At 43.7% G+C, this 458,470-nt stretch carries 484 protein-coding genes, 1 tRNA gene, 1 pseudogene, 1 riboswitch and 2 other annotated features (2 of these 489 only partly in view); of the genes and pseudogenes, 349 read left to right on the top strand and 137 right to left on the bottom strand.

The genetic code is table 11. The annotated features are described in order from the left end of the window. The 4 genes from pyrH to ACFQ2J_RS00635 all read left to right on the top strand — a co-directional run. Nucleotides 1–384, top strand: partial view of a UMP kinase gene (gene pyrH, locus ACFQ2J_RS00620; RefSeq protein WP_386055620.1) — the 3' portion only. Its footprint begins 363 nt before the window's first position; 384 of the gene's 747 nt are visible here — the last part of the coding sequence; the start codon falls outside the window, past its left edge; it ends in the stop codon at nt 382–384. A gap of 60 nt (nt 385–444) precedes the next feature. Further along, nucleotides 445–1,326, top strand: coding sequence for a D-amino-acid transaminase (gene dat, locus ACFQ2J_RS00625; RefSeq protein WP_386055622.1), 882 nt, complete (start codon nt 445–447; stop codon nt 1,324–1,326). A gap of 61 nt (nt 1,327–1,387) precedes the next feature. After that, nucleotides 1,388–1,759, top strand: coding sequence for an ASCH domain-containing protein (locus ACFQ2J_RS00630; protein WP_386055623.1), 372 nt, complete (start codon nt 1,388–1,390; stop codon nt 1,757–1,759). Between the two features lie 14 nt (nt 1,760–1,773). Next, entirely contained in the window at nt 1,774–2,214 is a 441-nt protein-coding gene (locus ACFQ2J_RS00635) for a hypothetical protein (RefSeq protein ID WP_386055624.1), read from the top strand. Nucleotides 2,215–2,236: 22 nt separating this feature from the next. On the opposite strand, the gene ACFQ2J_RS00640 is transcribed toward ACFQ2J_RS00635, so the two are convergent. The 4 genes from ACFQ2J_RS00640 to ACFQ2J_RS00655 are packed head-to-tail and all read right to left on the bottom strand — an operon-like array spanning nt 2,237 to nt 6,383. Next, a complete protein-coding gene (locus ACFQ2J_RS00640) occupies nt 2,237–3,343 on the bottom strand; it encodes a GerAB/ArcD/ProY family transporter (protein ID WP_386055626.1) in 1,107 nt (368 codons plus the stop codon). Nucleotides 3,344–3,371: 28 nt separating this feature from the next. Continuing rightward, complete coding sequence (locus tag ACFQ2J_RS00645) at nt 3,372–3,605, bottom strand: hypothetical protein (RefSeq protein ID WP_386055627.1); 234 nt, start codon at nt 3,603–3,605, stop codon at nt 3,372–3,374. Nucleotide 3,606: 1 nt separating this feature from the next. After that, nucleotides 3,607–4,812 carry a Ger(x)C family spore germination protein gene (locus tag ACFQ2J_RS00650; RefSeq protein WP_386055628.1) on the bottom strand — a complete coding sequence of 402 codons (1,206 nt, stop codon included), beginning with the start codon at nt 4,810–4,812 and terminating at the stop codon, nt 3,607–3,609. A gap of 23 nt (nt 4,813–4,835) precedes the next feature. Further along, on the bottom strand, nt 4,836–6,383 hold the full coding sequence (locus ACFQ2J_RS00655) for a spore germination protein (RefSeq protein ID WP_386055630.1): 1,548 nt from the start codon (nt 6,381–6,383) through the stop codon (nt 4,836–4,838). Nucleotides 6,384–6,686: 303 nt separating this feature from the next. On the opposite strand from ACFQ2J_RS00655, the gene ACFQ2J_RS00660 reads away from it, so the two are divergent. The 3 genes from ACFQ2J_RS00660 to ACFQ2J_RS00670 all read left to right on the top strand — a co-directional run bounded on the left by ACFQ2J_RS00660 (nt 6,687) and on the right by ACFQ2J_RS00670 (nt 10,390). Continuing rightward, a complete protein-coding gene (locus ACFQ2J_RS00660) occupies nt 6,687–7,682 on the top strand; it encodes a TAXI family TRAP transporter solute-binding subunit (protein WP_386055632.1) in 996 nt (331 codons plus the stop codon). Between the two features lie 82 nt (nt 7,683–7,764). Further along, on the top strand, nt 7,765–8,286 hold the full coding sequence (locus ACFQ2J_RS00665; RefSeq protein WP_386055633.1) for a DUF1850 domain-containing protein: 522 nt from the start codon (nt 7,765–7,767) through the stop codon (nt 8,284–8,286). Between the two features lie 40 nt (nt 8,287–8,326). Continuing rightward, nucleotides 8,327–10,390, top strand: a complete 2,064-nt coding sequence (locus ACFQ2J_RS00670) for a TRAP transporter permease (RefSeq protein ID WP_386058278.1) — start codon at nt 8,327–8,329, stop codon at nt 10,388–10,390. A 105-nt stretch (nt 10,391–10,495) separates the two neighbouring features. Here ACFQ2J_RS00670 and ACFQ2J_RS00675 read toward each other — a convergent pair whose 3' ends face one another. After that, on the bottom strand, nt 10,496–11,128 hold the full coding sequence (locus ACFQ2J_RS00675; protein WP_386055635.1) for a YczE/YyaS/YitT family protein: 633 nt from the start codon (nt 11,126–11,128) through the stop codon (nt 10,496–10,498). 142 nt (nt 11,129–11,270) lie between these two features. Here ACFQ2J_RS00675 and ACFQ2J_RS00680 point away from each other — a divergent pair, with 142 nt between their 5' ends. Next, entirely contained in the window at nt 11,271–12,044 is a 774-nt protein-coding gene (locus ACFQ2J_RS00680) for a (S)-benzoin forming benzil reductase (protein ID WP_386055637.1), read from the top strand. Nucleotides 12,045–12,085: 41 nt separating this feature from the next. On the opposite strand, the gene ACFQ2J_RS00685 is transcribed toward ACFQ2J_RS00680, so the two are convergent. Beyond that, nucleotides 12,086–12,607 (bottom strand): dihydrofolate reductase family protein, encoded by a 522-nt coding sequence (locus ACFQ2J_RS00685; RefSeq protein ID WP_386055639.1) that lies wholly within the window; start codon nt 12,605–12,607, stop codon nt 12,086–12,088. A gap of 282 nt (nt 12,608–12,889) precedes the next feature. Between ACFQ2J_RS00685 and abc-f the strand changes: the two genes are divergently transcribed. Then, nucleotides 12,890–14,473 (top strand): ribosomal protection-like ABC-F family protein, encoded by a 1,584-nt coding sequence (gene abc-f / locus ACFQ2J_RS00690; RefSeq protein WP_386055641.1) that lies wholly within the window; start codon nt 12,890–12,892, stop codon nt 14,471–14,473. A gap of 34 nt (nt 14,474–14,507) precedes the next feature. Here the strand turns inward: abc-f and ACFQ2J_RS00695 are convergent, their stop codons facing one another. Next, the gene (locus ACFQ2J_RS00695) at nt 14,508–15,980 is read right to left on the bottom strand and encodes a SulP family inorganic anion transporter (protein ID WP_386055643.1); all 1,473 of its coding nucleotides are present in this window, start codon (nt 15,978–15,980) and stop codon (nt 14,508–14,510) included. A 292-nt stretch (nt 15,981–16,272) separates the two neighbouring features. Here ACFQ2J_RS00695 and ACFQ2J_RS00700 point away from each other — a divergent pair, with 292 nt between their 5' ends. Next, the gene (locus ACFQ2J_RS00700; RefSeq protein ID WP_386055645.1) at nt 16,273–16,692 is read left to right on the top strand and encodes a universal stress protein; all 420 of its coding nucleotides are present in this window, start codon (nt 16,273–16,275) and stop codon (nt 16,690–16,692) included. A gap of 15 nt (nt 16,693–16,707) precedes the next feature. Here ACFQ2J_RS00700 and ACFQ2J_RS00705 read toward each other — a convergent pair whose 3' ends face one another. After that, nucleotides 16,708–17,331 carry a nucleotidyltransferase domain-containing protein gene (locus ACFQ2J_RS00705; RefSeq protein WP_386055647.1) on the bottom strand — a complete coding sequence of 208 codons (624 nt, stop codon included), beginning with the start codon at nt 17,329–17,331 and terminating at the stop codon, nt 16,708–16,710. Beyond that, nucleotides 17,321–17,842, bottom strand: coding sequence for a GNAT family N-acetyltransferase (locus tag ACFQ2J_RS00710; protein ID WP_386055649.1), 522 nt, complete (start codon nt 17,840–17,842; stop codon nt 17,321–17,323). Before ACFQ2J_RS00710 ends, ACFQ2J_RS00705 begins: the two co-directional genes overlap by 11 nt. A 71-nt stretch (nt 17,843–17,913) precedes the next feature. On the opposite strand from ACFQ2J_RS00710, the gene ACFQ2J_RS00715 reads away from it, so the two are divergent. The 3 genes from ACFQ2J_RS00715 to ACFQ2J_RS00725 all read left to right on the top strand — a co-directional run bounded on the left by ACFQ2J_RS00715 (nt 17,914) and on the right by ACFQ2J_RS00725 (nt 20,303). Next, entirely contained in the window at nt 17,914–18,471 is a 558-nt protein-coding gene (locus ACFQ2J_RS00715) for a sugar O-acetyltransferase (RefSeq protein ID WP_386055651.1), read from the top strand. Between the two features lie 77 nt (nt 18,472–18,548). Then, nucleotides 18,549–19,301: a type I methionyl aminopeptidase gene (gene map, locus ACFQ2J_RS00720; RefSeq protein WP_386055652.1), complete on the top strand. Its 753-nt coding sequence runs from the start codon at nt 18,549–18,551 to the stop codon at nt 19,299–19,301. A gap of 213 nt (nt 19,302–19,514) precedes the next feature. Further along, nucleotides 19,515–20,303, top strand: a complete 789-nt coding sequence (locus tag ACFQ2J_RS00725; RefSeq protein ID WP_386055654.1) for a cobalamin-binding protein — start codon at nt 19,515–19,517, stop codon at nt 20,301–20,303. Here ACFQ2J_RS00725 and ACFQ2J_RS00730 read toward each other — a convergent pair. Then, a complete protein-coding gene (locus ACFQ2J_RS00730; protein ID WP_386055656.1) occupies nt 20,297–21,127 on the bottom strand; it encodes an MBL fold metallo-hydrolase in 831 nt (276 codons plus the stop codon). The two genes, ACFQ2J_RS00725 and ACFQ2J_RS00730, sit on opposite strands and share 7 nt — an antisense overlap. A gap of 95 nt (nt 21,128–21,222) precedes the next feature. After that, entirely contained in the window at nt 21,223–22,602 is a 1,380-nt protein-coding gene (gene nhaC / locus ACFQ2J_RS00735; protein ID WP_386055658.1) for a Na+/H+ antiporter NhaC, read from the bottom strand. A 435-nt stretch (nt 22,603–23,037) separates the two neighbouring features. Here nhaC and ACFQ2J_RS00740 point away from each other — a divergent pair, with 435 nt between their 5' ends. The 4 genes from ACFQ2J_RS00740 (at nt 23,038) to ACFQ2J_RS00755 (ending at nt 25,223) form a co-directional block, all read left to right on the top strand. Next, on the top strand, nt 23,038–23,769 hold the full coding sequence (locus ACFQ2J_RS00740) for an AzlC family ABC transporter permease (protein ID WP_386055660.1): 732 nt from the start codon (nt 23,038–23,040) through the stop codon (nt 23,767–23,769). Next, on the top strand, nt 23,766–24,056 hold the full coding sequence (locus ACFQ2J_RS00745) for an AzlD domain-containing protein (protein ID WP_386055662.1): 291 nt from the start codon (nt 23,766–23,768) through the stop codon (nt 24,054–24,056). The genes ACFQ2J_RS00740 and ACFQ2J_RS00745 overlap by 4 nt, the downstream gene beginning before the upstream one ends. Nucleotides 24,057–24,116: 60 nt before the next feature. Further along, on the top strand, nt 24,117–24,611 hold the full coding sequence (locus ACFQ2J_RS00750) for a hypothetical protein (RefSeq protein WP_386055664.1): 495 nt from the start codon (nt 24,117–24,119) through the stop codon (nt 24,609–24,611). Between the two features lie 78 nt (nt 24,612–24,689). Then, nucleotides 24,690–25,223, top strand: coding sequence for a GNAT family N-acetyltransferase (locus tag ACFQ2J_RS00755; RefSeq protein WP_386055666.1), 534 nt, complete (start codon nt 24,690–24,692; stop codon nt 25,221–25,223). A gap of 48 nt (nt 25,224–25,271) precedes the next feature. Here the strand turns inward: ACFQ2J_RS00755 and ACFQ2J_RS00760 are convergent, their stop codons facing one another. Next, nucleotides 25,272–26,156, bottom strand: coding sequence for a cation diffusion facilitator family transporter (locus ACFQ2J_RS00760; RefSeq protein WP_386055667.1), 885 nt, complete (start codon nt 26,154–26,156; stop codon nt 25,272–25,274). A gap of 261 nt (nt 26,157–26,417) precedes the next feature. On the opposite strand from ACFQ2J_RS00760, the gene ACFQ2J_RS00765 reads away from it, so the two are divergent. The 5 genes from ACFQ2J_RS00765 to wrbA all read left to right on the top strand — a co-directional run bounded on the left by ACFQ2J_RS00765 (nt 26,418) and on the right by wrbA (nt 29,725). Continuing rightward, nucleotides 26,418–26,633, top strand: a complete 216-nt coding sequence (locus ACFQ2J_RS00765) for a hypothetical protein (protein ID WP_386055668.1) — start codon at nt 26,418–26,420, stop codon at nt 26,631–26,633. A 111-nt stretch (nt 26,634–26,744) separates the two neighbouring features. Next, nucleotides 26,745–27,491, top strand: coding sequence for a molybdate ABC transporter substrate-binding protein (gene modA / locus ACFQ2J_RS00770; RefSeq protein WP_386058281.1), 747 nt, complete (start codon nt 26,745–26,747; stop codon nt 27,489–27,491). A 9-nt stretch (nt 27,492–27,500) separates the two neighbouring features. After that, entirely contained in the window at nt 27,501–28,181 is a 681-nt protein-coding gene (gene modB / locus ACFQ2J_RS00775) for a molybdate ABC transporter permease subunit (RefSeq protein ID WP_386055671.1), read from the top strand. A 6-nt stretch (nt 28,182–28,187) separates the two neighbouring features. After that, nucleotides 28,188–28,817 carry an ATP-binding cassette domain-containing protein gene (locus ACFQ2J_RS00780; protein ID WP_386055672.1) on the top strand — a complete coding sequence of 210 codons (630 nt, stop codon included), beginning with the start codon at nt 28,188–28,190 and terminating at the stop codon, nt 28,815–28,817. Nucleotides 28,818–29,119: 302 nt separating this feature from the next. Further along, nucleotides 29,120–29,725 carry an NAD(P)H:quinone oxidoreductase gene (gene wrbA, locus ACFQ2J_RS00785; RefSeq protein ID WP_386055674.1) on the top strand — a complete coding sequence of 202 codons (606 nt, stop codon included), beginning with the start codon at nt 29,120–29,122 and terminating at the stop codon, nt 29,723–29,725. Nucleotides 29,726–29,846: 121 nt separating this feature from the next. On the opposite strand, the gene ACFQ2J_RS00790 is transcribed toward wrbA, so the two are convergent. Next, complete coding sequence (locus ACFQ2J_RS00790; RefSeq protein WP_386055676.1) at nt 29,847–30,302, bottom strand: staygreen family protein; 456 nt, start codon at nt 30,300–30,302, stop codon at nt 29,847–29,849. Between the two features lie 129 nt (nt 30,303–30,431). Between ACFQ2J_RS00790 and ACFQ2J_RS00795 the strand changes: the two genes are divergently transcribed. The 4 genes from ACFQ2J_RS00795 to ACFQ2J_RS00810 all read left to right on the top strand — a co-directional run bounded on the left by ACFQ2J_RS00795 (nt 30,432) and on the right by ACFQ2J_RS00810 (nt 34,641). Continuing rightward, a complete protein-coding gene (locus ACFQ2J_RS00795) occupies nt 30,432–31,523 on the top strand; it encodes a hypothetical protein (RefSeq protein ID WP_386055678.1) in 1,092 nt (363 codons plus the stop codon). 235 nt (nt 31,524–31,758) lie between these two features. Next, nucleotides 31,759–31,998 (top strand): IDEAL domain-containing protein, encoded by a 240-nt coding sequence (locus ACFQ2J_RS00800; RefSeq protein ID WP_386055680.1) that lies wholly within the window; start codon nt 31,759–31,761, stop codon nt 31,996–31,998. 184 nt (nt 31,999–32,182) lie between these two features. After that, the gene (locus tag ACFQ2J_RS00805) at nt 32,183–33,661 is read left to right on the top strand and encodes a methyl-accepting chemotaxis protein (protein ID WP_386055681.1); all 1,479 of its coding nucleotides are present in this window, start codon (nt 32,183–32,185) and stop codon (nt 33,659–33,661) included. Between the two features lie 86 nt (nt 33,662–33,747). Beyond that, nucleotides 33,748–34,641: a M15 family metallopeptidase gene (locus ACFQ2J_RS00810; protein ID WP_386055683.1), complete on the top strand. Its 894-nt coding sequence runs from the start codon at nt 33,748–33,750 to the stop codon at nt 34,639–34,641. Between the two features lie 49 nt (nt 34,642–34,690). On the opposite strand, the gene ACFQ2J_RS00815 is transcribed toward ACFQ2J_RS00810, so the two are convergent. After that, on the bottom strand, nt 34,691–35,311 hold the full coding sequence (locus tag ACFQ2J_RS00815) for an NAD(P)-dependent oxidoreductase (RefSeq protein ID WP_386055684.1): 621 nt from the start codon (nt 35,309–35,311) through the stop codon (nt 34,691–34,693). A gap of 127 nt (nt 35,312–35,438) precedes the next feature. On the opposite strand from ACFQ2J_RS00815, the gene ACFQ2J_RS00820 reads away from it, so the two are divergent. Then, nucleotides 35,439–36,737, top strand: a complete 1,299-nt coding sequence (locus ACFQ2J_RS00820) for an MFS transporter (protein WP_386055686.1) — start codon at nt 35,439–35,441, stop codon at nt 36,735–36,737. A gap of 420 nt (nt 36,738–37,157) precedes the next feature. Here ACFQ2J_RS00820 and ACFQ2J_RS00825 read toward each other — a convergent pair whose 3' ends face one another. Next, a complete protein-coding gene (locus ACFQ2J_RS00825) occupies nt 37,158–38,072 on the bottom strand; it encodes a zinc dependent phospholipase C family protein (RefSeq protein ID WP_386055687.1) in 915 nt (304 codons plus the stop codon). A 443-nt stretch (nt 38,073–38,515) separates the two neighbouring features. Between ACFQ2J_RS00825 and fumC the strand changes: the two genes are divergently transcribed. From fumC to ACFQ2J_RS00840, 3 genes are all read left to right on the top strand, one after another. After that, nucleotides 38,516–39,907, top strand: a complete 1,392-nt coding sequence (gene fumC, locus ACFQ2J_RS00830) for a class II fumarate hydratase (RefSeq protein WP_386055689.1) — start codon at nt 38,516–38,518, stop codon at nt 39,905–39,907. A gap of 91 nt (nt 39,908–39,998) precedes the next feature. Then, a complete protein-coding gene (locus tag ACFQ2J_RS00835) occupies nt 39,999–40,199 on the top strand; it encodes a small, acid-soluble spore protein, alpha/beta type (protein WP_386055691.1) in 201 nt (66 codons plus the stop codon). A gap of 68 nt (nt 40,200–40,267) precedes the next feature. Continuing rightward, nucleotides 40,268–40,516, top strand: coding sequence for a hypothetical protein (locus tag ACFQ2J_RS00840; RefSeq protein WP_386055692.1), 249 nt, complete (start codon nt 40,268–40,270; stop codon nt 40,514–40,516). A gap of 45 nt (nt 40,517–40,561) precedes the next feature. Here the strand turns inward: ACFQ2J_RS00840 and ACFQ2J_RS00845 are convergent, their stop codons facing one another. Both ACFQ2J_RS00845 and ACFQ2J_RS00850 read right to left on the bottom strand, forming a co-directional pair. Next, nucleotides 40,562–41,659: an ABC transporter ATP-binding protein gene (locus ACFQ2J_RS00845; RefSeq protein WP_386055694.1), complete on the bottom strand. Its 1,098-nt coding sequence runs from the start codon at nt 41,657–41,659 to the stop codon at nt 40,562–40,564. Nucleotides 41,660–41,785: 126 nt separating this feature from the next. Continuing rightward, entirely contained in the window at nt 41,786–42,685 is a 900-nt protein-coding gene (locus ACFQ2J_RS00850) for a PucR family transcriptional regulator (RefSeq protein ID WP_386055696.1), read from the bottom strand. 165 nt (nt 42,686–42,850) lie between these two features. Here ACFQ2J_RS00850 and ACFQ2J_RS00855 point away from each other — a divergent pair, with 165 nt between their 5' ends. Then, complete coding sequence (locus ACFQ2J_RS00855) at nt 42,851–43,135, top strand: metal-sensitive transcriptional regulator (RefSeq protein WP_386055698.1); 285 nt, start codon at nt 42,851–42,853, stop codon at nt 43,133–43,135. Nucleotides 43,136–43,176: 41 nt separating this feature from the next. Here the strand turns inward: ACFQ2J_RS00855 and ACFQ2J_RS00860 are convergent, their stop codons facing one another. Next, complete coding sequence (locus ACFQ2J_RS00860; protein ID WP_386055700.1) at nt 43,177–43,359, bottom strand: hypothetical protein; 183 nt, start codon at nt 43,357–43,359, stop codon at nt 43,177–43,179. A 26-nt stretch (nt 43,360–43,385) separates the two neighbouring features. Beyond that, nucleotides 43,386–44,711 carry a YheC/YheD family endospore coat-associated protein gene (locus tag ACFQ2J_RS00865; protein ID WP_386055701.1) on the bottom strand — a complete coding sequence of 442 codons (1,326 nt, stop codon included), beginning with the start codon at nt 44,709–44,711 and terminating at the stop codon, nt 43,386–43,388. A gap of 116 nt (nt 44,712–44,827) precedes the next feature. Between ACFQ2J_RS00865 and ACFQ2J_RS00870 the strand changes: the two genes are divergently transcribed. From ACFQ2J_RS00870 to ACFQ2J_RS00890, 5 genes are all read left to right on the top strand, one after another. Next, the gene (locus ACFQ2J_RS00870) at nt 44,828–45,964 is read left to right on the top strand and encodes a DUF445 domain-containing protein (protein WP_386055702.1); all 1,137 of its coding nucleotides are present in this window, start codon (nt 44,828–44,830) and stop codon (nt 45,962–45,964) included. A gap of 85 nt (nt 45,965–46,049) precedes the next feature. Then, nucleotides 46,050–46,403, top strand: coding sequence for a YlbF family regulator (locus tag ACFQ2J_RS00875; protein ID WP_386055704.1), 354 nt, complete (start codon nt 46,050–46,052; stop codon nt 46,401–46,403). Between the two features lie 145 nt (nt 46,404–46,548). Then, nucleotides 46,549–46,884: a PadR family transcriptional regulator gene (locus tag ACFQ2J_RS00880; protein ID WP_386055706.1), complete on the top strand. Its 336-nt coding sequence runs from the start codon at nt 46,549–46,551 to the stop codon at nt 46,882–46,884. Beyond that, a complete protein-coding gene (locus ACFQ2J_RS00885; protein WP_386055708.1) occupies nt 46,881–47,423 on the top strand; it encodes a DUF2812 domain-containing protein in 543 nt (180 codons plus the stop codon). The genes ACFQ2J_RS00880 and ACFQ2J_RS00885 overlap by 4 nt, the downstream gene beginning before the upstream one ends. A gap of 111 nt (nt 47,424–47,534) precedes the next feature. Further along, nucleotides 47,535–48,305 (top strand): enoyl-CoA hydratase, encoded by a 771-nt coding sequence (locus ACFQ2J_RS00890; RefSeq protein WP_386055710.1) that lies wholly within the window; start codon nt 47,535–47,537, stop codon nt 48,303–48,305. Nucleotides 48,306–48,364: 59 nt separating this feature from the next. Here ACFQ2J_RS00890 and ACFQ2J_RS00895 read toward each other — a convergent pair whose 3' ends face one another. Further along, nucleotides 48,365–48,550: a YhzD family protein gene (locus ACFQ2J_RS00895; protein WP_386055712.1), complete on the bottom strand. Its 186-nt coding sequence runs from the start codon at nt 48,548–48,550 to the stop codon at nt 48,365–48,367. 146 nt (nt 48,551–48,696) lie between these two features. Between ACFQ2J_RS00895 and ACFQ2J_RS00900 the strand changes: the two genes are divergently transcribed. The 4 genes from ACFQ2J_RS00900 (at nt 48,697) to ACFQ2J_RS00915 (ending at nt 52,566) form a co-directional block, all read left to right on the top strand. Further along, nucleotides 48,697–49,596 (top strand): ABC transporter ATP-binding protein, encoded by a 900-nt coding sequence (locus ACFQ2J_RS00900; protein WP_386055714.1) that lies wholly within the window; start codon nt 48,697–48,699, stop codon nt 49,594–49,596. Further along, nucleotides 49,589–50,854: an ABC transporter permease gene (locus ACFQ2J_RS00905; RefSeq protein ID WP_386055716.1), complete on the top strand. Its 1,266-nt coding sequence runs from the start codon at nt 49,589–49,591 to the stop codon at nt 50,852–50,854. Before ACFQ2J_RS00900 ends, ACFQ2J_RS00905 begins: the two co-directional genes overlap by 8 nt. A 154-nt stretch (nt 50,855–51,008) precedes the next feature. Further along, nucleotides 51,009–51,509, top strand: coding sequence for an RNA polymerase sigma factor (locus tag ACFQ2J_RS00910; RefSeq protein WP_386055718.1), 501 nt, complete (start codon nt 51,009–51,011; stop codon nt 51,507–51,509). Continuing rightward, nucleotides 51,493–52,566, top strand: a complete 1,074-nt coding sequence (locus ACFQ2J_RS00915; protein ID WP_386055719.1) for a hypothetical protein — start codon at nt 51,493–51,495, stop codon at nt 52,564–52,566. Before ACFQ2J_RS00910 ends, ACFQ2J_RS00915 begins: the two co-directional genes overlap by 17 nt. A 26-nt stretch (nt 52,567–52,592) precedes the next feature. On the opposite strand, the gene ACFQ2J_RS00920 is transcribed toward ACFQ2J_RS00915, so the two are convergent. Continuing rightward, nucleotides 52,593–52,745: a YuzL family protein gene (locus ACFQ2J_RS00920; protein ID WP_386055721.1), complete on the bottom strand. Its 153-nt coding sequence runs from the start codon at nt 52,743–52,745 to the stop codon at nt 52,593–52,595. Nucleotides 52,746–52,865: 120 nt separating this feature from the next. On the opposite strand from ACFQ2J_RS00920, the gene ACFQ2J_RS00925 reads away from it, so the two are divergent. From ACFQ2J_RS00925 to ACFQ2J_RS00950, 6 genes are all read left to right on the top strand, one after another. Continuing rightward, nucleotides 52,866–54,092 carry a metallophosphoesterase family protein gene (locus ACFQ2J_RS00925; protein ID WP_386055723.1) on the top strand — a complete coding sequence of 409 codons (1,227 nt, stop codon included), beginning with the start codon at nt 52,866–52,868 and terminating at the stop codon, nt 54,090–54,092. Between the two features lie 12 nt (nt 54,093–54,104). Next, nucleotides 54,105–56,996, top strand: a complete 2,892-nt coding sequence (locus ACFQ2J_RS00930) for an ATP-binding protein (RefSeq protein WP_386055725.1) — start codon at nt 54,105–54,107, stop codon at nt 56,994–56,996. 96 nt (nt 56,997–57,092) lie between these two features. Continuing rightward, nucleotides 57,093–57,596: a GbsR/MarR family transcriptional regulator gene (locus ACFQ2J_RS00935; protein ID WP_386058284.1), complete on the top strand. Its 504-nt coding sequence runs from the start codon at nt 57,093–57,095 to the stop codon at nt 57,594–57,596. Between the two features lie 95 nt (nt 57,597–57,691). Next, nucleotides 57,692–58,633, top strand: coding sequence for a 3'-5' exoribonuclease YhaM (gene yhaM / locus ACFQ2J_RS00940; protein WP_386055726.1), 942 nt, complete (start codon nt 57,692–57,694; stop codon nt 58,631–58,633). Nucleotides 58,634–58,657: 24 nt separating this feature from the next. After that, nucleotides 58,658–59,926: an MDR family MFS transporter gene (locus ACFQ2J_RS00945; protein ID WP_386055728.1), complete on the top strand. Its 1,269-nt coding sequence runs from the start codon at nt 58,658–58,660 to the stop codon at nt 59,924–59,926. Between the two features lie 52 nt (nt 59,927–59,978). Next, nucleotides 59,979–60,179 carry a sporulation YhaL family protein gene (locus ACFQ2J_RS00950; protein ID WP_386055730.1) on the top strand — a complete coding sequence of 67 codons (201 nt, stop codon included), beginning with the start codon at nt 59,979–59,981 and terminating at the stop codon, nt 60,177–60,179. Between the two features lie 98 nt (nt 60,180–60,277). On the opposite strand, the gene ACFQ2J_RS00955 is transcribed toward ACFQ2J_RS00950, so the two are convergent. After that, on the bottom strand, nt 60,278–61,180 hold the full coding sequence (locus tag ACFQ2J_RS00955; RefSeq protein ID WP_386055731.1) for a peptidylprolyl isomerase: 903 nt from the start codon (nt 61,178–61,180) through the stop codon (nt 60,278–60,280). Between the two features lie 194 nt (nt 61,181–61,374). On the opposite strand from ACFQ2J_RS00955, the gene ACFQ2J_RS00960 reads away from it, so the two are divergent. Further along, complete coding sequence (locus ACFQ2J_RS00960) at nt 61,375–61,458, top strand: YjcZ family sporulation protein (RefSeq protein WP_386058287.1); 84 nt, start codon at nt 61,375–61,377, stop codon at nt 61,456–61,458. 81 nt (nt 61,459–61,539) lie between these two features. Here ACFQ2J_RS00960 and ACFQ2J_RS00965 read toward each other — a convergent pair whose 3' ends face one another. Both ACFQ2J_RS00965 and ACFQ2J_RS00970 read right to left on the bottom strand, forming a co-directional pair. After that, a complete protein-coding gene (locus ACFQ2J_RS00965; RefSeq protein WP_386055733.1) occupies nt 61,540–61,722 on the bottom strand; it encodes a hypothetical protein in 183 nt (60 codons plus the stop codon). 184 nt (nt 61,723–61,906) lie between these two features. Then, nucleotides 61,907–62,455, bottom strand: coding sequence for a DUF3267 domain-containing protein (locus tag ACFQ2J_RS00970; RefSeq protein ID WP_386055735.1), 549 nt, complete (start codon nt 62,453–62,455; stop codon nt 61,907–61,909). A 217-nt stretch (nt 62,456–62,672) separates the two neighbouring features. On the opposite strand from ACFQ2J_RS00970, the gene ACFQ2J_RS00975 reads away from it, so the two are divergent. Next, nucleotides 62,673–63,005 (top strand): DUF1878 family protein, encoded by a 333-nt coding sequence (locus tag ACFQ2J_RS00975; protein WP_386055737.1) that lies wholly within the window; start codon nt 62,673–62,675, stop codon nt 63,003–63,005. Between the two features lie 63 nt (nt 63,006–63,068). On the opposite strand, the gene ACFQ2J_RS00980 is transcribed toward ACFQ2J_RS00975, so the two are convergent. Both ACFQ2J_RS00980 and ACFQ2J_RS00985 read right to left on the bottom strand, forming a co-directional pair. Continuing rightward, entirely contained in the window at nt 63,069–63,641 is a 573-nt protein-coding gene (locus ACFQ2J_RS00980) for an HTH-type transcriptional regulator Hpr (protein WP_386055738.1), read from the bottom strand. Nucleotides 63,642–64,023: 382 nt separating this feature from the next. Then, a complete protein-coding gene (locus ACFQ2J_RS00985) occupies nt 64,024–64,539 on the bottom strand; it encodes a GbsR/MarR family transcriptional regulator (protein ID WP_386055739.1) in 516 nt (171 codons plus the stop codon). Between the two features lie 276 nt (nt 64,540–64,815). Between ACFQ2J_RS00985 and ACFQ2J_RS00990 the strand changes: the two genes are divergently transcribed. The 3 genes from ACFQ2J_RS00990 (at nt 64,816) to ACFQ2J_RS01000 (ending at nt 67,857) form a co-directional block, all read left to right on the top strand. Then, on the top strand, nt 64,816–66,018 hold the full coding sequence (locus ACFQ2J_RS00990; protein ID WP_386055740.1) for a quaternary amine ABC transporter ATP-binding protein: 1,203 nt from the start codon (nt 64,816–64,818) through the stop codon (nt 66,016–66,018). Next, nucleotides 66,002–66,853, top strand: a complete 852-nt coding sequence (locus tag ACFQ2J_RS00995; RefSeq protein WP_386055741.1) for an ABC transporter permease — start codon at nt 66,002–66,004, stop codon at nt 66,851–66,853. The genes ACFQ2J_RS00990 and ACFQ2J_RS00995 overlap by 17 nt, the downstream gene beginning before the upstream one ends. Nucleotides 66,854–66,930: 77 nt before the next feature. Beyond that, the gene (locus ACFQ2J_RS01000) at nt 66,931–67,857 is read left to right on the top strand and encodes a glycine betaine ABC transporter substrate-binding protein (RefSeq protein ID WP_386055743.1); all 927 of its coding nucleotides are present in this window, start codon (nt 66,931–66,933) and stop codon (nt 67,855–67,857) included. A gap of 123 nt (nt 67,858–67,980) precedes the next feature. On the opposite strand, the gene ACFQ2J_RS01005 is transcribed toward ACFQ2J_RS01000, so the two are convergent. From ACFQ2J_RS01005 to ACFQ2J_RS01015, 3 genes are all read right to left on the bottom strand, one after another. Continuing rightward, nucleotides 67,981–68,373 carry a YtxH domain-containing protein gene (locus tag ACFQ2J_RS01005; protein ID WP_386055744.1) on the bottom strand — a complete coding sequence of 131 codons (393 nt, stop codon included), beginning with the start codon at nt 68,371–68,373 and terminating at the stop codon, nt 67,981–67,983. Nucleotides 68,374–68,492: 119 nt separating this feature from the next. Beyond that, nucleotides 68,493–69,020, bottom strand: coding sequence for a tryptophan transporter (locus ACFQ2J_RS01010; protein WP_386055746.1), 528 nt, complete (start codon nt 69,018–69,020; stop codon nt 68,493–68,495). A 122-nt stretch (nt 69,021–69,142) separates the two neighbouring features. Beyond that, nucleotides 69,143–69,577: an HIT family protein gene (locus tag ACFQ2J_RS01015; protein WP_386055748.1), complete on the bottom strand. Its 435-nt coding sequence runs from the start codon at nt 69,575–69,577 to the stop codon at nt 69,143–69,145. A gap of 1,006 nt (nt 69,578–70,583) precedes the next feature. On the opposite strand from ACFQ2J_RS01015, the gene ACFQ2J_RS01020 reads away from it, so the two are divergent. The 3 genes from ACFQ2J_RS01020 (at nt 70,584) to ACFQ2J_RS01030 (ending at nt 73,323) form a co-directional block, all read left to right on the top strand. Then, entirely contained in the window at nt 70,584–71,327 is a 744-nt protein-coding gene (locus ACFQ2J_RS01020) for an ABC transporter ATP-binding protein (protein ID WP_386055750.1), read from the top strand. Continuing rightward, nucleotides 71,320–72,534, top strand: coding sequence for an ABC transporter permease (locus ACFQ2J_RS01025; protein WP_386055752.1), 1,215 nt, complete (start codon nt 71,320–71,322; stop codon nt 72,532–72,534). Before ACFQ2J_RS01020 ends, ACFQ2J_RS01025 begins: the two co-directional genes overlap by 8 nt. Before the next feature lie 72 nt (nt 72,535–72,606). Then, the gene (locus tag ACFQ2J_RS01030; RefSeq protein ID WP_386055754.1) at nt 72,607–73,323 is read left to right on the top strand and encodes an EcsC family protein; all 717 of its coding nucleotides are present in this window, start codon (nt 72,607–72,609) and stop codon (nt 73,321–73,323) included. Here the strand turns inward: ACFQ2J_RS01030 and ACFQ2J_RS01035 are convergent. Both ACFQ2J_RS01035 and ACFQ2J_RS01040 read right to left on the bottom strand, forming a co-directional pair. Then, on the bottom strand, nt 73,311–74,480 hold the full coding sequence (locus ACFQ2J_RS01035) for a M20 metallopeptidase family protein (RefSeq protein ID WP_386055755.1): 1,170 nt from the start codon (nt 74,478–74,480) through the stop codon (nt 73,311–73,313). The two genes, ACFQ2J_RS01030 and ACFQ2J_RS01035, sit on opposite strands and share 13 nt — an antisense overlap. 124 nt (nt 74,481–74,604) lie before the next feature. Next, nucleotides 74,605–75,039 (bottom strand): ferritin-like domain-containing protein, encoded by a 435-nt coding sequence (locus ACFQ2J_RS01040; RefSeq protein WP_386055757.1) that lies wholly within the window; start codon nt 75,037–75,039, stop codon nt 74,605–74,607. A gap of 245 nt (nt 75,040–75,284) precedes the next feature. Here ACFQ2J_RS01040 and liaF point away from each other — a divergent pair, with 245 nt between their 5' ends. The 5 genes from liaF to ACFQ2J_RS01065 all read left to right on the top strand — a co-directional run bounded on the left by liaF (nt 75,285) and on the right by ACFQ2J_RS01065 (nt 78,825). After that, on the top strand, nt 75,285–76,076 hold the full coding sequence (liaF, locus tag ACFQ2J_RS01045) for a cell wall-active antibiotics response protein LiaF (protein WP_386055758.1): 792 nt from the start codon (nt 75,285–75,287) through the stop codon (nt 76,074–76,076). A gap of 15 nt (nt 76,077–76,091) precedes the next feature. Then, entirely contained in the window at nt 76,092–77,147 is a 1,056-nt protein-coding gene (locus ACFQ2J_RS01050) for a histidine kinase (protein ID WP_386055760.1), read from the top strand. Nucleotides 77,148–77,158: 11 nt separating this feature from the next. Then, the gene (locus ACFQ2J_RS01055) at nt 77,159–77,794 is read left to right on the top strand and encodes a response regulator (RefSeq protein ID WP_386055762.1); all 636 of its coding nucleotides are present in this window, start codon (nt 77,159–77,161) and stop codon (nt 77,792–77,794) included. A 117-nt stretch (nt 77,795–77,911) separates the two neighbouring features. Further along, complete coding sequence (locus tag ACFQ2J_RS01060) at nt 77,912–78,346, top strand: disulfide oxidoreductase (protein WP_386055764.1); 435 nt, start codon at nt 77,912–77,914, stop codon at nt 78,344–78,346. A 2-nt stretch (nt 78,347–78,348) separates the two neighbouring features. After that, complete coding sequence (locus tag ACFQ2J_RS01065; protein WP_386055766.1) at nt 78,349–78,825, top strand: thioredoxin family protein; 477 nt, start codon at nt 78,349–78,351, stop codon at nt 78,823–78,825. Between the two features lie 43 nt (nt 78,826–78,868). Here the strand turns inward: ACFQ2J_RS01065 and ACFQ2J_RS01070 are convergent, their stop codons facing one another. Next, a complete protein-coding gene (locus tag ACFQ2J_RS01070; RefSeq protein WP_386055768.1) occupies nt 78,869–79,372 on the bottom strand; it encodes an antibiotic biosynthesis monooxygenase family protein in 504 nt (167 codons plus the stop codon). 103 nt (nt 79,373–79,475) lie between these two features. Here ACFQ2J_RS01070 and ACFQ2J_RS01075 point away from each other — a divergent pair, with 103 nt between their 5' ends. From ACFQ2J_RS01075 to ACFQ2J_RS01100, 6 genes are all read left to right on the top strand, one after another. Next, complete coding sequence (locus ACFQ2J_RS01075) at nt 79,476–81,650, top strand: transglycosylase domain-containing protein (RefSeq protein ID WP_386055770.1); 2,175 nt, start codon at nt 79,476–79,478, stop codon at nt 81,648–81,650. Between the two features lie 144 nt (nt 81,651–81,794). Further along, complete coding sequence (hemE, locus tag ACFQ2J_RS01080; RefSeq protein ID WP_386055772.1) at nt 81,795–82,829, top strand: uroporphyrinogen decarboxylase; 1,035 nt, start codon at nt 81,795–81,797, stop codon at nt 82,827–82,829. Nucleotides 82,830–82,844: 15 nt separating this feature from the next. Further along, nucleotides 82,845–83,774 (top strand): ferrochelatase, encoded by a 930-nt coding sequence (gene hemH / locus ACFQ2J_RS01085; protein ID WP_386055774.1) that lies wholly within the window; start codon nt 82,845–82,847, stop codon nt 83,772–83,774. 10 nt (nt 83,775–83,784) lie between these two features. Continuing rightward, nucleotides 83,785–85,194, top strand: coding sequence for a protoporphyrinogen oxidase (gene hemY, locus ACFQ2J_RS01090; RefSeq protein WP_386055776.1), 1,410 nt, complete (start codon nt 83,785–83,787; stop codon nt 85,192–85,194). A 253-nt stretch (nt 85,195–85,447) separates the two neighbouring features. Beyond that, complete coding sequence (locus ACFQ2J_RS01095) at nt 85,448–86,488, top strand: zinc-binding dehydrogenase (protein ID WP_386055778.1); 1,041 nt, start codon at nt 85,448–85,450, stop codon at nt 86,486–86,488. A gap of 125 nt (nt 86,489–86,613) precedes the next feature. Then, the gene (locus ACFQ2J_RS01100) at nt 86,614–87,312 is read left to right on the top strand and encodes a CAP domain-containing protein (protein WP_386055780.1); all 699 of its coding nucleotides are present in this window, start codon (nt 86,614–86,616) and stop codon (nt 87,310–87,312) included. Between the two features lie 87 nt (nt 87,313–87,399). Here ACFQ2J_RS01100 and yhfH read toward each other — a convergent pair whose 3' ends face one another. Beyond that, on the bottom strand, nt 87,400–87,528 hold the full coding sequence (gene yhfH / locus ACFQ2J_RS01105; RefSeq protein ID WP_386055782.1) for a protein YhfH: 129 nt from the start codon (nt 87,526–87,528) through the stop codon (nt 87,400–87,402). A gap of 128 nt (nt 87,529–87,656) precedes the next feature. On the opposite strand from yhfH, the gene ACFQ2J_RS01110 reads away from it, so the two are divergent. The 3 genes from ACFQ2J_RS01110 (at nt 87,657) to ACFQ2J_RS01120 (ending at nt 91,175) form a co-directional block, all read left to right on the top strand. Then, nucleotides 87,657–88,394 (top strand): MBL fold metallo-hydrolase, encoded by a 738-nt coding sequence (locus ACFQ2J_RS01110; protein ID WP_386055783.1) that lies wholly within the window; start codon nt 87,657–87,659, stop codon nt 88,392–88,394. Nucleotides 88,395–88,469: 75 nt separating this feature from the next. Further along, complete coding sequence (locus tag ACFQ2J_RS01115; RefSeq protein ID WP_386055785.1) at nt 88,470–89,468, top strand: lipoate--protein ligase; 999 nt, start codon at nt 88,470–88,472, stop codon at nt 89,466–89,468. 168 nt (nt 89,469–89,636) lie between these two features. Then, on the top strand, nt 89,637–91,175 hold the full coding sequence (locus ACFQ2J_RS01120; RefSeq protein WP_386055787.1) for a fatty acid--CoA ligase family protein: 1,539 nt from the start codon (nt 89,637–89,639) through the stop codon (nt 91,173–91,175). A 46-nt stretch (nt 91,176–91,221) separates the two neighbouring features. Here the strand turns inward: ACFQ2J_RS01120 and ACFQ2J_RS01125 are convergent, their stop codons facing one another. Next, on the bottom strand, nt 91,222–91,812 hold the full coding sequence (locus tag ACFQ2J_RS01125; RefSeq protein ID WP_386055789.1) for an SCO family protein: 591 nt from the start codon (nt 91,810–91,812) through the stop codon (nt 91,222–91,224). 524 nt (nt 91,813–92,336) lie between these two features. Then, on the bottom strand, nt 92,337–92,798 hold the full coding sequence (locus ACFQ2J_RS01130; RefSeq protein WP_386055790.1) for a DUF3939 domain-containing protein: 462 nt from the start codon (nt 92,796–92,798) through the stop codon (nt 92,337–92,339). Between the two features lie 318 nt (nt 92,799–93,116). Between ACFQ2J_RS01130 and ACFQ2J_RS01135 the strand changes: the two genes are divergently transcribed. Further along, nucleotides 93,117–93,632 (top strand): competence protein ComK, encoded by a 516-nt coding sequence (locus tag ACFQ2J_RS01135; RefSeq protein ID WP_386055791.1) that lies wholly within the window; start codon nt 93,117–93,119, stop codon nt 93,630–93,632. Here ACFQ2J_RS01135 and ACFQ2J_RS01140 read toward each other — a convergent pair. Continuing rightward, nucleotides 93,580–93,969: a hypothetical protein gene (locus ACFQ2J_RS01140; protein ID WP_386055792.1), complete on the bottom strand. Its 390-nt coding sequence runs from the start codon at nt 93,967–93,969 to the stop codon at nt 93,580–93,582. The genes ACFQ2J_RS01135 and ACFQ2J_RS01140 overlap by 53 nt on opposite strands. A gap of 249 nt (nt 93,970–94,218) precedes the next feature. On the opposite strand from ACFQ2J_RS01140, the gene ACFQ2J_RS01145 reads away from it, so the two are divergent. Continuing rightward, on the top strand, nt 94,219–94,872 hold the full coding sequence (locus ACFQ2J_RS01145; protein ID WP_386055794.1) for a TVP38/TMEM64 family protein: 654 nt from the start codon (nt 94,219–94,221) through the stop codon (nt 94,870–94,872). Between the two features lie 56 nt (nt 94,873–94,928). Next, nucleotides 94,929–95,471, top strand: a complete 543-nt coding sequence (gene lepB / locus ACFQ2J_RS01150; protein WP_386055796.1) for a signal peptidase I — start codon at nt 94,929–94,931, stop codon at nt 95,469–95,471. Nucleotides 95,472–95,494: 23 nt separating this feature from the next. On the opposite strand, the gene ACFQ2J_RS01155 is transcribed toward lepB (ACFQ2J_RS01150), so the two are convergent. Next, nucleotides 95,495–96,646, bottom strand: a complete 1,152-nt coding sequence (locus ACFQ2J_RS01155; RefSeq protein WP_386055798.1) for an MFS transporter — start codon at nt 96,644–96,646, stop codon at nt 95,495–95,497. Nucleotides 96,647–96,733: 87 nt separating this feature from the next. On the opposite strand from ACFQ2J_RS01155, the gene addB reads away from it, so the two are divergent. Genes addB through ACFQ2J_RS01170 form a run of 3 tightly spaced genes read left to right on the top strand, consistent with a single transcriptional unit; the run spans nt 96,734 to nt 104,256 of the window. Then, nucleotides 96,734–100,240 (top strand): helicase-exonuclease AddAB subunit AddB, encoded by a 3,507-nt coding sequence (gene addB, locus ACFQ2J_RS01160; protein WP_386055800.1) that lies wholly within the window; start codon nt 96,734–96,736, stop codon nt 100,238–100,240. Further along, nucleotides 100,240–103,950: a helicase-exonuclease AddAB subunit AddA gene (gene addA / locus ACFQ2J_RS01165; RefSeq protein ID WP_386055802.1), complete on the top strand. Its 3,711-nt coding sequence runs from the start codon at nt 100,240–100,242 to the stop codon at nt 103,948–103,950. Before addB ends, addA begins: the two co-directional genes overlap by 1 nt. A gap of 15 nt (nt 103,951–103,965) precedes the next feature. Next, nucleotides 103,966–104,256 carry an HNH endonuclease gene (locus ACFQ2J_RS01170; RefSeq protein WP_386055804.1) on the top strand — a complete coding sequence of 97 codons (291 nt, stop codon included), beginning with the start codon at nt 103,966–103,968 and terminating at the stop codon, nt 104,254–104,256. A gap of 31 nt (nt 104,257–104,287) precedes the next feature. Here ACFQ2J_RS01170 and ACFQ2J_RS01175 read toward each other — a convergent pair whose 3' ends face one another. The 6 genes from ACFQ2J_RS01175 to ACFQ2J_RS01200 form a co-directional block, all read right to left on the bottom strand. After that, nucleotides 104,288–104,506, bottom strand: coding sequence for a spore germination protein (locus ACFQ2J_RS01175; RefSeq protein ID WP_386055806.1), 219 nt, complete (start codon nt 104,504–104,506; stop codon nt 104,288–104,290). Between the two features lie 25 nt (nt 104,507–104,531). Beyond that, nucleotides 104,532–104,903 (bottom strand): spore germination protein GerPE, encoded by a 372-nt coding sequence (locus ACFQ2J_RS01180; RefSeq protein WP_386055808.1) that lies wholly within the window; start codon nt 104,901–104,903, stop codon nt 104,532–104,534. A gap of 13 nt (nt 104,904–104,916) precedes the next feature. Then, nucleotides 104,917–105,129: a spore gernimation protein GerPD gene (locus ACFQ2J_RS01185; protein ID WP_386055809.1), complete on the bottom strand. Its 213-nt coding sequence runs from the start codon at nt 105,127–105,129 to the stop codon at nt 104,917–104,919. Further along, on the bottom strand, nt 105,126–105,689 hold the full coding sequence (gerPC, locus tag ACFQ2J_RS01190; RefSeq protein WP_386055811.1) for a spore germination protein GerPC: 564 nt from the start codon (nt 105,687–105,689) through the stop codon (nt 105,126–105,128). Before gerPC ends, ACFQ2J_RS01185 begins: the two co-directional genes overlap by 4 nt. A gap of 105 nt (nt 105,690–105,794) precedes the next feature. Then, nucleotides 105,795–106,022 (bottom strand): spore germination protein GerPB, encoded by a 228-nt coding sequence (locus ACFQ2J_RS01195; protein ID WP_386055813.1) that lies wholly within the window; start codon nt 106,020–106,022, stop codon nt 105,795–105,797. After that, nucleotides 106,022–106,246, bottom strand: a complete 225-nt coding sequence (locus tag ACFQ2J_RS01200) for a spore germination protein (RefSeq protein WP_386055815.1) — start codon at nt 106,244–106,246, stop codon at nt 106,022–106,024. The genes ACFQ2J_RS01195 and ACFQ2J_RS01200 overlap by 1 nt, the downstream gene beginning before the upstream one ends. A 91-nt stretch (nt 106,247–106,337) precedes the next feature. Here ACFQ2J_RS01200 and ACFQ2J_RS01205 point away from each other — a divergent pair, with 91 nt between their 5' ends. The 6 genes from ACFQ2J_RS01205 (at nt 106,338) to ACFQ2J_RS01230 (ending at nt 110,917) form a co-directional block, all read left to right on the top strand. Further along, the gene (locus ACFQ2J_RS01205; RefSeq protein ID WP_386055817.1) at nt 106,338–107,522 is read left to right on the top strand and encodes a DUF418 domain-containing protein; all 1,185 of its coding nucleotides are present in this window, start codon (nt 106,338–106,340) and stop codon (nt 107,520–107,522) included. A gap of 20 nt (nt 107,523–107,542) precedes the next feature. Next, the gene (locus tag ACFQ2J_RS01210; protein WP_386055819.1) at nt 107,543–108,739 is read left to right on the top strand and encodes a DUF2157 domain-containing protein; all 1,197 of its coding nucleotides are present in this window, start codon (nt 107,543–107,545) and stop codon (nt 108,737–108,739) included. After that, nucleotides 108,736–109,245, top strand: a complete 510-nt coding sequence (locus tag ACFQ2J_RS01215) for a GDYXXLXY domain-containing protein (RefSeq protein ID WP_386055821.1) — start codon at nt 108,736–108,738, stop codon at nt 109,243–109,245. The genes ACFQ2J_RS01210 and ACFQ2J_RS01215 overlap by 4 nt, the downstream gene beginning before the upstream one ends. Before the next feature lie 259 nt (nt 109,246–109,504). Continuing rightward, nucleotides 109,505–109,993: a GNAT family N-acetyltransferase gene (locus ACFQ2J_RS01220; protein ID WP_386055822.1), complete on the top strand. Its 489-nt coding sequence runs from the start codon at nt 109,505–109,507 to the stop codon at nt 109,991–109,993. Beyond that, nucleotides 109,990–110,412: a hypothetical protein gene (locus ACFQ2J_RS01225; protein ID WP_386055824.1), complete on the top strand. Its 423-nt coding sequence runs from the start codon at nt 109,990–109,992 to the stop codon at nt 110,410–110,412. Before ACFQ2J_RS01220 ends, ACFQ2J_RS01225 begins: the two co-directional genes overlap by 4 nt. A gap of 7 nt (nt 110,413–110,419) precedes the next feature. After that, nucleotides 110,420–110,917, top strand: a complete 498-nt coding sequence (locus ACFQ2J_RS01230; protein WP_386055825.1) for a GNAT family N-acetyltransferase — start codon at nt 110,420–110,422, stop codon at nt 110,915–110,917. 264 nt (nt 110,918–111,181) lie between these two features. Here the strand turns inward: ACFQ2J_RS01230 and ACFQ2J_RS01235 are convergent, their stop codons facing one another. Beyond that, nucleotides 111,182–112,375 (bottom strand): ornithine--oxo-acid transaminase, encoded by a 1,194-nt coding sequence (locus ACFQ2J_RS01235; RefSeq protein WP_386055827.1) that lies wholly within the window; start codon nt 112,373–112,375, stop codon nt 111,182–111,184. A gap of 167 nt (nt 112,376–112,542) precedes the next feature. Between ACFQ2J_RS01235 and ACFQ2J_RS01240 the strand changes: the two genes are divergently transcribed. The 3 genes from ACFQ2J_RS01240 to asnB all read left to right on the top strand — a co-directional run bounded on the left by ACFQ2J_RS01240 (nt 112,543) and on the right by asnB (nt 115,815). Beyond that, nucleotides 112,543–112,902: a YisL family protein gene (locus ACFQ2J_RS01240; protein WP_386055829.1), complete on the top strand. Its 360-nt coding sequence runs from the start codon at nt 112,543–112,545 to the stop codon at nt 112,900–112,902. Between the two features lie 131 nt (nt 112,903–113,033). Further along, nucleotides 113,034–113,321 carry a hypothetical protein gene (locus ACFQ2J_RS01245; RefSeq protein ID WP_386055831.1) on the top strand — a complete coding sequence of 96 codons (288 nt, stop codon included), beginning with the start codon at nt 113,034–113,036 and terminating at the stop codon, nt 113,319–113,321. 649 nt (nt 113,322–113,970) lie between these two features. Next, nucleotides 113,971–115,815, top strand: a complete 1,845-nt coding sequence (asnB, locus tag ACFQ2J_RS01250) for an asparagine synthase (glutamine-hydrolyzing) (protein WP_386055833.1) — start codon at nt 113,971–113,973, stop codon at nt 115,813–115,815. Between the two features lie 48 nt (nt 115,816–115,863). Here the strand turns inward: asnB and ACFQ2J_RS01255 are convergent, their stop codons facing one another. After that, the gene (locus ACFQ2J_RS01255; protein ID WP_386055835.1) at nt 115,864–117,216 is read right to left on the bottom strand and encodes an MATE family efflux transporter; all 1,353 of its coding nucleotides are present in this window, start codon (nt 117,214–117,216) and stop codon (nt 115,864–115,866) included. A gap of 71 nt (nt 117,217–117,287) precedes the next feature. Further along, nucleotides 117,288–119,036 carry an alpha-glycosidase gene (locus ACFQ2J_RS01260; protein ID WP_386055837.1) on the bottom strand — a complete coding sequence of 583 codons (1,749 nt, stop codon included), beginning with the start codon at nt 119,034–119,036 and terminating at the stop codon, nt 117,288–117,290. Nucleotides 119,037–119,353: 317 nt separating this feature from the next. Here ACFQ2J_RS01260 and ACFQ2J_RS01265 point away from each other — a divergent pair, with 317 nt between their 5' ends. The 8 genes from ACFQ2J_RS01265 (at nt 119,354) to ACFQ2J_RS01300 (ending at nt 131,161) form a co-directional block, all read left to right on the top strand. Further along, on the top strand, nt 119,354–120,658 hold the full coding sequence (locus tag ACFQ2J_RS01265; RefSeq protein ID WP_386055839.1) for an extracellular solute-binding protein: 1,305 nt from the start codon (nt 119,354–119,356) through the stop codon (nt 120,656–120,658). Nucleotides 120,659–120,792: 134 nt separating this feature from the next. Further along, entirely contained in the window at nt 120,793–122,094 is a 1,302-nt protein-coding gene (locus ACFQ2J_RS01270) for a carbohydrate ABC transporter permease (RefSeq protein WP_386055840.1), read from the top strand. Between the two features lie 5 nt (nt 122,095–122,099). Next, nucleotides 122,100–122,942: a sugar ABC transporter permease gene (locus ACFQ2J_RS01275; protein ID WP_386058290.1), complete on the top strand. Its 843-nt coding sequence runs from the start codon at nt 122,100–122,102 to the stop codon at nt 122,940–122,942. A gap of 41 nt (nt 122,943–122,983) precedes the next feature. Then, nucleotides 122,984–124,519: an alpha-amylase family glycosyl hydrolase gene (locus ACFQ2J_RS01280; RefSeq protein WP_386055842.1), complete on the top strand. Its 1,536-nt coding sequence runs from the start codon at nt 122,984–122,986 to the stop codon at nt 124,517–124,519. Nucleotides 124,520–124,546: 27 nt separating this feature from the next. Continuing rightward, nucleotides 124,547–126,904, top strand: a complete 2,358-nt coding sequence (locus ACFQ2J_RS01285; protein ID WP_386055843.1) for a glycoside hydrolase family 31 protein — start codon at nt 124,547–124,549, stop codon at nt 126,902–126,904. A gap of 31 nt (nt 126,905–126,935) precedes the next feature. Next, a complete protein-coding gene (locus ACFQ2J_RS01290; protein WP_386055844.1) occupies nt 126,936–127,979 on the top strand; it encodes a LacI family DNA-binding transcriptional regulator in 1,044 nt (347 codons plus the stop codon). A 67-nt stretch (nt 127,980–128,046) separates the two neighbouring features. Further along, entirely contained in the window at nt 128,047–130,335 is a 2,289-nt protein-coding gene (locus ACFQ2J_RS01295; RefSeq protein ID WP_386055846.1) for a glycoside hydrolase family 65 protein, read from the top strand. A 103-nt stretch (nt 130,336–130,438) separates the two neighbouring features. After that, on the top strand, nt 130,439–131,161 hold the full coding sequence (locus ACFQ2J_RS01300) for a DUF421 domain-containing protein (protein WP_386055847.1): 723 nt from the start codon (nt 130,439–130,441) through the stop codon (nt 131,159–131,161). A 55-nt stretch (nt 131,162–131,216) separates the two neighbouring features. Here ACFQ2J_RS01300 and ACFQ2J_RS01305 read toward each other — a convergent pair whose 3' ends face one another. From ACFQ2J_RS01305 to ACFQ2J_RS01320, 4 genes are all read right to left on the bottom strand, one after another. After that, the gene (locus ACFQ2J_RS01305; RefSeq protein ID WP_386055849.1) at nt 131,217–132,080 is read right to left on the bottom strand and encodes an SDR family oxidoreductase; all 864 of its coding nucleotides are present in this window, start codon (nt 132,078–132,080) and stop codon (nt 131,217–131,219) included. Between the two features lie 97 nt (nt 132,081–132,177). Further along, entirely contained in the window at nt 132,178–134,397 is a 2,220-nt protein-coding gene (locus tag ACFQ2J_RS01310; RefSeq protein ID WP_386055851.1) for a beta-propeller domain-containing protein, read from the bottom strand. 99 nt (nt 134,398–134,496) lie between these two features. After that, nucleotides 134,497–134,631, bottom strand: a complete 135-nt coding sequence (locus tag ACFQ2J_RS01315) for a DUF3941 domain-containing protein (RefSeq protein WP_386055853.1) — start codon at nt 134,629–134,631, stop codon at nt 134,497–134,499. Nucleotides 134,632–134,677: 46 nt separating this feature from the next. After that, on the bottom strand, nt 134,678–135,538 hold the full coding sequence (locus ACFQ2J_RS01320) for a DegV family protein (RefSeq protein ID WP_386055855.1): 861 nt from the start codon (nt 135,536–135,538) through the stop codon (nt 134,678–134,680). A gap of 184 nt (nt 135,539–135,722) precedes the next feature. On the opposite strand from ACFQ2J_RS01320, the gene ACFQ2J_RS01325 reads away from it, so the two are divergent. Next, nucleotides 135,723–136,571, top strand: coding sequence for a YitT family protein (locus ACFQ2J_RS01325; RefSeq protein ID WP_386055857.1), 849 nt, complete (start codon nt 135,723–135,725; stop codon nt 136,569–136,571). Nucleotides 136,572–136,642: 71 nt separating this feature from the next. Next, the gene (locus ACFQ2J_RS01330) at nt 136,643–137,524 is read left to right on the top strand and encodes a BsuPI-related putative proteinase inhibitor (RefSeq protein WP_386055859.1); all 882 of its coding nucleotides are present in this window, start codon (nt 136,643–136,645) and stop codon (nt 137,522–137,524) included. A 54-nt stretch (nt 137,525–137,578) separates the two neighbouring features. On the opposite strand, the gene ACFQ2J_RS01335 is transcribed toward ACFQ2J_RS01330, so the two are convergent. Continuing rightward, nucleotides 137,579–137,842 (bottom strand): NifU N-terminal domain-containing protein, encoded by a 264-nt coding sequence (locus tag ACFQ2J_RS01335; protein WP_386055861.1) that lies wholly within the window; start codon nt 137,840–137,842, stop codon nt 137,579–137,581. A 158-nt stretch (nt 137,843–138,000) separates the two neighbouring features. Here ACFQ2J_RS01335 and ACFQ2J_RS01340 point away from each other — a divergent pair, with 158 nt between their 5' ends. The 3 genes from ACFQ2J_RS01340 to ACFQ2J_RS01350 all read left to right on the top strand — a co-directional run bounded on the left by ACFQ2J_RS01340 (nt 138,001) and on the right by ACFQ2J_RS01350 (nt 140,399). Continuing rightward, a complete protein-coding gene (locus ACFQ2J_RS01340; RefSeq protein ID WP_386055863.1) occupies nt 138,001–138,828 on the top strand; it encodes a DUF2785 domain-containing protein in 828 nt (275 codons plus the stop codon). Between the two features lie 17 nt (nt 138,829–138,845). After that, nucleotides 138,846–139,262 carry a hypothetical protein gene (locus ACFQ2J_RS01345; RefSeq protein WP_386055865.1) on the top strand — a complete coding sequence of 139 codons (417 nt, stop codon included), beginning with the start codon at nt 138,846–138,848 and terminating at the stop codon, nt 139,260–139,262. A gap of 504 nt (nt 139,263–139,766) precedes the next feature. Then, nucleotides 139,767–140,399, top strand: coding sequence for an SDR family oxidoreductase (locus ACFQ2J_RS01350; RefSeq protein WP_386055867.1), 633 nt, complete (start codon nt 139,767–139,769; stop codon nt 140,397–140,399). 64 nt (nt 140,400–140,463) lie between these two features. Here the strand turns inward: ACFQ2J_RS01350 and phnE (ACFQ2J_RS01355) are convergent, their stop codons facing one another. The 4 genes from phnE (ACFQ2J_RS01355) to phnD form a co-directional block, all read right to left on the bottom strand. Continuing rightward, nucleotides 140,464–141,291, bottom strand: coding sequence for a phosphonate ABC transporter, permease protein PhnE (gene phnE, locus ACFQ2J_RS01355; RefSeq protein WP_386055869.1), 828 nt, complete (start codon nt 141,289–141,291; stop codon nt 140,464–140,466). Beyond that, on the bottom strand, nt 141,288–142,103 hold the full coding sequence (phnE, locus tag ACFQ2J_RS01360; RefSeq protein WP_386055871.1) for a phosphonate ABC transporter, permease protein PhnE: 816 nt from the start codon (nt 142,101–142,103) through the stop codon (nt 141,288–141,290). The genes phnE (ACFQ2J_RS01355) and phnE (ACFQ2J_RS01360) overlap by 4 nt, the downstream gene beginning before the upstream one ends. After that, the gene (phnC, locus tag ACFQ2J_RS01365; protein ID WP_386055873.1) at nt 142,075–142,875 is read right to left on the bottom strand and encodes a phosphonate ABC transporter ATP-binding protein; all 801 of its coding nucleotides are present in this window, start codon (nt 142,873–142,875) and stop codon (nt 142,075–142,077) included. Before phnC ends, phnE (ACFQ2J_RS01360) begins: the two co-directional genes overlap by 29 nt. 97 nt (nt 142,876–142,972) lie before the next feature. Continuing rightward, complete coding sequence (gene phnD, locus ACFQ2J_RS01370) at nt 142,973–143,890, bottom strand: phosphate/phosphite/phosphonate ABC transporter substrate-binding protein (protein WP_386055875.1); 918 nt, start codon at nt 143,888–143,890, stop codon at nt 142,973–142,975. A gap of 166 nt (nt 143,891–144,056) precedes the next feature. Here phnD and ACFQ2J_RS01375 point away from each other — a divergent pair, with 166 nt between their 5' ends. Then, nucleotides 144,057–144,878 (top strand): HAD family hydrolase, encoded by an 822-nt coding sequence (locus tag ACFQ2J_RS01375; protein ID WP_386055877.1) that lies wholly within the window; start codon nt 144,057–144,059, stop codon nt 144,876–144,878. Between the two features lie 45 nt (nt 144,879–144,923). Here ACFQ2J_RS01375 and ACFQ2J_RS01380 read toward each other — a convergent pair whose 3' ends face one another. From ACFQ2J_RS01380 to ACFQ2J_RS01390, 3 genes are all read right to left on the bottom strand, one after another. Then, nucleotides 144,924–145,121: a DUF3813 family protein gene (locus ACFQ2J_RS01380; protein WP_386055878.1), complete on the bottom strand. Its 198-nt coding sequence runs from the start codon at nt 145,119–145,121 to the stop codon at nt 144,924–144,926. Nucleotide 145,122: 1 nt separating this feature from the next. Further along, complete coding sequence (locus ACFQ2J_RS01385; RefSeq protein ID WP_386055880.1) at nt 145,123–145,272, bottom strand: hypothetical protein; 150 nt, start codon at nt 145,270–145,272, stop codon at nt 145,123–145,125. A 97-nt stretch (nt 145,273–145,369) separates the two neighbouring features. Next, nucleotides 145,370–146,203, bottom strand: a complete 834-nt coding sequence (locus ACFQ2J_RS01390; protein WP_386055882.1) for a Cof-type HAD-IIB family hydrolase — start codon at nt 146,201–146,203, stop codon at nt 145,370–145,372. 163 nt (nt 146,204–146,366) lie between these two features. Between ACFQ2J_RS01390 and ACFQ2J_RS01395 the strand changes: the two genes are divergently transcribed. The 5 genes from ACFQ2J_RS01395 (at nt 146,367) to moaD (ending at nt 148,807) form a co-directional block, all read left to right on the top strand. Further along, nucleotides 146,367–147,131, top strand: a complete 765-nt coding sequence (locus ACFQ2J_RS01395; RefSeq protein WP_386055884.1) for a prolyl oligopeptidase family serine peptidase — start codon at nt 146,367–146,369, stop codon at nt 147,129–147,131. A 74-nt stretch (nt 147,132–147,205) separates the two neighbouring features. Then, nucleotides 147,206–147,517, top strand: a complete 312-nt coding sequence (locus tag ACFQ2J_RS01400; protein ID WP_386055886.1) for a metal-sulfur cluster assembly factor — start codon at nt 147,206–147,208, stop codon at nt 147,515–147,517. A 69-nt stretch (nt 147,518–147,586) separates the two neighbouring features. Beyond that, a complete protein-coding gene (gene mobB / locus ACFQ2J_RS01405) occupies nt 147,587–148,120 on the top strand; it encodes a molybdopterin-guanine dinucleotide biosynthesis protein B (protein WP_386055888.1) in 534 nt (177 codons plus the stop codon). Continuing rightward, nucleotides 148,117–148,581, top strand: a complete 465-nt coding sequence (locus ACFQ2J_RS01410; RefSeq protein ID WP_386055890.1) for a molybdenum cofactor biosynthesis protein MoaE — start codon at nt 148,117–148,119, stop codon at nt 148,579–148,581. Before mobB ends, ACFQ2J_RS01410 begins: the two co-directional genes overlap by 4 nt. Next, a complete protein-coding gene (gene moaD, locus ACFQ2J_RS01415; protein ID WP_386055892.1) occupies nt 148,574–148,807 on the top strand; it encodes a molybdopterin converting factor subunit 1 in 234 nt (77 codons plus the stop codon). Before ACFQ2J_RS01410 ends, moaD begins: the two co-directional genes overlap by 8 nt. A gap of 40 nt (nt 148,808–148,847) precedes the next feature. Here the strand turns inward: moaD and ACFQ2J_RS01420 are convergent, their stop codons facing one another. After that, nucleotides 148,848–149,669, bottom strand: a complete 822-nt coding sequence (locus tag ACFQ2J_RS01420; RefSeq protein ID WP_386055894.1) for an undecaprenyl-diphosphate phosphatase — start codon at nt 149,667–149,669, stop codon at nt 148,848–148,850. Between the two features lie 91 nt (nt 149,670–149,760). Here ACFQ2J_RS01420 and ACFQ2J_RS01425 point away from each other — a divergent pair, with 91 nt between their 5' ends. Together ACFQ2J_RS01425 and ACFQ2J_RS01430 are read left to right on the top strand one after the other, a co-directional pair. Then, the gene (locus ACFQ2J_RS01425; RefSeq protein ID WP_386055896.1) at nt 149,761–150,090 is read left to right on the top strand and encodes a hypothetical protein; all 330 of its coding nucleotides are present in this window, start codon (nt 149,761–149,763) and stop codon (nt 150,088–150,090) included. Between the two features lie 53 nt (nt 150,091–150,143). Further along, nucleotides 150,144–150,323, top strand: a complete 180-nt coding sequence (locus tag ACFQ2J_RS01430) for a YjzC family protein (RefSeq protein ID WP_386055898.1) — start codon at nt 150,144–150,146, stop codon at nt 150,321–150,323. Nucleotides 150,324–150,389: 66 nt separating this feature from the next. Here ACFQ2J_RS01430 and ACFQ2J_RS01435 read toward each other — a convergent pair whose 3' ends face one another. Next, nucleotides 150,390–150,563: a YjzD family protein gene (locus ACFQ2J_RS01435; protein ID WP_386055900.1), complete on the bottom strand. Its 174-nt coding sequence runs from the start codon at nt 150,561–150,563 to the stop codon at nt 150,390–150,392. Between the two features lie 141 nt (nt 150,564–150,704). On the opposite strand from ACFQ2J_RS01435, the gene ACFQ2J_RS01440 reads away from it, so the two are divergent. Beyond that, the gene (locus tag ACFQ2J_RS01440) at nt 150,705–151,271 is read left to right on the top strand and encodes a hypothetical protein (protein WP_386055902.1); all 567 of its coding nucleotides are present in this window, start codon (nt 150,705–150,707) and stop codon (nt 151,269–151,271) included. A 91-nt stretch (nt 151,272–151,362) separates the two neighbouring features. Next, the gene (locus ACFQ2J_RS01445; RefSeq protein WP_386055904.1) at nt 151,363–152,316 is read left to right on the top strand and encodes a BMP family ABC transporter substrate-binding protein; all 954 of its coding nucleotides are present in this window, start codon (nt 151,363–151,365) and stop codon (nt 152,314–152,316) included. Nucleotides 152,317–152,428: 112 nt separating this feature from the next. Here the strand turns inward: ACFQ2J_RS01445 and ACFQ2J_RS01450 are convergent, their stop codons facing one another. Then, on the bottom strand, nt 152,429–152,635 hold the full coding sequence (locus ACFQ2J_RS01450) for a hypothetical protein (protein WP_386055905.1): 207 nt from the start codon (nt 152,633–152,635) through the stop codon (nt 152,429–152,431). A 144-nt stretch (nt 152,636–152,779) separates the two neighbouring features. Between ACFQ2J_RS01450 and ACFQ2J_RS01455 the strand changes: the two genes are divergently transcribed. From ACFQ2J_RS01455 to ACFQ2J_RS01470, 4 genes are all read left to right on the top strand, one after another. Further along, nucleotides 152,780–153,712: a beta-ketoacyl-ACP synthase III gene (locus tag ACFQ2J_RS01455; protein WP_386055907.1), complete on the top strand. Its 933-nt coding sequence runs from the start codon at nt 152,780–152,782 to the stop codon at nt 153,710–153,712. Between the two features lie 19 nt (nt 153,713–153,731). Continuing rightward, nucleotides 153,732–154,973: a beta-ketoacyl-ACP synthase II gene (fabF, locus tag ACFQ2J_RS01460; RefSeq protein WP_386055909.1), complete on the top strand. Its 1,242-nt coding sequence runs from the start codon at nt 153,732–153,734 to the stop codon at nt 154,971–154,973. A 131-nt stretch (nt 154,974–155,104) separates the two neighbouring features. Continuing rightward, the gene (locus tag ACFQ2J_RS01465) at nt 155,105–155,317 is read left to right on the top strand and encodes a hypothetical protein (protein WP_386055911.1); all 213 of its coding nucleotides are present in this window, start codon (nt 155,105–155,107) and stop codon (nt 155,315–155,317) included. Between the two features lie 81 nt (nt 155,318–155,398). Then, nucleotides 155,399–156,163, top strand: coding sequence for a YjbA family protein (locus tag ACFQ2J_RS01470; protein WP_386055913.1), 765 nt, complete (start codon nt 155,399–155,401; stop codon nt 156,161–156,163). A gap of 25 nt (nt 156,164–156,188) precedes the next feature. Here ACFQ2J_RS01470 and trpS read toward each other — a convergent pair whose 3' ends face one another. Continuing rightward, nucleotides 156,189–157,187, bottom strand: coding sequence for a tryptophan--tRNA ligase (gene trpS, locus ACFQ2J_RS01475; RefSeq protein ID WP_386055915.1), 999 nt, complete (start codon nt 157,185–157,187; stop codon nt 156,189–156,191). Nucleotides 157,188–157,240: 53 nt separating this feature from the next. Next, nucleotides 157,241–157,444 (bottom strand) — a binding site (T-box leader). A 49-nt stretch (nt 157,445–157,493) separates the two neighbouring features. Then, nucleotides 157,494–157,862, bottom strand: coding sequence for a DUF3899 domain-containing protein (locus tag ACFQ2J_RS01480; RefSeq protein WP_386055917.1), 369 nt, complete (start codon nt 157,860–157,862; stop codon nt 157,494–157,496). A gap of 326 nt (nt 157,863–158,188) precedes the next feature. Here ACFQ2J_RS01480 and ACFQ2J_RS01485 point away from each other — a divergent pair, with 326 nt between their 5' ends. From ACFQ2J_RS01485 to ACFQ2J_RS01510, 6 genes are all read left to right on the top strand, one after another. After that, entirely contained in the window at nt 158,189–159,943 is a 1,755-nt protein-coding gene (locus tag ACFQ2J_RS01485) for a peptide ABC transporter substrate-binding protein (protein ID WP_386055919.1), read from the top strand. A gap of 157 nt (nt 159,944–160,100) precedes the next feature. Beyond that, nucleotides 160,101–161,030, top strand: coding sequence for an oligopeptide ABC transporter permease (opp3b, locus tag ACFQ2J_RS01490; protein WP_386055921.1), 930 nt, complete (start codon nt 160,101–160,103; stop codon nt 161,028–161,030). Next, nucleotides 161,030–162,178, top strand: coding sequence for an oligopeptide ABC transporter permease (opp3C, locus tag ACFQ2J_RS01495; protein ID WP_386055923.1), 1,149 nt, complete (start codon nt 161,030–161,032; stop codon nt 162,176–162,178). The genes opp3b and opp3C overlap by 1 nt, the downstream gene beginning before the upstream one ends. Before the next feature lie 15 nt (nt 162,179–162,193). Further along, a complete protein-coding gene (locus ACFQ2J_RS01500) occupies nt 162,194–163,258 on the top strand; it encodes an ABC transporter ATP-binding protein (protein WP_386055926.1) in 1,065 nt (354 codons plus the stop codon). Continuing rightward, a complete protein-coding gene (locus tag ACFQ2J_RS01505; protein WP_386055928.1) occupies nt 163,255–164,193 on the top strand; it encodes an ABC transporter ATP-binding protein in 939 nt (312 codons plus the stop codon). Before ACFQ2J_RS01500 ends, ACFQ2J_RS01505 begins: the two co-directional genes overlap by 4 nt. A 249-nt stretch (nt 164,194–164,442) precedes the next feature. After that, nucleotides 164,443–165,669: a putative glycoside hydrolase gene (locus ACFQ2J_RS01510; protein ID WP_386055930.1), complete on the top strand. Its 1,227-nt coding sequence runs from the start codon at nt 164,443–164,445 to the stop codon at nt 165,667–165,669. Nucleotides 165,670–166,006: 337 nt separating this feature from the next. Here ACFQ2J_RS01510 and ACFQ2J_RS01515 read toward each other — a convergent pair whose 3' ends face one another. Next, nucleotides 166,007–166,192, bottom strand: coding sequence for a hypothetical protein (locus ACFQ2J_RS01515; RefSeq protein WP_386055932.1), 186 nt, complete (start codon nt 166,190–166,192; stop codon nt 166,007–166,009). A 157-nt stretch (nt 166,193–166,349) separates the two neighbouring features. Here ACFQ2J_RS01515 and ACFQ2J_RS01520 point away from each other — a divergent pair, with 157 nt between their 5' ends. Both ACFQ2J_RS01520 and spxA read left to right on the top strand, forming a co-directional pair. Continuing rightward, a complete protein-coding gene (locus ACFQ2J_RS01520) occupies nt 166,350–166,943 on the top strand; it encodes a GNAT family N-acetyltransferase (protein WP_386055934.1) in 594 nt (197 codons plus the stop codon). Nucleotides 166,944–167,248: 305 nt separating this feature from the next. Next, the gene (gene spxA, locus ACFQ2J_RS01525; protein ID WP_386055936.1) at nt 167,249–167,644 is read left to right on the top strand and encodes a transcriptional regulator SpxA; all 396 of its coding nucleotides are present in this window, start codon (nt 167,249–167,251) and stop codon (nt 167,642–167,644) included. A 91-nt stretch (nt 167,645–167,735) separates the two neighbouring features. Here spxA and ACFQ2J_RS01530 read toward each other — a convergent pair whose 3' ends face one another. Next, nucleotides 167,736–168,395, bottom strand: a complete 660-nt coding sequence (locus ACFQ2J_RS01530) for a TerC family protein (protein ID WP_386055938.1) — start codon at nt 168,393–168,395, stop codon at nt 167,736–167,738. Nucleotides 168,396–168,710: 315 nt separating this feature from the next. On the opposite strand from ACFQ2J_RS01530, the gene mecA reads away from it, so the two are divergent. The 3 genes from mecA to pepF all read left to right on the top strand — a co-directional run bounded on the left by mecA (nt 168,711) and on the right by pepF (nt 172,582). Next, complete coding sequence (gene mecA, locus ACFQ2J_RS01535) at nt 168,711–169,409, top strand: adaptor protein MecA (protein WP_386055940.1); 699 nt, start codon at nt 168,711–168,713, stop codon at nt 169,407–169,409. Between the two features lie 121 nt (nt 169,410–169,530). Then, nucleotides 169,531–170,703: a competence protein CoiA gene (locus ACFQ2J_RS01540; protein ID WP_386055942.1), complete on the top strand. Its 1,173-nt coding sequence runs from the start codon at nt 169,531–169,533 to the stop codon at nt 170,701–170,703. 70 nt (nt 170,704–170,773) lie between these two features. After that, on the top strand, nt 170,774–172,582 hold the full coding sequence (gene pepF, locus ACFQ2J_RS01545; protein ID WP_386055944.1) for an oligoendopeptidase F: 1,809 nt from the start codon (nt 170,774–170,776) through the stop codon (nt 172,580–172,582). Nucleotides 172,583–172,681: 99 nt separating this feature from the next. Here the strand turns inward: pepF and ACFQ2J_RS01550 are convergent, their stop codons facing one another. From ACFQ2J_RS01550 to ACFQ2J_RS01565, 4 genes are all read right to left on the bottom strand, one after another. Next, entirely contained in the window at nt 172,682–172,858 is a 177-nt protein-coding gene (locus ACFQ2J_RS01550; protein ID WP_386055946.1) for a hypothetical protein, read from the bottom strand. A gap of 136 nt (nt 172,859–172,994) precedes the next feature. Continuing rightward, on the bottom strand, nt 172,995–173,879 hold the full coding sequence (locus ACFQ2J_RS01555) for a ClpXP adapter SpxH family protein (RefSeq protein WP_386055948.1): 885 nt from the start codon (nt 173,877–173,879) through the stop codon (nt 172,995–172,997). Next, nucleotides 173,876–174,277 (bottom strand): globin domain-containing protein, encoded by a 402-nt coding sequence (locus tag ACFQ2J_RS01560; protein WP_386055950.1) that lies wholly within the window; start codon nt 174,275–174,277, stop codon nt 173,876–173,878. The genes ACFQ2J_RS01555 and ACFQ2J_RS01560 overlap by 4 nt, the downstream gene beginning before the upstream one ends. A gap of 66 nt (nt 174,278–174,343) precedes the next feature. Further along, nucleotides 174,344–174,916: a CYTH domain-containing protein gene (locus ACFQ2J_RS01565; protein ID WP_386055952.1), complete on the bottom strand. Its 573-nt coding sequence runs from the start codon at nt 174,914–174,916 to the stop codon at nt 174,344–174,346. 149 nt (nt 174,917–175,065) lie between these two features. On the opposite strand from ACFQ2J_RS01565, the gene ACFQ2J_RS01570 reads away from it, so the two are divergent. The 3 genes from ACFQ2J_RS01570 to ACFQ2J_RS01580 are packed head-to-tail and all read left to right on the top strand — an operon-like array spanning nt 175,066 to nt 177,419. Next, entirely contained in the window at nt 175,066–175,710 is a 645-nt protein-coding gene (locus ACFQ2J_RS01570; protein ID WP_386055954.1) for a GTP pyrophosphokinase, read from the top strand. Nucleotides 175,711–175,728: 18 nt separating this feature from the next. Then, nucleotides 175,729–176,532 carry an NAD kinase gene (locus ACFQ2J_RS01575; RefSeq protein WP_386058293.1) on the top strand — a complete coding sequence of 268 codons (804 nt, stop codon included), beginning with the start codon at nt 175,729–175,731 and terminating at the stop codon, nt 176,530–176,532. After that, a complete protein-coding gene (locus ACFQ2J_RS01580; protein ID WP_386055956.1) occupies nt 176,529–177,419 on the top strand; it encodes an RluA family pseudouridine synthase in 891 nt (296 codons plus the stop codon). Before ACFQ2J_RS01575 ends, ACFQ2J_RS01580 begins: the two co-directional genes overlap by 4 nt. A 48-nt stretch (nt 177,420–177,467) precedes the next feature. On the opposite strand, the gene prpE is transcribed toward ACFQ2J_RS01580, so the two are convergent. Beyond that, nucleotides 177,468–178,205 carry a bis(5'-nucleosyl)-tetraphosphatase PrpE gene (prpE, locus tag ACFQ2J_RS01585; protein WP_386055958.1) on the bottom strand — a complete coding sequence of 246 codons (738 nt, stop codon included), beginning with the start codon at nt 178,203–178,205 and terminating at the stop codon, nt 177,468–177,470. A gap of 85 nt (nt 178,206–178,290) precedes the next feature. After that, nucleotides 178,291–179,469, bottom strand: a complete 1,179-nt coding sequence (locus tag ACFQ2J_RS01590) for an FtsW/RodA/SpoVE family cell cycle protein (RefSeq protein WP_386055960.1) — start codon at nt 179,467–179,469, stop codon at nt 178,291–178,293. Between the two features lie 183 nt (nt 179,470–179,652). On the opposite strand from ACFQ2J_RS01590, the gene mgtE reads away from it, so the two are divergent. The 4 genes from mgtE to ACFQ2J_RS01610 all read left to right on the top strand — a co-directional run bounded on the left by mgtE (nt 179,653) and on the right by ACFQ2J_RS01610 (nt 184,468). Next, nucleotides 179,653–181,017, top strand: a complete 1,365-nt coding sequence (mgtE, locus tag ACFQ2J_RS01595) for a magnesium transporter (RefSeq protein ID WP_386055962.1) — start codon at nt 179,653–179,655, stop codon at nt 181,015–181,017. 21 nt (nt 181,018–181,038) lie between these two features. Then, nucleotides 181,039–182,895, top strand: a complete 1,857-nt coding sequence (locus ACFQ2J_RS01600; protein ID WP_386055964.1) for a monovalent cation:proton antiporter family protein — start codon at nt 181,039–181,041, stop codon at nt 182,893–182,895. A 170-nt stretch (nt 182,896–183,065) separates the two neighbouring features. Further along, the gene (fabI, locus tag ACFQ2J_RS01605) at nt 183,066–183,845 is read left to right on the top strand and encodes an enoyl-ACP reductase FabI (RefSeq protein WP_386055966.1); all 780 of its coding nucleotides are present in this window, start codon (nt 183,066–183,068) and stop codon (nt 183,843–183,845) included. A 125-nt stretch (nt 183,846–183,970) separates the two neighbouring features. Then, entirely contained in the window at nt 183,971–184,468 is a 498-nt protein-coding gene (locus ACFQ2J_RS01610) for a CotO family spore coat protein (protein ID WP_386055968.1), read from the top strand. Nucleotides 184,469–184,509: 41 nt separating this feature from the next. Here the strand turns inward: ACFQ2J_RS01610 and ACFQ2J_RS01615 are convergent, their stop codons facing one another. Beyond that, nucleotides 184,510–184,971 carry a CotY/CotZ family spore coat protein gene (locus ACFQ2J_RS01615; RefSeq protein WP_386055970.1) on the bottom strand — a complete coding sequence of 154 codons (462 nt, stop codon included), beginning with the start codon at nt 184,969–184,971 and terminating at the stop codon, nt 184,510–184,512. Nucleotides 184,972–185,161: 190 nt separating this feature from the next. On the opposite strand from ACFQ2J_RS01615, the gene ACFQ2J_RS01620 reads away from it, so the two are divergent. From ACFQ2J_RS01620 to ACFQ2J_RS01640, 5 genes are all read left to right on the top strand, one after another. Continuing rightward, complete coding sequence (locus ACFQ2J_RS01620; protein ID WP_386055972.1) at nt 185,162–185,482, top strand: hypothetical protein; 321 nt, start codon at nt 185,162–185,164, stop codon at nt 185,480–185,482. Nucleotides 185,483–185,538: 56 nt separating this feature from the next. Next, nucleotides 185,539–185,880, top strand: a complete 342-nt coding sequence (locus tag ACFQ2J_RS01625) for a DUF1360 domain-containing protein (protein ID WP_386055974.1) — start codon at nt 185,539–185,541, stop codon at nt 185,878–185,880. A 130-nt stretch (nt 185,881–186,010) separates the two neighbouring features. Next, nucleotides 186,011–186,205 carry a hypothetical protein gene (locus ACFQ2J_RS01630; RefSeq protein WP_386055976.1) on the top strand — a complete coding sequence of 65 codons (195 nt, stop codon included), beginning with the start codon at nt 186,011–186,013 and terminating at the stop codon, nt 186,203–186,205. 85 nt (nt 186,206–186,290) lie between these two features. Further along, on the top strand, nt 186,291–186,557 hold the full coding sequence (locus ACFQ2J_RS01635) for a hypothetical protein (protein ID WP_386055978.1): 267 nt from the start codon (nt 186,291–186,293) through the stop codon (nt 186,555–186,557). 17 nt (nt 186,558–186,574) lie between these two features. Further along, entirely contained in the window at nt 186,575–187,495 is a 921-nt protein-coding gene (locus ACFQ2J_RS01640; RefSeq protein WP_386055980.1) for an MBL fold metallo-hydrolase, read from the top strand. Here the strand turns inward: ACFQ2J_RS01640 and ACFQ2J_RS01645 are convergent. The 4 genes from ACFQ2J_RS01645 to ACFQ2J_RS01660 all read right to left on the bottom strand — a co-directional run bounded on the left by ACFQ2J_RS01645 (nt 187,492) and on the right by ACFQ2J_RS01660 (nt 190,056). Further along, the gene (locus ACFQ2J_RS01645; protein ID WP_386055982.1) at nt 187,492–188,166 is read right to left on the bottom strand and encodes a DUF421 domain-containing protein; all 675 of its coding nucleotides are present in this window, start codon (nt 188,164–188,166) and stop codon (nt 187,492–187,494) included. The genes ACFQ2J_RS01640 and ACFQ2J_RS01645 overlap by 4 nt on opposite strands. Before the next feature lie 105 nt (nt 188,167–188,271). Further along, nucleotides 188,272–188,697: a GNAT family N-acetyltransferase gene (locus tag ACFQ2J_RS01650; RefSeq protein WP_386055984.1), complete on the bottom strand. Its 426-nt coding sequence runs from the start codon at nt 188,695–188,697 to the stop codon at nt 188,272–188,274. A gap of 3 nt (nt 188,698–188,700) precedes the next feature. Then, entirely contained in the window at nt 188,701–189,213 is a 513-nt protein-coding gene (locus ACFQ2J_RS01655) for a YjcG family protein (RefSeq protein ID WP_386055986.1), read from the bottom strand. A gap of 117 nt (nt 189,214–189,330) precedes the next feature. Continuing rightward, nucleotides 189,331–190,056 carry an alpha/beta hydrolase gene (locus ACFQ2J_RS01660; protein ID WP_386055988.1) on the bottom strand — a complete coding sequence of 242 codons (726 nt, stop codon included), beginning with the start codon at nt 190,054–190,056 and terminating at the stop codon, nt 189,331–189,333. Between the two features lie 243 nt (nt 190,057–190,299). Here ACFQ2J_RS01660 and ACFQ2J_RS01665 point away from each other — a divergent pair. Further along, nucleotides 190,300–190,372, top strand: a tRNA-Val gene (locus tag ACFQ2J_RS01665). A 108-nt stretch (nt 190,373–190,480) separates the two neighbouring features. Here ACFQ2J_RS01665 and ACFQ2J_RS01670 read toward each other — a convergent pair. Continuing rightward, entirely contained in the window at nt 190,481–191,887 is a 1,407-nt protein-coding gene (locus ACFQ2J_RS01670; protein ID WP_386055990.1) for a hypothetical protein, read from the bottom strand. Between the two features lie 138 nt (nt 191,888–192,025). Between ACFQ2J_RS01670 and ACFQ2J_RS01675 the strand changes: the two genes are divergently transcribed. After that, the gene (locus tag ACFQ2J_RS01675) at nt 192,026–192,427 is read left to right on the top strand and encodes a secondary thiamine-phosphate synthase enzyme YjbQ (RefSeq protein ID WP_386058295.1); all 402 of its coding nucleotides are present in this window, start codon (nt 192,026–192,028) and stop codon (nt 192,425–192,427) included. Between the two features lie 38 nt (nt 192,428–192,465). On the opposite strand, the gene ACFQ2J_RS01680 is transcribed toward ACFQ2J_RS01675, so the two are convergent. The 4 genes from ACFQ2J_RS01680 to ACFQ2J_RS01695 form a co-directional block, all read right to left on the bottom strand. Continuing rightward, nucleotides 192,466–193,632 (bottom strand): hypothetical protein, encoded by a 1,167-nt coding sequence (locus tag ACFQ2J_RS01680; RefSeq protein ID WP_386055992.1) that lies wholly within the window; start codon nt 193,630–193,632, stop codon nt 192,466–192,468. A 37-nt stretch (nt 193,633–193,669) separates the two neighbouring features. After that, nucleotides 193,670–194,914 carry a metal-dependent hydrolase family protein gene (locus tag ACFQ2J_RS01685; protein ID WP_386055994.1) on the bottom strand — a complete coding sequence of 415 codons (1,245 nt, stop codon included), beginning with the start codon at nt 194,912–194,914 and terminating at the stop codon, nt 193,670–193,672. A 417-nt stretch (nt 194,915–195,331) separates the two neighbouring features. Then, the gene (locus tag ACFQ2J_RS01690) at nt 195,332–196,567 is read right to left on the bottom strand and encodes a YeeE/YedE family protein (protein WP_386058298.1); all 1,236 of its coding nucleotides are present in this window, start codon (nt 196,565–196,567) and stop codon (nt 195,332–195,334) included. Between the two features lie 168 nt (nt 196,568–196,735). After that, nucleotides 196,736–197,263 carry a 3D domain-containing protein gene (locus ACFQ2J_RS01695; protein WP_386055996.1) on the bottom strand — a complete coding sequence of 176 codons (528 nt, stop codon included), beginning with the start codon at nt 197,261–197,263 and terminating at the stop codon, nt 196,736–196,738. Nucleotides 197,264–197,535: 272 nt separating this feature from the next. Here ACFQ2J_RS01695 and ACFQ2J_RS01700 point away from each other — a divergent pair, with 272 nt between their 5' ends. The 6 genes from ACFQ2J_RS01700 (at nt 197,536) to zupT (ending at nt 203,909) form a co-directional block, all read left to right on the top strand. Continuing rightward, on the top strand, nt 197,536–198,702 hold the full coding sequence (locus tag ACFQ2J_RS01700) for a dicarboxylate/amino acid:cation symporter (RefSeq protein ID WP_386055998.1): 1,167 nt from the start codon (nt 197,536–197,538) through the stop codon (nt 198,700–198,702). A 162-nt stretch (nt 198,703–198,864) separates the two neighbouring features. Further along, nucleotides 198,865–199,743, top strand: a complete 879-nt coding sequence (locus ACFQ2J_RS01705) for a 5'-3' exonuclease (protein ID WP_386056000.1) — start codon at nt 198,865–198,867, stop codon at nt 199,741–199,743. 157 nt (nt 199,744–199,900) lie between these two features. Continuing rightward, nucleotides 199,901–201,124 carry an FxLYD domain-containing protein gene (locus ACFQ2J_RS01710; RefSeq protein WP_386056002.1) on the top strand — a complete coding sequence of 408 codons (1,224 nt, stop codon included), beginning with the start codon at nt 199,901–199,903 and terminating at the stop codon, nt 201,122–201,124. Nucleotides 201,125–201,135: 11 nt separating this feature from the next. After that, nucleotides 201,136–202,293 (top strand): S1C family serine protease, encoded by a 1,158-nt coding sequence (locus ACFQ2J_RS01715; protein WP_386056004.1) that lies wholly within the window; start codon nt 201,136–201,138, stop codon nt 202,291–202,293. 141 nt (nt 202,294–202,434) lie between these two features. Continuing rightward, entirely contained in the window at nt 202,435–202,995 is a 561-nt protein-coding gene (locus tag ACFQ2J_RS01720; protein ID WP_386056006.1) for a GNAT family N-acetyltransferase, read from the top strand. A gap of 98 nt (nt 202,996–203,093) precedes the next feature. Continuing rightward, the gene (gene zupT / locus ACFQ2J_RS01725; protein WP_386056008.1) at nt 203,094–203,909 is read left to right on the top strand and encodes a zinc transporter ZupT; all 816 of its coding nucleotides are present in this window, start codon (nt 203,094–203,096) and stop codon (nt 203,907–203,909) included. A 151-nt stretch (nt 203,910–204,060) separates the two neighbouring features. Here zupT and ACFQ2J_RS01730 read toward each other — a convergent pair whose 3' ends face one another. After that, nucleotides 204,061–205,470 (bottom strand): peptide MFS transporter, encoded by a 1,410-nt coding sequence (locus ACFQ2J_RS01730; RefSeq protein WP_386056010.1) that lies wholly within the window; start codon nt 205,468–205,470, stop codon nt 204,061–204,063. Between the two features lie 195 nt (nt 205,471–205,665). On the opposite strand from ACFQ2J_RS01730, the gene ACFQ2J_RS01735 reads away from it, so the two are divergent. Beyond that, nucleotides 205,666–206,508, top strand: coding sequence for an SDR family oxidoreductase (locus tag ACFQ2J_RS01735; protein WP_386056012.1), 843 nt, complete (start codon nt 205,666–205,668; stop codon nt 206,506–206,508). A gap of 10 nt (nt 206,509–206,518) precedes the next feature. Here ACFQ2J_RS01735 and ACFQ2J_RS01740 read toward each other — a convergent pair whose 3' ends face one another. After that, entirely contained in the window at nt 206,519–206,740 is a 222-nt protein-coding gene (locus ACFQ2J_RS01740) for a hypothetical protein (protein WP_386056014.1), read from the bottom strand. A gap of 138 nt (nt 206,741–206,878) precedes the next feature. On the opposite strand from ACFQ2J_RS01740, the gene ACFQ2J_RS01745 reads away from it, so the two are divergent. The 4 genes from ACFQ2J_RS01745 (at nt 206,879) to ACFQ2J_RS01760 (ending at nt 209,813) form a co-directional block, all read left to right on the top strand. Beyond that, on the top strand, nt 206,879–207,586 hold the full coding sequence (locus ACFQ2J_RS01745) for a peptidoglycan recognition protein family protein (protein WP_386056016.1): 708 nt from the start codon (nt 206,879–206,881) through the stop codon (nt 207,584–207,586). A 68-nt stretch (nt 207,587–207,654) separates the two neighbouring features. Then, nucleotides 207,655–207,816, top strand: a complete 162-nt coding sequence (locus ACFQ2J_RS01750; protein WP_386056018.1) for an antitoxin VbhA family protein — start codon at nt 207,655–207,657, stop codon at nt 207,814–207,816. Next, nucleotides 207,813–208,427 carry a Fic/DOC family protein gene (locus ACFQ2J_RS01755; RefSeq protein ID WP_386056020.1) on the top strand — a complete coding sequence of 205 codons (615 nt, stop codon included), beginning with the start codon at nt 207,813–207,815 and terminating at the stop codon, nt 208,425–208,427. The genes ACFQ2J_RS01750 and ACFQ2J_RS01755 overlap by 4 nt, the downstream gene beginning before the upstream one ends. 183 nt (nt 208,428–208,610) lie before the next feature. Beyond that, nucleotides 208,611–209,813, top strand: a complete 1,203-nt coding sequence (locus tag ACFQ2J_RS01760; protein WP_386056022.1) for a DUF819 family protein — start codon at nt 208,611–208,613, stop codon at nt 209,811–209,813. A 33-nt stretch (nt 209,814–209,846) separates the two neighbouring features. Here the strand turns inward: ACFQ2J_RS01760 and ACFQ2J_RS01765 are convergent, their stop codons facing one another. Both ACFQ2J_RS01765 and ACFQ2J_RS01770 read right to left on the bottom strand, forming a co-directional pair. Then, nucleotides 209,847–210,794, bottom strand: coding sequence for a nucleoside hydrolase (locus ACFQ2J_RS01765; RefSeq protein WP_386056024.1), 948 nt, complete (start codon nt 210,792–210,794; stop codon nt 209,847–209,849). Nucleotides 210,795–211,207: 413 nt separating this feature from the next. Beyond that, a complete protein-coding gene (locus ACFQ2J_RS01770; RefSeq protein WP_386056026.1) occupies nt 211,208–212,503 on the bottom strand; it encodes a Na+/H+ antiporter NhaC family protein in 1,296 nt (431 codons plus the stop codon). Between the two features lie 133 nt (nt 212,504–212,636). Between ACFQ2J_RS01770 and ACFQ2J_RS01775 the strand changes: the two genes are divergently transcribed. The 3 genes from ACFQ2J_RS01775 to ACFQ2J_RS01785 all read left to right on the top strand — a co-directional run bounded on the left by ACFQ2J_RS01775 (nt 212,637) and on the right by ACFQ2J_RS01785 (nt 217,268). Continuing rightward, nucleotides 212,637–214,679 (top strand): penicillin-binding transpeptidase domain-containing protein, encoded by a 2,043-nt coding sequence (locus ACFQ2J_RS01775; protein WP_386056028.1) that lies wholly within the window; start codon nt 212,637–212,639, stop codon nt 214,677–214,679. Nucleotides 214,680–214,741: 62 nt separating this feature from the next. Continuing rightward, nucleotides 214,742–214,843: riboswitch (TPP riboswitch) on the top strand. Between the two features lie 89 nt (nt 214,844–214,932). Continuing rightward, on the top strand, nt 214,933–215,535 hold the full coding sequence (gene thiT / locus ACFQ2J_RS01780) for an energy-coupled thiamine transporter ThiT (protein ID WP_386056030.1): 603 nt from the start codon (nt 214,933–214,935) through the stop codon (nt 215,533–215,535). 284 nt (nt 215,536–215,819) lie between these two features. Continuing rightward, the gene (locus tag ACFQ2J_RS01785; RefSeq protein WP_386056032.1) at nt 215,820–217,268 is read left to right on the top strand and encodes a phospholipase D family protein; all 1,449 of its coding nucleotides are present in this window, start codon (nt 215,820–215,822) and stop codon (nt 217,266–217,268) included. A 215-nt stretch (nt 217,269–217,483) separates the two neighbouring features. Here ACFQ2J_RS01785 and ACFQ2J_RS01790 read toward each other — a convergent pair whose 3' ends face one another. After that, nucleotides 217,484–217,831 carry a general stress protein gene (locus ACFQ2J_RS01790; RefSeq protein WP_386056033.1) on the bottom strand — a complete coding sequence of 116 codons (348 nt, stop codon included), beginning with the start codon at nt 217,829–217,831 and terminating at the stop codon, nt 217,484–217,486. 166 nt (nt 217,832–217,997) lie between these two features. Here ACFQ2J_RS01790 and ACFQ2J_RS01795 point away from each other — a divergent pair, with 166 nt between their 5' ends. The 6 genes from ACFQ2J_RS01795 to ACFQ2J_RS01820 all read left to right on the top strand — a co-directional run bounded on the left by ACFQ2J_RS01795 (nt 217,998) and on the right by ACFQ2J_RS01820 (nt 225,102). Continuing rightward, on the top strand, nt 217,998–218,756 hold the full coding sequence (locus ACFQ2J_RS01795) for a sporulation protein (protein ID WP_386056035.1): 759 nt from the start codon (nt 217,998–218,000) through the stop codon (nt 218,754–218,756). A gap of 121 nt (nt 218,757–218,877) precedes the next feature. Then, nucleotides 218,878–219,462, top strand: coding sequence for a DUF2087 domain-containing protein (locus tag ACFQ2J_RS01800; RefSeq protein WP_386056037.1), 585 nt, complete (start codon nt 218,878–218,880; stop codon nt 219,460–219,462). 106 nt (nt 219,463–219,568) lie between these two features. Then, nucleotides 219,569–220,750: an MFS transporter gene (locus tag ACFQ2J_RS01805; RefSeq protein WP_386056039.1), complete on the top strand. Its 1,182-nt coding sequence runs from the start codon at nt 219,569–219,571 to the stop codon at nt 220,748–220,750. A gap of 114 nt (nt 220,751–220,864) precedes the next feature. Next, complete coding sequence (fdhD, locus tag ACFQ2J_RS01810; protein ID WP_386056041.1) at nt 220,865–221,704, top strand: formate dehydrogenase accessory sulfurtransferase FdhD; 840 nt, start codon at nt 220,865–220,867, stop codon at nt 221,702–221,704. Next, entirely contained in the window at nt 221,694–224,642 is a 2,949-nt protein-coding gene (gene fdhF / locus ACFQ2J_RS01815; RefSeq protein ID WP_386056043.1) for a formate dehydrogenase subunit alpha, read from the top strand. The genes fdhD and fdhF overlap by 11 nt, the downstream gene beginning before the upstream one ends. Then, nucleotides 224,635–225,102 (top strand): DUF1641 domain-containing protein, encoded by a 468-nt coding sequence (locus tag ACFQ2J_RS01820; RefSeq protein WP_386056045.1) that lies wholly within the window; start codon nt 224,635–224,637, stop codon nt 225,100–225,102. Before fdhF ends, ACFQ2J_RS01820 begins: the two co-directional genes overlap by 8 nt. 68 nt (nt 225,103–225,170) lie before the next feature. Here the strand turns inward: ACFQ2J_RS01820 and guaC are convergent, their stop codons facing one another. Further along, a complete protein-coding gene (guaC, locus tag ACFQ2J_RS01825) occupies nt 225,171–226,154 on the bottom strand; it encodes a GMP reductase (protein ID WP_386056046.1) in 984 nt (327 codons plus the stop codon). A gap of 202 nt (nt 226,155–226,356) precedes the next feature. On the opposite strand from guaC, the gene ACFQ2J_RS01830 reads away from it, so the two are divergent. Both ACFQ2J_RS01830 and ACFQ2J_RS01835 read left to right on the top strand, forming a co-directional pair. Beyond that, complete coding sequence (locus ACFQ2J_RS01830; protein ID WP_386056048.1) at nt 226,357–227,049, top strand: ABC transporter ATP-binding protein; 693 nt, start codon at nt 226,357–226,359, stop codon at nt 227,047–227,049. After that, the gene (locus ACFQ2J_RS01835) at nt 227,046–228,419 is read left to right on the top strand and encodes an ABC transporter permease (RefSeq protein WP_386056050.1); all 1,374 of its coding nucleotides are present in this window, start codon (nt 227,046–227,048) and stop codon (nt 228,417–228,419) included. Before ACFQ2J_RS01830 ends, ACFQ2J_RS01835 begins: the two co-directional genes overlap by 4 nt. A gap of 34 nt (nt 228,420–228,453) precedes the next feature. On the opposite strand, the gene ACFQ2J_RS01840 is transcribed toward ACFQ2J_RS01835, so the two are convergent. Further along, a complete protein-coding gene (locus ACFQ2J_RS01840; protein ID WP_386056052.1) occupies nt 228,454–228,933 on the bottom strand; it encodes a DUF456 domain-containing protein in 480 nt (159 codons plus the stop codon). 144 nt (nt 228,934–229,077) lie between these two features. Beyond that, nucleotides 229,078–230,073 carry an aldo/keto reductase gene (locus ACFQ2J_RS01845; RefSeq protein ID WP_386056054.1) on the bottom strand — a complete coding sequence of 332 codons (996 nt, stop codon included), beginning with the start codon at nt 230,071–230,073 and terminating at the stop codon, nt 229,078–229,080. A gap of 147 nt (nt 230,074–230,220) precedes the next feature. Between ACFQ2J_RS01845 and ACFQ2J_RS01850 the strand changes: the two genes are divergently transcribed. Then, a complete protein-coding gene (locus tag ACFQ2J_RS01850) occupies nt 230,221–232,608 on the top strand; it encodes a penicillin acylase family protein (protein ID WP_386056056.1) in 2,388 nt (795 codons plus the stop codon). Between the two features lie 152 nt (nt 232,609–232,760). Next, complete coding sequence (locus ACFQ2J_RS01855) at nt 232,761–233,978, top strand: cation:proton antiporter (RefSeq protein WP_386056058.1); 1,218 nt, start codon at nt 232,761–232,763, stop codon at nt 233,976–233,978. A 58-nt stretch (nt 233,979–234,036) separates the two neighbouring features. Here the strand turns inward: ACFQ2J_RS01855 and nfsA are convergent, their stop codons facing one another. Next, a complete protein-coding gene (nfsA, locus tag ACFQ2J_RS01860) occupies nt 234,037–234,774 on the bottom strand; it encodes an oxygen-insensitive NADPH nitroreductase (protein ID WP_386056059.1) in 738 nt (245 codons plus the stop codon). A 15-nt stretch (nt 234,775–234,789) separates the two neighbouring features. Then, nucleotides 234,790–235,509: a hypothetical protein gene (locus ACFQ2J_RS01865; RefSeq protein WP_386056060.1), complete on the bottom strand. Its 720-nt coding sequence runs from the start codon at nt 235,507–235,509 to the stop codon at nt 234,790–234,792. Nucleotides 235,510–235,701: 192 nt separating this feature from the next. Here ACFQ2J_RS01865 and ACFQ2J_RS01870 point away from each other — a divergent pair, with 192 nt between their 5' ends. Then, a complete protein-coding gene (locus tag ACFQ2J_RS01870) occupies nt 235,702–236,055 on the top strand; it encodes a hypothetical protein (protein WP_386056061.1) in 354 nt (117 codons plus the stop codon). 56 nt (nt 236,056–236,111) lie between these two features. Here the strand turns inward: ACFQ2J_RS01870 and ACFQ2J_RS01875 are convergent, their stop codons facing one another. Then, nucleotides 236,112–236,294, bottom strand: a complete 183-nt coding sequence (locus ACFQ2J_RS01875) for a hypothetical protein (RefSeq protein WP_386056062.1) — start codon at nt 236,292–236,294, stop codon at nt 236,112–236,114. Between the two features lie 151 nt (nt 236,295–236,445). Beyond that, nucleotides 236,446–237,630, bottom strand: coding sequence for an MFS transporter (locus ACFQ2J_RS01880; RefSeq protein ID WP_386056064.1), 1,185 nt, complete (start codon nt 237,628–237,630; stop codon nt 236,446–236,448). 203 nt (nt 237,631–237,833) lie between these two features. Between ACFQ2J_RS01880 and ACFQ2J_RS01885 the strand changes: the two genes are divergently transcribed. The 12 genes from ACFQ2J_RS01885 (at nt 237,834) to corA (ending at nt 246,602) form a co-directional block, all read left to right on the top strand. Further along, nucleotides 237,834–238,796 carry an ABC transporter ATP-binding protein gene (locus ACFQ2J_RS01885; protein ID WP_386056066.1) on the top strand — a complete coding sequence of 321 codons (963 nt, stop codon included), beginning with the start codon at nt 237,834–237,836 and terminating at the stop codon, nt 238,794–238,796. Next, a complete protein-coding gene (locus ACFQ2J_RS01890) occupies nt 238,789–239,568 on the top strand; it encodes an ABC transporter permease (RefSeq protein WP_386056068.1) in 780 nt (259 codons plus the stop codon). Before ACFQ2J_RS01885 ends, ACFQ2J_RS01890 begins: the two co-directional genes overlap by 8 nt. Nucleotides 239,569–239,737: 169 nt before the next feature. Then, complete coding sequence (rsgA, locus tag ACFQ2J_RS01895; RefSeq protein ID WP_386056070.1) at nt 239,738–240,778, top strand: ribosome small subunit-dependent GTPase A; 1,041 nt, start codon at nt 239,738–239,740, stop codon at nt 240,776–240,778. 304 nt (nt 240,779–241,082) lie between these two features. Further along, nucleotides 241,083–241,472, top strand: a complete 390-nt coding sequence (locus ACFQ2J_RS01900; protein ID WP_386056072.1) for a DsrE/DsrF/DrsH-like family protein — start codon at nt 241,083–241,085, stop codon at nt 241,470–241,472. 25 nt (nt 241,473–241,497) lie between these two features. Next, complete coding sequence (locus ACFQ2J_RS01905; RefSeq protein WP_386056074.1) at nt 241,498–241,725, top strand: glutaredoxin domain-containing protein; 228 nt, start codon at nt 241,498–241,500, stop codon at nt 241,723–241,725. Nucleotides 241,726–241,866: 141 nt separating this feature from the next. Continuing rightward, complete coding sequence (locus tag ACFQ2J_RS01910) at nt 241,867–242,235, top strand: rhodanese-like domain-containing protein (RefSeq protein ID WP_386056076.1); 369 nt, start codon at nt 241,867–241,869, stop codon at nt 242,233–242,235. A gap of 15 nt (nt 242,236–242,250) precedes the next feature. After that, nucleotides 242,251–242,547 carry a rhodanese-like domain-containing protein gene (locus tag ACFQ2J_RS01915; protein ID WP_386056078.1) on the top strand — a complete coding sequence of 99 codons (297 nt, stop codon included), beginning with the start codon at nt 242,251–242,253 and terminating at the stop codon, nt 242,545–242,547. 66 nt (nt 242,548–242,613) lie between these two features. Then, nucleotides 242,614–243,165, top strand: coding sequence for a sulfurtransferase TusA family protein (locus ACFQ2J_RS01920; protein ID WP_386056080.1), 552 nt, complete (start codon nt 242,614–242,616; stop codon nt 243,163–243,165). Between the two features lie 44 nt (nt 243,166–243,209). Continuing rightward, a complete protein-coding gene (locus ACFQ2J_RS01925) occupies nt 243,210–244,334 on the top strand; it encodes an MBL fold metallo-hydrolase (RefSeq protein ID WP_386056081.1) in 1,125 nt (374 codons plus the stop codon). Between the two features lie 56 nt (nt 244,335–244,390). Beyond that, entirely contained in the window at nt 244,391–244,618 is a 228-nt protein-coding gene (locus ACFQ2J_RS01930) for a sulfurtransferase TusA family protein (RefSeq protein ID WP_386056083.1), read from the top strand. A gap of 107 nt (nt 244,619–244,725) precedes the next feature. Next, a complete protein-coding gene (locus ACFQ2J_RS01935; protein ID WP_386056084.1) occupies nt 244,726–245,505 on the top strand; it encodes a sulfite exporter TauE/SafE family protein in 780 nt (259 codons plus the stop codon). A 146-nt stretch (nt 245,506–245,651) separates the two neighbouring features. Beyond that, a complete protein-coding gene (corA, locus tag ACFQ2J_RS01940; RefSeq protein ID WP_386056086.1) occupies nt 245,652–246,602 on the top strand; it encodes a magnesium/cobalt transporter CorA in 951 nt (316 codons plus the stop codon). A 1,329-nt stretch (nt 246,603–247,931) separates the two neighbouring features. Here corA and ACFQ2J_RS01945 read toward each other — a convergent pair. The 3 genes from ACFQ2J_RS01945 to ACFQ2J_RS01955 form a co-directional block, all read right to left on the bottom strand. Beyond that, nucleotides 247,932–248,492 carry an FAD-dependent oxidoreductase gene (locus ACFQ2J_RS01945; protein WP_386056088.1) on the bottom strand — a complete coding sequence of 187 codons (561 nt, stop codon included), beginning with the start codon at nt 248,490–248,492 and terminating at the stop codon, nt 247,932–247,934. Nucleotides 248,493–248,660: 168 nt separating this feature from the next. Beyond that, nucleotides 248,661–248,813 carry a hypothetical protein gene (locus tag ACFQ2J_RS01950; protein WP_386056090.1) on the bottom strand — a complete coding sequence of 51 codons (153 nt, stop codon included), beginning with the start codon at nt 248,811–248,813 and terminating at the stop codon, nt 248,661–248,663. A gap of 20 nt (nt 248,814–248,833) precedes the next feature. After that, nucleotides 248,834–249,166 carry a hypothetical protein gene (locus ACFQ2J_RS01955; RefSeq protein WP_386056092.1) on the bottom strand — a complete coding sequence of 111 codons (333 nt, stop codon included), beginning with the start codon at nt 249,164–249,166 and terminating at the stop codon, nt 248,834–248,836. Nucleotides 249,167–249,391: 225 nt separating this feature from the next. On the opposite strand from ACFQ2J_RS01955, the gene ACFQ2J_RS01960 reads away from it, so the two are divergent. The 4 genes from ACFQ2J_RS01960 (at nt 249,392) to ACFQ2J_RS01975 (ending at nt 251,316) form a co-directional block, all read left to right on the top strand. Continuing rightward, on the top strand, nt 249,392–249,934 hold the full coding sequence (locus tag ACFQ2J_RS01960) for an HD domain-containing protein (RefSeq protein ID WP_386056094.1): 543 nt from the start codon (nt 249,392–249,394) through the stop codon (nt 249,932–249,934). A gap of 373 nt (nt 249,935–250,307) precedes the next feature. After that, complete coding sequence (locus ACFQ2J_RS01965; RefSeq protein ID WP_386056096.1) at nt 250,308–250,442, top strand: hypothetical protein; 135 nt, start codon at nt 250,308–250,310, stop codon at nt 250,440–250,442. Nucleotides 250,443–250,561: 119 nt separating this feature from the next. Beyond that, complete coding sequence (locus tag ACFQ2J_RS01970; RefSeq protein WP_386056098.1) at nt 250,562–250,699, top strand: hypothetical protein; 138 nt, start codon at nt 250,562–250,564, stop codon at nt 250,697–250,699. A 62-nt stretch (nt 250,700–250,761) separates the two neighbouring features. Then, on the top strand, nt 250,762–251,316 hold the full coding sequence (locus ACFQ2J_RS01975; protein WP_386056100.1) for a GNAT family N-acetyltransferase: 555 nt from the start codon (nt 250,762–250,764) through the stop codon (nt 251,314–251,316). 45 nt (nt 251,317–251,361) lie between these two features. Here the strand turns inward: ACFQ2J_RS01975 and ACFQ2J_RS01980 are convergent, their stop codons facing one another. Then, nucleotides 251,362–252,711 carry a dihydrolipoyl dehydrogenase family protein gene (locus ACFQ2J_RS01980; protein ID WP_386056101.1) on the bottom strand — a complete coding sequence of 450 codons (1,350 nt, stop codon included), beginning with the start codon at nt 252,709–252,711 and terminating at the stop codon, nt 251,362–251,364. Between the two features lie 148 nt (nt 252,712–252,859). Here ACFQ2J_RS01980 and ACFQ2J_RS01985 point away from each other — a divergent pair, with 148 nt between their 5' ends. The 5 genes from ACFQ2J_RS01985 (at nt 252,860) to ACFQ2J_RS02005 (ending at nt 259,276) form a co-directional block, all read left to right on the top strand. Next, the gene (locus ACFQ2J_RS01985) at nt 252,860–254,125 is read left to right on the top strand and encodes a molybdopterin molybdotransferase MoeA (protein ID WP_386056103.1); all 1,266 of its coding nucleotides are present in this window, start codon (nt 252,860–252,862) and stop codon (nt 254,123–254,125) included. Between the two features lie 22 nt (nt 254,126–254,147). Further along, nucleotides 254,148–255,155 carry a GTP 3',8-cyclase MoaA gene (gene moaA / locus ACFQ2J_RS01990; RefSeq protein ID WP_386056105.1) on the top strand — a complete coding sequence of 336 codons (1,008 nt, stop codon included), beginning with the start codon at nt 254,148–254,150 and terminating at the stop codon, nt 255,153–255,155. A gap of 213 nt (nt 255,156–255,368) precedes the next feature. Further along, nucleotides 255,369–255,791: a YwpF-like family protein gene (locus ACFQ2J_RS01995; RefSeq protein WP_386056107.1), complete on the top strand. Its 423-nt coding sequence runs from the start codon at nt 255,369–255,371 to the stop codon at nt 255,789–255,791. Nucleotides 255,792–255,909: 118 nt separating this feature from the next. Next, nucleotides 255,910–257,271: a TrkH family potassium uptake protein gene (locus ACFQ2J_RS02000; protein WP_386056109.1), complete on the top strand. Its 1,362-nt coding sequence runs from the start codon at nt 255,910–255,912 to the stop codon at nt 257,269–257,271. 25 nt (nt 257,272–257,296) lie between these two features. Continuing rightward, nucleotides 257,297–259,276 carry an EAL domain-containing protein gene (locus tag ACFQ2J_RS02005; protein WP_386056111.1) on the top strand — a complete coding sequence of 660 codons (1,980 nt, stop codon included), beginning with the start codon at nt 257,297–257,299 and terminating at the stop codon, nt 259,274–259,276. Between the two features lie 62 nt (nt 259,277–259,338). On the opposite strand, the pseudogene ACFQ2J_RS02010 reads toward ACFQ2J_RS02005, so the two are convergent. Together ACFQ2J_RS02010 and ACFQ2J_RS02015 are read right to left on the bottom strand one after the other, a co-directional pair. After that, nucleotides 259,339–259,419, bottom strand: a pseudogene (locus ACFQ2J_RS02010) (YjcZ family sporulation protein); the annotation flags it as partial. A 145-nt stretch (nt 259,420–259,564) separates the two neighbouring features. Continuing rightward, nucleotides 259,565–259,903, bottom strand: coding sequence for a DUF3905 domain-containing protein (locus ACFQ2J_RS02015; protein WP_386056113.1), 339 nt, complete (start codon nt 259,901–259,903; stop codon nt 259,565–259,567). A 253-nt stretch (nt 259,904–260,156) separates the two neighbouring features. On the opposite strand from ACFQ2J_RS02015, the gene ACFQ2J_RS02020 reads away from it, so the two are divergent. Genes ACFQ2J_RS02020 through ACFQ2J_RS02030 form a run of 3 tightly spaced genes read left to right on the top strand, consistent with a single transcriptional unit; the run spans nt 260,157 to nt 263,961 of the window. Then, nucleotides 260,157–261,641, top strand: a complete 1,485-nt coding sequence (locus ACFQ2J_RS02020) for a phytoene desaturase family protein (protein ID WP_386058301.1) — start codon at nt 260,157–260,159, stop codon at nt 261,639–261,641. Further along, nucleotides 261,638–263,128, top strand: coding sequence for a phytoene desaturase family protein (locus tag ACFQ2J_RS02025; RefSeq protein WP_386056115.1), 1,491 nt, complete (start codon nt 261,638–261,640; stop codon nt 263,126–263,128). Before ACFQ2J_RS02020 ends, ACFQ2J_RS02025 begins: the two co-directional genes overlap by 4 nt. After that, nucleotides 263,125–263,961 carry a phytoene/squalene synthase family protein gene (locus ACFQ2J_RS02030; RefSeq protein WP_386056116.1) on the top strand — a complete coding sequence of 279 codons (837 nt, stop codon included), beginning with the start codon at nt 263,125–263,127 and terminating at the stop codon, nt 263,959–263,961. The genes ACFQ2J_RS02025 and ACFQ2J_RS02030 overlap by 4 nt, the downstream gene beginning before the upstream one ends. 9 nt (nt 263,962–263,970) lie before the next feature. On the opposite strand, the gene ACFQ2J_RS02035 is transcribed toward ACFQ2J_RS02030, so the two are convergent. From ACFQ2J_RS02035 to ACFQ2J_RS02050, 4 genes are read right to left on the bottom strand one after another with little or no spacing between them, the layout of a single operon-like run. Then, a complete protein-coding gene (locus ACFQ2J_RS02035) occupies nt 263,971–265,452 on the bottom strand; it encodes a phytoene desaturase family protein (RefSeq protein WP_386056118.1) in 1,482 nt (493 codons plus the stop codon). After that, on the bottom strand, nt 265,449–266,558 hold the full coding sequence (locus ACFQ2J_RS02040) for a glycosyltransferase (protein ID WP_386056119.1): 1,110 nt from the start codon (nt 266,556–266,558) through the stop codon (nt 265,449–265,451). The genes ACFQ2J_RS02035 and ACFQ2J_RS02040 overlap by 4 nt, the downstream gene beginning before the upstream one ends. An 18-nt stretch (nt 266,559–266,576) precedes the next feature. Continuing rightward, nucleotides 266,577–267,236: a lysophospholipid acyltransferase family protein gene (locus tag ACFQ2J_RS02045; RefSeq protein ID WP_386056120.1), complete on the bottom strand. Its 660-nt coding sequence runs from the start codon at nt 267,234–267,236 to the stop codon at nt 266,577–266,579. A gap of 6 nt (nt 267,237–267,242) precedes the next feature. Next, nucleotides 267,243–267,998 carry a carotenoid biosynthesis protein gene (locus ACFQ2J_RS02050; RefSeq protein ID WP_386056122.1) on the bottom strand — a complete coding sequence of 252 codons (756 nt, stop codon included), beginning with the start codon at nt 267,996–267,998 and terminating at the stop codon, nt 267,243–267,245. 222 nt (nt 267,999–268,220) lie between these two features. On the opposite strand from ACFQ2J_RS02050, the gene ACFQ2J_RS02055 reads away from it, so the two are divergent. Continuing rightward, a complete protein-coding gene (locus tag ACFQ2J_RS02055; protein WP_386056124.1) occupies nt 268,221–269,897 on the top strand; it encodes a diguanylate cyclase domain-containing protein in 1,677 nt (558 codons plus the stop codon). Between the two features lie 123 nt (nt 269,898–270,020). Continuing rightward, nucleotides 270,021–270,503, top strand: a complete 483-nt coding sequence (locus ACFQ2J_RS02060) for a hypothetical protein (protein ID WP_386056126.1) — start codon at nt 270,021–270,023, stop codon at nt 270,501–270,503. Between the two features lie 77 nt (nt 270,504–270,580). Here ACFQ2J_RS02060 and ACFQ2J_RS02065 read toward each other — a convergent pair whose 3' ends face one another. Further along, the gene (locus tag ACFQ2J_RS02065) at nt 270,581–271,093 is read right to left on the bottom strand and encodes a DoxX family protein (protein WP_386056128.1); all 513 of its coding nucleotides are present in this window, start codon (nt 271,091–271,093) and stop codon (nt 270,581–270,583) included. Between the two features lie 862 nt (nt 271,094–271,955). On the opposite strand from ACFQ2J_RS02065, the gene ACFQ2J_RS02070 reads away from it, so the two are divergent. The 3 genes from ACFQ2J_RS02070 (at nt 271,956) to ACFQ2J_RS02080 (ending at nt 272,724) form a co-directional block, all read left to right on the top strand. Next, nucleotides 271,956–272,180 carry a DUF1659 domain-containing protein gene (locus ACFQ2J_RS02070; protein WP_386056130.1) on the top strand — a complete coding sequence of 75 codons (225 nt, stop codon included), beginning with the start codon at nt 271,956–271,958 and terminating at the stop codon, nt 272,178–272,180. A 38-nt stretch (nt 272,181–272,218) separates the two neighbouring features. Then, a complete protein-coding gene (locus ACFQ2J_RS02075) occupies nt 272,219–272,431 on the top strand; it encodes a DUF2922 domain-containing protein (RefSeq protein WP_386056131.1) in 213 nt (70 codons plus the stop codon). A 152-nt stretch (nt 272,432–272,583) separates the two neighbouring features. Further along, nucleotides 272,584–272,724, top strand: a complete 141-nt coding sequence (locus ACFQ2J_RS02080; RefSeq protein WP_386056133.1) for a YvrJ family protein — start codon at nt 272,584–272,586, stop codon at nt 272,722–272,724. Nucleotides 272,725–272,800: 76 nt separating this feature from the next. Here ACFQ2J_RS02080 and lepB (ACFQ2J_RS02085) read toward each other — a convergent pair whose 3' ends face one another. Continuing rightward, complete coding sequence (lepB, locus tag ACFQ2J_RS02085) at nt 272,801–273,322, bottom strand: signal peptidase I (RefSeq protein ID WP_386056134.1); 522 nt, start codon at nt 273,320–273,322, stop codon at nt 272,801–272,803. Between the two features lie 222 nt (nt 273,323–273,544). Between lepB (ACFQ2J_RS02085) and ACFQ2J_RS02090 the strand changes: the two genes are divergently transcribed. Beyond that, nucleotides 273,545–273,730: an aspartyl-phosphate phosphatase Spo0E family protein gene (locus ACFQ2J_RS02090; protein ID WP_386056136.1), complete on the top strand. Its 186-nt coding sequence runs from the start codon at nt 273,545–273,547 to the stop codon at nt 273,728–273,730. 22 nt (nt 273,731–273,752) lie between these two features. Here the strand turns inward: ACFQ2J_RS02090 and ACFQ2J_RS02095 are convergent, their stop codons facing one another. Next, a complete protein-coding gene (locus tag ACFQ2J_RS02095) occupies nt 273,753–274,907 on the bottom strand; it encodes an aminotransferase A (protein WP_386056138.1) in 1,155 nt (384 codons plus the stop codon). A 181-nt stretch (nt 274,908–275,088) separates the two neighbouring features. Between ACFQ2J_RS02095 and ACFQ2J_RS02100 the strand changes: the two genes are divergently transcribed. From ACFQ2J_RS02100 to ACFQ2J_RS02115, 4 genes are all read left to right on the top strand, one after another. Next, nucleotides 275,089–275,940: a patatin-like phospholipase family protein gene (locus ACFQ2J_RS02100; protein ID WP_386056140.1), complete on the top strand. Its 852-nt coding sequence runs from the start codon at nt 275,089–275,091 to the stop codon at nt 275,938–275,940. Nucleotides 275,941–276,085: 145 nt separating this feature from the next. Then, on the top strand, nt 276,086–276,433 hold the full coding sequence (locus ACFQ2J_RS02105; RefSeq protein ID WP_386056142.1) for a hypothetical protein: 348 nt from the start codon (nt 276,086–276,088) through the stop codon (nt 276,431–276,433). Between the two features lie 184 nt (nt 276,434–276,617). Beyond that, the gene (locus tag ACFQ2J_RS02110; RefSeq protein WP_386058304.1) at nt 276,618–276,833 is read left to right on the top strand and encodes a PLDc N-terminal domain-containing protein; all 216 of its coding nucleotides are present in this window, start codon (nt 276,618–276,620) and stop codon (nt 276,831–276,833) included. 90 nt (nt 276,834–276,923) lie between these two features. Further along, entirely contained in the window at nt 276,924–277,823 is a 900-nt protein-coding gene (locus ACFQ2J_RS02115; RefSeq protein ID WP_386056144.1) for a chemotaxis protein, read from the top strand. Nucleotides 277,824–277,907: 84 nt separating this feature from the next. On the opposite strand, the gene ACFQ2J_RS02120 is transcribed toward ACFQ2J_RS02115, so the two are convergent. Further along, nucleotides 277,908–278,120, bottom strand: a complete 213-nt coding sequence (locus ACFQ2J_RS02120; protein WP_386056146.1) for a hypothetical protein — start codon at nt 278,118–278,120, stop codon at nt 277,908–277,910. Nucleotides 278,121–278,224: 104 nt separating this feature from the next. On the opposite strand from ACFQ2J_RS02120, the gene ACFQ2J_RS02125 reads away from it, so the two are divergent. Continuing rightward, complete coding sequence (locus tag ACFQ2J_RS02125) at nt 278,225–278,542, top strand: YbjQ family protein (protein ID WP_386056148.1); 318 nt, start codon at nt 278,225–278,227, stop codon at nt 278,540–278,542. Between the two features lie 53 nt (nt 278,543–278,595). On the opposite strand, the gene ACFQ2J_RS02130 is transcribed toward ACFQ2J_RS02125, so the two are convergent. The 3 genes from ACFQ2J_RS02130 to ACFQ2J_RS02140 all read right to left on the bottom strand — a co-directional run bounded on the left by ACFQ2J_RS02130 (nt 278,596) and on the right by ACFQ2J_RS02140 (nt 280,716). Beyond that, nucleotides 278,596–279,072, bottom strand: a complete 477-nt coding sequence (locus tag ACFQ2J_RS02130) for a YkyB family protein (protein WP_386056150.1) — start codon at nt 279,070–279,072, stop codon at nt 278,596–278,598. 104 nt (nt 279,073–279,176) lie between these two features. Further along, on the bottom strand, nt 279,177–279,755 hold the full coding sequence (locus tag ACFQ2J_RS02135; RefSeq protein ID WP_386056151.1) for an SCO family protein: 579 nt from the start codon (nt 279,753–279,755) through the stop codon (nt 279,177–279,179). A 100-nt stretch (nt 279,756–279,855) separates the two neighbouring features. Next, nucleotides 279,856–280,716: a metallophosphoesterase gene (locus tag ACFQ2J_RS02140; RefSeq protein WP_386056152.1), complete on the bottom strand. Its 861-nt coding sequence runs from the start codon at nt 280,714–280,716 to the stop codon at nt 279,856–279,858. Nucleotides 280,717–280,875: 159 nt separating this feature from the next. On the opposite strand from ACFQ2J_RS02140, the gene fadH reads away from it, so the two are divergent. After that, nucleotides 280,876–281,643 carry a 2,4-dienoyl-CoA reductase gene (gene fadH / locus ACFQ2J_RS02145; protein WP_386056154.1) on the top strand — a complete coding sequence of 256 codons (768 nt, stop codon included), beginning with the start codon at nt 280,876–280,878 and terminating at the stop codon, nt 281,641–281,643. Nucleotides 281,644–281,728: 85 nt separating this feature from the next. Here the strand turns inward: fadH and trhA are convergent, their stop codons facing one another. Next, nucleotides 281,729–282,364 carry a PAQR family membrane homeostasis protein TrhA gene (gene trhA, locus ACFQ2J_RS02150; protein WP_386056156.1) on the bottom strand — a complete coding sequence of 212 codons (636 nt, stop codon included), beginning with the start codon at nt 282,362–282,364 and terminating at the stop codon, nt 281,729–281,731. A gap of 417 nt (nt 282,365–282,781) precedes the next feature. On the opposite strand from trhA, the gene cbpB reads away from it, so the two are divergent. From cbpB to ACFQ2J_RS02180, 6 genes are all read left to right on the top strand, one after another. Next, nucleotides 282,782–283,228: a cyclic-di-AMP-binding protein CbpB gene (gene cbpB / locus ACFQ2J_RS02155; protein ID WP_386056158.1), complete on the top strand. Its 447-nt coding sequence runs from the start codon at nt 282,782–282,784 to the stop codon at nt 283,226–283,228. Between the two features lie 148 nt (nt 283,229–283,376). Next, nucleotides 283,377–284,876, top strand: a complete 1,500-nt coding sequence (locus ACFQ2J_RS02160; RefSeq protein WP_386056160.1) for an MDR family MFS transporter — start codon at nt 283,377–283,379, stop codon at nt 284,874–284,876. A 76-nt stretch (nt 284,877–284,952) separates the two neighbouring features. Then, nucleotides 284,953–285,672 (top strand): 2,3,4,5-tetrahydropyridine-2,6-dicarboxylate N-acetyltransferase, encoded by a 720-nt coding sequence (gene dapD, locus ACFQ2J_RS02165; protein WP_386056161.1) that lies wholly within the window; start codon nt 284,953–284,955, stop codon nt 285,670–285,672. Between the two features lie 58 nt (nt 285,673–285,730). Next, nucleotides 285,731–286,846 (top strand): N-acetyldiaminopimelate deacetylase, encoded by a 1,116-nt coding sequence (locus ACFQ2J_RS02170; protein ID WP_386056163.1) that lies wholly within the window; start codon nt 285,731–285,733, stop codon nt 286,844–286,846. Between the two features lie 73 nt (nt 286,847–286,919). Continuing rightward, a complete protein-coding gene (locus ACFQ2J_RS02175) occupies nt 286,920–287,162 on the top strand; it encodes a YkuS family protein (protein WP_386056165.1) in 243 nt (80 codons plus the stop codon). A gap of 46 nt (nt 287,163–287,208) precedes the next feature. Then, nucleotides 287,209–288,489 (top strand): hemolysin family protein, encoded by a 1,281-nt coding sequence (locus ACFQ2J_RS02180; protein ID WP_386056167.1) that lies wholly within the window; start codon nt 287,209–287,211, stop codon nt 288,487–288,489. 61 nt (nt 288,490–288,550) lie between these two features. On the opposite strand, the gene ACFQ2J_RS02185 is transcribed toward ACFQ2J_RS02180, so the two are convergent. Continuing rightward, nucleotides 288,551–289,402: a mechanosensitive ion channel family protein gene (locus ACFQ2J_RS02185; RefSeq protein ID WP_386056169.1), complete on the bottom strand. Its 852-nt coding sequence runs from the start codon at nt 289,400–289,402 to the stop codon at nt 288,551–288,553. A 322-nt stretch (nt 289,403–289,724) separates the two neighbouring features. Here ACFQ2J_RS02185 and ACFQ2J_RS02190 point away from each other — a divergent pair, with 322 nt between their 5' ends. The 6 genes from ACFQ2J_RS02190 (at nt 289,725) to ACFQ2J_RS02215 (ending at nt 297,581) form a co-directional block, all read left to right on the top strand. Next, nucleotides 289,725–290,267, top strand: a complete 543-nt coding sequence (locus tag ACFQ2J_RS02190) for a peroxiredoxin (RefSeq protein WP_386056170.1) — start codon at nt 289,725–289,727, stop codon at nt 290,265–290,267. A 97-nt stretch (nt 290,268–290,364) separates the two neighbouring features. Beyond that, entirely contained in the window at nt 290,365–290,814 is a 450-nt protein-coding gene (locus ACFQ2J_RS02195; protein WP_386056172.1) for a TlpA family protein disulfide reductase, read from the top strand. 169 nt (nt 290,815–290,983) lie between these two features. Continuing rightward, a complete protein-coding gene (locus tag ACFQ2J_RS02200) occupies nt 290,984–292,738 on the top strand; it encodes an ABC transporter ATP-binding protein (RefSeq protein WP_386056174.1) in 1,755 nt (584 codons plus the stop codon). 16 nt (nt 292,739–292,754) lie between these two features. Next, a complete protein-coding gene (locus ACFQ2J_RS02205) occupies nt 292,755–294,605 on the top strand; it encodes an ABC transporter ATP-binding protein (protein ID WP_386056176.1) in 1,851 nt (616 codons plus the stop codon). A gap of 109 nt (nt 294,606–294,714) precedes the next feature. After that, nucleotides 294,715–295,380: a potassium channel family protein gene (locus ACFQ2J_RS02210; RefSeq protein WP_386056178.1), complete on the top strand. Its 666-nt coding sequence runs from the start codon at nt 294,715–294,717 to the stop codon at nt 295,378–295,380. Between the two features lie 479 nt (nt 295,381–295,859). Further along, complete coding sequence (locus ACFQ2J_RS02215; RefSeq protein ID WP_386056180.1) at nt 295,860–297,581, top strand: pyruvate oxidase; 1,722 nt, start codon at nt 295,860–295,862, stop codon at nt 297,579–297,581. Nucleotides 297,582–297,628: 47 nt separating this feature from the next. Here the strand turns inward: ACFQ2J_RS02215 and rnjA are convergent, their stop codons facing one another. Then, nucleotides 297,629–299,296 (bottom strand): ribonuclease J1, encoded by a 1,668-nt coding sequence (gene rnjA / locus ACFQ2J_RS02220; RefSeq protein WP_386056182.1) that lies wholly within the window; start codon nt 299,294–299,296, stop codon nt 297,629–297,631. A gap of 3 nt (nt 299,297–299,299) precedes the next feature. Further along, nucleotides 299,300–299,509 carry a DNA-dependent RNA polymerase subunit epsilon gene (locus tag ACFQ2J_RS02225; RefSeq protein ID WP_386056184.1) on the bottom strand — a complete coding sequence of 70 codons (210 nt, stop codon included), beginning with the start codon at nt 299,507–299,509 and terminating at the stop codon, nt 299,300–299,302. 415 nt (nt 299,510–299,924) lie between these two features. Here ACFQ2J_RS02225 and ACFQ2J_RS02230 point away from each other — a divergent pair, with 415 nt between their 5' ends. Further along, a complete protein-coding gene (locus ACFQ2J_RS02230) occupies nt 299,925–300,815 on the top strand; it encodes a DMT family transporter (RefSeq protein ID WP_386056186.1) in 891 nt (296 codons plus the stop codon). Next, complete coding sequence (locus ACFQ2J_RS02235) at nt 300,808–301,584, top strand: Cof-type HAD-IIB family hydrolase (RefSeq protein ID WP_386056188.1); 777 nt, start codon at nt 300,808–300,810, stop codon at nt 301,582–301,584. Before ACFQ2J_RS02230 ends, ACFQ2J_RS02235 begins: the two co-directional genes overlap by 8 nt. 112 nt (nt 301,585–301,696) lie before the next feature. On the opposite strand, the gene def is transcribed toward ACFQ2J_RS02235, so the two are convergent. Then, nucleotides 301,697–302,251 carry a peptide deformylase gene (gene def / locus ACFQ2J_RS02240; RefSeq protein WP_386056190.1) on the bottom strand — a complete coding sequence of 185 codons (555 nt, stop codon included), beginning with the start codon at nt 302,249–302,251 and terminating at the stop codon, nt 301,697–301,699. Between the two features lie 193 nt (nt 302,252–302,444). Here def and ACFQ2J_RS02245 point away from each other — a divergent pair, with 193 nt between their 5' ends. From ACFQ2J_RS02245 to lpdA, 5 genes are all read left to right on the top strand, one after another. After that, nucleotides 302,445–303,200, top strand: coding sequence for a YkyA family protein (locus tag ACFQ2J_RS02245; RefSeq protein ID WP_386056192.1), 756 nt, complete (start codon nt 302,445–302,447; stop codon nt 303,198–303,200). A 486-nt stretch (nt 303,201–303,686) separates the two neighbouring features. Continuing rightward, nucleotides 303,687–304,718, top strand: a complete 1,032-nt coding sequence (pdhA, locus tag ACFQ2J_RS02250) for a pyruvate dehydrogenase (acetyl-transferring) E1 component subunit alpha (protein WP_386058307.1) — start codon at nt 303,687–303,689, stop codon at nt 304,716–304,718. A gap of 3 nt (nt 304,719–304,721) precedes the next feature. Beyond that, complete coding sequence (locus tag ACFQ2J_RS02255) at nt 304,722–305,699, top strand: alpha-ketoacid dehydrogenase subunit beta (protein ID WP_386056194.1); 978 nt, start codon at nt 304,722–304,724, stop codon at nt 305,697–305,699. 28 nt (nt 305,700–305,727) lie between these two features. Beyond that, entirely contained in the window at nt 305,728–307,047 is a 1,320-nt protein-coding gene (locus tag ACFQ2J_RS02260) for a dihydrolipoamide acetyltransferase family protein (RefSeq protein WP_386056196.1), read from the top strand. A gap of 3 nt (nt 307,048–307,050) precedes the next feature. After that, nucleotides 307,051–308,457 carry a dihydrolipoyl dehydrogenase gene (gene lpdA / locus ACFQ2J_RS02265; RefSeq protein WP_386056198.1) on the top strand — a complete coding sequence of 469 codons (1,407 nt, stop codon included), beginning with the start codon at nt 307,051–307,053 and terminating at the stop codon, nt 308,455–308,457. Between the two features lie 348 nt (nt 308,458–308,805). Here the strand turns inward: lpdA and ACFQ2J_RS02270 are convergent, their stop codons facing one another. The 3 genes from ACFQ2J_RS02270 to ACFQ2J_RS02280 form a co-directional block, all read right to left on the bottom strand. Further along, nucleotides 308,806–309,171, bottom strand: coding sequence for a thioredoxin domain-containing protein (locus ACFQ2J_RS02270; RefSeq protein ID WP_386056200.1), 366 nt, complete (start codon nt 309,169–309,171; stop codon nt 308,806–308,808). A 472-nt stretch (nt 309,172–309,643) separates the two neighbouring features. Beyond that, nucleotides 309,644–311,182, bottom strand: coding sequence for a glycine betaine uptake BCCT transporter (locus ACFQ2J_RS02275; protein WP_386056201.1), 1,539 nt, complete (start codon nt 311,180–311,182; stop codon nt 309,644–309,646). Between the two features lie 57 nt (nt 311,183–311,239). Beyond that, the gene (locus ACFQ2J_RS02280) at nt 311,240–312,310 is read right to left on the bottom strand and encodes an FUSC family protein (protein ID WP_386056203.1); all 1,071 of its coding nucleotides are present in this window, start codon (nt 312,308–312,310) and stop codon (nt 311,240–311,242) included. 146 nt (nt 312,311–312,456) lie between these two features. Between ACFQ2J_RS02280 and ACFQ2J_RS02285 the strand changes: the two genes are divergently transcribed. Then, complete coding sequence (locus ACFQ2J_RS02285; RefSeq protein ID WP_386056205.1) at nt 312,457–313,347, top strand: polysaccharide deacetylase family protein; 891 nt, start codon at nt 312,457–312,459, stop codon at nt 313,345–313,347. 63 nt (nt 313,348–313,410) lie between these two features. Here the strand turns inward: ACFQ2J_RS02285 and ACFQ2J_RS02290 are convergent, their stop codons facing one another. Next, complete coding sequence (locus ACFQ2J_RS02290; protein WP_386056207.1) at nt 313,411–313,839, bottom strand: DUF1885 family protein; 429 nt, start codon at nt 313,837–313,839, stop codon at nt 313,411–313,413. Between the two features lie 110 nt (nt 313,840–313,949). Between ACFQ2J_RS02290 and ACFQ2J_RS02295 the strand changes: the two genes are divergently transcribed. Together ACFQ2J_RS02295 and ACFQ2J_RS02300 are read left to right on the top strand one after the other, a co-directional pair. Continuing rightward, complete coding sequence (locus tag ACFQ2J_RS02295) at nt 313,950–314,249, top strand: SAV0927 family protein (protein ID WP_386056209.1); 300 nt, start codon at nt 313,950–313,952, stop codon at nt 314,247–314,249. A gap of 144 nt (nt 314,250–314,393) precedes the next feature. Beyond that, the gene (locus ACFQ2J_RS02300; RefSeq protein ID WP_386056211.1) at nt 314,394–314,507 is read left to right on the top strand and encodes a GapA-binding peptide SR1P; all 114 of its coding nucleotides are present in this window, start codon (nt 314,394–314,396) and stop codon (nt 314,505–314,507) included. Between the two features lie 44 nt (nt 314,508–314,551). Here ACFQ2J_RS02300 and ACFQ2J_RS02305 read toward each other — a convergent pair whose 3' ends face one another. After that, the gene (locus ACFQ2J_RS02305) at nt 314,552–316,021 is read right to left on the bottom strand and encodes an aminotransferase class I/II-fold pyridoxal phosphate-dependent enzyme (protein WP_386056213.1); all 1,470 of its coding nucleotides are present in this window, start codon (nt 316,019–316,021) and stop codon (nt 314,552–314,554) included. Nucleotides 316,022–316,152: 131 nt separating this feature from the next. On the opposite strand from ACFQ2J_RS02305, the gene ACFQ2J_RS02310 reads away from it, so the two are divergent. Then, a complete protein-coding gene (locus ACFQ2J_RS02310; protein ID WP_386056215.1) occupies nt 316,153–317,112 on the top strand; it encodes an NAD(P)H-dependent flavin oxidoreductase in 960 nt (319 codons plus the stop codon). Between the two features lie 4 nt (nt 317,113–317,116). Next, nucleotides 317,117–317,395, top strand: a complete 279-nt coding sequence (locus ACFQ2J_RS02315; protein ID WP_386056217.1) for a UPF0223 family protein — start codon at nt 317,117–317,119, stop codon at nt 317,393–317,395. A gap of 46 nt (nt 317,396–317,441) precedes the next feature. Here the strand turns inward: ACFQ2J_RS02315 and ACFQ2J_RS02320 are convergent, their stop codons facing one another. Together ACFQ2J_RS02320 and ACFQ2J_RS02325 are read right to left on the bottom strand one after the other, a co-directional pair. Beyond that, nucleotides 317,442–318,206 carry a TerC family protein gene (locus ACFQ2J_RS02320; RefSeq protein ID WP_386056218.1) on the bottom strand — a complete coding sequence of 255 codons (765 nt, stop codon included), beginning with the start codon at nt 318,204–318,206 and terminating at the stop codon, nt 317,442–317,444. 272 nt (nt 318,207–318,478) lie between these two features. Next, entirely contained in the window at nt 318,479–319,114 is a 636-nt protein-coding gene (locus ACFQ2J_RS02325) for a YktB family protein (protein ID WP_386056220.1), read from the bottom strand. A 186-nt stretch (nt 319,115–319,300) separates the two neighbouring features. On the opposite strand from ACFQ2J_RS02325, the gene ACFQ2J_RS02330 reads away from it, so the two are divergent. Both ACFQ2J_RS02330 and ACFQ2J_RS02335 read left to right on the top strand, forming a co-directional pair. Beyond that, on the top strand, nt 319,301–319,486 hold the full coding sequence (locus ACFQ2J_RS02330; protein WP_386056222.1) for a hypothetical protein: 186 nt from the start codon (nt 319,301–319,303) through the stop codon (nt 319,484–319,486). 193 nt (nt 319,487–319,679) lie between these two features. After that, a complete protein-coding gene (locus tag ACFQ2J_RS02335; protein WP_386056223.1) occupies nt 319,680–320,483 on the top strand; it encodes an inositol monophosphatase family protein in 804 nt (267 codons plus the stop codon). Nucleotides 320,484–320,563: 80 nt separating this feature from the next. On the opposite strand, the gene ACFQ2J_RS02340 is transcribed toward ACFQ2J_RS02335, so the two are convergent. Then, nucleotides 320,564–320,728 (bottom strand): DUF5325 family protein, encoded by a 165-nt coding sequence (locus ACFQ2J_RS02340; RefSeq protein ID WP_386056225.1) that lies wholly within the window; start codon nt 320,726–320,728, stop codon nt 320,564–320,566. 151 nt (nt 320,729–320,879) lie between these two features. Here ACFQ2J_RS02340 and ACFQ2J_RS02345 point away from each other — a divergent pair, with 151 nt between their 5' ends. Continuing rightward, nucleotides 320,880–321,254 (top strand): YlaH-like family protein, encoded by a 375-nt coding sequence (locus ACFQ2J_RS02345; RefSeq protein WP_386056227.1) that lies wholly within the window; start codon nt 320,880–320,882, stop codon nt 321,252–321,254. Between the two features lie 18 nt (nt 321,255–321,272). After that, on the top strand, nt 321,273–321,554 hold the full coding sequence (locus tag ACFQ2J_RS02350) for a hypothetical protein (protein ID WP_386056229.1): 282 nt from the start codon (nt 321,273–321,275) through the stop codon (nt 321,552–321,554). 42 nt (nt 321,555–321,596) lie between these two features. On the opposite strand, the gene ACFQ2J_RS02355 is transcribed toward ACFQ2J_RS02350, so the two are convergent. Then, complete coding sequence (locus tag ACFQ2J_RS02355) at nt 321,597–321,800, bottom strand: YlaI family protein (RefSeq protein WP_386056231.1); 204 nt, start codon at nt 321,798–321,800, stop codon at nt 321,597–321,599. Between the two features lie 112 nt (nt 321,801–321,912). On the opposite strand from ACFQ2J_RS02355, the gene ACFQ2J_RS02360 reads away from it, so the two are divergent. Further along, nucleotides 321,913–322,371 carry a pyridoxamine 5'-phosphate oxidase family protein gene (locus ACFQ2J_RS02360; RefSeq protein ID WP_386056232.1) on the top strand — a complete coding sequence of 153 codons (459 nt, stop codon included), beginning with the start codon at nt 321,913–321,915 and terminating at the stop codon, nt 322,369–322,371. A 108-nt stretch (nt 322,372–322,479) separates the two neighbouring features. Further along, entirely contained in the window at nt 322,480–322,770 is a 291-nt protein-coding gene (locus tag ACFQ2J_RS02365) for a hypothetical protein (protein ID WP_386056234.1), read from the top strand. A gap of 141 nt (nt 322,771–322,911) precedes the next feature. On the opposite strand, the gene ACFQ2J_RS02370 is transcribed toward ACFQ2J_RS02365, so the two are convergent. Then, nucleotides 322,912–323,511, bottom strand: coding sequence for a YhcN/YlaJ family sporulation lipoprotein (locus tag ACFQ2J_RS02370; protein ID WP_386056236.1), 600 nt, complete (start codon nt 323,509–323,511; stop codon nt 322,912–322,914). Nucleotides 323,512–323,638: 127 nt separating this feature from the next. Between ACFQ2J_RS02370 and ACFQ2J_RS02375 the strand changes: the two genes are divergently transcribed. After that, nucleotides 323,639–324,961: a PhoH family protein gene (locus ACFQ2J_RS02375; protein WP_386056238.1), complete on the top strand. Its 1,323-nt coding sequence runs from the start codon at nt 323,639–323,641 to the stop codon at nt 324,959–324,961. A 56-nt stretch (nt 324,962–325,017) separates the two neighbouring features. On the opposite strand, the gene ACFQ2J_RS02380 is transcribed toward ACFQ2J_RS02375, so the two are convergent. Continuing rightward, a complete protein-coding gene (locus ACFQ2J_RS02380; protein ID WP_386056240.1) occupies nt 325,018–325,512 on the bottom strand; it encodes a hypothetical protein in 495 nt (164 codons plus the stop codon). Nucleotides 325,513–325,598: 86 nt separating this feature from the next. On the opposite strand from ACFQ2J_RS02380, the gene glsA reads away from it, so the two are divergent. The 13 genes from glsA (at nt 325,599) to ACFQ2J_RS02445 (ending at nt 340,867) form a co-directional block, all read left to right on the top strand. Then, complete coding sequence (gene glsA / locus ACFQ2J_RS02385) at nt 325,599–326,531, top strand: glutaminase A (RefSeq protein WP_386056242.1); 933 nt, start codon at nt 325,599–325,601, stop codon at nt 326,529–326,531. A gap of 81 nt (nt 326,532–326,612) precedes the next feature. Continuing rightward, nucleotides 326,613–326,894, top strand: a complete 282-nt coding sequence (locus ACFQ2J_RS02390) for a YlaN family protein (protein ID WP_386056244.1) — start codon at nt 326,613–326,615, stop codon at nt 326,892–326,894. Nucleotides 326,895–327,299: 405 nt separating this feature from the next. Continuing rightward, the gene (gene ftsW / locus ACFQ2J_RS02395; protein WP_386056246.1) at nt 327,300–328,502 is read left to right on the top strand and encodes a putative lipid II flippase FtsW; all 1,203 of its coding nucleotides are present in this window, start codon (nt 327,300–327,302) and stop codon (nt 328,500–328,502) included. Next, nucleotides 328,490–331,933, top strand: a complete 3,444-nt coding sequence (gene pyc / locus ACFQ2J_RS02400) for a pyruvate carboxylase (protein ID WP_386056247.1) — start codon at nt 328,490–328,492, stop codon at nt 331,931–331,933. Before ftsW ends, pyc begins: the two co-directional genes overlap by 13 nt. A gap of 499 nt (nt 331,934–332,432) precedes the next feature. Beyond that, nucleotides 332,433–333,365, top strand: a complete 933-nt coding sequence (gene cyoE / locus ACFQ2J_RS02405) for a heme o synthase (RefSeq protein WP_386056249.1) — start codon at nt 332,433–332,435, stop codon at nt 333,363–333,365. Nucleotides 333,366–333,490: 125 nt separating this feature from the next. Further along, nucleotides 333,491–334,531, top strand: a complete 1,041-nt coding sequence (gene coxB, locus ACFQ2J_RS02410) for a cytochrome c oxidase subunit II (RefSeq protein ID WP_386056250.1) — start codon at nt 333,491–333,493, stop codon at nt 334,529–334,531. 50 nt (nt 334,532–334,581) lie between these two features. Further along, complete coding sequence (gene ctaD / locus ACFQ2J_RS02415) at nt 334,582–336,438, top strand: cytochrome c oxidase subunit I (protein ID WP_386056252.1); 1,857 nt, start codon at nt 334,582–334,584, stop codon at nt 336,436–336,438. Further along, nucleotides 336,438–337,061, top strand: coding sequence for a cytochrome (ubi)quinol oxidase subunit III (locus tag ACFQ2J_RS02420; protein WP_386056254.1), 624 nt, complete (start codon nt 336,438–336,440; stop codon nt 337,059–337,061). The genes ctaD and ACFQ2J_RS02420 overlap by 1 nt, the downstream gene beginning before the upstream one ends. 3 nt (nt 337,062–337,064) lie before the next feature. Beyond that, the gene (gene ctaF, locus ACFQ2J_RS02425; protein ID WP_386056256.1) at nt 337,065–337,391 is read left to right on the top strand and encodes a cytochrome c oxidase subunit IVB; all 327 of its coding nucleotides are present in this window, start codon (nt 337,065–337,067) and stop codon (nt 337,389–337,391) included. 154 nt (nt 337,392–337,545) lie between these two features. After that, nucleotides 337,546–338,454: a cytochrome c oxidase assembly factor CtaG gene (ctaG, locus tag ACFQ2J_RS02430; RefSeq protein ID WP_386056258.1), complete on the top strand. Its 909-nt coding sequence runs from the start codon at nt 337,546–337,548 to the stop codon at nt 338,452–338,454. Nucleotides 338,455–338,600: 146 nt separating this feature from the next. Further along, entirely contained in the window at nt 338,601–339,065 is a 465-nt protein-coding gene (locus tag ACFQ2J_RS02435; protein WP_386056259.1) for a DUF420 domain-containing protein, read from the top strand. A 109-nt stretch (nt 339,066–339,174) separates the two neighbouring features. Then, on the top strand, nt 339,175–339,714 hold the full coding sequence (locus ACFQ2J_RS02440) for a GNAT family N-acetyltransferase (RefSeq protein WP_386056260.1): 540 nt from the start codon (nt 339,175–339,177) through the stop codon (nt 339,712–339,714). Continuing rightward, the gene (locus ACFQ2J_RS02445) at nt 339,677–340,867 is read left to right on the top strand and encodes a GNAT family N-acetyltransferase (RefSeq protein ID WP_386056262.1); all 1,191 of its coding nucleotides are present in this window, start codon (nt 339,677–339,679) and stop codon (nt 340,865–340,867) included. The genes ACFQ2J_RS02440 and ACFQ2J_RS02445 overlap by 38 nt, the downstream gene beginning before the upstream one ends. Before the next feature lie 56 nt (nt 340,868–340,923). Here ACFQ2J_RS02445 and ytvI read toward each other — a convergent pair whose 3' ends face one another. After that, complete coding sequence (gene ytvI / locus ACFQ2J_RS02450) at nt 340,924–341,982, bottom strand: sporulation integral membrane protein YtvI (RefSeq protein ID WP_386056263.1); 1,059 nt, start codon at nt 341,980–341,982, stop codon at nt 340,924–340,926. Between the two features lie 120 nt (nt 341,983–342,102). Continuing rightward, complete coding sequence (locus ACFQ2J_RS02455; RefSeq protein WP_386056265.1) at nt 342,103–342,471, bottom strand: YugN family protein; 369 nt, start codon at nt 342,469–342,471, stop codon at nt 342,103–342,105. Between the two features lie 232 nt (nt 342,472–342,703). Here ACFQ2J_RS02455 and ACFQ2J_RS02460 point away from each other — a divergent pair, with 232 nt between their 5' ends. The 5 genes from ACFQ2J_RS02460 (at nt 342,704) to ACFQ2J_RS02480 (ending at nt 345,626) form a co-directional block, all read left to right on the top strand. Next, entirely contained in the window at nt 342,704–343,132 is a 429-nt protein-coding gene (locus ACFQ2J_RS02460; protein ID WP_386056267.1) for a CBS domain-containing protein, read from the top strand. 162 nt (nt 343,133–343,294) lie between these two features. Then, nucleotides 343,295–344,383, top strand: a complete 1,089-nt coding sequence (locus ACFQ2J_RS02465; RefSeq protein WP_386056268.1) for a CAP domain-containing protein — start codon at nt 343,295–343,297, stop codon at nt 344,381–344,383. 98 nt (nt 344,384–344,481) lie between these two features. After that, nucleotides 344,482–344,886 (top strand): spore coat protein YlbD, encoded by a 405-nt coding sequence (ylbD, locus tag ACFQ2J_RS02470; RefSeq protein WP_386056269.1) that lies wholly within the window; start codon nt 344,482–344,484, stop codon nt 344,884–344,886. A 6-nt stretch (nt 344,887–344,892) separates the two neighbouring features. Beyond that, on the top strand, nt 344,893–345,129 hold the full coding sequence (locus tag ACFQ2J_RS02475; protein WP_386056271.1) for a YlbE-like family protein: 237 nt from the start codon (nt 344,893–344,895) through the stop codon (nt 345,127–345,129). Nucleotides 345,130–345,185: 56 nt separating this feature from the next. Beyond that, nucleotides 345,186–345,626 carry a YlbF family regulator gene (locus ACFQ2J_RS02480; RefSeq protein ID WP_386056273.1) on the top strand — a complete coding sequence of 147 codons (441 nt, stop codon included), beginning with the start codon at nt 345,186–345,188 and terminating at the stop codon, nt 345,624–345,626. Nucleotides 345,627–345,630: 4 nt separating this feature from the next. Here ACFQ2J_RS02480 and ACFQ2J_RS02485 read toward each other — a convergent pair whose 3' ends face one another. After that, entirely contained in the window at nt 345,631–345,960 is a 330-nt protein-coding gene (locus ACFQ2J_RS02485) for a hypothetical protein (RefSeq protein WP_386056274.1), read from the bottom strand. A gap of 152 nt (nt 345,961–346,112) precedes the next feature. Here ACFQ2J_RS02485 and ACFQ2J_RS02490 point away from each other — a divergent pair, with 152 nt between their 5' ends. Then, complete coding sequence (locus ACFQ2J_RS02490) at nt 346,113–346,388, top strand: YlbG family protein (protein ID WP_386056276.1); 276 nt, start codon at nt 346,113–346,115, stop codon at nt 346,386–346,388. Between the two features lie 67 nt (nt 346,389–346,455). On the opposite strand, the gene ACFQ2J_RS02495 is transcribed toward ACFQ2J_RS02490, so the two are convergent. Continuing rightward, complete coding sequence (locus ACFQ2J_RS02495) at nt 346,456–346,845, bottom strand: DUF7147 family protein (protein WP_386056277.1); 390 nt, start codon at nt 346,843–346,845, stop codon at nt 346,456–346,458. Between the two features lie 139 nt (nt 346,846–346,984). Here ACFQ2J_RS02495 and ACFQ2J_RS02500 point away from each other — a divergent pair, with 139 nt between their 5' ends. From ACFQ2J_RS02500 to coaD, 3 genes are all read left to right on the top strand, one after another. Beyond that, on the top strand, nt 346,985–348,400 hold the full coding sequence (locus ACFQ2J_RS02500) for a hypothetical protein (protein WP_386056278.1): 1,416 nt from the start codon (nt 346,985–346,987) through the stop codon (nt 348,398–348,400). Between the two features lie 337 nt (nt 348,401–348,737). Beyond that, a complete protein-coding gene (gene rsmD / locus ACFQ2J_RS02505; RefSeq protein ID WP_386058309.1) occupies nt 348,738–349,286 on the top strand; it encodes a 16S rRNA (guanine(966)-N(2))-methyltransferase RsmD in 549 nt (182 codons plus the stop codon). A 13-nt stretch (nt 349,287–349,299) separates the two neighbouring features. Beyond that, entirely contained in the window at nt 349,300–349,779 is a 480-nt protein-coding gene (gene coaD / locus ACFQ2J_RS02510) for a pantetheine-phosphate adenylyltransferase (protein WP_386056280.1), read from the top strand. A 66-nt stretch (nt 349,780–349,845) separates the two neighbouring features. Here the strand turns inward: coaD and ylbJ are convergent, their stop codons facing one another. Then, nucleotides 349,846–351,048, bottom strand: coding sequence for a sporulation integral membrane protein YlbJ (gene ylbJ / locus ACFQ2J_RS02515; protein ID WP_386056282.1), 1,203 nt, complete (start codon nt 351,046–351,048; stop codon nt 349,846–349,848). A gap of 170 nt (nt 351,049–351,218) precedes the next feature. On the opposite strand from ylbJ, the gene ACFQ2J_RS02520 reads away from it, so the two are divergent. Together ACFQ2J_RS02520 and ACFQ2J_RS02525 are read left to right on the top strand one after the other, a co-directional pair. Next, nucleotides 351,219–352,001: a patatin-like phospholipase family protein gene (locus ACFQ2J_RS02520; RefSeq protein WP_386056284.1), complete on the top strand. Its 783-nt coding sequence runs from the start codon at nt 351,219–351,221 to the stop codon at nt 351,999–352,001. A gap of 1 nt (nt 352,002) precedes the next feature. Continuing rightward, complete coding sequence (locus ACFQ2J_RS02525; RefSeq protein ID WP_386056286.1) at nt 352,003–353,028, top strand: SepM family pheromone-processing serine protease; 1,026 nt, start codon at nt 352,003–352,005, stop codon at nt 353,026–353,028. 89 nt (nt 353,029–353,117) lie between these two features. Here ACFQ2J_RS02525 and ACFQ2J_RS02530 read toward each other — a convergent pair whose 3' ends face one another. After that, a complete protein-coding gene (locus ACFQ2J_RS02530; RefSeq protein ID WP_386056288.1) occupies nt 353,118–354,362 on the bottom strand; it encodes a nucleotidyltransferase in 1,245 nt (414 codons plus the stop codon). A gap of 201 nt (nt 354,363–354,563) precedes the next feature. Between ACFQ2J_RS02530 and ACFQ2J_RS02535 the strand changes: the two genes are divergently transcribed. The 4 genes from ACFQ2J_RS02535 to ACFQ2J_RS02550 all read left to right on the top strand — a co-directional run bounded on the left by ACFQ2J_RS02535 (nt 354,564) and on the right by ACFQ2J_RS02550 (nt 356,968). After that, complete coding sequence (locus ACFQ2J_RS02535) at nt 354,564–355,085, top strand: YceD family protein (RefSeq protein ID WP_386056290.1); 522 nt, start codon at nt 354,564–354,566, stop codon at nt 355,083–355,085. 47 nt (nt 355,086–355,132) lie between these two features. After that, nucleotides 355,133–355,306, top strand: coding sequence for a 50S ribosomal protein L32 (gene rpmF, locus ACFQ2J_RS02540; protein ID WP_386056291.1), 174 nt, complete (start codon nt 355,133–355,135; stop codon nt 355,304–355,306). Nucleotides 355,307–355,650: 344 nt separating this feature from the next. Beyond that, nucleotides 355,651–356,427 carry an enoyl-CoA hydratase/isomerase family protein gene (locus ACFQ2J_RS02545; protein WP_386056293.1) on the top strand — a complete coding sequence of 259 codons (777 nt, stop codon included), beginning with the start codon at nt 355,651–355,653 and terminating at the stop codon, nt 356,425–356,427. Nucleotides 356,428–356,491: 64 nt separating this feature from the next. Continuing rightward, the gene (locus ACFQ2J_RS02550) at nt 356,492–356,968 is read left to right on the top strand and encodes an RsfA family transcriptional regulator (RefSeq protein WP_386056295.1); all 477 of its coding nucleotides are present in this window, start codon (nt 356,492–356,494) and stop codon (nt 356,966–356,968) included. A gap of 77 nt (nt 356,969–357,045) precedes the next feature. On the opposite strand, the gene ACFQ2J_RS02555 is transcribed toward ACFQ2J_RS02550, so the two are convergent. Next, nucleotides 357,046–357,531 (bottom strand): N-acetyltransferase, encoded by a 486-nt coding sequence (locus ACFQ2J_RS02555; RefSeq protein ID WP_386058312.1) that lies wholly within the window; start codon nt 357,529–357,531, stop codon nt 357,046–357,048. 161 nt (nt 357,532–357,692) lie between these two features. Between ACFQ2J_RS02555 and ACFQ2J_RS02560 the strand changes: the two genes are divergently transcribed. The 44 genes from ACFQ2J_RS02560 to ACFQ2J_RS02775 all read left to right on the top strand — a co-directional run bounded on the left by ACFQ2J_RS02560 (nt 357,693) and on the right by ACFQ2J_RS02775 (nt 404,279). Further along, on the top strand, nt 357,693–358,571 hold the full coding sequence (locus ACFQ2J_RS02560; RefSeq protein ID WP_386056297.1) for a 2-dehydropantoate 2-reductase: 879 nt from the start codon (nt 357,693–357,695) through the stop codon (nt 358,569–358,571). Next, entirely contained in the window at nt 358,568–358,951 is a 384-nt protein-coding gene (locus tag ACFQ2J_RS02565; protein ID WP_386056299.1) for a DUF3397 domain-containing protein, read from the top strand. Before ACFQ2J_RS02560 ends, ACFQ2J_RS02565 begins: the two co-directional genes overlap by 4 nt. Nucleotides 358,952–359,033: 82 nt before the next feature. Continuing rightward, a complete protein-coding gene (gene bshC, locus ACFQ2J_RS02570) occupies nt 359,034–360,659 on the top strand; it encodes a bacillithiol biosynthesis cysteine-adding enzyme BshC (RefSeq protein ID WP_386056301.1) in 1,626 nt (541 codons plus the stop codon). Nucleotides 360,660–360,839: 180 nt separating this feature from the next. Continuing rightward, entirely contained in the window at nt 360,840–361,271 is a 432-nt protein-coding gene (gene mraZ / locus ACFQ2J_RS02575) for a division/cell wall cluster transcriptional repressor MraZ (protein WP_386056302.1), read from the top strand. 18 nt (nt 361,272–361,289) lie between these two features. Beyond that, nucleotides 361,290–362,270: a 16S rRNA (cytosine(1402)-N(4))-methyltransferase RsmH gene (gene rsmH / locus ACFQ2J_RS02580; RefSeq protein ID WP_386056304.1), complete on the top strand. Its 981-nt coding sequence runs from the start codon at nt 361,290–361,292 to the stop codon at nt 362,268–362,270. Next, a complete protein-coding gene (gene ftsL, locus ACFQ2J_RS02585) occupies nt 362,267–362,635 on the top strand; it encodes a cell division protein FtsL (RefSeq protein ID WP_386056306.1) in 369 nt (122 codons plus the stop codon). Before rsmH ends, ftsL begins: the two co-directional genes overlap by 4 nt. 49 nt (nt 362,636–362,684) lie before the next feature. Next, nucleotides 362,685–364,901, top strand: coding sequence for a penicillin-binding protein (locus ACFQ2J_RS02590; RefSeq protein WP_386056308.1), 2,217 nt, complete (start codon nt 362,685–362,687; stop codon nt 364,899–364,901). A 76-nt stretch (nt 364,902–364,977) separates the two neighbouring features. Beyond that, a complete protein-coding gene (locus ACFQ2J_RS02595; protein WP_386056310.1) occupies nt 364,978–366,900 on the top strand; it encodes a stage V sporulation protein D in 1,923 nt (640 codons plus the stop codon). 86 nt (nt 366,901–366,986) lie between these two features. Next, on the top strand, nt 366,987–368,459 hold the full coding sequence (locus ACFQ2J_RS02600; RefSeq protein WP_386056311.1) for a UDP-N-acetylmuramoyl-L-alanyl-D-glutamate--2,6-diaminopimelate ligase: 1,473 nt from the start codon (nt 366,987–366,989) through the stop codon (nt 368,457–368,459). Then, nucleotides 368,459–369,814 carry a UDP-N-acetylmuramoyl-tripeptide--D-alanyl-D-alanine ligase gene (locus tag ACFQ2J_RS02605; RefSeq protein ID WP_386056313.1) on the top strand — a complete coding sequence of 452 codons (1,356 nt, stop codon included), beginning with the start codon at nt 368,459–368,461 and terminating at the stop codon, nt 369,812–369,814. The genes ACFQ2J_RS02600 and ACFQ2J_RS02605 overlap by 1 nt, the downstream gene beginning before the upstream one ends. A 37-nt stretch (nt 369,815–369,851) precedes the next feature. Then, nucleotides 369,852–370,838, top strand: a complete 987-nt coding sequence (gene mraY, locus ACFQ2J_RS02610) for a phospho-N-acetylmuramoyl-pentapeptide-transferase (RefSeq protein ID WP_386056315.1) — start codon at nt 369,852–369,854, stop codon at nt 370,836–370,838. Further along, nucleotides 370,835–372,181, top strand: a complete 1,347-nt coding sequence (murD, locus tag ACFQ2J_RS02615) for a UDP-N-acetylmuramoyl-L-alanine--D-glutamate ligase (protein WP_386056317.1) — start codon at nt 370,835–370,837, stop codon at nt 372,179–372,181. The genes mraY and murD overlap by 4 nt, the downstream gene beginning before the upstream one ends. An 86-nt stretch (nt 372,182–372,267) precedes the next feature. Beyond that, a complete protein-coding gene (spoVE, locus tag ACFQ2J_RS02620; RefSeq protein ID WP_386058314.1) occupies nt 372,268–373,350 on the top strand; it encodes a stage V sporulation protein E in 1,083 nt (360 codons plus the stop codon). Nucleotides 373,351–373,688: 338 nt separating this feature from the next. Next, the gene (murB, locus tag ACFQ2J_RS02625) at nt 373,689–374,594 is read left to right on the top strand and encodes a UDP-N-acetylmuramate dehydrogenase (RefSeq protein WP_386056318.1); all 906 of its coding nucleotides are present in this window, start codon (nt 373,689–373,691) and stop codon (nt 374,592–374,594) included. A 145-nt stretch (nt 374,595–374,739) separates the two neighbouring features. After that, the gene (locus tag ACFQ2J_RS02630) at nt 374,740–375,552 is read left to right on the top strand and encodes a cell division protein FtsQ/DivIB (RefSeq protein ID WP_386056320.1); all 813 of its coding nucleotides are present in this window, start codon (nt 374,740–374,742) and stop codon (nt 375,550–375,552) included. Further along, nucleotides 375,536–376,237, top strand: a complete 702-nt coding sequence (locus ACFQ2J_RS02635) for a DUF881 domain-containing protein (protein ID WP_386056322.1) — start codon at nt 375,536–375,538, stop codon at nt 376,235–376,237. The genes ACFQ2J_RS02630 and ACFQ2J_RS02635 overlap by 17 nt, the downstream gene beginning before the upstream one ends. 4 nt (nt 376,238–376,241) lie before the next feature. Next, nucleotides 376,242–376,967: a DUF881 domain-containing protein gene (locus ACFQ2J_RS02640; RefSeq protein WP_386056323.1), complete on the top strand. Its 726-nt coding sequence runs from the start codon at nt 376,242–376,244 to the stop codon at nt 376,965–376,967. After that, nucleotides 376,967–377,335, top strand: coding sequence for a small basic family protein (locus ACFQ2J_RS02645; protein WP_386056324.1), 369 nt, complete (start codon nt 376,967–376,969; stop codon nt 377,333–377,335). The genes ACFQ2J_RS02640 and ACFQ2J_RS02645 overlap by 1 nt, the downstream gene beginning before the upstream one ends. A gap of 182 nt (nt 377,336–377,517) precedes the next feature. Beyond that, on the top strand, nt 377,518–378,804 hold the full coding sequence (gene ftsA / locus ACFQ2J_RS02650) for a cell division protein FtsA (RefSeq protein ID WP_386056326.1): 1,287 nt from the start codon (nt 377,518–377,520) through the stop codon (nt 378,802–378,804). A 74-nt stretch (nt 378,805–378,878) separates the two neighbouring features. Beyond that, a complete protein-coding gene (gene ftsZ / locus ACFQ2J_RS02655) occupies nt 378,879–380,036 on the top strand; it encodes a cell division protein FtsZ (RefSeq protein ID WP_386056328.1) in 1,158 nt (385 codons plus the stop codon). A gap of 617 nt (nt 380,037–380,653) precedes the next feature. After that, on the top strand, nt 380,654–381,565 hold the full coding sequence (gene spoIIGA, locus ACFQ2J_RS02660; RefSeq protein WP_386056330.1) for a sigma-E processing peptidase SpoIIGA: 912 nt from the start codon (nt 380,654–380,656) through the stop codon (nt 381,563–381,565). 19 nt (nt 381,566–381,584) lie between these two features. Then, nucleotides 381,585–382,304 carry an RNA polymerase sporulation sigma factor SigE gene (sigE, locus tag ACFQ2J_RS02665; protein ID WP_386056332.1) on the top strand — a complete coding sequence of 240 codons (720 nt, stop codon included), beginning with the start codon at nt 381,585–381,587 and terminating at the stop codon, nt 382,302–382,304. Nucleotides 382,305–382,391: 87 nt separating this feature from the next. Continuing rightward, nucleotides 382,392–383,198, top strand: a complete 807-nt coding sequence (sigG, locus tag ACFQ2J_RS02670; protein WP_386056334.1) for an RNA polymerase sporulation sigma factor SigG — start codon at nt 382,392–382,394, stop codon at nt 383,196–383,198. 120 nt (nt 383,199–383,318) lie between these two features. Further along, nucleotides 383,319–383,585, top strand: coding sequence for a YlmC/YmxH family sporulation protein (locus ACFQ2J_RS02675; RefSeq protein ID WP_386056336.1), 267 nt, complete (start codon nt 383,319–383,321; stop codon nt 383,583–383,585). Nucleotides 383,586–383,647: 62 nt separating this feature from the next. Beyond that, nucleotides 383,648–384,457: a peptidoglycan editing factor PgeF gene (gene pgeF, locus ACFQ2J_RS02680; RefSeq protein ID WP_386056338.1), complete on the top strand. Its 810-nt coding sequence runs from the start codon at nt 383,648–383,650 to the stop codon at nt 384,455–384,457. 16 nt (nt 384,458–384,473) lie between these two features. Further along, nucleotides 384,474–385,151, top strand: a complete 678-nt coding sequence (locus tag ACFQ2J_RS02685; RefSeq protein ID WP_386056339.1) for a YggS family pyridoxal phosphate-dependent enzyme — start codon at nt 384,474–384,476, stop codon at nt 385,149–385,151. A gap of 16 nt (nt 385,152–385,167) precedes the next feature. Next, nucleotides 385,168–385,623, top strand: a complete 456-nt coding sequence (locus ACFQ2J_RS02690; RefSeq protein ID WP_386056341.1) for a cell division protein SepF — start codon at nt 385,168–385,170, stop codon at nt 385,621–385,623. A gap of 4 nt (nt 385,624–385,627) precedes the next feature. After that, a complete protein-coding gene (locus tag ACFQ2J_RS02695; protein ID WP_386056342.1) occupies nt 385,628–385,897 on the top strand; it encodes a YggT family protein in 270 nt (89 codons plus the stop codon). 101 nt (nt 385,898–385,998) lie between these two features. Continuing rightward, entirely contained in the window at nt 385,999–386,778 is a 780-nt protein-coding gene (locus ACFQ2J_RS02700) for a YlmH family RNA-binding protein (RefSeq protein ID WP_386056344.1), read from the top strand. Nucleotides 386,779–386,869: 91 nt separating this feature from the next. Next, nucleotides 386,870–387,385: a DivIVA domain-containing protein gene (locus ACFQ2J_RS02705; protein WP_386056346.1), complete on the top strand. Its 516-nt coding sequence runs from the start codon at nt 386,870–386,872 to the stop codon at nt 387,383–387,385. Between the two features lie 58 nt (nt 387,386–387,443). Further along, nucleotides 387,444–387,667, top strand: a binding site (T-box leader). Between the two features lie 65 nt (nt 387,668–387,732). Then, complete coding sequence (gene ileS / locus ACFQ2J_RS02710) at nt 387,733–390,489, top strand: isoleucine--tRNA ligase (protein WP_386056348.1); 2,757 nt, start codon at nt 387,733–387,735, stop codon at nt 390,487–390,489. A gap of 212 nt (nt 390,490–390,701) precedes the next feature. Next, nucleotides 390,702–391,175 carry a signal peptidase II gene (lspA, locus tag ACFQ2J_RS02715; RefSeq protein ID WP_386056349.1) on the top strand — a complete coding sequence of 158 codons (474 nt, stop codon included), beginning with the start codon at nt 390,702–390,704 and terminating at the stop codon, nt 391,173–391,175. Next, nucleotides 391,172–392,080 carry an RluA family pseudouridine synthase gene (locus ACFQ2J_RS02720; protein WP_386056351.1) on the top strand — a complete coding sequence of 303 codons (909 nt, stop codon included), beginning with the start codon at nt 391,172–391,174 and terminating at the stop codon, nt 392,078–392,080. Before lspA ends, ACFQ2J_RS02720 begins: the two co-directional genes overlap by 4 nt. Nucleotides 392,081–392,259: 179 nt before the next feature. Continuing rightward, a complete protein-coding gene (gene pyrR, locus ACFQ2J_RS02725; RefSeq protein WP_386056353.1) occupies nt 392,260–392,805 on the top strand; it encodes a bifunctional pyr operon transcriptional regulator/uracil phosphoribosyltransferase PyrR in 546 nt (181 codons plus the stop codon). A gap of 145 nt (nt 392,806–392,950) precedes the next feature. After that, nucleotides 392,951–394,339 (top strand): solute carrier family 23 protein, encoded by a 1,389-nt coding sequence (locus ACFQ2J_RS02730; RefSeq protein WP_386056354.1) that lies wholly within the window; start codon nt 392,951–392,953, stop codon nt 394,337–394,339. Between the two features lie 149 nt (nt 394,340–394,488). Further along, nucleotides 394,489–395,403, top strand: a complete 915-nt coding sequence (locus ACFQ2J_RS02735; protein WP_386056356.1) for an aspartate carbamoyltransferase catalytic subunit — start codon at nt 394,489–394,491, stop codon at nt 395,401–395,403. Further along, on the top strand, nt 395,369–396,649 hold the full coding sequence (locus ACFQ2J_RS02740) for a dihydroorotase (protein WP_386056358.1): 1,281 nt from the start codon (nt 395,369–395,371) through the stop codon (nt 396,647–396,649). Before ACFQ2J_RS02735 ends, ACFQ2J_RS02740 begins: the two co-directional genes overlap by 35 nt. Then, complete coding sequence (locus ACFQ2J_RS02745) at nt 396,643–397,758, top strand: carbamoyl phosphate synthase small subunit (protein WP_386058317.1); 1,116 nt, start codon at nt 396,643–396,645, stop codon at nt 397,756–397,758. Before ACFQ2J_RS02740 ends, ACFQ2J_RS02745 begins: the two co-directional genes overlap by 7 nt. Then, nucleotides 397,737–400,937, top strand: coding sequence for a carbamoyl-phosphate synthase large subunit (carB, locus tag ACFQ2J_RS02750; RefSeq protein WP_386056359.1), 3,201 nt, complete (start codon nt 397,737–397,739; stop codon nt 400,935–400,937). Before ACFQ2J_RS02745 ends, carB begins: the two co-directional genes overlap by 22 nt. Next, entirely contained in the window at nt 400,937–401,701 is a 765-nt protein-coding gene (locus tag ACFQ2J_RS02755) for a dihydroorotate dehydrogenase electron transfer subunit (RefSeq protein WP_386058319.1), read from the top strand. The genes carB and ACFQ2J_RS02755 overlap by 1 nt, the downstream gene beginning before the upstream one ends. After that, a complete protein-coding gene (locus tag ACFQ2J_RS02760) occupies nt 401,698–402,639 on the top strand; it encodes a dihydroorotate dehydrogenase (protein WP_386056361.1) in 942 nt (313 codons plus the stop codon). Before ACFQ2J_RS02755 ends, ACFQ2J_RS02760 begins: the two co-directional genes overlap by 4 nt. Beyond that, nucleotides 402,605–403,318, top strand: coding sequence for an orotidine-5'-phosphate decarboxylase (pyrF, locus tag ACFQ2J_RS02765; RefSeq protein ID WP_386056363.1), 714 nt, complete (start codon nt 402,605–402,607; stop codon nt 403,316–403,318). The genes ACFQ2J_RS02760 and pyrF overlap by 35 nt, the downstream gene beginning before the upstream one ends. Next, entirely contained in the window at nt 403,311–403,937 is a 627-nt protein-coding gene (gene pyrE, locus ACFQ2J_RS02770) for an orotate phosphoribosyltransferase (protein ID WP_386056364.1), read from the top strand. Before pyrF ends, pyrE begins: the two co-directional genes overlap by 8 nt. Nucleotides 403,938–404,012: 75 nt before the next feature. After that, nucleotides 404,013–404,279 (top strand): hypothetical protein, encoded by a 267-nt coding sequence (locus tag ACFQ2J_RS02775; protein ID WP_386056366.1) that lies wholly within the window; start codon nt 404,013–404,015, stop codon nt 404,277–404,279. Between the two features lie 468 nt (nt 404,280–404,747). Here ACFQ2J_RS02775 and ACFQ2J_RS02780 read toward each other — a convergent pair whose 3' ends face one another. After that, nucleotides 404,748–406,457 carry an Rqc2 family fibronectin-binding protein gene (locus ACFQ2J_RS02780; protein WP_386056368.1) on the bottom strand — a complete coding sequence of 570 codons (1,710 nt, stop codon included), beginning with the start codon at nt 406,455–406,457 and terminating at the stop codon, nt 404,748–404,750. Nucleotides 406,458–406,620: 163 nt separating this feature from the next. Between ACFQ2J_RS02780 and ACFQ2J_RS02785 the strand changes: the two genes are divergently transcribed. The 14 genes from ACFQ2J_RS02785 to spoVM all read left to right on the top strand — a co-directional run bounded on the left by ACFQ2J_RS02785 (nt 406,621) and on the right by spoVM (nt 420,002). Further along, the gene (locus tag ACFQ2J_RS02785; protein WP_386056370.1) at nt 406,621–407,502 is read left to right on the top strand and encodes a YicC/YloC family endoribonuclease; all 882 of its coding nucleotides are present in this window, start codon (nt 406,621–406,623) and stop codon (nt 407,500–407,502) included. Between the two features lie 83 nt (nt 407,503–407,585). Then, the gene (gene remA, locus ACFQ2J_RS02790; RefSeq protein ID WP_386056372.1) at nt 407,586–407,849 is read left to right on the top strand and encodes an extracellular matrix/biofilm regulator RemA; all 264 of its coding nucleotides are present in this window, start codon (nt 407,586–407,588) and stop codon (nt 407,847–407,849) included. Nucleotides 407,850–407,860: 11 nt separating this feature from the next. Beyond that, on the top strand, nt 407,861–408,481 hold the full coding sequence (gene gmk / locus ACFQ2J_RS02795; protein ID WP_386056374.1) for a guanylate kinase: 621 nt from the start codon (nt 407,861–407,863) through the stop codon (nt 408,479–408,481). Continuing rightward, on the top strand, nt 408,478–408,696 hold the full coding sequence (gene rpoZ / locus ACFQ2J_RS02800; RefSeq protein ID WP_386056376.1) for a DNA-directed RNA polymerase subunit omega: 219 nt from the start codon (nt 408,478–408,480) through the stop codon (nt 408,694–408,696). Before gmk ends, rpoZ begins: the two co-directional genes overlap by 4 nt. Nucleotides 408,697–408,794: 98 nt before the next feature. Beyond that, the gene (gene coaBC / locus ACFQ2J_RS02805; RefSeq protein WP_386056378.1) at nt 408,795–410,000 is read left to right on the top strand and encodes a bifunctional phosphopantothenoylcysteine decarboxylase/phosphopantothenate--cysteine ligase CoaBC; all 1,206 of its coding nucleotides are present in this window, start codon (nt 408,795–408,797) and stop codon (nt 409,998–410,000) included. Next, nucleotides 409,997–412,405 (top strand): primosomal protein N', encoded by a 2,409-nt coding sequence (gene priA / locus ACFQ2J_RS02810; RefSeq protein ID WP_386056380.1) that lies wholly within the window; start codon nt 409,997–409,999, stop codon nt 412,403–412,405. Before coaBC ends, priA begins: the two co-directional genes overlap by 4 nt. Before the next feature lie 17 nt (nt 412,406–412,422). After that, nucleotides 412,423–413,373, top strand: a complete 951-nt coding sequence (gene fmt / locus ACFQ2J_RS02815) for a methionyl-tRNA formyltransferase (protein WP_386056382.1) — start codon at nt 412,423–412,425, stop codon at nt 413,371–413,373. Beyond that, nucleotides 413,366–414,715, top strand: a complete 1,350-nt coding sequence (gene rsmB / locus ACFQ2J_RS02820) for a 16S rRNA (cytosine(967)-C(5))-methyltransferase RsmB (protein WP_386056384.1) — start codon at nt 413,366–413,368, stop codon at nt 414,713–414,715. Before fmt ends, rsmB begins: the two co-directional genes overlap by 8 nt. Nucleotides 414,716–414,785: 70 nt before the next feature. Then, nucleotides 414,786–415,553, top strand: a complete 768-nt coding sequence (locus ACFQ2J_RS02825; RefSeq protein ID WP_386056386.1) for a Stp1/IreP family PP2C-type Ser/Thr phosphatase — start codon at nt 414,786–414,788, stop codon at nt 415,551–415,553. Next, nucleotides 415,543–417,588: a Stk1 family PASTA domain-containing Ser/Thr kinase gene (gene pknB, locus ACFQ2J_RS02830; protein ID WP_386056388.1), complete on the top strand. Its 2,046-nt coding sequence runs from the start codon at nt 415,543–415,545 to the stop codon at nt 417,586–417,588. The genes ACFQ2J_RS02825 and pknB overlap by 11 nt, the downstream gene beginning before the upstream one ends. Beyond that, nucleotides 417,589–418,470: a ribosome small subunit-dependent GTPase A gene (gene rsgA / locus ACFQ2J_RS02835; RefSeq protein WP_386056389.1), complete on the top strand. Its 882-nt coding sequence runs from the start codon at nt 417,589–417,591 to the stop codon at nt 418,468–418,470. It abuts the gene before it with no gap. A gap of 2 nt (nt 418,471–418,472) precedes the next feature. Next, entirely contained in the window at nt 418,473–419,120 is a 648-nt protein-coding gene (gene rpe, locus ACFQ2J_RS02840) for a ribulose-phosphate 3-epimerase (protein ID WP_386056391.1), read from the top strand. A 103-nt stretch (nt 419,121–419,223) separates the two neighbouring features. Then, a complete protein-coding gene (locus ACFQ2J_RS02845) occupies nt 419,224–419,868 on the top strand; it encodes a thiamine diphosphokinase (protein WP_386056393.1) in 645 nt (214 codons plus the stop codon). 53 nt (nt 419,869–419,921) lie between these two features. Further along, entirely contained in the window at nt 419,922–420,002 is an 81-nt protein-coding gene (spoVM, locus tag ACFQ2J_RS02850) for a stage V sporulation protein SpoVM (RefSeq protein ID WP_037985670.1), read from the top strand. Between the two features lie 169 nt (nt 420,003–420,171). On the opposite strand, the gene rpmB is transcribed toward spoVM, so the two are convergent. Continuing rightward, nucleotides 420,172–420,360, bottom strand: a complete 189-nt coding sequence (gene rpmB, locus ACFQ2J_RS02855; protein ID WP_205092053.1) for a 50S ribosomal protein L28 — start codon at nt 420,358–420,360, stop codon at nt 420,172–420,174. Between the two features lie 255 nt (nt 420,361–420,615). Here rpmB and ACFQ2J_RS02860 point away from each other — a divergent pair, with 255 nt between their 5' ends. Both ACFQ2J_RS02860 and ACFQ2J_RS02865 read left to right on the top strand, forming a co-directional pair. Beyond that, nucleotides 420,616–420,981, top strand: coding sequence for an Asp23/Gls24 family envelope stress response protein (locus ACFQ2J_RS02860; protein ID WP_386056395.1), 366 nt, complete (start codon nt 420,616–420,618; stop codon nt 420,979–420,981). 45 nt (nt 420,982–421,026) lie between these two features. Further along, nucleotides 421,027–422,697 carry a DAK2 domain-containing protein gene (locus ACFQ2J_RS02865; RefSeq protein WP_386056397.1) on the top strand — a complete coding sequence of 557 codons (1,671 nt, stop codon included), beginning with the start codon at nt 421,027–421,029 and terminating at the stop codon, nt 422,695–422,697. A 609-nt stretch (nt 422,698–423,306) separates the two neighbouring features. Here the strand turns inward: ACFQ2J_RS02865 and ACFQ2J_RS02870 are convergent. Next, complete coding sequence (locus ACFQ2J_RS02870; protein WP_386056399.1) at nt 423,307–424,584, bottom strand: NCS2 family permease; 1,278 nt, start codon at nt 424,582–424,584, stop codon at nt 423,307–423,309. A gap of 211 nt (nt 424,585–424,795) precedes the next feature. Here ACFQ2J_RS02870 and sdaAB point away from each other — a divergent pair, with 211 nt between their 5' ends. From sdaAB to rnc, 18 genes are all read left to right on the top strand, one after another. Next, on the top strand, nt 424,796–425,458 hold the full coding sequence (gene sdaAB, locus ACFQ2J_RS02875) for an L-serine ammonia-lyase, iron-sulfur-dependent subunit beta (RefSeq protein ID WP_386056401.1): 663 nt from the start codon (nt 424,796–424,798) through the stop codon (nt 425,456–425,458). Between the two features lie 31 nt (nt 425,459–425,489). Next, nucleotides 425,490–426,374, top strand: coding sequence for an L-serine ammonia-lyase, iron-sulfur-dependent, subunit alpha (sdaAA, locus tag ACFQ2J_RS02880; RefSeq protein ID WP_386056403.1), 885 nt, complete (start codon nt 425,490–425,492; stop codon nt 426,372–426,374). 5 nt (nt 426,375–426,379) lie between these two features. Beyond that, nucleotides 426,380–428,416 carry an ATP-dependent DNA helicase RecG gene (gene recG / locus ACFQ2J_RS02885; protein ID WP_386056405.1) on the top strand — a complete coding sequence of 679 codons (2,037 nt, stop codon included), beginning with the start codon at nt 426,380–426,382 and terminating at the stop codon, nt 428,414–428,416. A 143-nt stretch (nt 428,417–428,559) separates the two neighbouring features. Next, a complete protein-coding gene (locus ACFQ2J_RS02890) occupies nt 428,560–429,384 on the top strand; it encodes a M55 family metallopeptidase (protein WP_386056407.1) in 825 nt (274 codons plus the stop codon). Between the two features lie 11 nt (nt 429,385–429,395). Next, entirely contained in the window at nt 429,396–430,328 is a 933-nt protein-coding gene (locus tag ACFQ2J_RS02895; RefSeq protein ID WP_386056409.1) for an ABC transporter permease, read from the top strand. Between the two features lie 13 nt (nt 430,329–430,341). Then, complete coding sequence (locus ACFQ2J_RS02900) at nt 430,342–431,298, top strand: ABC transporter permease (protein ID WP_386058322.1); 957 nt, start codon at nt 430,342–430,344, stop codon at nt 431,296–431,298. A 5-nt stretch (nt 431,299–431,303) separates the two neighbouring features. Beyond that, nucleotides 431,304–432,311 carry an ABC transporter ATP-binding protein gene (locus ACFQ2J_RS02905; protein ID WP_386056411.1) on the top strand — a complete coding sequence of 336 codons (1,008 nt, stop codon included), beginning with the start codon at nt 431,304–431,306 and terminating at the stop codon, nt 432,309–432,311. A 27-nt stretch (nt 432,312–432,338) separates the two neighbouring features. Then, nucleotides 432,339–433,967 (top strand): peptide ABC transporter substrate-binding protein, encoded by a 1,629-nt coding sequence (locus ACFQ2J_RS02910; protein ID WP_386056413.1) that lies wholly within the window; start codon nt 432,339–432,341, stop codon nt 433,965–433,967. A 110-nt stretch (nt 433,968–434,077) separates the two neighbouring features. Further along, nucleotides 434,078–434,995, top strand: a complete 918-nt coding sequence (locus ACFQ2J_RS02915) for a S66 peptidase family protein (RefSeq protein ID WP_386058324.1) — start codon at nt 434,078–434,080, stop codon at nt 434,993–434,995. A 27-nt stretch (nt 434,996–435,022) separates the two neighbouring features. Further along, the gene (locus tag ACFQ2J_RS02920) at nt 435,023–436,144 is read left to right on the top strand and encodes a mandelate racemase/muconate lactonizing enzyme family protein (protein ID WP_386056415.1); all 1,122 of its coding nucleotides are present in this window, start codon (nt 435,023–435,025) and stop codon (nt 436,142–436,144) included. Nucleotides 436,145–436,159: 15 nt separating this feature from the next. Beyond that, nucleotides 436,160–437,110 carry a C40 family peptidase gene (locus ACFQ2J_RS02925; protein ID WP_386056417.1) on the top strand — a complete coding sequence of 317 codons (951 nt, stop codon included), beginning with the start codon at nt 436,160–436,162 and terminating at the stop codon, nt 437,108–437,110. Continuing rightward, nucleotides 437,107–438,117: an ABC transporter ATP-binding protein gene (locus ACFQ2J_RS02930; RefSeq protein WP_386056419.1), complete on the top strand. Its 1,011-nt coding sequence runs from the start codon at nt 437,107–437,109 to the stop codon at nt 438,115–438,117. The genes ACFQ2J_RS02925 and ACFQ2J_RS02930 overlap by 4 nt, the downstream gene beginning before the upstream one ends. A gap of 313 nt (nt 438,118–438,430) precedes the next feature. Then, nucleotides 438,431–439,012 (top strand): transcription factor FapR, encoded by a 582-nt coding sequence (fapR, locus tag ACFQ2J_RS02935; protein ID WP_386056421.1) that lies wholly within the window; start codon nt 438,431–438,433, stop codon nt 439,010–439,012. After that, nucleotides 439,009–440,013, top strand: coding sequence for a phosphate acyltransferase PlsX (gene plsX / locus ACFQ2J_RS02940; RefSeq protein ID WP_386056422.1), 1,005 nt, complete (start codon nt 439,009–439,011; stop codon nt 440,011–440,013). The genes fapR and plsX overlap by 4 nt, the downstream gene beginning before the upstream one ends. After that, a complete protein-coding gene (fabD, locus tag ACFQ2J_RS02945; RefSeq protein WP_386056425.1) occupies nt 440,013–440,954 on the top strand; it encodes an ACP S-malonyltransferase in 942 nt (313 codons plus the stop codon). Before plsX ends, fabD begins: the two co-directional genes overlap by 1 nt. A gap of 2 nt (nt 440,955–440,956) precedes the next feature. Further along, nucleotides 440,957–441,697, top strand: coding sequence for a 3-oxoacyl-[acyl-carrier-protein] reductase (gene fabG / locus ACFQ2J_RS02950; protein ID WP_386058326.1), 741 nt, complete (start codon nt 440,957–440,959; stop codon nt 441,695–441,697). A gap of 58 nt (nt 441,698–441,755) precedes the next feature. Next, nucleotides 441,756–441,989, top strand: coding sequence for an acyl carrier protein (gene acpP, locus ACFQ2J_RS02955; RefSeq protein WP_386056427.1), 234 nt, complete (start codon nt 441,756–441,758; stop codon nt 441,987–441,989). Nucleotides 441,990–442,114: 125 nt separating this feature from the next. Continuing rightward, on the top strand, nt 442,115–442,798 hold the full coding sequence (gene rnc, locus ACFQ2J_RS02960) for a ribonuclease III (RefSeq protein WP_386056429.1): 684 nt from the start codon (nt 442,115–442,117) through the stop codon (nt 442,796–442,798). Nucleotides 442,799–442,909: 111 nt separating this feature from the next. On the opposite strand, the gene ACFQ2J_RS02965 is transcribed toward rnc, so the two are convergent. Beyond that, nucleotides 442,910–443,134: a DUF1128 domain-containing protein gene (locus ACFQ2J_RS02965; protein ID WP_386056430.1), complete on the bottom strand. Its 225-nt coding sequence runs from the start codon at nt 443,132–443,134 to the stop codon at nt 442,910–442,912. A gap of 124 nt (nt 443,135–443,258) precedes the next feature. Here ACFQ2J_RS02965 and smc point away from each other — a divergent pair, with 124 nt between their 5' ends. From smc to sucC, 16 genes are all read left to right on the top strand, one after another. Further along, nucleotides 443,259–446,825 carry a chromosome segregation protein SMC gene (gene smc / locus ACFQ2J_RS02970; protein ID WP_386056432.1) on the top strand — a complete coding sequence of 1,189 codons (3,567 nt, stop codon included), beginning with the start codon at nt 443,259–443,261 and terminating at the stop codon, nt 446,823–446,825. Between the two features lie 13 nt (nt 446,826–446,838). Further along, nucleotides 446,839–448,050, top strand: coding sequence for a signal recognition particle-docking protein FtsY (ftsY, locus tag ACFQ2J_RS02975; protein WP_386056434.1), 1,212 nt, complete (start codon nt 446,839–446,841; stop codon nt 448,048–448,050). 75 nt (nt 448,051–448,125) lie between these two features. Then, on the top strand, nt 448,126–448,455 hold the full coding sequence (locus ACFQ2J_RS02980; protein WP_386056435.1) for a putative DNA-binding protein: 330 nt from the start codon (nt 448,126–448,128) through the stop codon (nt 448,453–448,455). 13 nt (nt 448,456–448,468) lie between these two features. Beyond that, nucleotides 448,469–449,812 carry a signal recognition particle protein gene (gene ffh, locus ACFQ2J_RS02985; protein ID WP_386056437.1) on the top strand — a complete coding sequence of 448 codons (1,344 nt, stop codon included), beginning with the start codon at nt 448,469–448,471 and terminating at the stop codon, nt 449,810–449,812. Between the two features lie 83 nt (nt 449,813–449,895). Continuing rightward, entirely contained in the window at nt 449,896–450,168 is a 273-nt protein-coding gene (gene rpsP / locus ACFQ2J_RS02990; RefSeq protein WP_386056438.1) for a 30S ribosomal protein S16, read from the top strand. Nucleotides 450,169–450,182: 14 nt separating this feature from the next. Continuing rightward, the gene (locus ACFQ2J_RS02995; RefSeq protein ID WP_386056440.1) at nt 450,183–450,410 is read left to right on the top strand and encodes a KH domain-containing protein; all 228 of its coding nucleotides are present in this window, start codon (nt 450,183–450,185) and stop codon (nt 450,408–450,410) included. 255 nt (nt 450,411–450,665) lie between these two features. Continuing rightward, nucleotides 450,666–451,046: a YlqD family protein gene (locus ACFQ2J_RS03000; protein WP_386058329.1), complete on the top strand. Its 381-nt coding sequence runs from the start codon at nt 450,666–450,668 to the stop codon at nt 451,044–451,046. 5 nt (nt 451,047–451,051) lie between these two features. Further along, entirely contained in the window at nt 451,052–451,567 is a 516-nt protein-coding gene (gene rimM / locus ACFQ2J_RS03005; RefSeq protein ID WP_386056442.1) for a ribosome maturation factor RimM, read from the top strand. Next, entirely contained in the window at nt 451,567–452,301 is a 735-nt protein-coding gene (gene trmD, locus ACFQ2J_RS03010) for a tRNA (guanosine(37)-N1)-methyltransferase TrmD (RefSeq protein ID WP_386056444.1), read from the top strand. Before rimM ends, trmD begins: the two co-directional genes overlap by 1 nt. 127 nt (nt 452,302–452,428) lie before the next feature. After that, nucleotides 452,429–452,773 carry a 50S ribosomal protein L19 gene (rplS, locus tag ACFQ2J_RS03015; protein WP_386056446.1) on the top strand — a complete coding sequence of 115 codons (345 nt, stop codon included), beginning with the start codon at nt 452,429–452,431 and terminating at the stop codon, nt 452,771–452,773. A gap of 271 nt (nt 452,774–453,044) precedes the next feature. Beyond that, on the top strand, nt 453,045–453,593 hold the full coding sequence (gene lepB / locus ACFQ2J_RS03020) for a signal peptidase I (RefSeq protein ID WP_386056447.1): 549 nt from the start codon (nt 453,045–453,047) through the stop codon (nt 453,591–453,593). Nucleotides 453,594–453,601: 8 nt separating this feature from the next. Further along, a complete protein-coding gene (ylqF, locus tag ACFQ2J_RS03025; protein ID WP_386056449.1) occupies nt 453,602–454,453 on the top strand; it encodes a ribosome biogenesis GTPase YlqF in 852 nt (283 codons plus the stop codon). 132 nt (nt 454,454–454,585) lie between these two features. Then, the gene (locus tag ACFQ2J_RS03030) at nt 454,586–455,362 is read left to right on the top strand and encodes a ribonuclease HII (RefSeq protein WP_386056451.1); all 777 of its coding nucleotides are present in this window, start codon (nt 454,586–454,588) and stop codon (nt 455,360–455,362) included. A 10-nt stretch (nt 455,363–455,372) separates the two neighbouring features. Beyond that, complete coding sequence (locus ACFQ2J_RS03035; RefSeq protein WP_386056453.1) at nt 455,373–457,286, top strand: hypothetical protein; 1,914 nt, start codon at nt 455,373–455,375, stop codon at nt 457,284–457,286. Next, entirely contained in the window at nt 457,283–457,561 is a 279-nt protein-coding gene (locus tag ACFQ2J_RS03040; protein WP_386056455.1) for an EscU/YscU/HrcU family type III secretion system export apparatus switch protein, read from the top strand. The genes ACFQ2J_RS03035 and ACFQ2J_RS03040 overlap by 4 nt, the downstream gene beginning before the upstream one ends. A gap of 158 nt (nt 457,562–457,719) precedes the next feature. Further along, nucleotides 457,720–458,470: the 5' portion of an ADP-forming succinate--CoA ligase subunit beta gene (sucC, locus tag ACFQ2J_RS03045; RefSeq protein WP_386056457.1), read on the top strand. Its footprint extends 410 nt past the window's final position; 751 of the gene's 1,161 nt are visible here — the first part of the coding sequence; the start codon lies at nt 457,720–457,722; its stop codon lies beyond the right edge, outside the window.

A 458,470-nucleotide genomic window follows, 5' to 3' on the forward strand; every position in this document is an offset into this window, starting at 1 on the left:
CAAAAAGGCTACATCGTCATCTGTGCTGGTGGGAATGGTCAGCCGTTTGTTACGACAGATTACCCGGGGGTGCAGAGAGCAGTGGAATTGGACTGTGATGCCATTCTTGTAGCAAAGCAAGGCGTGGATGGTGTCTACACAGCTGATCCATTCAAAGACAGTTCCGCCAGGCTCTATGGTACATTGAATTATGATGATGTCATTGCCAACAATATTCAGGTGATGGACCAATCTGCACTACTTCTAGCAAGAGATCACGGGCTACCTGTCCATATCTTCAACTTCGATAAGCCGAACATCATGCAGGAATTATGCTCAGGCAAAGACTTTGGAACATTAGTGTCCCATACACCTTCGAGTTTCATTGAATTATCTGAAGGGTAACTGGATAGAATTGAAGTGTTATGCACTTAGAAAAATATAAAGAATCAGGGGGAAATATTGATGGCAATCAGTCCATATATATTGACAGAAAAAGACTTCGTCGCTCAGGAGAAGTTGCAGTATCCATTTGAAGAAAGAGGTCTCCAGTTCGGAGATGGCGTTTATGAAGTAATTCGTGTATATCAAGGCGATTATTACTTATTGGATGAGCACTTGGATCGTCTTTACCGATCTGCTGAAGCAATCAAAATTCAAATTCCTTTCACTAGAGAGGAAATGGACCGTCGTTTACATGACCTACTTGAACGAAATGATATTCAAACGGATGCGAAGGTCTATTTGCAGATGACGAGAGGTTCAGCAGCAAGGGACCACGCATTTCCGGAAGGAGTCGTGCCGAATTTCTATGCCTATGTCCAGGAGTTCCCTCGCAATCTTGAGGCATTGAGACAGGGCGGAGCCGTACATGCTTATCCGGATATCAGGTGGGATTATTGCTACATAAAGAGCTTGAATCTCCTGCCGAATGTCTTAGCCAAACAGGAAGCCAAGGAAAAAGGCTGCTTTGAAGCACTTTTCCATAAAGACGGAGAAGTTACGGAGTGCAGTGCATCCAACGCTTACCTCGTCAAAGATGGAAAAGTTTACACTCATCCTACAAAAAAGAACATTCTATATGGATGTGTCCGCTTAAGAATCGAGAAGTTCTGTAATGATTTGGGCATTCCATTCATTGAAACACCTTTCCGCTTGGAAGATATCAAGGAAGCTGATGAAATGTTCTCATCAAGCAGCGTGATGGAGATCATGCCGATTCTGAAAGTGGATGATACTGTAATTGGCGAAGGAACACCGGGTAGCATAACGAAACAATTGCAGAAAGCATATGAAACAGATGCGGGTATCAAAGAAGCAAATTCAATCTTTCATAAAGTACAATAATTCGAAGCAAACTACCTCTAAAGGCACGACTCTTAACTAATGATTAAGGAGCGTCGACAACATGATTCACTTTATGGGGTTAGATGAACATTCATTTGATGCGATAGCTGCTGGAGAAAAAGAGTATGAAGTACGAGTGAATGATGACAAACAGAAGTTGGTCCGGGTAGGAGATCTGATCGAATTTACGAAAATTCCGAGCAGAGACCAGGTAATGACGGTGGAAGTTACTGCTATTGAAGCATTTCCTTCCTTCAGTGAGTTGAAGAATTCCATTCATATAGAAGGATTGGATAATGCGAATCATGAGGGTTGGAATAGTCAGCTGCATTCCAGTTATTCAGAGGAACAGGAAGCGTTGATGGGGGTATTGGCAATTCAGGTGCGACCAGCTCCTGTTTTGTCACCGGTAAGAACCATCAGTTACTCTTGAATCAGGAGGGGAATATGGAAGATAAAGTGAAAATCGAATTAAGTCCGAAACAATACGAAAAACTGCTTGAAACGGTATTCATCGGGACGTGGGTGGTCAACTCCACCAAAGACGAATTGGACGAATCGTTCGAACAAGTGAGGAACATTGTCCTTTCGCATTCTAAAGAAGCGAATGCTGCGGAAAAAGTTGAATATGTAGCGGATGGAGATTATTATGACCTGAGCGTTGCCTACGAGACAGCACTTGTCGATGCATTTATCGAACCATACGATGAACAGGCTTTCTTTGATAAATTGATTGAAAAGCTGGCATTAAAGAAGCTGGCAGAGGAAGTCGGAGGACTAAGTGTTCCTCTATCAGAAGAAATGATTGAGAAAAAATTGATGTATGAATCAGAAATTGAACAGGGGCTTTACAAGTACGGATTAAAACCGCTTGACTGGAAAGCCTGACAGATAAGCAAGCGCACCATCATTACTTGGTGTTCGCTTGCTTTTTCTTTTTGAATGCTAGTCCTATCCCTATGAGCAAAGGTATCAGGAAGCCGTGGGTAATTGCATAAGGAAACCATGTTTCGCCGACGAATTTTTCAAAGTAAGCGACATCCGGATAACTGATGATGGAGAGTACGACTGCAATCATTCCTAGAGGCAATAGGAGAGTGCGCTCGTCCTGCATATTGAAAACTCTGGAGAACCCTTTTGCGGTTGCTCCGAAGAGGATGATCAGCTTAAAGAAGATGGTCAGCATCCATATGATTGCGATAATGATTTCTACACCCTCTAAAAAGCCAGCGATACTGATGTTCTTTCCCAACTCATAACTTGGATAAGCATTCAGTGCTGTCAGATGACTACCGAGTACAAGAATGCTTAAAAACGTGATCAGGACAAGAAAGCCTCCCCCAAGAAGGACGCCAAGCAGCCAGGCTTTTCTTGCTTTCTTGTTTTGCTTTTCCTTTACATATGGATAAACCATCAACAATGCAGCCATTTCCAGAAAAGGGGAACCAATCATCGTCAAAGACGTTCCGACAATAGGTTTCCATCCATTTTCAAAGACTGGTTTTACATTTTCGAACTGCAGCTGTGGAGCTACAAAGACAGTAAGAAATAAAATAAGGAGAATGATCCATGGCATGAAGATTTCTGCTGTTCTGCCAATCACTTCAATCCCCAGCCGTGCACCGAAAATGACCACGAGTAAAAACAGGATGTGCGTGAATTGGAGGGGCGTTTCCGGGATGATCTGTGTGGTCATGAAGTCTCCAATGTTCCTCAGTACTAAAGAGGATAGTATGAAAATGAATAAGAGGAATATAATCGCTATTAATCTTCCCAGCCACTTTCCAAAGACATCAATAGATGCATCCACAAGGTTGCTTTCTGGTGATAGATCACCGATTTTAATGAAGAGCAGCCCAAGCAATATACCGATGGCCAGCGAAATGGAAGCGGCAATCCATGCATCCTGCTTTGCTCCACTTGCCATGGGAGAAGGCATAATGATGATTGAACTCCCGATAACAAACAACATCACTAAAAACATGAATTGTCTTGGACTGATTTGTTCATTGTTCATCCATTTCCTCTCCTTCCATAGCAGGTAGTCAGCTGAAGAAAGCCTGCAGTGCTTTGCTTATCGGCTGATAAATTGCTTGAATATAATCCAAGGGATTAGGTATATCCATTTGACCAAATTCAGCTAGACTTAAAGCGGTTCCTACCATAAGAAATAAGCTGAAAATGACCAAATCTCCTTTTAAGCCTTTCTTGTAAAGGTTCGGTGCTTCAGTGAAAAATATACCTGTGGAAAGAAGGACGATTGCCATGTTAACCCACATACTATGACTCTCCTTTTGCAGTAGGCTGGACCATTTTTCCTTTTCTGCGGATATTGGAGGTTACATTGATTTCATAATCCAGTTCAGCAAAATGTGTATTCCAATCATCTTTCACTTTCTTCCAGTACTTTGGATGTTCTCGATGCAGAATCCCCCCGAACCCGAAAATATCACTCTCGAATTTGTTTTGTGCGGCCTGAATGGAACTGATCATTTTCTCTTTTATATCTTCTTCTGTGAGATGGTTTATTTTTTCAATTGTTTTCGGATCACTTAAATCAATTGGGCAATGGACTTCGCCTATATTTCCTTCCATATTGAGATCGATGGTAATCACCGGTTTTCCATTCTCCAGCTTGGATGCTGTGGAAGTGTTTGTCCTTAAAACCTCCACACTCACGAGACAATCGCCTTTCATAGGGAAGGTAATCACTGTGCTTTTGACACTGCCTGCGATATAGTTGTGGCCTTTACTTTGATTCTGGTTCAGCCAGCCAATCAACTGATCTCCTTTGAAAACCCCTAAAAAGTCTACATATATCTTGGTGGGGGAATCAACAAGTTCCACATTCTCTCTTTGTTTCCCAAAGTCTACAGGTCCGAAGACTTCAATCCCGGTCATCACTGGATCCTTTGCTTCGCTTAACAGGTCAGATAAAACTTCATCAATTTTCACCCCTTTTGTCGGTGCCCAATTTTGTTCTGATGATTCGATCGTATGCAGAATTTTATTTGCCGGTACTTTTTCAAAGGGAGTCAGGATTCCGAGTAAGTCGCGAGGACTGACTCCTTTTGCAACGACCATCATGAATTCTGTCCGCATTTCGTGATCCCGGTAAAACAAATCAAGTGCCTCGATGATTCCTTCTTCTGCTAACCTCTCACCAAAAATAAGCATTCGCACCTGTGATAGGTAGATCTTACGTGGCGAAGAAGATGTAAGCTTTCGAAACGCTTCAAGCAGTGTCTGACCTGTTGAAGCGTACACACTTACAGGTGGTCTCGTCGTAGGTGCATCTGTAGCGATTTCGGAAGGGTTAATCAATTGTACACTCAATTCGTATTCACCTTGCTCATTCAGATCCACCCCGATTGCTACTGTGATTCCAAGTTGATCCAATTCACGGCTGTTCCAACATCCTGAAAGCAGGAGGATACAACAAGTACATAGTATGAGACGAGTGGTGCCATGTTTGAGCGTTCTCATCGGTGAATTCCCTTCTCTCCATATTAATGATTATTGCGCTTTTTATTCGTTTTCGATATGAAGCTTGGTCTTGAGAACAACCCCCACCTTGGAAAACGAAGCAACGTATCTTTCTGGTCTTTAGGTACGAATGGAGCAAGCGGGGACATATATGGAACCCCGAAAGATTGAAGGTTACAAAGGTGCATCACCATCATGATCAATCCAAGTATGATGCCGTATAGACCGAATGTTGCTGCCAACGCCATGAATAAGAAGCGAAGTATCCGGATGGGGATCGCCATGTTATAGGAAGGAAATACAAAGCTGCTGATCGCCGTGATTGCCACTACGATGACCATCCCAGGTGATACCAGTCCCGCTTGGACCGCTGCATCCCCTAATACGAGTGCGCCTACGATCGATACGGCTGAACCGACTGCCCTAGGTAGACGGACACCGGCTTCCCTTAAAATCTCGAAAGTCAATTCCATGATCATTGCTTCAACAAAAGCAGGGAAAGGGACGCCTTCACGCTGCGCCGCTAAGTTGATCAATAAAGGAGCTGGTATCATTTCCTGGTGGAAGGTTGTAAACGCAATATATAAAGCGGGCATGAATAAGGCGATGTTGAATGCGAGTAAGCGAAGTAAGCGGATTGCTGTACTGATATCGTACCTTTGATAATAATCCTCGCTGGATTGCATGAAGTTGATGAACAATGTCGGAACAAGCAGGACGATCGGGGTTCCATCAGTTATGATGGCCACTCGCCCTTCCAGTATTCCTGCTGCAATTGCATCCGGCCGTTCTGAATAGTAGACCGTTGGAAAAGGCGTGTAGTCAGCATCCTGAATGTATTCCTCAATATATCCACTTTCCAATACGCCATCGATATCTATCTGGTCCAGTCGCCTGTGTACTTCTTCGATTACGCTTTTTTCAGCCATTCCTTCCAAGTAGAGTACTGCTATATCAGTTTGTGTGTATTTACCTAAAACCTTTGAATCTACTCGTAGGTTTGAGTCTTTGATTTTTCTCCGGATCAATGCGGTGTTTGTCCGTAATGTCTCGGTAAATGCTTCCTTCGGACCGCGGATTACACCTTCAGAGGTAGTCTCCTGAACCCCGCGATCTCTCCATCCTCTTGTGCTGGCGGCTAGAGCCGTCGTTTCTCTATCAAGCAGGATGACCGTATCACCGGATAGTAGATGATGAAACATCTTTTTTAGCTCAGTGACTTCTTTCAAATCTCCAATCGGCAATTGGTTATTCTTAACTTGTTCTGATATATGCTGAATTGTAAGGTGATCTTCAACAGGTTCGTACATCAACGCTTCCATTACATATTCGTTCACTGTATTTTTATCAATCAACCCATCAATGTACAGAATTGCCGCTTTAGTCTTTTTAAACGATTGTTTGTTGATCGGAACTTCCCTTACTACGAAGTCGGAGCTGTTGCCCATCATCTGTTTAATCGATGCCAGGTTTTCCTCCAGGCTCTTTTTCAAGAAGGTGGATTTGAGTTCACCGGTACTTATGGAGCTTTGTAATTCAGTTTTTCTGCTTTGTTTTTTCCTTCGCTTCATACAAGTAGCTCCTTCATGTACTTTGTTTGTATGTTGTGCGATTTAAACGTTTTTATTACCTTTGAAGAAATATCAAGGAAAAATGGTTTAAGTTCTCAAATTTAAGGGGAAATTAGACTGATTACTCCTTGCTCACGCTTTTGGTAATTACTGCGTTAAAGTTAAAATGATTTGAAAGTTCAGCTGATTTATGTAAAATAAATATAGGTTCCTTTCAAATCGAGAAGGAGTTTCAAAAGGAAATGTCAAAATATTCTACATGGATATTTTGATTTCGAAAAAAACAAAACAGGAGGTCAATTCATGAAAAAGAAAAATTGGTTCTTAAGCATGGCTATGTTGTTAACGCTTTCAATGTTTCTAGCTGCTTGTGGCGGCGGAGAAGCAGGTGGAGATGAAGGCGGCGAAGAAGGTGGAGATGGACAACAGTTCGTCAACATCCTAACTGGAGGGGCGCAAGGTACATACTACCCTCTAGGTGGTACATTTGCGCAGGTACTTAATGATAATCTTGATAACGTTGATGCAAATGCGACATCAACAGGTGCATCTGTAGAGAATATGAAGAAACTACGTGATGGTGACGGAGAAATTGCTTTCACTCAAACAGATATCGCTTCTTATGCAGCAAATGGAGAATTGATGTTTGAAGGAGAGGCAATGGACTCAATCAAAGCGATTGGTACATTGTATCCGGAAACGATCCAGATCGTAACAACTAAAGATTCCGGTATTGAAAATGTAGAAGACCTGAAAGGAAAGACTGTTTCCGTCGGTGCTCCAGGATCCGGTACGTATGCGAATGCTGAGAACATCCTTGAGATTCATGGCATGACAATGGATGATATCAGTGCAGAAAATCTTGACTTTGGTGACTCTACTTCAGGTATCCAGGATGGCCAGATTGATGCAGCATTCATCACTTCCGGTACTCCGACTGGTGCAGTTGAAGGTCTTTCAGCTACGACTGATATCAATATCGTCAAATTCTCTGATGATAAAATCAGTGAACTGATTGAGAAATACCCTTACTATGCTGAAGATGAAATCAAAGAAGGTACGTACGGATTGGAAAGTGCTGTAAAAACAGTAGCTGTCCAGGCGATGCTTGTTACCACTGATGATATGAGTGAAGATCTAGTCTACGAAATGACAAAAGCGATTTTTGAAAATACGGACAAGATCTCCCACTCCAAAGGTGAATTCATCACTGCTGACAGTGCACTTGAAGGTGTAGGAATCGATCTTCACCCTGGTGCTAAGAAGTACTTTGATGAAAAAGGCGTTTCTGCTGAGTAAAATGCATAAATAACTGAACTTCACACGATAGACCGATGGTTATCGGTCTATCTTTTCATGTTAGAAGGGGTCTGGAATAATCATGAAAGCTTGGAAAACATCTCTTGTCATTCTGTTTTCTATCTTTTTGATCGCACTCGCAGCATTCTCGTACGCACAAAAAGAAACGGAAGTGCTGGCGTTTAACGATAGAAAAACAGGAGAGTTACTTGCATACCTTCCCATTAATGACCAGGACCATTTTCAATTGAAGTTCACCCATTCCGTTCATTTATCAGATGTGTATGAAGAATACCGTGTAGAGGATCAAAAACTTTACCCTGAGCAATTGATTTATGAGGATACAGCAATAGGAATGCCATCCAATGCAGGTGAAGGTGCAACGTTCGAAATGAAAGATGGGAAGTATTACATCAGTAACTTGACGGGTTCCCATGATTATATCGACCTTTCCATCGGACAGGTGAAAGCGCGTCATACGCTCATATTCCAAGGGGAGCAATACATGTTAAAGGAATATGTGGGTGCGGGTACAGTGGTTCGCATTCAACCTGTTTCCTTATCCAGATGGAAACTTTTGAGAGGAGTGAATGTACTTGAGTGAAGAGAATAAAACACTTACAACAGAGAAACAACAGGAAATCATGGAAAAGTATGACCCGGATTCAGGGGTCAGGCAGCTGACAGGCATCTTTGCAAAAATCGTCTTCTTCGGTCTTTTAGCCTTTTCCATCTATCAACTATACACAACCACCATCAACCCTCTTCCAGCCCAGATGCACCGTTCCATTCACGTTGGATTCGGTCTGGTGCTTATCTTCCTTTTATTCCCTGCGACAAAGAAAAACAGGGCAAAAGGGAAGACTGCCTGGTATGATATTGTCCTTGCAGTATTAGGTTTTGGAGTAGGGGCATATTGGCCGTTATTCTATGATCAGATCGTCATGAGAGCCGGGGAAATTTCCACCCTCGATTTTTGGGTAGGTCTGCTTGCGGTCATCCTCGTATTGGAAGCAACAAGACGTTCGGTAGGATTGCCGATTACCATCATTGCAATCTTATTCCTTGCTTATGCATATTGGGGAAGGCAAATGCCAGGATTCCTTATTCACCGTGGAGTGAATCTGGATAACCTTGTGCAGTCGATGTTCTTTACCACTGAAGGTATTCTTGGTACGCCAATTGCCGTATCCTCCACCTTCATCTTCCTGTTCCTTTTATTCGGGGCCTTCCTTGTGAAAACAGGTGTGGGGCAATACTTCAACGACTTGGCAGTTACATTGGCGGGTAAGCGTACAGGCGGACCTGCAAAAGTAGCGATTTTCTCAAGTGCCCTACAAGGCACAATCAGCGGTAGTTCCGTTGCCAACGTTGTAACTTCCGGTTCCTTTACAATCCCGATGATGAAGCGTTTAGGGTATAAGCGTGAATTCGCAGGTGGTGTAGAAGCTGCTGCGTCGACTGGTGGACAGTTGATGCCGCCGATCATGGGTGCTGCTGCCTTCCTTATGATTGAATTTATCGGGATGGATTACTGGAGCATTGCAAAGGCTGCGGCGATTCCAGCGTTGCTCTACTTCACTGGTGTTTGGATCATGACACACTTTGAAGCGAAACGAACAGGTCTTAGCGGGTTATCCGATGAAGAAATGCCGGACCGTAAAGAAGTGTTCAAGAAGCTTTATCTATTGCTTCCGATCGTAGCCATCGTATTCTACTTGAGCAGTGGCCTTAGTGTCATGCGTGCTGCAATCTATGGTATCCTGACTACGATTCTAGTTGGTCTTCTACGTGAAGAGAAATTCCGTAAAATCTACATTATTGCATTTGGAGTTGGTTTTGTAGGTGCTGGAATTTACAGCTTTACTACAGGCGGATTCGACATCACACAAGCTTTAGTTGGAGCAACATTGGTCACGATTATTGTCAGCTATTTCTATGATGGCAATTTCAAGGATTCGATCGATGCACTTGTCGATGGTGCCCGTACAGCTCTTGGTGTAGTTGCAGCAACAGCGGCGGCTGGTATCATCGTCGGAGTAGTAACGAAAACGGGTCTTGGGTTGAAACTTGCAAACAGTTTGGTTTCTCTAGCTAATGGTCAAGTATTACTGACATTGTTCTTTACGATGGTCGCAGCAATCATTTTGGGTATGGGTTCACCTACGACGGCGAACTATATCATTACCTCGACAATTGCAGCACCTGCCATCATATTACTGGGCGTAGCAGATCTGCCAGCGCATCTGTTCGTCTTCTACTTCGGTATCATAGCGGATATTACGCCACCGGTTGCGCTAGCAGCTTTTGCTGCAGCTGGGGTGGCCTCATCCGAGCCGATACGGACGGGTGTGAATGCGGCCAAGCTGGCTATCGCCGCATTCATCATCCCGTATATGTTCGTACTTGAACCTCAGTTGCTGATGATCGATACTACGGTACTTGAACTGATATGGATCTTATTCACAGCCATCACTGGTATGATTGCTATCGGTGCAGGGTTGATCGGTTACTGGTTCCGTAAGGTGATGTGGTTTGAACGAATTGCTGCAGTTGTGGGAGGTCTCTTCCTGATCTACCCGACGACAATGTCGGATATTATCGGACTTGCAGCATTTGCCGTATTACTGGGACTTCAGTTCATGGTTAAGAAAGACATGATCGGCGTTCCGGTCGTCAATCGCGGTAAATCAAGAGCGAGAGCATAAATATGAGAATAGACACTCCGCATCGGGAGTGTCTATTTTTTATGGATGTAATATTTTATGTCAGCAAACGCAGAACGAAAGATGCAAATTTCAAACCAGCCATCCTTACCCGTCTGCCTTTTCCTTTTGATGAAAACTCCACAACTTTACAATTGGTCTGCAAAGTGTATAGAAGTACTGAATCATTGGACCGAGCAACAATGCAACGATTAAGGTGCCGATTCCAACTGGTGCTCCAAGAAGGAAACCGATCAGAGCAAGGGTTGATTCAGCTAAGATACGGATGAAGCTTTTTGACTGTTTCGTTTTATCATTCATGATCATCATGAAGTGATCCAGAGGGATCCGTGGGAACGGGGTCCGTAAATAGATGGCGATACCAGCTCCGAGAGCAAGTAACCCTAATGTGAACACAAGCCATTGTGACCACCATAATTCATAAGAGGCATCCTTCAGAAACACATAAAGGAAAAAGTCGACAGTTCCTCCCCGGATCAATATCGGTATGATGGATTCGATTCTTGGTCTGCTGCGCTCAAGCCATGCATTCACTCCCAGCAGGATAAGAAAACTGATGATCATCACCGTTCCGACGGTGACTGGCAAGTGCAGTGATAAACCGACAGCAACACTATCTCCAGGACCTACACCTAGGCCGGACCGGATGATGAGCGCAAGGCCCAGGCTTGATACGACAAGCCCAATGATATATATATAGAACAGAAACAAATATTTCATCGCTATCTCCTTCATTTTGGATAGGCAAGAACACTTTACATCATATATGTCTTACAATTCTATGTAAAGTTTGGCAATAAGGTGGTTTGTTTATACAGAGAGGAAGGAATGGTGAAGATAGAGCGGATAAAGGAGGAAAACAATGTTGTATGCAATTGTGACAGGAGATTCAAGAGGATTTGGAGAACAAATAGCGAAGCAATTCATGGAAAAGGGTGTCCATGTTATCGGTATATCCAGAAAGATAAATGAATCCTTGAAAAAACAAGCCGAAGAACAAAATTTGTATTATGAGCATTATTCCTGTGATTTAAGTGAGCCGGGTGCCATTAAGGAATGTATGGAGAAGTGGCAAGGTGATGTGTTCAACAATGAGACGAACCACGTGTATTTAATCAATAATGCTGGCATGATTCAGCCAATAAATATGGTCGGTAATCTGGATGCTGACCAAATGACGAAGCATCTGAACTTGAACATGCTGGCACCAATGCTCTTAACAGATCACCTAATTAGGCTTGGTGACAAAAGTGACACGAGTCTGACGGTTGTCAATATTACCTCTGGTGCAGCTGAGAAATCAATGAAAGGATGGAGTGTCTACAGTAGTGCAAAGTCAGGTTTGAACCGTTTTACAAAAACTGCAGCAGAAGAGCAGGAGCAGAAGTCCGCTAATGCGCATACCGTAATAGCATTCAGTCCAGGAGTAATGGACACAGGTATGCAAGGAGAAATACGTGAAGCTTCTGAAGATCAATTTGCTGATGTGAAGAAGTTCAGGCAGTTGAAAGAAGAAGGGAAGCTTCAGGGGCCGAATACCATTGCGGCACTATTGATGGATTTGCTAAACAATCCGAATGACTTGGAAACCGGGAAAGTATATAAAGCTTATGATCTATTAGATGCAAAAAAATAATAAAACCGCATGGAGACTTTCAACCATGCGGTTCATTTTTTTTAGCCTTGTCTTTTCCTATACGTCAACACTAGCATACCATCAGCATAAGGCTTTGCTTCATGCAACTCGAGTTGTGCTTCCACATCATTTTCATGAAAAAGTGGAATCCCTTTACCGATCAGGGTAGGCTGGATGGCAATCTGGAATTCATCGATCAAATCACGCTTGATGAAATGATGGATCAGCTGCGCACCTCCAACAATCCAAATGTTTTTATTCTGATCCTTTTTCAAAAGATTCATCAGTGGACGTATTTGTTCCGGCTGAATGAAGGTTGCATAATCATCGCTGCCTTCCTGGATATTGGAGACGACATACACATCTTTTTGCCTGTAAGGGAAATTCTCCGTCAACTTGAAGATCTGTTCATAAGTTTTTCTTCCCAGCACGACAGTGTCGATCGTGTTATAAAATTTTTCATAGCCGTAATCGTTATCATCCCACAGCCAATCGATTTCACCATTCTCCCTTGCTATATATCCATCCAGGCTCATTGCGATGAATAGAACGACCTTCCCCATGACCTCACCTGCTTTGTAAGAATAATTGCAATAATCTACAGTATTATCATATAATAAATTTACCAAGAAAAGAAGGGACTGAACGTTAGGGCGATGAAGTACTGATCCTTTGTGCAAGAAATGCGTAGCTGAATGAAGAAAAGTACGCTTTCTATAGGGATTAGTCTGTCCAAATCAGGATTTCATTGCTTTGAGGGGAATTATGTACACGCATAGTTTCTTTCGTGTCCTTGTGCGGATATAGTGACTCGATCTCTCTGGAAAGTTCAGGGAGGTTTTTTTATGCAATTATTGAAGGCTATGAATATCAACTACAGCATAGGTGATCGTCACCTGCTCGATATTGAAGAGTTGAAGGTTTATGAAGGAGATAGGATTGGTCTTGTCGGTAAAAATGGTCAAGGGAAGTCCCTGCTGATCAGATATTTGATGGGCGAGACGGATGTGACACCCAGTACCGAGTTGTCTGCTTCGGTAGGTTGGTTCAGGCAGTTGGAAGAGGTGGAGGACTATGATCGGATGAGTGGAGGAGAACGGACATTGAAAAAGCTTGATCAGCTTTTTCAAAAAGGTCATGAACTTTTGATTCTTGATGAACCGACGAACAATCTGGATTGGAAAAAGATCGAGCAGCTGGAAGATCGATTGCGTAATCATAAGGGTGCTTATATCGTTGTTTCCCATGATCGTGTGCTGTTAGATGAGGTGTGCGATACAATTTGGGAACTGGATCAGGGAAAACTGACGATTTACAATGGAAATTACACCTTTTATGCAGAGCAGAAGCAACTTGAAAGGCAGCAGCAATATGATCACCATGAGAAGTATGTGAAAGAGAAGAGGAGACTGACCAACCGGATGGCTGCAAAGCGTAATCAGGCTAGCGGGATGCGGAAAGCGCCATCCAGAATGGGAAATTCGGAAGCGCGCCTTCATAAAGGGAAAGCAACGGAGCAACAGAAGAAAATCGAACGAGTTTCAAAAGTGATGGAAAATAGATTGGAAAAGCTTGAGAAGGTGGATAAACCATTTGAATGGGATGCCATGAAAATGGAAGACTTCCAAGTAGCTCAAATCCATAGGAAACTTGTCTTATTCGGGAAAGACCTGCAAGTGAACGTCAATCGGAAACATCTATTCCATTGCCCATCCCTTCAATTGAAAAACGGAACGAAAACAGCATTTATCGGTGACAATGGCACAGGTAAATCCACTTTGATTAGGCACATTCTTCAGGGAAAAGAGGAGTTGGACCTTACCACTCAGGCAAGAATAGGGCATTTCACCCAGTCCTTGGAACATTTACCGGAAGAAAAAACAGTGTATGAATACGTTAGCGAAACGAGTACGATGCCTCAGCATATTATTCGGATCGTGTTGGGGAGACTGCGGTTCAAGGAAGAAGAAGTGATGAAAAAGATAGAAGTGTTGAGCGGGGGAGAACGAGTGAAGGCTGCGCTTGCACGGTTACTTGTAGGAAATTTCAACGTGTTAATTCTGGATGAACCTACGAATCACCTTGATTTAGAGGCGATGGAGGCTTTGGAAGCCTTGGTTCGTGATTACCCAGGTACCGTACTGTTTGTCACCCACGACCGACGGTTCATTGACCAGACTGCCAATCAGCTGTGGGTGTTGGAAGATGGTCGCTTGACTTACTATGATGGGGATCTAAGTGAATATCAATCTTATAAGGAGCAGCCATCTGCAGCGGATGAAATGGAATACGACAAGATGACGTTAGAAACGAAACTGACTGAATTGGTCAGCAGGTTGAGCATGCCGGTTTCGGACCAGGAAAAAGCATCATTGGAAGAAGAATACGATAAGGTATTGAAACAGTTAAATAAGCTCAGAAACAAATAAAAAACCACCCATTACGGGTGGTTTTCCATTTTTATCAATGATTGGATACCGTAGCATTAGATTTATCGTGAACTGCCAAGCGGTCCACTAATTGAGAACTATCTTTATTCAATCCCACAACATCAACGTCAATATCTCTCTCACGGAACTTCAGCACAATCTTGTCCAGCGCAGCGACTGCTGAATCATCCCACATATGTGAATGTCGGAAATCGATGGTGATGTGTTTTGCATCAGTGTCAAAGTCAAAATGTTTCATCAGGCTTTCCACTGAAGCAAAGAACACTTGGCCGCGAACCGTATAAACAAGTGATTGAGTTGATTCGTTGAATGTTTTTTCTACGTGTACGGATGAAATCTTTGCAACGAAGAAAATGGCGCTCAGGATTACACCTGCAAATACACCTTTTGATAGATCGTGTGTTTTAACGACGGTAGCCACCGTAACGATCATAACCGCTGCATCAGATTTCGGCATGATGTGCAGCTTTGTCAATGAACTCCAATCGAATGTACTGATGGAGACCATGATCATGACTCCTACAAGTACCGCCATTGGAATTTGAACTAATAGATCATTCAGTAAAATAATCAGGATCATAAGGAATACACCAGCTACTAATGTAGAAAGTCTTCCTCTTCCTCCGGATTTGACATTGATGACAGATTGGCCGATCATCGCACAGCCAGCCATACCTCCGAAGAATCCAGCCACAATGTTCGCTTTACCTTGCCCGCGAGCTTCCTTGTTCTTATCACTTTCTGTATCGGTCATATCGTCAACGATCTGAGCTGTCAAAAGTGATTCAAGCAAACCGACGAATGCCAAAGCTAAAGCTGTCGGGAAAATGATTTGCAACGTTTCGAAATTCAAAGGAATTTCAGGAATAAGGAAGAACGGCAGTGTGCTCGTCAATTCACCCATATCTCCTACGGTTCTTACTGATACACCAGTTGTTACTGCTATGATTGTCATTACTATGATAGCCACAAGTGGTGCGGGAACTGCTTTCGTAAATCTTGGGAAAATATAAATGATTGCTAATGAAGCTGCGACCATTGCATACATTTGCCAACCCTCACCTACAAAATGGGGAAGCTGTGACATGAAAATCAAAATACCTAGCGCATTCACAAAACCGATCATGACTGAACGAGGGATGAATTTCATGAACTTCCCTATTTTAAGAGCTCCGAGTGCGAACTGGATGATACCAGTCAGAATCGTTGCAGCGAGTAAATACTCAAGTCCGTGATTAGCCACCAATGTGACCATCAGTAATGCCATGGCTCCTGTAGCAGCTGAAATCATTCCTGGTCGGCCGCCCATAAAGGCGATGACTACAGCGATACAGAAGGAAGCGTATAATCCTACCATCGGATCTACACCTGCGATAATGGAAAACGCGATTGCTTCAGGAATTAATGCTAGAGCAACGACGATACCTGAGAGTATGTCATTCTTCACGTTTCCAAACCATTCTTGTTTAATTGTTTGTGCGTTCAATGCTGCACCTCTTTTCATAAATTGTTTGATTGCACTGTCCGCAACAGTGCTTTTCCGGCATGAACGAACAAGATTATAACAGAATAGATAGGTAAATGATAATCGCATGTAAGCGCATACTTCGACTTCGTACTCCTTTAATCTTCTTTTTTCTTCGATATAATACCTTGTAGTATGTTTTTGCTATTTGTTTAGAGGAAATTAGCAACCTATGTAGGTGGAATTTTCTATTTGTTGACTAGGCTTTCATGATAGAATGATAGGAAGTTTATATGAAGAGGCAGGGATACGCATGTATAAGAAGATATTAGTAGCGGCAGATGGCTCCGAACATTCTCAAAGAACGACTAAACAAGCAGCAGAACTAGCAAGACTGCAGGATGGAAGTTCGATCACAATCATTTATGTCATCGATGGTGATACATCCAAGCATGATGTGCTGGCAGAAGGGAATCCAGCTACATTGGATATGAAACGGCACGAGCGATTGAAACCGATCGAGGGCCATTTGGAAGCGAAAGGGGTTCCTTTTGAAGTTGTCATTAAACGTGGGGAACCAGGCCCGACAATAGTCAAACATGCCAACGATGAAGCATTCGATATTGTCATCATCGGAAGTCGAGGGCTGAATGCATTGCAGGAGATGGTACTTGGCAGTGTCAGTCACAAAGTTGCTAAACGAGCCAATTGCCCGGTGATGATTGTAAAATGAGAAAATGGATATCCGTCAACGGGATATCCTTCTTTTTATTTCCGCTTGATGTTTCTGCGCTAAAGCTTTTGTTAGTAAGGATTCATCATATCCATTTTTGTTTAATGTTTCAATGATTGCTTCTGCACGCTCATCTCGCTCTCTTCTGAGATTCGACTCCAGTTGAATCTCTAACGGTACAGTCCGAATAGTATGAGTATCCACTCTAACTTCTTTAGAAAGCTCCCAAATATACTGACCGCCTTCCCAGATGCCATCTCCGGTCATGTTATCTGGAATTCCGCCAGATTCAGAAATGAGTACGACCTCTACTGGAAAACCGGCTACGAAGAACTTACCCTTCGTCCACGTGAACCCGAAAGGAAAGGACTGCGTAAAGGTTGTCTCAGTTAATGAAGAGAGCCATGCAGGGTTATCATAGTCAACTTCGCTTGCCTTTTCAGGTAATAATGCAGAAAAGTTGTTCATGATTTCTTTCAAAGCTTTCTCTGACCTGACGTATAAATCGAGGTCATTCGGTTCCATATCAGCTCCTTGTAGTACAGATCCAGCTGAACCTACCAAAATCCATTCGATTTCTTTCCCGTCCAGCCTATCACATACATTCATTAGAGCTTTATACCATCTTTTATGCTTCATGTTTCACCTCATTTACAAAAAGGACCATGTGATATTCATCGAAATACGTTTCGCCTACCTTGATTGCCTGCTTTTCTGTCCCGTATATATCATAGCCTGAATTCTGGTACAATCTTAGTGCAGGAGTATTAGTGGTCAGGACCGAGAGTTGAAGCTGTTCGATGGAAACCTTAACTGCGTGTTTCCTACATGCATTTAACAGTTCGGCCCCCAAACGCTTTCCACGGTAATCAGGGCTTACATACATGGCAAGAATATCTGCCTTATGTTGGAACTTCGGGTGGGATTGCTGTTGCATCGTTACGGTCCCGATCATGTGATCACCTTTGAATGCGCCGAACGTGTAAACGCCGGACTGACTGATTCGCTCTTTTACACTTTGTATCGGTTCCATGCGGTTGAGTGCTTCTTCATATGTAGTGATGAAAGCTTCAGGTGCCTTCAAAAGTGCTTCTAATCTTAGCTCCCAGTATGCCTCGGCATCGTCAGGAGACAATAATCTAATTTTCAAAATAATCACCTCATTTAAATTAATGTAACCGAAGTCATATGCGATGTAAATAACGGGATGGAGGTTTTTTTATGACAGAAAAAGAAAAGATGATTAATGGAGAGCTCTATGACCCGAGCGATCAGGAATTGGTCATGGATCGTCAGCGAGCAAGGAAAATCACGAGAGAGTTGAATAATCTGAAAGTATATGACGAAGCACAGAAAAAGCGGTTGCTGGAAGAATTGTTTGGCACTGTTTCAGGGTATATAGGATTGGAAACTCCTTTCTTCTGTGATTATGGGTACAATATCCATGTAGGAGACGATTTTTTCGCTAATTTCGATTGTGTCTTTCTGGATGTATGTGAAATCAGGATTGGAGATCGGGTAATGCTTGGGCCAAAAGTGCAGTTTTACACGGCGACACATCCGATGGATCCAAAAGAAAGAGCAAGCGGAAGAGAGTTCGGGCAACCGATTACGGTTGGACATGATGTCTGGATTGGTGGCGGGGCGATCATCAATCCTGGAGTAACGATCGGGGATAACGCAGTGATCGGAGCGGGTGGTGTCGTGACAAAGGATATTCCAAGTGGTGTGTTTGCTGCTGGAAATCCTGCCCGTGTCATTAAAAATATAGCTGAATAAAATGGCTTTGGGTGGTAGGAATCTGTGTTTTCCGTTATCATCAATAAAGGATTAATTAGATGGAAAGGGTTTTTTCAATGATCAAACGTAAAAGTAAACGGGAAATTGAATTGATGCATGAAGCAGGAAAACTGCTTGCTGGTGTTCATAAGGAATTGAGGAAGTTCATCAAACCTGGAGTTACTACGATGGAAGTGGAGAAATTCGTCGAGGACTATCTTGCAAAGCATGGAGCAACCGCTGAGCAGAAAGGCTACCAGGGGTATGAGTTTGCCACTTGTGCATCCATCAATGATGAAATCTGTCACGGATTTCCTCGCGATGAAAAATTGAATAATGGTGATATCGTTACGATTGATATGGTTGTCAATCTGAATGGAGCACTTGCGGATTCTGCCTGGACGCATGCAGTAGGTGAAATCAGTGACGAAGCTCAGAAGCTGATGGATGTGACGAAGACCTCCTTATATAAAGGAATCGAGCAGGCAGTAGTCGGGAATCGAGTAGGTGATATCGGCCATGCGATTCAAACCTATGCGGAAGGTGAAGGCTACTCCGTCGTACGTGACTTTACTGGTCATGGCATCGGGGACGGAATCCACGAAGATCCGTTCATACCTCACTTTGGTGAAGCAGGTAAAGGCGCAAGATTGAAAGAGGGTATGGTGATTACCATTGAACCGATGATCAATATTGGCGAGTGGGAAAGCAAAATGGACATGAATAATTGGACTGCACGAACGGTAGACGGTTCACTGTCAGCCCAATATGAACATACAGTCGCAATCACGAAAGACGGCCCGCTCATCTTGACAGAACAAGAAGACTGAACGAACAAAGATCACCCCAAAAAGGTGATCTTTTTTTATCGCTTTAAAGCGATGAGGGACTGTCCCTCAACCAATCACAGCATCACCGCTTTAGTGGGATGAGGGACAGTCCCGCTCTGCGTCACCGCGGTACAGTGTTGAGGGACAGTCCCCCTTTATTCATATGGTATAGTGGAAGAAATAAGGATTGGGAAGGGAAGGGAAGGGGATTCCATGAGAGTTGTTTCGTTATGTCCAAGTAACACAGAATTAGTTGAATACCTTGGAAAGACTGATGTATTGGTGGGGCTTGATGATTATTCCGACTGGCCGGAGTCGATTCAGCATCTTCCCCGAGTAGGTCCGGATCTCTCCATTGATATGGAGAAAGTTGCCGCATTAAAACCAGATCTTGTCCTGGCTTCACTCAGTGTGCCGGGAATGGAGAAAAACATTGAAGCATTAGATGCTTATTCACTTCCTTATATCACTTTGAACCCCAATTCCCTGGAGGACATCGCAGCAGATATCCTCACGTTGGGAGATGCGCTTGGTATCCCGAAAATCGGAAAGGAAAAGGCGAATCAGTTTAATAACGACATTCAACATTATCGCAACCTCTCCAATCAAATTACAGTAAAACCAGCGATATATTGGGAGTGGTGGCCGAAACCGATCTTCACACCTGGAAATGCAAACTGGCTGACAGAAATAAGCGTTTTGGCCGGAGCCGCAAATGTCTTCAGTGACCACGCTGAGGCTAATGTTCAAACGGACTGGGATACGGTGAAGAGGAAGAATCCTGATCATGTTTGTATGGTGTGGGTCGGAGTAAAAGAAGAAAAAATGAACCCGGAGCTTGTTAAGAAGCGCCCGGGATGGGAAGACATGGACGCAATTAAAAACAATCACATCCATGTTCTTGAGGAATCGTTATACTGCAGGCCGTCCCCGCGTTTACTCGAAGGATTGGATAAGCTGTTCAAACTGCTTCATCCACACCTTTTCCAAGGCGATCAATGAGGTTTACGCTTATGTTTGGGAATCGCCATTTCTCGAAAGTTGTCAGCAAGTTCACGAAGCTGTTTCTGTAAAATGGCACCTTCCATAGGAAGCCCATGACCGGTTAAAGCCAGTGATGGATTCAGATCAGCGAGTTTTTTAACCGATTTTTCTGCCTCCTCCCAGTTAGGTGTGAAGTAGGCTGGCGGTCCATGGACTTTCTGATGCTGCGTGAAAACTGCAAAGCTGGATTCCTGTTTCACCGTGATGAAGGCATCACCTGCTATCAGCGTCCGATCCTTTTCTCTGAACAACGAAATGTGGCCAGGCGTATGACCTGGAGTGTGAATGTATTTCCACTCCGATAGGAATGGAAGACTTCCATCCTCTGGGAGCCGCTCCACATAGCGGGCTAAGTTCACACCTTCGGTAGGATAAAAAGGTGATATCAGTGAAAACAACCCACCCCCTACAGTAGAGTCGCCTACAGGATAATCTCTTTTGCCAATGACATAATCCCACTCACCAGGGTGGACAAACAGTGGGATATCCCATTGTTTGGATAAATAGATGGCAGAGCCCACATGGTCAAAGTGTCCGTGGGTCAAAATGATTGCTTTAGGTGGAGTCCTTTTCCCAAAACGCTTTTCAGCTGCTTCCAGAATCCGCTCTCCATAATGGGAAATACCTGTGTCCACCAACACCCAATCCTTGCTGTTCGCTTTGCCGATCATACAGACGTTGACGATCAGTGTCCGGTAGAAAGCAAGGTCCTCGAGTACCTGTTCTGCCACCGCGTGCTCCATATGCCAGCCATCGTGTAGATGTTCGGTATGTTTATCCATCCTATACGCTCCTCGTTTTTTCTACTATCCATTATTCTCTGAACGATTCAGCTAACTTATACAAAAAAAGACCGGTGAAATCACCGGTCTGATCATTATGCCTTTTTCGGTTTGATCGTCCAGCCTGTCAATCCAAAGAAAATGGTCAGAAGCGGACTTAATAAACAAAAGAATGCAAATGGCAAGTAATCTACGACAGCTACTCCTAAAACATCTGCCAAGAAGACTCCACACACACTCCATGGCACAAGCGGGTTGATGACAGTCCCTGCATCCTCTAAAGCACGAGAGAGGTTTTTCCTTGCAAGCCCAGCTTTATCGTAGATATCCTGGTACGTTTCGCCTGTAAGCAGGATCGACAAGTATTGTTCCCCGATAAAAATATTGATTCCTATCGCAGTCAGTGCAGTGGAAACCGTAATCGAACGGATAGACTGCAGCATATCGCGTACACCTTCGAGAATTGCCGGCAGTACCCCGGTGATGAAGAACAGTCCGCCAAGCGCAAGGGCAAGGATCACCAGAGAAATCGTAAACAGCATACTGTTGATACCGCCGCGCGACAGCAAGCTGTTGATTGCATCCACCTCTGTACTCGCCTTATATCCATCAAACCATATACCCCAAATATCTCCGAATGGTGCCATTCCTCGGAAGCCAGCAAGGACAGAAGCTGTCAGACTGCTGATTGCCAAAGTGACAAAAGCCGGCTTTTTCCATAAAGAAAGAACGATAAGCAGTAATAGCGGGATCCATGAAGTCCAATGCATAAGCCCTGTAGCGTCCAATTGCTGCTTGAATGCGTTGATCTTATCAGGTGTGCCGGTTACTTTAGGTGAAAGAAATACAAATAGAATGAATGAAATGATAAATGCCGGCACGGTAGTCCATGCCATGTTCTTAATGTGATCGAACAAATCGACTTTTACAATCGTGGAGGCTAGGTTGGTCGTGTCAGATAAAGGTGACATTTTATCACCAAAAAATGCCCCAGATACAATTGCTCCGGCAGTAATTGCCAAGGAAGCGTCAGTAGTCTGTGCTACGCCAATGAAAGCAACACCGAGCGTTGCGCTCGTTGTGAACGAACTCCCCAATGAAACGCCTACGATTGCAGTTACTGCGAACACAACAGCAAAGAACCAGCTGCCTGAAGCCAGTGAGAATGCTGCATCCATCAATACAGGAATGGTCCCGCTGATCATCCAGCTGCTGATCAGAATCCCGATCATGAAAAATAACAGGATTGCACCCATGCCGGATTGTGCACCTTGAATCATTCCATGCTGCAGTGTTTTGAAATCAAATTTTCTTACAAAACCATACAGAAGCATGACGAGTATTCCCAATAGAATCGGAACATGCGGAACGGTTTGCAAGCGGATGATGAAATAGCTGATGATGCCGACAATCGAAAGTAATAATAACGATGATTCCAAAATGGTTGGTAATTTCTTTGGCTGTAGATGAAGCATAATAATTCCCCCTAAAATTGTATATAAAAAAACTCCGCCCCACATAAGGGACGAAGTTTAACTCCGCGGTACCACCCAAATTGATGTAAAAAAACACCCACTTGATTATGATGCTGCACAATACGAATCCTGTAATTCGATGCAAGGACTGCCTGGATTTTCAGCTGCCATCCAGTCTCTGATTACTGCTCATCGATGCATCTACTTCGGAATTCACAACACCGGATCTCATTCACTTTTCTACTTAAACGCTTTTAAGCTGTAAAGCATGTAAGTAATATAATATGGAATTCCAAACTTGTCAACAACAGATGTAAATTACCTTCCGTACATATAGGATGAGCGTTTAAATAAAAATGATACCGTTCGCTTGGATTTTTAGATATGATTGTATATAATAGTGGAAATTTTCAATAGATTCCGGAGGTTCGCATCATGGAGGCACAAGTGATAGCCACTAAAGAGAATGTTTCACGTACATATATGCTCAAAAAAGGCTTTGCGGCAGGGTTTCCTATCATGCTTGGCTATATGCCGATCGCCATCACGTATGGTGTATTGGCCGGTCAATCTGGTTTGTCCGTTATGGAAACGACATGGATGAGTGTACTCGTTTTTGCAGGAGCTTCTCAGTTCATGGGGGTGAATCTGATCGCATTAGGAACGGGTGCTATGGAAATCATCATCGCTACGTTTGTACTGAACTTCCGCCACTTCGTAATGAGCCTTTCCTTTATGAATCGGTTAAGAGGAATTCCACTACGGTGGAAAGCCCCGCTATCGCTAGGTCTGACGGACGAAACATTCACAGTATCTGCGCTTCATTATGACCGGGCTGATCAGAAACATGGAACGTGGTTCTATGCTGCCTTGATTCTGACTGCATATACCTCCTGGGTCGGCGGTTCTTTTCTCGGAGGCGTACTTGGAGATATCATCCCTGATCAATTAAGCCAGAGCATGGGTATCGCCCTTTATGCTATGTTCATCGGACTTCTTATTCCATCTGTCAAAAAGGAAATGAAGGTAGCGATCATTGCAGTAATTGCTATGCTGATCAATTACATTTGCACCTTATTCATGGCGACCGGATGGGCGATTGTCTGTGGTACAGTCTTTGGTGGACTTAGTGGCGTGTTGTTGCTGGAAGGAGATGAGCAGAAATGATGTGGATGATTATTGGAATGGCGATTGTAACTGCCGTGCCACGTTTGCTTCCAGCATTCATTGTAGATCGGGCCCGTTTTCCACGTTGGGTAGACCGTTGGTTGAATGCCATCCCTTATGCAGCTCTTGGCGCATTGATTTTTCCTGGTATCATGACCGTGAAACCTGATGCGCCACATGTAGGATTGATCGGTGGGGCGGTAGCGATACTATGTGCTTGGCTGGGGATGAACATCATCTTAGTGGTCATCAGCGCAATTGCAACTGTTTTCCTATTTACGATATAGTCACGAGCCTTATTCCCTTGCATATAGTGTAGAGATACACTTCCGAAAAGGGGAATGATCATGGATCGACAACAAGGAGGATTTTTTCCGTTTATACCAGGATTGGGCAATTTATTCGGAGGGCCAGGCGGATTCCCGGGTCAGGGGCAAGGCGGATTCCCGGGTCAGGGGCAAGGCGGATTCCCGGGTCAGGGGCAAGGCGGATTTCCAGGTCAGGGACCGGGCGGATTTCCAGGTCAGGGGCCGGGTGGATTTCCAGGTCAAGGACCGGGTGGAGGGCAGCAGACAGCACAATTTCCACCACCACCTTCCAATTATCCGCAGTTCGGACCACAATCAGCTGGAGGACCTGCTGTATATGCAGTTGACCCAGGCGCACTATATGGATGTCTTTACCGATTGACACGTGTACGTCTTGAAAATGGAAGGTCATTTTGGTTTTATCCGACATTCATCGGCAGAACTTCTGTTGCGGGATTCCGGTGGCGCCCTCGACAGCAAAGATGGGTATATTTCGGAATCGACACCAACCGTATTGATCGCTTTCAGTGCTGATTTTTTAAGGGGTGGTACCTTGGGTGCCATCTCCCATGTAACTTCATGGACAAGTATCGAACGAAAGAAGGGGTAAGGATGGGGAAGATTCGCAAGGCTACGTATGAAGATGCGGAAAAGATTGCTGACGTTCATGTGAAAAGCTGGAAGTCTACATATAAAGATTTGATTGAAGAGAAGGATTTGAGCAATATGACATTGGAAAACCGTACGGCCTTGTGGGAAACGGTTTTGAAAGTACCTGTCAATGGTCAAATCGTACTTGTGCTGGAAGATGAAAATGGAGGGATCATCGGATTTGTATCCGGTGGGAAAGAACGGACGCGTCACTACGGATTCGATGGAGAGATCTATGCCATATATCTTTTGGAAGAACATCAACGGAAAGGTTACGGCACGGACTTATTAAGAGCATTCACGAATGAAATGGCGAGTGCAGGTTACGAATCATTACTAGTGTGGGTACTGACACACAATCCATCCAGCCAATTCTATGCTTCCCATGGAGCAAAGCAGGTGGAGGCTGAAATGGTTACAATTGGGGAAGGTACGTATGAAGAGACGGCATTCGGGTGGAAAGATATCCACGCATTAACAGCACTATTTTCCTGATGAAAGCAAACAAAGAACCATACATGGGTGCGCTCACCCTTGTATGGTTCATTCTTTTTCCGGATCATCCTCAAAAGGTTCAATATGGATCAGTGCATGTCTGATTCCTAATTCCTCATAAAGGTTCTCTTCCACCTCATCCGTAATGTCGTGTCCCTCCTGTACCGTGATTTCCGGATCGACATGGATGGTAGCATCGATGAGCACCCTGTTCCCTTGAAGGCGTCCTTTTACATCTTTGACTGCCCATACATTAGGATTTTCTGCGATCGTCTGCTTCACTTTTTCTAAAGTGTCTTCATCAAACCCATCCGTCAATGTGTGAGTCGTATCTGTGAAAATGGTCCAGGCTGTTTTACAGATCAACAGTCCGACAATGAAACCAGCCAATGGATCAAGCCAGAACAAACCGAACTGCGAACCGACGATGCCGATGAACGCTCCTATACTGACGAGCGCATCTGAACGGTTATCCTGAGCGGCAGCATACAGAGAACTGCTATCGATTTTCTTCGATAGGTTCAGGTTATATCGATAAACCCCGAACATCACGATTGCTGCACCTAAAGCGGTCCAAGCGGTGAGCATATTCGGCTGTTCGAATTCCTGCTGGATGATTCCTTGAACAGTTCCGATAATGACCTCAAGGCCTACAGTCATCATAATGAATGCGGCTATGAGCGAGGCAATCGACTCTGCCCGGAAATGGCCATAATGGTGATCCTCATCCGGGGGTTTTCGTGATATTTTCAAGCCGATCAGTACAGCGATGGAAGCAATCACATCCGTCGTATTATTCAGACCATCCGCCCGCAAAGCTTCGGAATTTCCGATGGACGCGATAATCAGTTTGAGGGTGGCCAATATCAGATAGGCGATAATACTGATCCAGGCACCCTTTTCTCCTCTTTTCAGGTTTTCATATTCATTCATAATAAGAAACCTCCGATGATCCCTTCTATAGCAAAACTAAGCTTATCAAAGCATTCTCGTTTGAGTCCAGAGAAAAATTGCTTTCCATTTGCACATGTATTGACAACCAGCAATTAATTTTCATAAGGCAAACTATTAGCATACCTGTTTAGGGGATGCAATAACATTTTATTAAAATAGGATTACTTTTCTGTGACATGGGTAAACACCTACTAAGCACTCATTTCATACTGTACTTATTTTAAAGGGGGTTATAAGTTTATGATTCAGGAAACCGTTGTGGTTGAAGGGTCTGTCGAAGGAATGAAGTTCTCGAAGCCGGTCTTGTTATCCTATAATCCCGATTCCCAGACAACTGAACAAGCACTTATCCATTATTTTAACAGCCAGGCTAAAACTTTTGATGAATTGGCAGTCCAGCGCGGATGGACCGATTCCTATTGGACATATCCTCCATACTACGATCTAGTGATGTGACGCTTACATTCATATAGTATTCACATACGCACAAGTCTTACTTGTGCGTTTTTTTATTGCTCCGATATAATGAACCTATGACGAAACGGAATAGGATGAGCAATAGTGAGAATGATGGGGATGCTTTCAATGGTACTGCTGTTGATTTCAGGATGTGCAGCAGGACCATCTGAACAAGAGAAAGAATTAAAGATCTCCGCTGCCTCCAGCATGCGGGATGCAATGAAAGAGATAGGGGAGTTGTTTGAAAAGGAGACCGATTTTGAGCTTGTTTTCAATTTCGGTTCCTCAGGCACCTTGGCACAACAGATTCATCAAGGTGCCCCAGTTGATGTGTACATATCTGCAAATAGAAGGTGGATGGAGGATGTCGAGCAGGATTCCCTTATGAAGGCTCCATCCATCCAGACATTTGCTACTACAAGGCTGGTCCTTGCCTCCAGTAAAGCACAACAAGTGGAAGCAGAGTTCTCCCGGCTGGATATATTGGACAAAGTTTCTATTGGAGATCCGGAGAGTGTACCTGCTGGTGCATATGCGAAAGAAGCGCTTATTGAGAGTGGACAATGGCACAAGCTTGAGAAAAAGCTGGTTTATGCAAAAAATGTAAGGCAAGTTGCGGCATACATTGCTTCAGGAAATGTAGATGCTGGAATCATTTATGCAAGCGATGCAGTGGTACTAGATGATCTAAATGTGATTGAAACCATTCCGGAGACGCTACATTCACCTGTTGAATATGTTTCTGGTATAACAGCATCGAGCAAGAAAGATGCAGCAGCGAAGGCGTTTTTGGAATTTCTGAAAAAAGAAAAACCAAAAAAGATTTTGGCTGACTATGGATTTGAAGTTAGGTAAGGTGTTGTCATGAATTTATCTCCATTATGGTTGTCGATCCGCATCGCGGTCATTTCGACCATCCTGGTTTTCATTATCGGTGTATTTCTCGCACGTATCATTTCGAGAAGGGAGTTTCCCGGCAAACAGGTGCTGGAGTCATTGTTCCTCTTGCCTTTGGTCCTTCCACCGACAGTAGTTGGATTCGGATTGTTATTTTTATTCGGGAAGAACGGTTGGATTGGCAGTCTGTTATTGAATTGGTTCGATTTCCAGGTGATTTTCACATGGTATGCAGCTGTGATTGCTGCATTTGTTGTATCTTTTCCATTGATGTACCAAAGTGCAGTAGCTGGATTTTCTAAATATGACCCGAACCTTGAACATGCTGCTTACACGATGGGGGCAAGCAGATGGAAAGTGTTTTGGACGATTTCATTCCCTCTGGCATGGCCAGGATTGATTGCCGGCCTCGTCCTTTCCTTTGCTCGTGGTCTGGGAGAGTTTGGAGCTACCTTGATGATTGCAGGCTACATTCCTGGAGTGACTGATACACTTCCGATTGCCATCTACTTTGCTGTTGAATCAGGGCAAGAACGACAAGCGCTGATTTGGGTTGTGTTAATGAGTGTAATCGGTTTCTTCACAATATATTGGTTGAACCGGTGGAATAAAAAATCCTGGCTGAATGGCTCTTCAGGAAAGAGGTGACGTCGTATGCTGCATGTACATATCGAAAAGGAACTGAAGTATTTTCAAATGAAAGTGAACTTTGACGTAAATGATGGACTGGCTGTACTATTCGGTGAATCAGGTGCAGGAAAAACGACCCTTTTACATATGATTGCAGGATTAACCTCTCCTGATCGAGGGGAGATCATCCTCAATGAGCGGGCATTATACAAACAGAATAAATCGAATGTAAAAACACAGAAAAGGAATGTAGGGTATGTGTTTCAGGATTATGCGCTGTTCCCTCATATGACAGTCGAGAAAAACCTTCGATATGGGATTAAAAAAGAGGAAGATCTCCAGCAGTTGAGAGGAATACTGGAGACACTGGGAATCAACCATCTCTTACAAGAGTATCCCTCAACAATTTCAGGAGGGGAAAAACAACGTGTCGCGTTGGCAAGAGCCTTGGCATCCAAGCCCGATGCGCTGCTGATGGATGAACCATTCGCTTCCCTTGATGAAAAGAATCGACAGCAATGCCATGAAGAAATCCTCCGTCTGAAAAAAGAATGGAACATCCCAATGATCCTAGTGACCCACGACCGAAAAGAAGCAGAAAAGCTAGGAGACCAGCTATTTTTTTTAGAAAAAGGACAACTAATTGAAGGGTAATTTTGCAATTAATTGCTCCTTGCTGTCATTTTTTATGAAGGTGTTCACATATTTTAGAAGGGTGGTGGAGAAATTATGAGTTCCCACAGGAAAGCGAGTTATTTCTCCACTGCCCTAAGTTTAATAAAATAAAGTCGTCATCTCCTGAATAGTATATAAGGGAAATTTTTTAAAAATAAATCTCGAATTTGAGAGTCTTTAGTTTGAAATAAAAAGTAAACGGGTATATAGTTAAAATGTATTCACGAGCATAACGTCTGCAAATGCAGACAACAATAAGTATGAAAAAGGAGAGATGGAAAATGGCAAAGTTAGCAATTTTTTATTACAGCTCCACAGGTACTAACTACAAAATGGCACAATGGGCAGAAGCTGCAGCAAAGGAAGCAGGAGCAGAAGTAAAGCTGCTTAAGATCCCTGAAACTGCACCAATGTCTGCAATCGAACAAAACCCTGCATGGAAGGAACATTACGAAGAAACTAAAGATGTTCCTGAAGCGAAAATCGACGATCTTGATTGGGCTGACGGATACATTTTCAGTGTTCCGACCCGTTTCGGAAACGTCCCTGCACAAGCGAAACAATTCTTCGATATGGCAGGCGGTCTATGGTTCCAAGGTAAATTAGTGAACAAAGTTGTAAGTGCTATGACTTCCGCACAGAATCCGCATGGCGGACAGGAAGCTACAATTCTTAACTTATATACGACGATGTTCCACTGGGGTGCTATCATTGCATCACCAGGTTACACAGATGATTCCATCTTTGCAGGTGGAGGAAATCCATACGGAACGAGTGTCAGCGTCGACCAGGACGGTAATATGAAGGAAGATGTAGAGGGTGCAGTTCGTCATCAGGCAAAGCGTACTGTCCAAGTGACAGATATGATCCTGAAAGGCCAAGGCTAAAAAGCGGAAAGCGCTCCTATGGGGGCGCTTTTTTTTATGGTCTAGGAATATATAGAATTCACGTTGTGGAAAACCTTAGCTTGTCAGAGGTGACCAAGGTGCTTATGCTTTTGAAGTTGTTCTACTCTGCTACATAATAATCAGATACCAGCCCCATATACATCACTCCATTGAAGCTGGAAAAGTTACTTTGGAACTCCACGTAGACTGGGACTTCAAGGAGACAAGGTTCCTGTTCGATAAGCCAACGCTCCCCATAAAAAATCGCCTTCAGAGCGGTAGGCAGTTCTTTAACGAAAATCTGATAACGCAACTTTTGCCATGCTTCAGGCCAACGTTCGTCTCCAACAAATACCTTGCCGTAGAAATTAAGGTTACAGTGATCCGTTCTCCATTCGCCAATTACCTCATCCCTAAGTTCATTCAGTTGATCTTCTGCAATTTCAAAAGCTACTGTCAGGAATAGATCTCCGGTAGTATCCGAATGAGTCAGCGTATATTTTCGTTCCGCAACTGGTGTACAAGGTTGCACGGGTCGGCGGAATTGTGTGTAGACCTTAAACGGAGAAAACGTCATGCATGCACCATCCTTTCATTGGTCAGTTTATGCATCACTGCCAATTTTGCGAAAATTATATAAATACCCCCTTAAGAGGAAAATTAATGACGTATGTTGTACTGACTACATAAAAAGGGGTGTCAAAAGATGAAGAAGAAAAAAGCAATCAATGTACTCTCAGCTGCAGCACTAACATTATCACTGTCCGCAGCACCATTATCAGCCTATGCCGAAGAAGGTACGACAAAGGTTGATTTGGATTCATCCGAGAACGTTACACAAGAAAGTGATGTTGCAATTGCGACTGATTCACCGAACCTTGAAGGGAACTTATTCGATTTTCTTAATACGATGGTGAGTCAGCTTCAATTTGCATTGGATCACGATGAAGTGGACAAGGCTAAACTGTTTGCGCAATATGCTGAAGAACAGATTGCTAAAGCAGAACAGTTATTGGATGAAGGAAAAGAGGAAGAAGCGGGAGAGCTTCTCGAAAAAGCTGCAGAGCTGATGCGTAATGCAGAAGAAATGGTAAGCGATGACGAAGAAGGAGAGGAATCTGATGAGAACGAAGAAGATTCCACGGAAGTAGATGATACTGACCAATCTTCTGAAGATGAAGAGAATGAAGATGAAGCAGAAGAGTCTGAAGAATCAGATGAGGAAGAAGAAGTAACTGAGGAAGAAGTGACTGAAGAAGATCAGGCGGAAGCTGAAGTAGAAAAAATGATCGGTCAGAACGTTATTTCTTTGAAACTGGCTTCTATGAAAGTGACCAATCCTCGCGCGCAAGCAGCGTTGGAGCGTAACATCGAAAAGTCACTTGTAAGACTTGAAGCGAAATATGGTGATATTTCTGCACTTAAAGAGAGACTTTCAGCCTTGAGCGAAGGTGAAGAACCGACAGAAAATGAAGAAGAGCCTACTGAAGAACCAGTTGAGGAACCTGTTCAAGAGGATGAAAGTGAACAAACAGATGACGAAGTTACTGACGAGGTTGAAGATGTAGAGGAAGTTCAAGCAGAAGAATCAGATGATGAAGTAAAAGAAGAACAATCCAGTATTCCAGCTGTAGCAAAAGAAGCTAAAAAAGAAGCAAAAGAATCTAAAAAAGCAGCAAAAGAGAAAGCGAAGGCTGCGAAAGAAAAAGCTGCAGAAAAGAAAGCTGAAGCTGGTCATAAAGGAAAAGGCCACGAAAAAGGTAAAGGTCATGATAAAGGAAAAGGGAACGACAAATAATTTAGTGGATGCTGCATCATGCAGCGTTACTATATAACTCTCTCCCAAAATAGGGGCCACGCAATCGTGTGGTCCCTATTTTTCTAGTTAATTTAGCTTTTAAAATCAATAAGGATATAGTTTCCAGGTTTATATTTACATAAATACGGGCATAAAGTAAGTAAATATTCAGAATATTATTGCAAAGGGCAATGAAATTATGCATAATAGAAAAAAGCATGAAGGGGGAAGCGTCATGAAAAAACAGAAAATAAATTACAGACTGCGTCGAAGCCCTGTTTTCAGAAAAAGAGAGATTGTTGCTAAAAGGGAGTTATCTTTCGGAATCAAATTGGCATCTCGGTTATTTCTGGATGAAATGTGCTATGAATTCAATAAGAAAAAGTATGATGAATTAGTGAACAAAGCGATTGAATCCAATGACCGTGAACGTTTCAATGAACTGAGTGAAACCTACCGTTCCTTTAATCGCTGAGGAATAGAACATTATATAAGTCGGCTTTTGCAGCACCGGGTGAACTGTCACCCGGTTAATGCACAAGTCGGCTTTTTCATGTCATTTCATGTCAAATTTTGTATAATAGCACAAATTATGCAGATGAATATGGTACATTTGTTATATAGGTTAAATACATATCAACAATTATCGGGGGATGAACATGGAAAGTAAAAGTATTAAGAAGAAGATTCTGGACAAACAGAATGGTGTGTTGATCAAGGTGTTGTTTTTTTCAGTCCTGCTTGGCTTAGTTGCAGAAATTGCAGTAGGAGCCCCAATGATCAATAAACTGATGATAGGTGCTGGTGGCGGGCTGGCGGTTACGGTAATGTTCATGTTACATAAAAAGAAAGTGCTGTTATCTCTTATACCATACCTTGCTGTAACGAGTACGAGTGTGATTGGTCTTGTCATCGTAATTAGCTCGGACTATGTCACGAACATGCTTTTCACTTTTTATATTCTAGGTGTAGGTGCGGTATCCTTGTCCTTGACTGTTTTGACGACAAGTGGTCTGATGGGCTTGGCGCTTCTCGGTTACTTTGTAATCACTAAAGGGGAGATGCTGGGGTTTGATGTCAGGGCGACTGCCATCTCCGTCGTCTTCTTCAGCCTTGTATTCATGGTGCTTTTTATACAAGTGAAATTGACTCAGAGGTTGTTAGGGGATGTGCAGTCAAATCTAGATCAAAATGAAGTCTTGATGAGTGACAGTGAAAGCCGTACTTCAAAAATACAGCATGTAGCTGCACAGATACACGAGAGTATGTCAGCAATCGATACAACGAGTAAAAGGAACATGGATGTAATGAATCAGATGAACCTATCCTTCCAGGAGGTAGCATCGGCAGCTCAGGATCAGTCTACTACTGTCAGTGACATCACGTTAGCTACGGATAAAGCGAATGACCGCCTTCATAACATGGTTGATGCAATTGAGAAGATGATTGAATCAGGTGAAAGTGTGAAAGGTTCTGCGGATACTGGGGCTGTGAACCTTGCTGAATTGAAAGAAACGATGCATGGTTTCAAGGATTCATTCCAGCAAATGCGTCAAAATATCGAACACCTTACGGAAGGAATCAAGCAAAGCACTACCTTCACGAAGCAAATCAGTGATATTGCAGAACAGACTAACCTGCTTGCACTGAATGCCAGTATTGAAGCAGCAAGAGCAGGGGATGCCGGTAAAGGGTTTGCAGTAGTTGCAGATGAAGTGAGGAAACTCGCAGAAATATCCAGTAGGACAGCGGATCAGATCAATGACAATTTGACATCTGTTGCACAGCGAGCAGTCACAACGGAAGAGCATGTGAAAAAGAACGAAAGCAAATTGACGGATAGTTTGCTGATGACGGACGATACATCGGAGGCATTTGAACGTATTACAAACCAGTTGGATGACTTCATCAAAATGATGAATGAGTTTGAGTCACAGGCACAAGATATCCGTTCCTCATCAACATCCATCGATCAGGCTGTCAATGAGTTGGCATCTGTCATTGAAGAGACTTCAGCGACGATGATGGAATTGCAGAATATGATCGAGAACCAGACAATGGAACAATCAGGATTGACGGATGTCATTACGAAAACGAATGCATCGATTTCCGGTTTGCGGAACAAAAGTGCTTCATGATAGGTCGAAATTCCGTTTACCAGCGCTCATGTGATGTGTTAGCATGTAGCAGATAGTGGAATTGCCACAGGAAAGGATACGATGAGATGCGTTTTTTCGCATTCGTTGCCATGACTGCTGCTTTTCTTTTCGTTACAGGTTGCAGCAATATCGATTTTCTCGATAGCTCTGAACAAACACATACGGCAGAAGAGACGCCAAAGAGTGAAAAGGAAGTTGAACAGAAGGATGCATCAGAAATCGATGAGAAATCTGATGGAGAGGATGCTTCTGATAAAGAAGAAAAGCCTGAAGATTCGAAAGAAGAACAGGAGACTCCAAGCGACGATCAACAAGAGAGTACAGACAAACAAGAAGAAAAAGAATCTGAACCGAAAAAAGATAGTGATGGATTGATTATAATCGAAGATCCGAACAGTACACAGCTTGTAGTAAACAAGCAGCGTAAGCTTCCGGAGGGATATGAACCGAAAGATTTGGTTGTACCGGATGTACCATTCTACTTTAATGAGTTCCTTCCTAAGAAACAGATGAGAAAAGAAGCTGCAGGAGCGCTCGAAAGATTATTTGCTGGTGCAAAGAAGGATGGTATTGAATTGGTGGCCGCTTCAGGTTATCGTTCCTACGACCGCCAAAAGACAATCTATGAAAATAATGTTAAAGCAAATGGGGAAGAGCATGCCAATAAATTTTCTGCTAAACCTGGTACGAGTGAACACCAGACAGGTCTAGCCATGGATGTCACTTCTGCGCAGATGGCTTTCAAACTTGAACAGGATTTTATTGAAACTGCAGAGGGTGAATGGCTAGCAAACCATGCACATGAATATGGTTTTGTCATCCGTTATCCAAAAGGGAAAACAGAAATTACAGGCTATGAATATGAACCATGGCACTTACGCTATGTAGGGAAAGAATCTGCTACCGAAATTCATACACAGGAAGCTACGCTTGAAGAATTCTTCGGGCTATATCCATAATTTAAAGAGAGCCTTTCACAGGCTCTCTTTATTTTTGGAGAATCACCAATTAATAGCAGATTCCAACTCTATTATGGACGAATTGGTCATATAATAACGTATGGAAGGCAAAACGTGCGGTATCGCCGACAGTAATTTTCTTCCCTTCTTCAGGAAGTACGTTCATTTCATGTCTCACATTTCCTTGCTCCTCACCATCCGGCAGGTAGGTTGGACAGATGATGGTCCAGCGCAGATCTGTGTTCTTCAATGTCTGGTACACGGTTAAATGTTCTTCCGCTGCAAAAGTTGATTTTCTTTTGGATTCCGAAGTTTGAAACCTGTATTTACCTTCCTCATAACGGCTATCCAGGATGCCGGCTGTACCGATCGTGACGATTCTGCTGATCTGGTGCTTTTGCATGGAATGGATAATCAAGGGTATAGCCTGTGAGAGCGTATCGGTTTTATCTGTATTCAATCCACTGAAAACGAGGTCACACCCCTTTATTACCTGATCCACAAGTTCAGGCGAAGTAGCATCGCCTATGTACCATTGGACTGCTTCGGAATCGAATGGGGTACGAGACCGATCCCTTATCAGAGCGTGGACTTCCCACCCTTCATGGACAACCATTTCCAGCACTTTTGACCCCACTCTTCCTGTTGCACCGAATATCGCAATCTTCATAGTAAACGCGCTCCTTTCAAACTGGATGATAATGAAAAGTATTAAGATTCTGAAAATATCCACCAAAATTTTCAAAGGTTTGCTATGCTTAGTATATAGGATGTCATTGTGAAATTGGGGGAAAACGATGAAAAAGAAACCGGTTTTGAGCTGGGTATTTTATGATTTTGGTAACTCTGCGTTTGCAACGACGATGATGGCCGCCGTGCTGCCGATCTTTTATTATGATGTAGCAGCCTCAGGCCTTGAGGAATCCCTTGCTACTAGTTACTGGGGGTATTCCCAATCCATTGCTGTACTCATCGTAGCGATATTATCACCGATTCTTGGAGCAATCAGTGATTACTCAGCTGCCAAGAAGAAGTTCCTGATGTTCTTTGCATTCATGGGGGTAATCGCCAGCGTTCTGATGGCATTTGTTGGAGAAGGAGATTACCTGCTGGCATCGATTCTCATGATTGTAGGTACAATCGGCTTCTCAGGCGGAAATGTATTCTATGATGCGTTTTTACCGGAAGTGGCTGATAAAAAATCGATTGATAAAGTGTCTGCCTGGGGATTTGCGTTTGGTTACATTGGTGGGGGTCTCCTATTGGCAGTCAATCTGTTAATGATCATGAAACCGGGGTTGTTCGGGTTCCCTAATACGCTCGTCGCTACTCAGGCTGCGTTCGTTACGGTAGGGGTTTGGTGGCTGGTCTTTTCCATCCCGCTCTTCAAAAATATCGTAGAAGAAAAAAAGGTACAGCCAAAACGGGATCGTTCGTACATGTCCATCGGATTCCAACGGGTGGGAAGTACCTTCAAAGAAATAAAGCAATACAAGCAATTATTATTGTTCCTGATCGCTTTCTGGCTGTTCAATGATGGGATTTCAACGATCATCAAAATGGCTACGATTTATGGAAGGGAAATCGGCATCGATAGCAACGATTTGATTGCTGCATTGCTAATTACCCAGTTTGTAGGAATTCCTTGTACCTTCTTCTTCGGTTGGCTGGCCGGAAAGATCACACCGAAGAAAACATTGAGTATAACATTAATCATCTATATGATGATCGTTACTTTGGGATATTTTATGACCTCATCGTTGCATTTCTATCTGTTGGCGTTATGCGTAGGGTTCGTCCAAGGTGGTGCGCAGTCCTTGAGCCGTTCGATTTTCGGAAGGATGGTACCTGATGATCGTCATGCAGAGTTTTATGGATTTTATGGGATTTCATCAAAGTTTGCAGCAATCTTCGGTCCTTTCGTCTTCGGAATCGTAGGGCAATTGACTGGTTCCAGCCGTTATGGAATTTTCTCTTTGATCATATTTTTTATAGTAGGGTTCATCCTCTTGCAAAAAGTGAATGTTACGAAAGGGGAAGAGGAAGCGAGGCAGCAGACGAACGAGGAAGATGTCATCGATATTCATACGACATAAAGAAAAAGAGGCTGGGACAAAAGTGTTTTAGTGTATATAAAAACCGAACTGAATTGGCTTGTTATTGCCAAATAGTTCGGTTTTTTAGTTCGAATTTTTTATTTAGTTCTAGCTCTTTCCAGCGGTTGATTGGAGTGCAAGACGTAGACTCCTGCGGGAAGAGTAGCTAATGTGAGACCCCACAGGGAGGTACGACCGAGGAGGCTCACGGGCTACCCGCGGAAAGCGGAGTCTTGCATGGAGATCATTAGCGAGTTCAGAGAATACACTAAAATGTTCGTCTTTGGACCGTGGATAAATTGTTTTGTCCCAGCCTCTTTTTTGCACTTTAAGAAAGGTTAATTTTATTAAAGGAATAAAGTATAAGAAATTCCTAAGGCTTTCGCCATAAGTACTTGTCGATAAACCGAGTTTTTCTAATTAAACGATTGGTTCGCTGTATTTATTTTCTAATCCTTGCTCAAGGTGCAATCCTGTATCGTAAGAAATATTGCCGATCCTAACTTTCACTTCATCCAACAGTGCTCGATTTTCACTGTTCCAATACTCATGTACGAGTGGTAAGAGGCTGATCCCTTCCTCGATCCCTCGCTCGTAAAGTTCCATAAACGATGCTTCGTGATCTTCTCCAGTTGCAGGATGTTTCCATCGCTTCCGGCTTTCATTAAGATAATCCATATTGTCTTCTACCGGCCGGTGGGAATATGGGGAAACCATATCGCCTAGCAGTTTATTTTTCCAACCTGAAGGATCATGTAAAATCTTGAGAGCAAGCTTCATGTCTCTGTAAGATTCCTGGACGAATGTGTTTGGCAGGTCATCTGTCAATCCCGGGTAATGCTTGTTGATGACCCGCTTTAAAAGAACGCGCAGATCCGGGTCGAGCCGCTGACCGACGTCGATCCTTTCATGGACTTTGTTCTCCCATGTTTTCAGGTTTTTCTTTTGCTTCATGACAAGTGTATCAATGATTACTTCCAGCCTTTGATGATTTGCTCCTTCATAACCTGCTCGATAATGGATATAAGGGTGAGCATTCCTGTCCAGCAGATGATGGGTGATAAAGCCTAAAATATAACTTTGGATCAATAATGAGCTATCTTTCGCTTCAGTGATCAGGCTGACGAGGAAATCTCCGCAATCTTCTGTATGTAGGCGATTCCCCACTTTTTCCACACCTTTGCTTTTCAAAAACGGCCAAAATCGATGGTAAAAAAACGGGTCCGGTCCCTGTGCTCCAAGACGTACGACGTTCAAATGCTGTTCATAAGGCAAGGGCTCTAAAGAAGCCAGTATTTCCTCGGTGAAAAGCATATGGGTCCAAATATTCGGCATCGCCATCCTCCTTTCATACTACCTATATGTATTATAATGAATTGCAGACATGTTTGGGAATGCCTGACACTAAAAAAGGAGCCCTCAATCAGGCTCCTTTCCACTATCGTTCGTACACCTTTCGAAAAGATCAAGCGAGAAACATCTACAGTTTATCTACTCATCCCTCCTTATGTAATTGTAGTCTGCTTCCTGCCTCCTTTCTTTATGTTGAACCTATCATAATCTATAATCTGAATAGTGTAAATAGTCAGAAAGTTTCATAATGTCGAATTTATGAGAGCTTTTCTTTAATTTTCTGCTTGAATCGACACCAATCATAGGTTTTTATTTTTTGCTAAAAAATTTTTGGAGGCTGAAGAAGAAAGGTGATAGGCAGATGCGAAATTTGTTACAATAGGGTAGGAAAGCATTTTCATAAAAGCAAGGGAGGACCATGATTCATGGATTATCGTATTGAAAAAGATACACTAGGTGAAATAAAAGTACCCGCTGAAAAGTATTGGGCAGCACAGACACAACGCAGTAAACAAAACTTCCCGATCGGTGACGAGAAAATGCCGGTTGAAGTCATCCATGGCTTTGCCATTCTAAAGAAAAGTGCAGCAAGAGCGAATAGTGACCTTGGACTCTTGGAAAAAGAGAAAGCAGCTGCAATCGGCTATGCTGCTGATCAAATTGTCGAAGGCAAGCTGGAGGAACACTTTCCACTTGTGGTGTGGCAGACAGGTAGCGGTACACAGTCGAATATGAACGTGAACGAAGTCATTGCTTATGTAGGAAATCAATGGCTGAAAGAACAAGGGAGCGAACTGAAGCTTCATCCGAATGATGATGTCAATAAATCACAAAGCTCCAATGATACTTATCCAACTGCTATGCACATTGCAGCAGTATTGAAAATGGAAGATGTGCTTCTTCCAGCGTTGACACAATTGAAAAATACATTGAAAGAAAAGATGGAAGCGTTTCATGATATCGTAAAAATCGGTCGTACCCATCTGCAGGATGCAACACCGCTGACACTTGGTCAGGAAATCAGTGGGTGGCATCGTATGCTTGAAAAAACAGAAAGCATGCTTGTGAACAGCATCCCTTATATTAAAGAATTGGCAATCGGAGGAACAGCAGTCGGTACGGGCTTGAATGCACATCCTGATTTTTCTGAAGCGGTTGTCGAAAAAATCAACGAAGAAACAGGGAATGCGTTCATATCTGCACCGAACAAATTTCATGCATTGACTTCACATGATGAGCTTGTGCATGCGCATGGAGCAATCAAAGCGCTCGCAGCCGATGTCATGAAGATCGCAAATGATGTGCGATGGCTAGCTAGTGGCCCTCGATGTGGTATCGGTGAAATTACGATTCCAGCGAACGAGCCTGGAAGCTCAATCATGCCAGGAAAAGTAAACCCTACTCAAAGCGAAGCAGTTACAATGGTTGTGGCACAAGTCATGGGAAATGATGCAACAATCGGATTTGCTGCCAGTCAAGGGAACTTCGAATTGAATGTATTCAAACCAGTTATTGCTTATAACTTCCTTCAATCGGCACAGTTGATGGCAGATAGCATGATTTCATTCGATGAACGTTGTGTAAGCGGCATGGAGCCTGACAAGGATCGAATCGATCAATATTTGAATGATTCATTGATGCTCGTAACGGCATTGAACCCTCATATCGGATATGAGAATGCTGCCAAAATCGCTAAAACCGCTTTTGAAAAGAATCAAACACTGAAAGAGACGGCAGTAGAGCTCGGAATCCTTACGGGAGAGCAGTTTGATGCATATGTGAACCCTGAAGAGATGACCAGCCCGAATGCAAAATAATCCTCAATAAATTTTCACAAAATTACCATTTTAAATTTGTGATACTTCCTGTGTAAAAGGTCAAACTACAATTACACAGGAGGTGAAAAACATGGCTCAAAACAATTCAAACCAATTGGTTGTACCTGGTGTACAACAAGCACTTGATCAAATGAAATACGAGATCGCTCAAGAATTCGGAGTACAGCTTGGTCCTGACTCTACTTCTCGCGCTAACGGTTCTGTAGGTGGAGAAATCACTAAGCGTCTTGTACAAATGGCTGAACAACAATTCGGCGGACAACAAAAATAATGATGGCAAGAGGAGAAACGGAGGAAGTCCGTTTCTCCTCCCTTTTTTAATTAGAGAGGAGTACAGAAATGGATATGTGCCCTGTATGCAATGGATTTGATCAGCTGATGGAAGTTTGCGAAGCATGTGGGGGAGAGATGGTCGATTATGGACGAGCAGTCGATTATTTAGATGAGTACAGTCCATATTTGGACTTGAACCTTACCGTATTTGTTGACGGAGATATGAAATCTTCCATTGAAGAGACATGTGTCCACTATTTGCAATGTGCGAAATGTGATGCTGCTTCATTAGTTGCTTTAGAAGACGTGCAATAAAAAAAGGATGCCCCGAGAAGCTGGAGACATCCTTTAGTCATTCAATTAATGGATTCGCTCTTCTGAATCTTTATCGAAGAAATGTGCTTTATGCATATCCAGTGCAAGTTCGATCTGTTCTCCGCCTTTAATGTCCGAACGGGAATCCACTCGAGCGATGAAATCCTGATCATTAAGTTTAGAGTAGAGGTATGACTCTGAACCCATCAACTCTGCTACCTCGATTAGCGCAGTAACTTTAGATTCAGGGTTTGCATCGATGAAAACAGGCTCATCATGAAGATCTTCAGGTCGGATACCAAGGATCACTTCTTTTCCGATATATTCCTGCTGACGCAATACTTTCATTTTCCCTTCAGGAACCTTGACCTTCAAGTCTCCCATCTCCAAATATCCGTCTGTTAACGTACCAGTAAGGAAGTTCATTGCAGGGGAGCCTATGAATCCGCCAACGAACACGTTTTCAGGCTTGTCATACACTTCTTTCGGTGCGCCAACCTGCTGGATGACACCATCCTTCATGACTACAAGACGGGTAGCCATCGTCATCGCTTCTGTCTGATCGTGTGTCACATAAATGGTTGTCGTTTGTAGACGCTGGTGAAGCTTCTGGATTTCTGCACGCATTTGGACACGAAGCTTCGCATCAAGGTTGGATAGTGGTTCATCCATGAGGAATACTTTTGCGTCACGAACAATCGCACGTCCAAGTGCAACACGCTGACGCTGACCACCGGAAAGTGCTTTCGGTTTACGATCAAGAAGTGCTTCCAGCCCAAGAATCCTTGCTGCATCCTGCACACGACGATCGATTTCTTTTTTGTCCATTTTACGAAGTTTCAGCCCGAATGCCATGTTATCGTACACATTCATGTGAGGATAGAGCGCATAGTTCTGGAAAACCATCGCAATGTCACGATCCTTCGGAGCAACATCATTCATTCGTTTTCCATCGATCGAGAAATCTCCGCCTGTAATCTCCTCAAGCCCAGCAATCATCCTTAATGTTGTAGACTTTCCACAGCCTGATGGTCCTACGAATACGATGAATTCTTTATCCTGGATATGTAAGTTAAAATCATCTACCGCTTTTACATTTTTGTCATACACTTTATCGATATGTTGTAATTTCAATTCAGCCATTCTACGTTCCTCCCAGTTTTGTAAGCGTTTTATTTACTAACTTTAGTGTAGTCGAATTTCCTGGGAGATGTAAGTGGACGGACTGCACAAAGATCGCGAATCCTTTTGTGCAGTCCGTCCAACAGATCAATTATGTTGTTGCAATGCTAAATAAGCAATAAGTGCTCCTTTGAACTGTTTAACGTCGATACCGGTTTTCTCGATGAATTTATCTACTCGATATTGGAGGCTGTTGCGATGCATGAACAGCTGCTTAGCAGCAAGTGTCGCATTGGAATTGCACTCTAGAAATACTTTGATCGTTTCTAGTAATTCAAGGTCATCTTCGACTTCTGCCAGCACAGCTGATCGGATTCTAAGTGCGTCATCTTCATTTAACCGCTCCAGATAAAGGTAAGGAATTGTATCCGTAAACGTAGCTACCGGTTTCTTTAAGTGACGTGAAGTAATTCCATACCATTCTTCAGCCCACTGATAATGGTGGTAGGCTTTTGAAACGTCTGAATGGAACTTCCCTACGAATAAGGTCAGGTTGACGTAGAAGTCACTGATCAATACGTCAATGATCTGGTCATATGGAATCGGTTCGTCAGTTGCATCCACTAACTCCTCTATGATTACTCCGGAATTGGTGTCTGTCCACAACAATGGCATTGTTTTCGGGAAAAGTCCCTGAATAGCTTCGTTGAAAGAGTCCTTATCGAAATTGGTGTCAGAGACCTTGAAAAAAACAAATCGGTAGGCAGAAATATCAGGTAGTCGCTCTGCTTCATAGTCTGGATCCTGAATTCGATTGAACCATTCCTTTTCTCCGGGTGTCATCTGGCAATTCTCCTTATTAGCAGGAGAGAGAAAAGCTTCCAATAACTCAATATCTTTCTCGGTCAAATCGCTTTTGGGAATGCCGATCTGCTGTCCATCTGGGGTGAGAAAGGTATGATACTCCTGGTGTTGTACTGTTTGTACCCCATCATCCATTTGTACAATCGAGGGGAAAATTCTTTTCAACTTTTGGGTAATGTCCATTCGTCTCTTCCTTTTTACTGAATTCTACTATATTATAGCAATAAGGGTAATCCAACCAAACAGATGGGTTTTAAATTCTTTGGAAATTTACTATAATATACCCAAAGGGGTAAGTTACCTCGTAATCATGATATCATTCAACCTCGAAATGGAGGAGGGTTTCATATGGAAAATAGCGCAATGAAAATGACACAATATAATCAGGAAACAAAAAACCGTCTGAAACGGATCGAAGGGCAGATCCGTGGTGTGCTGAAGATGATGGAGGAAGACAAGGAATGTAAAGATGTCATCACCCAGCTGTCTGCAGCAAGATCGGCAATCGATCGTACAATCGGTTATGTTGTGGCCAAGAATTTGGAAAGCTGTATTCGTACAAGCCATGAGCAGGGCGATTCAGCTGAAGAATTGATAAACGAAGCGGTACAAATGATCGTTAAAAGCCGCTAAGACTTGTAAAAGAGGATGTCTCAAGCGAGACATCCTCTTTTTTATGGTTCATCGATTACATGTTCGTCGTTTTTAGGCAGGTCATGGGTTTCCCCGATCTGCTCTCTGCCATACACTTGGCTTACTGTCCCACCAGCCATGCCTTCATTGATCATGCGATCGACATCCAGCTCATACTTATCCTTTCCCTCTGCCACATGGTTTTCCTTTTTCCTATGCTTCATATGAAATCCACCTCCACCGTTAGTTTTTACACGTTGGAGTACTTTAATGCTTTTTGATGGAACAAATAGGTGGAATAGTGGAAAAGATGCTGGAAGTTTTTTTCTAAATCCTGTTGGAGGGATGGATGGTGAAAGATTGCATAGCCTGGCTTTGCGTTAGCCTCAAAAAGCCAGATCGATTGGTCTTGATCCAGACCGAAATCCATGCCGATTTCAGCTAGCTGCCCATCATAGTTGAAATCCAGCGCATCGCTTACACGAAGAGCGGCAGTATGTAAGCGCGTTTCAACCTGTTTAGCTTTCGTTGCACTGAAAAGTTCATCCAAGGTTTTTGCTTCTGCACCATGCCCTAAATGGGTGGTCGGATGTCCTGAAGCACCTAATCTGGCAGCAGTGACGGTAACCTTCCAGATGCCTTTTTCGTTTTTATTCGTATGGATCCGATAATCGATTTTCCGGTCGTCTTGTTCCATCAAAGCGATTTGGGGCTGGAGGATATAACCTTTGCTGCCTTCAGGAAATTGTGTATGATAAAACTCCTTCATAGTTGGATAGGTCTGCACCTGTCTCTGGTTCACCTCATTGACTTCAACTTCTTCTGTTTTGTTTTTAGTGAGCCGTAGAAGCCCCTTGCCTACGCTTCCATGGATCGGTTTCAAATAGACAGGATTCCTATCAAGCATGGCAGTAATAACACTGGAAGAAGGCGTGAAGATTGTTTCCGGCAACAGATGGGATACGACTGTATTTTCTTTCAGGTGTTTATAAACCTCCCATTTATTGAAGAAGCCCGGATTGAAGAGCTGGGTTTTCTCTTTTAAATATCGAAGTGCCTGATTCACTTTCGGGTGATTTTCTGTCTTACGGTTCGTTATCCGGTTGTAGACGATTTCCGGAACCATTTGCTGTGTTTTTCTCCATAAACCTTGCTCAAAAATATAACCATCTATTCTGTGTGGGCTGGCATTGACATGCTGGCAACCGAAAAATATCGGTTGAAACCCCATGCTGGCCCCAACCTCACTCATCTTTTCATAAAAAGGGGTTCTTGTATCAAATAATCTGCTGTTTGACCTGAATCCTGCGGTTAATATTCCGAAAGGGATGTTCAATTTCAATTTCGTTTCTGAGCCGGTGAATAGCAGCGAGTGGACAGGTGGCAGGTTCAACGCTTGCTGGAGTCCGCTTGTCACAAGCACAGAGTGGTCATCCTGCTGATGCGTCATGCACTGCACTTCACTGACCTGCTCGCCGAACTGTACTTCATCGATAAATTGAAACTGCTTCCTGAATGCCTTGGGGACGATGATCCTCTTTTGCGGACTTTGATAAAACCTTACAGAAGCTTGCATTGGACGACCCTCCTATCTTTTTACTTATATATGCGTGATGGAAGGCATTCATTCGCATGTTCGCTTATGGTACGATAGGATGGATATATGGTTAAGACGAAAGGTTGGAAGATCGAATGAATGCAGGATTACTCCTTATATTTATGATGGCTATTGGAGCTTTGATCGGTGGAATGACGAACTCGTTGGCGATAAAAATGTTATTCAGACCCTATAAGGCTGTCTATTTTGGAAAATTCAAATTGCCGTTCACTCCGGGGCTGATTCCGAAGCGAAGGGAAGAGTTGGCAAAGCAACTCGGGAAAATGGTAGTCAACCATCTACTTACTTCAGATGGAATCAAAAAGAAACTGGTCGAAGCACGTTTTCAGAAGACTGTGACCGAGTGGGCGCAGAAGGAAGTTCACCTATTGTTGAACAAAGAGGAATCGATTCAAAAGCTATTGGGCGACTATGACATCGATATTCAAGAAGCTGTGCTGAAACAGAAGGTTTCTGAATGGGTGGTAGACACCTATCACCAGCACATGACAGAAATAAGAGAGAAAAGCATTAAGGATAATATGTCTCCTCATTGGATTGAAAAAGCAGAAACTGGTGTCGATGAACTCTCCGGCTATATACAGATGCAAATTCACAGCTATCTTGAAAGTGAGGAAGGAAAAAGAAAAATTTCTGCGCTGATCGATGATTATCTGGAAAGCCAAGGAATGCTCGGCAGTATGATCGCATCCTTCATGGGTCCGGATGGACTAACGGAGCGAGTACATCCAGCTATCGTGAAGTATGTCAAAGCCCCAGAGACAAAAGAGTGGCTTCATGAGTTGCTGAAGAAGGAACTCGATTATTGGATGGATCAGCCTGTAAGAAAAGTGGAAGACAAAGTAGGGGGAGAAGCAATTGCTTCTGCAATCGGCACGCTTGTCTCTTCTTCACTTCCGCTTAATCAATGGCTGAATCGCACGGTAAAGGATTGGACGACAGCTGTTCAACCTAAAATAATTGAAAGTCTCGTTCCACAACTTGTGCAAAAAGGAACGACCTATGTAGCGAATCGAGTAGATACGATCCTATCCAGTTTGCAGCTTGATCTTGTCGTCGAAGAGCAGGTCGAAGCTTTTTCCGTGGAACGTTTGGAGGAGATGGTCCTCGACATATCGAGACGGGAATTCAAGATGATCACCTATCTTGGAGCGCTATTAGGTGGTTTGATCGGATTGGTACAAGGTGCAATTGTACTAATTTTCGGATAATCCGCCTATTCCTATACAGACATGTTCTCGTTTGTTATAGTGGGGGAGGAGTCAAGGAACGCCAATTAACAGGAGGTTTTTAATAATGGCAAACATGTATGATTACGCGTATGATTTAGAGAAAGCAATCCGTAACAGTGAAGAATTCCAAGGATTGAAAGAAGCATATGAAGCAGTTATGAACGACGAAGCTGCTAGCAAAATGTTCGACGATTTCCGTCAGACACAAATCAACCTGCAGCAGAAACAGATGCAGGGTCAGGAAATCACTGAAGAAGAAGTTCAGCAGGCACAGCAGGTTGTCCAGCTTGTGCAGCAGCATGAGCAGATTTCCAAGCTGATGGAACAGGAACAGCGCTTGAATGTTGTCATCAATGATGTCAGCAAAATCATCACTAAACCACTTGAAGAGCTTTACGGTAACCCGGAAGAGCAGTAAGAAGTGACTTAAAGGCCAAGCAGCGATGCTTGGCCTATTTTTTTTGCCATTTTTTAATGAAAGCCATTGACTTTTATATCATTAAACGATATATTTCAATTAATGATATATCATTAAACGATATAAAGAGTTTAGGAGAATGCTGATGGCACGTAATGACGCGTTGGAAACAGGTGAGCTCACAGATACTACGTTTTATATTCTGCTTTCACTGTTGGAAGCAAGACATGGGTATCTCATTATGAAAAATATTGAGGAAGTGTCAGATCAATCTTTCAAGGTGGGGCCGGCATCCTTATATACCTCCATAAAAAAGCTGCTGCATGCTGAATTGATTGCACCCGTAGGTGATGCTACAGGAAAAAAGAAAACCTATATTGCCACCAAAAAAGGAGTTGAGTTATTGCAAGAAGATATCAAACGTAGAGAGAAAATGATCAGACATGCTAAAAGTGCGTTGAATGAAGGGGTGGCCCCATGAAGAAACGAACGAAATATATTATGAATAATGGGTTGGCTTTCTCGGAAAACAGTGACATGGAAAAGCTTGGAGCCTTGGCAAAGGAAGGTTGGATTTTTGAAAGGATCTCAAGCTTCGGTTTCACTTATAAGTTGAAAAGAGGTAAGCCACAGCAAGTACAGTATTCGATCGATTACCAGAAAAATCCCGATGAAGAATACTTTTCGTACTTTGAAGAAGCAGGATGGACGCATATCGATTCTTCGGTCGATTATATCCACATCTTTCAAGGAGCCGAAGATGCAATCCCCTTATATTCTGATAAAGAGACTATGAAGCAGAAGTACAGTTCAGCCAAGAAGATGTCAGGCTTATTAGCATTTCCAGCTTTACTTGTCCTGCTGGCGCTTTTCTTCATTCGCTTTCTAAGTGTGAATGGCACTCTGCCTGCAATCGCAGGTGATATCAGCGTTGGACTTATGATGATTGTATTTATTGTCCTTGTGTTCAGTGGGATGCCATATGCAGCTTATTTATGGAGATTATTCAAAATGAAATAGTGTAATGCATGTTTTTTCCAAAAAAAGTGTTCTCATTGTCGAATTAAAAAGGGTTTTGACATTTGCAGCACGAATTAGTTCGAGAATAATCTTACAGGGGGAGAGATATCTGTGAACTATTTCGAACTGGAACAGAAGGATAACGTCATTCATTTACGCATTGCACGTGGTGAAAAATATAATGCACTTCATGTCGAAATGATTGAGGAGTTCGTTACAGCATTGGAACAAGTGGAGGAAAATTCTGCGCAAGTAGTCGTCATCTCAGGAAAAGGTGAGGGGTTTTGTGCAGGCGGCGATGTCACCATGATGAAAGAAGTTGCGGAAGAGAGCAAATTCAATGAGGCGATGCAGAACATTGAAGAAATCGTCACCCGCATCTATTCGATGGATAAAATCGTTCTATCTGCAATCCATGGTCCGGCTGTTGGACTGGGACTGAGCATTGCATTAGCGGCAGACTATGTAATCGCAGTGCCGGATGCGCGTATATCGATGAACTTCATCGGAATCGGACTGATGCCGGATGGAGGCGGCCACTTCTGGCTGCAGGAACGTATGGGTACCCACAAAGCGAAGCAATTTGCCTGGAGCGGGCAGGAGCTACGCGCCAAGGAAGCTTTCGATTTCAACCTGATTGATAAAGTTGTGGATGGTGATTTGTTTGAAGAAGCGGATGCGCTTGCATTGAAATGGAGCAGGAGTCCATTACGATCCATGATTGCAACGAAAAAAATCTATCACCAGCATGGACTTCATAAATTAACGGAATACCTTGAAAAAGAACGGAAATATCAATGGGAGCTCCGTCAGTCAAGTGACCATCAGGAAGGCGTGCAGGCATTTTTGGAAAAAAGAAGACCTGAATTCACAGGGAATTGAAATAGAAAAGCTGACTTCCTCCATTAAGGGAAGAAGTCAGCTTTTCTCATGGGTGGGGGTTATCGGTGGAACAGCACCATATATCCGCTTTGGGACACGCAACGATGGGTGTATTCGGCATAGCCTTTATCTTCTAACATGTTCTGGCCGATTTTTTTCGCATCGTCATCATTTTGTGCTTCAAAGTTTTCATCCATTAATTTCGTTCCATCTTTTTCGAAAACGGTAAGTGTGTACACTTTCATATTGGCAGCCTCCTTGATGTAGTGCTTCTCATTTTATATTAGGTGTACCACTGTGAAAATCCTGCAAACATTTGATAATTTATTGAAACTATTGAGCTCGGTAATCGTAAGGTAAAGGTGTAAGGGAGAGAAAGGGGAGAGAGTTTTTGAGTTTGACATTGAATCAAGTCACAAAAAAATTCGGAACATTTACGGCTGTCGACCGTCTATCACTGGAAATACCGGAAAAAGAAATGTTCGGTTTTCTTGGAGGGAACGGTGCTGGTAAGACGACGACCTTCCGAATGATCCTCGGTTTTTTGGATCAGACAGAGGGATCGATCAGTTGGAATGGAGAGGAAATCAATTACGATAAAAGTCACCTGATCGGATATCTGCCTGAAGAACGGGGGCTTTATCCGAAAATGAAAGTGAAAGAGCAGCTTGTGTACTTGGCGAGATTGCGCGGCATGGATAAAAAAGAAGCACTCAAAGAGCTTGATCACTGGCTGGAACGCTTCAAAGTGCCGGAGTATAAAGAAAAGAAAGTCGAAGAGTTATCAAAAGGGAACCAGCAAAAAATACAGTTCATCTCAGCTGTCATCCATCGTCCGAAAATGCTGATCCTTGATGAGCCATTTTCAGGGCTTGATCCTGTCAATGTTGAGATGTTGAAGGATGCGGTTGTCAGCTTGAAGGAGAACGGCACTTCCATCGTGTTCTCGTCTCACCGCATGGAACATGTCGAAGAACTGTGTGAGAATCTTTGTATCTTACATAAAGGAAAGCCTGTCGTCCAAGGGAGTCTCAAAGATATCAAACGGTCATTCGGCAAAAAGAATGTCCGTGTCAAAGCAGATTTTGATACGAGCTTCTTGGAGCAAATTCCTGGTGTTGTAAAATATAAGCGTCTGGGTGAAGGATGTCAGCTTCAAGTGGAGAATGAAGCAGCTTCCCAGTATGTATTCGAGGCGATCCAAGGGAAAGGGTTTGTCCGCACGTTTGAATTGGAAGAGCCTTCATTGAATGATATCTTCATTGAGAAAGTAGGTGCTTCCTATGAATAAGTTCGGAATCATTCTTGCACATACGTACTTAAGCAGATTGAAATCAAAACAATTCATCATCACAACTGTAATCACGTTGCTATTGATCGTTGGATTGACGAATTTCCAAACGGTCATCGATGATTTAGGTGGTGGAGATAGCGAAGATGGAAATCGACAAGTGGCATTGATTGGAGATGCTTCTGATGTAATCGATCCACTTCAACAGAATCTTGAGATGATGGAAGCAAATGTCGATTTGGAGACTTTCGATGGTTCCGAGGAGGAAGCGAAGCAAGCTGTCATTGAAGGGGAATATGCTGCGCTTGTAAATGTTGAAATCGATGATCAGGGATTGCCATCCGGCACCTATTATGCTGAGCAAGTGGCTAACAGTGGATTGAGTAATCAGCTTCGTGAAGGACTCCAGCAGGTGAAACGTACGATTGCTACTGAAAATGCTGGTGTTGACGCAGCAGTTCTTCAACAAATTGCAGCTCCGATTGCATTCGAAGCCATTCCATTGGAAGAGAGTGCGAAAACAGAAGAGGAACTAAGTGAAGCTAGAGGGCTTGTATATGTGATGCTCTTCCTGCTTTATTTCACTGTCCTGTTATACGGCACAATGATTGCGATGGAAGTAGCTACGGAAAAATCAAGTCGAGTGATGGAGATCCTGATTTCCAGTGCATCACCTGTCACCCAGATGTTTGCGAAAATTATGGGTGTGGCACTGGTCGGTGTGACTCAAATTACACTGTTTATCCTTGTTGGGTACCAGTCGGTAAAAATGAATATGGATACGATGACAGGTGGAATATTTGAGTACTTTGGATTGAGTGGAATCGATGCCAGCACACTTGTCTATGTCCTTGTGTTCTTCCTGCTTGGCTACTTGCTATATGCAACGCTTGCAGCCATGCTTGGATCATTGGTGACACGGATCGAGGATGTACAGCAGATGATCATGCCGATGACATTACTGATTGTAGCGGCATTCATGATTGCAATGTTCGGCTTGGGTACACCGGATTCAACCTTTGTTACCATTACATCGTTCATCCCATTCTTTACTCCGATGCTGATGTTCCTGCGGGTAGGGATGCTTGATGTACCTATGTGGGAAGTTGGGCTATCGATCGGATTGATGATCGGTACGATACTTTTATTGGGAATCATCGGTGCAAGGATTTATCGCGGAGGCGTTCTGATGTATGGAAAGTCAACGTCACTGAAAGACATCAGAAAAGCGATGCAATTGTCCAAAAAAGAATCCTGATTATCTTTATAAAAGAAGAGTACGGCCCGGAGCGAATTATTAAGCTCTGGGCCTTTTACGTCGTAAAAATAATTTCCTGGAAAATATAATTTTTTTGTAAGAAAAGTCTTCAGAAGAGCGACTATTGAAGTGAAAGGCACAAGGGGGGATGACTTTGGAGAATGAGCTGTTACGAGAGGCACTGGATGAACACTATGATGAACTATTGAATTATCTGTACTTGCAGACAGGGTCCTCCCATGATGCGCATGATCTTGTACAGGAGGTATATATGAAGGTGGTAACTGCCATCACTAGCTTCAAGCAGGAGTCTACGTTAAGGACATGGCTTTTTAAAATTGCCCGTAACGTATTTCAAGATCATTTACGGAAGAAATATCGCTGGAAACGGCTGATCGACCGGTTGAAAATGCACCAAACTACAACACAGTCTCACAGGAAAGATATCGAAAACAATGACATATTTTTGTGGCTCGACAGTTTTGACCAGGAAACGAGGCAGTTATTGACCCTCAAATATTACTTTGAATTTTCCTATGCGGAGATCAGTGCGATTACAGGCATGACGGTAACGAATATCGGAGTGAAGCTAAGCAGAATCAAACAAGACATCAAGCTGAAGGAAGGAGGGATGGAGAATGGCACGACACGATGACCAATGGAACAGATTCAACCCTTTGGAAGCGACCGAAGAAGAAAAAGAACAAGTATGGAATAAGATGCAGCGGCAGAAACGTAAAAACAACCGTGGGAAGCTGACCTATGTCTTCTACCCAGCTTCCATCCTGGCAGCAGCAGTCATCTTCTTCCTTCTCGTAATGAACTATCTTCCGAATGACCAGCAGTCTGCGGGTCCGTCTGAACGTTCCCTGCCGGAAAGTACGATTGCCCATACAACCTTCAAGTTTGAGGGAGGGAATGATGATTGGGAAATTTCAGGAGAAGCTTACCACTTTGATTATACGAAACAATTGGAAAATGATATCGATACACTTGAAAACGGATTAGGAAGAATATGGATAAATTATACAGGGGATAAGAAAAAGTTGAATGAGGAAGTTGATATTTCAATCATAGAGCCTATGGGGAAACATGCAGCACAATTTAAAGAATTTGATGGGACTGCAGATTTTGGAATAAGTCCAGATAGCTTTGGTGATGATTATGAACTCAACATTGAAATCGAAATGAATGGAGAATTGGAAAGCTTTTCACTGAAGCCGAAAAAGGAAGAAGCCACTTATCCACTTCCTAAGTACTATAAAGTATCACAAGGTGAACCATTCCCTGAAAAATGGAATGAAACAACTCCACTGATTTTTGAGAAGAATGGTATAAGCATAAGTCTTGATCAGCAGCATGCAACCACCCTTTCATATGAGTTACAGTCGAATGCTTTTGACTTTACCGGAGTAGGACCGCTATTTTATATCGAATCAGATGAAGAAGAAATACCTCTATCCATCACGGTAGCTGATGTAGATGCTTCCGATACGATTCAAACAAAGATAAGAGATTATGATGGAGTGATGGATAGTCCAAGCATAGGAGTGGATGAGTCTGTCATGACAGAAGAAGGATACACTTATGAAATCCATCCTGAGTTTGATAAGTACGGTCTGAAAACAATTGAAGTATATGTAAACAAGGAACTAAGGGCTGTCTTCACCGCCCATGTGGTACCTGAAATCAGTAAACCCGTGACTGAATGATGTCACGGGTTTTATAATGGTCGAAATTACTTGCCCAAATTCTTTTTTCCATATTGCATATTTGTGGTCTGGTGCTCGGGTTCATCTGTGAACGGATCCACTGGCCCTTGGTTTTGACTTCCTTTCACACTTGCTGCGCTTTTGGCCCGTTCTGACGGATTCTTTTTACGTTTTGGCATCGGTCAACACCTCCTTGCGGGTAGTTTTTCCTTTCTCGTCGAAAACTTTCATACCGAACGTGCATTCGTTTTCTTGCTTTGATACAATGAAATCAATTGATAAAGTAGGAGGGGACACCGATGAGCGAGACACTTCGCTTCCTTCACTGTGCTGATCTACACCTGGATAGTGGATTCAAAGGAATAGGGGAGCTGCCTGGAACACTGGCTGAAGATATTCGAGAAAGTACCTTTTATGCGCTTGAATGTCTTGTTGAAAAAGCCATCCTGCATCATGTTGATTTTGTTCTTATGGTTGGTGACCTGTTTGACTATGAGACGCGTAGTCTGAAGGCGCAGCTCAGGCTGAAGCATGCATTTGAACAATTGAATGCGCAAGGGATCCCGGTATATATCAGTCATGGAAATCATGACTACATGAACGGACCATTCCATGCCATCGATTACCCGGAAAATGTCCATGTATTTTCAGAGGAAAAGGTCACATCAATGCTTTTCCAAAAAGACGGAAAACCGCTAGCCCGTTTGTATGGGTTCAGTTACCAGGACAGGGCGATGACAGACAGGAAAGTGCACGAATATCAGAAGCTGGACGACACCCTTTTTCATATAGGAATGCTTCATGGAAGTATCGATACCAATACGGATCACGACGTCTATGCACCTTTTCACATGAAAGAACTCACGGCTGCAGACATGGATTATTGGGCGCTTGGCCACATACATAAACGTGAGATTCTTACTGACAATCCTCCTGTAGTTTACCCAGGTAATATCCAAGGACGTTCAACTAAAGAGACTGGAGAAAAAGGGTGCATGCTGGTTGAATTGACTGAAACGGATCACACCCTTGAATTCATTCCTTTACAGGCGTTTCGGTTTGAAAGGATATCATTGGACGTCTCGGAAACGGACCGACTGAATCAGCTGGAAACGTTCCTTACTCAGAAAAAGGAAGAATGGAGACAGGATGCTCCTGCGGTGATTAAGCTCGAGCTTACTGCAAAAGGGGAATTCGTGAAGCGTGTTGATGACAGTGGAGAGCTCGCTGAGTTGATTGACGTTTTAAATGAACAAGAAGCACACGAAACTCAATGGATCTGGTTGAGCCAACCCTCCATCAATGAAATCCCTTCATGGGATGAACAAAAGTTGAGAGAAGAAAAGCATTTTATGGGTGAAGTCGTCAGACAGACGGACGATACAACCTCTGCCGGTGAATGGCTCGAACCTTTGTATCGACATCGAATCGCGCGCAGGCATTTGGACTCCTTATCCCTTGAGGATGAGGAGGAGATCCTTGAAGAAGCTAAAGGGCTAATATTAAGGCACTTACTTAAAGAGTAGAGGAGGGGTAACTTGAAGATCTCCAAGCTTCACATATACGGTTTTGGAAAATGGCAGGATTATACTTGTACCCTTGATTCCTCATCATTCGTATCGCTTGTCGGGAATAACGAAGCAGGAAAGTCTACGATCAGGCAGTTCATCTTGTTCGTTCTGTTCGGTATGCCTCCCCGAAAACGTGAAGCCTATCAGCCGAAGTCCGGTGGTACCATCGGTGGTAAGCTCGAGTTGGTGAGTGATAGAGGAAAAGTAACTATAGAACGCATCCATGATAAACAAAATGGAGCAGCTATTTGTCATTTAGAAGATGGATCAACAAAAGGTGAAGAATTTTTGACGGAATTGCTAGGTGGAATGAACAAAGAGGTATTCCAATCCATCTATTCCTTTCAGGCGGAAGATTTGACCGCACTTCACCATTTGACGGCTGAAGAAATCGGAAATACGCTTCTGAGTATTGGGCTTTCGGGATCCAGCCTGATCCATGACACTGAGAAGAGCCTGAAGCAGGATTTAGAAGCGGTGTTCAAGCCACATGGCAAGCGACCTGAACTGAATGTTGCATTCAATGAACTTGATCAGTTATCCAAAGAGTTGAAAGAGCTTGAAAAAGAAGAGGCAAGCTATAGCAGTCTCGTCGGGCATCTTCAACAAATGGAAGAAGCGACTTCGCACGCCAGCGATTCCTTGACACATACACGTGAAGCGTACTATCAGTTGAAGCGGGTGCTTCAAGCAGAGGATCTGATCAAGGAATTTCATAAACATGGAGTGGAAAGCAATGAACAGGTGGAGCAGTTTCCTGTAAACGGAAGGGAACGTTTGCAGGCTTTGAAGGACCAGAGCCTGCCAATCAGAAGTGAATATAATGTCCATACCAAGAGTATCCAAGAAAAAGAGACAGAACTGCTCGAACTTGAAAATTCGCTGCCATCAGCGGAATGGAACGATACGTTTCAGCAATGGCTGAATGATTTGGATCCGTTTCGCAGAGATTTGGATAAAGAGGTTGAGTGGAAGCGGAGCCTTGAGCAGGAAAAAGATGCGTTGGAGAAAGAATTAGCATCTCTGAAGCTCGATATGACTATGGATGATTTGCCCACTTATGAATTTCCTTTCTACCTTGAAGAAAGATGGACGCAATTGAACAAAGAGCGCAGCCGGCTGATGATGGAAGCGGAGCATTTGGAATCTTCGAAGATACAGCTTACACAAACCCTTGACCAGCTGGATAATGCCAAGAAGAAGCTGGAAGAGAGACAGATGTCTGAGGATGAATACAGAACTTCCTCTCACTTACTTGATGAACATGAACGACAGCAGCGTTCTCAAGTAAGGCGCAAGGATGCTGATAAAGCGCGTACGTGGATGTATGCATTGATTCTTTCATTAATTGGTGCAGCTGCGGCATGGTTGCTGACATCTCCCCCGTTAGGAGTCTTTGCTCTATTGCTCGGAGCATGGTCTGGATGGAATTATTTCCGGGAAAAAGGAACAGAGACGGAGGTTGAATCAGGCCCCTCTACGAAACTGTCCGCAACTGAGTATGACCATTTACAACAGAAACTGAAGGCTCATGAAGACGCCTTACTGGAAATGCGTAGTCTTCGAACTCGTCTAGAAGAAAAAGAAGAAGAGACGATTCGAATCGATCAACAGAAGGTGACCCTCGAAACCAGGATTTCCGGGCTCCAGTCTCAGGTTTCAAAAGAGGTAGCGCAATATCCTTTTCTTGAAGGGATCGATCCTGATTATTGGATAAAAATACTCCAGGTCCTGCTACCTTTAAAAAGGGATTGGGAGAAGCATGAAGCATGGAAGGAACAATTTGAATCATTGCAAATCAGGAATAAAGAGCGTTCCAATCAGCTTTTTGAGTTTTTCAACCATTCTGGATGGGAATGGGAAGAATACATTGTTTCGAAAAATCTGGCTTATTTGGAAACGGTCCAGAGTGAACTCGAGCAGAAACATCATCGGATCGCATCGTTACGTGACTCGCTGGAACATTCAAAAGAACAAGCAGCGTACCTTAGTCAAAAACTTCACCCATACCAATCAGAGGTGGAGGCACTTTTCCATCAGGCAGGGGTGGAAGGTGAGGAAGACTTCTTAAATAAGGCCGAAATGGTGGAACAAATCAGATTCCATCAAACAGAGCAAACACAGCTTCGCAGACAGCTGAAGGGTACCCTTTCTGAGGAAGAGCTGACATCGTTCAACCTGCTTGACCAATTGCCGGACTTTGACCGGATTTCCTTTCAGATCAACAATACAAAAGAAAGAATGAATGAACTGGAAGCTGCAATTGCTGAGCGGAAGGAACAGATTGCCAGTCTCAAGCACCAAATCAGTCTATTGGAAAAAAATGGCGTGTTTTCTGAGGTTAGACATCAGTATCAGCAAAAAAGAGACCTTTTCCAACAGTCTGCCAGGAAGTGGGCAGTCAAACAGGTTGCTGCTGAGCTTCTGAAACAAACGAAAGATGTTTACCAGCACCAGTACCTTCCTGAAGTGACACGATCAGCAACTGACTATTTCAAACGATTGACTGGCGGCAAGTATATCCAAGTGGCGTTTCATCCAGAGCACGAAAAGCTGGTGGTGGAGGATGCTGTTGGCTTCAGATACCTGTCCACGGAGCTTTCCCGCGGTACATCGGATCAGCTGTACGTTGCACTGCGTCTTTCCATCAGTACAATCATCTCTGAAACGAATCCCCTGCCATTTCTGATTGATGATGCGTTTGTTCATTTTGACGAAGGCCGGAGAGAAGTGATGGAAGCAATACTTGAGGAACTGGCCGGCACGCATCAAGTCATCCTCTTCACATGTAGGAAGGACCGAGTGAAAGAAGGCCAGCACGCCATTCTGCTTGACCAGGAAACCAAAGTCGCAAATTGAAAATATTAATGATAAAATGTCTAAAGATACGATTGAAGGATGGAGGGAAATCCATTGCCGAGGGATAGAAGTGATTGGGAAAAGCATGAAGAAACGATGGACAAGTTCATCCAGGTGGTTGCCAAGAATATGAGCCTGTATGGAGTGAATCCCTCCATCGGGCGCTTATACGGTGTACTCTATTTTGCTGAAGAGCCTATGACACTGGATGATATGCGAGATGCATTGGAAATGAGTAAGACTAGCATGTCAACAGGAGTACGGGCACTCTCGGATATGAAAATGGTGGAACCCGCATTTAAGAAAGGGGTCAGAAAAGACCTCTACAAGTCAGAAGAAGACTGGTACAAATCATTCACCACCTTGTTCGGCAGCAGGTGGAGACATCATACGGAAACCAATATCGAAGAAGCCGAAGAGACGATCCAGGAATTAGAGAGTATAGCTTCTGAAACGGATGATGAAACGTTGAAGACGAGGATAGAGTCTGATATCGACAGGCTCCGATATGCGCAGAACTATTACCGCTGGTTGATGCGTTTCATCCATGTAGTCGAATCCGGAAAGATATTTGAGTTTGTACCTAAAGACATGAATTAGAGCAGCATGAGAAGAGCTTTTTCCTCAAACCTGATGAACGCAAACATTGGTTTGAAGGGAAGGGCTCTTTTTAAAAGGAAAGGGAGGGAAGCAGGATGAAAAAAGGAATCACACAGTATGGAGTCGGGGATGTGTTTGACCATTTCTTATTGATAAAGTCTTCGAAGAAAGGTGTAGCAAGCAATGGAAAACCCTTTCTCACATTGATATTGAAAGATGCGACAGGGGAAATAGAAGCTAAATTATGGGAAGCAACTAAAGAGGATGAAGAATTGTTCACATCCGACACCCTGGTGAAATTGCAGGGAGAAGTGAATCAATTCAGAGGAAGAGCACAATTGAAAATTCATTCGATCCGACCTTCTCAAGCGACTGATGGAGTGAAGGCATCGGATTTTGTGGAGAAAGCCCCGGTAGAAAAAGAAGTATTGATGGACCGGATCACAGAAGCGATTTTCGAAATGCAAAATCCGAACCTGCAGCGTATTACTCGATATCTTGTACAACACAATCAGGATGCTTTGCTTACTTACCCGGCCGCTGTCAAAAATCATCATGAGTATATCTCAGGTCTTGCCCATCATATTGTCTCTATGCTGGATTTGGCTAGTAATTTGAAAGACTTGTACCCGGAATTGAACAAAGACTTGTTGTATGCTGGTGTCATTTTACACGACTTAGGGAAGCTGAAGGAACTTTCCGGGGCATCCAGTCCCTCTTATACACTGGAAGGTAAGCTGATCGGCCATATCCCGATGATGGTGCAGGAAATTTCAAAAGTCGCAGAGGAATTGGGAATAGAGGGGGAAGAAGTGACCATCCTTCAGCATCTCGTCCTTTCCCATCATGGCAAAAATGAGTGGGGTAGCCCGAAGGTGCCTCAGGTTAGGGAAGCGGAGGTTCTACATATGATCGATTTAATGGATGCTAAAATGAATATGATGAACCGTGCACTGGATAAGGTTTCCCCGGGGGAATTTACGGAACGGATCTACCCTATGGACCAGCGGGTATTTTATAAACCACACTTCGAATAAACAACATAGACAGGGGAAAGAAAAATGAAATGGAAAGATTGGGATCGCAACCTTCGCATCCGATTGTTCGGCGAGGGTGCGATGAATTTTTTATTCTGGTCCTTTTTTCCGTTTATGACCATCTATTTTGAACGGTCATTCGGAAAAGATAAGGCTGGATTGTTACTCGTCTTATCACAAGCCTTTTCTGTAGTAGCAAGTCTTATTGGTGGATACTGTGCAGACCGGTTTGGCAGGAAGAAAATGATGGTCATATCGGCAATCGGGGAAAGCCTGACATTCGTCCTGTTTGCTGCAGCGAATTCACCCTGGTATCAATCATCTATATTGACCTTCATTTCGTTCAGTCTGCTTGGCGTTTTCGGTGCCCTATATTGGCCGGCTTCCCATGCAATGGTGGCGGATGTAGTAGCAGAAAAACACCGCGCATCGGTTTTTGCGGTGTTTTACACAGCAATTAACATTGCCGTGGTCATTGGACCGATCATTGGTAGTGTCGTTTTTTATACATACCGATTTGAAATGCTTGTGACAGGATTTGTGATTACCGCTCTGCTAAGTGTCATTCTTGCTGTCTTTCTTGAAGAAACGGCAGAATTGAAGAAAAGGGAGAAACAGGCAGGTACACCATGGTATCGTGCGGTTTGGAATGAATTGTATGATTACAGGATCATTGCAAAGGACATGAATTTTCTATTGTTCATAATCGGTGGAGTGCTGGTAGCGCAGACTTTCATGCAACTGGACATCCTCATTGCAGTTTATACGACGGAAGTGATCCAAAATCAGACGATCTTCCAACTTGGTGACCTCAATATCCAAGTATCTGGTGAGAAGGCATTCGGGTTGGTTTTGGCCGAGAATGGTCTGCTTGTCGCCTTATTTACGGTTTACATTACAAGAGTGATGAATCGCTACAAAGAAAAATGGGTGTTCGTCACCTCGAGCTTGATTTATGCATTTGCCATTACATTATACGGAATGACACAAAACATTTGGATGTTCTTTATTGCCATGGCATTGTTCACTTTCGCCGAGCTGATGGTTGTAGGAATACAGGAAAGTTTCATATCAAAATTAGCTCCGGAAGATATGAGAGGGCAATATTTTTCAGCAGCTAGTCTCCGTTTTACCTTGGGAAGACTGCTGGCACCTCTGATCTTAGTCATGACGAATTACGTATCATTCAAGACTGCGTTCATTTTTTTAGGAATCCTTGCTCTAGGCAGTGGACTCATCTATTATTTGATGTTCCAGCGTCTTGAGAAGGAAACACAAGTGAAGCTGTCATAATGCCCTCCTTGTCCTCATAAGCTAGTACAAAGCATACAGGGAGGACAGTAGGATGTTATTAGGAATTCCCGTTTGGGTGTTTTTCTGTATCGTATTCATTTTCATCAGTGGGTATATGGCTTTCCGTGCGTTCAAAGCAGAACACCATCTGGAGCAGCAATTCATTGAACGAGAAGGGCAAGTATACATGAGCAGGATGGAAGAGGAAAAGAAGTCTCGGGACGAAAAGAAACAGAACGTAGCATCAGGCTGATGAAAGAAAAACCAGGCTAGTCGCTAAGCACTTATGGCGATATCTTGAATTAAAAAAAGGAAGCTCATTGAATGAGCTTCCTTTTCTAATGGTATTGCTTAGCCATGAGATCCGTCTTCAGATTGTCCTGCATTTTGTGCAGGTTTATCGAAAAGATCTTCAAACTGTTCAATTTTCACATCGATTTCGGCTTCGTCCATCATTTTATCGATTTTCTCCTGGACTTTAGCCTGATCGACTTTCTGAGATGTCAATGTACGTTCGATTTCTTCTTTCTCTTCTTCATAGGAACCGACATCTTCGATTTTACGCTCATCGGTCTTTTTGATGATGTGCCATCCGAATTCAGTCTCGATCGGTTCACTTACTTCCCCTTTTTCCAAAGCATATGCAGCTTCTTCAAACTTTGCTGTCATTTGACCTGGTCCGAAGAAATCAAGATCTCCACCCTGCTGTGCAGTACCATCTGTACCATATTCTTCAGCAAGTTTAGCGAAGTCTCCGCCATCTTCGATTTTTTGAGCTACTTCCTTAGCAGTTTCTTCATCTTCCACTAGGATATGGCTTGCTCTCACTTCAGTTTTCATGCGCTCATAATATTGCTTCATTTCCTCTTCAGAGATCTCCACGCCTTCTGTTGCGGCTTTTTCCTGAAGGAGGCTCAAGCGAATGGTTTTCTTGAAGTCTTCTTCATCTTTGAATCCATTCTGCTGTAGAAGCATAGGGAACTGTTCCCCGTATTGTTCCTTCAACTGATCCACTTCTTTATTAACTTCTTTATCGGTCACTTCATAGTTTTCGGAAAGAACTTCTGTCAGAACCATTTCCTGAAGCACTTGTTCACCATGCTTGTTCATCATTTCCTGATAAAACTCTTCCTTCGTGACATCACCGGCCTTAGTTTCAACTACCGCTTCTGAGTCTTTCTCAGCATCGGAGGAACATGCGGACAATGTCAACACACCTGCTGCTACTGTGGCAGCGATTGCAAATTTTTTCATAAACTCGTACACCCCTAATTCGTTGTAGTTACTTAGACGTCTTGTCTGTCAAACAGCCTATGACATAATATAACACATTTACCAATCGAAAGACCAGTCCAACTAACAAAAGATGCGGGTTAGGGACATCCGCCTATCCAATAGGAGAAGGGCCTGCATACGATACATTACGTATCTGATAAGGGGGTGAGGTTGTGGGTCATAAATACGGTGGCGGATTCGCGTTGATCGTTGTGCTTTTCATTTTGCTCATTATTGTAGGTGCAGCGTGGCTGTAATACCGATCTCACAAAAAGCAGGCACCCCATAATGGAGTGCCTGTTTTTCTATTTGTAAATATGCAGGGCGTTGCCTGCAGTTTATAGTGCGTTCAGAACTTCTACATATGAAGAGATCAGGAGAATGGTAATCAGCACATTGATGGTACGGAAGACACGTGCTTGCTTTTCCTGCGCCATATTAGTCTTCATACATAAGGATTGGGTCAAAGAGTTGAAGATGAATAGTATGATTAAAGCGTAAAAGACAAATACAATTGCCACGGCGGAATTACCTCCTTTTTCCCTTATGAATCTACCTTATCAAAGTTCCCCAAAAAAGAACAGGGGAAACATGTGACAGAAAACGACGGACGAATACGCCAAAATTAATTAGAAAAGAGAGAAAATGCGTTGCACCTGCACACGCATTTTCAATTAGTACATTATTATTAAATTGAACAAGCATTTATGCATTCTTTCGTTGGATGAGAATGTCGTACCCATCTTTTGCGTTTTCGATGATGCACTGTTTCGGTGCACGCATGAAATGGTTGATATATAGGAAGTCAGGAAAAGACAACCCGATATTCACCGATGCAAAAAGAACGAAATATGCGAAATAATTCGGGAACACATACCCCATGCTTAAACTAGGCAATGTGATGAATAGGGTAGGTGCCAAAGCCATCAGGATCGACGTCCTCTTTGACAGCTTGGAATGGCAGCGATAATGGAAGGTCGGATATAAGCGTCTTTTGAACTTCCATTTCACTTTCACTTTTTTATAAGTCAGAATCAACGGCAACAGGTGCATCATCCGATGAAGGATTGGTAAAAAGAACAAAATGACGACCAGCGGCAGAAAACCATGGTCTTTCACATCGTGTGCACCATGAAAGATAGAATACGGTATATAGAGCATCAAAAAAGACAATAAACCTGTCAGAAAAGAAATGAGATAGATACGATTCAGGCCGAAGTCCTTGTCAATATTGACAGTTTTCCAGCAGTTCATCTCACCAGCCTCCTTACATCGAATAGTTCTGTGCAATTGAATGAATCACGGGTATGATATGGTAAGAATTAATTGCTATGTATCGGTGAGCACAAATGGAATCATAGTACGATTTGATAAGAAAAGCAATAGGTTTTACAAAAAAAAATAAAACTCTTTGAGAACCGTTGTGACAGGGCTTGCAGGAGAGGCTTACTTACAGGGAGGAGGTCCATGGATGGAAGGTGAAAACAGGTGTCAGCGATTGGAATTTCAATTGAAGTTATTACTGGAAATGGAGGAAGTGGATCATTATCCTTTCATTAAAATGATCATCGAAAAAAGGTTGACGGAAGATGAGTATGAAGAGGTTGTTGAACTGCTCGAAGAATTACAACAAAAATTCGAGGCGCAGAAGGATGAAGGGATGGTGCATCACTATGGGCTGATCATCCAATTCGCAGGGATGTTGACTCCTAAGCTCGTCCCTGATGAAGTGATGGATGCGTTAATAAAAGAAGGACGGTTTTTAGCGTTGATGGAAGCCTTCCAAAAAATAAAAAAAGGATGACTCAAATGAAGGTGAATCCCTGAAAAACAGAATTTACCTTGATATTGAGCATCCTACAAATAATTATGATGACTTGGGAGTGGAATTATGAAAATCTTTAAAGTTTTCTGTGTTCCCGTATCCTTGTGCCTTCGCATTCTCAAGGGATCGTTCAAGAATCTCGATATAATCTTCCCCGTAAATCTCTTTGATCAATGCGGATAAATCCATGAATTCAGGTCGTTTCCCGTAAATTTCAGTCATGGGCAATACGCCATTCAGTACTGAATTTTTTTCCGGATCGTAGGCTTTCATTGTTGCCTCCAGCAATTCTTCTCCTTCATTGGTCAACTCAATATACGTGTTACGTTTATCGTGCTCTTTTTTAGAAAACTTCAAAAGACCACGTGACTCGAGTTTTTTAGAGAAATTGAATGCAGTAGATACATGCATGACCCCGAATTTGGAAACCTCTGAAATACTTGCCCCTTTCAAATGGTAGGCAATCCACAGGATATGGTGTTCATTGATGTTCAATTGAAAAGGCTTGATCCAGTCCTGCCAGTCCTTTTCGATTGATTTCCACAAAGCTTTGGCCAATTGTGCCATTTTGTGACTGTACAATATTGCGTCATCTTTTGTGAAACGTTCACCCATATAAATCACCTTCTTTTGGGATTGATGTTTCAAACATGTAACAGTTACTTCTACCCTTCATTTCAAAAAAGAAACCCCTTTATTAAATCTATTCACTTTTTATTTTATTTAAAAACATATTTTTTTCAAGAATGGATATGCTGACTGGTAAAAATTATATAAAATGGTTTGTGTTTTTGTTTTATTAATATAATAAAATTTTCAAATTTAAAAAGAACTATAGTAATAAACATTTAGTATGCAGAGTATAAAAACGGTTCATAAGTTTTCTTAGGAAAATTATAGTTGTTGAATAAATTTTCTTGAACAAGTCAATTTTCTTTATACCAATATAAAAATAAGAGAACGATCAAACCTGAAATGTCAGATCGTTCTCTTACCACTAACTTTTAGAGATTTCCATGGGTGCCATTTCCTTGAAAGTTTTATAAACCATAGAATGAAATTGTGTCATCGCTTCAATTTTATGATAAATTTCTTTCGCTTCTTCGGATTGACCCTCGTTTTTTTGAGAGTGATTGTCTATGTCTTCTTTTAATGAATGTAAAGACTTATCCTGACGATCCGTCGCATCGATCCATTTTTGGATATACATAGTAATGAACTTTTTATAAAGGTTCTTATCCGCTTTATACAAATCTTTTCTTACGCCTTTTTTCCATACACGCTCGACAAGATTCAAATCGACAAGCGTGCGAATCCCGGTACTCATTGAAGTTTTACTTTTTCCGAGTGCGACGCTCATTTCATCTAATGTCATAGGTGAATCATGGATGTATAAGGTTGCGAAAAGTCTTGCTTCTGCGGGAGTGAGTGCAAACATTTCCAGTGTTTTTGAGAACTCATGAATCACTTTCGTATGCAATTCATCTAGAGTGTTGGTTTCCTGATGAGTCATAAGCTCCTCCTTCTTCCGTTTCTAGTAACTAGATTACAACAAACCCAGTTTATTTAAAAATTCTCCTCTATAAAGCATTCCGGAGCAAATAGAAGCAAATAGAAGTACAAGTTAGTTTTACTTCATACAGTTTAAACTGTATGTATTTTTTATACTTTATTATCGGTATTTATTGTTTGAACTTTATATTACAAATAGGTTACAGTATGTAAGGCATTGTTCAATTCGGACAAATTAAAAGAAAGAATCGATAAATTGAAGAGTGAGGTGAACTCCATGCCAATTATCAAAGTAGAAGACTTATCAAAAATCTTTGGTAAAAACGCGAAGCAGGCTACGAAACTGCTTGACCAAGGATTATCAAAAGAAGAAATCTTGAAAAAAACCGGTAATACTGTCGGTGTAAACCGTGCTTCCTTCGAAGTGGAGGAAGGAGAAATTTTTGTCATCATGGGGCTTTCCGGAAGTGGAAAATCAACATTGGTCCGTCTGATCAATCGTCTGATTGAACCAACCGAAGGAAATGTCATGATTGATGGAGAGAATCTGGCGAAGATGGATAAAAAAGACCTGCGTCGTGTTCGACGTGAAAAACTGAGTATGGTCTTCCAGAAATTTGCGCTATTCCCTCATCGCACCATCCTCCAAAATGCAGAATTTGGTTTGGAGGTACAAGGAATCGATAAGGATGAACGCCATAAAAAAGCGAAAGAAGCTTTGGAAATGGTAGGATTGGGCGATTATATCCACCAGTATCCAGCCCAGTTGTCCGGAGGGATGCAGCAGCGTGTAGGACTAGCTCGTGCACTTGCCAATGATCCGGAAGTACTGCTGATGGACGAAGCTTTCTCTGCGCTGGATCCTTTGATCCGTAAAGAAATGCAGGATGAATTGTTGGACCTTCAGGAAACGATGAAAAAGACGATTCTGTTCATTACCCACGATTTAGATGAGGCGTTACGGATCGGAGATCGGATTGCCTTGATGAAAGACGGGAAGATTGTCCAGATCGGTACACCAGAAGAGATTCTTGTAAACCCTGCCAACAATTATGTTGAAAAGTTCGTAGAAGATGTCGACCGCTCCAAAGTATTAGCAGCACAGCATGTTATGAAGCGACCGGAAACAGTGGATATTGATAAACATGGCCCGCGTGCTGCGTTGGAGAGAATGCGTAAAGAAGGACTATCCAGCATCTACGTCGTCGATCGCAAGCGAACCTTACAAGGGTATGTGACTGCGGATGATGTTTCGTCTGCTGTCAAAGCTGATAAAAACGATCTGCGTGAAATTTTACGTACGGATGTTCCGAAAGTACATCTGGATACGCCGATGCAGGCAATCTTTGATGTCATCCACGATTCTCCTGTACCGGTTGCGGTAGTGGAAGATGAGAAATTGAAAGGGATCATTGTTCGTGGAGCAGTGATTGCAGCGTTAGCTGGAAGTGAGGTGACCTTGAATGGATATGATTCCTAAGATTCCTATGGCTGAATGGGTTGATTCGGCTACGGAATGGACAACAGAAACATTTGAATTTCTATTTGATTTTATTAAGGATGATTTTGGAGATTTCATCGATTGGTTCGCGGAAGATGTATTGATGGCAATCCCGCCATGGGCTTTCATACTTGTAGTAGGTGTACTTGCTTTCTTAGCATCCGGTAAACGTTTCGGGCTGGCGGCATTTTCGATTGTCGGCCTCTGGTTCATTTACAACCAGGAGCTTTGGGGCGAGCTGATGAATACATTCACACTGGTCATATTCGCCAGTCTGATCTCAGTAATCATAGGTGTGCCATTTGGAATATGGATGGCAAAAAGCAGGACAATGCAGACCATCCTTACTCCTGTACTGGATTTCATGCAGACGATGCCGGCATTCGTTTATTTGATTCCGGCAGTAGCATTCTTCAGTATCGGAATGGTGCCAGGTGTGTTCGCATCGGTAATCTTTGCGACACCTCCGACGGTTCGTTTTACAAACTTGGGAATCCGTCAAGTGTCAGGCGAACTGATCGAAGCTTCGGATGCGTTCGGAACAACCGGCATGCAGAAACTGTTCAAAGTCCAATTGCCGATGGCGAAAAAGACCATTATGGCAGGGATCAATCAGACAGTCATGCTTGCATTGTCCATGGTAGTAATCGCATCGATGATCGGTGCAAAAGGTCTGGGTCAGACAGTTATTACAGGGCTCCAGCGTGCCGATGTAGGTAAAGGATTTGTGGCAGGTTTAGGAATTGTTATTCTGGCGATCATCATCGATCGTTTTACTCAAAACCTGAACACGCAAAAAGGGGAAAATGTTTAAACAGTGGGGATAAGGTATGCTGCTTTTCTTGCAGCTTACCTTCTCAAATATATACTATTTAAAGGGGAGAGGTTAAGATGAAGTTCAATTTGAACTGGAAACACTTGGGCCTAGCAGCTGGCCTATCATTTACATTAGTAGCAGCAGGTTGTGGATCAGATGATGAAGCATCCGGAGATCAATCTGACAGCAGTGGTGACGTGAATTACAGTGAAGAAATGGATTACACGATCACTGGAATAGAAGCGGGTGCTGGAGTTGTAGCGGCTGCTGAAGACGCGGTGGAAACTTATGATAGCTTGAGCGGTTGGGAAGTAGCTACTTCCTCCAGTGGTGCAATGGCTACTGAACTTGGAGAAGCAGTGAAAGATGAAGAACCAATCGTTGTGACAGGATGGACGCCACACTGGAAGTTCGCTAAGTATGACCTTAAGTATCTAGAAGATCCTGAAGGTTCATTTGGTGGCGAAGAGCAGATCAAGACAATGGTTCGTAAAGGTCTTGAAGAAGACAAGCCGAATGCCTATAAGCTGTTGGATCAGTTCAAATGGGAAGCGGCTGACATGGAAACAGTAATGCTTGATATCAATGAAGGATCTTCAGAGCAAGAAGCAGCACAAGCTTGGATTGAAGATAACCAGGATAAAGTTTCAGAATGGACAGATGGTGTAGAAGACGTTGACGGTGTGGAAGTTGAACTTGTATATGTCAACTGGGATTCTGAAATCGCATCAACAAACGTCGTAGCAGAAGTAATGAAGCAAAAAGGCTTTGACGTAGAAATCACTCCACTAGAAAATGGTGGTATGTGGGAAGCTGTAGCACAAGGAGAAGTAGCTGGAATGGTTGCTGCTTGGTTGCCGGCTACACACGAAGCTCAGTTAAGCAAGCATGAAGGAGAAGTGGTCGACCTAGGAGCGAACTTGGAAGGTGCGAAAATCGGCCTTGTCGTTCCAAAGTATATGGAAGTTGACTCCATCGAAGACTTGCAGCCAGCTGAATAATTGAAAACCAGGTCTCTTACCCCTTTAGGGGGTAAGGGGCTTTTTTTGGTATTTCGCTCGATTATACGTGTCAATTGTCAGAGAAAAATTCAAAAAAAAAACGCTCGGGGAAGCCCCCAAGCGTCATTGTTCCGGATTCGGGTCAGGTGAAGTATGCTGATTGGCCTTTGCTTTTTCTTCAAGGTCTTTCAGGCTGGCTTCAATCTGTTCTAAATATTGCTGAATGTTTTTCTGATGTGGTTCAACTGTTCTTTTCCAGCTTTCCAAAGATGTTTTCACATCTTCAGACAGATCCTTGATCAGAGCAGCTCCTTCTTTTGATGTCTGGGCGATCTGATCTTTCAGTTGAATCCCTTCTTCTTTCAAACTCATGATCGTGTCTCTCAATTTTTCACTTTTCACTTTTGTATTCTCCCTAAAATCACGGCCGGAAGATTTAGTAGTCAGTAGCGTATAAGCGGCGCTTGCTACTCCTCCTACGATGAACCCCAGTAATAAAGACTTTCCGTTTGCCATCTGCAAAACCCCTTTCGAGTCCTCTTATTATCTTTATGTTTCTCTAAATATGTACGATTGAAACCTCATAATCATAATTAAACAAAAAACCTCCGGCTTGTTCAGCCAGAGGTTTATGATCATGGTTGTGTAGTTGTTCTAAGAGATGTCCGTTTCATAATTCCCTGGGTGATTGGATAAATCATGGCCATTACAATGGTATTGACTACTGCTGTCGGTAACACGATGGTAGTGAACAGAATGCCGAAGCTTCCTTCCATCAACCCGATTACAAACAAGACGATACTTAAGAAAACCGTTCCGCTCACCATGGTTCCGATTGCGGTCAACACAGGAGCAGTTACGCTTGTTTTTCCCATTTTCCTGACAAGAAGGAATAAAGCGAAGAAAGCAAATGCGGTAATCGGTTTATCGATGATGTTTGCAATCTGACCTCCAGGAACTGTAGTGGTAAGGGCAGACACAAATCCTGTTGCAAGCGACAGGATCAGGACATAGTTCGCTTTAGGGAATAAGATGATTCCCAGAAACATCATTGCCAGCAGCATGTCTGGACGCATTCCCAAAAAGAATGGTGGGACAATTGCGTGCAGGACAGCACCAATTCCAACAAGTAATGAAAGCATGACTAAAATACGGGTATTCAATTTAACCTCTCCTCTTCTCAACTGTACTGAACTATATTTACTTTCCACATGTGTCCTCATGACCGTGTGCGAAAGCATAGGTACATTATATCAGAATCCTGTCCGTTAGGGAAGATGAGTAATCAGGTTGTGATCTTCCCGTTGATGGCAGATGAAATATTCTTTAAATCGTCTTGAGAGTAGGCTTCAGCATTCGCGTTCCATTTCGCACCGAAACCATCTTCCTTCCCGTATCGCGGAATCAGATGAAGGTGAAGGTGGAACACCGTTTGGCCGGCTGCTTCTTCATTGTTGTTCAGCACGTTCATTCCATTTGGATTGAATGCCTGCTTGATTCCTTCTGCAATCCTTGGGACGCGAGCAAATAATTTTTCTGCTGTTTCAGCATCTGTTTCGTAAATGTTCTTCACATGTTTTTTTGGAATGACAAGCGTATGTCCTTTCGTTACCTGGCTGATATCCAGGAATGCATACACATCTTCATCTTCGTACACTTTTGCAGATGGGATTTCTCCCTCAATGATTTTACAGAAAATGCAATCTTCATGTCGGCTCATTTACAACCACTCCTTTTAAGACAAGCTTTGTTCCATTTTACCAAACCATATTAAGGAAGACTAATCATGTCTTTTTAGGAATAGCGATTTCCCAATGCTAAATAGTGTTTCGAGGTCAGGGAAATTACTCGCTTTCCAGCTCCATCGTCTAGACACTCGCGACATAAGCAGACCAATCCAAGAGAAGAAAGTCACTTCTCAATGGGTTGGTCTGCTTATGCGGATCGTGTCTCCCAAGACGATTCCGCATTAAGTACTTTCCATGGGCGGACGGTGAGCTTCCTCGGTCCTTCAGACCTGCGGGATCTCACCATGTCCTGTCTTCCCATAGGAGTCTCGCAATTTCCCTGACCTCTAACTAAAGTATTAATCCGGGAAATCAATTTCTTAACTACTTGTACTGCTTCGGGGTATAAAGGACAACTTCTAATATTGAAGGTGCGTTCTTTCACTTTTGATGGGGGTGGTGGGGGAATGACGAGACTCCCGTGGGAGAAGGGGCTAGGCGAGACCCCACAGGGAGTGAAACGACCGAGGAGGCTCGCCAGCTCCCCCTCAGGAAAGCGAGTTATTCCCCCACCAACCCTGAAGTATCCATAAGGGGACGCCCCCAAAAAGAAACAGAGCACCCGGTTGGGTACTCTGCTATAAAGGAGCGAGGCCGAAAAATTATGATCGTTTGTCCGGTACATTTTTCAAAAAGGAAAACCATTCAATTGAAAGGTTTCCGGAATTTCGTCAGAACCGTAATGAGCCTGCCGTCAACACCTCATTTACAGAAGATTATGGGACAGTTCACAGTATGATCTTTCACCGACACCTCATTTCGTGGATGAACATCCACTCTTTGCTTGTCCAAGTGAATCAGGATACTGCCTCGCTCCTTACTAAATAGTGTTGCGAGTTGCGTCGAAACTATGCGCATGAATTTTTTTGGCAAAGCCGGTGGACAATGGTAAAATTCAAAGATAATAACCTTGTCGGAAATGAGAGGAAGAGATGAATCATGAGTGAGTTGTTACATATAGGAGACCTGCACGGTGGGTACACACATAAAAATGTGCTGCACGGCATTTCATTTGATGTAAAGCCGAATGAAATCGTCGGTCTGATTGGACTGAACGGGGCAGGGAAGAGTACGACGATCAAGCATATCATCGGGATGATGCAAGCGAAGAAAGGAACAGTATCAATCAATGGGAAATCATTCGAACAGGACCCTGAAGGATATCGGCAACAGCTGGCGTACATCCCTGAAATGCCGATTCTTTATGATGAATTGACCTTATATGAGCATCTTCATTTGACTGCGATGGCTTATGATATACCTGAAGATGCGTTCAAAAAGCGGCTCGACCCCTTGTTGAAGGAATTCAGAATGGAAAAGAAGCTGAATTGGTTCCCTGTACATTTTTCAAAGGGGATGAGGCAGAAGGTAATGATCATGTGTGCCTTTCTGATCGAGCCTTCATTATATGTAGTGGATGAACCCTTTGTAGGATTGGATCCGCTTGGTATCCAGTCGTATCTTCAATTGATGGAGGATGTGAAACAAGCTGGAGCAGGTGTTCTGATGTCTACACATATCTTAGCGACTGCTGAGCGATATTGTGACCGATTTGTCATCATTCATGAAGGTGAACTGAGAGCAAAGGGCACCTTGGATGAATTGAGAAAATCATTTGGTATGCCGGGTGCAACGTTGGATGATTTATATATCCAGCTGACAAAGGAAGATAAAAATGTTTAAAGCAGGGGCTTTCTGGAGCAGGAGATTTTCTGAACATATGAAGGAAACAAGCAGGTATCTCCGCTACATTTTCAATGGACATTTGGCTGCTGCGTCGATTTTCTTCGTATCTGTTGCCGCTTATTATTATCAGCAATGGCTTTCTGAGTTGCCGGAGAATTACCCGACCGCAGTTATTGTCGGAATCGCTTTTGGGCTAATAGCAAGCTATAGTCCGGTGAGGACCCTGCTGAAAGAGCCTGACCTTGTTTTCCTCATGCCAGCAGAACACCGGCTCGGTGAATATTTCAAGCGATGCCTATTGTACAGCTATGTCGTCCAACTCTACTTGATTCTGGTGATAGGTGCAGCACTTGGCCCGTTATATTCCACCTCTTATCCGGGTCATGACACATCCTATTATTTAATGATGCTAGGTGTTCTCCTAGTTGTGAAAGTATGGAATCTGCTTGCAAACTGGTGGATGCTGAAAGAAAGGAATTCAAGGATTCGTGCGGTCGATTCATTACTACGAACCGTATTGAGCGTCTTCATTTTTTATTTCCTTGCAAAAGGGGATTGGGTATTTGCCGCTATCATCACAGTTCTCTTGTTTGGATTGATGATGTATAATTACGTGCTTGCCAAGAAAAAAGCCGGACTAGCATGGGACGTACTTTTGCAGAAAGATCAATCAAGAATGCGTACGTTTTATAGAATTGCGAATAATTTTACCGATGTCCCGCACTTGAAGAATACTGTAAAGAAAAGACACTGGCTCGTGAAACTCCTGACTTCAGCGATTTCGTATAAGCAGGATCGTTCCTATGACTACCTATACCGAATAACCTTTGTTAGAAGCAGTGATTATCTCGGTATGTACCTACGTTTGATCGTCATAGGCGGACTTGCCGTTTACTTTGTCACGAATCTTTGGGTGAAGGTTGCCTTCGCACTGCTTTTCCTTTATTTGAGTGCTTTCCAGATGATGACGCTCTGGAATCATCACCGGACAATTGCATGGCTTGACCTGTACCCGTTGAAGAAGGCTTGGCAGCAAAGAGCGATAACCCAATGGCTGTTACGACTGATGTTATTCCAGACATTCCTGTTCGGTCTGCTTTTCATCATCCAATGGAGCCCGGTTGGACTGATTGCCGTCTGGGTGGGAGGAACGCTGTTCAGTTATTTGTTCATCAATGGCTACGTCAAAAAGAAACTTGTTTAAAGAAAAAATGCCTCAAATGGACCCACTTATCCTTTTTGAGGCATTTTTTCGTACATAGAGGAGGCGTTATAAATGAATGCTTATGAAGAAAAGGTGTATCAAGAAGCGGTCCGCTGGAAAGTTTCAATGACCAAACGTTCCTCGATGATCCAGCGTTCATCCAAGCGAATCCAATCCAAAATCAATGCGAAAATTCCAGGGAAAGTTCATAAGGTAGTGACAGAAGCGATTCGAAAAATGATGGAAACGGCATTGTTCACTTCTGAATATATCCGTCCGATCCAAGTGGATGATGCATGGTCTTTCAGAAAAAGGGAAGAAGTCGTGGAAGAGAAGTTCAAGGAATATAAACGTACTGCAGTTCTTGAAGGTGCAGGTACTGGGGCTGGTGGCATCCTGCTTGGTGCAGCCGATTTTCCACTTCTGTTAAGTATCAAAATGAAATTTTTATTTGATATCAGCAGGATTTACGGATTCGATGTTACTACAAAAGAAGAGCGGATGTATGTGCTGCATGTGTTCATGCTTGCGTTTTCCAGTGATGACAAGCGCGTGGAAGCTCTTGAGAAAGTCCTCCATTGGGATGAAAGCGCGCCGGAGGAGTCCATTGACTGGAAGGAACTTCAGCTGGAATATCGAGACACAATCGATTTTGTGAAAATGCTACAGCTGTTACCGGGAATCGGGGCGGCAGTGGGAGCTTTTGCAAACGCCCGCCTGATGGAACAATTATCAGAGACGGCAAAGAATAGTTACCGTCTCCGTCTGTTGGATGATCATCGCTCCTGATACGACCGGTAAGCCTGAATAAGCGCTTTTGCCGCATGAGGCATTGCCTTTTCCTCGAAATTGAATTTTGGGTGGTGATGTGGATAGGTTTCACCTTCAGGCTTAGCACCTGTAAAAAAGAATGCTCCAGGCTTGGAATGCAGGTAATAAGCGAAATCTTCTCCTGCCATCACCGGATCGACTTCTCTCGTCACTAAAGTTTCGTCTGCTTTAGGTGTATCGCGCAGAATTTGTTCCGCTTCTCCAACATGATTGATGACTGGCGGGTAACCTTTTTCATAATTGAATTCGTAGTCTGCTTCATAAGCCAGGCATGCGCCTTTGATGATATTTTCCATTGCATTGATGACGGTGTCCTGTACGTCTTCATCAAATGTTCTTACTGTCCCGGTCAATTTCGCAGAATCAGAAATGACGTTGAATGCACTGCCTGCTTCGAACGTTCCGACAGTTACGACAGCAGTCTTCAAGGGATTGATCCTGCGACTGACGATCTGTTGCAGCTCGGAGACGATCTGTGATGCGATGACAATAGCATCCTTCGTCTGGTGCGGCTGTGCACCATGTCCGCCTTTACCCTTGATGGTCAACTCGAATCGATCAGCTCCTGCCATGAAGGCTCCTTTTGATGTATCAATGGTACCGAAAGGCGTATCCACCCATAAGTGAGTACCGAATACTGCATCTACATGGTCGAGTTTTCCGGTTTCCAATATCGGCTGCGCCCCGCCTGGTGCGTATTCTTCTGCATGCTGGTGTACAAATACGACGGTTCCTGGTAACTCATGCTGGTGAGCAGAGAGTATTTTTGCAACGGTCAGTAGCACCGATGTATGGCCATCATGTCCGCAAGCATGCATCACCCCGTCCACTTTCGACTTGTATTCCACTTCCGTTTCTTCATGGATCGGCAGCGCATCGAAGTCTGCACGTAAGGCAATCGTCTTGCCTGGTAAATCCCCTTTAAGTGTTGCAATGACTCCATTACCACCTACATTCTTCTCGTAAGGGATTCCCAGGTGGTCATATGTAGATGCGATATAGGCTGCTGTTTCTACTTCTTGGAATGATACTTCAGGATACTGATGGAGATGTCTTCTTGTTTTTACCATGTCTTCATAAGCTGCATCGACTTCACGGAACACGTTTTCCCACATTTAAGGTATTCCTCCTTGTACTTCGAAATGATGTGATGCATTATTGTAACACAATAATGACAATTCAGAAAAATGATCCCTATAAAAAAACATCCCGAACGATGTCGGGATGTTTCACTATTGGTCAGGATAATCTTGGGTCAGCCAATAGACGGTCCATTTCTTCCATATGACCAGTTTCATCTGCAATCATATCATCCAGCTTTACGACAAGCTCTGTCATACCTAATTCTTCTGCCTGCTGCTTCCGCTCTTCATAGCGATCAATCGTATCTTTTTCTGCGCGTCTAGCTTCCTGAAGCATATCTTTTACATCTTTCAGCTGCTTGACTTCAGCAGGAGTTGTAGTTGGTGTTCCGCCCAATGTTTTGATTTTTTCAGATAGGTATAATGCATGTCCTTGTTCATCCGCGATTTCTCCTTCGAAGAATGGCTTCAGAACAGAATAGTACATCCCTTCGACGGTAGCTGCGTTGTACGTGTACATGATAGTTGCAGCGTATTCATTTGCTAAATCCACATTTAATCCATCAATCAATTTTTGCAGTTTTTCGTCCATGAACGATCATCCTTTCTACACAAAAATTGTACATGTTTACAATACCCATAAAGAGCTGGATTAAACCATCCATGGCCATAGGAGCTCCATCTCCGTCTTAAGGCGGAGACAATCCCATACCGGGGAGCGTTATTGATCGGACGAAATTCGCTTATAGTGGTTATAGAAGGATTTCATTGGTTTGAAGGGATTTCCATACTTCGTGTCTAATGATAACTATAGAGATTAGAAAAGGGTGGACAACGATGAAAACAAGCTTTTGGAATGTACTGATCGCCATTCTGCTGATTGGCACGGGGGTCTTTTTGTTCTTGAACAATATCGATGTGATTGATGTATCGTTCCGTATATCATGGCCGATCATCATAGCAGCTCTGCTGATTACCTTCGGCTTGAAGCTGTGGTTGGAAAGCATCATTAAAAAAGGTGGTTCCTGGATCTGGGGGTCTTTATTCACCATCTACGGTACGTTACTTCTCCTAGGTGAAGTGGATGTGCTGGTGTTCAGCTTCGGCGATATTTTGAAACTTTGGCCGCTATTATTCATATATATAGGATTCGGGATGTTTTTTAAGAAAAAGAAGAAACCGAAAGTACGAATCGATATGGATTTCAATTCTGACGATGATGAGTTGGCAGATGATTCATCCGATCAGAAGGTTACGAGTAAAAAGAAGAAGCATATGGCAATCGGTGACCATTTGTACACAGCTGAGAATTGGCGGGTGGAACCGATGGATTTCTGGAATGCGGTCGGGGATTATAAATTCGATTTTACGAAAGCGTTCATCCCTGAAGAAGATACTCCTATTTCCGTCAGAGGATGGGTCGGGGATGTGAAGGTACTCGTTCCGGAGAACCTTGAGTTCAGGGTGGAAGCCAATGTCAAGGCGGGGGATATCAACATTCTCGGACAACGCGCAGATGGATTGAACCGTAAAGTGGTGTATGAAACGACAGGTTATCAAACCGCCAGACGTCGACTCACAATGTCTGTAGATCTAAAAGCCGGCGATGTCCGTGTCGATAAAGTGTAAAGGGGGGAGTCAGGGATGTTAAAACAATTGCACAGCATAAGATACATGTATATCCGCTCCCACTTGTTCGGTCTTATTTTGAATACTTTCGTCCTGTTGGCTGTACTGCTTTCCATCTATGTGTGGTTCACACCTTCCTGGCTGAGTGCCGGTGCAATTTTATTATTCGTTTCGCTATACTTTGTGCTTGGACTGTTCATGGCTTTCTATGCAGGATTCAAGTCAAGTGGTGATATGAAGGAAAGGCTCGAAGGCATCTCCACGATCATCGCACATCTATCAAGAGGAAACTTCAATGCAAGGATCCATACGCTTGAACAGGATGAAATTGCGGGCATTTCCAAGGAATTGAATGAGCTCGGGGAAAAGCTGAAACAGCAAAAGGAGTCTTTGCTCCGGCTGGCGGATGAAAAAGCAGAGTTTGCCAAAACAGCTCACAAAGCAGCTACAATTGAAGAAAGGCAACGGTTAGCGAGGGATTTGCATGATGCGGTCAGCCAGCAATTGTTCGCATTGACGATGATGTCCCAGGCCTCATTAAGAGTGTTTGATCATGATCCGAAAAAGGCGAAAGAACAGCTGGAAGAGATAACGAAAATGGCACTTCAGGCACAGACAGAAATGAGGGCGTTACTGCTCCATCTCCGACCGGTCCATTTATCAGGGGACCCACTGAAATCAGGTATTGATGGATTGATTGACGAGTTGAGGCAAAAGTGCCAGATCGACTTCCAAGTGGAATTGGATGAAGTAGAACAAATATCTGAAACGACCGAAGAACACCTATTCAGAATTGTCCAGGAAGCACTTTCCAATATCTTAAGGCATTCGAATGCGACGGAAGTGAAAGTTGCACTTGTGAAAAAGAACAGAGAACTTTTCTTACATATCGGAGATAACGGAATAGGGTTCGATACCGAAGCTAAGAAATCGAACAAAGCATCCTATGGACTTAAGACGATGAGAGAACGATGTGAGGAAATCGGAGGAAACTTTGCGATCCGTTCACGGGAAGGTGAGGGGACTCATATCGATATAAGGATTCCTATCCACGAAAGGCAAATGAAATAGGAGGGGTCAGCATGATAAGGGTTGTAGTAGTTGATGATCACGATGTGGTCCGTAAAGGCGTTGTCGCATATTTGATGACAGAACCTGATCTGGATATCGTAGGAGAAGCTTCAAGTGGAAACAAAGGGGCAGAATTAGTTAGTGAGCTGAATCCGGATGTTGTTCTGATGGATCTGATTATGGAGGACGGGACAGGAATTGATGCAACAAAAAAGATCATGAAAACGAATCCCGAGTGTAAGATCATCATTCTTACAAGCTACTATGATGATGAAAAAGTTTTTCCAGCTTTGGAAGCGGGTGCTTTCAGTTACATTCTGAAAACATCATCGGCAGAAGAAATTGCCGGCGCAATCAAGAAAGCTTACAAAGGCGAAAATGTAATCGAACCGAAAGTTGCAAGTAAGATGATGAATCGATTCCGTTCATCAGAGCGGAAACTGCATGATGATCTGACTGAGCGAGAACTTGAAGTATTGATGTGTATTGGGGAAGGGATGACGAATCAGGAGATCAGTGATTCGTTATACATTGGCATTAAAACCGTGAAGACACATGTAAGTAATATCCTTTCCAAGCTGGAAGTGCACGATCGAACCCAGGCTGCCGTCTATGCCCACCGGAATAAATTATTGAAAAAAGTATAACAAATTTCTGATCCGAATCCCTGGATTCGGATTTTTATTTGATTTTATTTTTTTGTCTTAATGCGGATAGACTTGTATAATACTTTTGTAAGATTGTCATAAGAAGGGACTCGGGAAATGGAGAAACGTGTAGATTCATCTGCGGATAATTTAATGTTCATTGCGTGGGGACAAGCATTGATCGCTACTTTAGGAAGTTTGTTTTTCTCTGAGGTCTATCATTATGTTCCTTGTGAGCTTTGCTGGTATCAGCGGATATTGATGTATCCGCTCGTAGTCATTTATGGATTGACATTATGGAAGAAGGATCTTTCCATTGCTTTACCAGGGCTTGTACTTAGTGGGATCGGTACGCTCGTATCGATTTATCATTATTCGCTTCAAAAAATTCCGGCATGGGGGGAAGTTGGGGCTTCCTGTGGGACAGTCCCGTGTAATGCAGAATACGTCAATTACTTTGGTTTCATTACGATACCATTTTTGGCATTGACCGCATTCATCGTCATATTCATTACCCACCTCATCATGATACGAAAGCAAAGGAGACAATAATTATGAAAAATAAGATGATCATTTTCATCGTTGCACTACTTGCCTTATTCGGTATTCTTGCATTTGTAGTAAATTATCAGAACCAACAGGCTTCTGAAGATAACCCGTATGGAAAAGATAATCTTAGACAATCAACGATCGAACAGCTGGATAATCCGCTCTATCAAAATCAGATGACACCAGATGAGCTGGAGGAAGAAATTGATTCCGGTGACCCGATTACGGTGTATTTCTACAGCCCGGAATGCTCATTCTGTCAGCAGACGACCCCTGTTGTCGTACCGATGACACAGGAAATGGACATCGATTTAAAAAAATTGAACATTCTTGAATTCGAACAGCCTTGGCAAACCTACAACATTGAAGGGACTCCTACGATCATCCACTTTGATAATGGTGAAGAAGTAGCAAGACTTCACGGAGCGCAGTCTCAGGATGACTTCCAGAGCTTCTTTGAAAATGAAGTGAAGGGCAAATGAAAAAAATGAGCGGGCAGCCCCCGCTCATTTTCTATGTGTATGATTATTCCTTAATATCAATCATGTGATATTTCGTGATGTATGCATTTCCATCGATGAAGGATGGCTTCTCTTTATGCTGAGGTCCAGAATTTTTATGTGCGTTTTCAAACGACTGGGAGTTCTTCCAGTTTTCAAAGCTTTGTTCGTTTCTCCATTGTGTGAAGACGATGTACGTATTTCCGCTGACGGGTCTCAGAATGCGGATCGCCTGGAAGCCATCCATTTTCTCGACACCGCCTGCCCGGTTTTTGAAGCGGTCCTCGAATACGGGACGACCTTCATCTCTGACCGGAATATTATTCATGACGACGAATCCATCCTTCTTCACATCACCGACAGCATCAACGACTTCGTAATCACGGCCTTCTTCGAAAACCTGCGCTTCACCTTCTGTGTAAGCAAGTGTCTTATCCTCTGACTGCATAAGGAAAATCGTCGCTTCCGGATGCTTGTTTTCTAGCTTTGCCAAGTAGTTTAGTGTACCATTTGTCATAGAAACTTTCATCATTCTCGTCTCCTTTCAGCTATGATTCAAGTGTAGCAAGGTGCAGGAATGAACTGCAAGTTTGAACGTCCGGGAAATTCCCACCGAGAAAGGATGCAACATCGTGAGCTTAAGAAAACAAGTGAAAGCAAAATTCTTCGCTGGTTTCATTCGACATAAATGGCCGTTGATCACGGCTTTCAGTCTGATCGGACTGGTCATCATCGGTTACCTGTTCATCCTTTTCGGGGGAAGGCTGGTAGTTGATGAAAAAGCTTTGGTTTTAGATGCCGCCACAACCATCGAGACAGAAGACGGCACGATCATCGAGAGGATGTACAAAGAAAACCGCACATTGATAACAAGTGAAGAAATACCAGAACATGTAAAGGATGCGTTCATCGCCATTGAGGACAGCCGGTTTTATGAACATTCCGGTCTGGATCCTCAGGCGATTGCCAGAGCGGTTTATAAGGATATCATTGCAATGGCAAAAGTGGAAGGTGGAAGCACGATTACCCAGCAGCTTGCCAAGAACCTTTTTCTCACTAACGATAAGACATGGATGAGAAAAACGAAAGAAGTGATGGCTGCCATTTATTTAGAGCGGAATTATTCGAAAGAAGAGATTCTCGAGCTCTACTTGAACAGTATTTATTTCGGGTCTGGTGTTTACGGGATTGGTGAAGCATCCCATCATTATTTCAATAAACCGGTAACCGAACTCACTGCCGCAGAAGGAGCAGTATTAGCTGCTCTTCCAAAAGCACCGAATACTTACTCTCCATTGAAAAATCCGGAAGAAGCACTGAAACGACGCAATGTCGTACTTAATCGGATGCATGACTTGAAAATGATCAGCACCGAGGAATTGCTGCAGTTGCAAGGAACGACTCTTGGGGCAGAAAAAGGGGAACGATCCTTTGGAACATGGTCGAACAGTTATGTCGACCTCGTCATCAAAGAAGCAGCGTCTGACTATAAACTGAGCAGGGAGGAATTGAAGCGGGGAGGTTATCGGCTCGTTGTCAATATGTATCGTGATATCCAGCAGATCGCTTATGAACAATTCCAAGAGGCGAAGTTTGTACCTGGATCGGTTGAAGGTGTGCAAGGTGCATTTACATTGATCGACCAAGATAGCGGAGCGATCGTTGCAGCCATCGGGGGCAGAGATTTTCAGCATGGGCAGCTGAATCGTGTAACAGTTAGACGGCAGCCAGGCTCGACAATTAAACCGCTTGCGGTTTATGGTCCAGCTCTCATGAAGGACTACGATCCTTATTCCATGTTAGTGGATCGCCAAATGGAATTTGGGGAGTTCGCTCCGGAAAATTATGATGAGAGCTATGATGGACTCACGTCAATGTACGAAGCACTCGTCCAATCAAAAAACATCCCCGCTGTAGGGCTGCTCGATCAAATCGGTATCGCTGAATCCAAGAAATATCTGGATAAGCTGGGTCTTCCTACAGAAGATAAAGGACTTTCCATCGCTTTAGGAGGTTTATCAGAAGGGTACACCCCACTTCAACTAGCTGAAGCCTATCGTAGTTTTGCCCATGAAGGAAAAGCTGTTGATGCTTCAGCGATTGTAAGCATCGAAGATCGCAATGGGAAAACGGTTGGATCGATGGAACAGAAGGAACGACAGGTTTTCTCAAAAGAAGTGGCACATACCATGACCCAAATGCTTCAACGCGTAATTACGCACGGTACAGGGACAGCAGGAACGTATGAGAAGGCGTTGGCTGGTAAGACTGGTACACAGCAGCACCCTCACGTCGAAGGGAAGAATAAAGACGTCTGGTTCGTCGGTTTTACGCCTGAATATGTTGGTAGCGTCTGGATGGGGTATGATCAATCGGACAAAAATCACTACTTGGAAGGCGGCAGTTCTTATCCAACGAAGCTGATGAAGTCGATATTGACTGAAATTGATAAACAAAAACAATTGAGTGACGACTTTCCGACAGCTGAAGGGTTGAAGGAATTACCGCCACCGATCGAATTGCCTATCATCACTGACTTGGAAGTCGATTTGAAAGTCGGAGGTCTCTCACTAGTCAGAGGGGAAATGACGTGGACCCCATCGTCCGACAACCGTGTCGTTTACAGGATCTATGAAAGTGTGCCCGGTCCGGACGTACGTGTGGATGAAGTAGAGGGGACAGGTAGTTACACGGTTGGAAATCTAGATCTATTTGAAGAAAGCACCTATTATATAGTGCCGTATGATCCGCTCACGAAAATGGAAGGCACGCCTTCAAATGAGGCAGTGCTGGAGTGGGATCTGTAAGTGCACTTCACTTGTTTCTGAAAGCTAAAAGGTAGAAAATAGACAATATGGTGACAAAACGCTAAAATCCCTATACAGAATACAGATTAATCGTTATAGTGGATTACGTTAAATGTTATGAACGTGATAAAGGGGTAAATACGTATGACTAGAGAATTCAACGACACGATACTTAAAGCATTCCGTGGGGAGGAGACGGATTATACTCCAGTTTGGTATATGCGTCAGGCTGGCCGTTCTCAACCTGAATACCGGAAATTGAAAGAGAAATATTCTTTGTTTGAAATTACACACCAGCCTGAAATTTGCGCTTATGTCACAAGACTTCCGGTCGAACAGTATGATGTTGATGCTGCCATCCTGTATAAAGACATCATGTCACCACTGCCTGCCATTGGTGTGGACGTCGACATCAAAAAGGGAATTGGTCCGGTCATCGATAACCCGATCCGAACCCGTGCGGATGTTGAGAAGCTAGGTACGATCGATCCGGAAAGTGATGTTCCTTACGTCATGGACACGATCCGACTTTTGACGAGAGAACAATTGAACGTACCATTGATCGGATTCAGCGGTGCACCATTCACGCTTTCCAGTTACATGATTGAAGGCGGACCTTCAAAGAACTACAGTAAAACGAAGGCGATGATGTACAGCCAGCCCGATACATGGTTCCTGCTGATGGAAAAACTGGCAGACATGGTAATCGAATATGCAAAAGGGCAGATTCATGCCGGTGCCCAAACCTTTCAGATTTTCGATTCATGGGTCGGTGCCTTGAATGCCCAGGATTACCGCACCTACATCAAGCCAGTAATGGAGCGGATATTCTCTGAGTTGAAGGAAGAAGGCGTTCCTCTGATCATGTTCGGTGTTGGTGCTCGTCACCTGGCACTGGAGTGGAATGACCTGCCGGTGGATGTCATCGGTCTCGACTGGAGAACGTCGATCAGAGAGGCGAGGGAGATGGGGATTCAAAAGCCTGTCCAGGGGAATCTTGATCCTACGCTGCTTCTTTCTGATTGGAATGCTCTGGAGGAACGAACAAAACAGATCATTGATGAAGGGAAGAATCATCCTTCACACATTTTCAACTTAGGTCATGGGGTTACACCAGATATCAAACCGGAAACGTTGAAACGATTGACTACACTTATTCACGAATACTCTAAAAAGTGATCAGGGGGGAACGACATGGCTAAAAAAACAATGGGCTTGCTTGTAATGGCCTATGGAACTCCTTATAAAGAAGAAGATTTAGAGCGCTATTATACGCACATCCGACGTGGCCGGAAACCATCGGATGAAATGCTGCAGGACTTACGTGATCGTTACGACGCAATCGGTGGCATCTCACCTTTGGCCAAGATCACCGAGGACCAGGCTACTGCCCTCGAGGATAAGCTGAATACCTTGCAGGATGAGATTGAGTTCAAGCTATATATCGGCCTGAAGCACATTGAACCTTTCGTTGAGGATGCTGTCAAAGCAATGAATGAGGATGGAATCACCGAAGCGGTCTCCATCGTACTTGCACCGCACTATTCCACGTTCAGCGTCAAATCCTATAATGGAAGAGCGAAGGAAGAGGCGGAGAAGTATGGCATCACAATCGAATCCGTTGAAAGCTGGTACGATGCACCAGGATTCATTGAATACTGGAAACAGCAGATTCTAGCGGTATATGATGGAATCGATAAAGAAGAGCAGGAGAACACTTGTCTGATCGTATCTGCTCACAGTCTACCTGAAAAAATTCTTCAGGGTGGCGATCCATATCCGGACCAATTGAAAAGAACGGCAGACCTGATTTCCGATGCTACTGGCATCAAGCAGTATGAAATTGGATGGCAGAGTGAAGGGAATACACCGGATCCATGGCTTGGACCGGATGTGCAGGATCTGACGAAAGAGTTGGCGCGAACGAAAGGATATTCTTCCTTCGTGTATGCTCCGGTAGGATTCGTGTCCGATCATCTTGAAGTGCTTTATGACAATGATTATGAATGTAAAGTGGCATGTGATGAATTAGGCGCTGCCTATTACCGTCCAGAAATGCCGAACACACATCCATTATTCATTGAAACGTTAGCGAATGTCGTATTAGACAAAGCGAAAGCGTAGGGGATCATTTATGAACGGAAGAAAACAAGTTGCCATCATCGGTGGTGGGATTGCAGGCTTGACTGCAGCTTATTACCTTCAAAAAGAAATAAATGAGAAGCATCTGCCTTATGATGTACGCCTGCTTGAAGCAAGTGACCATCTTGGAGGTAAGATCCGTACGGTAAGGAAAGATGGCTTTACCATTGAACGTGGACCGGATTCATTTCTTGCCCGTAAAAAAAGTGCAGCAAGGCTTGCCTCAGAAGTCGGGTTGGAGAACGAACTGGTACCTAATGGAACTGGGCAATCGTATATACTGGTCAACAATAAACTGCACAAGATGCCGAGCGGATCTTTTATGGGGATTCCGACACAAGTCCGTCCTTTTCTAGGCTCTGGATTATTCAGCCCGCTTGGAAAAGTTCGAGCAGCTGGAGACTTCATCAAATCAAAAGGCGAAGCGAAAGAGGATCAGTCACTCGGGCACTTTTTCCGTCGTCGCCTTGGGGATGAAGTCGTTGAGAATTTGATTGAACCTCTGCTCTCGGGTATTTATGCAGGCAATATTGATAACTTAAGCCTGATGGCGACATTCCCGAACTTCTATCATCTTGAACAGAAGCATGGAAGTCTTATCAAAGGCCTGAATAAAACGATGCCGAAAAAGAAGCAGACGAAGGGTGCCAAAAAACCGAGTATGTTCCTGACACTGGAACGTGGACTCGAATCACTGGTGGATGCAATTGTGGCGCAGCTTGATGAAGGTATTGTGTCTACCGGTGTATCTGTTGACCATATTGAGCGTAAAGAAGACTGTTATCATCTATTGTTGGGGAATGGGACAGGGATGCGGGCAGATGCAGTGATCATTGCTGCACCACACCACGCTGCTTCAAAGATGCTCAGCCAATATGATTTCATGGAGCCATTACGTCAAATGCCTGCAACATCTGTTGCGAATGTAGCGATGGCATTTGATGCTTCCGCCATAAAAAAAGACATTGATGGCACAGGCTTCGTCGTTTCGAGAAATAGTGATTATCGAATCACTGCATGTACGTGGACACATAAGAAATGGCCACATTCCACACCTGAAGGAAAAGTCCTGCTGCGCTGTTATGTAGGAAAGCCTGGAGACCAGGAAGTGGTCGACCTGAGTGATGAAGAAATCCAGAAAATTGTCATGAAGGACTTGAACAAAACGATGAACATTACCTCTGAACCTGAATTCTCGGTCATTACACGCTGGCGAGATGCCATGCCACAATACACAGTCGGCCATAAGCAACGTTTACAAACCATACATGCCAAAATGGCTGAGGCATTACCTGGAGTGCACCTTGCAGGTGGCTCGTATGAAGGAATCGGTTTGCCGGACTGTATTGACCAGGGAGAAGCTGTGGTGCAGAAAGTAATTGAACAACTTCAAACCAAGTGAAGTACATGCATGCAGATGCTGTGTACGGAAAAAGACTAAATCAATGATGATTTAGTCTTTTTTTGTGATCTTAATAATGATATCGGCTTGATCGTTTCAAGAGTAAATACAGCGGGAATTCGTACTAAAACAGGTAAGTGGAACAGATCGTGAAAAATCTCATCCAGACTGAAGAGGCAGTATAAATTAATCATAGTGGCGAAACCTTTTAGTAAACCGCAATATTATTAAATGCATGAGAGGGGACCAAATTGTGAAAGCTGTACAAGTCACTGGCTACGGTGGAATCGATAAATTAGTCACAGTTAATGTAGGCATTCCTGAACCTGAACACAATGAAGTGTTGGTAAAAGTGAAAGCTTGCGCAATCAACAATACGGAAATTTGGATGAGAGAAGGGGCGTACGGCACTGGCTCCAAATCAGGATGGCGACCGGAAGGGGTAGCTTTCCCAAGGATTCCCGGCTCGGATATAACAGGCAGCATCGTCGGTGTTGGGAGTGAGGTCGATGAATCCATGGTTGGCAAGGATGTTGTACTCTTCCCTTTTACATCGAGTGGTGAAGAGGGTAAAGAACATATTTCTGAAGATATGGCTTTCATCGGTTCGGAATACGACGGTGGATATGCAGAATATGTAGTGTGGCCAGCGGACCTTTGTTACGATATGCCGCTTGAAGATTATATCGAAAGTGCAGTATTTACAGTAAGTGGTCTTACAGCATGGCATATGGTGGAGCAAATTCAGGTCCAACCTGGGGAAACGGTCATGGTGACTGGTGCAAATGGTGGAGTCGGATCATTGAATGTCCAGATCGCTTCAAACGTATTCGGTGCTAAGGTTATCGCTATTGTAGGTGATTTAGAGCTCGAAGAGAGAATGAAGGCGCTCGGAGCGGCACATGTCTTGTCATATAAATCCGATCATCTTGAAGAAGAAATCATCAGAGTGAATGGTGGCCCTGTTGATTCGGTATTGGATGTTGTTGGAGATGCTTTATTTTCCACTTCCCTTCAAGTGTTGAAGAAAGGTGGGAAATTCTGTATTTCAGGATCTGCTGGAGGTCAACAGACAGAGCTTGATTTTAGAACGGTGTATTTAAAACATATCACAGTCTATGGTTCAGTACTGGGCACAAGGGAAGAATTCAAGCGGATGCTCCATGCAATTTCTGAAAGAAAAATCAAACCAGTTATTGATCGTACGTTCCCTTTGGAAGAAGCAAGAGAAGCACAGCAGTATTTTAAAAAAACGGGGAAATTGGGCAAAGTTGTCCTGCTTCCAGAAGCATAAGCTTGGTGTTTGATTGAGAAATGATACCCTATCATTTCCTTTTTTACCTTCCATGTACGGTCATAATGCTTTTCTTCAAGTCCATAATAATAAAGAACATCATGAAGGAAAGAGGTTTGACGTACATGAAAAACAACACATTCTATAGATGGCTGGTCTTCTTTGCTGTGGCACTGCTTTTTGCCTGTGCGCCACAGGAGGAACAAGGTCGGAATGACTTGAATGGAACAAACCCACAACAAGTCACTTATAAAAACCCTGGCCAGCAACTTAATGAAAACAGACAGAATTGGATGGATGGGCTGCCTTTCTTCGGAGATATGGAAAGGATGCCTTATGGCGAGACTGGACAAAATAACTATTCCCAAGGTGGGAATGGGTATGATGATGGTATGGAACAGCAACAGCCGATGGAACCATCAGCAGAAGCACCAGCTTCCAATGGTGTAAAGGCGCAAGTGATCCAACTGACAAATGCCGAACGTCAGAAAAATGGATTGCCGAAGCTGAAAGAAGATCCTGAAGTGACGGATGTCGCCCAAAAAAAATCAGAAGACATGGTGGAGAACAATTACTTTTCCCATACGTCACCGACCTACGGTGGACCGTTCCAGATGCTGAGGAAATTCGGAGTGGATTACACGGTAGCCGCTGAGAATATCGCTGCAGGACAACCGACTGCTGAAGAGGTAGTCAACAGCTGGATGAAAAGTCCTGGTCACCGGAAGAATATTCTGAACAAAAGTGTGACACACATCGGGATCGGATATGCTGAGGATGACAGTCGCGGTATTTACTGGACGCAAATGTTCATAAAAAAATAAACAACGTAACAAAAAAGGCAACTGTTGTATGACAGTTGCCTTTTTCTTTCCTCCTATGATCCGCTATGTGCCATAATAGAAGAGGAATTACCTTGCTGGATGGTTGCAGTCATCGCACACATTGCCGTAGCAGTCTGCTTGTTCTTCGATGTCGTGTCCACAGCTCGCACATTGTTTTCTAGGCAGGTTCTTAAAAAATTCAACGATACTCATCATGTATTTCCCTCCCAGGTTTTTTATGGAACTGATTATTATATACCCATTGTAATATAACAATATGCATAAATCAACAAACTGTTATAAAACAAATGAAAAACAGGCGAACATACAGAAAGGAGAATACAATGAAACTTACTGTCATTGGTTATTGGGGCGCGTTCCCAGGGCAAGGAAGTGCTACCTCCTGCTACCTTTTGGAGACGAGTGGAAAAAAGTATCTGATCGATTGTGGAAGTGGAAGTTTAAGTCGGCTGCAGTACTATACAGAGGTAATGGATCTTGATGGAATCATTCTTTCCCATTATCATCACGATCATATTGCAGATATCGGTGCAATCCAGTATGCATGGTTAGTTCATAATATGCTGAACAAAACGGATCGTCAGCTTCTCATATATGGTCATGACGAAAACATAGAAGCATTCAACAAGCTGAGTCACCAATACACGAAAGGAATCGCATACGTTGCTGATCAGACTCTCGATCTTGGGGCGGTCACCGTTGATTTTATGCGGACGAATCATCCCGTGCCGTGTTTTGGTATGCGTGTAACTGATGGGAAGCAAGCCTTCGTATATACTGCTGATACAAGTTACAGCAAGGACTGGGCAACTTTTGCTGAAAGTGCAGATCTCCTTATTACGGATACTAATTTTTATAAAGGGATGGATGGCTCTGGTCCAGGACATATGACTAGTGAGGAAGCGGGGAAGGTTGCTGCTGGTGCTGGCGTATCGACACTTTGGTTGAGTCACTTGCCGCATTTTGGCGACCATCAGCTGCTGGTGAAAGAAGCGGGAGAAGTTTTCAAAAAGAATATTCAACTTGCAAGGGAAGGGCTCGTCTGGAGAAGTGAAGGATAGCCTGATGAATTGAGTCTTAGCGGTGAATTGATTACAATGTAAGATGGAAAAGCTTTTGAGAAGGGAAGAATGCTTATGCTATTCATCGATCATGAAGGAATTAATGATCCACGGATAAACCTCGCATTAGAAGAATATGCACTGAAGAACCTGGATATTAACGAAACATACTTATTGTTCTACATCAATGAACCATCCATCATCATTGGAAAGAACCAGAACACTGTAGAGGAAATCAATACAAATTATGTGGAAAGTAACGGCATCCACGTAGTACGCCGCTTATCAGGCGGAGGAGCTGTCTATCACGATCTCGGCAACCTCAACTTCAGCTTCATCACTAAGGATGATGGGAACAGCTTTCATGACTTCGCCAAATTCACCGAGCCAGTAACCAAAGCTTTGCAAAAACTTGGAGTAGATGCCGAATTGTCAGGAAGAAACGATATCATGGCTGAAGGCCGGAAGATATCAGGGAATGCGCAGTTCTCTACAAAAGGAAGAATGTTCAGCCACGGTACGCTCATGTTTGATTCTGAAATAGAAAATGTAGTCTCTGCTTTGAATGTAAAAACAGAGAAAATCAAATCCAAAGGGATCAAATCGATTCGCAGCCGTGTGACGAATATTTCTGAATTGATGGAAGAAAAAATTTCGATGGATGAGTTCAAGGAAATGATCCTTCGGTATATCTTTGATGTGGATGATGTCAAAGACGTTCCTCAGTATAAGCTGACGAAAGAGGATTGGGATGAAATCCATACGATTGCTGAGAAGCGCTATAAGAACTGGGATTGGAACTACGGCAAATCCCCTAAATTCAATATTCAGCATACAAAACGGATCGAAGGTGCAGGAAGCTATGATGTCCGTCTGGATGTAGCTAAAGGCACGATTCAGAATGCGAAGATCTATGGGGACTTCTTCGGAGTTGGAGACATCAGCGATATCGAAAACAAACTGATCGGTACGAAGTATGAGCGAAACGAACTCTCCAACGTGCTGGAGGGTGTAGACATCGCTCACTATCTAGGTAAGATTTCCAAAGAAGATTTCCTGAACATCCTTTATTAATAAAGTACACGCGCATGAAATGAGGTTTCATGCGCGTTATTTTTATATCAAGCAGGAGAACGGGAAAAAGTTGCTTAAAAATTGTCAGTATTTTATAATTATTATGGAAGTTTTTTTAAAGTGTAATGAATGACTATTCATTCATTAACCATGTAAGGGGGATATTTTGTGAATATCAGTCAAAAACTTTCAATGACTGCAATGGAACAACCGACAAAACCTGCCTACATATTTCAAGGGAACGAAACAAGCTATCAGGAACTGGAAGGTGCGGTTACGAAATTCGCTTCAAGCTTGAAATCGCTCGGCTATGGAAAAGGGGATCATATCGCTTTGATCGTAGGGAACACCCCACACTTCATCATCGGAATGTACGGTGCCCTGCGCATCGGTGCTACCGTCATTCCAGTAAATCCGATCTACACAGTGGATGAGATGGGTTATATCCTTAAGAATGGCGATGTGAAAGGGATAATCACCTTGGATCTGTTGCTTGAGAAGTTTGAGCATATGGATGCAATGCTTCCGGATGTTCAGGATTATTTTATTGCTGAAACTGGTGCACCGATCGATTGGGAAGGATCGTCTTTATCCCGAAAAATGAAATCGTTTACAAAAACGGTCGAAAGGGGAAGCCTTGATCTGGAACGTCCGGAACTCGATGAAGAGGATACAGCGGTCATCCTTTATACTTCAGGAACGACCGGTAAGCCTAAGGGCGCAATGTTGACTCATAAGAACTTGTATTCCAATGCCAGTGATGTTGCGGACTACCTGCAGTACACCGAAAATGACAGAGTCATTGCTGCCTTGCCGATGTTCCATGTATTTTGTCTTACAGTCTCCTTGAATGCTCCATTGATGAATGGCGGAACAATCTTGATCGTACCGAAGTTCTCGCCGCAGGACGTATTCAATATTGCAGCTTCTTATAAAGCTACAGTATTTGCAGGAGTGCCTACGATGTACAATTATTTGTTACAAACAGGCAAAGAGCACGTTGACACGTTCAAGGATATACGTCTATGTATTTCAGGTGGTGCATCAATGCCAGTAGCTTTGCTTACAGCGTTTGAGAAGCAGTTCAATGTCATCATTTCCGAAGGGTATGGACTTTCGGAGGCTTCACCTGTTACGTGCTTCAATCCGCTTGATCGTCCTAGAAAGCCCGGTTCCATAGGTACCAGCATCCTCAATGTTGAAAATAAAGTAGTAGACGAGCTGGGAGAGGAAGTGAATCCTGGCGAGGTCGGAGAGCTTGTCGTACGTGGCCCGAACGTCATGAAAGGATATTATAAGCTTCCGGAAGAAACTGCGATGACGATCCGGGAAGGATGGTTATATACCGGAGATATGGCGCGCATGGATGATGAGGGGTATTTCTATATCGTCGACCGGAAAAAAGATATGATCCTCGTGGGGGGCTACAATGTGTATCCTCGTGAAGTGGAAGAAGTGCTCTACCAGCATGATGATGTGACTGAAGTAGCAGTCGTCGGGGCACCAGACCCGGACTTGGGTGAAGCGGTAATCAGCTTCGTCGTCTCCAACAATGCTTCTCTTACTGAAGAAGAACTTGTCCGTTATTGCGGGGAGCACCTTGCAAAGTATAAAGTTCCATCGAAAATAGAATTTATGGAAGAACTTCCGAAAAACACGACAGGGAAAATCCTGCGGAAAAATCTTCGGGAGAAAGTTGTTCAATAATATACATGAAGGACCGCCCTCTAGGGATGGTCCTTCTTTTTCTTTATCAATTCACATTTCTCATAATCTTTTTAAAAACCTTATCTTTATCGAATCCTTCTCCCATTGAAAACTTTTCAACCAGGTAGTTTTCCTTATCAATCAAGTAAGTAAATGAATCGTGTACGATATAATCGGTTCCGCGGTCCTGGAAGCGGAAACGGAATGTGTCTGCGAAAGCTTCTGTGTCAGGTAAATTGCCTCTTAAGAATATCCATCCTTCATCGGAAGATTCCACATCGAAGGTTTTCATATAAGATGAGATTCTCTCGGGTGTGTCATTTTCAGGGTCGATACTGACTGAGATGAACTCTACATCCTTGCCGTACACCCCTTCATCCTGAAGCATTTTCCTGACATGCATCATCCGCTGTGTGGTCAGTGGACATACGTCCGGACACTGTGTGTAATAAAATTCGATCAATCGGACTTTAGGTTCCATTGACTGGAAGTCGTAGGTTTCTCCGGATGCCGTCTGCATCGTTACATCTTGCGGTAATTGCACTCCTGCGTCCCGCCAGAATTCCAAATACATGATTCCCAACGCAATTCCAAAAGCGATGATTCCTGCAAATATGGCATAGTATTTCTTTTTCATCAGCCATCCCCCTCAGTTAAAAAGACTATGAATGAAGTCACTTTTATCATACAATAGTTTCCAACGGTTAATTACTTAAAATGGGGATAAACAATGACGGTCTGATGACAATATTATGACGGAATGTTCACAATTTCACTCAAGGACGCATCATGTTATCTTCCGAGTGATTAGTATGTCATAAAATAACAAACACGCAATACACTTGCGGTCTACCGCAATAGTTTTTCGGTGATATCTTCGAGAGGATGTATTAAAATGAAATTAAGGAAATGATGACGGTAATCGATCCCTTGTAAAAGCGATCGAGGACGTCGATCTACTGTTTTACAGTAGATGAGTGGAAAAGTTTCTTTCTACCAGGAGAGCTTTTTCACAATATTAATTCCCTCACTCAAAAGTTAACCAGTCGTCTCTTTGCCAATATCCCGCGTGGATATTGGTCTTTTTTTTGTGGTAATGGAAAATTAAGACATACTAATAAGGAAAAGTGTATGCACACTTTTCCAGCAAGGGTTCGGTGATTATTTTGGCGCTTTATAGGTGACAAGGAACTCTTCATCCGTAATGTAAAAATCCCGTCCCGGTCGATAGGGGAGCAGGTGTTCACGTTCCAGTTTGAAAAAACTCACACGCTTTGAGGGATCATCATCGATGACCGGGACTTCCTTCGTGCTTTTGATATAGTGGTCCACTGCCCTTTGGACGGTGTCCAAGTCTTTTGCCAATTGGTAATCCTGTTCAGGGAAGAGTTCATAGGTTTCTTTGGACATATAGTAGGTCTCCGTAGGTATTCCGTTTAAATACGGTGAAAGCAAGTCGTAATCGATGGTGAGATCTTCGTGGATGATCACACTTAACGGAACACCATCCGGCATTTGAGCTGCATATTGATGGATCGCTTTCCTCACTTCTTCGATCGGGATGCTTCGCTTCTCATACTCGATTTTTTCTTCACTTTTCTTTTGTTTCTTTCTTTTCCACATGGAATCCCTCCTTTGTTTAAAGTTCGCTTTCACCGCACACACTAGGGTTAGGAGGTGACAGGCATGAATGAAGAACAGGTAGAAAGAGAGTTGGAAGTGTACACCTTGTTGAATCCCGACTTTGGATGTTCACTCGAAGCTCACATGACACGGGACTTTATAAAAGAATAAATCAGTAAGGCTCTGTCCGGGGAAAATAAAATGATGAACGTTTTGTGAAAACTAGGACTTTTATCACCTTTTCTGCTACAGTTTAACTGCAAGGAACTTCCAATTCAGGAGTTTCTACATATCAATTGTACCAGGAAGGATGATAAAATGAACACGCTAAAAAAAGAAGTTGAAGTCACAGCTGAAACCATGGCACTAGTCGCAAAGGTCAATGACTTTGGTAAAGTGATTACCGAAGTGATGATGATGGACGGGACACATGAAGTTCCTGTTCACCCTGGAAAGATGATTGATGATGCTTGTAAATTCTTCGCCTCCAGTCTGGCTGGGCGTACAGAAGGCACAAAGCAGGTTTCCGGATTTACACATAAGCCCCCGATCGTCATCTCTCAATCGATGGGAATGTATTTCTTCCCGATTACTTCTCCTAAACGTAAAGACTGTACGTGGATTGCGCACGCTCACATCCAATCGATCCATAGTGTGGATGGGTATAACACGATCATGCGCTTTTCCAATGGTACCGCCATTACACTCCCTGTCTCCAAAGGCGTCATAGCAAACCAGATACAACGCACCGCTCAATTCCGTTTCCTGCTTGAAAGTCGCATTAAGCATTCTTCTCCTTATACTGCGGAGAAGGTCGCAGAGCCTTTTGCATAAGCTCGAAAAGAATGTTTTCAACTTTTTTACGGATCGCAGGGTTGAAATAGTTCCGCTTCTCTTCATATCCATGAGCAAGAAACAGGAAAGAAGTGAAGGAATCATTTTTACCTACCTGCATGACTTGTAACTTCTGCCGATCCATCTTTTTCCGAAGCTCCTTACGTTCCACTCTCGCTTCATATTCCATTTTCCCTAAAAGCTCCAAATAATGCTCCTTTATTTTGAATCGCCCTTTTTCGATATGGTTGCGGTCCTGCTGAACGACGACCAGGGCCATAGAAAGAAATAAATACCGGGAGGCCAGTTCCAGCTCCTCTTCTTTCAAATACCGCATGATGGTTCCCTCCAAATACGAACAAATGTTCTGTTATGGTGTATTATATCACGAACAGAAGAATAATATGCAAGTATTTTTTTCCAGATGGATGAACCGGCTTTTGAGACATGAGAAATATGGGCAGAATGGATATTGGCACGAGCAAGAAGGGTATGGATAGTCAAAAGCGCCTTCTTTGATTTAAAATATAGAGTAGATTGAAAAATCAACAGAAGGTAACGTTGATCACATAAGGAGCCCGATGTCATGTATCTGTTCAATGTCAGCTTAGCTGACCTTCAGCAAATGGCCGAAAATGATGAGCTATTTGAATATATCATTACGCAAATTGAGCGATTTGAACGCTTTGGCCCACTCCCTGGGATTCTGCTTCCGATGCTCGAAGCTTTTTTGCCGATTCTTCCCCTCGTGGCTTTCGTTGTAGCCAACACGGTGGCGTATGGTCTGCTTAAAGGGTTCATCTATTCATGGATAGGTGCATCTCTTGGGGCAATCATCGTATTTCTCATCATCCGCCGTCTCGGAGATAAGCGTTTCTTTCGATGGATGCGAAACCAGAAGCAGGTGAAACGGGTAACAGGCTGGGTGGAAGAGCATGGCTTCGGTCCATTGTTCCTGCTGATGTGTTTTCCATTTTCACCGTCAGCGATCATCAATGTGGTTGCAGGGTTATCAGGAGTAAGCAGACAGCAGTTCATGCTTGCCGTCCTCCTTGGGAAATCGCTGATGATCTTCACGATTGCTTATGTCGGCGAGAGCATTGCTTCTTTTGCGAAGAATCCGGTAAAGGCGATTGTTGTCGGAGTATGCATCACATTGTTCTGGATTGTCGGTAAATTTATTGAAAAATGGATTCAAAGGAAAGCAGAAACGAAGACGAAGAAGTATCGAAGCGGTTAAAACTCTTCCAATGAGGGTAAGATGTTGGTAGAACAACATCTTTGGAGGAAGAGAACATGAAAATGAAAACCTACTGGAAAATCATTCGCACAGTATTGTTTGCTGTATTGTTGGCAGTGTTTTTCCGTTCTTACTTGTTTGCAAGTTACATCGTCGATGGAGAATCAATGGAACCGACACTGTTCGACGGCAATTTGTTGATGGTAAATAAAGTGATTTATGATTGGAAAGACATACACAGAGAAGATGTCATCGTGTTTCACGCCAATCAGAAAGAGGATTACGTGAAACGGGTGATTGGTGTTCCGGGCGACCATATCGAATTCAAAGAAGACATGCTGTATGTGAACGGAGAAGCGGTGCCGGAACGTTACCTCGATACATTAAGGCCGAACGATGGAGACTTGTTCACCAATGATTTCACCCTGGAGGAAGTGACAGGTTACAGCGAGGTACCGGAAGGGCACTTGTTCGTAATGGGTGATAACAGAAGGGATAGTCTCGACAGTCGTTATTTCGGCTTCGTATCGAAAGAGACCGTTGTCGGTAAAGTGGATGTCCGCTACTGGCCGATGTCCCAGCTGGCACTGAAATTCTAACAGTAGAGAAAACCACTGTCGGATCAAGATTCGGCAGTGGTTTTTTGTATGGTTATTTTTGCACCTAAGCATGTAAGGCCGATGAAAAGTAAGGTGACGGATAATAGCATTGCTCCAAACGAAAAGATTGGTGCAATCATAGGGCCGAAGCTTGCACCCGTCAATAACAGGAAAGAATAGAACGATAGTGCACTGCCTCTACGATGACTTGCGATCGTTCCGATAAGCAGGATGACCATTGGAATGGTGACCGAAGTGGAAGCAATCATCATGACAGAAGCGAATAGCAGCGTGGCTGAATTGACGTGAATGAGCGCCGGAAGGAAACCGATCACCATCAAAAGCAGGAACAGGGACAACAACCTGGATGATCCGAGTTGCTTTTGTAAGGTGCGGACAAAGAAAGCAGGGATGATGCCGACCAGACCGATCAATCGGAATTGCTGAAGCGTGAACATCAGGCTGGTATCTGCACGGGCTGCAAACCACTCGAAGCTGCTGTAGAAGAACATGATGGTGAACAGCAGGAAAAAAGTGATGACGTAGAGTTTTTGCAAGGAACGATGCACGAAAAATGATAAAATGGTAGACAGGGAAAGGACGCGCTGCTTCTCGTCAACCTTGTCTGTCGGACGGAGACTGAACAGGAACAATAGTGCACATAGTCCGTACAGCAAGCAAAAGACAAGGAAGACCGTTTGGTAAGCGTAAGTGAGTCCAAAATAAGCAGCGATCAGTTGGCCGAGAATGCCGGCAAACAGAAATCCGGTATTGATCATGGCAATGACAAATGCCTGCTGTTTATCTTGAAACGTTTTGAAGGTATAGCTGAAAGCAGTAGGTGCAAAGCTGGCAGCAAAAAAGCCCTGAAGCGCTCGTAATATGCAGAGAGCGATTAAAGAGTCCGTGAAAAAAATGACACCTGTAACAATCGTGACAGCGGCCATACCCGCTTTCAATGTGTGGGTGTTTGGAACGATGTCTGCAAGAATTCCGAAAAACAGCAGACCGAATGCATAGGTAAGTATGAATAGTGTACTTGTAAGCGAGGTAGTTGCTGCAGTCGTGTCGAATTGCACAGCAAGTGATGGATGCAGCGGCAGCATGGTATAGAGATTGCTGGCAATCAGCGTGCCAGATAGAATCAGGACAAGGGCCTGAAGTGTCTTGTTCATCTGTACCACCTCATCGAAAACGCATGATATAGTTCACGATATGTCCAGGAACATATGGTTGTGATAGAAAAAGGAGGCGTACGGGCGATGGGAATCCGTTTTTTGATTGGAAGATCCGGTGCGAAGACAAGCAGCACCTGTCTGGAAGAGATAGCAGATAAATTGACTGCTGCTCCGAAAGGTCCAGCGATACTTTACCTAGTACCAGATCAGATGACCTTTCAGCAGGAATATGCACTGTTGAAACAGCCTGGAGTAGAAGGGGCGATCCGTGCCCAGGTGTTCAGCTTTTCGAGGTTGGCATGGCGCATCCTCCAGGAGACTGGAGGAAGTACGAGAAATTACATAAGTTCGACGGGTCTCCAGATGATGCTGAGAAAGATTACCGATGAACGAACTTCTGATTGGCGTGTATTTCAGAAAGCGATTGAAAAGCAAGGATTCATGGAGCAGCTGGAAGGTATGATCACAGAGTTCAAACGCTACCGGATCACTCCGGATGGCTTGAAGGGGCAGCTGTCCGAAATGGATAAGTTCACCCACACGTATGAAGGAGAACAGGTTCTGAAGAATAAACTGGAAGACCTCTCCTATATCTACGAATCTCTGATGGATGCGCTGAAAGATAACTATATTGATAGTGAAGATCAGCTTCAGCTACTGACAGACCACATTCCGCAGGCGGCTTCTCTTGACGGTGCGGAGGTCTATATTGATGGTTTCCACAGCTTCACGCCACAGGAACTGATGGTCATCGAAGCACTTTTGAAAAAAGTATCCAGTGTAACCGTCACGTTGACACTGGATGAAGCCAAACAGGAGGGCAGGTCCGAACTGGATCTGTTCCATGAGACAGGGGAAACGTTCGATACGCTGGTAACGATGGCGAAGGAGTCAGGACTTTCTATAGAAGGCGTGGATGTGCTCGATCACCTGGAAGGGCGTTTTAAAAACCGGCCCTACTTCGAGCATTTAGAGAGATATTTCGATGAACGCCCTGCGCCGGAATATGAGGGGGAAGCACCTATCCATATTGCGGAGGCAGTGCATCCGAGGGCGGAAGTCGAAGGAGCGGCTCAGAAGATTTTAAGTCTGATCAGGGATAGTGGATACCGTTTCAAGGATATCGCCGTGCTGATGCGTGAACCCGAGGTGTACAATGATTTGATCGCCACAGTGTTCGATGATTACGGAATTCCAGTTTTCATTGATGAAAAGAAAACGATGCTCAATCATCCTTTGGTGGAACTGATTCGTTCCGGATTGGACGTTGTAGAAGGAAACTGGCGTTATGATGCAGTATTCCGCCTGTTGAAAACCGGGTTCATTCCAGCATCCGATTCCAGGTACCCGCTTGATGAAGATGCGATTGATGAACTCGAGAATTATGTGCTCGAATACGGGATCCGGTCCCGTTCCCGATGGTGCAGTGATGAACCTTGGGTGTATCAGCGTTTCAAAGGGTTCGACCGCGGTTCCCAGACGGATGAAGAAAGAAAAAAGGAAGCGCGGATCAACGCGTATCGTAAGCAAATCGTCAAGGCGATTGAAGGATTCGATGAAGGATTGCGCGCAGCTGCTACGATTGAAGCGAAATGCCGCGTGCTTTTCAGCTGGCTTGAATCCTTATCTGTCAATGAAAAACTCGAGGAGTGGCGAAACGCTTTTGATGAAACTGGTGAAATCGAACAAGGGAGAGAGCAGGAACAAGTATGGGATGCTGTCATTCAGCTGCTTGAAGAAATGGTGGAAATGGTCGGCGAGGAAGACATGTCTCTCCAAGTATTCCGCCGCACAATGGAAAGCGGACTGGAGTCGCTTAAATTCGCCCATGTCCCTCCAAGTATGGACCACGTCATCATCGGTAGTGTCGACCGTTCTCGTATTTCAGGAATAAAGGCTGCCTTCTTATTAGGAGTAACAGAAGGGATATGGCCGATGAAACCGCCAAGTGACGGAATGATCAGTGAAGAGGAACGCTCTCTTCTGGCTGAGCATGGCATGAAGCTTGCCGATGGCAGCAAACGTCAGCTGCTTGACGATCGCTTTTACGTCTATCTTGCTTTGACACTTCCTCGTGATCTGCTATGGGTCAGCTACCCGCTCAGCAATGAAGAAGGGAAATCGAAAACACCTTCCCAGATCATCCAAAGGCTTGAGGAACTGTTCCCATCCTGTAAGGACCACATCCTCCTTCAGGATCCGGATGACTTGGAGGAAGCATCCAGGTTCATCACTACAGAAACGAAAACGCGATCGGCATTGACATCGCAGCTTGCACGGTTTTTGAAAGGCTATCAAATGGAATCCGTCTGGTGGAGCGTGCTGAACTGGTACTTGGAGCATGACGAGAAGGGCGGATTGACTGACCGCGTGCTGCAAAGTCTGTTCTATAAGAACCAGCCGGTCGATTTATCGGAGGAAACGACCCGCCACTTATATCCGGACAAGATGAAAGCGAGCGTATCACGTCTTGAGATGTATCACCGCTGTTCCTATCAGCACTTTGCCAGATACAGCCTTCAGCTGGAGGAGCGTCGGACTTATAAGCTGGACGCGCCTGATATCGGACAGTTGTTCCATGAAGCTCTGAAGAAAATCACCGAGTGGATCAGGCAGGACGGCCGCGATTTTTCCCAGTTGAATAAAATGGAAAGCACGACGTATGCCAATCGTGCAGTACAGGATTTGGCGCCGATACTGCAGCACCAGATCCTGCACAGTTCCAACCGCTACCAGTACATTCAGCGGAAGCTGCAGGACGTCATCGCACGGGCTGCATTTGTGCTAAGTGAACAAGCAAGACACTCCAACTTTTCCCCGGTAGGACTGGAGCTTGGCTTCGGAACGGGAACCGAAGGGGATCTGAATGCAATGACGTTCGATCTTCCGAATGGTATTGAACTCGTATTGCGCGGGAGGATCGACCGTGTGGATAAAGCATTGAATGAAGAGGACTTGTTCTTAAGGATCATCGACTATAAATCCAGTGCAAAAGGGCTGAACCTAGTTGATGTCTACTACGGTTTGGCGTTGCAAATGCTGTCCTACCTAGATGTAGTGCTGGCAAATGCCGAGCAATGGCTCGGAGCACAGGCTACCCCGGCAGGCGTCCTTTATTTCCATGTCCATAACCCTCTGATTTCCGGTAAAGAGAAGCTGGCAGATGACAAGATCGAAGACGAAATCCTGAAGAAGTTCAAGATGCAGGGGCTGCTGCTTGAGAATCAGCAGATTGCCAAGATGATGGATACAAGTCTTGAAAAAGGAAGCAGTAAAATCATTCCTGCAGGAATCAGCGCGAAGGGTGACTTTTATAAATACTCAAGTACTGCAGACGCCGATATGTTCTGGCGCCTGCAGATGTATATCCGCAATTTGATGACGGAAGCTGGCCTGCATATCACCAATGGTGAAGTGGAGCTTAATCCATATCAGCAAAATCAACAGATTCCTTGTACGCATTGTTCGTATCGATCTGTCTGCCAGTTCGATCCGACCTTGGAAGAAAATAAATTCCGTAAATTGCAAAGCATGAAAGATGATGAAGTATTTGAGAAACTGATCAATAAAACCAATGAGGAGGGATCGTGATGGTTCGATGGACAAAAGAACAGGAGAGAGCCATCTATACACATGGATCGGATGTACTGGTAGCTGCTGCTGCCGGTTCCGGGAAGACAGCGGTTCTCGTCGAACGGATCATTCAAAAGCTGCTTCATGAAACAGCGCCTGTGAACATCGACTCCCTTCTTGTCGTGACATTCACCAATGCAGCAGCCCAGGAAATGCGTAATCGAGTCGGAACTGCGTTAAGTAAAGCGCTGGAAGCGAATCCTGGCTCAGTTCATTTGAAAAAACAGCTATCGTTATTACAGAGCGCCTCCATCTCTACGTTGCATTCTTTTTGCATGGATGTAGTGAGAAGATACGCTTATTTACTCGATGTGGATCCCAACTTCCGGATTGCAGATAATATCGAAGCAGATCTCATTCAGCAGGAAGTGTTGGAGGATTTATTTGAAGACTGGTACGGCAAAGAAGGGGAGGAGCGTGAAGCGTTTTTTGCGGTGGTCGATCGGTTCTCGAATGACCGTAGTGACCTCGAAGTTGAAAAGCTCGTCCTTGATCTGTATATCTTCGCTATGCAGAATCCGTGGCCGGAAGAGTGGCTTGACCAAATGGCGGATATGTATAACGTAGATGAACAAGCCGAAGACAAAGACATCGTCTGGCTGGAAACGTTGAAGAGGGAAGTGAAAAGCCAGCTTGATGCGATGGAAGTCCAGGCAGAACAAGCATTGAATTATACAAGGGAAAGTGACGGCCCTCACCACTACGCGGAAGCGATTGATGCTGACCTGCTGATGATCCGTGAAGCCAAAGGGCTGCTAAACATTTCCTGGACCGATCTTCAGCCATATATCCAGGCCGGAAAATTCAAGGCACTTTCGAGAAAAAAAGTGGAATGTGATGAAGATAAGAAAGACAAGGTGAAAGCTTTACGCGAGCAGTATAAAAAGAAATGGAAATCGATGGCCGAGGATTGGTTCAATCGTGATCTTGCTGGACATCTGAATGATATGAAGGAATTGTATCCGGTCATCTCGACTTTAGTCGAGATCGTCAAAGAGTTCCGCGAGCGCTATACGCAAATGAAGAAAGAAAAAGCGATCGTCGATTTTTCTGATTTGGAACATTACTGTCTTGCCGTTCTTAGAGATGAACAGTCGACACCTGCCCGTATCCTCCCGTCCACTGTAGCGGAGGAGTTCCAGCAGAAGTTTACGGAAGTGCTCGTAGACGAATATCAGGATACGAACCATGTGCAGGAGACGCTACTGAAATTGCTCACTGATGGGGACCAGGCGGGCAACTTGTTCATGGTAGGGGATGTTAAACAGAGCATCTATCGATTCCGACATGCAGAACCTACGCTATTCCTTGATAAATACCAGCGATTCGGGTCGCAGGAAGAACAAGTTACAGATGGTGAGCGGATTGATTTGGCTCGGAACTTCAGGAGCCGTAAACAAGTGCTTACAGCAACCAACTATATTTTCAGACAGCTGCTCGATAAAGAAGTCGGAGAAATGGATTATGAACCTGATGCGGAACTTATCTACAGCAATACGATCTATGATGAACTAACTTCTTCGGATACAGATGCCGAGCTGCTTCTGATCGACAGAGAGGCAGCTGAAGATGATCAGGAGAATGAACAGGAAGATTATCGCGATCTCGAAAAAGCTCAGCTTGAAGCACGAGCCTATGGACAATTGATCCGGAACTGGCTTGGTCACGGGGAAGAAGATCCGTTGCAGGTGATCGACAAAGCGACCGAAACTCAACGCACCGTCCAATATCGCGATATTGTCATTCTGATGCGTTCGATGACTTGGGCGCCGACCATCGTCGAAGAACTGAAACAACAGGGGATCCCTGTTTATGCAGAGCTTTCCACAGGGTATTTTGAAGCGATCGAAATACAAGTGATGCTTAGCTTGCTGAAGGTTATCGATAACCCGCAGCAGGATATTCCGCTTGCGTCGGTCCTGCGATCACCGATTGTCGGATTCAATGAAGAGGAGCTCGCGCAGATCCGCCTGGCTAAGAAACGATCGACGTACTATGAGGCGATGAAAGTGTACAACAAAGACTTTGATACGACCCGTCGCATCAAAGGGTTCCTCAATCAGCTTGAATCGTGGCGGACGAGAGCAAGACAAGGGTCGTTGTCCGAATTGATCTGGGATATCTTCAGAGAAACCGGATATTACGATTTCGTAGGCGGGATTCCTGGTGGAAGACAACGACAGGCAAACCTTCGCGCACTTTATGATCGTGCGCGCTCCTATGAATCTACATCATTCCGGGGCCTCTTCCGCTTTTTGAGGTTCATTGAACGTATGGAAGAAAGAGGCGATGACTTAGGTGCGGCAAGGGCGCTTGGCGAACAGGAAGATGTAGTCAGAATCATGACGATCCATAAGAGTAAAGGATTGGAGTTTCCAGCGGTCATTCTTGGTGCGATGGACAAACAGTTCAACCAGCAGGACCTGCGTGCGAAGTACTTATTGCATAAAGATTATGGCTTTGGAACGAAATATATCAATCCGGTTAAACGTATCATGTATCCGACACTTGCCCACCATGCCCTGAAGCAGGAGAAGTTGAGGGAATTGATTGCAGAAGAAATGCGTGTACTGTATGTCGCCCTTACGCGAGCGAAAGAAAAGCTCGTCATGGTTGGGAATGTCGCATCTTTCGAGAAGAAACAGGAGAAATGGAAGTCATTTTTGGATCATCCGTCATGGGTGCTCCCGCCACACGAGCGTCTTGAAGCGAAGTCTTACTTGGACTGGGTCGGTCCGGCATTGATCCGCCATCACCATGCTGAGGATCTTCGCGACTCCACGATCGAAGTGATGACTTCGGAAGACATCCATAAAGACGAATCGGAATGGAAAGTGAGCATCCATCACGGCAGTATGTACAATGAATTGGAAGAATGGGAGAAGAAACGGGATGAGCGGCTTCAAGCTGCGGTAAAAGAATGGAAGAAAGTAGATGTGGAAGAAAACGAAGAAGTCGAGCGAAGGTTGAACTTCCGCTATCCTCATGAGAAAGCGGTTGTATCAAGAGCGAAACAGACGGTTACCGAGATTAAACGGCAACGGGAAGTGAAAGATACGTACAGCAGTGATCAACTGATCCTCCCATTCAAGGCACCGATCATCAAACGGCCGCGTTTCATGCAGGAAACGAAACGTCTCTCTGCAGCAGAGAGGGGAACAGCGATGCACAGTGTCATGCAGCATATCCCTTTTACACGTGTGTACTCAGCTCCAGAAGTAGAGGAATTTGTTTTGAAATTGGTGGAGAAAGAAATCCTTCGGCCGGAAGAAGCAGATGTTATCGATTATGAAGCGATAGCCAAATTTTTTGAGACGACGATCGGGCAGTATATGCTGAAGATGGACCAATTGGAAAGAGAGGTTCCTTTCAGTCTGACCTTACCTGCAGATGAAGTGTATGCCAACTGGGAAGAGCCGACAGATGAAACGGTATTCATCCAGGGTGTCATCGATTGTGTCGTCCCGTATGAGGATGGTTGGCTGATTCTGGATTATAAAACAGATGCCATCCAGGAAGAAATGACACCAGAGTTGGAAGTGCAATTGAAGAACAGGTATCAGACCCAACTGGAGTTATATAAGCATGCATTGGAAAAGATATGGGGAGAACCTGTCGTGAAAACATGTCTGTATTTCTTCGACGGGAAACTGCTGCTTGATGTGTAGGAAGGGTGCAAAGCGATGAATGATGGAAATACGTGTGACCTTTGTATGCGTTCGCCTATTACCACAACGGTCCATCATCTGGTTCCGAAACAGCATGGAGGCGCGGATGGTCCGGTTGCAGATCTATGCAGTGCCTGCCATCGACAGGTCCATGCGTTGTTCACCAACCAGGAATTAGCGGCATTCTATCATACTGTAGAGCGCTTGCGTGATCACCCGGATATGTATAAATACTTGAAGTGGGTGAAAAAGCAGGACCCTGAAAAGAGAATCACTACCCGAAAGGCCAATCGCCGAAAAAGATAAAAGAGGATGTCTCCGTTTGGGGACATCCTCTTTATGCGTTTGCCGTAAGGTTTTGGTCGTTGACATCCGGGTCGAACGGATTGGTGGAGCTGAATCCGTTATTCGTACAAATGAAATCGCCTGTGTTAAGGGAACCTGAACCTGAGTTCGTCTTTGCTGCGCTCTTCGGTGCAAGGTAGAAAGCATCACCAAAGTTGACTACGCCTCCACCTACGCTGTTTATTTTGATTGGTCCTACTATGGAAGGCATTCATCATCCTCCTTTAAGCTTCTCTTCAGTGTATGTCATCCGCTCCGTTTCGTTCATCCCTCAGGAAACGTATATGCTTCGTCCTTGACTCGGCATCGATGGAGCCTAAACTGCCGACCTGCATGACTGAAGCGGTCGATACCCCAAATACCCGAATCGTGTCGACTTGAATGTAAGGGTTGTGGTGGATATGACAATCGCTTTTGGGAAGGGCTACTATTTCCCTTTTTAATTGTCTTGTGAAGATGGGGTAATCTTCGAACTTGAATTCATCTTCCGTGAAATCTGCTCCTTCTTTCTGGACCGCAAGAACACGTGAATACGGGTCTGCCTGTGCAGTGTCCCCGATTGCAAAAGTGGATCCGGTCGTGACCGATGTGACCTTAATCCAATTCACTCGTGCTTCCCGTTTAATCACCCGCTTCACCTGTATCTTCCAGCGTCACTTGACCTTCTGATAAAGGCACATAGGTGCCGATGATGAGGGATTCCGCTGGAGTATCAAAGTAAGAGTTCAATCGGATTTGTTCATTATCTCCAATCAAAAAAACGGATGAAGATGTTACACCTGTCACTTCAATATTCCCTACGTGCAATCCCCAATTATGGACGATGAAACTCATCGTTGATCGTCTCCTTTTTTATCATGAAAGAATTTTGAAATCGAATCATTGATTTCCTGTTTGATGCGTTGGATTGTATCGGCTGCCTCCGGTTTCGGACTCATCTGTTCGTAATGACCGATGCGGCTTGGAAGCTGGCCTCTGATATCCTGGATGATTTGATCATCCAGACCTTGCCTTAACTCGGTTTGATTGTTTTCCGCCAGACTTCGGATAAGCGCTTTTCCATCTCTGAGCATATATTGATCGAGTTCTTCAAGGATGGTCTGATTCATTGGTTTTTCAACCGGATTGTTCGGTAACTGATTCCAAAGTGTCGTGTCTTCGATCCCCTGTAATTCAGAAGGGGATAATCCTATATGGAGCGTACCTTCTAGTGTCTCAATCTTTAACTGGTCAAATTTGTATTCGATTTTTTCGATAACGGTTTTTGGCTGTTCGGAGTGACTTTTTTCAAGGCTGTCGATTTTCTTATATAATTCTTTGATCTCCTGTTGTTGCTGGGTAAGCTGCTCCATTAGCTGCTGCATGTAAGCTTGCCAAGAATTGTAATCGTACATTCAAGTCCCTCCTCGCTCATCAGGATGTAGTCACCTTGGAATTAGGCGTTTGATACAATTTATGCGAATTGGGCGGAGGTGTGACGAAGTAAGTTGAGATATCTATTACGTCGGACCGAGCGGAACAAGGGGTGTGCCTTCGTAAGGCGCATAAGTCGCTACTCCTCCAAGTGGCTCTGCTTCAGGTGCAGGTTCTTCAAACCCTCCAGTATTGTATAATTCAGCTCTTGATTGAATGGTTCCGGCACTGCCGATCTGAAGAACGGAAGAGTTCGTCACTGCCCCGACCTTGAGCATGTGGATGCAGATCGACTGATGGATGGTAATACTCATTAGGCAATCACTCCTGTGTTGGACTGGTCAGCGACATCCTGATCCCTGACATAGGTGATGGAGCGGTTCAAGTCGATTCTTATTCCGTCCCCTGTGTTGAAGGAACCACCACCTGCAAACGTTTTTGCAGTACTGATCGGTGCGATGTTGTACACATCCCCGATGTTGAAAATACTGGATGAAGATACACTGATGACTTTGATCGCTCCGACACTTGCTGGCATAGGTTCACCTCCTTGTATTATGTAAGCGCGATAAATTTCGGTATGATTTACCGGATGAAACACGTAAAATGAAAGTAGAGGAGGGAAAACATTGAGGGATTACGGTACACCACTCCGGGAAGCGAATCGACTAAGCTGGATCGACGCTGCCCGTGGACTCGCGATTTTAGGTATATTCATGGTAAATGTTCCAGCATTCAATGCTCCTTACTTTTTGTATGGAGGGGAAGACGTTTATTGGTCAGAGCCTTTAGATAGCTGGGTTCAGGCAATTGTCGATATTTTCTTCCAGGCAAGTTTCTACACGCTATTTTCCTTCTTGTTCGGATTCGGTTTGCAAGTTATGAAAGATAGATTGGAACAGAAGGGTTTGACCCATCGCCTAATTCTGTTTCGAAGGCTGGTCGTGCTGATTGGATTCGGGATGATCCATGCATTTTTGATCTGGCACGGCGATATTTTATTATCATATGGAACGATTGGACTTTTGTTATTTTTATTCTTCAACCGGAAAGCGAAGACACTTCTCATATGGGCATTCGGACTGCTTACGGTTTATACTGCGATGTTCACGATGCTGCTTTATTCTATAAGGGATCAACTGGATGGCTGGATGAATTATCCGGCGATCACTGCTGCCAAACAGAATTATGGGGACGGCTCGCTACTTGAAATCTGGAAGCAGAATTATAATGACTGGATTTATGCGAATGGACCGGAAAATTGGCCATTTCTGATCATGAGTCTGTTACCGATGTTTCTTCTTGGAATGTACACAGCGAGAAAAAAATGGCTCCATCAACCATTGGAACATCGAAAAACCCTATCCATTGCATTGGTGATCAGTTTCGTGCTCTTCATACTGCTGAAAGCTGGACCTTATGCGTTTGGGAATCCTGCCTGGGTTCAGGTGCTTCAGGACAACATAGGAGGATCAGCTTCTGCCATCTTCTACGTTGTAGGTTTGACTTTACTCAGTACCAGAAAGGCAGGAACCAAGCTTCTTTCACCACTGACACATGTAGGGCGGATGTCCCTATCCAATTATATTCTGCAGTCGCTGATTTCGTTTCTGCTATTTTATTCTGTGGGATTCGGACTTTATGGAAACGTCTCTCCTTTGGAAAGTGCTTTGATAGTAATCGTCCTATTTACTGGTCAAATTTTCTTAAGTAAATGGTGGATCGCGAAGTACCGGTTTGGTCCGTTGGAATGGCTTTGGCGGACATTGACGTATGGTAAGAAACAGCCGCTCAGACGAAAAAGTGAGACCTGAACAGAAAGAAGGGGTGGAGGATGAACAGGAACCAGGTAGCTAAAGAGGGAAGGAAATGGGTGGAAAAGGGTATTTTGTCGGAAAGTCAGTTCAAGCAGGTTCTGATGCTGTATCCGCAGAAAAACAATCGTTCCATGCTTCTGATCTTTGCGTCAATTTTCATCGGACTGGGATTCCTGACATTCATTGCCTCCAACTGGTCCCAAATTTCCGATATGTCACGAATGGCAATCATCTTGATTGCGCTGCTTTCCTTTTATATATCCGGGGAGTTGGTCTACAGGAATAAATCAAAAGCAGTCGGCGTGAGTTTGCTTGTAATCGCGGTTTTTGTTTTTGGAGCAGGAGTGTTCCTGACCGGGCAGATGTATCACTACACGTTCATGACTGCTGTCCCATTTCTTGTGTGGGCATTAGCTGCTTACCTTGTATTCGGATTCTATCAGGAAAAGGTGCTTTTTATCACGGCGATTGGAATTACGACCGTTGGCCAAGTTTACAGTGGCATCAATTACTTTGAGTTCAACCTCTGGCTTGGGCTGTTATTGCTGTTCTGTTTCGGATACTTTGTCTATCATCAGCCAAGCAGGACTTACAGTATGTTGTTCTCCATCAGCTACCTGATCCAATCGCTTGTCCTTGTCCTTGCAGAAGAGCATGCGTTTTATTGGCTACTCATTTATTTGCTCGCTTTGTATGGAGTAGGAACAATAGGTAAAGACCGTATGAATGGGTATCTTTTACAAAGGGCAAGTACGGTCGCAGCATTCCTGCTGGTCATTTGGCAAGTCTTCTTTCTGGAAAATGACTATGCCGCAGTCCGGACAGAAGGGAGTCTATTCTTCCTGATCAGTTGGCTGGTGGTCATGGGTGCGGTAGTGTTCTACATCTGGATGAAATCCCCTATGATCCATGCAATTACACTGATTCTGTTTCTTCCAGTATTTTATTTGCCTGGTGCTTCCTTGATCGCCTTACTTCTGCTATTCGGATTTTCCCTGGGGTGGCTGCTGCATGGGTATGACCAGGAAGCACCTGAACAAATCAATCGAGGGACGATCGGCTTTGTCATCAGTACGTTCGTCGCTTACACGCACTTGGCATGGGACTTCATGGATAAGTCGCTGTTCTTCTTCATTGGCGGGGTGCTGTTATTCCTGTTAAGCTATCTGCTTGAGAAGAAACGGCGGAAGGTGAAAAGGGGGCGTGCGGCATGAAGCGTATCGCTTTTTATGTAATCGTTGCAGCTCAGGCTTTATTTCTGATTGGGATGTCAGCCGCTTATTATGCCATTGATGCTGTAGGTGAATCTATCAAGCTTCGAACAGAACCGATTGACCCGAGGGACCTTTTTTATGGAGACTATGTGACACTGAATTATGAAATTGAACAGATCCCGATTGAAAAATGGAATGTTGAGAAAGAGGCATCTTACGGAGACATGATTCATGTGTTATTGGAGAGACGGGAAGATGGAATCTACGAAGTTGTCGAAGCCTCCAATCGCATGTATGACCCCGGTGACAACCAGGTTGCTGTCCAGGCGAAATATGAGTGGAGCAGTGAGGTGGAGAAAATCCATCGAGTCAGTTATGGCATCAATCGGTATTATGTAGAAGAAAATACAGGCAGGGAATTGGAAGAACAAGCTGGAGAAATGATCGTCGAAGTGGCAATCGCTCCATGGGGGCAAAAGAAGATTGTTTCCATCGATAACGAGTAGGCATCGTCAACAGACGATGCTTTTTTCTTTATATGGGAAATTATAAAAAATCAAGCAGTGGATAACTTTAGCTAGTGGGTTTCCTCCAGCTACAGCGTCTACCCCCTCGAGGTCTTAAGTCAATCCTCTCTGTAACAGAGACCGTCACGACGAGGCTTGTCTTAAGCTTGTCGGGGGTGACCAAGACGCTTGTGCTTTTACTTTTGGTAATAAATGCTATAATTGGTTCAACCTTCGGGAGAAAGGGAGGCGCAAAAAAATGAGTGTGACAATTCGAAATGCTAATGAAAAGGATCTATCTGACATCATCCAGGTAGCCAGAAAAAGCTGGCATGCCACCTATCAAGGAATCATTCCTGTTGCTATACAAAATAGATTCCTGGATATGGCCTATTCGGATCAACAGATGAAAAGGCGTCTGGACGGTTCGTATTTGTATGTAGCTGAAGTCGATGGCGGTATCGTCGGCTTTGCAAATTTCTCACCAGTTAAAGAGGGTGGAGAAGTTGAATTAGGAGCGATTTATTTGCTTCCAGATCAACAAGGCCAAGGGGCTGGGACGCTGCTTCTTCAAAAAGGAATTGCTGATATACCTGAAATAAAAACGGTCTACATAAATGTTGAAAAAGAAAATCAAACCGGGCTGCTGTTTTATAAAGCGAAAGGGTTTCAGCTAGTAGATGAATTTGATGACGATTTTGATGGGCATATCCTAAAGACGATCCGAATGGTGCTGAAGGTGAAATGAATGTTAAAATCATCGGCTTTACTTCGTTTTGTATTGGCGTCATCCTGATCGCCCTGCTTGTAGTAGCTGACCATTTTCCATCTTTTCCGGGCACGATCGGTAATCCTACGGCAAGTGAAATATTGAACGGAAACCAAGATGCCGATATCATCAAGTTCGAAGGATTGATCTACTCGAATGTAACCGATCATGACTGGCTGCCGATAAGTGACTTGAAGAAAGGTGATATGGTGGGGGAAATCAAGAAAAAGACATCATCGAGCTGGTTCTTCAGAAACCTTTACGCCACAAAACTTGCAAAAGGAACAGAGCTTTACTTAGATGAAGGTGATTCATATAAGAAAGGGAATGCCCCCCACTATCTAATCATAGTTCAGGAGGATAAAAAGCAAATCTATCAATCGCTTAGAGAGGGGTAGTCGTATTATGGAAATAAGAGAAATAACATTGGCAGATACCGAAAAGTTCATTGAGTTGATCCAGAAAGTCGAAAACAGCTCCAAATTCATGCTAATGGAAGCTGGAGAGAGACAAACAACATTAGAGCAACAAAGGAAGAATTTGTTACATATAGAAAAACAGGAAAATGCAACGATATTTGTGGCTGAAGAAGGGGAGCACTTAGTTGGATACCTGATGGCGGTCGGAGGTACGGTCAAAAGGAAGAGGCATTCCGCATACCTTGTCATTGGTGTTCTTGAAGCTCACCGAGGAAAAGGAATTGGTACAGCACTGTTTCAAACCTTATCAGAATGGGCTCATGCTAAAGGTATTTCTAGGCTGGAACTGACAGTGGTCACAGAAAATGATGGAGGGGTAGCCCTCTATAAAAAGTGTGGTTTCGAAGTTGAAGGAACCAAACGTCATTCTCTAGTTATTGATGGAAAGTTCTATGATGAATATTATATGTCTCGCTTGTTGTAAGAAAGGGGAGGCTGGATCAAAGCAAAAGTTGTGGGACAGAAGATTATTTAATAGCAGACATAAAGCGTAGTCAATATGCGTAGACTCCAGCGGGAACAGCACGAGTCTGAAGGCACCGCAAGAAAGCGTGTTTTGCTTTCTGAGGAGACTGAGGCCTTGCCCGGGGAAAGCGGAGTATGTTGACGAAGTGGGGGACATAAGGAAAGACCCGAACATTATTCGGGTCTTTTCTAATAAATACATTTTGTTGTTCCAGTAAATATTTTAAGCCTCTAAAACTTCTTTAATCTGCTTCAGTGCCCAATCAAGATCGTCTTTTTCGATGATCAGTGGAGGAGCAAAGCGAATCACGTTTTCATGTGTTTCTTTACACAATAGCCCTTTTTCTTTCAATTCTTCACAATACTTACGTGCAGGCTCTTTCAATTCTACACCAATAAAGAGACCTTTTCCGCGTACTTCCTCGATCATCGGATTATCAATCTTTCTAAGCTCATCCATCATATATTCTCCAAGCTCAAGAGAACGATCTGCCAGTTTCTCTTCTTCAAGTACATCCAATGAAGCGACGGATACCGCACTTGCAAGCGGGTTACCCCCGAATGTGGATCCGTGGGAGCCTGGGTTGAACACTCCTAGAACATCTTTGTTGGCAACGACACAGGAGATCGGGAACACGCCTCCACCAAGTGCTTTACCAAGAATCAGCATATCCGGAGTGACATCTTCCCAGTCGCATGCGAACATTTTACCGCTGCGGCCAAGACCTGCCTGGATTTCATCTGCGACGAAAAGCACATTGTTATCATTACATACATCATAAGCTTCTTTCAGGAAACCTTCCGGAGGCATGATGATACCAGCTTCACCCTGGATCGGCTCCAATAGGAATGCTGCGGTGTTTTCAGTAATTGCATCTTTCAACGCATCGATGTCTCCATATGGTACCAGCTTGATTCCTGGAAGCATCGGTCCGAAGCCACGCTTATATTCTTCTTCAGATGACAGTGAAACCGCTGTCATTGTGCGGCCATGGAAATTACCTGTACAAGCGATGATTTCCGCGTGGTCGCCTGCAACACCTTTGACATCATAAGCCCAGCGACGAGCAGCTTTGATAGCCGTTTCTACTGCTTCAGCGCCTGTATTCATCGGCAGCGCCATTTCTTTATTGGTCAGCTTACAGATTTTTTCATACCAAGGGCCAAGCTGGTCATTGTGGAATGCACGTGAAGTCAGTGTCACGCGGTCTGCTTGATCCTTCAAAGCCTGAATGATTTTCGGATGACGATGTCCCTGGTTCACTGCTGAATATGCACTCAGCATATCCATATAACGATTACCTTCCGGGTCCTCCACCCATACACCTTCCGCTTTGGAAATGACAATTGGGAGCGGGTGGTAGTTTTTTGCGCCAAATTCCTGAGTTTGATCAATGATTTGTTGACTATTTTGCATAGGATATCCCTCCATTTTCAAATCGGCAGTCTGCCACCATTATAACAGGTTATGTATTAATTTTCTTGCAAGTGAAAAAATTGCTTCACAAAGTTTTCATTAGGAAGATTTGAAGAAATCATGGTACTATTACAAGGAGATGGACTTGTAAAAGGAGGAAAACAGACATGGCACATCTACATATTACTTCATGGGTGCTGGCATTGATTCTACTGCTTGTCGTAGTAAGCTTGTATCGATCTGGAAATGCAAAAGGTGCAAAAATAACACAGATGGTGCTTCGACTGGACTATCTATTGATTCTTTATTCTGGAGGAAGCTTGTTTGCTTCGTATGAAAACATCGGTGGGCTCGTCATCGTGAAAATGCTTGTCGGTTTATGGGCAATCATCGCGATGGAATTGATCGGGGCGAAATATAAAAAGCAGAAGCCTGCAAGTGGAGCATGGGCGCAGCTTGCGATTGCATTCGTAGCCGCATTGATCCTCGGCTTCGGATTCCTTCCATTAGGATTACTTGGAGCGTAATTCCCAACCTCTTATGACAGCGATTGTCATAGGAGGTTTTTTTTGGTTCTGAAGCTATCATTTACTTGTAGGAAACGAGCCTTTCATCTGATAGACTGACAAAAAAACGGCGGAGAGGGGAGGAAGCCGGGATGTGGCACATGTTCCTGGATCACTGGATTCCAATCGTTATCCCTATTGTTTTCTTGTCAATCGGACTTTATTTGACGATAGCAAAAGACTTTAATCAAACAAAAGTGTTCATGATCATTGGACCATTGATTGGATTGATACTTGGGCTTAATATTGCTTTTGCCTTCGGAATGAGCATGCTTACCAGAGTGATCATCATTGGTGCATTCATAATATTTGCTTCCATTTTTACACTTCCATTAGTTGTTCGAATAGGTGGACGAATGGAAAACAATGATCAATCTTAACGACCAGACCCTGAATGGAATAGGGCTGGTCTTTTTTATAGTTTAGGAATTTAAATGCTTTATTAAGGCAATTTGTATCCGTGTTGTAAAAGTCTTAGTAGGGCCGATAAATTGAATAGGCATGGAAGTGCGTAGCATTTTCGTTACATTCTAATAAAAAAGTTGCTGTTGCTGATAGTTAATACAGGGCAAGCGTTGTTCGTCAAACACATAGAGGGAGGCTGGGAAACTGTGAGACTCCCGAGGGAGAATGGACTAGGCGAGACCCCACAGGGAGTGAAACGACCGAGGAGGCTCGACAGTTCCTCCTCAGGAAAGCGAGTAGTTTCCCAGCCTCCCTTTCCACTGATTTGGCAACGACCTCTAAATAAACGGCTGATTTAAATCATTGATAACGTTTAACTGATTCCTAATTAATAAATAAAAAACGGACACCGTCATGGGTGTCCGCTTATGGGGGGTAGCTGTGTTAGTTGAAATGTTTTTCAATTCCATCACCATTGGGGAGTGGCGAAAGAATTGTTCTAACTAAATGATAATAATTATCATTATCAATGTCAAGCGTAATCTTAATCGGTAAGACAACATACGGACAGGATGGACACACATATAATACATTAGCTTTCATAAATAAGGGGTGCAGGCTTATATGTGTGGGATTGTCGGGTGGAGTGATTTCCGCCAGAACCTTGGAGATAAAGAAAAGATCATCAAACAAATGGCTTCTTCCATCGAACATAGGGGTCCTGATGAATATAACGAATGGTTGGATGTTCATGTTGCGTTCGGACACCGTCGACTGATCGTCATCGATGCAGCAGGCGGTAGGCAGCCAATGAAGAAGAAAGCAGGAGACAAAGAGTTCACCCTTTGTTATAACGGGGAACTTTATAACACAGAAGACATACGCAAGGAACTTTTGAATAAAGGATGGACGTTCCGTTCCCATTCCGATACGGAAGTGTTGTTGACGAGTTACATGGAATGGGGGAAAGAGTGCCTTTCCCGCTTGAATGGGATTTTTGCATTTGCAGTCTGGGATGCCGAAAAACAGGAACTGTTCCTTGCAAGGGATCGATTGGGAGTGAAGCCGTTATTTTATACCGAGCTGAATGGTGGGGTGATCTTCGCTTCTGAGATAAAAGCGATTCTCGCTCATGGTGGAATAGCGCCGGAACTGGATGATGATGGATTACATGAATTGCTGGCATTGGGCCCATCACGAACGCCTGGAAATGGAGTGTTCAAGGGCATTCACGATCTTAGGGCAGGGCATTGTGCCACTTTTACGAAGCAAGGATTGAAGATTGAGCGGTACTGGAATGTAGAAAGTAAACCTCATGAAGATTCTTTGGAGCGCACAATCGAACAAGTAAGGGAAAAATTCCTCGAGGCTGTCAGCAGACAGCTTATCTCAGATGTTCCACTTGGAACCTTCTTGTCAGGCGGGGTGGATTCGAGTGCGATAACGGCAGTTGCCGCCGAAGATTATCGAGCCGGAAATAAAGGCAACTTGCACACGTTTTCCATCGATTTCGAAGAGAACGAGAAATATTTCAAAGCCAGTTCCTTTCAACCGACGAGCGATGGGCACTTCATCAATCTCATTCGTCAAAAGCACAATACAAACCATCATCGTCACGAAGCGGACAATCAAGTACTTGTGGAGTTGCTGAAGGATGCTACAAAAATCCGTGATTTACCTGGAATGGCTGACGTTGATTCATCGCTTCTCTGGTTCTGCAGGCAGATTAAACCGGAAGTGACGGTCGCATTATCTGGTGAGTGTGCGGATGAGATTTTCGGTGGCTACCCTTGGTTTTATCGGGAAGACGAATTAAAGCGCAATGGGTTCCCGTGGATCCGCTCGAGGGAATTGCGGGAGGATCTGCTTGCGAAAGAATGGCAGGAGAAGCTGGACCTGAACGAATACATGCTTGCCCGCTACCAGGAAACCCTGGACGAAACTCCGGCCTTAATCGGAGAATCCGAAGTGGAAAAAAGGCGCAGGCAGATGTTCTATCTCAACATGCATTGGTTCATGCAAACCTTGCTCGATCGTAAGGATCGTATGAGCATGGGAGCAAGCCTTGAGGTGCGCGTGCCGTTCAGTGACCATAACCTGGTAGAATACGTATGGAACATTCCCTGGGAAATGAAACGGTATGGCAACCAGGAAAAAGGTATTCTCAGAAAAGCATTGGAAGGGATCCTACCTCATGAAGTGCTATATCGCAAGAAGAGTCCATACCCGAAAACGCATCATCCAGCCTATACAGATGCGGTCGTCCAGTGGATCGAAGAAATTCTCGCAGATAAACAATCCCCATTGTTCCAACTTTTCGATCATGGAAAAGTGAAACAGTTAGCAGCTTCACGTGGAGATTCGATCGATACACCATGGTTCGGACAACTGATGACTGGACCACAACTGCTTGCCCATCTTTGTCAAATAAATTACTGGCTGAAAGAATACAAGGTTTCGATTAACTAGACTCAATAAAAATCCCGAGCAAAGCTTGCATTTGCTCGGGATTTTCGTTTATTCAGCAGTGTTTGATTTTACAAATGCCATGGAGACCCAGACCTTAGAGCGCCAGCGCCAGAGCATCAGGATGCCCCTAAGCCACTCGTCGACAATGAATGCGATCCATACGCCTGCGAGCCCCATCCCTAAATGCAAGCCGAGAAACCATGCCAGCGTGACAGAAACGCCCCACATGGACAAGATCCCGATATAAACTGGGAATTTCACATCACCTGCTGCTCTAAGTGAGTTGATGACAACAAGGTTGAAGGCTCTCCCAGGTTCCAAAATGATGGTCAGGAGAAGGAGGATACTTCCTTGCGCAATGATGGACGTATTATCAGTGAAAATACTTAATAGTGCATCACTAGAAAAATAGAAAACGATAGCCACCAGCAATGAAATGACGATTGCCAGTTTCAAGCTTTTGAGACAGCGCCTGTATGCGCGTTCTGTTTCTTTAGCACCGATATAGTGTCCGATTAGGATCTGAGTGCCCTGACCGATTGCGATCGAAAACAGGAGGACGAACATCATCAGGTTTTGCGTATAAACTTTCGTCGTGATGGCGACAGTCCCCATTTGTGCAATGAAGTAAGTGATCGCCATTTGACTCGTATTATATGATAAATGTTCCCCCGCTGAAGGGACGCCGATTTTCAGCAGATTTCTGACGTGCTGGCGTTTATAGCTGAAAAATGCGGCACCTGGCAGCCGGCCTTCACTCCGTTTAATCAGTAGTACGACCAAAACGAGAAAGCCGATGAATCTGCTTCCGGCAGTAGCAAAAGCAACCCCTTGGACACCGAGTACCGGAAAACCAAGCGGACCGAAGATGACGAAATAATTGGCAATCACATTGATGATGTTCATTCCGATCGTTACATACATCGTATCTTTCGTATGACCGTAGCTTCGGAGAATTGCTCCTGTCGTCATAATCAACGCCTGGACGAATATAAGACCACCAACGACATTCATATAAAGCTGGGCATCCCCCATCAACTCTTCTGGTAGATCCATCACGTTCAGAATCTGTTCACTGAACAGGAATAGAAGGAAGCTTAATACGATCGAAAACCATAGATTGATACTTAGGGAAGTGACTGCAATCGCTCCTGCTTCCCGTTCTTCTTCAGCTCCAAGGTGCTGTGCCACGAGAATGGCAGAGCCAGTGGCAACAAATCCGAACATGACGATGACTACAGAAAGGATTTGATTGGATACCCCGACAGCAGCTACTGCATTATCGGAATATTGACTGAGCATCAACGTGTCTGCATTTCCCATCAGCATATGGAGCAGGATTTCAATGAAAATCGGCCATGTCAATGCAAACAGCGTCATATTTTTGGTAGGTTTCTTCATACACAGGACTCCTCAATCGATTAAAAAACGAAGTCGCTTCCGAAGTGGAAGCGACTTACCAGCATACCTGTTTATTTTACATGGAAAACTTTGAATCCGTAAGCAGGCAATTGTACTGAATTAGATTTTTCTGGATGATAGGATTCCTCTGTAAAAAGTTCGACAGCCTCACCCATATATTCAATCTCAATCGTTTGAGCAAGTCCAGAGTTATTCACTATAAAAATCAATTGTTCCTCTTCGTTTGTTTTTTCATAAACGATCGTTCCGTTCTCATCATCGGATTGTAAGAAGCGGAAGCCGGCCCCATTACCGAATGCAGGAATTTGTTTTCTGAAGGTCAGTAACTGTTTGACAAACTCGAAAAGGTCCCTGTCCTGTCCATCTTCATCCCAAATCATGCATGCACGGCAACCAGGGTCCTGCCCGCCGTTCATTCCGATTTCATCGCCATAATAAATACAAGGTGTTCCGATGAAGGAGAGCTGGAATAAATAAAGCAATTTCACTCTTTCCTTATTTTCATCAGCAATTGTAAGGATCCGTGGTGTGTCATGGCTGTCCAGAAGGTTAAAAGCAACCTCATTTACGTTGGCAGGATACATATGAAGCACGTTCGTAATCGAATCCGCAAATTCTGTTGCACTCATTGATTGTTTGGCGAAAAATTCAATAGCGCCATTGGTGAACGGATAATTCATGACTGCATCGAATTGATCTCCCTGCAGCCATGGCATGGAATCATGCCAGATTTCTCCTAGTATATATGCCTCTGGTTTTGTCTTTTTTACCACTGATCGGAAATCCCGCCAGAATGCGTGATCGATCTCATTGGCAACATCAAGTCGCCAGCCATCAATATCAAATTCTTCAATCCAGTACTTCGCTACATGCAGCAAATAATCTTTCACTTTCGGATTTTCCGTGTTCAGCTTAGGCATCGAAGGAACAAACGCAAACACGTCGTAGTTCGGCTCAGGCTCAGTACGAATCGGAAATTCCCAAAGGTGGAACCAGTCCCGGTACGATGAGTCCTTCTCATTTTCCAATACATCCTGGAAGGGCAGGAAGTAGTAGCCGCTATGATTGAAAACAGCATCCAGCATCACCTTGATCCCTCGCTCGTGACATGCTTTTATAAGCTTCTTGAATGTTTCTTTGTCACCGAATTGAGGATCGATTTCCATATAATCGATCGTGTCATATTTATGATTGGAATAAGCTTTGAAAATCGGTGTGAAATAAATCCCATTCACGCCCAGCTCTTCAAGGTGATCCAGGTGGTCGATGACTCCCTGGAAATCCCCGCCGAAAAAGTTTGTTGGAGTAGGGGGTTCAGATCCCCATGGAAGTGCACCTTCAGGATCCGTCGATGGATCACTGTTTCCAAACCGTTCAGGGAAGATTTGATACCATGTCGTATCCTTGACCCATTCGGGAGCCTGAAACACATCGATAGTGTTAAGGAAAGGAAAACAGAAATAGAATGCGGTGTCGTAAGGGGTAACCTCATAAAACCCTCGTTCGGTATAGGTGAAGGTTTCTGTTCCATCAGAAACCTCAAAGCCGTACCGGAGTCGTCTGAACGGTGGTTTTACCTCTGCCATCCAGTAATCGTACAACGAGGTGGATCCAGATCTTTTCATATCAATGGTGTGAAACTGCCATTCCCCATCACTCCAGTCGTACGGATCGCCATGAATAAGTCTCACTGAAGAGAGATCACCTTTCTTTGATTGAAGCATGATATGCAGAGTTTCCTTATCATACGCATATGCAAAGTTATTCTTCGGACGATGATAGATCGCCTGTTTTAACATCGAATCATCCTTTCTGCACAATCGTTTGCACAAATCGATTGCAAAGGTCGAATTTTGGTAGAAACTTATTAAACTAAACCTAGCTAAATAATCTATGAATGTCAATGAATTTAAGATATGAAAAAATAATTTTGTAAGCGGTTACCCTATAATAATATAGGGGTTTTTATTAAATGAAACTATGAAACTGGAAAATGGTATTGCAATTAAAATGGGTCAATGTATAATTAAAGACAAGATGTGTGCAATCGTTTTCATAAACTATATGGAAAACGGTTTCATACATAATATTTAAATACCTTGGGAGGGTCAATATTATGAAAAAGTGGTTGGGTCTATTATTGGCGTCACTTCTGATCATTGGTGCACTTGCAGCTTGTGGTCCGGAAGAATCGTCAGACGACAAAGACAGCAACGAATCTGACAGTGAAACAACTGAAACAGAAGGAAATACAGAAGGCGAGTCTGACATGCCTGAAAAACCAGATAAGCTTACAATTTGGATGAACGATGAAGAAAAGCAAAAAGAAGCAATCCAGCAAATTGCTGATTCTTACACAGAAGAAACTGGTATCGAAATTGAAATGATTCCTGTATCTATGTTGGACCAAATTGAAAAATTGGATGTTGAAGGACCTGCAGGAAACGGTCCAGATATCATTTTCCAGCCGCATGATCGTATTGGAGATCTAGTTCTTCGTGGACTGGTTGATCCGGTCAGCCCGAATGCGGATGATTACACCGATACAGCAATGACTGCTGTAACTTATGATGGTGACGTTTGGGGTTACCCGGCAGTAACGGAAACATATGCACTTTTCTATAACAAATCTCTAGTAGAAGAAACTCCGGAAACGATGGAAGATCTGATGGCAATTGCTGAACGTGATACGAATGCTTCTGAAGATAAGTTCGGTTTCCTTATGGAAGCAGCAAACTTCTACTTCACATACCCGTTCCTATCCGGTAACGGTGCTTATGTATTCGCTAACGAAAATGGAAACTACGACATCAGCGACATTGGTTTGAATAATGAAGGAGCAGTAAAAGGTGGAGAATTGATTCAGTCATGGTTCGATAATGGATATATTCCACAGGACCTTACTCCGGATATCATGAACGGACTATTCAAAGAAGGTAAAGTCTCTACTGTAATCAACGGTCCTTGGATGGTTCGTGAATATCAGGACGCACTAGGAGAAGACCTGGTGGCAGCTCCACTACCACTTCTTGAGAATGGTGACAATCCAAAATCTTTCGTAGGTGTAAAATCTTACATGCTTTCTTACTACTCTGAAAACAAAGAGTGGGCTGAAGACTTCATGTCACACATTACGAACACTGAGAATGCAATGGTCTACTATGATGTAGCTGGTGAAATGCCTGCTCGTAAAGATTCAATCGAAGACCCGGCGATTGCAGAGGATCCAATCTACTCTGCATTTGCAGAACAAGCGACTTATGGTGAACCTATGCCAGGAGTTCCAGCTATGCAGCAAGTATGGGAACCAATCAACAATGCACTATCTTTCATCTCAAAAGGTGAACCAGTTGATGAAGTACTGGACGAAGCTGTACAGATCATCCAGGATAACATCGCTGCATCCGGTGCAGGTGAATAAATTGAATAATGATCCATCAGTGAACGTTCTTTCACTGATGGGATTTACCGGAATGTTCCGGTGAAGAGAGGGTGGATGGAAGGCAATCAGCCTTCCATCTACCATTTTTATGACCATCGGGGGAGGAAATTGAAATGGCTACCGTTGACAACAATAAGAAAAAACTCGATATGAAGCAACCCCGCAATATTGCCACGCTACTATCAATCTTCGTGCCCGGTCTTGGGCAGATTTACAATAGGAGGTTTATTAAAGGAATCATTCTATTTGTCCTGACAGTATCGTTTTTAGCTGTTTTCTGGGATTACCTTGATATCGGTATTTGGGGCTTGTTCACACTGGGAACGATTCCAAGGGAACACCATTCCATTCAGCTGTTGATACAAGGTTTGATTTCTTTAGTGATCCTGTTCTTCGGTATATGCATCTACATATTCAATCTAAAGGATGCCCGTAAGGATGCGATTGCAAAAGAAGAAGGAAAGACAAATCCTACTTTCTTCCGTGCAATGCGTGATTTCTATGATAAAGGGTTCCCTTACTTCATGATTTTGCCCGGGTTCTTCATGCTTATTTTTATCGTTATTTTACCATTGGCCTTCATGATCGGATTGGCGTTTACAAATTATAATCAATACAATGCGCCACCTAGAAAGCTTCTGGATTGGGTCGGATTCGATAACTTCGTTGCTTTGGTCAACGTGGATATTTGGCAGGATACTTTCCTGAGTGTTTTTACTTGGACGATCGTCTGGACATTTGTCGCTACTACATTACAAATTGTGTTGGGATTGTTCCTGGCGCTGCTTGTAAATGATAAACGGATAAAGTTCAAACGCTTGATTCGTACATTCCTTATTTTACCGTGGGCAGTACCGGCTTTTGTATCCATCCTAATTTTTTCAGCTCTATTCAATCCGACATTCGGCGCGATCAATAGGGACCTTCTAAGTCAATTCAATTTGATGATCCCCTGGCTGTCCGATCCTTTCTGGGCGAAAATCGCCTTGATCATGATACAGACATGGCTCGGATTCCCGTTTGTTTTTGCATTATTTACAGGAGTGCTGCAAAGTGTTCCAGCAGATATGTATGAAGCGGCAGATGTTGACGGAGGTACTCGTGTACAGAAGTTCCGTTTCATCACTATGCCACACCTTCTTTATGCGACTGCACCATTGTTGATCATGCAATACGCAGGAAACTTCAATAACTTTAATATCATTTATCTGTTCAACCAGGGAGACCCTGCAGTGCGTGGTCAATCTGCCGGCGGGACAGACATTCTTATTTCGTGGGTTTACAGCTTGACCTTCGAGACGAATAACTACAACATGGCAGCTGCAATAACAATCATTATGGGACTGATGGTATCGATTTTCGCTTTCTTCCAATTCCGTAAGACTGCAGCATTCAAAGAGGAGGGACGTTACTGATGGCGATGCAACCGAAGACGAAATCAAAAATTGAAGTAGCGTTCATTTATTTATTTTTATTAGTGATGTTCATCCTTATTGCATACCCATTACTTTGGACGATCATGATGAGCATCAATCCCGGAACAAACATGCTTGTGACAAAAATGATTCCCGAAAATCCAACCTTGGAGCACTACGCATGGCTCTTCACGGATCCATCAAGCGACTATGTCATTTGGTATAAGAACAGCTTGATTGTAGCTTTCGTCAATGCTATAGGATCTGTAATTTTAACATCATTGATTGCATATGCATTTTCCCGTTATAAGTTCGTTGGGAAAAAGTATGGATTATACATGTTCCTTCTATTACAAATGTTCCCGGCTCTGATGGGGATGGTAGCATTGTATATTCTATTAAGTACAATCGGATTGATTGACTCTCTGGCAGGTTTGATTCTTATATACCTTGGCGGACAGATCCCATTCAACGCCTGGCTTGTAAAAGGATACTTCGATACGATTCCTAAGGAGCTGGATGAGGCTGCCAAAATTGATGGTGCAGGTCATCTGAAGATTTTCTGGACAATCATGCTGCCACTGGCAAAGCCGATCCTGGCGGTAGTTGCTTTGTTCAACTTCATGGCACCGTTCATGGACTTCCTTTTGCCGCGTATCGTACTGACGAGTCCTGAAAAATATACATTGGCACTTGGACTGTTCAACTTTATCAATGATCAGTTCTCCAATAACTTTACACGATTCTCAGCAGGTGCCATTTTGATTGCTGTTCCAATTGCTCTAGTTTTCCTTCTATTGCAACGTTATCTCATTTCAGGTTTGACATCTGGAGCTACAAAAGGGTAATAATAGGGATGGTATTTTAAATAATTGGAGGAGGAGCGGAAATGAAGAAAAGATTACTAGCTTTATTCATCCTTCCGTTTCTTCTTTTTTGTTCTTTTCCTATTACCGCTTTAGGAGCTGATGAAAAAGAAGATAGCTGGGAAGATGAGATGGTATATTTCATCATGATCGACCGTTTTTTTAACGGAAACTATGACAATGATTATGAGGTTGACACCGATGATCCAAAAGCCTATCACGGTGGTGACTTAGAAGGTATCATCCAAAAACTCGATTATATTAAAGAGCTGGGATATACAGCGATATGGGTCACCCCGATCATGAAAAATGAACCCAAGGGGTACCACGGGTACTGGATTGAAGACTTCATGGAAGTGGAAGAGCATTTTGGCACGATGGAAGATGCTAAAAGATTAGTAAAAGAAGCACATGACAGAGATATCAAAGTTTTGTTTGATTTTGTAGTGAACCACACAGGTTATCAACACCCTTGGCTGGAGGAACCGGATAAAGCAAACTGGTTTCATGAAGAAAAGCGGATGATCGGAGATTCACCTTCTGTTCTTGAGAATGCTTGGCTGGCAGGATTGCCGGATTTAAACACCGAAAATCCTGAAGTGAAAAATTACTTATTTGATGCCGCTGAATTCTGGATTGAAGAAACAGGTGTCGATGGTTTTCGGTTGGATACCGTGAAGCACGTGCCGAAAGAATTCTGGCAGGAATTCAGTGCACATGTTAAATCGATTGATGAAGATTTCTTCCTTATTGGAGAAGTTTGGAGTAATAATCCTAAGTATATTGCTGAATATGAGGAAACCGGTATTGATTCGTTTGTAGATTATCCCCTATATGAAGCGATGTCTCAGGCGTTCATGGAAGCTGGTGGGGACTTACAAAGCGTTTACAATGTATGGGAAGCGAATCAAGTGTTCTATGAACAGCCATACCTGCTTGGAACATTCCTTGATAATCACGATAACTTACGATTTACAAGGGAAGCTTTGAAGAAGAGGCAGGAACCAACGACACGATGGAAGCTCGCATTGACTTATCAATTCACAGCGCCAGGAATACCGATCACTTATTACGGTACAGAAGTTCCTTTGGATGGAGCGGAAGATCCGGATAACCGGCGAATGATGAACTTCAACGCGGGTGATGGAGAAGTGAAGAAACACATTGAACAGATGACCGCGATTCGCAACAAGTTCCCGGTACTCGTCAAAGGTGACTTTGAGGAATTGTACAATGAAGACGGAATGGCGGTTTTCTCCAGATCCTATGAAGAGGAACAAATCATCGTCGCAATCAATAACAGTGAAGCGACCAAGTCTTCTGTAATCAATTTGGATGCAAAAGAAATGCAGCTTACCGGTCTCCTTCAGGATGAAATTGTACGTGACAAGGATAATGGCACTTATGAAATAACGTTGGATCGTGAAGAAGCTGAGGTATTTGTCGTAGAGCAGGACAAAGGACTGAACTGGGCGTTCATTCTTCTGATTGTAGGAACGATGGGAGTATTTATCGCAGCAGTTATTTGGTTAAGCAGAAAAAGTAAACAAACAGAGTGACAACGACGGTATAGTAGGAGGCAAATCATGCTTGAAGATACTAGCTTTGCCATACACCCTGGCAAAAAGAATACAGTTGGAGATACACACTTTCATGACATCGGAAATTTGGTCGAAGCAGTTGAGCAGCAGGAAAGCTATCATTTTCAATGTGAGCAAGGTGTTGTTTCCGTCCGATTCTATCGTAAGGATATCGTAAGGATCACCATGGATCCTGAAGGAAATCCTCAGGAGAACAATGATTCACGAGCAGTTACGACAAGCCCCGGTAAGGTGAGTGTCGGGTTAAAGGAAGAAGAGGCTTTTCTCACACTGGAAACAGAAGCGATGAAGGTCCGAATCAATAAACAACCTTTCCGCATTACAGTGTTGGATCACCAGTCGAATGTAATTTCTGCAGAAGATGAACGGGGAATGGGGTTCCAGCATTCTGGAGAAGTGATTGCACATAAGAAAATGGACGCGGCTGACCGTTTTTATGGCTTTGGTGAAAAATCAGGATTCCTCGATAAGCGTGGAGAAAAGTACACGATGTGGAATACGGACGTATATGCTCCGCATAACCCGGAAACAGACCCATTGTACGAGTCGATCCCTTACTTCATGGTATTGAATCAAGGCAGAGCGCACGGCGTATTTTTCGATAATACCTATAAAACTACCTTTGATATGAAATCGGAAGAGACGCACTATTCGTTTTCAGCAGAAGGCGGACAACTGGACTATTATTTATTCGTAGGTCCCACTCCGAAAGATGTGCTGGAACAATACACATTCATTACCGGGAGGATGCCGATACCACCTAAGTGGGCGATTGGCTACCACCAGTCCAGGTACAGCTATGAAACAGAAGAAGAAGTGAGAGGGCTGGCGAAGACATTCAAGGAAAAGGGAATCCCGGTAGATGTCATTTATCTTGATATCCATTACATGGATGAATACCGTGTCTTTACGTTCGATAAAGAACGGTTCCCGAATCCTGAAGGAATGGTCGAGGATCTGAAAAATCAGGGAATCCGGATTGTTCCGATCGTCGACCCGGGTGTAAAAAAAGATTCCGAGTATAAGATTTATCAGGAAGGTGTACGTGAAGACCACTTCTGTAAATACATCGAAGGAGATACGTATTACGGAGAAGTTTGGCCTGGAATAAGCGCATTTCCTGATTTTACGGATGAAAAATCCCGAAAGTGGTGGGGCGACAAGCATTCGTTCTATACGGATCTTGGAATTGAAGGAATCTGGAATGATATGAACGAACCTGCTGTATTCAACGAATCGAAAACGATGGACCCGGCAGTCATGCATCGGAACGATGGCAACCCTAAGACGCATCGAGCGTTGCACAACATTTACGGCTATATGATGGGAAAAGCTACGTATGAAGGAATGAAAGAGAAGCTCGATGGCAAACGACCGTTTCTGTTAACGAGGGCTGGTTATGCAGGCGTCCAACGATACGCGTCTGTGTGGACCGGAGATAACCGAAGTTTCTGGGAGCACTTGCAGATGTCGTTGCCAATGGTGATGAACCTTGGACTATCAGGTGTTGCATTTACAGGCCCAGATGTCGGAGGCTTTGCCCATGATACAAACGGAGAACTGTTGACACGCTGGACACAGGTTGGAGCGTTCACACCATATTTCAGAAACCATTCTGCAATCGGTACCCTTTACCAGGAGCCATGGCAATTTGGTGAAAAATATGAAGCGATCATGAAGGACTTCATTCAGCTTCGCTATAAGTGGATGCCTCAGTTGTACAGTTTGTTCCAGCAAGCGAGCGAAAAAGGTTTGCCAGTGATGCGTCCGTTGTTGATGGAATACCCTGACGACCCTAAAACGTACCAGCTCAATGACCAGTTCATGGTCGGGGACAATGTTGTGATTGCCCCTATCCTGGCACCTGGCATAACTGATCGTGCCGTCTATCTTCCAGAAGGGGAATGGGTCGATTATTTCTCCGGAAAAGTACTTGAAGGGAAGCGGGCGCACTTGGTTCACGCTGAAATTGATGAGTTGCCGATTTTTGTACGTAAAGGAACCGTGCTTGCACATGGGAACGTCGTAGATTCGATGGTACAAACGCAGGAAGAAATCACCCTTCATGTCTTTGCAGACACAAAAGGATCTTACAACTTCCATTTCTATGATGATGATGGAGAAACTTTCCGTCATGAAGAAGGAAATTGCCTCACATTTACGTTAGAATTGAATTATAGTGAAGAAAACGTTTTCATCCGGACGTGCGAAAAACATAACAACTTAGGTTCTTATTCACATGTGAATGTAGAATTCCATGGACTTGAAGAACAGAAGGTAGTTGTCAACGATCAAGAAGTGGAATTCACCGGCTCTGAAAAGCGGTTCGAGTTGGAAATATAAATAGAATGAAAGAGCAGAGAAGGTGAAAGTCATGGGAGTTACAATAAAAGATGTAGCCAAGGCAGCAGGGGTCGCTCCTTCAACGGTTTCGCGTGTGATCGCGGATAACCCGCGGATCAGTCCTGCAACAAAAAAGCGCGTCCGAAAAGCGATGAAGGAGCTTGGATACCATCCGAATGTCAACGCAAGAAGCCTTGTAAACAGTTCTACACAAGCGATTGGTGTCGTCATGCCTTCCAGTGCGGACAAAGCTTTGCAAAATCCCTTTTTTCCTGAAGTGTTGAGAGGGATCAGTGCAGTAGCCCATGACCTTGAGTATTCCTTACTGCTTTCTACCGGTGAGACCGAAGATGAAATTCTGGAAGGTGTGCAGCGGATGGTTTACGGAAATCGTGTAGATGGCATCATGCTGCTCTATTCCAGAATCAATGATAAGGTCACACAATTTCTTCAGGAAAAAGCATTTCCTTTTGTGATTGTAGGGAAACCTTGCCAGGATGCAGACAGGATCAGTCATGTCGATAATGACAACGTGAGAGCTTCCAAAGAAATTACCGAACATCTAATTGAGCTTGGACATGAGAATATAGCATTCATTGGTGGATCCCCAGACCTGGCAGTGACCATCGATCGTCTGAACGGTTATCGTGAAGCGCTCATTCAACATGGAATGAGCGTGAAAGAAGAATATATCATCCATACAGAATTCCTGAAATCCGGTGGCCGCAAAGCAGTTCACGAATTATTCTCGCTGGACCTTCCACCTTCCGGCCTCGTAATTGCCGATGATCTGATGGCTCTCGGGGTCGTAAATATGCTGGAAGAATTCGGATTGTATGTTCCGGAGGATATCTCAATTGTCAGCTTCAACAATGTCTATCTATCTGAAATTACGAGACCGCCATTGACAACCGTGGACATTCAAATTTATGAGCTTGGTTCCCAAGCCTGCAAATGTCTCGTTGAAAAAGTGAAGAATAAAGATGAGCCTGCAAAAAGGATCATCATACCATTTCGTATCAAGCATCGTTTTTCTACACAATTGAAGGGGGAAGCAACAACAAAAGAAGCATAAGGTTGCTTCTCTCTTTTTTATTCGTTAGTGCAAACGTTTGCTTACCAAGATTGATGAGGTGATCAGAGTGAAACAACTATGTAAAGTGGATGAATGGAAAATCATTGAAGAGCAGATACATCCTGATCAAAACCGCCTTGCCGAGAGTTTGATGAGTATTGGTAATGGCCAGATGGGGATGCGGGGGAACTTTGAAGAAAGCTATTCGGGAGACACACACCTGGGGACGTACGTCGGCGGAGTCTATTATCCGGATAAGACGAGAGTTGGCTGGTGGAAGAATGGCTATCCTGAATATTTCGCTAAAGTACTGAACGCCATGGATTTCACCGGTATCTGTGTTTTCATCGATGAGGAAGAATTGGATCTCCATGTATGGAAAGTCGTACATTTCCAACGTGTATTGAATATGAAGCATGGTTATTTACAGAGGGAGTTTGAAGCTGTCAGTCCTGAAGGGAAGAAGATTTCTGCAAATGTAACCCGCTTCTTCTCCATCGTCGACTCCTCTTTGGTGGCAATCAAATACGAGGTTACCTCAAAGAATTTCGAAGGCAACGTGACTTTCCAGCCATATATCGATGGAGATGTACGTAATGAGGATGCCAACTATGATGAAGATTTCTGGATGCCCGTCTATCATCATGCGAGTGAAAACGAAGCGGTCTTGACGATGCGCACGAGGAAGACGGCATTCGATGTGACTGCTGCGATGGTGACTGAAGTTAATGGGAATGGCGTTACAAATGGACAGGTAACCAACCAGGACGAGTATGTCGATCATAAGGTCAGCGCACATCTCTCTGAAAATGCCACTGCTACTTTCTATAAGTATATCTCTGTAATGACGAGCAGGCATGTGGAGAAATCGGCCTTACCCGATGCCGCTAAAGAACGAGTAGCCAAAGCTTCCCACAATGGTTTTGAATCATTACTTAAAGCGCAGACCGAAGCCTGGGAGGAGCGCTGGAACCATGCAGATGTCACCATTCAGGGCGATGTATCTGCGCAGCAGGGAATCCGTTACAATATTTTTCAATTGTACAATACCTACACTGGCGAAGATGCAGAGCTTAACATTGGTCCAAAAGGATTCACGGGTGAGAAATACGGGGGAAGTACGTATTGGGATACGGAAGCATATTGCCTGCCATTCTATTTGAGTACAGCTGATGCATCCGTCGCAAGGAATCTGTTGATCTACCGGCACCGCCAATTAGGTAAAGCGAAAGAAAATGCCGAAAAGTTGGGACTGAAAGGTGCGCTGTACCCGATGGTGACGATGAATGGGGAGGAGTCCCATAATGAATGGGAAATCACCTTCGAAGAAATTCATCGGAACGGTGCAATTGCACATGCCATCTGGAATTACGTCAATTACACCGGAGACACGGACTATCTGAATGAATACGGATATGAAGTGCTGGCTGAAATCAGTAAGTTCTGGGCAAGCCGTGTCAATTTCAATCCGAGAAAAGGGAAGTATATGATGCTCGGTGTGACTGGTCCTAATGAATATGAAAACAATGTCAACAACAACTGGCACACCAACCGCATGGCTGCCTGGACCTTGGAATATACCTTGTCAGTCGCTTTGTATTTGGAGAACAACCATCCAAAAACATCATTTGAATTGAAACAACGCCTTGGAGTGACCGAGGACGATTTCGACCATTGGAAAGATATCATCGAAAAGATGTATTACCCTTACGATGAGCAACTTGGCGTGTTTCTACAGCAGGATGGCTTTCTTGATAAAGACTTGATCCATGTCGCCGATCTAGATGAAAATCATCTGCCTCTCAATCAGAACTGGTCGTGGGACCGGATTCTCCGTTCCTGCTTCATCAAGCAGGCGGATGTCCTGCAAAGTCTGTATTTCCTGAATGATCGATTCAGCAAGGAAGAGAAGCAACGGAATTTCGATTTTTATGAGCCGATGACTGTACATGAATCATCGTTGTCACCGTGCGTCCATTCAATTCTTGCTTCTGAACTGGGATATGAGCACAAAGCCTACGAAATGTACCTCCGCACAGCACGGCTCGATTTGGACAATTACAATAACGACACAGAAGACGGCCTTCATATTACGAGCATGGCAGGTTCATGGCTCTCGATCGTCCACGGCTTTGCCGGTATGAGAGTAGTAAAAGGTGAGCTGGAATTCAGTCCTTTCATTCCGAAAGACTGGGACAACTATTCATTCAAAATCAACTTCAGAGGACATTTGTTAAACGTGATGGTGGATCAGCAAGCAACAATCATCACACAGGAAGAAGGATCACTATTTACAGTCAACGTAAAAGGTGAAATATATGAAGTTCCGGAGAATGGAAAAGTCATCATCGATTGAGCTTGAAAAGTGCTGCTTACCTCGCAGCACTTTTTTTCATGTCCTTTTATGAGTGAATTCTTATCATCAAGGACACCTTAACTAGAAAGAAAGGGGGATAACCTTGGAAATCTTAAAAGATGGTCTCCTTGTTATAGGAAGAATTTTCACGATACTTCCCTTACTGCTTTTTGTTACGTTATATATGGGAAAACGATCAATCGGTGAACTGCCAGTTTTCGATTTTCTTGTCGTGCTCGTCCTTGGTTCCGTTGTAGGAGCTGATATCGCAGATCCAAATATCGCGCACATTCATACGGTTATTGCAATCATCGTTATTGCAGTGCTGCACAAATTGATCATCTATGTAAAATTGAAAAATAATAAGATCGGCAAATTAATTACATTTGAACCAATTATCGTCATTTATCAAGGTAGTTTTATTAGTGAAAATATGAAAAAAGTCAATTATTCAGTGGAAAATGTTCTTCAAATGTTACGGGAAAAGGACGTCTTTCATGTTAATGATGTTGAAATCGCGTTAGTAGAAGCAGGGGGAAACCTTTCAGTGAAGCTAGTTCCTGCAAAGGAAAATATAAAAAGGGAGGATATGAATATCATCAAGAAGAGCAACGCGTATGAAATTCCTTTTATTCTGGATGGAGAGATACAAAAACCATTGCTCGAATGGTTGAATAAAGATAAGCGTTGGATTGATAGCCAGCTGAAGGCACATGGAATCGCTTCTCCTTCAGATGTGTTTTACGGAGCTGTAGATGCGGAAGGAAATGTTCATCTTAATGTAAATCAAGAAAGTGATCAGAATCTTCCACCTATCGAACATTGAAGTTTAATAAAATTAAAATAGAAAAGCACAGAGCAAGGGCTCTGTGCTTCGTTGATCAGCCATTGATGATTGATCCGCCATTGACATGGATCATCTGTCCTGTGACGTAAGAAGAATCTCCACTAGCAAGATATACATAGGCTGGAGCAAGTTCTTTCGGTTGACCAGGACGACCCATAGGGGAGTTCGAACCGAATTTTTCCACCGTTTGAGCATCGAAGGTGGAAGGGATCAATGGAGTCCATATCGGTCCTGGTGCAACACCGTTTACCCGGATGCCTTTACCGACCAGCGACTTAGCCAGGGAGCGTGTAAATCCGTTGATCGCACCTTTAGTTGAAGCATAATCGATCAACTGTTCATTGCCTTCATAGGCCGTAATCGAGGAGGTGTTAATGATCGAGCTGCCTTGAGCTAAATGAGGGACGACTGCTTTCGCCATATAAAAATAACCGAAAATATTGGTGCGGAAAGTTTTTTCCAATTGTTCACTTGAGATGTCCATAAAATCATTCTGCGGATGTTGTTCCGCTGCATTATTGACGAGGATGTCGACTTTACCGAAATGATCGATCACCTGATTGACAGCAGATTCACAAAATGCAGGACTGCCGACGTCACCGTTGATCAACAAGCAATTGCGGCCAGCTTTTTCAATTTCTGTTTTAGTCAATTCTGCATCCTGATGCTCATCCAGGTACATGACGACTACGTCTGCCCCTTCATGAGCGAAATGGACGGAAACAGCGCGACCAATTCCACTGTCACCACCAGTTACGATTGCTACTTTACCATCCAGCTTTCCGCTTCCTTTGTAATTTTGATCGATGTACACAGGAAGGGGAGTCATCTCGGATTCGATCCCTGGTTGTCTTTCCTGATGCTGGGCTGGGTTGGTATGATTCTTTGATTGGTCCATGATGATCATCCTCCTTAAGTATGGATGTTTACATCATTCCCGTTTGTATTCCATTCAAGCCTCTTTTTCTGGATTCATTTTCCTAATTTCCTTCTAGTCAGCGATGGGACCATTCAGGAAGGTCAAGTGTCTGGATGACTTTTTCCTGATCCAGATCATAGGCCTTCATCTTTTCCAGTGCATAAGCGTAAAGCGTGTCATCAACGGATACGATTCGCTTCAGCTGTGTCTGATATTCCGGATAGGGTTCTTTGGTGTCTTCGTCATGCAAAGTGATGCGGTCTTTGTAGGTAAACCCGTTCTCTGCAGATACTTCATAAAGGTATGCTCCTTCAAAGGTGTAGTTCAAATCTTCATAGGTCATGCCATCATCCGTCTTTTTCACAACACGCTCGTATAGTGTTACTGGAATGCCAAAGAGATTCTTGGATGGATGCCAGTAAATAGCTTTATGATTGTAGTTCATTTCACTGTGTCCATATTCTCCGAGTACGACGACATCCTTTTCAACTGGATTCGTTACATCTGAAATATTGAATAAGGAGACTTTCAGCCCGCGTTGCTCGACGATCGGTTCATCCCCGTTAGGGTTTTCTCTCAAAGCAGTTTCCTGACCAAACCCGATGACATGATCTTTATCGAGCGGATGCAGATAATTACTGAATCCTGGTATTTTAAGTTCACCTTCCAACTTAGGGTTTGCAGGGTCCTTAAGGTTGATGACGAACAGCGGATCGACTTGGCGGAAAGTCACCATGTATGCCCGGTCTTCCATGAATCTCGCACTATAAATCCGTTCACCTTCAGCAAGATTCTCAACAGACCCAAGCCTGTTCATGTCTTCATCATAAGTGAATAGATGGTTCGAAGAGGGTTGATCCTCATTCCAATCTGAACCCGTCGTCGTAGCAATACGGAAGACATCATTTCGCTCATCCATGGAAAATTGGTTCAGAATTCTTCCGGGAATTACATTTTCCGCAGCAAATTTAAAATCCCCGTCATTCAATGAAAATTTAAGTACTTTCGTGTCTGGAGAAAATGCTGGTGCTGGAAGTATTGAATCGAAAACACCTTTTGTTTCTTCGACATCTTTAAGGAATGGCATTGTCATGAACAAGTTTTCTTCGTTCATATACACAGATGAAGAGGAACCGATATACGATTCAATGTTCGCTTCCTGCTCAAGATTATCCAGGTTCAAGGAAGCTATGACGACGAACTGGTTCCCTTTTGATTCCGGAAGGTAAGCGATGTCTTCGTATGGAATCGGCTGCGTTTCTTCCATATCATCCGTTTTAAATCTTGGTCGTACATCTGAATCCTTTTGCTCCATCCAATAATAGTCTGCCCAGTGGTTGGTAAGCAGGTAAAGGGTATCATCGATTCTTCTTGAGTCCATATAATGCCCGCTCAATTCAAGTTCTTTTACCATTTCTGGGTGTTTTATTGTTGATATATCATAAATTCTAGTGCTGAGAAACGACTGAAATGCTGGCATAATCGCTGCGTCGTTCGAGCTGCCTTTTTCCCTTGCCATATCATCGACATGTTTCATACCAATGACGACAAGCTGGTCTTCATGTAAGTAAATTTCTCTTGGATAGAAGGTGTCATCTTCCAGAGTAGTTATTACTTCAGCTTTACTGTCTCCATTTTCTACAATGATCACGTCTGTTTCCCTGACGAAGAATGTGTGTGTGCCATTTGTCTTAATGATGTCCGCTTCGTCGACGCCATCGACCTGTACATTCGTTTCGGAAGCTTCGGATGTAGGGGCTGCTGAGCTGCTTTCAGCTCCTGAATCAGCAGAATCTTCCATCGACTCTCCCTGAGCAAAGCCATCACTGTTTCTTTCTTTCATTGCCTTACGTTGTTCCTCGAATAGGGAATACATATGATTTTTATCTTTGATAGATGGAAGCTCTTTTTCGGTGTGGAAAATGAAAGGCTCTGATTGGACGGATTGGTTTTGTTTATCTTTCACTTTTTCTGAAAGGTGGATGGTATAGGATTGATTTCGTCGGAACTTTTGTTCAGGTGGGTGTATGATCAACTCATTTTCATTCGCCACTTCTACAGACACGTCAACAGGTTGATTATTCGAATCAAAGACTTGGACGTTATCCTTTGTGACTGTCGATTCAATCAGCCCCTCTGAAAATGAAATGGAGAGAGAAGTGTTGATAGCAACGTCATCCGTTTCGCCATTCAGTTTCAAGGTGGCAACAGACTCACCCATTGTCGCTGTCCATATGATGCCTGCGATAAGAAGTAGTACACTTGCAGATACTAAAGCCCAAAGCCATTTTTTCATAAAAAGACCCCCATCTTTTTTTGTTTGACTGATTAGTCGAACAAGATGGAGGAAAGGTTACATGTTTTTTACACTTTAAGAAAGAAAAGCCAAGTTTTTTTACAGGTGATCTGATTTTTTCGAGTACTGGTGACGGCCAAGCTTACGGTTTTTCTCTTTCAATTCATTCTTTTCTTCATGGTGTGCCTGGTTGTCGAATGCTTTTTTGTTATCATCTTTTGTTCTTTTGGTCATAGGAAAACCCCCTTTCACCGCTTAGTGTGTGAAAGGGGGAGGATGATTATTTATAAGGAGCGTTCAGGAAAAATAATGCGATGGTTCCAGGACCGGCATGTGCGCCGATAGCAGACCCGATCATATCGATATGAATCGCTTCAGTACCGAATTCTTCTTTGATCATGGAAGCAAGATTTTCTGCTGTTTCCAGTGCATCTCCATGACTGATCGCAATCGTCTGGTTCTCGAGATCTGCCCCACGCTCTTTCATGATTTCAATCATCCGTTTCCATACTTTCTTGGAGCCGCGGATTTTTTCCAAAGGAATCAATTTACCATCTTCCATATGAAGGAGTGGTTTGATTTTCAAGAGTGAACCGACGAAGGCAGCTGTTTTACTGACACGTCCGCCTCTATAGAGATACTCCAAATCGTCAACGGTGAAGATATGTTCCATATGGGTAGCATGGTAGGAGCCCACTTCCTTTACCTCATCAAAGGAAGCACCTTCTTTGGCAAGCTGGGCGGCTCTTAATACGACGAGACCATACCCAAGTGATGCACATTTGGTATCGATGATTTCCAAATCGAAATCAGGATATTCTTCTTTCACTTCGGATTCCATCATTTTTGCTGTCTGATATGTACCGGATAATTCGGATGAAAACGCAAAATACACACATGGCTGGTTGTCTTTGGCATAACGTAGAAATGTTTCTTTGAACGTTGTTGGAGTCACTTGCGACGTTTTAGGTGCAGCTCCATCACGCATGGCATCGTAAACCTTTTTAGGCGTAATCGTTTTGCCATCCAGGTAGTCTTCTTCATTAAGGTGGACGGTCAAAGGGACCATTTCAATATCATAGGAGTCAAATTCATGTTGGGATAAATCACACGCGGAATCACATAAAATTTTAACTGTCATTGCTTTCACCTTCTGCTTTTATTCTATTGATTCAAGTTTATTCCTTATATATGGATGTGTCAAAGTATTCTCCTTCACAAAGGGATTAAAAGATTTTTTTAATGGGAAATGAGTTATGGAACCTTGATTTTATTCAGGAACGGTGATAAAAAAAGAATAGTGTTTTTTCTGAGGAGGTTTTCGATTGTTTTCATTTGAAGCGAAACGGATCATCGTTGTCATTTTCGGGGCAGTACTGAATGCTCTATCACTTAATCTATTCCTGATTGAAGCTAACGTTTATGCAAGTGGCTTTACAGGGGTAGCACAGTTGCTCTCGAGTGTATTCAAAGATTTTTTAAGTATTGAAGGGATAAGTACCGGTATCATCCTGCTGGTGTTGAACATTCCAGTAGCGATACTCGGTTGGTATAAAGTTGGAAAAGGCTTCACGGTTTACAGTGCTTTATCTGTTGCATTCACGACTTTGTTCCTTGAATTGATCCCCCTGCAGTCTTTGTCACAGGATATCATTCTGAATGCCGTATTCGGTGGTGTTCTCGGTGGTGCCGGTGTAGGGATAACATTGAAGTGGGGTGCCTCAACCGGGGGGCTTGATATTATCGCAATGATTCTATCCCGGATGAAAGATCGTCCTATCGGCATTTATTTCCTTATCATTAATAGTGGAATCATTGCAGTCGCAGGTATTTTGTATGAACCGGAAAACGCGCTATACACGTTACTTACGTTATATGTATCGACACGCGTCATCGATGCAATCCATACACGCCATGAAAAGCTTACAGCAATGATTATTACAACTAAGGCACCGGATCTTGAAAAAGCGATCCATGCCAGAATGGTTCGTGGAATAACGACGCTGCCAGCAAAAGGAGCATTCACCCAGGAAGATAAGAACATGCTGGTGATGGTCATCACACGCTATGAACTTTATGATTTACAGCACATCATTAATGATGTCGATCCTCAAGCGTTCACTAACATTGTACAAACGACAGGAATTTTCGGTTTCTTCCGAAAAGATGACTGATCATGTAACTTTTTCCTTTTCAAATCGTCTATAATAATAGACAAGTAGGATTTGAAAAGGATGTGACGAACATGAAAAACATAGGCTTGATGTTATTAAGTGTTTTTGCGATCTTCATGGTTGCTGCATGCAGTTCAGAGGAAAGTCAGGGTTCTGAAGGAAAAGAGGAACCGGTGGAAGTGCCTGCGGAAAATACGGATGAAACCGAAGATCAGACGGGAGAGATTGATTTGGATCAGGCAATCTCACATTTGAAATTGGAAGCGGAAGCCCAGCCATCGAAGGAAAAAGTGTTATTTGACTTTTCATTGACGAATGAAGCGGAAGAAACCTATAAACTTGGCTTTTCCTCCGGTCAAAAATACGAAATCATTGTAACCGATGCAAATGGTAAAGAAGTCTACAAATATTCCGATGGTAAAATGTTCACGGAAGCACTGGAATATGTCACGTTTAACGGAGGAGACACGCAGGAATTCCAGGAAGAGTGGACTGAAGGAGTCGTTCCAGGCAACTATGAAGCAATGATTACGATCAAAGTGATGTCGATCAACGACCAGCCTTTAGAGTCTGAACCATTCACTACTACCGTTCCGTTTGAGATTGGTGAAGGGGCGACCCAAAATGATAGCGATCAGTCTGCTGGGGAAGAGGCGTTCCGCAATCTGCAAGTAAGCGGGGAAGACGGTTCCTACACGATCACTGGTGAAGCACGTGTCTTCGAAGGCCAGTTCCGCTATAACGTGGAGGATGGTCATAACATTTTGATTGAGGATACTGTGGTCGAAGTAGACGAAGGCGCTCCTGCTTGGGCATCTTTTTCCTTTGAAATTACTCTGTCTGAGGATCAATTGCCTGACAACGGATCCTTGACGTTGACGATCTACCAAGTCAATCCGTCAGATGGTCGGCCTACGAACGTCAATTATGTACCACTGGAAAGTTTCCAATAGTATGCAAAAGGGAATGTGCCTGATGAGCACATTCCCTTTTTACGTTGCTATGGATTAATAGCCATGTTCTTCAAATACTTTTTCTACTTCTGGAGTCACAGCATCCCATTCTGCATCCATCTTTTTATTGATTGTGATGAAGTTCTGGAATCCAAAGACGTTATCAACACCGTCCACTTTCATCAAGTCATTCATAATATCATATTCACTGGTTTGGCCAGCTGCGACGGAAACGCTCCCATCGCCTTTGAAAATCAGTGAATCCGCTGTGAATTTCATTGCATTCGGGTTCGGGGTCGGTTGTGCTACTACGCTCATCAAAATCTCTCCTTCCATGTACTACATCCATTTTAGCAAACACGTAACCTGCTGAACAGTAAAGTGGAAGTGAAAATGTAATAGAACTTACACACTTATCGCGCAACATTGAAAAGCTCCTGTGATAGAATAGAGACACTTTCAAAGGGGGAAGAGTGATGGAAGAACGAATCATCGAACGATTAAGAAAGGTGAAAGCGGACGACTATCAACTGGGTGAGATACACAACCTCCAGGATTTGACGACATTGATGCTGCAGAAAATCGGTTCCACTGATCCCGTTCTGCGCGATGAACTGATCTACACTACGTTTTCTACCTTTATCATGAAAGAATATTATTCTAATGAACAGATGAAAAGCATTCTGAAATCAGTATTGAATAAAAATTACTTATTTTATCGTATCGGTCATTCCCATAAAGAAGAAGATGCCGTCTTTAAACGCAGCTTTTCCGTGCTGTTGATTCCACCTATTTTCCATCAGCACCAGCAGGAAGCCTTCCTGACGGAAAAAGAGATCCATGACACATGGGAAGCATTGAAAAAATATATCCAGCAGGAAAAAGATCACAGAGGATATGTAGAAGGAAAGGGATGGGCCCATGCGATGGCCCATGCTGCAGATGCGCTTGCTGCTGTAGCTAAATGTGAAGAGATTCACGGAGAAGCGTTGAAATCAATGCTTCCAGTTATTCAGCAGCAGTTTTTAATTGATCAGCCCTATCTACATGATGAAGAAGAACGCATGGTCACGGCGATCATGGTCATGTTCGGGAAAATGGAACACACCGATAAAGTGGCGTGGCTGGAATCGTTGATTTATCAAAGAAAAACCTGGACTGACCCAAATGAAGATATCATCATCAACAATAGTAAACATTTGCTGCGTGCCCTTTATTTCCGAATGCTCTACGGCGATCACCGACCAATGACCCAAGTGATCGAAAACCTCCTGCGTGAATTGAGAAAAGAAGAAGCCTATTAAAGAAGGTGACGGTAGTCATGCTCAAAAAAGGAATATGGATTGGTACTGTTTCTGGATTTGCATTGGGAATATTCTTATGGTTGATGGAAGAAGTGACCGGTCAACGAGTGTACACACTCTTGATGAATGTGGATTTCATTCCGGTAATCGGAGACATTGAATGGCCATTTTTCATGGAGTGGTTGTTCCATCTTATTATTTCCTGGGGAATAGGAATCGTCTATGTGTACTTGTTAAAGAGTAAAATGAGGGATGATCAAGGCCACCGTTGGTCGTTGGCTCTGACGCTCTCCACCTTGGCTGCTTTGACTTATTTTCCACTAACAGAACTGGCAATCAAGCCAACCCCAGACCTTGATAACCTGATTGCCATAACCTACTGGACAATCGGCCACATCATTTATTCCATTGTGTTGAAAATATCTTATAAATGATGAAGAGTAGATTTCGAGGGGAAAACTCGATAGCATTATATCTTTTTTAATCAATACCTTTGTAACTAGAATTGTATACTTAATGGAACTGCAAGATCTGCATTATAATCGTTTGCTGGGAAAAGAAAATGTGTAATGTTGGCAGAAGACTGCGACAAAAAGATTCTTCTACATCCCTTCAGTGTGTAATTGATGGAAAGCCTTTTTCGGTGAAGTGTGGGAGAATACCAGGAGACTCCTGCGGAAAAACGGGCGATCCGAGACTCCGCAGTGTGGGTTTTACGAGGAGGCTCGGGCGTTCGTCCGCGGAAAGCGAGTGGTATTCACCCGCACGTACGCATAATATTCGCATGAAAAAGTGTAGTGAACACGAGGTTACTCCAAAAGGTGAGCAGATCTAGATGATCTTCTTTTTCTTATATTCCGTGCACATACGAATGTTTGAGTGAACAATGAAACGGTAACTAGAATTAAGAGACACACTTAAACTTTGGAGGTATTTTAATGAAAGTTCTAGTAGCAGGAGCGAACGGAAGTACAGGAAGACTATTGATACAATATTTGAATGAAGCAAATCATGAGGCTTATGGTTTAATCAGAAAAGAAGAACAGAAAAGCGAGATAGAAAAGCTAGGCGGAACACCGATTTTGGCTGACTTGGAAGGGGACGTCGGCCATGCTGTAAAAGGCATGGATGCAGTGATGTTTGCTGCAGGTTCCGGTTCAAGCACAGGTGCCGACAAGACCGAATCCGTCGATCGTGATGGTGCCATCAACTTAATTAAATCAACCGAGAAGTTCGGTATTAAAAAGTTCGTGATGTTGAGTGCAATGGCAGCGGATGATCCAAGCCGCGGCAATGAGGCGTTGGAATTCTACCTGAAAATGAAGGGAGAAGCGGACGATTATCTGAAGAATACGGAACTTGACTATACAATCGTTCGTCCTGGTGCATTGACGGATGGAGAAAGCACCAGCAAGATTCAGGTAGGCGAATCTGTCGACAGAGGAGAAGTTTCAAGAGCAGATGTTGCGAAAACAATGATTGCATCCTTGAATGAACCAAACGCATACCACAAAACCTTCGAAATGATCGAAGGAGATACGCAAATCGAAGAGGCATTAAAACAATTATAAAAAAAGCTTAAGAAAAAAGCCGAGCAATGCACCCGCATTGTTCGGCTTTTACTTTTCATGATGGTTATACAATTCGTTTACGTATGCTGGCACTGAAGTAGTCGATAACTGTAACAACGACGATGATCGCCATTACGATCAACCCGACTTCTCCCCAGTTCCGATTTGCTGCAGAGATGACAATCAGCGTTCCGATACCCCCGGCACCGATGACACCAAGAATCGTCGAAGCACGTACATCAATTTCAAACCGGTAGATGGCGTAGCTTAGAAACTCAGGAAATACTTGAGGGAGAATCCCATAAAACAAAATTTGTGTTTTATTTGCCCCATTTGCTTCCATCGCTTCCACGACATTCATATCGATCGTTTCAATTACCTCACCATACAGTTTTCCTAACATACCTGTTGAACCGATTGCGATTGCTAGTACCCCGGCAAAAGCACTTGGTCCGACAGATGCAACGAAAATAAGTGCCAACAGGATTTCCGGGAATGTTCGGATTGCATTCAACCATAGCTTGAAGAATCCATTGGCTATTTTACCACCCCATGTAGTTCCCATCATATTTTTGGCTGTCAGGAAACCTAAAGGAACAGCAAGAATCGCTGCCATCAACGAACCTGTAAACGCGATGAATAGAGTTTCCAGAATAAGCGACATGATTCTTCCGAATTGAGAAAAATCAAATTGGAACATCTGCGGGATGATCCTGTTGAAGCTTTCGATCGTCCGTACACTCAACAAGCGGTCAAAGTTGATTCGTTCAAGCATACCTAATATGGACCAGATGATCAAAAAGATGAAAAGGGCTGCCAGGGCAAGTTTTTTCAACACACTCCATATCATCAGTTTTGGACGGGGAGGAAGTGTCAATGCTTTTTCACTCATAATAACGCCTCCCTGATTTTATTACTGATCAGATCGATGATGATGACTACGATAAATACAATGACAACGATTGACATTGCAGCTGTATAGTTCAGGAAATTGATCTGCTGCTGAATCAACAGACCGATACCACCTGCGCCGACGAATCCCAGTACGACAGAGGCGCGGATATTGATTTCAAATACATACAAAGAGAATGAAGTGAACTGAGGCAATACTTGCGGTACGACAGCATACCAGATTACCTGGAAGGTGTTTCCGCCGGAAGCCTGGATGGATTCCATCTGATGTGGATCGATTGCCTCGATCGTTTCACTGATCAGCTTCGCAAGGATACCCAGGGAGAAGATGATCAATGCCATGATCCCTGAGAAGGCGCCGATACCGAATAATCCGACAAAAATGACGGCTAAAATCAATTCGGGTATCGTACGCATGATGTTCAAGAAACTTTTTGCACCATTATAAATCCATTTATTATGTACGATGTTGTTGGCAGCCAGGAGACTTAAAGGAACACATAGAACTGCAGCAATGGAAGTAGCAATCACTGCCATTTGAATCGTTTCTGCCAGTTTAGGCCAGACGAGTGATGCGTAGTTCATGTTCGGCGGCCACATTTGACTGAGCATCCTGCCGACATTGGTAAAGAATTCTTCATTGAAACGCAGGATGGATGATTCCGTTTTATAGGAACTGATCAAATAAGTAATGATGATGGCTGCGACAATCAATAAATTCTGGATACGTTTCCTTCTTGAATTGAGGCCAGGTGTCTGAGTATTAGTGTGAGACTGCTTCAGCTGACTCATCTTCCTCTTGACCTCCTCTTAAATCATCACTTCGGATTTTACGACCGTAAATATCTTCAAAAGTAGATTCTGAAACCTGTGATGCTGGACCGTCGAATACGACCTGACCTTCACGCATTCCGATGATTCGATCTGCATATTCCATCGCCATATCGATGAAGTGGAGATTGACGATAGTAGTGATGTTATCTTCTTTATTGATTTGCTTCAAATAAGTCATCACCTGATGAGAGGTTGGTGGATCAAGACTTGCCACCGGTTCATCCGCTAAGATCACTTTCGGCTGCTGTGTCAGCACTCGTGCAATCGATACACGCTGCTGCTGTCCGCCACTAAGTTGATCCGCACGCGCATGCACTTTATCACCGATGTTGACACGCTTCAGGCTTTCGTATGCAAGTGAGAGGTCTTTCTTCGGGTACAAATTGAACATGCTCTTGAATGTAGACGTGTAACCCAATCTGCCAGCGATCACGTTTTTCATGACCGTACTACGTTTGACCAGGTTATGCTGCTGAAAAATCATTCCCACTTCTGTACGCAGTTTTCTCAATTGCTTTGGATTGTACTTCAGGATGTTGTCGCCATCGATATTCAGTTCGCCATCCGTTGGGCTGACTAGCCTGTTGATGCTGCGGATGAACGTAGATTTACCCGCGCCAGACAAGCCGACAATTACAACGAATTCACCTTCATTGATGGTGACATTGATATCTTTCAGTCCCTGGGTCCCATTGGGATAGACGAGGGAGAGATCTTTAAATTCAATCATGTCTTCACTCCTATCGGAAAATACAGAAATAGGGAGAAGAAGCTTCTCCCTATTCTACAATTCATTTATGGTTGTTGGGATATTCATCTGTATGAACTTACATGTCGTCGATGTTGATGGAATCTTTGAATTTAGCGTAAGTGTCACGTACAACCTGGTAGTCTTCGCTTTCCGCTTCTACAATAGCGTCCCAGCTGTAAACTTCGTTCATGACCTTGATCATCTCTTCATTGTCATTGAAGGATAGGAATGCTTCCTGGATGTCTTTCTTCAAGTCTTCATCCAATTCTGGAGTTACAGAAATCGTATCGTTAGGAATCCAATCTGTGTATCCGATGACTTTCGTTTCATCCATGATTTCTGGATATTCCTCTTCAAGATCACCACGTGCATCTTCAAATGTTGTTGCTACATCTGCATTGCCATCCAATACTGCTACGATTGCATTATCATGACCGCCAGCAGAAATGGTTTCAGAGAAAAAGCCATTTTGTACATCTTCCACTTCGAATTCTTTCATGATCTGATTGGCAGGGAAAAGGAATCCGGAAGTAGACGTTACATCCGGTACCGCCCATGTCTTTCCTTCAAGATCAGCAAGCGTTTCGATTCCGGAGTCTGCACGAACTACGTACTGAGCGCGGTACTGATCGCTTCCATAACGCTCGGATTTAAGCATTACTTCGATATCATATTTTTCTTCTGCAAGGACAAATGCGAATGCAGGAAGGAATCCGATATGTATAGTGCCGCTTCCCATACCTTCAACTACTGCAGAATAACTGTTCATCACTTTTCCTTCTACTTCTACGCCAAGCTTGTCTGAAAGTTCTTTAGCAAGAGGCTCAACTGTGTCCGCAATTTTGTCAGAATCCTGTGATGGAACAAATCCCATGACGATTTTTTCAGGTTTTGCTTCACTGTCTCCACCTGCAGCATCCCCTTCATCAGAACCACAAGCTGCTAAAACAAACAACATACTTGCAGTTACCAGCAACATCAACCATTTTTTCATTTGACTTTCTCCCCCTTAGGAATTTTGAATTGTTTGCAAATTCATTATAATTTAATTACAGAAGGGTTACAACAGCATTAACCAATAATTAACACAGATTTACAAAATCATAAAATATTACTAGTATAATGAATAAAGAACAATCATTAAAAAGGGAGAGAATGAAGTGACGTTAAATGAAGCGCCTTGTCTTATATTTGATCTCGATGGCACGTTGTATGAAGATACCGACCATTTCGACTATTATGCTGCACAACTGAAAGAAAAGCTTCCAGCGGATAAAAAGGCAGAGTTCGAAGCGGATTATCATAGTATCCTCAATGGTGCTCATCCTTTAACCATTGGAAAAGCTTATGATATCGAACATGATGCAATACTGACACTCGATCCATTCACGAATAAAGTTACAGAAGCACATACTTGGGAAGGAGAAATGTGGAATCAAACTCAAATAGAAAAAGCGTATCCAGAGGCACTCAGTTATGATTTTGAGCGTATGATTGCAATCGGAGATGGCTGGTGGCTGCCTTTTTCAGCAGCAGTACATCACGGCCTACACATGAAAGATACATATCACTGTTATGTGAAAACCAAGGAGTACATGGTTTCAGAAGAATTCCAGTTGACACAGACACCTGGCTTGAAGGATTGGCTGACAAAGTGGAAAGAAGAGAAGCACCTGATTCTGATGACGAATAGTGAAGCATACGATGTGGAAAATTTACTTAGGGAGTTGGAGTTGGAGGGATTATTCCATGAAGTGATCACTTCTGCCCAAAAGCCTTCGATGACGGATAACCATTTCGATCGTGTTTTAAAAGAACTTCCATACAAACCGGAAGAAATCATTTCAATCGGCGACAATTTCATAAACGAAGTAGCACCTGCTTTGCAAAAGGGGATGCATGCAATCTTTATCCAGCCACGTCCTGTAACAATTGAACATGAACGACTGCATGTTGTGAAAAGCCTGCAGGAACTACTATGAAAAGAAGCACTGCTCATGGCAGTGCTTCTTTCATGGGAAGTGAACCTACTGCAGCTGGTTATGCTGGCGCAATTGCTGTTCCAACTGTTGCAATTGTTGCTTTTCTTCAGGTGAGCAATCTGCATAGGCAGATTGGATCGCTTGTTGAGCTGCCTGCTTTTCCTGTTCACGGTTTTCTCCGCGAGCATTTGTGAAGCGGTTAACGGCTTCTTTCGCATTTTGGAAAATGTTATTGTTGGCCATCTTAAAACCCTCCTACCGTGTGTTGGTCGGCTTCCTCACGTTTTCGTTCCGTATCAGAAAAGCGCTCACGGTATGGGAACCGCTCATCGTGCTTCTTGACCGAATCGGATCCTTGCTGGACAAAACGTTTGGATTTGCTGCGTTTACTCATGCCAAGCCCTCCCGACTAAAAAAAGCCTGAACGTTATCTGCAACGTTCAAGCTTAGTATGGGAGTATTGCTTAGGTTTATTATGCCCAATTAATGGTTCAGATGGCTTTCGTGTTCAATTTCAAATAATCTTCAAGAAACTCACCGATTCCATCTTCCATATTCGAACCAGTAATGTGTTTAGCGACGTTCTTCAATGGATCGATTCCATTGTGCATCGCAACACCGACACCAGCATAATCAATCATTTCCAGGTCATTATCTTCGTCCCCGAACGCAATGATCCGCTCTTTAGGGATATGATAATAACGGGAAATCTTATCTAATCCGACGGCTTTGTTCAAACCTTTCCGGACGATTTCGATGACGTGCCATGGAGCCCCCCATTTGCGGTGTTCGATCATGGATGCATGATTATCCTGCAGTTCCTGGCGCAATGCTTTGATTTGTTCTTCGTGAGGATAGATAAGCAGTGAAGTCGGATCTTGCTGAAGATGTGTTTTCAAGCTTCCTACCGTCACAGGGTTTTCACCTGTATTCGCTACAAAAATGTCCATCATTTCATCATCATGCTGATCAAGATAGACATCATCCTTGATTTCTGCAAGTACATTTTTTACACCTAAATCGTAACAATGATGGATGATGCGCTTAGCTGTACGGATCGGCAATGGTGTATGAAGTGCATCCCATTTATGGTCAGTCGGATGGTGAATCAACGCACCGTTGAAATTGACCATCGGTGTGTCCAATCCTAATTCGTGATAATACTGGATGCTTGCTCGATGGGGACGGCCTGTGGCAATCACTACGACATGCCCTTCCTCTTTTGCCTGAAGCACCACTTGTTTGGTACGGTCACTGATGACTTTGTCATCCGTCAGTAATGTCCCGTCCAAATCAAGTGCGATTAAATGTTTTTCTTTTTTCATATTATTCACCTCATTATGTTACTTAGTGTAGCGATACCTGGGCTGATTTGTAAAGCAGGGATAGTTTTACTTTTCTTTGTTTTAGTGTAGTGATAGGATTTAATTATACAATGTAAATATTAGGATGAGTTTAACATACTGTAAAAAAGCGAGGTCAGTTGAAATGATAGGGGTATATCGGGAAACAATCGAAGATATTCCGGTATTGGTCGTCGTGGAGGCAGATAAGTATGACCAGGCCTTACCGGTGTTTACATACTTTCATGGGTTTACATCAGCAAAAGAGCATAACCTTGCGCAGGCGTATTTGTTAGCTGCTAAAGGAGTCAGAGTAATCTTACCGGACAGTCTTGACCATGGTGACAGGGAAATCGAACAGACGGATCGGGAGCTGCAGTTCAAGTTTTGGGAAATTGTTGGGAGGAATCTTCAAGACTTGGTTACAATAAAAAACGTTATGGATTCCCGAAATCTGATCAAGGATCAGCGGTTCGGTGTGGGTGGAACAAGTATGGGTGGCGTGACAGCAAGTGCAGCAATGACGCAGTATCCATGGGTGTCACTTGCAGCTGTCATGATGGGTTCGCCAAAACCGGTCGCTTTCGCTGAAAAGATGATTGATGATGTGAAACGCGCTGGAGTCGACCTCCCGTTAGGAGATGAGAAGCTCGCAGAACTGTTTACTTCATTAGAAAAAATCGATCTGTCCAGACAGGTTGAGAAGTTGTACGGCCGCCCGATCTTTTTCTGGCATGGAGATGCCGACCCTGTCGTACCATTCGAACATTCCTATGATTTTTACAATGAAGCGATCGCGCATTATAAAAATCCGGAAAACATTAGGTTCCGTAGGGAAATAGGAAGAGATCATAAAGTAAGTCGATTTGCCATTCTGGAAATGGTCAACTGGCTTGAATTGCACTTATAATAGTCACAATCCTTTTAAACGAGCGTGATTTTTGTTTATAATAGGATAGAACAACTTTGAAGGGGGACGCATTCGTGGATAAAGCACTGGAAGAAAACATGATGGGTGCACTTGAAAATGTCATTGACCCTGAGCTGGGTATCGATATTGTCAATCTTGGCCTCATCTATGGCGTTGATGTAGATGAAGACGGTGTAGGAATAGTAACAATGACACTGACTGCAATGGGATGCCCATTGGCTGGTCACATTGAACAAGACGTAAAACGTGTACTTGCAGACATTCCTGAGTTAAAGGAAGTGCAAGTGAATATTGTATGGAATCCACCATGGACGAAGGACAAAATGAGTCGTTATGCAAAAATTGCACTTGGTATTCCGGATTGATCATCGAAAGCTCTGCCATCAGTGGCAGAGCTTTTTTGGAAGTGGAGGCATTTGGGGGAGAGGGAATAAGTGAAGCAGCATGCATGGGATTTTCCTGTATACCAGGTTGTAGGGTTTAAAAACAGTGGGAAAACGACAGTGATGAACCATCTCATCCACTTTTTAAAGAGCCAAGGAGTAAACGTTGCAACAATCAAACATCACGGCCATCATAGTAAACTTTCACCGAACCACCAGCTGACAGATAGCTTCAGCCATAAAGAGTCCGGAGCGTTTTTGAGCGGGGTGGAAGGTGGCGGTTCATTCCAGTTGGATTATGATTCAAGAGTGGAATTGAAATTAGAAGATCTATTACATATATACTCACGCTTCCAGCCGGATATTGTGCTAGTCGAGGGCTTCAAAAATGAAGCTTATCCTAAAATCCTGGTATTAGGTAACGAAGAAGAAAGAGAGCTTCTGTATGAGCTGGAAGATGTACGTGTCATTATCAGTCGTGCTGATAGTAGTAAAGAAAATCTTCCGGAATATCACTTGAATGAGGTGGTGAGTCAATGCGGCCGGATCATGCATCACTTAGAACGGGAGCGAAGCAGAAAATGAAGAAGTTTTGGATCACCGATGGGAAGGTATCTATAGAAGAAGTAGTTGCACTTGTTACCAGAAGAGAAGCTGGGGCGATCAACACCTTTATAGGAACAGTGAGGGAGTTTACCAAAGGGAAAAAAACCTTATACCTTGATTATCAAGCCTATATTCCGATGGCAGAAAAGAAACTGATGCAGATCGGGGAGGAAATAAAGAAAAAATGGCCGGATGCGGAAACGGCAATTGTTCACCGTGTAGGGAGGCTTGATATTTCGGATATCGCAGTAGTCATAGCAGTATCAACTCCACATCGAGCTGATTCTTATGAAGCAAGCAGGTACGCAATAGAGCGGATAAAGGAAATTGTACCCATATGGAAAAAAGAGCATTGGGAAGATGGCGAGACATGGGTAGGAAATCAATTGGAAACAACACCGTATCCTAAAGGTTATCCGGAGGTGAAGAACAATGATTAACATCTTATTATTTGCTGGTTTACAGGAGAAAGTCGGTAAAGAGTCTGTTCAGCTGGACATAGAAGCGGGAACGATCCAAAGCCTTCGAAAGCAGTTGAAAGAAAACTATCAACTGGATGAAATCGATACTGCAATGGCAGCCATCAATGAGGAGTATGCGACGGATGAATCTACTGTAACACTCGGAGATACCGTAGCATTCATACCACCGGTAAGCGGTGGATAAAGAATAATGGCCCCGATCCAATTGGATCAGGGCCATTTTTTCAAGACAGAATGATGATGGCGATGGCTCCTACAATGAAGCAGTAGAATGCGAAATATTTGAGGTTGCCTTGTGCCATGATATTCATAAACCATTTCAATGAGAAGTACGTGGCGATGATTGATGCCATGATCGCAAGCAACCACGGAATCATCAGACTTCTATCTTCAAGCCCGACAATGTCTCCGATAGAAAGGACCATCGTCCCTAGACTGACGGGTATATATAATAGGAAAGAAAATCGCAACGCTGTATCCTGCTTCATGCCGAGCAGCATAGCTGCAACGATCGTAGCACCGGAACGGCTGATACCAGGTACTAATGCCACTGCCTGGGCAAAACCGACAATGAGAGCATCTTTCCATGTAAGGTTCCCTTCTCCTTTGTTTCCACGAAGGTTACGAATGATCCATAATGCTATCCCTGTGATAATCAGTGTAATCCCTATCATATACGGCTGATTGAAAGTAGTTCCGATCCAGTCTTCCAAAAGAATTCCCAGGACTGCAGCCGGAATTGTTCCAAGAATCAGGAATACGATGAAATTGTATTCAGACTTACTTTCCTCATTCTTATGAATGGCATAGGACCAGCCATTTTTCACAAGGCGTATAATGTCTTTCCGATACACCAGTAATACTGCAATCAGTGAACCGAAGTTGACGAAGACTTCGAAAAGCAGTCCATCCGGGGCGATTCCGAAAATGTTTTTAAGCAATACTAGGTGCCCGCTAGAGGAAATCGGAATAGGTTCTGTGACACCTTGAAACAGGCCTAGAAAAATATATTTGATCAATAGCCATAAATCGCTGACAGCTTCCATGTGGCTTACCTCCAAAAGATTTATCTTGTATTATGTCATCCTGCACACCACATCCATTAGTTGAATATCTTGGATTTATGGAGGTGGTTGAATGAAAAGAAATCATGATTATCATCCAATGTATGACCAAGCTGTCCAGCATATGCATTTGCCAGTTGTATTATCATTAGCTGATGGTCAGCAATTGGAAGGTGTCGTTGTCCATGTAGATGGAGAATTCGTCTATATCGATGTTCCTGAATCCCAGTCGCAGGATACAAGGGACGCATCCCGTCAGTATGGGTATGGACCTTATGGGTATCCTGGTTATGGTTACCCTGGGTATGGCTATCCACCTTATGGCGGTTACGGAGCACGAAGGCTGATTTTGCCTTTGGCTGCTTTAGTTGCTATCAGTGCACTTGGCGCCGCCTGGTATTAATAATTTCAATTCGCGCATGCTAATTCATATAAAGAAAAGAAGGAGTGTGCGCAATGGGGCAAAGACATCAATTCAAAGAAGGGGATCATGCACCCAATAATGGAAAATATGTAGAAATAGGTGAAACGGGCAGCATGGTCACTGACCCTCAGCAAATTGAATTGAAAGCTGGAGATCGCTTTCCCGAAACGACGAATCATAACCGGGTTTGGACCTATAAACGAAAACCTTGATTGGTAACGATGAAAAGTCGCGCTAAGCTAGCGCGACTTTTTGCATCATGTAAGTATTCATTTCAATCACGCTTCGTCTTTGATCAACCCTTCGCCAAGCACGACGCTGGCAATTGAGAATAAAACAGTCAAAACAACTACTTGCATAATTGTAAAGTCAGCCCCACCCATATTGCTGATAACATAGGTAATCATGAAGCTTAATAAAAATGCCCAGAAAATTGTCCAAAAAAATCGCATGTTCGCTCACCTCATTTGCACATTCTTCATTCAGTTTACCAAAACCAATGGAAAAAATAAATATGAAATCGTTTTCCTTGAAGGAATATTTGAATAACGAGGTCGAGTTAATGAATAGAGTGGTAGTGAGGAGGGACAGTGATGGCCTATTTCATTCAACCATGTTTTCATTGGATCGGTTTTCATCTAGTCGAATATTTATTGAAAAATGGGCAGGAAGTGATTGGGGTGGACCCCATTGATTCAGATAAAGAAGAGTTCAAGTACCTATGGATTGGACGTAACAGCAATTTCCAGCATTTCCGCACCAGACTGGGGATGGAAAAGCATTGTGATACAGAGCATATTGAGAGGGAATTTGTAATTGATAATGAGAAAGGAACAATTACGATGGAGGTTTCTAATATAAAAAGGCAAGAGAAAAAAGAGGAATACGTTCTCCCAGTCCCCCATTTATACGGGGAGTGGATGCCGAGAGATGAGGAAACCCTGAATATGAACGGCGAACGAATTAGTGTAGAGGATTACATTAAGCGTGAGGATACAGTATATATAGAAGATTTTGTTCACCAGTTGTTAAGATGGAAGGACTCTGATAGCAGGAATGAAGAGCCCTCATTCATAAGTGATAATCATAAGTCCGATGATCAGATGGTGAAACGCTTAAATGAACATTATATGAAATATCGGATATATTATGAAAGTTAAGTAAACTTTGCACCTGCTTCATTTACATTCATCTTGATTTCAAGTTAAAATAAAGAAAACGACTCGGTTGACTATTGTAGGAGTGCTGGCATTGAAGAAGATAATGATTATCACACTTATGACATTTATATCTTTAGTTGGATGTAGTGCAGGTGCAGGAGAAGGAAACATCCAATCTGTTGGAATGCTTGTGGAAACGACGGTCCATGATCAGGCCTGGGGACAAAAAGGATATAAAGGTCTATTGGAAATCAAAGATGAGTATGATGTAGATGTATATTTCAAAGAAGGCATCACATCACAAGCGGAAGTGAACAAGGCAGTAGATGAACTGGCTGATAAAGGTGTGAAAATCATCTTTGGCCACAGCAGTACGTATGGAGAACATTTTCAACGTATTCATGAGTCCTTCCCGGAAATACAGTTCATTTATTTTAACGGTGGATTCACCGCAGAGAATGTAACGAGCCTGAATTTCAGTGCTAATGCAATGGGTTTTTTCGGGGGTGTCGTTGCAGGTGGAATGACCGAGACCAATCAAGTGGGAATCATTGCGGCACATGAATGGCAGCCTGAAGTGGAAGGATTTTTTGAAGGGGTCAATTATGAAAACCCTGATGCTGACATCCATCTTAACTTCGTAGGCAGCTGGGATGATAAAGAGAAGGCACTGCAACTGTATCAGATGATGGAGAAGACTGAAGCGGATGTGTTTTATCCGACTGGAGACAGTTTCAGCTCGTTGATTATCCAGGAAATCCAGGATGACGGCAACTTTGCAATCGGCTATGTAAATGATCAGTCCAATTTAGGAAAGAACACCGTACTGACAAGCACTGTACAGAATGTAGAGGTCCTCTATATAGATGCGATGGAAAAAGCGGTGAACGGAGAATTGCCGGGTGATGTAATTGAATATGATTTCAAGGAAAATGCGATTTCGATGGGGGCCTTCAGTGATCAAGTACCTGATGCATTGAAGGAAAAAGTACAAGGCTATATCGAATCATATAAAGCTACTGGGAAATTGCCATATGAAAATTAAAAAAGGATGTCTCAGCCGTTACTTCTTCTTTATTGAAGGAGAATGGCTGAGGCATCCTTTTCTTAATAAAATGACAATGTGCATCAGGACATGGAAATCGGGTTTCAGTACTTTACTTCGGTCCTTTGAATTTGCTGATTTTTTCTGACATTTGTTTGACATAAGGGGAGAAGGATTGGTAGGTGTCGGACATCGTCTGCATGAATGTCACCCAATCAAACGGGCTGTCCTCACTTTCATTCAGCTCTTTTTTATCTTCTGGGTCATTTTTTCTACCGAACATCATCTCATCGAAACGGCCTCGATCGGACTTTCGCATAGCACCACCTCCTAGTGCTAGTTTATGCATCAGGAAGGTGGGATTGTGGGCTCGATACCTCTTGATTAAATAGAAAGAATACATTAATATTAGTACCAAGTCATAACAATTGATAATAACACTACCTCTAAAGGGGATGGAAATATGAATGCTGGTATTTTAGGAACTGGGCACTATGTACCTGAAAAAGTCCTTACCAATCGTGATTTGGAGAAAATGGTAGACACGGATGATGAATGGATCAAAGGGAGAACAGGCATTGAAGAAAGACGCATCGCTGAAGATGATATGGACACCTCCCATATGGCGTTCTTGGCAGCGGAAATGGCACTTGATAAAGCAGGTTTGACTGGGGAAGACTTGGATATGATCCTTGTTGCTACAGTAACACCGGATAAGCCATTCCCTTCGGTTGCAACCATGCTGCAGGAGCGGCTCGGCGCAAGGAATATTGCTGCGATGGATTTGAGCGCGGCCTGTTCTGGATTCATGTATGGATTGATTACCGCGAAGCAATTCATTGAAACGAATGCATATAAGAACATTCTCGTGGTTGGAGTGGAGAAATTATCGAAAATCACCGACTGGGCTGACCGGAATACATGTGTTCTGTTTGGGGATGGTGCAGGAGCGGCAGTCGTCGGCCCTGTAAGTGAAGGAAAAGGAATCCTTTCTTTTGAACTTGGAGCAGATGGCACTGGAGGTAAACACCTTTACCAGAATGAGCACATCGTGATGAACGGCAGGGAAGTATTCAAATTCGCCGTAAGACAGATGCCGGAATCGTCCGTAAACGTAGTGGAAAAAATCGGTTTCAAAAAAGAAGATGTTGATTACTTGATCCCGCACCAGGCGAATATCAGGATCATGGAAGCAGCGAGACAGCGTCTCGGCATTTCAGAAGAGAAAATGTCCAAATCTGTCCAGAAATACGGAAATACATCTGCAGCATCCATTCCGATTGCATTATCAGAAGACGTAGCAGATGGTAAAATAAAAGAAGATGATCTTATTGTACTGGTAGGATTCGGAGGCGGCCTTACATGGGGCGCTGTAGCAATCCGCTGGGGAAAGTAAGAAGGAGGACGTTTGAGAGATGGAAAATAAAAGACGAGTTGTAATCACTGGTATGGGAGCTGTTTCTCCCGTTGGGAATACAGTAGAGGACATGTGGGATAGCATCAAGAATGGTAAATCCGGTATCGACTACATCACAAAAGTGGATAAAGAAAATTACCCTGCTAAAGTAGCTGCAGAAGTGAAAGATTTCGATGTCACTCAATTTATTGATAAAAAAGAAGCCCGTCGTATGGATTTATTTACACAATACGCAGTTTCTTCTGCTTTGATGGCGGTGAAAGATGCCGATTTGGAAATTACAGAAGAACTTGCGCCCCGCACAGGTGTATGGATCGGATCGGGCATAGGTGGAATGGGAACATACGAAGAACAGTTCGAGAAGTTCCTTGAGAAAGGATATCGTCGTGTAAGTCCATTTTTCATCCCGATGATGATTCCGGATATGGCTGCCGGACAAGTTTCCATCACGCTTGGAGCTAAAGGAATCAATTCCTGTTCCGTTACAGCGTGTGCCTCCGGTACGAACTCGATCGGCGATGCGTTCAAAGTCATCCAGCGTGGAGATGCGGACGTTATGATCACTGGTGGTACAGAATCGCCGATGAACAAGATGTCGTTTGCAGGGTTCTCTGCAATGAAAGCATTGACGTTCAACGATGATCCAGCAACAGCAAGTCGTCCGTTCGATAAGAACCGTGATGGTTTCGTTATGGGAGAAGGCGCAGGAATTCTCGTGCTTGAAACATTGGAGTCTGCGAAAAAACGTGGAGCGAAAATCTACGGCGAAATCGTAGGTTATGGCTCGACTGGAGATGCACACCACATCACTGCTCCAGCACCAGAAGGAGAAGGGGCGGTTCGGTCGATGCAGCAGGCAATCAATGATGCGGGTATGAAGCCGGCTGAAATCGATTATATGAATGCACATGGAACATCGACTGAATTGAACGATAAGTTTGAAACGATGGCAGTCAAGCAAGTATTTGGTGAGCACGCAAACAAGTTGGCGATCTCTTCTACCAAATCAATGACGGGACATTTACTAGGAGCAGCTGGTGCCATCGAAGCGATCATTTCATTGAAGGCAATCGGAGATGGCATCCTGCCTCCAACAATCAATTATGAAACACCAGACCCAGAATGTGACCTTGATTATGTACCGAATGAGGCTCGTTCCCAGGAAGTGAATGCCGTAATCAGTAATTCACTTGGTTTCGGTGGTCATAATGCAACACTGATTTTCAAGAAATATGAATAGATTTGCTATCATTAAAATCCGCACCTCATAAAGGGTGCGGATTTTTTTTGTGAATTTACCTTTGTAACGTATGTTTTTTAAATTCTTACATATATATCTACCAACATGGACGAGCAGGAGGAGTGGTGCAGTTGATCCAATGGTTCATTTTTTTAATCGGGTTCGGATTCACTGTCACCGGCGGCACTTCTCTGATCGGTTACATGAATCTGTTGCCTGCAGGAATGTCCTGGCAGGAATATGTCATTTTCATTCAGTCCAGGATGGAATGCTGGTTGTTTTTAATCGGATTATTATTGATGTTATTGAGCACGTTGAAAATAGGAAGAAATCCTTGCCAATAATTTGAACTTCAGAATAAAAGTTCCATAACTCGACCATACTGAAGGCAAATGAAACCTATAGATGGAAGGTGAGGACCTAATATGTTGTACATGCACGACGTCTGGGTAAACTGGTTTGAAGGCGAAGAAAATGGATATAATGTGTGCCATTTTCATGAATGGCGGAAAGAGGATGGCATCGAATTGCTCGACCAGGCACCGTTGCTGCTAGTATCCGAGGAACTATACCAATATATCGAAAATGACCTCCAAGATCTTCCCATCAGCTTGCTGGAATCGATACATCGTAGAGCATACTTAAGAAAGAACCAGGAAAGAAAAACACTGGATTATGCTGCAATCGTCACAAATGGGGAAACCGTCATTGCGTTCGACACATTAGGCTACACCCTGCCAGTCAGGAAGAGCAGATTGATTCCGCGTCAGGAGCGGTTGGCTCTGGAAATGGTCGACGGTCAGAAAGTTTCTACATTTGAATGGAATGTAGACATGACAGATAAGGAACACCACATCCTTTCCCTTTCTCCGGAGCAAATGCTGGGACTGACACGTAAAGAGCGCCAACTGAAGCAGTTATTGATGATGGCTTTGGATCAATTGAAACAAACAGATAATCTGCAGGAAATCAGATATTGGCTCACAGAGTGGGATCCTTCTGAATATAGCCGTATATGTGAACTGAGCATGGAAGAATCATGGCAGCGCTTATATGATGGAACTACCGTAGGGTGGGGAAGAGAGCACGAAGAATTATGCGGAAAACTCATAAAAGGCCAGCCATTCTTTGAAAAGATATGGGAACTTGAAAATGAAAAAGCAGAAACAAGTTTAAAAAAGCAGAATTGAAGGCTTCCTTCAATTCTGCTTTTCTTTATTTCTTCTTTTTGACTCTTCCAAGACCCATAGCTTTTTTAGCTTTTTTGAGCATTTTATCAGCTTGCATGTTTGCACGTTCTGCCCCAGAATCGAGTACATCATCCAGTTCTTCAGAGCCGATCAATTCCTCATATCGTTCACGAATCGGCTTCAATACTCCGATAACTGCGGAGGCTACATCCTGTTTGAATTCTCCATACCCCTTACCATCGTAATGATTCTCCAATTCTTCGATCGTTCTACCAGTACAAATCGATTGGATCGTAAGCAGGTTCGAGATGCCAGCTTTTTTTTCCTTATCATATTTGACGATTCCTTCTGAGTCAGTGACTGCACTTTTGATTTTCTTCTCAATCTTTTTATCATCATCAAGCATGGAAATGAAAGCTTTTTGGTTGGTGTCCGATTTGCTCATCTTCTTTGTAGGATCCTGCAATGACATGATCCTGGCGCCTGTTTTAGGAATGCTTACCTCTGGAACAGTGAAGATATCATTGTATTTATTGTTGAAACGCTGAGCCAGATTACGAGTCAGTTCCAAGTGCTGTTTCTGATCTTCTCCAACAGGAACTAAATCAGTCTTATATAGAAGAATGTCGGCAGCCATCAGTGGTGGATAAGTGAGAAGACCTGAAGATACAGCCTCTTTTCCTTTCGATGACTTATCCTTGAATTGGGTCATGCGCTCCAATTCGCCGATGTAGCTGACACATTGAAGCATCCACCCTAGCTGAGTATGTGCTGCAACTTCTGATTGAATGAACAAAGTCGACTTGTTCGGGTCAATTCCAGCTGCCAAGTACAAAGCAGCTAGTGAGCGGATATTTTCTCTAAGTTGCAATCGGTCTTGAGGGACCGTAATTGCATGTTCATCGACAATGCAAAAATAACAATCATGTTCATCCTGCATATCGACGAAATGCTTCATTGCTCCTAAATAATTTCCCAATGTCAACGTACCACTTGGCTGAATGCCAGAAAAAATTGTTTTCATCGTTATCACCTCAAAGTATTTAATAAATAAAAAAAGTCCATTCGAATCCCTGGGAAAGGGACGAATGAACCGCGGTGCCACCCTTGTTAATCCAGAATCACTTCTGGAATCACTTTGCCGTTATCGCCGGAATACGCCGCATGATCGCGGTGCTCAGAAACCCCAATTCCCGGATTTTCTTGTTGACTGATTTCCACCATCACAGTCTCTCTATAAAACAGAGGAAGCCGGTACTTTCGTTTCATCATTACATCTTCGTATTCATTTATTTTGTTATTATAATCGATACTGCGAACCCTGTGCAAGTCAGGAATAATAGGCGATCAGCAATAATCCCATCCCCGATAGCAACAGGATGCCTTGAAACAAGAAAAAGTTTACAGTACTTACGCTTATGCGATCAGAAGGTAATGCCTTATCTTCCAATTCAAGCAGGTAATCCTGATTTTTAGAAAAGATGCTTCCCGTTTTACGGAAGCTCTTCGTCACTGCATCAAAGAACCCGCCTTTGATGACCCACATCATCAATCCCACCATTAGATAGAAGGAGCTTAGGTAGAAGAGGATATTGATGAATTGCACTAGACTTCCAGCAGAAGCAGTGGCAATCGTGATCAGATAGGCTGCAGCAAAATGGAAGATCAGCACCATCCATTTATTATAGAAGATGTTCAATGCTTTCACGACCTTTCAAATTATCAATGTCATTATAGCACGAATGCGTCGAATATTGGAGAAGCGACAGGTATAGAAAATATTACATCCAACTCTTCCCTATAGATGCTGACTTTTCCAATATGGCGCTAATAAGCGCATGGGACTTCCGGTAAATAAACTAGGTAAATATAACTATTTTGTGTTACGCGAACGTAATAATATCGGGGCTTGTGTATTTTTTCTGAAAAATATTAATGCAAAATTGTCCGAAAACTTGTATAATTCGATGTGTGGATAAATTATTCACAAATTTTTAGACAATTTTAGGGGAGGTCATTTTCTACATGAAAAAGACAAACTGGTTGTTACTAGTCCTTGCACTAGTACTAAGTATGTTCCTTGTAGCGTGCTCCGGTGGAGACAGCGACAATGCTGACTCTGGCGATGACACGAATACAGAGGACACAACTTCTGAAGATGAAGGTTCAGAAGATGCAGACGCTGAGGGAGATTCTGGTGAAGAAGCTTCCGGAGACAAGAACCTTGCTGAAGAGCAAGTACTTAACCTTCTAGAGGGATCTCAGATTCCTACTATGGATTCTTCACACGCTACGGATGCTGTTGCATTCCAGTGGTTGGGTGAAACTATGGAAGGTCTTTACCGCTTGAACGAAGATGTTCAGCCTGAACCAGCAGTAGCTGCTGAAGAGCCTCAGGTAAGTGAAGATGGTCTTGAGTGGACAATCAAACTTCGTGAAGACGCTGTTTGGTCCAACGGTGACCCTGTCACTGCTAACGACTTCGTTTTCGCTTGGAGACGTGCAATCGATCCTGAAACTGGATCTGAGTACGGCCCATTCATGATGAACGACGTGCTTAAAAACGCTACAGCAATCAACAATGGCGAAATGGGTGTTGAAGAGCTAGGTGTTGAAGCTGTAAGTGACTACGAATTGAAAATCACGCTTGAAAAAGCTGTACCTTATTTCCACAGCCTATTGACTTTCGGTACTTACTACCCGTTGAACGAAGCTTTCGTTACAGAACAAGGTGCTGACTATGCATTGACTTCTGATAACTTGATCTTCAACGGACCATTCCTACTTGAGAATTGGGATCCGAAAGCAAGTGAGAGCTGGAATCTTACTAAGAACCCTGATTACTGGGATGCTGAAAACGTAACTCTTGAAACTATCAACGTAAACGTTGTTAAAGAAACAAGTGCAGCAGTTAACCAGTACGAAACTGGTGGTACTGACCGTGCTGGTCTTACAGCTGAATATGTTGAGAAATATGCAGGATCTGAAGATTATGTAACAATGCCTGAACCGGTTCTTTTCTACTTGAAGATGAACCAGGACAATGAAGCGCTTGCTAACGTTAACATCCGTAAAGCAATCCAAATGTCCATCAACAAGCAAGATTTGGTTGACGTTATCTTGAACAACGGATCTGTAGTATCTACAGGTGCTGTACCATCTGATTTCGTTTCTCACCCTGAATCTGGTGAAGACTTCCGTTCACTAAACGGAGATCTAGTAACTACAGATAAAGAGAAAGCGAAAGAATTGTGGCAGACAGGTCTTGAAGAACTAGGAACTGATTCTGTAACACTTCGTTTCCTAGGTGGAGACTCTGATGTTGCAAAAACAATGGATGAGTACATTGTTGACCAACTTCAAAGTAACCTTGAAGGTCTGACTCTTGAAATTTCCCAGGTTCCATTTGAAGAGCGTATCGCACGTGATGAAGCGTCCGACTACGATATTCAGAACTCTGGTTGGGGTCCTGACTACCTTGACGCTAGCACATGGTTGAACATGTGGATGTCTGATAGTCCTTACATGACTATGAACTACAATAGCGAAAAATATGATTCTCTAATGCAAGAAGCTAACAACGATCTTCTTACTGACCTTCCAGCTCGTTTCGATAAGATGCTTGAAGCTGAGAAGCAACTAGTACAAGAAGATGCTGCGATCGCACCATTGTACCAACGCTCTCGTGCATATCTATGGAGACCTACTGTAAAAGGTGTCATTTTCAACCCAATGGGGGCAGACTTCACTTATAAACACGCATATATCTCTGCGGAATAATCGTATATGAGTGAAATGTTTACCTCTTGGTAAGAGGAGAGGGAGAGTGTACTGTCACAGTTGTGGCATATACTCTCTTTTTCCGTTTATAAAGGTTTTTTGAATAATTTGAACTGTCAAAAAATTTAAACCCCAAAGACGAATAGGAGGGATAAGGATGACGAGATTTATCATTAAGCGACTCATCTATATGTTCATCACCTTATTTTTGATCGCCACGTTTTCGTTCTTCCTGATGAAATTGCTTCCCGGTTCTCCGTTGAAAGCGGAACAGAAGCTTTCAGCAGCCCAAAAAGAAATAATCTTTGAAAAGTATAACTTGAATGACCCGATCCCTATCCAATATTTTAATTATTTAGTTAAACTAGCTCAGGGTGATTTAGGTGTATCATTCCAAATGAATAACCAGCCTGTAACGGATATTCTATTGAATCGTGCACCTACTTCAGCGCATCTTGGATTCCAGGCTATGATCCTTGGAACGATAATAGGTATGTTATTGGGTATAGCTGCAGCAATTCGAGCTAACTCTTCAATAGACTATGCTTCAAATATCATATCGGTAATTGGTATATCCATACCTTCCTTTATTTTTGCTGGTCTGCTTCAATATTATGTTGGTGTAGAACTGCAATGGCTCCCGGTTTCGTATTGGGAGAGTTGGAAACATACAATTATGCCTACCATAGCACTAGCGATATTCCCGATTGCTACTGCTGCCAGGTTCTTACGTACAGAAATGATTGAAGTACTGGGTTCAGATTACATTGTTACAGCAAGAGCAAAAGGAGTTAGTAAAAATTCATTGATTTTCAAACATGCATTAAGAAATGCATTGATTCCTTTGGTAACGATCATGGGTCCGATGGCAATTGCTTTAATGACCGGTACTCTTGTAATCGAACAAATCTTCTCTATACCTGGAATTGGTGAGCAGTTCGTTACTTCCGTTATGACCAATGACTTCCCAATCATAATGGGTACAACATTATTCTTCGCCTTTTTCTTCATCTTGGTAATTCTAATAGTCGATATACTTTACGGAATCATCGATCCACGTATACGACTGGCTGGGGGTAGTGATTAATGTCTAAAGAGAATTTGGATAAAGATTTATTTAAACTCGCAAAAAAAGATGAGGACGCCTCGGAAAAAATTGCGCGTCCCAGTTTGACATATTGGCAGGATGCTTGGATCCGCCTACGTAAGAATAAAGGTGCGATCTTTGGTATTGTCGTTTTGGCTATCATCATGTTGATGTCTATCATTGGCCCATACTTCAATGAAGATGGTATCAACGACCAGGAATTGGGATTATCCAAATTACCGCCAAGGGTCCAAGGGCTTGAGGATATCCGATGGCTCGGTTTGGATGGTACCAAATCCGACTCCTATGAAGGAGATTCCGTTGAAGCAGTAAAAGAACGGTTACGGGCCCGCTTCCGTGTGCAGGATGACGAGTTCATGACTTACAAAGTAAAGAGTGAGGGAGACGGTTCTCCTGACTCTGCAGAAGTTAAAGGGTACTATCATATTTATGAAGCAAAAGATTTGAATGAAGAATACTTCTGGTTCGGTACCGATGCGTTGGGCCGTGACCTATTTACTAGAACATGGTATGGAACGCGTATTTCCCTATATATCGCTTTCCTTGCAGCGTTAATTGATTTAGTTGTTGGTGTAGCATATGGTGGTATTTCGGCTTATTACGGCGGACGCGTTGATAACGTCATGCAGCGTATCATCGAGATTCTTGTCGGTATTCCGAACTTGGTTGTCGTTATCCTGATGATCATGATTCTCGAGCCGGGAATAATATCGATAACCATTGCGCTTACGTTGACCGGTTGGACAGGAATGGCACGTATGGTGAGGGGACAAGTACTGAAGCTTAAGAATCAGGAGTTTGTATTAGCATCGAGAACATTGGGTGCTCCAGATAAGCGTATTCTTACAAGACATCTGATTCCTAATACGTTGGCGATTATAATTGTAAATACGATGTTTACGATTCCGGCAGCGATTTTCTTTGAAGCATTCTTAAGCTTCATTGGTTTAGGACTGCAGTCACCGGATGCGTCACTGGGAACATTGATAAATGATGGATTTGATTCAATGATGATCAATCCATATATGATGATTTTCCCTGCAATCGTCATTTCTCTAGTAATGATCGGCTTTAATATCTTGGCAGATGGTCTTCGAGATGCACTAGATCCGAAGATGCGTGAATAGGAGGCAGGTGTAATCATGGAGAAAATTTTAGAAGTAAATGATTTGAAAATATCCTTCGATACCTATGGTGGAGAAGTACAGGCAGTCCGTGGTGTCACTTTCGATTTGAAGAAAGGGGAAACCCTTGCAATCGTAGGTGAGTCGGGCTCAGGTAAATCAGTCACAACCCGAGCATTGGCGAGATTGATTCCTTCTCCTCCTGGACGTATTAAAGAAGGGGAAATTCTTTTCGAAGGAAAAGACTTGACGAAAGCAAGCGAGAGAGAAATGCAGCAGATTCGTGGTAAAAAGATTTCGACGATCTTCCAGGATCCGATGACATCATTAAACCCGACGATGAAAATCGGTAACCAGGTAATGGAAGGTCTGATCAAACATCAGAAAATACCAAAAGCACAGGCTAAGAAGAAAACTGTAGAGTTGCTTGAGTTGGTAGGTATTCCTAACCCAGAGCAACGTTTGAATCAATATCCACACCAATTCTCTGGTGGTCAGCGTCAACGTGTCGTCGTAGCGATTGCACTTGCTTGTAATCCTAAGATTTTGATTGCGGATGAGCCGACAACAGCACTGGACGTTACCATCCAGGCACAGATTCTTGAATTGATGAAGGATATTCAGAAGAAGACCGATTCTTCCATCATCTTTATTACGCATGACCTTGGTGTTGTTGCGAATGTAGCAGATCGTGTGGCTGTTATGTATGCAGGTAAAATCGTAGAGATCGGAACAGTAGATGACGTATTTTATAATCCTAAACACCCATACACATGGGGACTACTAGGTTCTATGCCGACGTTGGATAATACGGATGAAGATTTGATTGCTATTCCTGGTTCACCACCGGATATGCTAAAGCCACCTAAAGGTGACGCTTTCGCTCCAAGGAATGAATACGCACTTGAAATCGATAAAGAAATGGAACCACCGATGTTCAAAGTTTCCGATACGCACTATGCTGCAACATGGCTATTACATGAATATGCTCCTGAAGTAGAGCCGCCTGCAGCAGTCAAACGCCGCATGAAAGGCATGGCAAGTAGTGCATCCGCTTCGAATGAGGAAGGTGAACAGTCATGAGTAAGGAAAAACTATTAGAAGTAAAGAATCTTAAACAGCATTTTAAAACCGGTCGACATAGTGTCGTAAAGGCGGTAGATGGAATTTCCTTCGACATCTATAAAGGTGAGACATTCGGATTGGTAGGGGAGTCTGGTTGTGGTAAGTCCACGACAGGACGAAGTATCATCCGTCTATATAACGCGACAGATGGAAATGTCATTTATGATGGTGTCGATGTACACGATAAGAAATCCAAAAAAGACCTTAAACAGTTCAACCGTAAGATGCAAATGATTTTCCAGGATCCTTATGCATCATTGAATCCTCGTATGACCGTTATGGATATCATTGCAGAAGGGTTGGATATCCATGGTCTTGCTAAAGATCAGGATGCAAGAAAGAAGCGTGTCTACGATTTGCTTGAAACTGTAGGTCTGAATAAAGAACACGCTAACCGTTATCCGCACGAATTTAGTGGCGGACAGCGTCAGCGTATCGGTATTGCTCGTGCGCTTGCCGTAGATCCAGAATTCATCATTGCCGATGAACCGATCTCTGCTTTAGACGTATCCATTCAGGCGCAGGTTGTTAACCTGCTGAAAAAATTGCAGAAAGAAAACAACCTGACGTATATGTTCATTGCCCATGATTTATCCATGGTCAAATATATCAGTGATCGCATCGGTGTAATGTACTTCGGTAAAATGGTAGAGCTTGCTGATGCAGATGAATTGTACAAAAATCCACTGCACCCATATACGAAGTCCTTGCTATCAGCAATTCCTTTGCCGGATCCGGACTATGAGCGTTCCCGTCAACGTACGGCATATGATCCTTCACAGCATGATACCAGTGAAGAACCGGAATTCCGCGAAGTACGTCCAGGTCACTGGGTACTATGCACAACGAAAGAATTCGAACATTATCAAAGCGAGCTAAAAGCAAATGTGTAATCCATACACATAAGAAAACAAGGTCTCTCATTATATTCAATGGGCTGACCTTGTTTTCATTTTGAATGATAAAAGTACATGCTCATGAATAGAATGAAGAGAAAGTATGATTGCAAAAGGATGGCCTAGGGCAAATGATAGATTATTGGATTTTTCTACATAAATGTGTAAAATACCCTATCCTTTTACAAGTATTGTCTTTTATAATAGATAAGTAACTAGAAAATAAAGCATGGGAGCAGGATGCATATGGGGAAATTACAACTGAAGATGCTGGTTTTGGCAGGTGTATTTCTATTAGGTCTGTTAATACCGATACATAATGTTCAGGCAGACGAAGAATCTGAAAATGAGGCAAAGAAAGCTGCCAATTATAAAGAACGACCATTATCTTTGAAGGAGTTCGAATTACCGAGTCCGATGAAAAGATTTGTGTATGATTCCGGTCTTGATTTTACATACCCGGATGCCGTTCGAGGAATTTATGTGACAGGACCTTCTGCAGGAGGCAGTCGTTTTGAGGGCCTTCTGAATCTGGTGGATTCTACCGATTTGAATGCGATGGTCATCGATATTAAGGAAGACCACGGGAACATAACATTCAAACCGGATGAAGACTCTCCATATTATGATATTGCAGAGAACTATATCAAGGATCCAAGAGAAATGTTGAAGGTACTTGAAGAAAAGGGGATTTACCCAATCGCAAGGGTTGTAGTTTTCAAAGATTCCCTGCTTGCTAAACAAAAACCTGAATGGTCATTTACGAAGAATGGTCAGGTTTGGGTGAATGGTAGAGGCGAGGCGTTCGTCAATCCATTTGTCAAAGATGTCTGGGAATATAATGTTGAAATCGCAAAAATGGTAGCAGAACTTGGATTCAGAGATATCCAGTTTGATTATGTCCGTTTCCCGGAAGGCTTCGAACGTAAAGATAAAGAGCTTTCCTATAATGAGGGGGACTATGCAGAACTGGATGTGGATAATGTACAGAAAAGGGTAACAGCTGTGACAGATTTCGTTGCGTATGCAAAAGAACAACTTGAGCCATACGGTGTACACGTTTCCGTCGATATTTTCGGCTACTCTGCAACGATCAAGGAAGCTCCTGGTATCGGACAGAACTTTTCAAAAATCAGTAGCAACGTAGATGTCATTTCTTCAATGATTTATCCGAGTCACTGGACGTCGTACTTTGGCATTGATTTTCCTGACAAAGAGCCTTATAAGCTCACTGTCGAGTATGCGAAGGTTGAAAATGAAGTGTTAGGGAAACTTGAAAATCCACCGATCTCAAGACCTTGGATTCAGGATTTCGAAGCACCATGGTTGTATTCAGGACCGGCGACGCAATATGGTAAGGCAGAAGTGGAAGCACAGATCCGCGCGCTTAATGAAAATGGTATCAATGAGTATTTGATCTGGAATCCGCTTAATAAGTATAGTGAAGGTGTCGATTACACCCCATTGAATTAAAATGAAAGCCCGGAACGTGATTCATTCACGTTCCGGGCTTTATACTTTATTAAAGTTGCGGTGCTTGACACTTCTATTAAAGTATTCACAAATAGGCTGATTTGAAAAAAGTTGATTTCGAGACGACTGTAAGAGTAAGGTGCTTTGGGGAAGGACTCGCTTTCCTACGGGGAATCTGGCAAGCCTCCTCAGGCAAAGCCTTCCGGGGTCTAGCCTAGCTCCATCTCCCGTGGGAGTCTCGCCCTTCCCTAAAGCACATAATAATAGGCATATCTCGAAATCGCATTAGAAACATGGGGTTCCCCTTAAAACTCTTACTTAAAACACAGTAAATGGACTATTTCTTGTTGCCGCCAACTTTTCTCCAGGTAGTTTGGTAACTTCTTGATTTTTCCAGGAATTCGTCTTTTTCTCCTTTGCTGAACCATTTGGTACCGATTCCATTTACGATTACTGCGATGAATGCTGTGAGTACGATGATGCCTCCGCCTATCAATGCCATATCCAAAACAAAAGTGCCCATAGGACTCACTCCTTTATTCGTTACTTCTATTGTAGAGGATGTTTAAACACAAAGGAAGTGGGGAACAAGAAGAAATGGTAGTGCTTTCATGGAAGATTTAACATTCTAAGGAAACTTCGTTATAATTGAATTGACAAAATAGTAAGGGAGTAGATCAATGAACTGGTATGAAAAGCTGAATCAATACTTTCCAATCGAAGAAATGAAATCGAAAGAACACATGGAGAGTCTGCTCAAGGAAAAAGGAGACGTCTACTATAAAGATGAAGGTGAACATCATGTATTGATGTACGCGGAATTCGATACGTTCCTGTTTATCGATTATGTCTATGTTTCCGCAGCATCGCGAGGTCAAGGTCTGGGACATAAACTGATCGAGAAAATGAAAGCGAAAGGCAAGCCGATCATATTGGAAGTGGAACCTGTCGATTATGAAGATACGGATACTGCAAAACGCCTACACTTCTATCAACGGGAAGGGTTCAAGCACGCCCAGTCCATCGGCTACACAAGAAAATCGCTGGCAACGGATGAGCCGAACCAGATGGAAATCCTCTATTGGTCCCCAGATGATGCTTCTGAAGAATACATTTACGAGCAAATGAAGAAGATGTATGAAGAAATCCACACATATAAAGATACCGAGTTTTATGGGAAATCGTATCAACCTGTCGACGAAGTCCTCACACTGGATGAAGATCGTGAGTCAGATAATATTCTTGATTCATTGAATGAAACTGAAAAAGCTTAAGAATTGCCACCTGCATTGATGTGCAGGTGGTTTTCATTTTCAACGAATAAATGAAAATAGAAAATTGGTATATTTTTTAAGGAAATGTCTAAATATATGTTTAGTAATGAAATAAAGGAGGTACAAGTACTGTAAACAGAGTAGCTTCATCTGTTGTACAATATTTGTATAAACTTTTCACAACCATCTAGCTAATACTTGACATATGTGATATATTATACATATAGTTGCTTATTTAAAGTAATTTTAATTTAGGAAACATATTCAAGTTAGTTAAATACATTAGATTGAGGAGTGAAGTACCAATGGTAACACTTTATACCTCACCAAGTTGTACATCATGCAGAAAGGCGAAAGCATGGCTTGAGGAACATGACATTCCTTTCAAAGAGCGTAACATCTTTTCCGAGTCGTTGACGATCGATGAAATCAAAGAGATCTTGCGTATGACGGAAGATGGCACAGAAGAAATCATCTCTACACGCTCAAAGGTTTTCCAAAAGCTGAATGTCGACTTTGATCAATTACCGTTAAAAGATCTATTCGATCTTATTCAGGATAATCCGGGATTGCTCAGAAGACCAATTATCATTGATGAGAAGCGCCTGCAGGTAGGATACAACGAAGACGAAATACGCAGGTTCCTGCCACGAAGCGTTCGTACATTCCAGCTGCGCGAAGCACAACGTCTAGTTAACTGATAAACAACCAAGGCTGACCATCTGGTCAGACCTTGGTTTTTTTGTTGCTTTGATCTGTACGGTCCATAATAATAAGGGCTGTGTGTGAATTCTAAGCTGCTTCGTCCTTATTGAGTACATAACCTGTAGATAATACAAACAGTATGGCAATGAGCGGGAAAAGGAGAGGGAAGAGTTCATTTGCATGGAAGAACTGTTCGAGTCTCCGTTCTTCGATAATCATTTCAGCCGCAGTATATGCCAGGATACCTGCTCCGATGTAAACAAGTGCTGGAAATCGTTCCATCAGCGAGAGGATCAGTTTACTTCCCCAAATGATGATCGGGACTGAGACGAGCAAGCCAGTAATGACGAGTAAAAGATTATTATGAGATGCTCCAGCAATCGCAAGCACATTATCAAATCCCATGACGATATCTGCGAATACAATTGTTTTCACTGCTGAAATCAGGCTGTCTCCTGCTTTAACATTCGGGTCCTCATCCTGATCGATCAGAAGCTTGATTGCAATGTAGATCAGCAGAAGGCCGCCAATGAGTCTCAGAAAAGGGATCTGCAGCAAATACAATGCAATTGCGGTGAGAAGTACGCGTACAACGATTGCTAAGCCTGTCCCAAAGAAAATCGCCTTATTGCGCTGCTTCTTTGGCAGATTTCTGCTGGCGAGGGCAATGACAATTGCATTGTCTCCTCCTAATACAATATCGATTCCTATGATGATCAACACGGATTGCAGCAATTCCCATTCCATAAAAAATCCCCCTGATTGTAGTGACAAATTGTCTGAAATAAGCTAAAATAGAAAATTAATCATCGGGACATCCCTTTGATTAAAGGACATTTCAAAGCGAAACTCAATACTCGTGATATTCGTTTGTTTTTGCCGAAATGAAGCATTTTGTTTTCCACAAAGGCTTCATCTGTCATACAATAAAGATAAGAAAGTAAACCAAGCATACCAAGAGATTTAATCCTTTACGTTTAGGGTAAAGTATAAGAAATAGCTTCTTACTGAGGGTGAATGATTCCCTTCCGCTTACTCAACTATAGAAGGGAGAGAGTACACATGGAAATCGAACGCATAAACGAAAACACCGTCAAATTCTATATTTCCTACCATGATGTCGAACAGCGCGGTTTTGACAGGGAAGAAATCTGGTATAACAGAGAAAGAAGCGAGCAGTTATTCTGGGAAATGATGGATGAAGTCAACGATCAGGAAAATTTCCAGGCAGAAGGCCCGCTATGGATTCAGGTGCAGGCATTGGAAAAAGGGCTTGAAGTTATTGTTACGAAAGCCCACTTGTCTCAGGACGGCCAAAAGCTTGAACTCCCTACAGAAAGTGGTAATTCCATAGATATGCCGGTTGACGATAAGCTGGAATCCCTGCTTGAAAATAAATTCAAAGCTACAGAAGAGGACACGGATGATGAAGACGATTATGACGAGTCCGATGACGAACTGGATTCTCTGGACTTCACCGTACGATTCGATGAATTTGAGGATGTAATCCAGTTGGGGCATTATTTCCAGGATACGGACGGTTTCGAGCAAAGCTTGTACCATTTTGAAAATGCCTACTATTTATATATTCAGTTCCATGAGGAAAATATGAGTGATGAAGAACAGGAAAACATCTTAAGTCAGGTTCTGGAGTTTGGACATGAGTCACCTCTGACAATCCACCGCATGGAAGAATACGGAAAAGAAATTTTCAAAGATGAGGCGTTGGATCAAATCAAGCAGTACTTTCCAAGTAACTGAGAATACTTTTAAAGAGCATGCATGATGAATTGTATGCTCTTTTTTTGTTGGAAATTCATCTGATTTTGGAGGACTTGCAGAATTTTTGACGAAATAACAAAGGGAGAAAGGAGGTAATATATTGCTTTCAGCTTTGGACCGCAATGGACGTTCCTGTTCATTGATCCATAACACTAAGGAAGAAATAAGGCAATTGAAACAAAACGAGAATTACTATTGTCCAGTTTGTAAAGAGAAAGTTCTGGTTCGTGCAGGTAAAAAGGTAATTCCTCACTTTTCCCATTTTGCAAAAACAAATTGTCTCGCTAATGCGAATGGTGGAGAAGGTGCCTATCATGAAAGTGGCAAATTACAACTGTACCACTGGCTATGCAGGTTAGGGTTCCATGTAAAACTCGAACCTTATATTGAACAAATCAGCCAGCGACCGGATCTGTTATTCGAATTCCATGGTAAAATCATGGCGCTTGAATATCAATGTGCAACAATTCCTTTGGAGGAAATGGAGAAACGTACTTCCGCTTTCAAAAGTATCGGCATCTACCCATTTTGGATACTAGGAGGCAACCATTTCAATCGCATGAGCACGAATACCATCCGTCTCAATACGTTTCAGCAGTCCTTCATCCACTCCTTCCCACATGATCTTCGTATGTTTTTCTTCTGTGCTGACTCCGGACATTTCCTCGTATGCAAGAACATGATCCCTAAGGGAAAAAAATCATTTTTCACTTCGATCCATTCGTCGAAATTACCCAACCTTACTTTTCCGCAGCTTTTCGGCCCTATCCCATTAAATAGACGGACCTTCTATACTCATTGGGCGAATTATGTGAAAAAGGTCAGGACAACGCCTGTACGTCACCCTACAAAAGCGGAATTGGCCTGGAGGAATGAATTGTACCGTAAAGGTATGCACCCTTCTCTCTTACCATCCATCTGCTATTTACCTACTCCTCACCAAATCCTCTCTTCCGATCCACCGTGGTTCTGGCAGAGTAGAATTCTTCTTCGCTCTTTGCTGGATGCACCGCTTCACTCGCGAATCTCCTTGCGCCTGCCTCTCAAACAGTTTTCTTTTCCATTAATTGAATCCGATCAGGACCCATGGACGGCCTATATGGACCGACTTGTTGACCTCGGATTGATTGAAATGACTAATTCCCTTCAGTATCGAAAAATCCGGCATATCAAGCTTCCAGCCACGGTTGATGAAGCACTCAGCCAGGATCGGCAGACCTTCCATCAATTATCACAGGCAAAAGGAAGGTTTAGTTTTGAAAAAAATTCATAAGCTAGGAAGGAAATTTCGCTTTACTAAAGAAATAAATGAAGAATGCATTTTTTAAAGGAGGAGTAACGATATGGCTACAGCAACAAAGCAGTTACCAAAGCGTGAAGAACTTCCTAAAGAACGGACATGGAAGCTGGAAAATATTTTTGCAACAGATGAAGACTGGAAAAAAGAATTTGAAGAAGTGAAGGCAATGATTCCACAGCTGGAAGAATATAAAGGGAAGCTTGGGGAGTCAGCTGATATTCTTTATGACATGCTTGTCTACCAGGATGAAATTTCCAACCGTATGGGTAAGCTTTTTACATATGCCCACATGCGTTCTGATCAGGACACAGGAAATTCATTTTATCAGGAAATGAATTCGAAAGCTGAGAATCTGTACACAGAGCTTGCTTCCGGTATGAGCTTTGTCGTGCCTGAAATTCTTTCATTGGAAGAAGGTAAGGTCGACCGCTTTATTGATGAGAAGCAGGAACTTGAAGTTTACCGTCATGCTTTGAATGAAATCACCAGACAAAAAGCACATGTGCTCAGTGAAAAAGAAGAAGCGCTCTTGGCAGGATTTTCTGAAGTCGCTTCTAATCCTTCGCAGACTTTCGGCATGCTGAATAATGCGGACTTGACGTTCCCTGAAATCAAAGATGATGAGGGTAACGATGTTGAACTGACTCATGGACGATATATCAGCTTTATGGAATCAAAGAATCGAGAGGTCCGGGAGCAGGCATTCAAAGCGATGTATGAGACGTTTGGTAAGTACAAGAACACCTTCTCATCCACATTGAGCGGGAATGTCAAAAAGGATAATTACTTTGCCAAAGTGAGGAATTATTCATCTGCAAGGGAGGCAGCGTTGAATAACAACAATATCCCTGAAACGGTCTATGACAACCTTGTGGAAGCAGTCAATGAGCGACTCCCTCTGCTTCATCGTTATATTTCATTAAGGAAGAAAGTGCTTGGACTTGATGAGCTGCACATGTATGACCTTTACACACCACTCGTAAAAGATGTGGAAATGAAAGTCTCCTATGACGAAGCGAAAGACCTTGTGCTCAAAGGTCTCGAACCATTAGGAGAGGAATATACGAGTATTGTTGCTGAAGGATATGAAAACCGCTGGATTGATGTCGATGAAAACAAAGGAAAACGAAGCGGTGCCTATTCCTCTGGTCATTATGGTACGAATCCTTATATTCTCATGAATTGGCAGGATAACGTCAATAACCTGTTCACTTTAGCCCACGAGCTTGGTCATTCGCTGCATAGTTATTACACGCGTGAAGAACAGCCGTACCGTTATGGGAACTATTCGATCTTCGTCGCAGAAGTAGCGTCTACTTGTAACGAGGCGTTATTGAATGATTACCTTCTGAAGGAAACGGAAGATGAGAAGAAGAAACTCTATCTATTGAATCATTTCCTAGAAGGGTTCCGCGGTACGGTCTTCCGGCAGACGATGTTCGCTGAATTTGAACACGAAATTCATGTGCGCCAGCAGAATGGAGAACCGTTGACAGCGGATAAGCTGACCGAAATGTATTACGACTTGAACAAGAAATACTTTGGAGATGACATCGTCATCGATGAGGAAATCGGTCTTGAGTGGGCTCGAATCCCTCATTTCTACTACAATTACTATGTTTATCAGTATGCTACCGGTTATTCGGCTGCAACTGCACTTGCGTCACAGATTCTAGAAGAAGGAGAGACGGCTGTCGACCGTTATAAGAAATTCCTGAAAGCTGGAAGCAGTGATTATCCAATCGAAGTCCTGAAACAGGCTGGTGTGGATATGACTTCCAAGCAGCCGATCCTGGCAGCGCTCGATGTATTTGAGGAGAAACTCAATGAAATGGAAGCTTTATTGAAATAAATGAATGCACTTGGTTATGAACATTGCTGAATAAGGAAACCCCGAACAACTCTGAATGGTTGGTTCGGGGTTTCCTTTTCAATATGCTTTTAGGATCACTTACTGAAAACCTTTGAAACGCCGACGATGGAGAAGGGCTTTGATTGTAGTGAATAAAAGGAAGAACAACAATGGTGAAGTAAAATAAAGAGGATAGAGCCGCATCAGGCCAAATATATTCAATAGGAAAGCAATAGCGATCAGCAGCCCCATCATGATGATCACTAATGGTTTCATCTCTATCAGCTCCTTGCTATATTTTATGCTTATCCCATCTTCATAGAACTAATGAACGAATTGAAAAGAGTGTCTCAAAATACCGGACTTCGTCCACCATTTTGAGACACTCTGTAAATAAAGATATGAAAACTGATCAATCAACGAATTGCCAGAAGGTTCCGTGCTTTACAGGAACTTCTTTGACGGTTTGTTTCAATACCAGCTTCTTCAGTTCTTTTTTCGCCTGCTGTTCAGTCCAGTCATAGACGACAGCAACTTCTTTTGTTGCAACGAAACGATAGTGTTTCATAAAAGCTTCCAATTCGGGCTTCTTTGCGGGTTTAGGATCTTTTTCGATCATTTCCTTCAGCACGTTGACATAGACGTCGTACCCATATATGCCGGTCATTTTAATACCTGCTTCTTCCTCGGATTGATTAAACAATACAATCGTTGGAATTGTGTCCACATCCATTTCCCTAGTCAGCTTCATATCGCATTGTAAAGCGCGTCTGGCGGTATCAGAATTGAGGTCCTTCTTGAATTCTTCTACATCCAGCAATGCTTCCTTAGCACAATCAATCAGCACATGTTCGTCAGCGATGTTCTGTTTATTCAGGAATACATATTCCTGCGTTTTCCTTAAGAAACGGACACCAGCTTTTTTACCCTGAAGTTCTGCTGCCTTTACAGCAAGGGCAGTGATCGAAGGCTTATTGACCGGATTTTCCAGCCATAGATCTCCGTCACAACTCATCCCTGTCCTTGTAGCAGTCCGCTCCCAGCTCTTTTTCATCTGTTGAGGGTTATCTACTTTTTTGTTCTTAAAAGAAGCGAATTTGCCGCTGATTATTGGCCGGATGGTGAAAAAGCGTCCATATTCGATGGTGAGCTTTTTCAGGAATGGTTCCAATGACCAGCATTCGGGACAGAGGGGATCTATGAACACGTAAATTTCTACGGGTCTTTTCAATAGATCGAAAAAACCATACTGGGCACTATTCTGTTCATTTGATGCTCCAGTAGTTTTCCAACTCACATCGATTCTCCTTTCTCCTTCTCCGGTGTATTCATCATATGCTGTGCAGTCATTGTCAATCGCTCAAGTATTGCACTGCGGTAGGGTTCATCAATCGCTGCTTCATCCAAAGCTTTCTCCATACAGGAAAGCCATGCATCTTTTCTTGTTGGAGTTATTTCGAAAGGAAGATGCCGGGCACGAAGCATAGGGTGACCATGCTCTTCCGTGTATAACGCTGGTCCTCCGAAAAATTGAGTCAGGAATTGTTTTTGTTTCCTTGCGGTTTCCGTTAAGTCGGAAGGGAAGATCGGAATCAGGGCAGGGTGCTTCCCTACGTGTTGATAGAAGGCGTCTACCAAAACTTCTACTGTATCTCGACCACCAATAGCTTCATACATCGTTCCTGAATATTCCATAATCAAAACCCTTTCTGCTTGATACTCATTTTAGCAACGGTCCATTTTTTCGGCAAATAATCTGATTCAAGGCTTTTTACTGAAAAATCGCTGTATTTTATTCGGGGTCTCTCGTTCTGGAATCTCGTGCTCAGTCAGGAGCTTGTGAAATGCTTTCTCTCCGACGGATCTTTCAGAAGCCTCCAGTTCGAGTTCGAAATCTTCTGTACCATGGTATGTGCTGTAATCCAGGACAACGAGTACTTCGTCCAATTCCAGTTCCTTGCGTACTGTTGTAAGTGCTCCTGCATAGTTGAGTTCCTTTACATCTATGTCCATGGAATGGAGACGTGCCAGCACATCGTTTCCGACTTGTTCCAGCCCCGTCATCCATTTTTCTGCATCTTCATTAGTAAGGGGAGAGTGTGTCTCCAATAGACCATCCGGGTGCGGCTCTTTCAAGGTCAACGTGTAAGAGCCGTTCTTTTCACGAATCCGCAATGCAGCTCCACGCTTTTTTAATTGGAAATCAGCGGTTTCGAAATAATGATTCACTTGGCGGACCTGTTCCACTTGTTCAAATGGTAAGGCCGTCAACAGTCGTTCATATTCTTCTTTTACGAGTAAATTTTTAAATTCGATTTCAATTTCTTGTGACATACTTGTTCCTCCTGTTCACTGCAATTATTATGAGGAAAAGCGGGAAAGTTTGCAAAGATTATGTCCTTGTACCTTTTATGATACAATGGATGTAACGTAATTTCACATATTTGCTATACTTATCGGTACATAAAGGTGGTGCATGAAGGGTGAATTGGGAAGTTTTTCTAGCCCCTTATAACCAGGTTGTTGATGAATTGAAAGTTAAATTAAAAGGGATGCGCGCCCAATTTGAATACGAATTAGAGCAATCACCGATTGAGTTCGTGACAGGCAGGGTAAAGCCTACTTCAAGCATTGTAGAAAAAGCGAGAAGAAAAGGAATCAATCCGGAAGATCTGGAGGAAGAGCTTCAGGATATTGCAGGGCTTCGCGTCGTTTGCCAATTCGTAGATGATATCTATTTCGTTGCAGACATGCTGAAGCACCGACACGATTTCGAAATCGTAGAAGAGAAGGATTATGTTTCGGACAAGAAAGATAGCGGCTATCGGTCTTATCATGTAATCATCAGATATCCGGTCGAAACCATCCATGGTGAGAAAAAAGTACTCGCTGAAATTCAAATCCGTACATTGGCGATGAATTTCTGGGCGACAAATGAGCATTCACTCAATTATAAATATGCTGGTAAAATTCCGGCAGATGTCAAAGCTAGATTAAAACGAGCCGGTGAGGCAGCCTTCCGTCTGGATGAGGAAATGTCCAAAATCAAAAACGAAATCCAGGAAGCACAGAAGGTGTTCAATCGTAAAGATGATGAAAATGATAAAAAACGTTATCCAAGTGCATGAAGGAGCAGGATGTCGATGATGAAATTTGCCATCTTATCGAAAGGTGACAATAAATCAAATGAAATACGGACCAAAATCAAAAACTACCTGTCTGAGTTTGGACTGGAATACACGGAAGAAGAACCGGAACTGGTCATTTCCGTTGGTGGCGACGGTACGCTCTTAGAAGCTTTCCATACGTATGTCCATAGACTGGAGAAAACCGCCTTCATCGGTATTCATACTGGTCATTTAGGTTTCTATGCAGACTGGATGCCGAGTGAATTGGAGAAACTGATCATCGAAATTGCACGCACTCCTTTCCAGGTGGTGGAGTACCCGTTACTGGAAGTGACGATCAGGCCGAAAGATGGTGGTAAAGAAAGCCATTTCCTCGCTTTGAATGAGTGTACGATCAAAACTTCGGAAGGATCTGTGGTTTTCGATGTACAAATCAAAGGAGAACACTTCGAGACATTCCGAGGTGACGGCTTATGTATTTCGACTCCTTCCGGGAGTACAGCCTATAATAAGGCATTAGGAGGAGCGATTCTTCATCCGTCGCTTGAAGCGATTCAAATCACAGAGATGGCATCAATCAACAATCGTGTGTTCCGTACCGTAGGGTCGCCATTGGTACTTCCGAGCCATCATACGTGCTTGCTGAAGCCATTGAATGATCGCAGCTTCTTGATTACCATCGATCACATTACAAGGACATACAAAGATGTAAAATCGATCCAATGTCGTGTGGCGAAAGAAAAAGTCCGATTTGCACGCTTTCGTCCGTTTCCATTTTGGAAAAGGGTGCATGATTCCTTTGTGGCGGATGAACGCACATGAAGGAGTTCACACTTTCGTGGAAGATAGAAAAGAACCATCATGGAATGCTCGTACGGGATTACTTACATTCCGTGCGGGCATTTTCTCGTCAGATACTAAAACAGGTCAAAAGTTCAAATGGGATTCTCTTAAATGGTATACATGTGAATGTGCGGGCTGAATTGAAGACAGGTGATGAGCTTACTATACAATTTCCGCCAGAAGCCCGTGGCGATCGAATGGTGGCTGATGATACGAAACTGGATATCCTTTATGAAGATGATCATCTTTTAATTCTCAACAAACCGGCGGGTGTGGCAACGTCACCCTCTGCGCAACATCCGGAAGGAACGATCGCCAACAGGGTCATCGGCCATTATGACAAAGAGCAGCTGCCTTTCACCTTCCATGTCGTAACAAGACTTGATCGGGATACATCGGGCTTGATGCTGATTGCAAAACATCAGTACAGCCACTCGTTGCTGAGCGGGCTCCAACAGCAGAGAATAATCAAACGAAAATACCAGGCAATCGTGGAAGGACACTTGACCAAAAAAGTGGACAAGATCCAAAAGCCGATTGCGAGGAAACCGGGATCTATCATTGAACGGGAAGTGAGCGGGTCCGGAAAAAATGCAATTACAGCGTACCAGGTTATTAAAGAATATAGCGGTTATTCCTTAGTGGAGCTGGAACTGAAAACGGGCAGGACCCACCAAATTAGAGTGCACATGTCCTCGCTTGGCCATCCCTTGGCAGGCGATGATCTCTATGGGGCTAAAGGCAATGCGCTTAGCAGACATGCATTGCATTGTGTAGAACTGTCACTTCCTCACCCGTTTACAGATGAGGAGCTTATTTTCCGCCATCCTTTTCCCGAAGAGATCATCAAGCAATATTCATCATAAGGAAAGGGGAGGGACTTTTAAGGTTCCTCCCTTTTTATTCATTGATGATTACCATCTGAATTTTTCCTCGATAAATGCTTGTTCTGAGGGAACGCTGACAATTTCTTCTTCAGGCAAGCGGAATGCAGTCAGTTTATTTCCGAATACACACCCTGTATCGATATTGACAGTTTTATTTACAAACCTGGGTTCAAGGACTGGTGTGTGCCCGTAAACGATCCAGCGATCTCCTGTGTAGTGCTGTGCCCAATCTCTTCTGACGGGTCGTCCATCCGGAAGGGTTTCTCCTGTGATATCACCGTAAAGGACGAATGTTTTTGCTTGTTTACCGTAATTTCCGATCAATTTTTCGTTGATCCCCGCATGCGCGATGATTGCATCTGCTTCAGGTAGGACGAGATAGAGGGAGGACGCTTCAACGAGCTTCAAGAACTGCTCTCTCACTTGTACTTGTTCTTCCTTTGGCAACGCCCGCCATTCTGCTGCAGTCGTTTCCAATCCATGCTTTTCCTTGACGGGGTTCCCTAAAAAGAACCGGTACAGTTTGTCGCAATGATTTCCCGGCACATACTCTGCCACCTTCTTTTCGACCACCATTCGGTACACGAAGTGAATCGTTTTGATTGAGGCAGGACCACGATCAGTGATATCACCTAGAAATATTGGTAATCGTCCATCTGGATGGACGGGAATCCCGTCCTCCCAGTGGTATTCCAGTTGTGTGAATAATTCCTTCAATTCGTGGAGACAACCGTGCACATCTCCGATAATGTCAACCTGCTTCACATGTGCTTCCTCCAATACGATAAAAGGTGGAAAGACAATTATGGTCCATCCACCTTCACCTTTATTTCTATTGTTATTTTCCCATTCATTCAAACATATATGTCTTCGTTCTCGATTTAATATTGAGCACAATTCCCAAGGCAATCATATACGCAAGTGTCGAACTTCCCCCATAGCTGATGAATGGCAGGGGCAGTCCAGTTATTGGAAGTAATTGGATGGACATTCCGATGTTCTGGAAGACCTGGAAAGTAATCATCCCGATTACTCCTACAATAATGTAAGTGCCGAACGGGTCATTGCTGTCCATTGCAATATGGACCATCCGGTAGGTCATTAGGAAAAAGAGTGTTACAACGATGCTGGAACCGAAAAATCCGAACTGTTCTGCAACCGCTGTGAAAATCATGTCAGTTTGTCTTTCTGGAATATAGACTTCCATATTTCCGATGCCTTTACCATATAACTGTCCGGAGCCGATCGATTTCATTGCATTCAATAATTGCATCCCTGCACCCTGATCGTATTTCTCAGGCTGTAGCCAGCCGTAAAAGCGAGAATCGACATGCTTGAAAATTGATTCTTCCAAAAAGGAAGTGATCGCTGTTGCATTGATGTAAAATAAAAAGACCAGAACTCCTACCACCAGCAGGAAGGATAGGAAAATCGTAAATAGAATCCTCCACTGGACACCGGCAACTAAAATCATCGCACCAGTAATTGCGGACAATACTAGAAATGAGCCCAAATCCGGCTGGATAGCGATCAGCATCATCGGTACGATTGCCGTGACAAATATTTTCGCTAACAGCCAAAGATCCGTTTTGATCGTCTGTAGCTTCCATTTTTCCTGGTGACGTACGATAATATGAGCCAATGCAAGGATCAGGAAGACCTTCATGAATTCTGCTGGCTGCAGTGTACCGATTCCAGGAATCTGGAACCAGCCCCATGCTCCGTTTATTTCCTTGGCGATACCAGGTGGGAAATGCATAGCCAGCATGACAAGCATCAGTACTCCAAACCCATAAAAAATCCACACGATGCTATGTAGACGGTCATAGTCCACTAAAAGAACCCCAACTACCACCATGCTTCCAATCACATACCATACCAACTGTTTGAAATGGAAATTCATAGCGTCAAGATGAGGTGGCAAAATAGGGTCAAGTGTATAAAGGGTGAAAAAGCTGATGATCCCAAGACAGGCAATCACCAATATTAATATATAATCCAATGATGGTTCTGTGCGTTTTGCATTCATGTTTGTTCCCTTTCTGTAAATCAATCTGGTAAACTACATATAATTGTTAGTTTACACCAAACATTGTCGTTTTTTAAGGGACAAGCGGCGGATATTTCAAAATTACTTCTTTCGTTGACAAACACCAGGAGTGCAATTACGATATAACGGTCATAATTTTATTGAGATCAGGAGGGGATGAACATGGAGAACCTGGAGGAAAAAGAACTCAGAGAAGTCTGGGATCATTTGCAGGCAGCATTGAAAAATGAACAGATCGATCAGTTCAGAGCTGAATTCCTTGATCTGCACCCATATGATCAGGCAAGCATCTTCGAGCATATGGAGGAAGATGATCGTCTGTTGGTTTATTCCTATTTATCCCCTGAAGAAACATCAGAAGTGATGGAGCATATTGACATAGATGAAATCGAACCCTATTTCACCGAAATGGATCCAAGGTTCGCATCTCAGGTGTTCGCAGAGATGTCAACGGATGATGCCGTCGATATCCTGAACGAGTTGGATAAGAACAAAGTAGCCAGCTTCCTTACCATCATGGATGATGAAGATGCATCAGAGATCAAAGACCTGCTTCATTATGAGGAAAAAACAGCTGGTAGTATCATGACGACGGAATTCGTCGTTGTAAAGGCTAACCAGACGGTAAGGGAAGCGATGCAGCACTTAAGGAAAGAAGCACCTGATGCAGAAACCATCTATTATACGTATGTAATTGATGAGGAAAAACGCCTCGTAGGGGTCATTTCCCTTCGTGATCTTATCATTGCCGAGGAAGACTGGATGATTTCCGAAGTGATGAGTGAACGTCTTGTATCGGTCGCTGTAGGGGAAGACCAGGAAGAAATTGCGCGTATGATGCGGGACTATGACTTTCTTGCATTACCAGTTGTCGATTTCCAGGGACACCTTCTTGGAATCATCACGGTCGATGATATCATGGATGTCATGGAAGAAGAAGCAAGCGATGACTATTCTAAATTAGCCGGGGTATCCGATGTGGAGAAGCCCGATGATAATGCGTTCACTTCAGCAAAAAAACGGTTACCGTGGCTGATCATACTTTTATTTTTAGGAAGCCTGACAGCCAGTCTGATCGGAAGGTTTGAAGATACGCTCGACGTTGTACCGGTATTGGCTATATTCATTCCGTTGATAGCGGGAATGGCCGGTAACACTGGTACACAGGCACTGGCGGTTGCAGTACGAGGAATCGCTACTGGAGAGATTGAAAAACAGGGCAAGAAACGGATCGTACTTCGTGAAGGGCTTACAGGGCTGATCACTGGGATTTCCTGTGGAATCATCATTAGTGGTATCGTTTATTTCTGGAAGGGTGACTTCTTTCTCGGCATGCTCGTTGGTTTGTCGATTGCATGTACATTAATTGTTGCTACATTGGCGGGCTCGCTGGTGCCATTGGTCATGGACCGATTCAAGATCGACCCGGCAGTAGCGTCAGGTCCATTCATCACCACCATAAATGACATCATTTCCATTCTGATCTACTTCGGAATGGCTACCGCTTTCATGAATCTTTTAATCTAGACACATAAGGAGGGCGAGTGAATGGAGCACGGCGCTTCGGTCACCTCATTAGTTATAGTAATATTGGCAGCATTCATTACACCCATTCTACTGCATCGATTCAAATTGAAAGCAATTCCGGTTGTAGTAGCAGAAATCATTGTCGGTCTGATCATTGGTAAAAGTGGTTTCGACATTGTAGAAAGCAGTGATTGGTTAGAGATTCTGTCGACCCTTGGGTTCATTTTTCTGATGTTCCTGAGCGGTTTGGAAATTGACTTTTCCATTTTCGGACGCAGGAAAAAGGCGAAGAAAGCGGAAAATGCAGCTTCCCCTAACCCAGTATATGTTGCCTCCATCGTATTTGTAGGCATTTTTGTATTATCCCTGGGATTATCCTATCTATTTGTATTTGCAGGCTTCATCGATAATGCATTCTTAATGACGCTTGTCATTTCAACCATATCACTAGGCGTTGTCGTTCCAACGTTGAAGGACGCACAAATGATGAAATCGACAATAGGTCAGACGATTCTTCTGATTGCAGTCATTGCTGACCTTGTTACGATGATTTTATTGGCGGTCTTTGTATCGTTCTATGGCGAAGGTGGGGGAAGTACTTGGCTGCTTCTCATCCTGTTTGCTGCTGGTGTAGGGATCTACTTCCTAGGTAAGCACTTCCGGCACCAATCGTTCATGGAAACGATGGCGAAAGGTACCATCCAGATCGACACGAGAGCTGTTTTCACACTTATCATCCTGCTAGTAGCACTCTCAGAAACTGTCGGTGCGGAAAATATCCTTGGGGCATTCCTTGCAGGTACATTGGTATCCCTGCTTTCTCCGAATCAGGAGATGGTCAAGCGTCTGGACAGCTTCGGTTATGGGTTTCTGATCCCGATCTTCTTCGTCATGGTTGGCGTGGACATTGATATATGGAGCTTGTTCACGGATCCGAAGGTCGCGCTGTTGATTCCACTCTTATTTGTTGCATTGCTCGTATCTAAGATAATACCAGCGCTCATGCTGAAGAAGTGGTATGACTGGAAGACCGTCATCAGTTCAGGTTTCCTATTGACCTCAACATTATCCTTAGTCATTGCAGCTGCAACGATCGGAGAACGTGAAGGACTGATCGATAAGCAGATGGAAGGTGCATTGATTCTCGTGGCAGTGCTTACCTGTCTGGTTGCACCGATCATCTTCAAGAAGTTGTACGGTAAATTTGAAGATGAAGAGCATAAGCAGGTGGTTTCATTCATCGGCTCTAACCGGATGACGCTTCCAGTCGTACGGGAATTGGATGTACAAATGTATGAAACACATCTCTACCATACGAAAGTCGATAAAATTGATGATAAAATCAGTCGTTCCTGTTTTGATATCAAAGAATTGGACAGCTATGACGTTGAAGCGATGAAGACATTGGATGTCTTTAAAGTCGATATACTGGTAGCTTCCACAGGAGATGAACAGAAGAACGCTGAAATAGCGAAATTTGCAAAAGAGCATGGGGTAGAACGAGTCATTGCAAGAATCGAGTCGCCGGAACTCGATCAGGAGTTAAGGGAAGTGGGTGTGGACGTCTTCTCCGTCCTGCTATCCACAAAAGCCCTGCTTAAAGCAATGATTGTTGCACCGAGCGTCGTCAATATCCTTACCAATCAGGAGAATGCATTGTATCAGATCAACATGAACAACTCGGAGTACAACGGAACTTCACTAAGGGAATTCCCGTTCACAGGGGATGTGATCATGGTTCGTATTTTCCGTGGTAAAGATTCGATTGTTCCACATGGGGATACTGAACTTCAATTGAATGATCGCCTGATTGTTACAGGATCTAACGAATATGTGGAAGAACTGAAGATGGAATTGGAATTTTGTGAATGGTGTTAAATCAGAGCCCCTGCGCCTTTAAAAAGGTGGAGGGGCATTTGTTTATGAATAAATCGATTCGAATTCGTCCATTCTTATAATTGTAATTTAAGATGATATAGTCTAAAATAGTAGCAGGTACTAATAACAAATCTTAATACTTATGATAAAACCTCAAGGAGGATATGAAAATGAAATTTTCTTTGGAAGGCCGTACGTATGTAATCATGGGAGTAGCAAACAAGCGCAGTATTGCATGGGGCATTGCCCGCTCACTGCATGATGCTGGTGCGAGACTTATTTTCACCTATGCAAGCGAACGGTTCGAAAAGTCGGTCAAGGATCTTGTAGATTCTTCATTGGAAGAACACAATTCTTTGTTCTATGAATGTGATGTTACGAATGATGATGCAATTGATCAGACATTTACCGCAATCAAAAATGATGTAGGTGTCATTCACGGGCTTGCTCACTGTATCGCATTTGCAAACAAAGAAGAGTTGAAAGGCGAATATATGAATGCGTCCCGCGAAGGTTTCCTTACTGCCCACAACATCAGTGCCTATTCTCTTACTGCTGTTGCAAAAGCAGCCAAGCCGTTGATGACAGACGGAGGCAGTATCGTTACACTGACGTACCTTGGTGGCGAAAAAGTCGTTGAAAATTACAACGTCATGGGTGTAGCAAAAGCAAGCCTTGATGCCAGCATGCGTTACCTGGCCAGTGACCTTGGTAAGTACAACATTCGTGTCAATGCAATTTCTGCTGGACCGATTCGTACCTTATCTGCCAAAGGTGTCGGCGATTTCAACAAAATTCTTAAAGAAATCGAAGAAAGAGCTCCACTTCGCCGTCCAGTAACACAGGAAGAAGTGGGCGACACCGCTTACTACTTGATGAGTGATCTGTCACGAGGTGTAACGGGTGAGATCATCCACGTGGACTCCGGCTTCAGCATTATAGGATTTTAATTAAAGAGATGAGTAAAGGCTGCTTCCTTCAAAGGAAGCAGCCTTTTTATATGAATAAAGTGGCACATTCGCCCAGGGATGGGCATATACATAGAATGATGAAAATAACAGGGAGGAGTGGATGGATGACTATGGATAAGCAAAAACAACGTGTGAAGGACCCGATGCTGTATATTGCACAGCCGAAATTTGACCCCATAGATGCTCCTATGCAATCCACCTATCATGGGCGTAAAAGGAATGAGAAGGCAGACCAGGAAGCCGGAAGGGTAGAGGCGGAACCGAAAGCAGCAACTGAAACAGAAGCAGAAAGGTATGACCAGCAAGAAGAAGCCCCTCAGGCAAAATCAGAACCTGAGGAAGAAAAGAAAATTGCAAGAGGTGCGCAAGTCCGTCGTCAGCGTTTTCGCGATATGTCAATCGAGGAAAAAGTGAATTATTTCGTTCATTTGCCACAGCAGGTACCGAAAATGAGATGTGAGGTGATTACAGAGGAAACTTCATTCAGAGGATATATCAGTGATTATGAAGAAGGTAAAGTCATCATCAAGACATTCAAGCGTCCGTTCCGTGAAGAAGTGGAGTTCGAGCAGATAAAGGAAATACGTCTATTAGGATTTTAAAAAAGAAAGAAGTCGCGTCCTTAAAGGCGCGACTTCGCTTGTTAAGCCATTGTGGTTGCATCGATTGCAGGCAGGCAAGTGACATGGCAGAAGCAGTCAAGGTCGACAGAAATGCAGATGCCAGTTCGTTTCAGGTTGCCCGTGAACTGTTTGACTGGGCTGTCTGGATCTTTGTCGTTGTCATTAGGGTCTCTAAGCAACTCCAGTGTAGCACAGCAATCTTTGTCAACGTGCTTCACACGGAAGTAGAAGCTGCCCATGATGTCATTGATTGCTCCTTTTTTGGCACCGAAACCTTCGAAAGGTTTGCAGTTGCCTTTGCAGTATAGGAGTACTGGCACCGTATCTTTATTGTTGGCCACTGTATCTCCCAACAAATCATTGATGGATTGCTCACAGCTGGTGTGACAATCAGAAGATACGACATCATCCTGCGCGTCTGCGATTTCTCTTAAAATATCACATACACAGTTTTCTGTGTCATAATGTTTTCCGCAGCTCATAATTTATCCCCTTTCCAGTGATTATTGACGTGTTGTCTTTAATAGGATATGAGCGGAGCAACTGTTGGTGTGGGCATACATACAGATTTTTCTTTAATGTAAAGATGAAAAAAGGGCGGATGACTATACCGATTCAAGGAACGTACATAGACTGATAACGACTATAGGCACGAAAAAGGAGATGAATGAAGTGTCAGATAGAAAGCGTGTATTTGAAGTGGAAGACTTGATCATCAAAGCCGACAACGTATTCATTGAACCGCGGGACCGACACGATCATGGGAGAGAAGATCACCATGACCGAAGAGGTCGTGGGGAAGAACGTGGCCGTGACCGTGACCGCAGACGCCATCATCATGAGCAGCAGGAAGAAAGCAGCAGCAGTCGTGAACGAGTAGATCCGTTTTTCGGTCGACCGAAGCGGGATCGTGTTGAAGAGGAAAGTTCCGATCGTAGAAGAGGAGAAAGAGAATCAAGCGACCGTGAACGTAAAGGCTTCTCCTGGTTCTAAGTCGCTTCAACCCTTATCCAATATAGGATAAGGGAATACATACACGGAGGTAACCTATGGGAATTTCATGGTTGGAATTGGTCATGTTCAGCTTTGCAAGCTTCAGACTCACCCGACTGTTGGTAGATGATACGATCATGGACTGGTTTCGGAGCCCATTCCATCATTATGTTGAAGCCAAAGATGAAAACGGGGAAACAGAGTGGCTGCTTGAAGTGAAAGGGACAGGACTGAGAGCATTCATCGGCGAATTGTTAAGCTGTCATTGGTGCACAGGAATATGGTCCACTGCAATTCTTTTAGCAGGGTGGTTATTCATCCCTTATTTTGAGTGGATCATCCTGTTGCTGGCGATCAGTGGTACTGCTGCAATTATTCGTGTTTGGGTGGATAGATGAACCACACAGTCAAGGTTGATAGCGAATAAGCTATTGTAAAAGGATGTGATCCAAAGATGAATCATCAACAGAAGAAAAAACCAGAGCAGCCGAAGAAGAAGAAAGGCTGCGGCTGTGGGAAAAAACGTCGATGAATATTTTTGAGATGTTCCGGACTATCCATCGGGTGGAACAGGCTATACGCAATGACGAAGAAAACCTGCAAGCAATGAAGAAACTCGAGCCGACCATGACTTCCTTTGAAACAATGGTTAATGATCAAATGACAAAGCTGGAAAAGTATATGGAAGGGAAATCGGAAAGAATAGGAAAATTTTTCGAGTGACCCTCTTAAACCTCCGCGTACTTACGTATGATTCTATTACAAATAGGGTAAGAGATTACTAAGTGATGAATGAGGAGGAGAAACCATGGGCTATATTCTTCCAGTTCCACATTTTCAATATCGTGATTATCATCAGCGCACCATCCAGACCCCCGAATCACCGTATACATTACAGCAACCCTACAAAGTGACCTTCGACAAGAAAATGATTGATAAAGATGTAGATCACGAAAAGTATAGAAAAGATGATGAAAAAAGCATCCACCTTCCTGCAAGCGCAAATGCTGCCACATCTGAAAAAATCTTCGCAGAACTAACAGGAAAAGGACGGCATTTCAGCGAATCCATCTAATAGCATAGATGGAAGGAATGATTCCAATCATGACGTTGCAGTCAATAAATGAACATTGTTACTATTATTCAACAGCTGTGAATGTCGGGTATGTGCACGTTGGGAATACGGGAATGATCATCGATGCAGGAATCGATGACTCATCCATCAAGAAAGTCGTCAGAGAGCTTGAGACCAGAAAGTTGCCGATCACGCATCTGTTTATTACCCATGCCCATGCCGATCACTATGGAGGGGCAGCGTATTTGCAGAAAAAATTCGGAGTAGAAACGATTGCTCCTCAATTTGAGCGTGCCATTCTTAACAATCCTGGACTCGAGCCTCTTTATCTTTTCGGAGGTAACGATCCACTACCTGAACTGCACAATAAATTCCTTGAAGGAAAACCGATAGAGGTCCACCATGAAATCACGGAAGGTTCGTATATGTTCGGGGAAATCGAATTGCAAGCCTATTTGGTACCTGGACATAGTTATCATCAATTGGCATTGAACCTTTATGGATGCCTGTTTGCTGCTGATGCCTATTTTAGTGAAGAACAATTGGAGAAACATAAAATTCCATATATCACAGACGCAGAAGCGGCTATACAATCGCTTATTAAACTAAGAGAGATTCCCTGTGATGGAGCAGTACCCGGTCATGGAGAATATGAGCAACAGTTCTTGGTAACTGTTGAAAAAAATATAGACTACCACGAAAAGGTCCTCGAGGAACTTTTCCAGCTGATTAAGGCATATCCTGAAGGGATTAGTCATGAAAGTATTGTAGAGCAGCTTTGTGGAATCTATAAGGTTACTACTACTAAACTGGCCCCTTGGCTTTTATACCGGACAGCAGTGACCGCTTATATCATTGGATTGATCAAGCGAGAAAAAATCGTTCATCGAATCGAAAATAACAAATGGATGTTTATTGAAAGAAAAGGAGAAGCTTAGTATGTCTGGACATACAATGCTTCTCCTTTCTTATATTCTGCTACGAGCACTTCCTTGTATTTCTCAATTTCCTGCCTATGCAATTGGTCCATCAGCCAACGTTTATCCAGACCAGCCTCTTTCAGGTTATCCCATAGGACTTCACCATCACTAATCAACAAGGTAGGTAAAGGCACGCTTGCTGCAGGCATATTGAAATCACCTTTTGAGGGCGTCTGATTCAATGAATTTTTCAAAACGGAGACAGTTCCATCTGTTTCAAGTATGGCAAATGCCACTTCCTGAAATGAAAAAACCTCTTTAGAACGTAATAAATGCTGCAGTTGGTTAATGTCGAGTTTACTTTTCTTCAATTGCTGCTTGATGATTTTCCCGTTATGAATGACGATCGATGGTTTACCTTCCAGGATGGCACGTGTCTTTTTGAATTTCTCAGTAATGATTTCGGTTACATAAATAAGGACTCCCCACAACAACACGGCGTAGCCAATTTGGAGAACTCCAACCTCTGGATCGAATAGTGCATTCCCTACCAATTCCCCGAGCACAAGTGCAGCGATAAAATCGAATGCAGTGATTTGCGTGATTTGAGACTTGCCAAGTACCTTTGTAAGAAAAAATAGTGCAATAAATCCAAAAAGGGTCTCTTTAAGTATATCTATATAATCCATCAATGATCACATTCCCTTTGCTAATCTGTTACCATTGTGGACAGGAAAAATAGCAAATATACAAAAAAACCTGAAAGCGCACAGGCACTTTCAGGTTGTTCCTTCTTATAAGCTTTTAACCATCGTAACGTGGGGGATACCGGCATCCATGAACTCTTCCGAGACCTGTTCATAACCAAGTGAACGGTAAAACTTGAGTGCGTGTGTCTGGGCATTTAGCTTCGCCTTCGATACTCCATTGGATTTCAAATGGTGTTCCATTTGCTCAATCATTTGTTTCCCGTAGGATTTACCCCTTAAATCCCTCAAAACACAAATACGTTCCAGTTTTCCATATTCATCTAAGATGCGAAGTCTGCCGGCAGCTATAGGAAGCTCATCATCATATCCGATGAAATGAGTGGCAGTGGTATGATCATGTTCATCCATTTCCAAGTCTGCCGGCACTTGCTGTTCTTCGATGAACACTTTTTTTCTAACTGTAAAAGCATCCTTCAGTTGATTATCAGATTCGACGATTTGTACCTTCAACGTTTATCCCTCACCTAAAACGAAGGTTTCATGTACAGTCCAGGACCCGTTCTCCAATTGATAAAGCAACTGGAAGCGGTCGACTTTTTCGGTGATATCGAACTTCAACATGCTCAAGCTGCCGTAAACATCGGAATACTCATCATACGAAAGCTTCTGTGCAATCGTGATGTGAGGTACGTAGGCATACTCTTTATTGTCCGGCAGATTGCCGGAGTGGAGTTTTTCATTGAGATTGAAGATTTCTTCATCTGGTTCCACTTTCAAATAAATCGTGTTGGTTACCGGGGTGAAAGAGCTGACCTTCTCAATCCGGATATCGAACGGTTTCGTATCTTTGGCGATTTGTTTCAATTCGCCTACGATGTCTGCCATTTCTTCTTCTTCTGCTTCGAACGCTTCTTTCAAAGTGATGTGTGGTGGAATCAGTGCATAATGTGGATCATAGCGCTTACGGTAGGAATTGGCTACATCCTGCATTTTTTTAGATGGAAAGATTGCGATACCATACTTCATATATAACCCTCCTGATCATCTTTCTCCTATCACATACGATAGTACGTATATTTCTGCAATTGTTCGTATAAGTGGATGTATCTATTATATCAAATCCGATGTGCATTTACATCGTCTTTATGTCCCGAACATTGTCGTCAATACACGTTTCATGTCGTTCTGCCAGTACTTCCATGTGTGATCGCCCTCCAGCTCGTGAAAGAAGTACGTCAATGGCTTCTTGTTCAAGTAATTTCTGAGTTCTCTGTTCGGGGTCAGGAAGTCCTTTCGCTCGCCTGCTGTCGTTTCTACATCGGTTTCCTGATCGCCGATCGTATGGTAGATGGTCAAAGGAGATAAATCATTGGTGTCTTTGACCAAGTCCATAACAGTTTCATCAATATAAGGGGATTGCATGACCACGTTCCCGAAGATGTTCGGAAACTTCAAAGCAGTCATGAGGGAAACAGTTCCTCCGAGGGAATCCCCCATCAATGTTCTTCCACTTCCCATATGATACCCTGGCAATTCGTCGTCAAGGTAAGGAGCTGCTTCATTTACGAGGAATTTGATATATTCCTGTTGTCTGCTGCCTTCCGGATGATACTTATCTCTTCGATCATGCTTGTCCTTATAATGGATACCAACAAATATCGTATTTTCAATGCTCTGATCCGAATGAAGCTTGTCACTGAGTGTAGCGACTCTTCCCATCTGGTAATAATCGTTGCCATCCTGCATGATGCAGATGTGGTATTTATATAGGGTAGAAAAGTTCTCCGGCTTATAAATCTTCAAAACCATTTCTTCATTTAAGTACGAACTGTCGATCTTATGTTCTTCCATAGTTCCGTCTCTTCCCATGATGAGCACCTCCTGGATGGACAGGGAGCTATCCTAGCCAATTCCCTGCAAGAAAATTTTTCAAACATAATAGGTTCAGTTTAACATAAAATTGTCGAAAAAATTAAATAGGTTGATCATGGTAGAAAGTGGTAGTGGCGGGCACGAAGCTTTTTTTACGAAATTTTAATAAATCTTTCATATTCCATTGACATTCCTTTGAAATCGTATTATATTATTACTTGTCTTACGAAAATTACATATGATTCCGTAGCTCAGCTGGGAGAGCGCCACCTTGACAGGGTGGAGGTCGTTGGTTCGAGCCCAATCGGAATCATCAAGACAATGTGCCGAAGTGGCGCGGCTTCTCACTCACGGAGAGGTCGCGTCACTTCTATTTATGTAAAAAAGACTGAAATGCCTACTTGCATTTCAGTCTTTTTTTTTACTCGTTATTACTCGCCTGTAAACTAGGACAAGGATTTGTACAGGATATTGAAGCAGTGTAGCTATTTTCTACTGTAATCGGTACATTCAAAATGCTAAGATTCACTTGCGTGTCACCTGTGTTCAGTTGAACGCTTCTTAAAGTATTGGAAATGGTAGCATTCAGGACAGTGGATGAAACGACGCTGAGTTGGATTGTACGATGTGCAGATCCGCTTTCTGGAACAATCAACTCATTGCATTCAATATCAATGACTCTTGGTCCAACGATATTTTCGTTCAATGGAACGGGTTCTGAATTGTTTTGGAAGGTAGCTATGCAATTTGAAAAAGTACTGAACCGTACAGTCAGACCTGCTGGGATGGTTAGCGTATCATTAAGAGATGCTGTTGTCGAAGGAGAACCATTTGTATTTGTCAATGTCAGGTTGTAAGTGATTTGATTCCCTGATACAATACAGCATTTGTCTGCGCTGAGCTGAACTACGGATAAATTCAACTCACAAAAATCTGAGGCTTGTGAAGTAGGACTGACCACTGATGCGGTATTTTCAATGATGTATCTTCCTGGTCCACTTATAGAAGAAACTGGTACCGAATAGGTGATGATCTGAATTTCTCCAGGATCGAATGTGCCGAGGTTACCCGTTATAAGGATTCTTCCAGGAACTGTACGGTTTATAGTGAGTGTCGGGTCGCTAATCGTAATATTCCCGAGGGTCAGGTTCGTACTGAAAAGCAATGTATCCGTTAGCTGCACATTTTCAACAGGAGTGCCCCCACTATTGAATACTTCGATGGAAAAACGGAAGGTCGCCATATTGTCTTCAATTATCTCTTCACAAAGTTTCAGTACATTGAGCTGACCAGGTTCAGGACACTCTGGAACTAGGTAACATCCGTTACAGGAGAATGTGTAGGTGGTGTTTGCCGCTTTCACCTTAATTGCTTCCATGCCAACCGGGTAGTTACCTGCAATTTCCAATTGATATTCTACACAAACTCCTTTATCAAACCTTCCATCCGTTTCTACTTTCAACCAGTTATACCCTTCCGGTGCAGGACCGAAGTTTGGGTCGGTATTACTGATTGTGAATGGAACAACTTCGAAACTTCCACAACCATCAATCTTTTCTCTGACAGTAGTAATCACTTCATGGATACCTGAGCAGATAGGAATTACAAAACTACTGATTCCTCTTGTAGCTTGTGCAGTATCCGTTGCAAACTTGTAGGACCAATAAGACCTATTGGTTGGTGATGGTACAAAACAAGGGTTTCCGGATGTTCTGCCATCAGGAAGCAGCTGACAAGCAGGTTGTGTTACCGTTATACCAGCTGTCGGAGGACACGCGCAGACATTTTCATACGGTGTACATTCGCAGCCGTTACATATTTCAGCCATAATATATCACTCCTTTCATTTATTACTTCACTATATGAAACTAATATAAGAGGGGGTTGGACAAAGTGTCTGATAGATTACACCATTTTTTGTTTTTTTATGATTGGATGTGGGAAATAGAATGAAAAAGGTGGGATGATAATGAAGATTTTCGAGGTGAAAACAGAAAGTCATGATCAGATGATCGATATTACTGAATCAGTTTCTTCCTATATAAAAGAGCAGGGAGTGGAAGAGGGGATCATTGTAGTATCTTCCCTCCACACAACTGCAGGCATCACCATCAACGAAAATGCTGACCCTGATGTAAAAACGGACATGCTGAACCGCTTGAGGGAAGTGTACCCATGGGATCACCTAGAGGATAAACATGCGGAGGGCAACACTGCCTCCCATTTGAAGGTAAGTACCGTCGGGCATGCCCAGACCCTCATCATTTCAGAAGGAGAAATGGTTCTCGGTACATGGCAGGGGATCTACTTCTGTGAATTTGATGGACCGCGAAACCGTAAGTATGCAGTGAAAATCATCGCTTCATAAGAAAAGACGCTTGGCTTTAGACCAAGCGTCTCTATCATTTACAGAGTACTCATCAGCATACTCGCAACGACAATCGAAGCAGTCGTCACAGTGGTGAAACCACCAATGAGGAGAGGTGACATCAATTGATTGAAGATGTATTTTTCTTCCGCACCATTTTTACCAGTGGAGCGGCTGATTTCTTCACAGATGATATAGTCACCCGGGAAGCCGAATAACGCAGTCAATGCGACAGGAATACCCAGCATCGGATCCCATTTCAGCAATTTAGAAGCAATATATCCACCTAAAGCGATTCCGACAGCACCGAGCCCGAGGATAAGGAAGACCATTGGCAAATACTCTACGAATTTTTGGAAAGTCACTTCATTTAAAGAAGGGACGATGACGAAGATCAATCCAGCCATTGCGATGCCGAAAGAATTCGCACGCACCATCATGTTTTCCTGATAGAAGCCGGAATACATTCCCAAAATACCGATCGTCAACGCCCACAAGCTATAGTGGATCGGCGTAAACTCGCCGAGGATGACTGCAAGTGCTCCTCCGAACATCAATTGGAACAGCAACACGATCGGTGTGGAATACTTTTCTTTAATCAGGCATCGTTTCTTTTTCTCGGTAGTCTTTTCTTTATGACTCTCATGGACCAATTCTGCAAACTCAGGCTGGGCGACCATTTTTGTCGCATACCTTCTTAACAGGTTTGTTGCAAGCGGCAATCCCAATAGTTTCTGAAGCGCCAATACTAATGCCGGGATGACGACCAGCGAGGTAAGACCCAATGCTTTCAATTTCTCAGATGTGATTAGGAATGCAATGATGCCGCCGGTCAGTGGCCCGACTCCGGATACGGCTGTTTCGTATCCCATGATCGGAGTGACGATGGCGATGACTAGGACGCCGGCGATAAGGATGCCGGACAGTGCGATGACAACCGCTTTATACTGTTTTCTGATGATCTGCATCGGCATCAATGTTCCCATATGGACAATCAGGGGAGCGATCACCAGCGAACCGAATGTAGACAACGGTGAATTAGTGACGATATCTTTTGGAAAAAGTCCTGTCCACAATGCAAGCATGTAACCTAGGAATACAACTAACAGCATCGGAACACGGGCACGGGTAGCAATCGAAATAATCTCTCCGATCACCAGTAGTCCCATTAAGATTGCTGTAGCGATTAGCGGTTGATTCAACATTTCCATCATCCTCCTTCATTGATGTTTTTATCGTTTTTTATACTTGTTGCAATACGTTGAGCGTATTCTTTACCTGTTCACCTTTTACATAAACCTGTTCAATAGCTGCTGTATTTTTCAGCACATCGATATTCTCTAAGGGGTTTCCGTTGACTACAAGTACGTCTGCCTGTTTACCGGTTTCCAGTGTACCTGTAGTTTCTTCGATAGCCATTGACTGAGCTGCTACTTTAGTAGCGGAAACGATCGTATCCATTTCCGACATTCCGATATCATGGACGAAAATTGAAAGCTCTTCTGCGTTTCCTCCATGATCGACTGGATCACACCCGGCAAAGTCTGTAGCTGCTGCGATCGGTACGCCAGCTTTGTAAGCTTTCCGAATATTTTCTTTATGGATTTCGTAAAAATGATGTGCTTTCTTAAGTCCGAAATCAGGCACACCATGGAGGTGACCGTATTCTACAATTCGTTTTACAATCGATAGGGTAGGGACGAGATATGCGCCATTTACGAGCATCAGTTCAATTCCTTCATCGTCAATCAGGATTCCATGTTCAATTGTTCTCACACCTGCTTTCAGTGCATTCTTGATTCCTTGAGCACTTTGAGCGTGGGAAGCTACATAAGATCCTACCGCCTCTGCTTCATAGACGATTGCTTCCAATTCCTCAACGGTAAATTGCGGAGCGCGAGGATCGTCTTTTTCTGAAAGTACACCACCTGACGACGAGACCTTGATGAAGTCAGCTCCTGCACGGAATTGCTCTCTCGCAGCCTTCCTGCACTCATCTGCTCCGTCACATACATGGAACAAGTTGAACTCTTTCGGTAACATATGTAAGTCACCGTGTCCGGCTGTTTGGGACAACATCAAATTGGAAGTCTTGATTGTTGGCCCGGTGTATAGTCCTTCTTCAATCAGATTTCGGATATGTACTGCAGTGGTACTACCCACATCTCTTACTGCAGTGAATCCGGCATTAAGGAGTTTATCCAAATTTTTCAGCGCACGGCCCATTCGCATTTCGGGTGGTTCAAAAGCTCCCAGCATCAGATTGAGGCTCTTTGTACCAAGAAAATGCATATGGGCATCAATCAGCCCGGGTATCACTGTCTTACCGGTACAATCAACTCCATTTGTCCCGGACGGAAGCGCTGAGTCCGGAATCGATCCAACAGCCTCAATTTTCCCATCATGTAAAAGTACAGAAGCATTTTCAAAATGTTGTCCGGTTCCATCAATGACATGTGCATTACGTAATAATGTCGCTTGTCCCATTTGGAATCACTCCTTTTCTGTATTTTTTAAATAGTTGGACAATTTTGAAATTAGACTCTATTTTAGAGCACTCACAGAAAAAGTCAATGACATTTCCAAAAGAAAATATAGAAAAAATATTGTAAGCGTTTTCTTTAAATGGTAAAATAATATATTAATAAATTATAGGTATTGGTGAAGAATTGTAAGAAAAAAGAATGTGGGTAGCGTAGTCAACAAACGAAGACTCCAGCGGGAACAGCACGCGTCCGAAGACCCCGGAGGAAAGCGGTCTTTGCTTTGCGAGGAGGCTGAGGCCGTGCCCGCGGAAAGCGAAGTATGTTGATGAAGCGATGCGAACTAAATAGAAAAAGACCCGATCAATATGAATTGGTCGGGTCTTTCTTTGGTTATTATAGTTAAGAATATATTAAGCTTTTAACAGATCGAGTCTTTCGGGTTAGGATTCTTCAATCCGAAAATAGGACGAAGGTAGAGGGCAAGATAGCTTCCTGCCAGTGCCATGATCATCCACACCCATCCATGAAGACTGAAAGAAGCGATTCCACCGAAGTAAGCACCGATGTTACATCCGAAAGCGAGACGGGCTCCATACCCCATCATCAACCCACCAAAGATTGATGCAAACGCAATTCCAGGCTTGATTTTTCCAGGTTTGAAATTTCCTTGGGCTGCAGCAGCGATGAATGCGCCGAGTAGGATACCGAAATTCATCACGCTCGTTGAATCTGCAAGGACAGTTGTCTGAAGTGCCTCTGTGTTTCCTTGCCAATATCCCCATTGACTAACATCCACACCAAAGGCCATCAATACTTTTGACCCCCATAATGCAAAAGCTGAAGTAATCCCCCAAGGGTTGCCGCGCAGGCTCAATGTCAGTGCATTCAATAGAGCGAGGACTACAGCCGCAGCAAGTAGTGGCCAAGATCCGCGCCACAGTCTCTTTAAACCAGTTGTTGTCGCAAGTGGTTTCATTTTTGGTGGATTCTTTTTACGTGCAATTTTGACAGTGATTCCATAAATGCTGATGAACAGCAGCATTTGGAACAACCATCCACCGAAGTAACCGAACCCAGTTGATTCAGCCAGTGAAATTGGCTGCAACGAAGGTGTTTCCTGTGTCCAGAAAATGAAGTGGTAAGCGCCGATGACAGAACCGACAATGAAGCCGAGCAGCGTCAACAGCATAGATGATTTTCCTCCACCGACACTATACAAAGTTCCTGATGCGCATCCGGAACCAAGCTGCATGCCGATACCGAAAAGGAACGAACCGAATACTACACTTACTCCAACAGGTGATACATATCCCTGCGGCGTCGTACCTGTAAAGCTGAAATCTGTTGCAAAAATGATTGCAAATAACGTCGTTGCTACAGCAAGCATCAACATATGTGCCTGCAATCCCTGAACATTCCCTACAGACAGGAGCCTGCGGAATGCTGACGTGAAACCGAAACGGGCATATAAAAGAGTCAAACCAAGCCCGAGTCCTACTATGAAGAGAATCGCTTGTGTCCAGCCAGTTGTTGCAATGATGGTAACGAACAATAGGAGCGTAGCGATCACCCCAAGCCAAACTTGTGGCTTTTGAATAGGATTCAACTTAGTGACTTCAGTTGTCGGAGTAACTTTCCAAGTTGGAGCATTCATAGCCATATCTATATTCCTCCTAATTCCGATTTGTTTAGTAGGTTTTAACAACGTATTCCATCATAATAGGGGATGTTCAAATTGTAAAGTCCTCTGCTTTACCAATTTAAGGACAAACAAAAAAGCCTGTTCCCATAAGGGGCCAGGCTTTACATGTCTGTTATTTACTTAACCTAAAATCTGAATCTCCATTTGTCTGCGACCAAAATCAAGCGCATCACTATTCTTTTCCATATAAATATCGATGCGGTTTCCTTGGATGGCACTTCCGATATCGCCGGCAACTGCTTTACCGTAACCGGGAACATAAACTTCTGTACCAAGCGGGATGACATCAGGATCTACAGCGATGACTTTTTTGTCCGGGTTTGCCCTTAAGTCGATTCCTGTCTTAGTGATTCCACTGCAGCCGTCGCAGAATGCAGTGTAAGCTGTCGCTTCCACATTGACAGTTTTGACAACGTCATTTTTATCAGATGTTTTTTCCTCTGATTTATTGAATCGTTTCAGTTGTTCTGACTTTTCTTTTAATGCAATTTGTTTTTGATCTATATCGTTGACCTTATTTTCTGCTGAATCCTGCTTTTGTTCATGTTTCACTTCATCTGCATGAATCATAGGTTGTCCAGTATCAAAGCTGAAGATACCAAGTACATACATAAGAACAGCTGTGCCAGAGAGCATCCATTTTTTCATGTCCTTATTCCTCCTTCAATTTGACCACTCAACGAATTATAACAGGGAATTTAAACAAGTGATACTACAATAAAACTACATTTTCATTACAGATTAGTGACATTTATCATAGGTTGTATTTTCCTTTGTAGGTAATATTTACTCAGCGTAAAAATGTTAATAAAGCAGCAGTTTTTATTCTTTAAATTTGTCGGATTTTGTTGTAAAGTAGGGTTTAAGTGTTTGTGGGATAGACAATCTTACACCGTAGAAATACAGAGGAGAGGGATTCCATGAAATTTCCATTATTATTAAGAATTATTACAGCAATCCTACTTGGAATTGCAATTGGGTCGATCGCTTCAGAGCAGATCGTTGAACTGTTCGCTACTTTCACAGGTCTGTTCGGTAATTTTCTCAGTTTTGTCATCCCTCTGATCATCCTTGGCTTCATCGCTCCCGGAATTGGATCGATGGGAAGAGGTGCAGGGAAATTGTTAGGGATCACAACTGGACTTGCATACGGATCTACCATTGCTGCTGGTGTGCTCGCGTTCATCACCGCCAGCTCCATCTATCCTGGACTTTTGCAAGGACAGTCAGCTCAACAGCTTGAAAATCCGGAAGAATCCCTGATCGAAGCCTCTTTCACAGTGGAAATGGAGCCGATCATGGGTGTAATGGCCGCATTGATTTTTTCATTCATCTTGGGGCTGGGTATCGCAAGTTTGAAAAGTGATGCACTTCTTAATGTAATGAATGATTTCAGATCCATTATTCAAAAGGTCATAGAAAAAGTCATCATTCCATTATTGCCTTTTCATATCTTCGGAATTTTCGCCAATATGACATATGCAGGACAAGTAGGAACAATCTTGAGCGTGTTCGCTAAAGTTTTTGTGATGATCATTCTGCTTCATATCGCCTACCTTGTTGCAATGTACGGGATTGCCGGAGGTTTACAGCGTATCAATCCGTTCAAGATGATCAGAACGATGCTTCCAGCTTACTTTACAGCGTTAGGAACGCAGTCCTCAGCTGCTACGATTCCAGTAACGCTGAAGCGAGTCAAAAAAGTTGGCGCCAGAGAACATGTGGCAGATTTTTCTGTTCCATTATTGGCAACGGTTCACTTGGCTGGTAGTACAATCACGATCACAAGCTGTGCGATGGCCGTCATGTACATGCAAGGTCAATCTTTAGTGTTCGGCGATATCTTCCCGTTCATTCTCATGCTCGGGGTTACGATGATTGCTGCTCCAGGAGTACCAGGTGGAGCAGTCATGGCAGCAATCGGTTTGTTGGAATCCATGCTCGGCTTCGGTGCCACGATGACTTCCTTGATGATTGCACTGTATCTTGCCCAGGACAGCTTCGGTACCGCAACAAACGTCACCGGTGATGGTGCAATTACAATGATTGCCGATCGCCTTACAGGTGGAAAAGTCAATCAGAATTGATCCAATCTAATAGGCTTCCTCTACGATTAAGAGGAAGCCTTATTTTTATTTTATTGGAAGATATGCTACGATACCCACTGGTTCAATTCTCGTTTTTAATTTAAAGAAGAGATTCATAATAGTTTGCTATACTGTATGTAAGAAATGAAGGGGAGAGATGGTATGGATAAGAAGATTCTGCTAGTAGATGGAATGGCGCTACTTTTCCGTTCCTTCTATGCAACTGCAATCAGCGGTTATTATATGATCAATAGTAAAGGTGTACCTACCAATGCCGTGCATGGGTTCATCAAGCACCTGTTTGCAGCGACGAAAGCATATCAGCCTAGTCATGTCATATGCTGCTGGGATATGGGAAGCACGACGTTCCGGACTGAATTGTATCCGAATTACAAAGCGAACCGGGATGCTCCGCCAGAGCAGCTTGTTCCGCAATTCGACCTTGTCAAAGAAGTAGTAGAAACACTAGACATTCCGAATGTCGGCTTGAAAGGTTACGAGGCCGATGATTGCATCGGGACGCTTACCAATAAATATAGTAGTGATGCGGAAGTCATCATTCTTACAGGAGATCAGGATATCCTGCAACTGCTTCAGGAAAATGTAACGGTGTCCTTATTGAAGAAAGGGTTCGGCAATTATGCAGAATACCAGTCTGACCGTTTCTATGAAGAAAAAGGGATTACCCCTACGCAGATGATCGACCTGAAAGCGTTGATGGGGGACAGCAGTGATAATTATCCTGGTGTCAAAGGTGTCGGGGAAAAGACGGCACTGAAGCTTCTTCAAACTCATACAACTATTGAAGGTATTTTGGAAAATATCGACACATTGACGAAAGGTCAGCGGGATAAGATTGAACGGGACCTGGAAATGCTTCATTTATCCAGGAAGCTTGCCCGTATTCACTGTGAAGTGAACGTAGATTGTTCATTGGAAGAAGCGATCTTCCGTGTAAACAGAGATGCGATGGTTACTAAGTTTGAAGAATTGGAATTCAAGCGTCTCGATGATGTCATTGACCAAGTGGCGCATAACTGAAGGTAGACGGACTAAAGTTGGAGTTTCTCCAGCTTTTTTCTTTCTTTTTACCTATCAAAAATCTTCTAAACCTTCCCCGATTGAAAAAAGAAACATGCTATAATGATTGAAGTGTATGCAATATATTACCAACTAATAGATATGGAGGGTGGAGCCCATGTACCAATGTCCATCATGTGAAACACAGATCCAAGAGGGCTCTCGGTTCTGTCCGAATTGTGGAAAGCAGTTAGACGAAAGTCCAGTCATACATAATGAAGAGCTTACAGCGACAGCCTCTGAAGTTGACACGTCTTCAGAACATCAGAAACGTGCAACAAAAAAAGAGAAACCGAAACGTACGAAATGGATAGCGATCTTACTGCCGATCCTTTTCCTGATTCTAGCTGGAGCAGGGGTTGGATATACCTATGCTAAAGAAACAAGAATCAATGATGATGTCATGGAAATGAAGCAGCAAGCGGAAGCATTGGCCTTGGAGGAAAAATATGATGAAGCAGAATCGCTCCTCTCAAAAGCCATTGCAGCTAGGCCTGATTATGAAGCATTACACGAAGACCTCAGACTTGTCCGAGCTGCCATTGTGATGAATAACGAAGTTGTGGGGACCGGTAAGCTCATCCAGCAGAACAGCCTGGAAAAAGCTAAAGAGAACCTCAACCGTATGAACCAACAGGTTTCCGAAGAAGATAATCGGTTGTTCTCTCACTTCGTTCCTGAATTGAATGAAATGGATTCGAAAATTACAGTGAAAGCGATCAACAATGAGCTCGCTGACTTATCCACGGTAGATCAATTGGCTGCGAAATTATCTACTTTATCTACATTGAATTTGGAAGAAGCGACTCAAGTTAAGAATAAAATCATTGATAAAATCGTTACGATCGCATCAGGAGAAGCCGAAGAGCTGATCCGAAATAAAGAATTTTCAGAAGCAATCCAAACGGTAGATTATGCTCTACAGTATGCGGTGAATAATGATAAGCTCACACAGCTTAAGCAGCGAATCAATGAAGAACAGGAAGCTTTCGTACAAGCCCAGAACGAACGCATTGAAAGAGCGATGGAACGGGCAGCGAAGGAAGATCTGAAAAACCGGACTGCTGCAGTCGAGGTGGAAGAGCTTAATGCAGAGGTAGACGAGTTCGGCGATTTGACCGTTACTGGAAAAGTGAAGAGTGTCGCCACGAAAATCATCAGTTCAATCACGATCGAATTCACCATTTTCGATAAAGAGGGTGAAGAAATTGGGACGGAGTCTACCACCGTCTATCCGATGTATCTAAACCCTGGAGATACTGGAGAATTCGAAAAGCAGTATTTCGGTGTTGAAGGAGAAGTTACTGTGGAAATTACGAATATGCGCTGGTATATCGAGTAAGGGGGCACATCATGAAACGACTATGGATCATTACAACTTTACTTACATTAGTGATCACAACGGCAGGGATTGCAGGATTCATTTATATTAAAGATACCGTGCCTACCCGTTTGACAGAAGCAGCTGAACTGGTAAGGACTTCTGAAGACGAAACTGAAGACCAGCAGGTGACGAAACAGGTTGAAGATATCATTTTTGAATCACAGAAACTCGTTGTCCAAATCGAAGTGGACAATGGTACGATCGGCTCAGGGTTCCTATATAATGATCAGGGGGATATCCTGACGAACGCACACGTCGTAGCCAATGCGAGCGATGTTACGATAGTAATGACCGATTCTAAACAGCTGAAAGGGAAGGTCATTGGGATAAGCAGAGATACGGATGTAGCGGTCGTCAGAGTACCTGGATTGAAAGGCACACGACCGCTTCCACTTGAAAGAGAAAATTCCGCCGAGTTATTGGATGAAGTCCTGGCACTTGGCAGCCCGTTAGGATTACAGAACACAGTAACTACCGGGGAAATTACTGGTCTGGATCGGGATTTTGAAATTGCACCGTTCATTTATGAGGATGTATATCAGATTTCAGCCCCTATTTCACCAGGAAACAGTGGTGGTCCTCTGATCGACAGTAAGTCCGGGAGGGTCATCGGCATCAACTCAGCGAAGCTTGATAAAGAATCAATCGGATTCAGCATTCCGATCGGTGACGTCCTGCCAATGGTCGAGCGTTGGTCTGAATCACCGATGGAAGCTTTGCCAGACTTCTCAGACGTCCAGGAAGGGATTCATTCTGCTCCGCAGATTTCCGATGAGGACCAGGCGAATTATATGATTCAATATTTCTATGAAAGCATCAATCAGGGAGATTTCGTTACGGCGTATTCCTTGTTAGGAAGTGGCTGGCAGAGCACCACCTCTTATGAAGATTTCAGGGCGGGCTACTACAATACTCTGAGTGTCCAGCTCGATGATGTCATTTCGGATACGGTAAAAGGGCAAGTCAAGGTGACAGCCTTTATCACTGCAGAAGAAACTGCACAAGGTGATGTAAAAGTGAAGAAATACAAAGTGATCTACACCGTAGATCATGAAAATGGCCAGATGAAAATCCTATCCGGAGAAGGTCAGCAGATCGATTCCAATGAAGAAAGCGAAGAAGAATAAGCATGAACCACCGTCTTTCTATAGAAAGGCGGTTTTTTCTTGAAATGCCTGATTCAGATAATTATAAATTTTCATTGTCTTATCTTACCAATCTGATACAATGGAGGGCATCTCTAAAAAATTCAAGGGAGGAAAATTGTAATGAATCCGATACTGTTAGACTTTCCATCACAATTTGAAACTGAACGCTTATTAGTACGTATGCCCCTACCTGGTGATGGTAAAGCAGTCCATGAAGCGATTGAGGCGTCCAGTAAAGAATTTCAAAAATGGCTTCCTTTTGCACAGAAAAAGCAGACGTTAGAAGAAGCAGAAAGTAATGTACGGCAGGCCCATGCTGATTTTTTGAAGAGGGAAGACTTAAGATTACATATCTTGTTAAAAGAAACCGGAGAACTGGTCGGTTCAACAGGTCTGCATCGAATTGATTGGGATATTCCGAAGTTTGAAATCGGCTATTGGATCGACACAAGACACTGCGGCAAAGGATACATGACAGAAGCTGTTGCAGGAGTGGCTTCATTTGCTTTTGATGAGTTGAAAGCAAAAAGAGTGGAAATCAAATGTGATATAGAGAATATAAGAAGCAGGGCCATACCCGAGCGGCTGGGATTCGATCTGGAGGGGATACTCAGGAAGGATAGTACGAGCCCAGATGGGAAAACAATTCGGGATACATGTATTTATTCCAAAATCAGATGACCTGCATACCATATAGCTATGAGCGCTAAGCTCAAAAAGTTGCCCTTGTCCAATATAAGAGATAAGATGGGGGAAGATTGCTTTAAAAGGAGCGGAGAATGTTGGGTCAAGAGTTATTGATAGCATTTGGACTGACACTTATGGCTGGTTTGGCGACCGGTATAGGCAGCGTGCTCGCATTTTTCACGAGAACCACGAATACACGGTTTTTATCTTTCGCGTTAGGGTTTTCTGCAGGTGTCATGATCTATGTTTCCATGATTGAAATCTTCTTCAAAGCGAAGGATTCTCTTGTTGATGCCTTAGGTCCGCAATTAGGAAATTGGTCGACTGTAGGTGCCTTTTTTGGAGGAATGCTGTTGATTGCAGCGATCGATCGGTTTATTCCTAAGAAAACGAATCCGCATGAAGTCAAAAAAGTGGAAGATATGGAGAAAGCACCTGATGGACCGGTTAAAGACGATGCGTTACTTAAGATGGGGACCTTTGCAGCCTTAGCAATTGCAATTCATAATTTCCCTGAAGGAATTGCAACATTTACAGCTGCCCTCCAGGACCCTCATCTAGGGTTTGCGATAGCTGCGGCAATTGCAATTCACAATATTCCCGAGGGAATAGCGGTCTCTGTACCTATTTATTTTGCAACAGGAGATAAGAAGAAAGCATTCAAATTGTCATTCCTTTCCGGGTTGTCAGAACCGGTAGGGGCAATTGTAGCGTATTTGATATTGATGCCGTTTCTGAACGATGTCATGTTCGGTGTTATTTTCGCTGGTGTGGCAGGAATCATGGTTTTCATTTCTCTGGATGAACTGTTGCCGGCGTCGAAAAAATATGATGAAGCGCATCTGTCCATCTACGGAATTATGAGTGGCATGGCAGTGATGGCGCTGAGTCTACTGCTTTTCATATAATTATGATTATTTGAACCCTGATGTAGTTCGTCATTGGGGTTCATTTTTTTTACATAGAGGAAAAATGGTTCTATCACAAGAATAAAATAAAAGAAAGCTTGCAGAAAACATTGGAGTTCTCTACAAGCTTAATGTTAACGTTCATTTGAAGTTATTTTGCCAGTTGTTCTTTCGGTTGTTCCATAGTTGGATCATTTTCATCTGCCATCATAGAGACAAGCTTCTTGGAAATTGCCAAGAGAATGAATCCTAGAATGATTACTGAAATTCCGATTGTAGCGAATATTTCCATGTAACCTAATGAAACGGTCATCGATGCAAGCGCACTGGCGACGTAGTTAGCAACTCCGATTGCTGCCATCCAGACACCCATTAATAAGGAAGCGATCTTGATTGGAGCTACCTTACTGACAAGTGATAATCCTACTGGCGAAAGGAATAGTTCACCTAGTGTGTGGAACAGGTACGTCATGACGATGAACGCCATATTTATCTTGATTGGATTGGCTTCGTCACTGCCTGATTGCATGACAGCCGGAATCAAAATGAGGAATCCGACCCCAAGCAGCATCATACCGATGGCCATCTTCGTAGTCATATTCAAGTCGCCGTGTTTCGATTTGGACATTTTAAGCCAAACAGCTGAAAGGATTGGTGCAAGAATGATGATGAATAATGGATTCAAAGACTGGAACCAGGAGATCGGAACGGTATATCCGAATAGATCACGGTCGACAAAGTTCTTTGTGTAAAGAGTAAACGAGCTTCCGGCTTGCTCGAATCCAGCCCAGAAGAATACGATGAAACATGCAAGGATCAATATAGCTTTAGTCCGCTGCTTTTCCTTTTTTGTCATCGGTCCTTTATCGTATGTCGTAGCTACAGTTCGCATCGGTTTTTTACCAAGGTCACCGAAGTAGCGGTTACTGAACAAGTTGAAAATCACCTGACCGAGCACCATACCTATGGATGAAGCAAGGAATGCCCACTGGAATCCGTAGTGCATTGTGCCATCTGCCATCCTTGTTGCGAACAGGTCCTCAGCAAGGAAACCTGCTACAAGTGGTGCAATAAAAGCTCCTATGTTGATTCCCATGTAGAAAATAGTGAACGCAGAATCTTTACGCTTATCGTTTTTCGGATAGAGTTCACCGACAAACGTTGAGATATTGGGTTTGAAGAATCCATTACCGATGACCAGTAATGCAAGACCTGCATACAAACCGATTTCTGAATGAGTGAGGAAAATGGTGAAGTCCCCGACTGCCATCGTAATACCACCGATGGTGATGGCGGTCCTGAGTCCCATGAACTTGTCCGTCAAATAGCCTCCGATAATCGGAGTGAAATAAACGGTACCTGTATAAATTCCGTATATAAGTGTTGCGGTTTGCGGATCTACTCCCAATCCGCCGCTTACATATTCATAAGTCAGATACAGGATTAACATGGCGCGCATGCCATAGTAACTGTAACGTTCCCATAGCTCAGTTATGAATAGTAAGTAGAGTCCCTTAGGATGTTTTTTTCCTTGGGGTAGATTCTCGAGATGTGCTGACATCCAATGATCCCTCCTAATTTTCTGAACAATAGTCAATTATAGAGATTTTTAAATTGTCGAACAATACTTTCAGAAAAAGCTCTAATCTTGCTAATTGTTTTCGTATTCGAAAATTTCGAAACGTTTCTGGATTTTATGAGGGTGTCATTCATTGGTGGAAGATGGAAAAGTTTAAGAAATTGAAAGGGTGATTGAATGGAGAAGGGTGTCGTAATCATTACTGGTGCATCAAGTGGATTTGGATATTTGACTGCAGTAGCCTGTGCGAAAGAAGGTTACGAGGTGCTGGCAACGATGCGGAATTTGGAGAAAGCTAATCAATTTGAAAAGGAAGACAAAGCAATCCGGGATAGGATTCATTTCAGGCAATTGGATGTGACGGATCATAACTCGATTCAGCAGTTTGGAGCATCCTTGAAAGGTGAGGAAAGTGTTGCGGGATTGATCAACAATGCAGGGATCGCGGTCGGTGGGTTTACAGAAGAAGTGGGTGTAGATGAATTCAGAAAGCAATTTGATACGAACTTCTTCGGTGCAGTAGCCGTGACTCAGTTCGTTCTTCCTATCATGCGCAGGCAGGGGTATGGGAAAATCATAAATCTTGGCAGTATAAGTGGAAGGGTAGGGTTCCCGGGGTTATCGCCTTATGTAGCATCAAAGCATGCATTGAAAGGGTGGACGGAAAGTCTGCGATTGGAGGTGAAGCCTTTCGGAGTGGAGGTTGCGCTGATTGAAGCAGGCTCGTACAAAACGAACATATGGACAACTGGGACGCACATCCCGGATGAAGCACAGCAGCAAAGTTCACCCTACCGTTTCTACATGGAAGCATTGCAGCGGGAGTTTCAAACAAGCTCAGAAACACATGGCGATCCAGAAGAAATAGCAAGATTGATCGTAGAAATCCTACAAGAAAAACGTACTACCAAACTGTTTCGTCCTGTCGGAAAAGGTGTGAAGGTGATGATGGGTAGTAAAACACTTCTGTCGTGGCGGAGTTGGGAAAAATTATTGCTTAAGCAGCTATTCAAGCGTTGATCGCTATGTATTAATTGTTTTTTGTTCGCAATCGATGAAGCGTGCTCCGACTGAAACGGATGATCCCTTCAAGCAGTTCACTTCCTACAAAATAAATGGCACATATCAGCAGCATGAGGATGGAAAACTTGGAATGGTGGATGAATCCAGAACCGAAAAACGTTACAAGGACGGCGTTGACAGCATATACAGCTAATATTACCAGTGCAGCTTTTTTTAACAGACTCTGCATGTAAATCCTCTCCTGTAATGAAGGTATTAATTAAAGTATATAGGAAAAATATTGATAATAGTAGAATATCTGGAAAACTTTTTCATTGCCACCAATCTCCAGGAACTTTTCGATTATAGAAGTGAAAGGAGTGGTGGAATGAAACAACATATACTGCCTGTCGGTCATCCGTCCAGACCGGGAATAGCAATGAATGCCCGTTATATTACCGTACATACAACGGGGAATGAAGCGGAAGGTGCGGATGCACAAGCTCACAGTGACTATTTGTTAAGATTGCAAGATGGGAGCCGGATCGTAAGCTGGCACTTTACGGTGGATGAAAAAGAAGTCATTCAGCATTTACCAGAAAATGAGATCGGCTGGCATGCAGGTGATGGAAGAGGTCATGGAAATCTCAATTCAATAGGAATTGAAATCTGCGAAAACAAGGATGGAGATTTCGAGAATGCTGTTACTCGTGCAGTGCGATTAATTCGGACATTGATGGCTCGCTATGGCATTCCACTCCAAAACGTTGTTCCGCATAGACATTGGAGTGGGAAAAGATGTCCCCGAAGGCTGCTCAATGATTGGGAAGGATTTATGAATAAGGTTGAGGGTGATAAGGAAAGGTCCATCTATGAAGGTATGAGTGTAACATCGATTTACGATGGAAAGTTACGTTTCTATAATAAACCCTCGTGGGAAGACAAGGATGTATTCGGTTATGTAACGCTTGGTCAAGGCTTCCCTACGGTAAAGCGAAAACGTAAAGTGGGGAGTGGATATCAACTTGAAGTGTTGAACAGCAAAGGGGAAGTGTATTACATTACAGCGCATCCCTCCTATGTCACGATTGAGTGAAGGATCGTGTATCGGGGCTGTAAATATGGTATAATAAGGATACATGTGATGCTTTCAGGAGGCTAGTTATGAATCAGTTGGAAGAACAGTTCAAGTCAGTAAAGGCGACGATTGAAATGGAAGGGATGGAGGTCTCTGACGAAGTACAGCGAATCGTGTTGAAGGAAGCGAGTGGTGAAATTTCCTTCCACGAATTCAAAAAGCAGATCATGAGACTGCAGCGTAAGTGAATAATCACACTTCTTCCTATTGTTATCCCGGTACAGACGTGCTGATCAATCTTTTTGATATAAAAGATCCGAAAGATCTTGAACTTATGGAAGTCGCATATACAGCCAGAAGATTGCTGACGCTCCAAAATGGACCTGTAAAAGGTGCTTTTGATCTTGAACACCTGCAAGCAATCCATAGATATATTTTTCGGGATATTTTTCCATTTGCAGGTGAAATCAGAACAGAAAACATCGGCAAAGGAACTTTTTCCTTTGCAAATGCAAGATTCATCGTACCTGAAGCTAACCGTATCTTCAAAGAGTTGAAGGAAGAGAACTATTTGGATGGTCTGTTGCGGACGGATTTTGCAAAACGTGCAGCTTACTATATGGCGGAAATCAATGTTCTCCACCCATTCAGAGAAGGGAATGGGCGTGCCCAGCGGGAATTCATCCGCTGCATGGCAGGTAGATCCGGTTACCGGTTAGATTGGAACCTGGTCGATAATGAGACGAAAATGACCGCCTCCGTCCAATCGAAAACGAAAATAGATGAGTTAGCAAGCGTCATCGGAAATTGTATCCAAAATGAGCTTCCGGATGATAGGTTTGCTCAAACATTCCTGTAAAATCCTTATTGAAAAATAAGGATTTTTTGTTTTGTTACATGATAAAGCCGGCTAAATGTTACAAAGCTTTTACTGAATATTCACTTTGGTGAATAATTTTGCAATTATGAATATTGATGAAAACCCTTTCCGCTATGATATACTTCCAATCTAAACATCTAGATATAGACAGGAGAGGTGCTTATGAATGGGGTATATATTTCTACCGCATTGATCACAGACCCTATGGGTCTACTTGCATACTTATCAGCCCTGGTGGGTGGAGTCTTCATGCTCGCACAGTGGAAGCAGCCAAAAGTACAGAAATTCTTCCACTATGCGCCGCCATTGATTTGGGCATACTTTTTACCGATGCTATCTACAACGCTTGGAATCACTCCTTCAAGCTCTGCTTTGTATGATTTCGTATCGGTGTATATTTTACCGTTTGGATTATTACTTTTATTACTATCTACAGATGTACCGGCTACATTGCGTTTGGGACCGAAGGCGTTGTTCCTTTTCCTATCAGGTACAGTCGGGGTAGTACTTGGTGGTCCAATCGCGCTTGCTATCTTCCAGCCTTGGTTGCCGGTAGATGCATGGACAGGCGTAGCGGCTCTAGCTGGTAGCTGGATCGGTGGTTCTGCGAATATGGCAGCTTTGGTAGAGGCAACCGGAACCCCGCAGGATGTACTGACGCCGATCATCGTCGTCGATACAGTTGTTGGTTACAGCTGGATGGGAATCATGATCGCACTGGCAGGGTACCAGACACAGTTCAATAAATGGAACAAAGCGGATAATAGCGTGGTCGAGAAGATCAACGCTCAAATTGGTGAAATTGCACAAAAGCGTGCAAAGCCACTTGAAGTCCCTCAATTACTTGGTATCATTGGGCTTGGTTTCGGAGTAGCTTATGTTGTTCGTAAAATTGCTGAACAATTACCGGAAACCTCTGTCCTTTCAGCGGGGACTTGGACGATTATGATCATTTCCCTTGTAGGAATACTCTTCTCTTTCACAAAGGTACGTAAATTAGATGATTACGGTGCAAGTAACATCGGTTATGCAGGAATCTATCTATTATTGACTACGATTGGCGCAAAAGCGAATCTGGCAGCAGTAGTTGAAGCGCCTGCATACATTCTGATGGGTGTCGTTTGGCTTGCCATCCATATCATCATTATCTTCATGATGGCACGACTGCTTCGTGCACCACTTTTCTTCGTGGCTGTCGGGTCTCAGGGTAACATCGGTGGGACAAGTTCCGCACCGGTAGTAGCTTCCGTATTCCAACCAGCATTGGCTCCCGTAGGATTGTTGATGGGAATCGTAGGTAATGTCGTCGGAACGTATGCCGCGGTATTGACCGCCTGGTTAGCAGAAATCGTATCAAAAATGTAAGTTTACTATACGTGTAGAATAGCTGCGGCTATTCTACGCGTTTTTTTGTTGGCCGGATAAAACGTTGATAAAGTCCTGAACAAACCAGCCTGCATCAAAATCTAGAATCATTTTATTTATAGGATAGAAAGGTAGTGGTTCGGGTACAGCTCTGAAATCTGCGTAGGTCATCCCTTTCGATGGACCGGCTGTTAAGACGAAGATCTGTTTTTGAACGACAGAATAACGGGATTTGTTCAAAAGGTAGGATAAAAGCGTGACATCATGCAGTGGAGCACCGTTTATTGTGGGAAGAATCGGTTTGTACTGTTTACTGTAGTAGGATAAAATCGGCTCGATGATGGAGGAAAAGGGAGTTGGGAATTGTTTTACATACTTGATGATTTCTTTGGATATGACGGCACGATTACTGATATTCAGTGGTACAAACGTAAGCTGCTGCCCATTTCTTGCAACGATTTCCGCAGCATCCGGATCGCCGTAAACGTTCGCTTCAGCCAGAGGAGTGGCGTTTCCTGGTACGAGGAATGCCCCTCCCATCACGATTATTTCATCAACATCTTGAAGGTTGTTGTTCGGCTGCAGAAAACACATCGCAAGTGTTGTCATGCGGGATAAATTAACGATCGTCAGGTCGTCTTTGTACGTGGAAATGATATCGAATATCGTTGGAAAAGGATACAGGAAAGAAGGACTCGGATAGAGGGGTTCTATTCCGCCGAGTCCCTTTTCACCGTGAATATTATAGAAGTACTCCGGTGGTGTTCCGGAGAGGGGGCCCGTTGCCCCGCTAATAAGCGGGATGTCCTTCCGATCAGCTAAGTTAAGTAGATAGGCTGCGTTTTTCAGTGCATCCACTTGGCTGACATTACCGTAGCCGCTTACGATACCGGTAATATTTATTTCTGGATGAAGTAAGGCATACATCAGTGCAAATGCATCATCCACACCTGGGTCTGCGAAAATCAAAACATTTTTCATCCATTCACCCCTATCTAGCTTTTTACTATCTTACAATTTCTGTTAAGTGTTTATTCTTACTGCACTTGTTTTTGTTGCCATGTACTCACAGATAAAATGTAGATAGTTTTCTTACACTTGTCAGGCTACTGAAACATCGAATTACAATTCTTCTAACCTGAAATTTTTAAAAATCATACAGTGGCAGGGGCGTTAACTACAAACAACAGAGGGTGGCGGGGAAACTGCGAGACTCCCATGGGAGAAGGGCCTAGGCGAGACCCCACAGGGAGTAAAACGACCGAGGAGGCTCGCCAGCTCCCCCATAGGAAAGCGAGTAGTTTCCCCGCCGCCCTTTTTCACTGAATTGGCAAGGACCCATAGAGCCAAAGAAAAAAAGCTTGAGCCCTGTATGAAAGAGCTCAAGCTTCTTATTAATTGTTTACGGTTTTCTTGAATTTCGGGTAACCGATAAAGATTGCAATCAAGCCGGAGATCGCAATGAGAATCGGATAGAAAGAGTAAGGGATGATTTCCACTGGTGAAATCTTCGCGAACTGAGCCGCTGCCAGTAACTGAGCTCCATATGGAATCAACCCTTGGACGCTGCAGGAGAAGATATCCAGCAGGCTTGCTGTTTTTCTGCGATCGATTCCATATTGATCAGAAACATTTCTTGCCAGTTGACCAGTCGTAATGATCGAAATCGTGTTATTCGCAGTAGACAGGTTCGTGGAACTCACTAAACCAGCAATACTTAGTTCGGCACCTTTTTTGGAACGGATCCGTTTCGTCATGACACTCAATAGGTACTCAAGTCCTCCATTATTCCGAAGCATCGCAACCATTCCGCCGATAAGCAACGTCAGGAAGATCAGTTCAGCCATACTGTTGATTCCATCTGTCATTGCTCCTGTAAAACCACTGATGCCGAAACTGCCATCCATTAGCCCGATGATTCCAGCGAGAAGGATACCACCAGCAAGCACCAGCATCACATTCAGACCTGCAATGGCAAATCCCAGCACTCCGAGGTAAGGGAGGATCTTGTACCATACAAAGGATTCTGCTTCTACTGAACCAGTACTTCCAAAAGTGAATACTACAAGCAGGACGGCTGTCACGATAGCTGCTGGAAGGACGATGAAGAAGTTGACTTTGAACTTGTCCTTCATTTCCGTTTTCTGTGTCCGGACAGCTGCAATCGTTGTATCCGATATGATCGAAAGGTTGTCCCCGAACATTGCACCTCCGACGACAGCTGCCATGGAAAGGGCTAGTGAAATTTCTGTTTCACCACTGATTCCTACTCCGATTGGAGCCAGTGCAGCAATCGTACCGGTGGAAGTACCCATCGAAATCGACACAAACCCTCCGATGATGAACAACCCGGCAATGATAAGACCTTGTGGCAGCACACTCAACGCCAAATTGACTGTTGATTCGACTGCTCCCATTTGGGTGGCCACTTCCGAGAATGCACCTGCAAGAATAAAGATGAACACCATGATCATGATATCCGGGTGGCCAGCGCCTTTAGCGAATTCCTCTACCTTTTCCATCAACGGTTTCTTTCTATTTTGGGCTAATGAAAAACCGGCAGCTAACAGAGCTGCTACAAGTATCGGCATTTTATAAAAATCTCCAGTAAGAATACCAGAGCCTAAGAATAATGCTAAGAACAAAATAAATGGCAAAAATGCACGCTTATTCCTGTTGTTCGATTGCATCGTAAACCTCCATTCATGATGAGTATAAGTCCTCCATATACTTTAGCGATGCAACGTACTAGTGTCAAATCACAACCCTCCAATGAAATATGATAAGATAATAGAATCATCAAGTTTCCAGAAGGAGGATATCATGAGACGTATTCTTAGTATGATGGTACTGATTCTATCGTTTTTCTTATTAGTTGCATGTCAGGAGGAAGAAAAAGAAGTGACTCCTGAGGAAAGGTTTTCCGAATATACTTCTCTCTGGGAAGAGCAGAAGTTCGAAGACATGTATGAAATGATCAGCAACAATGCCAGAGAAACATATGGTAAAGAAGAAGCTGTTACATATTTTCAAAAAGTCTATGATGATTTTAAGATCACCGATGTAAAGGTGTCCTTTGATGACACACCACCCGAAGAAGAAAGGGAAGAAGATGTAAAGGAAGTTCGTATTCCTTTCCAGGTGGAAATGAATTCGATGGCTGGTAAGATAACATTTGATTATGAAGCTGCAATGGTCAAGCAGCCAATTGATGAAGAAAGTGAAGAAATGACTTGGAATGTAACATGGGATCGGGGATATATCTTCCCGCAGATCGCTAATGGAGAAAAGCTTGGTTTGAATAAGGTGGACCCAGTCAGGGGAGAAATTTTCGATAAGAATGGAAATGGACTTGCCATCAATGAAGACTTTTATAGTGTCGGTGTCGTACCTGAAAGGTTCACTGATGAGGAGAAGGAAAAAGAAGAAATCGCATCTGTCCTGGGACTGAGTGTGGAACAGATTGACAAGGCATTGAATGCGGGCTGGGTGCAGCCTCACCTGTTGGTACCATTAAGGAATGTCCACCCTTCAGAGGAAGAGTTGCTGAATGATGCTAAAGAAATCGCACCAATTGATTGGAAAAAAGAGCCGAATATTCGCTATTATCCCTTAGGAAAAGCAGCGGCACACCTGATCGGTTATGTTGCACCGATTACGGCTGAAGATCTTGATAATATGGATGAAGAAACGGCGGTGAATTATCACGCGAACAGTAAGATCGGTGCAAGAGGCGTGGAACAACTTTATGAAGAAAAGCTCCATGGTGCACCTGGATACACGATCTATGCAGAACGTGAGACGGAAAGTGAAGAGGAAAAGACCAGTAAAGTGACTATAGCTGAAAAACCAGTCACCAATGGAGAAGATGTCACCCTTACCATTGATACGACTATTCAAAATGAGCTGTATGCATCGTTGAAAGGAGATACCGGACATGCAGCTGCCATTAATCCTCAGACCGGTGAAACGAAGGCGCTCGTAAGTACGCCTGCTTTCGATCCGAATAAAGCGGCACAGAACGTCGAAATGCCTACAAATGAAAACAATTTGAATCGGTTTGCTGCTACCTACGCACCTGGATCGACTTTAAAGCCGATCAGTGCAGCGATTCTGCTCTCAAATGGAGCAATCAAACCTGAGGAGACGATGACGATTGAAGGCTCAACTTGGAAAAAAGATGAGTCATGGGGCGGTAATTCGGTTACACGTGTCCACGGCTTAGATGGTGAAGTGGACGTGAAAACGGCTTTAATCCGCTCGGATAACATCTTTTTCGCACGGGCAGCACTAAGGATGGAAGGTTCAGAGCTTGTAAATGCGTATAAAAGGTTCGGTTTCACAGAAACTCCTTCAAAAGGTTATCCGGTAGAAGCTTCCCAGGTGTCCAGCAACAATGAATTGACAAGTGAAGTGCTTCAGGCGGATACATCCTATGGTCAAGGTGAACTGGAAATGTCGTCACTTCATCTGGCTGCGAGCTATACACCATTATTCAATGAAGGTAATATACTGGAGCCTGTCCTGTTATCCGGTGAAAGCACTCCTGCAATATGGAAAGAGAATGCAATGAATACAGAGTATTCGGACTTAATCCGCCAAGCTTTAGATGGAGTGGTCAATGATTCTGCAGGCACAGCAGGAGACGCAGCAGAAGCCGATATTCGATTGTCAGGCAAAACAGGTACAGCCGAATTGAAAACTTCAAAAGATGATGAAGATGGAAAAGAGAATGGCTGGTTCGTAGGGTATCCAACTGAATCACCTGAGCTGCTCATTGCCATGATGGTGGAAGATGTGAAAGACAGAGGCCAGAGCAGCTTTGTAGTAGAGAAGGTTGCCGAAGTATTCAATCAGCTTTATTAATCAACGTTGATTAGGTTCTGTGATTTGTTATAATAGATATAAGCAAAAAAAGCATAGGTTTCAAAGCCCTCAAGGGGAGCCTTTAATGGCTGAGAGTGGACATCCGTTCAGACCCTTCGAACCTGTTAGTTAATTCTAGCGTAGGAATGGTGGCTTTTTTGATGGTGCAATGCATTTACGGGACCCGTCCATCAGGAAGCTTCCCCTTGGCATTGCTTTTTTTGTTGCCAAAAATTAAGGGGAGTGGGAACAAATGAGAAATAAGCGAGTACTATTCATGGTGGAGGTTGCCATCTTTGCAGCGATGGCGACGATGCTGGACTTGATTCCAGCGGTGAAACTGCCTCAAGGAGGATCGATCTCCTTTGCGATGATCCCGATTTTCCTCGTCGCGTTCCGATGGGGAATTAAAGGTGGATTGCTTTCCGGTTTCTTATACGGCTTGTTCCAAGTATTGACCGGAGGACAGATCTATACGCCGCTTCAAGGGCTCATCGATTATGGTTTTGCCTTTACGGTACTAGGCTTGGCTGGTCTATTTGCAGCAGGTGTGCGTAATGCATTGCGCGAGAAGAAAATGAAAAAGTTCTGGACATATGTTTCATTGGGGATTTTTGTAGGCAGTACGTTCCGGTTTCTTGCTCACTATATTGCAGGAATCGTATTTTTTGCAGAGTATGCAGAAGGACCTGTCTGGATCTATTCTCTTGTCTACAATGGATCCTACATGCTTCCATCTGCCATCATCTGTGCGATCGGACTTGGCTTCCTGTTTGCCAAGCAGCCAAGGATCTTATTGAATAACGATAACGTTTCAACCTATACGAATACGAATGAAGTAAGAAATCAGGCATAAGCTTACGATCAAGCCTTCTCACCCTTGGTGAGGAGGCTTTTGTGTTAGTGTAGATAAAAAGAAGTCGAAAGGAAGGAGCCTGTCGATGATCGAACTTGTCGGTGAATGTGAGCGATGTGGGAACAATGTATATTGCCGGGATGGCTTCTTGGATGGAGAACATGTTGATGGGAAACTCTTATGCAATTCATGTGCTTCGTCTGAGGAATAATTACCCATGTTTGAATCTCCATTTATTGGTGTAAATAGAAGGTAGATATAATACGAAAATGGGGGCGGAATGTTTGGGGCGGATACGCAGGTTTTTTAAGAAGAAGAAAGTATGGGTACTTATCGCATTCATGATTTACTTAGGAGTTGTCATTGCATATCATACAGCATTCAAACCGTTACCGGATGGGATTTCCTATGAAGGCGAAGTTCATGAGCTGAATGATATCGAGTTCTTTTATGATCTGACATACGAAAATGCGGCTGGTGAGCATGTCCAGGAGCGACAGGTGTTCCAGGAATTGTACAGGACGATCGGGGAAGCGGAGGAATTCATCGTAGCAGATATGTTTTTGTTCAATGGATATACCGATGGGAAATATAATTTCCCCGAAATATCTGAAAATCTTACAAATGCTATCATAGCACAGAAAGAGAAGCATCCGGATTTGAAGGCCGTGTTCATCACGGACCCGGTAAATACGGTGTATCACTCTTATGAATCGAAAGCGATCGATCGACTGCGTGATAATGGGGTCGATGTTGTCATTACGGATCTGAATGAGCTGCGCGACTCGAATCCTCTATATTCATCACTGTGGCGTACATTCATCCAATGGTTCGGTCAGGAGGGTGACGGATGGATTGCCAATCCTTTCGCTAAAAATGCCCCCGATGTCACATTGCGGTCTTATATGAAATTGATGAATATCAAAGCGAATCACCGTAAAGTATTGGTAACGGAAGACGCTGCGATCGTTCAGACGGCTAACCCGCACAATGCGAGTGGTTTCCATGAAAACGTTTCGTTCAAAGTGACAGGACCGATCATCAAGGACATTCTGGAAGCAGAAAAAGCGGTTGTTGATTACTCAGGCGAAGCGGACTTTCCTGATATTGATGAACTCGAGTTCGAAGAGACTTCCGGACCTTTAAAGGCACAATTCCTTACAGAAGGTAAAATCTATGATGGGGTGATTGAAACCCTTGAGAATGTAAAAGAAGAGGACACCGTCTGGCTTGGAATGTATTACCTTGCCGATCGGACAGTGATTGAATTATTGAAGGATGCAGCTAAACGGGGAGCTACAGTCAATATCGTGATGGACCCGAATAAAACAGCCTTTGGCCATGAGAAGACAGGGCTGCCGAACTTGCCTGTTGCAAGTGAACTGAATGACCTGGACAGTGAGAATATGAATCTCAGGTGGTACGATGTCAATATCGAACAATTCCACACCAAATTGTTATATGTTGATAAGCCGGAAGAAGATGTGATTATTGGCGGATCCGCCAACTATACGAACCGGAATCTGGACGATCTGAATTTGGAAGCGGATGTGAAAATAACCGGACCATCTGAAGAAGAAGTATTCCAGGAGGTCAACGCTTATTTCAACAGGATCTGGTCGAATGAAGACGGTCACTACACTGCCGACTATCATGAATATCAGGATAACCTTACGTTCCTTAGAAATGCGACATATCGAATTCAGAAGCTGTTCTGGTTCACCACTTATTGATTTTAATGCTGGTGCTTGATCTGGGCTCTGGTGTTTATGGGCGAAATCTCAGGTTTGTGAGCGGTTTTGAGGTGTTTATGAGCGATATTTCGAATTTGTGAGCGGAATTTCTGATTTATGAGCGAAAATCTAGATTTACGGGCGAACCTCAATTTCCCGCCCTGGAACCTAGTCTAAATAAAGAGACCCGATCAGAATCTGATCGGGTCTTTCACTTATGCAAATAAACGGCTAGCTTTATCATCTGTTACGATCAATAGTACTTTTCCTTCGTCCATATCTTCTTCGTATGTTTCTGCTTCATGCTCGGAGAATCCGATTTCCTGAAGTTTCGTCCTCAATTCATCACCTTTTTTACTGAACAGGTTTCCGACTGCGCTCTTGAAGTCCTGCTCGGAAAAACCGATTGTATTTGCGCCCGCGTTTTTAGCTATCCTTTCTGTACGATCATCATCATGGGACAGCACATAGACATGGTTTTTATCTATGCCTTCCTCTTTAATTTTCTTTACGTCTTCCATCAATTTTTCATCATTTGTGTATTCTCTTAAAAAAGGCTTCATTTCCTAACATCCTTTCTAGGTTTGTTTTCATAGACAAGATTCCCATAATGGAAAAAATAAAACATTTGAAGTGGTGACAGTAAAAAGGGAAATTCCACGGACTTGCAGAATAGATTTAAAAAGGAGTCATTCAAAAGTCTCAACAAAAAATAAATGAGGTGAGTATATGTTTAAGAAAATGATGGCAAGTATGGGGGTAGGCGCAGCAAAGGTGGACCTACAGCTGGAGAAAGATCAATTCCTTCCTGGAGAAGAAGTGAGCGGACGCATCGTAATCACTGGAGGGAACGTCGAGCAGCAGATTGACGGCATCCGTGTATTTTTGATGACGGAGGCTGTACGTGAGGTAAACGACCGGAAAGTGAAAGAACGAGTGGAACTGAAGAGGTACCATGTTGCTCAGAACATTACTATCGGTGAGCAGGAAGAGAAGGTAGTACCTTTTTCCGTCATTCTCCCATACCAAACCCCTGTTACGATGAATCGGATTCCTGTCTGGTTCGAAACAGGACTGGATATCCCGAGAGGCCTTGATCCGAATGATCGAGATCCCATCTCGGTATCTGCGCATCCTTATGTTTTGAATGTGTTGGACGCAGTAGAGAAAGAGCTCGGATTCCAGATGCGTAAAGTGGAAATGGAATATTCCAAGCGTTTAGGATACGTGCAGGAATTTGAATTTTACCCTGGTGGAGAATTCCGTGGTCATTTAGATGAGCTGGAGTTGATTTTCAACTTCACTGGCGACGGGCTGGATCTGTTTATGCAGGTCGATCGTAAAGTACGTGGCCTGGGGAGTTTATTTGCTGAAGCGCTGGAAATGGATGAGAGCAATGTAAGACTGCATCTGACAGAAGCGGACCTGAAAGAAGGACCGAAAGCATTGGCAAGAAGACTTGGAGAGTTGATCCGACAGCATATTTAAGCGGTTTTTGTAAAGTACCTGACTGACAATCAGGTGCTTTTTTTATGGATAAGGTTGACAAGACCATCTAATTTGAATAATATCTAATTAGATTAATATCTAATAAAAAAGGGGGAACAACATGCAACTTGAAAAAGTAGTAGCATTCCACAAAGCCTTAGGCGACCCGACAAGGATAAGAATCATCATTTTACTGAAAAGTGGTCCTCTGCACGGGCAGGCGATTGCTAATAAACTTGGATTGCGTCCGCCTACGATCACCCATCATATAGCTAAATTGAAGGATACGGGAATCATCTATGCACGGAGAGAGAAGAACACCATCTATTTCCATTTGGATCAGAAAAAATTAGAGTTTCACGCACAAGCAATTTTGAGATTGGGAGGGGAAGATCCAGTGAAAAAAGAAGAACTTGCAGTAACAGAAAAAGAAAAGCTTACGATCGTAAAGAATTTTGTATCTGCTCAAGGGGAGCTGAAACAGATTCCAAGTCAACTGAAGAAGAAGTTGGTTGTACTCGCATATTTCGTTCGGGGATTCGAGCATGGGAAGGTATATGAGGAGAAAGAAGTGAATGAGTATATCAAAAAGTTCCACCCGGATTATGCGACGATAAGACGGGAATGGATCATGCAGCAATTCATGTACAGGAAGAACAATCAATATGAATTGAATCCGAAAGAAATGTGGCCGGTGGTATTTTAATCATCCGAATAAAAAAAGGTAACAGAATCATACGTTACCTTTTAATTTTGCCTACTAATTAGATAAATATTTAATTAGATAATCATGAAATAAGGTGTTTGAGTATATGTTTTCAACCGACGCATATAAACGATTATTCTTTTCAGGTGTAGTCAATGGAATCGGTGACCGTTTCAGCCAAGTAGCTACGCTTTCATTGCTTTTGTCGTTGACTGGTTCTGGACTTGCAGTAGGTGCTGCGTTGGCGATCAGGATCATTCCATTTCTGATTCTCGCACCAGTAGGAGGATATTTGGCAGATCACTTTCATAAAGGCAAGCTAATGGTTGTAACAGACGTTGCGAGGGTCCCACTTGCGCTTAGCTTCCTGTTCGTGAACGGTAAAGAAGAATTATGGATCATCTATACAGCTCTTTTTTTGTTAGCTTGCGGTCAAGCGATTTATGAACCGGTAAGAAAAAGTGGAATAGGAGAACTTGTTCCTACTAAATATGTAACAAAAGTGAACGGACTAGAGCAAGTTATGAGCGGGGTTGTTCTTGTTTTAGGATCAATTACAGGTGGAGGTGTAGCTTATTACTTAGGCAGGGATGTTTCGTTCATGATCAACGGATGTTCCTTTCTACTTGCAGGTACGATGATCAAAGGTATTACTTTTCCAACGCGATCAGAAAAAGAAACTCCACATGTTTCTAAAGCGCACAGAGAAGCTGGAAATATAGTTTGGTCATTCCTTGCCATCGCTGCAGTAGCCAGTGCTCTCGACGGTATCTTCAATGTGTTGATCAGTTTATATGCATTTGATGTGTTCCGGTTAGCGGATTTAGGGATTGGTATATTCTATGGTCTGCTGGGAGCTGGACTTGCATCAAGTGCGATTTTCTCAAAATGGTTCCGTGGAAACTTCCTGTTTGTGGTAGCTCTCTTTCTTATTGTGGAAGGAGTCTTTCAAGCTCTTCTCGGCCTGACAGACAATTTTATTATGGCATGTCTGATGTTTGTCTTTGTAGCGTTAGCTGGCGGAATTGGAAATGCTGCAATGGACTCAGCAATAATGATTCAAACACCGACCGCCCAACTAGGTAAAGTATTCGGTCGATTCAGTATGGTGGAGAATGGCATGATGGGAATGACGATGCTACACGCAGGTTTATTATCTGAAAGCTATTACCCAACCGTAATTGGATGGTATGGGGGGATAGGGAATGTCGCATTGGGCTTTATAACCTTAATCGTTTGCGTGGCATACTTTTTCATCAAAACAAGGAAATACAGGGACTTATGTTGAATTGTGTAAGATATTCGACTCTAAAACTGTTTAATAGGTCTGAATAAGTTTCAGTTTGTACAATTTAGGTAAAAGGTTGGTATTGAACTATTTTTATGCAACAGGGGGGGAACAATGGAGAAAGCATTTAAAGAGAGAGAAATGTGGCGATTCGAAGGTGGAAGAGGAGAGCCGGATAGTGATGTGGTTGCCGATGAATATCCTTTGACATTGATGATCAATGGCGAGGAATTTGCTACCTTGGTCTGCACACCTTTGAATCTGGAAGAGCTGGTTATTGGTTTCCTTGCTTCCGAAGGTGTGATTCGACGCGTTGAGGATATAAATTCGCTTAGTATCGATCAGGACCGAGGCTTTGCTTATGTGGAAATGGATCGGATGCCCACCGCGGAAGTGAAATCGGATAAGCGCTGGATCAGCTCCTGTTGTGGGAAGAGCAGGTCGTTTTACTTTCAGAATGATGCGAAGACAGCGAAGACGGTCATTTCACATGTAACGATAACACCAGAACAATGCGAATCTCTTATGAAAGCGTTTCAACAATCTTCCGGTCTATTTCATGAAACAGGTGGGGTCCATCAGGCATCCATTGCATCTGTAGATGGATTGGAATATGGATATGAAGATATTGGCAGACATAATGCACTGGATAAATTATATGGTTATGTCCTTCGTGAAAAGATAGCGTTGAAAAATAAAATCGTCATTTTCAGTGGCAGGATCTCTTCAGAGGTTCTACTGAAGGTTTCCAAGATGGGGGTAGGCCTTATCTTATCAAAATCTGCTTCGACACACTTAGCCTTGGAGCTTGCAGAGGATTTGAACATAACTGCAATCGGTTTTGTCAGGAAAGACCGTATGAACGTTTACACCCATCCACACCGGGTGGTGGATACTTATATAGAGGAAAATAACAGAGATGAAAAGGGAGGGATTCCTATTGATGGAGCGTGAGCACACGGTTGTCACCATTAATGGAACAGAATACTTAGCAGATGCTGGCCAGAACTTGCTTGACCTCATCAACACGACAGAAGAAAAGGTCCCGCAAATTTGTTATAACGAATCGCTTGGGCCGATTGAAACATGTGACACTTGTATCGTCCAGGTGAACGGGGAACTGAAGCGGGCTTGCGGGATGAAGGTGCGCCCTGGAATGAGGGTCATGACAAATCTGGAAAGCGTCCATGATGCCCAGAAGGCTGCACTCGATACCATACTTGAAAAACATGAATTGTACTGTACCGTCTGTGATTACAACAACGGCACTTGCGAAATCCATAATGCTGTTGCAGACTTCGGTCTGGAACATCAGGGGAAAGAGTACAAAGCGACTTCCTATGAAACGGATCGATCCGGATCATTTTATCGTTATGACCCGAACCAGTGCATCCTTTGCGGAAGATGCGTCGAAGTTTGTCAGGACGTCCAGGTAAATGAAACACTTACGATTGATTGGGCGCGAAAAGAACCACGGGTCATCTGGGATAATGATGTACCGATGGACCAATCCTCCTGCGTCAACTGTGGCCAGTGTTCTACTGTATGTCCATGTAACGCGATGATGGAGGTAGGAATGGAAGGGGAAGCAGGATTCCTGACTGACCAGGAACCTAGTATCCTGCGTTCGATGATTGAATTGACGAAAAAAACGGAGCCAGGATATGGACCGTTGTTCGCTGTCTCGGATACAGAAGCGGCGATGAGGGAAGAAAGAATCAAAAAAACGAAAACTGTATGTACGTATTGCGGGGTTGGCTGCAGTTTCGATGTGTGGACCAAGGACCGGAAAGTACTAAAAGTCGAACCACATGCCCAATCACCTGCGAATGGCATTTCCACCTGTGTGAAAGGGAAATTCGGATGGGATTACGTCAATAGTGATGAACGTCTTTCCAAGCCGTTGATCCGTCGCGGCAACGCATTCGAGGAAGTGGAATGGGACGAAGCGATCGCATACGTTGCCAAACGATTCAAAGAAATCCGTGATGAAAAGGGGCCGGATGCACTGGGTTTCATTTCTTCTTCAAAAGCGACGAATGAAGAATCTTTCCTGATGCAGAAATTAGCTAGACAGGTAATCGGCATGAATAACATCGACAACTGTTCAAGGTATTGCCAGACACCTGCAACGATGGGACTGTTCCGCACGGTTGGTCATGGCGGTGACTCTGGATCGATTAATGATATCGCAGAGGCGAGCCTTGTAATTACGATCGGTTCCAATACAGCAGAATCACATCCTGTTTTAGCTTCACGAATTAAACGTTCTCAGAAACTGTTTGGCCAGAAGCTGTTCGTTTTCGATTTGAGAAAGCACGAGATGGCGAAACGGGCAGACCGTTTCCATCAGCCGAAGTCAGGAACAGATCTCATATGGCTGTCTGCAGTCACCAAGTATATATTAGATAACGGCCTGGAAGACAAGAACTTCCTTGATGAATGGGTGAATGGATTTGATGACTATCGCGAAAGTCTCGAAGAATTCACAATGGAGTATGCGGAAGAAATGACAGAAATTCCGAAAGAAGAATTGATTGCTATCGCTGAAGATATTGCATCCGCAGAAAAAGTAGCCGTATGCTGGGCGATGGGTGTCACCCAGCATATGCGTGGAAGTGATACGAGTACAGCAATTTCAAACCTGCTGCTGATCACAGGTAACTACCGTCGCCCTGGTACTGGAGCTTATCCTTTACGTGGCCACAACAACGTACAAGGCTGCAGTGATTTCGGAAGCATGCCGAACTTCTTCCCTGGGTACGAAAAGACGACGGACGATGAAGCTCGTGCACGATACGAAAAGGAGTGGGGTGTCCAACTACCAGCCGAATTCGGAATGGACAACCATGAAATGATCGAGGCGATCCACGAAGGCAACCTTACCTCCATGTTTGTCATTGGTGAGGATACCGGGATCGTCGATGCAAACATCAACTATGTGACAGCAGCTTTTGAAAAGCTGGACTTTTTCGTCGTACAGGATTTGTTCCTGACGAGTACGGCAGAATATGCGGATGTCGTGCTACCAGCAGCGCCGAGTCTTGAAAAGGATGGCACATTCACTAATACGGAACGAAGGATCCAGCGTCTGTATAAAGCATTGGAACCTAAAGGGGATTCAAAGCCGGATTGGGAAATTCTGATGGCTATTGCAAAAGAACTTGGCTATGACTGGGGATACACACACCCTGGGGAAATCATGAAAGAAGCAGCAAGTCTCGCTCCGATGTTCGCTGGCGTATCGTACGATTTGCTTGAAGGTTATGATTCCCTGCAATGGCCTGTTGCAGCTGACGGAACCGATTCGCCGCGCCTGTTCGAGGATGGTTTTCCATTCGAAGATAAGAAAGCAAAGCTATATCCGCTGGAATTCGAGTTGAAGTACGACACGAATGAAGAATATGATCTTCATGTGAATAACGGACGTCTGCTCGAGCATTTCCATGAAGGCAACATGACCTATAAGTCAGAAGGAATCGCCAGAAAGACACCGAATGCGTTCATCGAAGTTTCTCCAGAACTGGCTGAAGAGCGGGGAATCAAAGAGGGTGCTGAAATTAAACTTATTTCAGAAGCGGGAGAAGCGACTGGTGTCGTCACGGTAACAGATCGCGTCCGTGGAAAAGAGGTCTTCCTGCCTCTTAATGATAACGGGAAGTCAGCGGTCAACTACCTGACTGATAATCGAGTCGATAAAGACAGCAATACCCCAGCGTATAAAGAAATCGCTGTAAAAATGGAAGTAATGAAAAAGAAAGGGAAATCGCCGATTCCACCAAACAATCATCGCCGAGGAAATCCGCAGCCTCAAATCGGCGTGAAGATTGAAGAGAAGTGGAAACGCTCCGATTATCAATACCCAGGAAATCAGGTGAAGGATAATGGCTAAATCGATAACAACGATCAAGCGTAAAGAAATTCCACGTGAAGTAAAGGTCGATCAGGACATGCAGGAAGTGAAAGAGGCTATTTCTGATAATAAGGATTCGATTTTGAAAGGAATTCAATTGCTGAAGACGTTGGATGAGGGCGGTACGCTGGACAGTGTGAATGCATTGTCGAAGCATAAGAAAGAAGCCATCGGTTATTTTGCGAAAGAGTTGAATAAACCACAATATTCACAAGTGCTGGAGAACCTTGCTGATCTCGTTTTCCTACTTGGGGATATCGATGTGAAGGCAATGCGTCAGGTGACAGACCGAGTCAATCAAGGACTAGAGGCAGCAGAGACAGAGGAAGTTACTTCAAAAACGAGTTTCCTGGACCTTGCTAAAGCGTTGAAAGATCCTGAAATCAATCGAAGCATCACGATGATGCTTCAATTCCTGAAAGGTATGGGCAAACAATAAGATGGAAATGAAAAAACAGGCGGAGCCGAAATAGGCCCGCCTGTTTATCTGGTTTATAGAGTGTCGTATCAATAAACTTTGTCACCGTTGAAAATCGAGTTTTTCACGACTACATAATCAACATGACGGATGGCATCGAGATTGTTGCCGCCTGCATAGGAAATGGAAGACTGCAGGTCCTGTTCCATTTCATCCAACGTATCCTTCAAATACCCTTTATGCTCGACGTACATCTTTTTACCTTCAACGTTCTTCTTTTCCCCTTTTTGAAACTCGGATGCAGAACCGAAGTATTCTTTGTACAGCTTTCCATCTTTTTCAATCGTGTCTCCAGGGGATTCCTCGTGACCTGCAAACAGGGATCCAATCATCACCATCGATGCGCCGAAGCGGACTGATTTTGCAATATCTCCATGGGTCCGGATTCCTCCATCCGCTATGATCGGTTTGCTTGCGGCTTTCCCGCACCAGCGTAGTGCAGCCAACTGCCAGCCTCCTGTTCCGAAGCCGGTCTTGATTTTCGTAATGCATACCTTTCCGGGTCCGATACCTACTTTGGTCGCGTCTGCACCAGCATGCTCCAATTCTCTCACTGCCTCTGGTGTACCGACATTTCCAGCAATGACAAAACTATCAGGTAAATGGCTTTTAATATGTTTGATCATTTCAATGACAGATTCAGAGTGTCCATGGGCGATATCGATGGTGATGAATTCAGGTATCAACCCTTCATCCGCAAGAGTACGTATAAAAGCATATTCCTCTTTTTTCACCCCGACACTGATAGATGCAATCAAGTTTCTGGTCTGCATTTTTTTAATGAATTCAATTCTCGTTTCAGGCTGGAAGCGATGCATGATGTAAAAGTAACCATTTTCAGCCATGTATGTAGCGATGTGATCATCAATGATCGTCTGCATATTGGCGGGTACTACAGGAAGTTTGAACGTATGATTGCCAAGCGTGACAGTAGTATCACATTCAGAGCGAGTATCAACAACGCACTTCGCAGGAATTAACTGAATATCTTCATAATCAAATACATTTTCCATGAAAAACACTCCTAAAAGCGAATATTTATTAAGTTTTAACAATTTATTGTTCGTACATATATTAATTTACCTAATTTAATTCAACCTGTCAAAAGAATTTCAGTGTTATTTCCGAATGTCTGAAAAACTTTTATTGTTTTGTAGTCTTTTTTCCGTTTCTTCTCGTCTATATAGTGAAGTTTGAAAACAGGAGGAATTTACGATGATAAAGGTGGAACAACTTTCCCATTCGTTTTACATAGGTAAGAAAGGAAAGCAAAAAGAAATACCGATCTTGAAAGATATCAATCTTTCTATCAAATCAGGTGAGATCATATCGATTGTAGGGAAGAGTGGATCAGGGAAGTCGACGCTGCTTAATTTGATGAGCGGGTATTTGAAACCTGTGAAAGGACGATTGGTGATCGCGGACACGGATGTAACTGAGTACAGTGAAGCGGAATGGGCGGACTTCAGGCTGAATCACTTAGGGTTCATCTTTCAAAGCTTCCAATTGATTCCTAGTATGACTGCTGCTCAGAATGTGGAGCTCCCGCTTGTAATGAAAGGCATTCCGGAAAAGGTACGGAAACAAAAAGTGGAAGAAATTTTTGAACGAGTCAGTTTACAGGGGTATGAGGAGCATTATCCATCTGAATTATCAGGAGGTCAGCAACAGAGAGTGTCAATCGCCCGAGCACTCATCGTCAACCCGCCACTCATTCTTGCTGATGAACCGACTGGAAGTCTAGATTCAGAGACGGAAGAGGAACTGCTGTCATTCATTAAGAAATTGAATAAAGAAGAAGGCATTACGTTCGTGATTGTTACGCATGATGATGAAGTGGCTTCCATTGCAGATCGTACGATCCGGCTGGATGATGGGCGTATCTCGAAGGGGGCGGTTGCTGTATGAAGTTCAAGGACAGAAGACGATTTATCAGTCAGAACCTGAAGAAAAATAAATCCCGTGTATTCATGACGATTCTGGCTACAGCAATCGGTTGTGCTTTCCTTATCGTTCTTGCTTCGGTAGGATTCGGTGCCCAGAAATTCATTACGAATGAGATCACGCAAGACAGAGTCATTACAGAAATAAATGTCCACGGTAAATCTGAAGTGGATGAGGGAGAAAGCCCGCGAATTACGAATGAGGATATTGCCGCTTTCGAAGATATTCCGAATGTAAAAGCTGTTTCCAGAAAACAACGGGTGATGAATGACCCTATGGTTCAACTCGACGGATACATAGCGAATACCGGCGCTGTTGTTGTTGATTATCCATCAGAGATAAAAGCTGGCTTCAAACTTTTCGAGGGACGTATGCCTGAAAAGGAGAATGAAGTGATTGTCGGTTATCACCTGATCGAACAACTTTATTCAGAATCAGCTGATGCTGAAGATGGGCTGTACAATTCAGAAGGCAAGGTGAAAGATGCCTATGGTTATGATGAAGCAGACAGTCTGATCGGAAAAGAGATCAATCTTGTCGTCAGTCAATTTGAAGATGGGGAAAAAGTGGATGAAAGCTTTCCTTTGACTGTAGTCGGTGTAACCGAAGCACCATCTAGGGACTGGATGAGAGATACTGAGGTATTGATATCTTCAAAAGTCTTATCTCAGATCGAAGCCTTTACCGGGACACGCTATGGGCAGATGATTACACCGGATATGCCGGAGGAACATGTGGAAGATCTGAAAAGCTTGAGTGGCCCTAAAGAATATGAAGAAGTAAATGTAATTGCTAATTCCATGGAAAACGTCAAAGGAATCTCACAACAACTGAAAGATCAAGGGTACTTCATCTATTCGGTTACTGAAGAATTGCAACAGGTGAATTTAGTGTTTGCATTAGTGAAGTTCGGTTTGATTTTCATTGGAACAATCGCACTGTTGATTGCGTCCATTGGTATTTATAATACGATGTCGATGGCTGTCACCGAAAGAACGCAGGATATCGGTATCATGAAGGCGATCGGCGGTCATCCTCGGATGATCAGGAGTATCTTTCTTCTTGAAAGTGGTTATATCGGCCTGATCGGAGCAATCGTCGGATTGGTTGCAGCATATGTCATCAGCATCGGAGTTAATGCTGCGTTGCCGATCGTAATAGATATGGCGTTCAATGAAACACTTGATAAAGAAATTCAGCTTTCCTACATTCCACCATACTTAGCAGTTTTATGTATTCTATTGAGTATAGGGGTGGCAATGCTTTCTGGACTGAAACCAGCACGAAAAGCTACGAAGATTGATGTGCTGCGTGCATTGAGAAGAGATATTTAAAATAAAAAATGAGACAGGGAAATCCCTGTCTCGTTTATACTTCGATAAGAAACCAAATGATCATTAAAGCCTGAATCGCGATTTTCGCTACCGATCCGCCAAGGAATCCAAATAAGGAACCCAACGAAGCTCGGAATGCTTCTTTTGTTGTCCTGCTCTGCAGCAGCTCGACAATCAATACACCAACGAATGGGATGATCAGGATACCAAGTGGCGGCAGGATGAATGAGCCAATGATGACTCCAATAGCGGCTACACGTTCTCCCCATTTGCTTCCCCCGTATTTTTTCACAAAATAACTATTTGCAACGATGTCTGAAATGATTAGTAGCACCGTCAATGTGACCATCGCAATCCAGAATAAGGTGGATAAGCCACTTCCTTCGATGAAGAAGAAGTGGATAAGAAAGCCTGCCCACAATACCAACGGACCTGGAATGATCGGGAAAATGATACTTGCAAAGCTCAATGCAAACAAAATCAGGATGATGATCCATAAAATAATATCAACCATGTTGAAGCCTCCGTCCAGTAAAAATCTATCTCTAGATTAGTTTCAGGTAATTTTATACCTTTATACTTTAAAAGATTCCTGCAAATCCGTCCAATCATATGTACGAGCGAACCCTTCACAAGGATTCGCTCTTTTTAATGTCGCTTATTCGATTTCATGTCTGTCGGGTGGGGCCATGAACTCAGGTCCGACAGGGTCTTTTACATGCTTTAGCAGGATTTCATCGATGTCATGCATGCTTTCCTCATCGATGGTGAAATCCAATTGATCGATCGGATCCAGTTGGTCAGGTCTTCTTGCTCCCATCAGAGCAATTCCTGAACCAGGCTGCTGAAGCACCCATTTCAATGCAAGGTGAATGACTCGTTTTCCGAAACGGTCCTGTGCCAGTGCATCAAGCTCCTTTACTGCATCCAAGTATTGCTGGAAGCGTGGGTGCTGGAATTTAGGATCATTGTTACGCAAATCATCGCCATTGAATTCCTGGTCTTTCGTCATTTTACCGCTTAACAGCCCCCTGCAAAGAGATCCGTAGGAAATCGTGGTGATTCCGTGATCTTTTACATATGGGAGCAAGTCTCTTTCGATTTCGCGTTCAAATAGATTATATGGAGGCTGCAAGGTGTGGATGGGAGCAGCTTCCCGGAAAATATCCATCTGTTCCGGCGAGAAATTACTGACACCGATTGCTTTTATTTTTCCTTGTTTATAAAGGTAGTGTAATGCTTCTGCTGTTTCATGGATTGGTCCTAAAGGATCAGGCCAATGCACCTGATAGATATCGATGTAATCTGTTTGAAGACGTTGAAGTGAATCCTCAATTTCCTGGTGGATCCTTTCCTTACTTCCATTACGGAAAGGCTGCCCATCTTTCCAGTCCAAGCCTACTTTAGTAGCAAGTTTTATCTCATCCCGTTTCCCATATTGACGGAGTGCTTCACCGACAATTTCTTCTGACTTTCCAAATCCGTAAACAGGGGCAGTGTCAACGAGGTTGATTCCTTTATCAAGCGCAGCATGAATGGTGCGGATCGAATCCTGTTCATCTGTACCGCCCCACATCCAGCCACCGATGGCCCACGTTCCAAGGCCGATTCTGCTAGATTCTATATCCGTATTACCAATGTTTATCTTTTCCAATTGATACACCTCCATTAGGTCTCTCTTCTTTGATGTACCCGTGTTTGGATTGCCTTAATCTAACTCATAGGCTACGCGCTTAATTATTCCAATATTCTGAAACTAGGGTATAATAGGAAGAAAATGCTAGATTGGGAGTGACGGGGGATGGAAGCAGCTAAACAGCTTCAGCAGGATCACAGGCCAGGGATGAAGCGATGGAAAAAGGCGCTGATCATAACTTCAATCATCGTAGTTGTTTTGATTGCGTCGGTAATTACGGTAGCCGTAGTCTATGTGAATAGGAGTCTGCCGAATGTAGAAGGAGAAGCGAATATTCCTGGATTGGAAGATCCGGTAGAGGTGATCCGCGATGATACTGGGGTACCACATATTAAAGCCGAATCGCTTCATGATCTGTTTTTAGCCCAAGGATACGTGCAGGCGCAGGATCGTATGTTCCAGATGGAATTGGCACGAAGGCAGGCTTCAGGAACGTTGAGTGAGGTGGTCGGGGAGGCCACGGTTGAACAGGATAAATATTTCCGTACACTTGGTTTAAGAAGAGCAGCGGAAAAGTCCTTATCGATTTATTCGGATGAAGCGGTAGAAGTGCTGGAAGCGTATGCTGAAGGTGTGAATACATATATCGAGCAAACCGAAGCAGAGAACAGATGGCCGCCTGAATTTCTGTTGATGGGAATCAAGCCGGAGCCATGGACACCGGTAGACTCCCTGACAATTGGCAAGTACATGGCATTTGATTTAGGTGGTCATTGGGAGCGTCAGGCGTTCAACTACTATCTATTGAATACATTTACGGAAGAAAAGGCTTATGAGCTGTTTCCTTCTTATCCAGACAAGGCCCCATCCATCATCAATGAGACGGAAGTGGTCGATATTGCTTCAAGTTTCAAAGGAGCAGTCATGCCGGATCCCTTTAATGGGAGCAATAACTGGGTGGTAAGTGGAAACAAAACGAAGTCGGGAAAACCGTTATTGGCAGATGATCCACACTTAGGACTGGCTTCACCGTCAATCTGGTACCAAATGGAGCTGGAAGCACCTGATTATCAAGTATCAGGAGTGATTTTTGCCGGCATCCCAGGGATTATCCTTGGTCATAACGATAGCATCGCATGGGGAGTGACGAATGTCGGGCCGGATGTACAGCAATTGTATTTGGAAAAGCGGAATCCGGAGAATCCAACACAGTTCATGTATGAAGGGGAGTGGGTGGATGCGCAGGTTCATGACGAACCGATTGCAGTGAAGGATAGTGAACCGATTGATTATCAGGTAACCGAAACGAGACACGGACCAATTGTATCTGAGTTTTCGGTTGAGAGTGATAGCGACATGCTGATGTCTTTGCGATGGACGGCTCTTGATTCGACGACAGAGCTGGAAGCAGTTCTTGAAATCAACCAGGCTGAGAATTGGGAGGAGTTCGAAACGGGTTTGGAGAAATTTCTCGCACCAGCGCAGAATTTCGTTTATGCAGATATCGATGGAAACATCGGATATAAAGCGAACGGAAAGATTCCAATCTATGAAAATGGCGATGACGCTCTATTACCGTTGCGTGGCTGGGAAGAAGAAGATGAATGGAAGGGATTCATTCCATTTGATGAACTGCCTCAAGTGTTCAATCCCGAAAAAGGCTATATTGCTACCGCCAATAACCAGGTTGCAGGGGATTCGTACCCTTATCACTTAAGCAATAATTGGGCTCAGCCATACCGCTATCAGAGAATTGCGGAAATGCTTGAGCAAAAGGATGGTTTGACAAGTGAGGATATGAAAAACATGCAATTGGATACATTGAATTTGCAGGCAAGAGAGTTTTTACCATTTCTTCTAGAGCAGCTTGATCAGGAAAAATTGGATGAGAAAGGTCGGGAAGTGGTAAGCCAATTGAAAGCGTGGAACTTTGAAGATAAAGCCGAGCTCGCCCAGCCATTAGTATTCCATCGTTGGTTATATAATCTGGAAGAGGAAATCTATGGAGAGCAGATTCCAGAAGAGGTGATGGAATTCTTTCATGGTTCTGGACAGACTACAGATGAACTGCTTCGATCCTATCAGGGAGGGCAGGATTCCATATGGGTGGAGGAAGCCGGTGGAATCAGTAGTGTCATTCATGAAAGTTTCACTCAGACCGTGGAGGATTTGAACGAAGAGTTAGGGGGAGAACCTGACTCGTGGAAGTGGGGAGACTGGCATCAGGTCCAATTCAGACATCCACTTTCGTCAATCAGTTACTTAGAACCGTTTTATAATGGTAAAGAACCTCTGCCGGTCGATGGAAGCAGAGTGACTGTAAGGGCGGTCGGTTATAATAAGGAAACAGGAAAGGTCACACATGGTGCTCCTTGGCGTTTTGTGGTTGATGCCGATGACTTTTCAAAAGCGGAGCATATCGTAGCACCTGGACAGTCGGGACATTTCAGGAGTGAGTGGTATGACAATCAGGTGGATGATTGGGTGGAGGGTAACTATCACACAACATCGGTCGGAGAGCAGGATGGAAATCGCTTGATGCTCCTTCCTTGATGTATGCACGAGGATGAAGTCACATGACTTTATCCTCTCTTTTTATTACATGAAACAGTCTGCTCTGCTGTGTATTACACATCACGTGCAGGGTATGATAGGATTATTAATAGATTAGTTCATGGTAAAAATTTCTATACTTGGAGGTTTACATGCACGAATTCAATGAAGTTTTCATCCAGATTTTAATTTTATTAGGTATATCCATCACGGTCATCGCAATTGCAAAACTCTTGAAGGAACCTTATTCTATAGCATTGGTCATTGTTGGGCTAGTGCTGGGAATAACCGAAATTCCGGTTATTGAAGAGGCGGAGAACTTCATAACCCAGTCCGAAGTGTTTCAGGCAGCGATCATTTCCTTATTCCTGCCGATCCTTTTAGGAGATGCAACGTTGAAACTGCCATTCCATCACCTTTTTGAACAGAAGAAAACGGTTATGGGGCTGGCGTTCATAGGTACATTTCTTTCCTTTTTGACAATAGGGGGAGCTGTATATTTTCTGTTTGATTTGCCTTTGATAGTAGCCTTTACCTTTGCAGCATTGATGAGCGCGACGGACCCGATCAGTGTATTATCGATCTTCAAGTCCCTTGGTGTATCAAAGAAAATGTCCACGATCATGGAAGGAGAATCTTTATTCAATGACGGTATCGCCGTCGTCCTCTTCAAAATATCTTCCATCTATCTTTTGACATACATGGAGATGGGATGGAGCGGATTGGGCAGTGGAGTTCTGCTGTTTTTACAATTTGCTCTGGGGGGAGCCTTGATTGGGCTTGCAATGGGATACATCTTTTCTCAGATCATTCGTATTTTCGATGATTATCCGCTGGAAATTGCGATTTCTGCATTATTGTTTTTCGGGAGTTATTTCATTGCCGAACATTTCCATACATCGGGTGTAATCGCCGTAGTTGTTGCCGGGTTCATGTTTGGTGACTATGGAGCAAAAATCGGCATGTCGAAAGAGACGAAAATCAATATCAATACATTCTGGGATACCATTACGTTAATTGCAAACTCGCTGATTTTCCTTATGGTCGGATTGGAAATCAGGAATATTGATTTTGAAGGGAAATGGCTATTGATTGTTGCGAGTATCTTGATTGTCTTGGTCGGAAGAACGATTGCTCTCTATATCAGTACAAGCTGGATCAAGGAATTGACTCAGAAGGAACGCCTGTTATTGAATTGGGGTGGCCTTCGGGGAAGTCTTTCCATCGCATTGGCGTTGAGCTTGCCGAATGATTTTGCAGGAAGAGAAGAAGTACTCCTGCTTACTTTTTCTGTCGTTCTATTTTCACTAATTGTACAAGGGCTCACCATCAAACCACTTGTGCAGAAACTCGGATTTTCAAAAAAATAGACAAGATGACATGAAAAAGACAAAGGAACCTATATCGTTCCTTTGTCTTTTTAAATGCTTATTTTTTGTTGAATCCTTTTTTCCTTACGTGATCTGTAACATCCATGCGCATCGGTTTTGTAAACCTTCGAAGCATCTGATCGGTCCATGTGTCGGTTCGGGTATTCTCAGAACGCGATGCATAGTAGTGGCTGATTTCTTCATTGAACTGATTCAATTCTTGTTGATGTTCCTTGTAACTGTTCTCGTGGTAAACCGCTTTAAGAGGCAGTCTCGGTTTTTGTTCAGGTTGATGTGCCGGTACCCCCACCACCATTCCGAATAATGGGATGACATGATCGGGGAGGTGGAGAAGCTCGTCAACTCTTGAGATGTTGTTCCTGATACTGCCAATATAACAAATACCCAATCCCAAGGATTCAGCTGCAATTGCAGCATTTTGAGCTGCTAAAGCGGCATCGATGGCAGCAACGAGAAAATGTTCGCTGTTTTCCAGGTTAGCAAGCATCTTATCATAGGTTGATTGTGGAGCCTGTGAAGTGACATGATGATAATCCGCACAGAAAATGAACAGGTGCCCATTGTTTTTTACATAACTTTGCATGGTTATTTCTGCTAATTCATCCTTTACTTCTTCATCTGTAACTCCAATGATGGAGTATGCCATCATATAGCTTGAGGTTGATGCTTGCTGAGCACTTCGGACAATTGTCTGGACTTGTTCTTCGCTCAATTTTTCAGGCTTGAACTTTCTTATGGAGCGATGGTTCAGGATCGTCTCGATTGTCTGGTTCATGATTACACCCCGTTATCAGTCGATTTCATAAATTGCTTCCACTGTTTTCTCGCCTTTTTCCTTCCAGTCCTGTAGATTAAAAGACTCTTCCTGATTGAATTCAGGTACTGTAACAGCCAATTCCTCTTCTGACTTCCAAACGGTACTTGCTATCGGAAATAGGAATGGCGCAGTCAAAGATGGCAGATTTTCTGAATCTGTCTTTAAAGTGATTTTCTGCCATTCGTCATTTTTGATATCTACCACACTGACTTGATGGGCCGTTTCCGCTTCTTGACCACGGCTGAATTTAATAGCAATATATCGTCCTTCAGGTGAAGGGTATTGCCCTACTAATTTACTGAGATCCGCCAGCAGCATGGACGTCTGCTCACTCAAATCGATATAGAGGTAAGAACAACCGCTCTCCAGACAGCCGAATTCCAACAGGTATGTATGCGTTGTTTCCTCTCCGTCCAATGGAATGAAGTTCAATTGATCATTGACCTTTTTTGTATTTTCATACGTAGTAAGGTAATTCTCCAGGATTGGATGTTCATCCAGTTCAATGTTGTATTCTTCATCCTCAAGTGTCACCTGTATTTTCGATGGAATCTCCTGTGCAGGCGCTTCATCAATTTCCTCAATTGCAAGTTCCGGCTCAATGACCTTATCATCATCATTAGCGGCTGACTCGGATGAACAACCTGCAAACAATGTAAGGCAAATAAAGCCTAATCCTAAAAATCGTTTCATAACTTTTCTCCTTTGTAGGTACCATGATAGCTGTAAAGACTATGTAAAAAATACCATGTAACTGTTGTAATTTCAAAAGATAAATGGCTTCATTTTGGTTAATTAGACAAAAAATTGATATTTATTCATTATCATGCAGGAATTCAACATGCTAAAGTCGAAATTAGTGGAAAACGAGAGGGGTGAAAGCGAATGGGTACCCTTGTTGATTTTGGTCAATATAAGCAGAAAAGGAGGCGGAGAGAAGGTTTATCGGAAAAGAGAGTAGTGTATGAGGTTTACTTGACGACGGTTAAATATGTCTACAAACATATTGAACAGGAGTTTGATAATCCTGTCGAGCATTTGACTACTGCTGTGAATCTATCCGTTTTGTATAAGCAGGATCGAAATCGTTTTGCCGCTACATTCGCTGATCTGATCAGTTATTGGAATCTGTCCCCCTTGACTGTCAATGCAATTCCGGTTCATCGTGCTTTTGATGAGTTTGAGACGCTTGGTGATTTATGTGCCTATATAGAGAGAAGGGTGAGGGAAGAGAAGTAATTCTCTTCCTGTTTCATTTGTCATGAAAAAAAGCACCCCATTGGGGCGCTTCCTTCTTACAGATTCTTCGGATGCTGTGCTTCATGCTGTGCACCATGTTCCAAATATTTATCCTCTACCAACCTCTTATCCTGGTGGGTCAAATTCGCATCATCTATCATTCTTTGTCCTCTTTTTTCTACATATACGGCAATTCCAATCAATACTGCAAGTGGAATCAAAAACCAAAGCCAAATCATGATTGGATCTCCTCCTTCTGTTGTTACTATATCTATACCCCCTTAAGGAAATCAGAATCGCTTATGACAGGAAAGGGGGAGAAGGGAGGAGCGAAGATGACAAAATCCTTCATTTTGTTACAAGGGTGTTCAATACGCTGGTTCCAAAGACCTAATTGAATTTCTGTCTGATCGGAAGCATTGCTCCGATAATTGCCACGATTCCACCTGCAAGAAACATGTAGGAAAAGCCAAAGGCCGCCATTCCGGCAAAACTGCCGAATAATAATAGATCACATAAGGAATCGGTCATCGATAATAACGATATCGTCGTAGCTCTTACCTTTGATGAAAAATATTCATTAGAGAGTTGAGAATAGACGGGATATCGAATCGCTTTTACAACCCTCATCAAAAGAACGATGAATAAGATCAAAGGCAGGACATCCCCGATCATTCCTACAATAAATAATCCTGCTGCTCCTGTATAACCAGTCAGTTTCAATAAATGAATGCGATTGATTCGTGAGGTGATCAAACTGATCGACCTTGATGTCATGAACGCGATACTGGCACCTGCTGCATAGATGACTCCGATCCATGCTACCGGAAGTCCGGCATCCACCATCAATTTTTGGTCAAACTGTTCAAAAACCGCAGCGGTAGGGATGAATACAAGGGTAATATTGAGAAACATCCATAAGACGGCTGTATTGTTCCGGATGACCGCGAGCCCTTCTTTGATTTGTAGGAATGGGTTTTCTCTATAAGTACCTTGAGTTACCGGATTGATGATTCTGAATGACAAAATCACTTGAATCGACTGGAAGCATACTCCCAGGATAATCAATAGCCTGAATTGTGCTTCAGAAAGGTCCTTCGCAATAAATGCACCTATCAGAACGACGAAAATAGTAATGATGAATCCGGCAGACTGGATGATTCCCATCGCCTTCTCCATAAGATTCTGTTCCCCGCTCATTTTCAACGATTCATAAATCAATGCTTCATCTGCACCACTGAAGAATGTGGCAGCAAAGCCATAAAGGAAACTGCTTAGGAAAAATACCCAAGGCTCAAAAGCTACGAGCAGCAAGCCATGGGATATCACAGCCAGTATCGATCCAAAGATGAAAGCTGCTTTAGCTCCATACCTGTCTGCGAATATTCCCGTAGGGAGTTCACCTACCAGGACGCCGATACTGAAAAAGAGCATGACGATCAATATAGATGAGGCATCGAGGCCTCTTTCGTAATAAAAAAGGGTCAGTACTGGTGTTAGAAATTTCAAATTACCAAATAAATGGCCCCAGAATAATAGTTTTATATTATGGGACGCGAGTGTATGTTTGTTCAACTTCATTTCCTCCTGAGCCTAATAAGAATCTTATGGCAGGAGGAGTATGTCTACTTGTTAGCTCTTTACCCCTCCTGATCGAGAATTGGAAATAACATTCAGAATTTTTTGCATTTAAACTTCCTCCTTTGAATAGATAGGCTTATTATATAACGTAAGCAGGTATTTGGAAATAACGCTTACAATTAGAGGGGGATTTGGATATGAGTGATGGAACGATTGCAGTGAAACACTTATCGAAGATTTTCAAAAAAGGCAATGTCCACGCAGTTAAAGATGTGTCGTTCGATGTGAAAGAAGGGGAGTTTTTTGCGTTTTTAGGACCAAATGGTGCAGGCAAATCAACGACGATTCAGATACTGACAACTCTGATCAATGCAACAAATGGAGAGGTGTGGGTGGCAGGTCATGATGTCAGAAAATCCCCTGGTTCTGTCCGGAAGCATATCGGTGTAGCCTTGCAGGAAACTGGAGTGGATCCCGATCTGACTGGAAGAGAACTTCTTGAACTCCAAGCGAGAATTTTCGGCTTCAATAAACTTGAATCTAAGAAAAGAACGGAAGAATTGCTCGATGTCGTCCAATTGAACGAGGCAGCGAATCGGAGAATCGGAAATTATTCAGGAGGTATGCGCAGAAGGCTGGACCTAGCACTTACTTTGGTGAATAATCCAAGCATATTATTTCTTGATGAGCCAACTACCGGGCTTGATCCTTCGAATCGAATCGCCATCTGGGAAGAACTTAGACGTTTGAATGAAGTGAAAGGGACGACCATCTTTCTGACCACCCAATACTTAGAAGAAGCTGATGCTCTTGCCGACAGGATCAGTATCATCAATGATGGGGAGATTGTTGCAACTGGAACCCCGAAAGAACTGAAATCACAAATAGGAAGTGATCTGATTTCAATCACTTTCCCATCAGAAGAGAATCTTCATCAGTCAAAAGAGATATTACAGCAGGACATGTCTGAAGCAGATATCATCGAGACTGGTAACAGTCTCAATATCTATGCTCAGGATGGTACCAGAAAAATGGTGGATGTAATCAGGATGCTGGATCAAGCAGGTCTTGAAATTGAAACCATTAATCTATCATCCCCTACACTGGATGATATTTTCCTGAAGCTCACTTCAAAGGAAGGGGAAGTTCAAAATGGGTAATGGGGTATGGAAAGATACATGGCTAATGACAAGAAGAAGTATCATGACGACGCTGAGAAATCCCTTTTCATTCATTCCGAACTTGATGATTTCTGCGTTTTTCCTGCTTGTTTATGATAGCGGGTTAAGCGGGATTTCCCAGTTGCCTGCTTTTGAAGGTGCAAACTATCTCGCTTTCATCCTGCCGGTGTCGATCGTTTCTGCTGCAATCGGCGGTGCAGGTGGAGCGGGACAAAGTATTGTGAAGGATATTGAAAATGGCTATTTTTCCAGATTGCTGCTCACTCCGGCATCAAGACTTGCAATTGTACTTGGTCCGATCATCGCAGGGATGCTCCAATTACTTATTCAGACGCTCATCATCGTATGCATCGGTTATCTGCTTGGTTTGGAAGTAGCCACAGGTGGATTGGGAATACTGTTCGTCTTATTGATTGCAATAGGATGGGGGTTAGCGTTTGCCGGTTACTCTGCAGGTGTAGCTTTAAGGACGAAAAATGCTCAGGCCGCACAGGCAGGCACGTTCATTTTCTTTCCATTGATCTTCCTAAGTACGACGTTCGTACCTTATGAGCTGATTGAAGCACAATGGTTGAAGATTGCAGCGACAATCAATCCAACAACCTATATTTTTGAAAGCATGCGCACGGTATTGATCGATGGCTGGATTTTCTGGGATTTGATGCAAGGAGTGATTGCTATTGGTATTGCTTGTGCCATCACAATCACGTTTGCAGCACTGTCAGCTAAAAGAGCAGTTTCAAGAGGGTAATTCGTAATCCTTTCTGATTTTTCTGCTATACTGAATATATCTTCAATAAGGAGCGTGATGGATATGGTAAAAATCAAAACATTCAAATTCAGTAATTGTAACCAATGTCAATGGAGTAACAGGGGGCACATGACGCGATGATGTTCTCCTGAAAAATGGAGGAATTTTATTGAAGGAATTGAATTGGCAAGAACTAGGGTTAACGGACTTTTTTAAAGCTCAGCATGAGGAATCGATGGGGAAAATCGGTCGTATTTCAAAGGCGAGCAACGGGATCTTCACTATTAAGACAGCTGCATGTTCCTACACCGGACAGGTCAGCGGGAAGTTTCATTACCAGGCAGGGGATGTTCGATCCTATCCACATATAGGGGACTGGGTAGTCTTTCAGGCTTTGGAGAATGAAGCGAAAGCGGTCATTACTCATGTACTCGCACGAAAATCGCTGTTAACGAGACATGCAGCCGGTACTACTACGGAAGAACAAATCATGGCAGCTAATGTCGACAAAGTATTTTTAGTGAATGCTCTTAATAATGATTTCAACCCAAGAAGAATGGAACGTTATTTGATGCAAGTATATGAAAGTGGTGCTTCTCCTGTATTTGTACTGACAAAAAAAGACCTTTGTGACGATGTAGAAGCGAAAATCGCCCAAGTCGAAGAAATAGCCATGGGGGTACCTGTTTATGCGGTGAATGCTCTGACAGGAGAAGGCTCGGAACTGCTTGAGCAGGAAATATCAGTTGGAGTGACTATTTCACTTCTTGGTTCTTCCGGGGTCGGAAAGTCTACATTGATCAATCTTCTGTTAGGTGAAAACCTTCAAAAGACGCAGGAGATTAGACAATCCGATCAGAAGGGGAAGCATACAACCACGCATCGTGAGATGTTCATATTGCCGGGCAAGGGTATTCTCATCGATACACCAGGCATGCGGGAGTTACAATTGTGGGCAGATAAAGATGCCGTGGAATCAGCATTTTCAGACATCGAAAGCTTAAGCCAGGGTTGTAAATTCAGGGATTGTCAGCATGAAAAAGAGCCAGGGTGTGCAATTAACAAGGCGATACTGGCAGGTGAGCTCTCTGATTCCCGTCTGAAGAACTACAGAAAAATGCTGCGCGAAGTGGAACGACTTGAATTAAAAGATAAATATGGAGCACATAAAACGAATCGCATTCTGTACGGGCCGAATGGGACCCGATAACAATAGAAGAAACTGTACATGGAAGCAAGAAAGAATTGAGCATGAAATCGTTAAGGTTTCATGCTCTTTCTTATGTGGTAAAAGTCTCGTGAACTGTCATTGAAGCAATGATAAATAGGATGGATGTAAGCTGGACTTAAGGTAACGATAACTTAATGACGATGAACTCTGATACTCATGATTTTATCCATTTCATATACCCCCTTGACTATATTCTGCATATGCTTTATTATACCTATTAGGGTATCCAACCCAGCGGGGTATCAAAGATATTCCCATAAAACTTTTGAGGAGGAATTTTATTATGAAAACAGCAATCATTGCAGCGAATGGTGGAGCGTTTGACGCATACAAAGTATTCAATATTGCAACTGCTTCTGCAACTTATGATGGAGAAACAGCAGTATTCTTCACATTCGAAGGACTTAACCTGATCCACAAGGAAGGTCACAAGCAGCTTCCACTACCTGAAGGTAAAGAACATTTCCAAGAAGGTTTTGACAAAGCGAATGTACCTTCTATCCCTGAATTGGTAGAAATGGCTAAAGAAATGGGCGTACGTTTCATCGCTTGTCAAATGACGATGGATGTCATGGGTCTAACTAAAGAAGATTTTGTAGATGGAATCGAAGTTGGCGGAGCTGCAACATTCCTTAACTTTGCTAAAGAAGCTGACGTATCCCTGACATTCTAAATCCATGATGTAAGGAGGACTTACGATGGTAACCGTGTATACGACAACAACTTGTCCCTATTGCACAATGGTCAAGCAATTTCTTGATCAGATGAATGTCACTTATAAGGAAGTCAATCTTGAAAATGATCAAGAAGCCGCAAGGAAGCTTGTGGAAACAACCGGTGAGATGGGTGTTCCACAAACGAATGTTGATGGTAACTGGATCATTGGTTTCGATCCGGAAGCGTTTCTAAACTATTTAAATAAATAACTGGAAGTGGGGCGGTTACCGCCTCATTTCCAAACTTGTTTTTTTAAAAGTCAGCTGGAAATCAGCAGTGGTTGACTTTTAAAAAAATAAGTTTAAAATATACCTATAGGGGTAATTAGTGTTGTGGGAGGCGAAGATAAGTTGGATACAATCTTAACAATAATTGCTGTAGCTATCCTGATCGGGTTCATTGCCAGAAAAATGATTCCGGCAAAAGGCGTAGGTCAGTTGACTACGGCTCAGCTTAAAGAAGAAATGAAGGCTAAAAAAGGGAAACAATTCATTGATGTGCGTACCCCTGGAGAATACCAGGCGAATCACATCAAAGGTTTTAATAATTATCCATTGCAGCAGTTGCAGGGAAACCTGAGTAAGCTCGATAAAGATAAAGAAACATTTGTCATTTGTCAGAGTGGAGCTAGATCATCAGCTGCTACAAGAGTATTGAAAAAGAATGGGTTTGAGAACATCCACAATGTCCAAGGCGGTATGAACGCCTGGAGAGGTTAAAAGGAGGAAATGAACATGAAAACAATGACTGCTAAAGAAATTGAAAATAAAGTTGCGAATGGTGAACAGCTAAATCTCATCGACGTTCGCGGAACAGATGAGGTAAGTGAAGGTCATATCCCGGGAGCTGTAAATATCCCGTTGCACTTGCTTGAGTTCCGTATGAACGAATTGGATAAATCAAAAGAATATGTAATGGTTTGTCGTTCTGGCGGACGTAGTGGTCAGGCTTCCCAGTTCCTTGATCAGCAAGGCTATGAGGTCATCAATATGGAAGGCGGAATGATGGCTTGGGAAGGTCCGGTGAAGTAACATTCACCTGACTGTTTATTTGCGAGTTACTACTTTTACCATAGTTAATACAGGAGGTTATTTTTCATGAAAGTAAATGAAGTGCTTGATGCTAAAGGCTTGGCTTGTCCAATGCCGATCGTAAAAACGAAAAAAGCGATGACAACTATGGAACCTGGTCATGTTCTTGAAGTATTGGCAACTGATCGCGGCTCTATTGCAGATTTGGAAGCATGGGCTGGAAACATGGGTCATCAGTACCTTGGATATAAAGAAGACGGTGATGTGCTGAAGCATTACCTTAGAAAAAACAGTGATGGTGAAGATAAACCGGAAAAGAAACATGAGCAGACGATCACGAATGAAGACCTTAAGAAGCTGGACACAGAAGCTATTACACTCGTAGATGTCCGTGAACCTGCAGAATACGAATTTGGTCATATTCCAAATGCCGTATCTGTTCCTTTAGGTGAACTGGAAGGGAATTTGGATAAGATCGATAAAGATAAGGATGTTTATGTCGTTTGCCGTACTGGGAGCAGGAGTGATTTAGCAGCACAGAAGCTTTCAGAAAAAGGGTGGAACGTCTACAACGTCGTCCCTGGCATGAAAGAATGGGATGGAGAGGTTACTAAGTAACCAAAAAAATTTACAATTAACAATACTAATGGGGGTATTAAGTGATGGCAACAGCTATGACTGCGAAAGATATCGCACGAAAAGTGATTGATAAAGAAGAATTGTTCATTTTAGATGTCCGTAACCAAAAAGAATTTGATGACTGGAAAATCGAAGGTGACAGTGTGGAAATCTTCAATACACCTTATTTCGATCTTCTTGATGGAGTAGATGATATTCTTGGTAAAATTCCAAGTGAAAATGTTCTTGTCGTATGTGCCAAAGAAGGCTCTTCCATGATGGTCGCTGACATGTTGGAAGAAGCAGGAGTGAAGAATGTTACCTATCTATCTGGTGGTATGAAGGCGTGGAGTGAATATCTGGAACCAGTGAAAATAGGAGAACTTTCTGACGGTGGAGAGCTTTACCAATTTGTACGTCTCGGTAAAGGGTGCCTTTCCTATATGGTCGTTTCTGAAGGTGAAGCGATGGTCATCGATTCAAATCGTACGATCCAGCCTTACCTTGATTTCGCTGAGGAAAAACAAGCGAAGATTGTTCAGGTTGCTGACACGCACCTGCACGCAGATCATATCTCTGGCGGACGTGCACTTAGAGAAGAAACAGGTGCTGCCTACTGGCTTCCTCCTAAAGATGCTACGGAAGTCACTTTTGACTACAAGGCACTTGAAGATGGGAACGAAATCAAAGTAGGTACTGCTAAAATCGATGTGCAGGCAATCTATTCACCTGGTCACACAATTGGCTCCACATCCTTCATCATTGATGAGAAGTATCTATTGACGGGTGATATCCTGTTTGTTGAATCAATTGGACGCCCGGATTTAGCTGGCCTGGCAGAAGACTGGGTTGGAGATTTGCGTCAGACTTTGTACAGCCGTTATCAGAACCTATCAGATGATTTGATTGTACTGCCGGCTCACTTCGGAAAAATGTCTGAAGTAGCGGATGATGGAACTGTTTCTGCTCCGCTTGGCAAGTTGTATGAAGAGAATGAAGGTTTGAATGTGGAAGACGAAGGTGAATTCCGTAAAATGGTGACAGAAAACCTTCCACCACAACCGAACAGTTATCAGGAAATCCGTCAGGTGAACATGGGTCAGATTGCTCCGGAAGACGAAGAGCAGCGCGAGATGGAAATCGGACCGAACCGTTGTGCAGTAAATTAATAGGCAGAGAGTAAACTGGTTAACTTAAATCATATCGATAAAAAGGAGAGTTTTTCATGAACGTAAGTAAAGTATTGGACGCAAAAGGACTGGCATGCCCGATGCCGATCGTAAAAACGAAAAAAGCTATGGATGAATTGAACAGTGGAGAGATTCTTGAAATCCACGCGACAGATAAAGGTGCGACAAGTGATTTGACTGCATGGACAGAAGCAGGAGGTCATGAACTGATCGACCGAAAAGAAGAAGACGATGTTTTGAAATTCTGGATTAAAAAGGCCTGAATTTAACAAGGGAAAGGGAGTTATATCCCTTCCCTTTCTTATTGTCATCCTCTGATTTGTACAACGATTCACTAGCGAACAGTGGGATGGAAAAGGAGTGAAAGAAAATGGATATCTGGTTTTATATAACGATTTTCATCATTGGATTCGCAGGTTCCTATGTATCCGGAATGGTGGGGATTGGCGGATCGATCATTAAATATCCGATGCTATTGTATATTCCACCAATGCTGGGATTTGCAGCATTTACAGCCCATGAAGTATCAGGGATCAGTGCTGTACAAGTATTTTTTGCTACCATCGCTGGTGCCTGGGCATACCGCAAAGGTGGTTATCTAAATAAAGATCTGATCATCTATATGGGTGCAAGTATTCTTGTTGGTAGTTTTATCGGTAGCTATGGTTCAAGATTCATGGGAGAACAGGGAATTCAAATTGTATATGGTGTATTGGCACTATTAGCAGCAATCATGATGTTCATCCCGCGTAAAAACAACGATGACTTGCCACCGGATCAAGTGACCTTTAACAAAACAGTAGCGGCAGTGTCAGGTTTTTCTGTAGGGGTAGCAGCTGGTATCGTCGGTGCGGCCGGAGCATTCCTGCTTGTACCAATCATGCTGACTGTGCTTAAAATACCTACGCGTGTAACAATTGCGACATCTCTTGCAGTTACATTCATTTCTTCAATTGGAGCGACTGCAGGGAAAGTGATGACTGGTCAGGTTGTGCTTGTACCGGCTCTAATTATGGTAGTCGCAAGTGTCATTGCCTCTCCGTTAGGCGCGAAAGCTGGTCAAAAAGTCAACACCAAGCTGCTGCAGGCAATCTTAGCAGCATTGATTGTAGGTACAGCCATCAAAATCTGGTGGGACGTATTATTATAAAGATGTTAGCCGAACCATCCTTGGGTGGTTCGGTTTTTTATTGTGATTCTTTGTTACAAGCTCAAAGTGCAATGTACGTTTGTTTTGAATTCACAAAGGAAGGGAATAGAGAGGATACATTATCACTAGATAGAGGGATGGATATCATGATAAAGGTCACGGCATTTACGCATGAAGGGGAAATCATCGAAAATACAGATTTAGGAGACTTACATAAAGAAAGTGTCCGTTGGTATTGGGTGGATTTTGAGTCTCCAGAAGAAAATGAAATAGCCCTGCTGGATTCTTTTTTTCATTTCCACCCACTGGCGATTGAAGACTGTATGCACGATCTCCAGCGTCCAAAGCTGGATTACTACGATGACCACACTTTTTTTGTCATCCACGCCATCGATAACAATGAGCTTGAAAAGCAGGAAATCGATATCTTCCTGGGTGAAGATTTCATCGTTACTTACCATAAGAAAAAAATGAAATTGATGGATCACGTTTGCAGTATTTTGAAGCGCAGCAAGAATAAGGACGCCTGGGATGAGTATCATGTACTGTATCAGATTCTTGATAAAGTGGTCGACAATTACTTCCCGATCATCTATGAAATCGAAGATCACATCAATGAAATTGAAGACAATACGAAAAACCTGTCTATGGATAAACTGCTGGAACAATTATTCGACCGGAGAAGTGAGCTGCTTGTCTTGAGACAAACCGTCCATCCAATGCGGGATCTGTTATATAGAATGCTGAATACCCACCACCTTGATGGGGTCAGGGAGAGAAAAGAGTATTTCGCTGACATACATGACCATTTGCTGAAGGTAGCGGAACTTATCGCATCGAACAGGGAAATGACACAGGATATCCGTGACAGTTACCTGTCGCTGAACTCACATGAAACGAATCGTACGATGCAGATTCTAACGTTGATTTCCGTGATTTTCATGCCTCTTACGTTCATTGTAGGGGTGTATGGTATGAACTTTGAATTCATGCCTGAACTTGATGAACGCTACTCCTACTTTATCGTATGGTGTGTAATGATCGTCATGGCAGTAGGTATGTACGTATGGTTCAGGCGAAAAGGCTGGTTTGATTAATTAGAACACAACTTGAATATTTCTGTAATGGCGTCGAGACAGTAAATGGTCTCGACGTTTTTTTGCGTTTGAACGGTGAGCGGGCATCATTGTATTCGCTCATTTTAACGTAACCACCTTCTTCAAGAGGAGGTGTTTTTTTATGTGGCAATTTAAGAAAAGGCACTTTTAAATCACATCAATCACGGTACTTAAGAAATGCGTTGCACTTTCGAGGATTCTCGCAATTTCACGTACCTACGGGTCAGCCTCCCTTTCCACTAATTCAGTAGCGACACCTAAAATATTTCGAAAGTCGTATGGGTGAATAGATCAACAACACGTTTAAGAGAGCCTTAAAAAAATTGGAGCAATTAGTAGTGGGTGTTACAAGGTTCAAGCGAGGACTTAAGCAAAGCTTCTCAGAGACAACCAGTGTCACGATGAGGATTGTCTTAAGCTTGTTGTAGATATAAAGCATATACTTCCTACTTTGCAAAGAGTAGTAGAGAAGGTGGGGTAAGGGGCGGATAGGAAGTTCGGTCCAAAGGCTGAGTTCAATTCACTCCACTGGCCGTTATGGAAAAATTGAAAACTTCCTATAATTGGATTAACAAAAGAAAACAGTAAGCAAGGAGGAAACCAAATGTTTGGAACATACAACGAATTTGAAGTGATCCGCCAGTTAGGAGATATCAAGCGAAAATAATCGACAGGGAAAAAATCCACAAAGGAACAGGAGGAAACCAAATGTTTGGAACATACAACGAATTTGAAGTGATCCGCCAGTTAGGAGATATCAAGCGAAAATAATCGACAGGGAGAAAATCCACAAAGGAACAGGAGGAAGCCAAATGTTTGGAACATACAACGAATTTGAAGTGATTCGCCAGTTAAGGGATATCAAACGAAAATAATCGACAGGGAGAAAATCCACAAAGGAACAGGAGGAAACCAAATGTTTGGAACATACAACGAATTTGAAGTGATCCGTCAACTAAGAGATATCAAACGAAAGTAAATTCTGGGAAGCAAAGCTATGAAAAGGAGGGATTGCAATGTTTGGTACGTATAATGAGTTCGAAGTGATCAGACAGACTGGACCAATATGGGGGAAATAACTAAACGAAGCTGAGAATGAGATAACAATAATCCGTACATCTAAAGAAGTAATGAAGTTTAAATGAATAGAGGTGAAACAATGTATCACATATAGTTCAGCCAGCTTTCGAATCGAAAACATTCGAAACTGGCTTTTTTATTTTCTTTAGCTGATAGGTATGCTCAATCCGATTTTGTTTCAATAGAAAAATGATGAGCGGATGCTCATCATTTTCCTGCTTTGATTCCTTATTTTAGAATGTCATGGTCAACGTATCGTTCTCCATTCAATTCACTAATTACATTTATTGCAACACTTGCCCCATGACCGGAAGTAATGATGGTATGGACACTGACACCTGCCACCGTTCCAGCAGCCCAGATGTTCTGCATCGAAGTGCGTCCATCAGAATCTGCATCGATTACTTTCGCTACACGAGGCTCGGTACCATCCATAGTTTTCAAACCGGCCTCTTCAGCTAATTTTGCAGACATCCCTGTAGCAAAAATGATGTGTTTTGCTTCGTACTCACCTTCATTTGTTTTCAACAAGTATCCTTTGTCATTCTTTGAAATGTGGACTACTTCCTCATCTTTGAATTCCGCACCGAATTTCTTCGCTTGATCCTGGCCCTGCTTCAGCAATTGAGGACCTTCAATTTCTTTGATTCCATAATGGTTTTCTACCCATGCTTTAGCAGTGATGCTTTTACCATGATCGAACAAAAGTGTTTTTTTATCGGCTTTTGCTGCGAAAATTCCTGCACTGGCACCGGCAGGGCCGGCTCCAATGATCGCGATATCGTACATCAAGTATCCTCTCCTTTTAAAGTGAATGATTGTTCAGACATTGTTAACAATTCCCTAAAATAAACATGCGAAACCCGCCCTGGTGACGGCAGGGCGGGTTTCGCGGGTAAAGATGGAGAAAAGGATGATTGTGTATATGATAAACTCCGCATGCGGAGTTATCACCAATTAAAGGTTTGGTAATACATAATTAATAAGAAACCAAATGATTCCGAAGAAAATGATCAGGTAGGCGCCATATTTGATGAAGGCTACTCCTACTTTACTTGAATCTTCTTTTTTGACTGTACGTTCCACTTCGACATTACGATGCTCATCCATGATTCATCACTCCTTATGAGTTAAACGACAATGGAAATGTTATTAGTAATCGTTGAATGATCATATTTCGTTTGCAAATCGCATTTTTCAATTCTTTGTTCCCAAAGGACACTTAACTGATCATAGTGATGGTCGACACACTCTCCATCAATGATCATTTTCATAGGGGATTGGGTATCTGCCAATAAGAAGAAAGACAATAATTTCGTTACATTTCCTGCATCCGCAATCAGGTGGTTTTGATGAAGATAGACATCGCACGCATTATTTGCCACGTAATGGTGGATATTAAGTATTTCGTTCGTAGTCAATTGTTGATTCAGATGAATCTTATAGGAAGTCAATTCTTTCAACGTCATCACCTCGTGTTTGTTTTGCTGTCTTGTTTGGAATTTACCCCTGAGGGATATGATCAAAACACCCCTAATATAAAATGAGTATATTTGACTATTGATTTTAAAAGGCGACAGGACTAGCTGGTTTCATCCAAATACTTTAGGGATAAACAAATGATAAGTTGCTATATGAATACAGAGATGCTACATTTATCTATAAAAAAACTTTTGAGGAGGGTGATTATGTCAAAGGTATCCTTAATAAAAATCTTTAAGCATCGGATCACCCAGAAGTACCTTCGCAGGTCTGGCATTCATCATGCCATTTCAGTTGCAAAGCTGGCTGTTCGGTTGGCGGAAGAACGGGGTGTAGATCCTGAGATAGCAGCCAAGGCAGCTTTGCTTCATGATATGGGGCATTATGAGTGGTACAGAGACGGGAAATGGGATTACAAAGAATATAGAAAGCATGATATACATGCCATCAAAGGTGCTGAACGGGCACATAAGTTATTGATTCGGCTCGGCGAAGATCGGTTGATGGCTAAAGAAGTGTCACTTGCTGTACTTCTTCATACGGATAGTTATCTGCCTTTTTCGGTAGAAGGGCAGAGGACGGCTGTACAACAGGTAGTGGCTGATGCCGATAAAATGGATGAGCAGCCTGGAGGACTCCATCACTACAAAGAAATGGAGTTTGACGAAGCACTTACACACTTGAAAAAACTTGATGAAGCGATAGTAAAAAGCACTTCAATCCATTTGGAAAATAAAGCCGCTGAATAAAAAGTATGACACAATTGTTAAAAAGTGCTTTACTTTATATAGTCACTTGGATATACTACTGTTGTATCAAAAAAATCATGAAAAGCGAGGTCGACGTAAATGTTGAATAAAGCAAATTTCCAAAATGAACTGAATAGCATGAACGTATCGATCTTTGCTGGTAGCATGGTTTAGTTAACTTAATTGTTCGACTATTCGAGCTGACGTATATAGACCACAGATCGATCATAGGATTGATTTGTGGTTTTTTTCTATGGCTGAAAACATAGATGCTAAAAGACCACAGGATCACTGTGGTCTTTTTTTGTGCGAAAAATGTGTGAAAGGCATGTAGCCTTTACTATAAATAATGGAATTGAAGGAGGTGATCAATGTGACGATCCAGTTTTTTATCTTTACCATCAGTATTTCTAAAAGAGAACGACCCATGCATAATGGTAGCCGGCTCAGGAAAGAAGTGGAAGATGAACTTTTCGACCGTAAGATGATGTATTTATCAAGGTTCTAAAAAAATGAAGGAGGATGATGAAAATGACTAAGTTGAGAATGATTGCATTTATGGATTGGTTGAATGTGGAGAAAGATAGCGCTTAGTGAACCATCCTTTGACGGAAGGAGGAATTATCTATGAAACTGAATATTTTATTTTTACAGATTTCCATCAGGAAACAAAACCAGCAGGAATTGCAGCAGGAAGCAATTCGTCAGAAACAGATTGAAAAACAAATGGAAAATATGAGAACCAAGCATATGATCCGCTATTAATATAAAGTTAAAGGGGGCGGCTTTCATGCCGTTACCCTCCTACATAATGAAGAGGTGAACAATTGACTGTTTTCAATTACAGTAGACAAACAGAACGTCTGATCATCAGACCATTGGTAAAAGAAGACTATTCATCATGGTTGGATGGATTTAACCAGCGTCAGCCATCACAACATCGCCATGACAGCGGAAGGATGGATATGGAAGAATGTACAAAGCAGTGGTTCGACAGTCTGGTGGAGAACCACCAACAGTTGGCTGCAGATGATACTGCCTATGTGTTCGCAGTTTTTCGGAAGTCTGATGGAAACCATATTGGAATGGTGGACTTCTCAACGTTAGCGCGTAATGATTTTCAGTGGGGAAGGCTCGGATACACCATTCATAATCAGCACTGGCAAAGAGGATACGGGAAAGAGGCGGTCGATGCAGCTTTGAAAATCTCCTTCAGCGACCTTGAGTATCATCGGATTGAAGCACATATCAATACAGATAATCCTGCCTCAGTTAGGTTGGCTGAAAGCATCGGGATGGAATTCGAATGTGTTCGGAAAGGGTTCATCCATGAATTCGGAAGCTGGACGGATAATCTGATCTATTATAAAAACGCACAATAACAACAAAAGGATGCGCCAGATTTTCATCTGGTGCATCCTTGTTTTTTAGAAAAAGCTTGGAATATCACTTTCCGCTGTGGGATATGCCCAAAGCACCTCTTTCAGGCTTTCAGAGGTGATCCTATGCTCGATTGCCAAGGTGAACAGGTTGATCAGGTGATCGGCTTTGGAGGAGAGGAAGTGTGCGCCAAGTATTTCTTTAGTGTACGGATTCCGCAATATTTTCATATAAGCAGTGGTTTCTTTCGTTTGTTTATACGTGAAGAAATTTTTTATTGATTTGGAATCACATTCATATGGGATGGATTTAGCTTTTGCCTCTTGTTGTGTCAGCCCGACAGATGCAAGCATCGGATAGGTGTAAACAATGGTTGGCACATGTTTTTGTAATGGCTCCTGTTCCTGATGGTGCAACAAATGACTGATCAGACGCTTTGCCTCTTCTCCAGCCACAGGAGTAAGGGCTGGTAAATTCGCGCTTGCACAGTCCCCAGCGGCATAGATATGACCTTGGGTGGTGGATTGAAAATTGAAATTCACATCAATTCCATCATCCGAATAGGAAACGTTGGCATTATCCAGTGCCAGCGTTTCGATATTTGCGGCTCTACCGCCGCCATGGATGACCATATCTGCATGTAGCCGATGTTCGTGGTCGAATTTCTGCACCATGATATTATAGCCGTTGTCCTGCTTTGTAATCTTCTTTACTTCTGTATTTGTATGAATATCAATTCCAAGATCTTTCGATGTCTCAATCAATTTGTTGGTCATTTCATAATCGAAAGCTTCCAGCACATGCTTTCCTCTATGAACTAATATGACCTCTTTACCCAAACGTGCCGCCAAGTGAGCGAATTCAAAAGCGATGTACCCTCCACCGACAAACAACAGACGCTGCGGTAATCGTTTCAGTTCGAAAAACTGATCGCTTGTAACCATATGGTTCGAACCTTCGATTGGAAGAGTCTTTGGTGTCGCTCCTGTTGCAATGACAAAATGCTTTGCATGCAACGTCTTTTTGTCGACGCTCAAAGTATTAGCATCAAGAAAACTAGCCCGTCCTTTATAAAGATCGACGCCTTTTTGCTCGAATTTCTTTTCCGTATCATCCGGAATGGGTTGTGTGAATGTATTTTTAAATGCGATCAACTCTTCCCAATTCATAGAGATATCCGCATTCAGTCCAAGTCCGTTCACACGTTTGGCATCATCATAGATGCGGCTTATTTCCACCATCACTTTTTTCGGATCGCAACCATATTGAGGGCACGTCCCACCTAATGGACCTTCATCCACGATGGCTACGTTCCATCCCTCTTTTTTAGCGGAAGAAGCTACCGAGCTTCCGGCTACGCCTGTTCCAATGACGATCAAGTCGTATGTAGCATCCATACACATTCGCCTCCTTTTTCCATCTTTTATTAAGATACCCTTATTCATTTTTAAAAAACAAGAATCACTAGGTAACCTCAATTCCTACGAATCGATGTGGAAATGCTTTATACTTAAAGGAAGAGCCATACATAAGGAAGGTGTTCGTATGAAATTCAATCGCAAGCCGATACCAGTTTCAGAAGCGGTTAATAAAGTGATGGAAGATAAAAGGTACGGTGGATATGAGGAAATACCATTAAATCAATGCGAAAATCGTGTGCTGGCGGAAGATATTACAGCCACCCATCCGATTCCACCATTTGATAAATCTCCTTATGATGGGTTTGCATTGAGGTCGGAAGATACACGGATTGCGGACAGAGACAATCCAATAACATTGAAAGTCATCGAAGAGATCGGAGCAGGCCACCGGGCTAGCAGACCGATCCGGAGTGGTGAAGCAGTCCGGATCATGACAGGTGCTGAAATACCTGAAGGAGCGGATTGTGTAGCGATGTTCGAGATTTGTCAGACCCATGAGCGTGATGGGGAGAATTATATGACAATCAAGCGAAAAATGGATAAAGACCAGAACATCATCCAGCAAGGATCGGAAACAAAAGAAGGCGAAATCCTCGTAGAAAAAGGAGTACATATCAATCCTGGTGTGAAAGCTTTACTTGCAACCTTCGGCTATTCCACTGTAAAGGTGGGAAAAAAGCCATTGGTAGGGGTCTTCGCGACAGGTACGGAACTGCTTGAAGTGGATGAAGCCCTGGTGCCGGGAAAAATCCGCAACTCCAATGCATACATGATTGAAGCGCAGGTAAGACGTTCAGGTGGGGAAGTGAAGTATTGCGGTAAGCTTGATGACGAATTCGACACTTGTTTCAACGCAGTAAAGCGAGCGTTAGACGAGGTGGATATCCTGATCACTACTGGTGGCGTATCGGTAGGGGATTACGATTTGATGCCAGACATCTATGAAAAGCTTGGCGCGGATGTGCGTTTCAATAAAATAGCGATGCGGCCAGGAAGTGTGACAACTGTTGCAGAGCATGAAGGCAAACTCTTATTCGGGCTGTCAGGCAATCCTTCTGCATGTTATGTAGGTTTTGAGCTCTTCGTCTATCCAATCATACAGGCATACAAAGGAAAGGCGAATCAGTTCCATAAAAAAATCGAGGCGACGCTTGGACAGGATTTTCCGAAGCCGAATCCATTTACGCGGTTTGTGCGGGGTTTCATGCACTTTCAAGAAGGGAAGGTTTTCGTATCTCCTGCAGGAATGGATAAGTCTGCGGTTGTCACTTCATTAGCAAGAACTGATGTGTTGATTATGCTTCCTGGTGGGACGAGAGGGTTTGAAAAAGGGGATAAAGTCGAAGCGATTCTATTGGAAGATTACATAGGCCAGGCTTCTTTTGAATGAAACGAAAAGGGGGAGATCAACAGTGAAACAGGTAACCGATCAATTGCAGCGCCCAATCAGAGATTTGCGTATATCCGTCATCGACCAATGTAATTTCCGCTGTTCGTATTGCATGCCCGCAGAGGTGTTCGGAGAAGATTATCGTTTTTTGCCTTTCAATGAACTGCTCAGTTACGATGAAATCGTTCGTCTGGCAGAGATTTTTGCTGAATTGGGAACGGAGAAGATAAGGATTACCGGTGGGGAACCACTGATGAGAAGAAACCTTGATGAATTGATTGCAAGATTGAAGCGAATCGAAGGCATCAATGATGTTGCGGTAACGACGAATGCAGTATTCCTTACCAAACAAGCAGAGAAATTGAAAGCAGCAGGACTTGATCGAGTCAATGTCAGTCTCGATGCCATTGAAGATGATGTCTTTAAAAGAATCAACGGGCGCCATGTGAAAACACTTCCTGTATTGAAAGGGATAGAAGCGGCAAGGAAAGCCGGACTTCCGATCAAAATCAATATGGTTGTGAAAAAAGGCATGAATGAGGATCAGATCCTGCCGATGGCAAGATACTTCAAACAGACAGGTGACACGTTGCGCTTCATTGAATTCATGGATGTCGGGAACCATAACGGGTGGAACATGGATACCGTCGTTTCGAAGAAAGAGATTATCGATCGAATCAATGAAGAAATGCCGCTTGAAGCTGCAGATGCAAATTATTTCGGTGAAGTTGCATCCAGGTACAGGTACAAAGATGGAAGTGGTGAAATCGGCATCATATCTTCTGTTACAGATGCGTTCTGTGGCAGCTGTACTCGGGTACGGTTGTCGGCAGACGGGAAGTTATATACATGTTTGTTCGCAAGCGCTGGTCACGATATAAAGCGATTGATACGTAACAACTATAGTGATCATCAGCTTTTGCTTGAACTGGTGAAAATATGGACAGGCAGGAAGGATCGATACTCGGAAGAAAGAAACAAAACTGGTAAACAGCGTGAAAAGATTGAAATGTCCTATATAGGTGGTTGAATGAAATGATCCGCGGGTGAACGAACCTTTGCGGATTTTTCTGTTGGGAACAGAATGATGTGGCCTTTACTATTTTTCGTAAAACAACATGATCGGCTTTTTTCAGCATATCTGATCAGCATGTAGCTTCTATTTCGGATGCTGAAGTTTTTTTGCTTTGTATAGGTATTCTAAACTATAATGGTTGTATCCATTAATGACTGGAGGATGGAAATGAAGACGTTCAAACTGGTTTCATTCGACATTATAGAAGAGAAAAATGATGATATCACACAACGGAGGATCAAATTGATCGACGGCCTGATCATCAATCGGGAAGACGATCATGGTAGATGGGTCATGGAGGCATTTACTGACCGAAGCTACAAAGAACTGTTTGAACAATATCTCACCAGTGAAGAAGAACTCATGGTGCAAGTGAAAATCACGAAGCAAAGCAATCAGCCTGCCACTTTTTTAGTTCAGGCGATCGATGTGAATTTGATCGGAGACAATATGAATGTGATTTTCAAAGGGACGATCATTGACCGGCAGAGGGATCAGATTGAAAAGACATTGAAGCTTCTTATCGACGAAGGATTCCAAGGAGAAGAATTGTTGGAAGAATTCAAGCGTAGAGGAGAAAACAATAAATGAGACCTGAAAAGACCGAGCATTTACATAGTTGATAACAATCAAGATGACAGGACTCACTGTATTTCGTGCAAATATTTGTAAAATGTAGCAGGAGTTTGTCAAATAAAGGAGAAATAGTATGTGGGTCAGAAAACGCAAACTTCGATGGATCAATGGCTTATCACCATTTCAACTGATTGCATTGTTCTATTTGTTTGCTGTAACGATTGCAACCATTCTTCTGGCTTTACCTGTGGCGCACCAGCCAGGAGTAGAATTTGCGTTTATCGATATTCTTTTTACAGCAGTAAGTGCAGTGAGTGTAACTGGATTGACAGTCGTGAACATCTCAGAAACGTTCAGTACTCCGGGAATTTTCATCCTTGCATTCGTCCTCCAACTTGGAGGAATCGGTGTTATGACGCTTGGTACAGCGTTATGGCTCTTGTTAGGTAAGAAAATCGGCCTGCGAGAACGAAGGTTGATCATGACTGACCAGAATCAGAATACGTATAGTGGAATCGTCCATATGATCAAACAGATTATCATCGTAGTATTGATCATCGAATTCATCGGCTTTTTGACACTTGGTACGTACTTTTTGCAATACTATCCACCTGGGGAAGCGTACTTGCAGGGATTCTTCGGATCTGTGAGTGCAATGACCAACGGTGGTTTTGATATTACAGGAGCTTCGCTCATTCCATACAAAGATGATTATTTTGTGCAGTTCATCAATATATTATTGATCATTTCAGGCGCAATCGGTTTTCCGGTCTTGATTGAAGTGAAGGAATATTTGACGAAACAGGCCCCGGAAGCCCAGGCGATAAGGTTTTCCTTGTTCGCTAAACTTACAAGTTTTACATTTTTAGCGCTTATACTTGTCGGGATGTTCGTAATCATCCTTTTTGAAATGAATAACTTTTTCGCAGACAAGTCTTGGCATGAAGTCTTCTTTTATGCATTCTTCCAATCTGTCACGACAAGAAGTGGTGGATTGGCAACGATGGACATCAACCAATTCACAGAACATACGCAACTTTTCATGTCCTCTTTGATGTTCATTGGAGCATCACCAAGTAGTGTGGGTGGTGGTATTCGTACAACGACCTTCGCATTGGTAGTCATTTTCATTTTGACTTATGCCCGGGGAAAGACGAGAATCAGAATTTTTCGCAGGGAAATCCATGATGATGATCTGATCAAGGCAGTTGTGGTCACTATCATGGCGATGCTTTCGTGCTTCACAGCAGTAATCATCATGATGATTTCTGATCCATTTACACTTAATGAAATCATTTTTGAAGTCACATCTGCTTTCGGTACAGTAGGATTGTCACTTGGGATTACACCGGATTTATCTACTGTCGGCAAATGTGTATTGATGATGCTGATGTTTATTGGAAGAATCGGTATTCTAACCTTCTTATTTACATTCAAATCAGATAAAACGTCAGGGAAATACCACTATCCGAAAGAAAGAGTCATCATCGGTTAGGGGTGATCGTCCAGGGGGGAAATCAATGAGTATTCCAGAGATAGAGATGGATCTTCCCATTCATCAATGGCTTATGGATCATATACAGGATGCAATCCTATTTGTGAATGATCGAGGAGAGATCATCCAGGGAAATGCCGCTGCATTCCGATTGATCCGCTATACGAAGGGCAGTAAAGTAACAATGGAAGACCTGTTTGATTTCCACCGTTTAAAAGAGAAGAAAGAAACACACCTGTTGATGGAAATCAAAAACGATACGAAACAGCTCTTTCAATTGAAGTGTCTGGAAATGGGAGATTTTAAGGAAGGACTATACTGCGTGTTGTTGCATGCGGTATCTCTAACCGAAAAGACCGAAGAAATGAAACAGCATATCAATCAGTTGATCAATGCCAGTTACGAAGGCATGGTTATTCATGATGAAGGTAAAGTGATCGATTGCGATCAGACGTTTGCGAGGATGTTCGGGTATGAGATCGAAGAGATGCGACATCGTTCTGTCTATGGCCTTATCGATAAGAAAAGTCAGGATGATTTGGATGAGGTGATTCATCAATATCCCGATACACCATATATGCTGAAGGGATTGAAAAAAGATGGTACTTCTTTCTACCTGGAAGTACTGGCTCATCCTTATCCATATGAAGGTAAAATTCTCAGAGTAGCGATCATTCGCGATGTGACGGATCGAGTGGAAAGTGAACGTCGGATCGAATTCATGGCATATTATGATGAGCTTACCGACTTGCCGAATCGTAACTACTTCAATAATAAAGTCAATGAAGCCATCCGAAATGTGGGTGCGGATGAAAAGCTGGCGATCCATTTCCTTGATCTGGACTACTTCAAACAGATCAATGATACGTTAGGCTATGCATTTGGAGATAAACTGCTGAAAGCATGCGCAGACCGGTTGAAATCAGTTCTTGATGAGGATACGTTTCTTGCCCGCATGGGAGGAGATGAATTCCTGATCTTGCAAAAAGGTGTACAGGCACAATCGGAAGTAGAAGCGTTTGCCAAGCGGGTCATCACTTTGTTTGAAAAGCCTGTCCAACTGGAGGGGTTTGAGTTATTCACGTCGGTCAGCATCGGCATCAGCTTGTTCCCCGATCATGGAAAGAACACAAATGAATTGATCAAACAGGCAGACAGTGCGATGTATGTAACGAAAGAAGACAGTCGCAATGACTTCAAAATGTTCAATGCATCAATCTCTGAGAACTTCCGGACAATGCTGACGATGGAGACGGAATTAAGAAGAGCATTGAAAGAAAATCAATTCGAAATCCATTATCAGCCACAGAAAAACATTGATTCGAATGAAGTGATCGGGATGGAGGCTTTGTTGAGATGGAACCATCCTATCAAAGGTTATATTCCGCCTGGCACCTTCATCCCATTGGCTGAAAAGACAGGTCTCATCATTGATATTGGTCATTGGGTGCTGAAACACGCTTGTGTGCAGAATAAAAAGTGGCAGATGGAAGGTCATCCTCCAATTGTAGTAGGTGTTAATCTATCTGCGAAGCAGTTCCATCAGAAGAACCTTGTGGAACAAGTGCATACGATTTTGAAAGAAACTGGCCTGGATGCTGAATATCTGGAGCTGGAAATAACTGAAAGTATGGCGATGTCCAATGAAGAATTCATCTTGAAGACGCTTCAAGGACTTCGTGAACTAGGCGTTCAAGTCTCTATCGATGACTTTGGCACAGGTTATTCCTCCATGAAATATTTAAGCAGGTTTCCGGTAAGTAAACTTAAAATCGATAAAGTTTTCATTACGGAAAATAAAAAACAGAATCAAGCAATTGTGAAATCCATCATCCATATGTCGCACTCCCTCAATATGAAAGTGATTGCTGAAGGTGTGGAGACTGAGGAGCAACTAGCATTTCTGAAGAAAGAAAAATGTGATGAAATGCAGGGATTCTTTTATAGCAAGCCGTTACCTCCGAAACAAATACCAGGTATTTTCTCGGATCGGATGGTCAATTAATTTGAAAAAGCACACAGGTATGGGCCTGTGTGCTTTTTCAACACTTTTTATACGTAGCTTCATCAGCAATAGAATGCTGCTCCTACAATGATGAGCAAAATAAACAAGACAACGATCAACGCGAATCCGCTACCGTAGCCACCTCGATAATAGCATGGTCTACCGTAACCGCCATAAGGGTATCCTCCGTACATGAACGCTCACCTCCTCGGTTGGTACACTTCTACAATATGCAACCGGTACGTTCGTGTATGGTCATTCACCCAATATTGTGATATTTCGTCGGGGTCAATCTGTCCCTTGTGATACATCATGAGTAGGGTGGGAAAAGTTCTTCCTTTTTTCGTAATAGTTCGTCTCCATCAATTTGCGGTTATGAGAAGTGTTCCATCCAATGTCGTTTGTCGGATGGACCCACTCTGAACCTGACATGATTGCCGGATCGATTTCTTCACTCCAATGATTCAGAGGAGAATTCATGGAATCGTAATAACTGTCTCCGATGGTTACGCCATACGGATTGACAAATGGCTTTTGTTTCTTTTCTTCAGGAACGACTGGAGCGTTGATCTGGTGGGGGAAGGACGTGTATTCTTCCATTTGACTTTCTGAGTTTATCCGGTCCATCAAGCTTTCCTCCTTGCATTGTAAAGTATGAACCATGGTAAGGTTTAATTTAAGATAAACGTTTGAATAAGCTGTATGATTTTATGGTTTCCACTTTCCTCATTTTTATTTATCCTTCCGTATTCTACATTGCATCATTGTATGTTTCTTTTTAATCCAAGTTTGTTGTTGCACATTAATTGTTTGTAGAAATCTTTCATTTATGTATAATAAATGTATAACATTTGTATAATTAGAGGCGGTTGATTTTATGATGAAGGTAGCAGTGATCGGAGCAGGACCAGGCGGACTCGCAGCTGCAATGATTTTAGCTAAAGAAGGCTACGATGTAAATGTGTACGAAAAGCAGTCTTTCGTGGGGGGAAGGAATGGTGCGTGGAAGATTGGACCCTACACATTCGATATCGGTCCGACGTTTCTTAGTATGCCTCATATCTTTGAAGAGGTATTTGAGGCTGCAGGGAAGGATATGCATGATTACCTCTCATTAATCGAACTGGACCCGATGTATGCCCTGATGTTCGAAGGAAAGAAAATTCCAATGTACCGGGATCCAGACAAGATGAAAGAAACGATAAGCAAGTATTACCCTGGTAATGAACGTGGCTATGAAAGATTCATGGAAGATAATCGCAAGAAAATGCAGGCATTGTTACCTCTTCTACAGAATAAGCACCATCGTTTGACGGATTATCTAAGACTCCGGACATTGAAGGCATTGCCTAACCTTTCGCTTGGAAAAACCGTATACGACGTATTATCCGAGTATTTTTCCGAGGAAGAGCTGAAGATCGCCTTCACATTTCAGGCCAAATATTTGGGGATGTCTCCATGGGAGTGTCCGGGAGCATTTTCAATTTTATCCTATATGGAACATGAATATGGAGTGTACCATCCAATCGGTGGTTTGAATCAATTATCCAAAGCGATGGCAACGGTCGTGGAAGAACTGGGTGGAACAATCCACCTTGATTCCCCTGTCAAAAAGTTGATCACAGAAGGGAAGCGCGTAGCAGGTCTCCATCTTGAAAATGGTGAGCAAGTCGAAGCAGATGAAGTCATCATCAATGCTGATTTTGCTGAAGCAATGACGAAACTGGTGGATGCCCCAAAGCTTAAGACATATTCCGAGGAGAAACTCGCCAAGAAAAAATTTTCATGTTCGACGTTCATGATTTACATCGGTGTCAACCGCCAATTTGATGAAGCGCACCACACTATTGTCTTTTCTGAAGATTATAAACGCAATGTTGAAGAAATCACACGGAAATTCGAACTGTCGGAGGATCCATCCATTTATATTCACAATCCGAGTGTCAGTGATACGACCCTTGCACCGGATGGTCACTCGGCGATTTATATACTGGCTCCTGTACCCAATAATCGTTCTGGCATCAATTGGAGTGAACAAGCCGATACATTCAAGGAGATGATTTACGATACGATCGAGAAGAAGACTGGGTTTGAAGATCTAAGGGCTTCCATCGTGACAGAGAAGGTGTGGACCCCATCCAATTGGCAGCAAGATTTTTCAGTATATGAAGGTGCTACTTTCAGTCTGGGGCATCAGTTGTCACAAATGATGTATTTCCGGCCTCATAACAAATTTAATGAGCTGGAACACTGCTGGCTGGTCGGTGGTGGGACACACCCTGGCAGCGGTCTTCCCACTATATTGGAATCTGCTAGGATCACAACGGACTGGATTATGAAGTCAAAGCGGGAGGTGGTCACATGAAAAAGAAGGAAATCGCAATAGTGGGTGGTGGAATCGGTGGGTTAGTAACGGCTCTGCTATTATCCAAACAAGGTGAATTCAAAATATCCATCTTTGAAAAACAGGATAAAGTTGGAGGAAGGATGGATTTTGTTGAAAAGAATGGCTACAAGATCGACAAAGGACCCACCATCATTCTCTTACCTGACATGCTGACCAGCATTTTGGAAGAGGGAGGCATCCCTAAAGAAAGACTGCCTTTGATGGCATGTAATCCACTCTATCATATCCATTATCCTGATGGGCAGGTTTATCGTAAATATGCAGATATTGAACGGCAGGTCGAAGAATTGAATCAAACGTTTCCTGGAGAAGAGCAAGGGTTCCGAAGGTTCATGGAAGATATGAGCGTTCGATTTACGGATGGACGTCGAAGCTTCCTTGAGCGATCGTTCACGAATAAGCTTTCCTTCTTCACAGGCAAAAATCTAAGTACGCTTCTGAAGCTGAAAGCTTACCAGAATGTGAGGAGGATGACCGAGACGTATTTCAGCCACCCGAAGCTTGTAGATGCCTACACATTACAAACATTATATATAGGGGGACACCCGAACTATTCTCCAGCAATGTATTCACTCGTTTCCTATAGTGAGCATGCGCATGGAATCTGGTATTTGAAAGGTGGATATGCAAGTCTCATCCAGATACTTAAGGACGAGCTGGAAGAAAGAGGAGTAGCAATACACATTTCCAGCAATGTGGAGCAAGTCAATATTGAACAAAAGACATGTCGTGGCATCACTGTTAATGGTGAACGAAAGCACTTTGATAAAGTGATCATGAACGGCGATTTTCCAATGATGAACCATTTAGTTGATGAAACGGTTCAATCAAAGAGAAAGTACACGCCTTCTTCTGGATGCATGCTGCTTTATATGGGGCTCGATAAAGTATATCACGATGAAACCATCCATAAATTTTTCATGTCTGAAAATTTTGACAAGCATATGGAGCAGGTGTTTGACACGCAAGTACTGCCTGAGGATCCATCTTTCTATACGTTCCACCCTTCAATCATTGACGAAACATTAGCGCCGGAAGGGAAAGGTGTACTTTACACACTCGTCCCTGTTCCAGCAAACGCCCAGATCGATTGGAAAAAGGAAAAGCACATGTTCGTAGAGAAGATAATAGATGAGATGGAACGTAGAGGGTTCCCTGACTTGAGGAAGCACATCGAATGGATGGACATCCGTACCCCAGAAGATGCAAAAGAAGACGGGTTGTTTGAAGGAGGAAGTTTCGGTATTGCACCTACCTTATTGCAATCCGGCGTTTTCCGTCCTCAGTTGAAGCCATATGCGATTGACGAACTATATGCAGTTGGTGCATCCATCCACCCTGGTGGCGGTGTCCCCATCGTAATGCAAGGGGCCAAGCTTCTAGCTGACCACCTGCTCAAAGAGACGATTGATCAACCGCTGAATGAAAGAGGTGTAAACGTATGAATAACTTGCAAGCTTCCTATGATTATTGCCGTGAAGTCATGGAACACCATTCAAAAACTTTCTCGAAAGCTTTTTCTGCACTTCCTAAACAACAGAGAAAAGCTGTCTGGGCAATTTATGCGTTTTGCAGGAAAGTGGATGATATTGTCGATGAAGGGACAAATCCGGTAACTGAGCTTGCCGTGTTCGAGTGTGAATTCAACCGATTTCTTGTTGGCGAAGTTCCAGGTGGCAAACCGATGTGGATTGCATTACGGGATGTGTTTCATCAGTTCGAAATGGATGAGCAGCCGTTTATTGACATGATCAAAGGACAACGTAAGGATTTATATCCCATCTCCATCGCAACCAAAGAGGAATTGCTCGATTATTCCTATCATGTAGCAAGCACGGTGGGCCTCATGCTGCTTCCTGTCATTGCACCAGGAAAAGAAAAAGAAGTGAGACAGGGAGCAATCGAACTCGGTTATGCGATGCAAATAACGAACATCCTCCGTGATATTGGAGAAGATATGCAGCGGAAGCGTATGTACTTGCCGATGGAGACGTTACTGAAGCATGGGTGCAGTATGGATAGTCTGAGAAATGGCGAAGTAACGGAAGCCTTCATCAACGTTTGGGAAGAACTTGCTACTGATGCAGAAGACTACTATGCTCGTGCGATGACTTCGATATCCGCTTATCCGGTTTATTCCAGAATTCCCGTGAAAGGAGCGGCGTTCATGTATCGGGCTATTCTGAATTCTGTCAGAGGGAATGGGTACCAGGTGTTCCGGGAGCGGAATTTTGTAGATGAAGAAACTAAAAAGCAAATTATTGCGAAGATGCAATAATTTGCTTTTTTATATTTCAATTGATTCGAGCTTGCCTAAAATGGCAGCTGCTACATTTTTCCCGCTCAATACTACCATTGGTGAACCGCCACCTGGATGTGTGCTTCCTCCTGTAAAATGAAGATTTTCGAAATCAGAGGACTGGTTGAAGGGCCGTAGGAAGGATTGCATACGGTTATTCGATGCAGGGCCGTATATGGAACCCTTGAATGCCCCGAACTTGTCCTGGATGTCTTCGGGTGCCATTAGAAGTTCTTCGACGATGGCATCTTCTATATCCAATCCGAATTCTTTAAGTCGATTGAAAATCAGTTTCCGATATGTTTGTTTGCTATAGTTGGGATCGCCAGTTGAAATAGGTGGTGTATTGACAAGAATGAAAAGATTGTCACCGTCAGGAGAAACAGATGGATCTGACTTTGATGAAGTGCATACATAGATGGTAGGATCATCTGCATATCTGCCTGATTCCAACTGCCTGAATTCCCTTTCATAGTCGGATGAGAAAAAGACATGGTGGTGTTTCAGCTTATCAAATCTGCGATCCAATCCTGCCATGATGACAAAGGCGGAGGTTGAAGCTGTCATCTTGTTGATTCTTTTATCTGACCATTCCTTCCTGTTCTCTTCACTCAGGAGTCTAGGCAGCGCATGCAGCAGGTCTCCGTTCAAAATGACGTGGTCTGCTTTATGCTGCGAGCCATCCTCAAGCATGACGCCTGTAACTTCTTTTCCTTCCGTAAGCAGCTGCGTCACTTTGGAATTTGAGTACAGTTCGACTCCTGCTGCTTTGGCGGACTTTACAAATGCTTCGGCAATTCTCGTATTTCCACCCTTGGTGTAAAAGACACCTTGATTCCACTCCAGGTGCGCGATCATGGCAAACGTTGCAGGTGCGATGTAAGGGTTGGACCCGACATACGTGGAATATCGGTTCAGTGATTGCAGGATATGAGGGTGGTCGAAATACTTGTTGAAAAAGCTTGCCATACTCATGTGTGGCTTTACCTGCATAAACGCTCCTGCCAATGGAAGTGAAAGATAGTTTCTCCAGCTGTTGAACGTCCGGTGGAGGAAGTGTTTGTTCGATAATTGATACAGCTTTTCAATATCCTGCAGGAATCGATCAAGGTTCTTGGCATTTCCAGGATCCACGCGTGCCAGTTCATTTCTCATCGTTTGGTAGTCCGTGGAAAAGTCGAAATGCGTACCATCCGAAAATTCATTCCGAGTATGATCTGTCAGTTTTATCATCGGAATTTCTTTGTTCGGGTCAAGGCCTGCTGTACGGATGACATCCTGGAATACATGTGGCATGGTGATCGTATTTGGGCCGAAATCGAACGAATAACTGCCTAGCTTCACATCCATCATTTTTCCACCGAAATGATCGTTCTTTTCGAATACTTGTACATGATGGCCTGCTTTTGCAAGGTAAACGGCAGAAGATAGTCCGCCTAACCCTGCACCTATGATGATTGTCCTTGTCATTGGTATGACCTTCCTTTCCATGTGTAGGATTTACCTCTAATATCGACGAACATGGATGTAAGCATGATGGCGATCAGTGCAAGGATGGAAAAAGGAAGCAAGAAAGAAAGCCATAAAGGATGTCCACTCTTCCAGTCCATGAACATTTTCATCATCACATTCAATACATACGGAAGAATCAGGAATAACTCGAACGTGATGATTCCATACAGCATCAAAGGGAAAGGAAGGAGAAATACAACACTATAGAAAATCGTGAGGATCATTACCATGAGCGGCGATCTGCCTAATCCACTATAGATGTTTTTTTTGAAACCGGCCCAAGTCTCTCTTGAGGATTCATACATGTATGAAACTACTGCATCGGTTATATTCACGAGGATCATTTTAAAGCCGCTTTGCTTCATCCGTCTTGCTAAATGTACATCTTCTACCAGTGAGTTTTTGACGGAGCGATGACCGCCGATTTTCTCGTAAGCTTCGCGCTCTGCAAAAATGAAGATGCCGCATGCAGCTGTGAACGGCGGACGCTTTGTGAAGTTCGCTACCGCCAATGGAAGATGGAGAAAAATGATCATGTGCTGTAAGGGAACCAGCAAATGAGCAAGCAGGTGATTGGTCGGATAATTCGGAAACCCACTCAGCATTTTTGCTTCATATTTCCATAACGTTGCCAGGCTTCTCTCGATAATCTTCGGAGAAACCCTTGCATCTGCATCAAGGAAAAGGTAATACCGACCATCTGCATATTCGGAAAGCTGGTGGCATGCATGTACTTTACCATTCCATCCCTCTGGCAGTGCCTTTCCCCTCACTATCTTGAATCGTTTATCCTGTTCGCAATGCTTCTGCAATAAGGATTGGGTACGATCTTCTGAATGATCGTCCAATAGCAGGAATTCTATATTGGGATAGGTGATCCGCTTCAATGATGCAATCAATTCAGGTACGTTGCGTTCTTCATTTCTCAAAGGCACGAGCAGGGAAACAAGCGGAGCTTGGTCCATCTGTCCTGCTTTTTTCAAATTCAACAAGAAGAGACTATTAAGGAAGACCCAACTGTTCATTGCAAGCAGAAGAATCAGTAAAACGTATAAGTATGTCACGGGTAGCTTCCTCCTTGTTCACAATTTGATGAAATCTTCCATGTTCTCTGAAATCGTCCGCTCCTTCAGGTAATCGAGTTGGGCGATGCATCTTTCTTCAAGGTAGGAGGTCAACTGCCGCTTGTCTTCCAGTAACGTGCCTCCGATTGGAATTTCATTACCGAGCAGAAGATGAATATCAGGTTTGCGTGTATGTCCGATTGTATAGGTGATGGATAACGGCACAATTCGGATATCAGGTTGTTTTCTTATAATATGGGCAACACCAGACTGGAAACCGAGAGGCCGGATGTCATTGTGCCTCTCCTTCCCTTGGGGGAAAATCCATACCGTGCCACCATTAAGCCGTTCAACCGCATAGTTGATGGAATGGATCATGTCTTTAGGCTTATCGGGATTAATCGAAAATGCTCCGATTTTTTTGAAGAAAGGGAAGCGTTCTATCCCATTCTCATGCATCATTCCATACCCATCAGACTTGATAAGCTTGTCATTCAAATAATAGATGACGAGCGGATCCCACCAGCTTGAATGATTTACTAAATATAACGTTTTTTGCGGATAAATATTTCGGGACTCCTGAAGCAGATGGATACTTTGGAAATGGTGGTTCAGGAAAAAGCGGTTGAAGCGTTTGAACCCCCATTCGATCAGTCTGCTTTTATTTGCTGGAATCAATGTCGATCATCTCCATTTTAAGTAAAGGAAGTACCATAGGATGCTTAGACCCACTACAAGCAGTACTGCACCAACCAGTCCTCCAGTCAGTGCAATCAGGCAGAACATTCCATTGATGGCAAGAAACAAATATCCCATACGGAACTGCCATTGTGTGTCCAACGATGGCCCTTTTTTGATTTTTCGAAGTAGAAAGAAGAGTGCATGTAAAAGTGCCGCAAGCCAAAACCACCCAGAGAAATTGGAAAATGGTATACCGTAATAGAGTCCAGAATCATGCCATATCCAATATTCCTTAATCAAGTAGGAAACAGGGTCAAGAATCAAGTCCATCGTTACTGCAATAAGTGAACCTATCAGGACGAAGATGATGGGTTTGGCTCGTTCAGGCATCTGGCTGGTGATTCCTCTGGCAAGTTCATGGGAACAGCCCATGATCAACAACCAGGCAAATCCGATGGTTATCGGCACGCCAAAGATCATCATGCCGAAGTTGTCGGTGTAATGGTAGGAACCGAAAAGGAAATCATATTCCACTCCAAGATGTTCGACATAGATGGAGAGATAGAAAATGATCAGACTGTATGTAAAACCGATCCATTTACCATAGGATTTGATAAAATAGATGACTGCCAAGGTGCCTGCCAAAATAAGAAAGACAGCATTCGCCCATTCAAGGAAAGGAGGAAGAAGATCGAATGTCAGCAGGATTACACCACATAGATACCAAAAGATGAAGCCTTTATAAATCCATTCCGTCATTAGCGTGAACTCCTTTATTTATGTACTTCCATTTTATATGAATGGTTCAAGCATTGTACAATACTATCCATCAAAGTTCGCACATTGATGGATTAGTAAGCTTTGATTCAAGAGGAGTGTAATCATGGCAGATATTTACCTGATTAAGATACGGTTTTACATAGAAAAGTTGCGGATTGTTCGATACAATTAGTAAGGAGAGGTAATGAGAGAGGGAATAGTATGCTAACAGAAACGACCGGTTTACATGAACAATCATTACAAGCATTGAAATTGATGGGGGAAACTTTGTCTGATTGTGTATTTTTGATGAAAGTAGAAGAAGGACGGTTCATCTATGACTACATAAATGAATCCGGGTTTGAATTAGCAAGACTGAGTGTCAAAGATTTAGGTAAATCCCTGGACGAAACGATTCCTTCCAACGCTGCTGCTTTCCTTAACGAAAAATACCAACAAGTGATACGTGAACAGAAGAAGCTGTCTTATAAAGATGATGTCATTTTTCCAACTGTTCAATATAAAGCGGAGACTACATTGATTCCAATTTTCAATGATCTACATACGATTACATATATTATCGGGGTGACCAAGAACCTGACGACCATTTCTGCCGATTCACCTAAGGTGAAAAATACGCAGCGTATCCTTTCTTCCTTCATAGAAAATACCGAGGAAGCGTTTGTGTTTTTGGATATGGAACAACGCATCGTACGGGTCAATGAAGCATTCTATCAGATGATGGGGCTGAAACGGATCGATACATATGAAACACGGTTGGCAGATCTCCAGCCTCGCTTGGAGGAAGAATTTGAAGGTTTATATGCCAGAATCAAGGCTGGGGAGCAGTTGCAGCGATTTGAAACCACTTTTTATGACAGTCACAACAGAAGAATCGAAACTTCAATCCATTTGACTGCAATTTCTAATGAATCTGGTGAATGGATTGGTGTAGTCATGATCATTGATGACATAACAGAAAAAATGCAGACCAAACGGCAATTGTTGATATCTGAAGAAAGATACCGCTTAATAGCTGAACACTCTCAGGATCTTATCAGTATGATGGATTCGAACGGTCTGCTTCGATATGTATCTCCTTCACACAAGTTCCTGCTCGGGTTTTCTGAAGAGAAGGTAGAAGGAAACGATTTCTTCACTACGATAGTGGAAGAAGATCGCGAAGAAGTTAGGGCTGTCATTAACAGCTTGGATTTGGAACATAACAAGGAGCGCCTTGAATTCAGAATGTACCGACAAGATAAAGAGCCGATCTGGGTGGAATCCCACTTCATTTATGTAGAAAGTGATGAGCAATTATCCGGTAGAATCATCTCATCAGCACGGGACATCACCCAACGGAAAGAAGCGGAGACGAAATTGAAGAAACTTGCTTACACGGATTATCTGACTTCTCTTTCCAACCGCAGGGTCATGGAGCGCAGACTTTCAGAATGGAAAGAGGCAATAGATAAAGAACAAAACTCGAAATTCGCATTGTTGTATCTGGATGGGGATCGTTTCAAAGATGTAAATGATACCTACGGTCATCGAGTGGGTGATGCACTGCTTCAAATGGTTGCAAAACGGATCGTCTCCAGTATTAGAGACAAAGATTTCGTTGCCCGTCTTGGAGGAGATGAATTCGCTATTTTAGTTCCACAACTTCAATGTAATGGTCAGGCAGAAGATATTGCGGACCGCATATTAAACAAGATGAATCAGCCTTTCCATATAGATGGAGTAGAAGTGAATTTCTCGTTCAGTATCGGAATCAGCATTTATCCGGATGATGGTAATGATATCGAAACCGTACAAATTAAAGCGGATGATGCATTATATGCTGCGAAAAAACTTGGAAAGAACAGATATGTATTCAACTCATGGCTTAAGAAGTGAAGCCATGAGTTTTTTATTATTTGAATGTTTAATTTTGTTAAAGGGTTTAGGTGCAAGCCAAGTTTTTCTGATGAATTTTTTCAAGCGATAGATGAATAAACCTATATAAGAGGAGGGAGATGGATGGAAGGAAGAAAACTCCCGTTTGGATATTGTTATTTATTCAATGCTTCACCTTATAAGGTTAATCAGGGGCCAGCTCCAGGAGAAATGGAAGTCATTCATGAGGATGTGAAAAGGTCAGGGTTCTTAATTGAAAAGAGAGCTAATGCCTTTTTTGTGATTTATGAGAACGAAAAAGAAATACAGTTAGAGCAATTTTCGCTTAATAAGCCCCCAAAAGGTGAAACGAATTTCTACTTGATGAATTTTAAGTCTGATAACGGGAGCATTTATCCAAAAGCTGTGTATGGGGATGAACTGCCAGAGCTCTTATTTTCGAATGTTTATGGTCCGTTAACATTATTCGCGCCAATGGATTTATGGATCGATACGAAGGACAAGGAGGGCAGAGTGATCCATCAACTTCATTTGGTAACTGGAGAAAATCAGATTGTTGTCCTGCTGTTATGGGGTGGCAAGGAATATTTATTTTTAGTTGAATGATCAATGATTCAAAAAGGCATCTCTAGTTGTACGAGATGCCTTTTAAGGTGGCAGGAGCGGTAACAGTACCAATTGGTTCATGTATGGGCTGTTACAGCTTTTTTATTGTTATTTTGTTTCCACTTCATATCTTTCAAGAAAGGGATTACCCAGCGGTCCAAACCATATCGGCCTGCGTTGACCCCTGCAGCTGCAATGAAGATAGTAAGCAGAACCATTTGCGGGTTGGTGCTTGTCGTGCCGCTCAATAGGAAAGCGAAGTTCATTGTCAGTCCCATTACTGCTGCAAAGTTAGTGAAGATACCAAGAATCAGCGCCAGACCTACAAGGAATTCTCCCCACATCACCAAGAATGTAAATGCATCCGCATTAGGAATTGCTACTCCTTCTAAAAAGTTTGCCCACCAGCCCTGCACTGCTGGGTGATCTCCGCCTGCTTTTGCGACAGCACCCTGCAGGTATCCGCCAGCATCAAAACCTCCTGTGATTTTTCCCCATCCAGCTGTCAGCCAAGCGTATCCGATGTAGAACCTCAACACAGTCAGGATACCTGCAGCAATTTTGTTTTCTCTCAAAAAGTTTGCAAACATCGTACTCACTCCTTTTTTAATTTGTTCAATGATTCACAAATGATTGCGAAAAGATACTTTCTACTTATTGAATAGCTGGTATCTTTTACATTTATAATATATCATCATTTGCATAAAAATGGATAACTTTGTTCAGTATTTCACAAATTAGCAATATCTTTTTGACGTAATTGTGAAAACCGCAAAACAAAGGTTGCAGTTTCTCTTGAAGGGGTTTGGGGAAATGCTATAGAGTAAGAAAGCCTGTTAGGGTAAAATAAAGGTGTAGAAAAGAATACAGGGGGTGATGGACGTGTTGGATGTGAGCTTTTTTATCATTTCCATACTGATTCTGTTGATGAACATCGGCTTTTGCATATTTGATAATGGTTAATACTTAATCTGAAGGTGGCTGCGGCCGCCTTTTTTATTTTCATGTTGCTGATTTTTCATCAGAAGTTTATTAAACATTAGGACCGAGTGTCAGGCTAAGGAAATATCGATATAAAGTTCTTCAGACCAAGGGAAAGTGACCTGATAGACTCGTTCACAAATTTCGCATAGGTTGGCGGGAAAACTGCTCGACTCCCGTGGGAGAAGGGCCTAGGCGAGGCCCCACAGGGAGTAAAACGACCGAGGAGGCTCGCCAGCTCCCCACAGGAAAGCGAGTAGTTTCCCCGCCGTCCTTTCCACTGATTCGACAACGCCCCTTAATTATTTCTAAACGCTTTTCCTAGAAATCAGCGAGAAGATGTAACCGAGCTCAAAGTAACAGAAGTGTTCAACAGTAGGACCAATTTTTAAAATACATATAGTTTTTTCATAAGTATGACACCTCCTTAATGCTTTATTTCGATTATGAGTGTGAAAGGAGGTGATCGACATGGCAGTGATGAGCGAGACACAATCATCAAGGTTGCAATTGGTATTCGAAAATGGCGTGGATGGGAAAGGTGAACCTGTCTACAAAACAAAGTCTTTCAACAACGTGAAGACTCAGGCAACTGACGAACAGTTGTATGAAGTTGCCGTAGCGCTGGAACCGTTGCAACAACAGCTTTGGCATTCGATTGAAAGAAATGACAATGCAGTGATCTACAGTATCTAATCAGAAATTATTTTAGTTCAATGGAAGGAGGAGAGAAGATGAAAAAATTGGAATTGAAATTCCTGAACGAAGAGAACAAGACGGTAACGATCTCTTTGGACAACCCGATTGAGCCGGTTGACGCAGTTAAGATCAATCATGCGATGGATACTATACTAGCCCAGAACTGTTTCTTATCAAGCGGTGGAGATCTTGTGTCCAAGAAGCAGGCGCGTATCGTTGAACGCAATGTATCTGAGATTGAACTTTAATTCATAGGAGGTTGTCCCAAGGACAGCCTCCTGTTTTTTTACACTTTAAGAAAGTTTAACTTTTTAAAGCAATAAAGTATTAGAAAATACTAAGGCTATCGCCACTTGGCAAAAAGCCAAGGTTTACTAATTAAAGAAAAAGGAGTGTATGTATGGAGACTTGGATTCCTTTCATTACGGATGTCGGATTCCCGATTGCGGTCACCTTCTATTTGATGCATCGAATCGAAGGGAAGCTCGACATCATGATTGAAAGCTTACATCAATTACCTGCAAAGATTTCTTCCCGTTAATAATGAAAACCGAACAATGCGTGCATACATTGTTCGGTTTTTTGTCATTATGCTGTTATTAAAGAAACCTGACTATTTATCTGGTCAATCCCCACTTATCTAGAGGATAGATAATGAGCTCTGTACGGCCGATGATTTCATTCTCTTTAATATATCCTAAGCCATTGCGACTGTCTTTACTGATGCCGCGATTATCACCCATGACGAAATAATGGCCTTCAGGCACTTTTACCGGTCCGTAATCCATCGTTTCCTGAATGGCTTGGTCTTTCAGATAGGACTGCTTCTGCTTTTTTCCGTTGATATATAATTCATGGTCACGAATTTCTACGGTTTCATTAGGTAAACCGATGATTCGCTTAACATAGCTTTTTAATGGACGATCAATGATGACGATTTCTCCTCGTTCCGGTTCATCCAGATAGTAAATGATTTTATTGAACATGACTCTTTCTCCGCTTTCGAGCGTAGGGTCCATGCTGGCACCTTCGACAATGGAAGTTGCAAAAAAGAACGTACGTAAAGTGAATGCTAATACAATGGCGATGACAATTGCTTTCAGCCATTCCAGCCACTCGTTTTTTGCTGTTTCTGACAAAGTGGATCTTCCCTTCAAATGAATCTTACATTCTTTAACACTACCTTATTTTAACATAGGATCAGGAAATAATAACGTTGGAATTTGTAAAGAATCAAAGAACAAATGTACAGAAAAATGTCGAAAAAAGAAAGGTTTTCACTGATTTTGCGATATGATTTACAGAAGAGAATGTTCATGTCATAATATACCATGTTTTGGTAAATAAATTGGAGGAAGATAATGATGCCTTACCTACATATGGAAAAGAATGATGATGAGTTATTTGATGAAATCCAACGTTACCGTAAGAAGATGTACGTAACAGCAGAAGGTTACGGCAGAGGCAGTGAACGGACTATCAAAGAAAGCCAGAATCTCGACAAGTTGATTGTGGAGTACATGAGAAGACAAGCCAAAGTCAGTTGACATCAACTGACTTTTTGCTTTGTCATGTGCGGTTCATGAATTGTTCCAGACGATCCAGACCTTTTTTCAGTGTTGCTTTATCATATGCGTAAGAGAGTCGCATATGACCTTGCCCGAACGTGGAGAAGGCATCTCCCGGGACAAGAGCAAGACCAGCTTCTTCTACGAGCTGGACTGCCGTATCAAATGAAGATTTACCTTCCAATTCAATTTTCGGAAAGATATAAAACGCCCCACCCGGCACTTCATAGTCGATCCCCATCCCATCCAACCGGGACATGACATAATTCCTGCGTTTTCGATATTCTTCTTTCATTTCAATGGGATCTTCCTTGCCCTCGGTCAATGCTTCGAGAGCTGCATGTTGACTGATGGAGGTCGCGCAGGACACATTATATTGATGCACTTTGAGTACATGCTTCATTAAATTAGCAGGACCGAGGAGGTACCCGATTCTCCAGCCTGTCATTGCATGTGACTTGGAAAGTCCATTGACGAGGAAGACACGGTCTCTCATTGATGAAAGTGAGGCAATCGAAAAGTGTTTATTATCATAAACCAATTCACTGTAAATCTCATCAGCAATGACAAAGATTTCATGCTCAGAGAGAACATCTGCAATCTCTTTCAGTTCTGTCTCAGTCAACGTGACCCCAGTCGGATTGGAAGGGTAAGGCAGGATAATGCATTTAGTGTCTGGTGTAATATGTTCCGATAGGGATGCAGCAGTAAGCTTGAAGCCTGAATCCCTGGTGTCGATATGGACTGGTTTTCCGCCAGCAAGTTTAATTAGTGGTTCATAGCCTGGATAGACAGGGCCAGGAAGAATGACTTCATCACCAGCTGATAGGATGGTACGGAGTGTAATGTCAATCGCCTGGGATGCACCGACTGTCACGATCACTTCTGACTGGGCATCGTATTTTAAATTGTAGTTTCGGTTTGAAAAGTCGGCAATCGCCTTTCGAAGAGGCAAAATGCCGGCATTATGTGTATAGGTCGTATAGTTCCGATCGATTGCCTGTTTTGCTGCTTCCTTGATATGTTCAGGAGTAGTGAAATCCGGCTGACCGATTGTCAACGAAACGATGTCCTCATAATCACCAACCATATTGAAAAATTTCCTGATACCTGAAATCTCTATGTCTTTGATTGTTTGATTTACTAAATGTTCCATGGCAGATCTCCCTATATTAAGTACTTAGGAATGAATAGCTCCTAGCTGCTAAGAAGATGATAACATAGAAGGCCTTATCGAACCTATCAGGACATTCGTATCACTAAGAAGCAAATGGCAAGCGTGAGACGTGCCTGCTTGATATACTTGGAAAAAGAACATCAAAAAAGGAGGGACTAGTATGGAACATGCAGGTCTGATACTGGAAGGCGGAGGAATGCGTGGTACATATACAGCGGGAGTACTTGATTACTTTCTCGATATGGATCTGCATCTACCATTTGTAGCTGGATCATCAGCGGGAGCTTGCAATGGAAGCTCTTATGTATCCAATCAGCGAGGCAGGAATTATGATGTGCTTGTAGGCTACGGAGACCACCCTGAATATATTTCCTACAAACGGATGCTTCAAAGGAAAGGAATTTTCGGGATGGATTTCATCTTCGATAAACTGCCGAATGAACTCGTTCCATTCGATTATGAAACGTTTGAATCCAGAGCTTCTCATTTTGTCGTTGCGACAACGGACATGCATACTGGAAATGCGGTTCACTTCGATGATTTTCCAGACAGAGAGAGCCTGCTTAAAATTATGCGTGCCTCTTGTTCATTACCATTGATCGCGCCTAGCATTTCCTACTCAGGAATGGATTTGATGGATGGAGGAATTGCAGATCCGATTCCGATTGAGTCTTCCATCCGATTCGGCAATAAGAAGCATGTCGTGGTTTTGACGCGCAATGATGGTCACTTCAAGAAAAAGATGCGGATGGCATGGTATTTTGCGAGAAAATACCGGGAATACCCGCATTTTGTCCAGACCCTCCTCAACCGATATAAAAAATACAACAAGATGATTCATCGCCTCCTGGAGATGGAAGAACAGGGTGAAGCGTTCCTCATCCGTCCATTGGAACCATTGACAGTCGGCAGAATCGAGAGGAACAAGCAAAAGCTGCATGAGTTATACATGCAAGGCTACGAGGATATGAAAAAGCAGGAAAAGTCCCTCGAAGCTTTCCTGAAATCGTGATTGAAGCATATCTGATCCGGATCTCCAGTGGAGGCCGGATTTTTTCATGATCAAGCACTTGAGTAATTTGAATAATCTGAAAACAATTCTAAATGAATCCAATCCTGCATAAATCAGAGTAAGCGAATGATTTAGGGGGGAGTACATGGAAAATCTGTATGCATACACAGATTATTTTCCGCGTAAAAGGATTGCCATCGGGGAGAAAGACCGTCTCAGTCTTACAAGAAAAAAGTTTCTTGGAGATGAGAAAGGCATTGAGTACTGGCTGGTCGTAATGAAAGGGTTGGATAAAGGGGATTCCTGCATTACATGGAAGGTGACATTACTGACTTCACAAGCAGAAGGAATCTATGATTTGAAATCCATACCGGTGAAAGAGACAAACCATCTATCGTTTCAGGAGGCGCTGGATACAGTACGGGAATGGGAAGAAAAACTTTTGAATGACCGCTGGTTTGAAACGAATCATGAGACAGAATCAATCGTCTGACTTTCAGGCGAGTTTTTTTGTACTTTACGAATATTTAACTTTATTAAAGGAATAAAGTATAAAAAAATACTAAGGCTTCCTCCATAGTACTTGGCGACAAGCCAAGTTTTTCTAATGTCTTTCAAGAAATGAAACGATTTGCCGATAACAAACGTATGTAAGAATAGGAGGTGGTAAAATGCTTATGGGTGATATTATTGCTGGATCATTCTTTTTGATTTTCTTGTTTTTCGGACTCATTTTATTCATTTTGAATATCGTTACGAGTATATGGGCTTATCGGGACAGCAAACGTAAAGGGCGCAGTCAGGAGTATGCGCTGATCGTCCTGTTCGGTACCATCTTCTTTCCGGTTATCGGTCTGATTGTCTATTTGATCATCCGAAATGATGATATGTGACAATTCTCATAATTCTTTCGACCGATAGATGTCTTTTCAAATGAAAAGCTATATAATGAAATGGACATATTCATGAAAAGAGGCGTTACGATGAATCAAGGGATTTTGCTTGAAAGTGGTACAAATGAACTGGAAGTGGTGGAATTTGGAATTGGTAACAACCGATTCGGTATCAATGTGATCAAGGTCAAAGAAATTTTAAAACCGCTGCCTGTTACGACCATTCCTCACACCCATCCATCAGTTGAAGGGATCGTTGATATCCGTGGAGTAGTCGTGCCGGTCGTTGATGTAGCCCATGCTCTTGGGTTTCCACCGTCTACGGATAATAAAGATGATAAATTCATTCTTTCCGAATTCAATAACATGAAAATGGTGTTTCATGTACATAGCGTCACGCGCATCCATAGAATTTCCTGGGATCGGATCGAAAAGCCTGAAAAGATGTATCAAGGATTGGATACGCAGATTACAGGTGTCATCCAAATGGAAGAGAATATGCTGCTTCTTCTGGATTTCGAAAAGATCGTAGCAGATATCAATCCTGAATCGAGCATTCATAAGAATCAGGTCACAAAGCTAGGTCATCGGGAACGTTCCAATAAGAAAATTCTATTGGCAGAGGATTCAGCATTATTGAGGGGATTACTCCAGGAAACGTTATCAGAGGCGGGGTATGATAACCTTACCCTGTTTGAAGATGGGAAAGCAGCCTATGAACATCTCAATGGTCTGCTGGACCAAGGAAAGTCGATTACGGAAGAATACCAGCTTGTCATTACAGATATTGAAATGCCGCGTATGGATGGACACCATCTGACTAAACGGATCAAAGATGATAGCAGGCTGCAGCAGCTTCCAGTAATCATCTTTTCTTCCTTGATTACGGAGGACCTTCGCCATAAGGGTGAAAAAGTCGGGGCGGATGCTCAAATATCAAAACCTGAAATCGTGGAACTGGTAGAGATGATGGACCAATATATTCTATGAAAAAAGAGCTGCTGACAATGAAGTCAGCGCTCTTTTTGGTTTCCATCGATATTCAATAGTGGTCATATTGAGGGTTGTCCGTGTTCACCTAGGGGTATCCGTAGCTTTGTAAATCGCATCGTGCCATTTGTAGGCTTGTTTTGAAATCGTCTCAGGTGATTGGCTGAGCGGGTGGGCTTTTTTGACGACCTCTTTTTCATAATCACTCAGTCTTTCATAAGTATCACGCATTTCTGTGGTGTATTCCATGTACTTCTTCAAGTGGTATAGAAAATCATTCATTTCATTCATACTCATACTATCATCCTCCTAAAATAATTATTCCTTATTATGTAACTAATGAAACATTTGAAAAGTTTGATACGTAAGAAAGGACATAAGGACAAAAAGGAGAGGATAACATGTTGGTGACGACTACTCCAGACTTACAGAACAAGACGATTGCAACGTACCATGATGTAGTATGTGGAGAAGCGATCATGGGTGCGAATGTAGTGAGGGATTTCATGGCTGGGATATCAGATATTGTAGGTGGAAGAAGTTCTGCTTATGAGGATAAACTGGCTCAAGGCAGGAAAATCGCAATGGATGAGATGAAAGAGCGTGCACGCAACCTTGGTGCAAATGCAATTGTCGGCATCGATCTTGATTTTGAAACATTGAGGGACGGAATGATGATGATTGTGGCAACGGGTACAGCTGTAACCTATATCGACTGACAAATCTGACGAAGAAGGTGTGCCCTTTCCCGGTATGGAAAGGGCACACCTTATCATTTTCGTCTGCCTCTTTGATTCCAAGGCTTTTCGATGGGTTGGCCAAGGGAGGATGATGGAGCAAACCGGCTATGATTAAGAGGGTTGTGCTTCTTTGGAGGAGACCATCCTAAGTAATTGTAGAGAAGTTTCTTCGCTGCTGACAGCGACATGCGAGTTTTTGGGTTGCGATAATTCTGATCTAACTTTCCTAAATGCTCCAGCTGTTGAAAGTCTTCTTTGGAAGCTGGAATATGAAAATAATAATCTGCTACTTTGATCAACAACGTGGAATGCTGACGGCTGAATTTCGGGTGATCAGAATAGTGGAGTCCCATCTTTTCTGCACGGTTTTCATTCAAAAGCCGCTGGATCGTATGTTTTTTCAATTCATATAACTGTTGGGGCTGAGGGGCGGTCTTTGCATGCCGGTTCACTGTGAAGAGTGCGGCAGCGATATCGTTTGTCGCCTGTGTACCATTCGTGCGTTTCATATCTACGCTCCTTTCTATACTTACTATGATAATGGAAGTTCAGTAAAATTACGAATCATGTAAGAAATGGCGCCCCATGTATAAGGATGCGCCATTTTCAGTCTTCAACTGATTTTCTTCAAATCCTCTATGATGCGATCCATTTCATCTGCTTCTGTCCCTTTATAATGCTTGATGACTTTACCTTCTGGTGTAACCAGGTAAAAGCGCGTCCCGTGTGACATTTGATCTGTATCCGGCATGTCCTCGAGTGCAGATTGGAATGATTTATAGGAAAGTTCCCTTACTTCCTCAAACTCGTACCCGGTAAGGAAATCCCACATTTCATAGTCAGGCTGGTAAGCGTCTGCAAAGGCCTTCAACTTTTCAGGTGTATCGGTTTCAGGATCGACACTGAAAGAAACGAGTTGGACATTATCGATTCCTTCATCCTTCATTTTTTGTTGAAGACGAGCCATATTGCCGGTCATCGGAGGACACACTGTGTCGCAGCTTGTGAAAATGAAATCAGCAACCCAATAGGTTCCTTCGTAGTCTTTCAACTTTACTTCATCCCCATTTTGATTGACTGCGGATAATGGTTCTATGTCTCTTGACATATTTTCTTCAATTTCGCCTCCGCATGCAGCTAGAAACACTAGGAGCAAAAATGTTGGAATGAAGAGCTTCATTCTATTCATCATGATATAAGTACCTCCACATTGTCATGTATGTCGGACCTATTGTAACATGTTCATGCTTAAAACTGCGAAGGTACCGATGGTTTTCACAAAACTGTTCGATTTAGCTGGGCTGGGACAATCGGAATAAGGTAATTTCAGGCTTGCATAGGAATCGGTATGGCATTCTGGTCGTTCCAATCCCTCTCGTTACATACAACTTCATTGAGTCACTGCCCACATCATGCCAACCCTCCACATACTTCTTTGCCAAAGGGGGAGTGATCAGGTCACCGACGATTGGCAGGCGTATTTGTCCTCCGTGACTATGACCGGATAACTGTAGGTCCACCTGGTATCGGCTTGCTTCATCTGCAAAATCAGGCTCATGACAAAGTAAGATGGTGAACAGATCTTCAGGAACCCCATCAAGTGTCCGGTGCAAATTCGGCTTACCGAGCATGACATCATCCAGGCCTGCCATGGCAATTGATGCCTCACCCTGATTTACTATTGTATGCTGGTTTCTTAAGAGTTGAAAACCGCCCTTTTTCATTGTCTGATCTACTATGTCTGTACCGTACCCTCCATGATCATGGTTGCCGTAGATCCAAAACTTGCCGTATGGTGCGTTCAACTTTGACAACAGACCTTCCAATCGATTGTTCCACGAATAGGCATTCGGCTGATCTACCAGGTCCCCGGCAAATACGATTAAATCAGGAGATTCTTTATTGATGGAGTTTACAAGCTTTTCGAACTGATTCAGATCATAATTGAATCCGAGATGTGTATCAGAAAACAGTAGTATCTTGAAATCCTGGAAGCTGGAAGGAATCGTTTGGGAAGCGATCGTTTCTTTCTTTACGTCCAGCATGTCAGTTTCGATATATCTTGCATAATAGTACCCGCCACTTGATAGGCCGAATATAGCAAAAACACTAGTAAGTGCCTTTTTTAAGAATGTTCGTCTGGTAATCCTCATCAGAAGTTCCTCTCCTTCAATGCTTTCACATGAATTATAGCATGAAGAAAGCGCAGCAAAGGGTGACGCAAAAAAATGTTAGAAGAATGAAAAAACACGAAAAATGAACAGGAATTCATTTTTTTATGTGGAACTAGTAAGGGTAGAGGAGGAATGTTGATGGAGAATCAAGTAGTAATTGTCACTGGAGGTTCCAGTGGAATGGGGAAATACATGGCCAAAAAATTCATCGAAGAAGGTGCGAAAGTAGCGATAACAGGCCGAAGTGAAGAAAGGCTGAACGAAGCAGGGCTCGAGATCGCAAAAGGTGCAGAAGACCGCTTATTAAAAATCGTCATGGATGTTAGAAATACAGATGACGTGCAAAGAATGGTTAAAGAGACTGTCGAAACATTCGGTGGTATCGATCACCTGATCAATAATGCTGCGGGGAATTTCATTGCACCTGCTGAAAAGCTGTCACCGAATGGTTGGAAATCTGTAATCGATATAGTCTTGAATGGAACGTTCTACTGCAGTCACGCGGTAGGTCACTACTGGATTGAGAACAAAAAGAAAGGCACCATCCTCAATATGGTTGCTACATATGCTTGGAATGCAGGGGCTGGCGTGATTCATTCCGCAGCTGCGAAAGCTGGTGTTCTATCCATGACAAGGACACTTGCGGTCGAATGGGGCTCAAGATATGGAGTACGCGTGAATGCAATTGCTCCAGGGCCGATTGAACGTACTGGCGGAGCGGATAAACTGTTTGAATCCGAAGAAGCTGCAAAGCGTACATTGGAATCTGTACCTCTTAAACGATTGGGGCAACCGGAAGAGATTGCAGACCTGGCACACTTCATCCTGTCAGACAAAGCATCGTATATGAATGGTGAAGTTGTGACGTTGGACGGTGGCCAATGGCTTAATCCATTCCCGTTTTAATTGATAGGTGATTACGAATGAAGAGGACCCGGACAACAATGTTGTCCGGGTCCTCTTTTTACATTATCTATATTGGTGCTTCTTATTAAATGATGTAAAAGAATATAGTGAAGAAATGGAGAATGGAACCTCCTAATACGAACAAATGCCATACCATATGATGGAAAGGAAAGCTTCGCCATACATAGAAGATGCTTCCGATTGAATAGAGCACACCTCCGACAACAAGGTAAGTGATACCTGCTGCAGGCAGCTCTGCAGTCAATGGTCCCCATGCAAGGACGATCAGCCAGCCCATAAGAACGTAAAACGCCGTCGAAAGAACGACAAACCGCTTCACGAAAAAGACTTTGAAGATGATACCTAACAAGGCAATGCCCCACACGATTCCGAATATCGTCCAGCCAAGCGTTCCACGCAGTGGCACAAGCATGATAGGTGTGTACGTACCTGCGATGAATAAGTAAATGGCAGAGTGGTCGAAGATCTCAAATAGGTCTTTGGCTTTTCCTTTCGGGAAGCTGTGTACCAATGTGGAAGAGGTGTACATCAATAGCATCGTTGCTCCATAAATGGATACGGATACGATATGCCAGGCGTTCCCTTTAAGACTGGCGAATACGATAAGCAGTACTAGTGCAGCTATACTTAGCAGCACACCTATTCCATGGGTAATCGCGTGGGAAATTTCTTCACGCTTAGTAAATGTATGGGTGGTCATAGTCGTACATCCCCTCAATTAACATAAGATGGTTTCCATTATCTCATGATTGCATCAAATCTTCCACAAATATCACAAGGATTATTATGCTTTCATATAGTATCAAAAAGGATGATTTCATTGTTTTATAAATGCCCTGTATGCTGCCTGATTTTTCGTGAACCAGGAACCTGTAATCATTGTAATGAAGGTGCGCTGACAGAATTGATCATAAATTTAGAAAAAGATAGTGATGGGAAGAGGTTTGAAAAAAGGTAGGAACTGGGTATCGTTTACAGCTGAAATCAATAGCTGAAAAGGGGACCTTACAGGAGAAGTAGTGTAGTTTTACTTACTTGGTTTGTGTTAAACTTAATGTGGTAATTGATGTGCGTGTAGGCATACTCCTTCAGCTGCAAGATCAAAGGGAGTGTCAAGATGATTCATGTAGAGAACAACGAACTATTACAACTTAGTGTCAACGATTTAATGATACCATCAGAAAAAGTGGCTCATGTCCAAATGGGGAACCCTTTGGAACATGCGTTGCTTGTATTGGTTAAATCCGGTTATTCGGCAGTTCCGGTTCTGGACCCTACCTATAAATTGCAAGGTGTCATCAGTAAAACCTTGATTATCGAGCAGACGCTTGGAATAGAGAGGTTCGAACTGGATAAACTCTCGGAAATGGTTGTCAGTGATGTCGTGAACGAAGATATCCCGTGCCTCAGTCGTTATGATTCATTTTTGAAGGCGTTGAAGGTCGTAATCGACCATCCATTCGTTTGTGTTGCAGATCAGGATGGAAGATTTGACGGGATCCTAACTCGAAGAGCAATATTAAAGCAGTTGAATAAACATTTACACGCATTGAGACAAGCGTGATTACGTGAAGTCTCTGATCAAAGGAATAAAGATTGACTGAGTGGATGAGAATACCTCCTCGAATGATGCCCGGAATAATCGGGTGGAAGGGGGTGTTCTCATCCTCTCTTATAGGACAATCCTTCAACTGCAAAAGACAAAAGAGGTAATGGAAATGAATGAAAAGCAGCAAGTACATAAGAAACCGATCAAACGTCCGTTAGTATTAGCCTCCATCATGCTGGCTATGTTTCTAGCAGCAATCGAAGCGACGATCGTTTCGACCGCAATGCCAAGTATTGTTGCAGATTTAGGAGGATTCAGCAAATACAGCTGGGTGTTTTCAGCTTATTTATTGACGAATGCATCCACGGTGTTGATTTTTGGTAAACTGTCCGATATTTTCGGTAGAAAACCGATCTTTTTAACTGGGATATCTATCTTTCTATTAGGTTCGATCTTCAGTGCCTTATCCATTTCTATGGATATGCTGATTGCTGCCAGGCTATTGCAGGGACTGGGGGCTGGAGCTTTGATGCCGATAGCGACGACCATTGTCGGAGATATCTATACGAAAGAAGAACGTGCCAATATACAAGGGTATCTTTCGAGTGTATGGGGGATTTCAGCAGTTACCGGACCGGCGCTCGGTGGTTTTTTCGTTGATGTGCTCAGCTGGCCGTATGTATTCTGGATGAACCTTCCACTCGGGGTGCTGGCATTGATCGGAATCCTGGTATTTTTCCGGGAAGACGTGGACAAGGAAGATCGATCCATCGATTATGGTGGTTCGGTACTGATGATGCTTGCTGTCAGTACGCTGATGATCATCCTTGTCGAAGGTGGAGTGGGAATACCATGGAACTCACCGCTCATGTACCTGTTAAGTGCTATTACAGTATCAGGATTCCTATTGTTTGTCTTCCAGGAATTGAGGGTAAAGTCACCCATGATGCCGTTCCATATTTGGAAGTACAGGTCAATCGCAGTAGCGAATGTAACTTCGTTGACGACAGGCATGATATTGATTGGTGTATCCAGTTATCTGCCTGCATTCGTACAAGGGGTGATGGAAAAGTCAGCTACCGTAGCCGGTTTCACTTTGACAACGATGTCGATCGGTTGGCCGATATCTTCCGCACTTGCAGGTAGATTACTGCTCCGTATCGGATTCCGAACGACATCATTGATTGGTGGCAGCTCGTTGATCATTGGAGGAATCTTCTTTTTCATGCTTTCTCCTGATAAAGGACCATTATGGGCAGCAGCAGGTTCTTTCTTCATTGGTGTAGGGATGGGGCTGTGTACCACTTCGTTCATTGTTTCCATTCAGAGCACTGTAGACTGGAAGACAAGAGGAATCGCTACTGCTTCGAATATGTTCATGCGCTCGCTTGGGAGTGCAATAGGAGCGGCCCTGCTTGGGGGTCTATTGAACAGTAAAATACAAAGTGATATCCAGCAGGCGGACATGGGGGACGAGCTCGATGTCGATTCGACGAATATCCTGCTTGATCCAGATAAACGTGGAGAATTATCCACAGAAGCAATTCGCGTGCTTCAAGATGCATTAAGCTCAGGATTGCACTACGTCTATATCGGTCTTCTTTGTCTTGCAATCATCAGTTTTCTGTTGATTACTCTATTGCCTAAAGGAGATCGGGCATGAATTTCTTGTCACAAACTTTTCACTTTGATAAAGTAAATGAAGCGAATATAAGAAAGATCCAAGGAGGACGATGTAAATGAAACAAATGGATGCAAATGAAATCATCTCTTTTATTTCCAATAGTAAGAAGTCAACCCCGGTGAAAGTTTATCTTAAAGGGGATAACATCAACGAGCTTGATTTCGGCGAGAATATCCAGGACTTCATCGATGGAAAGTCAGGTGTCATATTCGGTGAGTGGAAAGACGTCAAAGCATTCCTTGACCAGCATGGCAAGCAGATCGAAGATTATGTCATCGAAAATGATCGCCGTAACTCAGCGATTCCATTGCTTGATATGAAAAATATCAATGCACGTATCGAACCGGGTGCCGTAATCCGTGATCAGGTGGAAATTGGTGACGGAGCAGTCATTATGATGGGTGCTATGATCAACATCGGTTCTGTCGTAGGTGAAGGCACGATGATCGATATGAATGTCGTGCTTGGTGGCCGTGCCACTGTCGGTAAGAACTGCCACATCGGAGCAGGAGCTGTCCTTGCCGGTGTCATTGAACCACCATCTGCCAGCCCAGTCGTCATTGAGGACGGTGTTGTAATCGGAGCGAATGCAGTGATCCTTGAAGGAGTCACGGTTGGTGAAGGTTCCGTCGTTGCAGCAGGGTCGATCGTAACGCAGGATGTTCCTCCAAATACATTGGTAGCTGGAACACCAGCAAAGAAGCTGAAAGATATCGACGATCAGACAAAATCCAAAACAGAAATCAAACAGGAACTACGTAAATTGAATGATTGATTCTGAAAGGCCTTGCTATGCAGCAGGGCCTTTTACATAAGGAAGAGGTGAAAAACAGGTGTCAGATTTGATTTCAATTCGCAGAGAACTGCACCAAATCCCTGAGTTGGGGTATAAGGAATTCAAGACGCAGGCATATCTATTGGAAAAGATTCGCTCATTACCCCAGGAGCACCTGGAAATCAAAACGTGGAAAACAGGCATCCTTGTACGCGTGAAAGGTCTCAATCCGAAGCAGACCATCGGATATCGAGCGGATATCGACGGGTTGCCGATTGCTGAAAAGACAGCGTACCCCTTTGCGTCGACACATGAGGGGCAGATGCATGCATGTGGACATGACTTCCATATGACGATTGCGCTTGGAGCATTGGAGAAGCTAGCCTATAAGCCGACTGACGATCATGTGCTTTTCATTTTCCAGCCTGCAGAAGAAGGTCCTGGAGGTGCTGAACCACTTCTACAAACCAATGAATTCAAAGCATGGAAGCCTGATAACATCTTTGCGCTTCATATCGCTCCTGAGCTGCCTGTCGGAACAGTTGCTTCTCGGGAAGGTCTCTTGTTCGCAAATACGAGTGAACTGTTCATTGATCTTGAAGGGAAAGGCGGTCATGCAGCCTATCCTCACTTCACCCATGACATGGTGGTAGCTGCCAGTTACTTTGTGACGCAGCTGCAGCAAATCGTCTCGCGCAGAATCAACCCGCTTGATAGTGCTGTCATTACCATAGGCAAAATAGAAGGTGGAACTGTCCAGAATATTATCGCAGAACATGCCAGGCTCGAAGGGACAATCCGGACAATGTCACCTGAGGCGATGAAACAAGTGAAACAGTTTATCGAAAACGCTGCCCGTGGCCTGGAACTCGGACATGAATGTAAAGTATCCATTGACTATGGAGCAAACTATCATCAGGTGACGAACAATGGTGAGCTTGTCGATCGATTTGCTGAAGTGACTCTGGATCAAGGTTTTACTTATGAACAAGCTCCACCTGCTATGACAGGTGAAGATTTCGGGTATATGGTAAAAGAGATACCGGGCTTCATGTTCTGGCTGGGTGTTGATTCCGAATACGGGCTTCATCATGCAAAACTCAAACCAGACGAAAAAGCAATTGGTGTAGGAGTGCAACTCGTCGAATCGATGATCCGTAAATGGCGTGGATAATTCTTGTGCATACCAAGATCCCCTAAGGAAAGACTAATAGGTGATTTTCACTAAAGTCGAGGAGGAGATCTTTATGACAAGGATAGCAGTGGAAGAAAACTTAGCAGATGTACGAGCTGCACTTCAGCAAAAAGGGTACGACATCGTCACATTGAAAAATGAGAAGGATGCTGAAGGCTGTGATTGCTGTGTCATTTCAGGGCAGGACAAAAACACGATGGGCATGGCGACTGCGTCAACACAAGGTGCGGTCATCAATGCCGATGGGTGTACTGCTGATGAAGTGTGCCAGCAGGTGGAACAAAGGTTTCAATAAATAGAGGGATGGGTGACCATCCCAATACATAGAAGGGGAGAGTGTAATGGAATCAACGATTAAATTGTTGGCAGTTGCTTTACTGATCGTTCTGACTGCTTTTTTTGTAGCGAGTGAGTTTGCAATCGTAAAGGTCCGTAAATCGAAAATGGAATCGAGAGCAAATGAAGGCGATAAGAAGGCAGAATACTCGTTGAAACTGTTGAATAATCTCGATTACTACTTATCTGCCTGTCAACTTGGGATCACCATTACCGCTCTCGGGTTAGGTTGGCTTGGAGAACCTACCCTTGAGCATTTATTGAGTCCACTCCTTGAACGATTCGACTTGCCGTCTGCCATCAGTCATACGATTTCATTTGCACTTGCATTCTTCATCATCACCTTTTTGCATGTCGTACTTGGAGAACTTGCCCCAAAAACGGTAGCGATCCAAAAGGCAGAAGGTGTTACTTTGCTTCTGTCTAGACCATTGGTTTGGTTCAGCAAATTGATGTATCCGCTGATCTGGCTCTTGAATGGCTCTGCCAATGTCCTTGTCCGTATGTTCGGACTTCAGACGGCCAAGGAGTCAGAGGAAGTCCATTCAGAAGACGAGCTTCGCTACATCATGACACGGAGTTTCCAAAAAGGGGAGATCAACCGATCCGAATACCATTATGTGGACCGGATCTTCGAATTTGATAATCGCACAGCGAAAGAGATCATGATTCCCCGTACCGAAATGGTTGTCATCGACATCAATGATTCCCTGAACACTGTGTTAAGGGATGTAAAGCAGGAACGGTTCACGAGATATCCCGTGATTGATGATGATAAGGACCATGTCCTAGGTGTCATCCATATGAAAGAACTTTTCTATAATGATGTCGAGTCCCAAGGGATTGAACCATTCATCCGCCCGGTACTTAAAGTGTTTGAAAATATCCCGATCAACGATCTGCTGGTGAGAATGAGAAAGGACAGAAACCATTTAGCTGTGTTGACGGATGAATATGGTGGTACTTCCGGGCTGGTAACGATCGAAGACATTGTAGAAGAAATCGTTGGAGAAATAAGGGATGAGTTCGACCATGAAGAAGAACGAGCCATCAAGCGTTTGAAAAATGGACATTTTCTTGTGGAAGGTAAGGTCTCCATTCAGGACGTTAACGAGTATTTTGAAATTCAACTGCAACAGGATGATGTGGATACGATTTCAGGCTGGATTTATATGCAGGATATCGATGCAGCCGAAGGGACTGTTCTTACTCATGAGTCCTATCACTTCAAAGTGGTAGATAAGGAAGGTAGTCAAATCAAGCAAGTGGAAGTATGGAAAGAATAGAATGAAAATTAGAAAGCCCCGAACAATTCCATTGTTCGGGGCTTTCCTTTCACTGCCTCTATTAAACTTGATCTTCTTTTTTCTCAATAAACACTTGGTGTGGGAATGGAATCTCGATGCCTGCTTGATCAAGCGCTACTTTCATCGCTTTTCTCAAATCGCGTTCGACAGCCCATTGCTGCATGTTCTCCGTCTTACCAAGTACACGTAAGACGACATCTGACGATCCTAGGCTTTGGACTCCAAGGACGCTAGGTCCTTCTTTGAAGCGTTCATCGTTTTGCTCGAAGTCTTCACAAACTTTTTGCAGAACTTCGATCGCTGCATCAATATTCTCATCATATCCAATTCCGATGTCCACCAGTGCACGCATGTTTCCGCGAGAATGGTTACTCACACCGACAAGCTCACGGTTCGGGACAAAGTGTAGTGTACCATCAAACCCGCGAATTTTAGTTGTACGTAAGCCAAGTTCTTCAACAACACCGTCATACCCACCGGTCGTAACGTAATCCTCCACATCCAATTGACGTTCCAACAGGATGAAAAAGCCGGTTACGATATCACTGACAAGTCCTTGTGCACCGAACCCGATAGCTAGACCGATGATTCCAGCGCTTGCAAGAAGAGGTCCAATTGGCAAACCGATCAATTCCATGAACATCATAATAAAAATGAAAATCAGTACATAGGAAACAATATTCTCCCCGAGGTTCTCCAACGTCTGAGTGCGTCCTTCGGTCAGCTTCCTGGATTTACTCGTCTTTTGAATGGATGCACGAATTATTTTTTTCAATAACGGGCTGATGATCAGAAAAGCGATAATCAATGCTCCGATTTTCAACCCGACAGTAATCAACACATCTGCGATTTCTGCTAAGTTCAATTCAAATCCTTCTTCAAAAAAGTTCATATTATTGCTCCCTTCAATACACGTATAGTAAATAGAATAGCGAAAAGAGCATCATCATTTCAACCATAAGCTCTCAATATAAGACATAATCGTACATCATTCTTCTTTAAAGTTGGAAAAACATTCATATCATTTTACAAAGCTCGACACTTGTTGTTTAATGAGTATGGGTTCTGGTTATATTAGTATGGTGTAAAAGAAAATCAGCCATACTTTAATTGTATTTATTATTACGTAACATTGACTTTAATCAGGCTGCTAGCTATAATTGTAATCGTGAGAAAATTTTTACGACGAATATAATCATTTGGAGGGATATGACATGGCAGAACGTATGGTAGCAAAACAGGCACCTCGCTTCGAAATGGATGCGGTGCTTTCCAACAAGGAATTCGGTAAAGTATCTTTGGAAGAAAACATGAAAAACGACAAATGGACAGTACTTTTCTTCTATCCAATGGATTTCACATTCGTATGTCCTACAGAAATCACTGCATTGTCTGATCGTTATGATGAGTTCGAAGATCTTGATGCAGAAGTGGTAGGAGTATCCACGGATACGATCCACACACACTTGGCATGGATCAACACTTCCCGTGACGAAAACGGTCTTGGCGATCTTGCATATCCACTAGCTGCGGATACGAATCACCAGGTCTCCAAAGACTTCGGTGTCCTGATTGAAGATGAAGGTGTCGCACTTCGCGGACTATTCATCATCAGCCCTGAAGGTGAATTGATGTATCAAGTAGTAAACCACAACAACATCGGTCGTGATGTTGATGAGACGCTACGTGTACTTCAAGCACTTCAAACTGGCGGCCTTTGCCCGGCGAACTGGAAGCCTGGACAGGAAACGCTTTAAACGGACAAGCATACTCGAATGATCGAAAAGGGGTCTAACAATTGTTGTTAGGCCCTTTTACAAACGATAAAAATGAATTACGGTAAGGAGGATTCCTATGCGTCTTAGACAACCAATGCCTGAACTTGAAGGTGCTACAGAGTGGTTGAACGGAGAAGTCACGAAGAGTGATTTGGTAGGCGGCAAACCGACACTGATCCATTTCTGGTCTGTAAGCTGTGGACTTTGTAAAGAAGCGATGCCAAATGTAAATGAGTTCCGCGATGAATATAAAGATGAGTTGAATGTAATTGCGGTGCATATGCCACGATCTGAGAAAGATTTGGATCTGGATACGATCAAAGAAGTCGCTGCTGAGCACGAAATTACACAGCCGATCTTCGTAGATAACAAACATGCGCTGACAGATGCATTTGAGAACCAGTATGTCCCGGCTTACTATGTATTTGATGAAGAAGGAAATCTTCGTCACTTCCAAGCGGGCGGGGGCGGTATGAAAATGCTGCGTAAGCGTGTCAACCGTGTACTAGGTAAGAATGAAAAATAAACAACAGCCACCAGAATCTCTGGTGGTTTTTTTATCTGCGTCATTGTCGGAATAGTTGGAATTATTAATTCTTTTGCATTTTTTAAAATAATCGGTCGTAAAGGTGGAAAATTATTTCGTAACCCGATATATTATTAATTACGTTAAAAATTTACAAGGGGGGAGACATATGGATACATTTAAGAAACTGAAAGAATTCTATTGGCCATTCAAACGGTTTTTCTTATGGTCCTTATTTTTCTTGTTATTCGTCACCGGGATTACGCTGGTCTATCCTATTATATTGAAAGTGACCATCGATGATGTAGTGCTTGATGAACAATATGATCTAATACCATACTTAGCTGGCGGGTTCATACTAATCATGGCAGTCAAAGGCGTCGCCACATACTTTCAACAATACTTAGGAGACTTATTTGGAATACGATCCGTCTATACCCTAAGAGATGGTCTATATAAAAAGCTGCAGCGCCTTCCATTCAGATATTATGATAATGCCAAGACTGGAGACTTGATGTCCAGATTGACTGCCGATGTAGAAGGGTTCCGCTTCTTCCTGTCATTCGGTTTCAATGAACTGATTCGTATTGTTCTTTTGATTGTAAGCAGCCTAGCTGTAATGTTTTATTTTTCAATACCTTTGGCACTGGTTACTATGGCCGCGATGCCATTTCTCGCAGTTGTCGTCTATATGTTCGACAAACGTGTACACCCTGCATTCCGGGGAATTCGTAAATCGTTCGGGAAACTTAATACAAGAGTCCAGGAAAATATCAGTGGAATGAACACAGTAAAATCTCTTTCACGTGAAGGCTTCGAAGTCGACCGTTTTCTTCATAGAAATGATGATTACCGTACCAACTATATAACCACTGCAAACATTTGGGCTAAATACTTTCCTTTAATGGAATTTATCGGGAATATTTCGGTTGTGGTCCTGCTTGCTTATGGTGGCTCCCTTGTCGTAAACGGCCAACTTCAATTAGGGGAGTTAGTCGCATTTTTCAGTCTCGTCTGGTATATCCTTGGTCCATTGATGAACTTCGGATTTGTAATCAACTTATTTTCTCAGTCAAAAGCTTCCGGAGAACGTCTTTTGGAAATACTTGAAGCGAATGAGGATATTGATGAAAAAGAAGAAGCTATTCATGAAGAACGTCTGAAAGGACATGTAACGTTTGAAAATGTCACGTTGACTTACACCGAAGATGACGATTCTGCTTTGAAGGACATCAATTTCGATGCTCCTCCTGGTAAAGTCGTAGGACTTATCGGCTCTACTGGCTCTGGAAAAACCAGTATTACACAGTTGATCACTCGTTTTTATGAGCCTGAGCAAGGGACAGTTTCCATTGATGGAAAACCCGTCGATCAATATACACTTAAAAGCCTGAGAAGAAATATTGGTTTCGTTCTACAAGAATCATTTTTGTTCTCTACTTCTATTAAAGAAAACATTGCATATGGAAATCCTGATGCGACTATGGACGAAGTGATTGATGCTGCTAAACGCGCTCAAGCACATGACTTTATTATGGATATGCCGGAGGGCTACGACACGCTGCTTGGTGAGAGAGGAATGGGCCTCTCAGGCGGTCAAAAGCAACGTATTGCTATCGCAAGAGCAATTCTGATCGATCCAAGTGTGCTTGTACTTGATGATGCTACGTCTGCTGTGGATATGGAAACGGAATTCAAGATCCAAAAAGCATTGAAAGAAGTAATGCGTGGCAGAACTACATTCATCATTGCACACCGGATTTCTTCTTTGAAACATGCGGATGAAATTCTAGTGTTGGAAGATGGACGAATCAAAGAAAGAGGAAAGCATGAAAAGCTGCTTTCTAATGGTGGTCCATACCAGCGGATCTATGATATTCAATATCAGGATAAAGAAAAGATTCTGAAGGCTTCAAACAGCTGAAGAGAGGAGGGAAAGTATGGTCCGTAACAATAGAAAAGGAAAGCAAAAGGAAACGAATAAGCATTTGAACCGCTTTCACTATACAGTAGATCAGGCAATTGAAAAACCTTTTAACTGGGAACAGATGGCACGTATGCTTCAATACTTGAAGCCATATTCAAAAAGACTTCTTCCGGCTGCAATCATCGCAATGTTGATTTCTACACTTGTTCGGCTGGCTGTGCCAATTCTAATTGGTAAAGTTGCAATCGATATCGCTTTAGAAAACAAGGATGTCCCCTTACTGATTCAATTGGTCGTAGGTATTGGACTGCTTTACTTGTTTAGTTATGTTGGAAATGTTTTTAGAATCAAATGGGTGAATATACTAGGACAAAATGTCATCTATGATTTGCGTAAGCATTTATTCTCTCACGTCCAGCGCTTGTCCCATCGTTTCTTTGATTCGAGATCCGCAGGGTCCATTCTGGTGAGAATCATGAATGATATCAATTCATTACAGGAACTTTTCACAAACGGAATCATCAATCTGCTTATGGATATCGTGACGTTACTCGGTATCATCATCATCCTGTTTGTCTTAAGTCCTAAATTGGCACTAGCAATCATGGTCATCCTGCCAATCATGTTCTACATTTCTACGAAGCTTAGAAGGAGTATCCGCCGTTCATGGCAGGATGTCCGTATTCAGCAATCCCGTCTTAATTCCCACTTGAATGAAAGTATCCAGGGAATCAGAATTACGCAATCTTTTTCGCAGGAAAAAGAAAACACTGCGTTTTTTGATGGGGTAAACACTGATAACTATGAGTCATGGCGTAACGCAACGAAAAAAAGTGCCATGTTTCGTCCTTTTGTAGAAATGAGTAATGCAATCGGAACAGCGATCCTTATTTCCTATGGTGCGATCCTAATTATCCAGGGTCCATCCAATGGTGGAATAGAGGTTGGTACCTTTGTATCTTTTGCCTTTTTCCTCGGAATGTTCTGGGAGCCGATTTCACGATTAGGCCAGATGTACAATCAGCTATTGATGGCAATGGCTGCATCGGAAAGAATCTTTGAATTCCTGGATGAAGAACCGAATGTAGACGAAAAGAAAAATGCGAAGAAGCTTGATTCGATCAAGGGTCATATCGAATTCGATCATGTGCAGTTCGCGTATGATGAGAAGAGGATCGCACTCCATGATATCAACCTTGAGATGAAGCAAGGGCAGACGGTAGCACTGGTCGGTCATACAGGATCCGGTAAAACGACGATCGCCAATCTGATCAGCCGTTTCTATGATCCTACCAAAGGTGCAGTCAAGATCGATGGTCATGATCTGAGGGATGTGAAGATAGACAGTATACGTCAGCAAATCAGTGTCGTCTTACAGGATACCTTCATCTTCTCCGGTACAATCATGGAAAACATCCGATTTGGAAGACCTGATGCATCCGATGAGGAAGTGATGGAGGCTGCTAAAGTCGTAGGGGCTGACGATTTCATTCAGCGATTATCGGAAGGGTATCAGACCGAAGTGGAAGAGAGAGGTAATGTGCTCTCTGCAGGGGAACGACAATTACTATCCTTTGCACGTGCCCTGCTTGCGGACCCTAGAATCCTCATTTTGGATGAGGCGACAGCTAGCATCGATACAGAAACAGAAATGAAGATACAGCACGCGCTTAAGAGACTGCTTAAAGGAAGGACGGCAATCATCATTGCACACCGCTTGTCTACCATCCGGGAAGCGGACCATATTTTCGTTCTGGAAAATGGCAGGATCCTTGAGCAGGGTAATCACGATGAGCTGATGGAACAACAGGGAGAATACTTCGACTTAGTCAAAACACAATTCCAAATGCTCGATGCAATTTGATCAAAACCCAGCCGCATTATAGTGGCTGGGTTTTATTTGCTCGGATATAACATTCACCAACACTTTGTGATAAAATAATCCTATCTTAGTAGGTAATGGAGGACTTGTGATGAAAAAGGAATTTGCAGTCATCGGACTTGGCCGATTCGGAGGTAGTATTTGCCGTGAGTTGAGCCGTGAGGGGATGGAAGTACTTGCAATTGATCTGGATGAAGATAAAGTGAATGAGTTTAAGGATATCGCCTCCCACGCGGTGATTGCGGATAGTACAGATGAACGGATCCTCCGTGAGTTAGGAGTACGTAATATCGATCATGTCATCGTTGCAATCGGTGACAACATTCAGGCTAGTATTCTGACGACACTGATGCTGAAGGAACTGGGCATCAAAAAGATCACCGTCAAAGCTCAGAATGATTACCATGAGAAAGTATTGAGTAAAATCGGGGCAGATGATGTCGTCCACCCTGAGCGTGACATGGGGAAAAGAATTGCGCACAATATCATTTCCAACAATATATTGGACTATATCGAGCTTTCAGATGACCATAGTGTAGTCGAGGTAAAGGCTGGAGATAAAATGAGTGGCCGTACATTAGTCGATCTTGACATCCGTGCTCATTACGGCTGTAACGTCGTGGCGATCAAACGGGGCAAAGATGTCATTGTATCCCCAATGGCTACCGAACAAATTCAGGATAATGATATTCTGATCGTCATCGGTGCAGATAAAGATATATCCAGATTCGAAAAAAATCTCGTAGTCGAAGACTGAAACGCATTCTTCCACATAATATTCCAAGCAGACCACAAACGGTCTGCTTTTTTGTTTAAGCTCTGTTAAATATCCTTATTGATTTCGCGGACCATTTTGATTTTGTCAGGCTACGGAAACATCGATTTCCAGTTCTTTAACCTAAGTAACTTGTTCATTACCTTGATCTGTTTTTTAAAAATTTTGCAGGGGCAGGGTCGATCACCAAACACACTCAGGGTGGCGGGGGAAACTGCGAGACTCCCGTGGGAGAAGGGCCTAGGCGAGACCCCACAGGGAGTAAAACGACCGAGGAGGCTCGCCAGCTCCCCCACAGGAAAGCGAGTAGTTTCCCCGCCGCCCTATCCGTCTATTCCCTAACGACCTCTGAATATCTCATAATCGTGAAAAATCAATAACAACGTTCACCAGAGCATTGTTTTTATTTCTTGTTTTTAGGATATAGATAAGAAGATACAGAGGAGAAAGGATGGGAATGGATGCTTGAAAAACGAACAGGTGAAGTACTTACTGAAATGCTGATGGAGTGGGGGGTGGATCATCTTTATGGCATGCCCGGGGATTCAATCAATGAATTCATTGATGACCTTCGAAAAAGAAAGGAAGATCTATCTTTCATTCAAGTGCGACATGAAGAAGTGGGAGCACTTGCAGCAGCAAGTTATGCAAAGCTGACGGGTAAACTCGGCGTCTGCCTTTCGATTGCAGGGCCAGGTGCTGTACATCTTCTCAACGGCTTATATGATGCGAAAGCTGATAATGCGCCTGTGCTTGCCATCGTAGGGCAAGTAAACAGTGAACAAGTCGGGACAGGAGGGTTCCAGGAAATCAACTTGGAACGAATGTTTGATGACGTAGCTGTCTTCAATAAGCGTGCAGAAACCGCTCAACAGCTTCCAGATCTGCTTAACCAGGCGATAAGGGAGGCATACGTAAAGAAAGGTGTAGCAGTACTGATCGTCCCGGATGATTTGTTTGCTGTGAAGCAGAATGGTGCACCTGCTCTTACGGCACTTGGAAACTATGTTCCAGAAATACTTCCATCAGAGCAAGCACTGAAAAAGGCGATGCAGATGATGGAATCTTCGGAGAAACCGCTGATTCTGGCTGGAAAAGGGGCAGGGAAAGCACAGCAAGAGCTAGTGTCTTTTGCAGAACATATCAATGCACCAATCATTCTCAGCCTGCAGGCAAAAGGAATCATTCCTGACAATCATCCACTTTGTCTAGGGCAGCTTGGTCAAATCGGTACGAAACCCGCATATAAAGCGATGAAAGATACGGATTTGCTGATTTTGATTGGGACACAGTTCCCATACCGTGATTTTCTTCCGGATGATGTACCTGCAATCCAAATTGATTATAAGCCGGAGAATATCGGCAAATATTATCCTGTCGAGACAGGGTTGCCTGGAGATGCGGGACGTACACTTGATTACTTAGTGAATCATTTCACTGGTCGTTCGGACAATCAATATTTGAAAAAGCATCAAGGTTTGATGGAAGAGTGGAGAGTAGCGGTTCAACAGGAAAAAAGAAAAGATGCCTATCCGCTCCATGGCCCGCAGGTGATGTGTCAATTGGAGAAGGCGATGGATGATGATGCCATCATATCCTGTGATGTAGGTAATGTTACCGTGTGGATGACGCGTTTCCTGCACCTGGTCCGACAAAAGATGATCATATCGGGCTGGCTTGCAACGATGGGCAGTGGGTTACCAGGAGCAATTGCCAGTCAGATTGCCTATCCCGATCGACAGGTGATCGGCATCTGTGGAGATGGTGGATTTTCCATGGTCATGCAGGATTTCGTCACAGCAGTGAAGTATCAGCTGCCAATCAATATGATTGTGTTGAACAATAGCAAGATTGGTATGATTAAATATGAACAAGAGCAAATGGGTCATCTGGATTATGCAGTGGAGTTAGGGGAAATGGACTTTGCCAAATTTGCGGAATCCTGTGGCGGAGAAGGGTATCGTGTAGAGAATATTGAAGATTTGGAAACGAGTCTGAAACAAGCATTCCTATCTGATAAACCGTCCGTTATCGACGTGGTGATTGAGGAACAACCACCATTACCGGGTAAAATCACGTATGGACAGGCAGTCAATTTCAGCAAATATTTGATAAAGGAATTTTTCGAGTCAGGAACCATGGATCTACCGGACATGAAAAAGTCGATAGATCGTCTGTTTTGAGCAAGTAATAAGCCCCTCACATAGTGTGAGGGGCTTATTTATGGTGCTTATACTTCCATGATGATCGGAAGGATCATTGGACGTCGTTTTGTTTTTTCGAATAGGAATGGAGCAATGGTATCCGTAATTTCATTCTTGATTTCGGACCATTGGGTCGTACGGCGCTCCATGATCTTTTCAACGTGTGAAGAAACAAGCTTCTGTGCTTCTTTGATCAAGTCTTCGGATTCACGCATGTAGACAAATCCGCGTGAAATGATGTCTGGACCTGAAGCGATCTTGAATTCCTTCATATTGATGCTGACGACAACGATCACGAGCCCTTCCTCAGAAAGGATACGTCTGTCGCGCAATACGATATTTCCGATATCACCGATTCCGCTACCGTCGACATAGACGGAACCAGAAGGGATCTTACCAGCAATCGATGCATTATCATTACCAAGCGCAAGTACGTCTCCGTTGTCCATGACGAAACAGTTACTAGGATCGATATCACAATCCTGTGCAAGCTTCGTATGCTCTTTAAGCATACGGTACTCACCATGGATCGGCATGAAGTATTTCGGACGGATCAAACGAAGCATCAACTTCATTTCATCCTGGCTTCCGTGTCCGGAAGTGTGGATATCACTCAATGATCCATGAATGACATCTGCTCCGGCACGATACAACTTGTTGATCGTTCTTGAAACACTGATCGTATTACCAGGGATTGGTGAAGATGAGAATACGACTGTATCTCCAGGAATGATCTGGATTTGGCGATGGGTACCATTCGCAATCCGTGATAAGGCAGCCATAGGTTCCCCTTGAGAACCTGTACATAGGATGACCACTTCATGAGCAGGCATCTTATTGATCTGGTGTGCATCAATGAATGTGCCTTTCGGTGCGTGGATATAACCCAATTCCTGTCCGATTTTAATGTTGTTTTCCATACTACGTCCGAACACAGCTACTTTACGGTTGAACTTCACAGCAGCTTCGACTACCTGCTGCAGTCGATAGATGTTGGATGCGAATGTAGCGAAAATCAGCCTGCCATCCACACGGCTGAAAATATCCTGGATGCTTTGTCCGACAACGCGCTCGGATTTCGTGAATCCTGGAACTTCACTGTTTGTGCTATCTGATAATAATGCTAAGACACCTTCAGATCCGATTTCTGCCATCTTGGCCAAGTCGGCAGGTTCACCCACAGGAGTGAAATCGAATTTGAAGTCACCTGTGTGAACAATGTTTCCTGGTGGTGTTTTTACTACGACTCCGAATGCATCCGGAATACTGTGTGTTGTCCGGAAGAAGGAAACTGCTGTTTTACGGAACTTGATGACATCATCTTCCTGAATCGTATTCAGTTTTGCAGTTCTTAGAAGTCCATGTTCTTCCAATTTGTTTGTGAGGAGTCCGATCGCTAATTTTCCAGCATAGATTGGCACATTGATTTCGCGTAACAGATAAGGAATTCCACCAATGTGATCTTCATGTCCGTGCGTAATGAATAAACCTTTGATTTTATCTTGGTTTTGCACAAGGTAAGTATAGTCGGGAATTACGTAGTCGATTCCAAGAAGTTCGTCTTCAGGGAATTTGATCCCTGCATCGATAAGGATGATTTCATCCTGGAACTGTACTGCATATGTGTTTTTCCCGATTTCACCTAGTCCACCTAGTGCAAAGACTGCTGTCTGGTCGTTTTTTACGAATTTCATAATTTACGCATTCTCCACTTCGAAGTTTTCGGACTGCTGTTCATAATTCAAGTGTTCCTCATCCATCACTTGAATATATTCGATGTTGATGCCTCGATCGGAGAGCTTTTCACGTACTTTTCTCTCTGTTTCTGCTTCAACGTACAACGCTTTCGTACGTTCGCGCACAGGAACTTCTCTCGGCAGTTCCTGATATAGAACTTTAAATATCATTTGCTGTATCTCTCCTTAACTACTATTAATTTCCACATTCTTGTCCTAGCATTAATCATAGCACGTTTTATCCATGGATGGTAATGATTATATTGATGGAATCTGTCCAACATTTCCAGACAACTGCAACGTCAAGCCAACGTTTTCCGCTTCATGAAATCTTTCCAACGTTTTCTGAGCTTTCTTCGTAAACTCTTGAGCATTGCTTCCATCTCCTTTCAAGATGAAGAAAACAATCAAAAACGTCTCACCGACCAATCCCTGTTATCTTTAGTATAATACTGTTTTTCTTTAAATGAAACAAGAACGACAAGTTGAAGTGAAATTTTATGTGGGTAGTTTCCCCTTCTATTCGAGTTCAACTCATGCTAAAGTGGATGAATCATGCGGATTTCATCAGATGGAGATGGGGAAATTGGGGAAGCTTTACACTGGTTTGATCATGCTGTCTTTGATATGGGGAACGTCCTTCGTATTCATAAAAGTACTTGTATCCGAAATGGGGTTCTGGGAAGTTGTATTCTGGAGGTGCTTGTTTGGTGCACTTACCCTTTGGATCATTTTGCTGGTTAAGAAAAGACCGGTGAAGTGGAACGAATTGCCTTGGTTCAAGATCATGGCGGTAGGCTTATTGAACAACACACTTCCTTGGGGACTGATTGCACTAAGTGAAACAGTGATCAGTTCAAGTTTAGCTTCGATTCTCAATGCTACAACCCCGATCTTCACTAGTATCATCGGATTTCTTTTCTTTCATCGTGTGTTGAAAGGGAGGCAGTGGGCTGGAATCGGGGTCGGATTCTTTGGTATGTTCTTATTATCCGGAATTCAAGGACAGGATTTTGTCAATGGAGACTTCATCGGTATCGGAACGATGATCGGCGCAGCAATCTGTTATGGATACAGCTCTCAATATGTTAAGAAACACCTCACTCATATACCGCCAATTGTGATGGCGGCTGTATCCCTATCCTTTGCAGCATGCTTCGCAGTTATGCTTGCGATGTTTAATGGACCGTTGCATCTGACGAAGTTGGCGGATGTGGAAACATTAGCGTCAATCATCGGGTTAGGCAGCTTCGGATCAGGTATTGCGATTCTGATCTTCTATTTTCTTATTCAACGAGGAAGTGCGGAATTTGCCTCAACTGTCACTTACCTGGTACCAATTACAGCAATGCTGTGGGGAGTCCTGTTCCTGGATGAAATCATCACGAAGCATATGTTCATCGGTCTTGTGCTCGTACTGATCGGTGTGTATATGTCGACCTACAAGAAAAAGCAGGAGGAAAAAGGCCATGCATAAAAAAATCGCATTTTTTGATATAGACGGTACTTTGCTCGATCATGACAAGAAACTGTCACAGGAAACAATTGATACGATTAAGCAATTACAGGAAAAAGGGGTGTACTGTGCAATTGCGACTGGTCGTGCGCCGTTCATGTTCGAACCGATCCGGGAAAAGCTTGGTATCGATTCGTTCATCAGTTTCAACGGACAGTACGTTGTATTCGAAGGGGAGGTCATCTACGAAAATCCGCTTGAAAAAGAAAAGCTTGAAGCTTTGTACAAAGAGGCAGCACGTACCGGACATCCGATGGTATTCATGAATCATGAAGAGATGAAGGCTTCTACTGACGATCATCCGTTCATAAATGAGAGTCTTGGAAGTCTATATTTCGATCATCCGGACAAAGATGAAGCATTTTTCGAGAAGGGTAAGATCTATCAGTCCCTGCTATTTTGTGAAGGGGACGAAATCGAAACGTACCGGGCTGACCATGAAGGGTTCGACTTCATCCGATGGCACCAATACTCCTGTGATGTACTGCCGGGAGGAGGTTCCAAAGCGGAAGGAATCAAGAAGATGGTGGAGGCAGCAGGTCTAAGGATAGAAGATTCCTATGCATTCGGAGACGGTTTGAATGATAAGGAAATGCTTCAGGAAGCAGGCACTGGTGTAGCAATGGGAAATGCCGCTCCAGAGGTAAAAGCACTTGCGGACTATGTAACAGATGACGTAGCAGAACGTGGCCTCGTAAAGGCCATCCACGAAGTTGGCCTGCTCGATTGAAGAACTGAAAAAAGTCCACTATTAAAGTGTAGTGATGGTGAGACTTGCAACAAAAAAAGGAGACCCGAACATATTCTTTTGAATTTGTTCGGGTCTCTTTGGTTTTCTTTTATCAACGATCGACGGGTTTTGCATTCTCAGGTTCCTTGAATGGATTGTCTGGATCGATGTGATCGTAAAACATTACTCCATTCAAATGATCGATTTCATGTTGGAATACGATTGCTGCAAATCCTCTTAAACGAAGCTTGATCAGCTTCCCTTCAAGATCCGTCGCTTTGATCGTAATTCTTGCATACCTAGGAACATACCCTGGTACTTCACGATCAACAGACAGACAGCCTTCCCCACTTGTAAGATAACTCTGTTCAACGGAGTGACTGACGATTTTCGGATTGAAAAGCCCGTAACTGTATAGCTTATCATCGAAGTCGGTGAAGTGGACTGCGAGCATACGTTTCGTCAACCCGATTTGAGGAGCAGCAAGTCCGACTCCCGGACGAAGCTCGTAGCGACTGCATATTTCATCGTCCTGACTGTTTTTCAAATATTGCAGCATTTCGTTTAAGGTTTTCTTATCTTCATCGGAAGGTGGAAGTTCTACTTCTTTAGCAACTTCCCGCAATACGGGATGACCTTCACGAACAATATCATCCATAGTAATCAAGCGTGAACACCCTTTCTCGTTATACATCAACTCTAAGTTTAACATACTATATGCATAATGAACGATTTAATGAATACTTGTCCAGTTATGGAAATAGTATGAAAAAGACACTTCCAATTTAATATCATTTATTATACTATTGAAACTACGTTGTCCAGTACACAGAACACCAGTAGCTTAAGGAGGAAATCCCGTGCAATTCAGAAAAATTTTCGCACCGATCGCAATACTTTTCGTTCTGCTTGCGGCTTGCAGTGACGGACCGTCTGCAGAAGAGCAGATATATGAACATCTTGAGAAAGCGGTGACGCTTGAGGATGCTTTCCGTGAACAGCAGCAGCCAATTGTTGAATTGGAACAGAAAGAACAGGAACTCTATAATGAAATCATCAACTTGAGTATGGAAGAGTTTGATAAGATCCAAGAGCTTTCCAAGGAAGCATCAACCCTAGCTGATCAGCGTTTGGAAAAGCTTGAACTTGAAAAAGAGAGCATTGATGCAGCTAAAGAAGAGTTCGATAAGATTGACGAATTGATTGAAGATATTGATGAAGAAAAAGCTGACGCGAAGGAAAAAGCAAAAGCTTTGGACGAGAAAATGCAACAGAGGTACGATGCCTACCAGAATCTCTATGATGTCTATAAAGAAGCGGTAGCATATGACAAGGAACTGTATGAAATGTTGCAAAATGAAGAGCTGAAGGAAGAAGAGTTACGGGAACAAATTGATAAAGTCAATGAGAGTTATAAGAAGGTGATTGAAGCGAACCAGAGCTTCAATACCCTAACTGAAGAGTACAACACGCTGAAGAAAGAGTTCTATGAAGCTGCTGGTCTTGATGTAGAGTATGAAGAGCAGGAAGGTAAAGAGAACGGTTCAGCTGAAGAAAATCAAGATAATCAAGAAGATCAGGACAGTAACGATACAGAAAAAGATACTGAGGAATGATCAGGAATTACCTTGCCAAGGATCATTTCAGAAAACCACCCATTTCGGGTGGTTTTTTATTTTTTCTCTATTTGTCGAATAAAGAGATGTAACAGAAGTGTTCACCCAGTGAAACAGATTGATGGACAGATGGTTTTCGCTATCTGTATCATCTTAATTGATGGAGCTGTCTTTATCATTAATATTTTGTTCTATAAGGAATAAACTGTTTGACGACTAATGTTAGTATAGGCTACACTACTATCAGAACAAAAATTGTACCATTAAGATTTGTTTTTATAATGTAACAGATTTAACTGTGTATGACATGAAGGTTAATGACAGACCCTAACGGGTAAAAGAATAAGAGCAAACTGGGTACAGAATTTTTGAGCTTTAGGGAATGCTACAATAAGCAACCAAATTTTGTGAGAAGAAAGGAAGAGGTGACTCACTTTGAAACGAACTCTAGAAAATATCGAAAATCAGTTCGAAACGTTTCAAATCATGAACGAGGAAGGCGAAATCGTAAACGAAGACGCCATGCCTGATCTATCAGACGACGATTTGAAAGAAATCATGCGTCGTATGGTGTACACACGAATCTTGGACCAACGCTCCATTGCACTTAACCGTCAAGGACGTCTTGGTTTCTATGCTCCGACAGCAGGACAGGAAGCGTCCCAGCTAGGGAGCCAATTCGCATTGGAGAAAGATGACTTCATCCTGCCAGGTTACCGTGATGTTCCACAATTGATTTGGCACGGATTGCCACTATATCAGGCTTTCCTATTCTCCCGTGGACACTTCCATGGCAATCAGTTCCCTGAAGGGGTCAATGCTGTAAGTCCACAGATCATCATCGGTGCACAGATTACTCAGGCTGCTGGTGTAGGTCTTGGTCTTAAAAAGCGTGGTAAAGAAGCGATTGCAATTACTTATACAGGAGACGGCGGTGCGTCTCAGGGTGACTTCTACGAAGGTATCAACTTTGCTGGTGCATTCGGTGCACAAGCTGTATTCGTAGTACAGAACAACCGATTCGCTATTTCCGTTCCAGTTGAAAAACAGTCAGCAGCGCAGACAATCGCACAGAAGGCTGTGGCAGCTGGTATCGAAGGTATCCAGGTAGACGGTATGGACGTGCTTGCTGTGTACGCAGTAACAAAAGAAGCGCGTGAACGTGCGATCAACGGCGAAGGTCCTACATTAATCGAGACGATGACGTACCGTTATGGTCCACATACGATGGCAGGGGATGACCCGACACGTTACCGTACTGAAGATATGGATAATGAGTGGGAACAGAAAGATCCGATCGTCCGCTTCCGTAAGTTCCTAGAGAACAAAGGGCTTTGGTCTGAAGAGGAAGAAAACAAAGTGATCGAACAGGCGAAAGAAGAAGTGAAAGCTGCTATCAAAAAAGCAGATGAACAACCAAAACAGAAGGTCACTGACCTTATCTCCAATATGTATGAAGAACTTCCATCCAATCTTCAGGAGCAAATGGAAGAATACAAAGAAAAGGAGTCGAAATAAATCATGGCACAAATGACAATGATCCAAGCAATCACTGATGCAATGCGCACAGAATTGAAAAATGATGAAGACGTGCTGGTATTCGGTGAAGACGTCGGTCAAAACGGCGGAGTATTCCGTGCGACTGAAGGCCTTCAAAAAGAATTCGGCGAAGATCGCGTCTTTGATACTCCACTAGCTGAATCCGGAATCGGTGGTATGTCAATCGGACTTGCTCTGCAAGGTTTCCGTCCTGTGCCAGAGATTCAATTCTTTGGCTTCGTTTATGAAGTGATGGATGCAATCAGCGGTCAAATGGCACGTTACCGTTACCGCTCAGGTGGTACACGTCCGATGCCGATCACAGTACGGTCACCATTCGGTGGTGGTGTTCACACGCCGGAATTGCACGCAGACAGCCTAGAAGGTCTCATGGCCCAACAGCCTGGTCTGAAAGTAGTCATCCCTTCCACTCCATATGATGCGAAAGGTCTTTTGATCCAGTCTATCCGTGACAACGATCCAGTCATTTTCCTTGAGCACATGAAACTTTACCGTTCTTTCCGTGGCGAAGTACCTGAAGAAGAGTACACGATTGAACTTGGTAAAGCTGAAGTGAAACGTGAAGGTAAAGACGTAACATTGGTCGCATACGGTGCGATGGTGCACTCTTCACTGAAAGCTGCAGAAGAACTTGAAAAAGACGGAATCGAAGCAGAAGTAATCGACTTGCGCACAGTGAGCCCGATCGATTACGAAACAGTACTTGAATCCGTGAAGAAGACGAACCGTGCTGTAGTCGTCCAGGAAGCACAGCGTCAAGCAGGGGTAGCTGCCAATATCGTTTCTGAAATTCAGGAAAAAGCGATCCTTCACTTGGAGGCACCTGTTCTACGTGTAGCAGCACCTGATACAGTATATTCTTTCTCTCAAGCAGAAGAAGTTTGGCTGCCAAACTACAACGACATCGTAGAAAAAGTCAACAAAGTAATGAACTTTTAATTGAACCTATAAATGGGAGGTAATATTCGTGGCTTTCGAATTCAAACTACCGGATATCGGAGAAGGTATCCACGAAGGCGAAATCGTCAAATGGTTTGTTAAACCAGGCGATGAAATCAATGAAGACGACGTGTTATGTGAAGTTCAAAACGACAAAGCCGTTGTTGAAATTCCATCTCCAGTCGAAGGTACAGTAAAGGACGTCCTTGTCGAAGAAGGAACAGTTACTACTGTAGGTGAAACGATCATTACCATCGATGCGGAAGGTTATGAATCTGACGACAGTTCATCGGATGAACCTAAAGAAGAACCAAAAGAAGAGAAAAAAGAAGAAAGCAAGTCTGAAGAGCCTGCAGCAGAAGAGAAGAAAGAAGCTGCAAGTGAACAGGATTCCGGACAGGAAGAAGAAGCAGATGATGATTCACGTGTCATCGCAATGCCTTCAGTCCGTAAGTTCGCTCGTGATAATGATGTGAACATCCGTAAAGTGAAAGGCTCCGGTAAGAACGGCCGTATTACGAAAGAAGATGTCGAAGCTTACATGAACGGTGGACAGACTGCATCTGAAGATACAGCTAAAGAAGAAGCTGCCGATCAGAAAGCAGCATCTGCAGAAACGAAACAAGAGCCGAAGCTTGAAGGACAGTATCCTGAAACTCGCGAGAAGATGAGCGGAATCCGTAAAGCGATTGCCAAAGCGATGGTTAATTCCAAGCACACAGCACCTCATGTTACACTAATGGACGAGGTGGATGTGTCCGAGCTTGTTGCACATCGTAAAAAGTTCAAAGCTGTCGCTGCTGAACAGGACATCAAACTGACATATCTTCCTTATGTCGTTAAAGCATTGGTGTCCACAATCAAGAAGTATCCGGTATTGAATACTTCTGTAGATGATAATACTGATGAAATTATTCAGAAACACTATTATAATATTGGTATTGCGGCAGACACAGACAAAGGATTGCTTGTACCTGTAGTGAGAGATGCAGACCGTAAGTCAATCTTCTCGATTTCCAGTGAAATCAATGAACTTGCTGTAAAAGCTCGTGACGGTAAACTATCATCTGAAGAAATGAAAGGCGCATCTACTACGATCACGAACATCGGCTCTGCTGGTGGACAGTGGTTCACACCGGTAATCAACCATCCAGAAGTAGCTATTCTAGGTATCGGTCGTATTGCTGATAAAGCAGTTGTACGTGATGGTGAAGTAGTAGTAGCTCCAGTTCTTGCGATTTCTCTAAGCTTTGACCACCGTATCATCGACGGTGCTACAGCTCAGCACGCAATGAACCACATCAAGCGTTTACTGAACGATCCACAACTAATTATGATGGAGGCGTAAAGTATGGTAGTAGGAGATTTTCCAATTGAACTAGACACATTAGTAGTTGGTGCGGGTCCTGGCGGCTATGTAGCTGCCATCCGTGCTGCTCAGACAGGTCAAAAAGTCACGATTGCAGATAAAGGTGCTCTTGGTGGCGTATGTTTGAATGTCGGTTGTGTCCCGTCCAAAGCGTTGATTCAAGCAGGTCACCGCTATGAACATGCAAAAGGTGCAGAAGACATGGGGATCGCTTCCGAAAATACGTCTGTTGACTTTTCCAAGGTCCAGGAATGGAAAGGGAAAGTCGTGGACAAGCTTACAGGCGGTGTAGAAGGTCTGCTTAAGGGCAACAAAGTAGACATCGTCAAAGGCGAAGTCTATTTCGTAGACAAGAACACTGTCCGTATCATGGATGATAAAAATTCTCAGACATACACGTTCAAGAATTGTATCATTGCGACAGGTTCCCGTCCGATCGAATTGCCTAACTTCAAGTACTCTGATCGTGTACTTGACTCTACTGGCGCGCTTGGACTTAAAGAAATTCCTAAGAAAATGGTTGTCATCGGTGGAGGTTATATCGGTACTGAGCTAGGTACTGCATATGCCAACTTCGATACAGAAGTAACCATTCTTGAAGGAACGAAAGACATCCTTGGCGGCTTCGAAAAGCAGATGACGCAGCTTGTTAAAAAGCGCCTGAAGAAAAAAGGTGTAGAAGTCATCACGAACGCAATGGCACAAGGTGTTGAAGAAACCGAAGATGGCGTGAAAGTTAAGTATGAAGTGAAAGGCGAAGAGAAGACAATCGAAGCTGATTACCTTCTAGTTACTGTAGGACGTCGTCCAAACACTGACGAACTTGGACTTGAGCAGGTCGGTGTAGAAATGACGGATAAAGGTATCATCAAGATTGATAAGCAGTGCCGTACAAGCGTCGATAACATTTTCGCTATCGGTGACATCGTTGATGGTCCACCACTTGCGCACAAAGCATCTTACGAAGGTAAGATTGCTGCAGAAGTGATCGCAGGGGAAAAATCCGAAATCGACTACCTTGGAATTCCAGCTGTTGTATTCTCTGATCCTGAACTAGCTTCCGTTGGTTACACAGAAGCAGAGGCTAAAGATGCAGGATATGAAGTGAATGCATCCAAATTCCCATTCGCAGCGAATGGCCGTGCATTGTCCTTGAACGAGACAGACGGTTTCGTTAAACTTGTCACTCGCAAAGATGATGGACTTGTCATCGGTGCTCAGATTGCAGGTGCAAATGCCAGCGACATGATTGCTGAACTTGGTTTAGCGATCGAAGCAGGCATGACTGCTGAAGATTTGGCATTGACAATCCATGCGCACCCTACATTGGGAGAAATCTCTATGGAAGCTGCAGAAGTAGCTCTTGGTACTCCAATCCACATCAAATAATAGAACGATAGAAAAAGCCATTCCGCATTGCGGAATGGCTTTTTTATTTGCTTCTTCAGTAAACCCTCATTGCCGAACTAGTGGAAAGGGCGGCGGGGAAACTACTCGCTTTCCTGTGGGGGAGCTGGCGAGCCTCCTCGGTCGTTTCACTCCCTGTGGGGTCTCGCCTAGGCCCTTCTCCCACGGGAGTCTCGCAGTTCCCCCGCCTGCCTCCGTGTGTGAACGCTCCTTGCCTTTATGACGTGAGCTTCAAAAATGAAGTCCAGGTTACAAGCACGTTGGTTGGAAAAACTGTTTATCGATGTTTCCAAAACCTGATAAAAAAGCAATGAGGGTGAGCTTAGCCTTTTATTTTTGAATGGTGGTCAATAATTGATCCACGATTTGATTTTTATCGGTGTGACCTGAAATCGATGTAATTCTCTTCCCATCCTTAAATATAATTAGAGTAGGGAATTGTTTTACATCAGCCTGTACATTCTTTTTACTGATCGTTTTTTGGACGAACTGTATTTCTTTGTCGGACAGTTTTTGTTTCATATCAAGTAAAGCATCTAAGTAAGCTTGTTCTGATTCTTTCTCTTCCATTTCCGAATAGAGGTGAACTTCCAGATCATCAGGCTGGAATGTGATTATATTGACCTTCTCGTGGCCGGGCAGGCAGGCAGTGAGGAGGATAGCGATCGATAGTATTGGAAGGATGATTTTCGCCATAAGAATCCACTCTCTTTCTCCATTATCGATGTATACAGTCTAACAAAGGTTTTGTAGCTCTTATTGGATGTTATTCAATTGACAAGAAAATGAAACGGATATGTTCAACTATGTCATAATTCTGTAGAAAAGGGGGGAGGAGAGTGAAAAACTGGGCGATGTATCAGCTTCTGCTCATATGGTGGAGTATCTATATACTGGCTCTCCATTACTCGCACAAGGATCATCCGATTTATCACTGGATCCTTTTTGTGGTGTGGGCATATACAAGCACATGGATTACAAAAAGGTATAATAAAAGGATTACGGCAGGGATCTGTCACTCATGCATTGCTGCAGTCCTCATCTTGAGTGGGAAAGTGCTCTTCACTTCAACAATCGGGTGAGAGAAAAAATGAATTCAAACAAAAAACCCGAACAATTAATATTGTTCGGGTCATCTTTATCGTTTATTACGTGCTTTCTTTGAGAATTACTCGTTTTCTCTTTTTTTCTTCAAGTTGATCTTTTTCGCTTCTTCTTTAAAGGATTTCAGTAAAGAGAAGCAGATCATGATCATGATGAATGTGAATGGGAATGCTGCGATAATGGCTGCTGTCTGCAAAGCAGTCAAGCCACCTTGCCATAACAATACGGCAGCTGCACCAGCCTGGATGACTCCCCATGTGAATTTAACTTGATTCTTAGGGTTTAGGCTGCCTCCTGTCGTCTGCATTCCCAATACAAACGTTGCAGAGTCTGCAGAAGTGACAAAGAAGGTACTGATTAACAACAGTCCGATAATGGAAATGACCATTCCGAATGGAATATATTCAAGCATCGCGAACAAAGCCACTTCAGAACCCATATCACTCACTACGGATTGGATGTCATGTCCATCAAAGAATTCAAGGGAAATCGCTGTTCCACCAAAGACAGAGAACCATAGGGCACCGAAAATGGTCGGTACAAGCAATACGCCCAGGATGAATTCGCGGATCGTTCTACCTCTTGATACACGGGCGATGAAGGTTCCTACGAATGGAGCCCAGGAGATCCACCAAGCCCAGTAGAAGATTGTCCATCCATTGACCCAGGAACTGTTTTCTTCAGAAAACGGGGTCAGACGGAAACTCATTTGAGGCAGATTTTGAATGTAAGATCCAAATGACGTTGTAAAGAAATCCATGATGAAATTCGTAGGACCAGCGAATAACAGGAATACCATAAGGCTGATCGCCAAAACGATATTCGTATTACTCAAGTATTTAATCCCTTTGTTCAATCCTGTCATCGCAGAAATCATGAACAAAACAGTTACGATTACAATGATGGATAATTGCAATGTAAAGGTATCTTCCAGACCAGGGAACAGATAAGCGAGCCCGGCTGAAATCTGTAGTGCTCCGAGACCAAGTGAGGTCGCAACCCCGAAAATTGTAGCGAATACTGCAATTACATCAACCGTAATTCCTATTGGACCTTTTACACGTTGTTCGCCAATAAGTGGTGTCAGTGCAGCACTGATCACTCCAGGGGCATTCTTACGGAACTTGTAATAAGCAAGTGCCAACGCAAGTACTGCATAAATTGCCCATGGGTGGAAGCCCCAGTGGAAGAAGCTGTAACGCATAGCGACCTTTGCCGTTTCATCTGTCATTGGTTCACCGTATGGTGGCGCATGGAAATGGGATAGTGGCTCAGCCGCACCCCAGAAAACAAGTCCGATACCCATACCGGCGCTGAATAACATCGCAAACCATGTGATGTATGGATATTCTGGCTCCTCATCGGGTTTACCGAGTTTGATGTTTCCGAACTTCGAAAAGATCAGGAAAATCGCGAATACTAGGAATCCTGTAGCAGATAGCAGATAGAACCAACCGAATTTTTCGGTAAGGAATCCTTGGATTTTGTCTGTAACATTGGTTAGGTTCCACGTAGGCAGCGTATCTGCGGAAATGGTTCCCCATATGATGAATAGGAGTGCAATTGCTGCCGAAATGTAGAACACTTTCGTGACTTGCTTCATTTCAATCATCCTTTCCTGGTTTTTGTACATCCTTTCGATGCGGGCTGTGTATGATGGTTACTTGTCTGCAGAAGGGTTAAGGATTACTGCATGCCTCGAACTCGCAAGCTCTTGCAATTCCTCAATCACGTCATGCAGGCATAAAAGTTCGTAAATCAGGACAGTTTGTGGGGGCAGATGGTGCCTGAATCTTGATTGTTGTTCCACGTGTTCTTCCTTCCAACGCCAGAACATTTGATCCAGTTCCTTCACAAGTTGGAAATGAGATTCTGGAATGCCATGGGCTGGTTCTTTTAATATTTCCACAAATGACCTAATCATTCTTTCGAGTATAAGTTTTTCCCTCTCTGAAAAGTCGTCTCCTCCAAAAGTGGTATATTGCATATTACCAAGATGGTAGGCGATCTGTTGTAATGCACTCAATTGCTTCTGAGCAAATTGGTACACCCGCATTTCTTCATTGGAATGCTTATGGTATTTCCATTCCTCCCGTTGGAATTGGGACAGCTGATAAGTACGTTCTAGTAGAACTGTTATTTGATTATATTGGCGCTGGGTCATACGTTTGCTTCGTTTATCTTCCTTGCAAAAGCTATCCGATACCATTTCCATCAACACAGCCGCTCGGTTGAAAAGTGTTTGGATGTTTTTTTGGATATCCGGTAAATAATTGGGAGGAAGCAGAAAAAAGTTGACCAATGTCGAAATGACTATACCAATAGATGTAGTACCCAATCTTGAGAAAAACGAAACAAAATAATGATCCTGAAAGTCTGGAATCATCGCAACGGCAGTAATGGTCGCTACTAGAATCCCGTCATCAAGCTTTAATTTGTGACAGATTGCAATCGTGAGCATGGCCGCCAGTGCAAACGTGATAGCACCTTTTCCGAAAACGCCATAGAACGAGGTGGCAAGAAGAGCACCGATAGCGGAAGCTGGGAAACGCACCATCGCTTTTTTCAGCGAATCAGCCGCTGTATGTTCGATCGTTACGATAGCAGTAATGACAGCAAAAATGACAGGCAAGTTGAAAAAGCCACATATAAGTGCAGTAAGAAAAACAGCGATACCTGTTTTGAGAGTTCGGCTGCCGAATAATTGGAACCTTTGAAGTTTTTGTAGCATTGGTCATCACCTGACTTGAATATAGTTATTAAGACACAATTTTTAATTATAGTATAAAATATCGCTCAACCATAGTGAAAATTTGTCAATTTCTTTTATAATAGAACTATTGGAGATAGAAATACATAGAAGAAAGAGGGTCAAATATGAAAAAATGGATGCTTATGGTCATTTTCGTACTTTTGCTCAGTGCATGCAGCGAAGAAGTACAACCAACGGCACAGAGTGAAGAGAAGGATGAGCCAAAAGCGACAGAACAGCAGGCTGATCAGGAACAAGAAGGAACAGAGAAAGATGAAGAATCTGACGAGGATGTTCAACCTGCCGATGCAGAAGAAGACTCGGAGGAACTAGCTGAGGAAGAAGCAGTTGTAGAGGCTGTGTATGAATTGAATGAAGCAAATTGGACGCTGGAACCTGTGTCAGATGAATACAACTCCCAGGTCGTTCTTTTGACGATTGATGATGCACCGGATACCTATAGTGTCGAAATGGCTAAGACACTTAAAGAACTGGGTGCGCCCGCAATATTCTTTGTGAATGGTCATTTTCTTGATACAGAAGAAGAAAAGGCTATGCTCAAAGAAATACATGATATGGGATTTGCCATCGGAAACCACACGTATAGCCACCAGAAATTAGACGATGTTCCTGAAGAAACACAAAGAGATGAAATCATTGCACTTAGTGATCTGATTGAAGAGGTCATTGGTGAACGACCAAAATTCTTCCGTGCTCCACACGGTGTCAATACTGACTTCGCCAAGCAACTCGTTAAGGAAGAAGGTATGCTGCTGATGAATTGGACGTACGGTTATGATTATTTCAAACCCTATATGGATGCAGACAAACTGACACAGGCAATGGTTACCGGTGAAGGTCCTGAAGTGGATGTTCCTTATTCTTTGTTGAAGCCAGGGGCTAACCTGTTAATGCATGATAGAGAATGGACAGCAGCAGCGCTCAGTGATATCGTTACCGGATTGAGAGACAAAGGTTACGAAATGCTTGATCCTGAAAAAATTATAACACCATAAGTTAAAAAGGGAGGAGGTTCTTTTGTTGAACCTCCTCCTTGTCTATGTGCAAAAAAATTCTATTTATGCAAGTTTGCGCTTATAATAATACATAATCCTACCGTTGAACAATTGAAGTTTGGCCTCCAGCTTTTTAGCAAGGAACTTCGCCAGCTCATTGCCTTTGCTTTTATCTCCGTGTGTCGATGCTTCCGTCAGTGTGATTTGGATGTAAGCAGTCATTTCTCCGTCATTTTTTTCCGTTTTACCTACTCCGATCAATAGCTTATTGTATTCCTTATTGGTTCCTGACAGAATCGTATATTCACCATGTTCATCGCTGATGTCTTTCCATGTGTAAGGAAACGAATGGTCAGCATAATTCCATCCAAGCTGCTCCCCTGTCTTAGCTGTAATATCTCTGTAGTATAGAAGTAGTTCGTGGACGTTCTGAAGAGAAAGCTCCTCGTGATTACTTTCCGGTACTAAATAGACATACGCGCTCTGTCCCATGGACCGCACTCCCAACTTATCCATTTCTTTCTATCCTAGCATGAAGCCTAGCCTAATCCAAGAGTAGTTGGAGGAATTTTCTGAAAAAAGAAAGCGGGAGGTATAGTAAAATGGAAAGCTATGATTTGTATGATGTAACGGAAGATGCGAAAGTACGCTTCGTCGGTTTCGCTGTCAACGAGGGAAGGTATGATTTTGGTATCGTGTATTCGGATCAGTTTTTCGGAAAGCCACTTGTCATTTGTATGCAAACCGGACATTCGGCATTGCTGGACAGCTCTGATATCGATGATCTTGACTACCTGCAAAAGAAATTCCACCTAAGAACACTCACTGAAACGATCGAGGTAGCCTCATTTCTTGAAGGAGTGGTTCCGCTCTCTCAAATGCTGGAAGAATCGTATGAGTAATCAGAAAAGAGACACTGATTTCCTATGTATAACATATAATTTTTAATATGATATACTATTTAGGGTTGATTTTTTCAATGTGACATATTAAAATGAAGTCAAAGTTTGAAAGCGATTACATTTAAAAAGGAGAGGGAGGATTTGATGGGTACAATAATTTGTCAGGACTGCCAAGGCGTAATTGAACATTATGATGATGAGAAGGTATCAACTCTCTACAGTACTTGTCCATCTTGCCATACGAAAGATAATAAATAAGATCAAAAAACCTCCGATTGATTCAGTATCAATCGGAGGTTTTTTTATTTGAATGCACGTCGCTCATTGATGACACGGATTGTCTGGATCGTTTCATCTTCGGTACCTTGGACCGGAAGACCAGCTTCAAGGTTTTCTGCAATATAATCCAAGTTCTCCTGTGTGATGATTTCACCAGGCAAGAATATAGGAATTCCTGGAGGGTAGACCATGATGAACTCTGCACTGACCCTGCCGACTGATTCATTGATCGGTACGACTTCTGTTTCCGAGTAAAAAGCATCTCGTGGTGACAGTGCAAGCAATGGAATTTCAGGAACGTTGACACGAACTGCAGGTGCAGCCGTTGATTTGCTGAAGCACTTGGACATTTCTGTAAGTGCTTCTACAAGTATGTCCGTTTCTTGATGTGTATCACCCGGCGTTATGATGCACAGTATGTTATATAGATCGGAAAGTTCCACCTCGATATTATAATGCTTTCTTAGCCACACTTCTGCATCATAACCTGAGATGCCCAATGTTTTTACTGGTATGATCAGCTTAGTCGGATCGTAATCATATGTTGCAGGACTTCCCAGAATTTCTTCTCCTATACAATCAAGCTTTGGAATCGCCTTGACCCGTTTCCTAGTATTCTCTGCCAGCTCTATCGTTTTCGAAATGATCTCTTTCCCGTTCAACGCGAGCTGTTTTCTTGCAGCGTCAAGCGATGCGAGCAGAATATAAGAGGTTGAAGTCGTTGTCAACATCGATAGTACTGTCTGCACTCGTTCATGAGAGACAAGTCCTTCTCTAAGGTTCAACACCGAGCTTTGGGTCAGTGACCCTCCCAATTTATGGACACTCGTTGCAGCTAAGTCAGCACCAGCCTGCATTGCAGATAAAGGGAGGTCCTCGTGGAAATGGATATGGACACCGTGTGCTTCATCAACCAGTACTGGTACGTCGTACTGATGTGCAATCGAAACGATTTTCTTTAAATCTGCGGACACCCCGAAATATGTCGGGTTGATCACCAGCACCGCTTTCGCATCAGGGTGAACATCTAATGCTCTCTCTACAGCCTCTGGAGTGATACCATGAGAGATTCCGAGTTGATCATCCAATTCAGGATGAACAAAAATCGGAGTCGCACCTGAGAAGACGATAGCAGAAGTAACGGACTTGTGAACATTTCGGGGCACGATGATTTTATCTCCTGGGCCACAAACGCTCATGACCATCGTCATAATCGCACCACTTGTACCTTGGACGGAGAAGAATGTATAATCCGCTCCGAAAGCTTGAGCAGCTAGATCCTGTGCCTCTTTGATCATTCCATGTGGATGATGCAGATCATCCAGAGGGCCGATATTGATGAGGTCGATCGATAATGCATTCTCTCCGATGAATTGCCTGAATCCATCGTCCATGCCTTTTCCTTTTTTATGTCCTGGAATATGAAATTGGACTGGATTTCTCCCAGCGTGTTCCATCAGTCCAGTAAATAATGGCGTTTTGTCTTGGGACAATCTTTACACCTCTTCATTTTTTAACAAATATCATAAAACACAAGAATTATAGCAGATGGAACGCGATGTGACCACCTGTTAAAACATTCTGATAATTCATGATAAAATGAAGTGGAAAGGGGAGGTAGTCAATGAAATGGGAAACGAGGGTTACTGAGTTATTAGGTATTACATATCCCATCATCCAGGGTGGCCTTGCCCACCTGGCATACGCTGAGCTTGCTGCTGCAGTCTCGAATGCAGGTGGGCTTGGTCAGGTCACAGCGATGAGTTTGGAGAACCCGGAACAATTGAAAGAAGAAATAAATAAAGTGAAAAGCATGACGGACCGTCCGTTCGGGGTCAATTTTGCAATCGGCCAGCATGGAAGGACGTTCGAACATATGGTTGAGGCTGCAATCGAAGCCTCCGTGCCTGTCATATCTGTGACTGGTGGTAATCCGAAGCCTGTGCTTGATATGGTAGAAGGGACAGGAATCAGGAAGCTTGTACTTGTAGCTGCGCGAAGGCAGGCAGAGAAGGCAGAAGAACTTGGAGCGGACGCGGTAATGGTCGTTGGTCATGAAGGGGGAGGACACCTTGGCCGGGATGACATCGGTACATTCGTCCTTACACCACAAGTCGTCGATAGTGTGAACATACCTGTAATTGCTTCAGGTGGCATCGGCGATGGCAGAGGTATGATGGCTGCACTGGCATTAGGTGCGGAAGGGATAGAGATGGGAACAAGGTTCATTGCCACGAAGGAATGTGTTCACGCGCATACATCCTATAAAAATGCCCTGATCGAGGCGGATGAATTGGGCACGACCATCATTAAGCGGTCCATCAAGGCTCCAGCGAGAGCGTTGAAAAACAGCTGGACAGAGCGTATCATTGCACTTGAGGAGGACGCTGGAGGTTACGATTCTCTTAAATCCTTTATCGGTGGAACGGCGAATAAACGCTATATCCATGACGGCAAGACTGATGAAGGATTTGCATGGGCAGGACAGGTTGCAGGAAGAATAAAGGATGTCCCCTCCGTCGATGAATTGTTTAAGCGGATGCTGAAAGAAGCAGAAGAGATCCGCGTGAAATGGAAGGAATGATTTTATGAGTTACAATTATCCGATCGATCCGGAAACATGGTCCAAAGAAGAAATTGTCGACGTGGTCAATTTCTACTCCCTGGTCGAGCAGGCAAATGAAAAGAGCGTGAAACGGGAAGAATTATTAATGGCATACACAAGGTTCAAGCAAATTGTCCCCTCGAAAAGTGAGGAAAAGCAATTGCTTGCCAAATTCGAAAAGGAATCAGGTTATTCAGGTTATCATACTGTGAAGAAAGCACGGGAAGCACAGGAAGGTCAAAAAATATCCGTCAATAACTGATGAGAATATAAAAAGAGGGACATTCCACGGAATGTCCCTCTTTTTATCAATTATCGTGTACTTCTTTTGTAAGGTGGCGTCCAGACATGAACCATCCTCCAACTGCTATGGAAAGCAGCACAGACCAGAATGTCATCGTCCACCCTGCACTATGAGCGAAGTGGGAATCCAATACCCCTACTTCAGGATGGGAAAGTGTGATGACTGCGAGCTTCACACCAACCCAGGCTACAATCAGATATGCTGTCGTTTCAAGACTTGGTCGAGTTTCAAGCAGCTTGACGAACCAAGTGGCTGCAAATTTAATTAAGACAAGCCCAGCAATCCCAGCAATGACGACGACGATGAATTTTCCACCGTCCATTCCTCCGATTGCGGGGAGCGGTGATTCTGGAAGTGCCAGTGCCAATGCTACAGCAGCAAGAATCGAGTCGATCGCAAAAACCAAATCTGCTGCCCCGATTTTAGCAACTGTCGGCCAAAAACCTTTTCCACGAGCAACTTCTCCATTGGATTCTTCGGATTCTTCCTCTTTTTTACCGAGGATGTTCTTAGCTCCTAAGTAGATGAGGTAGACAGCACCTATCGCTTGGACCTGCCATACATTTGCAATGAATGATATCGCAAACAATGCTCCGAACCTGAATAGGAACGCCATAAGTATTCCATAGTTAATCGCCTTTTTCTTCTGGTCTTCAGGCAAGTGCTTGGCTATGACAGCCAACACAAGTGCATTATCCGCAGACAGCAGCCCTTCCAACCCTATTAAAATAAGTAATGTCCAACCATATTCCAACCAGACGGATTCCATTTCCGTCACTCCTCTCCATGAATGTTCTTCTACATCACTTTTGAAGAACATAGGTATTCACATAAAAACAGGGCCTTTCCCATTATGGAAAAGGCCCAAAAAAAGATAGACCTTTACCCTTGCTGGTAAAGGTCTTGCTAGCAACATTGAAGTCACCAGTAGTGCCGAGAACATCGAATGATATTCTGTAATGACGACATCTACTGTTAAAGCTACTCCCCTTTGAACTATATAGACTATACCAAAGGATCTGAAAATTGGTCAAGTATGCTTCAGGATATCTCTCTGGTCAGCTCATAGAGGGGCTTAAGTGTTTCAAACGTTTGCCTGCACCGGTCCAGGAATGCATCCCTGTCTCTCAATACATCATCATTACGGTCAATTTGAATTCCACATAGGAATTCTGATTTTTTCACATTCTTAAGACGATCGATCATGTGGGTGAAATCTTCTTCCGTCATATCTCCATGAGGCTTGGCGTCAGGTTTTGTATGATCCATCGACCATACAAAATTTCCAGGTATGTTTGTGGTAATGTTCGATTGATGTTTGGAAAGGACTTCTGCATAGTCTTGTTTTATCGGACTTTCATAGATGACAGCAAACCAAATGAATACATGTGTTTCCCATAATCCGACTTGGAAATGAGGGAGCTTTTTATAGCCTCGTTTGTTGTTTGCGAGTGCTGCCCATGTATCGTTGGGCGGGTTTTTTGAACGTCGTGCATGCTTCGCTACGTGAACGAACATTTCGTCGCCTGTCATTGCGGTAAGATCTGGCGCTAGTTCTGTTGCGATATCTTCCAGCTTAGGGGAAAGGTTCGCTCTCAAAGCTTCCATACGCTCCTCGAGTCCTGGGATAGAGAAGATATCGAAGTCTTTCTGCTTAAAGCCCTGGAATTCATTCATCGTTTCATCATCTCCTGTTCGTCGTTGCTTATAAAAGTGTACCATATGTGCTCTAAACTGCTAAATGATGCGTTTAAAGCGTTTGAACTTTATAAAAAAGGGATAAATATTAGTAATAAAACATAAACTGTTTGCTCTTTCGTCACATATAAATAAGATAACAAAGAACTTGAGGGAGGGAAAACCATGAAGCGTGTCATGGAAGCGTTAAAGCGCAGGGAGGCTGAAGAAAAGCTTCCAGTCATCCGAATGGAAATCGATTATGAACTACTCACCTTGCATGATGCAATGCAAGCGGGGGACAAGGCCCAGATGAAAGCCAGTAAGGAACGGTTGAATGAACTCAGAGCTGAATTGCTGCAATGGTCCTAAGGTAGAGCAACTAATAAAGTTGCTCTTTTTTTTCCTGGAAATGATAAGAACATATGGATGGGGGAATTTTAGATAATGGACCACTCCTTTAGGACTTAATCATCTATTATCATGACGGTGCTGAACAGGTGCACATGACCTTAGGTTCTGATAGGATGGAAGGAACAACTTGTATCGGAGGAGTCAACGAACGATGAATAAACAATTGAAAGACCAACTATACACCCAGGCAAAAGAATGGGTCCTGGAAGCAGGGGATCATATAAGGAAACATATCGATCAACCGTTGAAAATCGACACTAAATCCGATGCCAATGATCTCGTAACCGAAATGGATGAACAGACGGAACAGTACTTTGCCGAACGGATCAATGAACACTATCCATCTCATCAGTTACTAGGGGAAGAAGGTTTCGGTGATGAAGTGACAGCTCTCGACGGAACGATATGGATTGTAGACCCGATTGACGGAACGATGAATTTTGTTCATCAAAAACGGAACTTTGCCATTTCTGTAGGAATCTATCATGACGGCGTCGGTGAAATCGGACTCATCTACGATGTCATGGCGGATGTGCTTTATACAGCGAAAAGAGGGGAAGGGGCTTTTAAAAATGACCGAAGGCTGCCAGACTTGCAGCCTTCGAAAGATTTGGCTACCTCCATTCTGGCGGTAAATACATTCTGGGCTTTGAAAAATAAGCGTGTCTCAGAGGAAGGGATCCATCGTCTTGTACAAAAAGTCAGGGGGACGCGTTCATTTGGTTCTGCTGCATTGGAATTCGCATTCGTAGCCGAAGGTATTCTTGATGGCTACCTTACGATGAGTCTGATGCCTTGGGATGTCGCCGCGGGAATCGTCATTGTAAACGAAGTTGGCGGAATCACTACGAAGGCTGACGGAGAACCAGTAGATATGCTGAAGAAAAATTCGATTTTGACGTGCCACCCTTCCATTCATGAAGAAATCATAAACGAGTATGTATCATTAAAATAAACAAGAAAGGGTTCCTTTTACTCAAGGAACCCTTTCTTGTTTTTCAGGAATGATTATAGGTAGTGGTCAACCACGTTTTCTTAAGATTGCTGTCTCTTTTTCAAGCTGATGCCATATCCCATCAAACCGAATCCTAATAATGTAAATAAAATTCCAAGCCATACACTGCGAATACCTATGGCAAATCCAAGAGCGATGAAACAAAGAATCACGAGGAAAGCCAATGCAGCCATTTTTATGTTCATAATCATGTCACCTCACTAAATATCCAACTTTCAGTATAGCTGATATTTCGACATTTACAAAGGGGGAATGCGATGAAAGTCTAGCATCCCTTCCTTACTTTTAGTATGATAGAGGAGTATTGGATGTTGTGTTACATAGAGGGGGAACATCATGGGAGATAACAGTATATTAAGTGTACCAAGTGATATGTGGCCGATTGCCGACCTGTTTTTCGGGGGGATCGGGAGTGAGATCAATCTGAATAATGAAGACGAAGTCGCTTTACTTATCCGTGGCTTCTTTTTACTATATCTTACAATCGTCATCCTTTCGGTCATTACCTTTAAGCTCGGCTTTGCAAGGAAGTTGCCTTTATTGCAGGCAGTTGTCGTTTATGCCGTATTGATTATAGGTTCGTTCATTCTTACGCTATTCCTTGGATTGAATTTACCGATTGCGGAAAGCCTGCTTGCAGCATCAATTGTGCTCGGAATCTACCGGTTCCGCTTGCACAACGAAAGGAAAAGCCGGAAGGAAACAGGCTGATAAGGAGAGGATTAACGAATGCAGTCCTTACAGGATGTAGTCTATAATTGGCTTACGATAAAAGTTGTGGCAGACCACAGACCTGATGACACATCAGCAAGAGATACGGAACGAATGTTTCATGGTATGCTCCGCGACCATGATGTGACGGATGTCGCCATCAAAAAGGATGAGGATCGATATGAAGTCACCTGTTCGATGAAAGAGGGAAATCGTACGTTCAGATTTCCAACTGAACTGATTGAATTGATGGTCAATCAGATGAAAGACGAACCTGCAAAATTCAAAAATTACCGATAGCAAAAAGAGGCTGCCGAAAACGGCAGCCTCTTTGTATGGTCTTCATGATAAGTGTTGTTCTTTCTTCTGTTCCCGGTAGATACGGAAATTCCCGGTTTTTACTCGTTTCGTTGTTTTTTCTTTGATTCGCTGATGACATGGACTACACATATATGTGTGGAGTCGGCGGTTTCTTAAACGTTTCGCTTCTAAACAATGACTATCGATTGATTCAATCGTATCGCAAAGTACACATTTGACGCGCATCCTTTCACCTCATTTAATCCACTCTGTTTCTTATTAGTATATCATACAACACACATGGAAGCATTAAGGTATATCTGCTATAGTGATGATACATTGATAAGGAGGGGTCCGGATGGCGAATCAAGTGGAGAAGAAGCTACGTCCATCTCAATTCGATTTGTTGCAGAACGAGACATTTCTTTTACTTTCTACGTATAGTCATGAGCAAGCCTCACCAATGGTAAATGCGATCAGCTGGGTGTATGCGGTCGATGATTCAACATTGGTTTTCGCGGTCCATCATCGTTCCGTCATCGTTGAAAACATCCTCCAATCTCCTTCGGTAGTGTTGACGTTGATTGATGATGAATCTACCTATTCGATCAAAGGTCATGCATCTGTCCTGACCAAGGAGATGACTGGACTGCCATTGAAGCTTGCGAAAGTGCAAGTGGAAATCACCGAAGTAAGGGACGTCATGTTCTACGGCGCTAAGATATCGAAAGGGCCGGACTACGACAAGACCTATGATCCTAAAGCGGCAGCCAGACTCGACCTTCAAGTGATGGAACATTTGAAATCGCACGAGTGAAAAGCGTGGAATATGTGGAAGGAATTTCTGTAATTTGTATGGAAATAATAGTTTGATTCCCTTTTCATTTGGGAATCGTATTACAGAAGTTCTAGAAAGGATGATTCCATGAAGAAAAGATGGATCTTCTCATCCATTGGTGCGGTTGGTGCTGGTGCGCTAGCGTACTTATTGCGTGATGAGACTAAAAGGGAACAGATGAAAGATAAAGCTCGCTCTCTTACTGACAAATGGAGAGGTGGCACACCGGAGGATATGCCTGTAGATAAAGCAGGTGAGCCGGAACTGGATAACCTGGAGAATTCCAAAATGGTATCAGAAGGTTCTCAATTCGGAGTGAACTATTACAACGAACTGACTGAAAAAGAACGAGAAATATTAGAAAAAAGCAGCAGCTGACCATTAAGGTCTGCTGCTGCTTTTTTTGCACTTCAAGAAAGTTTAACTTTATTAAAGGAATAAAGTATAAGAAAATACCAAGGCTTTCGCCATAAGTACTGGGCGACAAGCCGAGTTTTTCTAATATCAAGTAAATTATAGTTAATCTTTTTTCTCTTTTTCATTGTAGGACTGATCATTCTCGATGTCTTCCAGTTCCTTCTGGTCTTCCTTAGGAATGGTTTCCTTATTCTGATCAGGTTCTACTGGCTGGTCTTCCCGGATAGGAACTTCAGGCATGTATCTTCCTATAATCGCGCTTAATTCATCTGAGATGGCTTGAATCGGGTGACCTTGTCCCATTTTATTACTTAATTGACGTAATCGCTCCATTCCATCAGCATCAGCCATTACGATTGCCTCTTTCCCGTATGGGTCATGTTTCAGGGCTTCTGCAACTGAAAATTTGATGGTTCCAACTCGGGATCGGTCCAAGTCCTTATCGACATCGATCCCAACAACAGCATAAGGACCTGCTACTACAGCTGTAGCATCTTTTACGTTAGGAACTTCTAAAGCCAATTTGGCAAGGTGGCGAGCAATTTGCTGATTATTGAGATCCTTTCTTTGTACGGGATCAGAATCCTTCACCTGAATGGCGCCTGTACCTTCACGATCATTCTGCAGGGACTCGGGTTCATCATTCTGACATGCGACAAGTGTAAGCGCCAAGCCTATCATTGCAATGTATTTAATCATCATCCATCACCTTCTTTTTAATACTAGCGTTTCTCAATCGTCTATCCTTATTCATTCTCACATATAAATGGAGTAAGAAGATGTCTTTGGAACTGGATAAGGCATTTCAACCTTATAGGAGGCGTCCTTTTTGAAAAAAATATATGTCTTGGATACCAATGTCCTTTTACAGGAACCACATTCCATTTATACATTCGAAGACAATGACATCATCATACCTGCTGTCGTATTGGAAGAGGTCGATGCCAAGAAGCGGAACATGGAGGAAATCGGACGTAATGCGCGACAAGTATCCAGAATCATCGATAAACTGAGGGAACAGGGTGAATTGCACCACGGTGTCGAGTTACCGAGCGGGGGAAAGTTGAAAATCGAACTGAATCATCGTTCTTATCGGAAAATGGAAGAAATTTTCATTGAAATGACGAATGATAATCGTATTTTGGCAGTGACATATAACTTGCATGAAGAAGAAATGCTCAAAGAGAATGGAAAACAGGTCATCCTCGTATCGAAGGATATGCTGATGAGAGTCAAGGCGGATGCGATGGGGATCCCTGCAGAGGATTTCCTGAATGAACGGGCGGTGGAAAAGGACGAGGTGTACACGGGTTTCAGGGAAATGGCTGTTTCACCTGAACTGCTGGATGCGTTCTATGCGCAGGGAGAATTGGATGTCACTTCAATCACTACCTATCATAATGTCAATGAATTTCTAATCCTGAAAAGTAAAGGCAACCCATCGCAGTCTGCTATCGGTATGATCAACCATAAAGGTAAACTTAAAAAGTGTCATATGATGGGGGAGCATGTGTGGGGAATCAAACCGCGCAATGCGCAGCAAACGATGGCGATGGAGCTTTTGCTGAGGAAGGATATTCCTCTAGTAACAATGGTTGGGAAAGCAGGTACAGGTAAGACGCTTCTGGCACTCGCTGCCGGACTGATGCAGATTGAAGATTTCGGTCTTTATAAAAAAATGCTTGTGGCACGACCGATTGTTCCGGTTGGGAAGGATATCGGGTATTTACCAGGTGAAAAAGAGGAAAAGCTGCGACCGTGGGTCCAGCCGATTTACGACAACCTTGAGCACCTGTTTAATGTGAAGAAGCCGGGAGAACTCGATGCGATCTTGTCTGGCCTCGGCTCTATTCAAGTAGAAGCGCTCACCTATATCAGAGGCAGAAGCATTCCAGATCAGCTGATATTGATCGATGAGGCCCAAAACCTGACAAGGCATGAAGTAAAGACGATTCTTACGAGGATCGGGGAGGGAAGTAAAATCATTCTGCTAGGGGATACAGAACAGATTGACCACCCGTATCTCGATGAGTACAACAATGGGCTGATGCATGTAGTAGAGAAGTTCAAAGGCCACCCACTGAGTGGTCATATCAAACTCATCAAAGGGGAACGTTCTTCTCTCGCCCAATTGGCAGCAGACTATTTATGATTTCGCAGAAAGAACTTAAAAAAGACCCGATCAACTATTGATCGGGTCTTTTTGAGTTAATTGAAAATGATTCTCTTTACACCAGTGATAGGTTCATCTTTATTCGACCCATCTTCAAAGTATAAATGTACAGGACCATTTTCTTTAAGGGGTTTTCCCTCTTTAGCGAACAGAAACATTGCCTGCTGCATTTGTTCAATCGATAATTCGTGGTCGCCGTTTTCCGTCTGGATGGTGACGCTCTTTATATCCGAAGCGGGTTCACTAGTAGCGATGAATGGCTTCAATGGCATGAAAAAAGTTCCTTTTAGGATTTTTTCCTTCTCAAAACGGGAAATACTCTTATTGACGGGTGGGTTGATGCTTTGCTGATAGATTTCCCGGTCCCATCTCATGGACGCCTTTTGCAGATCATCCGCCTCTTCTTCGGAAGGGCTTTCATTTTCATTACTGAACAGTTTTTCATATGGCAATTTACGATCATCGAAGATCCATACAGTAGGATCGAGCGTAATCGGATAATTTACGTTACCTGTAATTTGAACGATCATAATGAAGCCACCTTTCTTTTAGTAATCTCACCAACATTCAGAATAGCAGAAAAAAGCTATGAATGCACTCACAGGGGGTAGGATAGATGAAAAAAATAATAACCAAAGATATCCTGGAAGCGTGGTTGGATAATGTACGCCCATACGCAAAAGATGGTAAGGTCGCTGACTATATACCAGCACTTGCAAGGAGCAATCCTGAAGATCTTGCTGTAGCTGTCGTAGACCTGGAAGACGAATGTGTAAGTGCCGGTGCACTGGAGAGTCAGTTCACACTTCAGAGTATTTCCAAGGTGTTGTCTCTTGCGCAGGCGCTCCTGGATAATGGGGAGGATTATGTATTTGAACGGGTTGGGATGGAGCCTTCAGGGGATCCGTTCCATTCCATCTATAAACTGGAACAGCTGAACCCCTCCAAGCCATTGAATCCGATGATCAACGCTGGAGCACTTGCGGTTACGAATATGATCCACGGCGTCACCCCGGATGAAAAAGTAGGGCGGTTGCTGAGCTTCATTCATGATCTTACAGATGATCAGTCCATCCGCTACAATGAGGAGGTTTCCTCTTCCGAATTCGGAACCGCTTATTTGAATCGTTCATTATGCTATTACATGAAGCAGCACGGGGTCATCTCTGGCAGTGTAGAAGAAAACCTGGATGCCTACACGAAGCAATGTGCAATTGAAGTGAACATCCATCACCTGGCAAGGATCGGTGCGATATTTGCAAATGAAGGGAAGGACTTGAACTCAGGCAGGCAGATTCTGCCGCGACATCTGGCGCGTATTTGCAAGACCTTCATGGTTACGTGTGGAATGTACGATGCATCAGGGTCATTTGCAATCAGAGTTGGCATACCTGCGAAAAGCGGGGTGTCGGGTGCGGTCGTCGGATCGGTGAACGGATATGGAGGAATCGCTGTATATGGACCTGCACTTGATGATCGGGGAAACAGTGTTGTAGGGCTGAAGCTGCTTGAACTTCTTTCCAATCGGTATGACCTCTCCATTTTTTAGAATATATCGGCTCTTTTGTTGCAATTTTAAGAGACAGACGATAATATTATAAGGAGAAGTCCGTTTATGGAGGGGATTTAGATGTTACCGGATTTGGCTGTGGATCATCGGGAGAAAGCCTATGCCCTTCTAAAGGCTGATGCAGATAAAATTCTGAAGTTGATCAAAGTACAGATGGATAATTTGACAATGCCTCAGTGTCCTCTATACGAAGAGGTGCTGGATACACAAATGTTCGGCCTGTCCCGCGAAATCGATTTTGCGGTGCGTTTGGAATTGATCAGCGAGGAAGAAGGCAAAGCATTGCTGGATAACCTTGAAAAACAACTGAATGTTTTGCATGAAGCGGCACAGAGATCCTGACATACAAACTCAAATTACGACAGCACCTGTTGTGATTTGAGTTTTTTTATTACTTTGAGAACGTTTAACTTTAACAAAGCATGTGAAAATAGAATGATTTCCACCACCGCCTAATGGCGCTAAAGCAGTTTTTTTACTATCATCATCCTTAAATTTTATGAAAAAAAGAGGGAATCTGCACATGTTTACGGAATAATTGACTAATGGCTGAGGGGAGTCACCGTCAGATTTGCCCTCTTTTATTGATCGATCATGGACCAGCATGTACATAGTTGAACCGTTAAGCGTCATAAAGATCCGGGTGGGAATCGAAAAGGTATGATAAGGACAAGAATCTATAGCGTGTCCTATTTGCAGGAATTGGCACCTATCAATCAGTAAAATTACATAGAAGGATGGAACAATATGAAAAAAGCATTTAAGAGTTTTGACTTCACCTTGATGTTCACCCCGATTGCATTGGTCATATTCGGTTCGATCATGATCTATAGTGCCAGCATGGTCCTCGGGCCTGTCAAATACGACCTTCCCAGCAATCACTTCTTCATCAGGCAGGTGATGTGGGCGTCGGTAGGTCTGATGGTCATGTTGTTTTTTACGTTTTTTTCCTACAGACACCTTCAACGGTTGACGAAGGTCATCGTATTCCTCATGATCGGTCTCTTACTGGGGCTCTTCGTATTTGGTGAAGAAAGGAACAACGCTGTATCCTGGTATGACCTGAAAGTAATGAGCTTCCAGCCGGCGGAGATGGTGAAAATCGGCCTGATCATTTATCTTGCATCTGTCTACGCAAAGAAACAAAGCTACATTGACAAGTTCGGAAAGGCGGTCATTCCTCCGCTGGTACTGACCAGTTTCATCCTGGCGCTGATTGTACTGCAGCCGGATATCGGTTCTGCAGCTGTCATCGGCTTCATCGCCAGTTTTGTCATTGCAAGTTCAGGAATCAAAGGCAGGCATATCGCCTTCTTGATATCTGTAACACTTGCATTTGTCCTGCTGATTGCCCCGCAGATGGTCACGGATGAACGGCTTTCCAGGTTCACTGGGGCCTATCAGCCGTTCAATACCCCTGAAGGAGATGGGTACCATCTGATCCAGTCTTACGTTGCGATTGGGACAGGCGGTATTCTAGGTGAAGGATTAGGGCAGGGGGTACAGAAGCTTGGATACTTGCCAGAACCACATACTGATTTTATAATGGCTGTCATCGCTGAAGAATTAGGTCTTACTGGCGTACTGATTGTAATTGGCCTGTTAGCGACAATCGTACTGAGAGGCTTATTCATCTCCAGACGTTGTAAAGATACATTCGGCGCATTACTGGCCCTTGGAATATCTGCGATGATTGGAGTCCAGTCCTTCATCAATCTCGGGGCGATGAGTGGTCTCCTGCCTATTACTGGTGTACCGCTTCCGTTTGTCAGCTATGGGGGGTCCTCACTGATCATCATGCTTGGATCCATGGGGATTTTGAACAATATTGCCAGAAATGTAAAAGCGAAAAGTGAAAATCGATCTGCAACGAACCAGCCGATATCGAACCATCCACAGGAAAATAAAGTGGAGCGACTACGACAAGGAGTGAAATCATGGCAGAATTGAAGAAAATCAATAAAGTATTAGTTGCAAACCGAGGAGAAATTGCGATTCGTGTCTTCCGCGCATGTACGGAATTGAACATTCGTACTGTCGCAGTATATTCAAAGGAGGACACAGGGTCCTTCCACAGATATAAAGCAGATGAGGCATATCTCGTAGGCGAAGGTAAAAAGCCGATCGATGCCTATTTGGATATTGAAGGAATCATTGAGATCGCTAAAAGTGTTGGAGTGGATGCCATCCACCCTGGGTACGGATTTTTATCAGAAAACATCCATTTTGCACGCAGGTGTGAGGAGGAAGGGATCATCTTCATCGGTCCAACTAGTGAGCACCTGGATATGTTCGGAGATAAAGTAAAAGCACGTGAGCAGGCGATTGATGCCGGAATTCCGGTAATACCTGGAACTGATGGCCCTGTCACCAGCCTTTCAGAAGTGGAAGACTTCGGTGAGAAACACGGCTACCCGATTATCATCAAAGCCTCTCTCGGTGGAGGCGGTCGTGGAATGCGGATCGTCCGTAAGGCAAGCAATGTAGCAGACGCTTATGACCGTGCAAAATCTGAAGCCAAAGCCGCATTCGGTAACGACGAAGTGTACGTAGAAAAATTGATTGAAGAACCAAAACATATCGAAGTCCAGATTCTCGGAGACTTTGACAAGAATATCGTCCATTTGTATGAACGGGATTGCTCTGTTCAGCGCCGCCATCAAAAGGTAGTGGAAGTAGCTCCTAGTGTTTCTTTAACGGATTCATTAAGGGAAGAGATTTGTGATGCGGCTGTCAAACTGATGAAGAATGTCGACTATGTCAATGCTGGAACTGTCGAGTTCCTTGTTACGAACGAAGAATTCTTCTTCATTGAAGTCAATCCGCGAGTGCAAGTGGAGCATACGATTACAGAGCTGATTACAGGCGTCGATATCGTCCAGTCCCAAATCATGATTGCAGAAGGATATAACCTTCACGAAAAGAAAATCGGTATTCCGCAACAAGAAAATATCAGAACGAATGGTTATGCTATACAGTCACGTGTAACCACTGAAGATCCATTGAATAATTTCATGCCGGATACAGGTAAAATCATGGCATACCGTTCAGGTGGTGGGTTCGGAGTAAGGCTCGATGCCGGTAACGGATTCCAGGGAGCTGTCATTTCTCCTTACTACGATTCCTTACTTGTAAAAGTATCCACTTGGGCGCTTACTTTTGATCAAGCTGCCAATAAAATGGTACGTAACCTTAGAGAGTTCCGAATCCGTGGAATCAAAACGAATATTCCATTCCTTGAGAATGTCATCCAGCATAGTCAATTCCTATCGGGGGAGTATGACACCACATTTATCGACCGCTCACCGGAACTGTTTGTGTTCCCGAAACGCAAAGACCGTGGTACGAAGATGCTCAGTTATATCGCCCAGACCTCGATCAATGGGTTTGAAGGTCTCGATAAAAAGAAGAAGCCGGTAGTGAATCGTCCGAGAATGCCTAAAGTGAAATACTCAGAACCGATTCCTGAAGGTACAAAGCAGATTCTTGATAAAGATGGTCCTGAGAAGCTGATGGAGTGGGTGAAGGCGCAAAATGAAGTATTACTTACCGATACCACTTTCCGTGATGCACATCAGTCATTGCTTGCAACCAGGTTACGTTCGAAGGACCTGATCAATATCGCTGAACCTACTTCCCGCCTATTGCCTGAATTGTTTTCTGTTGAAATGTGGGGAGGAGCGACATTCGATGTGTCCTATCGTTTCCTTAAGGAAGATCCTTGGGAGCGCCTGTTGAAACTACGCGAGAAGATGCCGAATGTTCTATTCCAGATGTTGCTTCGAGCGAGTAATGCAGTGGGCTACAAGAACTATCCGGATAATCTGATCAAAGAATTCGTTGAAAAAAGCTCCAATGCTGGTATAGATGTATTCCGTATATTCGATAGCCTCAACTGGGTGGATGGAATGAAGCTTGCCATCGAATCGGTTAGGGAAAATGATAAAGTTGCAGAAGCGGCTATGTGTTATACCGGGGATATTTTGGATCCTTCAAGACCAAAATACGACTTGAACTATTACAAAAACCTCGCAAAAGAGTTGGAGGCAGCAGGTGCACATATGCTTGGCATCAAGGACATGGCAGGTCTCATGAAGCCGGAAGCAGCTTATCAGCTGATTTCCACTTTGAAAGAGTCCATCGATATTCCGATTCACCTCCATACGCACGACACCAGCGGCAACGGAATCTTCACTTACGCAAGGGCAGTTGAAGCTGGCGTGGATGTTGTCGATGTATCGACTGGGACGATGGCTGGCCTTACTTCCCAGCCAAGCGCAAACAGCCTTTATTACGCGCTGGAAGGTAATGAGCGAAAACCTGATGTCAATATCCGCTCCTATGAGGAATTAGGACACTACTGGGAAGATGTACGTAAGTATTATTTCGACTTTGAGAGTGGCATGATGTCACCGCATTCGGAGGTTTATGAACACGAGATGCCTGGCGGACAATACAGTAACCTGCAGCAGCAGGCGAAAGCGGTAGGACTTGGTGAACGCTGGGATGAGGTAAAGACGATGTACCGCAGGGTGAACGACATGTTCGGTGACATCGTGAAGGTTACTCCTTCATCCAAAGTTGTCGGAGATATGGCGCTGTACATGGTTCAGAACAACCTGACAGAAGATGATGTCTACGAACGTGGAGAATCAATCGATTTCCCTGATTCCGTCATCGAGTTCTTCCAAGGATATTTAGGACAGCCTTATCAAGGCTTTCCACAGGAACTTCAGCGCATCATCCTGAAAGGAAGGGAGCCAATCACGGTAAGACCTGGTGAACTGCTTGAACCGGTTGACTTCAAGGAGTTAAGGGATACATTATTCCATTCCCTTGATCGTCAAGTGACGAGCTTTGATATGATCGCATACGCACTATATCCGAAAGTGTTCATGGATTATCACAAATTCTATGAGCAGTATGGTGATCTATCCGTGCTTGATACCTTGACATTCTTCTACGGAATGCGATTGGGTGAAGAAATCGAAATTGAGATCGAGCAAGGTAAGACGCTTATCGTCAAGCTCGTCTCAGTCGGTGAAGCCCAAATAGATGCAACGAGGACCGTCTACTTTGAACTGAACGGACAGCCTCGGGAAGTCGTTGTGAAAGACGAAAGCATCAAATCAGCTGTAGAAGAGCGGCCGAAAGCAGATAAGACGAATGAAAAACACATCGGTGCAACCATGCCAGGCACAGTTATCAAAGTGCTTGTGGAAAAAGGAGAAAAGGTCAGTAAGGGTGACCATCTGATGATCACGGAAGCGATGAAGATGGAAACGACGGTCCAAGCTCCTTTCGATGGTGTCATCAAAGATGTTTATATGAAAAATAATGAAGCGATTCATGTCGGTGATCTATTGATCGAGTTTGAATGAACAAAAGAGAATGCCTCCTGAGAGAGGGGCATTCTCTTTCATTTTCTTAAAAAAATGGTCATAGTCCATTCCAGGATATATTCTCCTATCGTCATACAGCAGAATCGATATCCTCCATTTTCAATATGCGAATCAAAAAAACCTTGCATTGTCCCCATTTGTTTGCTAGAAATAGATAGGGGGAATTACCGGTTCCGGGTAATATAATTCGTGAAGATTAGGGTAGACTTGTTAAATGAATACCTTATATATACATAAAGGCTATCAAGCCTTTTCTTTTATTTTTGTCTACAATTTCACAATTTTGTCACATCTTAAATTGGGGAGATTAAATAGATAGAAATGAAATTCCATGATACAATAGCTTTGATGCTCGATTCGGGTTGTATCGTTAGCATCATATGTAGATTTTTATATACCCCCTGAAAACGCAGGTTTCATAAAAAGTTTGTCACATTGCGAACGTTTTGTGAGGGAGGTAGAAGGAGGAATTAATACGATGAACAATCCAAGAACAGTCGAATCCGCTTCTACACAAGTTATGAATCGTTCGGCTGTCGGCGAGTCGTCGCTATTGGCCGATATCAAAAGCCTCATCAAAGTCGGAATCATCAATTCCAACCTGATTACAACTTTTGCAGGCTTCTGGCTGGCGGTGTACTTTACCGGGACGTCCTTCTTCGATCATTGGCAAACTTTCTTGATGACAATGGTCGGAACTGCATTCATCATTGCAGGCGGGTGTATCATCAATAACTGGTATGACAGGGACATCGATGTCATCATGTCCCGTACGAAGACACGACCGACGGTTACTGGAACGATTGCACTTTCCCACATTAAGGTGATGGGAATCGTCGTATCCATTCTGGGATTCATTCTGTTATTATTTACAACACTTGAAGCTGCATTGTTTGGCGCGTTCGGGTGGTTTGTATATGTAGTTCTATATACGATGTGGTCTAAGCGAAGATATACGATCAATACTGTTATCGGAAGCTTTTCCGGAGCTGTACCGCCTTTGATCGGCTGGGCAGCAGTGGATCCGAATTTACAATTAGAAGCATTGATCCTCTTCTTGATCATGTTCATATGGCAACCACCACATTTCCTGGCTCTTGCCATGAAGAAAAAGAAAGAGTATGCTGCTGCTGGCATTCCGATGCTACCTGTAGTGCATGGATTCAAAATGACGAAGCGTCAAATCGTCGTCTATGTCGCATGTCTGCTTCCATTGCCGATTTACCTTGCTTCTCTTGGTACGGCATTCCTGATCATAAGCAGTTTGCTGACATTCGGTTGGCTCATCATCGGCTTGGCTGGTTTCGCCATGAAAGATGATATGAAATGGGCGACATGGATGTTCGTTTACTCACTATTGTTTTTGACTATCCTATTTCCTATGATGGTAGTCGTCACATTACCTTATTAAGGAAGAGGCTGTACCGTAAGGTGAAAGGTGACCGGTTCCTTTTGAATGGGCCGGTTTATCTGCCTTCACCTGTCGGTACATCTTCTTTAAAAATAAAGATAAAAAGAGAAAGAGAGGTATCACGCATGAAAGGATGGATGGGAAAATTCCGCACTCTGTTCCTATTTGGTGCACTTTCCCTTATCTTGTCAGGTTGTGGTGTGGAGAATTTATCTGCATTGAAGCCTAAAGGGCAAGGGGCGGATTTATTATTCGATCTTATGATCATCAGTATCGTGATAATGATTTTTGTATTCATTATCGTAATGGCCATTTATACTTTTGTCTTGATTCGCTATCGTCAAAAGAAGGGTCAAGAGGACATCATTCCAAAACAGACTGAAGGGAATAAAGCTCTTGAAATACTATGGACGGTCATTCCGATCATCCTATTGTTAGTGCTTGCTGTTCCTACTGTTCAGGCAACATTCGAATTGGCAGAAAAGCCAAAAGAAGCTGATATGGTGGTTGAGGTTACAGGTAATCAGTATTGGTGGCAGTTCGATTATTCGAACGAAGAGATTTCTACTAGTCAGGATCTCTATATACCTACAGATACCCGAGTATACTTAAACATGAAATCAAGTGATGTCATCCATTCATTCTGGGTGCCGTCAATCGCAGGGAAAATGGATACCAACCCTGGTGATAATGAAAACACGATGTACTTAGAAGCCAATGAAGAAGGCGTTTACTGGGGACACTGTGCAGAGCTGTGTGGTCCATCGCACTCGTTGATGGATTTCCGTGTCATCGCAGTAAGCCCTGAAGAATATGACCAGTGGGTTGCAGACATGCAAGGGGTAGACCCTGAAGCACCTGCTGAAACAGATACAGCTCAAGAAGGGCAGGAGCTTTTCAATAACAACTGTCTGAGCTGTCATGCAATCGGTGCAGCACCTAAAGGTGTAGGTCCGAACTTGACCAACTTTGGTGATCGTACGAAGATTGCAGGTATTTTGGATCCTTCCAAAGAAAACCTAGTCGATTGGATTGTCAATCCTGAAGATATCAAGCCAGGTAACCAAATGCCGTCGAATCTGGTAAATGAAAAAGAGGCTGATAAGATTGCTGATTACTTGATGCAATTGCAGCCATCTGAAATCACTCCGGAATCCGCGAAGTGATTCCAGCTTAGTATTAGAGATGTAAGAAGTTTAAAGGGAGGTTTACAAGCGTGAGTACTGCTGTAGCACAAAAGCGTGGCTTCATGTATGCCGTGTGGGACTATCTTACGACTGTCGACCATAAGAAGATTGCTCATCTTTACTTGGTCTCAGGCGGTCTGTTCTTCCTACTTGGTGGCTTGGAAGCCATGATCATACGTATTCAGCTGATGAAACCTGATAATGATTTCATCAGTGCTGGACTTTATAATGAAATGCTGACAATGCATGGTACGACAATGATTTTCCTGGCTGCCATGCCGTTATTATTCGCTTTGATGAATGCCGTAGTTCCTTTGCAGATTGGTGCACGGGACGTTGCATTCCCATTCTTGAATTCTTTAGGTTTCTGGTTGTTCCTTTTCGGAGGAATCATGCTTAACTGCAGTTGGTTCCTTGGTGGAGCACCTGACGCAGGGTGGACTGCATATGCGCCACTTTCCACTACATCACCGGGACATGGCGTAGATTTCTATGTCATGGGATTGCAGATATCAGGGGCTGGTACACTGATAGGTGGTATCAACTTCCTTGTAACAATCGTTACGATGCGTGCACCTGGTATGACATACATGCGTATGCCGCTATTCACGTGGACGATTTTCGTAACTAGCACACTGATCCTGTTTGCATTCCCGGCATTGACTGTCGGTTTGTTCCTAATGATGTTCGACCGCATGTTCGGAGCGAATTTCTTTGATGTCGCTGCTGGTGGTAACGTTATCATTTGGGAGCATTTATTCTGGATTTTCGGACACCCGGAAGTATACATTCTTATTCTGCCGGTATTCGGTGTATTCAGTGAAGTATTTTCTACATTCTCTAAGAAGCGCCTATTCGGTTACTCTGCGATGGTATTCGCAACCGTACTGATCGGTTTCTTAGGATTCATGGTATGGGCACACCACATGTTCACTACAGGTATGGGCCCGATTGCAAACTCCATCTTCGCTGTAGCGACAATGGCGATTGCAGTTCCTACAGGTATCAAAATTTTCAACTGGTTATTCACGATGTGGGGCGGTTCTATCCGAATGACGGCCGCTATGCTTTGGTCGATCTCATTCATCCCTACATTCACACTCGGTGGTATGACTGGTGTCATGCTGGCAGCTGCTGCAGCTGACTATCAGTATCATGATACTTATTTCGTTGTTGCACACTTCCACTACGTAATCGTCGGTGGTGTTGTGTTCGGTATCTTTGCAGCATTGCATTACTGGTGGCCGAAGATGTTCGGTACTATGCTGAATGAAACGCTAGGAAAAGTAACATTCTGGTTGTTCTTCATCGGCTTCCACCTTACATTCTTCATCCAGCATTTCCTTGGACTGATGGGTATGCCTCGTCGTTACTGGGTATTCCTTGAAGGTCAGGAGCTTGAAACAGGAAACATGATCAGTTCGATTGGTGCCTTCCTAATGGCAGCCGGTACGATTGTGTTCCTTTACAACATTGTTGTAACATCGATTAAAAACGAACGTGTCGGGGGAGACCCTTGGGATGGCCGTACACTTGAGTGGGCGATTCCATCACCACCACCGTTCTATAACTTTAAGCAAACACCTTTAGTACGTGGATTGGATGCATTGTTCATCGAAAAATCCGAAGGTAAGAAAGGCATGACTCCAGCAGAACCTTTAGGAGATATCCATATGCCGAATGCTTCGTTCATTCCATTCATGATGTCTCTTGGTTTGTTCATAGCCGGATTCGGTTTCATCTATCAAGTGGATAACCTTTCCTATCTATGGCTTGTATTCATCGGTATGGGTATTACTCTTGGCAGCATGCTGCTCCGTTCGGTTAAAGATGACCTTGGGTACCATATCCATAAAGAAGATCTTGAGAAGGGGGATGGCGAATAATGAGTCATGAAGATGTACTGAATCCGAAAAAAATGCCGCATGATCCTGAAAGAGCCACCCTCGAAGGTAGAAATAAATTTCTCGGTTTCTGGTTCTTTCTTGGAGGAGAAACCGTATTATTCGCAAGTCTATTCGGTACCTACCTTGCATTGAAAGATTCGACAGCAGGAGGTCCCGGAACGGAAGAGTTGTTCGGTCTAGAACTTGTCTTCATCATGACGATGCTGCTTTTGACCAGTTCATTGACAAGTGTGTACGCAATGTACCACATGAAAAACAATGACTTTAAGAAAATGCAAGTGTGGCTTGGTGTAACGGTACTCCTTGGTTTCGCTTTCTTAGGCTGCGAGCTGTATGAGTTCTATCACTACATCCATCATTATGAGTTCACATTCCGTTCGTCTGCCCTTGGATCAGCCTTCTATACATTAGTCGGCTTCCACGGTGGACACGTAACATTCGGTTTATTCTGGATACTTGCGTTGATGATAAGGAATGCTAAGCGTGGACTGAACCTCTACAATGCGCCGAAGTTTTACATCGCAAGCCTTTACTGGCACTTCATCGACGTTGTATGGGTGTTCATCTTCACAGTAGTTTACTTGATGGGAAAGGTGGGTTAATCGATGGCAGATCACACTAATTCCACAAAAGGTTCGATGGATTTTGAGAAGAGTGCGCACAAAGAAGAGATGAAGCAACAGGTCATCAGTTTTGCCATGATGATCGCCTTTACAATTGCTGCCTTCGCGGTAGTGGTTACCGATGCAATCGATCGTTATTTCGTTATACCTACTATACTCCTGCTTGCAGTAGTACAGGTCATATTCCAACTTTATTACTTCATGCATATGAAGAATAGAGGACATAATATGCCAGCATTGATGCTGTACGGCGGTGTAGGCGTCGCTGTTTTGACGATCATTACATTCACTACAATTATCTGGTGGTAATTCAAAAAGACCGGAACAGACTTGTTCCGGTCTTTTTCTATGCTAATTTTCTTTGCCATCATCACCAGATTATGTCTTTTTTGTGAAAAAGGTCGTCTTTTCAGCTGTTATTGGTTAAAATAATAGATAGCAAACATATTGGAGTGAAGCATCTATGTGGTTAGAACTCGAACTGTTCGGCTTCCGTGCTTTATGGAGTCCGTACTTCTTCATATTTGTATTATTATTGTCTGCTCTTTATTTTTATATTACTGGACCAGGGCGACACCGTTTTACAGATGCAGCAAGACCGTCTGCAGCCCAGCAACTCATGTTCTATTTGGGAATGGTCCTTCTCTACATCATTAAGGGATCGCCAGTGGATCTTTTAGCGCATATCATGTTTACGGCACATATGACGCAGATGGCACTGTATTACTTACTATTCCCGATCCTCATCATCCGTGGTATTCCGGTTTGGGTATGGAAGAAAGTGGTTGTAGCACCAGTGCTGCGGCCGATCGTTAAGTTATTGACCCGTCCTTTGATTTCACTGGTTCTGTTCAATGGCCTTTTTTCGTTATACCATATCCCGACTATATTTGATTATGCAAAGTCGAGTGAGATGGCACACACGATCATTACAACAGTCATCTTATTCCTTGCGTTCTGTATGTGGTGGTCGATTTTCACACCGATAAAAGAATACGATCGACTGAGTCCACTAGTGAAAATCGGGTTTATTTTTGCCAACGGTGTATTGATTACACCTGCCTGTGGTTTGATCATTTTTGCCGGTTCACCGTTATATGCGACTTATTCGGAAGCGGGAGCCTGGATCCAGGCGTTGAGCCTTTGTGTCCCAGGGGATGTTTTAAGTGGTTTGAGCTCTACACTCTCAGGCCCTGAGTTTTTCACCCCAATTCCACTGATCGAGGATCAGCAGCTTGGCGGCATCATTATGAAAATCACACAGGAAATCATTTTCGCTTCGGTCATCGCTTACATTTTCTTCGGATGGTTCAATAAAGAAAGAAATGTAATCGATCCTTTACCGGCGGATGCACTGCACGAGTCACATTAACCAGGTATAGTAAGAAAGCTTTTCTGCAGGGAGGTCTGCAGGAAAGCTTTTTTTTGTTGATTTTATGAATTTTAAGTGAATCATCTTGTCTCTATGAATGTTTTCTTATACGATAAGGAAGGATGTTGAAGGAAAGGATGAAAGAAATGGCTACGTTACCACTACTACCGACCATCAGTACATTTTTCATTGCTTTAAGCGCGATTCTGGTGGCAATCGGATGGGGACTGATCGTAAATCAGAAGCGGACTGCTCATAAAAAAGTTATGATTGCAGCGGCTATCAGTGCTTTACTGTTTTTTATCATATACTTATCCCGAACTATTTTTGTAGGGAATACGAGCTTTGGTGGTCCTGATTCCATCAAAGTATTCTACACGGTATTCCTTGTGTTCCATATCATACTTGCTACAGTAGGTGCAGTGTTCGGCTTAGTGACACTAACATTGGCATTCAAAAGGAAGATCGCCAAACATAGGAAAATCGGTCCTGTAACAAGCATCATTTGGTTCTTTACAGCGATTACGGGTGTTGCTGTGTATCTACTGCTTTATGTCATTTATAAAGGTGGAGAAACGACCAGTATGCTGCGTGCAATTCTCGGGTATTGACGTTGTTATGAAAAGTTTGTAGGTTCATGGGATAAATTGTTTAGTTGAAAGCGATAACAGGTATATAGATAGATGTGTAGATCACCTATTACCGAGAGGAGAACGACCCATGGATTTAGAAACACCACGTTTACAAATAAAAGCGATTGATTTGGAAACTGCACAAGTTTTGATGAAAAACGCGTTAGCTTTTTATTATAAGTATCAGCTGCCCTGGAGTGAAGATTGGCCACATGATGGATTAAGGGCGCTGTTACCATTATATGCAGAGCAGGTGGAAGCTGATGAAACATCTGTAGGCTTCGGTCCTTGGTTCATCATAGATAAGCACCATCAGCGTATCATCGGAGATATCGGCTTCAAAGGGAGACCTGATCAAGAGGGTGCAGTTGAAATCGGATATTGTATTGTCCCTGAAGAACGAGGTGCAGGTTATGCATCAGAAGCGGTCGAATACATTGTCCAATGGGCATTCCAAAATGGTGCGAAAAGTGTGCAGGCTCAATGTGATCGGGAAAACATTCCTTCACAGAAAGTTTTGATCAACAACCGTTTCGTCAATACAGACAAGCAAGATAAGATTCTGTTATTCAAAAGGGAGAAGAAAGTCCATGACCATTATAAAGAGCGCAGTAAAAGAGGATTATGATGCTATATTGGAACTTGGCGAGTATGCCTTCAATTACAAGTTGACGGACGAGCAGAAAAGCGATCGTCATTGGCAGATGGACCAGCAAAAGGTCTTTATTATCAAGGATGACAAAACGATCGCTTCCAAACTGCATCTCCTTCCGCTTGAGGTCTTTTTTGGTGAGAAGAAGATCAAGATGGGTGGTATAGCCGGTGTTGCTACATGGCCCGAGTACAGGCGATTGGGTCATGTTGGGGAAATGATGAAGCATAGTTTACAGACAATGAAGGAATGCGGCATGAATTTTTCGATGCTGCATCCTTTTTCCATTCCATTTTACCGGAAATACGGCTATGAATTGACCAATTACCAGCATACATATGAATACGATATAACGAAGCTTACCATGCAAGGAAAGCATATTCCGGGTAAGGTGAAGCGATTCAAAGCTGAGCATTTTGAGTCTTGTAAATCTGAATTACAACGCTTATACAGTAGGAAAGCAGAGCATTATACATTGCTGTTGGAACGAGAGGACTGGTGGTGGGAAAAGCGGGTACTCTCTCCATCTTCTCAAATGGTGCTTTATTTTGATGATCAAGGAATCGCACAAGGATACATGATCGCTGAAATGGAAAAAGAACTTCTGAATATCGAAGAGTTCATCTATTTTAGTTCTGATGCGTTCCATAAACTTTTGCAGTGGGTTTCCCAGCATGATTCGATGACGGGTCAAGTCAAACTGATGATGCTTCCGGATGATCTCGATGCTTATTATTTTGCAGATCCCCGTGGTAAGGAATCAAGCCATGCCTACTTTATGAGCAGGATTGTGGATGTAGCTTCATTTATCAGTGAATATCCTTTTATTAATGAAGGAATGGATGCAACATTCTATTTGAATGTGACGGATGACCATGCACACTGGAATGAAGGAACGTGGAAGTGGGAAGTAAAGGAAGGAAATACGGTGAACTTTGAGCGAGTGGCAACTGAAGCAGAGGTTCCGTCCATTAGCTGTACAATCAATACACTGACAGCCATTCTCACTGGAGCTTTAACAATTGAAAAAGCTGTTTTTATGCATTCCCTCAATGGTGACGAGGCGCAACTATCACGTTTGGGAGCATTAATTCAGCCTAAACCCCCAGCATTTCTGGACTTTTTCTGATTTTAAAGTAAAAGCCAGTACACTTCGATACCGATGTGTACTGGCTTTTTTAATTTCTAAATTTTAAAATTCCATTGGATGATTCCTGCCTCTTTTGCCGAATTGAAAGCGATGATGACCAATGGTCCCAGGATGAATCCCATGATCCCAATCAGCTTTAATCCAAGATACATCGCAATCAACGTTGCAAGAGGGGATAATCCGATATGGCGCCCCATCACTTTAGGTTCGACAGTTCTTCTGATTGCAAGCAGCAGGATAGCCAAAACAGCCAATTTCGTCCCCGTCACCGCATCTCCCGTCAAGTACATGTATAACGACCATGGCCCAAGGATGATGATTGATCCGATGATTGGAATGAAGTCGATTGCCCAAATGATCAGCGACATGATGATTGCTACTTCTGGAGCAATGAAAAACAGCCCCACAAGACTGACGATGAAGATGATGATACTGACAAGGAACTGTGCTTTAAGGAAGCCGAATACGACATAGGATAAGCGGGTATTCATGAATTTTACTTTTTCGGCTGTTTCCTTCGTCATATGTGCGTATGCGCGTTCTTTCAGACGTGGCATCTCCAGCATGAATAAAAATAATGCAATAAGGTAAACAAGGAAGCTTACGAGGTATTCCGGAACCTTCGCTACTGCTAGCGCAATTTTATCAAGCTTCAAGTTATCAAGGATGGAATTGGAAAAGCCTTTTACATTATTTTGGATACTTGTCGTTACTTCTGAAACGAATTCATCAGGCAGGTCTTCGGTGTAACGATCAATATCCGCTTCCCACCCTATAAGAGTTTGGTTAAGCTGTTTGACATACGTCGGGCTGTTTTCTGTGAATTGCACAACTTGAGTCACGATTTTCGTAACAGTAAAGCTGCCGATAATACCTATCAATAGCAGAAATAACAGAAAGACGATCGTCACTGACATTTTCCGCTTCATACGGAAACGATACTGCATCCAGCGGACCGCTGGATTCAAAAAGAAGGAGGTTACGAGTGCTACGATCAGCGGTACAGAAACCGGTAGTAAATAGTAAGCCGCAATCAGTAACAGGATTGATACAATAATGAGAATCCATTGTCGTTTCGTCATGTATTTGAACAATTTATTTATGTAGCTCCTTTCGTAAAAAGACGGTCTTCGGATACGTTATGTGGCACTCATTGGATGTATAAAAAAAGCCGCAGCCTCTTAGGCAGAGGTCCGGCTTTTTGATGGCCTGTCTTAAGACTTATGATAGCCCTTAAGGGTTTCCTGTGCATTAGCGATAAGGCTTTTTGCACGGTTGATCAGATCTGGAGAGAACCCTTCCTCTTCTCCATACTCTACACCATGAGGGTAGTAATGGCGTCCAAGCAGTGGTGTCATCAGCTGGAATACACCATTTCCACGATCTACATCCCCTTCAATTACAAACCCTTGGATGCGGATATAATACGTAATATTCTTTTCATGGGATCCGATTTTATAATCATATGTAACTCGTTCATAATCCCACTGTCCGCCACGGATGAATCCGTTCTTATTCAGGATGTGGTCCAATGGTTTTTGTTCAACAATCAATTCTTCGATTCCTGTACCTTCTAGTCTCATTTCTTCCACCTCGCAAATTTGTATAGGTCTAAGATCATCATAGTATGAATGATGGATTACTGCAATTTACCAAATTCTTTCTTCGGTAGGAGATTGCTCCATTATTGTCCACCTTCATTATACAATAAACTGACACACTCTGCATGCAAAATATTCGTCATTTTGGACACACTAAACATCGATTGGGCACAATCCATGTTCCTATTGTCATTCAAATAAGGAGGAATATTCAATGAAATCCGTAAATGATATCATGACGTCAGATGTATCTTGCTGTAAAGAAGATGATCACCTTTATGATGCAGCAACATTGATGAAAGAACGCAATGTAGGAGCGATTCCTGTATGCCGGGAGAACAATGAGCTGGTCGGGATGGTGACTGACCGTGACCTTGTCATAAGAGGATATGCAGCGAAAAAGCCTGGTTCTGCTGCCATTACAGAGGTAATGAGCGATAAGCTCTACCATGTTGCCCCTGATGCAAGTCTGCAGGAAGCAAGTCAAGTGATGGCGGACCATCAAATCAGACGTCTTCCTGTAGTTCAACAGGGAAAGCTGGTTGGTATCATTTCGCTTGGAGACTTATCAGTCGAAGATATGTCCAATCAAGCTGCAGGTACTGCTTTGGAAGAAATTTCAGAGCGTCCGGAAGTTCACTGATTTTTTGAAGCATCGTCCTTTAAGGTCGATGCTTCCTCATTTACATAGAAGGTGCAAACATCTAAAATAGGCATAAACTAATGAGCCGATTATTATAATGGTAGAAGCATTAGTAGAGAGGACGAAATGCTTTTACTCTATAGAAGAGGGAGAAGAAGCCGAATGAAACTGTTACGTGTAGCGATTCTGCTGCTGATCATTTATAGTATATATTCTATGGCAAAAGGGGATTTATTCAACCAGACACTGGAACAGGAAGCGAACAAAGCAATAGACAGAGTAGAGGAAACCTTTGAGACACTGGAAGCTGAAATAGACAAAGAAGAACCACAGGCCGCAATCGAAGAGAGTGAAAGCCTTTCCTATGAAGGGAGTCTTTATCAGTGGATCGGAAAATCAGAGGCATCATTGGTAGATGAATATGGCGAACCGAACCGGAAAGACGCGAGTGCATATGGGTACACGTGGTGGATCTATAACCAGGACCCCTCTGAATACCTTCAATTCGGTGTTGAAGATGGTAAAGTGGTAACCTGGTTTGCTACTGGAAAAGACATGCAGATGGCACCATATCAATTGGGTCAGACATATGATGAAGTCAACGGGATACAACCCTTCAATGAAGAAATCAAGTACAAAAAAGGGATCGAACAATTCACGTTTCAATTAACGGAAGAGGATCGAAAGCGGCGCCCTCTTATTAAATTGAGTGACAGTGTGTTTGCACAATTGTATTTTGATACATTCACTGAAGAACTTTCATCTGTGAGAGTACTGACCAGCGGTACCCTACTTAAACATCAACCCTACAAAGTGATGTACCGTGGTGAGTTGCCTGAAAAGCCGGTGCTTCTGGAGGAAGAATGGACCGAGGTCCAAAAGGGGAGAGAGCAACAGGTTTTTGATATCACCAACGTTATCCGCCACCGTTTCGGGAAATCTCCGGTGGTCTGGGATGAGGGCGTTGCTTCAGTTGCTTTTAATCACAGCCAGGATATGAATGTGAACAATTATTTCTCCCACTATTCACAGAACGGAGATGGATTGAAGGAGCGTTTGGCAACCGGTGAAGTCCGTTACGTAAGAGCAGGAGAAAATATTGCGGCCCAATACCCGGATGGGCCGGCTGCAGTAGAGGGCTGGCTGAATAGTGAAGGGCATCGTGAAGCGCTTCTATTCGATCAGTACACACATCTAGGAGTAGGAGTGTATAAAGATTACTACACACAAAACTTCCTTACGTTGCCATGAATTGCCCACACACCTATGAACCGTTTTCTGCTGCCTGCATAGGCTGATAGCAGAAGAAGATTGTTTAGGATCAATGAAACATATACGGGGTGTTTATTATGGAAGAAAAGAGTTTACATCCAGATGTGAGAAGGTTCCAGCAATTTGTAGGTTCTCATCCAAAACTCAAACAGGCGCTTCGTGAAAATAAAGGCAGTTTGCAGGATTGGTATGAGAAATGGGCACTACTTGGTGAGGATGATCCGTTTTGGGATGACTACAAGAGGGAAGATGCCGGTGATGATAAGAAAGAAGATCTAGATGAAAGTAACGATGGTTCAAAAAAAGAGTGGATGAATCAGTTCATGCACATGGTCAATACTGTGAATTGGGACCAGGTAAACGGTCATATCCATCAACTTAATGGCGCCATCGGTAATATTCAAAATCTTGTCCAGCAATTTCAGGATATGAAAAAATCGAATGCAGGACCGAAAAATACCTTTCCATTCTTAAAGGACTGATCAATCATGCAACCGAATACGTATCATTATTTGACTGAAAACGAAGAACGACTGGCATTCATTAGGCTCCACCCGGAATGGTACCGGAAACTGACGCGCGATCCTGAACAAATTACAGAATTTGAAAAAGAGATGAAATACTTTTTTGGAAGGACGCCGGTGCAGCGGATTGAACAGTTCGGTAACAGATTGCAAATGATGAACATGCTCATCCAGATGGCGAAAATCATGAAGGAAGGCTGATTGCCTTCTTTTTTTCATGCCTGCTATCTGATATGATTGAATAGGAGGTGTACCATATGCTTGCCACATTGGAAATCGTCGACTTACTTGATCGTGCCGAAGGTATTGGCCAAATCATTCTCCAGTCTGATGTCATGGAAGAGTATCAGGTTGCCAAAAAGCAATTGGAGAACGATGAGGAAGCACAGGCGTTGATCATGAAGTTTACCAAGATAAAAGAACATTACGAGGATGTACAACGTTTCGGAAGATATCATCCTGATTATAATAGCATTATGAAAGAAGTTCGTTCCGTCAAAAGAGAGATGGATATGAATGAGAAAGTTGCAGTGTTCAAAAAGAAGGAACGTGAACTGCAGAAGCTGCTGGATGAAGTGAGCAATCAACTGGCTAAAAGTGTTTCCGAGCAAATCAAGGTTCCACGCGATGGGATGGCTCTGATGGATAGCGGTTGCGGGTGTGGTACCGGTGGCGGTTGTGGGTGTGCGGCATCCTGATCATTTACGATGGCTGCGTGAAACGAATGCAGTCGTCACATAGATTGCCACAGCAGAACATTTTCCTTTGAGGAACTAGGAATCGTATCCGATACACATATTGCGCCTGATTTTTGCGGACATAACTCATCGCAAGAGTCAGGCGTTTTCCTTTCATCGCCGTAGCTGCTGAAAGTTTCAGTAAACTTTCAATCATTGTCTGAGTCACATCAGCTGCAGGAGTAATATAGATGAATGGTAGACCGGTGATGATTTTATGGTCAAAAACAGCTACCATTTCTGAACTGTCCATTGTCTCAATGAATTTCATCCATGCTTTTTCGTGATCAGTCATGATAAGTGTACCTCCTGTTCCTATAACTTCTTTATCATTGTACGAGCTATGAGTGGCGTTTTCAAACGTAGGGGACGGAGCAAGTCACGATTGCCCAATATTCAGAAGTTTGTTAAACTGTCTATAAATGTCATACAAAGTGAGGAAAAATTATGACTGTTCATCGCAAAGGCATCATCATTTATTTTCAACATATGAAAAATTTAAGGCAGTTGAAAAAGCACGGCCATTTGATCTACGCTTCCAAAAAACATAAATATGCTGTATTGTACGTGAATCAGGATAATTATGATGAAATGCTGGTGAAGCTGGACAGACTTCCATTCGTGTCACGCGTGCTTGAATCACATAAGCCGCATATTAAAACTGATTATGAAAATTCCAAACCCGATAAAGCGAAACAGTACGATTATAAGATGGGTATATGATGAAATCCCGGAAAGACGACCGTCAGTCGTTTCTCCGGGATTTTTTATTCACCGATTCAAGAAGTGCTTATTGAAGCGGCGGGATATATTTGTTCATGCGAAGAATTCCGACCAGGTACTGGTAATAGAGATCCTTTTCATGAAATTCAGTTGAAGGTTTCACTACAAGTTCAGTAATTTCTTTTTCAATTGTCACTGCCAATTGCTTAAACAGGTCATACCGTTTGGTCTGCTGGTCGTTCGGATTGGGAATACCTTCCCTGCATATATATAATGCTTGGAATTTATCCTGGCCTGCTGGTTTCATTACGAGTACAAGTGATGTGATTGTTCGATCATTCGTAACGGTGTGGAGAGCCATCATACGATCGACCCTTGAAGGCATCCTCTCTCCTAGTTCGATAAGTTCATATAAATCCCCCATGCCGTTACCAAGTTCTATAAAGCGCTGAATCATAATCCGTTATCTCCTTTCATACATCTAGCATACACTCTAGCACGGATTGAGAAATTAGGGAATGGAGAGCCACCATTCATGCTAAATTTGTATGATAGAATGGAGGAAAGCTCTAGTTGATTAGACAGAGGTGAATGGAATGTTAAGAGGATTCGTGCTGGGATCACTCGTGATGAGTGGTATGGCAGCGCTGCTTCTGATTTACCAGTGGACGATGTTTTCGAGTACATCAGACGGAAAAGGATTAGCCCCCACTGTAGAGGAACAGTTCGATATCGAAGTAGAAGGTGGCCTCGCACACATAGTCCAAGAGATTTCCGGGCTTGAACCCGGTCAATCTTATAGTTTGATCATGGAAGATGTACATAAAGACTTCAAATGTGAATTGGATTTGAATAAACCCTGTCTATTGGAAGATGGAGAAGAGAGAAAGCTTGTCACTACAGGCAACAATGGTAAACTGATCTTCACTTATCAATTTCCCATACCCGATGAGCTGGTCATGAAGGATTGGGCAATTCAGCTTATGAACGGGGATGAAAGAATCCAGGGAAAGGTCGATGTTACGTTGAAAGCGGTTGGAGACAGGGTGAAGGCTTGGGAGACGAATGGTCTGCAGCAGGCTGCAATCAACAAGGAATATGTTGATTTTTATCGATGGATCAAAAAAGAGCATGGAACGCCTTCGTTGATCCATTATGACCCCGACCATTTGAAACTATGGAAAAAGGATGAATTCGTCCTTTTGTATCCCTCATCCAGCCAGTTAGAGAGCGAACAGCTTCAGGAGCTGGGAAAGCTTGCAAGCGAATATGAAGATCAAGTCATCGTTGCATCTGAAAATGAAAAGGGTATTTCCTTAGAGGAGATAGGTAACGGAGTACTGTCGAATCAGGCTTTCTATCAGGAATTGACGGATCCATGGACGCCTCTTACAGAAGAAGAGCGCCAGGCTGCACATGTCATAAGTGATGCTATCCATCCGACAGATGAGCCAAAAGGGAATCGTATGTCAACGATGACGGAAATGGTGACCAAAGCATTCGGAGATGAGGAGTTGGGACAGTTAGAAGCGCTCCTTATCGATGGGGTGCAACAAAAGTCATTCGTCAATGAGTTGGATGAAGCCCTCAGTACGGTGAAGCAAATGCCGACAACATTCTTTGCAGGGAATCAGGCCAGTTCTGAAGTGATCCCTTTATATTTTTACGACCAGAGACAAGTTGTTTGGAAAGAGAAAGTCCTTCCATGGCGTACAATATCACGGGAAGGTGAAAGTTTCTATCCGCTTGGAGGGGTTGCTTCTGCGGCGGGAATGGAAGTGATCCCGATTCCTGAAGACCGCTCCTACATCGTCGAATATGATAATCGAAGTTACCGTTTCTATGAGCAAAGCGAAACGTTCATCACAGATGAAGAACGCTTTGGATTGACGGAGGAAGCGATTATCCGTGTAAATGAAGAGATCTACATTCGGGAGCAACTGATTGGGGACCTGTTCGATATCCGTTTGAATGAATCCGAAGATGCCATCGTCATGATTCCAAAAAAATAGGGCTGTCCTGATCGGACATGACCATTTCGACCGTCTAAAACAGATTCAGGTCGAAGATGGAAAGTACGATCGGACAGCCCTCCTTTTTGTTTCTATCTGGGAGAAACAAAAAGCAAAGGGAGAGGAGAAACCGGAGGAAGAGCTTATGGGGATGTAAGCCTTCTCCGTCTTCTAAAGCAGCAGGTTATCCCTTACTGCTTCATTGGTTATTATGAACAGTGGAAAGAAAAAATATACAACGGCTTCTTCAATTTTTTACACTGTTTGATAAGTTTCCTCAACGAGAGCATTTGTGGTAGGATAATGGGGAATGCTTTGGAATGAGGTGTCGATTGACATGCGAGTAATTGCAGGAGAACATAAGGGAAGACAATTGAAACCTGTACCGAACCGATTGACCCGGCCCACAACAGATAAAGTGAAAGAAGCACTTTTCCATGTGATCGGTCCTTTCTTTGAAGGTGGACAGGCACTGGATCTCTTCGCAGGCAGCGGAGGGCTCGGTATTGAAGGTTTGAGCAGAGGAATGGAGCGCTGTGTGTTCGTGGATAAGCAGCCTAAAGCGATTCAGACGATCTATGCCAACCTGAAGGAACTGAAACTTGAGGAGCGTGCTGAAGTTTTCCGCACGGATGCATTCCGAGCACTGAAAGCAGCTGGTAAAAGAGGGTTGATCTTTGATTACATCTTCCTTGATCCACCATATAAAAAGGTATCCTATTCATCATTGATGGAAAGTATCCTTGAACATGAGCTTCTTGCTGATGGTGGGTTAATCATATGTGAACATGATCCAGACGAACAGCTTCCGGACCAGGTGGGGACACTTACACTGAAAAAACAGGATGTGTACGGTGGATCGATCGGCATTGGAATTTATAAGTAAGGAGGGAATGACGATGACACGACTTGCGATATGTCCAGGGAGCTTCGATCCGATTACGTATGGACATCTTGATATCATTCAGCGTGGATCGAAAGTTTTTGACCATATCATCGTAGCCGTCTTCAATAATCAATCCAAGTCACCATTATTTGATGTCGAAGAGAGGCTGCATCTGATTAAAGAAAGTACTAAGGATATTCCGAATGTGTCTGTAGATTCTTGTAGCGGACTTTTGATGGACTATGCTAAATCAAAGAATGCACAAGCGATCATTCGTGGCCTGAGAGCTGTCAGTGATTTCGAATACGAGATGCAGATCACATCCATGAACCGTAAACTGAACGAGGACATTGAAACGTTCTTCATGATGACGAACAATCAGTATTCCTTCTTAAGCTCAAGCACGGTCAAGGAAGTCGCAAAATATCGGGCGTCTGTTTCTGATTTAGTTCCACCTATAGTGGAGGATGCATTGAAACGGAAGTTCGAATAGATTCTTCTACATAATCTGTAAAGATGATCAATAGGATGCCATCCGTCAATTGAATTGGATGGCATCCTATTTTTGTATCCTTGCAGAAAGAATCATGATGCCGACCATCAAGGTAACAATGGTCAATGGAGGTCCCCATTGCTGCATCCAATGGAAAATGGTAGTCATCATGTCCATATTCGGCGAAGATGTTACTGGAATTGCGTCCAAGGACTTAGCGGACTGAGACAGGTAGAGCGGTTTATACAATACAACACACAGGATGCTTGCAAATAAACCATGCAACAGCCTTCCTACGAAATAAGGGAAGAAACGCACATCGGTTTCTGATAGGATGCTTGCAACCTGTGCCTGTACAGAAAGGCCATTGAAACCAAGGATGAAACTTACAGCCATCGCTGCGAACAAAATGCTGACCCCTGTCTGTGAGATCATCTGCGAACCCATTGTAATTTCCATCAACCCGGAAAAAATCGGTATGCTCAGCACAGCCGGAAGCTGGATGGCTTCGAGGACTAACCTGAATACTCCAGCTACATAGCCAGTCAGGTTAGACACGAACAACAGCTTATTCAATACCGAAAAAATGATGATGAACCCACCGATCATGAGCAATGTTTGTATGGAGGAGAGAACAGCATCTCCGAACAGTTTACCGAAGGGGCGGTTATCTTTGATTCTTGTTTGATGAAGCTCCTTGAATGCTCGCGTCAGAGAAAAAGATGGGCGACGCTCGTTCCTGAATAGCCTTTCTTCTCTCAAACCGTGAAACCGCATGACAAGACCGACGAGGGTATTACCGATATAATGACTTGCGGCTAGCAGCATACCGAGAGCAATATCCTGAAAAAATCCTACAGCGATGGCTGCAAAGATGAACAAAGGATTTGAGGCATTCGTGAAAGAGACAAGCCGTTCAGCTTCAAGCTTAGTAAGTTCACCTTCCTCTCTTAGACGTGCAGTTATCTTTGCACCAGCTGGATAGCCACTCGCCATTCCCATCGCCCATACGAAGCTTCCGGAGCCAGGCACATTGAACAAGGGTCTCATCACAGGCTCGAACAGTACACCTATGAAAGTAACAACTCCGAAACCTATCATCATTTCAGAAATGATGAAAAAAGGTAACAAGGATGGGAAAACGATCTCCCACCACATATTCAAACCACGAATGCTTGCCGATAGTGCCTGATCAGGAAAGCGGATCAGCCCGGCTGCAAACAAGATGGCAAATGAAGCAAGGAAGAATGATTTCAGTTGTGACTTCATACAAGCCTCCTTTATGGCACATTCGCATTTCTGTACTTCTAAAACGTTAAATAGTAGAATTGATTTAATCAGGACGAGCATAGGTTCGTCCTTTTAAGATATGCACATAGACCATCGTGATATGCCATAAAATAATGATAGCCTACTTATGATCAGGGGAGATGTAGCCTGTGAGTCGTCCCAAAATCGGATTGGCCTTAGGTTCAGGAGGAGCGCGTGGGTTTTCCCACCTGGGTGTACTGAAAGTGTTGAATGAGAACGATATACCTGTTGATTTGGTCGCAGGAAGCAGTATGGGTGCATTAGTCGGGTCTTTCTATGCCGCTGGACAGCGGATCGATGATATGTATAAATTGGCCTATACGTTCAAACGTAAATATTATCTTGACTTCACAGTGCCGAAAATGGGCTTTATCCAAGGGCATCGGATCAAAGAGTATATCCGGCTGTTCACCTTCAATAAAAACATCGAAGACTTTGTTGTTCCTATGGGGATCGTAGCTACCGATCTGTACACAGGTGACAAGAAGGTGTTCATGACTGGAAAGGCAACGGAAGCTGTCAGAGCAAGCATCAGCATTCCAGGGATTTTCGTGCCGGAGCGTATTGATGACCGCCTGTATATTGACGGAGGCGTGATTGATCGTGTGCCAGTCTCTGTAGCGAAGGAGATGGGAGCGGATCTGGTGATTGCCGTGGATTGTGCACACTTTGATTCTGAGTCGAACATCAATTCCATTTATGATGTCATTACGCAAAGCATTGATATCATGCAGGATGAACTTGTCAGTTACATGGGAGTATCTGCAGATATAATGATCAAACCCGACGTTTCCCAGTTCAGTTCACGTGCATTTACGAATATCGATGAAATCATAACCAAGGGTGAGGAAGCAGCGAAGGCTGTAATCCCCGATATTAAGAAACAGATTGGCGCTTGGAAGGGGACATGACATGAAATCGAACAGACGTTACATCATTACAGCAATCATGGTTGTATTGATTGCAGCATTTCTAACGGGATTCCGTTTACCATATTATATTTATCAGCCAGGATCTGCAGATGCCCTCAATCCTGTTGTCAGCGTGGAAGGTGGATACGATAGTGAAGGGGATATGCACCTCGTCACTGTCAGAGGCGGACAAGCTACACCCATTCAATACTTATTAGCAATGGTACGTCCGTTCCATCAGATTTATCCATTGGAGGAAATACGTCCAGAGGGGATATCCGAGAGTGAATATTTCCACGCTCAGCTTCAGATGATGGAGTCCTCGCAGGAAGCTGCGAAGGTCGTCGCATACGAGGCTGCTGATAAGCAGATTGAAATCACCTACAAAGGAGTCTACGTCATGGGGCTGCTTGAGGGTATGCCTGCAAATGATAAATTGGAGCCTGGTGACAGGATCATCAAAGTGGATGATACCAAGGTAGAAAAATCTCAGGACCTCATTGAATATGTGGAAGGAAAAGAAGCTGGAGATAAAGTGCAGCTCACCTTACAACGAGGTGGGAAAGAGATGACTAAGGAAGTAGCACTTGCCCAATTTCCAGAACAACCAGAAAAGTTGGGAGTCGGAATCTCGCTCGTAACAGATCGGGATGTGGAAGTAGATCCGGAGACCAATTTCAGCAGTGGTGAAATTGGAGGGCCGAGTGCAGGGTTGATGTTTTCTTTGGAAATCTATGACCAGCTCACTGAAGAGGACCTGACAAAAGGTTACCAGGTTGCTGGGACAGGGAGCATCTCCTATGAAGGGGAAATAGGAAGGATCGGTGGAATCGATAAAAAGGTCGTAGCAGCTCACGAAGATGGGTGTGATATCTTCTTTGCACCGAACGAAGGTGGAAAAGACAATTCCAACTATGAAGAAGCGAAAGCAGCTGCAGAAAAAATTGAAACCTCGATGAAAATCGTTCCTGTAGATAATTTCGAAGACGCATTGAACTATTTGGAAGAACTGGATGGAAAAGCTTAATATCTTATAAAGAAGAGGAGACCAGCAGACGGTCTCCTCTTTTTGATATTCTTTAGCTTCTCGGTGTTAGGCGGTTGCGCACTTGATTTTCATTGTTGTCCAATCCTGATTGGAGGCTGCAATTCTTGTTTAAGCAAAGTGTTCTTTTTCTCACCTTGCAACGCACTATAGTAAGCCCCAGAAGCACGTTCCTCAACGTTGAGAAGAGGATGGTCAAGCTGCTGCAGTTGAGTGACCAGTGGAACATCCATGTCTTTTTTTATCGAACGTAAATACCGTTGGCCGACGTCATTCATACCCAACACTCTGACATAGGGCATCCGGTCGAGGGACAATAAATCCGAGGCATCTTTTTTCTTCGTATTACAAATAATATGAACGAACATCCGTTGAAGCCTCGTCCATGTGTAGCGCTTCGTTTTCACCTGTTCCATCAGTGCATGAAAAGAATCCACATCTGTCACGGCTTTTTTCAACCTGTACTCCAGACCTTCATCAACTGTATGGATCTCTCTTAATTCAGATGGACTCATTGTCAAAAGCTTGTAGTGAAGGAGAGGAAAGTAACGTTCCCAATCATGCCAGCTGCCTGTATGCTGCTTATATCGTTGCAGCAGTTCTGTCGTGGACTCAGGCATCGATGCTTTTGCGAGCTCCGTCATCTGGTCGCCAAGGAACAATTCCTTCCGGATGCTGGTCGCACTGGCGATATTACTATCGATCGTTTCATCATGGTAATGCGATTGTATCCGTTTGATCGTCAGGGGGGCGATTTCAGGCGAATGGTTGAGAATCTGCTTTACATACCCGAATCCAAGAATGTTGTTCGGCTGGGAAAGGTCCACTGTATCCATTTCCCCGGTAAGTCCGATATATTCATACGCGCCTTTGGCTGCATCTGGAAAAGAGAGGCCGCCTGCCAATCCTTTCTTCAAAGCTGAATCGAAGGTATGCTGTTGCTGAAGGTATGTAGTGACAGCATTTTTAAACGACTGGATGTCGCCATGCTCACTCCCGAAACAGATTGCGTCTACACCAAGTTCCCTTAAGGTCAGGACTGCGCCTTTACTGAAGTAATCGCTATGTTCAACTGCAAACAAGTGTGGAAGTTCAACGACAAGATCCACTCCTGAAGCAAGTGCAGCAGATGCCCGGTGCCATTTATCCATGATCGAGGGTTCCCCGCGCTGAAGGAATTGACTGCTCATAACAGCAATCATACATTCAGCCCCCGAGTGTTCCCTGGAAGCTTCAAGGTGGTGTAAGTGCCCATTATGAAAAGGGTTGTACTCCACAATTAAACCACATGCTTTCACAACATCACTCCTTATCATTGTCGTAAATCGTTTAGGAAAGATACTGGGAGGTTTCGTCAATGAATTTCATTCGTCAATAACCTTCATTATATGTTATCTTAGTAGAATATGAAATGTATGAAGCACCAGTTATGTGAAAAAGTAAGGCTGTAAAGAAAAAATATTGACAAAAGAGTAAAATATATTTACAATAACTCTTGTTGCCATGAGGTGATGAATATGAAATTTCCTCTACAGAAACTCAAACAGACTGGTCAAGAACCGTTTGAATTTGATGATCATGTAGATATCAGCGAACTAGAAGAAATGAACAACGACATCCGTCACATCCCTCCGGTCCATGTCAAAGGATATGCGACTACACAGGGTGAGGAAGTCACTTTCGTCTTCACTGTGGATGGAGTCATGACGCTTCCATGTGCACGGACACTCGTTGATGTAGAGTATCGATTCCATGTAGATGCCGTTGAAGTTTTCTCCACTTCCCGTTATTACGAGGAAGAAGATGAATCAGAAGTTCATCCGGTTGATGGAGAAATGCTTGACTTGACGCCTTATATCAAGGAAAATGTATTATTGGAGGTTCCGATGCGTGTGTTCTCTGAAAATGATGAGGCATACGAGAAGGCACCACAAGAAGGTAAAGGATGGCAACTGGTTACAGAAGAACCAGAGGAAAAGAAAATCGATCCTCGCATGGCTAAACTTCAATCATTGCTCGATGATGAAAAACAAAATTGAGAAAATCGCTATAGAGATTTTCAATCGCATTAAAGGGGGTGTAGAACATGGCAGTACCAAAGAGAAGAACTTCTAAAAAAGTCAAAAACCAACGTCGTACTCACAAGAAACTTCATGTACCTGGTATGGTTGAATGCTCAAACTGTGGTGAGTACACGAAGCCACACCATGTTTGCAAATCTTGTGGACAGTATGATGGAAAGCAAGTGGTTGAACAATAATTGCTGAGAAGATGTCTGAATCCTATTCAGGCATCTTTTTTTTGAAAAAAATCTGCTATATTTCCAAGTCAAGCCTTATGTGTAAGGCGTTACCGTATTAAGTTAATGGTAATTGGTAAACAACTCGCTTTTCTGTGGGGGAACTGGCAAGCTTCCTCGGGCATTTGCCCTGCGGGATCTAGCCTACCTCCTTCTCCCACGGAAGTCTCGCTGTTTACCAATCACCATATAGAAATAGGCGAACGCAACATAAGGGTAGTTGTCAAATTCATCAAACTTTATCTAAGGACAGAGTAAATGGTTCTTCAATCAATCATGTAAATGAAAATAAAGGAGTAGTAAAGATGGATTTTTCTACGATTACATACGAAATGAATGAGATTGGTTTACTTACGATCACCTTGAATCGTCCAGAAAAAATGAATGCAGTTTCTAAGGGGATGGTTAAGGAATTGAAAGAGGCATTTGAACAGGCGAAGCAGGAAGAGAATTTGAAATGCCTTGTCCTTACCGGTGCTGGAGAGAGGGCATTCTGTTCAGGTGGAGATCTGCATGATTTCCATGGAGAAATGTCCGCAGGAGAAGCCTTCCAAATGCTCTATCCAATGAAAGAAGTAGTCTATCAACTGGCTTCTTTCCCACTACCGACGATTGCATTGTTAAATGGTCAAGCAAGAGGTGGCGGCTGTGAAATCGCGACAGCCTGTGACTTCAGATATGCAGTGAATGGTTCATCCTTCGGCTTTATCCAAGGAAAGCTCGGCATCGCTCCGGGATGGGGCGGAGGTGCGTTGCTTTATGAAAAAATAAGACCGGAGCTTGCTTTTAAGTGGTTGGCGGAATCCACGATGTACACCACTGAAAAAGCCTTTCAAGTCGGTTGGGTCCATGAAGTGATTGAATCCAGCCAAATGAATGAGGCAGCTCTTCTATTGAAAGACCTTTTGAACAAATCTATTACACAGTTGCGAGCCTGGAAACATCAGTATAATCAAAGGCTATCGATCCTATCTTTGTCTAGCATGATGGATGAGGAAGTAAGGGTGTGTTCAAAACTATGGGAATCCGAAGAACATAAACGGGCCGTCCGAACGTTTATGGAAAATAGAAAAGAAAAATAGGCCGCTTGATTCTATCATCCTTCTTGTTTGCATACTTATTAACAAACAATAGAGGAGGGATGAGATGGATTTGACCCGTCAGGATGCCTGGAAGGAAGATGAAGACCTTCTGTTGGCAGAAACTGTTTTACGTTGCATCAGGCAAGGTAAGACACAGCTGGAAGGCTTCAAGGAAGTAGCGGAAAAGCTGGAGCGGACACCTGCTGCATGCGGTTTCAGGTGGAATGCGAATGTCCGGAAACATTATCAACGTGCCATAGAAACCGCTAAGTCAGAAAGAAAGAAGCGGCAGATAAAAGAACCTGCTGAGAATAAAGCACAGGATGCCATGTCATTGGATGATGCAATTTGGCTTCTGACAAGCATGAAAGAGAAACAACACTCTGCCGATGAATTACCGGAAATAAAAACGAAACTCGAACTACTCCAGGAAGAAAATAAAACATTGAAACGGATGCTTGTCCGCTATCAGTCTGCCTGGGAAGAAGTCGAAAAAATGATGGCCTGGGTCGTGAATGAGGAGAAGTCTTTGAATCGTTGAACAGCTTCCTTCAGCATTCAAGCCAATAAAAAAAGCCTCGCTATCGGTACATTAGCGCGGCTTCATTTATTTAAAGATCAATCCTGGACGATTTCTTTTTCAGTGACACCCGATGGCATCCAAATCAATGGATTTTCCCCCAAGTCACGTTCCACTTCATAGTGGGCTTTTTGGAAGCCCATCTTTTCCCAGAACCCGTGCGATTTGATACGAGGGTTCGTTTTTATAGGGAGGTCATAGCTCTTAGCAAAATCTACGAGTGCTTTCCCGAGCCCTTGCCCCTGATAATCGGGTAATACCTCAAGTTTCCATAATTCCACGTAATTCTGAGGGGGATTGAAATACTGATCGTATTTTTTATCCACTTTGTAAAGGCTCATCCTCGCAACTAAAGCGTTTCCAAAGAAGATTCCGAAAAACGGAGACTCACTATCGTTTTCTACTATGTTATTTTCAAGGTCATCCAGCATGGACAACTCTTGGTTTCCGTATTCTTTAAAACGCTTGAACTCTTCAAGTGTCTTGTAGTTTACCAAAAGGCGTTCCACCTTCAATGTATCCATCACGATGCATTTCCCCTTTCTTTATCTCTAATCCACATTATAATATAAAAATTTTCAGAATGAAATGAACAATTGAATAATTATTCAGTTCTCCAGTATCTACCTCCTGCGATTTTTTGCTACAATAGTTAAATAGAAGCAGACAGCCGGAGGGATAGGCTATGAGAATCGGTATTATAGGTGGGGGAGCAATCGGATTGCTGCTTTCATCATTATTGGGAAAAGACCATGATGTCACGATCTATGTACGACGTTGCGAACAGCTTCAAGCCATTAAAGAAGAGGGAGTTTCCCTGTCAGAATCGAATCGTACCACCCGTGTCGCAAGTAAAATGTTCGGAGACTGGGACAGGCATGATTTGATGTTTGTTTGTGTCAAACAATACCACCTTGACGAATTGATTCCGTTGTTAGATCAGCTGGATTTCGATATCCCTCTCGTTTTTCTCCAAAATGGAATGGGGCATTTAGAAGCGATAGACAGGCTCGAGAACCACCAGGCAATTGTAGGGGTGATGGAGCATGGTGCCATGCGTGTCACGGATACAATTGTTAATCATACAGGAAAAGGGGTTTTGAAAGTTGCCCCTTATCGTGCTTCAAACATCAGCATGTATAAAGTGAAAGAGCTATCTGCACCTGATTTTCCAATCCAATTTATGGAGGATTTCTACCAGCTGCTGGCGAAGAAGTTAGTGGTCAATACTGTAATCAACCCCTTGACTGCCTTGTTTGAAGTGGAGAATGGACGGATCGCGGAAGACCCTCATCTTAAGAAGCTTGCCTACATGATTGGGGAAGAGGCGTGCGAAGTATTGCAGCTTTCATTTGATGAAGAGTGGGATAGAGTCATGGAAGTAGTCAGGCTCACTGCTGCAAACCTTTCATCAATGGCGAAAGACATCCAAGAGGGAAGGCGGACAGAAGTCGATGCTATCCTAGGCTATTTAATGGAAAGAGCAACGAAAAAACACCCGAATATCCGTTTCGCCTATCACGCCATCAAGGCGAAAGAAGGACAAAGGAGTAGAAGTGAATGATTGATGGATTTATGTACCTATATGCAGCACTGGTTACTCTGCCGATTCCGTTCATGCTGCTCGTCTATTTCGTCACTAGGAAGATATATCGTCACAAATGGAAGGCGATTCATAAAACGGTCAATGTTATGACGATTCTGTTCATCCTGTCTGTCGATCTGCTTTGTACAGTGTTGTTTGGAACCTCTTATATCGGGTGGATCCTCCTGTTTCTGCTGATCACGTTTGGGGCGGCCCTCATAATACAATTCAATAAGACGGAAGATGTTCATGTACTACGTGCTTTCAAGCGGTTTTGGAGATTCAACTTTCTTCTCTTCCTTACCGTCTATATCGGTCTTAGTGTTTACGGATTGACCATGGAACTTTTAGCCCTGTGAACATAATATGTGAACTTCTGTCTTCTTTTTTGTACAATACATAAAGATACATATTCATAGATGATAAAGGAGACATTCACACATGCGAATAGATCCAATGGAAATAGACAATAGAAATCGGCTCGTAACAGCCTATTTGAAAGATTACGAGTCAGTTGCAGATAAATTTGATTATCATCCTTTCGCAATAGAGTCACAGGAACAGAGACTCAAGGACTTAAGTGAAATGGACCATGACCGGGATTCACTTGTCCGCGTCTTGACTGATATGAACAAAAGTTGGCAAGCGCCATCTTCAACCATCGAAAACATTCATAAACTGGCTGATCGGCAAACAGTTGCAGTAGTCGGTGGGCAGCAGGCAGGATTGATGACCGGCCCTCTATATTCTGTTCATAAAGTCATTTCAATTCTTCACTATGCAAAGCAAGCGGAAGAAAATCTTCGTGTTCCAGTCGTCCCCGTATTTTGGGTTGCAGGGGAAGATCACGACTTCGCGGAAGTCAATCATCTAATGCAGCGTACGGATAACAGAATGAAAAAGATTCAGACGGCACAAAGGGTCGAGCGTAAGTACCCGGTAAGTGATGTCCAGCTCGATAAAGCTGTCACAAAGGAATGGCTTGACCGCGTATTTGCTGAGCTTGAAGAGACAGCTTTCACGAAAGATATTCATCGTGAACTGGAAGCAATGATTGAGGATGCTACTTCCTATGTCGATTTTTTTGTGAAAGTCATCTATCGACTTTTTAATGAGGAAGGTATCGTATTGATCGATTCCAATCACCCGGAATTACGGGAGATGGAGTCTGGCCATTTCGTACGCATGATTGAAAATAATGAAAATATAGCGCGTGGGGTGTATGCTTCATGCCATGAGAGTGCATTGCAAGGGTTCCCTGTCGCTCTGGATAGTGAGTTGAACGATGCGCACCTTTTTTACCATTTGGATGGAGAACGAATTCTTCTGGTACGGGATGAAGAGGGCAAGTATATCGGTAAGCAGCATGAGGTGGCGTTCACTAGAGAAGAACTTCTTGACATTGCTCGTAACGAGCCGGAAAAGTTGAGCAATAACGTCGTAACCCGTCCAATTATGCAGGAGCTCGTATTCCCTACCTTGGCATTTATCGGAGGACCCGGTGAAATCAGTTACTGGTCTGTACTTAAAGCCTCTTTCGGTGTGATGAACCTTAAAATGCCGCCGATTGTACCAAGGCTTTCATTTACGTGGATTGACCGTAAAACAGTGAAATATGCCAGTGAGTTTCAGCTGAGCATCAAGGAAATCATCTTGAATGGAACAGGTTACCATAAGTCGGCTTGGCTCATGTCGCAGAATTATCCGCCGCTTGAGCAGTCTATCGACCAAGTGAAGTTGGAGCTGGAACGAATCCATGAGCCGCTCCGTAAGAAAGCAGGTACCATCAGAGATGATTTAGGTGCTTTGGCTGAAAAGAATTTATTTCATTTATTCCGTGAAGTGGAATTTCTAGGTCAGCGAATGGCTCATGCAATGGAAGAAAAACATGAAAGAGAATTGAAGAAGTTCGATCATCTATCTGTGCACCTGCATCCCGAGGGAGGATTGCAGGAGCGAATGTGGGGAGTCCTTCCTTTTATCAATACTTATGGATGGGGGATTTTTCAGGAAGTCGTCAAACATCGACTATCTTCTGAAGCTTCCCATTACGGGGTCTACCTATGATCCCCCACCACTCCCCACCATTTGCATGAAACTGCGAAAAACGTTGATATAACAAGATATTTTTCTTGTGAATCCTGCTCATTTGAGCAGGATTCTTTTTGTGGTGGAGCGAATTCTTAAAAATAAGTGGTGAAAAGTGGGGGGATGTGGTAAGCTATTTTAAAAGGTGGGGGAAACTCTATGTTCATGGGTGAATTTCAACATAACATTGATACAAAAGGGCGAATAATTGTTCCCGCTAAATTCAGGGAGGGGCTTGGTGAGAAGTTCGTACTCACACGAGGTCTAGATCACTGTTTATTCGCTTACCCGGAAACAGAGTGGAAGCTGCTTGAAGAAAAGTTGAAGAAACTCCCCCTAACCAAGAAGGATGCCCGTGCCTTCACCCGATTCTTCTTCTCAGGCGCAGTTGAATGTGAAGTGGACAAGCAGGGAAGGATAAATATTGCCCAACCCCTCAGAAACTTCGCGAAGCTGGAGAAAGAATGTGTTGTAATCGGAGTCTCCAACAGAATTGAATTTTGGGCGAAGGATCAGTGGGACGATTATTTTGAAGCGTCTGAAGACTCTTTCTCTGAAATTGCTGAGAACATGATGGACTTTGATATTTGATAAAGGCGGGAGCTTACTATGTTTGAACATTACAGTGTATTGAAAAACGAAACGATTGAAGGATTAAATATTGACCCTGAGGGTACATATGTAGATTGTACGCTAGGTGGCGGCGGCCATTCGGAAGAAATCTGCCGTCGTTTGAACCAGAATGGTAGACTGATCGCCTTTGATCAGGATGAAATGGCGCTTGAAGCTGCCAAGTCTAGATTATCCAAATATGAAGGGCATGTTACTTTCATCCATGCAAATTTCAGGCAATTGGAAGAGAAGTTGTCTGAACATGGAATAGAAAAAGTGGATGGAATCCTTTTCGATTTAGGGGTTTCAAGCCCGCAGCTGGACGTCAAGGAAAGAGGGTTCAGCTATCAGCATGATGCACCTTTGGATATGCGGATGAATCAGCAGGATGATTTTTCTGCGGATCAAGTCATTAACGAGTGGACCTATGAAGAGTTAGTTAAAATCTTTTTTAAATATGGGGAAGAGAAATTCTCCAAACAAATTGCCAGAAATATAGAAGCGAAGCGGAAAGATAAGCGGATCGAAACGACCTATGAGCTTGTGGATATCATTAAAGAAGCTATTCCCGCTCCTGCAAGGCGTAAGGGAGGGCATCCTGCGAAACGTATTTTCCAGGCTATCCGAATTGCTGTCAACAAAGAATTGGAAGTCTTCTATGATGCCTTGCATCAGGCTGCAAGAGTAGTCGATCTCAATGGAAGAATTGCTGTGATTACGTTTCACTCTCTTGAGGACCGGATTTGCAAGCAGGCTTTCAAGAAGTGGAGCACCAACCCTCCGATTCCCAAGAATATTCCAATCATACCGGAAGAGAAGCTGCCTCCATTCAAAATGGTGACGAGAAAACCGGTAGTTGCGAACGAAGAGGAGCTTGAGGATAACCGCAGGTCAAGATCGGCAAAGCTTAGAATCGTAGAAAAGATAAAAGAGTGGTCTGAAGAATTTCATTATGAAGAAGGGTGGAAACGAATATGAGTCTTGAGCAAGTCAGACAGTACCAGCAGCACGAACAGATGACAGAACCAAAGAGACAGACGAAAGTCAAAGTACATAAGAAGCGGTGGGTATCCAAGGGAGAAAAATTCCTTTACACGATCGTTACTGGTGTTGTAGCGGTAGCATCTGTGTTCATGATCAACCTTTCCTCCTCCACTGACGGTTTGAATCGTGAAATTCAAAGTGTAGAAAAAGAAATACAGGTACAGAAGAGCCAGAACGAAACACTTGAATATCAAGTGAAAGAATTGAGCAACCCTGATCGGATTCTTAAAATTGCAAAAGAAAACGGATTGAAAATCCAAAATGCGGAAGTGAAACAAGCATCTACATTTGCGAATTAATCCTATGAAGGGCTGAGCGTATATGAGAAAGAGCAGAAGCACCCATGTGATGGCGAAAATATGGGGAATGCTGTTTGCTGCGTTGTTCCTGCTTTTACTCGGAAGATTCTTGTATATCGAGTCTTCAGGAGTTGTCCAGGGCGTTGATTTGAATGAGTGGGCAGATACAAAAAGGACAAGCGCATACAGCATCGATGCCGATCGGGGAAGAATCCTGGATCAGAATGGAATGATCCTCGCTTATGATCGACCGACATTCAAACTCCAGGCGATTGTCGATGAAGAATATTCGAAAAATCTTGAGGAGCCTAAGCATGTAACCGACCCTGAAAAAACGGCGGAATTGCTGGCTCCTTTATTAAATATGGAAGAAGCGTCCATCCGTGAACGAATCGAAGAAGGCATCAGCAATGGTAGATTCCAGGTAGAGTTCGGTAATTCCGGAAAGAACCTGACACAGGAGAAAAGGGATGCAATAGCGGACTTGAAACTCCCAGGAATCACTTTTGCACAGGAGTCAAAGCGTTATTACCCTAATGGTACCTTTGCCTCCCATGTGATCGGATTCGCAAGGAATGAAGGAGAAAAAATCGTTGGAGTCACCGGGATGGAAAAGCAGATGGCCAAATATCTCGAGGGTGAACCAGGGCAAATCTCTTACAAGCGCGATAAATACGGAATCAAGCTGCTTGATCCTGAAGAAATCATCACCGAGCCGGATCATGGGGAAAATGTCGTACTGACCATCGATCAGAAAATCCAAACCTTCCTTGAAGATGCGATGACGCAGGTGGATGAACAGTATAAACCTGAGAAAATCATGGCTGCAGTCATGGACCCTAAAACAGGGGAAGTGCTTGCGCTCGGAAACCGTCCAAGCTATAACCCGAATGATATAGGGAATGTACAAAACTGGTATAACGATGTCATCTCTTATCCGTTCGAACCAGGTTCTACGATGAAGATGTTCACGTGGGCGGCTGCGATGGAAGAAGGGGTGTACAACCCAAGTGAAGCGTTCAAATCCGGTAGATACGAGTACATCGATGGGAAATATATCAGCGATCACAATGGTGGAGAAGGGTGGGGTTCCATTTCCTTCGATCAAGGATTCCGTTTTTCTTCTAACGTAGCAGCAGCCAAACTTGCAATCGATAAGCTCGGTCCGGAACGATTCCTTCAATATTTGAACAAGTTCGGCTTCAATCGCGAGACCGGGGTTGACTTACCGGGTGAATTGAAGGGAAGGATCCTGTACGAATGGCAAAGCGAAAAGGTGACGACTTCGTTCGGTCAAGGGACGACCACAACGCCGATCCAATTGTTGACGGCAGCTAGTGCCATCGCGAATGGTGGGAAGATGATGAAGCCGTATGTGCTTTCTGAAGTTGTCGATAGCGAGAGTGGTGCCAAACTTAAAGAATCGAAGCCTGAGGTCATCGATACACCAATATCGGAAAAAACTGCGAAGCAGATGCGGGAATTACTAGGCACCGTCATCACTGGTGAAGGTGCTACAGGAAACCATTATAAATTGAACGATTATACTTTGGGAGGAAAGACAGGTACAGCTCAGATACCTAACACTGAGGGTGGAGGGTACATGACCGGAAAAGATAATTACATTTTTTCCTTCATGGGAATGGCACCTGTTGAGGATCCAGAACTGCTCATTTATGTAGCAGTAAAGCAACCGAAGCTTGCAGGAAATGAATATGGTGCAGAGCCTGTCGCCCATATTGTCAAAACAGTGATGGAGAACAGTCTGCATTATTTGAACATCCGTCCGGATAAGACGAAGGACCATGATGTGAAAGCAATCGAAGTGCCTGAGTTGGAAGGATCCTCCGTTTCAAAAGCCAAATCACAGCTCACGAAAGATTTTGAAAAGGTGACAGTAATTGGAGATGGAACCCGAGTCGCATCAATCTATCCTGATGAAGGTACCAAGGTTCTTCCAGGCAGAAGAATCATCCTTGTCACCGATAAGCCGGCAATACCTGACCTTACTGGCTGGTCCACGCGTGAAGTGCAGGGGTTGGCAGATGTACTAGACTTGAAGCTGGATGTATTAGGAAGCGGATATGCATTTAAACAAAGCGTAAAGGAAGGGGCGAATGTGAAGAAAGGTGACTACTTGGCTGTTGAGTTCAAGCACCCTTCCTCGACAGAAGAAGAAGTAGAATCTGACCAGGATGATCCTGAGACGGAACAGACAGAATCAGAAGAGGCACAGCAGGAGGATTCATCTGAAGAACCGTCGTAACCAAGCAGTGTTCTAATCGTTTTTACTGTGACATATAGTGATACAAGCTAACTCTTTCTCAAAAAGGAGCGAAATGATGAAGCGAGTATCACTTGTCACGGTAAGAAAACGATTGGTCACTGTTTTTCTTTTGTGTGTCGTTGTTTTCAGCATCATCTTAGGGAGATTAGGCTACGTGCAATTCGTACTTGCCGATTTCCTTGTAAATAAAGCAGAAGATTCCTGGAGCAGGAATATCACCTTTGAACCAGAAAGAGGAAAGATCCTGGATACGAACGGTGAAGTGCTGGTCGGTAATGTGTCTGCACCTACCGTAATGGTTGTCCCTAGACAAATTAAGGACAAGGATGCTGCAGCTGCACAATTGTCTGCAATTCTTGGTATGTCAAAAGAAAAGGCGCTGCAGCACGTAAGCAAAAATATTTCCATCGAAAAGATCCATCCGGAAGGACGGAAAATATCTGAAGCGCAGGCAAAAGCGATCCAATCCCTCCAGATGGACGGGGTATATATCGCACAGGATTCTAAAAGGTATTATCCGAACGGTGCGTTTCTTTCACATGTGCTCGGGTTTGTAGGGATCGATAACCAGGGACTTATGGGTCTTGAAGCGTACTATGATGAGGAATTGAGTGGGGAACCAGGCTACCTTCAATTCTTTTCTGATGCTAAAGGGAAGAAAATGCCCGATATGGCAGATGTGTACGAGCAGCCGGAGGACGGTCTTGACCTTCAGTTGACGATCGATCAAAGGGTACAGACGATCATTGAAAGAGAACTGGACATTGCTGAGGCTAAGTATGAGCCGGATGGTGCAATCGCAATTGCAGTCGATCCCGATACTGGGAGGGTGCTAGGCATGTCTTCAAGGCCGACGTTTGATCCTCTTGAATATCAGGAAGTGAAACCTTCCGTCTATGACCGTAACCTTCCTGTATGGAGCACGTATGAGCCGGGTTCCACATTCAAAATCATCACACTCGCATCAGCGCTCGAGGAAGGGCTGGTAGATTTGGAAGACGATCATTTCCATGATTCCGGTGCGATCAAAGTGGATGGAGCGACACTGCATTGCTGGAAGCGTGGTGGGCATGGCAGTCAAAGCTACCTTGAAGTAGTTCAGAATTCTTGTAACCCCGGTTTCGTTAACCTTGGGGAGCGACTTGGTAAAGAAAAACTCTTTTCCTATATAAAAGACTTTGGATTTGGTCAAAAAACAGGGATAGATTTGCAGGGAGAAGGGAAAGGGATACTATTCAAGGAAGAAAATGTAGGTCCGGTAGAGCTCGCTACCACTGCTTTTGGCCAAGGGGTTTCCGTGACTCCGATTCAACAGGTGATGGCTGTTGCTGCTGCAGTCAATGGTGGTTACCTTTATGAACCTTACATCCAGGAGGCTTGGCTTGACCCTGTGTCGGGAGAAGTACTTGAGAAGAATGAACCTAAGATGAAAAGGAGAGTCATCAGTGATTCGACATCCAAGGAAATACGACACGCATTGGAAAGTGTAGTCGCTCAAGGGACCGGTAGAGGTGCCTATGTAGAAGGATATCGTGTGGGAGGTAAGACAGGTACTGCACAGAAAGTCGGGGACGATGGAAAATATATGAGCAATAACCATATCGTCTCTTTCATCGGCTTCGCCCCAGCAGATGACCCTGAAATCGTCGTCTATCTGGCAATCGATAATCCGAAGAATACGGTGCAATTCGGTGGTGTCGTCGCTGCTCCGATCGTAGGCAATATCATGGAGGATACCCTCAGTGCGCTCGGTGTAGAGAAGCGGAAGGATGGTATTGAAAAAGAGTATGCCTGGCCTGAACAACCGCTGGTCCAGGTGCCTGATCTTGTAGGACTTGAAAAGAAAGAGCTCCAGACCTATCTTGTCGATTTGAACATTGAAGCTAGTGGTACAGGGGATAAGGTGCTCCAACAGGCCCCAGCACCCGGCGAGAAAGTCGAAATGGGTTCGACAGTGAGGATCCTTTTAGGGGAGTAAAGTAAATAGTATCGATTCCTCATCGTTTGGATGAAAAACTTTTGCTATAATAGTGAAGAATGTGCATATAAGTTAGGATGATAGTCATGAGATTGAAAGAAGTATTGAATCATATACCATTTTATCAGTCAACAAAAGCAATCGAACATATGGAAATAACCGACATGACAATGGATTCGAGGGCAGTGAAGCCTGGTGATCTGTTCATCTGTCTCCCTGGAGAACATTTTGACGGACACGATTTCGTTCACCAGGCAGTGGGTCAGGGAGCCGTAGCGGTTCTGGCAGAAAGGGAACTGGACGTATCTGTCCCTGTCATCATTGTCCCAGATTCTCATCGGGCGATGGCGGCAGTGGCCGGTTCGTTCTTCGGCCATCCAACCAAATCGTTGCAATTGATCGGTATTACAGGAACAAACGGGAAGACGTCCATCAGTTATCTGCTGGAAGAGATTTTTCAGGCAGAAAGCAAACGCACCGGATTGATTGGTACAATTCAGATGAAAATCAATAATGCTGTCTATGAAGTGAAGAATACGACACCGGACTCATTATTCTTACAGCGAAGCTTCCATCAAATGCAGAAGGAGCAAGTGGACACTGCAATTATGGAGGTATCTTCGCATGCCTTGGATAAGGGACGGGTCCATGGCTGTGATTTCAACGTTGCAGTCTTTACGAATTTATCACAGGACCACCTCGATTATCACGAGAGTATGGAAGATTATCTTCATGCAAAGTCGTTACTGTTTGCCCAGCTTGGGAACAGTTTTGTTTTGGAAAATGACAAATGCGCAGTCATCAATTTGGATGATGATGCAGCTGATGCTTTGATCAAGAGTACCGCACAGCCAGTGCTCACTTATGGAATCCATTCTAATGCTGCAATTAAAGCAAAGGATATCCATCTGCATGAAAAGGGGTCCTCATTTAATATGGTTACGCCTTATGGCGAGGCGGCCATCGAAAGTAAATTGATGGGGAAATTCAACGTTTACAATATGCTGGCTGCTGCTGGCGCGGCATTGACATCTGGCATACCCATCACCACAATAAAGCAGGCATTGGAGAATTCTACTGGTGTCAGGGGAAGGTTCGAGCCAGTGATGGAAGGGCAGCAATACGGCGTAGTAGTAGATTACGCACATACCCCTGATTCATTGAGGAATGTTCTTGTTACGATGCAGGAATTTTGCCGTGGAAATGTATGGGTCGTCGTCGGATGTGGTGGAGATCGCGACCGGACCAAGCGCCCATTGATGGCAGAAGTAGCTGTTAAATATGGAGATCGGCCTATTTTCACTTCCGATAATCCGAGAAGTGAAGACCCCGAGCAGATTCTCGATGATATGGTGGAACACCTTGATGGGGGCTACCAAAGGATCACCAACCGTAAAGAGGCGATTGAAACAGCGATTACCAATGCTGAACCGGGGGATATGGTGTTGATTGCTGGGAAAGGTCATGAAACATACCAGGAAGTGAACGGCCAACGGTTCGACTTCGATGATCGGGAAGTCGCTCGAGAACTTTTGACACGTTTAAAGGAGAATCGCTGATGCTTTTTACAATAAATGAATTGAATCAATTATTCACTGAAGCCAGAGGAGAACATAAGGACAGCATTCCGGTCAAATCGATCATGACTGATTCACGTCGCGTTCATGATCAAAGTCTGTTTGTACCGATTGTCGGAGAGAATTTCGATGCGCATGACTTTTTAAAAAAGGCGATCGAAAACGGTGCAATCGGAGCACTGTGGCAAAAGGATAAAAAGGTTCCTGCCTATGTCCCGACAGACTTCCCTCTGTTCCTTGTAGAGGATACGACCCTTGGATTACAGCAAATGGCAGGGTTCTATCTTCAGAAGGTTTCACCTAAAGTTGTAGCCGTAACCGGCTCAAATGGGAAGACGACGACGAAGGATCTAGTGGCGTCGGTGCTCTCTACAACCTACAAAACGCATAAAACAGAAGGAAATCACAATAACCATATCGGGCTTCCGTTGACGTTATTCGCCATGCCTGAAGAGACCGAAGTGGTAGTGCTCGAAATGGGAATGAGCAGTTTTGGTGAAATTGAAACGTTAAGTAACCTTGCTCGTCCTGATTTCGCGATCATTACAAACATTGGAGAATCTCATATTGAATACTTGGGCTCCCGAGAGGGGATTGCTAAAGCAAAGCTTGAAATCAAAGCTGGACTGCGTGGTCCGTTGATTTTTGATGGCGATGAAGCCCTTTTGAGTGAGGAACATGATGTTTCGGAAAATTGGCCGTGTGGATTCGGAGAAGAGAATCGTAATGTAATCAAGGATATGGAACTGTCTGATCAGTCTAGCAGTTTTACAATAGATGGCCGTGCCTACCAGCTTCCATTGGCAGGTGCACATAATGTGTTGAATGCATCATTTGCAATTACCGCTGCTAAGTTGATGGGTGTATCAGAAGAAGCAATTCAACAAGGGTTGGATCAGAGTAAAGTGACTGGCATGCGCTTCGAACGAGTGGAAGGGAAAAATGGTTCCCTGATCATCAATGATACGTATAATGCTTCACCCACTTCGATGAAAGCGGTAATCGAGGTCATCAAGCAGATGAAGGAAAAAACCAGAAAAGTGCTGGTATTGGGTGACATCTATGAATTAGGTGAATTCTCAAAGGACCTGCACCGAAAAGTTGCAGATGCTGTCAACGATGAAATTGATGCCATCTATACCTTCGGAAACGATGCGGATGAAATTACGAAAGCGGTGCTTCATCAGAATCCATCAATCCAGGCTACACATTACACCGATAAGCAGACGCTTGCCGATAAACTGACAGATGAACTAAGAGATGATACAGTCATCCTGCTTAAAGCATCCAGGGGTGTACGGCTGGAGACATTACTGGAAACTTTGACAGAATCTTGATTGGACGGGAAGTTGCAGCAGAGGAGGAACGATAATTATGAATGACTATGTACTACTAATAACAATGACTATATCTTTTTTAATCACCGTCCTTATATCACCAATCATCATTCCTTTTTTAAGACGTTTGAAGTTTGGTCAGAGCATAAGGGAAGAGGGACCGAAATCCCATCAGAAAAAATCAGGGACACCGACGATGGGCGGTGTGATGGTCCTGCTTGCAGTGAGCATTACGACGCTGATCATGGCGACGAAATTCAATCCGGAACCGGTAAGCTTCGAAGTATTCTTGCTATTATTTGTCTTGATCGGATACGGGTTGATCGGATTTTTGGATGATTTCATCAAAGTAGTGATGAAACGTAACCTTGGGCTTACATCGAAACAGAAAATGCTTGGCCAGATCATCATTGCGATCGTGACGTATTTGATCTTAAGAACGCATGGTTTTCCTACATATATCGGAATACCAGCTACAGACATCCAAATCGATCTCGGATGGGGATACGCACTGTTGATTCTGTTCATGCTCGTCGGTTCTTCAAATGCGGTGAACCTGACAGATGGGCTGGACGGCCTGCTTGCTGGTACAGCAGCACTGGCATTCGGTGCCTTTGCAATTCTTGCATGGAGTGGAAGCCCTCAATTTGAAATCACCATTTTTGCCCTGGCGATCGTAGGTGCGCTGTTGGGCTTTCTTGTGTTCAATGCTCACCCGGCGAAGGTGTTCATGGGCGACACGGGCTCACTTGCACTTGGTGGAGCAATTGCCATCGTGGCTATATTGACGAAGCTTGAAATCCTGTTGATCATTATCGGTGGAGTGTTCGTCATCGAAACATTATCTGTCATCATTCAGGTCATTTCCTTTAAAACAACAGGAAAGCGCGTCTTTAAGATGAGTCCATTACATCACCATTACGAGCTGAAGGGCTGGTCCGAGTGGCGAGTGGTAACCACTTTCTGGACGGTAGGCCTGATTTTCGCCGTACTGGGAGTATATATTGAGGTGTGGTTAGGTTGAAAACATTACAACAATTTCCTTACCGCCGCGTGCTCGTACTAGGGCTTGCTAAAAGCGGTACAGCTGCTGCTGATTTATTACTGGATAGCGGAATTCCGGTCCGTATCAATGATTGGAAGGCGACAAAGGAAGACCCGGCTGTGCGCTCATTAGAAGAGCGGGGAGCTGAACTTATCCTAGGGAGCCACCCATCGTCTGCACTTGACGGCATCGATCTTGTCGTCAAAAATCCTGGAATTCCGTATGAAAATCCAATGGTTGAAGCAGCAATGGAAAAAGACATTCCAATCATTACAGAAATTGAATTGGCAGGTATGCTCCATGAAGGACCGGTGGTAGCCATCACTGGGTCGAATGGAAAAACGACGACGACCACACTGATCGATGCCATGCTTGATGCAAGCGAATGCCGCTCAAGGATAGCTGGTAATATCGGAGAAGTTGCTGTAGAAGTGGCAAGAGAGACGACCCACGATGATACACTCGTAGTTGAACTGTCCAGCTTTCAATTGCTTGGGATTGAAAGCTTCCGACCGAATATTTCCGTCTTATTGAATATTTTCGAAGCGCATCTGGATTATCATAAGACGCTTGAAAATTATCAGGAAGCGAAAGCAAGGATATTCATGAATCAGTCAGAAGGCGACTTTCTTGTCTATAATGCGGATGATCCTGTGATTGAACGTTTCATCGGTAATGCAAATGGTACACTGGTTCCTTTTTCTGTTACTAGAAAGGTGGAAGGGGCATACGTCGAGGGAGGTACTGTTTACTTCAACGATGAACCAATCCTGGAGCGAAGTGAAATCGTACTTGTCGGCGATCATAACCTGGAGAATATTCTCGCTGCAATCGCTGCTTCCAAATTAGCAGGCGCATCGACGGAAGGGATCCGGAACATACTGACGACATTTACCGGAGTGCCTCACCGCCTTCAATTCGTTTCGAAATTCAATGATCGATTGTTTTACAATGATTCGAAAGCGACTAATATCCTGGCTACCTCCAAAGCGCTTCGAGCGTTCGAGCAGCCAGTCATCCTTCTCGCCGGAGGTCTTGACAGAGGGAACGGGTTCGATGAATTGATCCCGTATCTTGATCATGTAAAAGCGCTTGTCGTCTTTGGTGAAACAGCTGAAAAGATCAAGGATGCCGGTAGGAAAGCAGGTATAGATACGATTGAAAAAGTTGATAATGTAGAACAAGCAGCCCTGATGTCGTACAAGCTGTCTGAAGCAGGCGATGTCATCTTGCTATCTCCTGCATGTGCGAGCTGGGACCAATATAAGACTTTTGAAGATAGAGGTCATATGTTTGTCCAAGCTGTGCATAAGCTGAAGTAGGGGCTTGTTCTGTCAAAGGAAGCCCCGTAATCCAACTTGATTGGAGGAGGGGCTTTTTGTTACAGAAAAACAGCAAACCCAATATCATGCCTGACCTTACACTCGTGATCGCGATTTTGTCACTTCTGACCATCGGGGTAATCATGGTGTACAGTTCTTCAAGCATTTGGGCAGAATACAAATTCAATGATTCCTTCTTTTTTGCAAAGCGCCAACTTCTGTTTGCGGTTGTTGGAGTGATTGCGATGTTCGTGCTGGCACGCCTGCCATATATGACATGGCGCCATCACAGCAAGAAGCTTCTTATAGTCTGTTTCATTCTTCTAATTGCAGTTTTGATTCCTGGAATAGGACTGGAGCGGGGTGGAGCACAGAGCTGGATTGGTGTTGGTGCATTCAGCATTCAGCCCTCAGAATTTATGAAACTTGGTCTGATCGTCTTTCTTGCTAAATTCTTATCGGAAAAACAAAAACATATCCAATCATTCCAAAAAGGGTTTCTTCCTGCTCTGTCACTGGTCATGGTCGCTTTTATGCTGATCATGCTCCAACCAGACTTAGGAACCGGTGTTGTCCTCGTGGGGACGTGTATGTTGATGATCTTTGTATCCGGCGCAAGATGGGCGCATTTCGTGTCACTTGGCTTGATCGGTCTGGTGGGTTTTGTTGTCCTGATCGCTTCTGCGCCTTATCGGATGAAAAGGATTACCGCCTTTCTCAATCCGTGGGAAGACCCATTGGGAAGCGGATTTCAAATCATCCAATCGTTATATGCCATCGGCCCAGGTGGGTTGATGGGGATGGGATTAGGACAAAGCCTGCAGAAATTCTATTACCTTCCTGAGCCGCAAAATGATTTCATCTTTGCAATTCTCGCAGAAGAGCTCGGCTTTATCGGTGGAGCCTTCGTCCTACTCCTTTTCCTCCTTGTACTTTGGAGAGGAATTCGTGTGGCAATTTATGCACCAGACCTTTATGGGAGTCTGCTGGCACTTGGAATCGTAGGGATGATTTCCATCCAGGTGATGATCAATATCAGTGTCGTCACAGGCCTGATACCGGTCACAGGGATCACCTTGCCGTTTTTGAGCTATGGAGGTTCTTCATTGACATTGACACTCTGTTCTGTCGGAATTCTTCTAAGCATAAGCAGGTATGCAAAAATTTAGAAAAGAATGAATGATTTTAATACAGCCACTTATGAGGGTGCGATGCCGTACTATGTAAACATGCATAGCTGCGGCATTTTTTCGTTCTCTACATACCATTTTCAGGAGTGCCAGCAGTTCGAATGCTATTATGCTTTGATTTACACTTCAAATTGGATATTCCATCAGTTAGGATGGTTGATGCAACAAATGCCTCATGAAACGGTTTAGATTTTAAGAAGTGTGGTCACAAAATGGGAGATAACGTGATAAACTATAGGTAGAGAAGGTTTATTAACTCATTCACCCGGGTAACACCATACGGGTTGGTTGATATAGGTTGTAAGGAGGAAGCTTTTGTGGAAAAGATTAAACAACAATTAGAAGAACAGCAGATTGGTAAAGTGAAATTGAATGAACCATTAAAAAAACATACGACGATCAAGATCGGTGGCCCTGCGGATTTATTCATAGAGCCTGACTCGATAGAAAATCTTAAAAAGACGCTACAGATCGTCAAAGATCATGGATTGTCGGTACGTATAATTGGGAGAGGTTCCAATCTTCTCATCCCTGATGAAGGAATTCGCGGTGCGGTTGTAAAGCTGGGCCCTGGACTGGACCATCTTGAAGAAGACGGAAATACGATCCAAGTCGGCGCAGGCTATCCAATGATCAAACTTGCGATGATCATGAGCAGAAAAGGGCTTGGCGGGCTGGAATTTGCAGGAGGTATCCCCGGAAGTGTCGGTGGTGCGGTTTATATGAATGCTGGCGCGCACGGATCTGATATATCCGAAATACTAGTCAAAGCACACATTCTATTTGAAGATGGAACGATGGAATGGTTGACCAAAGATGAAATGAAATTCTCATATCGTACTTCTGTGCTTCAAAATGAACGTAAAGGTTATTGTTTAGAGGCGGTTTTTGAATTGAATCCAGGCAGCAAAGAAGAGATCGTTGCAGAAATTCAGAAATTCAAAGACTACCGCAGAGAAACCCAGCCGTGGTCACATCCTTGTGCGGGAAGCATCTTCCGTAACCCACTTCCTGAATATGCTGGTAAATTGGTGGAGGAAGTCGGATTGAAGGGCCATAAAATCGGGGACGCGCAAATTTCCGAGCTTCATGCAAATTTCATCGTGAATACAGCAGACGCTTCTTATGAAGATGTCATGGCATTGATTCAGCATGTGAAAGATACGATTTGGAAAGAAAAGCAAATCAAGATCGAAACAGAAGTGGAAATTGTTTCAAATTAAGGTTCAGACGCGCACTCACAGGCGTTTTATTGTGATATAATCGATTATGAAAATAGAAGCAAAACAAGGCTTGCCCGATTACTTTTTTAATTGGACAAGCCCTTGGCTGATAAATAATTGACTTAAAGGACAAGGGGAAGTCTAAATGATCGAAGAGAAGAAAAATATAGTCTCTCTGGAGGATCGTATTCCTAAGCTGAAGCAAGCACGAAAACGGAGGGCGAACATCCGGCTGATCTTTTATTTGACGATTTTGTTCTTTCTCGTTGCAATCGTCGTATATTTGCAATCCCCACTCAGTCATGTGAGAGATGTTTCCATCGTAGGCAATACCCATGTTTCCGATCAGAAGCTCATTGATATGAGTCATGTCACCAAGGAAGATAACTTCTGGAAAGTGGATAAAGATGCGGTAGCTGAGCTTGTCAATGTACACCCTGAAATTGCAGCGGCATCTGTGGATCGCAAATTGCCAGGCACGATTGAAATCAATGTCGATGAATATGAGCGGGTAGGTTACGTGAAAGTCGATGGTAGCTACTATCCGATTTTAGAAAATGGTGAACGGCTGGACAGCTATCAGTTGAAGTCACCTTCAGGGGATGCACCATTGTTGATCGATTTCAATAAACCTACATATTTGGAAGGGATGTCAAAAGAGCTCCAGCAGTTACCGGGCAGCATCGCAAGTATGATATCCGAAATCTATTGGGAACCGACAGACGAAAACCCATATCAGATCAGGCTGTACATGACAGATGGGTATGAGGTGCTGGGGACGATCAGGAATTTTTCTGAAAAGATCCTTGCCTATCCATCCATCGTCTCTCAGCTGGGACCTGACGATAGAGGCATCATCCACATCGATGTAGGTGCATATTTTGAAGCATATCCAGGCACAGAAGCGCCTGAGGATGAGGCAAATGAAGAGGAGAGTACTGATGAAGGTCAGGGGTAAGCATGTCATATTGGCCCTTGTTCTGCTTGTTGCCGGCTTTTTGATTGCATACAGCTATTCGCAGACGGAATCGGAATCCCGGGTGGTACAACTTCAAGACCGTTCCTGGGAAAAAGAATTCTATTATAGAAAGCAGCTGCTTGATATCGAGGAGCGGAATAAGCAATTGAGAACGGAACTGGAAGAGCGTCTTGAAGAAATCCAGACCTATGAAAGTCAGTTGGCTGAAAGTGAAGATGTCATTGCAGACTATGTTGAACGGAAGAAGGATCTTCAGCTTCTTACCGGAGAAATTCCCGTTAAAGGTCCTGGGGTGGAAGTGGTGCTGCGTGATGCAGATTACATTCCTGATGAAGAGAATGTAAATAACTATATCGTCCATGAACCACACATCCATAAGGTCATCAATGAACTCAAAAGCGCGGGAGCAAAAGCGATAGCTATCAATGGACAAAGGTACTTCAGTAACAGTTATATTGCTTGCATCGGTCCAGTCATCTCTGTGGATGGTGTGCAGCATCCAGCCCCGTTCGTCGTGACGGCAATCGGGGATCCGGAAGTTCTCCAATCCAGCCTGACATTGAAACACGGCGTCATTGATCAACTCGTCAGTGAAAATATTGAGGTTGAGCTGGATACTTCACCTAGCATTGAGATGAATGCAAGATTGAGTGGAGAAGGATGATTGAATGAATACGCAAAGTAAGTGGATGATTTCCATTGTCTTCGGAATTGCCGGCTTCATGGTTGCGATTCAATTTCAGACAACGACATCCATACCTGAAACGAGAGATACGAGGGATAAGTGGGAGATAAGAGAAGAATTGCAAAGTCAGCAGAAGAATCAACGGGAATTGCTTGAAAAAATTGCGGAAGCAGACCGGGTACTGCAGGATTATGAAGTGAAGGCTGAAAAGGAACAAGTGGAGACGCTCAAGAAATCGATTGATAAACTTGAAGATAAAGCCGGACTTACCGAAATGACTGGTAACGGCATCACAATCACAATTGAACCGATTTTTCAGGATTTTGGTGAGGCACCGCAGACTTATCCGGAAGTCACCCCCGAATTGCTGAGCCGATTGATCAATGAGTTGAATACTTATGGAGCCAAAGGAATTGCAATCGGGAATGAGCGGGTGACCAACCTGACCCCGATACGGAATGTCAATGGGGCCACTTATGTGAATAACCGGCCACTTAATGACTTACCTTTGGAAATAACCGTTATCGCAAACAATCCAAAAAAGATGCTCGACTATGTCCAAGTAAGTGAAGCGAGAGATATGTTCGCGATTGACAGTTTAGGCATGAATGCAGAAATTGCTCGGGAGATCGTACTCCCTAAGTACGAAGATTCACTGAATCTTGAAATACTGGAAGCCAAAAATGCTGAAGAAAGAGATGAAATATAATGTGGTTGCCGATCGCTTTTCTGATCATAGGGATCTCGCTTGGACTATTGACGGACATTAGAGTACCGGACGAATACGCCAACTATTTATCCATCGCTGTCCTCGCTGCATTTGATACGCTGTTAGGTGGGATAAGAGCCCAGATGGAAAAGAAGTTCAATGATTTGGTATTCATCACTGGTTTCTTTTTCAATGTATTGTTAGCAGCTTTCCTCGCATTTTTAGGTGTGCAGCTTGGAGTGGATCTTTATCTTGCCGCGGTGTTCGCATTCGGGGTGAGATTATTCCAGAATATTGCAATTATCCGCAGGCATTTGATCGATCAGAAAATGATCACAAGAAAAATGAAAAAAAATACGTCAAATTAAGAGGAATATGACTGTTCCCTGTGGAAGTGAAAACAATACTTGCATTTCAATAACGTAAGATATGAGTGGAAAGTACTACACAATATATCAATCTATTTACGAAATGGGAAATCCATTGTCTTATCCACTCTAATCCGATAATATTTGAACTAATATGCCTAATTGCAGGAGGTGCGTCACTTTTGAATCAGAATGAGATATTAGTAAGTTTAGATATAGGTACGACAAAAATAAAAGTAATCATTGGTGAAGTGCTGAATGACTCCTTGAACATCATCGGGGTTGGTACAGCTAAATCCAATGGCCTGAAAAAAGGGGCCATCGTCGATATCGATCAAACTGTACAATCGATCCGGACGGCTGTAGAACAAGCAGAGCGAATGGTAGATATGAAGATAGATCGAGTGGTCGTTGGTGTGAATGGGAACCATATTCAACTGCAGCAATGCCATGGAGTGGTTGCAGTTTCAAGTGAAGACAGAGAAATCGGCAATGAAGATATCAAGCGTGTAATCGATGCAGCTCAAGTGGTCTCCATCCCACCTGAACGGGAAATCATCGATGTCATTCCAGAACAATTCATTGTAGATGGTCAGGATGAGATCACTGATCCAAGAGGAATGATTGGCGTAAGACTAGAAATGGAAGGAACCATCATTACATGTTCCAGAACAGTTCTACATAACATCCTCAAATGTGTAGAAAGAGCTCAATTGCAGGTGTTGGATATCTGCCTTCAGCCACTGGCAGCAGGCACGATTGCATTGTCCAGTGATGAACGTAACTTAGGAGTTGCCCTTATTGATGTAGGTGGGGGAAGCACAACAATCTCTGTCTTTGAAGATGGTCACCTGAAAGGTACAAGCATGGTGGCGCTGGGAGGAGACAATCTTACAAAAGATCTGTCGATCGGATTGCGTACTTCGACGGAAGAAGCCGAAGAAATCAAATTGGAGCATGGACATGCATTTTTTGATGATGCAAGAGAAGAAGAGCAATTTGATGTTACAATAATCGGTAGTAATCGCAAGCAGACATTCAATCAATTGCAGTTATCTGATATGATTGAAGCTAGATTGGAAGAAATTTTCTTGTTTGCTGCACAGGAGATTCACCGTATGGGAGTGAAAGATTTGCCTGGAGGGTTCGTCCTGACTGGCGGCTCGATGAGCATGCCTGGAGTGATGGAACTGGCACAGGATATCTTCCATGCGAATGTAAGATTGGCGATACCGGATTATATCGGAGTAAGAGAACCGCAGTTTACTAGCGGAGTAGGTATCTTGCAATTCGCTTATCGTAATGCGAAAATACAAGGAAAAGAGATTTTCCCGTCTGTTACGATGGAGGACAGGCCGAAACCTAAGAAGCAGAAAAGGGTTTCAAAGCCACAGGAACAAGAAGAGGAAAAGAATGAGGGCAAAAAAGAGGGTGGATTATCCAATCTGCTCAAGTACTTTTTTGATTGAACAGCGTTCCCTTCATGAGCAACGAACGGAAATTAGCATAAATCTTGTAATCTTTTGAATTGGAGGAACGGAAGATGTTAGATTTCGATACGAACATGGATCAACTGGCAACGATAAAAGTCATCGGGGTAGGCGGTGGCGGAAGCAACGCCGTAAACCGAATGATTGAACACGGAGTGCAGGGTGTTGAGTTCATTGCTGTCAACACGGATGCGCAGGCATTGAACCTTTCCAAAGCGGAAACGAAGATGCAAATCGGAGGCAAGCTTACACGTGGTCTTGGAGCAGGTGCAAATCCTGAAGTAGGCCGTAAAGCAGCCGAAGAAAGTAAGGAACAATTGGAAGAAGTACTGCAGGGTGCGGATATGGTATTCGTAACTGCTGGTATGGGTGGTGGAACTGGTACAGGAGCTGCCCCTGTAATCGCTCAGGTTGCTAAAGAACTTGGCGCATTGACAGTAGGTGTCGTAACACGTCCATTCACATTTGAAGGTAGAAAACGTTCTGTGCAGGCTGCAGGTGGAACAGATGCACTGAAGAGCAATGTAGATACATTGATTGTCATCCCGAATGATCGTCTATTGGAGATCGTCGACAAGAACACGCCTATGCTGGAAGCGTTCCGCGAAGCGGATAACGTCCTTCGTCAAGGTGTCCAAGGTATCTCGGACTTGATTGCAACACCTGGACTGATCAACGTTGACTTTGCTGACGTCAAAACGATCATGATGGACAAAGGTTCCGCATTGATGGGAATCGGTATTGCTACTGGAGAAAGCAGAGCAGTAGAAGCAGCAAAGAAAGCAATTTCCTCACCATTGCTGGAAGCATCCATCGATGGTGCACATGGTGTGCTTATGAATATCACGGGCGGAGCCAACCTGAGCCTTTATGAGGTACAGGAAGCTGCTGACATCGTGACTTCTGCGGCAGACCAAGAAGTGAACGTCATCTTCGGTTCTGTAATCAATGAGAACCTGAAGGACGAGATTGTCGTAACTGTAATTGCAACTGGTTTCGATGAAGCACAGTTGAACCAGGCTAAGCCGAAGCAGCAGCGCCCTCAGATGGGACAAATGGGAGGCAGCCAGCTAGGTGGAGGCATCCAGCCTACGGAAAGAAAACGCGAAGAACCACAGCGTAACGAAATGCCAAGCCATCAAAAAGGCAACCAGGAAGAAGATACACTCGATATCCCAACATTCCTGAGAAACCGCAACAGAAGAAGATAATATCTGATTATACAAAAACCTTATGGGCAATAAGCTCATAAGGTTTTTTTGTTTATTATTGGGCGTTATATAAGAGAGTGGAGGACTGGCTTGGAAACCACTCGCTTTCCTGCGGGGAACCTGGCAAGCCTCCTCAGGCTACGCCTTCCGGGGTCTAGCCTAGCTCCTTTTCCCGCGGGAGTCTCGCAGTTCCCAAGCCAGTCCCTGTGTTTATATGAACGCTCACTTAACTGTTATTTATCATAGATTTCACTCTGCTAATTTATAAAAATGGTGGAGGTCATTCACTTTTTGCACTTTCTTAAAAACATAAGTAAGAAAGTATGTCTATTTGTGGCAAGGGCAGAGGGGAATGGGAAGACTCCAGCGGGAAGAAAGTGCCTGGTGAGACCCCACAGGGCGGAAGCCCGAGGAGGCTCACTGCGCGCCCGCGGAAAGCGAACCGTTCCCCTCTGCCCCACTTTGACAAAAAATCGGTTTGTTAAAAGTGGTTCACTCAGCGACAAAAGGTGCTAAAAATAGTTCCCTTCCTGTCTCATGAATTGACAGACTTTGAATACGGACATGTTTATACTTGTAAACAATCATTGGAATGCAGAGAAAGGAAGAAAGAGGTGATGATCTATCTTGATGCTGTATGGATGCTCAACTTTCTATTGGATGGAATGATTCTCTTCCTTACACAAGCTGTAACAAAAGCGAACGCTTCCTTCTTACGTCTGATGGTTGGGGCATTTACAGCATCGCTTATCGTCCCATTGACAATTTTTTACCCCGATACTTTGTTTTCAACTCCTATAGGCAAATTGCTCTTTTCAGTGGTGATCATCCTAACGGCATTCCAATTTCAGACCTTACGTATGTTTTTTCGCAATCTTGTCAGTTTTTATTTTATTACTTTTGCAATTGGTGGAGCATTGTTCGGCAGCCATTACTTCATTCAGTCGAATGTCAATCTTACAGCAAACGGTATGGTCACGTTTAATAGTGGCTACGGCGATCCGGTCAGCTGGTTTTTTGTTTTGGTAGGGTTTCCCATCGCATGGTGGTTTACAAGAGAACGACTGGAGCGCATTACACTTTTGAAAATGAAATATGAAGAGATTTATCCGGTAGTGATTGAATATGCAGGGAAGAAAGTGGAATCCAAGGGGCTTGTGGACAGCGGGAATCAATTAATCGATCCGTTGACTAAAAAGCTTGTATTCCTGGCGGATGAAAGTGTGTTCAAAAGACTTATAGAAGAACGGGATTGGGAGCTTTTGAAGGAAGTTTCGGAAAGCTTCCAAGTTGATCAATTACCTGGTGTGCTACAGGAACGGGTCACCTTTGTACCTTATCAAGGCGCAGAGGGATCGGGACAATTGATGCTGACATTGAGGGTAGATGGGATAAGTGCACTGGCAGAAGGAACATCGATTCTTGTCCAGTCGCCTTTATTAGGTATCCAATTTGGAGAAATGACCGCAGATGGCAGTTACCATGTGCTTTTGCACCCACATATGAAACAAAAAGGAAAAGTAGCTTGAGGGAGAAAGGGGTTCATCCATGAAGAGGGTCCTGTTCAAATTCCGTATTTGGTATTATCGTCTATTAATAAAATTAGGTATAAAGAGCAACGAAGTTTATTATATCGGGGGAAGTGAAGCGCTGCCTCCACCATTATCAAGGGAAGAAGAAGCAGAATTGCTCAAGCGCCTTCCGAAAGGGGATAAGGCTGCACGCGCGATGCTGATTGAACGTAACCTGCGGCTAGTCGTCTATATTGCCAGAAAGTTCGAGAATACGGGCTTGAATATCGAGGATCTGATCAGTATCGGCACCATCGGGCTGATCAAGGCAGTCAATACGTTCAATCCTGAGAAAAAGATAAAATTGGCCACATACGCTTCCCGGTGTATCGAAAATGAAATCCTGATGCATCTTAGAAAAAGTAATAAACTCAAATCCGAAGTTTCATTCGATGAACCTTTGAATATCGATTGGGACGGCAATGAACTGCTCCTTTCGGATATACTTGGTACGGATGAGGATATCATAACTAAAGATATCGAAGATAAAGTGGATAAGCGGCTTCTGAAAAAAGCGCTGGAACAACTGAATGACCGGGAGAAACAAATCATGGAGCTGAGGTTCGGGCTGATTGGTAAAGAGGAGAAGACACAAAAAGATGTGGCGGATCTGCTTGGCATTTCCCAATCCTATATTTCCCGGCTCGAGAAAAAAATTATTAAGCGTCTGAAACGTGAATTCAATAAGATGGTGTAGCGGTTTTCGACGATTTATGTCTGTTCCGGCATTAGTGATCGATGAATGACCGATGCATAAAAACCCTCCCCGGGGAGATACTGAAATTTGAATAGCATCCTGGGGGGGTTAACTGTGACAAGACATAAAGTTGAAATATGTGGTGTCGATACATCAAAGCTTCCAGTACTTAAAAATGAAGAGATGAGAAAGTTGTTTAAACGGATGCAGGCAGGAGACCGCTCCGCTCGTGAAGAACTGGTCAACGGCAACCTGAGGCTTGTACTGAGTGTCATCCAACGGTTCAACAATCGTGGCGAGTATGTTGATGACTTATTTCAAGTAGGGTGTATCGGACTGATGAAGTCGATTGACAATTTCGACTTAAGTCATAACGTGAAATTTTCCACCTATGCGGTACCGATGATCATCGGAGAAATTCGCAGATACCTGAGAGACAACAACCCGATCCGGGTTTCCAGATCATTGCGTGATACAGCTTATAAAGCATTGCAGGTCAGGGAACGATTGATCAGTGAAAAGTCGAAAGATCCAGCACCGGCGGAAATCGCCAAGGAAATGGGCGTACCTCATGAAGATGTAGTGTTTGCGATGGATGCGATCCAGGACCCTGTATCTTTATTTGAACCGATCTACAACGACGGTGGTGATCCGATCTTTGTTATGGATCAACTGAAAGATGACAAACATAAGGACTCCGTCTGGCTTGATGAACTTTCGTTACGAGAAGGAATGAAGCGGTTGAATGATCGTGAAAAGATGATTTTGACAAAGCGGTTCTTCCAAGGAAAGACCCAGATGGAAGTCGCTGAAGAAATCGGCATCTCTCAGGCGCAAGTCTCACGGCTGGAAAAAGCAGCAATTAAAGAAATGAATACTACGATGTTTGAATGACATCCAGCGCACTTTTACAAGTGCGCTATTTTATTTGGTCTGAAAATGAAATAATTGCATCAATTGTCCATGTTATGTCTGTTTCCTGCATAGAATGGGAATAAAGGAAGGTGATACTGTATGATGGTTTCAGAACTTCAAATGAAAGATATCATCGCTTTGGAAACAGGGGAACGGATGGGGCATATTACGGATTTGGACATTGATGTCGAGACGGGAAAAATAAAAGCATTGGTGATTGCGCTGAAAGGTAAAATGATGGGATTGTTCGGTAAAGACGATGAGGTTGTCATCCCCTGGGAGCAAATCATCAACATCGGTACCGACGTCATTTTAGTGAAAAAACCATTCGCAAGTCCACCTGAATCGACAAAAATGATAGAATGATGCGTATCTCACAAGAAAAATGGCGGTTTCTATGATAAAATAATGGAAACTGAGGTGGTAAAATGACAGAGCCATTTAGACAGCGAACTGAATCTACCTTGCACCTCCCAGAATGGGAGCAGGAACTGCAAGGATTGACAGCAGGTATGACTACCCGGAACGGTGGTTTCGGGGAAGCTCCTTTCTACCAGCTGAACCTTGGCCTGCACGTGCCGGATGAACCAGAAACCGTCCTTAAGAATCGGCAGCATTTAGCATCTTTGCTTGATTTTCCGCTTGATAGTTGGGTATCAGGAGAGCAGGTCCACGGCTCTAAGGTTAAGATAATCACTAGGGAAGACCGTGGAAAAGGTGCGAAGGATTATGCAACGTCCATTCAGGGAGTTGATGGCATTCTGACCAACGACAAAGGAGTTATGCTTACAGCATTCTACGCCGATTGTGTTCCGTTATTTTTCATGACGAAGGATAGTGGATGGATTGGAATTGCCCACGCTGGGTGGAAAGGTACCGTCCACGATATCGGAAAGCGAATGGTGGAAGCGCTGGAGCAGCAAGGTGTCGACCGAAACGATATCAAGGTTGCAATCGGACCTTCCATTGGGAAAGCTGCGTACGAAGTGGATCAGCATGTAATCGACCATGTGGACAAAAGGCATGTAGAGGCTGCAGCAAGCAATCAGTCGCCTGGGAAATACCAGCTTGACTTGAAAAGGTTGAATGAACTGTTGTTGATGGATGCGGGAATAAAAAGTGAAAATATTGCTACATCATCGTATTGTACATATGAGGAACGATCTTTATTCTTTTCTCACCGCCGTGACCAGGGCAAGACTGGAAGAATGCTCGGTTTTATCGGATGGCGGTCTTGAAGTAAGGAGCATCGTAATGTCAGTAGAACGTAATTTAGCAGACATCCAACAAAATATACGACAAGCATGCGAATCATGTGATCGTAGTCCTGAAGACATATCGATCATTGCAGTAACCAAGTATGTCTCAATCGAGCGAGCCAAGGAAGCACTTGAAGCCGGTATCAAGGATCTCGGTGAAAACCGAATGAAGGGATTTCTTGATAAGTTTGAGGCAATCGGTGGCGATGCGGACTGGCACTTCATCGGCAGTCTGCAATCACGCAAAGTGAAAGATATTATCGATCACATTCATATGCTGCATTCTCTCGATCGCAAATCATTGGCAAAAGAGATCCAAAAACGCGCATCAAAAAAGATTGAATGCTTCGTACAGGTGAATGTGAGTGGAGAAGAAAGCAAACATGGGGTTGCACTTGACGATGCTGAAGCGTTCATCGAAGCTTTGGAAGCCTATGACCGCATCGAAGTAGCCGGTCTGATGACCATGGCCCCCCATATAGACGATGAAGAGGAATTAAGGGGAGTATTCCGCAAACTGAGAGCATTGAGGGATAAGGTCCGCGATCGATCGTTACCCCACGCTCCGTGTAAGTATCTTTCAATGGGCATGAGCAATGATTATGTCATCGCCATCGAAGAAGGAGCGACACATATCCGTATAGGGACAGCCCTTGTTGGACAAGAATCTTAATAAGAGGTGAGGCGCATTGAGTATGAAAAATAAATTCAAGTCGTTTTTCACATTGGATGACGAGTATGAATACGTAGAGGAACAAGTAGAAGAAAACTATGAAGAAGAAGCAGTCCCTGCTCAGAGAAGCAAAAAAAGTCAGCAACAAAGCAAGCCCCAGAACATTGTCAGTCTGAAAAGTGCCCAATCATCCTCCAAAATGATGCTGTGTGAACCTAGGACATACAATGAAGCACAGGACATTGCGGATCATCTGGTCAACCGTAAAGCGGTCGTTATCAATCTGCAGCGTGTCGACCACCAGCAGGCGAAGCGGATTGTGGATTTTCTGAGTGGTACCGTTTATGCTATAGGTGGAGACATCCAGAAGCTAGGAATGCAAACCTTCCTATGTACACCAGACAATGTAGAAATTTCAGGATCTATTACTGAAGCTATGGTGGAGGAAGACGATTTAGATAGAAGGTGGTAATCGTATGGATGCAGTATTTCAGATTTTATCTACAGCAATTCAATTGTACAGTTATGCACTGATTGGATATATTCTCATGTCCTGGTTTCCGGGTGCACGTGAATCCTCGATCGGTCAATTCCTTGCCAGGATCTGTGAACCGTTCCTGGAGCCGTTCAGAAAAATCATCCCACCTCTTGGTATGATTGATATTTCGCCGCTGGTAGCGATTCTCGTATTGAATTTCGCTTCCATGGGCTTGAGAGAATTGTACTTCATGCTTTTGACTATATGATAGAAACTGTGATAGTAAAGCTGCGTGTCCTACACAACGCTTTACTATTTGTATTTTCACATAGTTTATAGCGATCAGAAAAACGTCCCCACGATTGGCAGGTGATTAAATTGGATATCTACCAACATTTCAGAAAAGAGGAACGGCCGTTCATCGATCAGATTCTGTCATGGCAAACAGAAGTGGAAAGAAGCTTCATCCCTAAGCTAACCGAATTCCTCGATCCGAGAGAACAATTAATCTTTAAAACAGTAATCGGAAAGCACCCTGATTTTACATTGGATTTTTTCGGGGGAAAAGGTGCAGAAAGAAAACGCGCCATTCTTGCTCCTTATTATGAAACAGTGGATGAGAAAGACTTCGACCTGGTACTCCTGGAAGCAGTCTATCCCCAGAAATTCATCACCTTGACGCACCGGGACGTCCTGGGTGCTTTCATGTCACTGGGAATCAAACGAAAAAAGGTAGGAGATCTCATCGTTCGGGATGGAGTCATCCAGATCGTAGCTACTGGTGATATTGTTGATTACATACGTATGAATATGACCGGTGTTAAAAAAGCGAACATCCAATTTGAAGTGAAATCATTTGATCAGATGCTGCAAAGTACAGATGTTTGGGAATCGGCAGAAACTACGGTTTCGTCTTTGCGGCTTGATGTAATCGTGAAAGAGATTTATCGTATATCACGACAAAATGCCGGATTACTGATTGAAAAGGGCCACGTGAAAGTAAACTTTCGCGTAGTCGAGGATACTTCATTCCAGCTCGAATCGGGTGATATGATATCCGTCCGTAAAAAAGGTCGGAGTAAATTGGTGGAAGTACATGGAACTACAAAAAAGGAAAAATTCAGGATTACCACTTCGAAATTAAAATAAAATCAGGTGGAAAGAAGGAATCGACCTTTTTTTGTCGAAATTTAAAGTACTAGATATATGTTCATATGACTATACTGAGGAGGTGGCCGGTGTGCCATTAACACCACTTGATATCCATAACAAAGAATTCACCAGAGGTTTCAGAGGCTATGATGAGGACGAAGTAAATGAGTTTCTGGATCAGGTCATCAAAGATTATGAGATGGTAATCCGCGAGAAAAAGGGATTGGAAGAGCAAGTCAATCAACTAAACGATCGCCTTGGACACTTCACCAATATAGAAACGACATTGAATAAATCGATCCTTGTTGCACAGGAAACCGCTGAAGAAGTGAAAAACAACGCTACGAAAGAATCCAAACTGATCGTGAAAGAAGCGGAAAAGAATGCAGACCGCATCATTAACGAAGCGTTGACGAGATCCCACCGTATTGCCATTGAAGTCGAAGAATTGAAGAAGCAGGCGAAAGTTTTCAAAAACCGCCTCCGTATGCTTGTGGAAGCTCAGCTGGATATGATCCAGACTGAAGATTGGGACCACTTGCTTGATACGGAGATGGAGGATGAAGACACATTCAGAAAAGAGCTTGTAGAAAATAAATCTTGACTTCATTTGTAAAATTACATATAATTCATTAACATGAAATTATACAAATCTTAATGAAGTCAAGACAATGATAGGGAAAGTACGAAAGGTCCCCTGGCAGTTTGAGCGATCCGGAGATGGTGCGAGTCCGGAGCAGCCCCTTTTGGAAAATCACCCTTGAGTTTCCATTCGAAAAGCGATGAGTAGAAATGGACGTTTGATTCACGTTACGAATGAACTGAGTGGGAAATCTGCTATCGGATTTTCTATAAGGGTGGTACCGCGAGCTTTCTCGTCCCTTTTTGGGATGAAGAAGGCTTTTTTTATTGTATTGAGTCAATGGTAGTTGAAAAGAGGAGGAAATTGAAGTGAATTATAAAGAGACATTACTTATGCCGAAAACGGATTTCCCGATGCGTGGAAATCTTCCGAATCGAGAGCCTGATATGCAGAAGCAGTGGGACGAAATGGATATCTATGGAAAAGTGCAAGAACGTACGAAGGACCGTCCGTTCTTCGTATTGCATGATGGACCTCCATATGCGAACGGCGCATTGCACATGGGCCATGCGTTGAATAAATCTCTGAAAGACTTCATTGTCCGCTACAAATCGATGTCAGGCTACAATGCTCCCTATGTTCCTGGTTGGGACACACATGGTCTTCCGATTGAAACGGCTTTGACAAAGAAGAAAAAGTTCGACCGCAAAAAAATGACGGTTGCAGAGTTCCGTCAGAAATGTGCCGAGTACGCGATGGGGCAGCTGGATAATCAGCGCAGCGAGTTCAAGCGGCTTGGAGTTCGCGGGGACTGGGATAATCCTTACGTAACCTTGAATAAGGACTATGAGGCTGAACAGATCAAAGTATTCGGTGAAATGGCCAAACAAGGTTACATCTATAAAGGCTTGAAGCCTGTTTACTGGTCACCTTCTTCTGAGTCCGCACTTGCGGAAGCAGAAATTGAGTACCAGGATAAACGTTCTCCATCCATCTATGTAGCATTCGAAGTCAAAGATGGCAAAGAGCTGCTTGAAGGTGGAGAGAAGTTCGTCATCTGGACGACGACCCCTTGGACGATTCCTTCCAACATGGGAATTGCATTAAATCCTGCCTACAATTATGTAGTGGTTGAAGCAGGAGAAGATAAATTCGTAGTAGCTGAAGATCTGTTGGACGATGTCGCTGAAAAGATTGGCTGGGAAAACCCTCAGGTAGTCAAGACGTTCAAAGGAAAAGAAGCAGAATATATCACGACGAAGCACCCACTGTATGACCGTGAGTCACTCGTAATCCTTGGGGATCACGTAACTGTGGAAGGTGGAACAGGTTGTGTCCATACTGCCCCTGGACACGGGGAAGATGACTTCTGGGTCGGTAAGAAATATGATCTTGATGTCCTTTGCCCAGTAGATGAAAAAGGGGTATTCACAGAAGAAGCTCCTGGCTATGAAGGACAATTCTATGATGCTGCTAACAAACCGATCACAGAAAAGCTCCAGGAAGTCGGCGCACTTGTAAAGCTGGAATTCATCACACACTCCTACCCGCATGACTGGAGAACGAAGAAACCGACCATTTTCCGTGCGACGGACCAGTGGTTCGCATCCATCAAGGATTTCCGCGATACATTGCTGGATGAAATCAAAAATGTAAAGTGGGTTCCGAAATGGGGAGAAACGCGTCTGTATAACATGGTCCGTGACCGTGAAGATTGGTGTATCTCCCGTCAGCGTACATGGGGTGTACCGATTCCGGTATTCTATGGAGAAGACGGCACTCCGATCATCACAGATGAAACGATCCAGCATGTTTCGGATCTATTCCGTGAACACGGATCGAACGTATGGTTCGAACGGGAAGCAAAGGACCTGCTTCCTGAAGGTTTCACTTCCGAACACAGCCCGAACGGAACGTTCACGAAGGAAGAAGACATCATGGATGTATGGTTCGATTCCGGATCTTCCCATCAGGCGGTCCTTCACCAGCGTCCAGATTTGCAGCGCCCTGCAGATCTTTACCTTGAAGGCTCCGACCAATATCGAGGATGGTTCAACTCATCCCTTTCCACATCTGTCGCTGTAACAGGAAAAGCACCATTCAAAGGGATTCTGAGCCATGGGTTCACACTGGACGGCGAAGGTAGAAAAATGAGTAAATCGATCGGTAACGTCATCCTTCCTGAAAAGGTGATGAAGCAGCTTGGTGCAGATATCATCCGTCTATGGGTGGCTAGTGCAGACTATCAAGCGGATGTAAGAGTGTCAGATGATATTCTTAAACAAGTATCTGAAGTTTACCGTAAAATCCGTAACACGTTCCGATTCTTACTGGGGAATCTGCATGATTTCGATCCTGCTGTGCATACGGTATCCGATGAAAAGCTTGAAGAAGTGGATCGCTACATGAAGGTCCGCCTTCAGGAAGTCATCAAAAATGTCAGGGACTCGTACGAAGCTTATGAATTCAGTTCCATCTATCATGAAGTTCATAACTTCTGTGCGATCGACTTAAGCTCATTCTATCTGGATTTCGCTAAGGATATCCTTTATATCGAAGCGCCGGATCATCCGCGCAGAAGAAGTATCCAGACTGTCTATTATGAGATTCTCACATCGATGGTGAAACTTCTTTCACCGATCATCCCTCATACAACGGATGAGGTGTGGAGTTACATTCCTGGAGTGGAAGCGGAGAGTGTCCAACTGACGGATATGCCGGAAGTCAAAGCTGTCGATGGAACGGACGGTTTGAAAGAGAAATGGGATCACTTCATGGAAGTGCGTGACGATGTCCTGAAAGCATTGGAAAAAGCACGTAATGAAAAGGTCATCGGTAAATCACTGGAAGCAAGAGTGACGATCGTTCCTAAAAATGATGCGACACGTAATCTGCTTGAAGGGTTCGAGCATTTGCATCAATTGCTGATCGTATCTGAGGCTCATGTGACCGATGCAAAAGAAGGAACAAAATCCTATGATCACATCGATGTACTAGTAGAAAAACACGATGGTGAGAAATGTGAACGCTGCTGGGTAGCGTCCGACGATGTCGGATCCGACAGCGATCACCCAGAACTGTGCGTACGATGTGCAACAGTCGTCAAAGAACATTACGAAGGATAAATGGAAAAATCGTGCAAGGAACAGTTCCTTGCACGATTTTTTTCTACTTTAAGAAAGTTAAGAAAAAACTAAGGCTTTCTCCATTAGTGACTGGCGACAAGCCAAGTTTTTCTAATGTGTTTATTAAGAGGACCTGATTGAAGGACATTTTCGTTCTTAGAAGAAATTTATGGTACAATGCTTTATGGAATAATGTAGATGGAGGATGCCTTATGATTCGGTTTTATAGCTTATCCGTTCTGGTCATCATACTTGATCAATGGACGAAATGGCTTGTAGTAAAAAACATGACTTATGGAGAAAGTATTACGATCATTGAAGGGTTCTTTTCATTGACCTCCCACCGTAATCCAGGGGCAGCTTGGGGGATCCTGCAAGGCCAGATGACATTCTTTTATCTGATCACTGTGATTGTCATCGGCGTACTGATCTATTATATGCAGACATATGGTAAGCAGAGCCGCTATACAGCCACTGCATTAGCATTGCTGCTGGCGGGCGCGATTGGTAATTTCATCGACCGGCTTTTCCGTAAAGAGGTCGTGGACTTTTTTGATTTCATCATCTTCAATTATGATTATCCGATTTTCAATATAGCGGATTCGTCTCTGTTCATCGGTGTGATCCTCGTGCTGATAGCATCATTCATCGATGAGCGGAAAAAGAAAGGAAGTAGCATGCAGTGAAAGAAACTTATCAAGTAACATCCGAACAAGCAGGTACAAGAATCGATAAATTGATGTCCGAGATTGAATCAGACGCTTCGAGAAGTCAGGTTCAATCATGGATAAAAGATGGTCATCTGACTGTTTCCGGCGAAACGGTCAAGAACAAGTACAAAGTCCAGGAAGGGGATACCATCGAGTGGGAGATCCCGGAACCTGAACCATTGGAAATCAAAGCGGAGGATATTCCACTTGATATCGTATATGAAGATGAGGATGTCATCGTCGTCAATAAGCCGCGTGGAATGGTCGTCCATCCATCTGTCGGCCATCCAAGCGGTACACTTGTCAATGCACTGCTTCACCATTGTGACGATCTCTCAGGGATCAATGGAGTGGAACGTCCCGGTATTGTCCACCGTATCGATAAAGATACGAGCGGACTGCTGATGGTCGCAAAAAACGACAAAGCACACCACTCACTTGGAGAGCAATTGTCCGACAAGACGATCAAGCGGGAATATGAGGCGATCGTTCATGGAGAGATTTCGCATGAATATGGGACAATTGATGCGCCTATCGGAAGGGACCAGAAAGATCGTCAGTCGATGGCGGTCGTTGAAAATGGTAAACCTTCCGTCACCCATTTCAAAGTATTGGAACTCTTTAAAGACTTCACTCATGTTGAATGCGTACTTGAAACAGGGCGTACCCATCAGATTCGCGTCCATATGAAATATATCAACCACCCTTTGGCAGGAGATCCGAAATACGGCCCTCGGAAGACGCTTCCGATTGAAGGCCAGGCGCTTCATGCCAAGACGCTAGGATTCATCCACCCTCGTACAGGGGAAGAGCTCCGTTTTGAAGTGGCTCCTCCAAACGATTTTGTCGAAATGCTGGACCTTTTGAAAAAACGCAGTTGACATATCTTTAATCATCTGTGATAATCATTAAAAGAATTGAATATGACCTTTAAGAACAGTCCCGTGAGGCTGAGAAGGAATCGGACCTGATTATTAGGATAATCCTACCCTTTTTCTGCCCTCATGCGGAAAAAGGGTTTTTTATTGTTCGAAATGAATTGTGCCGGAGGTGTGACAAAGTGAAGAAAAAAGCTACTGTTCTAGATGAAGCTGCGATAAGAAGAGCGTTGACACGTGTATCACACGAAATCATCGAGAAGAATAAAGGTGTCGATGATCTGATCCTTGTCGGCATCAAATCAAGAGGCGTACCTTTGGCTCATCGATTGAAAAAGCGTATCAATGATATCGAAGGAATCAACCTACCGATAGGAGAGTTGGACATCACCTTATACAGGGATGACCTGACGAAGAAACAAGGCTTGCAGGATCCTGAAATCAAGGAAACGAACATTGAAGCTGATATCGATGGGAAAAAAGTGATTCTCGTCGATGATGTATTATACACTGGCCGGACAGTGCGTGCCGCAATGGATGCACTGATGGATCATGGCAGACCATCACAGATTCAGCTGGCTGTCCTGGTAGACCGAGGTCATCGGGAACTGCCGATCCGGGCTGACTATGTAGGGAAAAACGTTCCTACTTCCATGGATGAAATTATTACAGTGAATGTATCTGAAATGGATCAACAGGATGAAGTTGAAATTTTCATAAATGAATAGCTACACCTTTAACTAAGTCCAGAGAGGCTTGAAAGGTCGTAAATCTGCAGCGGACCCTTAAGGGATCCGTGCACCTCTTTGCGAACTTTCAAGCAAAGAGGTTTTTTTATGCAGATTTTTAAAGGATCAAAGGAGGAATTATAAGATGAATAAACAAGAGGCTGTATTAGATGTAAGAGATGTACCTGCAAAATCGAAATGGCTGGTGCTCAGCATCCAGCACTTATTCGCAATGTTCGGTGCGACGATTCTCGTACCATTCCTGACAGGACTGTCCCCGGCAGTAGCGTTAGTTTCAAGCGGACTCGGGACGCTTGCTTACCTGCTGATCACGAGAGGAAGGATTCCCGCATACCTGGGGTCAAGCTTCGCTTTCATCGGCCCGGTACTTGCTGCAAGTGCCGCAGAAGGTGTACCAGGTGCGATGGTCGGAAGCTTCATGGCAGGTCTCGTCTATGGCGTAGTAGCCTTGCTGATCAGCATCTTCGGAATGAAATGGCTCATCAACCTCCTGCCCCCGGTAGTCGTAGGCCCGGTCATCATTGTTATCGGTCTAGGGCTTGCATCAACAGCGATCGACATGGCGATGTACATCCCTGGAACGGAAAACTACAGTGCAACACATTTTTCTGTAGCATTCGTAACACTGGCAATAACAATCATTGCTTCGATTTTCTTTAAAGGCTTCTTTGGACTTATCCCAATCCTGATCGGTATCATTGGTGGCTATGTCTTCGGAATGTATCAGGGAATCGTCGATACAACTGAAATTGCTGCACAATGGAACGAACTTACATCAGTAACGTCCATCGGCGGCTTCTTCACTGCCCTGTTCCAAATGCCGGATTTCGTAGTGCCATATGTCCACTACAACCCTCTTGAAGTCATCAATATGGAAATCGTCTTCCTCATGGCACCGATTGCACTTGTTACGATTGCAGAACATATTGGGGACCAGATGGTATTGTCTAAAGTGACAGGCCGCAACTTCCTGAAGAATCCTGGACTGAACCGCTCCATTCTGGGAGACGGAACTGCCACGATCATTGCTTCCATGCTTGGCGGACCGCCCAACACGACTTATGGAGAAAACATCGGTGTACTTGCAATCACACGAGTATTCAGTGTGTTCGTAATCGGTGGTGCAGCAGTACTTGCAACGGTCTTCGGATTCATCGGTATGATTACAGCAACGATCGCATCCATCCCTACAGCAGTCATGGGAGGCGTGTCCATCCTGTTGTTCGGTATCATCGCATCAAGCGGTCTGCGTATGCTGATCGATAATCAGGTAGACTTCGGTGAGAAACGTAACCTGATCATTTCATCTGTCATCCTGGTCATCGGAATTGGCGGGGCTTTCATCCAACTAAGTGATGATATCCAGATTGCAGGAATGGCATTGTCAGCATTTATCGGTGTGGCGCTTAACCTGGCCCTTCCAGGTAAGAAAAAAGCACACGGCAACGGCAACATGTTCCAATCGAATGCAGAAGAAACAGAACACAATAAAAATGATGATAGTGCAGCATAATCGAACGTCACTTTTTAATAAAGTCCAGAGAGGCTTCAAGGGTGAATGATTTGATCGCTTTGCCATGCGAAACAAGAGGCAGATCAAGCATCCCCTTTACACAGCGGGGATGCTTTTTTCATAGGTTCGATAAATAGAGGAGGAAAACCATGCGCCATCTGATCTCGATGAAACACATGTCCAATGTAGCAATCTACCAATTGTTCCATAAAGCGGAACAAATTCAAAAAGGTCAGTACAGGAAGCTGGATAAGCAGATGTTTGCGGCGAACCTGTTCCTTGAACCCAGTACGCGTACGAAGAATAGCTTCATCGTAGCAGAAAGAAAATTGGGCCTTGAAGTGCTGGATTTTACAGAGCAGGGGTCAAGTCTTCTGAAAGGTGAAAGTCTTTATGATACAGCGCGAACGTTCGAGTCGATCGGGGCGGATGTCATCGTACTCAGACAAGAGCAGGAAGGCGTACTTGCTCATCTAACCGAAAAACTGCAAATTCCCATCATCAATGCTGGCGACGGCTCAGGTGAGCATCCAACCCAATGCCTGCTTGACTTATATACCATCTTTCAGGAGTTTCATAGTTTCAAAGGCTTGAAAGTGGTGATCGCTGGGGACATCCGTCATAGCAGGGTGGCGCGTTCCAACGCGCATGCACTCCGCCAGCTCGGTGCAGATGTAGCGTTCGTTTCGCCGGAAGCATGGCGCGACGACACCATTTCCGAAAACTACATATCGGTGGATGAAGCAGTCGAATTTGCCGATGTAATGATGCTGCTACGAATTCAGCGTGAACGTCATTCCGATAAAGATACAACCCAAGAATACCTGCAGTCATACGGTTTGACGGTAGAACGTGAGAGAAAAATGAAAGAGCATGCCATCGTCCTCCATCCTGCACCTGTCAACCGTGGAGTGGAGATTGCAGATGAATTGGTGGAAGCTCCTCGCTCAAGGATTTTCAAGCAAATGGAAAATGGTGTGACAATTCGGATGGCGATCTTATCGACATTATTGGAAGGGGAGATAAGGAATGAAAACAGTGATCAAAAATATCAAAATGCTTGATGGAAATCGAATGGTAGATACAGAGATTCTTGTTGAAAACGGTATGATCAAGGCAATCGCGCCTTCTATTGCAGAAGAGGCAGAAGAAGTGATAGATGGGAATGGGAGGCTTGCAGCGCCTGGATTTGTCGACGTCCATGTTCATCTGAGAGAACCGGGCGGGGAATATAAAGAGACAATCACGACAGGTACGGAAGCGGCTGCACGTGGGGGATTCACGACGATTTGCGCGATGCCGAATACGAGACCGGTTCCTGATACGGCAGAAACGATGGAGGCACTGCAGAAGAAAATCGAATCAGATGCAAAGGTAAGAGTGCTTCCATATGCATCGATCACCACACGTCAACTAGGAAAAGAGCTCGTAGATATGGAAGGTTTGAAACAAGCCGGGGCATTTGCATTCACGGATGATGGTGTCGGCGTCCAGGCTGCAGGGATGATGCTCGAAGCGATGAAGGGAGCAGCGCGTCATAATTCCAGCATCGTCGCCCATTGTGAAGATAACACCTTGATCCAAGGCGGAGCGATCCATCAAGGAGAGACAAGTGAAAAATTGAATATTCCGGGTATCCCTTCCGTTTGTGAATCGGTACAGATTGCAAGAGATGTATTACTCGCAGAAGCAGCCGGTTGTCATTACCATGTTTGTCACGTCAGTACGAAAGAGTCTGTGAGGGTGATTCGAGATGCAAAGCGTGCCGGCATCAATGTGACAGCAGAGGTTACTCCTCACCACCTGATTTTGAATGAAAATTCCTTTGATAAGGATGACGCAATGTTCAAGATGAACCCTCCGCTACGCAGCCAGGAGGACCAACAAGCATTGATCAAAGGGTTGATGGATGGCACCATCGATTTCATTGCCACTGACCATGCACCACATTCGGAGGATGAAAAGAAGGAAGGGATGCTTACCGCACCTTTCGGGATCGTGGGTTTGGAGACTGCCTTCCCTCTACTTTATACGAATCTAGTGAAAACAGGCCCATTCACTTTAAATGAACTGATCAATTTCATGACAGCTAAACCAGCGGAGGTATTCGGCTTGCCTTATGGCAGGTTAGAGGAAGGTGCCCCTGCAGATATGATACTGATCGATCTAGAAAAAACGATGACCATCGACCGTAGCAGCTTTGCATCCAAAGGGAAGAATACGCCGTTTCACGGATGGAAAGTCGAAGGATGTCCTTCATGGACGATGGTAGGAGGAAATATCGTATGGGAGGAGCAGGTGATATGGTAAAAAAACAGCTCGTATTAGAAGATGGAACAAGATTCATAGGCAGAGGATTCGGGAGCGAACGTGAAAGTATAGGGGAGATCGTCTTCAACACCGGCATGACCGGTTATCAGGAAATCATTTCCGATCCTTCTTATTGCGGACAAATCGTAACATTTACTTATCCATTGATCGGAAATTACGGCATAAACCGGGATGATTTTGAAACGGTCGATCCTTCCATCCTCGGTGTTGTAGTAAAGGAACACTGCGACCATCCTTCAAACTTCAGAAGTGAAGAGACACTGGACGAATTTTTGAAAGCTAAAAACATTCCAGGTATCGAAGGGATCGATACGAGAAAACTGACGAGGATCATCCGTAAGCACGGAACGATGAAGGCGATGATCACAGATGCTGATCGTTCCATTGATAGCATCGTGCAGACGTTGGAGGCGACTCCGCTCCGAACCGATCAAGTGAGACAGGTATCCACGGTGAAACCATACGTCGTGCCTGGCAGAGGGTTAAGGATCGTACTGATCGACTTCGGCATGAAACACGGGATATTGAGGGAATTTACGAAGCGCAATTGTCATGTGACCGTCGTACCTTACCATACCTCTGCACATGAAATTGAACGACTCAAACCTGATGGAATCATGCTTTCCAACGGCCCGGGAGATCCGAAAGATGTACCCGAAGCAATTCAGACGATACGTATGCTGATGGGAAAAATCCCTATCTTCGGCATTTGCCTCGGACATCAGCTTATTGCACTTGCTGGTGGTGCAGACACATCGAAAATGAAATTCGGCCATCGTGGTTCGAATCAGCCAGTGAAAGATCTACGCACAGGAAAGACATACATCACTTCACAGAACCATGGCTATGCAGTTGATCGACATTCCATCACAGGAACAGAGTTACGGTTGACACAGCACTCACTTAACGATGAATCTGTCGAAGGACTTGAACATGAAAGGTATCCAGTATTCTCTGTTCAATACCACCCGGAAAGCTCGCCAGGACCAGAAGACACCTATCGTCTGTTCGACGAGTTCCTTTCCTTGATCAAGAGCAACCAGCTAGCGAAGAAGGAGGAGTCCACATGCCAAAACGTACTGATATAAAACGGATTCTTGTAATCGGGTCTGGTCCTATCATCATCGGCCAGGCTGCAGAATTTGATTACTCTGGAACACAAGCCTGTCAGGCCCTTAAAGAAGAAGGGTATGAAGTGATACTTGCCAACTCTAATCCAGCAACGATCATGACGGATCATACGTTTGCAGATCAAGTCTATATGGAGCCACTTACAGTAGAATTCCTTACTAAAATCGTCCGGAAAGAACAACCAGACGCAATCCTTCCCACATTAGGAGGACAGACTGGGCTGAACCTGGCAATGGAACTGAGTAAAAGCGGAATCCTCGAGGAACATGACGTCGAACTGCTTGGTACGAGGATGGAGGCGATTGAACAAGCAGAAGACCGAGCTAAGTTCCGTGATCTGATGCATGAACTTGGTGAGCCTGTCCCGGAAAGTACGATTGTCAGTACGGTTGACGGAGCATTGGACTTCGCTGAAGAAATCGGGTATCCAGTCATCGTCCGCCCAGCTTACACGATGGGTGGAACTGGAGGAGGAATGTGTGACAATGAGACCGAACTGAAAGAGATTGCCAGAAATGGTCTTTCCCTTTCTCCAGTACAACAGTGTCTGATCGAAAAGAATATTGCCGGCTTAAAAGAAGTGGAATACGAAGTAATGCGGGACGCAAGTGATCATGCGATCGTTGTCTGTAATATGGAAAACTTCGATCCTGTGGGAATCCATACTGGCGACTCGATCGTCGTTGCTCCTTCACAGACACTGAGCGACAGGGAGTACCAGATGCTACGGAATGCTTCCTTGAAAATCATCCGTGCGCTCGGTATCGAGGGTGGGTGTAACGTCCAGCTGGCACTTGATCCTCACAGTTTTCAATACTATGTAATCGAAGTGAATCCAAGGGTCAGCCGGTCTTCCGCATTAGCTTCGAAAGCAACTGGTTATCCGATTGCAAAGCTTGCAGCGAAAATCGCGATCGGCCTTACATTGGATGAAATCAAAAACCCTGTGACAGGTACGACTTATGCCTGCTTCGAACCTGCACTTGATTATGTGGTAACTAAAATTCCTCGCTGGCCATTCGATAAGTTTGCAAAAGGTAACCGTACCCTTGGAACTCAGATGAAAGCGACCGGTGAAATCATGTCAATCGGGAGAAACTTCGAGGAATCGCTATTGAAAGGTGTTCGTTCACTGGAAGGGAAATCAGAAGAATTATTCCTTGAGTCGGCCCTGAACCTGTCCGAAGACATCTTAGTCCAACGTCTTAAAAAAGCGGATGATGAACGGATCTTCCTTTTGGCAGAAGCGTTCAGAAGAGGGATGACAGTAGAAGAGATCCATGAGTGGACTGGTATCGACCAATTCTTCCTGATCAAACTTGAACGGGTCATCCGCCTGGAACAGACCATTCAGGAAAAGGGCTGGCACGATGAACTGATCATGAAGGCGAAACAAGTTGGATTCTCTGATCGTCAGCTTGCCAGGCTCCTTGGTGGAAGCACGGATGAAATTTATCGCAGGCGGCAAGAGAGCGGGATCAACCCGGTTTATAAAATGGTAGATACGTGTGCTGGCGAGTTCGTTTCGGAAACCCCTTATTTTTACAGCAGTTACGAAGAGGAGAATGAATCGCTTGTCACCGAAAAGAAAAAGGTGCTTGTCATCGGTTCAGGTCCAATTCGAATCGGGCAAGGCGTCGAGTTTGACTATGCAACTGTACATTCCGTCCTTGCATTGAAAGAGATGGGCTATGAGGCGATCATCATGAACAATAATCCGGAAACCGTCTCTACGGACTTCAGCATTTCCGACAAGCTTTATTTTGAACCACTGACTCTGGAGGATGTGATGCACGTCATCGATCTTGAACAGCCAGAAGGTGTCATTGTCCAGTTCGGCGGTCAGACAGCTATCAACCTTGTCGATGGCCTCCACCGCAGAGGGGTCACCATCCTTGGTACAACGATGGATGCGATCAATGAAACCGAAGATAGAGATCTGTTCGAGCGGCTTCTCAACCGCCTGAACATTGCGAAGCCGGGTGGGGAAAGTGTCACAAGTGTCGAGGAAGCAGTCGATGTAGCTGAACGAATCGGGTATCCCGTACTTGTAAGACCATCCTATGTCCTTGGTGGTCGCGCGATGGAAATCGTCTATAAGAAAGAAGAACTGCTCTCGTATATGGAAGAAACGGTCCGTGATTTCAGTGACCACCCGATCCTGGTAGATAAATACCTGACAGGAATGGAAATTGAAGTTGATGCGATTACCGACGGGGAAACCGTCGTCATACCTGGAATCATGGAACACATTGAGCGAGCGGGAGTCCATTCCGGAGACTCGATGGCAGTCTACCCTACTCAGCGACTGAGTTCCGACCTGGAGACACAATGCATGGATGCGACGATTAAAATTGCGCGAGAATTGAACATGCAGGGTTTGATCAATATCCAGTTCGTCGTCAATGGAGATACTGCATACGTACTTGAAGTCAACCCTCGTGCAAGCCGCACAGTACCATTCCTGAGTAAAGTGACCGGCATCCAGATGGCTCAGCTTGCGACCCAGGCAATTTTAGGTGAAAAGCTTTCTGATATGGGGTATGCTTCCGGAATCATTCCGAAGCCTGATGGTGTCTTCGTAAAAGTTCCAGTATTCTCCTTTGAAAAGTTACGAAGTGTAGACACGACGCTCGGACCAGAAATGAAATCGACCGGGGAAGTAATCGGATATGATCAGACCTTGGAAAAAGCGCTCTATAAAGGAATGACAGCTTCGGGTCTGAAGATACCGGTAGAAGGGTCTGTCCTGCTGACCGTAGCGGATAAAGATAAAGATGAAATGGTCGGCATTGCAGAGACATTCCATCAGCTCGGTTTCCAGCTGTACGCAACAGAAGGAACAGCGAACGTCATCCGTCTTGCTGGGATACCAGTCGAAACGGTTTCGAAAGTCGGATCCGATCAACTGGATGTCGTCGATCTCATCCAAACCGGAAAAGTACAATTTGTCGTTAATACTCTTACGAAAGGACTCCGCTCAAGAACAGACGGTTTTAGAATCCGACGCGAAGCAGTGGAACATGGCATCGCCTGTCTGACAAGTTTGGATACGGCCAAAGCAATCGTCGATGTCATCGATGCGATGAGCTTCACTGCACGTTCAATCGGTAAGAAGGAGGTCATTTTACGGTGATGCAGCGGGAATGGATGACCATTACAGTCCATGAAAGGATTGCAGAAGATACCTATCAGATGGTGCTGAAAGGTGAAACGGCAGAAGCAGAAATACAGCCCGGACAATTTTTGCACATCCATATCGGTGACGCATTTTACCTCCGAAGACCGATTTCGATAGCGGATGTCGATCCTGTAGCTGGAACGATGACCATCCTTTATAAAGTATTGGGAGATGGAACAGAAGCACTCACTAAAAAACAACCAGGAGACAGAATCGATGTGCTCGGCCCGGGAGGAAATGGCTTCCCGGTCGATAATCTTCAAATCGATCGTGCACTTCTGATCGGTGGCGGCATCGGAGTACCTCCGCTTTACTACCTTGCACGACAATTGAAGGCTCAAGGGATAGAAGTCACTGCTGTACTTGGGTTTCAAAACAAGGAAAGTGTCTTTTTTGAAGAAGCATTCAGTCAGATCGGTGATGTTCATGTGACGACGAATGACGGCTCCTATGGTCACCACGGGTTTGTCACCGACCTTCTTCCAGGATTAAAAGGCACGTTTGATACCTACTTTTCTTGTGGTCCCTCCATCATGCTCAAAGCCGTCTCTACTGCTCTGAAGGATGAATCCGGCTACATTTCCATTGAAGAACGGATGGGGTGCGGCATCGGTGCTTGTTTCGCCTGTGTCGTCCCATGCGCAGAGGAAGACGAAAAAGGTTATCGGAAAATCTGCAGCGACGGTCCGGTATTCCGTCCAGAGGAGGTAGTCTTATGAGCGAATTAGCAGTTGAACTCCCAGGTCTTTCATTGAAGAACCCGGTCATGCCGGCTTCAGGCTGTTTCGGATTCGGAAAAGAATTCAGTCAGTTCTATGACTTGTCGGAACTTGGTGCAATCATTATTAAAGCAGCAACCGGTGAAAAGCGATATGGGAATCCCACTCCCCGGGTAGCTGAATCTGCCTCCGGCATGCTGAATGCAATCGGATTGCAAAACCCAGGAGTCGATGGAATCATCGAAAATGAACTGCCATTCTTGAGACGGTTCAATACTTCCATCATTGCCAATGTCGCTGGCAGCACGATCGAAGAATATGTGAAAGTTGCTGAAAAGCTATCCGCGGCAGATGGAATTGCTGCGTTGGAGCTGAACATATCCTGCCCCAATGTGAAGGAAGGCGGGGTTCAGTTCGGTACGGACCCTCTTCTTGCTGAGGAAGTTACCAGACAAATAAAGAGTGTGAGTGCCGTTCCGGTCTATGTGAAACTATCCCCGAACGTATCGGATATCGTAGAAATGGCGAAAGCGGTGGAAAGAGCAGGAGCAGACGGTCTGTCTATGATCAATACGTTGACCGGAATGCGTCTTGATTTAAGTACGAAAAAACCGATCATCGCCAACAAAACCGGAGGACTTTCAGGCCCAGCAATAAAACCGGTCGCCATCCGGATGATTCATCAAGTTTATCAGGAAGTGGACCTTCCGATCATTGGAATGGGCGGTATCGAAACTGCTGAAGATGTATTGGAATTTTTATTGGCAGGGGCAAGTGCAGTTGCAATCGGAAGTGCAAATTTCAAGAACCCATACATTTGTAAAGAAGTGATCGATTCATTACCGGAAACGTTGGAAAGCTATGGTTTTTCAGACGTTAAGGATGTAGTAGGAGGTGCCCATCATGAAAGAATTCCGTCAAATGTATCTCGCCCTTGATTTCAAGACGGGGGAGGAAGCAAGCCGCTTCCTTGATGATCACAATTTGTACGAAGTTCCTGTAAAAGTCGGAATGCAACTTTTTTATAAAGAAGGGCCCGGTTTCATAAAGACTTTGAGAGAAAATGGGCATCCGATCTTTCTCGATTTGAAGCTTCACGACATTCCTAATACGGTATATCACGCGATGTTCAGTTTGGCATCACTGGGCGTTGAAATGGTGAATGTCCATGCGCAGGGTGGAAAAGAAATGATCCGTGCAGCTAAACAAGGGTTGATGGATGGTTCTTCAGGTGGGGATGTACCATTATTGATTGCTGTTACTCAACTTACTTCTACTGATCAACACATGCTTCAACATGAATTATTAGTGAATCGTTCCATGGATGAAACCGTCGCTCATTATGCAGACCTCTCTAAGGAAGCAGGTGCAGACGGGGTCGTTTGTTCCGTACATGAAGTTGAGAAGGTCAAGCACCATTGTGGAAATGAATTTCTGACAGTCACCCCTGGCATTCGCTTGAAGACGAATGAGAATGATGATCAAAAGAGAGTTGCGACTCCTTTACAAGCAAGAATTGCCGGTACCGACAGCATCGTTATCGGGAGAAGCGTTACCAAAGCGGAACAGCCACTGATCAATTACCAGCAGATAGAAAAGGAGTGGTACAATGTTTGATAACAGCAGTATTTTATCAGGATTACTTGAAATCGGGGCAGTGCAGATCCAACCGGATGATCCGTTCACGTTAAGTTCTGGATTGATGTCTCCCATCTATTGTGATAATCGTCTGACGATGTCCTACCCGGAAATCCGCCGTTCCATACGCGATCGATTCACCCAGCAAATCAAAGAACTTGGTGAAATCGATGTTATCGCTGGTTGTGCAACAGCTGGTATTCCTCATGCCGCATTCGTAGCGGAAGTATTGGATCTTCCGATGATTTATGTACGCTCCAAGCCCAAAAGTCATGGAAAAGGAAGTCAGATTGAAGGAAAGTTACATAAAGGTCAGAAAGTAGTGTTGATCGAAGACCTTTTCTCGACTGGAGGTTCTGCCATCCAGGCTGCTGAAGCGATTAAGGAAGCAGGGGGAGAAGTCGTCAAGATCATTGCGATTTTCAGTTATCAGCTGGACAAATCCAAGCAAAACTTCAAAGAAGCCGGCTTTGAAGTGGAGTCACTTACAGATCTTGATGAGCTGCTTACATTCATGAAGCGTAATGGGGGACTGAGTGAAATTCAGGAGGAGAAAGTGCTGAAATGGAGAAAAGACCCATCTGGGTATAAAGGATGAATTAGCACATTACAATTGTCCTATATGCCATTTCCCTGTAACATAGAAGTATGAATATAGGGTTGGTGGTATCTTATGAATTCCAGGAAACATTCGCTGTTCGTATTCATCAATGCACTGCTAGGACTTGTCACCTGTTTCGGCTTCTTATATACATGGCTTGCTTTTGCATTTATGGAAAGCTTGCTTTCTTTACCGACAGTCCTGAGCCTTTTGATTTCTGTACTTTTGTTTATTGGGTGGAATGTATTCATGCTTCGCAATGAACGAAAGAAGTACTGGATCCAGGCATTATTTTCTTATGTAGCCACAATCGGGGTATTCATCTATTTTCTTAATTGAATTTGCAATGTAAAAAAATGCCCGTACAGCACGTATTAGTGACTGTGCGGGCATTTGTATATTCAAAGGGTGATTTCGAGATACTTAGGGCTCGTTGCCGAATCAGTGGATAGGGCGGCTGGGAAACTACTCGCTTTCCTGTGGGGGATCTGGCGAGCCTCCTCGGTCGTTTCACTCCCTGTGGGGTCTCGCCTTGGCCCTTCTCCCACGGGAGTCGCGCAGTTTCCCAGCCACCCACTGTATTTTGTTTAAAGATCCTGGTGCTGAATGGTTTTCTTAAAAATCAGGTTGCGAGCTCAATTAAAGCAACTTTTCTTAAGCCTGAAGAAATGTAAATCGATGTAGCCGGACCTCCAATGACTATCATCATACAGTGATACTGAGGTAGAACGGGAAATAAAAACAGAGTCTCTAATTAAGAAGAAGCTGCCAGGGGTATGCCTGACAGCTTCTTTCGATTAAACTATCTCAAGTTGTTTTCAGCTTTTTGATGAAAGCGGGGTCCGGTGTCACGAATAACGTCTGCTGATGGTCATAAATAACATAACCGGGCTTTGCTCCGGAAGGTTTTTTGACATGTTTGATCATCGTATAATCGACCGGGACAGAGGAAGACTTGCTTGATTTACTGAAGTTCGCAGCGAGTTGGGCCGCTTCAAACAACGTATCCTCGGAAGGGTCGCTTGATTTGATCACTACATGCGAGCCTGGGATATCCTTGGTGTGAAGCCATATATCATTTTTGGCTGCCATCCGGTTCGTCAGATGTTCGTTCTGCTTATTATTTCTGCCGACATAGATCGTTGTTCCGTCACTGGATTCATAGATTTCAGGCTGTGGGACGCTGGATTTGGATTTTTTCTTGCGGTTTTGCACTTTCTTTTTAAGATAGCCTTCTTCCCTCAGCTCTTCTCTGATTTCTTCAATATCCATCTCGCGTGCGCTTTCCACCTGTTGGATCAACTGATCGAAGTAATGGATCTCTGTTTCCGCTTTTTTAATCTCTTCCTGGACGACCTGTTTGGATTTTTTCATTTTGTGATACGTCTGGAAATATGCCTGGGCATTTTCACTAGGTGTCTTATTCGGATTCAATTCGATCGTCATTTCACTTTGTTCAGGATCATAATAATCGATGACGTTGACAGATTCATCACCTTTTTTAACAAGGTGGAGGTGAGCAGTCAACAGCTCTCCGGCTTTTTGGTACACATCTGCTTTTTCCGCTTTTTTCAACGTCTGTTCATGTTTTTTGATCTTCCGTTTGTTTTTGTCTCTTTCGTTTTTCAGGAACCGATAGAGGTCTCCAGCCATTTGCTTGACACGATCCCGCTCCGCCTTGCCGGAATAATAGCTGTCCAGCATCTCACTGACCGTCGTGAATGTCTCTTTTTCATGATCCATCGTGGTCAGTGGCAGTACATAGAAAGCATCCTTATTGCCGTGATAGATTGCTGGCTCATATTTATGATGCTCCAGCGATTCTCTCAGCCACTCAAATGCTTTGAAATATGCTTCCTGGTTTCCAAGGTATGCTTTTGCTGCGATTTCCTTCGTAATCATCGGGGAGCAACCCATCAATGTATCGAGAATCTGTTTGTCCATCTTGCCTGCGTTGAAGTCCAGCTTGCGCACAAATGATTCCGGCTCTAACTCAAGAGGGTTCCATTTTCCTTGATCAGGTGGCAGGACATAAGGCTGTCCTGGCATTACCGTACGGTGACGGTTTTGTGACGGGGGCAGGTGTTTGATGCTATCAAGGATATGTCCCTTTTCACCATCGGCCAACAGTATATTGCTGTGTTTACCCATCACTTCAATGATCAACGTTTTCTTTGATTCATCGCCAAGTTCATTCCGAGTTCTTACGTGGAATTTCACAATGCGTTCCATACTTACTTGTTCAATATCTTCGATGAACCCTCCGACTAGATGCTTACGAAGCAGCATACAAAGCATCGGTGGTTCTTTAGGATTCTCATAATTATCTTCTGTCAGATGGAATCGTGCGTAGTTAGGATGTGCAGAAAATAATAAGGAATGGTTTTTCCGATTGCTGCGGATTGTAAAAATCAGTTCTGTATCTGTAGGTTGATAAATTTTCATGATTCGCCCTGAGACGATCTGATTGCTGAGTTCATTGCTGATCGCTCGGGTGACGATACCGTCAAATGCCATAGTTGTCACCTCTCCATGCAATATAGTATAGCACGAGCAGACATGCTTACTCTATGGTCGTCCGTTAAATTATTGAAATCGATCCGTACCATTTTCTTAGGAGTCATCCGCCGATTTTGATAGAATGGTGATGGATACAAGATAAGGATTGGATGTGAACGTAATGGTTACAAGTATGACTGGTTATGGTCGTTCTGTTTCACAAGTCGGGGACGGGAGGTTGACGGTCGAAGTCCGTTCGGTGAACCACCGTTTTCTTGATCTGTCCACGAAGATGCCAAGAAATCTATTATTCCTTGAAGATACGATGAAAAAGCTGGTAACCAATCATATTCTGCGCGGAAGAGTAGATATTTTTGTTACAATAGAGGGAAAGGATCTAGTAGAAAAGAAGCTTGAAGTGGACTGGGACCTGGTCGACCAATATGTGAAGCATCTCCAGGAAATTAAAGATCGGTACGACTTGACTGGTACCATGTCGATTGATATCGTTACAAAGTTGGAAGATCTTTTTCAAATACAGGAAGTGGATCAGGATGAAGAGCGAGTAAGAAAAGTGATCATCGACACGCTTGAAGATGCGTTGACTGTACTTACGAGCCTGCGTCAACAGGAAGGCGATGCTCTTCGGATCGACTTGGAGAAGCGACTGAAATCAGCTCACAGCCTTGTAGCAGAACTGGAGAAACGTCGAAAAATCGTCAGTGAAGATTACCGCGAACGAATCAAAACTAGAATAGAAGAATATGTGAGAGAAGATTGGAAGCTTGAGGATACACGAATCCTTCAGGAAGTCGCCCTGCTCGCAGAAAAAGGCGATATTTCCGAAGAAGTGACCAGGATGTATGCTCACCTTGATCTCTTCGCCAAAACGATGGAAGAACAAGGTTCAATCGGAAGAAGGCTTGATTTTGTCGTCCAGGAGATGCACCGGGAGGTCAACACGATCGGTTCAAAGTCGAATGATATGGAAATCAATCATGCGGTAGTGTCACTCAAAAGTGAAATTGAAAAAATGAAAGAACAAGTGCAAAATATAGAATAGGATTGTGAATCCACTACTATTTCTCATATAATAGAACTATTGATAGGACACGTCGTTTATGGGTGTCGTTAGGAGGAGCCGTTTTGAGTCTAAAGTTGATCAACATCGGATTTGGAAATGTAGTTTCAGCAAACAGGATCATCTCCATCGTTTCACCGGAGTCCGCTCCGATTAAACGTATTATTACCGTCGCGCGCGACAATAATAAATTAGTAGATGCTACATATGGCCGCCGCACACGTGCAGTCATCATCACAGATAGTGATCATGTGGTATTATCGGCTGTACAGCCGGAAACGGTAGGTCAACGTGTGTTGAGCCACGAAGATATTTCGGATGAAAATTAGGAGGACTTGAAGTGATTGAAGAGAAGGGGATTTTATTTATCCTTTCCGGCCCATCAGGAGTCGGAAAGGGAACAGTGAGAAAGTCGCTGTTCGAACAATCGACGGACTTGCGTTATTCCGTTTCCATGACGACGCGCGGTCCTCGAGAAGGCGAAGTTGACGGTGTCGATTATTTTTTCAAGAGCCGTGATGAGTTTGAAAAGCTTATTTCCGAAGGGAAAATGCTTGAACACGCAGAGTATGTAGGCAACTATTATGGAACGCCACGTGACTATGTGGAAGAGACGCTTGAAAGTGGCAGGGACGTTTTCCTTGAAATAGAAGTACAAGGCGCACTACAAGTGAAAGAGAATTTCCCACAAGGAGTATTCATATTCCTTATTCCGCCAAGTCTTGAAGAATTGAAAGACAGGATTGTAAGCCGTGGTACTGAAACAGAAGAAAAAGTGAAAAACCGACTTCGGACCGCAAAAGAAGAGATCGACATGATGGATGCATATGACTACGTGGTCGTTAATGATGAAATTGATAACGCTGTGAAAAAAGTGCAGTCTATCGTCGTCAGTGAACATTGCAAACGGGAAAGAGTCGCAAAACAATATAAGAAAGCATTGGAGGCAGGTCAATCATGATGTTAGAACCATCTATCGATTCCCTACAGAAAAAAATCAAATCCAAGTACACGCTTGTAACTCTATCTGCTCGTCGTGCACGCGAATTGCAGCAGGAAGGAATCCCGATGATCGAAAACCCTACTTCACACAAATTCGTTGGAGTGGCGCTCGAAGAGATTCAGGACGGAAAGCTGGACTACAGCTTTTCAGAAAATATTCAAGAACGTCAATAAATCAAACGAAAATCAAAGGAAAAAGCCGCGCGTAATGACCATTGCAGCGCGGCTTTCCTTGTAACGTTAGAAAACGTTTTATAGTTGGAGGCGATTACATGCTGAAAGGTAAAAGAATCTTATTAGGTGTATCTGGAGGAATCGCAGTCTATAAAGCAAGTGCCCTTACGAGTAAGCTTGTACAGGCTGGGGCAGAGGTACGGGTCATCATGACGGATAGTGCAAGGGAATTCGTCACGCCTCTTACATTCCAGGCATTATCGAGAAATCCTGTTTATACAGATACGTTCGACGAAAAAGATCCGCAGAACATCGCACATATCGACCTTGCTGACTGGGCGGACCTGATCCTCATTGCACCCGCAACAGCGAATATCCTAGGTAAAATGGCAAATGGAATTGCAGATGACATGCTTTCCACTACCTTGCTTGCGACAGAAGCTCCAGTCTATGTGGCTCCGGCTATGAATGTACATATGTATGCCCACCCCGCTGTGAAGAAGAACATGCAGACGCTCGAAGCATGGGGGTACCGCTTCATTGAACCGGGAGACGGCTATTTGGCCTGTGGATATGTCGGGAAGGGTCGCCTTGAAGAACCGGAAACCATCGTGGAAGTACTTGCTGGAGAAGTAGCTAAGGACAGGTGGCTTACTGGTAAGAAGGTGCTGATCACAGCAGGTCCTACCCAGGAAAAAATCGATCCCGTCCGTTATTTCACTAATCCATCTTCAGGGAAAATGGGGTTTGCATTAGCAACGGCAGCAGCCCACCTTGGAGCTGAAGTCACGTTGATTGCAGGACCTGTTTCGTTGGAAACTCCAGCCGGGGTGAACCGCGTCGATGTCGTGTCAGCAGAGGATATGTTCAGGGAAGTCGATCTGCGGTTTAACGAGCATGACATCATAATCAAGTCTGCTGCAGTTGCGGATTATCGACCGAAGCTGACTTATGAAGACAAAATGAAGAAACAGCCTGGCAATTATAGGCTCGAGATGGAACGTACCACCGATATTTTACAGACGATTGGACAAAAGAAGACGCACCAGTTCCTGTTGGGATTTGCAGCTGAAACCGTCGACGCCATCGAATATGGCAAGAAGAAAATGAAAAAGAAGAACCTCGATGCCATCGTTGTAAACAATGTGAAGGAAGACGGTGCGGGGTTCGGTCATGATACGAATACAGCAACCTACATCGACCGACAATTACAGGAGCACCCTTTGCCGAAAATGCCTAAGACTCAATTGGCTGATGAAATTTTCCGTCTGATGAAACATGACATTACAGGTGATGTCCATTGAATATAGCCAGAGTGATTGTCGATGTACCATCTTTTCAGACCAATCGTCCATTTGACTACCGCATCCCTGACAGGTACGAAGGGGTCATCCAACCCGGAATGAGAGTGATCGTACCATTCGGACCCAGGAAAATCCTTGGATATGTGGTCGGTCTGACAGATGAAACGGATCTCAATAGATTGAAGCCGGTGGAAGAACTGCTTGATCTGCAGCCTGTACTTACAACTGAGTTACTGGGCCTTGGAGATTGGATGGCGGAGCAGACTTTGAGCTTTCGTATCTCCGCACTGCAGGTCATGCTTCCACAAGTATTGAAGGCAAAATATAAAAAAGAAGTGTGGAGAAACGAAGGGGAAGATCTGCCTGAACAGTTCGAGCGTTTATTCGCAGGAAGAGATGGGATCGATTTCACTGAGTTCGAACGTTCAGGCATCAGTTATCATCAGCTTCAAAAACTGGTGCAGGATGGTTCGATAGAAATTGAGTACATCGTGAAAAGCAAAGAGTCCAAAAAGACGACCCCGATGATTCAGCCTGCCAAAAGCCCGATCGAATTGGAAGAAGCATTGGTCGACCTCACGAAATCGGCACATAAGCAAAGGGATCTTATCGAGCACTTCATTTCAGAACCGGAACCTGTCCCGAAAAAGCTGCTGGTGGAGTCATTCCAGACGACTGCAAGTACGATTAAGACATTGATGGATAAAGGGCTTTTAGAACAATTCAATCAGGAAATCTACCGTGATCCGTACAAAAACCGATCGTTTGAACGTACCGAGGCGTTTGAACTGACCGAGGAGCAGGAAGAAGCGATTGCACCGATCCTCGATGTGTTAGAGAAGAAACAACATGAAGTGATGCTGCTACATGGCGTTACCGGCAGCGGAAAGACAGAGGTGTACCTGCAATCGATCCAGCAGGTCATCGATCAGGGGATGGAAGCAATCATGCTCGTTCCTGAAATTGCATTGACTCCGATGATGGTGGAACGGTTCAAAGGAAGGTTCGGCTCACGAGTGGCTGTTTTACACAGTGCGTTATCTGCGGGTGAAAAGTATGATGAATGGCGCAGGATCCAGCGTGGAGAGGTCCAGGTGGTTGTCGGTGCAAGGTCTGCGATTTTTGCTCCTTTCACTAAGTTAGGCATCATCATCATTGATGAGGAACATGAGACAAGCTACAAGCAGGAAGAGAACCCCAGGTATCATGCCAGGGATGTAGCGGTTTACAGGGGGGAACAGCATCACTGTCCAGTCATCCTTGGAAGTGCTACTCCGAGCCTGGAGACATTTGCCCGTGCGAAGAAAGGCAATTATCGGATGCTCTCACTTACGAAGAGGATGAATGAAGCCAGCATGCCAGAAGTGGAACTGATCGATATGAGAGAAGAGCTCCATGCGGGTAACCGATCGATGTTCTCAAGAGTGTTGAAAGAAAAAATTGAAGATAGACTGGCAAAAAAAGAACAAGTCGTGCTTTTCCTGAACAGACGTGGGTACTCCACATTTGTCATGTGCAGAGACTGTGGGTTCGTCATCGAATGTCCGCATTGTGACATTACGATGACGTATCACCGTAAACAGGAGTCACTTAAGTGTCACTACTGCTCCCATGAAGTTTCCATGCCTAGTGAATGCCCTGAATGTGAAAGTGATTCGATCCGGTATTTCGGTACAGGTACCCAGAAAGTCGAAGAAGTATTACAGCAGCTCTTGCCTGAAGCACGTGTCGTTCGGATGGATGTGGATACGACAAGAAGAAAAGGTGCGCATGAAAAGCTGCTCGGTGAATTTGGCCGGGGAGAAGCGGATATTCTGTTAGGTACGCAAATGATCGCCAAAGGGCTCGATTTTCAGAATGTAACTTTAGTCGGTGTCATGACCGCTGATTCATTGTTGAATATTCCTGATTTCCGTTCAGCAGAGAAAACCTTCCAGCTCCTTACACAGGTCAGCGGACGAGCGGGAAGGCACACAAAACCGGGCGAAGTCATCGTCCAGACCTACACTCCCGAACATTACAGCATCGAACTTGCAAGTACCTACGATTACCATCAATTTTTCAACCAGGAAATGCAGCTGCGGAAGGCGTTCCGTTATCCGCCGTACTATTTCATCACTCTAGTAACTGTGTCTCATCCGAACCAACTGAAAGTGCAGGAAGTGACACAGAAAATCGTCGCCTTCATGCGTTCGAAACTTTCCGAGGAGAGTGTGACCCTCGGTCCGACGCCTTCCGCGTTGACCAGAATCAAAAATAGATATCGATACCAATGCATGATAAAATACAAACATGAACCTGAGCAGCGGAAATTGTTGAAACGGATCTTACAGTATTATGAGGATGAGTTGAAACAGGACCAGCTTCAAATCTCGATCGACTTTCAACCATACCAGCTGATGTAAGAGAGGAGTTACTAGTCATGACGACAAAAATAGCATTTATGGGTACACCGGATTTTGCAGTGCCTGTATTGGAACAAATCATCGAAGACGGATACGAAGTAGTCGTAGTCGTGACACAGCCGGATCGTCCTAAAGGAAGGAAGCGTGTGCTGACACCACCTCCAGTGAAAGAGGCGGCAGTAAACCATGGCATACCGGTTTTCCAACCTGAAAAAATTAAGAACGAATATGAAAAGGTGTTGGAATATCAGCCTGACCTGATTGTAACGGCAGCTTTCGGTCAGATTTTGCCGAAGAAGCTTCTTGAAGCCCCTGAATTTGGTTGTATCAATGTGCACGCCTCGTTATTGCCTGAACTTAGAGGTGGAGCACCGATCCACTATTCGATTATCCAGGGTAAGAAAGAAACGGGAGTTACGATCATGTATATGGTGGAGAAGCTGGACGCAGGTGACATGCTTTCCCGAATCAAGGTGCCGATCGAAGAACATGATCATGTAGGTACACTGCATGATAAGCTTTCTATCGCAGGTGCAAAGCTATTGCATGAGACTTTACCTAAACTCCTCAATGGTGAAATCACCCCGGAAGTTCAGGACGAAAGTAAAGTGACCTTCGCCTCCAACATTAAACGGGATCAGGAAAGAATCGACTGGACCCGTAATGCTTCGGCAATCTATGACCACATCAGAGGTCTCCACCCTTGGCCAGTGGCATTTACTTCCTACAATGGGAAACCGATGAAAGTATGGTGGGGAGAAAAAGTCGGGGCAATTAAGGAAGGCACTCCTGGAGAGATCATCGACATCCAGGAAGACGGCTTTGTCGTAGCAACGGGAGATGGCAATGGTATAAAAATAACCGACCTGCAGCCATCAGGGAAAAAACGGATGGCGGCTGTGGACTTTCTGAACGGGGCAGGAAGCAGCATGAACGTTGGAGAGAAGTTAGGAGAATCCCATGAGTAAGTTCGTATTAAGAGAGACAGCACTGGATCTGCTTACCCGCATCGGGGAAAATGGAGGCTTCAGCCATGTGCTGCTTGATAAAGCAATCCGTCAGAAAGAACTCTCCGATCGTGATGGCTCCCTATTGACCGAAATCGTGTATGGTACATTGCAAAGAAGAGATCTGCTTGATTTTTACATGCAGCAATTTGTGGACAAGAAAAAGAAATTGAAGCCTTGGGTCAAATGGTTGTTGTACATGTCGCTTTATCAGATGAAGTTTCTCGATAAAGTGCCTGATCACGCCATCATCCACGAAGCAGTAGAGCTCTCAAAAAAACGTGGCCATAAAGGGATCGCTTCACTCGTCAATGGAGTGCTGAGGAATGTACAACGAAGTGAGCTGCCTGATGTAGCTGAGATTTCCGATCCGATTGCGCGCCTGGCTGTAGAAACAAGCCATCCGAAATGGATGGTCGCCCGCTGGGTGGATATGTACGGATGGGATCAGACGAGGGAAATGTGCTTGGCAAACCTGCACCATAAACCGATGTCGATTCGAGTACAACCGTTAAAAATGAGTCGGGAAGCAGTCATTGACCGATTGATCCAGGATGGATATGAAGCTGTAATCTCGAAATTGTCACCTCAGGGATTAATCATCACGAAAGGCAATATCCTGAAACACGCATTGTTCAATGAAGGTGTACTGACAGTCCAGGATCAAAGCTCGATGCTTGCAGGTGAAATGCTCGGAGTGGCTGAAGACATGACGGTACTCGATGCGTGCAGTGCTCCTGGAGGAAAGACGACCCACCTTGCTGAAAAGATGAAGAATCAGGGTCGGATTTATGCCTATGATCTGCACCAGAAAAAGGTCGATCTTGTCTCAAAGAAGGCAAAGCAGCTTGGTTTGGATATCATCCAGACAGGACAAGCGGACAGCAGGCAATTACTGGACAAGCACGAGAAAGAAACGTTCGATCGGATCCTTCTTGATGCGCCTTGTTCGGGACTTGGCGTGCTGAGAGGCAAACCTGATATCAAATATCATAAGCAGGAAAAAGATATACTGGCACTTTCATCTATTCAGGATGAATTGTTGGAATCCGTTTCTCCTTTGTTGAAAAAAGATGGTAAACTTTTATATAGTACATGTACAGTAGACGAAGCAGAGAATGAACAGGTCATCCGCCGGTTTTTGAAAAACCATCCTGATTTTATGGTGGACCCGGACTTCTTTGAGGAACTGCCAGGGCAGGTGAAAGATGCACCTGGATTAACAGCCTATGGATTGCAGTTATATCCGCAGGATTTCGATACGGATGGATTTTTCTTGTGTCGACTTATCCGGAAACCATAGAAGAAGCATGCGCAGCAGTGCAATTGCAGACCTTGTTACGATGACGTAACCAATTTGATGAGGTGAAACCATGAACGGATATTTTTTGACAGATCGAGGTCAAGTCAGAAACCACAATGAAGACGCTGGTGGCTTGTATATGAATGCAAACCACCAGACACTTGCAGTTGTGGCAGACGGTATGGGTGGTCACCGCGCAGGAGATGTAGCCAGTGAAATGGCTGCATCCAACCTACATAAAAAATGGCAGACAGCTGAGAAAATGACCACACCAGAGCAGGCTGAGGACTGGCTGGACCTTGCAATCAAAGAAATAAATGAAGAGATTTTTTCCTATGCTACAGAAAATGAAGAATGTAAAGGAATGGGCACGACTGTCGTTGCCGCTATCTGCACCACTGACTTCGTGACGATTGCACATATCGGTGACAGCAGGTGCTATTTAGCAAATGCCTATGGCTTCAAACAAGTCACCGAAGATCATTCCTTAGTGAATGAATTGGTAAGATCGGGACAAATCACAAAAGAAGACGCGGAACATCATCCAAGGAAAAACGTATTGTTGAAAGCGCTTGGAACAGAACAGCACATCTCGATGGATGTCCATACGCTTGGCTGGGAGGAAGGAAATACACTACTTCTCTGCTCTGATGGATTGACGAACAAACTTGGTGACGAAGAATTGTATGCTCTTGTCAAAGATCCTATCGAGCTTGAGGAATTGGCCAAGCGGCTGATCGATGTTGCGAATAGCCGTGGAGGAGAAGACAATATCACGTTGGCATTGGTTCATTATGATTCCCAACAGTCGAAAGTGGGGATGAATGATGCTCCATAACCGCCTACTCAATGACCGATATCGAGTGAAGGAAATGATTGGCGGAGGCGGAATGGCGAATGTCTACCTTGCACAGGATACGATTCTTGAACGTGAAGTAGCCATCAAAGTACTGCGGCTAGAATATGGCAACGATGATGAGTTCATCGCAAGATTCCATAGGGAAGCACAGTCTGCAATCAGTCTTGCACATCCGAATATCGTCAATATATTCGATGTCGGTGAAGAAGAAGATATTTATTACATGGTCATGGAATATGTAGATGGCATGACTTTGAAAAAATACATACAGCAAAACGGACCAGTCGAAGTATCGGAAGCACTGCAGATTATGAGCCAGATCACATCTGCGATCAGTCATGCCCATGATAATGGCATCGTCCACAGGGACATAAAGCCTGAGAATATCCTGATCGATCACTATGGTCAAGTGAAGGTGACCGATTTCGGAATCGCGATGGCATTGAGCGCAACTGCTTTGACCCAGACGAATTCCATCCTCGGCTCTGTTCATTACCTTTCACCAGAACAGGCGAGAGGTGGAATGGCTACGAAGAAGTCCGATATTTATTCCCTCGGTATCGTCATGTTCGAACTGTTGACAGGGCGACTGCCATTTTCCGGTCAGTCTGCGGTATCGGTGGCACTGAAACATCTTCAGAATGACACACCATCCCTAAGAAGATGGAATCCAGACATACCTCAAACTGTAGAAAATGCTGTATTGAAAGCTACTGCGAAAGATCCATTCCATCGATATGAAACGGTTCACGACATGGAGATGGACCTGGAGACCGCTCTCGACCCTGAGCGTTTTGACGAAGAACCATTTACTCTTCCTGAAGATGACGATATGGAAAAAACGAAAGCAATCCCGGTGATAACGCAAGAAGCTTTCGAGAATCATAAGACAGATAAGACGATCATCCACACCAATGGTGGATCAACGAAGAAACCGGGAGAAACAAACAGCCCACCTGACAAGAAGAAAGAGAAGAAGAAAAAGAAAAAGCTATTGCCGTGGCTGCTTTCCATTCTCGCTATATTGATCATCGGCGGTGTTGCTGCTCTATTCATCGTTCCAGAAATGATGAAACCCGATGATGTCGAAATGATCGATGTTACCGGAATGGAGTATGAAGAAGCATACAGCGAACTGTTGAAACTGAATTTGGATGTAGAGCGTGAACAGAGGTATTCGGAAGATGTAGAAGAGGGTATTGTCATAAGTACTCAGCCTGAAGAAGGCAGTGTCATAAAAGAAGGAAAAACCGTTACGGTAATTACCAGTCAAGGAAAAGAAAAAGTCATCTTCGAAGATTATACAGGATCAGATTTTGAAAAGACGAAAAGTGAATTGGAAGCATTAGGATTTGAAAGTATTACAAGCATCCCTGTTTCAAGTAGTGAAGTGGAAGAAGGCATGATCATTGAACATGGATCTCCCCTCGCTGATGCAGAAGTGGTACCTGAAGATACAAGAGTATTTTTCAGAGTAAGTACAGGACCACCCTATGTCGAACTTGAATCATTGATCGGCATGTCCCAGGATGAGGCGGTTGCTGCGCTTAAGGATAAGAATCTGAATGAAGAAATTACTGAAGAATTTTCAGATGAGGTTGAAAAAGGATATGTCATCCGCCATGAACCTGGCGAAAATGAGGATGTACGTGAAGGATCTACTGTCGAACTCGTCGTTTCGAAGGGACAGGAGAAAAAACCTCCAGTAACCGTCCAGAGAGAAGTAACCATTCCTTATGATCCTCCTGAACAGGACAATGGAGATGGACAAGATGGTGAAGGGGATGAGGATACCCCGCCGGAAGAACAAGAACCTGTCGAACAGGAAGTGCTAGTGTATATCGGTGATATGGAAAATAACATAGAAAATGTTAAGGACCAGTTCACGATTACAGAAGAGCGGACATACCAGATGACATTTTTGATCGCACAAAATACAGAAGCAGCATACCGGATTGTAGTCGATGGAGAAACTGTTTTAGAAGATACGATTCCATATCAGGAAGGTGAATAAATGCGTGTAGGGAAGATCATCAAAGCTTTAAGCGGATTTTACTATGTGTACTCAGATGGCCAAGTATTCCAATGCAAAGGGAGAGGCGTTTTCAGAAAACGGAAAGTGACGCCACTTGTAGGGGATGAGGTAACTTTTGAAGCTGATAACTTGGAAGAGGGATATATCCACAGTATCGGAGACCGGAAAAATGAACTAGTACGGCCTCCCATCGCAAATGTGGATCAAGCCTTGATCGTTACATCCGCAGTACAGCCTGCGTTCAACAAGCTTTTGCTTGATCGTTTCCTTGTACTAGTAGAGGCGAACCACATCAATCCAGTACTCATCTTTTCAAAAATGGACCAGTTGGAGCCTGAAAAGGAAGCTGGAATCGAAGCAAGCAGGCAAATGTATCAAAAAGCAGGGTATCAGGTTATCCTTTCATCAATGGAAGAGCAGGAAGCTCTAAAGGAAATCAAAGCGCTTCTCGACGATAACATCACCGTGATTGCAGGGCAGTCAGGTGTAGGTAAATCATCATTGCTCAATGCGCTGAACCCCTCACTCTCCATTGAAACGAATGCGATTTCTGAAAGCCTTGGAAGAGGGAAACATACGACGCGACATGTTGAACTGTTTACAATCGGCACTGGGCTAGTCGCCGATACTCCTGGATTCAGCTCGCTTGAATTCCAGGATATCGAGCTGGAAGCACTGCCGGAATGCTTTCCGGAGTTCAGGGAAGTGCAGCATTTGTGCAAGTTCAGAGGGTGCCTGCACAACAAAGAACCGAAATGTGCGGTGAAAGAAAACGTTAAGCAAGGTGAAATCGATCAACAGAGATATGATCACTATTTGCTGTTCTTGGAAGAAATTCAGAATAGAAAGCCGAGGTATTGATTATGACAAAAGTTGCACCATCAATTCTATCTGCAGACTTTGCAAAATTAGGGGAAGAAATCCAGGATGTAGTTGAAGGAGGGGCGGATTATATCCATGTCGATGTCATGGATGGACATTTTGTTCCGAACATTACAATTGGTCCTTTGATTGTAGATGCCATCCGTCCGGTGACAGACCTGCCGTTGGATGTACACTTGATGATCGAAGATCCGGATAAATACATTGAAATGTTTGCGAAAGCAGGAGCGGATTACCTTACCGTTCATCAGGAGGTTTCTCCACATTTGCACCGGACCATCCAGCTTATCAAAAGTCACGGAGTGAAAGCCGGGGTTGTCATCAATCCATCCACTCCAGCAGAAGCAATCAAACCGATCCTTCAGGATGTTGATCTTGTTCTGTTAATGACCGTGAACCCCGGATTCGGTGGCCAATCATTCATTGAATCTGTTGTACCAAAAATTAAACAGATAGCAGACTGGCGAAAAGAAATGGGCCTCTCATTCGAAATCGAGATTGATGGAGGCGTCAATAAAGATACTGCAAAACTTTGTGTTGATGCTGGAGCGGATGTACTTGTCGCTGGCAGCGCCGTCTTCAACAAAGCTGACCGTAAACAGGCAATTGCTGATATAAAAGAAGCTTAACAGAAGCCGCACATTCCGACTGGACATGTGCGGCTATTTTTCAACTTCGGAGACATGACTGCATGTCCGATTCGATTCATAACTGGAATAAAGGAGTAATATAATGAAGAGAGTAGCAATCGTCGGTGGTGGTCCGGCAAATTATGTGCCATCATTGGAGGCATATCAGCAAGAAGGAATGGTTTGGATCGGCGCAGATCAGGGAGCGGAAGTTTTAATGAAGCATAACCTTCCTATCAAACTCGCAATTGGGGACTTCGACTCGATTTCTCCGGACCAGCAAAAGCAGGTTCAGGAGTATGCGGATGAAATGGAAGTGTTTCCTTCTGAAAAGGACGAAACGGATATGGAGCTTGCACTTCAAGCTGCCATTCACATGCGACCTGATGAGATCCTCTTGTTTGGAGTAACAGGAGGCAGATTCGACCATACAATGACAAATGTACAGTTATTGACTCGCCTGATGGAAGCGGGCACCGTTGGTAGGGTGATCGATGTTCAGAATCAGATCGAACTGCGATATCCTGGAACCTATCACGTCCCTATGGATTCTGATTATCCCTATGTATCTTTTCTTCCACTCAGTGAGCAAGTGGAGCGTTTGTCTTTAAAAGGCTTCTATTATCCTTTGGAAGATGAAACCATACGGATGGGGTCGACGATTTGCATATCGAATAAGCTTGTTGAAGAATATGGTACTTTTTCATTCGACCAAGGCATACTTATGATAGTAAGGAGCCGAGACTAGTACTGGGACTGAAGTGTGACCGCACTTGATTTGGAAAAGAGGAGGGGGACTCATTGAAATTTTATACGATTAAACTCCCAAAATTCATTGGTGGCTTCGTAAGAGCAGTCATCGGTACCTTTAAAAAGGGGTAACAAAAAAAGCACCTGATATGGTGCTTTTTTTGATTATATGGAAATTTATAGAGCAAATGGAATTTTAGGGAGATCACTTCAGTAAGTGTGTCCCCATGTTAAGAGTCCTCTAATAAAAAGAAAAACGAAGGTTTCCTGAGAAGGAAGCCTTCGTTTTTCTATATGTGTCTTACACGCGCTCAACTTTACCTGATTTCAATGCACGGGCAGAAACATAAACTTTTTTCGGTTTGCCGTCAACCAAAATGCGTACTTTCTGTACATTTGATTTGAATTTACGTTTATTAGCGTTCATCGCATGTGAACGGTTGTTACCTGAAGTCGTTTTACGTCCAGTTACAACACATTTACGTCCCATGGTAATCCCTCCTAGTGCTACATGTATATCTTGAAATACTTATACAATGTATCATATAGTATGGGGAAATGCAATATAACAGATGAAATATATAAAGAATTTTATCTTGACAGATGAACGGAATTCCCCCACAGTATTAGGGGGGTATAATTAGTCATACGTGTGCGGTTTCGTTGGCGAATATGCTAGTCCTTTAAGCGTAAACCTATGTTATAATGAAATGACTAAAGTAATATGGCGAAGGAGGATATTTTAATGTCCGTAGATATGAATACGAAATATGGCCATGTAACAATAACAAATGAAGTGATCTCCACCATTGCAGGAGGAGCAGCAGTAGAATGTTATGGTATCGTAGGCATGGCATCCAAAAATCAACTTCGTGATGGAATTGCTGAAATCTTACGTAAAGAGAACTTTTCAAAAGGTGTCGTCGTCAGACAGGAAGAGGATGACCTTCATATTGATATGTATATCATCGTAAGCTATGGCACGAAAATTTCTGAAGTTGCACACAACGTACAATCCCAAGTGAAATATACATTGAATAAAACAGTCGGACTATCCGTTAACTCCGTCAACATTTACATTCAAGGAGTTCGAGTATCAAAAGAAGACTAACTGGAGAAACAGACTAGCCAGAAGATGAAGAAGGAGGAAGCGGGCGTGACGGTAAATAAGTTGGATGGCAAGACGTTCGCCGAAATGGTGCTGGCAGGTGCCACACATTTAACGAACAATGCCGATATGATAGACGCTTTGAATGTATTCCCTGTACCAGATGGGGATACAGGTACGAACATGAATTTATCCATGACCTCGGGTGCAGAAGAAGTCAAGAATGTCAGTGAGGACCATGCTGGCGTAGTAGCTCAGGCATTCGCAAAAGGTCTTTTGATGGGGGCTAGAGGTAACTCTGGCGTCATTCTTTCCCAGCTTTTCAGAGGATTCGGGAAAGAAGCGGAGCACAAATCCGCATGGACGACAAAGGACTTCGCAGACTCCCTGCAGGCAGGAGTCACAACTGCATACAAAGCAGTTATGAAACCTGTGGAAGGAACAATTCTGACGGTTGCAAAAGATACCGCCAAAGCAGCTGTAGAAGCTGCAAAGTCTGAAGAGGACATGATCCTTTTCATGGAGACTGTGGTGAAAGAATCGAAAGCATCCCTGAAACGCACCCCTGATCTGCTCCCTGTCCTGAAGGAAGTCGGAGTTGTCGACAGCGGTGGGCAAGGCCTTGTAACCATTTATGAAGGATTCCTTGCGAGCCTGAAAGGTGAAGAGCTGCCGGCTGTACAGGAAAATGTGAAGATGGACGAGCTTGTAAATGCAGAGCATCACAAGCTGGCTCAAGATTTCATGAACACGGAAGATATCGAGTTCGGCTACTGTACAGAGTTCATGGTCAAGTTCGAAGAAGATAAATTACAGGAAACGCCATATGACGAAGAGCAGTTCCGTCAGGATCTAAGTGAACTGGGAGACTCCCTGCTTGTCGTGTCTGACGAAGAGCTGATCAAAGTCCACGTCCATGCTGAGTATCCTGGTAAGGCGATGACACTAGGTCAACGTTACGGCAGCCTGGTCAATATGAAAATTGAAAACATGCGTGAACAGCATACTTCCATCGTAGGCGATAAGAAAGAAAAGAAAGCCGAAGCCAAAAAAGCGAAAGCTGAATATGGTATTGTTACAGTAGCTATGGGTGATGGATTGAAAAAATTGTTCGAAAGCCTCGGCGCTACTGTTGTGATCCAGGGTGGACAGACGATGAACCCAAGCACGAAAGATATTTCCAACGCCATCGAAGAAGCACATGCGAAAAACGTAATCGTCCTGCCGAATAACAAGAACATTGTCATGGCTGCAGAACAAGCGGCAGATATTTCCGAGAACGACGTCATCGTGGTTCCTACGAAATCCATTCCTCAGGGAATGAGCGCAATGCTTGGCTTCAACCCTGAAGCTTCTTTGGATGAAAATAAAGAAGAAATGTCTGAAATGATGAAACAGGTGAAAACCGGACAGATTACGTATGCCGTACGAGATACGCAAATCGAAGGCATGACGATCGAAAACGGTAATTTCATGGGGATCCTTGATGGTAAAATCAAGTCCACCAATAAAGATAAAATAGAAGCAGTACAGGAACTGCTGAAACAGATGATCGATGAAGATGAGGACGAGATCCTTACCATCCTTCGCGGTGAAGAAGCCACTGATGAAGAAGTGGAAGCGATCGAAGCATTCATTGAAGAGAATTTTGAAGATATCGAAGTGGAAACCCACCAGGGCGACCAGCCGATCTATTCTTACATCTTCTCGGTAGAATAACCAATAAATCCCACGCCAACTTAAGGTGTGGGATTTTTATGTTTATAAATAATTCAATTGAATGTAAGGATGTATTTGTAGTGAGATGACTTTACCTTGGAAGTGGTATGGGTGTTGGGCAAATGACTCGCTTTCCTGCGGGGGAACTGGCAAGCCTCCTCAGGCAGCGCCTTCCGGGGTCTCGCCTAGCTCCTTCTCCCGCGGGAGTCTCGCCATTTTCCCAACCCCCATATCAAAGAATGATCCGTTCAACTAAAAATATTAGTTGAGGTTGTTTGGAATCTGATTTTAATAGAATAAATCTTCACATCAAGGTTCTGGTAATAAATCTTTCAATTCATTAGGTCGTTTTAAAAGAAACGGTTGTGTGGCTTGGAGACGGCCAGACTCCCGCGGGAATAGATTGGCTGGCAAGACCCCACAGAGCGAAAGCTCGAGGAGGCTTGACGTCATCCCAGCAGGAAAGCGAGTCGTCTCCGAGCCGCACCAAATGCTCATAATGCCATGGCCCTCATTAATTCGAAGATGTAATGCACAGATTCGCCTAAATATAAGAAAAAGGAACTTCCATTTGGAAGTTCCTTATGTTTATAAGAATGGTGCGATATATCAATGTCCGAGTGATCGTAACACCAGATCAGCAAGGAACATCATTGCGATAAGCACGACTGGAAGCGACAATTCTTTGCGCTTGCCAACTGCCATCTTCACGAATGGATAGGCAATGAAACCGAACGCCATTCCATCTGCAATCGAATACGTGAATGGAATCATCACGATAATCAAAAACGCAGGCATGGATTCGGATAACTTATCCAATGGGATTTCCTTGATACTCTGGACCATCAACGCACCTACAATAATTAAGATAGGGCTGATAGCAGTAGTCGGTACCATCGAAATCCAAGGAATCAAGAAGATGGTGGACAAGAACAAACCTGCCATGATGACTGCTGCTCTACCTGTTTTACCTTTGGATGCAATCACTGCAGCACTTTCCGCAGACGAAACTGTCGGAGATGTGCCGAGAAATCCGCTCGCAAGTGACGAAAAGGCAGTAGCCTTATATGCACGCTTGAACTTTGACTGGTCTCCGAGCATATCCAGCTGCCCGTGGATCAAGCCCATGTTTTCAAAAATAAGCACAAGGGCTAACGGGAATACCGCCATCCAGAAAGTGATATCCGTAATGGACGCGAATGAAGGCATCCAGAAGAATGTAGCATTGTCCATGGACACTTGCTTTCCAGGTTCACCTACAAGACCAAAAGCATATGCAATAGCTGTACCGACGATGATGGTGATCAGGAAGTTTCCTGGTACATTCCGTGTAAACAGCAAGATTGCAATGAACAAGGTCAATATACTCGCGATTACTACAGGAGAGGACGGGTTCCCCAAGGCAATCAGAGAGTGTTCTCCCCGAACGACCAAGCCGCCTTTCTCGAGACCTATGAATGTCAGAAACAGACCAAGTCCAACTGTAATTCCATGCTGTAAGGAGCTTGGAATGGCTTTTTTAAGCCAGTCACCTACTCTAGTATAAGCAGTGAAAAGAAAGATCGCTGATGCAACGATGACGACTGCAAGCCCTTCGCGAAAGTCCATACCTGTTCCTTCAACGACGGTGTACGCGAAAAATGCATTCAATCCCATACCTGGTATGAGCACCATTGGCGCATTCGCCATAAGTCCCATCAATAGACAGCCTACGAAACTCGCCATGATGGTAGCAATCATTCCATTTTCCAGTGAGATGCCAGCATCACTCAAAATTGAGCCATTCACGGCTACAATATAGACCGTGGTGAAATAACCGATGATTCCAGCGACGATTTCATCTTTCCAGTTCGCCGGTTTCACTCCGTTAGAGTGGTTATTGAGCATTTGAATCTCCTCTATTAATTTGTAGCCCTCTCCCACCCGGTTGTCTGACAACCCACAAAATCCAATTATAAACGGCATTCACCTAAATGGCAACTGTGAGATGAAAAGAAGCGAATCGTGCGGATCTATGCTAAAATGGGATAGAATGACTCTTGTTTAAGTAAACGTTTTCTCGATAGAATAGGGATAGTTTGTATAGGATGGTGAAACGATGAAGTTTAAATCTGTATTTGATATCATCGGACCAGTCATGATCGGTCCTTCCAGTTCACATACAGCAGGTGCTGCACGGATCGGACGAGCTGCGCGTAATCTGTTCGGCAGAGAGCCAAAGTGGATCAATGTCCATCTTTATGGTTCGTTTGCAAAGACATATAAAGGCCATGGCACAGATGTAGCTATTGTCGGCGGCCTATTGGATTATGATACATTCGATACGAGGATCAGCAGTTCCCTCGAAACAGCAAAAGAAAAGAAAATCAAAGTCAGCTTTTTTGAAGAGGATGCGCATACGGATCATCCGAACACAGCAAGGATCAAAATCGGTGATGACGACGGTGATTTGGAACTTGTCGGCATTTCTATCGGCGGAGGAATGGCAGAGATAACCGAATTGAATGGCTTCGAGCTGCGGTTATCAGGAAGTCATCCGGCAATATTGCTGATCCATAATGATCGTTATGGAGCGATTGCTTCCGTGACTTCGATCCTTGCCAAGCATGAGATCAATATCGGTCATATGGAAGTTTCAAGAAAAGAACAAGGTAAGGAAGCACTAATGGTGATTGAAGTCGATCAGAATGTCGACGATGTGGTTCTTAAAGAATTGGAAAGAGCAGATCACATTTTACAAGTCGCAAAAATTGTAGACTGAAAATAGCATCGATTCAGAAAGGAGCTAGATTATGTTTCGTAATGTTGCTGAACTAGTTGAATTGGCAGAAAGTGAAGGCATTCAAATATCTGAAGTAATGATTCGCCAGGAAATGGAAGTCCGTGAAAGAACTCGTGAAGAAGTAGTTGGACAGATGGAACGGAATTTGGATGTAATGGAAAAGGCGGTCGAAGATGGCCTTAAGGGAGTCAAATCTCACAGTGGATTGACAGGTGGAGACGCCGTTCTTATCCAGAAATATATGCAGGAAAAAGAGCCGCTGTCCGGGAATCTTCTTATGGATGCAGTAAGTAAAGCGGTTGCTACGAATGAAGTCAATGCTGCGATGGGAACGATTTGTGCCACACCTACTGCAGGAAGTGCAGGATGTGTACCTGGTACATTGTTTGCAGTCAAAAATAAATTGAACCCGACACGGGAGCAGATGGTGCGATATCTGTTCACTTCAGGCGCATTCGGGTTTGTCGTAGCGAACAATGCTTCCATTTCAGGTGCTGCTGGTGGATGTCAGGCAGAGGTAGGTTCAGCGGCTGGAATGGCTGCTGCTGCAATCGTTGAAATGGCTGGCGGTACACCGTCGCAATCTGCTGAGGCAATGGCAATTACACTGAAAAACATGCTCGGACTCGTTTGTGATCCTGTTGCAGGGCTCGTCGAGGTTCCATGTGTCAAACGTAATGCGATGGGGGCTTCGAATGCAGTGGTAGCTGCCGACATGGCACTTGCAGGTGTGACAAGTCGTATCCCGTGTGATGAGGTTATCGATGCCATGTACAAGATTGGTCAGACGATGCCAGTCGCATTGCGGGAGACAGCACAGGGAGGTCTCGCCGCTACACCTACAGGGCGTGAGCTCGAAGCAAAAGTGTACGGAATTTCATTGAAGAAAGAGTGAGCGAAGTGCTGAATGAACCAGTGGATCATGTCCATGGGGTCGGTGGAAAACTGAAAGAAACATTGAATGAACTTGGGATACTGACAATAGAAGATTTATTGTTTTATTTTCCATTTCGATATGATAGCTATGAAGTCAAGCCGGTTACAGAGCTGATGCACGATGAAAAAGCGACGATTGAAGGGAAGGTTGTCGGTGAACCTTCCCTTGCTTTTTATGGGAAAAGGAAGTCAAAGCTAACCATCACTTTGCAGGTGGAACAATTTGCAATCAAGGCAGTTATGTTCAATCGCGCATTCGCTAAGAAGCAGATTCAAGCGGGGGATTTGATCACCGTTACAGGAAAATGGGATCAACGTCGCCTGCAGATTACCGTCTCCAACTACAAAAAGGGAAGTGCAGATGATCAGGAACCGATTCAGCCGGTCTACTCACTGAAAGAAAACATGACGATGACTAAAATGCGGAAGACGATCAAATCAGCGTTGGATGAGTACGGTGCCCACGTGCCTGAGATACTGCCGGAGAAGATGCGATCGGCTTATAAACTGCCAACACGTCATGAAGCTTTACGGCAAATGCATTACCCTGAAAGCAGAGTGTTGCTGAAACATGCCAGACGCAGATTTACATACGAGGAGTTCCTGCTTTTCCAATTGAAAATGCAGCTGCTTCGAAAATTGAAGAAGGAAGCCACAGAAGGCAATGCACAGAACTATGACAACGAACGACTTACCGGATTTGTGGATTCCTTTCCTTTCACTTTGACGAATGCTCAGAAGAAAAGCCTTGCTGAAATATTGAAGGATATGAAATCGCCATATCGTATGAATCGTCTCCTTCAGGGAGATGTCGGTTCAGGGAAAACGGCAGTTGCGGCTATTTCCATCTTTGCATCCGTAACAGCGGGTAAACAGGCTGCTTTGATGGTACCGACTGAAATCCTTGCTGAACAACATTATGAATCATTGCAGGAGTTGTTCGGGGACCGCTTGAATACTGCGTTGCTTACAGGCTCAATCAAGGGTAAAAAAAGAAAAGAAATCCTTGAGGCTGTGGAAGAAGGAACGATCGATGTGCTTATCGGAACCCATGCGCTCATACAGGATGAAGTCATTTTCAACGATCTTGGCTTAGTCATTGTTGATGAGCAACATCGTTTCGGTGTAAATCAAAGAAGGACGCTCCGACAAAAAGGGCTGCACCCTGATGTGCTGTTCATGACAGCAACTCCTATTCCACGGACACTTGCCATCACTGCTTTTGGTGATATGGATGTATCCGTCATCAATGAAATGCCGGCAGGAAGAAAACCTGTCGAGACACATTGGGCGAAAGCGGATATGATGGATAGGGTTCTAGGCTTTATCCAAAAGGAAATTGATGCGGGACATCAGGCATATGTCATCTGTCCGCTCATTGAAGAATCAGATAAGCTCGATATACAAAATGCAGTGGATCTCTACCATCAGCTGCAGACCTATTATGAACCGGCTGCGAAAGTCGGCCTGATGCATGGACGGTTACACTCAGATGAAAAAGAACAAGTGATGAAAGAATTTGCTGCTAATGAGATTCAGATTTTAGTCTCTACTACCGTGGTTGAAGTGGGTGTGAATGTTCCCAATGCTACAGTCATGGTCATTTATGATGCAGAGCGCTTCGGATTAAGCCAATTACATCAGCTTAGAGGCCGTGTCGGAAGAAGTGATAAGCAAAGTTACTGCATTCTGCTTGCTGATCCAAAAGGAGAGATTGGCAAGGAACGGATGCGGATCATGACGGAGACGACCGATGGATTTGAACTGTCTGAACAGGATTTGAAGCTGCGCGGACCAGGTGACTTTTTCGGTAAGAAACAGAGTGGAATGCCTGAGTTCAAAGTCGGCGATATGGTCCATGATTACCGTGCGCTGGAAACAGCTCGTCAGGATGCAGCGGACGCTCTGGAAAGTGGGCAATTCGAACAGGATGCTGAGTGGAAAGAAATAAGGGATACACTTTACAATGATGCTGGAATTCGGGAGGAGTTATTGGACTAAGCTCCTTCCGGTTTCGATAACTTGTTGAATTTCCAGAAAACATTCCATTTAATGAATATTCTGACATATTGTAAATTTATCAAAAAATTGATAGAATTGTTAAACATTTAAAATCAAATCCAGCAGAGAAGGAGATTACATCGATGAAGCTGTTTTTATCCGTCGACATGGAAGGCATCACAGGTTTGCCTGATGATACCTATGTCGACTCTAGTAAACTTAATTATGATCGTGCCAGAAGAATCATGACCGGCGAGACGAACTATGTCATCGAAGCTGCCTATGAGTCTGGTTGCGAAGAGGTCCTAGTGAATGATAGTCATTCAAAGATGAATAATATTATGATTGAAGAACTCCACCCGGAAGCGCAGTTGATCACTGGTGATGTAAAGCCATTATCGATGGTACAGAGTCTGGATGAGAGTTATGCAGGTGCGATGTTCATCGGCTACCACGCAAGAGCTGGACAGCGTGGCGTCATGTCCCATTCAATGATTTTCGGTGTGCGGAATTTTTACATAAACGATGTTGCTGTCGGGGAGCTTGGATTCAATGCTTATGTAGCAGGTCACTTCGGTGTGCCGGTACTGATGGTTGCTGGCGATGATTGTGCTGCCAGGGAAGCGGAAGCACTGATTCCCGGGATTACTACTGCTGTCGTGAAAGAAACGATTTCCCGTTCAGCTGTTAAAAGTCTGACACCTAAAAAAGCAGGCGAAGTCCTGCAGCAAAAAGTGAAAGAAGCCTTGGCGAATAAAGATAATCTCAAACCATTGACTCCACCAGAAAACCCTGTATTGAAAATCGAATTCACCAATTATGGGGAAGCAGAATGGGCGAGCCTTATGCCGGGAGTAGAAATCTTACCAGGTACGACCACGGTTCGTTATGAAGCAGAAAATATCATAGAGGCGTATCAGGCGATGCTTGTCATGACTGAGCTTGCGATGCGTACCTCCTTCAGTTAGGAGGGGTTTGAATGATTCGATACATACTTAAACGGTTTATGATAATGATTGTAACGGTCCTTGTGATCGCTACACTTACATTTTTTCTGATGCATTCGATACCTGGTTCGCCATTCAATGAAGAACGGGGTACCAATGAAACGGTTCAGGCTAACTTGGAGGCGCATTTTCATTTGGATGAGCCTTTGTTCATCCAATACTTGATTTATTTGAAATCGATTGCAACGTTGGATTTCGGTCCATCCATCAAACAGCCTACCGAAACAGTCAATGACTTACTTGGCAGGGGATTCCCGATTTCCTTCGAACTTGGTATGGCAACCATCCTGCTTGCTTTGGTTTCTGGTGTTGTTTTAGGAGTCATAGCAGCATTGAGGCATAATGGCTTTATCGACTATATGGCGATGGCCTTTGCTGTTATCGGCATTTCCATACCGAACTTTGTCCTTGCGACCTTATTGATTCAGAAGCTTGCAGTAGACTGGGGCATCTTTCCGACGGCTACCTGGTCAAGTCCTGCTCATATGGTCCTGCCGACTTTAGCGCTTGCAACAGGACCGATGGCAATCATTGCACGTCTTACGAGATCAAGCATGCTTGAGGTTTTGACGCAGGATTACATAAAGACAGCTAAAGCTAAAGGGCTGAAGCCTGCGAAGATCATCATCAAGCACGCATTGAAAAATGCAATGATGCCTGTCATTACCATTCTAGGTACATTGCTGGCTGGTATTTTGACTGGAACTTTCGTTATCGAAAAGATTTTCGCTATTCCGGGCATGGGTAAGTATTTTGTTGAAGGTATCAATCAACGTGATTACCCGGTCATCATGGGAACGACAGTGTTCTACAGTTTCTTCCTTGTATTCATGTTGTTCCTCGTAGATATTGCCTATGGAATCATTGATCCACGTATAAAACTGCATAAGAAGGAGGGGGAATGATTCGATGAATCACATGACAGATAAACAAAACGCTAACCATTCTCCGTCCACAACAAAAGTACCGGATGATTGGTTCAACCCACTCGATGAAGATCGGGGAGGGGCAGAGACGGTCGTCCGACCATCACTCTCCTATTGGGCAGATGCCTGGAGAAGGCTAGTAAAAAACAAGCTGGCGATGGGCGGCCTGCTATTCCTTATCTTTTTAGGACTCATGGCAATCTTCGGTCCGATCATTTCCCCATACACGGTGGACGGACAAAACTTGCCAAAGCAGAATCTTCCACCATCTCTTGAGCATTGGTTCGGCACCGATCAGCTTGGAAGAGACGTGTTCACTCGTACATGGTACGGGGCGAGAATATCTCTATTCGTAGGATTGATGGCAGCTTTGATCGACTTTTTCATTGGGGTCATCTATGGAGGAATTGCCGGTTACAAGGGCGGTCGCACCGACAGTATGATGATGCGTGTCATTGAAATCCTGTATGGTCTTCCATATTTGCTTGTTGTCATCCTGCTGTTGGTCGTAATGGGACCAAGCCTGACGACAATCATCATCGCTCTGACCGTCACCGGATGGGTCGGGATGGCCAGGATCGTCAGAGGACAGGTGCTGCAGATCAAAAACTATGAATTCGTACTGGCATCAAAGTCGTTCGGTACGAAAACGAGTAGAATCATCAGGAAGAACCTTCTGCCAAACACGATGGGGCCGATCATTGTCCAGATGACATTGACCGTGCCAACTGCAATTTTCGCGGAAGCGTTCTTGAGCTTTTTAGGACTTGGAATCCAGGTTCCTTATGCCAGTTGGGGTGTAATGGCAAGTAATGCACTCGGAGTAATTTTGTCCGGCGATTGGTGGAGATTGTTCTTCCCTGCATTTTTCATTTCTGCAACGATGTTTGCATTTAACGTACTAGGGGACGGGCTCCAAGATGCATTGGATCCGAAATTGAGGAGGTGATCACCATGGAAAAAATACTCGAAGTCAACAACCTTCATGTTTCATTTGTAACTTACGGAGGAGAAGTCAAAGCTGTCCGAGGCGTAAACTTCGACCTTCACAAAGGAGAAACCCTTGCTATCGTGGGGGAATCCGGATGCGGAAAAAGTGTAACTGCAAACAGTATCATGAAGCTTATTCCTGAACCGCCCGGAAAGATTACAGATGGAACAATTCATTTCAAAGGGAAAGAGCTTACCAAGCTTCCAAATAAAGAGATGCGGAAGATTCGAGGTGCGGATATATCAATGATCTTCCAGGATCCGATGACAGCACTGAACCCGACGCTTACTGTGGGTGATCAGCTTACAGAAGGTTTGATGACGCATCGATCGATCTCTTCGAAAGAAGCGAAAAAGGAAGCAATTGAAATGCTTGAATTAGTAGGAATTCCTAATCCGGACGAACGCCTGAAGCAATACCCGCACCAATTCAGTGGGGGAATGCGGCAGCGTATCGTCATTGCAATGGCTCTGATCTGTGATCCAGAACTTCTGATTGCAGATGAACCTACTACCGCCCTGGATGTCACCATTCAGGCACAGATTCTGGATCTGTTTGACAGAATCCAGAAAAAAACCGGGGTATCGATCATTCTTATCACACATGATCTCGGTGTCGTTGCAAAAATCGCAGATCGTATCGCAGTCATGTATGCTGGTAAGATCATTGAGGTTGGAACGAAGCGTGAAATTTTCTACAATACGCAGCATCCATATACACAAGGGCTGCTGAATTCTGTTCCGAAACTGAATCAAAAAGGTGAAAAGCTAGTACCGATCGACGGTACCCCACCTGATCTGTTTTCTCCTCCTGTGGGCTGTCCATTTACAGCGCGCTGTCCGAAAGCGATGGAGGTTTGTGAAAAAGTTTATCCGTTCAAATCAGCTCTAAGTACCACACATGAAGTGGACTGCTGGCTTCAGGATGAACGTGCCAAAGAATTGTCGGCCTCTCATGCGGCCACAAGATAAATACATATCAGAAGGGAGAACAAACGCATGAAAAAATGGCTAACGATGTTCATAGCCGCAATGATGGTGCTTGTACTTGCAGCTTGTACGACAAGTGAAAGTTCAGGCGATGATGAGAACAAAGAGGATAAAGGTTCAGACGAAAGTGCTGAAAAGGTGCTACAACTGAATAACGGGATGGAGCCAACGTCATTGAATCCTCCAATCGGATTTGATGCAGCTTCATGGAACATCCTGAACAACTTGATGGAAGGGATGACACGTCTAGGGAAAGACCATGAACCACAAGAAGCTTCAGCTGAAAAGTGGGACATCTCCGAAGATAAAAAGACTTATACCTTCCATATCCGTGAGGACGCTAAATGGTCCAATGGCGACGACTTAACAGCAGGCGATTTCGAATATGCCTGGAAACGTCTATTGGATCCTGAGACTGCTTCACCGGCTGCTTTCCTTGGATATTTCATTGAAGGTGGAGAAGCTTACAACAATGGTGAAGGCTCTGAAGAAGATGTCATGGTCACAGCTAAAGATGAAAAAACATTGGAAGTTACTTTGACAGCTCCGACGAACTACTTCCTGAATGTCATCTCGAACCCGGCATTCTTCCCTGTCAATGAAAGTGTAGCAACTGAAAACCCTGAGTGGTTTGCAGAAGCGGATTCCTTCGTCGGAAACGGTCCTTTCCAACTTGCTGAATGGAAGCATGACAGCTCCCTTGTAATGGAAAAAAGTGAAAATTACTGGGATGCAGATACTGTAAAGCTTGATAAAGTTGAGTGGGCAATGGTCAATGATACGAATACGGAATACCAGATGTTTGAAGCTGGGGACCTTGATACATCAGGCATCCCTGCAGATAACGCTGAGGAACTCCTTGAAAGTGATAAGGCGATCATCGAAGATCAGGCTGGAACATATTTCTACCGATTCAACGTAACAGAAGAGCCTTTCCAGAACGCCAAGATCCGTAAAGCGTTCGCGATGGCTGTCAATCAGCAGGATATCGTCCAATATGTAACGAAAAACAAAGAAGAACCAGCTTATGGTTTCGTTTCTTACGGTTTTAAAGACCCATCCGGAAACGATTTCCGTGAGCAGAATGGCAATCTTATCGAGCATAACCCTGAAGAAGCGAAAAAGCTGCTTGAAGAGGGGATGAAAGAAGAAGGTTATGATGAACTTCCACCTATTACATTGACATTCAATACGAGTGATGCGCATGCTTCCATAGCTGCAACCTTGCAAAGTATGTTCAAAGAAGCGCTCGGTGTTGAAGTCAAGCTTGCCAATACAGAGTGGAACGTTTTCCTTCAAGATCAGAAAGATTTGAAACACCAGCTGTCCAGAAGTTCATTCCTTGCAGACTATGCAGATCCGATCAACTTCCTGGAAAGCTTCACAACAGATTCATCCATGAACCGTACTGGTTGGTCCAATTCAAAGTATGATGAATTGATCAGCAATGCAAAAGCAGAAACGGATGAAGCGAAGCGCTGGGAGTACATGTATGAAGCAGAGAAGGTATTGTTCGAGGACATGCCGATCTTCCCTGTACATTTCTATAATCAGGCAGTATTGCAACAGGAAGGTGTAACAGGAATGGTACGCCATCCAGTCGGATACCTTGAATTGAAATGGGCAGACAAGCAATAAGACTGACTTAGGGGGTGACTGTGATGGAGAGGTTCAGAGCTGAGCCTCCCATCAAGTCATCCTTTTCTATTGAAGAATTGAAGAACCAGTCTGGAGAGGTGGAAAACAGTATGATTCATGCGGAACGATTATTTAAAGGGGATACAATAGGTGTCGTTGCACCAGCAAGCCCTCCTAACCTGAAAAAGCTGGAAAAAGCAATTCCGTTCATGGAATCTATGGGGCTGAAAGTCAAAGTCGGCAACCATGTCTCGAAAGTGAATGGATACTTGGCTGGTACCGATGCGGAGAGGTTGGAAGACTTCCATCAAATGTTCCATGACCCTTCCATCAAGGCGATTTTCTGTGCAGGAGGCGGATATGGAACTGCGAGAATAACAGACTCGATCGATATGGAACTTATGAAAAAGAATCCGAAAATTTTCTGGGGATACAGTGACATTACTTATTTACATACGGCTATAAGGCAGCAGACTGGTCTAGTAACGTTCCATGGACCAATGCTCAGCTCTGATATTGGGCAGGATGATTTCGATGACCGTTCAAAAGAACTGTTCCATCAACTTTTTGAACCGAAAACGTTAAGGTATGACTCGCGATTTTCAGAAACAGAAACGATTGTTGCTGGTGAAGCTGAGGGTCCACTTACTGGCGGGAATCTTTCGTTAATCGTAAGCGGAATCGGAACAGCTTATGAAATCGATGTACAAGACAAGATTCTATTTATTGAAGATATTGATGAGGCGCCATATCGTGTCGATTCGATGCTTAACCAGTTGAAACTATCTGGTAAACTGGAAGAAGCTGCTGGAATAGTAGTCGGTGACTTCAAAAATGCAGAACCAACTAATGGACGACCTTCCTTATCATTAGATGAAGTATTGGATTTCTATTTTTCCGGGTTGGATATTCCGGTAGTCAAAGGGTTCAAAATCGGCCATTGTCAACCGCATTTCGCTGTGCCTCTAGGGGCGAAGGCGACCCTTTCAAGCGACAAGGGGTTACAGATAGAGCCTGGAGTACGATAAGCAAAAAAGATAAAAGGATGAGAAACTATGAAAATCGTATCGATTGATACTTATTATGGTGCTGTACCATTACATACACCATTCAAAACAGCACTTAGAACGGTTACCGTGGCTGAAACCGTCATCGTGAAGGTGACTTGCGACAACGGGATCATCGGTTGGGGAGAAGCCCCTCCAACGCACGTAATCACTGGAGACAGTCTGGCAAGTATAGAATCGGCCATCACCAACGTATTCAAGCCTTTATTGACTGGTGAGTCAATTACAGAAAGGGACCGGCTGTTCGCGCTCATCAATAAAGCGATCGTAGGTAATACAAGTGCGAAAGCTGCAATAGACATGGCACTTCACGATTGTGCTGCCCAGCAGGCCGGCCTTCCTCTACACGTCTTTCTTGGAGGATATCGGGACGAAATTGAAACAGACTATACCGTCAGTGTAAATACTCCGGAAGAAATGGCAGCGGATGCCAAAGCGTATATCAACAATGGTTTCAACGTATTGAAAGTGAAAGTAGGTAAAGATCAGATTTCCACTGACATTGAACGGATCAAGGCAATCCGTGAAAAAGTCGGTGATTCCTGTCTGATCCGCCTTGATGCCAATCAGGGGTGGCGTCCGAAAGAGGCAGTTTCAGCCATCCGTAAAATGGAAGACCTCGGACTGGATATTGAATTAGTTGAACAACCTGTCCTTGCCCATGACCTTAAAGGGTTGAAATATGTAACCGAAAATGTCGACACACCGATCATGGCTGATGAAAGCGTGTTTTCCATCTATGATGCACGAGAAGTGCTGGAGACGGCAAGTGCCGACCTAATCAACATAAAGCTTATGAAAGCTGGAGGTATTCATCAGGCAATGAAGATTGCCAATCTTGCTGAAAGTTTTGGTGTAGAATGTATGGTAGGGAGCATGATCGAAACGAAGCTTGGCATCACTGCTGCCGCTCATTTTGCAGCAAGCCAGAAAAATGTGACCCGGTATGATTTTGACGCGCCGCTGATGCTTGCAGATGATATTGTAAGTGGAGGTATTATTTATAATGAAAGGAAGATTACATTCAATTCCGGAAGCGGACTTGGTGTTAAGGAAATAGACGGTAATTATTTGCATGATACAAAGTCGATCTATGCAGTTGAAAAATAATTGGAGGGTGATCGGATGGAATCGAACGAAAGAGCGAACAAAGGGATGTACATTGTCAATGTGCCAGTTGCAACGGTTTGGACATCACCTGCATCACCAAGAGAAATCGATCAGCCTGGATTGTCGAACCCTGCAGCTATTAAAGAGTGGTACGAACAACTAGGTTATGAACTCCGATTGGAACTGTGCGATTCCAATCTAGTGCAGTCACAACTTCTCTATGGGGAAGAAGTGGTGGTTACGGATACACAAGGGGAGTGGGCGCATGTCATCATTCCAAGCCAGCCTTCCAAGAAAGATGAGCGTGGCTATCCGGGCTGGGTACCTAAGGTTCAACTCCAGCCGATCGATAAGGAGTTTTGGAGCAGCGGCAAGTCAGCTGTCGTTTCAAGCAAGAAGGCATGGCTGCGAGACGAAAAAGGAGAAAAGATGCTCGAATTGAGTTATTTGACCGAACTTCCTGTACAGGGTACGGAGGATACATCAGTAAAAGTGCTTACCCCTCATGGAGTGGCATTCCTTTCAGAGGAAGATGTCTATGTATATCCCCTGTCCAAGGGCAAGGTTCAGGAGGATGGAATGACCATCATCCAGATTGGTGAGGCTTTCCTTGAGCTACCTTATTTCTGGGGAGGCATGAGTGCTTACGGGTATGATTGTTCCGGTTTCAGTTACAACATGCACAAAGCAGCAGGGTACACGATCCCGCGCGATGCTGACGACCAGGCGAATAGTGGAGAAAATGTTCCATTGGATAAACTTGAGCCTGGTGATTTGTTGTTTTTTGCTTACGAAGAAGGAAAAGGGAAGATCCATCATGTCGGCATTTATTATGGGAACGGCCGAATGATTCACTCACCAAGTACTGGGAAACAGATCGAAATCATCAAGCTTGCAGGTACATTTTATGAGAAAGAGTTGTGCGTCGCAAGGCGTTATTGGATCGAGACGGAGGGACCAGCATGAGCCAGGAAACCATACTTCAAGTGAACAACCTCAAGAAACATTTTGACCTTGGCAAAGGCCGGATATTGAAGGCTGTAGACGGTGTTACGTTTGATGTCAAACGTGGAGAGACATTCGGACTTGTTGGAGAGTCAGGGTGTGGGAAATCGACTTCAGGCCGTACGATCATGGGATTGTATGATCGTACGGAGGGGGAAGTCCTTTTCGAAGGGAAGGATATTCATAAACTTTCTGAGAAGGAGAAATTCTCCTTCTACCGTAACATGCAGATGATTTTCCAGGATCCATACGCTTCTTTGAATCCGAGGTCTACCGTAGCAGAAATCATCTCTGAACCGATGATTGTCCACGGATTATTCAAAACGAAGAAAGAACGGATGGAGCGAGTGTATGACCTTCTGGAAGAGGTTGGACTGAACCGCGATCATGCTACAAGATATCCGCACGAATTCAGTGGTGGTCAACGTCAGAGGATTGGTATTGCAAGAGCACTGGCGCTAAATCCTGACTTCATCATTGCAGATGAACCTATATCTGCACTTGATGTGTCTGTTCAGGCACAGGTCGTCAATCTTTTGGAAAAACTGCAGGAAGAAAAGGGACTGACTTACTTATTCATCGCTCATGACCTTTCCATGGTGCAGCATATTTCTGATCGGATCGGTGTAATGTATCTCGGTCATTTAGTTGAATTGACGACGAGTGACCGTCTGTATGATAATCCGAAGCATCCTTACACACAGGCATTGCTATCCGCAATCCCGATTCCTGATCCGGATATCGAGGAACAAAGAGAGCGGACAATCCTTGAGGGAGAACTCCCAAGCCCGATCGATCCTCCTAGTGGTTGTGTGTTCCGGACACGCTGCCCGATGGCGATGGAAGCATGTGCGACGACCAAGCCGGTGTGGCAGGAAATCGAGAAGGATCATCATGTAGCATGTCATTTGTTCAATGAAGACATTGATAAGCCGCATGATGTTAGGGAAAAGCTGCAGCAATCATAAGCTGGCTTTTCTGAAACTAGATTGATAGTAAATCCAGGATATCCGAACAATCAACTGTCGATTGTTCGGATATTTCATTCTTCAGCAAATGAAGGAGCTTGTAAACTTGTCAGTGGTGACTGGGACGCATATTCTTGTGTATATGATCAACCGTTGCTTTATGATAAATCGTCATCTTCATCCTTGCATAAATGGTTCTGGTATTATATATTACTATTAGTACCTAGTCATAATACATAAATGAATGTCTCCTACCTTTAATCTAGAGACGTTGTTCCTTTCATTGACTAGAGTAATTGGACGGTGGAAAGTAATGAAGCGAAATAAAGTGACAAGACAGATAGAGTTGAAGGAAACAATCAAATCCATGCCGTTCATTACGGATGAAGAGCTTGCTAAGAAGTTCGGTGTAAGTATTCAAACCATCCGCCTCGATCGTATGGAATTATCCATACCTGAACTGAGGGAACGGATCAAATCCGTTGCGACCCATGAATGGAATGAAACAGTCAAGGCTTTGCCGATTGAAGAGGTGATCGGAGAAGTCGTCGACCTTGAACTGGACGAGCGCGCCATATCGATTTTGGATATCCGCTCAGAACATGTGTTTTCGCGAAATGATATTGCCAGGGGCCATCATTTGTTTGCGCAAGCGAACTCTTTGGCTGTAGCAGTCATCAATGATGAACTGGCATTGACGGCGAAGTCGGAAATCTACTTTACACGCCAAGTGAAAAAAGGCGAGCGCGTAGTTGCTAAAGCGAAAGTCGCCGGTACCGATCAAAAGGGGAGAACCCTGGTGGAAGTACAGAGTTATGTAGAAAATGAACAAGTATTTGCTGGAACGTTCTATATGTTCCGTTCAAACGAACAGAAGGAGCTGCAACAGTCATGAGAATTGCCATAGATGCTATGGGAGGGGACCATGCACCCGATGAAATCGTATTAGGTGCAGTGGATGCCGCAAAAGAAAACAAACAATTGAACCTGGTGTTGTTCGGGGATGAAAACAGGATCAGACCTTTGATCGACGAGGTTCCGAATATCGAAGTCGTCCATACGGATGAAGTCATTACAAGTGACGATGAACCGGTCCGTGCTGTTAAAAGGAAAAAGAATGCCTCAATGGTATTGATGGCAAATGAAGTGAAGGAAGGTAAGGCAGACGCCTGTATCTCCGCTGGTAATACCGGTGCATTGATGAGTGCTGGATTGTTCGTCGTCGGTCGTATCAAAGGAATCGATCGACCTGCATTGAGCCCGACGCTTCCAACAGTTGACGGAAAAGGTTTCTTACTGATGGATGTCGGGGCAAATGTTGAAGCAAAACCGCAGCACCTGATCCAATATGGCATCATGGGTGCCATTTACGCAGAAAAAGTCAGAGGCATTGAAAACCCCCGCATCGGCCTGTTGAACGTAGGGACAGAAGATGGAAAAGGGAATGAGTTGACGAAGAAGGCGTTTGAAGGATTGAAAGAAGCCCCAATCAATTTTGTAGGCAACGTAGAAGCACGCGATCTGCTTGAAGGTGTAGCGGATGTTGTGGTTACTGACGGTTTTACAGGGAATGTAGCACTGAAAACCGTTGAAGGGACAGCGCTCACGATGTTTTCGATGATCAAAGAAACGTTCATGTCCAACTTCAAGACAAAGCTTGCTGCAGGAATGGTAAAGAATGATCTGAGAAAACTGAAGAATAAATTGGATTATTCCGAGTATGGGGGAGCTGGATTGTTCGGGCTTGCTGCTCCAGTGATCAAAGCTCATGGTTCTTCGAATCGAAGAGCATTCTATAATGCGATCAAACAGGCTTCCCATATGGTGGAAAAAGATGTTTGCGCAAAAATCACAGAAACGGTCAAAGAATGGAATGAATCGAAGGAGGAATCGTGATGAAACGAGTTGCATTCGTTTTCCCTGGTCAAGGTTCCCAGGAAGTAGGGATGGGGAAAGCTTTTTATGATTCATATGATGAAGTGAAACAATTGCTTGATCAGGCGGACACTGCACTTGGAACATCAATCACATCATTGATGTTCGACGGTCCCCAGGATGAATTGACGAAGACAGAGAATGCGCAGCCTGCCTTATTGTTGACGAGCGCTGCTGTTCTGCAACTTCTGGAAAAAGAAGGCGTGAAGCCGGTAATGACTGCTGGTCACAGCCTCGGTGAATACTCTGCCCTTGTAGCAGCAGGAGCTTTAGAGCCGTTGGAGGCTGCCCGATTGGTGCAGCGCAGAGGACAGCTGATGGAACATGCTTACCCGACAGGAAAGGGTGCCATGGCTGCTGTACTAGGATTGGAACAAGCGGATATCCAGCATGTGCTTGATCAATTGGACGAACAGGAAGCTGTTGATCTCGCTAATATCAATTGCCCGGGTCAGATTGTCATTTCCGGAACGAAGGCGGGAGTAGAAATTGCTTCAGAAAAGCTGAAGGAAGCCGGGGCGAAGCGTGTACTGCCACTCAACGTAAGTGGACCGTTCCATTCTAGACTGATGAAGCCTGCGAGTGAGGAGTTTTCGGCTGCGTTGAAGGAAACGGATGTCAACGATGCTGACGTTCCAGTATATGCGAATGTCACTGCTGAACCGGTGCAAGCTGCAGCGGAGATTGAACAATTATTGGTAGAACAGCTTTATTCTCCGGTAAGATTCCAGCAAATCCTCGAGCAGTTTGTCGAAGCGGACATCGATGCGATTGTTGAAGTCGGTCATGGAAAAGTATTGACCGGTTTAGTGAAAAAAGTGAAGCGACGAATGACAACGTTCAATATCCAGGATCCAGAATCCCTGGAGAAATTCATGACATGGTATAAGGAGGAATCATGATGATGCTGGAAGACAAAGTAGCACTGGTCACGGGAGCATCTCGTGGAATTGGCCGTGCAATCGCACTGGAGCTTGCTTCCAAAGGAGCTTCTGTCGCAGTGAACTATGCTGGAAGTGAAGCGAAAGCACAGGCGGTCGTTGAGGAAATTGAAGCAATGGGTGGAAAGGCGATGAAAATCCAGGCTGATATTTCGAAAGAATCTGATGTGAAAGATATGGTGAAAACAACCATTGAAGCATTCGGCAAGCTTGACATTCTGGTCAATAATGCAGGAATTACGAGAGACAACCTGCTTATGCGAATGAAAGAATCGGAGTTTGACGAAGTCATCAACACCAACCTTAAAGGTGTCTTCCTCTGTACTAAGGCTGTCACTCGTCAAATGATGAAACAGAAGAGTGGGAGAATCATCAATATTGCGTCTGTCGTCGGTGTGAGTGGAAATCCGGGTCAGGCGAACTATGTTGCCGCGAAAGCTGGTGTGATTGGATTGACGAAAAGCAGTGCGAAAGAGCTCGCAACAAGGAACATCCTTGTCAATGCAGTTGCACCAGGGTTCATCACTACCGATATGACAGATCAATTGACAGACGAGCAAAAAGAAAGCATGCTCAGTATGATTCCGTTGAACCGTCTCGGTGAGGGTGAGGATATAGCCAGAGTAGTACGTTTCCTTGCCACAGAGGATGCTGCTTATATGACTGGTCAGACACTTCACGTAGACGGCGGAATGGTTATGTAATCCAATCTGGTTTTTTATAATGAATTACCCTATAATTACTGAAGGGAGGTGAAGTCTTATGGCAGAAACTTTTGATCGAGTGAAAAAAATCGTTGTCGACCGTTTAGATGTAGACGAATCCAAGGTGACAATGGAGGCTTCCTTCAAGGATGATCTTGAAGCGGACTCATTGGATGTTGTTGAGCTTGTAATGGAGCTTGAAGATGAGTTTGATATGGAGATCGCTGATGAAGAAGCAGAAAAAATCAATACAGTTGGTGACGCTGTTAATTACATAAACAGCAGCCAATAATAATCGGGCAAGCAGGATATCTTCGTAGGTCTTTTCTTCGAACCAGTTAATGGTGGAGGATAGGATCTTCATGCAGATATCCTCTTGCTTTACCAAACTTTTTACTGAAAGGGATAAGGTGGAATATGGAGGATTTTTCAACCTTTCAACAACAAACAGGGGTGACCTTCAATAATGTAAACCTGTTGAAGCAGGCATTCACCCATTCATCCTATGTGAATGAGCATCGAAAAACGGATAGAACTGACAATGAGCGGCTTGAATTTTTAGGAGATGCGGTATTGGAGTTAGGGGTTTCCCAATTCTTATACAGGCAATATCCGAAAATGAGCGAAGGAGAGCTGACAAAGCTCCGGGCAGCTGTGGTGTGTGAGATTTCCTTAGTCAGCTTTGCGGAAACTCTGAACTTCAGTGAACACATCCTGTTAGGAAAAGGGGAAGAAATGACCGGTGGAAGGAACCGGCCTGCGCTTCTGGCGGATGTATTCGAAGCGTTCATTGGAGCTCTTTATCTTGACCAAGGTTTTGACAGAGTTCTGAGGTTCCTGGAGAATCACGTCTATCCAAAAATTGAAACAGGTGCTTTTTCGCATGCGATGGATTACAAAAGCCAATTGCAGGAAGTAGTCCAGCGGGATCGTAACCGTGTGATCGAGTATGAAATCATAGAAGAACGCGGCCCTGCCCACAGCAGGGAATTCGTTGCACATGTAAGGGTCCAAGGCGAAACGGTAGGCATCGGCATCGGGCGGACAAAGAAAGAATCCGAACAACGTGCCGCAGAAAAAGCCTTGGAAAAAATCAAATAAGCTGTATGACCCCACAACAAGTGGAAAAGGTTACAGCTGAACCAAGAAAGACCCGATCCAATTCAATGATGAATGGTTCGGGTCTTTCTTGGTTTGCGTTATTATTCGCATTTACTGCTTACGGTAATTACCAAGCTCTTGTACGAATGCCTGGATTTCACTGACGCTCAATTGACCTTTCATGACGATCATATCGTGGAGTGATTTGATATCTTCATATTTTTCGAGATCATAGTCTTCCGGATCCATGATCGATCGGTTGACGACCTGAAGACGCTCTGCCATATCATCAATGATAATTTTCAGATTTTCCTGTGTTGGTTGATTCAAACTCAAAATCAATTCCTCCTCCTGGGTAGTATCAGCGATGCTTCTTCTATCACCTTCTGTTATATGATAAAATAAAAAAGTTGAATTGCAAAATACATATCAACAAGTTAGAAAAAGTAGGAGGATGAAGATGTTCCTCAAACGTCTCGATACAGTAGGATTCAAATCATTCGCCGAGCGGGTTACCGTGGATTTTGTTCCAGGAGTGACATCTGTAGTTGGCCCGAACGGCAGTGGGAAAAGTAATATCACGGATGCGATACGATGGGTGCTTGGTGAACAGTCAGCAAAGTCGCTGAGAGGTTCGAAGATGCAGGATATCATCTTTGCTGGAAGTGACAGCAGAAATGCCCTGAATATGGCAGAAGTGACATTGACATTGGATAATGAGGACAATGCCCTCCCGTTGGATTACCAGGAAGTCAGCGTCACCAGAAGGGTGTACCGCTCTGGTGAGAGTGAATTTTATATCAATAAGCAGGCGTGCCGTTTGAAAGATATCGTCGACCTCTTTATGGACTCCGGCCTTGGCCGTGAGGCTTTTTCGATTATCAGCCAAGGAAAAGTCGAAGAAATTCTGAGTTCCAAAGCAGAGGAAAGGCGATCAATCTTTGAAGAAGCGGCAGGCGTTCTGAAATATAAACAACGTAAGAAAAAAGCGGAATATAAATTGGCTGAGACTCAGGAGAACTTGAACCGAGTCGAAGATATCATCTATGAAATAGAAGGGCAGCTCGAGCCTTTGAAAGAGCAGGCAGCGATAGCCCAGGATTATCTTGAGAAAAAAGATGAACTGAAGCAAGTGGAAATCTCGCTGCTCATCACTCAGATCGAATCGTTGAATGAACAATGGCAACAGCTGTTAGCTGATCTTGATTCAATGAAAAGAGAAGAAATCCAGCTGAAAACAGCCATTCAGAAGAAGGAAGCAATCGTCGTCGAAGAACGAAGTCATATCGCTGATCTGGACGAATCGATTGAAGGATTGCAGGAGACGATGCTCGTTCTGACGAAGAACCTTGAAAACCTTGAAGGCAAAAAGGAATTGATGAAAGAACGGCATAAACATGTGGAAGAGAATAAGTCCAAGCTTGAAAGTGATTTTGAACAGTTGACCACGAAGCTTGCAGAGACTAAGAAACTGTATGCTGAACAGCAATCGCTCATGCAGGAATGGAAACAAAAACGGAAAAGTACCAAAGCGGAGCACGAAGAAGTTGAAGGTTTACTTTCCCATGGTGAGCAGGATATCGAGGACGAAATCGAAGAATTGAAAAGTGATTATATCGAATTCTTGAACGAACAAGCTGCAAAACGCAACGAGCGCCAATCGTTGTTGAAACAACTGGATCAACTTGGCTCAAAAAGTGATGCACAGCAGGATAAGTTCAAGGACATCCGCGGGGAAAGGCAGCAGTTGATTGAGAAAAGAGATGCAGCAACCAAGCAGACAGGTGAACTTCAAAAAGAGAGAGCAGAGAAGGAAGAGCAGCATAAGCAGCTTGACGTCCGCTTGAGGAAGGAAAAATACGAACATCAGGACTTGCAGACAAAGTTGTATCAAGGGTATCAGCACTTGGAAAAGATGAAATCGAAGAAAGAGATGCTTGAGGAGATGAAAGAAGATTTCTCAGGATTCTTCCATGGGGTGAAGGCGGTACTTAAAGCACGGGAGAACAACCGTCTCCACGACATTGAAGGAGCAGTCCTCGAGATGATCGACATCCCGAAAGAAACGATTACTGCTATTGAAACAGCGTTGGGAGCACAAGCCCAGCATGTCATCGTAACAGATGAAAAAGCTGCCCGGAATGCGATCCAGTGGTTGAAGCAGAGCAATAATGGCCGTGCGACATTCCTGCCCCTGGCCACCATCCAGCCACGGTTCATCCCGGCTGAAGCGAAAGCTAAAGTTGCCCAGGCAGAAGGTTTTGTCGGCGTAGCATCTGAACTTGTGGGCTATGATGATCGTGTGAAGAAGGCGATCGAGCACCTTCTCGGCCATATCATCGTTGCAGAGGACTTGAAAGCTGCGAATGAAATTGCCCGTCTGACGGGACGACGCTTTCGAGTTGTCACGATGGAAGGTGACGTCGTCAATCCAGGAGGCTCCATGTCGGGAGGAGCGAAGAAGCAGACGAACCAATCATTGTTTACAAGAGAAAAAGACTTACAGGAGCTCACTGAAAAGCTTGATTCTTTCCAGAAGAAAACGACCGATGTAGAAACCAAGGTTGCCGCTTTGAAGGCTAGTATCCAACAGCTGGAAGCTCAGACTGAAAAATCAAGGGATGAGCTGGAAACACTGAGGGAGACCGAACAGGAGAAGCGCGCGAAGCTTCGTGAATGGGAAGTGAAATTGGAAAACCTGAACGACCACCTGCACTTGTTCGATCAGGATCAGGAACAGTATGAGCAAGAAGGGCAACGAATGAAGGCGCGCCTTTCAGAGCTGGAAGAAGAACTTGAAACGTTGGATGGCACACTGCGATCCACTCAAGTACGCATAGACGAATGGACTGAAAAGTTGAACAAACAACAGGAAAATGAAGATACGCTTAAAGAAAAGCGCCATCAGCTCCAAATCGCATTGGCGGAACAGCAGTCATTCATTAAGAATCAACAGGACAAGATGGACCAGCTGGAGCAATCACGGTTGGAATTGGACCAGGAAATTGCATCCAACCGTGAACAGTATGAACAATTGCTCGATGTCGTTAATATGAAGCAGACCGAAGAAGAACTTACACATGATATCGAAGACAAAAAGAGCAGAAAGCAGAAGACGATGAAACTGATCCAAGAGCGGAGAGAAGAACGCTCCAAACGGTCACTTGTAGTGGAGGACCATGAAAAAGAGCTGAAAGAAGGGCATCGCAAACATCAGAACTACGTCCATGATATCCAGGACAAAGAAGTTAAAGCGAACCGGATGGATGTAGAGCTTGAAAACCTGTTGGATTACCTACAGAAAGAATATTTTATGTCATTCGAGAAAGCGAAAGCAGAATATCCTCCAACGGAAGAATTGGAAGAAGCAAAAACGAAAGTCAAGCTGATCAAACGTGCCATCGATGAGCTCGGCACAGTGAACCTTGGTGCAATCGAAGAGTATGATCGTATCCAGGAACGCTACCAGTTCCTTAAAGACCAGCAGGAAGACCTGAATGAAGCGAAGGATACGCTCTATACAGTCATTTCCGAAATGGATGGTGAAATGGAGCGGCGTTTCGACGATACATTCAGTCAGATCAGGGAGAAATTCGTCGTTGTCTTCCAGGAGCTTTTCGGTGGAGGAAGAGCGGACTTGAGATTGACGAATCCGGATGATTTGCTTGAAACTGGTGTGGATATCGTTGCTCAGCCGCCAGGAAAGAAACTTCAGAATCTCGGTCTGCTGTCCGGCGGGGAACGTGCACTGACTGCAATTGCATTGCTGTTCGCTATCCTGCAGGTCCGTCCGGTGCCTTTCTGTGTGCTGGATGAAGTGGAGGCTGCACTTGATGAAGCCAATGTGGACCGGTTTGCGAAATACTTGAAGATTTTCAGTAAAGAAACACAATTCATCGTCATCACCCATAGGAAAGGTACAATGGAGCAGTCCGACGTGCTTTACGGGGTCACCATGCAGGAATCAGGAGTATCTAAGCTGGTATCTGTCCGAATGGAGGAGACGAAAGAATTAGTGGAAGCATAGAAAGGATGAAACGATGAGCTTTTTTAAGAAATTAAAAGAAAAATTCAACTTGAAAGAAGAAGACGAACAAAAAGAAGAACAAGCATCTTCAGAAAAATCGACAGGTGAAGAGGCTGCAGATGAAGAAGTGGCCGATGATCAGGTGCAGGATGACGCCGCTCCTGTTGACCCTTTAGCAGATGCAACTGCAGAAAGCCAAGATGATCAGGAAGCTCATGAAGAGATAGAGCGCGCGGAAGAAGCGGAGCAGGACGAAGAAGTATCGATCGCTGCAAAGTTCAAGCAGGGGCTGAAGAAGACGAGAGACTCTTTCTCCGGTAAACTTAATGATCTTGTGGCACGTTACCGAACAGTCGATGAAGACTTTTTCGAAGATTTGGAAGAAGTGCTCATTTCAGCAGACGTCGGTGTGACGACTGTCATGGACATGATCGATGAGCTGAAAATGGAAGTGAAGCGCCGGAATATCAAAGATACTCGAGAAGTGAAGGAAGTCATTTCCGAGAAGCTTGTCGACATTTATTATGGCGATGATGATGAAGGGGAAGTTGAAGGGTTGAACATCAACCATGATGGCCTTTCCGTCGTTTTATTCGTCGGCGTCAATGGAGTCGGAAAGACGACGACTATCGGTAAGCTCGCACATAAATTGAAATCCGAAGGTAAGAACGTCATGCTTGCTGCAGGGGATACGTTCCGTGCTGGTGCAATCGAACAGCTGGAAGTATGGGGAGACCGAGTCGGTGTGAATGTCGTCAAGCACAGTGCAGGCGCCGATCCTGCTGCTGTCATCTTCGATGCAATTTCTGCTGCAAAATCGAGAGATGCAGATGTACTTCTATGTGATACGGCAGGAAGGCTGCAGAATAAGGTCAACCTTATGAATGAGCTGTCCAAAGTGAAACGTGTCATCGAACGGGAAATTCCCGGAGCACCTCATGAAGTCCTGCTCGTTCTTGATGCAACGACAGGACAAAATGCGATGAGCCAGGCGAAGACGTTCTCTGAAGCGACAGACGTTTCCGGTATTGTTCTAAGTAAGCTGGATGGAACCGCAAAAGGCGGGATCGTACTCGCAATCCGCAATGAACTGGAGATTCCGGTCAAGCTGGTCGGTCTTGGAGAGAAAATTACAGACCTCCAGGAATTTGATGCACACGCATTCGTCTATGGTCTGTTTGCCGACACGATCGATGAGTACGAGGACGAAGAAATCGTCGACTAGACCTTGACTGTTCGGCTGTTTTTCGATAGTATTACACTAATGTAAAGTAATTTCACTTAACAAGGGGCGCTTGACGTGCTAGAGAAGACGACAAGAATCAATTATTTGTTTGATTTCTACCAGACTTTACTGACCCCTAAGCAACGGAGCTATATGGAGCTCTATTATCTGGAGGACTACTCCCTGGGGGAAATTTCTGAATCGTTCGATGTGTCGCGGCAAGCAGTCTATGATAATATCAAACGTACAGAAGCGATGCTTGAAGAGTATGAAAAGAAACTCAATCTGTATGAACGTTTCCAGCAGCGTCAGGAACTGATCTCACGGCTCCAGGATGAAGCATCATCTTTGGAGCTTTCAGGCAGGTTCACGGAATTGCTGGACAAACTAAAAGAATTGGATTAGGAGGTTTCCTTCTATGGCATTTGAAGGTTTAGCCGACCGTTTGCAAGGAACGTTCCAGAAGATAAAAGGCAAAGGGAAGGTAACCGAACAAGATGTAAAAGAAATGACCCGTGAAGTCCGTCTGGCCCTTCTTGAGGCCGACGTCAATTTCAAAGTGGTCAAAGACTTCGTCAAGCGTGTGAAAGAACGCGCAATCGGCCAGGAGGTAATGGAGAGTCTTACCCCGGGCCAACAGGTAATCAAAGTCGTCAAAGAAGAACTGACAGAACTGATGGGTGGAGATGAAAGCAAGATTGCAGTAGCCAATCGTCCACCGACTGTCATCATGATGGTAGGTTTGCAAGGTGCTGGTAAAACAACGACCACAGGTAAACTTGCGAATCTTCTCAGAAAGAAATATAACCGGACTCCATTGCTGGTCGCAGCAGACGTCTATCGTCCTGCAGCTATCAACCAGCTGGAGACGTTGGGTAAACAGCTGAGCATGCCTGTCTTTTCAAAAGGGACAGATGCGAATCCCGTAGATATCGCCAACGAGGCAATCGCCCATGCAAAAGAAGAGCACAATGATTATGTCATCATCGATACTGCAGGACGGCTTCACGTCGATGAAGGCCTGATGGATGAACTGAAGCAGATCAAGGCGGATGTAAACCCTGATGAGGTCTTCCTTGTGGTCGATGCCATGACTGGTCAGGATGCAGTCAATGTGGCGGAAAGCTTCAATGAACAGCTGGACATCACTGGTGTCGTCCTTACTAAATTGGATGGTGACACACGTGGTGGTGCGGCTCTTTCCATCAAGGCCGTCACGGATAAACCGATCAAATTTGCAGGTATGGGAGAGAAGCTCGACCAATTGGAGCAATTCCACCCTGAACGCATGGCTTCAAGAATCCTCGGCATGGGAGACATGCTGACATTGATTGAAAAAGCTCAGGCGAACGTCGACGAGAAACGTGCGAAAGAACTGGAGCAGAAAATGCGCTCAGCCTCTTTCACGTTCGATGATTTCCTGGAACAGATGGGCCAGGTCCGTAACATGGGACCATTGGATGAACTGCTTGACATGATTCCAGGTGCCAACAAAATGAAAGGCATGAAGAACGTTCAGCTGGATGAGAAGCAGATTTCCCATGTCGAAGCAATCATCCAGTCGATGACCAAGGTCGAAAGGAACGACCCGTCCGTCATGAATGCAAGCCGTAAAAAGCGGATAGCCAAAGGGTCAGGAACAAGCGTTTCAGAAGTGAACCGCCTGTTGAAACAATTCGAAGAAATGAAGAAGATGATGAAGCAGATGACCAATATGCAAAAGGGTAAAAAGGGCAAAGGAATGAAATTTCCTTTTATGTAATGTAAAAAACCTTTACACATAGAAAAACATCTGATAAAATCTAAACTTGTGATTGATATTATTGATTATGGAGGTGCTAGAACATGGCAGTAAAAATTCGCCTTAAACGTATGGGATCCAAACGTAACCCATTCTATCGTGTTGTTGTAGCTGATTCACGTTCTCCTCGTGATGGACGTTTTATTGAACAGATTGGCACATATAATCCAGTAGCTAACCCTGTTGAGGTTAAACTTGACGAAGAGAAAGCTTTGGATTGGATGACAAAAGGTGCTAAACCAAGCGACACAGTACGCAACCTATTTTCAAACGAAGGCATCATGAAGAAATTCCACGACTCTAAAAACCAAAAGTAAAGTAGTGTGATATCATGAAAGCCTTAATTGAAACCATTGTAACGCCATTGGTCGATCATCCTGCAGACATCGAGGTTACGGTAAAAGAGGAAGAACGCAAAATCGTGTATCACCTCACTGTCAACCAGGAAGATGTCGGCAAGGTGATCGGAAAAAATGGACGCATTGCAAAGGCAATTAGGACTGTCGTTTACGCGGCAGGTTCAGACAGCGAAAAAAGAGTCTATCTGGACATTATGTAAGAAAGGGAGAGGGGATTGAACCTTTCCCTTTTTTTACACCCTGAGAATGTTTAGCTCATTTAAAAAAATCATGTATAAAAGAATACGAAGGCTTTCCCTATAAGCCGAGTTTCCTTGAAGAATCCATCAGGAACAACTCATGTTCCAATCTTTAGGATGGGAGATAAAGTGATTATTACCTCCCACTCTAAAGATTGGAGCTTTACAATGATCCCCCTCTGATTGAGGGATGGTCCGGAGGTAACGCTGGTGCAGATGATCAAAAAGGTTCCCGTTAGGCAGATATTGACCGATGTTAGCAGGCAGGAGCTACATGAAAATCTCGTTCATCGACAGGAGCAATACGAACGTGAATGTCAGCAATTGCAATTTGAAAAGAAAAAGCTTGAGAACAGAGAGAATTATCCAAGCACAAAAGTGACCGAGAAGTTCAAAAAAGAGATCGATACAAGAAAAAATAAGATCAGCGCATTGCAGTACAAGATGGAACAATTGGATGTTCTTCCAAATGGAAGTGAACTGACCATCGATGAAGTAGATGTCCTTATCACTGTGGAAGAAGGCATGGACTGGAATGAAATAACTAACGAAAAAGCGATCGTCATCAAAGACGGCGTCGTCATTCAAGCGAGGTAAGTGAAATGAATCAAACAATGTTCAATGTAGGTAAAATCGTCAATACACATGGAATCAGGGGAGAGGTTAAAGTCCTTAGAATCACAGACTTCGAGGAACGCTTCGAACCTGGTCAATGTCTCTACCTTTCTAAAGAGGGGATAGCAGAGAAAGAACTGATCATTGAAACGCATCGTCAGCACAAAGGCTTTGACCTGATCAAGTTCGAAGGACACCCGAATATCAATGATGTAGAAGGATATAAGAACGGGATGCTGAGAATCAAAGAAGACCAGCTGACAGACCTCGAGGAAGATGAATTCTATTACCATGAAATCATCGGCTGCGAAGTGAAGCTCCAGGATGGCACAGTAATCGGTGACGTGAAAGAAATCCTCTCACCAGGTGCGAACGACGTGTGGGTCGTGAAGCGTAAAGGAGAAAAGGATGCGTTGATCCCTTATATCGAAGATGTGATAAAAGAAGTCGATATTGAATCCGGTACGATCATCATTGAACCGTTAGAAGGGTTGCTGGACTGATGCAAATTGATATCCTTACATTGTTTCCGGAAATGTTCGATGGCGTCCTGAATACATCGATTATGAAGAAAGCCCACGAAAATGGTGCGTTCCGTTACAATTACATCAACTTCAGAGACTATACAGAAAATAAACATAACAAAGTCGATGATTATCCTTACGGTGGAGGAGCGGGGATGGTCCTTTCCCCTCAGCCGATTTTTGATGCAGTTGAAGACTTGAAAGCTAAACACGATACGAAACCAAGAGTCGTACTTCTTTGCCCGCAAGGGGAGCCGCACACCCAGTCGAAGGCGGAAGAACTAGCAAACGAGGAGCATCTAGTGTTCATTTGCGGCCATTATGAAGGCTATGATGAACGGATCAGGGAGCATCTAGTTACAGATGAAATTTCGATAGGTGATTATGTCCTGACAGGCGGCGAACTTGGAGCAATGGTGGTCATCGATTCTGTCGTAAGGCTATTGCCTGGCGTCTTGGGGAACGAAGCATCAGCCCCGAAAGACTCTTTTTCTGAAGGAGTGCTGGAACATCCTCATTACACGAGGCCGGCAGAATTCAGAGGGCATAAGGTTCCGGATGTTCTATTATCAGGAAACCATGCTAAAATCGATGAATGGCGCAGAAAAGAGTCATTGAAGCGAACATGGCAGCGGCGCCCTGAACTGCTTGATGAAGTTGATCTCACAGAGCAGGAACAGATGTGGATTGAAAGCTTCAAAAATAATGGCTAGGCTATTGCAGATGCACCTGAACTGTGGTATATTATTCTTTGTGCTTGGACGTTCGGTTCAAGCGGAAAACGATGTTCCGCTGCTTCTTAGTTAAGTATGAACATTAGTTTGGAAGGAGTGAATTAGGATGCAACAATTAATCCATGAGATTACGAAAGAACAGCTTCGTACGGATCATCCTGATTTCCGCCCTGGTGACACGGTAAAGGTCCACGTGAAAGTAGTGGAAGGTAACCGTGAGCGTATCCAGGTGTTCGAAGGCGTTGTTATCAAGCGTCAGAACGGCGGAATCAGCGAGACTTTCACAGTTCGTAAAATTTCTTACGGCGTTGGAATCGAGCGTACTTTCCCAGTACATTCTCCACGTATCGAGAAAATCGAACGCAGCCGTCGTGGTAAAGTACGTCGTGCTAAACTTTACTACTTGCGCAACCTACGCGGTAAAGCTGCACGTATTAAAGAAATCATCTAATGAAGTCGAAAGGAGCTTGCAGACGTCAAGCTCCTTTTTTGCACTTCAAGAAAGTATAAGAAAGTACTAAAGCATCGCCATAAGTACATGGCGACAAGCAAAGTCTTTCTGACACTTCAAATGAATAATAATGAACGCATATAATGGTTAAAGATTTATGAACTGGAATACATGAATAAAATTATTTTGCAGGACCAACATATATTCTTGATAACGATAAAGTTAGTCTGATTAATTACTTGAATAGTTCGTTCGGAAAGGGATGGCCTGTATGAGCAAGGCATGGTTAGAATGGCTGAAAGCTTTTGCAATCGCTGCGATCCTGGCAATCATTGTGAGGGTCATTTTGTTTGCCCCTGTAGTTGTAGAGGGCCCATCAATGCTCCCGTCATTACATGATGGAGATCACTTGATTGTCAGCAAGTTGAATTATTCGATTGGTGAACCTGACAGATATGATGTCGTCGTCTTTCATGCCACTCAAAGGAAAGATTACATCAAGCGTGTGATCGGGCTGCCGGGTGAGCATGTGGAAATGAAGGATGACCAGCTCATTATTGATGGTGAAAAAGTAGATGAGCCTTACCTGGATGATAGAAAAGCAGCTATGAACGAAAATCAGATCATGACACAGGACTTTACCATCGAGGAACTGCCTGGAGGGTACAAAGAAGTCCCGGAAGACCATGTACTGGTACTTGGTGATAATCGCAATAACTCAACAGACAGTCGGATGCTTGGTGTGGTACCGGTGGATACGATCGTTGGTGAAGCCATCATGACGTATTGGCCGCTGGATAGAATTCGATTTACAGAATAGGTGATGACATGACGATACAATGGTTTCCTGGTCATATGGCCAAAGCGAAAAGAGAAGTAGGAGAAAAGCTTAAGCTGGTGGATTTTGTCATGGAACTCGTTGATGCCAGGTCACCTGAGTCTTCTCAGAACCCGATGCTTCATCAGCTTCTACAGTCCAAACCAAGAATGATCGTCTTGATGAAAAGGGATCTTGCTGATCCTGACTTGACGAGCAAATGGATTGAGTACTTCAATCAGCAGGGGAATCCTGCTATTGCCATCGATGCACAGAATACGAAGGATATTCAGAAGCTGATTCAAATGGCGAAGGATATGGCAAAAGACAAGATGGATAAACTGAAAGCGAAAGGGATCAGACCTCGTCCTGTAAGAGCGATGATCCTGGGTATACCGAATGTAGGGAAATCCACCTTGATCAATCGACTGGCAAATAAAAAGATAGCTAAAACGGGTGATCGGCCTGGAGTTACGACTGCCCAGCAATGGATAAAGGTCAAAAAGGATTTCGAACTGTTGGATACACCGGGAATTCTTTGGCCTAAGTTCGAGGATGAAGATGTCGGGTACCGACTTGCGTCGATCGGCACGATCAAAGATCAGATCCTCCCTACGGAAGATATTGCCGCATACATCCTTGATTATTTGAAAAGCAACTATGGAAATGCATTAGAGGACCGGTATGGGTTCTCTGATTTCGATGATATGATGGAAGCATTCGAAACCATAGGTAAGAAACGAGGATGCCTGGAAAGTGGCGGTCGCGTCAACTTCGAGAAAACGGCTGACGTGATTATCCAGGATCTCCGTTCAGGAAAAATCGGGACGATCAGCTTTGAAAGCCCTGATCAGGAAGATTAAAGTCCGATGCGTTGCTATCCCAAAGGTAGCAGCGCTTTTTTTGCACTTTAATAAAGTTTAAGCCAGTTTTCTAAATGAACGGACTTATGATACGTTTTGTTTGACCGATATAAGGATTATGGAGGAAATACGATGAGTTTGAAGATGACGATCAACGAAGCTAAAGTGAGATTGGAGAATGGGGATCTATCCCGACAATCACTAGAGACGTTAAGAAATGATGAACGAAAAGGTATCCAGAAGCTTCTGAAGCAATACGACCGTAATAAGGAAAGAGCGCTTGAAATGAAGCGTAAATTCAACGAAATGCGGATGTTTGAAGAAAAGCAATACCAGACAGGGAAAAGGTCGATCGCGGGTATAGATGAAGCTGGAAGAGGCCCATTGGCGGGTCCAGTTGTAGCAGGAGCAGTTATCCTACATAAAGATTTTTATCTGCCTGGGCTGAATGACTCGAAGCAACTGACTCTTGAGAAGAGGGAGGCTTTCTTCGACGTCATCAGGGAGGAAGCGATCAGTTATTCCGTAGGTATTGTATCGAATGCGGAAATTGATGAAATTAACATATACAGGGCGACAAAACTGGCGATGCAGCGAGCCATCGAAGGTTTGACCAATAAACCTGATCACTTGCTGATTGATGCGATGGAACTGAGTGGATTCGACTGCACTCAAGAGTCGTTGATCAAAGGCGATGCCCGCAGTGTATCGATTGCAGCAGCGAGTGTCCTTGCAAAAGTCACCAGGGACCGGATGATGAAAGAACTCCACCAGGAATATCCCGTTTATGACTTCAAGAATAATCAAGGTTATGGTACCAAAGCCCACTTGGACGCACTGGAAAAATACGGGCCGACTAAATATCATAGAGTAACATTCGCTCCAGTATCGACGATGATCAGTAGTTAGGAGGAGAGAGATGAATCCTATCGTGTCAGGTTTATTTCAATCCATTCAACATGCGGGTAAAGCCAACTCCGCGACAGGGCTGAAAGAAGGGCAGATTTTATCAGGGAAAATCCTCAAGCTGTATCCTAATAATACTGCTAGTGTGAGGGTTGGGAGCCAAACAGTCCAGGCGCAGCTCGAGGCGTCACTGACGTTAGGGAAATCCTATCTGTTCCAGGTTCAGGGCGGGAAGCAACGTCTGAACCTTAAAGTGCTGACTGAACAATCCGTCCAGGCTTCAGGCCGTGGAATTGAACACCTGATTGCCCAATTAGGCTTGAAATTGACGAAAGAGCATAAGTTACTGCTTGAAAACTTGCTGAGCCGCTCCATTCCTTTTAAAAAATCTGAGTTGAGTCAGGCGGTTCAGCTGTTGAAGCAATCCACCGATACTTCGAAAGCCGTCAAAGTTCTCATGCAGATTTTTGAACGGCAGCTCCCAGTCCGCCCGTCCACCTATTATGCTCTGCTTGCTCGAGAAGCGTCCAGTCTGACCATGCAATTGAGTGAGCTTTCAAACACCCTGAACCAGAAAGGAAGCCTTTCCTCAACAGAACAGAAACTGCTTCACTCCTTATCTTTGCTTTCTGGCGGGAAAGAGGTGGGGTCGTTGAAAGCCGCTGCTTCTGCCACGATTATCAACGACTTAAGTAAAGGCAGTAAAGCAAGCTTTGATGTTCTTGTCAAAGCAGGAACCGTTAAAGCGGAGGCTTTTCCTGTTTTCAGAGAAGAATGGTTGAACCGGGCTCAAAAAGCGAACATCCCCCTGACAGGCAACCTGACAGCTATCGAAGCAGAACGGTCGCTCGCTCAGCAAAAATTACCGGAAGTTCAAGGAGAATCGCTCAAACAGCTGCTTGATAGACAAATACCGCTTAACTCGAAGGAATGGAAAGCGCTGGACCAGTGGATTGCTGGTTTACGAAAAGCAATCGAAGGGTCTGCAAACTCATCACCAGCTACAGTCAATCGGTTTCATTTTTCGGATCAGTATCTATTTAAAAATCGCACGTTCGACAAGATTGTGCGGGGACTGGAAAACTATACGAGCTCTCAGATGAATGAATTGAGGGATACCGCGCTCAACCTGTTGAAAGATCAAAAAAACCTGAATGCATCGATGAATGCCAAACTTGGCGGCTTTATTCAGGAACTGCAGAATTTTCTATCCAAACAGCTTACACATTCTGAAAAGCAGGTCCTCTATCGCTGGGTCTCAAGTATGTCCACGGATGGGGGAACTTCTATCGGAAAGAATCAATCGATGCTGGCTAACATGCACATGCTGCTGCAGCATTCAGGTATCCATGATGAAGCGGGAATTCAAGCAATGATGAATCAAAACACAAATGTACAGCAGGAAGTCTCATTGAAAGGATGGTTGCTGAACTATTTGAATGATACGCCTGAAATCGTAAAAGGAGACAGATTCCAGCAGATGATTCATTTATTGAACGGAATCCAATTGACTGCACATTCCGAGCAGAATCAAATGACACAGCTGAGTTTTGTGTTTCCGGGGAACATGCTTGGATCGGATTCAGACATTCATATGAATGTGGAAGGTCGAAAAAATGAAAAAGGAGAAATCGATCCGGATACGTGCCACATCCTGTTTTACTTGGATCTGGATCGCCTGGAGGAAACCGTGATTGATATGAATATTCATGAACGTCACGTCAGTTTATCCATCTATAACATGTCACCGGACAAGGTTGTACTCACGTCATCGATGAAAGAATCACTTTCAGATGGACTGGAGAAGTTAGGCTATCAACTGAAGTCTATACAAGTGCATCCAATGGACAGCACCCCTTCAACAAACCAGATTGGTGCATCAATCTCAGATTCTCAACGATTCAAGGGGGTGGATCTGCGCATATGAAAGATGAACAAAAGAGAGCGGAAGCAATTGCCTTAGGTTACAATTCCGATCAACAGGAAGCGCCTAAAGTCCTGGCTAAAGGTAAAGGTGAAGTAGCGGCCAATATCCTCAAGAAAGCAAAAGAAAACAATGTCCCGATCCAGGAGGATGCCACTTTAGTGGAGCTGCTTTCACAGTTGAACATCAATGAGCAGATCCCTGAAGATCTTTACCAGGTGGTAGCAGAAGTCTTTGCATTCATTTACAAAGCCGACAAAGGTGGAAGTCGAAAATAGAGCGCTGAAACGCTCTATTTTTGTTTACATAATTATCTTATCGTTCATGAGATTCTCTTTTTCTCATTTTTTCGACGTATGGGAACGCTTTCTATGGACAATCCAACGCTTTTTTTTATACAATGGAAATGCAGTGAAAATTGATGGGAGGATGGAACATGAACATTCACGAGTATCAAGGTAAAGAATTATTACGCGAATTTGGCGTTTCCGTTCCAAACGGATATGTGGCATATACCGTAGATGAAGCTGTTGAAGCTTCTAAAAAATTAGGTTCAAATGTCACTGTCGTTAAAGCACAGATCCATGCAGGTGGACGAGGAAAAGCTGGCGGAGTAAAAATCGCTAAAAATGAAGATGAAGTGCGTACATACGCAGATGAAATCCTCGGAAAAACGCTGGTAACGCACCAGACTGGTCCAGAAGGTAAAGAAGTGAAACGCCTTTTGATCGAAGAAGGCTGCGATATTAAAAGTGAATATTATGTAGGAGTTGTTCTTGACCGTGCGACAAGCCGTGTTGTCGTGATGGCTTCTGAAGAAGGCGGTACGGAAATTGAGGAAGTTGCTGAAGAGACTCCTGAGAAGATTTTCAAGGAAGTTGTCGATCCTGTAGTAGGTCTGACACCATTCCAGGCACGTCGTCTTGCATTCAACATCAACATCCCTAAAGAATCCGTTTCCAAAGCGGTCAAGTTCATGATGGGACTTTACGATGTATTCGTGAAGAAAGACTGTTCGATTGCTGAAATCAACCCATTGGTCACTACTGGAGACGGTGGCGTCATGGCGCTTGATGCGAAGTTGAATTTTGACGACAACGCGCTTTACCGTCAAAAGGATATCCTTGAGCTACGCGATCTGGACGAGGAAGATCCAAAAGAAGTCGAAGCTTCCAAGTTCGATTTGA

Source organism: Thalassobacillus hwangdonensis (assembly GCF_042675915.1).
In the GTDB taxonomy this organism is placed as follows: domain Bacteria; phylum Bacillota; class Bacilli; order Bacillales; family Halobacillaceae; genus Thalassobacillus_A; species Thalassobacillus_A hwangdonensis.

Bases quoted from the DNA above. Each gene is read 5' to 3' on its own strand.
- ACFQ2J_RS00825 (WP_386055687.1), bottom strand. From the start codon at position 38,072: ATGCCGAATATTTGGACCCATATGCTTTTCACCGAGGAAATACTGGCT.
- ACFQ2J_RS01800 (WP_386056037.1), top strand. From the start codon at position 218,878: ATGCAACTTGAAAAAGTAGTAGCATTCCACAAAGCCTTAGGCGACCCG.
- ACFQ2J_RS01950 (WP_386056090.1), bottom strand. From the start codon at position 248,813: ATGGATGAGCATCGTAATGTCGAAGTGGAACGTACAGTCAAAAAAGAA.
- ACFQ2J_RS01775 (WP_386056028.1), top strand. From the start codon at position 212,637: ATGAGACGTATTCTTAGTATGATGGTACTGATTCTATCGTTTTTCTTA.
- ACFQ2J_RS01065 (WP_386055766.1), top strand. From the start codon at position 78,349: ATGAAAAATAAGATGATCATTTTCATCGTTGCACTACTTGCCTTATTC.
- ACFQ2J_RS02775 (WP_386056366.1), top strand. From the start codon at position 404,013: ATGAATTCCAGGAAACATTCGCTGTTCGTATTCATCAATGCACTGCTA.
- ACFQ2J_RS02785 (WP_386056370.1), top strand. From the start codon at position 406,621: ATGGTTACAAGTATGACTGGTTATGGTCGTTCTGTTTCACAAGTCGGG.
- dat (WP_386055622.1), top strand. From the start codon at position 445: ATGGCAATCAGTCCATATATATTGACAGAAAAAGACTTCGTCGCTCAG.
- cbpB (WP_386056158.1), top strand. From the start codon at position 282,782: ATGATTCATGTAGAGAACAACGAACTATTACAACTTAGTGTCAACGAT.
- ACFQ2J_RS01795 (WP_386056035.1), top strand. From the start codon at position 217,998: ATGTTTAAGAAAATGATGGCAAGTATGGGGGTAGGCGCAGCAAAGGTG.
- ACFQ2J_RS01350 (WP_386055867.1), top strand. From the start codon at position 139,767: ATGAAAGTTCTAGTAGCAGGAGCGAACGGAAGTACAGGAAGACTATTG.
- ACFQ2J_RS00935 (WP_386058284.1), top strand. From the start codon at position 57,093: ATGGACAAGTTCATCCAGGTGGTTGCCAAGAATATGAGCCTGTATGGA.
- ACFQ2J_RS00870 (WP_386055702.1), top strand. From the start codon at position 44,828: ATGAATGCAGGATTACTCCTTATATTTATGATGGCTATTGGAGCTTTG.
- ACFQ2J_RS01655 (WP_386055986.1), bottom strand. From the start codon at position 189,213: ATGAAGTATGGTATCGCAATCTTTCCATCTAAAAAAATGCAGGATGTA.
- opp3b (WP_386055921.1), top strand. From the start codon at position 160,101: ATGACGAGATTTATCATTAAGCGACTCATCTATATGTTCATCACCTTA.
- coaD (WP_386056280.1), top strand. From the start codon at position 349,300: ATGACACGACTTGCGATATGTCCAGGGAGCTTCGATCCGATTACGTAT.
- ACFQ2J_RS01820 (WP_386056045.1), top strand. From the start codon at position 224,635: ATGGCTAAATCGATAACAACGATCAAGCGTAAAGAAATTCCACGTGAA.
- ACFQ2J_RS01020 (WP_386055750.1), top strand. From the start codon at position 70,584: ATGAGTGAGTTGTTACATATAGGAGACCTGCACGGTGGGTACACACAT.
- ACFQ2J_RS00745 (WP_386055662.1), top strand. From the start codon at position 23,766: ATGATGTGGATGATTATTGGAATGGCGATTGTAACTGCCGTGCCACGT.
- ACFQ2J_RS01185 (WP_386055809.1), bottom strand. From the start codon at position 105,129: ATGAGTTTCATCGTCCATAATTGGGGATTGCACGTAGGGAATATTGAA.
- ACFQ2J_RS02360 (WP_386056232.1), top strand. From the start codon at position 321,913: ATGGCGAATCAAGTGGAGAAGAAGCTACGTCCATCTCAATTCGATTTG.
- ACFQ2J_RS01145 (WP_386055794.1), top strand. From the start codon at position 94,219: ATGTATCTGTTCAATGTCAGCTTAGCTGACCTTCAGCAAATGGCCGAA.
- ACFQ2J_RS01930 (WP_386056083.1), top strand. From the start codon at position 244,391: ATGAACGTAAGTAAAGTATTGGACGCAAAAGGACTGGCATGCCCGATG.
- fadH (WP_386056154.1), top strand. From the start codon at position 280,876: ATGGAGAATCAAGTAGTAATTGTCACTGGAGGTTCCAGTGGAATGGGG.
- ACFQ2J_RS00780 (WP_386055672.1), top strand. From the start codon at position 28,188: ATGCTGCATGTACATATCGAAAAGGAACTGAAGTATTTTCAAATGAAA.
- ACFQ2J_RS02500 (WP_386056278.1), top strand. From the start codon at position 346,985: ATGTTAAGAGGATTCGTGCTGGGATCACTCGTGATGAGTGGTATGGCA.
- ACFQ2J_RS02590 (WP_386056308.1), top strand. From the start codon at position 362,685: ATGGCGAAAATATGGGGAATGCTGTTTGCTGCGTTGTTCCTGCTTTTA.
- ACFQ2J_RS01450 (WP_386055905.1), bottom strand. From the start codon at position 152,635: ATGCGAAAGTCCGATCGAGGCCGTTTCGATGAGATGATGTTCGGTAGA.
- ACFQ2J_RS01645 (WP_386055982.1), bottom strand. From the start codon at position 188,166: ATGGATTATATAGATATACTTAAAGAGACCCTTTTTGGATTTATTGCA.
- ACFQ2J_RS02685 (WP_386056339.1), top strand. From the start codon at position 384,474: ATGTCAGTAGAACGTAATTTAGCAGACATCCAACAAAATATACGACAA.
- ACFQ2J_RS02905 (WP_386056411.1), top strand. From the start codon at position 431,304: ATGGAAAAAATACTCGAAGTCAACAACCTTCATGTTTCATTTGTAACT.
- ACFQ2J_RS02455 (WP_386056265.1), bottom strand. From the start codon at position 342,471: ATGAGACTAGAAGGTACAGGAATCGAAGAATTGATTGTTGAACAAAAA.
- ACFQ2J_RS01550 (WP_386055946.1), bottom strand. From the start codon at position 172,858: ATGAAACCATTAGTGATCATCATGATGGGGCTGCTGATCGCTATTGCT.
- ACFQ2J_RS02730 (WP_386056354.1), top strand. From the start codon at position 392,951: ATGAATAAACAAGAGGCTGTATTAGATGTAAGAGATGTACCTGCAAAA.
- ACFQ2J_RS00850 (WP_386055696.1), bottom strand. From the start codon at position 42,685: ATGGACATTACCCAAAAGTTGAAAAGAATTTTCCCCTCGATTGTACAA.
- ACFQ2J_RS01590 (WP_386055960.1), bottom strand. From the start codon at position 179,469: ATGAATGCAAAACGCACAGAACCATCATTGGATTATATATTAATATTG.
- ACFQ2J_RS01395 (WP_386055884.1), top strand. From the start codon at position 146,367: ATGATAGGGGTATATCGGGAAACAATCGAAGATATTCCGGTATTGGTC.
- ACFQ2J_RS01705 (WP_386056000.1), top strand. From the start codon at position 198,865: ATGGATAAGAAGATTCTGCTAGTAGATGGAATGGCGCTACTTTTCCGT.
- ACFQ2J_RS03030 (WP_386056451.1), top strand. From the start codon at position 454,586: ATGAGTTTGAAGATGACGATCAACGAAGCTAAAGTGAGATTGGAGAAT.
- ACFQ2J_RS02895 (WP_386056409.1), top strand. From the start codon at position 429,396: ATGATTCGATACATACTTAAACGGTTTATGATAATGATTGTAACGGTC.
- ACFQ2J_RS00740 (WP_386055660.1), top strand. From the start codon at position 23,038: ATGGAGGCACAAGTGATAGCCACTAAAGAGAATGTTTCACGTACATAT.
- ACFQ2J_RS01220 (WP_386055822.1), top strand. From the start codon at position 109,505: ATGAGTGTGACAATTCGAAATGCTAATGAAAAGGATCTATCTGACATC.
- ACFQ2J_RS01970 (WP_386056098.1), top strand. From the start codon at position 250,562: ATGAAACTGAATATTTTATTTTTACAGATTTCCATCAGGAAACAAAAC.
- ACFQ2J_RS02130 (WP_386056150.1), bottom strand. From the start codon at position 279,072: ATGAAACGCACGAATGGTACACAGGCGACAAACGATATCGCTGCCGCA.
- ACFQ2J_RS02755 (WP_386058319.1), top strand. From the start codon at position 400,937: ATGCAGCGGGAATGGATGACCATTACAGTCCATGAAAGGATTGCAGAA.
- ACFQ2J_RS00920 (WP_386055721.1), bottom strand. From the start codon at position 52,745: ATGCCAAAACGTAAAAAGAATCCGTCAGAACGGGCCAAAAGCGCAGCA.
- ACFQ2J_RS02910 (WP_386056413.1), top strand. From the start codon at position 432,339: ATGAAAAAATGGCTAACGATGTTCATAGCCGCAATGATGGTGCTTGTA.
- ACFQ2J_RS00665 (WP_386055633.1), top strand. From the start codon at position 7,765: ATGAAAGCTTGGAAAACATCTCTTGTCATTCTGTTTTCTATCTTTTTG.
- ACFQ2J_RS02180 (WP_386056167.1), top strand. From the start codon at position 287,209: ATGGAATCAACGATTAAATTGTTGGCAGTTGCTTTACTGATCGTTCTG.
- plsX (WP_386056422.1), top strand. From the start codon at position 439,009: ATGAGAATTGCCATAGATGCTATGGGAGGGGACCATGCACCCGATGAA.
- ACFQ2J_RS01425 (WP_386055896.1), top strand. From the start codon at position 149,761: ATGAAAAGAAATCATGATTATCATCCAATGTATGACCAAGCTGTCCAG.
- ACFQ2J_RS02350 (WP_386056229.1), top strand. From the start codon at position 321,273: ATGCAGTCCTTACAGGATGTAGTCTATAATTGGCTTACGATAAAAGTT.
- ACFQ2J_RS02330 (WP_386056222.1), top strand. From the start codon at position 319,301: ATGAAGCGTGTCATGGAAGCGTTAAAGCGCAGGGAGGCTGAAGAAAAG.
- ACFQ2J_RS00760 (WP_386055667.1), bottom strand. From the start codon at position 26,156: ATGAATGAATATGAAAACCTGAAAAGAGGAGAAAAGGGTGCCTGGATC.
- ACFQ2J_RS02315 (WP_386056217.1), top strand. From the start codon at position 317,117: ATGAGTTACAATTATCCGATCGATCCGGAAACATGGTCCAAAGAAGAA.
- ACFQ2J_RS00660 (WP_386055632.1), top strand. From the start codon at position 6,687: ATGAAAAAGAAAAATTGGTTCTTAAGCATGGCTATGTTGTTAACGCTT.
- rnc (WP_386056429.1), top strand. From the start codon at position 442,115: ATGGAGGATTTTTCAACCTTTCAACAACAAACAGGGGTGACCTTCAAT.
- hemH (WP_386055774.1), top strand. From the start codon at position 82,845: ATGGCTAAAAAAACAATGGGCTTGCTTGTAATGGCCTATGGAACTCCT.
- ACFQ2J_RS02740 (WP_386056358.1), top strand. From the start codon at position 395,369: ATGAAAACAGTGATCAAAAATATCAAAATGCTTGATGGAAATCGAATG.
- zupT (WP_386056008.1), top strand. From the start codon at position 203,094: ATGTTGGGTCAAGAGTTATTGATAGCATTTGGACTGACACTTATGGCT.
- ACFQ2J_RS01670 (WP_386055990.1), bottom strand. From the start codon at position 191,887: ATGGCTGAAATATGTAACGGCTGCGAATGTACACCGTATGAAAATGTC.
- dapD (WP_386056161.1), top strand. From the start codon at position 284,953: ATGAAACAAATGGATGCAAATGAAATCATCTCTTTTATTTCCAATAGT.
- ftsY (WP_386056434.1), top strand. From the start codon at position 446,839: ATGAGCTTTTTTAAGAAATTAAAAGAAAAATTCAACTTGAAAGAAGAA.
- ACFQ2J_RS02060 (WP_386056126.1), top strand. From the start codon at position 270,021: ATGGAAGGAAGAAAACTCCCGTTTGGATATTGTTATTTATTCAATGCT.
- ACFQ2J_RS01240 (WP_386055829.1), top strand. From the start codon at position 112,543: ATGGCACATCTACATATTACTTCATGGGTGCTGGCATTGATTCTACTG.
- ACFQ2J_RS01455 (WP_386055907.1), top strand. From the start codon at position 152,780: ATGAATGCTGGTATTTTAGGAACTGGGCACTATGTACCTGAAAAAGTC.
- ACFQ2J_RS00980 (WP_386055738.1), bottom strand. From the start codon at position 63,641: ATGGGTGAACGTTTCACAAAAGATGACGCAATATTGTACAGTCACAAA.
- ACFQ2J_RS02525 (WP_386056286.1), top strand. From the start codon at position 352,003: ATGAAATCGAACAGACGTTACATCATTACAGCAATCATGGTTGTATTG.
- ACFQ2J_RS01740 (WP_386056014.1), bottom strand. From the start codon at position 206,740: ATGCAGAGTCTGTTAAAAAAAGCTGCACTGGTAATATTAGCTGTATAT.
- ACFQ2J_RS01500 (WP_386055926.1), top strand. From the start codon at position 162,194: ATGGAGAAAATTTTAGAAGTAAATGATTTGAAAATATCCTTCGATACC.
- ACFQ2J_RS01985 (WP_386056103.1), top strand. From the start codon at position 252,860: ATGAAATTCAATCGCAAGCCGATACCAGTTTCAGAAGCGGTTAATAAA.
- ACFQ2J_RS01575 (WP_386058293.1), top strand. From the start codon at position 175,729: ATGAAATTTGCCATCTTATCGAAAGGTGACAATAAATCAAATGAAATA.
- glsA (WP_386056242.1), top strand. From the start codon at position 325,599: ATGAAAAAAATAATAACCAAAGATATCCTGGAAGCGTGGTTGGATAAT.
- cyoE (WP_386056249.1), top strand. From the start codon at position 332,433: ATGAACAATCCAAGAACAGTCGAATCCGCTTCTACACAAGTTATGAAT.
- trpS (WP_386055915.1), bottom strand. From the start codon at position 157,187: ATGAAAACAATTTTTTCTGGCATTCAGCCAAGTGGTACGTTGACATTG.
- ACFQ2J_RS01235 (WP_386055827.1), bottom strand. From the start codon at position 112,375: ATGCAAAATAGTCAACAAATCATTGATCAAACTCAGGAATTTGGCGCA.
- ACFQ2J_RS01805 (WP_386056039.1), top strand. From the start codon at position 219,569: ATGTTTTCAACCGACGCATATAAACGATTATTCTTTTCAGGTGTAGTC.
- ACFQ2J_RS00635 (WP_386055624.1), top strand. From the start codon at position 1,774: ATGGAAGATAAAGTGAAAATCGAATTAAGTCCGAAACAATACGAAAAA.
- ACFQ2J_RS02235 (WP_386056188.1), top strand. From the start codon at position 300,808: ATGCATAAAAAAATCGCATTTTTTGATATAGACGGTACTTTGCTCGAT.
- ACFQ2J_RS02135 (WP_386056151.1), bottom strand. From the start codon at position 279,755: ATGATGAATAGAATGAAGCTCTTCATTCCAACATTTTTGCTCCTAGTG.
- rsmH (WP_386056304.1), top strand. From the start codon at position 361,290: ATGTTTGAACATTACAGTGTATTGAAAAACGAAACGATTGAAGGATTA.
- ACFQ2J_RS02125 (WP_386056148.1), top strand. From the start codon at position 278,225: ATGTTGGTGACGACTACTCCAGACTTACAGAACAAGACGATTGCAACG.
- rsmD (WP_386058309.1), top strand. From the start codon at position 348,738: ATGCGAGTAATTGCAGGAGAACATAAGGGAAGACAATTGAAACCTGTA.
- ACFQ2J_RS00905 (WP_386055716.1), top strand. From the start codon at position 49,589: ATGAATAAGTTCGGAATCATTCTTGCACATACGTACTTAAGCAGATTG.
- ACFQ2J_RS01850 (WP_386056056.1), top strand. From the start codon at position 230,221: ATGGAAGCAGCTAAACAGCTTCAGCAGGATCACAGGCCAGGGATGAAG.
- ACFQ2J_RS01720 (WP_386056006.1), top strand. From the start codon at position 202,435: ATGAATCCGATACTGTTAGACTTTCCATCACAATTTGAAACTGAACGC.
- opp3C (WP_386055923.1), top strand. From the start codon at position 161,030: ATGTCTAAAGAGAATTTGGATAAAGATTTATTTAAACTCGCAAAAAAA.
- ACFQ2J_RS00835 (WP_386055691.1), top strand. From the start codon at position 39,999: ATGGCTCAAAACAATTCAAACCAATTGGTTGTACCTGGTGTACAACAA.
- ACFQ2J_RS01270 (WP_386055840.1), top strand. From the start codon at position 120,793: ATGGCTACCGTTGACAACAATAAGAAAAAACTCGATATGAAGCAACCC.
- ACFQ2J_RS01340 (WP_386055863.1), top strand. From the start codon at position 138,001: ATGGAAGAACGAATCATCGAACGATTAAGAAAGGTGAAAGCGGACGAC.
- ACFQ2J_RS01510 (WP_386055930.1), top strand. From the start codon at position 164,443: ATGGGGAAATTACAACTGAAGATGCTGGTTTTGGCAGGTGTATTTCTA.
- ACFQ2J_RS00990 (WP_386055740.1), top strand. From the start codon at position 64,816: ATGCCAATTATCAAAGTAGAAGACTTATCAAAAATCTTTGGTAAAAAC.
- ACFQ2J_RS02185 (WP_386056169.1), bottom strand. From the start codon at position 289,402: ATGAACTTTTTTGAAGAAGGATTTGAATTGAACTTAGCAGAAATCGCA.
- ACFQ2J_RS02300 (WP_386056211.1), top strand. From the start codon at position 314,394: ATGGGTACAATAATTTGTCAGGACTGCCAAGGCGTAATTGAACATTAT.
- ACFQ2J_RS00750 (WP_386055664.1), top strand. From the start codon at position 24,117: ATGGATCGACAACAAGGAGGATTTTTTCCGTTTATACCAGGATTGGGC.
- thiT (WP_386056030.1), top strand. From the start codon at position 214,933: ATGAGAAATAAGCGAGTACTATTCATGGTGGAGGTTGCCATCTTTGCA.
- fdhD (WP_386056041.1), top strand. From the start codon at position 220,865: ATGGAGAAAGCATTTAAAGAGAGAGAAATGTGGCGATTCGAAGGTGGA.
- ACFQ2J_RS01070 (WP_386055768.1), bottom strand. From the start codon at position 79,372: ATGAAAGTTTCTATGACAAATGGTACACTAAACTACTTGGCAAAGCTA.
- lpdA (WP_386056198.1), top strand. From the start codon at position 307,051: ATGGTAGTAGGAGATTTTCCAATTGAACTAGACACATTAGTAGTTGGT.
- ACFQ2J_RS02065 (WP_386056128.1), bottom strand. From the start codon at position 271,093: ATGTTTGCAAACTTTTTGAGAGAAAACAAAATTGCTGCAGGTATCCTG.
- ACFQ2J_RS01210 (WP_386055819.1), top strand. From the start codon at position 107,543: ATGAACAGGAACCAGGTAGCTAAAGAGGGAAGGAAATGGGTGGAAAAG.
- ACFQ2J_RS01835 (WP_386056050.1), top strand. From the start codon at position 227,046: ATGAAGTTCAAGGACAGAAGACGATTTATCAGTCAGAACCTGAAGAAA.
- ACFQ2J_RS01690 (WP_386058298.1), bottom strand. From the start codon at position 196,567: ATGAATGCTCCAACTTGGAAAGTTACTCCGACAACTGAAGTCACTAAG.
- ACFQ2J_RS02035 (WP_386056118.1), bottom strand. From the start codon at position 265,452: ATGACAAGGACAATCATCATAGGTGCAGGGTTAGGCGGACTATCTTCT.
- ACFQ2J_RS00970 (WP_386055735.1), bottom strand. From the start codon at position 62,455: ATGAACTGCTGGAAAACTGTCAATATTGACAAGGACTTCGGCCTGAAT.
- ACFQ2J_RS02285 (WP_386056205.1), top strand. From the start codon at position 312,457: ATGAAAAAATGGATGCTTATGGTCATTTTCGTACTTTTGCTCAGTGCA.
- ACFQ2J_RS01385 (WP_386055880.1), bottom strand. From the start codon at position 145,272: ATGAGTAAACGCAGCAAATCCAAACGTTTTGTCCAGCAAGGATCCGAT.
- fmt (WP_386056382.1), top strand. From the start codon at position 412,423: ATGACGACAAAAATAGCATTTATGGGTACACCGGATTTTGCAGTGCCT.
- ACFQ2J_RS02565 (WP_386056299.1), top strand. From the start codon at position 358,568: ATGATTGATGGATTTATGTACCTATATGCAGCACTGGTTACTCTGCCG.
- ACFQ2J_RS02485 (WP_386056274.1), bottom strand. From the start codon at position 345,960: ATGACTGATCACGAAAAAGCATGGATGAAATTCATTGAGACAATGGAC.
- lepB (WP_386056447.1), top strand. From the start codon at position 453,045: ATGAGCAAGGCATGGTTAGAATGGCTGAAAGCTTTTGCAATCGCTGCG.
- ACFQ2J_RS02920 (WP_386056415.1), top strand. From the start codon at position 435,023: ATGAAAATCGTATCGATTGATACTTATTATGGTGCTGTACCATTACAT.
- liaF (WP_386055758.1), top strand. From the start codon at position 75,285: ATGAAAACAAGCTTTTGGAATGTACTGATCGCCATTCTGCTGATTGGC.
- ACFQ2J_RS01635 (WP_386055978.1), top strand. From the start codon at position 186,291: ATGGGCTATATTCTTCCAGTTCCACATTTTCAATATCGTGATTATCAT.
- ACFQ2J_RS01430 (WP_386055898.1), top strand. From the start codon at position 150,144: ATGGGGCAAAGACATCAATTCAAAGAAGGGGATCATGCACCCAATAAT.
- ftsL (WP_386056306.1), top strand. From the start codon at position 362,267: ATGAGTCTTGAGCAAGTCAGACAGTACCAGCAGCACGAACAGATGACA.
- ctaF (WP_386056256.1), top strand. From the start codon at position 337,065: ATGGCAGATCACACTAATTCCACAAAAGGTTCGATGGATTTTGAGAAG.
- ACFQ2J_RS03000 (WP_386058329.1), top strand. From the start codon at position 450,666: ATGATCAAAAAGGTTCCCGTTAGGCAGATATTGACCGATGTTAGCAGG.
- mraZ (WP_386056302.1), top strand. From the start codon at position 360,840: ATGTTCATGGGTGAATTTCAACATAACATTGATACAAAAGGGCGAATA.
- ACFQ2J_RS01115 (WP_386055785.1), top strand. From the start codon at position 88,470: ATGCTATTCATCGATCATGAAGGAATTAATGATCCACGGATAAACCTC.
- ACFQ2J_RS01110 (WP_386055783.1), top strand. From the start codon at position 87,657: ATGAAACTTACTGTCATTGGTTATTGGGGCGCGTTCCCAGGGCAAGGA.
- ACFQ2J_RS01055 (WP_386055762.1), top strand. From the start codon at position 77,159: ATGATAAGGGTTGTAGTAGTTGATGATCACGATGTGGTCCGTAAAGGC.
- ACFQ2J_RS02530 (WP_386056288.1), bottom strand. From the start codon at position 354,362: ATGATAAGGAGTGATGTTGTGAAAGCATGTGGTTTAATTGTGGAGTAC.
- ACFQ2J_RS01255 (WP_386055835.1), bottom strand. From the start codon at position 117,216: ATGAAGAAACCTACCAAAAATATGACGCTGTTTGCATTGACATGGCCG.
- pknB (WP_386056388.1), top strand. From the start codon at position 415,543: ATGCTCCATAACCGCCTACTCAATGACCGATATCGAGTGAAGGAAATG.
- ftsZ (WP_386056328.1), top strand. From the start codon at position 378,879: ATGTTAGATTTCGATACGAACATGGATCAACTGGCAACGATAAAAGTC.
- guaC (WP_386056046.1), bottom strand. From the start codon at position 226,154: ATGGAAAATGTATTTGATTATGAAGATATTCAGTTAATTCCTGCGAAG.
- sigE (WP_386056332.1), top strand. From the start codon at position 381,585: ATGAAGAGGGTCCTGTTCAAATTCCGTATTTGGTATTATCGTCTATTA.
- ACFQ2J_RS00795 (WP_386055678.1), top strand. From the start codon at position 30,432: ATGAAGAAGAAAAAAGCAATCAATGTACTCTCAGCTGCAGCACTAACA.
- nhaC (WP_386055658.1), bottom strand. From the start codon at position 22,602: ATGCTTCATCTACAGCCAAAGAAATTACCAACCATTTTGGAATCATCG.
- ACFQ2J_RS02100 (WP_386056140.1), top strand. From the start codon at position 275,089: ATGGAACATGCAGGTCTGATACTGGAAGGCGGAGGAATGCGTGGTACA.
- ACFQ2J_RS01265 (WP_386055839.1), top strand. From the start codon at position 119,354: ATGAAAAAGTGGTTGGGTCTATTATTGGCGTCACTTCTGATCATTGGT.
- ACFQ2J_RS01100 (WP_386055780.1), top strand. From the start codon at position 86,614: ATGAAAAACAACACATTCTATAGATGGCTGGTCTTCTTTGCTGTGGCA.
- lepB (WP_386055796.1), top strand. From the start codon at position 94,929: ATGAAAATGAAAACCTACTGGAAAATCATTCGCACAGTATTGTTTGCT.
- pyc (WP_386056247.1), top strand. From the start codon at position 328,490: ATGGCAGAATTGAAGAAAATCAATAAAGTATTAGTTGCAAACCGAGGA.
- ACFQ2J_RS02555 (WP_386058312.1), bottom strand. From the start codon at position 357,531: ATGGATACATTGAAGGTGGAACGCCTTTTGGTAAACTACAAGACACTT.
- ACFQ2J_RS02460 (WP_386056267.1), top strand. From the start codon at position 342,704: ATGAAATCCGTAAATGATATCATGACGTCAGATGTATCTTGCTGTAAA.
- ACFQ2J_RS01745 (WP_386056016.1), top strand. From the start codon at position 206,879: ATGAAACAACATATACTGCCTGTCGGTCATCCGTCCAGACCGGGAATA.
- fabG (WP_386058326.1), top strand. From the start codon at position 440,957: ATGCTGGAAGACAAAGTAGCACTGGTCACGGGAGCATCTCGTGGAATT.
- ACFQ2J_RS02535 (WP_386056290.1), top strand. From the start codon at position 354,564: ATGAAATTTCCTCTACAGAAACTCAAACAGACTGGTCAAGAACCGTTT.
- ACFQ2J_RS02275 (WP_386056201.1), bottom strand. From the start codon at position 311,182: ATGAAGCAAGTCACGAAAGTGTTCTACATTTCGGCAGCAATTGCACTC.
- ACFQ2J_RS01520 (WP_386055934.1), top strand. From the start codon at position 166,350: ATGAACTGGTATGAAAAGCTGAATCAATACTTTCCAATCGAAGAAATG.
- ACFQ2J_RS01195 (WP_386055813.1), bottom strand. From the start codon at position 106,022: ATGAGTATTACCATCCATCAGTCGATCTGCATCCACATGCTCAAGGTC.
- ACFQ2J_RS01870 (WP_386056061.1), top strand. From the start codon at position 235,702: ATGGGTACCCTTGTTGATTTTGGTCAATATAAGCAGAAAAGGAGGCGG.
- ACFQ2J_RS00950 (WP_386055730.1), top strand. From the start codon at position 59,979: ATGTTATTAGGAATTCCCGTTTGGGTGTTTTTCTGTATCGTATTCATT.
- ACFQ2J_RS02380 (WP_386056240.1), bottom strand. From the start codon at position 325,512: ATGATCGTTCAAATTACAGGTAACGTAAATTATCCGATTACGCTCGAT.
- ACFQ2J_RS01225 (WP_386055824.1), top strand. From the start codon at position 109,990: ATGAATGTTAAAATCATCGGCTTTACTTCGTTTTGTATTGGCGTCATC.
- ACFQ2J_RS01890 (WP_386056068.1), top strand. From the start codon at position 238,789: ATGGGTAATGGGGTATGGAAAGATACATGGCTAATGACAAGAAGAAGT.
- ACFQ2J_RS01470 (WP_386055913.1), top strand. From the start codon at position 155,399: ATGTTGTACATGCACGACGTCTGGGTAAACTGGTTTGAAGGCGAAGAA.
- ACFQ2J_RS00650 (WP_386055628.1), bottom strand. From the start codon at position 4,812: ATGAGAACGCTCAAACATGGCACCACTCGTCTCATACTATGTACTTGT.
- ACFQ2J_RS02480 (WP_386056273.1), top strand. From the start codon at position 345,186: ATGCTTGCCACATTGGAAATCGTCGACTTACTTGATCGTGCCGAAGGT.
- ACFQ2J_RS01315 (WP_386055853.1), bottom strand. From the start codon at position 134,631: ATGACCAAAAGAACAAAAGATGATAACAAAAAAGCATTCGACAACCAG.
- ACFQ2J_RS02115 (WP_386056144.1), top strand. From the start codon at position 276,924: ATGAATCAAGGGATTTTGCTTGAAAGTGGTACAAATGAACTGGAAGTG.
- ACFQ2J_RS02205 (WP_386056176.1), top strand. From the start codon at position 292,755: ATGGTCCGTAACAATAGAAAAGGAAAGCAAAAGGAAACGAATAAGCAT.
- ACFQ2J_RS01710 (WP_386056002.1), top strand. From the start codon at position 199,901: ATGTACCAATGTCCATCATGTGAAACACAGATCCAAGAGGGCTCTCGG.
- smc (WP_386056432.1), top strand. From the start codon at position 443,259: ATGTTCCTCAAACGTCTCGATACAGTAGGATTCAAATCATTCGCCGAG.
- rpe (WP_386056391.1), top strand. From the start codon at position 418,473: ATGACAAAAGTTGCACCATCAATTCTATCTGCAGACTTTGCAAAATTA.
- phnE (WP_386055871.1), bottom strand. From the start codon at position 142,103: ATGAGTCAGCTGAAGCAGTCTCACACTAATACTCAGACACCTGGCCTC.
- ACFQ2J_RS01610 (WP_386055968.1), top strand. From the start codon at position 183,971: ATGACTATGGATAAGCAAAAACAACGTGTGAAGGACCCGATGCTGTAT.
- ACFQ2J_RS00630 (WP_386055623.1), top strand. From the start codon at position 1,388: ATGATTCACTTTATGGGGTTAGATGAACATTCATTTGATGCGATAGCT.
- ACFQ2J_RS01005 (WP_386055744.1), bottom strand. From the start codon at position 68,373: ATGGCAAACGGAAAGTCTTTATTACTGGGGTTCATCGTAGGAGGAGTA.
- ACFQ2J_RS02675 (WP_386056336.1), top strand. From the start codon at position 383,319: ATGATGGTTTCAGAACTTCAAATGAAAGATATCATCGCTTTGGAAACA.
- ACFQ2J_RS01155 (WP_386055798.1), bottom strand. From the start codon at position 96,646: ATGAACAAGACACTTCAGGCCCTTGTCCTGATTCTATCTGGCACGCTG.
- phnD (WP_386055875.1), bottom strand. From the start codon at position 143,890: ATGAAAAAATGGTTGATGTTGCTGGTAACTGCAAGTATGTTGTTTGTT.
- ACFQ2J_RS02320 (WP_386056218.1), bottom strand. From the start codon at position 318,206: ATGGAATCCGTCTGGTTGGAATATGGTTGGACATTACTTATTTTAATA.
- ACFQ2J_RS02210 (WP_386056178.1), top strand. From the start codon at position 294,715: ATGAAAAAGGAATTTGCAGTCATCGGACTTGGCCGATTCGGAGGTAGT.
- ACFQ2J_RS02930 (WP_386056419.1), top strand. From the start codon at position 437,107: ATGAGCCAGGAAACCATACTTCAAGTGAACAACCTCAAGAAACATTTT.
- ACFQ2J_RS02745 (WP_386058317.1), top strand. From the start codon at position 396,643: ATGGTAAAAAAACAGCTCGTATTAGAAGATGGAACAAGATTCATAGGC.
- ACFQ2J_RS01410 (WP_386055890.1), top strand. From the start codon at position 148,117: ATGAAGAAGTTTTGGATCACCGATGGGAAGGTATCTATAGAAGAAGTA.
- ACFQ2J_RS01960 (WP_386056094.1), top strand. From the start codon at position 249,392: ATGTCAAAGGTATCCTTAATAAAAATCTTTAAGCATCGGATCACCCAG.
- ACFQ2J_RS02495 (WP_386056277.1), bottom strand. From the start codon at position 346,845: ATGATTCAGCGCTTTATAGAACTTGGTAACGGCATGGGGGATTTATAT.
- ACFQ2J_RS02090 (WP_386056136.1), top strand. From the start codon at position 273,545: ATGATGCCTTACCTACATATGGAAAAGAATGATGATGAGTTATTTGAT.
- ACFQ2J_RS02420 (WP_386056254.1), top strand. From the start codon at position 336,438: ATGAGTCATGAAGATGTACTGAATCCGAAAAAAATGCCGCATGATCCT.
- ACFQ2J_RS02290 (WP_386056207.1), bottom strand. From the start codon at position 313,839: ATGGGACAGAGCGCGTATGTCTATTTAGTACCGGAAAGTAATCACGAG.
- coxB (WP_386056250.1), top strand. From the start codon at position 333,491: ATGAAAGGATGGATGGGAAAATTCCGCACTCTGTTCCTATTTGGTGCA.
- hemE (WP_386055772.1), top strand. From the start codon at position 81,795: ATGACTAGAGAATTCAACGACACGATACTTAAAGCATTCCGTGGGGAG.
- ACFQ2J_RS00845 (WP_386055694.1), bottom strand. From the start codon at position 41,659: ATGGCTGAATTGAAATTACAACATATCGATAAAGTGTATGACAAAAAT.
- ylqF (WP_386056449.1), top strand. From the start codon at position 453,602: ATGACGATACAATGGTTTCCTGGTCATATGGCCAAAGCGAAAAGAGAA.
- ACFQ2J_RS01305 (WP_386055849.1), bottom strand. From the start codon at position 132,080: ATGGACCAATCAAAGAATCATACCAACCCAGCCCAGCATCAGGAAAGA.
- ACFQ2J_RS02355 (WP_386056231.1), bottom strand. From the start codon at position 321,800: ATGCGCGTCAAATGTGTACTTTGCGATACGATTGAATCAATCGATAGT.
- ACFQ2J_RS02825 (WP_386056386.1), top strand. From the start codon at position 414,786: ATGAACGGATATTTTTTGACAGATCGAGGTCAAGTCAGAAACCACAAT.
- ACFQ2J_RS01615 (WP_386055970.1), bottom strand. From the start codon at position 184,971: ATGAGCTGCGGAAAACATTATGACACAGAAAACTGTGTATGTGATATT.
- acpP (WP_386056427.1), top strand. From the start codon at position 441,756: ATGGCAGAAACTTTTGATCGAGTGAAAAAAATCGTTGTCGACCGTTTA.
- ACFQ2J_RS02435 (WP_386056259.1), top strand. From the start codon at position 338,601: ATGGCTACGTTACCACTACTACCGACCATCAGTACATTTTTCATTGCT.
- ACFQ2J_RS02465 (WP_386056268.1), top strand. From the start codon at position 343,295: ATGAAACTGTTACGTGTAGCGATTCTGCTGCTGATCATTTATAGTATA.
- ACFQ2J_RS01915 (WP_386056078.1), top strand. From the start codon at position 242,251: ATGAAAACAATGACTGCTAAAGAAATTGAAAATAAAGTTGCGAATGGT.
- asnB (WP_386055833.1), top strand. From the start codon at position 113,971: ATGTGTGGGATTGTCGGGTGGAGTGATTTCCGCCAGAACCTTGGAGAT.
- ACFQ2J_RS02635 (WP_386056322.1), top strand. From the start codon at position 375,536: ATGAAGGTCAGGGGTAAGCATGTCATATTGGCCCTTGTTCTGCTTGTT.
- ACFQ2J_RS02190 (WP_386056170.1), top strand. From the start codon at position 289,725: ATGGCAGAACGTATGGTAGCAAAACAGGCACCTCGCTTCGAAATGGAT.
- phnE (WP_386055869.1), bottom strand. From the start codon at position 141,291: ATGAGTGAAAAAGCATTGACACTTCCTCCCCGTCCAAAACTGATGATA.
- ACFQ2J_RS02925 (WP_386056417.1), top strand. From the start codon at position 436,160: ATGGAATCGAACGAAAGAGCGAACAAAGGGATGTACATTGTCAATGTG.
- ACFQ2J_RS02295 (WP_386056209.1), top strand. From the start codon at position 313,950: ATGGAAAGCTATGATTTGTATGATGTAACGGAAGATGCGAAAGTACGC.
- rpmF (WP_386056291.1), top strand. From the start codon at position 355,133: ATGGCAGTACCAAAGAGAAGAACTTCTAAAAAAGTCAAAAACCAACGT.
- ACFQ2J_RS01130 (WP_386055790.1), bottom strand. From the start codon at position 92,798: ATGTGGAAAAGAAAGAAACAAAAGAAAAGTGAAGAAAAAATCGAGTAT.
- fumC (WP_386055689.1), top strand. From the start codon at position 38,516: ATGGATTATCGTATTGAAAAAGATACACTAGGTGAAATAAAAGTACCC.
- pyrF (WP_386056363.1), top strand. From the start codon at position 402,605: ATGAAAGAATTCCGTCAAATGTATCTCGCCCTTGATTTCAAGACGGGG.
- ACFQ2J_RS02160 (WP_386056160.1), top strand. From the start codon at position 283,377: ATGGAAATGAATGAAAAGCAGCAAGTACATAAGAAACCGATCAAACGT.
- pepF (WP_386055944.1), top strand. From the start codon at position 170,774: ATGGCTACAGCAACAAAGCAGTTACCAAAGCGTGAAGAACTTCCTAAA.
- ACFQ2J_RS00765 (WP_386055668.1), top strand. From the start codon at position 26,418: ATGATTCAGGAAACCGTTGTGGTTGAAGGGTCTGTCGAAGGAATGAAG.
- ACFQ2J_RS00805 (WP_386055681.1), top strand. From the start codon at position 32,183: ATGGAAAGTAAAAGTATTAAGAAGAAGATTCTGGACAAACAGAATGGT.
- map (WP_386055652.1), top strand. From the start codon at position 18,549: ATGATCAAACGTAAAAGTAAACGGGAAATTGAATTGATGCATGAAGCA.
- ACFQ2J_RS02845 (WP_386056393.1), top strand. From the start codon at position 419,224: ATGAAGAGAGTAGCAATCGTCGGTGGTGGTCCGGCAAATTATGTGCCA.
- ACFQ2J_RS01640 (WP_386055980.1), top strand. From the start codon at position 186,575: ATGATTCCAATCATGACGTTGCAGTCAATAAATGAACATTGTTACTAT.
- ACFQ2J_RS02140 (WP_386056152.1), bottom strand. From the start codon at position 280,716: ATGAGGATTACCAGACGAACATTCTTAAAAAAGGCACTTACTAGTGTT.
- ACFQ2J_RS01335 (WP_386055861.1), bottom strand. From the start codon at position 137,842: ATGAGCGTAGTAGCACAACCGACCCCGAACCCGAATGCAATGAAATTC.
- ACFQ2J_RS02105 (WP_386056142.1), top strand. From the start codon at position 276,086: ATGGAAAATCTGTATGCATACACAGATTATTTTCCGCGTAAAAGGATT.
- ACFQ2J_RS00715 (WP_386055651.1), top strand. From the start codon at position 17,914: ATGACAGAAAAAGAAAAGATGATTAATGGAGAGCTCTATGACCCGAGC.
- mgtE (WP_386055962.1), top strand. From the start codon at position 179,653: ATGGAGAACCTGGAGGAAAAAGAACTCAGAGAAGTCTGGGATCATTTG.
- fdhF (WP_386056043.1), top strand. From the start codon at position 221,694: ATGGAGCGTGAGCACACGGTTGTCACCATTAATGGAACAGAATACTTA.
- ACFQ2J_RS01060 (WP_386055764.1), top strand. From the start codon at position 77,912: ATGGAGAAACGTGTAGATTCATCTGCGGATAATTTAATGTTCATTGCG.
- ACFQ2J_RS01855 (WP_386056058.1), top strand. From the start codon at position 232,761: ATGCACGAATTCAATGAAGTTTTCATCCAGATTTTAATTTTATTAGGT.
- hemY (WP_386055776.1), top strand. From the start codon at position 83,785: ATGAACGGAAGAAAACAAGTTGCCATCATCGGTGGTGGGATTGCAGGC.
- ACFQ2J_RS03035 (WP_386056453.1), top strand. From the start codon at position 455,373: ATGAATCCTATCGTGTCAGGTTTATTTCAATCCATTCAACATGCGGGT.
- ACFQ2J_RS02175 (WP_386056165.1), top strand. From the start codon at position 286,920: ATGACAAGGATAGCAGTGGAAGAAAACTTAGCAGATGTACGAGCTGCA.
- ACFQ2J_RS02225 (WP_386056184.1), bottom strand. From the start codon at position 299,509: ATGATATTTAAAGTTCTATATCAGGAACTGCCGAGAGAAGTTCCTGTG.
- ACFQ2J_RS02545 (WP_386056293.1), top strand. From the start codon at position 355,651: ATGGATTTTTCTACGATTACATACGAAATGAATGAGATTGGTTTACTT.
- ACFQ2J_RS02030 (WP_386056116.1), top strand. From the start codon at position 263,125: ATGAATAACTTGCAAGCTTCCTATGATTATTGCCGTGAAGTCATGGAA.
- ACFQ2J_RS01865 (WP_386056060.1), bottom strand. From the start codon at position 235,509: ATGAAACGATTTTTAGGATTAGGCTTTATTTGCCTTACATTGTTTGCA.
- trhA (WP_386056156.1), bottom strand. From the start codon at position 282,364: ATGACCACCCATACATTTACTAAGCGTGAAGAAATTTCCCACGCGATT.
- ACFQ2J_RS02370 (WP_386056236.1), bottom strand. From the start codon at position 323,511: ATGATGATTAAATACATTGCAATGATAGGCTTGGCGCTTACACTTGTC.
- ACFQ2J_RS02760 (WP_386056361.1), top strand. From the start codon at position 401,698: ATGAGCGAATTAGCAGTTGAACTCCCAGGTCTTTCATTGAAGAACCCG.
- abc-f (WP_386055641.1), top strand. From the start codon at position 12,890: ATGCAATTATTGAAGGCTATGAATATCAACTACAGCATAGGTGATCGT.
- ACFQ2J_RS02640 (WP_386056323.1), top strand. From the start codon at position 376,242: ATGAATACGCAAAGTAAGTGGATGATTTCCATTGTCTTCGGAATTGCC.
- ACFQ2J_RS00820 (WP_386055686.1), top strand. From the start codon at position 35,439: ATGAAAAAGAAACCGGTTTTGAGCTGGGTATTTTATGATTTTGGTAAC.
- ACFQ2J_RS00840 (WP_386055692.1), top strand. From the start codon at position 40,268: ATGGATATGTGCCCTGTATGCAATGGATTTGATCAGCTGATGGAAGTT.
- ACFQ2J_RS01440 (WP_386055902.1), top strand. From the start codon at position 150,705: ATGGCCTATTTCATTCAACCATGTTTTCATTGGATCGGTTTTCATCTA.
- ACFQ2J_RS02900 (WP_386058322.1), top strand. From the start codon at position 430,342: ATGACAGATAAACAAAACGCTAACCATTCTCCGTCCACAACAAAAGTA.
- pyrE (WP_386056364.1), top strand. From the start codon at position 403,311: ATGTTTGATAACAGCAGTATTTTATCAGGATTACTTGAAATCGGGGCA.
- ACFQ2J_RS01125 (WP_386055789.1), bottom strand. From the start codon at position 91,812: ATGAAAAAGAAATACTATGCCATATTTGCAGGAATCATCGCTTTTGGA.
- ACFQ2J_RS01945 (WP_386056088.1), bottom strand. From the start codon at position 248,492: ATGTACGATATCGCGATCATTGGAGCCGGCCCTGCCGGTGCCAGTGCA.
- gerPC (WP_386055811.1), bottom strand. From the start codon at position 105,689: ATGTACGATTACAATTCTTGGCAAGCTTACATGCAGCAGCTAATGGAG.
- ACFQ2J_RS00800 (WP_386055680.1), top strand. From the start codon at position 31,759: ATGAAAAAACAGAAAATAAATTACAGACTGCGTCGAAGCCCTGTTTTC.
- ACFQ2J_RS01695 (WP_386055996.1), bottom strand. From the start codon at position 197,263: ATGAAAAAATGGATGCTCTCTGGCACAGCTGTTCTTATGTATGTACTT.
- ACFQ2J_RS01580 (WP_386055956.1), top strand. From the start codon at position 176,529: ATGAAGGAGTTCACACTTTCGTGGAAGATAGAAAAGAACCATCATGGA.
- ACFQ2J_RS01280 (WP_386055842.1), top strand. From the start codon at position 122,984: ATGAAGAAAAGATTACTAGCTTTATTCATCCTTCCGTTTCTTCTTTTT.
- ACFQ2J_RS01140 (WP_386055792.1), bottom strand. From the start codon at position 93,969: ATGCGGTATTTGAAAGAAGAGGAGCTGGAACTGGCCTCCCGGTATTTA.
- ACFQ2J_RS02365 (WP_386056234.1), top strand. From the start codon at position 322,480: ATGAAGAAAAGATGGATCTTCTCATCCATTGGTGCGGTTGGTGCTGGT.
- ACFQ2J_RS02550 (WP_386056295.1), top strand. From the start codon at position 356,492: ATGGATTTGACCCGTCAGGATGCCTGGAAGGAAGATGAAGACCTTCTG.
- ACFQ2J_RS02075 (WP_386056131.1), top strand. From the start codon at position 272,219: ATGAAAAAATTGGAATTGAAATTCCTGAACGAAGAGAACAAGACGGTA.
- ACFQ2J_RS00975 (WP_386055737.1), top strand. From the start codon at position 62,673: ATGGAAGGTGAAAACAGGTGTCAGCGATTGGAATTTCAATTGAAGTTA.
- rsmB (WP_386056384.1), top strand. From the start codon at position 413,366: ATGAGTAAGTTCGTATTAAGAGAGACAGCACTGGATCTGCTTACCCGC.
- ACFQ2J_RS00945 (WP_386055728.1), top strand. From the start codon at position 58,658: ATGAAATGGAAAGATTGGGATCGCAACCTTCGCATCCGATTGTTCGGC.
- ACFQ2J_RS02020 (WP_386058301.1), top strand. From the start codon at position 260,157: ATGAAGGTAGCAGTGATCGGAGCAGGACCAGGCGGACTCGCAGCTGCA.
- ACFQ2J_RS00875 (WP_386055704.1), top strand. From the start codon at position 46,050: ATGGCAAACATGTATGATTACGCGTATGATTTAGAGAAAGCAATCCGT.
- ACFQ2J_RS03040 (WP_386056455.1), top strand. From the start codon at position 457,283: ATGAAAGATGAACAAAAGAGAGCGGAAGCAATTGCCTTAGGTTACAAT.
- ACFQ2J_RS01435 (WP_386055900.1), bottom strand. From the start codon at position 150,563: ATGCGATTTTTTTGGACAATTTTCTGGGCATTTTTATTAAGCTTCATG.
- ACFQ2J_RS00700 (WP_386055645.1), top strand. From the start codon at position 16,273: ATGTATAAGAAGATATTAGTAGCGGCAGATGGCTCCGAACATTCTCAA.
- ACFQ2J_RS00880 (WP_386055706.1), top strand. From the start codon at position 46,549: ATGGCACGTAATGACGCGTTGGAAACAGGTGAGCTCACAGATACTACG.
- ACFQ2J_RS02280 (WP_386056203.1), bottom strand. From the start codon at position 312,310: ATGCTACAAAAACTTCAAAGGTTCCAATTATTCGGCAGCCGAACTCTC.
- ACFQ2J_RS00955 (WP_386055731.1), bottom strand. From the start codon at position 61,180: ATGAAAAAATTTGCAATCGCTGCCACAGTAGCAGCAGGTGTGTTGACA.
- ACFQ2J_RS02630 (WP_386056320.1), top strand. From the start codon at position 374,740: ATGATCGAAGAGAAGAAAAATATAGTCTCTCTGGAGGATCGTATTCCT.
- ACFQ2J_RS00925 (WP_386055723.1), top strand. From the start codon at position 52,866: ATGAGCGAGACACTTCGCTTCCTTCACTGTGCTGATCTACACCTGGAT.
- ACFQ2J_RS01245 (WP_386055831.1), top strand. From the start codon at position 113,034: ATGTGGCACATGTTCCTGGATCACTGGATTCCAATCGTTATCCCTATT.
- ACFQ2J_RS02215 (WP_386056180.1), top strand. From the start codon at position 295,860: ATGCTTGAAAAACGAACAGGTGAAGTACTTACTGAAATGCTGATGGAG.
- ACFQ2J_RS02335 (WP_386056223.1), top strand. From the start codon at position 319,680: ATGAATAAACAATTGAAAGACCAACTATACACCCAGGCAAAAGAATGG.
- ffh (WP_386056437.1), top strand. From the start codon at position 448,469: ATGGCATTTGAAGGTTTAGCCGACCGTTTGCAAGGAACGTTCCAGAAG.
- ACFQ2J_RS02110 (WP_386058304.1), top strand. From the start codon at position 276,618: ATGGGTGATATTATTGCTGGATCATTCTTTTTGATTTTCTTGTTTTTC.
- ACFQ2J_RS02000 (WP_386056109.1), top strand. From the start codon at position 255,910: ATGTGGGTCAGAAAACGCAAACTTCGATGGATCAATGGCTTATCACCA.
- spoIIGA (WP_386056330.1), top strand. From the start codon at position 380,654: ATGATCTATCTTGATGCTGTATGGATGCTCAACTTTCTATTGGATGGA.
- ylbD (WP_386056269.1), top strand. From the start codon at position 344,482: ATGGAAGAAAAGAGTTTACATCCAGATGTGAGAAGGTTCCAGCAATTT.
- ctaG (WP_386056258.1), top strand. From the start codon at position 337,546: ATGTGGTTAGAACTCGAACTGTTCGGCTTCCGTGCTTTATGGAGTCCG.
- fabD (WP_386056425.1), top strand. From the start codon at position 440,013: ATGAAACGAGTTGCATTCGTTTTCCCTGGTCAAGGTTCCCAGGAAGTA.
- ACFQ2J_RS02390 (WP_386056244.1), top strand. From the start codon at position 326,613: ATGTTACCGGATTTGGCTGTGGATCATCGGGAGAAAGCCTATGCCCTT.
- ACFQ2J_RS00885 (WP_386055708.1), top strand. From the start codon at position 46,881: ATGAAGAAACGAACGAAATATATTATGAATAATGGGTTGGCTTTCTCG.
- ACFQ2J_RS01770 (WP_386056026.1), bottom strand. From the start codon at position 212,503: ATGCAATCGAACAACAGGAATAAGCGTGCATTTTTGCCATTTATTTTG.
- ACFQ2J_RS01390 (WP_386055882.1), bottom strand. From the start codon at position 146,203: ATGAAAAAAGAAAAACATTTAATCGCACTTGATTTGGACGGGACATTA.
- ACFQ2J_RS01840 (WP_386056052.1), bottom strand. From the start codon at position 228,933: ATGGTTGATATTATTTTATGGATCATCATCCTGATTTTGTTTGCATTG.
- ACFQ2J_RS01330 (WP_386055859.1), top strand. From the start codon at position 136,643: ATGAAAAACATAGGCTTGATGTTATTAAGTGTTTTTGCGATCTTCATG.
- ACFQ2J_RS01530 (WP_386055938.1), bottom strand. From the start codon at position 168,395: ATGGAATGGGAATTGCTGCAATCCGTGTTGATCATCATAGGAATCGAT.
- ACFQ2J_RS01275 (WP_386058290.1), top strand. From the start codon at position 122,100: ATGCAACCGAAGACGAAATCAAAAATTGAAGTAGCGTTCATTTATTTA.
- ACFQ2J_RS00860 (WP_386055700.1), bottom strand. From the start codon at position 43,359: ATGAAGCATAGGAAAAAGGAAAACCATGTGGCAGAGGGAAAGGATAAG.
- ACFQ2J_RS01015 (WP_386055748.1), bottom strand. From the start codon at position 69,577: ATGAGCCGACATGAAGATTGCATTTTCTGTAAAATCATTGAGGGAGAA.
- nfsA (WP_386056059.1), bottom strand. From the start codon at position 234,774: ATGAACCAGACAATCGAGACGATCCTGAACCATCGCTCCATAAGAAAG.
- ACFQ2J_RS01485 (WP_386055919.1), top strand. From the start codon at position 158,189: ATGAAAAAGACAAACTGGTTGTTACTAGTCCTTGCACTAGTACTAAGT.
- ACFQ2J_RS01260 (WP_386055837.1), bottom strand. From the start codon at position 119,036: ATGTTAAAACAGGCGATCTATCATCGTCCGAAGAATAACTTTGCATAT.
- mecA (WP_386055940.1), top strand. From the start codon at position 168,711: ATGGAAATCGAACGCATAAACGAAAACACCGTCAAATTCTATATTTCC.
- ACFQ2J_RS02870 (WP_386056399.1), bottom strand. From the start codon at position 424,584: ATGCTCAATAACCACTCTAACGGAGTGAAACCGGCGAACTGGAAAGAT.
- ACFQ2J_RS01230 (WP_386055825.1), top strand. From the start codon at position 110,420: ATGGAAATAAGAGAAATAACATTGGCAGATACCGAAAAGTTCATTGAG.
- ACFQ2J_RS02070 (WP_386056130.1), top strand. From the start codon at position 271,956: ATGGCAGTGATGAGCGAGACACAATCATCAAGGTTGCAATTGGTATTC.
- ACFQ2J_RS01630 (WP_386055976.1), top strand. From the start codon at position 186,011: ATGAATATTTTTGAGATGTTCCGGACTATCCATCGGGTGGAACAGGCT.
- ACFQ2J_RS01345 (WP_386055865.1), top strand. From the start codon at position 138,846: ATGCTCAAAAAAGGAATATGGATTGGTACTGTTTCTGGATTTGCATTG.
- ACFQ2J_RS02050 (WP_386056122.1), bottom strand. From the start codon at position 267,998: ATGACGGAATGGATTTATAAAGGCTTCATCTTTTGGTATCTATGTGGT.
- ACFQ2J_RS01765 (WP_386056024.1), bottom strand. From the start codon at position 210,794: ATGAAAAATGTTTTGATTTTCGCAGACCCAGGTGTGGATGATGCATTT.
- pdhA (WP_386058307.1), top strand. From the start codon at position 303,687: ATGAACGAGGAAGGCGAAATCGTAAACGAAGACGCCATGCCTGATCTA.
- ACFQ2J_RS02195 (WP_386056172.1), top strand. From the start codon at position 290,365: ATGCGTCTTAGACAACCAATGCCTGAACTTGAAGGTGCTACAGAGTGG.
- ACFQ2J_RS02255 (WP_386056194.1), top strand. From the start codon at position 304,722: ATGGCACAAATGACAATGATCCAAGCAATCACTGATGCAATGCGCACA.
- ACFQ2J_RS01875 (WP_386056062.1), bottom strand. From the start codon at position 236,294: ATGATTTGGCTTTGGTTTTTGATTCCACTTGCAGTATTGATTGGAATT.
- rsgA (WP_386056389.1), top strand. From the start codon at position 417,589: ATGCGTGTAGGGAAGATCATCAAAGCTTTAAGCGGATTTTACTATGTG.
- ACFQ2J_RS01515 (WP_386055932.1), bottom strand. From the start codon at position 166,192: ATGGGCACTTTTGTTTTGGATATGGCATTGATAGGCGGAGGCATCATC.
- ACFQ2J_RS00640 (WP_386055626.1), bottom strand. From the start codon at position 3,343: ATGAACAATGAACAAATCAGTCCAAGACAATTCATGTTTTTAGTGATG.
- ACFQ2J_RS02695 (WP_386056342.1), top strand. From the start codon at position 385,628: ATGGATGCAGTATTTCAGATTTTATCTACAGCAATTCAATTGTACAGT.
- ACFQ2J_RS00755 (WP_386055666.1), top strand. From the start codon at position 24,690: ATGGGGAAGATTCGCAAGGCTACGTATGAAGATGCGGAAAAGATTGCT.
- ACFQ2J_RS01750 (WP_386056018.1), top strand. From the start codon at position 207,655: ATGAATCAGTTGGAAGAACAGTTCAAGTCAGTAAAGGCGACGATTGAA.
- coaBC (WP_386056378.1), top strand. From the start codon at position 408,795: ATGCTGAAAGGTAAAAGAATCTTATTAGGTGTATCTGGAGGAATCGCA.
- ACFQ2J_RS02600 (WP_386056311.1), top strand. From the start codon at position 366,987: ATGAGATTGAAAGAAGTATTGAATCATATACCATTTTATCAGTCAACA.
- ftsW (WP_386056246.1), top strand. From the start codon at position 327,300: ATGAAAAAAGCATTTAAGAGTTTTGACTTCACCTTGATGTTCACCCCG.
- ACFQ2J_RS02735 (WP_386056356.1), top strand. From the start codon at position 394,489: ATGCGCCATCTGATCTCGATGAAACACATGTCCAATGTAGCAATCTAC.
- ACFQ2J_RS00730 (WP_386055656.1), bottom strand. From the start codon at position 21,127: ATGGATAAACATACCGAACATCTACACGATGGCTGGCATATGGAGCAC.
- sdaAB (WP_386056401.1), top strand. From the start codon at position 424,796: ATGAAGTTTAAATCTGTATTTGATATCATCGGACCAGTCATGATCGGT.
- ACFQ2J_RS00655 (WP_386055630.1), bottom strand. From the start codon at position 6,383: ATGAAGCGAAGGAAAAAACAAAGCAGAAAAACTGAATTACAAAGCTCC.
- ACFQ2J_RS01505 (WP_386055928.1), top strand. From the start codon at position 163,255: ATGAGTAAGGAAAAACTATTAGAAGTAAAGAATCTTAAACAGCATTTT.
- ACFQ2J_RS00705 (WP_386055647.1), bottom strand. From the start codon at position 17,331: ATGAAGCATAAAAGATGGTATAAAGCTCTAATGAATGTATGTGATAGG.
- ACFQ2J_RS02445 (WP_386056262.1), top strand. From the start codon at position 339,677: ATGACCATTATAAAGAGCGCAGTAAAAGAGGATTATGATGCTATATTG.
- ACFQ2J_RS02015 (WP_386056113.1), bottom strand. From the start codon at position 259,903: ATGGACCGGATAAACTCAGAAAGTCAAATGGAAGAATACACGTCCTTC.
- ACFQ2J_RS02270 (WP_386056200.1), bottom strand. From the start codon at position 309,171: ATGGCGAAAATCATCCTTCCAATACTATCGATCGCTATCCTCCTCACT.
- lspA (WP_386056349.1), top strand. From the start codon at position 390,702: ATGATTCGGTTTTATAGCTTATCCGTTCTGGTCATCATACTTGATCAA.
- ACFQ2J_RS02645 (WP_386056324.1), top strand. From the start codon at position 376,967: ATGTGGTTGCCGATCGCTTTTCTGATCATAGGGATCTCGCTTGGACTA.
- ACFQ2J_RS01310 (WP_386055851.1), bottom strand. From the start codon at position 134,397: ATGAAAAAATGGCTTTGGGCTTTAGTATCTGCAAGTGTACTACTTCTT.
- ACFQ2J_RS01920 (WP_386056080.1), top strand. From the start codon at position 242,614: ATGAAAGTAAATGAAGTGCTTGATGCTAAAGGCTTGGCTTGTCCAATG.
- ACFQ2J_RS02340 (WP_386056225.1), bottom strand. From the start codon at position 320,728: ATGAACATAAAAATGGCTGCATTGGCTTTCCTCGTGATTCTTTGTTTC.
- rpmB (WP_205092053.1), bottom strand. From the start codon at position 420,360: ATGGGACGTAAATGTGTTGTAACTGGACGTAAAACGACTTCAGGTAAC.
- rimM (WP_386056442.1), top strand. From the start codon at position 451,052: ATGAATCAAACAATGTTCAATGTAGGTAAAATCGTCAATACACATGGA.
- fabI (WP_386055966.1), top strand. From the start codon at position 183,066: ATGAAATTTTCTTTGGAAGGCCGTACGTATGTAATCATGGGAGTAGCA.
- ACFQ2J_RS00895 (WP_386055712.1), bottom strand. From the start codon at position 48,550: ATGAAAGTGTACACACTTACCGTTTTCGAAAAAGATGGAACGAAATTA.
- ACFQ2J_RS02605 (WP_386056313.1), top strand. From the start codon at position 368,459: ATGCTTTTTACAATAAATGAATTGAATCAATTATTCACTGAAGCCAGA.
- ACFQ2J_RS02200 (WP_386056174.1), top strand. From the start codon at position 290,984: ATGGATACATTTAAGAAACTGAAAGAATTCTATTGGCCATTCAAACGG.
- spxA (WP_386055936.1), top strand. From the start codon at position 167,249: ATGGTAACACTTTATACCTCACCAAGTTGTACATCATGCAGAAAGGCG.
- ACFQ2J_RS01935 (WP_386056084.1), top strand. From the start codon at position 244,726: ATGGATATCTGGTTTTATATAACGATTTTCATCATTGGATTCGCAGGT.
- ACFQ2J_RS01565 (WP_386055952.1), bottom strand. From the start codon at position 174,916: ATGTCACAAGAAATTGAAATCGAATTTAAAAATTTACTCGTAAAAGAA.
- ACFQ2J_RS00680 (WP_386055637.1), top strand. From the start codon at position 11,271: ATGTTGTATGCAATTGTGACAGGAGATTCAAGAGGATTTGGAGAACAA.
- ACFQ2J_RS01050 (WP_386055760.1), top strand. From the start codon at position 76,092: ATGTTAAAACAATTGCACAGCATAAGATACATGTATATCCGCTCCCAC.
- wrbA (WP_386055674.1), top strand. From the start codon at position 29,120: ATGGCAAAGTTAGCAATTTTTTATTACAGCTCCACAGGTACTAACTAC.
- ACFQ2J_RS02345 (WP_386056227.1), top strand. From the start codon at position 320,880: ATGGGAGATAACAGTATATTAAGTGTACCAAGTGATATGTGGCCGATT.
- ACFQ2J_RS01905 (WP_386056074.1), top strand. From the start codon at position 241,498: ATGGTAACCGTGTATACGACAACAACTTGTCCCTATTGCACAATGGTC.
- ACFQ2J_RS02055 (WP_386056124.1), top strand. From the start codon at position 268,221: ATGCTAACAGAAACGACCGGTTTACATGAACAATCATTACAAGCATTG.
- ACFQ2J_RS00685 (WP_386055639.1), bottom strand. From the start codon at position 12,607: ATGGGGAAGGTCGTTCTATTCATCGCAATGAGCCTGGATGGATATATA.
- ACFQ2J_RS01170 (WP_386055804.1), top strand. From the start codon at position 103,966: ATGAATGATGGAAATACGTGTGACCTTTGTATGCGTTCGCCTATTACC.
- ACFQ2J_RS02595 (WP_386056310.1), top strand. From the start codon at position 364,978: ATGAAGCGAGTATCACTTGTCACGGTAAGAAAACGATTGGTCACTGTT.
- ACFQ2J_RS01760 (WP_386056022.1), top strand. From the start codon at position 208,611: ATGAATGGGGTATATATTTCTACCGCATTGATCACAGACCCTATGGGT.
- bshC (WP_386056301.1), top strand. From the start codon at position 359,034: ATGCGAATAGATCCAATGGAAATAGACAATAGAAATCGGCTCGTAACA.
- ACFQ2J_RS01040 (WP_386055757.1), bottom strand. From the start codon at position 75,039: ATGGACGAAAAACTGCAAAAATTGATTGATGGATTAAATGTGGATTTA.
- rplS (WP_386056446.1), top strand. From the start codon at position 452,429: ATGCAACAATTAATCCATGAGATTACGAAAGAACAGCTTCGTACGGAT.
- fabF (WP_386055909.1), top strand. From the start codon at position 153,732: ATGGAAAATAAAAGACGAGTTGTAATCACTGGTATGGGAGCTGTTTCT.
- ACFQ2J_RS00810 (WP_386055683.1), top strand. From the start codon at position 33,748: ATGCGTTTTTTCGCATTCGTTGCCATGACTGCTGCTTTTCTTTTCGTT.
- rpoZ (WP_386056376.1), top strand. From the start codon at position 408,478: ATGATGTTAGAACCATCTATCGATTCCCTACAGAAAAAAATCAAATCC.
- ACFQ2J_RS00995 (WP_386055741.1), top strand. From the start codon at position 66,002: ATGGATATGATTCCTAAGATTCCTATGGCTGAATGGGTTGATTCGGCT.
- ACFQ2J_RS01215 (WP_386055821.1), top strand. From the start codon at position 108,736: ATGAAGCGTATCGCTTTTTATGTAATCGTTGCAGCTCAGGCTTTATTT.
- corA (WP_386056086.1), top strand. From the start codon at position 245,652: ATGATAAAGGTCACGGCATTTACGCATGAAGGGGAAATCATCGAAAAT.
- mraY (WP_386056315.1), top strand. From the start codon at position 369,852: ATGAATGACTATGTACTACTAATAACAATGACTATATCTTTTTTAATC.
- ACFQ2J_RS02860 (WP_386056395.1), top strand. From the start codon at position 420,616: ATGTCCGTAGATATGAATACGAAATATGGCCATGTAACAATAACAAAT.
- ACFQ2J_RS01685 (WP_386055994.1), bottom strand. From the start codon at position 194,914: ATGGGACAAGCGACATTATTACGTAATGCACATGTCATTGATGGAACC.
- ACFQ2J_RS00915 (WP_386055719.1), top strand. From the start codon at position 51,493: ATGGCACGACACGATGACCAATGGAACAGATTCAACCCTTTGGAAGCG.
- ACFQ2J_RS02475 (WP_386056271.1), top strand. From the start codon at position 344,893: ATGCAACCGAATACGTATCATTATTTGACTGAAAACGAAGAACGACTG.
- ylbJ (WP_386056282.1), bottom strand. From the start codon at position 351,048: ATGAAGTCACAACTGAAATCATTCTTCCTTGCTTCATTTGCCATCTTG.
- ACFQ2J_RS01830 (WP_386056048.1), top strand. From the start codon at position 226,357: ATGATAAAGGTGGAACAACTTTCCCATTCGTTTTACATAGGTAAGAAA.
- ACFQ2J_RS02005 (WP_386056111.1), top strand. From the start codon at position 257,297: ATGAGTATTCCAGAGATAGAGATGGATCTTCCCATTCATCAATGGCTT.
- ACFQ2J_RS02120 (WP_386056146.1), bottom strand. From the start codon at position 278,120: ATGAGTATGAATGAAATGAATGATTTTCTATACCACTTGAAGAAGTAC.
- yhfH (WP_386055782.1), bottom strand. From the start codon at position 87,528: ATGATGAGTATCGTTGAATTTTTTAAGAACCTGCCTAGAAAACAATGT.
- addB (WP_386055800.1), top strand. From the start codon at position 96,734: ATGGGAATCCGTTTTTTGATTGGAAGATCCGGTGCGAAGACAAGCAGC.
- ACFQ2J_RS01925 (WP_386056081.1), top strand. From the start codon at position 243,210: ATGGCAACAGCTATGACTGCGAAAGATATCGCACGAAAAGTGATTGAT.
- yhaM (WP_386055726.1), top strand. From the start codon at position 57,692: ATGAAAAAAGGAATCACACAGTATGGAGTCGGGGATGTGTTTGACCAT.
- fapR (WP_386056421.1), top strand. From the start codon at position 438,431: ATGAAGCGAAATAAAGTGACAAGACAGATAGAGTTGAAGGAAACAATC.
- moaD (WP_386055892.1), top strand. From the start codon at position 148,574: ATGATTAACATCTTATTATTTGCTGGTTTACAGGAGAAAGTCGGTAAA.
- ACFQ2J_RS02995 (WP_386056440.1), top strand. From the start codon at position 450,183: ATGAAAGCCTTAATTGAAACCATTGTAACGCCATTGGTCGATCATCCT.
- ACFQ2J_RS01420 (WP_386055894.1), bottom strand. From the start codon at position 149,669: ATGGAAGCTGTCAGCGATTTATGGCTATTGATCAAATATATTTTTCTA.
- ACFQ2J_RS02560 (WP_386056297.1), top strand. From the start codon at position 357,693: ATGAGAATCGGTATTATAGGTGGGGGAGCAATCGGATTGCTGCTTTCA.
- ACFQ2J_RS01885 (WP_386056066.1), top strand. From the start codon at position 237,834: ATGAGTGATGGAACGATTGCAGTGAAACACTTATCGAAGATTTTCAAA.
- ACFQ2J_RS01200 (WP_386055815.1), bottom strand. From the start codon at position 106,246: ATGCCAGCAAGTGTCGGAGCGATCAAAGTCATCAGTGTATCTTCATCC.
- ACFQ2J_RS00675 (WP_386055635.1), bottom strand. From the start codon at position 11,128: ATGAAATATTTGTTTCTGTTCTATATATATATCATTGGGCTTGTCGTA.
- ACFQ2J_RS01715 (WP_386056004.1), top strand. From the start codon at position 201,136: ATGAAACGACTATGGATCATTACAACTTTACTTACATTAGTGATCACA.
- ACFQ2J_RS00790 (WP_386055676.1), bottom strand. From the start codon at position 30,302: ATGACGTTTTCTCCGTTTAAGGTCTACACACAATTCCGCCGACCCGTG.
- ACFQ2J_RS00815 (WP_386055684.1), bottom strand. From the start codon at position 35,311: ATGAAGATTGCGATATTCGGTGCAACAGGAAGAGTGGGGTCAAAAGTG.
- rpsP (WP_386056438.1), top strand. From the start codon at position 449,896: ATGGCAGTAAAAATTCGCCTTAAACGTATGGGATCCAAACGTAACCCA.
- ACFQ2J_RS02325 (WP_386056220.1), bottom strand. From the start codon at position 319,114: ATGAATGAATTCCAGGGCTTTAAGCAGAAAGACTTCGATATCTTCTCT.
- ACFQ2J_RS00865 (WP_386055701.1), bottom strand. From the start codon at position 44,711: ATGCAAGCTTCTGTAAGGTTTTATCAAAGTCCGCAAAAGAGGATCATC.
- ACFQ2J_RS01000 (WP_386055743.1), top strand. From the start codon at position 66,931: ATGAAGTTCAATTTGAACTGGAAACACTTGGGCCTAGCAGCTGGCCTA.
- ACFQ2J_RS00855 (WP_386055698.1), top strand. From the start codon at position 42,851: ATGGAAAATAGCGCAATGAAAATGACACAATATAATCAGGAAACAAAA.
- ACFQ2J_RS01380 (WP_386055878.1), bottom strand. From the start codon at position 145,121: ATGGCCAACAATAACATTTTCCAAAATGCGAAAGAAGCCGTTAACCGC.
- ACFQ2J_RS01290 (WP_386055844.1), top strand. From the start codon at position 126,936: ATGGGAGTTACAATAAAAGATGTAGCCAAGGCAGCAGGGGTCGCTCCT.
- modA (WP_386058281.1), top strand. From the start codon at position 26,745: ATGATGGGGATGCTTTCAATGGTACTGCTGTTGATTTCAGGATGTGCA.
- ACFQ2J_RS02780 (WP_386056368.1), bottom strand. From the start codon at position 406,457: ATGGCATTTGACGGTATCGTCACCCGAGCGATCAGCAATGAACTCAGC.
- ACFQ2J_RS00645 (WP_386055627.1), bottom strand. From the start codon at position 3,605: ATGTGGGTTAACATGGCAATCGTCCTTCTTTCCACAGGTATATTTTTC.
- addA (WP_386055802.1), top strand. From the start codon at position 100,240: ATGGTTCGATGGACAAAAGAACAGGAGAGAGCCATCTATACACATGGA.
- ACFQ2J_RS01025 (WP_386055752.1), top strand. From the start codon at position 71,320: ATGTTTAAAGCAGGGGCTTTCTGGAGCAGGAGATTTTCTGAACATATG.
- spoVE (WP_386058314.1), top strand. From the start codon at position 372,268: ATGCCTGACCTTACACTCGTGATCGCGATTTTGTCACTTCTGACCATC.
- ACFQ2J_RS01175 (WP_386055806.1), bottom strand. From the start codon at position 104,506: ATGCCTTCCATAGTAGGACCAATCAAAATAAACAGCGTAGGTGGAGGC.
- ACFQ2J_RS01680 (WP_386055992.1), bottom strand. From the start codon at position 193,632: ATGTTGAATCAACCGCTAATCGCTACAGCAATCTTAATGGGACTACTG.
- ACFQ2J_RS01980 (WP_386056101.1), bottom strand. From the start codon at position 252,711: ATGGATGCTACATACGACTTGATCGTCATTGGAACAGGCGTAGCCGGA.
- carB (WP_386056359.1), top strand. From the start codon at position 397,737: ATGCCAAAACGTACTGATATAAAACGGATTCTTGTAATCGGGTCTGGT.
- ACFQ2J_RS01560 (WP_386055950.1), bottom strand. From the start codon at position 174,277: ATGGAATATTCAGGAACGATGTATGAAGCTATTGGTGGTCGAGATACA.
- ACFQ2J_RS01735 (WP_386056012.1), top strand. From the start codon at position 205,666: ATGGAGAAGGGTGTCGTAATCATTACTGGTGCATCAAGTGGATTTGGA.
- modB (WP_386055671.1), top strand. From the start codon at position 27,501: ATGAATTTATCTCCATTATGGTTGTCGATCCGCATCGCGGTCATTTCG.
- ACFQ2J_RS02490 (WP_386056276.1), top strand. From the start codon at position 346,113: ATGACTGTTCATCGCAAAGGCATCATCATTTATTTTCAACATATGAAA.
- ACFQ2J_RS02915 (WP_386058324.1), top strand. From the start codon at position 434,078: ATGATTCATGCGGAACGATTATTTAAAGGGGATACAATAGGTGTCGTT.
- ACFQ2J_RS02440 (WP_386056260.1), top strand. From the start codon at position 339,175: ATGGATTTAGAAACACCACGTTTACAAATAAAAGCGATTGATTTGGAA.
- ACFQ2J_RS00725 (WP_386055654.1), top strand. From the start codon at position 19,515: ATGAGAGTTGTTTCGTTATGTCCAAGTAACACAGAATTAGTTGAATAC.
- ACFQ2J_RS01730 (WP_386056010.1), bottom strand. From the start codon at position 205,470: ATGTCAGCACATCTCGAGAATCTACCCCAAGGAAAAAAACATCCTAAG.
- ACFQ2J_RS01135 (WP_386055791.1), top strand. From the start codon at position 93,117: ATGAACACGCTAAAAAAAGAAGTTGAAGTCACAGCTGAAACCATGGCA.
- ACFQ2J_RS02025 (WP_386056115.1), top strand. From the start codon at position 261,638: ATGAAAAAGAAGGAAATCGCAATAGTGGGTGGTGGAATCGGTGGGTTA.
- ACFQ2J_RS02080 (WP_386056133.1), top strand. From the start codon at position 272,584: ATGGAGACTTGGATTCCTTTCATTACGGATGTCGGATTCCCGATTGCG.
- ACFQ2J_RS01030 (WP_386055754.1), top strand. From the start codon at position 72,607: ATGAATGCTTATGAAGAAAAGGTGTATCAAGAAGCGGTCCGCTGGAAA.
- ACFQ2J_RS01320 (WP_386055855.1), bottom strand. From the start codon at position 135,538: ATGACAGTTAAAATTTTATGTGATTCCGCGTGTGATTTATCCCAACAT.
- ACFQ2J_RS01625 (WP_386055974.1), top strand. From the start codon at position 185,539: ATGGGAATTTCATGGTTGGAATTGGTCATGTTCAGCTTTGCAAGCTTC.
- ACFQ2J_RS02310 (WP_386056215.1), top strand. From the start codon at position 316,153: ATGAAATGGGAAACGAGGGTTACTGAGTTATTAGGTATTACATATCCC.
- ACFQ2J_RS01035 (WP_386055755.1), bottom strand. From the start codon at position 74,480: ATGTGGGAAAACGTGTTCCGTGAAGTCGATGCAGCTTATGAAGACATG.
- ACFQ2J_RS01660 (WP_386055988.1), bottom strand. From the start codon at position 190,056: ATGGGAAGAGACGGAACTATGGAAGAACATAAGATCGACAGTTCGTAC.
- ACFQ2J_RS02890 (WP_386056407.1), top strand. From the start codon at position 428,560: ATGAAGCTGTTTTTATCCGTCGACATGGAAGGCATCACAGGTTTGCCT.
- phnC (WP_386055873.1), bottom strand. From the start codon at position 142,875: ATGATTGAATTTAAAGATCTCTCCCTCGTCTATCCCAATGGGACCCAG.
- ACFQ2J_RS02095 (WP_386056138.1), bottom strand. From the start codon at position 274,907: ATGGAACATTTAGTAAATCAAACAATCAAAGACATAGAGATTTCAGGT.
- trmD (WP_386056444.1), top strand. From the start codon at position 451,567: ATGCAAATTGATATCCTTACATTGTTTCCGGAAATGTTCGATGGCGTC.
- rnjA (WP_386056182.1), bottom strand. From the start codon at position 299,296: ATGAAATTCGTAAAAAACGACCAGACAGCAGTCTTTGCACTAGGTGGA.
- ACFQ2J_RS00985 (WP_386055739.1), bottom strand. From the start codon at position 64,539: ATGACTCATCAGGAAACCAACACTCTAGATGAATTGCATACGAAAGTG.
- ACFQ2J_RS01285 (WP_386055843.1), top strand. From the start codon at position 124,547: ATGCTTGAAGATACTAGCTTTGCCATACACCCTGGCAAAAAGAATACA.
- ACFQ2J_RS01995 (WP_386056107.1), top strand. From the start codon at position 255,369: ATGAAGACGTTCAAACTGGTTTCATTCGACATTATAGAAGAGAAAAAT.
- ACFQ2J_RS00670 (WP_386058278.1), top strand. From the start codon at position 8,327: ATGGAAAAGTATGACCCGGATTCAGGGGTCAGGCAGCTGACAGGCATC.
- ACFQ2J_RS01600 (WP_386055964.1), top strand. From the start codon at position 181,039: ATGGAGCACGGCGCTTCGGTCACCTCATTAGTTATAGTAATATTGGCA.
- ACFQ2J_RS01900 (WP_386056072.1), top strand. From the start codon at position 241,083: ATGAAAACAGCAATCATTGCAGCGAATGGTGGAGCGTTTGACGCATAC.
- ACFQ2J_RS01790 (WP_386056033.1), bottom strand. From the start codon at position 217,831: ATGAAGCCTTTTTTAAGAGAATACACAAATGATGAAAAATTGATGGAA.
- ACFQ2J_RS01700 (WP_386055998.1), top strand. From the start codon at position 197,536: ATGAAATTTCCATTATTATTAAGAATTATTACAGCAATCCTACTTGGA.
- sdaAA (WP_386056403.1), top strand. From the start codon at position 425,490: ATGTTTCGTAATGTTGCTGAACTAGTTGAATTGGCAGAAAGTGAAGGC.
- pgeF (WP_386056338.1), top strand. From the start codon at position 383,648: ATGACAGAGCCATTTAGACAGCGAACTGAATCTACCTTGCACCTCCCA.